Below are 460310 nucleotides of genomic sequence, written 5' to 3' on the forward strand. Positions count from 1 at the left end.
TCGGCGGCGGTGAACAGCGGCCGGCATTGCTTGGCCATGATGATCAGCGCCTTCTTGTTGTTCTCGCCGTTGCCGGTGTCGGTGTAACTGAGATCGCGCACCTGCTTGCACGACGGCTCCATCGCCGCCCAGGCGGCGTCGAAGCGCTTCAACGCGTCGACCTCCGGCGGCGTCAGCTGGGTTTGGCGGTACTGGTCGATGAAGCCTTTCATCGCCGCCTCGAACTTGTCGCGGTTGGCCTGCACCTGGTCCATCTGCGACTTCTCGCTCTCGGCGATGTAGCGGTAATCGGCGCGGTTGACATAGGCCGCCTGCTTGGCGGCCTGTCCCAGCAGGTAGACGGGCTTCAAGGCGTTGTCGTGCATGCCCTGGGTCAGGTCGAACATGCTGGAGGCGCCGGAAATGCCGTTGAGGCCGATGATCAGCGCGGCGGCGATGCCGAGAAAGATCAGGCCGAAGATTTTCAGCCGGATGCTGAATTGGGCGAGGAATTGAGTCACGCTATGCTCCCGCTACTTGACTAAGTAGATACACATAGCGTTTTAGTTGAGACTAGGATCAATCACCAAGCATGATTTTCCGCCGTCCGCTGGACGGCGGAATCACTTAATCCTTCAAGCGCTTACAAAAAAAGACGCGGCTGTGGCCCGGCGGATAGTCGTCCAGCTCGCCGAAACGGCGGTAACCGATCCCCTCATAGAAGCCCGGCGCCTGGAAACTGTGGGTGTCGACCCAGGCGCCGACGCAGCCGCGCGCCCGCGCTTCCGCCTCGGCCTCCTCCATCAGGCGGCGGCCCAGGCCCTGGCCGCGCGCGCCGGACGGCGCGGCCAGCAGCTCGGTGTACAGCCAGCCGTAACGGGTATAGCCCCACAGGCCTCCCACGGTCCGCCCGTTTTCATCCTCCACCCGGATCACCAGCGGCCTATGGTCGGCGGAGCCTACCTGCGCATCGTTATAGGCGACCAGCGGGGCGACGATGGCCGCCCGGGTTTCGGCATCCGCCACATCGCTCAATACGGTTCTGTACTGCATAAATCTTGCTCTTTCTTCCCGCTATCAAAAACTCGTTCAGTCGACGACGATGCCGACGCCACGGCCGCGCGGGTCGGACGCGGTCTCGGTCTTGTCGCCCATCACCCTCACCGCCTGGATGTCGCCCATCCGCCAGCCCTGGTCCTTCAGCGTGTAGCCCATGGCCTTCAGCTCATCGGCCGCCGCACCGGCCAATGGCGCGTATTCGTCGTAGAAGATGGTGTCCTTCGGCAACAACTGATGGTGCACCCTCTGCGCCGCCACCGCCTGCTGCAGCGGCAGCTTGAAGTCGTAAAGATTGTTCAGCACCTGGAAGATGGACGTGAAGATGCGCGAGCCGCCGGGCGTGCCGATCACCAGCGTCACCTTGCCGTCGCGGGTGACGATGGTCGGCGCCATCGACGACAGCATGCGCTTGCCGGGCGCAATGGCGTTGGCGTCCTTGCCGACCACGCCGAAAGCGTTGGCGACGCCTGGCTTGGCGCTGAAATCGTCCATCTCGTCGTTGAGCAGGAAGCCGGCCCCCTTGACCACGACGCCGCTGCCGAAATCGAAATTCAGCGTGTAGGTGTTGGACACCGCGTTGCCCCAGCGGTCGACGATGGAGAAGTGCGTGGTCTGGCGGGCCTCCAGTCCCGGCCTGACGTCCGGCGTCGGCGAGATCGAGGTCGGCCGGATCTCGGCGGCGCGGCGCTTCAGATAGGCCGGGTCGGTCAGCTCGGCGGTCGGCACCTTGGAAAAGTCCGGGTCGCCGAGGTAGTCGGCGCGGTCGGCGAACACCCGCTTCTCGATCTCGGCCAGCAGATGGATGTAGCGCGCCGAATTCAGCGCCACGTCGGTGAAGTCCGACGCCCGCTGCTGCTTGATCTCCAGCAGCTGGGCCAGGGCGATGCCGCCGGAGCTGGGCGGCGGCGCGGTATAGACGGCGTTGCCGCGCCAGTCTATCCGGATAGGCTCGCGCCAGCGCGCGCGGTAGGCCTTCAGATCGTCGGCGGTGATCAGGCCCTTGTCGCGCCGCATCTGCGCGACCAGCAGTTTGGCGGTCTCGCCATGGTAGAACTCGAAGGCGCCGTAGCTGGCGATGCGCTTCAGCGTCGCCGCCAGCTCGGGCTGGCGGAAAGTCTCGCCGCCCTTCATCTTGCCGAAGTAATCGGCGAAATTGGTCTTGCCGGCGAACAGCTGCACCGCCTCGCCGCGATACTGGAACTGTTTGTCGGCGACGGTGAAACCGTTCTCGGCATAGCCTATCGCCGGCTGCAGCAACTGCTTCCATTGCAGCCGGCCGAAGCGCTGGTGCGCCTGCCACAGACCCATCACCGTGCCGGGCACGCCGGCCGCGCGCGCGCCGACCAGGCTCATGCCCGGCACCACCTTGCCGTCCTTGTCCAGATACATGTCGCGGCCGGCGGCCTTGGGCGCCGTCTCGCGATAGTCGAGGAAATACGGCTTTCCGCCCTGGTACAGGGTCATGAAGCCGCCGCCGCCGATATTGCCGGCCTCCGGATAGGTGACGGCCAGCGCGAAGGCGGTGGCTACCGCGGCGTCCACCGCGTTGCCGCCCTCCTTCAGGATGCGCGCCGCCACCTCGGCGCCGTACCGGTCCGGAGACGCCACCGCGCCCTGGCCGGCCAGCGCCGGCAGGCTCAGCAACAACAAGCCGCACGCCGACGCTTTGCGGAACAGAAATTTCATCGCACCTCTCCTCAACAAGAAGGACATAGCATGCTTATGCCATTTGTTGGGGAAATACGCCAGACATTCAAGCGAAATCCGCCAAACATCCGGTATCGCGTTGTTTCACTGTACGAAGCGTCAGCTCTTGGCGGCGTCCGATCCGCTAGGCCCGCTCCAGCGCCGCGCGCAATTGCCGCACCAGATCAGCCGAGGTTTCCCGGCGGGCGTATTCGTCGGCGCCCGGCGCGCCCAGGCTGACCCCGGTGCGGCGGAAGCGCATGCCGCTCGACACCTCGGCCCGCGCCGACGCGTGGAATTCGCGGCAGCCTGTCGCCCGCGCCAGCCCGGCGATATTGTCGGCGGTGATGCCGGCGCCGGGCATCACCGTCAGCCGCGCGCCGGCCTGCTCCCTGAGACGGGCCAGCAAGGCCGCGCCCTCAGGCGCAGTCGCCGCCTGGCCGGAGCTGAGCAGCCGGTGGCAGCCGGCCGCGATCAGGTCCTCCAGTGCCTGGCAAGGATCGCGGACCAGGTCGAAAGCCCGGTGGAAGGTCACCGTCATCGGCACGGCCAGCTCGACCAGCTGCCGGGTCCTGGGGACGTCGACATCGCCGTCGGCGGTCAAGAGCCCGACCACCACGCCGTCGACGCCGAGGCGGCGGCAGAGATCGATATCGCGCGCCATCACCTCGAATTCGGCCGCCGAATACAGGAAATCGCCGCCGCGCGGCCTGACGATGACGTGCAGCCCGATCTCCAGACGCTCCCGCGCCACGGCCAGCATGCCCCAGGACGGCGTGGTGCCGCCCGCCTCCAGGTTGTCGCACAGCTCGACGCGCTGCGCGCCGCCGTCTTGAGCCGCCAGGCACGATCCCAGCGAGCCGGCGCATATTTCCAGCAGCTTGCCCATAACCCTCTCCTTACCGGACAGACCGCGCGCCAGCGCCAAGGTGCCCGCGCCGGCAAAAAAAAGACCGCCGGCGGCGGTCATCGGGAAGGACTCGACGAAGTCAGGTGACTTTCAGCCCGCGGTCGGAGAACAGCGCGCGCGCATGCGCCGCCTGCCCGGCGGTGGGAATCGGCGTGTCGTTCAACTGGTACTCCATGCCCAGCTGCGCCCACTTGTCCTTGCCCAGTTGATGGAAAGGCAGGACTTCCACCCGCTCCACCACGTCGCCGAGCGCCGCGACGAAGTCGGCCAGCCGCTCGATGTCGGCGTCGCCGTCGGTGAGGCCGGGCACCAGCACATAGCGTATCCACATCTTCTTGCCGAGCCGCTTCAGGCGCTGGGCGAAGTCCAGCGTCGGCTGAAGGGGCTGGCCGGTCAGCGCCAGGTACTTGTCGGGATCGGAATGCTTGATGTCCAGCATCACCAGATCGACGTCGTCGAACCACTCGTCGGACACCCGCTCGTGCAGGAAGCCCTGGGTGTCCAGCGCGGTATGCAGGCCGAAGCGTTGCTTGATCGCATGGAACAGCTCGCCGACGAACTCGTGCTGCATCAGCGGCTCGCCGCCGGAAATGGTGACGCCGCCGGCGAACTTGAGAAAGCGGGCGTAAGACGCGACTTCGGACAGCGCCTGCTCCACCGTCACCTGGCGGCCGTTGTGCAGCTTCCAGGTATCCGGATTGTGGCAATACAGGCAGCGGAACTGGCAACCCGAGACGAAGAACACGAAGCGCATGCCGGGGCCGTCGACGCCGGCGCCGCTCTCGGTGGAATGCAGATAGCCTATGGCGTCTGCGCTGACAGCCTGGGCGGTGTGGTCGGCGGCGATGGGTGGGGTCATTGCCGTATCTCCGGTGAATCTTGTGAAAAAGCGGGGCGTCCCTTGAGGATGCCCCGCCCATTGCTGCTTGAGGCTAACTCAGCTTACATCTTGCCGTGGAAGGTGCGGTTGATCACGTCCATCTGCTGCTCGCGGGTCAGCTTGATGAAGTTCACGGCGTAGCCGGACACGCGGATGGTCAGCTGCGGGTACAGCTCCGGGTGTTCCATCGCGTCCAGCAGGGTTTCGCGCTTGAACACGTTGACGTTGACGTGGAAGCCGCCGCCAGCGATGTGGCGCTCGCCTTCGCAATCGAACGGCGTGCAGTTGGCGCTGCTGAACTCGGTCGGATGCGCGGAGCAGAAGCCGTCCAGGCAGTTGGCCAGGTTCAGGATGCGCTCTTCGGCGGTGTGGCCCAGCGCGTCCGGCGTGGCGGAGGCCGTCCAGCTGATGCCGTCCAGCGCGGAGTCGTACGGCAGCTTGGCCACCGAGGCGCCGGCTGCGACGAAGCCCTTCACGTCGCGGCCGTTCATCGGGTTGGCGCCCGGAGAGAACGGTTCGCCGGCGCGACGGCCGTCCGGCGTGTTGCCGGTCTTCTTGCCGTACACCACGTTGGACGTGATGGTCAGCACCGACTGGGTCGGCTTGGAATCGCGGTAGAAGTACGGCTGGGCCTTGATCTTGTCCATGAAGGACTGGGTCAGCCACACGGCGATGTCGTCGACGCGGTCGTCGTTGTTGCCGTAAGCCGGGTAGTCGCCTTCGATCTTGTAGTCGACGGCCAGGCCCTCTTCATTGCGGATGATGTGGACCTTGGCGAACTTGACGGCGGACAGCGAGTCGGCGGCCACCGACAGGCCGGCGATGCCGCAGGCCATGGTGCGGACGATGTCGCGGTCGTGCAGCGCCATTTCGATGCGCTCGTAGGCGTACTTGTCGTGCATGTAGTGGATGCAGTTCAGCGCCTTGACGTAGGTGGCGGCCAGCCAGTCCATCATCTTGTCGAACTTCGGCATCAGCTCGTCGTAGGTCAGCACGTCGCCGGTGATCGGCTCGAAACCGTGGGCCACCAGCGCGCCGGACTTCTCGTCGCGGCCGCCGTTGATCGCGTACAGCATGGCCTTGGCCAGATTGGCGCGGGCGCCGAAGAACTGCATCTGCTTGCCTATCCTCATCGCCGACACGCAGCAGGCGATGCCGTAGTCGTCGCCCCAGTACGGCAACATCAGATCGTCGTTTTCGTACTGGATCGCGCTGGTATCGATGGACACCTTGGCGCAGAAGTTCTTGAAGCCCTGCGGGAAGCGGGTGGACCACAGCACGGTCAGGTTCGGCTCCGGCGCCGGGCCCAGATTGTACAGGGTGTTCAGGAAGCGGAAGCTGTTCTTGGTCACCAGGGTGCGGCCGTCTTCGCCCATGCCGCCGATGGATTCGGTCACCCAGGTCGGGTCGCCGGAGAACAGCTGATCGTATTCCGGCGTGCGCAGGAAACGGACGATGCGCAGCTTGATCACCAGGTCGTCTATCATTTCCTGGGCTTGCTCTTCGGTCAGCACGCCGGCGGCGATGTCGCGTTCGATGTAGATGTCCAGGAAGGTGGACACGCGGCCGAAGGACATCGCGGCGCCGTTCTGTTCCTTGACGGCTGCCAGGTAGGCGAAATACACCCACTGCACCGCTTCGCGGGCGTTGGCGGCCGGGCGGCTGATGTCGTAGCCGTACTTCGCGGCCATCTGCTTCAGTTCGTCCAGCGCGCGGAATTGTTCGGACAGCTCTTCGCGCTGGCGCATCACCTCGTCGGTGAAGGTGGCGTTGTCCAGCTCGTGGAACACTTGCTGGCGCTCGGCGCGCAGGAAGTCGGTGCCGTACAGGGCGACGCGGCGGTAGTCGCCGATGATGCGGCCGCGGCCGTAGGCGTCGGGCAGGCCGGTGATCACGCCGGACTTGCGGCAGGCCATGATTTCCGGGGTGTAGACGTCGAACACGCCCTGGTTGTGACTCTTGCGATACTTTTCCCAGACTTCCTTGATCACCGGATCCAGCTTGAAGCCGAAGGCCTCCAGGCCGTTCTCGACCATGCGCAGGCCGCCGTTCGGCATGATGGCGCGCTTCAGCGGCGCGTCGGTCTGCAGGCCGACAATCACCTCATTGGCCTGATCGATGTAGCCGGCGTCGTGCGCGGTGATCGAGGAGCCGCGGTCGGCGGACACGTCCAGCACGCCCTTGGCGCGTTCCTGCTTCAGCAGCTCGCCCAGGGTATCCCACAGCTTCTTGGTGCGCTCGGTCGCGCCGGCCAGGAAGCTGTCGTCGCCTTCGTACGGCTGGTAGTTCAGCTGGATGAAGTTGCGGACATCGACCTTGCTCTGCCAGTCGCCTGCGGCGAAATCGCGCCACGGGTTGGCTTGGGTAGCGTTTTGACTGATGGCGTCCATCGGGTGCCTCCTTCTTGGCTGAATCCAGTAAGTGTTAGATATTGAACACATCGTACATTCGGATTCGAAAATTCCGCTTGATCTTAGTCAAGTGGCGCGCCGCTTTCGCCGTGTTTTCCATCTGGCACCGCAACATGCCGGATGCGTTCAATATCCTTATTTTCTCAATGGTTTATAGCAAAATCGGCGTGGTACGCCATGTACCGCGCCGACTACATTCGAAATCGAACATACACATGCAGTTTTCCGGCCGCATCCGGCCAGGCATTCCTCTATGCGATCAGACAGCCCGCAGCGTGTGGCGTTCCAGCCGGAACACCACCAGGCCGACGCCGACCGCGCCGCCGACGATGTTGCCCAAGGTGGCCGGCACCATATTGTGCAGGATGTCGCCCCAGTCCAGCGCGGTCATGCCCTGCATCCTGGCCAGCGCGAAGAAGGCCATATTGGCGATGCTGTGCTCGAAGCCGGAGAAGAAGAACACGAATACCAGCAACATGATGACGATCAGCCGCGCCGCCTCGCTGGACAAGCGCATCGGCACCCACACCGCCAGGCAGATCACCCAGTTGCACAGCACGCCCTTCCAGAAGATCTCCATCGAAGACGCGCGCACCTTGTGTTCCACCACATTGAACAGCAGATGGTCGGCGGGCAGCGCGCCCATGCCGCCGGCGCCGGCCAGCACGGCGACGAACAGCAGCACGCCGATCAGGTTGCCGATATACACCACCGCCCAGCTGCGCAGCAGATTGCAGCTGCGGCAGCGCCCGCCCAGGCGGCCGACGGTGAAGTACATCACATTGCTGGTGAACAGCTCCACCTTGCAGACGATGATGCTGACCAGGGCCACGCCGAAGAAACCGGCGGTGGCGATGTAGTAGCCGGGCGCGCCGGCGGCGAAAAACACCTGGCCCAGCTTCAGGCTGACGACCAGCACGGCGGCGATCAGCGCGCCGGCCATGCCGGCGCTGAGCAGATAGCGGCCCGGCTCGGACAGCAGCACCCGCTGCTTGCCGGCGGCCTCGTCCAATACATAGGCGAGTGGGGAGGAATGGCTCATATCATTGTCTTTCGTGGCGGGTGGACGGACGGCGCGCCGCCGTTCGCATGACTTAATCAATTGACGAAAATTTTATGTTCGATTTCGTACAATTGTGTTTGATAACAATCAAGCGGTGTCCGTCTTCCCAATCGGGATAAAGCGCGGATCGCGGCCGGCGACCCCATCCCGCTTGGGCGGCGCGGCCATCCGTCCCCCGGCCCCGCATCCGGCCAGACAGGCCCCGGCAGCCTTCTCGCCAAGCCCCCCGCAGACGCCTCCCCATGCAGAGAACCTGTTCACGATCTTTTTGCGAGCATCGCAGCCCGGCCAGCCAGATGCTGGGCGGAGGGCCTAGGCTCCGGCGATGCCAAGGCCTAGCCTGGCAACGCGGCAGATGGCCGCGGCCGAAGCCCCGCCTGCAGGCAGGCGCCTTCCCGCCATGGCTGCACCGCGCCTCCGGTCGGCACCGGCCGCCATCGCAAAGCATCACAATCGAAACATAAAATGTTCGTTTAAATTTGTTTATTTTCAAAATCGAACATTTTTACCGTCAAAAAACCGCAGAGACCACAGCATTCGAACAAACAAAATCACAAACGAAAACGCACGATAGGCTGCGACCTGCCGCGGACGGCCCTGTCCTTCGGGCAAAAGTCCGCCGGAATCCCTCTTCTGATTTTCAATGCATTTTCAAGCAGTTACAGACAGGAAAAAATCAATGCATCCCGCCCACCCCGTTACGATCGCCATCGTCACCACCGATGCGACAGCCTCGCAGCAAAGCATCCGGACACGTTCGAAACGCGCAACTTTCATTTCGAGCAATCGCTCAAAACCAACATTCATGCCAATAAGCCACTTCACCAAGCTCGCACCTCACCTCAAAACCATTTTCATGATTGGAAATCAAAATCAGTGAAATTAAATTTCACCATATTTTATTTCAAGGAATTTAAAACCCAAAACATGCTTTTGCACTATTAGGAATGAATGATAAAAAAGGTCAAGCCATGTTCGTTTGTTCATTTGGTGACAAATTTATCTTGATTAGAATCAACTGATGTTCTTAAATGTGTTCCTTGTAAAAAACAAAAGCGCTTACGATGGGCAGCAACAAAGCCGCAAACCTCAGCCTGTCAACAGGCATAAAGGTCGGCTAGCCGCTTATCTCGCCAGCCCCCGCCGCGCGCCGACCAGGCCCGGCAACGGGATGACGAACCCGGTAATTGCGAACATCCGTTTTGAAAAGGCACTTCACCATGTCTCAAGCTATCGCCTCCACCGCCCCCCGGTCCGGCTCGTCCGGCTGGTCCAAGCACGACACCGTCTGGATGCTGGGTCTGTACGGCACCGCCATCGGCGCCGGCGTCCTGTTCCTGCCCATCAACGCCGGCATCGGCGGCCTGTGGCCTCTGATGCTGATGGCCGTCCTGGCCCTGCCGCTGACCTTCTTCGCCCACCGCGGCCTGACCCGCTTCGTGCTGTCCGGCAGCAAGGAAGGCGCCGACATCACCGAGGTGGTCGAAGAACACTTCGGCGCTTCCGCCGGCAAGCTGATCACGCTGCTGTACTTCTTCGCCATCTACCCGATCCTCCTGATGTACAGCGTGGCCATCACCAACACCGTGCTGTCCTTCCTGAACCATCAGCTGCACATAGAGGTCGGCTCCAGCCTGGCCGTGCGCGCCGTGTTCGCTCTGGCGCTGATCCTGGGCCTGATGTCCATCGTCCGGCTCGGCGGCCAGGTCATCGTCAAGGCGATGAGCATCCTGGTCTATCCGTTCGTGATCGTGCTGATGCTGCTGGCGCTGTATCTGATCCCGCAATGGAGCACCGCCGCCATCGACCACGCCGGCAGCCTCGGCGACGCGCTGTCCAGCGGCGCCTTCTACAAGACGCTGTGGCTGGCCATCCCGGTGATGGTGTTCTCGTTCAACCACTCGCCCATCATCTCGTCCTTCTCCGTAGACCAGCGCAAGCTGCACGGCGACGACGCCGAGCCGGCCTCCAGCCGCGTCTTGATCCGCGCCCACATGATGATGGTGCTGACCGTGATGTTCTTCGTGTTCAGCTGCGTGCTCAGCCTGAGCCCGGCCGATCTGGCCGCCGCCAAGGCCCAGAACATCTCCATCCTGTCCTACCTGGCCAACCACTTCCAGAACCCGGTGATCGAATGGGTGGCGCCCGTCATCGCGATGGTTGCCATCAGCAAATCCTTCCTGGGCCACTACCTGGGCGCCAAGGAAGGCTTCAACGGCCTGGTGATCAAGCAGCTGCGCCAGAACGGCAAGACCATCGCGTCCGCCAAGCTTGACCGCTATACCGCCGTGTTCATGATCGTGACCTGCTGGGCCGTGGCCACCTTCAACCCGTCCATCCTCGGCATGATCGAAACGCTGGGTGGTCCGGTGATCGCGATGCTGCTGTTCCTGATGCCGATGTACGCGATCAAGAAGATCCCGGCAATGAAGAAATACGCCGGCCAACCGAGCAATATCTTCGTGACGCTGATCGGCCTGATCGCCATCTCCGCCATCTTCTACGATCTGATCGTCTGATCGTGACCGGACAGGCCGCCCAACGCGGCCTGTCTGCTTTCGGCACCAGCATCAAAGAGGCAGCATCATGTTCAGCATGTCCGACATCTACAAAATCGGCGTGGGTCCGTCCAGCTCCCACACCGTCGGCCCGATGAAGGCCGGCCACCAGTTCCTCGGCGCCCTGAAGGAAACCGGCAGATTCAACCAGATCGACCGCGTCCACGTGGACTGCTACGGCTCGCTGGCGTTGACCGGCAAGGGCCACTGCACCGACCAGGCCATCATCCTCGGCCTGGCCGGCAACCTGCCGGATACCGTCGATCCGGACACCAGCGCCGGCCTGATCGCCGACGTCGAGCAAAGCGGCCAGCTGACGCTGGGCCGCACCCACCAGCGCGTGGCCTTCGGCATGGACTTCCACACCGCCAATCTGCCGCTGCACGAAAACGGCATGCAGATCCACGCCTTCGCCAGCGACGAGAAAGTCCTGACCAAGACCTATTACTCGATAGGCGGCGGCTTCATCGTCGACGAGGAGCACTTCAATCAATCGAGCTGCAGCGACACCCCGGTGCCCTACCACTTCGTCACCGCGCAGCAGCTGATGGACATGTGCGAGGAAACCGGCCTGTCCATCGCCGCGCTGGTGCTGGAAAACGAGAAGGCCTTTCACGACGTCCAGGACATCCAGACCCATTTCCGCCGCGTGTGGGAAGTGATGCGGAGCAGCATCGAACGCGGCATGCGCACCGAGGGCAATCTGCCCGGCCCGATGCGCATCCCGCGCCGCGCGCCGGCGCTGCACCGGATGCTGACCAGCTCGCTGACGGTGGCCAAAGACCCGATGAGCGTGATGGACTGGGTCAATATGTACGCGATGGCGATGTCCGAGGAAAACGCCGCCGGCGGCCGCGTAGTGACCGCGCCGACCAACGGCGCCTGCGGCATCGTGCCGGCCGTGCTGGCCTACTACGATCGCTTCATCCAGCCGCTGGACGACGACAGCTGTCTTCGCTTCTTCCTGTCCTCCGGCGCCATCGGCTGCCTGTTCAAGCTGAACGCGTCGATCTCCGGCGCCGAGGTCGGCTGCCAGGGCGAGGTCGGCGTCGCCTGCTCGATGGCCGCCGCCGGCCTGACCGAACTGATGGGCGGCAGCCCGTCCCAGGTGTGCATGGCCGCCGAGATCGCGATGGAACACAATCTGGGCCTGACCTGCGACCCGGTCGGCGGCCAGGTGCAGATTCCATGCATCGAACGCAACGCGCTGGCGGCCGTCAAGGCGATCAACGCCGCGCGGATGGCGCTGCACCGCGCCAGCAGCCCCAAGGTGTCGCTGGACAAGGTCATCGCCGCGATGTACGAAACCGGCAAGGACATGGACGCCAAATACCGCGAAACCTCCTGCGGCGGCCTGGCCCTTCAGATCAGGGTGGAAGGCAAGCCGATGCAGGATCAGGCGATACGCTGGATCCACGACGCGGCCTGAGTCCGCCCCCCGCGCACGACGCCACCCTCGCGGTGGCGTTTTTTCTCCCGGCTTGCCGCCCGGCCGCACACCACCTAACATGGCCTGCTCCCGCCGAGACACGCCCAGGACCCGCCATCATGAAGCCCGCAGAATTCGCCTTGCTGTTCGATCTGGACGGCACGCTGGCCAATAGCGACCCGCTGCACTACCAGGCCTTTTCCACGCTGCTGGAGGAAAACGGCAAGACGCTGACGCCTGAGCAGTACCACCGCGACATCGTCGGCGGCTCCAACGCCGGCATCATGCGCGCGCTGTTCCCGGAACGGGACGAGGCGGCGCACCGCGCGATGGCCGAACGCAAGGAGGCCCTGTTCCGCGCGTCCGTCACCACGCTGGAGCCGCAGCCCGGCGCCCGCGAGCTGTTCGCCTGGGCGGAACGGCACGGTTTCCCCATCGCCGTCGTCACCAACGCGCCGCGCGCCAACGCCGAACTGATGCTGGAACGACTGGGCCTCGCGCCGCAAGTGGCCGCTCTGGTCATAGGCGAGGAGCTGGCGGCGGCCAAACCCGATCCGCTGCCCTATCTGACCGGCCTGGCCCGAATCGGCGCCCACGCCGACCGCGCCTGCGCCTTCGAGGACTCGCCGTCCGGCATCCGCGCCGCCCGTGCTGCCGGACTGCCCACCTTCGCCCTGCGCTCGGCGCTGCCGGCCGAATCCCTGCAGGCCGCCGGCGCCGACGCCATCATCGCGGACTTCGCCGCGCCCGAGCTGTGGCGCTGGCTGGAACTGCGCGCCGGCATGCCGGCCTGAGTCCGATCGAACCGAAGACACGCGTGGCAATACGTTTTGCCCCCCTGGTCTTCGACCCCACGCGCGTGGGGAACAGCCTCCCAGGAATCCTGTGATGCCGTCCCAATGCGGCTCATCCCCACGCACGTGGGGAACAGGTAACCATTCATTCGGGCGGCGATGTCGCGGGCGGTTCATCCCCACGCACGTGGGGAACAGCTGCGCATTGGTGCCGCGCAGGGCGTACATCCCGGTTCATCCCCACGCACGTGGGGAACAGTACATGAACAGGTTGCGGAAGTTGCCCGGCCCCGGTTCATCCCCACGCACGTGGGGAACAGGCGGGTCGGCTTCGCGTTGAGTCGCCGTCGGTCGGTTCATCCCCACGCACGTGGGGAACAGAATCTATTTCGACAATGGGAATCGAGTTGTAACGGTTCATCCCCACGCACGTGGGGAACAGGCGACGAGGGCGGCAATCAGCGCCGCATCCACCGGTTCATCCCCACGCACGTGGGGAACAGCCGATCTTGGAAGTTCGCAGATGGTCCCGGGCCGGTTCATCCCCACGCACGTGGGGAACAGGCGGGCTGGAACAGATTTCCGGCCAGTTCACGCGGTTCATCCCCACGCACGTGGGGAACAGGCATGGCTGGATTTGGGCAGGCGATTTCTATTCGGTTCATCCCCACGCACGTGGGGAACAGGGTGTAACCATGCCGACGCCCGCACACGCTCACGGTTCATCCCCACGCACGCGGGGAACAGGCTTCCAGAACCACATCAGCCCCGGTTTCTTGCGGTTCATCCCCACGCACGCGGGGAACAGCCGTCCTATCATCAGCATCAACGAGCCATTCGCGGTTCATCCCCACGCACGCGGGGAACAGGGCCTGAAATGGCTATCGATCCTAGCATCCCGCGGTTCATCCCCACGCACGCGGGGAACAGTGTGGAGCCGGTTGTTCTTCGCCGCCTTTAAGCGGTTCATCCCCACGCACGCGGGGAACAGGGCAAGTTGGGGTTCAGCCAGTTGGAATTTCACGGCTCATCCCCACGCACGCGGGGAACAGAACAGCGACGCGCCGTTGATGCGGCTGCCGGGCGGTTCATCCCCACGCACGCGGGGAACAGGTGAGTGAGTCAGGAGCCCGCCAGCGTGCGGGCGGTTCATCCCCACGCACGCGGGGAACAGTATTCCCCACCACCGCCATATTCTCAAGCCGGCGGTTCATCCCCACGCACGCGGGGAACAGATTGCCTGGCAGGCTGTCGCTTGCGGTCGATTCGGTTCATCCCCACGCACGCGGGGAACAGCTGACGCCAATATCTCGTGCTGCATCCAAGCGCGGTTCATCCCCACGCACGCGGGGAACAGGGCGTCGCATTCAGCATCATGTTGAGTGCGTTCGGTTCATCCCCACGCACGCGGGGAACAGACCAATTGCAAGCAATTGATTTTGCAAAACAAAAACACCCCCTAGAAATCTACCGATTTTTAAAGAGCCAAATCATCCCCTAAAACAGTGCGATCCATATGCTATTCACCGGCATCTTCCGGTACCGGAGGCGGCAGAAAAGACACCAATTTCGCGCCGTCAAACTCGGCCGGCATCCGACGGTTGGCGCCCAGGGTGACGAAGTCGAAACCGGCCTCGGTAGCCGCCTGCCAGGCCATCGCCGCGTTGCCGTCTTCCAGCCCCTCCTCCACCTGTTGCCACAGGTAATCGCGGATCTTGCGGTTGTAGTTGCCCACGTAAACGCCGGCGCGGATTTCCAGCAGCCAGATCGCCATCCGGCCGCGCAGCCGGGACGGAGCGTTTTCAAGTACGATGACCAGCATCGCCCAGCCCCTCGTCTTCCGGAAACGCCGCGTCCACCACGCCCTGCGTCTCCGGCTTGTCCAGGCCACCTGCGTCCAGCATGGTTTCGATGTCCGGGATGATGCGCTCCAGCAGCCGTGTCTTGCGGAACATGTCGCGGCAACGCTGGCGCACCTCGCGCTCGACGTTGTGCACCGGCTTGGCGGCGACGGCAAAGGCCACCGGCACCACGGTTTCGAATTTGTAGACGTCGGCCACGTCGTAGACGAAGGACAGCGGCTTGCCGCTGTGGATGAAGCCGATGGCCGGCGCGTAGCCGGCCGCCAGCACCGCCGCCTCGGTCACGCCGTACAGGCAGGCGGTGGCAGCGGACAGGCAACGGTTGGGAATGTCGGCCTGGTCCCAGTCTTCGCGGTCGTAATTGCGCGCCTGCCATTTGACGCCGTACTGCTGCGCCAGTTGCTGGTACATGGCCCGCACCCTCGCACCCTCGATGCCGCGCAGCTGTTCCACACTGCGCTTTTGCGGCGGCTCGTCGCCAAAACGGCGGCGGTACATCTCGCGCACCACCTTCAGCCGCGCGTCCTCGTCCAGCGCCAGCCGAGCCTGGTACAACAGCCGGTCGGCGCGCGCGCCGCCGGGCTGGCCGGCCGAGTACAGCCGTACTCCGGCCTCGCCCACCCACACCAGCAAAGTGCCCACCTGGGCCGCCAGCTTGCAGGCGGCGTGCGATACCCGCACGCCCGGCTCCAGCATCAAACAGGCTACGCCGCCCACCGGGATATGGGTGCGCACGCCAGTGACGTCCACCGCGACGAAAGCGCCGTCCAGCACATCCAACTGGCAGCGCTCGACAAACAAAACGGAAAGCCGCTCCTTGACGGGGAGCGGCTTCAAAGGCGGCAGCAGTTGGCTCATGGCAGGCGTTTTACCAGCAGCAGGCCGCAGCCGAAGCCCAGCGCATGCCCCAGGCTGGAATGCGGAGCGGCAGCTGGCTGGCCCAACAAGGCCCGCGCCAGCCTGTCACCATCAGCCACCCTGGCCATGCCCTGGTAGTCGATGGAGGAAAAACGCATCCGGCGTCCCTTGCTGTGCAGCACATGCTGGACGTAGGCGTCCGCCTGCACTTCGTCGACATCGATTTCCAGCCCCCAAGCCACCGCGCGGCGGTTAAGCCAGTCCAGCGCGGCGCGGGTCATGGCTTTCTGGATTTGTCCCTCCGACAAACCTTGGGCTTTCGCTTCGGTCTTCGCCGCCATCAATACGTCGTGGCGCTGGCTACGCTGCCCCTTCTCCTTGGCCCGGGCCACCACCGGATTGGCACGCAGGCTGAAATGCACCCACTCACCGATTTCCAACTTGGGCTGGTAGGGTTTGCTTTCCACCCTCACCGCCGGATGCCAGGCCAGTGGCGGCCGTTGCGACAGCAGGTAGTACAGCAGATACCCGTTGGCGCCCTGCTCCGCGCGGAACAGGAAATCGCGCTTGGCGTCCGGCGCATCCGGAAACAGCTTCCACATCAGCCGGTGATCGCGGTAAGCATTGCCGGCGATCATCACGTCCGATTCGCAGGCAGCCGCCGATGCCGGAACCGTGATGCGGGACAGATAATGGTTCATTGCCTGCCTCCCGCCAGATAGGCCAACTCCCGCCGCGGCTCAAACTGCCAGCGCCGGCGCGACAGCGGCTGGTCGTGCCGCGTCAGTCGTAAGGTAGCGTCCATGCCGACCTCGGCCATCGCCTCGTCCCAGAAGTAGCGCGCCTGCCTGTCCTTATCCAGATCGATATCGGTCGACAGCAATTCATCGTCATCAAGATCGACACCAGGCACAAACGGCTCCTCGTCTCGACTATCCAGCGCATGCTTCAGAGTGTCGAAACCTCCTACGCGCGGGTCCAGCGGCAAAGCCAGCGGGCAGGACTTGCGGCCAAGGTAAGGCATGAACACCGGTAAGCACAGCGCCTGCTCCAGCACAGCCAGGCCATGTGGCGCGTCCGGCGCGGCCTCCACCGCCACCACGCTCAGGCTGTCGCTGCGGTATTCGCGGCTGGTGAGGATGGTGTTCAGCTTTTCCTTGTCGCGCACTTCCTGGCGGCGGGTGCGGTAGGCAAACTTCTTGGGGATGTCCGGCCACTGCACGGTATGGTAGTCGCGCAGCGGCATGCCGGCGGCGATCAGCTTGACGCCGAAACGATAGCCGCGGCTCAGCGCCTGCTGGCCAGCATCGTCATCCCGCCGTAGTCCCAACGCCGCGCCCAGCAGGCCCAGCAAGGCGGAGCGGGAGGGATGGTCGGCGCTGACGCGCTGCTCGCCCACCGCCAGTTCACCCCAGCTGGCCATAGGCCCGTACAGCCGGAAAACCAGATACTCGCGCATGGCCTTACTCCGCGACGAAAGCCAGCAGCGCCTGCAGGCTGCCCTCGCCCTTGATCACGTCCAGCTCGCAGCGGCTGTCGGCGCAGGCGCCGTACACCTTGTCCATATTGTCCCGAACCGACGTCAACGCCGCGATGCCGCCAGCCATGTAGTCTCCGCCGCTCACCGGCTTGAGGAAGGCCAAAGACAGACTGCGCGGCTGGCGGTCGCCGCGCTCGGCCAACGCGTAATGGGCGTAAGCGCGGCTGGCGTAGCTGTTTTGCTTGCCGTTGGGCGCCACCGTCAACGCGGCCTCGGTCAACGCGGCGATGGCGCGCTTCGCCAGCTCAGCGTCCCCGCCCAGGTTTTGCAGCAACAGTTCGCGGTCGATGCAGATGTATTGGTAGAACACCGCGGCGGCGAAGGCGCTTTCGCCGATGTGCGCCGCGCCGGGATCCTTGCGGTTCAAATCATCGACTGCCGTAAAGTAGTCGTCCTCCAGCGCCGTGGCGTGGATGGCGAGCGCGTGCGCCACCTGCACCGCCGCCTCTACGTTATGCTCGGTCTTGCTGGCCAGCATGCGGCCGAACATGGCGATGTCCGCCGCCTGCTGCTTGTGCAGCAGCGCGTCCAGCTCCTCCTTTTCCGGCGCCCGCTTTTCGGCGATCAGCTTGGCCACCAGCTTGTCCAGCGAAGCCTTCTCTTCCGCCGAAACATGCACCAGCTGCTCGATCTCGTAAGGTTTGTCCTTCTTCAGCGCGCCGTATACCTTGGCGATTTCATTGGCGCTGTCGCCGGCCAGCTTCTCCGAGAAACCGGCGCCTTTCAGCTTTTCATACACCTCCACGCCCAGCAGCTTGGTGCGGGTACCTAGCGCGCCCTCGCTCTGTCCCACTTGGCTGAACAGCTTTTGCTCAAACAGTTCGGAGGTGCGCCAAGCGCGCTTCAGGCTTTGCGACGACACCCGCAGGCGCTCGACGCCACCCATCATCGCGGTCTTGGGGCGGCCCAGGTCATCGCGGTTCAGGTTGGCCGGCGGATAGGAAATCAGGGTATGCAACTGGATGAAACGGCTCATGTTTTGTTCTCCAATGACAATCAGGCGGGTTCTTGATCAGCGTCGCGCAAGGATTCATGGTAATAGTCTGCGGCCCAGCGCAGTTTCAGGCGTTCGCGCGGCGGCAGCGCCGGGTCCGGCTCGCGGAATTCCCATACCCACTGCAGCAGGTCCACCGCCAGCTTGCCCACGTCCACCTCACCGCCCAGCAGGTCCACCGCGCGGCGGGCCTGACGGTAAAAACTGTCCTCGTCGCGGCAGGTTTGCAACTGGCGGAAACGCAACTCGCTCATCGCCTCGCGGCCGGCATCGTTCTTGCGGCCCAGGCTGCGGGCAAACTCCTTGCCCGGCGCGTGCGTGGCATGCGCCGCCACGCCGGCGGCCAGCGCCAGCTCGTCCGCCCTCAGGTCCAAATCCTGCCGCCGCAGCTCCTGCAATAGGCGGTGGAAGGCGGATTGCAGCAATACATCTTCCGGCGCGGCGCAGCGCCGTAGCTGGGCGCGGTCGGCCCGCTTCAGCATGGCGAATGGTCCGTGCCGCTCCTCGTCGCTGGGATCCAGCGCCAGCCGCCACTGCGCAACGGTCTTGGCCAGCGCTTGGCGTTCGGCCTTACTGAGAAACCGCTTCATCGCTTGCTCCCTTATATTGAGCGATCCGTTCGCCCATATTCTTGTGGGGTTTGGCGCGCCACAGACCGCGCTGCAAATCGGCGCGCGCCTTCACCACCTTGGCCATATCCATCTCTTCAATCGGCGCACACAGCACCCAATAATCGAACAATTCCAGCGCCAACCGGCGCAGCGACGGCAGCCAGGCGGCGAAAACCTCCGCCTGCACGGCTACATCCAGCAACGGCGCTTTGGCCAGACCATCCACCGCCAGATAGAACAGGCTCTCGCTGCGCTGCCAGAAGCTCTGTTCGATGGCCGGTTCCTTCTTCTCCATATTGCGGGCCTTCTTGACGCCATCCCCCAGCATCAGCGCACTTTGCCTGGCGACTTCCAGCAACTGGCGCACGGCCTCGACGAAGTGCGGCTCGTCCTCGCTGATCAAACCAAACCAGGGCAGCGTGACATCGCGCCAGGCTTCGGCCTTCATATTGTCCATCTGGTAACCAAAGCACCACAGCCGCGCCTCGCCATCCTGTTGGAGCTTGTCCGCCTTGCCGCGCCGGCGGTTGAAGTCCCACACCGTGCGCGCGGGCTGCTCGTTGTCGTTTTCGCCCAAGGTCAGGCTCAGCCAATGGCGGTAGCCTCCAGCCGCGCGGCCGCCCTTGGTGGAGATGGGCGGCTTGGAAATGTCCTTGGGGTCGGTCAGATAGGGTGTAAGCGGATGCAGCCAGGGGCCGGTGTAATTGATGCCGTAATTGCGGGTGCGGTACTGGCGGAACAGCACCTCATGCGCCTCGCCGCAGACCTCGCACACCCCGGCGGCCACATCGTCCACATCCAGCCGAATGCGGCGCGGCATGCTCCAGTACGCCTGGGCAGGATGCACATCCTCAGGCAAGGTTTCGACACCGCTCTTGTCGCTGACGCGGGTGGCGGCCAGCCAAGGCAGCTTGGTGGACAGCGGCTGCTCTTCGCGCCAGGCGGCATTCTCGCCATCCAGCGGCAGCACGTTCAGCCACAGCTTGCGCCACAGCGAGGCGTCGGCATCCTCCGGCAACACCAGCGTGGTCAACGGCCCGCCGCCGCGCAGCGAAGTACGATGTCCCACGCCGCCGCTGGGCGCGTTGATCTGCAAAGTGAACAAGGCTTGCGCCGCGCAGCCAGAGCACAGGCCCTGCCAGTCGGCCAGCTTGTTGAAGAACAGATTGGAATCCGAGCCGGTATCGATCAGTAGCTCGGCAGTGCTTTTGGCGTTGCCTTCCAGCTTGGCGTCGCGGTCCTGCATGAAGGCGATGTCGCCGGTCAGCTCGAAAGCCGGCCGCAACGGCGCGAGCCAGGCCTCCAGCTCCGCCGCGCTAGGCGGCGTATTCCAATAGCCCAGCCAGTCATTCAGATTGCCCGGCGCCGCCGCCGTTTGCAGCAGGCCTATCAGCAGCTGATACAGCGCGCCGCGAAAATCCGCGCGCGGCGCCAGCACATCCACCACCTCAGGGTCCATCGCGTCGTAGACGCTGCCCGGCGACACGCTGCCGTCGCGCCGTTTGAGGCGGAGCCAGCGGTTGGCGGGGTTGAGTAGATTCATTCCTCCTCCCGACATTCATTTGAACAGTCATTAAGCTTTGGTTTGCCATCCGCCTCCTGACAGACACGAACAAGCACCACAAGCCCAAGAACAAATAAAAATCCAAGAAATACCTTCACTGCACTACTTGCAGCCAAAAAAACCAACGCTCCAACACTTAGCAACCATCCCGCAATCGAACGCATACCACCCCCACCAAAGCAAAGCTCACTTCACAATAGCCATGCCTGCAAAAAAATCAAGGATGGAGCTACTCAGCTAATACTTGTCGCTATTCATCGGATTCGCTAGGGTTATAGAGTTCCTCATTTAAATGGGGATGAACCAGATGGAGCTACACAAAGAGCGTTCGTCTTGACCTGTTCCCCACATCCGTGGGGATGAGCACCCAGGCGGCCCCGGCCGCCTGGTTCACTTCAACAGCAAGCCCAGCTCCAGGCTGTACCGCACCTCCACCTCCCTGCCCCCCGCATCGACGCCCTGCCCCATCCACGCGCCCGCCTCTTCACCGGCAAGCAGAGGCAAGACCAAGTCGTACTCGCTCAGCCAGGGTTGCTCCTGCGCCAAACGATCCAGCATGGGCTTGAAGCGCTGCCTCCAGCCCGGCGCGATGTCCTTGAGCTTGTTGGCATCCACTCGCAGCGCGGACAGCTGCCATTGCAGGCGCGGATCGCCGCTTGGGAACAGCGGCCGCAAGGCCTCGCCATCGGCCACTGCCAGATAAACCAGCCGCGTCTCGTCAGCCAGCCGGGTGGCGACGTCGCTGTCTTCGACCCAGTGCTTGCTGCTGTCTTCGCAGTAGCCCTTTTCCCAATCCAGCCCGTTGAACAGCGCCATGCTGCGCTGGCTCATCGCCTCACCCAGGCATTTATTGGCGGCAGCTTGCAGTTCAGCCGGCGTTTCACGTTCGCTGGCCCCGCCATACACGGCCTCCACCAACTGCCGTACCGCGCCGGCTTCGCCGATTTCGCCGGGAGAGACGATGCTGCCGGCCGCCAGCAAAGCCTGCTGGGTTTGCCATAGCTTGGCGGAATCCGGGTACACGTACTGAGCGCCTGGGAACAAACGGCCGTACCAATCGGCCTTGGCTTCTTCGTCCGGCTCCGGTCCGTAGACGTAGAGCACAGGCTCCGGCCGCTGCTCCACGCGCTGCGCCAGCGGCGCATCGTCCGGCCACGGCTCGCCATCCACCTGGCGGACATGACGCTGCAGGCGGCCGGCGCGCTGGATCAGCAGATCAATGGGAGCCAGATCACTCACCATGACATCGCAATCCACATCCAAAGATTCTTGTAATACCTGGGTTCCCAACAAAACTTGTCCATAGCGCTTAGTAGCCGAGGAATGCTTACCAAAGACATCCAACACTTCATCTTCTATATCCAACCGATGCCCCATCGCGTAACGGCTATGGAATAGGTGCAACCTATCGGCGGGAATGGCATCCCGCAGCAGGTCGAACGCGCGACGGGCATCGTCCACCGTATTACGCACCCAGCACACGCAGCGGCCGGCATGCGCTTGCTGGATGATCAGCTCGATCACAGCCTGTTCATCATGCTGATGCGCCACCCGCACCTTACGCTTGACCTCGCGGCGGGTTTCACAGGGCTGCTGATGGAAGGCGGAGGCGGACAGATGGCTGGCCAAGGGATAATCCGGCAGGAAAGCTTCGCGCAAACCAGGCTGGGCCAGCCCCTGGCGATAGGCATTCAGCAGCTCGCGCTTGATCTGCTCCGGCACAGTGGCGGACAACAGCACCACGCTGCCGCCCTGTGCCGCGTGCCAGCGCAGCAGGCCGGCCAACAGCGTTCGGACATATGGGTCAAAGCTATGTACCTCATCGATTATTATTATTTTCTTATATAGACCAATTAGCCTCAGCGATTGATGTCGCACCGGCAGCGCCGCCAGCAAGGCCTGGTCGATGGAGCCGACTCCCGCCTGGGCCAGCAAGGCTTTTTTGTTATTGTCCGCCAGCCAAGCGTTGCAGCTCATGCCTGCCGAGGCATCGTCCTTGGCATAGGGCTGGCCGCCACTCTGCACGCTGAGCGCGAAGTCCTCCACCAGCTGGCGTGCGGAGTGTGCCAACACCAGGGACGGCCGCTCGCCATCGGCGAACAGCTTGCGATACACGCCGCCCACGCGGCGATACATTTGGTTGGCCGTGGCCATGGTGGGCAGGGCGAAGTACAGACCATCGGCCAGCCCGGCCGCCATCAGGCGATGCGCCAGAATCAGCGCGGCTTCGGTCTTGCCGGCCCCAGTCACGTCCTCCAGCAGAAAGAGCTGCGGCCCATCGGACAAGGGCGTGCTGGCGGCATAGCGCTGCAAAGGGGTGGGAGAGGATAAATAGGAGATGAAACGAGTCAGCTGATCCGCGCCGGCATAAGGTGCGCTAGAGCAGGCCGTGGTGCCTGATGCGGCCAAGGCCCGCCGCGCGGCCGGGCGGGCATGCTCATGCCAATAGTCCGCCAGCGCCATGGGCTGGGATCGGTAGGGAAAGTGGTATTGATTGGAGCCTATCCAGTCCGCCAGCACCATCAGGCCGGCAAGCTGCCAGCCCAGGCGCGGATCAAGTTCATGGACAGGCATAGGCAAAGAACCGACCAAGGCCGCGGCGTCGCAGGCAAAAGCCAGCGCGACGTCCATATCGTCCGGCAGAAAGTGATCGCTGGCTCGCAAGCGTTTGGCCCCGCCCTCGCGCGGCGGCTGGCCATGATGGCCGCATGCGATGCGCAACCAGTCATCCCAATGCTCGCGATCCGGCTCCGGCATGACTTCCGCAGGCAGGCGCTCTTCCAGATAGTCCAACCACAGTAGCAGACCCAGCGTATCGTGGCGCAGCGTATACAAAGGCGCGCGCGCCACCGAGACCAGCTCGTCGGAACCGGGCGGCAGAATCGCCTGGAAACTGCGGGCGAACTTGCCCAGATCATGCAAAATAGCGAAGTAAACCGCCACGGAGCGGAACTGCTCCGCACTCCACCCCTGGCTGGCGGCACACGACGCCACCCAAGCCGGTCGCTGAAACAGTAGTACTTCCATTACCGCGGCCACATCCAGCATGTGGAATGGCAGTAAATGCCAGCACGCTCCCGCCTCGTCACGAGGCGAGGATTTCCCCCTGTACCGCCAGTACGCCTGCATCGCACCTCCGGCAAAAACCTGTCAGATAACTGCAACTAGCTCAAGCAGGCAGGCTATCAGCCAAAAAGCACATTGTCATTTATGCCAATAAGAACATTGATATAAATCATGCCATCGGGACTAAACGCATCAGTGACTTACAGGGCCGAGAAATGTATCTTGTTCACAGCCATCACTCGTGTTTCAAGCTCCACCGACGTGGTAAACACATCGGCCTGCCGCCCCTGGATGACGGTTCATCCCTACAGACGTGGGGAACACGATTCGGCACCGGTCGGGCCGATTCGCTTCGACGGTTCATCCCCACAGGCGTGGGGAACACGGGAACCGGCGCGCGATCTCACGCAACTCGCCCGGTTCATCCCCACAGGCGTGGGGAACACTTCCAAGGGCATTGCCAAGCAGTCTGGCAAGCCGGTTCATCCCCACAGGCGTGGGGAACACCGTGGTGGCCAGGAATTCCAGCGCGTACATCTCGGTTCATCCCCACAGGCGTGGGGAACACACCTCATCAAGTGCTGCATTTGTAATTTCGGTCGGTTCATCCCCACAGGCGTGGGGAACACTTGTTCGATGATCGCGAGTTGTTCCCCAAATACGGTTCATCCCCACAGGCGTGGGGAACACGTCTCCAAAGTCGCTCCCGAAGAAGTGGTTCTCGGTTCATCCCCACAGGCGTGGGGAACACGGGCTGGAGGCCACGCCGACCGCATCGATGATCGGTTCATCCCCACAGGCGTGGGGAACACAAGTTTCCGGCCGGCCTGAAATGGATTTGCGGCGGTTCATCCCCACAGGCGTGGGGAACACTCTTGATCCATGGCCGCCACTGGCGGCCCTTCCGGTTCATCCCCACAGGCGTGGGGAACACGCCAAGCACCGAGGATCGGTGCCCGTGCCGACCGGTTCATCCCCACAGGCGTGGGGAACACACCAATTTCAAGATGCTGATTTTTAAAGATAAAAACCCACCCCAAAAATCTACCGATTTTTCCGCCTAAAAAATCATCACCGGAATCACCCAGAGATATCGCCTGCCGGCCATGGAAAACCGCCGCGCCACGGCCAGCGAAACGACATCGGCATTATCGCCGCCGCTCACTTGCCGGCGCAATCCTCCACCCGCAGCAGCTTGGGCGACTGCCCGGCCAACTCGGCCAGCAGGCTTTGCGGCGGCAGGGTTTGCTTGTCGTAGCGGGCCGGCTCGGCGCCGAAGTTGGCGGTAAGGCGGCTGCCGTCGGCGAAGCGGGTCTGCTGCAACGTATGCTCGGGATTGAGCCAGGCGAAGCCAGTCAGCGCCTGGGTGGCCAGTTGTTCATGCAGCGGGCGGAAGGCGCGGTCGGCGCATTGCAGCTGCGGCAGGCGGGCCTTGAGGCTGGCGGCGGACAAATGGAACAGCGGCGGCACGTTGTACAACCATTGCGCCAGCAGGTTGTCGGCGTAGGCATTGCTGAATTTCAGGTTGTCGTACAGCCAGTGGTTAGTGGTGATCACCGATCCATGGAAGGCCGCCTGGTACAGCGGCAAGCGGTATGGCGCGCTGAAGTAAAGATCGCGGTACGGCGGTTTCAGTGGCACTTTCTTGAAGAAGGTTTCCGGCTGATCGGACGGATACCAGCGGCCCAGAAAGTACGGCGACTGCTTGTTCTTCTGCAGATCGGCATCGCCCCAGCCCATCACCGGCACCTGCATGCCGTGGGCGAAGGCGATGCCTAGACTGGTGGCGGCGTTGCCCATTTCCGATCCCACCGGCAGCCGATAGGCGTCCGCCACCCATTGCATAGACTTTTCATAGCCGGCCGCCATCTCCGCCTTGCCGGTCTGGCGTCCCGGCGTGTAGTCGTCGAACACCATTCCGGTGGCGTAGGCATCCAGAAACCAGCTATTGAAGCCGGTGGCGGCATGCAAGGCGCGGGTGCGCTGCTTCAGGGTGTCGCGCACGCAGTCCGGGTTGGTGTAGTAGCCGGACTGCTGGAAGCCCGCCTTCTTCTTGCCGCTGGCCAGCGTGACGCCGCATTGGCGGTAGATGGCCTCTCCCTGCTGGGCGGTGAGCCAGTCTTCGCGGTAACCCGGCTGCAGCGCGGTTTCGTAGGAGTCGTAGGCGGTCATCAAATAACCGGCGTCGACGCCGGCCTTCACCGCCTGCGGCTGCCACAGGCCGCCTTCCCAGTTGTCCGCGCCCAGCCACAGCCGCTTGAGGCCGGCGGTCTGCAAGGCGGTGATGGTCTTGCGCGACAACCCGCCGCCCCAACGCGACGCGTCCGGTTGCAACGCCGGGCCGAACAGCCGCTCCGCCAGCGCGCGCAACCGCAGATAGGGTGCGGCCATTCTGTTCCAGTCCGGCTTTTTGCCCAGCCAGCCGGCGCGCGCCTCTGCCGTCAGCGCCTGGTTGACGGCTTCCATCAGCACCCGCTGCTGGTAGCGGTCAGGCTTGGCTCCGGCTTGGCGCAGCATGGCGCCGGCCTCGGCGTCGAAACGGCCGCGCAGCCTGACGGCCAGCGGGTCCTGCCCGCGCAGCCGCGCGAGGAAGGCCGGCCAGTCGCGCACGTCGGACACATCCAGCAGATTATTGCCCCACAGGTAGACGTGGCTGGCGCCGATCAGTTTGGCAGTGTCCGGCTGCGCCTGGATCTTGTCGGCCAGCGTCCGGTAACGGCCCTCGTCCGCCAGCCACTGCCGATAGCGCTGCGCGCCGGCCAGCAGATTGCCGTCGGCCAGCCGCAGCAGCAGCGTCATCGGCCGCTTCTGGTTCAGTGGATTGAATTCGTGGCTCAGCTTCAACGCCAGGCCCAGGCCTTCGGCGCGAACGGCCAGCCGGTTGTTGAACGGCTCCAACAGCAGCCAGTGCAGGCTGCGGCGGCCGTAGTCCATGCCCCACAGCGGCAGGCTGAGGTTTTCCGAAGTATCCAGGCCGTCGCCGGCGAAGCCGGGCAGGAAATCGCGCCACAGCTTGCTGCCCGCAGGAATGTAGCTGCCCTCGGCCAAGGGCAGCAGCAGGCCCTTGCCCATCGCCGATGCCGGCTGGCGCAGCAGCTCCACCCTGCCCGGCGCTTTGGCGTTCAAGGTCAATGTCAGGTCCCTGCCCTGCAGCCTGGCCTGCCAGCGGTAGCGGCCATCGTCCCATTGCCAGTCGGCGGACTGACCGTCATGCCGCACATCGCTTACCTTGCGCGCCGGCACGCCATCGGATATCCGCCTCGCCGGCTCGCCCGCCGCCGTCACCTTCACCGCCAGCGTGGCCGGCTCCAGTTCCACCTTCCACTCCGGGTTCTGCAACACCAGCCCGGCCCAGGCCGGCAACGGCAGGCCCAACGCCGCGGCCAGCGGCAATACACGCGTAAAATGCTTCATTCCTTTTCCCGCAATCGTTTCACTCATACGGACCATTGCAACGCAAAAAGGAAAGGCGATTGTCAGGATAATGTCAGAACCGGCTCAGCGGCGCGGCGACGCGGTGGACCTGGCGAACGGCGATGGAACCGCGGAACTCGGCGCGCAGCAGCGATACGCTGGCCCACAGCTTCTCGCCGGGGTTAGCCGGCCAGCGCAGCGCCTGGCCGAGTTCGCGCCGCTGCCACCAGCGCAATGCGAAATCCGGCTGCGACAGCAGCGCCTGCTCCAGCCAGGGCCGCGGGCAGGCGGGCGGATGCACGGGCGGATGCGGCTCCAGCTTGCGCCCGTCGCGCCGCAGCCAGTCCCGCGCGGCCATGCCGGGCAAGGACAGGTCCTGCCGCCAGGTTTCGCCGCCGCTTTGCGCGCTCAGCCGGTAGACGCCCGGCGGCAGCGCGGCGGCCTGGTCCTCGCTTTCCAGCTCGAACTGGCGGCCGTCGTAATGCGTCTTCGCGCCGGCGAAGAGTTCTCTGCCGTCCGGCAGCCGCAGCGACCAGCGCAGGTCGCGCCGCGGACTGACGCCGTTCAGCCTGACGTTGTAGACGCGGCTGAGCGGGATGTCGCGCTGGATCAGGTCCAGCTCCAGGTCGCCCAGCCAGGCAGGCGGCGCAGATGGCGCGTCGCGGCCGCATTGGCCAAAGACCAGCTCGCCTTGCAGCGCCAGCCAGGCTTGATGCTGGGCCACGCCGGATATCGAGCCGCCCAAGGCGTCCAGCCGGCGCCAGGCGCCGGCGCGGTCTCCGGAGAACAGCGCGTGGTAGGCCGGCTCCAGCGGCGTGGCGGGCAGCAGCGGCGCGGCGGCGGCGCTGGTCGTCCAGGCCAGGACCAAGCAGAGCAGCGGCCTCACGCCCCGCCCTCGCTCAGCCGGTAGCCTACGCCGCGCACCGTTTCTATCGGGATGTCGGCCAGCTTCTGCCGCAGTTGCAATACATGGGTGTCCACGGTGCGGGTCGACGGGAAATGCTGGTAGCCCCATATCTGGTTCAGCAGCTCGTCGCGGGTGAACACCCGGCCCGGCATCCTGGCCAGCATCGCCAGCAGGTCGAACTCGGTGCGGGTCAGCGCCACCTCGCCGCCGCGCCAGGCGGCCACCTGCCTGGCCGGAAACAGCTTGAGACCGCCGCAGGCCAACTGCCCCTCGCCCAGCGGCCGCAGTTGGGCACGCACGCGGGCCAGCAATTCGACGTGGGCGAAAGGCTTGGTCAGATAATCGCGCGCGCCGGCCTCCAGTCCGGCCACCCGGTCGTCCAGCTCCACCCGGGCGGTGAGTATGATCACCGGCAGCGCCTTCAGCGCCAACCACTGCGGCAACAGGCGCAGCGAGTCTCCGTCCGGCAGCTGGCGGTCCAGTATCGCCAGCTCGGCCTGCCGCCAATGGGCGGCCACTTCGCCACCGTCCCGGAGCCACAGGCAATCATAGCCCTGCTGCTGCAGGAACTGGCGCAAGCCGGCGCCCAGCTCGGCATCGTCTTCAATCAGCAATATCGTCACACGGCAACTCCAGCACGAATGTCGTCGGCGGCCCTTCCAGCATCAGCCGGCCGCCCAGCCTCCCCATCACCCGCCTCACGATGGCGAGGCCCAGCCCCATGCCGGTGTTGGCGCCCAGCTCCCGCCGCAGCAAGGACAGCCGGTAGCGCGGCAGCGCGCCGCCGTCGCTGACCGCCAGCCGCAGCCGGCCGTTTTTCCAGCCGGCCAGGATGCGCACCGGCGGCCGGCCGTGCTGGCGGGCGTTGCGCAGCAGATTGTCCAGGCACAGGCCCAGCCAGTAGACGGGCAGATTGAGGTTTCTGTCCTGATCCAGACAGTAGGTCGCCCCGTGGCGTTCCGTCACGCTGTCCAGCCACGCGGCCAAGGGCAGCGGCTGCGGCGCTTCCAGCCGGCGGTCCGCCGCCAGATAGTGGCGGCTGGCATCGGCCAGTTGGCGCAGCCTGAGCACGCCATCGGCCAAACGGCCAAAACCCTGCTGCGCGCCGGGCGGCAACAGGTCGAAACCGGAGCGGAAGTCTTCCACCACATTGCCCAGGCCGGCGATAGGCGTGCGCAACTCGTGGGTAAGCATCTGCAATACGAAGCGCCGCTCCCGCTCCTGCCGGCGGCGCTGCAGCCAGCCGTAGGCCAGCACACAGGCCGCCGCCAGCAGTGAGAAACCGGCCAGCGCCGGCCACCAGCGCTCAGATGGCGGCAGAGGCCGTGCGCAGATCCGCCCCAGCGGCTGCGGACAGCCATCGCCGTCTGCCAGCGGACTCAGGGCCAAGCCCGCCTCATCCGCCAGCGGCCGCCACTGCTCGGCGCCGTAACGCCGCCAGCTCGCGCCGTCGCGCCACCACAGCGCGCCGCCGTCCAAGAGCCAGCGTTCGCCGGACAGCAGCGCGGCCAGATTGTCGTCGCTCAACCCGCCGATGCCGGCGAAGGCCGTCGGGCGCTCGCGCACGTGCAGATAGGGCTGCAGAACCGATGCCGATTCCGGATGGTGCTGCAGATAGTGCCAGGCGTAGCTGCCGCCCAGCGGATGGATGGCATGGGCGGCGAACCAGGCCGGCGGCAGCGCCTCGCCGTCGCACAGCGCGCGCTCGAAGCGCAGCAGATCGGCCGGCAGCGGCGGCCACGGCGCGCGGCACTGGTCGCGGTGGCGGTACAGCGCCTGCAACTGGGCAAGCGGCAGCCGGCCCAGCGCCGGGTACAGCGAATCCGGCCGCAGCAGCGCGGCGTCCAACTGCTGCAAGGCCGCCACCGCCGTCTCAGCCTGCGGACGCTCGGCGCGCAGCGAGGCCTGCAGCGCGGCGACATCGGCGCGGGCGTGCAGGCTCAGGGCGATCAAAAACAGGGCGAGGAGGCGCGGCATGGCTGGATTATAAGGCCGTCCGCTTCCCGACGCGCCTGGCGCGCGGCAAGCCGGAAACAATGGCCGGAGCTTCCGTGCTAAGCTGCCGGCGTTTGTTTCCCCATCGTTCCGCCACATGCCACCTCGCAGCTGGGATATCTTCTGTACCGTCATCGACAACTACGGCGACATCGGCGTCGCCTGGCGCCTGGCGCGCCGGCTGGCGCACGACTGCGGCCACGCGGTGCGGCTATGGGTGGACGATCTGTCCAGCTTCGCCCGCATCGCGCCTGGTCTGGACCCGGCGCAGCCGCAGCAGACGCTGGCCGGCATCGACATCCGCCACTGGCCGCAGACGGCCTTTCCGGCCGACGTCATCCCCGCCGACGCGGTGATCGAGGCTTTCGGCTGCCGGCTGCCTGACAGTTTCGAAGCGGCGATGGCGGCCAAGGCCGTCAAGCCGGCGTGGATCAATCTGGAATACCTGTCGGCGGAGGACTGGACCCTCAGCCATCACAAGCTGCCGTCGCCCCACCCCAGGCTGCCGCTGACCAAGCATTTCTTCTTCCCCGGCTTCGACGCCGCCGGCGGCGGGCTGATCTGCGAGGACGGCTTGATAGAGGCGCGGACCGCCTGGCAGGCCGACGAGGCGGCGCAAGACACCTACTGGCGCCGCCGCGGCCTGCCGCCGCGGGCAGCCGGCGAGCTGCGCGCCAGCCTGTTCGCCTATCACAATCCGGCCGCGGCGCGGCTATTGCAAACCTGGGCCGACGGCCCGCTGCCGGTGCGCTGCCTGGTGCCGGAGGGCAAGGTGCTGCCCGATGTCGCCGGCCTGTTCGGCCATGCGCTGCAAGCCGGCGACCATGTCCGGCTGGGCAGCCTGGACGTTCACGTGCTGCCCTTGAGCGATCAGGACGACTACGACCGTCTGCTGTGGGGCTGCGATTTCAACTGCGTGCGCGGCGAGGACAGCCTGGTGCGCTCGCAATGGGCGGCGCGGCCGATGCTGTGGCACATCTACCCACAGGAAGACGACGCCCACCTTGCCAAGCTGGAGGCCTTCCTCGATCAATACTGCGCCGGTCTGCCGGCGGACATGGCCGCCGCGCTGCGCGCGCTGAACCTGGCCTGGAACCGCCATGGCGACATCGCCGCCGCCTGGAACGACGCCTCGCCCTGGCTGCCGGCATGGCGCGAACATGCGACAAACTGGCAACAGCATCTGCTGAAAGACGGCGATCTCGCGGCCAGACTGCTGCACTTCATCGCCGAAATCAGCTAGAATGCCGTGTTTTGTCGGGAATCTTTCCCGGCTTCAATCAAGAGTTTGGGATTAGACAAGCATGAAAACCGCACAAGAACTGCGCGCTGGTAATGTATTCATGGTCGGCAGCGACCCGATGGTTGTTCAGAAGGCTGAATTCAGCAAGTCCGGCCGCAACGCTTCCGTCGTCAAGATGAAGATGAAGAACCTGCTGACCGGCGCCGGCAGCGAAGCCGTATACCGCGCGGACGACAAGTTCGACGTGGTGGTGCTGGATCGCAAGGACTGCACCTACTCCTACTTCGCCGATCCGATGTACGTGTTCATGGACACCGAATTCAACCAGTACGAAGTGGAAGCCGACAACCTGGGCGACACCATCAACTACATCGTCGACGGCATGGAAGACGTGTGCCAGGTGACCTTCTACGACGGCAAGGCCATCTCCGTGGAACTGCCGACCACCGTGATCCGCGAAGTGGAATACACCGAACCGGCCGTGCGCGGCGACACCTCGGGCAAAGTGCTGAAGCCGGCCCGCCTGGTAGGCACCACCTTCGAAGTTCAGGTTCCGGCCTTCGTCAACACCGGCGAAAAGATCGAAATCGACACCCGCACCAACGAATTCAAGAAGCGCGCCTAAGCCTTCCGGATCGTTGTGCCGAACAAAGCGCCCCGCGGGGCGCTTTTTTGTATCCAGGGGCCGCGAAACCCAACCGGCAGGAACTGCGGACCCGAACCGCCCCTCCCCTCTAGCCGGCAGCCAATCGAAAATCCATTTCCGCGTACGTGGGGAACACCAGGGAGGGATGGAAGGTGCACTCCTCCAGCACGGTTCATCCCCACGTGCGTGGGGAACACACCGGCATGCGCGGCAGCGTCACCACCAAGGACGGTTCATCCCCACGTGCGTGGGGAACACGCGCCATCGCGGCGTCCCAGGCATCGAAATAGCGGTTCATCCCCACGTGCGTGGGGAACACTTCCAAATGCTCAGCTGCCGTTCCATTCAGGACGGTTCATCCCCACGTGCGTGGGGAACACCTCAAACCGCCGGAGCTGTACGGCTGCCAGGGCGGTTCATCCCCACGTGCGTGGGGAACACTGAGGAAGCTGGAGGTACTCCAATACTCGTGGCGGTTCATCCCCACGTGCGTGGGGAACACTGCGTGCCCTCCAGCCAGATACGGGGTGCCCCCGGTTCATCCCCACGTGCGTGGGGAACACGGAGATACGGGAGATACGAATGTGGCGGGCTACGGTTCATCCCCACGTGCGTGGGGAACACGAAATGGGCATTGCGCGGCCTTGAGACCATCCAGGTTCATCCCCACGTGCGTGGGGAACACGGGGCAGAGGTTTCAGGGGGCTGCGTGCCTGGCGGTTCATCCCCACGTGCGTGGGGAACACTGGCAGTGGCCTGGCGCCAGCATTTCGAGGGGCGGTTCATCCCCACGTGCGTGGGGAACACCTCTTCAATTCGAATCGTTGTGTCATTTCAGTCCGGTTCATCCCCACGTGCGTGGGGAACACGCTGACAGCGAAGATGGTGAAGCTGATACAGACGGTTCATCCCCACGTGCGTGGGGAACACTTGTTTGGAGATATCTGTATCGGTTAATGTGCCGGTTCATCCCCACGTGCGTGGGGAACACACCTAATCGCTGAGCATAAAGAGCAGGGCATGCGGTTCATCCCCACGTGCGTGGGGAACACGTGTACATGGTTCTGTTTTTCATGGTTCGAGTCGGTTCATCCCCACGTGCGTGGGGAACACTTCCAGCCTATCTCAGAGAGCGTCTCAATCAGCGGTTCATCCCCACGTGCGTGGGGAACACGGGCCGAACAGGCCCAGCGCCTCATCGGCGGCCGGTTCATCCCCACGTGCGTGGGGAACACCTGGCTGTACAAGCTGCCTGGGCTGGCGGCGTTCGGTTCATCCCCACGTGCGTGGGGAACACTCCTGCCCAACTACGCCACCGGGGGTAATTCGCGGTTCATCCCCACGTGCGTGGGGAACACTCCAGCGACTGCATGGCCTGCACGCCGTTGGTCGGTTCATCCCCACGTCGTGGGGAACACAGCACCGTCCTTCCAAGGGGTTAAAACGTGAGCGGTTCATCCCCACGTGCGTGGGGAACACGACATCAACGTAGAAGTTGATGACGGGAACGTCCGGTTCATCCCCACGTGCGTGGGGAACACGACTTCCCTGGCATTGTGTTTCCAGACAGCCGCGGTTCATCCCCACGTGCGTGGGGAACACCGATTATATAGCCGGTTGCTGGCGGTGGATTCCGGTTCATCCCCACGTGCGTGGGGAACACGTCGATGGATCGGATTTTGCCCAAATCAAATACGGTTCATCCCCACGTGCGTGGGGAACACCTGCGCGCCGGTGCCGCGCAGCGCGTACATGCCGGTTCATCCCCACGTGCGTGGGGAACACGACTTCCCTGGCATTGTGTTTCCAGACAGCCGCGGTTCATCCCCACGTGCGTGGGGAACACCGATTATATAGCCGGTTGCTGGCGGTGGATTCCGGTTCATCCCCACGTGCGTGGGGAACACGTCGATGGATCGGATTTTGCCCAAATCAAATACGGTTCATCCCCACGTGCGTGGGGAACACCTGCGCGCCGGTGCCGCGCAGCGCGTACATGCCGGTTCATCCCCACGTGCGTGGGGAACACGCTGAACGCTCTGAATGAGGCGCTGGTGCAGGCGGTTCATCCCCACGTGCGTGGGGAACACTATGCCGGCGAATATAACGGCAATGACCTGATCGGTTCATCCCCACGTGCGTGGGGAACACGCCTTCAACCAGTTTATAGCGCTTGTCTGCCCACGGTTCATCCCCACGTGCGTGGGGAACACCACCCGATGTCGTGATCGTCAATCCGACAGAACGGTTCATCCCCACGTGCGTGGGGAACACCGACCAGGGCCGCGCCCGCCGGAGGTGATGAACGGTTCATCCCCACGTGCGTGGGGAACACGGCCGATCGGGCTGGACGCCTGATTGGGCGGACGGTTCATCCCCACGTGCGTGGGGAACACTTCTGAGTGTCCTCGACCGGTTTTTGATGTTCCGGTTCATCCCCACGTGCGTGGGGAACACTCCGGTTCCGAATGAGTTGATTGCTGACGCTACGGTTCATCCCCACGTGCGTGGGGAACACGATGCAGCTATCAAGGATCAGAAGAAGTGGGACGGTTCATCCCCACGTGCGTGGGGAACACACCAATTTCAAGCTTCTGATTTTTAAAGACAAAAAACCACCTTAGAATTCTACCGATTTTTTCCAGCCGAAAAACGTCGTTCAAATCTGCACGGCAAACGGTCGGCATGCAAGCAAGAAAGCACCTGGCTGGCGCTTTTTTCATGCCCGCCGCCAACTGGTATACTGTTTTCCCGCTCCATCCCGCCCGAACCGCGCCATGTCCGATCTTTTCTCCGTCGAACCGCAAAAACCGCTGGCCGAGGCCTTGCGTCCGCAGGCGCTCGATCAGGTGATAGGCCAGCAGCATCTGATCGGCCCTGGCAAGCCGCTGAGCCTGGCGGTGGCATCCGGCAAGCCGCACTCGATGATATTGTGGGGCCCGCCCGGCGTCGGCAAGACCACGCTGGCACGGATTCTGGCCGCCAGTTTCGACGCCGAGTTCATCCCGATCTCGGCGGTGTTCGCCGGCGTCAAGGATATCCGCGAGGCGGTGGAGCGCGCCAATGCCGTGCTGCAGCGCTCGGGCCGGCGCACCATTCTGTTCGTCGACGAGGTGCACCGCTTCAACAAGAGCCAGCAGGACGCCTTTCTGCCCTTCGTCGAATCGGGCCTGGTCACTTTCATCGGCGCCACGACGGAAAACCCGTCGTTCGAGGTCAATTCCGCGCTGCTGTCGCGCGCCCAGGTCTATGTGCTGAACAGCCTGAGCGAGGACGAGCTGAAGCTGCTGTTCGAGCGCGCGCGAACGGAAGGGGCGCTGGACGGGCTGAATTTCGACGATGCGGCGATCTCCACGCTGACCGGTTACGCCGACGGCGACGCCCGCCGCTTCCTGAACCTGCTGGAGCAGACCCGCACCGCGGCGCAGACGCGCGGCGCGGCGGATGTCGACCCGGCCTTCCTGGAAGAAGTGCTGACGCTGAACGCCCGCCGCTTCGACAAGGGCGGCGACGCCTTCTACGACCAGATCTCGGCGCTGCACAAATCGGTGCGCGGCTCCAATCCGGACGCGGCGCTGTACTGGCTCAGCCGGATGCTGGACGGCGGCGCCGATCCGCGCTATCTGTCGCGCCGCATCGTGCGCATGGCCTGGGAGGACATCGGCCTGGCCGATCCGCGCGCGATGCAGATCGCCAACGACGCGGCGCTGACTTATGAAAGGCTGGGCAGTCCGGAAGGCGAGCTGGCGCTGGGACAGGCGGTGATCTATCTGGCGGTGGCCGCCAAGAGCAACGCCGGCTACCAGGCGTATAATGAGGCCCGCGCCTTCGTCAAGCAGGACAAGTCGCGCCCGGTGCCGGTACACTTGCGCAATGCGCCCACCCGCCTGATGAAGGAATTGGGTTACGGCCACGCCTACCGCTACGCGCACGATGAGCCCCACGCCTACGCCGCGGGGGAAACCTATCTTCCGGAGGGGCTGGAAGACATCGAGTGGTACCGCCCGGTGCCGCGCGGACTGGAAAGCAAGATTCAGGATAAACTGGCCTTTTTGCGTCAGCTGGACGCCGACGCGCTGCAGAATACCGATAGTGAAAAACAGGAATAATCATGCTCGACATCAATCTACTTCGTAATGACATCGAAGCGGTCGCCGCCCGTCTGGCCGGCCGCGGCTACACCCTGGACACCGCAGCATTCAATCAGCTGGAATCCGAGCGCAAGTCCCTGCAATCCCGGATGCAGGAACTGCAGGCCAAGCGCAACGCCACTTCCAAGCAGATCGGCATCGCCAAGGGCAAGGGTGAAGATGTCTCCGCCATCATGGCCGAAGTAGCCACCCTGGGTGACGAGCTGAAAGCCGCCGAGCAGGCGTTCGACGGCGTGCAAGGCAAGCTGGACGCCTGGCTGATGTCCATCCCCAACCTGCCGCACGAATCGGTGCCGGTGGGCAAGGACGAAGCCGACAACGTGGAAGTGCGCCGCGTCGGCGTGCCGCGCCAGTTCGACTTCGAAGTGAAGGACCACGTCGATGTCGGCACCCCGCTGGGCCTGGACTTCGACACCGGCGCCAAATTGTCCGGCGCCCGCTTCACCGTGCTGAAGGGCGACATCGCCCGCCTGCACCGCGCGCTGGCCCAGTTCATGCTGAACACCCATACCGGCGATCACGGCTACCAGGAACACTACACGCCGTACATCGTCAACGACAGCGCGTTGCTGGGCACCGGTCAGCTGCCCAAGTTCGCCGACGACATGTTCAAGGTGACCCGCGGCGGCGACGAATCCGCCGTGCCGCAATACCTGATCTCCACGTCGGAAGTGACGCTGACCAATACCGTCGCCGACACCATCCTGCAAGAGAGCGAACTGCCGAAGAAGATGACCGCGCACTCGCCTTGCTTCCGCTCCGAGGCCGGCAGCTACGGCCGCGACACCCGCGGCATGATCCGTCAACACCAGTTCGACAAGGTGGAGATGGTGCGCGTCGAGAAGCCGGAAGACTCCTACGCCGCGCTGGAAGAGATGGTGGGCCACGCCGAGAACATCCTGAAGGCGCTGGAGCTGCCCTACCGCGTCATCACGCTGTGCACCGGCGACATGGGTTTCGGCTCCGCCAAGACCTATGACCTGGAAGTCTGGCTGCCGGCGCAGAACACCTATCGCGAGATCTCCAGCTGCTCCAACTGCGAGGCCTTCCAGGCCCGCCGGATGAAAGCGCGCTACAAGGACGAGAACGGCAAGAACCAGCTGGTGCACACGCTGAACGGCTCCGGCCTGGCGGTGGGCCGCACGCTGGTGGCGGTGCTGGAAAACTACCAGAACGCCGACGGCAGCGTGACCGTGCCGACCGTGCTGCGTCCGTATATGGGCGGCAAGGACAGGATAGGCGGCTGATCGCCTCCCATCGAAACGACCGGCATCCAGCGATGCCGGTTTTTTTACGTCCGCTCAGGCCGGGCTGGCCGTACTGGACTCCGCCAGCAACGCAGCGAAGGCCTCGCGCGGCAGCGGCTTGCTGAACAGATAGCCCTGGGCGCAGTTGCAGCCCTGTTCGAGCAGGAAGCGGCGCTGCGCTTCCTCCTCAACGCCCTCGGCCACCACGTCCAGCCCCAGGCTGCGGGCGATGGAGACGATGGCGCGGGTGATGGCGGCGTCGTCGCCGTCCCTGTGCAGGTCCATGATGAAGGAGCGGTCTATCTTCAGCCCGCGTACCGGCAAGCGCTTCAGATAGGACAGCGACGAGTAGCCGGTGCCGAAATCGTCTATCGACAGATACAGCCCCAGCCGCTGCAGCCGCCGCAGCATCTCCACCATGCCGCCGTCGTCCTCCATCGCCACGCTCTCGGTGATCTCCAGCTCCAGCGCCCCGCTGTCCAGCCCGTACTCGCTCAGCGCCCTCTCCAGCTGGCCGACGAAATCACCATGCTTCAACTGGCGTCCGGACACATTGACCGCCACCCTCCCCGGCCACAGACCGGCGTCGCGCCAGCGACGGATGTCGGCGCAGGCGGTGGCCAGCACCCAGTCGCCTATCTGCGCGATCAGCGCGCTCTCCTCGGCGATCGGAATGAAGCGCTCCGGCGACACCAGCCCCAGTTCCGGATGCCGCCAGCGCAGCAATGCCTCGGCGCCGATCATCCGGCCGCTGTCCAGCGCCACCTTGGGCTGATACCACAGCTCCAGCTCCTGCTGCGCCAACGCGCGGTGCAGGCTGTACTCCAGCTTCAGCCGCTCCAGCGCGCGCGCGTTCATGTCTGCGGTGTAGAACTGGAAGCCGTTCTTGCCGCGCTCCTTGGCCAGGTACATCGCGGTGTCGGCGTGCACCAGCAGCGTGTCGCCGTCGCGGCCGTCGTCCGGGAACATGCTGATGCCTATGCTGGCGGAAATGAACATCTGCTGCCCTGCCGCGTCGGACAGCGCCGTGATGGCGTCCAGCACCTCTTGCGCGCGCGCGGCCGCCTGCGCCTCGCCGCCTATGTCCTCCAGCAGTACGGTGAACTCGTCGCCGGCCAGCCGCGCCACCGTCTCGCCGGGTCGCAGCTGCATCTGCAAGGCGCGCGCGATGCGGATCAGCAGCTGGTCGCCGGCGTGGTGGCCCAGCGTGTCGTTGACCAGCTTGAAGCGATCCAGATCGATGAACAGCAATGCCACGCCGTGGCCGCCGGCCCCGGCCCGCTCCAGCGCGCCCTGCAGCCTCTCCAGGAACAAGGTACGGTTGGGCAGGCTGGTCAGCGCATCGTGGTTGGCCAGGAAATGCAGCCTCTCCTCGGCCTGCTTGCGCTGGGTGATGTCGGAAAACACCGCCACGTAGTGCAGGCATTCGCCGGCGCCGTCGCGTATCGCGGTGATGCTCAGGTGTTCGGTGTACAGCAGGCCGCCCTTGCGGCGGTTCACCACCTCGCCTTGCCAACGGCCGTCGCGCAGCAGATTGCTCCATAGCTGCCGATAGAATTCCGGCGGCTGCTTGCCCGATTTCAGCAGCGCCGGCGTCTTGCCCAACGCCTCCTCGCGGCCGTAGCCGGTGATGCGCGAAAAGGCCGGGTTCACCGACTGGATCACGCCGTTGCGGTCGGTGATGACGATGCCCTCCATCGTCGACTCGAACACCTTGTCGGCCAGCAGCAGGCTGCGGCGCGACTGCTGCAGGGCCTCGTCGCGCAGGCGTAGCGCCTCGTTCAGCTCGTGCAGGTATTCGTGCTCTATGCCCTGGACGATGTCGTCGAAACCCAGCAGCCGCGACAGCCGGCCGGCGGCGTCGAACACGCCCAGGTGGCGGATATTGTGCTGCTGGACCAGCCGCCTGGCCTGCAGCAGGCTATCCGACTCCGCCACGCCTATCAGCGGGCGGCGGCAGCCTTCGCCCAACGTGGCCGGCAACGCGTCGGCCGCCAGCCAGCGCAACACGTCGCGCTGGGTGACGATGCCGTAGCCACCGTCGTCCAGCGACACCGCCAGCGCTGACAGCGCGTGCTCGCGCATCCGCCGCATCGCCTGGCGCGGCTTGGCCGAAGCCGGCAACACCGTCGCAGGCGGGCCGGACAGGTCCCGCACGCGCTTGACGATCAGGAAGGACTCCAGCCCCTGGTTGCGCACGATGTCGGTCAGCGTGACCATGCCCAGTGGCTGGCCATGCCGCAACACCAGCGCATGGCGGAGTCGGCGGCGGCGGAACTCGCCCACCGCCTCCGGCAGCGGCATGTCGTGCGGCAGGCTGGCCAGCCGCGCGCTGACCGCCTGCGCCACCGGCAGCGCCGGATCGCGCCTGCCAAGCGAAGCCTCGAGCGCGTCCGCCTCGGTCCAGATGCCGAGGATCTCGCCACTCTCCTCGTCCCTCACCACGATGGAACTGCAAGCCGCCGCCATCATCCGGCTGGCAGCCTCGCGGATCGGCAGCGACGGCGGGCAGCACAGCAGGTCGCGGGAGGCGATTTCATCTAGCGTCTGACTGGAAACGGACATGGGCTGGCAATCGCCTCGTCATAATTCGTCCGGCCATTATACCGTTAACCATGCCACGACAAGGGCCTACTGGTCAAAATCCTTGCACAAAGCAAAAACGGCGCAGGGCCTGAGCGCCTGCGCCGTCGCATCGGGATATGCCGTCCTATTACTTGCGCACGCCCCACAGGTCGTGTTCGCTGCAGTCGACGATTTCCACCTGGTAGAACTCGCCCGCCTTCATGCCGGCGGCGTCCTCGACGAAGACCAGGCCATCGATCTCCGGCGCGTCGGCGTAGCTGCGGCACACCGCGGTGCCCTCGTCGTCGATCTCGTCCACCAGCACCTGCAGGGTCTGGCCCACGCGGCGCTCCAGGCGGCGGGCGCTGATTTCGGCCTGCACTTCCATGAAGCGCTCCTTGCGCGCTTCCTTCACGTCTTCCGGCACCGGATTCGGCAGCTCGTTGGCGGTGGCGCCTTCGACCGGGGAATAGGTGAAGCAGCCGACGCGGTCCAGTTCCGCCTCGCGGATGAAGGTCAGCAACTCCTCGAAATCCTCTTCGGTCTCGCCGGGGAAGCCGACGATGAAGGTGGAGCGGATCACCAGCTCAGGACAGATCTCGCGCCACTTCTTGATGCGCGCCAGCACATTGTCGCTATTGGCCGGACGCTTCATCAGCTTCAGCACCTTCTGGCTGGCATGCTGGAACGGGATGTCCAGATAGGGCAGGATCTTGCCGTCGCGCATCAGCGGAATCACCTCGTCCACATGCGGGTACGGGTAGACGTAGTGCAGGCGCACCCAGATGCCGTGGCGGCCCAGCTCCTCGCACAGCTCGGTCATCCGGGTCTTGACCGGACGGCCGTTGTGGAAGCCCAGCTTGTACTTGGTGTCGACGCCGTAGGCGGAAGTGTCCTGCGAAATCACCAGGATCTCTTTCACGCCGGCCTTGGCCAGGCTCTCGGCCTCGCGCAGCACGTCATGGATGGGACGGCTCTCCAGATCGCCGCGCATGGACGGGATGATGCAGAAGGTGCAGCGATGGTTGCAGCCCTCGGAAATCTTCAGATAGGCATAGTGTTTCGGCGTCAGGCGCACGCCGATGTCCGGCACCAGATCGACGAAGGGATCGTGCGGCTTCGGCAGATGGGTGTGCACCGCGCTCATCACTTCATCGGTGGCGTGCGGGCCGGTCACGGCCAAGACCGACGGGTGGGTTTCCTTCACCACGTCGCCCTTGGCCCCCAGACAGCCGGTCACGATCACTTTGCCGTTCTCGTTCAGCGCCTCGCCGATGGCGTCCAGCGACTCGGCGACCGCGGAATCGATGAAGCCACAGGTGTTCACCACAACCAGGTCCGCTCCGTCATAGGAAGCGGCGATATCGTAGCCTTCGGCGCGAAGGCGGGTCAGGATCTGTTCGGAATCGCTGGCGGCCTTCGGGCAGCCCAGCGACACGAAGCCGACGCGGGGGGTCTTATTCATAGCAGGATCGCGGGAAACGAAAAACGCGAAAGTATACAACGATTTACTGCCGCGGAGCATACTGCCTCCAGCACCGGGAGAAAACGCGTGCCACCTCTATTCGAAACCGCCGCGCGCATGCAGGCAAGACCTATGAGATCAATGTCTTGCGCGCGACAGACTCGCCGGCGCCGACCGGCCTGACCATCGCCGTTGAGCAGCTTCCCCGCCCCGGCCACCGGTCAGATGCGCAAGCACGGATGCCCGGACCGCCTTCATATTCCCAGCCACACGCTTGCTAACGTAGATATCGGAATAGGCGCCATCGCCTCGTCGCAGATATCGATCTTCCTGCGCCTTTTCTGCTCGATAAGACCGTATGCCACCTTATGCTTTTATCCAGCTAAATAGATAAGAAATCATGTTGCGATTACCGACATGCCAGTAAATGCTCTACCCGGTACGGCGCTGTTCTTACTTCGAATAGGCTGGCTCAGGCTGATTTCACGGTATCGAGTATTGTACCGCCAATTAATTTCAGACATTTCCCATAGCAAATGTATTGACACCAGCATTTCCAAATCTCAAACTGCAGCTGCATCATCGTTAATATCCAATTATCTTTCACGCTTAACTTTGTAAGGAGTTTCACTATGAAAGACTTGCAATATTCGAAGATCGATGCGGCAAGTGATGCGACATCAAGCGTAGACCGGATGGCTGTCCGCACACTGGCAACAGCTCTGATGCGCGAAATTCCGGCAACCGAACTTGAATTTGTTATCGGGGGAACGATGACACCCGATGCCGCCGCATCTCAATATGCTGGCGGAGGTGATATAGCCATCATGTATTAAATTTACTTAGCAGCCTCCTCATCATTCATATGGAGGCTGCTGAATAAATAAGCCATGAAACAACCGCTACTTATCATTTCCCATCCACTTGACTTACATGCAGCAGTTGTTTCGTTTGCATTGAAGTCAGTAGGCTATCGTGTCGACATTTGGTACCCATCAGAGTTTCCCGCATTTCAACAGCTCTCATATTACGTCGAAAATCGTCTTGAGACCTTTTATATTGAAAATATTGACATTGGGAAAATGGGCTACGCTACTATTTGGAACAGAAAAGCGCCGGTGCCCGCTATCGCGAAAAACCTTCACCCCTCCGACGTGAAGAATGCGACAAGACAGAGTCGCTGGTTTCTTGAATATTTTCAACACTTGCTTCCACAGTGTCGATGGATCAACCCACCGACAAGCTGGCACAAAGCAGAATATAAGCCCCTGCAATTGCAAACAGCAAAGCGATGTGGCTTTAAAATCCCCATCACACTGATATCAAATAATCCATCTCAAATAAGAGAATTTTTTCACAAAACATCGGGGGAAATAATAGCCAAGCCTTTATTACCTGAACGCATAGAACTAGATGACGGGTCAATTGGTGCCGTTTTCGCAGAGACATTAAGTGCACATCATATAAATGATGCGGAAATGTTGCGCGCCATGCCTTATATATATCAGCATAAAATCGAAATAGATCACGAAATTCGAGTCACCGCTCTTGGAAAAGATCTTATCGCTGCAAAAATAATACGAGGCCAACATGTTAAAATATCGGACTCGCATTTAAATTCCCCTGAAGTGCAAAAAACTACACTGTTACCACAGGTTGAGTCTTGCTGTAAAAATCTAATGAAAGCAATGAATCTTGAGTTTTCCTGCATTGATTTGGCAGTCAACAAAAAAGGGGAAGTGTTTTTCCTAGAAATAAATCAGGCAGGGCAATTTCTTTGGCTAGATCAGGAATTAAGTAACACAAACGTACTTAACCAATTCTGCCATCTCTTCACACAGAACACCTCAATACAAGAGAAGCTGACAAAATCACTTCCAGAGATACTATCCAGTTCCGAATTTACTCAATATTTCAGGCACATCATACAAAACACTCAAAACCATGAAGGCCTACTTCCTAAAACCGCCGAGAAAAGCTTGCAATTACTATAAATTTCGGCACGCCAATTTGGATCGAACTCAACGGTGAAATATGAAAAACACCATGACCTCCACTCAATATAAATATGATGCCAATCATAGAGGGAAAAGCCTGCCTGTACTATCCATTGAACACAAGAGATTACTGCAAAGTCTAGCAAAATCGTCAGAATGCTGCTCTCCTCAAATATCAGCAGATGGAAAAATCCTATTTTATATAAAAAACGAAGAAACAGGTTCGTCCATTATATCCAGAAGCCTTTCCAATGGCCGAGAAATTCAAATATACAAACAGAGCTCCCTCATCTCGTCATTGAAGGTATCGCCCAAAAGTGGGAAATTGGCATTAGATATCGCACCAGGCGGTTCAATAAACATGCTAGTACACATCATCAATCCAGAAGGAAAAATGCTAAGGAAAATTCAGACTCCACACTCCATGTGTCAAATATCTGGCTGGATTAAAAATATAGACAATCTCGTAGTTTGGACTTCAGGCTTTAAAAAAATACCCAGAGGGCTACACATTATTACAGATACGATGGCATGGCGACCTCTCTTCATTGCTCAAGGCAGAAGCTGGCTGGCCGACTCTTCACAGGATGGTAGCAAGGCCTTGGTAATCAATCGCCCAGAACGTGGCCTATCCTATTTATATCTGCTTGATTGCGCCACTCAAGAAGCCAAGCCATTGGTACCGCTTAGCCTGGAGTCCGAAGTACGTTTTGCACAATTCTCTCGATGCGAAAAATACATCTATATTGTCAGCAATATCAATTCAGACCGATACTATCTAGGCATCATCCCGGCTACCGAAAACTACCCAGTCTTGCCTACCATAGTCCAAGCCTACGCAGACGCAGACTTAGCGCTCTTCTCAATGCTGCAAAAAGGCAATGCCGCCGCTGCGTGCTGGACCACGCCCAGATCCGCGATGCTGGAAACTTATCAGCTTATTGAAAACACCTTGCGAGCCTGGAAAAAACGGGAGTTTGCTCATATCAGGGAGCTCACTGCTGCCACCAATGGAAAAACAATCGCCATTTCATCATCCAGCGCCACTGCGCCGATCTCCATTCGCACTATTGATCTGGATATCAGTATGCCCGACCAGGACGCCACAGAGCCATTATTCGATTCAACGCTCGTGGAACCAGAATATATTGTCTTGCAAGCAAGAGATGGTCTTGAAGTGGCTGGCTGGCTGTATCAAGCGCTCCCTATTGCAGACATGCCTAGACGGGTGGTGATTTCCTTTCATGGCGGGCCGGAAGCGCAGGAAACGTCAGCATTCAACCCACTTTATCAAATCCTGCTAAAAACGGGTATTTCCATTTTCGCCCCCAATGTTAGAGGCTCTACCGGGTTCGGCAAGAAATTCACAGAAATGGATAATGGGATTTTGAGAAAAAACGCCATTCAAGACATCAAGGACTGCGCTGAATGGGTATTGGGGAGAAACCTAGCCGCCTCAGGGAAAATTGGGATTGTCGGCGCCTCATATGGCGGTTATATGACCTTGATGGGCATGGCCGAATTTCCAGAATACTTTGCCGCAGGAGTCAGCATTTCTGGCATATCGAATTTCTTGACATTCTTCAAAAACACAACCCCATACATGGCGGAAATATCAAAACGGGAATACGGCGACCCTATAAAAAACTTGAAATGGCTTAAATCATTATCCCCTTACTACAAGCTGGCATCCATCAATGCGCCTCTTTTATTGATACATGGAGAAAATGATGGCAATGTACCATACACGGAATCATTGATCGCATTTGAAAAGCTTACCACACTAGAAAAGGATTCCGGCTTACTAAGCATTCCAGATGAAGGACATTGCATTTCCAAAAAGAAAAATCAGATCCTTATATATGAGTACATTGCCAGATGGTTTCTGCGCTTTTTATGAGCGTGTGCTCCACAACCATCAACAAAGGGATGCGCGACGACGCCAGGCTGCCCAAATCATTTAAAACCACTCCTCGAGCGCTTCGTTCAAACCGTATCGCTGGCAAGCGATCCCTACGTTTGAATCCGATACGGCAGACACCGGCCTTTCAAAACCAGCGCTTCCGGCCGCGGCGCGGCCGCATCGCCGGTTCAAGGCGCCGGCGTAGACCACGACTGATTGCCGCTCCCGCCGCATTGCAGCAAACCCACCGGCTGGCCGGTCGCATTGGCGCTCAGACACAGTCCGCTCTGCCGGCTGCGAATCTGGCCGCCGCTCAGTTGCCAGCGGCTGTTGCCGCTGCAGCTGGCCACCCGAACGCCGGCGGCGTTTTCCTCCAGGCAGTAATTGTTCTGCAACTGCAGCGTGGCATCGCGGGCATACACCCAGGATTGGTTGGCGCCGCCGGTGCAGCCGTAGGTGATGGCGGCCACGCCCTCTCCCAGCCCGCCGCTGGCATCCAGGCAACGGCCGCCGTTGCTTATCGGCGCGCGAACGCTGTTGCCGATGGCGTTCTGCTGAATACTGCCGCCCGCCGTCTCGCTCGCCTTGGCAAAGTCCGGGCAAGCATTGCTGACCGAAGTACCGCTGACGACGGCCGATACGGCACGCCCGCCGGCGGTGCCCCGCGGCAAGGCGAACGTGGCCTGGCTATACGGCTGGCCGAGGCAGGTCGAACGGTTGTTGTTCCATTCGAAATACTCGGTCCAGTTGACCATATTGTTCGGCGAGATCTTGTTCGACGCGGTCTTGATGCTGCCGAGCTTGAACGAGGTTCCCGCGCTCAGATCGCTGACGGTCACGCCCAACCAGCCGCCGCCCTCGTAGGCGACATGGAAGCGGTAACGGTGTCCCTGGCTCCAGTCGACGTGAATGCGGCAGCTGCGGCCGCTGCCCTCGCCGGAGAAGGTCAGGCAGTAGCTGCCCGCGGAACCGACCTTGGCGTCGGTGGTGTCCCAGGCGGAGAACAGAAAGGTGCGCTGGCTGCCGCCGTTGCTCTGCATACCGGCGTAGGCGCCGGATGTGCCGACCAGATCGAACTGATTGGCCCAGTACACATTGGCGGAATAACCGGGATCGCGATCGACGGTGATCTCGAAGTCGACGGCGTCCAGGCCGGCGGTGCCGGCCGGGAAGCGATAATGGGTGTAGGTGCCCGGCGTCTTGCCGGCGGCATGCGCCAGCGGTACCAATGACAGCAGCAACAACATGGGGACGGCGGATTTCAGACTCATGGCGTATCCTTCCGGCGCGACGCGCGTGGCAAGAGGATGGAGCGTCCCCCATCCGATCAAGATGGAAATATTTAAAAGCCAAACCGATATTAGCAGCTTGTCAGTTAAGACCCGCTAACAAAACCCCTGATCCTGCGTTGCGCCTCCTTGTCGTACTACTTGTACTGCCTGCGTCGGCGCGCCTTGGCTCAGGTACGCTGCGCGGTTTTGTTAGCGGCTCTAAAAATTCCTACGCGTTCGCACCAGACTGGAAACTAGCTTTCGTCATGATGCCGGGCGCACACAAACCATCCTTCGACAGGGCATCCCCCCTCTTCCCGCAGGATGATCTCGCGCCACTCGGCGACGTCCAGGCCGGCCTTGCCCAGCGCCTCGGCCAGATAGCGCCGGCCATGCCGGTAACGGCCGCTGTGATGCAGTCGGTAATCACCGTCGTCGCCGGCCAGCCGCTCGACGCTCAGCAGCAGCGCGCCGTCCGGAGCCAGCCGCGGCGCCAGCAGCGCGAACAGTCCGTCCAGGCTGCCCAGATAGATCAAGGTGTCGACGCAGGCGATCAGTTGGTAGCGCCGCTCATCCGCAGCCAGAAAATCATGCAGCTCGGACTGGACGATCCCGTCATACACAGCCTTGGCGCGCGCCTGTTCCAGCATGCCGGCGCTGAGGTCGACGCCGATCAGCTCGTTCGAGAACGGCCTGAGTTCGGCGCCGATCAGACCGGTGCCGCAACCCAGGTCCAGCGTCCGCAGCGAGCGCGGCGCAATCGCCGCCGCAGCCAGCCAGTCGGCGACCAGCCGCGGCCCGCGGTAATGCAGGACGGCCAGCGTCGCGTCGAAACCGGCGGCGGCGGCGTCGAAAGTCTGGCCGACGTAGTCGGCGCTGCAGGCGGACGGCGTCTCGCTCCAGCCGAAAGCCGCCAGCCAATGCCTCGCCGCCGGATGGTCCGGCCGGCCGTTCAGCCAATCCTCGACCAGGGCCCGTGCCTCGGCGCGCCGCCCCAGCTCGACCAGGGCCTGCGCCCGCGCGATGGGCGCCGCCCGCTGCGGCGGCTCGGCCAGCACGCCCTCGGCATTGCTCCGCCTGGCCTCGTCGTAACGGCCCTGTCGCAGCAACAAGCCGGTCAATAGATGAAACGCGTCCGGACGGCCGGCATCCAGCGCGATCGCGCGGCGGCAAGCGTCCTCGGCCGGCTCGCGCTGCCCGTCCTCGTCCAGCAGCGCCGCCAGATTGGTCCAGTAGAAATAGCCGGCGGGATCCCGCGCTGTCGCCCTTTCCAGCGCGGCGATGGCCTCATCCCTCTGCCCCAGCCTGGCGCAGGCCATGCCCAGATTGAAATGCCACTCGGCATGGCCGTCGTCGTCGGCCACCGCCTGCGCCAGTTGCTGCCGCGCCTCCGCCAGGCGGCCTTGCTGCAGCAACAGAAAACCCAGCCAATGGCGCGGGGCGGCGCCGGCAGGACCATCGACTAGCATCGCGCGGTAGCCCGATTCGGCCGCCTCCAACTCGCCGGCCAGATGCAGGCGCTGCGCCTTGCTCAAGCGCGGGTCGTCCCCATTCATCGCGTCTCCGATCCGTCAAAAAGACAAAGCCGGAGGCATGCCTGCCTCCGGCCGATATCGGGTGAACCGCGGCGCCGACGGCGCCGGCCCAAGCCGCTCAGGACTTGTCCTTGTCTTCCGCGCCGGGATAGCCGGGAAACGAGAAGCCGCCGAACAGCTGCTTGGTCTGTTCCTGCATCCGGTTCTGCATTTCCAGGAACATGCCGGTGCTCTGTTCCATATAGTTGGCCATCATGCTCTGGATCGCCGGTCCCTGCAGCTTCATGAACTCGCCCCACAGCGAGGTGTTCAGCATGGCGTTTTCGCCGTACATCGCACGGGTCTGCTCCTGCATCTTTTGCTGCAACTGCGAGAACAACTGCAGATTCTTCTCCAGGAACGGGCCCATCATGCCCTGCATGGCCTGGCCGTAGTAGCGGATGAACTGGGTCAGCACTTCGTAGCTGAACATCGGCATGCCGCCGTTTTCCTCTTCCAGGATGATCTGCAACAGCACGCTGCGAGTGATGTCTTCCTGCGTCTTCGCGTCCTGTACCTGGATGTCCACATTGTCCAGAACCAGCTGCTTGACATCGCCCAGCGTGATATAGGAACTGGTGGCCGTATCGTACAAACGACGGTTCGGGTACTTCTTGATGACCCGTTTCTCAACACTCATTTAACGCTCCTGGTTTATTGTCATGGCGTTGTACGCTGGCAATCTAACATAAATACAACAGGCTAGAGTAAATCTTCTACCACGTCGAAATACGGTGTGCTACATTTCCACGTCATTGTGCGGCGCACAATCATCCCGCACGGAAATCGTTGGACCCCATTTTCCACGCAATGGAGGTTTTACACCATGTCCTTCAATAACGAACAGTTGAACAAGCTCTCGCTGACCGGCCTCGAATCCACGCTGCGATTCGCCCAAATCACCCTGGACAGCTCGGAGCGGCTGATCAAGCTGCAACTGGAAGCATCCAAACAGTCGCTGGAAGACAATACCAAGGCCGCCCGCCAGTTGGCCGAGTTCAAGGACACCCAGGAAGCGGTCAACCACCTGAACAAGCTGGCCACCCAGTCGGTGGACAAGATCGTCAGCCACTCGCGCAATCTGTACGAAGTGGTGTCCGGCGCGCAGAGCGAGCTGAGCAAGCTGATCGAAGAGAGCGTCGGCCTGTTCAACAAGTCGCTGATCAATTCGATCGAGTCGGTCGCGAAGAACGCTCCGGCCGGCTCCGACGCCACGCTGAACGCGGTGAAGACCTCGGTCGCCGCCGCCGCCGCCGCCGTCAACACCTTCAGCAAGGCCGCCCAGCAAGTGGCCGAGTTCACAGACAGCAGCGTCAAGGCCGCCACCAGCGCCACCGCCGACGCGGTGAAACAGTCCGCCAAACGCGGCGCCACCGTCTGAGCCGGATCGAGCTCACGCATCGAACCCCGCCCCGCTGCGGGGTTTTCTCTTTAATAACGGATGCGCGCAGCCCGCTCGCGGGGTTACAATCCCGATTCCAGAGTATCGAGCAAGCCCCACAGGTCCACCCATGAAGATCAGCAGCAACTTCGACGCCGGCAGTATCGAAATCGTCGCCACCGACCACCTTGAAGACATCCAGCTGCGCATCCGCCGCGACAATGCGGCCGAGTTCGCGCAGTGGTTCTACTTCCGTGTGCAAGGGGCTGCCTATCAACACTGCACCTTCCGCTTCCTCAATGCCGCCGAATGCGCCTATCCGCAAGGCTGGGTGGACTATCAGGCAGTGGCCTCCTACGACCGCGTCAACTGGTTCCGCGTCCCCACCCGCTACGAGGATGGCGTGATGGTGATCGAACACGTGCCGCTGTCCGGCAGCATCTACTACGCCTACTTCGAGCCGTACTCCTACGAGCAGCACCTGAGCCTGATCGGCCAGGCGCAAGGCTCCGGCCTGTGCCAGGTGTCCGATCTCGGCTCCACCGTGCAGGGTCGCGACATGGACCTGCTGACCATAGGCCACGAAGTGGAGTCCGATCTGAAGATCTGGATCACCGCGCGCCAGCATCCGGGCGAGACGATGGCCGAATGGTTCGTCGAGGGCCTGCTGAACCGCCTGCTGGATCCGCAGGATCCGACCAGCCGCGCCTTGCTGGACCGCGCCACGTTCTACGTGGTGCCGAATATGAACCCGGACGGCTCGGTGCTGGGCAATCTGCGCACCAACGCCGCCGGCGCCAACCTGAACCGCGAATGGTCCGAACCTAGCGCCGAGCGCAGTCCGGAAGTTCTGGCCGTCCGGCAGAAAATGCTGGAAACCGGCGTCGATCTCTTCCTCGACATCCACGGCGACGAGAACATCCCCTACGTGTTCCTGGCCGGCACCGAGGGCGTGCCGTCGTGGAACGAGAAGCTGGAGCGTCTGGCCGACAGCTTCCGCCACCACTTCCTGCTGGCCAGCCCGGACTTCCAGACCGAGCACGGCTACCCGCGCAACGAGGCCGGTCAGGCCAATATGGGCATCGCCACCAACTGGGTGTGCGAGCAGTTCGACTGTCTCGCCTTCACGCTGGAAATGCCGTTCAAGGACAACCACAATCTGCCGGACGACGACTTCGGCTGGAGCGGCCAGCGCAGCCTGCGCCTGGGCGAGGCGGTGCTGTCCCCGCTCTACGCGGTGGTGAACGAACTGGCGCGCGGATAAACCGCCGCGGCAACGAAAAAAAGCCGGCGTCTGCCGGCTTTTTCCGTTCTGCGCTCACCCCACCGGCAGCTTGTCCAGCGTCTTCACCAGCTCCACCTCCGCCATGCACCAGTCGCTGCCCTTTTCCAGAACCTTGCCCAGCGCGATCTGGAAATGCTTGCCGCGGGCGGTCATGTAGAACTGCTTGCCCAGCATGTACAACGACAACGGCAGGATCAGCGCGTTGACCAGCTTGCCCGCCCTGCGATAGGGCATGAACAGGCTGATATGGCCGGCCAGCCATACCTGGTCCGGCGGCAGCGTCGGATCGATCAGCCTGGCGTCGGTCGGCCGCAGCGAGGCCGCCAGCGGCCGGCTGCTGAGGCTTTCTATGCCCAGATAGATCCGCTCCCTGCCGGTGCGCTTGACTCGGCGGATGATGCCCAGGCTCCAGCTGTCGTTGCCGGACTCGCGGAAGCCGATCAGCCCGCCCAGCCCCACCCATTCGTTGCCCATCACGTCCAGCGATACGCCCAGACCGGTCTGGCTGATGTTTTCCAGTTCCCATTTGAGGAACTCGCTCGGCGCGGCCGACTCCCCCGTCTCCCCCGACAAGGACAGGGCGCTGCCGCCCGGCGTCGGCGACAAGGACTTGTCGCGTTTGCGGCTGGTGACGAAGCCGTAGATCCGGAGATTGGCGGCGTCGTCGTAGGTATCCCGCTCCCCCATCCGCGGCGACGATTGCATCGTCTCCTCATCCGGCTTGCGGATCAATTTATGCAGCACCGTCAGCCGGTGGGCCACCTCGACCTGACGGTTGCTGACCGCCACCCGCTCGGCCCGCTCGAACACCACCGCCCGCGGCGCCCATTCCCGGGTCAGCACCCGCAACAGGCTGGCATCGATGCCCGGCTCCACCAGACGCTTCAGGTCCGGCGGAATGCGGCCGGCCTCCATCACCACCGCCCAGCCGTGCAGCATCTCGACCAAGTCCGCGGTGTTCCAGTAGCGGCTCCACTCGCCGCCGGCCCCGCGGACGCGGGACGCCGGCCGCGGATCGCTCAGCGCGACGCAGAAGCTCGCCTCGGCGAAATAGGATTGCTTCAAAGTCATCCGGTTGCTGAGCAGCGCCAGCAACTCGTAGGAGAAATTGATCTGGCGGACGCTGAGATTGCCGTTGCATGTCACCGACAACATCTGCAATACCAGGTACAAATCCTGCACGGTGGTGGCGGCGGCCTTGTCGCCGAACAGGAAAACCGGTTGAGAATCGAAACCTCGCTGTTCCGCCAGCCGGTACAACTGGTTTACATTCAGCCAGAAAACCTCGTCGGGTTGAAAATTACGGATATATTGCCAGCGCGCATATTCGGTCAGGTAATACATCATCCGAGCCAGCACCAGCGGCAACAGCCCCTGAATCTTCACGCCATTGGGACTGTCTGCCACCACCGGCAGCGCATATTGATAGAAATCGGTAAAATGCTTGCCATAATTGAGAATCTGCCCGCGCAACTGGCTTTCCAGCACCTTGGGCATACGGCTGTTCATCAGGTACTGCACGCAAAGACTGTCGTGCAGGGATTGGGTTTCCTGATTAAGCGTCAGCACCGCTTCCAGCAGATCGGCCGACAATTCCAGCGACGGCGAATTGATGCCGCTCAGCAAATCGCTCACCCGATCGTGGGTGGCCGCTCCGAACTCCAGCTTCAGGGCATCCACATAGGCCTTGGCCGTCACGGCATTGGTCAGGGGATCCGGCTTGCCCTTGGACCCCCTCGAAAAGAAATCCAGCATGCTTTTGTCCAGTCTCGTTCAACATCCGGGCAATGCCTCGGGATTGCGATCTCGGCACTGCTACAAGTCGTTATAGCAACGGCCAAACACTATCGCAGCGTGGCCTACAGGTCAAAAAAAAAGCGCCTGAAGGCGCTTTTTTCGTACAGTGCGGGTCCCAAACTCAGATGGTCAGCGCGTCCAGCGACTTGCCGCTGTCGATCCAGGCCTGCACCCAGGCCGGCTTGCGGCCGCGGCCGGTCCAGGTCAGCTCTGCGCTGTCCGGATGGCGGTATTTGGCTTCCACCGGTTTGCGCACGGCGACCGATTTGCTCAGCACGTCTTCCACGCTCAGGCCGTATGCGCGGGCCAGTTCGATAATCTGCTTCTTGGCCTTGGACTTTTCTTCGACTTCGCGGCGCTTGATTTCGTTCTCGACTTCACCCTTCAACGCCACCAGCGCGGTAAATTCCAGTTTGGACAGATCCATGAGATGTTCCTTGAATTATTGGTTCCCAATTACAGGATGTAATGTAGCCAATGCAATTGGGACAAGTCAAGAATTAAAAAGAAAACGGATTACCCATTATTCGGTTACGGACTCCAATGGATAAGGCAATTCCAGTGCTTGCAGCGCAATAGTATGCCCCTCGTCGGCGAATACTCCGTCCGACCAGGTTTGCGACTGTACGACAGCCAGTCCGAGATAACGTTCTTTGTCCACCTGGCAAACCGCCGCCAACATGCCGACAGACTGCTCGGGCAATTGAGGACTATATAACTTGCAGCCGGCAACGAGCGGCTGGCCAAACTGGACTTTGAACATCCGGCGCTTCATCTTGCCAAGATACTGGCTGCGGGCCACGATTTCCTGTCCCGGATAGCAGCCTTTCTTGAAACTGACGGCTCCTATCAATTCCATATTCGCCATTTGCGGCACGAACTGTTCCTGGGTTGCCGATGTCACCCAGGCCACGCCGGCCTCGATATCGTGCAAAGCCCACACCTCCGGCGTCGCCGCCTGCCAATCCGGCGCCGCCGCAATATCGCAGGGCAAAGCGCCGGTCCCGGCCAGCAAATAGACTCCGTTTCGCAGCTTTACCAGGCTCGCATCGCCGCTTGTCTGCTGCTGCAATGGATCCCAGGACGCGACACCCGGGAAATGGCCTTGCAATATCGTTTCCGCAAACGGACCGGACAGACCAAGCAAGGCGCTGCCCTCTACCAGGCTAACCTTGACTTTTGAGCGCAGGACAAACATTGCCAGTCGTTTGGCAATCGCCTGGGCGACATCGGCCGATACCATCAAATAATAAGCGCCCTGCTGCCGCCAGATCAGGAAACTGGCCAGCATCCTGCCTTTCGCCGTCGAATACGTGCTGTACTGGGCACGGCCGTCTTTCACATCCCGAATATCACTGGACAATTGCCCTTGCAGGAAAGTTTCTGCATCGTCGCCGTCCACCCGGATCAAGGCGTAATTATCGAGCGGAGCCAGCACCGAGCCGTTTTGCAAAGCCTGCACCTGTTGCAGATGCTGCGCCGTCGGCAGTTTGCCTTCCCCGTCCCTCGCCACGCCTTTTTGACGCAGCCATTCGTTCCAGAATGCATCCATTCCTTGCGGCTCCCTTATTGATTGCAATGCGCGATCTTAACGCCAAGCGCCGTCGCGTCGCCAGCGATCCGCTGCCGCGCGCGCGCCACACAGCAAAATATCCTGTCATAACATAGACCTAGCCGCAAAGCCTCGCCGAGGCGCGCCGACGGCATCACTTTTTGCCATGCCAAGCATTGACAGCCCGGCCCGGCTCCGTATATAGTTCGCCCTCACTCAATTCCCTGATAGCTCAGTCGGTAGAGCGACGGACTGTTAATCCGCAGGTCGCAGGTTCGAGCCCTGCTCGGGGAGCCATTAATCCTGGCGCATTGAGTATGCATGTGTTCCCTGATAGCTCAGTCGGTAGAGCGACGGACTGTTAATCCGCAGGTCGCAGGTTCGAGCCCTGCTCGGGGAGCCACATACCGCCTTGCCAAAGGCATACGGATTCCAAGTTTTGTTCCCTGATAGCTCAGTCGGTAGAGCGACGGACTGTTAATCCGCAGGTCGCAGGTTCGAGCCCTGCTCGGGGAGCCAGAATACGATAAGCCGCAGCGTACGCTGCGGCTTTTTCGTTTGGCGTTTCCCACTTACAATCGTTTCCATCCTCCGGAGAAACGATGTTGAACAAACCGATACCGCTCGCCATCGGCGCGATCCTGTTGTGGGCCTCGCTGGCCACGCTGGGCTCGCTGACCCGTAGCCTTCCGCCCTTTTTCGTCGTCGGCGCCAGCCTCTGCATCGGCAGCCTGCTGTCCGCCCATCGCGCCCGCGACTGGCGAGTCCCGCCGCTGACCTGGCTGGTCGGCGTCTACGGCCTGTTCGGCTATCATTTCCTGCTGTTTTTCGCCTTTCGCCTGGCCCCTGCCCTGGAAGCCAATCTGCTCAACTATCTATGGCCGCTGCTGATGGTGATGCTGTCTCCGCTGCTGCGCCCCGGCACGCGACTGACGCGCCGGCATGTCATCGGCGGCGTCCTGGGCTTCGTCGGCGCCGGGCTGATCGTCACCGGCGGCAAGCTGGCGCTGTCCCAGCAATACCTGCCCGGCTACCTGCTCGCGATCTCCGCCGCCGTGGTCTGGTCCAGCTTCAGCCTGCTGCTGGGCCGCCTTCCCACCTTTTCCGGCAGCGCGATGGGCGGCTTCTGCCTGGCCTCCGGCCTGCTGTCGCTGCTGTGCCACGCGCTGTTCGAACCGGCGGCGCAAGCCACCGCTTCCCAATGGGCCACGCTGGTCCTGCTGGGACTGGGACCGATGGGCGGCGCCTTCTTCCTGTGGGAACGCGCGCTGAGGCTTGGCGATCCCCGGCAGATCGGTTCGCTGTCGTACTCGACGCCGCTGCTGTCCACGCTGCTGCTGACCGCCAGCGGCCAGGGCCGGCTCACTCCGCTGGCCGCCGTCGCCATCCTTCTGATCCTCGGCGGCGCGCTGCTCGGCACGCTGCCGGACAAGCGGGCCGCCGTGCCGCAAGCGCAGTAGCTTTGCATCGATGGTGTAAACAGTTAACATCATTCTCATTTAATAAAAGGGAAAACCATGTCGGTATTGAAGGAATTTCGGGAATTCGCCGTCAAGGGCAATGTGATCGACCTCGCGGTCGGCGTGGTGATAGGCGGCGCCTTCGGCTCCATCGTCAAATCACTGGTCGACGATGTGATCATGCCGCCGATCGGTCTGCTGATCGGCAATGTCGACTTCTCCAACCTGTTCTTCGTGCTGAAGGAAGGCGCCAAGCAGGCCGGCCCCTATGTGTCGGTGGCCGCCGCCAAACAGGCCGGCGCCGTGACGCTGAACCTGGGCCTGTTCATCAACTCGCTGGTCAGCTTCACCATCGTCGCCTTCGCCATTTTCATGCTGGTCAAGGCGATCAACCGACTGAAGCGCGAGCAGCCGGCAGCCGAAGCCGCAGCCGCCCCGGCCACCAAGGAATGCCGCTACTGCCTGTCGGCCATTCCGGAAAAAGCCACCCGCTGCCCCTGCTGCACCTCGCAACTGGACTAAGCCGCTTGCCCGCGCCGGGCAATTCCCCTACAATCCGCCTCGTTCTGGGGGAGTAGCCTCGGCGCGCGACAGCGCCGGCAACTGTCAACACGCTTGGCCTGTGGCCATGGCAGTTGCGACGAGCTTCCGTTTGGCAAGACCCATGACATGCTTGCGCGCAGCGGGGCCGCCGCGCAGGTTTGTCATGGCGTACGCGCGGCCCCTGGAGTTTCCATGCAAGCCTTCCTGATTTCCACCGGTGTGGTGGCCCTGGCCGAGATCGGCGACAAAACGCAGTTGCTGGCGCTGTTGCTCGCCTCCCGTTTCAAGAAACCGGTACCCATCATTGTCGGCATCTTCGTCGCGACGCTGATCAACCATTTCGCCGCCGCGGCCGTCGGCCAATGGCTGATGAGCAAGATCGGTCCGGACATCATGCGCTGGGGCCTGGGTCTGTCTTTCATCACCATGGCGGCCTGGATGATGATCCCGGACAAGCTGGACGACGACGACCGGCTGAGCGAGCGCTTCGGCGTCTTCGGCACCACCGTGCTCGCCTTCTTCCTGGCCGAGATGGGCGACAAGACCCAGATCGCCACCGTGGCGCTGTCGGCACGCTTTCCGGAGCAGCTGTATATGGTGGTGGCCGGCACGACGCTGGGCATGATGGCCGCCAATGTTCCGGCGGTGCTGCTGGGCGAGGTCGCGGCGAAGAAAGTGCCGCAGAAGCTGATGCACGCGATTGCCGCGCTATTGTTCGTCGGCCTCGGCATCATCACGCTGATGACGCCGCTGTCGCTCTGAGGCTGGACGCAAAAAGGGAGGCCGTGGCCTCCCTTTTGACTGGCCGCGCCCCGGATCAGCCCTGGGCCAGCAAGCTGTTCGGATCGAAACCGACCCGCAGCGCGCCCCAATGGCGCCCGCGCAGCTCCAGCGGCAGCACCACCTCGGACAGGACCTCACCGGTGTCTCGGCTATAGGTCTGCATCAGGAAGGGTTGCACATTGCGCGCCGCGCGAAGGCCGGCCGGATCGTTGAAGATGCGCTTGTCGCGGCTCTCCGCCAGGTCCCTCGCCGGATCGCCCGACTGCGGCTTGCTGTACCAGCTGTTATGCGTCGGCGCATAGCCGTTGCCGTCCACCGCCACGCAGAATTTGCCGCCGGGAATCAGCTTCACCAGACGGTCCAGGACCGGCTGCAGCAGCGTCTCAAGCCTGCTGTCGTAAACGGTCCGGTATTTGACCGGCTGCGTGCCGGCGATCTGCTGGTAACGCTGGTCGAACAGATCGACGCCGCGCTGCAACTCGCCCTGCAGCAGTTGCTGCACCTCGTCGCGCACCTCGCGCGCCTGGTTCACCGCCTGGTCGAACGCGCCCTCGCCGATCACGAACTTGGAAACCAGCTCCTGCACCTGCTCCGCCGCCGCCGTCAATTCATTGGCGGCGCGCTCGGTCCGGCCCAGCCGGCTGTTCACCTGCTGGCCCAACTGGTGGATTTCCGCCACATGCTGGTTGACCTGGTGATTCGCCGAGGCGAACTCCTGCATCGTCGCGGCGATCTGGCTGAGGCTGCTGGACGTCGATTCGAAATCGCCCATCATCTTGCTGAAGTGCTCGGACGCGCGCGAAATCACCTCGCGGGCGCGATGGGTGTCCTCGGTGATCGCCGCCGTTTCCTGCTGCGTCTCCGACACCAGACCCAGCATGCCGTCGATATTGTGCGAGATTTCGTCGGTGGCCTTCTTCACCCGCTCGGCCAGCTTGCGCACCTCGTCGGCCACCACGGCGAAGCCGCGGCCGCTCTCGCCGGCGCGCGCCGCCTCGATCGCCGCGTTCAGCGCCAGCAGATTGGTCTGCTCCGACACGTCCTTGATCAAGTCGACGATGGTCTTGATGCTGGCCGAACGCTGGCTCAGGTCCTCCACCGTGTGGTTGAAATGGCCGACCTTGCGGCTGATGTCGTGAATGCTGTCGGTGACCGAGCGCAGCTCCTCGTACGATTCGCGCGCCACGTCCAGGTTCTCGCCGGTGGTGGCGGAAATCGCCTGGGTCTGATCGGTGACCTGCTCGACGCCGCGGGTGGACTGGTCGCTGGCCTGGCGCACCTGGCGCGCCAGCTCGTCCTGTTGCTGCGCGCCGCTCAGCGACTCGCCGACATTGCGCCGCGTCACGGCAGAATCCATCGCGATGCGCACCGTCATCAGCCGCACATTGCTGATGATCTCCCGCATCTTCAGCAGGAAGCGGTTGTACGACAGCGACAGATCGCGGATCTCGTCATAGGTGATCGCCGGGATGTCCCGCGACAGGTCGCCGGCGCCGGCGCCGATCTCGTTGAAGATCTGGATGATCATGCGCAGCGGTCGCACGATCAGATAGCGCAGATACCAGACCATGAAGGCGATGAAGGCGAAGCTCAGCGCCCACAGCGCCACGGTCCAGTACAGCGCGCTGTCGATGCGCCCTTCGACCTGCGCCAGCACCTGCGGCGCGATGCCTGCGGCGCGCAGCGTGTCGCGAATGTCGCCGAGCACGTAGTAGCAATAGCCGGCCATCAACAACTGGAACAGGCTGATGAAGAAGAAGCTGCACAGCTTCTTGGTCAGACTGTTCCAGAATGTCTTTTCCGAAAACGTGTACAAGCGCCAGAACCACTCCATTTGCTCTCCTCCTGAACAATCTGCGTCGTTATTTTTATTGGACGGTTATTTTTTCCGAAATCGATCCCGATAGCCAGACAATCACGGCGCAAAACCTTGATCCAGATCAAACTTGCGTCTGCGCCATACCATCCAGCGCTCCTGGCCGCGGAACACCGGCAAGCCGTCCGGCAACGGCTCGCTGTGCTCCAGCTCGAACCACGGCCCGAGCAAATCGGCCAGCCGTTCGGCGTCGATGCCGAACGGCGGGCCCTTCTCGGTGTCGGCGACAAAGAACACCCCGGCCAGCGCGCCGCCCGGCCTGATCATGCCGGCCACCTTGACAGCATATTGCTTTCGCATATCCATCGGCAAGGCGCACAAAAAAGCCCGCTCGAACACGTAGTCGAAAGCGGGCATTTCCAGACGGAAAAAGTCGGCCAGCAGCAATTGCCCGGCCAGCGCCGGCCACTGTCGCCTGGCCATTTCCAGCGCGGCCTCGCTGAAATCGACGGCCAGCACCCGATGGCCCAGCGCCTGCAGTTGCGGCAGGTCCGACGCGCTGCCGCAGCCGGGCATCAGCAATCGGGAGGGCGGCCCGCCTGCGAAGAAGCGCCGCGCCGGCTCGGGCAGGCTGGCGCCGTCCCACGGCATCACCCCTTCGCGATAGCGCTGCTCCCAGAAATCCACTTGCGAACTATCGGCCATATCCTCTCCTCAAGAAGTCTTTTCGCGGGCAGCGCGGCCGACAGCCGGGCCGGGGGCCGCGGCCTCCTATCGCCGCAACAGCCAGGCCGCCGCGTCCTCCAACGGCAACGCCGGGACCTGCAGGGACTCGGCATGGCCATCCGGCCCCAGCCAATGAAGGACGCCCGCCTCGTCCAGCCGGTAGCGACCGCCGCCGGGCAGCCGCCCCCATTCCACGCCGTCCAGATCGTCGAGCTCCAGCAAGGCGCCGCAGGCGGCCGCCAGTTTCAGCAAGCGCTGCCGCCGCGGCAGGCATTGCCACACCCGCTCCCGCTCGGCCTCGTCCATGAAGCACCATTGGCTGATTTCGCCGAAAGTGCGCGCGCAGCCGCGGCAGACATTGTCGCCCAGCGCGGTGGAACACAGGGCGATGCACGGGGAGTCGGGACGGATGCTGCTCATCGGGATCAATCACTCAATTCGAAAATAGAAACAAAGACTTGTCGCCGCGCATTCCAGGCTGTCGCGCAAGGGAATCGGCCTGGACGAGTATATCAGCTGACACCGTGCACGGGACCCATCACGCGTGGACGACGGCCGCCGCCACAAAAAGACCTTGAACAGGCCATAAGATTATTCTGAATTAAACCGCGCGCCCTCTTAAAACATGGCCGCATACAACTAATTTCAGACCGCAATATCGCTTAAAGGGGGTGTCGGGAAGCGGCATACCGCAGCCACCATCCCATCGATTGGAATCCACATGAAACACTATCCCTACCTGGCCATGGCATTGCATTGGCTGAGCGCGTCGGTCATATTATGGGCGCTGTTCAGCGGATTCGCGCTGGCCGCCGATGCCTTGCCGGCGCCGCTGGCCAAAGAGGTGCCGCCAGTGAACGTCGCCCTGACCACGCTGCTGGTCCCGTTCTGGCTGCTTCGGATTTTCTATCGTTTCCGCTTTCGCATGCCGCCGCCGGAAAACATGGCTGCGCGGTCCTGGAAAATGGCCCGATACGGACACCTGGCGCTCTACGCGTTCGGATCGTTGTCTTTATCCAGCGGCATATTGATGATGGAACGCGCGGTCAGCGTCTTCGGGTGGTTCACGCTGGCCGCCCCCTTGCCTGCCGGTCCGCTTACGCATGGATTCGCGCGGGTCCATTTCGCCAGCAATGCGCTATTGGCCCTGGCGGTGATATCGCACATCGCGGCGGTTGCCCTGCACCAACGACGGGGCTTGTCCATTTTGCGGCGCATGGGGCCGAGTCAGGCAGCGCGGTGACGGACCGAGCGAAGCGGCCGACGCAGCCGGCAACGGAGACCCGCGCGCCGCCTCTCCCGGCGAATGACGTCGGCACAGGCGCAGCACCACAGGCGCGAAACCAGCCCGTATAGAACAAAAAAAGCCGCACAAGGGAAAAGATGGAAACATGCCAATTCCACGGCGCGGAAAAGGCAATAAAAAAGCCCTGCGGGAACAGGGCTTAACTTCTTGAATATAAAGCTTTATATTTGGTCGGGGTGAGAAGATTCGAACTTCCGACCCCCTGCACCCCATGCAGGTGCGCTACCAGGCTGCGCTACACCCCGACTCAAGAGAAACGTAGTCTAACTGATTTATTATTTCTTGCCAATACCCGAATCCAGCCACTCGATAATGGACTCCAATTCGGCCCGTACTTCCTGTGCCGTGATCGGTCTATCGTCGACCTCTCCCATGCCCAGGCGCTGGCGCGCGCCCTGAATAGTGAAGCCATCGTCGTAAAGCAAAGCGCGAATACGCCGCACCAGCAAAACCTCATGGTGCTGATAATAACGGCGATTGCCGCGCCGTTTCACCTGGCGCAGCTGGGAAAACTCCTGCTCCCAATATCGCAGCACATGCGGCTTTACCCCGGCCAATTCGCCGACTTCGCTGATGGTAAAGTAACGCTTCGATGGAATCGACGGCAGATCAGCCTTGCTTGTTAGCATGGTATTGCTCAACCATTCCCTTGAGTTTCTGGCTAGCGTGGAACGTTACCACACGGCGCGCGGTGATGGGAATCTCTTCCCCGGTCTTGGGGTTGCGGCCAGGACGCTGCGGCTTGTCGCGCAGTTGGAAATTGCCGAAACCGGACAATTTCACCGAATCCCCGGACTCCAGAGCCAGCCGGATTTCTTCGAAAAACGACTCGACCATGTCCTTGGCTTCACGTTTGTTCAGACCTACCTGGTCAAACAGCAAATCGGCCAGTTCAGCCTTCGTCAAAGTCATGACATTCCCCTCAAACTTCTAAAACCCAATCGACGGGCGCCCGATCCGGACACGCCCGCCCACTTCACTATCAAACGCGCAATTGCGCGCCCAGCTCCGACGCGGCCTCAAGCAGGGCCTGCATCGCCGGCTCCACGTCCTCGTCGGTCAGGGTCCGGCTATTGTCCTGCATCAGCACGCTAAAGGCCAGACTCTTCTTGCCTTCGGCGACGCCTTTGCCGCGATAGACGTCGAACAGCGCGATATCGGTAACGATCTGCGCGCGCTTGCCGGCAAAAGCGCTCAGCACTTGCGCCACAGTCACCGATTCGTCCACCAGCAGCGCCAGGTCGCGGCGCACCGGCTGGAACTTGCTGACCGATTGCGCCTTGACGCGGCTGCGGACCACGACGCTGCCCAGATCCAGCTCGAACAGCACCGGGGCGCTCGGCAGATCATAGGCCTGCACCCACTGCGGATGCAATTCGCCGATCACGCCGACGGCCTTGCCGTCCACCCTCACCTCGGCGCAGCGGCCGGGATGGAAGGCCGGATGGGCGGCCTTGCGGTACTCGGCCCTGACCGGATGCAGCAGCGCCTCGACGTCGGCCTTGACGTCGAAGAAGTCGACGCGCTCGGCCTTGGCGCCCCATTGTTCGGACAGGCGCGGCCCCCAGGCCAGGCCGGCGACCTTCTCCGGCTGATCGAAACCGTCCGGGCCGCGCTGGAAGACGCGCGCCACTTCGAACAGGCGCACGCGCGGATGCTTGCGGTTGATATTGCCGACCAGCACGTCGACCAGGCCGCCGATCAGCGTCGAGCGCATCACGCTCATCTGGCTGGCGATCGGGTTCTGCAGGCGGATCGCGTCATCGTTGCCGGCGAAATCACGCTCCCAGCGTTCGTCGACGAAGGCGTAGCTGACCACTTCCTGATAATCGCGGGAGGCCAGCAGATGGCGCAGCTGATCCACCGGACGCTTTTCCTCCGGCTGCGCCAGCATCCGCATGCCGGAGCGCGGCGCGTCGGACGGGATGTTGTTGTAGCCGTAGACACGGGCCACCTCCTCGATCAGATCTTCCTCGATCTCGATGTCGAAGCGGAACGACGGCGCCTGCACGGTGAAGACTTCGTCTTCCAACGTGAACGCGAGGCCCAGGCGGGACAGCATGCCGCCGATCTCTTCGGCGGACAGCGTCACGCCCAGCACCTTGGGCACGCGCGCCACGCGCAGCTTGACGGCCTGGCGCTTCGGCAATTCGGCGACCTCCTCCACCACCGGACCGGCCTCGCCGCCGCAGATGTCCAGCACCAGGCGGGTGGCGCGCTCGATCGCGTCGCGCTGCAGCTCGAAATCGACGCCGCGCTCATAACGGTAGGACGAGTCGGAACCGAAACCCAGTTCGCGCGCCTTGCCCGCTATCGCCTCCGGGGCGAAGAACGCGGATTCGAGGAAGATGTCGCGGCTCGCCGTGGTGACGCCGCTGTGCTCGCCGCCCATGATGCCGCCGATGGCCAGCACCTTGGCGTCGTCGGCGATCACCAGGTGCCCGGCTTTCAGCTCGACGGTCTTCTCGTTCAGGCACAGCAGGCTCTCGCCGTCGCGCGCCATGCGCACGGTGATGCCGCCGTCCAGCTTGGCCAGATCGAAGGCGTGCATCGGCTGGCCCTGCTCCAGCAGGATGTAGTTGGTAATGTCGACGATGGCCGAGATCGAACGCAGGCCGGAACGCTCCAGGCGTTGGCGCATCCAGGACGGCGTCGGCGCGGCGGCGTCGACGCCCTTGAGCACGCGGCCCAGGTAGCGGCCGCAGGCTTCGCGGGCGGCGATCTTGACCGGACGGGTGTCGTCGATGGACGGCGCCACCGGTGCGATGGCCACCGGCTTCAGTTCGGCGCCGGTCAGCGCCGCCACTTCGCGGGCGATGCCGCGGATCGACAGGCTGTCGGCGCGGTTCGGCGTGATCTTCAGCGTGAACAGCGCGTCGTCGAGACCCAGGTAGTCGCGTATGCTCTGGCCCACCGGCGCGTCGGCCGGCAGCAGCATCAGGCCGTCGACGTCTTCCGGCACGCCCAGCTCCTTGCCGGAGCACAGCATGCCGTTCGACTCCACGCCCCTCATTTTCGTGGGCTTGATTTTGAAATCGCCGGGCAGCACCGCGCCGGGCAGCGCGCACGGCACGCGCACGCCTACGGCCACATTCGGCGCGCCGCAGACGATCTGCACCAGCTCGCCGGTGCCCACGTCCACCTTGGTGACGCGCAGGCGGTCGGCGTTTTCATGCTTGACGCACTCCTTCACCTCGGCGATCACCACGCCGGAGAAGGCCGGCGCGGCGGCGGCGGTTTCTTCCACCTCCAGGCCCGCCATCGTCAGCAGCTCGGACAATTGTTCGGTGTTCAGCGCCGGATTGACCCAGCTTCTCAGCCATTGTTCGGAAAATTGCATAGTCGGCTCCGTGCGCGATCAGTTGAATTGCTTCAGGAAGTTGAGATCGTTCTCGAAGAACAGGCGCAGATCGTTGACGCCATAGCGCAGCATGGCGAAACGGTCGAGGCCGATGCCGAAGGCGAAGCCGGTGTACTTTTCCGGATCAATGTTGGCGATGCGCAGCACTTTCGGGTGCACCATGCCGCAACCGCCCACTTCCAGCCAGCGCCCCTGCTCGTCCAGCACGTCGATCTCGGCCGAGGTCTCGGTGAACGGGAAGAAGGACGGACGGAAACGCACCTGCAGATCGTCGCGCTCGAAGAAGCGGCGGAGGAAATCGGTGACCACGGCCTTCAGGTCGGCGAAGGACACGCCCTCCTCGACCCACAGGCCTTCCATCTGGTGGAACATCGGCGAATGCGTGGCGTCGGAGTCGACGCGATACACGCGGCCCGGCGCGACGATCTTGATCGGCGGCTGATGGCTTTCCATGAAGCGCGCCTGGATCGGGCTGGTATGGGTGCGCAGCACGTCGCCGTTCTCGACGTAGAACGTGTCCTGCATCGCGCGGGCCGGATGGTTTTCCGGAATGTTCAGCGCCTGGAAGTTGTAGAAATCGCTTTCGATTTCTGGGCCGTCGGCCACTTCGAAGCCCATGCTGCGGAACAGGCCGGCGATGCGTTCCAGCGTCAAGGCCACCGGATGCAGGCCGCCGCCGACCGAGCCGCGGCCCGGCAGCGTGACGTCCAGCGCCTCGGCGGCCAGCTGGGCTTCCAGCTTGGCGCGGTTCAGCGCGTCGCGCTTGTCGTTGTGCGCGGCCTCGAACGCCTGCTTGGCCTGGTTGATCGTGGCGCCGGCCGCCTTGCGCTGTTCCGGCTCCAGCTTGCCCAGTTGCTTCAACAGCTCGGTCAGTTCGCCGCTCTTGCCGAGATAACGGGCCTTGACCTGCTCGAGCTCGATTGGATCGTTCACCGCGGCCACGGCGGCCAGACCGGCTTGGAGAATCGCGTCAACGTTGTTCATCGTGTTCCACACCGTATGCGAATAGAAGGCTGATCACAGCGGGCATCGACGATACCCGATCTGATCAGCGCTCTTGTAAGGCGGGCCGGAATAGAAAAAAAGGGAGGCATTTGCCTCCCTTCAGATTCCGTCCCGGCGATTAAGCAGCGAGGCTTGCTTTCGCCTTTTCGACGATCTGAGCAAAAGCCGGCTTGTCGAACACGGCCAGGTCGGCCAGGACCTTGCGGTCGATTTCGATAGCGGCTTTCTTCAGGCCGTTCATGAACTTGCTGTACGGCAGGCCGTTTTCACGGGCAGCTGCGTTGATACGGGCAATCCACAGTTGGCGGAACTGACGCTTTTTCTGACGACGGTCGCGGTAGGCGTACTGACCCGCCTTCATCACCGCCTGTTTGGCGATGCGATAGACGTTCTTCCGGCGGCCGCGATAGCCTTTCGCCAGGGCGAGGATTTTCTTGTGACGAGCACGTGCGGTTACACCGCGTTTTACGCGTGGCATCTTTCAGGTCTCCTTAAGCGTAGGGCAGCATGGCGCGAACAGAAGCCATATTGGTCGCGTCCACCATGGAGGTGCCGCGCAATTGGCGCTTGTTCTTGGTGGTCTTCTTGGTCAGGATGTGACGCTTGAAGGCGTGACCGCGCTTAACACCACCACCGCCCAGTACTTTGAGACGCTTCTTCGCGCTCGACTTGGTCTTCATTTTCGGCATGGAAATGCTCCTGCTGAATTTTGTTTAGATTAGACACAGGGTGGCTTCCGGACTTGTCCGGTCGCTCTTGAAACCACTGCGTCACGCTTCTGAGCAGATCGTTGCCGACCTACAAAACCGACACGGCAGAGCGAACTCTGCCGTGTCGAAGTGACGATTATACCGATTATTTCTTCTTCGGTGCAATCATCATGACCATCTGGCGACCTTCGAGGCGCGGGAACTGCTCCACCGTGCCCACTTCCGCCAGATCGGCTTCGACGCGCTTGAGCAGCGCGAGGCCGATGTCCTGGTGCGCCATTTCACGACCGCGGAAGCGCAGGGTGACCTTGGCCTTGTCGCCTTCAGTCAGGAAACGGACCAGGTTGCGCAACTTGACGTTGTAGTCGCCATCGTCGGTACCCGGACGGAACTTGATTTCCTTGATCTGAACCTGTTTCTGCTTCTGCTTGGCTTCGTGACGCTTCTTGGACTGCTCGTACTTGTACTTGCCGTAGTCCATCAGCTTGCACACCGGGGGCTGAGCGGTCGGGGAAATCTCCACCAGATCCACATCGCCCTCTTCGGCAAGAGCCATTGCTTCACGCAGACTGACGATGCCAATCTGCTCACCTTCCTTACCTACCAGACGGATCTCGCGAGCGGTAATCTCGCCGTTGATCCGTGCTTCGCGTTCCTGAGCTATAGCTGAAATCTCCTAATGAATGTTTAGTCCGCCGCCGCCGGATCAGGCCTCGGGCATCTCAGCCTTGAGGCGGGCCACGAAGGCATCCAGCGTGAGCTGGCCCAGGTCTTCGCCCCGGGCGCGCACGGCAACCAGTCCGTCTGCCTTTTCCTTGTCGCCGACGATGATCTGATACGGCAACTTTTGCAGACTGTGTTCGCGGATTTTATAGCCGATCTTCTCGTTTCTCAAGTCGAGCTCGACTCGGAAGCCTTGTTTCTCAAGCGCTTTGGCGATTCCAGAAGCATAATCCGCCTGCGCTTCGGTAATATTCATCACCACCATCTGCACCGGAGCCAGCCACAAGGGGAAGGCGCCGGCGTGGTTTTCGATCAGGATGCCGAGGAAGCGCTCCAGCGAGCCCAGCGCCGCGCGATGCAGCATGACCGGGCGCTTGCGGCTGTTGTCGTCGGCCACGTACTCGGCGTCCAGACGCTCCGGCAGCATGAAGTCCAGCTGCAGCGTGCCGCACTGCCAGGAGCGGCCCAGCGCGTCCTTGATGTGGTATTCGATCTTCGGACCATAGAAGGCGCCCTCACCCGGCAGCTCTTCCCATTCGACGCCGCAGGCGCGCAGCGCGTCGCGCATGCCTTCTTCCGCCTTGTCCCAGGTCGATTCTTCGCCTATGCGTTTTTCCGGACGCAGGGCCAGCTTGATCGACACCTTGTCGAAGCCGAAACGGTCGTACACCTCCATCACCAGGCGGTGGAAGTCCTTGGCCTCCTGGTTGATCTGGTCCTCGGTACAGAAGATGTGGCCGTCGTCCTGCACGAAGCCGCGCACGCGCATGATGCCGTGCAGCGCGCCGGACGGCTCGTTGCGGTGGCAGGAGCCGAACTCGGCATAGCGCAGCGGCAGGTCGCGGTAGGAGCGCAGACCGCTGTTGAACACTTGCACGTGGCCCGGACAGTTCATCGGCTTCACCGCGTAGTCGCGCTTTTCCGACTCGGTGATGAACATGTTCTCGCGGTAGTTGGCGGCATGGCCGGAACGCTCCCACAAGTTGGCGTCCATCATCATCGGCGTGCGGATTTCCTTGTAGCCTTCGCGGTTCAGCTTGTCGCGCATGTATTGCTCTACGCTTTGCCACAACTGCCAGCCCTTCGGATGCCAGAACACCATGCCCGGCGCCTCGTCCTGCAGGTGGAACAGGTCCAGCTGCACGCCCAGCTTGCGGTGGTCGCGCTTTTCCGCCTCTTCCAGCATGTAGAGGTAGGCGTCCAGATCTTCCTTCTTGGCCCAGGCGGTGCCGTAGACGCGCTGCAGCATCTCGTTCTTGCTGTCGCCGCGCCAGTAGGCGCCGGCCACCTTCATCAGCTTGAACACCTTCAGCTTGCCGGTGGACGGCACGTGCGGGCCGCGGCACAGGTCGGTGAATTCGCCCTCGCGGTACAGGGAGAGCACCTCGCCCTGCGGGATCGATTCGATGATCTCGGCCTTGTAGGCCTCGCCTATGCTCTTGAAGTAGGCGATGGCCTCATCGCGCGGCAGCTCGTAGCGCTCGACCGGAATGTCCTTCTTCGCCAGCTCGGCCATCTTCTTCTCGATCGCCGCCAGGTCTTCCGGCGTGAACGGACGCTTGTACGCGAAGTCGTAGTAGAAGCCGTTCTCGATCTCCGGCCCGATGGTCACCTGCGCCTCCGGGAACAGCTCCTTGACGGCATAGGCCAGCAAGTGGGCGGTGGAGTGGCGGATGATGGACAGGCCGTCGGCGTCCTTGTCGGTGACGATGGCCAGATCGGCGTTGCCGTCGATGCGGTAGCTGGTGTCAACCAGCTTGCCGTCGACGCGGCCCGCCAGGGCGGCGCGCGCCAGGCCGGCGCCGATGGAGGCGGCGACTTCATGAACCGTTACCGGTTTGTCGAAAGAACGGACCGAGCCGTCCGGCAAGCGAATGTCTGGCATGTCAACTCCAACGAGGGCGAGAGGTTTCTTGTGATCGAGTCTAAAGCAAAAAGACAAAAAAAAAGTGCGGCCTGAGCCGCACTTCTTTTTTCGCATGGTACAACCCGCAAGGCTCAGCTTCCGTGAGTATTTCGGGTTGTGGTAGTTCGCAAGACTTTCATCTGGAAACTCCATGCATTTAATTTGGTAGGCACGATTGGATTCGAACCAACGACCCCCACCATGTCAAGGTGGTGCTCTAACCAACTGAGCTACGTGCCTGTCGTCGAGGAATGCATAGTAAAATAACTGTTCCTGCTTGGCAAGCACTTTTTTGCATCCCCGACGCAGGCGGCGTGCTTGCTGTATACTAGCGGACTGATTTTGCTAAACAAACCCTGAAGCGATACTTCGAATAATGTTGAAGTTTACCGTACACAAGACCTCCGGCGGCGCCCGCCGCGGCACATTGGAACTGAACCACGGCACCGTGGAGACCCCGGTCTTCCAGCCGGTGGGCACCTATGGCTCGGTCAAGGCGATGAGCCCGGTCGAGCTGAACGATATCGGCGCCGAGATCATCCTGGGCAACACTTTCCACCTGTGGCTGCGCCCGGGCCTGGAGATCGTCGAGCAGTTCGGCGGCCTGCACGAGTTCATAGGATGGGACAAGCCCATCCTCACCGACTCCGGCGGCTTCCAGGTATTCAGTCTGTCCGACATGCGCAAGCTGACCGAGGAAGGCTGCACCTTCCAGAGCCCGATCAACGGCGACAAGCTGTTCCTGAGTCCCGAGATCTCGATGAAGATCCAGACCGTGCTCAACTCCGACATCGTGATGCAGCTGGACGAATGCACGCCGGGCCAGGTCGACCACGCCACCGCGCAGAAGTCGTTGCAGATGAGCCTGCGCTGGGCCGAGCGCTCGCGCCGCGCCTTCGACGACCTGAAAAACCCGAACGCGCTGTTCGGCATCGTGCAAGGCAACCTATATACCGATTTGCGTCGCGAATCATTGGAAGGCCTGATGCAGGTCGGTTTCGACGGCATCGCCATCGGCGGCCTGTCGGTCGGCGAGCCGAAGCCGGAGATGTACCGGATGCTGACCGAGCTGAAGGACATGCTGCCGGCCGACAAGCCGCACTACCTGATGGGCGTGGGCACGCCTGAGGACCTGGTGCACGGCGTCGCCAACGGCGTGGACATGTTCGACTGCGTGATGCCGACCCGCAACGCGCGCAACGGCTGGATCTTCACCCAGTGGGGCGACGTCAAGATCAAGAACGCGCGCTACAAGGACGACAAGAAGCCGCTGGACGAGGAATGCGCGTGCTACGCCTGCCGCAACTTCAGCCGCGCCTACCTGCACCATTTGCACCGCGTCGGCGAAATCCTCGGCGCGCGGCTGAACACCATACATAATCTGTTCTATTACCAGGAGCTGATGCGCGAGATGCGCAAGGCGATCGAAGAGGACCGCTTCGAGGACTTCCGCCTGGAGTTCGCCGCCAAGCGCGCGCGCGGCGTCAACTGAGGACGCGGCCCGTGGGAACCGTAGCCGTTCGCCGGCGGTCCCACGGCCTTGGAGCCTGTTTCCTGCCGGCCGGGCAGCGCTTCGGAGCCGCCTTTCATCGGCGCATGGCTTTGATCAAACGCCACCGGCAGTGAACGACACCGTGGGGACCGCTCTGAGCGCCCGGCATCCGGCAGAAAACCGCCGATGCCGCAAACGGATCGTAAACAGACTCTTACAGGGCGCCATGGTTGGAAAAGCCATGGAGCATCGCTACAATGCCCTGTTTGCCATACGAGCAGTCATAACAAACTAGGAGTCATCCTGATGTTCATTACCCCCGCCTTCGCTTCCGGCAGCGCCGCTCCCGCAGGTTTCGACCTGATGAGCTTCCTGCCGATGATCGTGATCTTCGTGCTGTTCTGGTTCCTGATGGTGCGCCCGCAGCAGAAGCGCATGAAGGAAACCCAGAAGATGCTGTCCGAACTGCAGAAGGGCGACGAAGTGGTCACCCAGGGCGGCATCGTCGGCCGCGTGGCCAAGGCCAGCGAACAATACCTGACGCTGGAAATCGCCGACAACGTGGAAATCCACGTGCAGCGCGCGGCGGTCAGCGCCAAGCTGGAAAAGGGCACGCTGAAGTCCCTGTAATGCAAGCCACGGCCGCCCCCGACTCGTTTCGCCGGCGGCCTGTTCATTTCCCTATCCAGAACTAGAACATGAACCGCTTCCCTCTCTGGAAATACCTCGTCATCGTGGTGGCGCTGATTCTGTCGGCGATCTACACGCTGCCCAACTTCTACGGCGAGACTCCCGCGGTGCAGGTCTCCAGCTCGCGCCAGTCCATCCCGGTCGACACCGCCGTGATGGCGCGCGTGGAAGACGCCCTGAAGGCGCAGAGCCTGAATCCCGACGGCGTGTTCCTCGAGAACAACAGCCTGAAGGTCCGCTTCAAGGACACCGACACCCAGCTGAAGGCGCGCGACGCCATCCAGCACGCGCTCGGCGACAACTACATCATCGCGCTGAACCTGCTGCCGGCCTCCCCCGCCTGGCTGTCCTCGCTGCACGCCAATCCGATGTTCCTCGGCCTCGACCTGCGCGGCGGCGTGCACTTCCTGCTGGAAGTGGACATGAAGGCCGCCATCGACAAGGCGATGGAACGCTACGCCGGCGATCTGCGCCGCGAGCTGAAGAACAAGCAGGTGCGTTACGGCGACATCAAGCGCGTCGGCAATACGCTGCAAGTGCAGCTGCGCGACGCCGACACGCTGAAGTCGGCCCAGGACGTCGCCTACCGTTCGCTGCCGACGCTGGCCATCCGCACCGACGACGCCTCGAACAAACTGCTGCTGACGCTGAAGCCTGAAGAGATCACCAAGATCCAGAACGACGCCGTCAAGCAGAACATCACCACGCTGCACAACCGCGTCAACGAGCTGGGCACCACCGAGCCCATCATCCAGCAGGCCGGCCCGAACCGCATCGTCGTGCAGCTGCCCGGCATCCAGGACACCGCCCGCGCCAAGGACATCATCGGCCGCACCGCCACGCTGGAAGTGCACATGGTCGAGGACGACCAGGCCAAGGTGGCCGAGGCCCAGGCCGGCAACGTGCCGGCCGGCTACGAGCTGCTGGACGAAGTCACCTCGCGCGGCAGCGGCAAGATCCTGCTGAAGAACGACGTCGAGCTGACCGGCGACAATATCAACGACGCCCAGCCCAGCTTCGACCAGTTCGGCGCGCCCGCCGTCAGCATCAACCTGGACAGCACCGGCGCCGCCATCTTCCGCCAGCTGACCGCCGAAAACGTCGGCAAGCGCATGGCGATGGTGCTGGTGGAGAAGGGCCGCAAGGAAGTCGTCACCGCCCCGGTGATCCGCACCGAAATCGGCGGCGGCCGCGTCGAGATATCCGGCAGCATGAACGCCGCCGAGGCCAACGACACCGCCCTCTTGCTGCGCGCAGGCTCCTTGGCCGCGCCGATGAACATCATAGAAGAGCGGACCATCGGCCCCAGCCTGGGCAAGGAAAACATCGAGAAGGGCTTCCACGCCACGCTGTGGGGCTTCGCCGCCATCGTCGTCTTCATGGTGATCTACTACGGCCTGTTCGGCGTGTTCTCCGGCCTGTCGCTGGCGATCAACGTCTTCCTGCTGGTGGCCATCCTGTCGATGCTGCAGGCCACGCTGACGCTGCCCGGCATCGCCGCCATCGCGCTGGCGCTGGGCATGGCCATCGACGCCAACGTGCTGATCAACGAGCGCATCCGCGAGGAGCTGCGCAACGGCGTGCCGCCGCACTCGGCGATCCAGGCCGGCTACGGCCACGCCTGGGCCACCATCCTGGACTCCAACGTCACCACGCTGATCGCCGGCCTGGCGCTGATGATCTTCGGCACCGGTCCGGTGCGCGGCTTCGCCATCGTCCACTGCCTGGGCATCCTGACCTCGATGTTCTCGGCGGTGCTGGTGTCGCGCGGCCTGGTGAACCTGTGGTACGGCCGCCGCCGCAAACTGAGCTCGCTGGCCATCGGCCAGGTGTGGAAACCGGAAAACAAGGGCTAAAGCAATGGAGCTTTTCCGCATCAAACGGGACATCCCGTTCATGAGTTACGGCCGGCTCACCACGGCGATCTCGCTGGTGACCTTCGTGTTGGCCGTGTTCTTCCTGGCCACCCGCGGCCTGAACTTCAGCGTGGAGTTCACCGGCGGCACCGTGCTGGAAGTGCAGTACCAGCAGTCGGCCGACCTGGACAAGATCCGCGACCGCGTCGACGGCCTGAAGCTCGGCGAAGCCACGGTTCAGAACCTGGGCACCAGCCGCGACGTGATGATACGCCTGCCGAACAAGCCGGGCACCAGCTCGGCCCAGCTGTCGGACAAGGTGATGGGCGCGCTGAAGGCCGACGACGCCGCCGTACAGCTGCGCAAGGTCGACTTCGTCGGCCCCAGCGTCGGCGCCGAACTGGTGTCCAGCGGCCTGACCGCGGTCATCCTGGTCTGCCTGGGCATCATGCTCTACCTGGCGCTGCGCTTCGAATGGCGCTTCGCCGTGGCCGCCATCATCGCCAATATGCACGACGTGGTGATCATCCTCGGCTGCTTCGCCTTCTTCCGCTGGGAATTCTCGCTGACGGTGCTGGCCGGCATCCTGGCGGTGCTCGGCTACTCGGTCAACGAGTCGGTGGTGGTGTTCGACCGGATCCGCGAGAACTTCCGCAAGCCGGGCATGCGCGGCCAGGCGGTGGCGTCGGTCATAGACAACGCCATCACCTCGACGATGAGCCGCACCATCATCACCCACTTCTCCACCGAGATGATGGTGGTGTCCATGCTGGTGTTCGGCGGCCCGGCGCTGCACGGCTTCGCGATGGCGCTGACCATAGGCATCATGTTCGGCATCTACTCGTCGGTGCTGGTGGCCAGCCCGATCGCGCTGTGGCTGGGCGTGACCCGCGAACACATGATCAAGCCGGTGAAACCGAAAGAGGAAGCGGTGGTCTGATCCGCTGCTCCCGCTGAATCACTGGCCGGCTCGTCCGGCCAGTTTTTTGTTCCGCCCACCCCGCAACACGCACTGGAACCCTCATGGAAGTCCTGACATTCCTGATCGATTTCATCCTGCACATCGACACCCACCTGGCGCAGCTGGTGGCCAACTACGGCCCGTGGATCTACGCCATCCTGTTCCTGATCATCTTCTGCGAAACCGGCCTGGTGGTGACGCCGTTCCTGCCCGGCGACTCGCTGCTCTTCGTCGCCGGCGCGCTGGCCGCGATGGGCAAGATGGACGTGCACGCGCTGACCGCGACGCTGATCGTCGCCGGCGTGCTCGGCAACACCGCCAACTACACGATAGGCCGCTACCTGGGCAAGGCGCTGCTGCAGCGCTACCCGCGGCTGATCAAGCAGCAGTACCTGGACAAGACCCACGCCTTCTTCGCGCGTCACGGCGGCAAGACCATCATCTTCACCCGCTTCGCGCCGATACTGCGCACCTTCGCGCCGTTCGTCGCCGGCATCGGCGCGATGGGCTATCGCCAGTTCACCGTCTACAACGTGCTCGGCGCCGTGATCTGGGTGGCCAGCTTCGTCTACGCCGGCTACTTCTTCGGCAACCTGCCCTTCGTGCGCAAGAATCTGGAGCTGCTGGTCCTTGGCATCATCGTCGTATCGTTCCTGCCGGCCATCATCGAGTTCCTGCGCCACAAGCGCGCGGCCGCCCGGCAGTAAACCGTAGTAAAATCGACAAGGCCGCCTATCGCGGCCTTGTTTGTTTTCCGCTCTCACAATCGCGCCGCCCATGACACGCATCCAACGCCTGCCCGACCACCTCGTCAACCAGATCGCCGCCGGCGAAGTAGTGGAACGTCCCGCCTCCGCGCTGAAGGAAATGCTGGAAAACAGCCTGGACGCCGGCTCGACGCGGATCAGCGTCGACCTGGCCCAGGGCGGCATCAAGCTGATACGCGTCACCGACAACGGCGCCGGCATCGCCGCCGACGACCTGCCGCTGGCGCTGGACCGCCACGCCACCAGCAAGATCGCCTCGCTGGACGATCTGGAGTCGGTATCGACGCTGGGCTTCCGCGGCGAGGGTCTGGCCAGCGTGGCGTCCGTTTCCCGGCTGACGCTGGTCAGCCGGCCGCACGACGCCGACCACGCCCACCAGATCATCGCGATAGACGGCACGCTGCATCCGGTGGAGCCGGCCGCTCACCCGCACGGCACCAGCGTCGAGGTCGTGGACCTGTATTTCAACACGCCGGCGCGGCGCAAATTCCTGAAGAGCGAGAACACCGAGTACGCGCACTGCGCGGCGACCTTCGAGCGCATCGCGTTGGCGCACCCGGACGTGGAATTCCTGCTGCGCCACAACGGCAAGGTGGCGTGGCGGCTGCCGTCGCAAAGCGCCGAGGACCGCGTCGCCGCGCTGCTGGGCAAGGACTTCGTCGCCGCCGCGATCCCGCTCTCAAGCCAGGCCGGCCCGCTGGCGCTGAGCGGCTTCGTCGCCTCGCCCACTTATTCCAAGGCCAGCCGCGACGCCCAGTACTTCTACGTCAACGGCCGCTTCGTCCGCGACAAGACCGCCCAGCACGCGCTGCGCCAGGCCTACCGCGATGTGCTGCACCACGACCGCCACCCGGCCTACGCGCTGTTCTTCACGCTGGAACCGTCCGGCGTCGACGTCAACGTCCACCCGACCAAGATCGAGGTGCGCTTCCGCGAAAGCCAGGCGGTGCACCAGTTCCTGTTCCACAGCGTGCACAAGGCGCTGGCCGGCACCAGCGCCGGCGCCGCGCCGACGGTTCAGGTCGAAGGCGCCGAACCGGCCGCGCCGCCGCTGTCGCGCGGCGAATCGGCGCCGCTGTTCTCCAGCCCGCCCGCCGGCCGTTCCGCGCCATCGTCGGCGCCGGCCCCTCAACCGTTCCGCTATCAGCAGCAGTCCATCCCGCTGAGCGTCGCGCGCGAGGCGACCGGCATCTACGACAAGCTGTTCGGCGGCCTGCGCGACGAGGAACGGGCGTTGAACGCCCCCGAGCCGACGATGCCGGCCCCGGCCGCGCCGCTGCCGCATCCGGCGGTGCTGGCGATGCCGGCGCGCGACGAGGACGGCATCCCACCGCTGGGCTTCGCGCTGGCGCAGCTGCACGGCGTCTACATCCTCAGCCAGTGCGCCGACGGCCTGATCCTGGTCGACATGCACGCGGCGCACGAGCGCATCGTCTACGAGCGGCTGAAAAACGCGCTGGAGGCCGATTCCATCCCGCTGCAGCCGCTGCTGCTGCCGGTATCGTTCGCCGCCGACCGGATGGAGGTGGCCACCGCCCACGAGCACGGCGAGGAAATGAAGAAGCTGGGCGTCGAGCTGGCCCCGCTGTCGCCGACGCAGATCGCCGTGCGCGGCGTCCCGGTATGGCTGAAGGACGGCGACCCGGTGGACCTGGCGCGCGCGGTGCTGAAAGACGTGCGCGAGTTCGGCCTGACCCAGGTGATGACCGAGCGCCGCAACGAACTGCTGGCGACGATGGCCTGCCACGGCGCGGTGCGCGCCAACCGCCAGCTGACGCTGCCGGAAATGAACGCGCTGCTGCGCGACATGGAAGTGACCGAGCGCTCCGGCCAATGCAACCACGGCCGCCCGACCTGGAGCCGGCTGACGATGCGCGATCTGGACAAGCTGTTCATGCGCGGGCAGTAACGATGCGCGGCCGGCCTCGCGCCGGCCGTTCACATCCGCCGCCGCCATTCGTCCCCATGACAGGCGCCGTCGATAGGCGCCGTTTCGCCCGCCATTCGGGAGGAAGGGACGCATGCCATCCGACAACCCCGCGCTTCGCGCCTATTCCTTGCTCCCGCCATCGGCGCGGGAGCAGATCCAGTTCAGCTCGGTCTGCCTGAGCCATGAACGCTTCAGCTGCGCCGGCGCGCTGGTCGTCGACGCCAATCGGGTGCAGGGCATCGTCGCCGCCAAGCACCATCTGTGCGCGCATGCCGGCATAGACACGCCGGCGATCTGGAACCAGGACCAGGTAGACAATCTGGCCGCCAACTTCCTAGACGGCCTGGCAATCGGCTACGACTTCGCCTCCGCCGTCGACGAGCACGGCCGCCCGCCCTCCCCCAGGCTTTGGCAGCGGCTGGACGCCGACTGCTGCGGCATCGAGTTCCGCAACGGCTACGGCCGCTGGGACTACGACCTGATGTTCCTGTCGTTCAAGTCGCCGCTGCCTATTGGCGACTATATCGCCGCCAACCCCGCCCACCGCATCGCCTACGGCAACGGCGATCTGGCTTTCTACGGCCAGGACATGGCCGGCAAGACGGCGTTCTCCACCGGCTTCGGCCACGCGCATGCGCTGCAGATCCGCCACGCCCGCATCCAGGGCCGCCATCCGCAGGTCAGGCGCCGGCTCCATCCGAAGCTCCGCTTCACCGACATCCTGAGCCTGGACGGCGGCGTCAGCGGCCCGGTCTTCCACGTCGCCGGCAACGGCCGGGTCTATCTGCTGGGCGCGACGCTGGACGCCGACGTGCTGCCGGACCGGCTGCCGCCGGACCCGACCGCCATCCGCCACGCGGCGACGGCGCTGTATGCCGGGAATTATCTGTTCTGACGGGAATACCCCGCGTGTCGCTGTCGGGCTGCGATCTGGCCGGACGCAAAACCCGGGCCTTAGAGCCGCACCCGCTGAGGAATCAAATCGATGGGGATTTGTTGCACGAATCCGCCCGCGCAGCGGATTTGCCAAGTCGGCCGCACGCCCTCGCCCGCTTCGAGACAGTAGCGAACCGTCAACGGGACAACCAGTCGCCCGCCCCGATCCGATGCGGCACCCTGACCATCAGACTCATACCTCAGAGCCAAAACCGCTGAACAACCCGAGCCTGCTCCGCACGCTCGGACGCTGTGCATGAAGTTCGCGCCAGCGCGCTACAGGTAGTCCCGCATCCGGTAGTAAGCCATGCCCAACACCAGCGCCGGCGTGCGCAGCAGCTTGCCGCCGGGGAAATCGCGGTGGCGGATTTTGGCGAACAGGTCCAGTCGCGACGACGTTCCCGCTATCGCTTCGGCCACGACCTTGCCCGCCAGGCCGGTGATGTTGACGCCGTGGCCGGAGAAGCCCTGCAGATAGTAGACATTGCCGGCCAGCCTGCCGAAGTCCGGCGCGCGGTTGACGGTGATGTCGCAGAAACCGCCCCAGGCGTAATCGATTCCTACGTCGGCCAGTTGCGGAAACACGCGCAGCATGTCGGCGCGCATCGCGCCGGCGAGATCGCGCGGCTCGCGGCCGGAGTAGCTGACCTTGCCGCCGAACAAGAGCCGGTGGTCGGCCGACAGCCGGTAGTAGTCGAGCACGAAATTGGTGTCGCACACCGCCATCGCGTCGGCGATCAAGGCGGCGGCGCGTTCCTCGCCCAGCGGCTCGGTGGCGATGACATAGGTGCCGGCCGGCATGATGCGCCGCTCCAGCGCCGGCTCCAGCGCGCCGATATAGGAATTGCAGGCCAGCACCAGCTGGCGGCAGCGCACGGCGCCGCGCTCGGCATGCACAGTCGGCATCGCGCCGTGTTCTATCCGCAGCGCCGGACTTTGCTCGTGGATGACAACGCCGGCGTCCAACGCCGCGCGGGCCAGGCCCAGCGTGTAGTTCAGCGGGTGCAGGTGGCCGGAGCGCGGATCGTACAGGCCGCCCTGGTAGCGCTCGCTGGCCAGCTTGCCGCGCAGCGTGTCGCGGTCCCACAGCTGCTGGCCGGCATAGCCGTAGCGCCGTTCGGCCTCGCGCTGCCAGTCTTCCAGCTCCCGCATGTGGCGCGGCTTGACCGCCACGCTGACATAGCCCCGCCGCCAGTCGCAGCGGATGCCGTGGCGGCGCACCCGCTCGTCTATGATGTCCACCGCCTCCACCGACATGTCCCACAGCGCCCGGGCCGCCTCGTCGCCGACCTGGGCGCGGATCGAGTCGATGTCGCCGGCATAGCCGGCGATCACCTGGCCGCCGCTGCGGCCGGAGGCGCCGAAGCCCACTTGCGAGCCCTCCAGCACGACGACCGAGAAGCCCTTCTCGCGCAGGTTCAGCGCCGCCGACAGGCCGGCCAGGCCGCCGCCGACGACGCAGACGTCGCAGCTCGCCTCGCCCAGCAACGGCGGCAACGCCTCCCAAGCGTTGGCGGTGGCGGCGTAATAGGACGGCGGATGCGGCTGATGGGCGAAACGCAGCATAAAATCCTCGGGAAACGGGGGAAGGAAACGGCCCCGGCGACGCCGGAGCCGCGCAAGGTCACATCGTCAGCACCACCGGGGAGTCGGCGCGCCAGCTGACATAGACCGGCTCCTCCCAGGTCGGCGCGGTCTCGTCGGCGTCGAACCAGCGCGACGACGGCACCACCGCTTTGACGATCTTGCCGCCGGCCAGTTTCACGTGATAGACGGAGTAGCTGCCCAGATAGGCGATGTCCTCCACCGTGCCGGCGGCGCGGTTCGGCCCCGGCTGCAGCGGCCGCTTGTCCAGCCGCACGTCTTCGGGCCGCACGCTGGCCCATACCCGCATGCCCTTTGGACCGGTGATGCCGTGCTCGATCTGTATCATCCCGCCCAATTCCTGCGAGTCGATCTCCACCAGGTCGGCCTCGTCCACCACCACCGCCCCCTCGAACATATTGGTCTCGCCGATGAACTCGGCGGTGAAGCGGCAGTTCGGGTATTCGTAGATCTCGGTCGGCGTGCCGACCTGCAGCAGCTTGCCCTCGCTCATGATGCCGATGCGGCTGGACATCGTCATCGCCTCTTCCTGGTCGTGGGTGACCATGATGCAGGTGACGCCGACCGCTTCTATGGTATTGACCAGCTCCAGCTGCGTCTGCTGCCTGAGCTTCTTGTCCAGCGCGCCCAGAGGCTCGTCCAAGAGCAGCAGCTTGGGCCGCTTGACCAGGCTGCGCGCCAGCGCCACCCGCTGCTGCTGACCGCCGGACAGCTGGTGCGGCTTGCGCCCGGCGAACTTGCGCATCTGCACCAGGTCCAGCATCTTCGCCACCCGCTCGGCGATCTCGTCGCGCGGCACATTGTCCTGCTTCAGGCCGAAGGCGACGTTCTGCTCCACCGTCATGTGCGGGAACAAGGCATAGTTCTGGAACATCATATTGACCGGCCGCTCGTACGGCTGCAGCCCTTGCAGGTCCTGGCCGTCCAGGACGATGCGGCCGGCGGTCGGCGTCTCCATGCCGGCCAGCATGCGCAACAGCGTCGACTTGCCGCAGCCGGAGCTGCCCAGCAGCGCGAAAATCTCGTTCTTGCGGATGTCGAGGTCGATGTGGTCCACCGCCAGGTGGTCGCCGAACTTCTTCACCACCCCGGCGATTCTCAGATACGGCGCTTCTTCTGCGACGGCGGCTTGACTGACGCCGCGGGCGGCGATGCCGCGGGCTTGTTGGCTGGCCGCGATGGCTTCCTGCATGATCTGACTCCCTCCAGCTCGGACGCCCGGCGGGCGCCGCTACGGTTGAACGCGTGCTGCTAGTGAACGGGGAGGCGCCGCGAGATCGTCCTCCCCGGCTTGAACAGGCTGAAAGTCTGCTCAGGCCGGCGTGGCCGAATCGATGGCGGCGTGCCTGAAAAGATTAAACGAACAACGGCTAGAGCGGGAAGGTGCGGACGGCGGCGCGGCCGTCACGGCGATGCAACTGACCATGATGTCTCCTCTTGTCTGCCGCATCTTCGGCGGCATCGGCCGGGAGTCTGTCGCTCCGGCTCTTTCGACACAGCCTATGCCATGTTTAATAAATTTGACAAGAGGCGGCTCCGGCGCGCGGCGATAGCTGTCGCTTTCCCGCCGCAGCCCATGACCGGGGAGCCTGTGTTCAGGACCGCCCGCAGCGGCAGGAGGCCGGCTCGCCCGGCAGGCGGCATTCGACGAACAGGCTGTTGCCCGGCATTTTCTTGGCCTGCTTCTTCGCCTCGGCCGTCGCCGCGCCGATCTCGCGGTGGCCGTGGTACTGACCCGCCCCGACCTTGACCACGCCCAGCGACAAGGTGGTCAGCGGCAGAAACACCGCCTCGCCGCTGCGCGCGGCCACCTCGAAGCCGCCGGCGGCGCGGTGCGTCTCGGAGAAATGCGCCGCAGCCTGCTCGCCGAAACAGGCCAGCACCCGCCGCAGCCGCGTCTCCCAGTCGTCGGACTGCATCAGCAGCACGAAATCGTCGCCGCCGACATGGCCGACGAAGTCGCGTTCCGGATCGGCGTGTTCCAACAGGAGATGCGCGACCAGCTCGATCAGGCTGTCGCCGGCGGCATAGCCGTACAGATCGTTGAAGGGTTTGAAATGGTCCAGGTCGGCGTAGGCCGCCACAAAGGGCGCGTCCATGCCCAGCAGGCGGTCCACCGTCTCGTTGATCGGCACATTGCCGGGCAGGCCGGTCAATGGATTGGCGTAGCGCGCCGCCGACAGTTGCAGCTCGCTGATCTTGCGCATCAAGGCGAAACCGGTGCCCATGCCGAGATAGCGGCCGTTCTCGGTGATGATGAAACCGTCCACCAGGTAGCGCCGCTCGGCCGCCACCACCAGGCTGGACAGCTCGTGCACATTGATGTCGGCGTTCACCACCAGCGGCTGCTTGTCCATCATCATCCGGCAGGGCTTCTTGCCGTACAGCTCGCGGTTGAACGGCCTGGCGAAGCTTTCCAGCAGATGGTGGCGGCGCAGCAGTCCCACCGGCAGGCCGTCCTGCACCACCGGAATGGCGAAGCAGTCCGGATGCTCGGCAAAGCGGCGGTAGGCGGTCTCATTGGGCACGCAGGCCTCCAGCGGCGCCACCTCCAGCAGCAGATCGCGCGCCAGCGGCTGGTAGCGCGGCCCCGGACGCCGGCCGACCGACGGCAGCATGTCGGCCATCCGCGGCCCTTGCCGCGGCGGCCTGGCCTGCGGCCGCGCCAGCAGATAGCCCTGGCCGTAGCGCACGCCCAGCCGGCGCAGCGTGCGCAACTCCTCCGCCGACTCTATCCCCTCGGCCACCAGCAGCGCGCCGGACTGGCGCGCGATGTCGGCGACGGAGCGGACGAACTGCTCTTTCAACGGGTCCAGATGTATGTGCCGCACGAAGTGCTTGTCCAGCTTGACGATGTCCGGCCGCAATTCCGACCATAGCCGAAGATTGGAAAAGCCCTCCCCAAAATCGTCGAGCGCGATGCGCAAGCCGTCCCGGCGGCAGCCGTCGGCCGCCTCGCGCAAGGCCGGGTAAGCACCGCCGGGCCGGTTTTCGGTCAGTTCCAGAATCACGCGCCGGCTGTCCAGCCCTACCGTTTCCAGAAAGGAAAGCACCGCCGCGGGACGCCGCTCCTGCGCCAGCAGCGTCTCCGGACCGATATTGACGAAGAGCAGCCCCGGCAGCGCCAGCTCGGCGAAGCGCTCGGCGCAGGCTCGCAGGCAGGCCTGGTCCAGCGCCGGCGTCATCCGGCAGCGCTCGGCGGCCTCGAACAACATCATCGGCGAATGCAGCGCACTGCCCGACGGGCCGCGGATCAAACCTTCGTGGCCGAGCACGGTGCCGGCCTCGAGATCGACGATGGCCTGAAACACAGGCTGCAGCCTGCCTTGCCCGATGATGGCCTCCAACTGCCGGCAATCGTCCGCCAGATCGGGCGACGGCGGTGGCTCGACGCAAATTTGCATGATGGGGAGAAACGGTCCGCTGCGATAAAACCGTCCCAATTTAAGACAATGACGTGTCAATGGCGTGACATTGCGCCATTCTGCGTCTCCGGCCTGTTCAGCGCCCGGCCCCCGGTTCTAGAATGAAGACACCGTAGCCAGCAGGAGCATGCGATGCCCCACGCCCAGATAGCCGGACACACAGTCTATTACGAGGACAGTGGCCACGGCGCGCAAACACTGCTGCTGCTGAACGGCATCACCATGTCCACCGTCGGCTGGACCTTCATGCTGCCGCTGCTGGAGCCGCATTTCCGCCTGCTGCGCATGGATTTTCTCGGCCAGGGGCAGAGCGACCATCCGCCCGGCGACGCCTACCCGCTGGCCGAACAGGCCGACCTGGCCTGCGGCCTGCTGGACTGGCTGCAGCTGGACAAGGTCTATGTGGCCGGCCTGTCGTACGGCGGCATGGTGGCCCAGCATCTGACCCACCGCCATCCGGACCGGATCGAACGGCTGCTGCTGGCCGGCACGCTGGCCTGGGCCGACAGCGTCAACGGCCATATCGGCGACAGCTGGATCGCCGCCAATCGCCAGGGCGGGCTGGACCTGCGCTACCAGGTCAGCGTACCTTGGCTGTTTTCCAGCCGTTTTCTCGCCGCCAACGCCGCGATGCTGGACGATCTGAAAATGCTGGCCGGGCTGGTGGACTGGGACGCGGTGATCCGGCTGATCAACGGGGTCAGGCAGCACGACGCCCGCACCTGGCTGCCCCAGTTGCAACTCCCGGTCCATATCCTGGTCGGAGACGAGGACAGGCTGACGCCGCTGTACCAGGCCCGGCTGCTGCATGAGTTGATCGCCGGCTCCGAGCTGGAAATCCTGCCCGGCGCCGGCCACGTGCTGCACATCGAAGCCGCCGACGCCTTCGCCCGCAGCATCATCCGCTTCGGCTCGCGCTGAGGCGGCCACGAACAAGAGGGGAGATTGATGAGCACCGACGCCGTACTGCTGACCGTAGACAAACAGGGCATCGCCACCGTCGCGCTGAACCGCGCCGATCTGCACAACGCGCTGGACGACGAGACCATCAGCCTGCTCGCCGCCACGCTGGAGACGCTGGCAGAGGACGCCACGGTGCGCGCGGTGGTGCTGACCGGCAACGGCATCAGTTTCTCCGCCGGCCACGACCCCGACTGGCTGCGCCGGCTGTCGCAGTTCTCCGCCAGCGAGCTGAACCGCTACGCCCAGCAGATGGCGCGGCTGCTGCACACGCTTGACACGCTGCCCCAGCCGACGCTGGCGCGGGTCCAGGGCTCGGCCTTCGGCCTGGGCGTCGCGCTGGTCGCCTGCTGCGACATCGCCATCGGCGTATCGGAAGCGCTGTTCAGCCTGTCCGAAGTCAAGTTCGGCCAGATTCCGGCGCTGGCCGCCCCGTATCTGGTGCGCGCGATAGGCGAGCGCGCCGCGCGCCGCTACTGCATAAGCGCCGAGCGCTTCAACGCCGGCAAGGCCAAGCGGCTGGGCCTGCTGCACCAGGTGGTGGAAAACGACGAGCTGGACGCCGCCGTCCAGCATCTGCTGGACCATCTGCGGCTGAACAGCCCGGCGGCGATGCGGGCCGCCAAGCACCTGCTGGGCGAGATCGGCAGCCAGGAGATCACGCCGCAGGTGATGCAGCGCTGCATCGAGCACAGCCTGGCCGTGCGGATGAGCGACGAGGGCCGCGAAGGCATACACGCGCTGATCGAAATGCGCCGGCCCGGCTGGATGGAATAAGACCTTGGACAGGCTCTAAGAGCCTGTCCAAAGTCTTTTTGTGAGCAGCGCAGCCCAGCCAGCAGGCCAGATGCAAGGCGGAGGGCGTAGGCCTTGGTCATTCCAAGGCCTGGCCTGACAACGCCGCAGATGGCCTGCTGGCCGGGCTGCCCTTCGGGGCCGTTTTCTGCCGGCGCATGGCTTTGTCAAACGTCCCTTGCAGTGAACGACACTGCGGCGGGCCGCTTTCCGCGCCCTGCATCCGGCAGAGGTGGCCGCTGCCGCAAAAAGACTTTGAACAGGCTCCAAGCGCTACCGCGGACTGGCCGCTGGGCGGCCGCGGTGCGACAATGGCCGCGTCAACCTCTGCCGTCCAAGCCATGTCCAACCACACTTTTTTCTGGCACGACTACGAAACCTTCGGCGTGGTGCCCCGCCAGGACCGGCCGTCCCAGTTCGCCGGCATCCGCACCGACGCCGAGCTGAACGAGATCGGCGAGCCGGTGATGCTGTACTGCCGCCCGGCGCCCGACTACCTGCCGACGCTGCAGGCCTGCCTGCTGACCGGCATCACGCCGCAGCAGTGCCTGCAAAACGGCGTCGCCGAGCACGAGTTCGCCGCCGTGATCGAGCGCGAGCTGGCCACGCCCGCCACCATAGGCGTCGGCTACAACTCGCTGCGATTCGACGACGAAGTCACCCGCTTCCTGTTCTGGCGCAACCTGATCGATCCGTACGCGCGCGAATGGCAGAACCACTGCGGCCGCTGGGACCTGCTGGACCTGGTGCGCGCCACCTACGCGCTGCGGCCCGACGGCATCGTCTGGCCGGAACACGAGGACGGCCGCGTCAGCTTCAAGCTGGAGCACCTGTCTGCCGCCAACGGCCTGGCCCACGAGGCCGCGCACGACGCGCTGTCCGACGTGCGCGCCACCATCGCCCTGGCGCGTCTGATCCGCCAGCGTCAGCCCAAGCTGTTCGACTACTACCTGACGCTGCGCAAGAAGGACGCGGTCAAGGTGCAGCTGTCGCTGCACGACCCCAAGCCGGTGCTGCACGTCTCCGGCATGTATGGCGTCGAGCGCGGCAACCTGGCCGTGGTGTGGCCACTGGCGGCGCACCCGACCAACGCCAACGAGGTCATCGTCTGGGATCTGGCCCACGATCCGGCCGAGCTGCGCGGCCTGAACGCCGACGCGCTGCGCCAGCGGATGTTCAGCCGCGCCGAGGAGCTGCCCGATGGCGTCGCGCGGCTGCCGATCAAGACCATACACATCAACAAATCGCCGTTCGTCGTCGCCAATCTGAAGGTGCTGAGCGACGAGCGCGCCGCGCACTGGGGCATGGACCTCGCCGCCGTCCACCGACACGCCGAGGCCGCCCGCGCGCTGCCGGACCTGTCGGCGCAGTGGCGCAAGGTCTACCAGCGCGAGGCAGGCGAGCCGCAGGACGTGGACCAGAACCTGTACGGCGGCTTCGTCTCCAACAACGATCGCAAGGTGCTGCAGAAGATGCGCCGGCTGTCGGCGCCGCAGCTGGCCGGCGAAATGGCCCTGTTCGAAGACCCTCAGCTGGCCGAGCTGCTGTTCCGCTACCGCGCGCGCAACTTCCCCGACACGCTGTCCGGCGACGAGCGCCGGCGCTGGCGGCAATGGTGCCGCACCCGGCTGGACGCCGCGCTGCCGGCGTTCGAGCGGGAACTGGCGGAGCTGCGTCAGACCGAGCTGACGCCGCAGCAGCGGCAGTTGCTGCAGCAGGTGGCCGACTACGCCGCCACGCTGCAGGCGCAGCCGGACTGAGCCGGATCGGGCCGGGGACCGCGACCCCGGCCTACGCATTTCCTCGTATGAATTTTCACTAATTGATCGGCTAAAACTATTTATATGTAGAACCGCGATGCCATCCGGGAGGCGCGCATGCTGCAACAACTGACTGTCCGACAGAAACTGCTGAGCGGTTTTTCCCTGCTGATCCTGCTGCTGTGCGCCGTCGTGGTGGTCGCCTACCACAAGCTGCAGACCATACAGGACAACGTCCACGAGATCAGGGAGGACCGCTATCCGAAAATCGTGCTGTCCAACCGCATTTCCCTCAATCTGCTGTACATCAGCCGCGAAGTGCGCGACGGCATCCTGTCCCGCGACCCGCAGAAGGTGGAAAACCACATCCGCAATGTCGAGGCCCTGCGCGCCAGCAACCAGGCCGACCTCGACAGCATGGAACCCATGCTGTCCCAACCGGAGGGGCGCGCGCTGTTCGTCAAGATCCGCGACGCCCAGATACAGCAGCGGCCGTTGTTCGCGCCGCTGTACGGCCTGATGCGCAGCCACCAGACAGACGCCGGCCGCGAATTCCTCGACCAGCGCTTCGCGCCGGCCAACAACGCCTTCATCGCCGCGCTGCAGTCATTGCGCGAGCGGCAGCAGGGCCGGCTGGAAAAATCGATGCTGTCCGCCCAGCAGTCCAGCCAGCAGGCCATCACGATACTGCTGTCCACCGCGCTGGTTTCCTTGGTGCTGGCGGTGCTGGTGGCGCTGGCGATTTCCAATCTGATCACCACGCCGCTGCGCAAATCGGCGGAACTGGTGCACCAGATCCGGCTCGGCGACCTGTCCGGCACGTCCGAGCCTATACCGCCGGCCCGCGACGAGGTGCTGGGCATCGCGCGCGACATCCAGGAAATGCGCGAAGGCCTGCGCGCCGTCGTGCTGAGCATCCAGGAGAACGCCCACCAGGTGTCGGACTCGGCGCGCGCGCTGTCCGGCATGGCTCAGCAGGTGGCCAACGGCGCCCAGACCCAGGCCGAGGCCACCACTTCGGCGGCCGCCTCCATCGAGCAGCTGACGGTCAGCATCAACCAGGTGGCAGACAACTCCAGCGAGGCGTCCGAGCAGGCTCAGACCGCCGGCCAGCTGGCCAACCGCGGCGGCAGCGAGGTGCTGGAGTCGGTCGGCAAGATCCGCTTCGTCACCACCTCGGTGGACGATACCGCCAAGCAGATGAACAGCCTGACCAAGGAAGTGCAGCAGATCGGCAATATCGTCACGGTGATCCGCGACGTGGCCGACCAGACCAATCTGCTGGCGCTGAACGCCGCGATAGAGGCCGCCCGCGCCGGCGAGACCGGGCGCGGCTTCGCCGTGGTGGCGGACGAGGTCAGGAAGCTGGCCGAGCGCACCACGACCTCGGCGCAGGAAATCACGACGATGATCGCGTCGATCCAGCAGGGCGTCGGCAAGGTGGTCAGCAGCATGGGCCAGAGCCTGGACTGCGTGGAAGGCGTGTCCGGCACCGCCGAGCAGGCGTCCAATTCGATGCGCGAGATCGAGAGCAGCGCCGGTACCATCATGCGCACGATACAGAGCATCACCGGCGCGCTGAGCGAGCAGCGCAGCACCAGCCAGAGCCTGGCGCAGGACATGGAGAAAGTGTCGAAGATGGCCGAGGAGAACAATGCCACCGTGCAGGAGCTGGCCACCACCTCCACCCAGCTGAGCACGCTGTCCACCAAGCTGCAGAGCGTCACCACCCGCTTCCGCCTGTGACACGCCGGCGCGCGCGTCTCGCCGCGCGCGCCACGAACTGCCAATCCGTCCGGCATTTTCACCGTATAATCGCCGCCATCATCCCGATAAGAGGCGTGCGATGGATCCCGTTCTGCTGTTTCACTCGCTGTTGATGGGCCTGGTCGAAGGCATCACCGAATTCCTGCCGATCTCGTCCACCGGCCACCTGATACTGGCCGGCGACCTGCTGGGCTTCCTGGACAAGGAAAAGCGCGACGTCTACGAAATCTTCATCCAGCTGGGCGCGATGCTGGCGGTGGTGTGGGAATACCGCGGCAAGATAGGCCGCACCGTAGCTGGCGCCGTCCGTCCGGGCGGCGAACGCAATCTGTTGCTGGCCATCGTCATCGCCTTCGTGCCGGCCGCCGTCGCCGGCCTGCTGTTTTCCAAGCAGATCAAGGCCGTGCTGTTCAATCCGGTCTGCGTCGCCGTCGCCTTCATCATCGGCGGCCTGATCATCCTGTGGGCCGAGAGGCGGCAACACCGGGTGTCGGTGGCCACCGTCGACGAACTGGGCCTGAAGGACGCGCTGAAGGTGGGCCTGTGCCAGTGCCTGGCACTGATTCCCGGCACCAGCCGCTCCGGCGCCACCATCATAGGCGGCCTCTTCCTCGGCCTGTCGCGCCAGGCGGCAACCGAGTTCTCCTTCTTCCTCGGCATCCCGACGCTGGGCGCCGCCTCGCTGTACAGCCTGTACAAGCACCGCGACGCGCTGAGCGCCGACGACGTCGGCGTGTTCGCCGTCGGCTTCATCGCCTCCTTCGTCTTCGCCTTCCTGGCGATACGCGCGCTGCTGCGCTTCATCGCCACGCACAGCTTCGAGGCCTTCGCCTGGTACCGGATCGCCTTCGGCCTGATCGTGCTCGGCACCTGGTGGAGCGGCCTGGTCGACTGGAGCGCCTGAGCGGCGCTCAGAAACGGCCGCTGACCGCCGCGCCGGCGTAAGCCAGGCAGTCCTCGACGCGCCGGCGCTGCACTTCGCCCAATTCGCCGACGGCGAAATAGCGCCAGGCGGAATGCTCGGCGCTCAGTCCGGGCTCGACGCCCGGCGGCGGCGCGCAGCGGAATACGAAGGCCTGCGAGTTAAAAGCGCGGTGGTAATAGACGCCGCTCAGGTACAGCGGCGCCACCTCCCATCCCAACTCCTCGCGGCATTCGCGCACGACGCACTCGTGTATGGTCTCGCCCGGCTCCAGCGCGCCACCCGGCAGGCCCCAGGCCAGATCGCCGTAGGTGGCTTTCAGCAACAGCACCCGACCGGCCGCATCGGTGATCACCGCATGGGCGCTGAGGCGGAAGGTGTCGTCGAACGCCACCGCCTATTGCCCGGCCTCGCGGCTGACGCGCTCGAAGAATTCGTAGATGCCGGTCTCGCTCATCCGCCGGGCGTCGGCCAGTTCGCCGGCCCGCGTCGCGTAGATCACCTTGTTGTCCGGCGACAGCACCACCGCCGCCGGAATGCCCTTGGCGATCGGGTGGCCGTAGGCGGCGTCGATGTCGAGATTGTGGTCGAAATTGCCGACGTCGACCTTCACCACCTTGAACGCGCGCGCCAGCAGCTCGGCGCTTCTGCCGCTCTTCAGCGCCGCATCCAGCGCGCGACAGTCCGGGCACCAGTTGGCGCCCAGGATCAGCAGCACCGGCTGTCGGCTCTGCTTCGCGCTCTCCAGCGTCCGGCTCAGCTCGGCCTTGGCGTCGGCCTGCTCGTCGTACGGCCGCTCGGCGGCCTGGGCGGTCGCGCCGGCTAGCAGCAGCGACAACAGGATCAGAAACTTGCGCATGGATCTCTCCCCGATCAGGCCAGCCGCGGCAGGCACAGTATTTCGGTTTTCACCGAGTGGGCGATGAAGCATTCGGCGTGGGCGGCGTGGTGCAAGCGCTCCAGCTCCTCCTGCGTCGGCAGCTTGTCGCCGGAAAAGGACGTGCCGGGCTGCAGCGTCACCCGCGCCACCCAGGCCTTGCCGGCCTCGTTCCTGCCCATCTCGCCGACGGCGACATCATGGTATTCGTCGACGCGGAAACCGGCGCGCGCGGCGATGTCCAGAAACCACAGCATGTGGCAACTGGACAAGGACGCGATGAAGGCCTCTTCCGGGTCCACCGCCGCCGGATCGGAATACGGCGGCGGCACCGTCTGCGGCGCGGAAGAGCCCGGCACCTCGGTTCCGCCGTCGAATTTCAGTACATGCCTGCGGCTGTAGCGGCGATCGAGGAAATCCTGATCGCCGCGCCGCCATATCACTTCCGCCTGATGCTGCGCCATGCTGGTTCTCCATGCGATAGACAGAACATCAGCATAACGCAGCCGCCGCCGGCGCGCACGCCACCGCGACGCGGACGGCTCCGGGATGGCGGACCTTACACCAGCGCGATCCGCACGTAGATGGGCTGGTACGGCGCCTCCTGGCTGACCTTGACCATGCCCTCCTTCACCAGCTCCAGCACGGCGATGAAGTTGACCACCAGGTGGGCGACGCCCTTGTCGACGTCGAACAGCTCCTCGAACGGCACGTATTCCCTGCCGTCCAGGTAGCGCAGGATCCAGCTCATCTGCTCGCGCACCGACAGTTCGTCCTTTTCCACCTTGTGATGGCGGCGGTGCTTGGCGCGCGACAGGATGGCCAGCCAGGCCTGGCGCAGGTCGGCGGCGCCGACGTCCGGCAGACGCTGTTCGGCCGACTGCTCGATCAGCACCGCCAGCCAGGCGAAATCGCGGTCGGCCTGCGGAATCTTGTCCAGCTCCAGCGCCGCCAGCTTCATCTGCTCGTACTCCAGCAGCCGACGCACCAGCTCGGCGCGCGGGTCTTCCGGCTCGCCGTCCTCGTCCAGTTGCGGCCGCGGCAGCAGCAGACGCGACTTGATCTCGATCAGCAGCGCCGCCATCAGCAGATACTCGGCCGCGAGCTCCAGCCGCCCGTGCTTCATCGCGTCGATATAGGACATGTACTGGGCGGTGATCTCCGCCATGGGGATGTTCAGCACATCGAGGTTCTGCCGGCGGATCAGATAGAGCAGCAGGTCGAGCGGCCCCTCGAAGCTCTCCAGGATCACCTGCAGCGCGTCGGGCGGGATGAACAGGTCCTGCGGCACCTCCAGCACCGGCTGGCCGAACACATGGGCGATCGGCACGCTGGGCGGCAGCTCGGGCGCGGTCAGCTGGAAATCGGCGGCGTCGCCGCTGGCGGGAGTCTCTGGCACGGCAGTCATGGCGGCAAGGATACCACGCGCGCGCTTGAACTTTTACGCGCGAAAGCGCACCAACAGGCTTTGATCCCGGACGATACCGCATTGCCCCCTCTCCGCCTGCTGCTGACTCTCTGCCTGCTTGCCGTCACTGCCCTGCCGGCCGCCTGCCACGCCGCCGACGCGCCCTCCACCGCGCCGCGCATCGCCGACGCCCGGTCGCCGCATTTCTGGCGCAAGCGCGAAATCGAGGAGATCAGCCGCCGCATCATCGAGCGGGAACTGGGCTATGCCGACGCGCCGCGCTATATCGTCGCCGCCGCCGGCGATGCCGGCAGCACCTATCGCTTCCGCCTGGCGCCCCCTCCGCGCCACGGCCTGGGCCTGCCGACGCCGGCGGTGTCCTTCGTGGTCAGCGGCGATCTGGCCAGCGGACGGGTCGTCAGCATCTGCCACCAGCGCGACGGCCGCTGGCAAGGCTGCCGCTCGCCGCGCGCGCAGATCCGCTCCTGAGTCCGCTCCTGAGTCCGCTACTCCAGCCGCTCGTCCAGACTCACTTCCATCAGCTGGCAGGCGCCGGTCTGCTGCAACAGCCGTTGCGCCCGCACCAGCCATTCGCCGTCGGCCGCGCGCAGCCGGAACGGCCGCAGCGGCTGGTAGGCCCGTCCCGGCAGCAACAGCACGCCGCGCCGCAGAAAGCGCCGCTCGGCCTGCAACAGCAGGCCCGGCGCCATCGCCCCGTCGTCCAGGCTGGTCACCGCCGCGGCCTGGACAGCCAGCGGCCGTTTGCCGACGAACTCCACGCCGCACTCGCCCGGCTGCGGATCGTCCGGCAGGCTGATCCAGCGCACCAGGCCCAGCTGCCAGCCGAAGCCGCGCCGTTTCAGCATCACCGGTTCGCCCGCCTGCAACCCCAGGCCGGACAGCTCGCCGCCCAGCCGGATGCCGGCGACGCTCAGATTGAGCACCAACAGCTCGGCCGGCGGCGCCTGCGGCGGCGCCGCGCCGTCGTGCGCCATCTGCCAGCAGCGCTCGAAACCCGCCAGCAGCTGAACGCGCTGGCCATTGCGCTGATTCAAACGCAGATGCCGCCGTTGCGGCGGACGGCTCCATTCCCCCTCCAAGCGCGTCAGCAACTGCCACTCGGCCGCGGTCGTCGTCTGCGCGCCGGCCTCCAGCGCGCTCCGCAGCGCGCGCAGCACCGGTCCGGCGTCCAATAGCCACGACGCGCCGGCGACCGCCTCGGGCTCGGCGAACCGCGCCGGCAGGTCGGCGTCCGGCTCGACGCGCCAGCACGCCTCGCTCCGGCCGGCCGACAAAGCCTGCAGCGTCAGCCTGTCTCCATGCCCCTCCAGCCAGGCCAGCAGCAATTGCAGCCGCGCCGTCTGCAGCCGGTTGCCGCCGCTGATGCCCAGCAGCAGCAGCCTGCGGTAGCTGGCGCCCGCGCTGGCCAGCCCTTCGGCCGGCAAGCGCGTGTACCACCGCTGCGCGCGCGTGTCGGCGAACACGCGATGGCAACCCTGCCAGAAACCGGCGGGCAGCGGCGCGTAGCACAGCGCGCACAGCCCGGCCAGGCGCCATCCGCTGGCCAGCGCCAGCGCCGATGCCAGCCACCGTCCATCGCGCCTGGCCGGCAGGCCGCCGTCGACCGAGGCCAGCCGTTTGCACTCCTCGTGCAGCCACTGCCACCAGCGGCGCGCCTCGTCGCCGGCCGACGCGCGCGACGGCAGCGCCGCCGCCGCGTCGAACAGCATGCGCAGCGCCGACAGATGCCGCAGCGGCTCAGGCTCGAGCTGCCGCAGACGGAACGCATGCCGCCTCAGCTGTTGCCAGACCTCGGCGACCGGCAGGCAGGCCAGACGCTGCAGTTCCGCCGCCGGTATCGGCGGCGGCCCGCCGGCCGGGCCGCGGGCGACAGTCAGTTTCAACATGATGGCTATGACAAATCGATTGGGTGGCGCATCTTAGCGCTTCGTCGCCACCGCCGCGATCATGCAGGTTCGGCAATATTGCCAAGCGCGGCCAGGATGCCGTCGCTGCCGCAGACGCGGCAATACTCGCCGTCCAGATTGGCCAGGCTCATCGCGTGCACCTCGTCCGCGGAACGGCGGCGGCCATGCCAGTCGGTCTTGTCGAAAGCGAAGCAGCCATCCTCTGCCAGCCAGGTCGCGAAGCCCAGATTGCCGGCCATCCGCACCGTGGCCTCGACCGAGTTGCCGGTGCTGACGCCGACGATCACCAGCTCCAGCCAGCCGTTCGCGCGCAGCAAGGCCTCCAGCCCGGTGCCGATGAAGGCGCTATTGGTCTGCTTGGCGATCACGGTCTCCCCCGGCCGCGGCGCGACCTCGGGCTTGAATGCATGGCCGGGTTGGCCCGGCCGATAAGTGGAGTTCGGCTCGACCGAATCGTGGCGGATATGGATCAGCGGCAGGCCGCGCGCGCGCCATGCCTGCAGCAGGCCGGCGCACGCCTGCTCGGCCCGCGGATGGTTGCGCGGTCCCCAGCCGGGGTCGTCGACCGCCTGCTGCATGTCGATCAGCAGCAGCAAGGGCTTATCGGAGGTGAATCGCAGCGGCGCGGACATCTGGCGGCCTTGAAAATGAAAACAGCATGATGCCACGCGCGGGGCGACTGCGCACTACCGGCTCAGGACTCCCAGTATTCTCCGGGCAGATAATCGCTGAAATACCATTGCTGGCCTTCCGGATCGCGCGCCAGATAGCCGCTGGCGCCGTAATCCTCGCGTTTCAGCGGCTGCACGATGTTCGCGCCCTGCGCCTTGGCCCGCTCGTAATGCGCGGCCGGATCGGGCACATGGACGCACAAAGCCTGCGCCAGCCCCGACAGGCCGCGCGCGCTGACCCACTGCTGTTCCGGCTTGGGGCTGGATACCATGATCACCGCATTGCCCAGGCTCAACTCGGAGTGATGCACCCTGCCGTCCTCTATCACGGCGAAACGGCGCTTGAAGCCGAACGCCCGCTCCAGCCATTCCATCGCCGCCACCGCGTCGTCGTAGCACAGGCACGGATACACGCCGGGCAGCGCTCTCGTTTCGCTCATCGCTCTCTCCTGGTTCGCTTGCGGGGACTTTCATTTTATGACGAAGACAATAAAAAACCGCCCTGCGAAAGGGCGGTTCATTTCCGTCATCAGCACGGACGGATTCAGGCCGACAGCTCCAGCATCAGCTTGTTGATGCGCTTGACGAAGGAGGCCGGGTCTTCCAGCTTGCCGCCTTCGGCCAGCAGCGCCTGATCGTACAGCACCTGGGCCAGATCGGCGGCGCGGATTTCGTCGGTTTCATCGGCCAGCTTTTTCACCAGCACGTGCTCCGGGTTGATTTCCAGCGTCGGCTTGCTGCCTTCGACATTCTGGCCGGCGGCCTTCAGCATCCGCTCCAGATGGGCGCTCATATCGTGCTCGCCGGCCACCAGGCAGGCCGGGCTCTCGGTCAGGCGCGCGGTGGCGCGCACTTCCTTCACCTGCTCGCCCAGCGCTTTCTGCACTTTCTCGACCACCGGCTTGGACGCCTCCTCGACCTGCTTCTGCGCTTCCTTGTCGGCCTCATCCTCCAGCGCGCCCAGATCCAGCGCGCCCTTGGCGACCGACTGCAGCGCCTTGCCGTCGAATTCGAACAGCGAGCCGGTGACCCACTCGTCGACCCGGTCGGTCAGCAGCAGCACCTCGACGCCCTTCTTCTTGAACACCTCCAGGTGCGGACTGTTCTTGGCGGCGGCCAGCGTGTCGGCGGTGATGTAGTAGATCTTGTCCTGGCCTTCCTTCATCCGACCGACGTAGTCGGCCAGCGTCACCGTCGGCTCGGCGCCTTCCGACGCGGTGGAGGTGAAGCGCAGCAGCTTGGCGATGCGCTCCTTGTTGGCGAAGTCCTCTCCCACGCCTTCCTTCAGCACCTGGCCGAAGGCCGTCCAGAATTCGGCGTACTTCTCAGGCTGATTCGACGACAAGTCTTCCAGCAGGCCCAGCACCTTCTTGACGCAACCGGCGCGGATGGCGTCGATGTCCTTGCTCTCCTGCAGGATTTCGCGCGACACGTTCAGCGGCAGGTCGTTGCTGTCGATGACGCCGCGGACGAAGCGCAGGTAGTGCGGCATCAGCTTCTCGGTGTCTTCCATGATGAAGACGCGGCGCACATACAGCTTGACTCCCTGCTTGCGCTCGCGGTCGTACAGATCGAACGGCGCCCGCGACGGGATGTACAGCAGCTCGGTGTACTCCTGGCGGCCCTCGACGCGGGCATGGCTCCAGGCCAGCGGGTCGGTGAAGTCGTGGGCGACGTGCTTGTAGAATTCCTTGTACTGCTCGTCGCTGATATCGCTCTTCGAGCGGGTCCACAGCGCGGACGCGGAGTTGACCGCCTCCATCTCGTCGCTGACGATCACTTCGCCGTTCTCGCCGTAGCTGTTGCCCTTCTTCATCTCGATCGGAATCGAGATGTGGTCGGAATACTTGCGGACGATGCCCTTCAGCTTCCAGTCGTTCAACAGCTCGTCTTCGCCGTCCTTCAGGTGCAGCACGATCTCGGTGCCGCGGCCGGCCTTTTCCACGCTCTCCAGCGTGTATTCGCCCTCTCCGCGGGATTCCCAGCGGGTGGCCTCGGTCTCGCCGGCACGGCGCGTGGTCAGCGTGACCTTGTCAGCGACGATGAAGGCGGAGTAGAAACCGACGCCGAACTGGCCGATCAGGTGGGCGTCCTTCTTCTCGTCGCCGGACAGCTGCTCGAAGAAGGTCTTGGTGCCGGACTTGGCGATGGTGCCGATATGGGACACCACTTCGTCGCGGCTCATGCCGATGCCGTTGTCGGCGATGGTGATGGTGCGGGCGTCGCTGTCGAAGCCGATGCGAATCCTCAACTCCGCGTCGTCCTCGAACAGCTCCGGCTTGGCCAGGCCTTCGAAACGCAGCTTGTCGGCGGCGTCGGACGCGTTGGAGATCAATTCACGCAGGAAGATTTCCTTGTTGGAGTACAAGGAATGGATCATCAGCTTGAGCAGCTGTTTCACTTCTGTCTGAAAACCCAGGGTTTCTTTCTGTGCACTCATGGTCGGCAATGAAAAGAGGTTGGCAATAGCGCCAAGATGGAGTCCCTTATCGGCTTTTCAAGTGCCGAAAATGCAAAAAGCCCTGCCATCGGGCAGGGCTTTTTCGGCGCGGGACCGCTCAGGACTCAGCCTGGCCCGCTTCCGGCGCCGAGACGGCCTCGACCGGCGCCTCGACGGCGGCCGGCTCTTCAAGCGGGGCGTTCTTCGGTTGCATCTGCAGTTCGGCGGCGCGCTTCTCTTCGGCGCTGACTTCGCCCTGCGGCTTGCCGTTCAGATCGAAGCGCTTGCCGCCGCGCGCCAGCGACTTCAGATAGCGCGGCTTGCGGCAATGATTGGCCACGACGCGGGAGATCAGCGCCGGCTCGAACTGGGACAGCGCGGAGATCAGACTCTCGTGAATGCCAAGGGCCAACGGCCGGAACTGACGAAACACGTCGAACTTGCTGTAGATATGATCCGCGATCATCTCGGTCTGCTTTTTCTTGGACAGGCTTTGAACAGCAGACTTGAGAGCAGCACCGAGTGCCGTTTCAGTATTTGGCTTCATGAACTTCTATCTAATCCGTCAAGGCAAAGACAGCGAATGCTGCCCAATCAAGGGGCGTGGTGCAACCGGCCACTCGTCCAGTCAGACAACTCAATGTTGCTTGAATGTCATTTTAATACAGCAGGTTTGGTGACGCCATCCGCATGGAGGCCCGCAAAAACATTACGTGCCAATGCTTGGAATGGTGCCCCGGGCCGGAATCGAACCGGCACAGCCGAAGCCGAGGGATTTTAAGTCCCTTGTGTCTACCAATTTCACCACCGGGGCCAACAGAGCGGGCGATTGTAGCCCATAGGCGCCGCCGCTGACAATTCATTTCAAATATCCGGTACGACGCACCGCCGACCCGTTCCGGCCGTCCTGCCCCGAACAGGCCGCGGCTGCGCGACGGCGTCGAGGGCGGTCAGACAAATAGTTGATTTTAAAGCAATGCCTGAGACCGGAAAGTGCTGCACTTTAACCACAAAGAAAATGACTGTCAATCCGGACCGTCTGATCGCGTCCTTGCGATCGCCATCGGCAAGGCCTCATCACATTATTACGAGGAAATAATATAACCATATCGGATAAATAAATCGGCTGATCTGATATCTGGTCAGACAATCATGTCTTATCGATAAAAAAACGATAGCTTGATCAGAAAATGATTTGATGGCCTCGCCCAAACCGGCAAACGGATAAATGGCCAGGCCGGAACCATTAAGAGCCGCTAACAAAACCGCGCAGCGTACCTGAGCCAAGGCGCGCCGACGCAGGCAGTACAAATGGTACGACAAGGAGGCGCAACGCAGGATCAGGGGTTTTGTTAGCGGGTCTTAGCCCGTGCCCGAGTCTGCCGAAAGTCATTTCCGCTCATCGGCTTGCCCGCCGACACCGTCATGCCGGGCGACCGGCCGTTCGGCGCGCCCGCCGCGTGGCTCGACGGCCCCGCCCCATAGGCCAGGCGCGCGCTTTGCCGGCCTCCCCGCTGGGCTGCCCGGACGGCAGCCAAACCGACGCGGAGACAGGCCGAACATTGTCAAACAATAATACAACACTCCGTCAAATCTCCCGCCCACCTGGCCTTCCGCACTTGCCGGACCCGACAGAAACTGGCCGACCGGCAAGGTCGGCCGTCCCGGCAAACAGCTACATCCAAAATACCCGCGCAAACAGCAACGCACCGCATGGAGCCGCACGATGAGCCTCTACGCCGACCTGGTCCGCAAAGCCGCCGACCAATACCGCGCCCAACTGGACGCCATCTACTCACGACAGCAAATCATCCATCACGCCGATCACGCCGCCGGGCTATTGCTCAAGGCCGGACTGCAAGCCAGGGCGCAGGCCGGCGAAGACTATATGCCCTACATCGTGCTGCGCCTGGCCGAGGAACTGCAGCCGCTGCAAAGCACCGTGCTGGTCTATGTCTGCAATGTGCTGGACTGCCAGGTCGAACCCGACCCCGATTGCGGCAGGCCGGGCCGCTACCAGATCCGGCCCCATGACGAGCCGGGGCCGGACGGCCTTCGGCTTCTGGTCGAAGATGCCTGAGCCTGCTCAAAGTCTTTTTGCCGCAGCAGCCACTTTGCTGCCGGATGCCAGGAGCGAAAACGTCCCGCCGCTCACTCGCGTCGCGGCGGGGTCGCTTCAGGCTTACGCTCCAGCGCCGACAGGATGCGGTAAGCCGCCTCCACACGCGCGGCGTTCGGGTAATTGCGGTTGGCCAGCAACACCACGCCTATCCCGCGCGACGGCACCATCAGCACATAGGCGCCGAAACCGCCGGTGGAACCGGTCTTGTTCAGCAAGGCCTCCCCGTCGGCCTGCCGCGGCGGCGTCAGCCACTGCACCGACTGCGGCTGGAACGCCATCGCGTCGGAATTGCCGGCCAGCAGCCTAGACAGGCTGATCGGATAGCGATAGCCCTCCCAGCCCAGACCCTGCCGCATGTCGCCGACGCGGTAATAAGCGGCATGACTGGCCTGTATCGCGCTTCGCAAGGCCGGATCCGATCCGCCGGACATATTGATCTCCAGGTATTTCAGCATGTCGGCCGCGCTGGACTTGATGCCGTAGGCTTCGGCATCCAGTGCGCCCGGCCCCACCCGAACCGACTTGCCGGCCTTGGAATAACCCCAGGCGTAGCGCGACTGCGCCGCGGCCGGCACATGGACATAGGTGTCGCTCAGCCCCAGCTTGGGCAGCAGCGTCCGCTCCATCGCCGCGTCGAACGGCTGGCCCAGGCTGCGCGCCGCCAGGTGCCCGAACAGGCCGATGCTGGGATTGGAATACAGGCGACGGCTGCCCGGCTCGTAAGCCGGCTTCCAGCCGCGGTAGTAGGCCGATATCTTCCCATTGCTGTCGGCGATCGCGGGAAACTGCAGCGGCAGACCACCGGCGCTGTAAGTGGCCAGTTGCAGCAACGATATTCCGTCGAAGGCGCTGCTCTTCAGTTCAGGCCAGTAACGGCTGGCCGGATCAGACAGCGACAGCTTGCCCCGGGCCAGCGCATAGCCGCCCAGAATGCCGGTGAAGGTCTTGCTGATGGAGCCAAGCTCGAACAGCGTGTCCTCGGTCACCGCTTGTCCGCTCTCCCGGGAGGCGACGCCGTAATTGAAATAATGCGGACGGCCGCCGGCCAGCACCGCCACCGCCATGCCCGGAATGTCGTTGGCCTTCATCAACGGCGGTATCGTCGCCTGCACCACCTTGTCGAGCTCGGCCTTGCCGTCGGCATCAGCGGCCAAGGCCGCGGCCGGAACAAGACTAAGACAAGCGAGCAGACCGGCCCACATCCGTCGTTTTCTGTTTTTCGTCATCGCAGAACTCCTGTGCTGGACATCCCGGCGGCCGCGGCCATTGGCGCGGCGCGGGCGCCCGGTTGGGAAAAGTCCCGTCAAATTACAAACCATTCCCATTCCGGTAAACCAGGCAAGACGTAACATCCGTAACGGTTAACGCATTGTAAAATCGACAGCGCCAAAGGGCGCCGAATCAGGCGCGGTCGGCCTCCCCATCCCCTTGCCCCGCGCCGGCATACTTATGCAACAGCGCATCGAGGATGGCGGACGACTCCTCATCGGGCTCACCGTCATAGCGGGAAGGACGAAAATGCATCTGGAAGGCCACGATCGCATCCCGCGTCTTGGCATCCCACTCCCCGCTTTGCGGGGCAAAGTAGCCATAGGCGGCCAAGCGCCGCTGCCAGCTTGCCGCATCGGCCGCTTTCGGCTGCGAGGACAGCAAACGTCGCACGTCCTCATCGTCCGGCCAAGCGCCGACGCCAAACTCCCGGTACAAGCGCTCCCAAGGAAACTTCGGCCCAGGATCCATTTTCCGGCCCGGCGCGATATCGGCATGCCCGACGATATCGCAAGGCCCTATCTGGTGGCGGACGACGATATCGGCCGCCAGCTTGCCGACCAGCGCGATCTGCTCATCGTCGAACGCCTCCCAATCCCGCCGCATCGGCGGCCAGTCATCCTGCTGCGGCGACGGATAGCCGCGATTGACGATCTCCACGCCTATCGAGCCGCCATTCAGGGAGCACTGGCCCCGCCAATAACTGTCGCCGGCATGCCAGGCCCTGCGCTCCTCCGCCACTAGCCGCAGAACGGCCGGCCGGCCGGACAGCGTCGCGGCGTCCGGCACCAGGTAATGCGCGCTGGTCCGGTATCGCCCCTCCGTCAGCAGCGTCAGCGAGTCGGCGAAGTCTACCGCCGTATAGTGGAGCACCAGGGTGCGGACGCGGGAATCCTGATTGGCCGACGAACGGGACTCGTCTATCCGGAGCCTCATCGACTCGTTCTGCGCCCCGAGCGCCGGAACGGCAAGCAACGCGCCGCCTGCGGCCATCAACCCGCTCCGATGCAGAAACTGTCTTCGGTTGACCACTTCCCTTCCCCTCCGCCACCCGGCGCGCTATGCGATATGTCCAATCCCGTCAGACCGTCGGCTCCGCGCGGAAATCCCGGCAGGACATCGCATCGAGATGCGGACAAGACCGGAAGCGGCACGACGAGGATGCCGCAGGAAATGACAGACCGGCATCCGGAGCTTCCGCATAAGCGAAACCCGGTCTGAGTCGGCGACTCGCTTGAAATAAGAAGCGCCCCTCGCGTGGCGCATTATTTTTTAACGACCGCCATGGCATTGTCCTTCAGCGGACTGATGATTTGTCGGATTCAAATTTTAGCCATTTCATAACGCAGAGCCTGCTAGGCTGAAAGCACTGCGAAAATCGGGAGGCATGTCTGTGCGTTGGCGATATGGGGCACTATTGAGCATGATGCTTTGCCATACAGTTCCGGCGGAAACCCTTCACTTTGTCACCAAAGTTTCTCCTCCGCTCAACTGGGAAGAGAAAGGGCAAGCTATTGGCCCCATGATTGATATCCTGCAGGCCGCCTGCAAATCACTTGGCATCATATGCACGGTGCAGACCATGCCATGGCGCCGTGCCTTGGCGATGGCCCAGGACGGACAGGCCGACGGTTTGTTTGCGCTGGCCGTCAGCCCTGAGCGTATCGCTCAGTTCTACTTGTCAGAGCCGCTGATTGTCAGCTCTTATTCGTTCTTTGGCTTGAGCAGCAATAATTTTCACTATCAAAAACCGGAAGATTTAACAGGGCACACCATTGTGGTCTATGGCCCATCCAATACTCAAGTCGTGCTTGAACACGCGCTGAAAGATATAAAGGGCATTGAAATGATCGTTGAAAAAGACGATCTCACCCTATTAAAAAAACTGGCGGAGGGCCGTTATGGAAAAGAAGTGCTTGGATTCATGAACCGAGATATCGGTGAAAGCTTATGTCAAGCTCAGCACATTAATGGAATTAAAACAATAGCGGATTATAGCGCAGTCTACTACAGTATCGGCTTATCCCGAAAAGTCGTATCCGAGGCGAATGCCAATCATTTTTTCAATGCGCTTCACATCCTGAACAAGTCAGGGAAAACGGCAGAAATCCTGAAAAAATGGAAACTCAGCCCAGCAGTCAAGCCTTAGTCATTTAATTGACATCCGGATCATGCCCGCTCCAAGACATGGGCAGGATTCAACTTCAATTGACCTCCTCCCGCAAAAACGTAGCGGCGAAAAGTAGAGATTTCTGGCAAATTTAAGCCCATCCGGGCAGGAGATTTGTCATGAAAAAATCGAAGTTCACCGAAGAACAGATCGCCTTCGCATTGCGCCAGGCGGAATCCGGTACCACCGTCGGTGACGCCCTTGGCGGATGGGCTGGATTCTATGCTTTTGGCATTGTCACTCTAGGGGGTGCGAGCTTTGGAATGGGTCTTGGAGGAACCGTAGGCATGCTGTTGTGCGCCGACATGGTCGCGCAATAGCCGGATCAAATCAAATGAAAACCGGCATCATAATTCTAATAATAATCCTCTCTCCAGCATTGGTAATATTCGCTCAAAAAGCTGGTTACCGTAAAATCGCTGCAGCTATTTTGATTGCATCCTATTCGATAATGGCCCCCTAGCGCTTGGTATAATCCAGTAATGCCAGAATTAAAACCATTCGTATTCCGTTCACAACTCACTGGTTTGAGCCGGCGCCATTAGGCGCTGGCATCTTGATCTTCTCCACGGTTGTGAGTACGCACCACACAACACCCGCATAGATTATCTGTCTTAAATTACTTCTTGGGCATCACTGCCTGGAAAAAGGTAGCCACTATTGTCAATGACAAGAAACCATACATAAAATTTAACATAAATTGATCATGATGCTTGAATGCCATTGCAATAGAAAAAGCACCAAACGCCTGGAAAAAATACTGAATATTCACAAAGAATTTATTCATTGAGCCCTGCCTGTGGCCCTTGTCAATTAAATCACTGACAAGGGATATTGAATTTTCTATCAAAAAGATAAAACTAAATCAACCCTCGCCACCTCCCTCTCCTCCGCCGCCTTCACTTCCGCCACCATCGCCCCCGCACGGTCCCATTCCACCAGCTGGGCCATTGGGATCATGCGGCGCACTGCATGAAACCGATGCGTGGTTTTGGGAATGGCTGACACTATGGCCATCGCCACCATGGTTATCAGGCACCAAACTAATACAGCTTCCAATTATGCTGGGTACAGCTGTACTTTTCCAAGCCACTGCACCTGTAACAGATGGATTTTTCACTAATGCAGGAAGAGCCCCAAGCGCTGAAATTATCACGTTGGTACAATTTCCATTATCACCACTATATTCGAGGTGAGGTGCGCCAGGAACATGGCCAACCTGAGGATACCCACTTAGCCCAGGTGTATTCAATATACCTGGATGATTAATTTGCGAAGCAGGATACCCACTAAGGGCAGCCAACGCAGCAGGTGATATATTGACTGCAACAGCGGGAGTGGGTTGTGGGGCTGGCTTCGGAGGCGTAGATTGGTTTTGAGCGGCTGCAGCTAGTATGCCGCGCATCATATTCGCACTGATATCCATCACATATTCTCATTATTAAAATTTAACGCGAATATAACAAAGGCAGGATGATTGACACACATTCCTGCCGGCATGATGTGTGCATGGATTGTTCTCCGATGATGACAAAATATGACAATTAAGAGACATTCCACATGCACCAACTACAAGTGTTAATTTCTGTTAATTAATTAAGCTTTTACTTTCCTATAATGTAAAGCGTTGTGTGCATTCACCGGCGCTGTTGCACAAATCCTTCTCCACCACAGCTTAGTATGACATAGGCATTACCAAGCCCGCTCCGAAACGTTAGCGCACTACCAACTGGAAAGCCTACAACCAAGCCCTGACCCAACGCGGGTCTCTGTCCGTCTGGCTGGACAAGAGCATGTCATGGCAGGCAGTTCCTCGGGGCAAACGCGGACGGACGCAGACCTATAGCGATGTGGCTATTCAGTTCTGTTTGACTATCAAGAACCTGTTTGGACTGCCTTTGCGGCAGACCATCGGCTTCATCCAAAGTCTGCTCAAGCTGGCCGGTTTGGGCTGGGGCGTCCCCGACTACAGCGCGCTGTCCAGACGGCAGCAGACGCTGCAGGTCAAAATTCCCTATCAGAAAAGTTCAGGCGCGCTGCATCTGCTGGTGGATAACACAGCCATCAAGATGCTGGGCGAAGGCGAGTGGGCTACGTGCGAATCTTTAATTCGCTCAGTGATAACCAAGAAGTATGGCGCGGAATATCGCCGACAATGGCAAAAAGTGCATCTGGGCATCGATGCGGAAACCCTGCAGATCCGCACCATCAAGGGGACAGATAACCGCCAGGGCGATGAGCAAATGTCGCCTTCGCTATTGACGCAAATTCCGGCTGATGGGCTGATAAGCTGCGTGAGCGACGATGGGGCTTTCGATACCAAGGCATGCCATGAGGCGATTGCCGCACGAGGCGCAAGCGGATACATTCCGACCCGCAAGAATGCGAGATCGAGGAAAGTAAGTTCGCTGGGTTTGCTGGCTCGCAACGAGATTCTGCGGGCGACCAAGCGACTAGGCAGGGCAATCTGGAAACGCTGGGGCGGCTATCATCGCCGCAGCTTGGTGGAAACCAAGATGCATGGCTTCAAACGGCTGGGCGAAAGGGTGACGGCCCGTCGCTTCGAGGGACAAGTGGCAGAGCTGCAAGTGCGTGCTGCTATCTTGAACCGCTTCAGCATGCTGAGCCGTCCATGCACGGTGGCGGTGGCGTAAATCGGTTTGGGGAAAGGGGAAACTCGCCCTGTTCAGGATTTATGCAACAGCGCCTTTTTCCAGCCAAGGTGGCCAGTACTGGTTTATCCGACTCGGCCACCGAAAAGCTTACAAGATATTCGCGAATCGCATCCGCAATGGTGGCAATATCCGGTTTTTCGTTGAGTAGTTCAGGCGGCACGATGCCACGGTCCAGCAGTGCCTCCAGCCTGGCACAATAATTATCCCCTTCCTCCGCCCGCTCGAATGTGAGAGAAACTGGGCGCGGGAGCACTCCCTTTCGGCGGACAATGAATTCCCAAGACCCGCTTGGGCGCCGTCGTTTTGTGGACATGATGAAACTCGCGCAGAGGGCAAAACTATAGTCTACGCGTGGTTTTCTGCTTTTTCCGAGTGGTTTACGGCGGAAAACGGCGGGAAAAGATACGACCGCGGATATGCTAAAACGGTGCTTAAGCAAAAGAAAAACCCCGTAAATCTTTGGATTTACGGGGTTTTATCTGGAGGCGGGGGTCGGAATCGAACCGGCGTAGACGGATTTGCAATCAGTTACGCATTGTTAAAAATCAATTAATTAAAACAAAAGCCACTCAACAAAACCACCCTGGGTAAATGTGTCCCGTATCTGAGACAGTCCGGCGCGGGCGCTGCTGCATGCATAGGGCGCATGAAAGCGCATGAGACGCGGCGACCCTCACGCGGGTAAGAGCGCCGCGCCTGGGGCGTTTGCGTGGCCTTCGTGCAGGTGCATGATTTCCGGCACAAGAAGCGCGGGGGCGAGGCGGGGCTTCGATGGCGCGCGCTGGGTGCTGACCAGGCCTCGGCCGTGGATTTCATGTAGGTTGGATTGTACTGGCTAGTTTTGATATTCATCTGGTCGTGGTCTAATTTGAATTAGTACAAATTCAAGAGAATGGCCATGGGAAAGTGCTCAATCCAGCAGCTGTCCGAGCGCGTGGACTTCGCGCTACAGGATCTGAAAAGCGGGCAGCCGCGGCTGATCGACGCGAAGATGATCGTCCACGAATTCCGCAATGTCACAATCAGCCAGATGTCTGACCTGTTCCCTGGTGATCCACATTTTGAACAGAACCTGCGGAGCCGGCTGCATGTGCTGCAGGAATTGGAGTACGCGCTGGACCGTCTACACAATATCGGTGTGTCCCAATCGACGCGCCTCCGGGATATCCCGTTTTTCGATACCGTTCTGCGGGTGGCGCTAAATGAGGCGGCCGCCGGCAGGCCGGGCGGGATTTCGTTCCGCTGATGGCAGTCAAAGCAAAAGCCCCGCATCTGCGGGGCTTGTTCCATCCACTGGCGCCAGGGTCAGGCCGCGGCCGTGGCGGCCAGCGCATACTCGCCAAACTGGATCACCTCCTCGCTGATTCCCAGAGATTTGCGCGCCCAGTCGTTGACCTCCTGCAGCCGCATCATCAGCGGCTTGATCTCGTTTTCGTAGAACACGCCGGCCGCCTTGGGCGCATCGCCAAATCCGCCGACGTTGCCGGGCATCACGCCGAGCAGTTGGGGCGGGACGCGATGCGCGGCCAGCACGTCGTCGCGCGTCACGTTCTTGATATTGAAAAACTCGTCCTTGGATGCAACTTCGGCCAGCGGGATGACCTGCACCCCGTCTTTCTTGCCGTTCGGCGTGTAGAGGAGCAGGTTTTTGAAGTTGCCCGGTCCCTTGCTGTCCTTCAGCGCCTGGCGCATGGCGTCGATATCTCTCTCGCTGTGGGCAGGGTCAGAAATATGCAGGATATAACCGGCGTGCGAGCCGTTCCGGAAGTACTTTCTACGAAACAGCGTGGCGGACTCATTGAGCCAGGCCGATTGCAGCGCGGCCAAGTATTCCGGCAAGCCATACACTTCCTGATTGATATCGGCATCCATCAAATGCAGCACCTGGCCGGCCAGCAGCTGTTCCTGATCGTATCCCGGCACCCACCAGAAGCCGGCCAGGTCTTTGGCCCGGCGCACATACTTGGCGCGCGCCGGCTTCAGTTCCATCACCCCGCCCAGCCGGTTGGCCACGGCCTGCAGATAGGCATTGCCGAAAACCAGATAGTCCATCAGCCAGGCGCTGAACGCCGACCGACTCAGCAGCCGGTGCGGCTTGAAGGTGCTGACCAGCACATTGCGCTTCACCGTCAGCGCGCTGGCGTGGTGAACGTTGGCGCGCAAGCTGCGAGCCAGGCCATCCCAGCTGATCGGCGGTTCGTACCAGCGTTCATTCCCGATGCACTGCAGATAGTCCATGATCTCGCGCCGATCCAGCATCGGCACCGGCTCGCCGAATGAAAACGCCAGCGGCGAGCCGCCGCCGGTGGGCGCAGGCGTGCCAAGATGTGGCGGCGGGGTGTGGGGAAGGAAGCGGTGACGGTTGCGCATCAGAAAATCTCCATGAGACTGGAATTGGTGGTTGACGCGCCCTCAAGCGGTTCGTTGAAGAGGGCGTGCATCGTGGCCCACGCGAGATCCGCGTGGCTCGTTTCTTCGGATCGTCCGGCCTGGTATGTCGCCTGCCTGCCGGACGGAGTCAGGACTTTCTTGATGGACATGAAGCTGGCGGCGATATCGGTATGGCCGGCGTCGTACTCCAGCCGGCCATTGCCCAGCACGTTCAGCGCCTTCAGCACCATCTTGGTTTTCAGTTCGACGTCGTAATCGAACGCCACGGCATCCGGGCGGAACTTCTGCACCAGTTGATATACAGCAGAACCAAGGCCGGTCGAGTCGATTCCGATGTACGCCACATTGAAGCGGTCGCAGGTGTCCTTGATGAACTTGGCCTGTGCCTCATAGTCCGCGCCCTGGAACTGGTGGCGCTCCAGAATGCGGAACTTGCCGCCAGGAACGGCCGGCGGCGCCAGCACCACCAGCGCCGACTTGTCGCCGCTCTTGGCCGGGTCATAACCCAGCCAAACCGGGCGATGGCCAAACGGCCGCAAGGTGAAGGGCTTCCAATCGCTGCCCCACTCTTCAAGACTGTCCACCATCGCCCGCTGCATCAAGTTGAAGCTGAACACCGACGCCCCATCGTCGATGAACTGGCAAAGGTAGAGCTGGGCGAAAACGTCCGGCGTGTTCTTGCGGCGCAAGTATTCGATGTTGAACAGGTTGCAGCCGCTGGCCTGGGCATCCTCGATCGTCACGATCTGGCGCCACAGGCCATCGCCGCCGCGCGAGCCGCCGCGCAATGCGCCGTGGCTGACATCGATCTGCACCTGTTCGGCCTTCGGTCTGCCCTGGTTGAACTCGTCCCCCGTCCACCACTTGTACGCCTCGTGGGTCATGGTCGATGGGGTGGAAAAATAGGTGCTGCGGTATCGTTCCTGTGAGGCGATGGCGCCCGCCAAGTCACGTAGTTGGCGATAGCGCGGGATCCAGAAAAACTCGTCCAGATACAGGTTGCCGTGATAGCCCTGCGCGGTGCGCGAGTTGGTCCCCAGGAATGCCAGTTCCGCGCCGTTGGGCAAGATGATCGTCTCGCCCTTCAGCTCCACGTCCGCCACCTGGGCGGCGAACTTCACGATGTAGTTGCGGAAAATCAGCGCCTGGCTTTTCGAGGCAGACAGGAAAATCTGATTGCGTCCGGTGTCGATGGCGTCGATCAGCGCCTCGTGGGCAAAGTAGTAAGTCGCGCCGATCTGACGCGACTTCAGAATGACGCGGTCCCGCTCCGCTTGGCCGGCGCGGTGCCAATGCTTCTGATAGCCGAACATCCGCTCCAGAAAGGCGGCCTTCAGCTGGGCGGCCTGCTCCTCGCTGATCGCGTTCTTGACCGGCTGGCGCTTCGGCGCCGCGTTGCGGTTCGCCACCTTCGGATTGAGGTCCGACTCATTGCCACCATTGCGATAGCGCCGCATCCGTTCCGCGCGTTCCGCGGCGCGCATCAGAGCGTCCAGCTCCTTGTATTCGCTGTTGCCCTTCTGCGGCATGTGGATCAGCTGAGTGAGGCGGGTTTCCAGCGCGCAGTCGATGCGCTCCGGCGCGCTCGCGTCATCCCATTTATCGCGGCGCTTCCAGCTATGCACCGTGGCCGGCTTCTCGTGCAGGTGTTCTGCAATGCGCGAAACGCGCCAGCCCTGCCAGTACAGCGCGCGCGCCAAGCGGCGAGGGTCCGCATTAGGGTCGGGGGTGGGGAGTTTGGTATCCATGCCGGCAGTCTGCCGCCTTGTCCGGTGTACTTCTCCGCCTGCCGGTTGTGTCCAATCGTCACACAACAGCCACTGCTCGACCCCGCCCGGCGCGGCCGGGATTATGGGCGCATCGCCACGACCCATACCCGACCAAGGACCGCAAACCATGGCAAGCAAGGCAAAGAAATTCCGAGTCGCCACCGAAGGCGCCACCACCGACGGCCGCAACATCGAGCGCAGCTGGATTGAGCAGATGGCCGCCAACTACAACCCGAAAAAATACGGCGCCCGCGTCAATCTGGAGCACTTCAAGGGTTTGCTGCCGGATGGCCCGTTCAAACGCTATGGCGATGTACTGGCGCTGAGCGCGGAAAAAGTGGAAGACGGCAAGCTGGCGCTGTTCGCCACCATCGACCCCACTGACGACTTGCTCGCGCTGAACAAGGCCCGCCAGAAGGTCTACACGTCCATTGAAGTGGACCCGAATTTTTCCGATACCGGCGAAGCCTATCTGGTCGGTCTGGCTATCACCGACGATCCCGCCAGCCTGGGCTGCGAGATGCTGGAATTCAGCGCCAAGGCCAAGGCCAGCCCGCTGGTTGCACGCAAGGAAAAGCCGGAAAACCTGTTCACCGCCGCCATCGAATTCACCCTGGAGCTGGAAGACGACAGCGCCAGCGCGCTGGCCGGCTTCAGCGACAAGATCAAGGGCTTGCTGGGTAAGTTCTCCACCCGCCAGAGCGCCGACGCCGCCGAGCTGTCCGCCGCCGTGCGAACCATCGCTGAGAGCCAGGGCGAGCTGCTGGAGCAATTCAGCGGTTTGACGACCATCGCCGATTTCAAGGCGCTGGAAGAGAAGTTCGGCCAGCTCAAAACCGACCATGCCGACCTGGTGGCCAAGCTGAGCAATGAGCCTGCCAGCCCGGCCCGCGCGCCCGCCACCGGCGCCGCCGCCGAGCACGTCACCGACTGCTGATCAGCCCTAACCCTTACCGGAGCCATACCGCATGAAAACCAATACCCGCGACGTGTTCACCCAACTGATCGAACAGATCGCCAAGCTGAACGGCGTCAGCGCCGCCGCCGTCGAAAAATCATTCAGCGTCCAACCGTCCATCCAGCAAAAGCTGGAAACCCGCATTCAAGAGTCGAGCGAATTCATGTCGCGCATCAACATCGAGGGAGTCGATGATCTGGAGGGTGAAAAATTGGGCCTCGGCGTGTTCGGCACCGTCGCCGGCCGCACCAAGGTCACGCCGACCAATCCGCGCCGCCCGCGCAATCTGACGGATATCAACAGCCATAAGTACCGCTGCGAATTCACCGAGTTCGACACCGCCATCCCCTACGTCCAGCTGGACGCCTGGGCCAAATTCCCGGACTTCCAGACCAAGCTGCGCGACGTCGTCGTCAAGCAGCAGGCGCTGGACCGCATGATGATCGGCTTCAACGGCGTCAGCGTGGCGGAACAGACCGACCGTGTGAAATATCCGCTGCTGCAGGACGTCAACAAAGGCTGGCTGCAGCAATACCGCGAACATGCGCCGGAGCGCGTGATGGCGGAAGTGAAGAAGGGTTCCGGCAAGGTCATGATCGGGGCAAAAGAAAAGGGCGGCGACTATGCCAACCTCGACGCGCTGGTGATGGATGCCGTAGCGGGTCTGATTGACCCGGCCATGGCTAGCAATCCTGACTTGGTGGTTGTCGTCGGCCGCGACCTGATGCATGACAAGTACTTCCCCATCGTCAATCAGGACAGCAAGCCCAGCGAACAAATGGCGGCCGACGTCGTCATCAGCCAGAAGCGGGTCGGCGGCCTGTCAGCCGTCACCGCACCGTTCTTCCCGGCCGGCGCGATGCTGATCACCCCGCTGTCGAACCTGTCCATCTACTACCAGAACGGCAGCCGTCGCCGCCATCTGCGCGAAGAGCCGGATTTCAACCAAATCGCCAACTACGAGAGCAACAACGAGGCCTACGTGGTGGAGCGCTACCAGGCCGGCTGCCTGGTGGAAAACATCGAGCTGGTGAAATGAGCCACGCCCGCGCCCACTTCCAGCGGGTCAGCGCCACCAAGGCTTCGGCCTTGGCCGTGGAGCACGGCCCCATCAACTGCACAGCCTACGAGCTGATGTTGGTCAAGCTGGCCGAGGACAAGCGGCGTCTGAAGCAAGTCCAGTCCATGGAAGGCAAGGCCGAGGTCAAGCGCCATGTTCTGCCCGATTACGCCCCTTGGGTGGAAGGCGCGCTTGAGGGTGGTAAGGGCCAGCCCGACGACGTGCTGATGACGGTCATGACCTGGCGCATCGACGCCGGCGACTACAGCGGCGCGCTGGACATCGCCGAATACGCGCTGGCCCACGGCCTGCCGCTGCCGGACCAGTTCAGCCGCACCACCGCCACAGTCGTCGCCGAAGAAATCGCAGACGCCGCCAAGCGCGCCCGCGACGGCAAGCGGCCATTCGACGTCAAGGTGCTGAGCTACACCGCCGAACTGACCGCAGCGCACGACATGCCGGATCAAGTGCGCGCCAAGTTGCTCAAGGAAGCTGGCCTCGCCATGGTGGAGGCTGCCCCGGTCGCTGCGCTGGAACATCTGCGCCGCGCCCAGCAGCTGCACGGCGCCGTCGGCGTCAAAAAGGACATCGAGCGCATAGAGCGCCACTTGAAGAACAGCGCCCCGCCGCCCGCCGGCGGTCAGGCGTAACCGAGCGACCCCGCGCGACTGACGGCAGGGGGTGGACGCCAGGCAATCGCCAACGGCCGAAGCCCCCTCCACCGTCACCAAGGACACCGCCATGATCATCAACACCAACGCATCCACCACCAGCGCACCGGCGCTGGACGATGGCCAGGTCATTGAGACGCCAAGATTCTGGCCGGACGTCGAGCCCGCCCACTTCCGCGCCGCCATGCGCTACGACGGCACCGTCACCGCCGCCCGCCTGCGCGGCGCGCTGATCGAGGCCATCGCAGCCGTCAACGGCGAGCTGGCAGGCTGGCGCGTGGTCAAGATCGCCGGCGGCGCGCTGGCGCTGGCCGACCTCGACGCCGAGCAGATCGACGGCGAATCGGTGCTGGTGCAGCGCTGGCGGCGCGCGGTCTACGCCACCGCCGCGGCGGATCTGGCCGAGCGCTATCGCTCATTCGATACCGCCGGCGCCGGCCGCCAGCGCGCCGAGGAACTGGACGACACCGCCGACCAGCTGCGCGCCGATGCTCGCGCCGCCATCCGCGCCATTCTGGGCGGCGGCCGCGCGACGGTGGAGCTGATCTGATGCGAGCCGTTCGCGCCATTCAGGGCGACACCGTGGACGCCATCGCTTGGCGAGTCTACGGCCAAACCCGCGGCATGGTGGAGCGGCTGCTGCAACACAATCCCGGCCTGGCCGACCTGGGCGTCGTCCTGCCCAGCGGCACGCTGGTTCAGTTGCCGGACCTGCCCGCCGCGGCGCCGGCTGCAACGAAAACCCTCCTCAATCTATGGGACTAACACCATGGCAGAACCTGTAAGCAGCACCGCTACCAGCGCCACGCTGGCCACCGTCGCCGGCCTGGCGCTGGCGCCGGGCATCGACGCCGCCATCGTGCTGGGCGCGTTCGCCGGCGCGGCCGTGTTCGTGCTGAGTTCGGACAGCCTTAGCTTGGGCAAAAAGGCCGGCTTTTTCCTGGTGTCCTTCTTCGCCGGCTGCCTGGCAGCCGTCAGCGTGGCCGGCGTGCTGACACGCTGGCTGATAGTCGAAATCAGCCCCGGCGTCTGCGCCATGCTGGCCGCCGCCATCGCCGTCAAATTGCTGCAGTGGCTGATCCGCAAGGCCGACGATCCGGCCGCCGCCCTGCGCGATCTGAAGGGGGGCGGCAAATGATCGCGTTCGCTCATGCCGCCGTAGCCACCCTCCTCGCCCTGGTGCTGATCGCCTTCCAGCGCGGCGACAGCCAGCACCGCCCCTGGGCCAGCCTGCTGGCTTACCTGCTCATCGTCGCCGCCGACGCGGTGGCGGTGCTGCGCCTGTTCGGCCGACCGGAGCTGGCCGACCTGCCGCAACTGTTCATCAACCTGGCGCTGGTGCTGGCGCTGATCGCCCAGCGCGGCAACGTGGTGGAGCTATACCGCAACGCCGGCCCGCGCCAGTCGCTGCTCGCCATCCTGCTGAGGAAAGAAAAATGGCTTTGATCAAGAAGGGCGCGCACGGCCTGGACGTGCAGACGCTTCAAAACCAGCTCAACGCCACCGGAGCCAAGCTCGCCGCCGATGGCTGGTATGGCGATGCAACCGAGGCCGCCGTCGCCGAATTCCAACGCCGCGCCGGCCTGGTGGTGGACGGTATCGCCGGACCCAAAACCCTGGCCGCGCTGGCCGGCCAGCGCGGCACGCGCCGGCTGGGCGACGCCGATTTGCAAGCCGCCGCCGACCGCCTGGGCGTCGGCCTGTCCGTGGTCAAGGCCATCAACGCGGTGGAGTCCCGCGGCAGCGGTTTTCTGCCGGACGGCCGGCCCGTCATCCTGTTGGAGCGCCATGTCGCCTATCAGCGCGCCGGCGACCCGGCCGAGGCGCTGGCCGCGCAATACCCGGCCATCTGCAATAGCGCCCGCGGCGGCTACGCCGGCGGCGCGGCCGAGTGGGCGCGATTCGCCAGCCTGGCCGCCGTCGCCGGCGAGGCAGTGGCTGTCGAGTCCTGCAGTTGGGGCGCATTCCAGATCATGGGCTATCACTGGCAACGCCTGGGCTATGCCAGCGCCTCAGATTGGCGCCAAGCGATGGAATCCGGCGAGCCCGCCCAACTGGATGCATTCGTTCGCTTCGTACTGGCCGAGCCCGCGCTATTGAAGGCGCTGCAAGCCAAGAAATGGGCCGACGTCGCCCGCCTCTACAACGGCCCGGCCTACAAGGAAAACCTCTACGACGCCAAGCTGCGGGCCGCGTACGAGCGGGCGGAAAGGCTGGCCGCATGATCGCCGACGCCCTACTCCTCTTTGTCCGTCGCGTCCTGGCCGCCATCCTGATCGCCGCCGCACTGCTGACCGGCTTTGCCCTCTGGCAGCAGGACGAGCATCTGCGGCGCCAGGCTGCAATCCTCGAAGCCGCCCAACGCGACAACGCAGCGCTGGCTGAGCGCAACCGCGCCCAGGGCGAGCAGCTGGCCGCCCAGGATATCGATATCAAGCTGCAGGCCGTCGCCAGCCGAGAGCTGGCCGGCCAGCTGGCCGCACTATCCCGTCAACACGCCGCCGCCGCGGTGAAACTGGAGGCCGCCATCCATGCCACGCCTGACGCCGCCGCTTGGGGTAGCGTTGCTATTCCTGGCCCTGTTGCCCGCCTGCTCGACACCGCCGGCCCAGCCGACGCCGCCCCGCCGGCTGCTGACCGCGCGCTGCCCGGCGGTGACGCCCTGCGCGCTGCCGGCGCTGGCGCCGGCAACCAACGCCCAGCTGGCCGCGAGCTGGCAGCAGCACCGGGCGGCGCTTGAGTTTTGCGCCGCGCAGATCAACAGCATCCTTCAATGCCAACAACGCCATGACTGATTTTTACGACCGCGCCCAGGCGCTGGAACAGCGCCAGCGCGAGGAAGCCATCGCCCGTCAATTCGACCGGCTCTCCGCCGGCATCAGCCTGAGCCACTGCGAAGACTGCGCCGAGCCCATCCCGGAGGCGCGCCAGCGCATCGTCGCCGGCTGTACCCGCTGCGTGCAGTGCCAAGAGGATTTCGAACGTGATCAAGCCCGCTAGCCTGCGCGCAACGCTGGAGGCTGCGCTCCCGGAGTTGCGCGACAACCCCGACCGGCTGCAGATGCTGGTCGAAGACGGCGGCATCGCCACCGCGCCGGGCCGCATGTCATTCGGCTACCGCTACACCCTGAAGGCGATGATCCTCGACTACGCCGGCCATCTGGATCAGGTCATCATCCCGTTGCGCGTTTGGGTCGAGGAGAACGAACCGCCGCTGATCCAGAACGCCGAGCTGCGTGAAAAGGGATTCCGGTTCGAAGTGGATTGGATCAAGGCCGATGCGGTGGATCTGCAAATCACCCTGCAGCTGTCCGAGTCCGTGCACGTCGAGCGCCTGCCGGACGGCAACATCCGCGCCACCCATCAGGGCGAGCCGGCGGCGGAATGGGGGGGCGCCGGCGTCAGCGACTGGAAAATCATCGTGGATGAGGTGCGCGAATGAGTATCGCCAGGCTGGACGCCAAGCTGGGCGCGCTGCTGCAGAAAATGGAGCCGGCCGCCCGCCGCGGCCTGGCCCGCGATATCGCCCGCCAGTTACGACAGAGCCAGCAAAAGCGCATCGCCGCCCAGCAGAACCCGGACGGCATCGCATTCGCGCCGCGCAAGCCGCAGCTGCGCGAGAAGAAAGGCGCGCTGCGCCGCCAGATGTTCGCCAAGCTGCGCACCGCCAAGTGGCTGAAGGTGGAGGCCAGCGCCGCCGGCGCGGCCGTCTCCTTCGTTGCCCAGGTGGAGCGCATCGCCCGCGTCCACCAGTACGGCCTGCGCGACCGCTTCAGCCCGCACATCGCGCGCGACGTGGAATATCCGGCACGGGAGCTGCTGGGCTTCAGCCAAGAAGATGTTGAGTTGGTCCGGGCGCGAACGCTAGATTACCTCGCCAAGTAGTACCGTAACACCCGCAATACAAGGAGTATCATGTCCATTCAGCTGCACAACGCCGACTGCCTGCGTTTCCTCCCTGCTCTGCCCGCCAATCACTTCGATCTGATCCTGACCGATCCACCGTATTCATCCGGTGGCTTGCACACTTCTACACGCCAGCAGCCGCGGCCAGGTGTTGGCCCCATTCGCCGGCGGCGGCTCCACCTTGGTGGCAGCGCGCAATCTTGGCATGCGGGCAACTGGCTGCGAATTGGAACCGGAGATCTACCGTCAGGCACTGCTGACGCTGGGGGTTGGCAGGCCTCATACGGAGCCCAACCTAATACCATTTGCATAAATGTAAATACTTTGTAATACTTGGCCGCCGCATAATTGGTGCGGGGCTTGATATTAAGGAATTGATATGCAGGTACTGTCTATTGATGAAATCGAAATGTGCACTGGTGGAAAGCACATGACAGAAACCCAATGCATTGGAGTATTCTCCACCGTCGGTGGCGCTCTTGGCGGATGGGCTGGATTCTATGCTGGCGGCGTTGGCGCTCTGGGGGGCGCTAGCTTTGGAATGGGTCTTGGAGGAACCGTAGGCATGCTGTTGTGCGCCGAGATGGTCGCGCAATAGTCGGATCAAACCAAATGAAAACCAGCATCATAATTCTAATAATAATCCTCACTCCAGCATTGGTAATATTCGCTCAAAAAGCTGGTTACCGTAAAATCGCTGCGGCTATTTTGATTGCATCCTATTCGATAATGGCCGCGCTGGCGCTTGGTATAATCCAGTAATGCCAGAATTAAAACCATTCGTGTTCCGTTCATAATTCACTGGTTTGAGCCGGCGCCATCAGGCGCTGGCATCTTGATCTACTCCACGGTTGTGAGTGCGCACCACACAACACCCGCAACGCGACACTCCCGGCCGGCCTGTGCAAACTGGCCGGCATGGAAAACTTCGCCGACCTCTCCCGCCGTCTGGAAAGCCTGATCCGATTCGGCACCATCGCCGAGGTGGATCACGCCTCGCGCCGTGTGCGCGTGAAATCCGGCGGACTGACAAGCAACTGGATGCCCTGGGGGGCGAGCCGCGCCGGGCAAACCCGAGATTGGGAGCCGCCGACGCCGGGCGAGCAGGTTGTGCTGCTCTGCCCCAGCGGCGACCCGGCCGGCGGCGTCGCGCTGCTGGCGCTCTACTCCGACCAGTTCGACGCGCCCAGCGGCAGCCCGGACGAACATCTGCGCGTCTACCCCGACGGCGCCCGCGTCCTCTACAACCACGCCACCGGCGCGCTGACCGTCAGCGGCACCAAAACCGCCACCGTTCAGGCCGCCGAGCGCGTTACCCTGGACGTGCCGGAAACCCTGATCACCGGCAACGTCACAATCAACGGCCGGCTGACGGTGCTGGGCGATGTGATGGCCAAAGCCAAGGCCACCATTTCCGGCCTGTTCAGCTACCTTGCCGGCATGGCCGGCCAGGGCGGCGCCGGCGGCGCGTCCACCACCATTACCGGCAACATCACCCATCAAGGCGGCGCGTTGTCGTCCAACGGCGTGACGCTGCACAGCCACACCCACCCCGACCCGCACGGCGGCAATGTAGGAACCCCGCAATGAGCAGCTATACCGGCATGAACCCGCAAACCGGCCGCGCCATCAGCGACGCCGACCACATCCGTCAGTCCGTCGCCCGCATCCTCACCACGCCGCGCGGCTCGCGCATCCAGCGCCGCGAATTCGGCTCGCTGCTGCCTGAGCTGATCGACCAGCCGCTCAACGGCAGAACCCGCATGCAAGCCATGGCCGCCAGTGTCATGGCCCTGGCCGCCTGGGAGCCGCGCATCGAGCTATCCGCCATCCGGCTGATTGTGGGCCAGGGCGATGCTGCCGGCGCGCTGACCATCCACATAGCCGGCCGCCGGCGCGACAGCGGCAAGCCGCTGGCCTATGACATCCCGATCAGGAGCTGACGCGATGATGATTGACCTCGCCGCGCTGCCGCCGCCGGCCGTCATTGAGCCGCTGGCATTTGAAACCCTGCTGGAACAAAAGAAGGCCAGGCTGCTGGCCGGCGTGCCGGCAGACATGCGCGCCGCCATCGCCGCCGCGCTGCAGCTGGACAGCGAGCCGGTGGCAATGCTGAGCCAGTTGGCCGCCTACATCGAATTGACCGCGCGCCAGCGCATCAACGACGCGGCCAAGGCGCTGTTGCTCGCCTCTGCGGAGGAATCCGACCTGGACCACCGCGCCGCCGACTACGGCGTGCGGCGGCTACTGGTACGACCGGCCGACCCCACGACCACGCCGCCGACCGCGGCGGAATGGGAAAAAGACGAGCGCCTGCGCTGCCGGGCCCAGATGGCGCTGGAAGGGCTGGCCGGCGGCGGCCCGCGCGGCGCATACCGATTTCACGCGCTGAGCGCGTCCGCCGACGTGGCCGACGTCGAGATTGATAGCCCGGCGCCGGGCCAGGTGCGGGTCTGGCTGTTGGCCCGAGACGGCATGGCCAGCCAGGCGCTGTTGGATGCCGTGGCCGCCGCGCTCAACGCGGAAACCATCCGCCCGCTGTGCGACACCGTCACCACGGCCGCCGCCGAGCCGCTGCCATTCGACATCCGCGCCGACATCGTCTATCAAGCAGGCGGCGAAGCGCTCAGCGGCGGCGCGGCCGGCGCCGCGCAGCGCCTGGCCACGATGCTGGCGGCGCGCCGCCGCATTGGTAGCGGCGTGCCGCGGTCGGCAATAGATGCCGCATTGCACGTAGACGGCGTGGAGCGCGTCACCATCACCAGCCCGGCCGCCGATGTGCTGGGCCAGGTCGGCCGCTATCCCGACTGCGCATCCATCGCGGTGACGCCAGCATGAGCCGCTACCTCCTACCGCCCAATCACACGCCGCTAGAAGCGGCGCTGGCCGACATGCTGGTGCTGGACCTCGACACGGCCGCATTGCGCGGCCTGGCCGACAGCGCGCGATGCCCGCCGGCGCTGCTGCCCTGGCTGGCCTGGGAGCGCAGCGTCGAACAATTCGATTCGGCCAGGACTGAGGAGGAGCGCCGCGCGCTGATCGCATCGTCTGTCGATGTGCACCGCCGCAAGGGGACTCTCTCTGCCGTGCGCCAGGTGTTCCGGGATCTGGGCCTTGGCGAAGTGCAGATAGATGAAGGGACTGGTGGCTACCGCTGCGACGGCGCGGCGGCCTACGACGGTTTTGCCAGCTATGGCGACCCGAGCGGCTGGGCGGAGTACCGCGTCCGCATCGACAAGCTGCTGAGCGTCGAGCAGGCCAACGCCGCCCGCGCGCTGCTGGCCGACATCGCCCCGGCCCGCTGCCTGCTGTGGGGGTTGGACTTCAGCGGCGCTGAGCTGATTTACAACGACATGGCCGCATACGATGGCGGCTACACATTCGGAGTGGCATAAATGGCAGACCTGAAAGAACCGGCTGAGCCGAGGTTTACCCCCGTCTACCAGCTGGAATTGACCGACCGCGTCAGGGGCGGACCTGGTGGAATCTCGAACCGCCAGGCGGAGCAGCTGGTGGAGCGAACAGGATTTCTCAAGAAAAAAATAGACGACATCCTTGCCGGCGTACTGTCAGCCAAAAGCGCCGAGCACCTGGCCATGCCGCGCAATCTGGCCATGACGGGTGACGGCACATGGTCCGTGACTTTCGACGGCAGCGGTAACGCCAGTGGAGCGATGACACTGGCCAATACCGGCGTCACTGCTGGCGGATATGGCATGGTGACGGTGGATGCCAAGGGACGAGTCACCGCCGGTCGGCAGATGGCAGCGGCGGACGTGCCGGAGCTGGACTGGAACAAGATCACCACCGGCCGGCCGTCCACGCTGGAGGGCTACGGCATCACCGACGCCGCCAGCAAGGCCGAGCTGCGAGCGGCTATCAGCAACGTCATTGCCGGCGCCCCTGGCGCCTTGGACACCCTGCAAGAATTGGCGGCCGCCCTGGACAATGACGCCAGCTTTGCGGCCAACCTGACCAAAAAGTTGGCCAGCAAGGCCGACAAAGCCGCCACCCTGGCTGGTTATGGCATCGCCGATGCATTGCCGCTGCAACCGGACATCGGCGCGCCGCTGGATTTGAACACCGTAACTGCAAGCGGATATTACCACTCCGCCGCCAACGACAACGCGGTGCGCGGGAGGAACTGGCCGTGCCAACAGGCAGGGCAACTGTTTGTGCGCGCACAGGGTGAAATGGTCTATCAGCAGTATCAGGCGTTCGCCGATGCTGGTTGCTGGTATCGCTCCCGGTATCTTGGCGTATGGTCGACCTGGCGCCGGCATGTCGACGACTTCGAGCTGGTTCTCGCCGTGCCACCCGGCCAGATTGCGTATTTTGGGCGCGAGCATCACCCGCCGGGCTGGTTGCGCTGTGACGGCTCCTATGTTTCCCGGACGACATATGCAGCGCTGTACGATGCCATCGGCGACACGTTCCCGAACCCTGACCCTGCACGTCCCAATCCTGACCCGGCCAACCTGTTCTGCCTGCCAGAGTTGCGCGGCGAATTCATTCGCAGTTGGGATGCCGGCCGAGGCGTGGACCCCGGCCGCGTGTTCGGCTCGCGGCAGGACCAGTCGATTCAGTCACATACGCACCAGATTTGGGGGGACGTCACCAATACCCTGGCCGGAGCTGGCCGGCTGCCGACTGCTGACCAAGTTGGCCACGAGCGGTGGCTGAGCACCGAGGCAACCGGCGGTGCTGAAACCCGCCCTCGCAACGTTGCGCTGCATGCATGCATCAAGTATTGAAAGGGATCCCGTGAAAATGAAAACCGTCTACAGCTATCACCCGCAAACTGGCGAATATCTCGGCACTGCGGATGCGACGCTGTCGCCGCTGGACACCGACGAGGTTTGGTTGATACCGGCCTTTGCCACTGAGCTGGCGCCTCCGCTGGCAGGAGCTCGGCAGGTAGCGGTGTATCGAGGTGGCTGGACGCTGAGCGCCGATTGGCGTGCAGTGCCGCTGTGGAGCAAGCAAACGGCTCTGCCGGTGCAGCCTAGGATTGGCGATACCCCGGAGAGTCTGGATGCAACCGAGCTAGAACCTCCAGCCCATGCGATGTGGTCCGGCAGCCGTTGGAACATCGACGCCGACTCCGCTCGAGCGGAGCTGGATGCCGCGGGCCGGCGCCAGATCCAGCAGCGGCTGACCAGTGCGTATGGCGAGCGTAGGCCGTTGGAGGATGCGGTGGAGCTGGGTATCGCAACGAGCGCCGAGCACGTTACGCTGGCAGCCTGGCGGCGCTACTGCGTCGACCTGTCCCGCTTACCGCAAAGCACGGCATGGCCGGAACTGGCTAGCGCAGACTGGCCGATAGCTCCGGGCGCCCCAATATGAAAACAGCCCCGCTCTGGCGGGGCTGTGGCTTTATGCGCGGAACTGCGTCGCCTCAAACTTGAGGGCGGCGACTGCCGCAGCGGAGATCATTCCAATTGATGGATCATCGTGATGGTCGGCCAGCGTCTGGCCGATCCGGGCCAGGCAGACGCTGAGGTTTTCCAGCGTGTCGCGCGGCGATTCGCCAATCAGTGGATTTAAGGTAATGGCGGCGGTGCGGTTCTGCATATTGTCACCCTGTTAGGCTGTTATTTTGGCTAAAAATTGCGCATGAGTATTTTCATGGAATTTTAATGCGATTCGTATTGGCGATTTAGCCAATATGGCGAATAAGGTCTGGCAAAAAAATGCGTGCTATTAACAGACGAGAATCTGTTCGCTTATCGCCAGGCTCAGGCGTAATGCCCAGTTTTCTAACGGAACTTTCTACATGCGCGCGGATTGTGCGCTCTGTTACGCCAAGTAATCCAGCGGCCGCGCGGTAGCTTTTACCGGCCGCTATAAGTAAAACTACGGATACTTCAGCGTCGCTCAACTGTCCTAAAAGACGGGTACGGGCGGCCTCCCGCTCGACAGCTTCGGCCAGGAGCCGCTTCACCTCTGCCGCCATCCCGGCGCGTAAATGGACTGGAACATTCTCCCCGGCTATTTTCTCCAGCATCGACAACAACGACAGCATATCGCCGGATTCAGCTTGTTCCAGAAACTGCTGGATCAAGGCTGAAATCGGAAATGGCATTAAAATCTACGTAAAAATACTGATTCTTACATCCTAGGTTGTGCCATGCGCTCATACAACAAGCGCAACACGACGTAACAGAATTTCGCCTGCAACATGCTCGGAACCTCACCCGGAGACCGAGTTATGCCCCAGGATTTCCATCATGGCGTGCGGGTTGTCGAAGTCAGCAACGGCACCCGCCCCATTCGCACCATCTCCACCGCCGTCATCGGTATGGTCTGCACCGCGGACGATGCTGATGCCGCCGCCTTTCCGCTGGATACGGCCGTCCTGCTGACCGACCTGACGGCCGCTATCGGCAAGGCGGGCAGTAAGGGCACCTTGCGGTCGGCGCTGACCGCCATAGACCACAACGCCAAGCCGCTGGTCGTCGTCGTGCGCGTCAAGTCCGGCAAGGACGATGCCGAACAGGCCGCCTTGACTATCGGCACCACCACCCCGGCCGGCCAGTACACCGGCCTGCGCGCGCTGCTCGCCGCTCAGCAGCGGGTCGGCGTGCGGCCGCGAATTCTGGTAGCGCCCGGCCTGGATACCTTGCCCGTCGCCACCGAGCTGGCCGCCGTGGCCGCCAAGCTGCGCGCCTTCGCCTACATCTACGCTTGGGGCTGCAAGACCAAGGAAGACGTGGCCGCCTACCGCGCCAACTTCGGCCAGCGCGAGCTGATGCTGATCTGGCCGCAGTTCCTTGCGTTCGACACCGCCACCGCGGTCGATGCCATCGTCCCGGTGACAGCCTGCGCCGCCGGCCTGCGCGCCGCGCTGGACGAGTCCATCGGCTGGCATAAAACCCTGTCCAATGTCGTAGTGCAGGGCGTTACCGGTATCAGTCAAGATGTCTACTGGGATCTGCAAGAGCCGGCAACCGACGCCGGCTACCTCAACGAAAAAGCGGTCACCACGCTGATACGCCGTGACGGCTTCCGCTTCTGGGGCAACCGCACCTGCAGCGCCGATCCGCTGTTCGCGTTCGAGTCCTACACCCGCACCGCCCAGGTGCTGGCCGACACCATCGCCGATGCGCACATGTGGGCCATGGACCAGCCGATGACGCCGGTCTTGGTCCGCGACATCCTGGACGGCATCAATGCCAAAGGCCGGGATCTGGTCAAAAACGGCTACCTGCTGGGCTTTAGCGCCTGGCTTCCGGACGACCTCAACAGCAAGGACACGCTCAAAGACGGCAAGCTGCGCATCCCCTACAAATACACCCCGGTTCCGCCGCTGGAGAGCCTGCAATTCCAGCAGGAAATCACCGACGAATACTTGATGGATTTTGCCGCCAAGGCCGCGGCGTAAGGAGAACCTATGGCAGCACTGCCGCGCACCCTGCGCAAATTCAACCTGTTTATCGATGGTGGCAGCTTTGCGGCCGAGTGCCTGGAGGTCAAGCTGCCCAAGATCGCCATGAAGACCGAGGAGTATTCCGGCGCCGGCATGATTGGCAGCGTGGCTCTGCTCAAGGCTATCGAGAAACTGGAGATGGAACACACCTATAACGGCCCCATCCCCGAAATCATCGCCACTTTCGGCGCGGAAAAGCACGATGCCACCCGGCTGCGCTGGATGGGCAGCTACGCCAACGAGGCCACCGGACAGGCCCACGCGGTGGAAATCACCGTTGGTGGCCGGAACAACGAAATGGACCAAGGCGAAGCCAAGGCCGGCGAAAACGGCTCATTCAAAGTGAAAACCGATATCACCTATTACCGCCAGGTGATGGACGGCAAAGAGCTGATGGAGATCGACATCGTCAACGACATTTTCAAGGTCATGGGCGTGGACCGCCTCGCCCAGCACCGCGCCAACGTCGGCTTATAACCCACCGCGCCCGCCGCCGGCGGGCCGCCCCCAATGCATAGGAACCTGCACCATGAACGAAAACACCATCCAGCTGGAAACGCCGCTGAAGCGCGGTGAGAACCTGATCGAATCCATCGAGCTGCGCCGTCCCAGATCCAGCGAGCTGCGCGGCCTCAAGCTGACCGACGTGTTGCAACTGGACGTGGACGCCGTCATCAAGCTGTTGCCGCGCATCAGCTCGCCGTCGCTTATCGCCGAAGAGGTGGCGCGCATGGACCCGGCGGACATGCTGCAATGCGCGTCTACGGTGGCCAGTTTTTTGTTGAGGAAATCGGACAGGCAAGAAGCCCAATTCCCGGCGGCGTAGACGACGCCATCGCCGACATCGCCACCATTTTTCATTGGCCGCCCAGCGCATTTGACGGCATGTCTCTGACCGAGCTGGCAGACTGGCGCGAAGCGGCCCGCCTCAGATCAGGTAGCGCCGACGAATGAGCAAGCTCAAGCTGGAAGTCATCCTTGCGGCCGTGGACAGAATGACGCGGCCGCTCAAGCAGGCCATGGCCGGCAACAAGGAGCTGGCGCGCGCAGTAAAGGAAAGCCGCGACCAGCTCAAGCAGCTGCAGGCCACGCAAGGCGGCATCGACACCTTCCGTCGACTCGCGAAAGAGAGCCGGGACACCGGCCAGGCGCTGCAAGGCGCCAAGCAGCGCCTGGAGGATGTTCGCCGGAAAATGGAGCAGACCGGCGGCGCCAGCCTCGCACTGTCCCGCGAGTACGCCGCCGCCGAGCGCGCCGTCGACAAGCTCAACATTGCCCACCGCAAGCGCCTAGACGGGGCTCGCGCCGCCGCCGCCGCGTTACAGAAAGAGGGGATAGACACCCGCCAGCTGTCCGCTGCTGAGGCATCGCTTGCATCGCGCCTGGACGCCACAAATCGCCAACTCAGCGAGCGCCAGGCGCAGCTAGATCGGGTGGCCCGTAAGCAGCGGCAGCTGTCTGAGGTCCACCAGCGATATGGCCGCCAGCTCGAAATGCGCGACAAGATCACCGGAGGTGGCGCCGCCACCGTCGCCACCGGGGCTGCAATTGGCGCGCCTGTGTTCAAGATGGTGGGGGACTTCAGCAAATTTGAAGACGCCATGTTGGGCGTGGCCCGCCAGGTCGATGGCGCGCGCGACAGCAATGGCAAGCTGTCGGCCACTTATTACCAGATGGGCGACGCCATCAAGGCAATGGCTACGCATATTCCGATGGCCACCACCGAGATTGCGGCGCTGGTGGAGGGTGGCGCGCGGATGGGTGTGCAAGGCAAGGAAAACCTGCTGGAGTTTGCGCGCGTCTCAGCCCTGGCGGCGACGGCATTTGACCTGCCGGCCGACCAGTTGTCCGAAGACATGGGCAAAATCGCCAACGTCTACAAAGTCCCGATCAAGCGCATTGGCGAGCTGGGCGACGTCATCAACTACCTGGACGACAATGCGCAGTCCAAGGGCGCCGACATCATCAACGTGATGCAGCGCATCGCCGGCAACGTCGGCAATATGGACTACAAGCAGGCCGCCGCCCTGGGTAGCACGTTCCTGTCCCTGGGCGCATCGGCTGAAATCGCCGCCACGGCCAGCAAAGCCATGGTGCGTGAGCTGCAAATTGCAACCAAGCAGCCGAAGCGATTCCAGCGCGGGCTGAAAGAGTTGGGTCTGAATGCCAAGCAGGTAGAAGCGCAAATGGCGCGAGATACCACCGGAACCATCCTCAAAGTGTTGGCGGCGCTCAACAAGATCCCGCAAACCCGGCGCATGGGCGTCATGGTGGACTTGTTCGGCAAGGAGTACGGCGACGACGCCGCCAAGCTGGCGGACAACCTAGGCGAATACCGCAAGCAGCTGCAGCTGGTCGAGGATGCCAAGGCCAAGGGCAGCATGCAGCGCGAGGGCGACGCGCGCAATGACACCCTGTCGGCGCAAGGAGGCATGACGAATAACCGGCTTTTCAACCAGTCGGCGGAATTGGGGCAGGCTATGCGCCAGCCGCTGCTGGACATCATGGCGGGCGCTGCCGATGTGCTTCAAAGCATATCAAGCTGGACCAAGGCCAATCCTGAATTGGCGGCTACGCTGGTCAAGATCACTGCAGCGGTATCGGCGCTGCTTGCCGTCGTGGGAGCGCTGGGGCTGGCGATTGCCGCAGTGTTGGGGCCGATGGCCATTGTTCGTTTAAGCCTGGGCGTGCTGGCGACGACCGCGGGTGGCGGAGTCGGCATTCTCGCCCGCCTTGGCGGCGCCTTGGGCGCGGTCGGCAAGACATTCATGTGGATCGGCCGCATCTTCTTGGCGAACCCCGTTGGCCTGGCTGTTACGGCCATCGCTGCCGCCGCGTACCTGATCTGGAGAAATTGGGACTGGATCGGTCCCAAATTCGCCGCGCTCTGGGAGGGCGTCAAGGTGGTGTTTTCTGCTGCCTGCGACTGGATCACCAGCTACCTGATGAACTGGACACCTGTAGGCTTCATCGTCCGCCATTGGGAAGACATCTGCAAAATCACCGAGGCGCTATGGGGCAAGCTCAAGGGCATCATAGCCGCCGCCGGCGGTGCGATTACCGACTGGTTCATCAACTGGACCCCGGCCGGCCTCGTCATCAAGCACTGGGATCTGATCAAGGCCGCGACGCAAGTCGTCTGGGACTGGATCAGCGCCAAGGCGACTGGCGCCGGCAAGGCGATAGCGGACTGGTTCGTGAATTGGACCCTACCCGGCATCGTCATCACGCATTGGGATGCCATCACGGGATTCCTGGGAGGCCTGGGCGCGCGCTTGGCAGAGCTGGGGCGGATGGCGATAGACGGACTGATCGGTGGCGTGATGAGCCGATTAACGGCACTGCGGGATGCCCTGGGCGGCATAGGCGACACCATGATCGCTGCTCTGAAATCAGCGCTCGACATCCATTCTCCTTCTCGCGTCATGGCCCAGCTGGGCGGCGACACCATGGCCGGGCTGGAGCAGGGTCTGGACAAAGGCCAGGCCGGCCCGCTATCCAGCATGCGCAACACTGCGAAGGGGCTGATCGCCGCCGGCGCCGGCGTCGCGCTCACTGCCGGGCCGACCATGGCCGGCAGGCTGGACTCCCGGCCGCCGCTGTCCGCTAGCGCGCCGGCCGCCGTGGTTCAACCCGTCATCAATATCGCTGTCCACGCCGCGCCCGGCATGGATGAGCGGCAACTGGCCGCCCTGGTGCGCCGCCAGGTAGAGCAGGCGCTGGCGCAAGCCGCCAGCAAGCAGGCCGCCGCGCGCAAATCACGTTTGGGAGACTTCGACTGATGCTGAGCCTGGGGCCGATCAAAATGCCGATGATGGCGCTGGGGCTGTTCGTCTTCATGATGGACACCCTACCCTATCAGGATTTCAAGCAGAAATACGCCTGGCGCTGGCCGAGCAATAGCCGCGTCGGCCGCCGGCCGGCGTACCAGTTCCTGGGCGTGGATGAGGAGTGTTTCACCCTGTCCGGCCGCCTGCTGCCGGAGCTGACCGGCGGCGATACCTCGCTGTCTCTTCTCAAGCTGATGGCGGATCAGGGCCAGGCCTGGCCGTTGATCGAGGGGACTGGGACGATATACGGGTTTTACGTGGTGGAATTGCTGGATGTCAGCCGGCAGGACTTTTTCAGCGACGGCAAGGCCCGCTCCATCGATTTCACCCTGTCTCTGAAGCGCACCGACGACAGCTTGCTGGACATGCTGGGCACCCTCACCCGTGGCGTGCTGGAGATGGTGAAAGCATGAGCCTGCTGGACGACGCGACGGACCTCTACCAGCAGGGCGCCGGCATGGTGGGCGGCGTGGCCGACAGCGTGGGCGGCATGATCGGCGGCGCGCTGGGCATGCTGGGCGGCGGCCTGTCGCAACCGCGACGGCCCGCCTTCCGCCTGGTGCTGGCCGGCAAGGACATCACATCCAACATCGAGCCGCGGCTGATCAGCCTGACGCTGACCGACAATCGAGGGTTCGAGGCCGACCAGCTGGATATCGTGCTGGACGATGCGGACGGCCGGCTAGACATCCCGGAACGCGGCGTCACCGTCACCCTGGCGCTGGGTTGGGCTGGCGGCGCGTTGGTGGACAAGGGTTCGTACCTCGTCGACGAGGTCGAGCATACTGGCACGCCGGACACGCTCACCCTCCGCGCCCGCGCCACCGACCTGCGCGCCGGCATCGCCACCAAGCGCGAGAAGAGCTGGCACAAAACCACGGTCGGCGGCATCGTCACCGCCATCGCCAAGGCCAACGGCCTGAAGCCGGCCATTCCCTCCTGGCTAGCCGCCAAGCCCATCGACCACATCGACCAGACCAGCGAGAGCGACGCCAACCTGCTCACCCGCTTGGCCGAGCGTTACGACGCCGTCGCAACCGTCAAACAGGGCCGGTTGATCTTCTGCAAAGCCGGCGACGCCGAAACCGTCACCGGCCGCCCCTTCCCTGCCTGCCTGATCACCCGCGCCACCGGCGACAATCACCGCTTCAACGTGGCCGACCGCAACGCCTACACCGCGGTCAAAGCCTACTGGCACGATACGCGCGGCGCAAAGAAGGGCGAAGTCATCGTCAACAAGGACACCAAGTTCGAGCGCCGCGCCACCGTAACCAAGCTGGGACGCAAAAGCAAACGCACCAAGCTGACCGCTATTCAGGCCAAGGGCATCGAGCCCAGCAGCGAAAACATCAAGGTGCTGCGCCATGTATACGTCAGCGAGGCCACCGCCACCCAGGGCGCAAAAGCCGCATGGCAGAAGCTGCAGCGCGGCGTCGCGGAATTCTCAATCACCCTGGCCGAGGGCCGGCCGGAGTTGTTCCCGGAGCTGCCCGCCCAGGTGCAGGGATTCAAGCCTGTCATCGATGCCACCGGCTGGGTGCTGAAGAAAGTCTCTCACCAGTTGGGCGACGGCGGCTACACCACCGCGCTGGAGCTGGAGGTGCGGCTGGAGGATGTAGCAGGTTGAACAATGTCAGGTTGACGTAATGACTGCCATAGTGTTTTATACACATAAGTACACACCACCATTGCCAACTCTCTTTTTGTGTGTAAAAATACACACACCTACAGAGAGAGGAGGCTATGAGAAGTGATGAACTAATCAAGAGAGTGGAAGAGGACGGATGGGTGTTGAAGCGAGTTAAAGGCAGCCACCACCACTACCACCACCCTGAAAAAAGGGGGTTGGTCACGGTGCCCCACCCCAAGGGAGACTTGCCGATTGGTACCGTAAACAGCGTGTTGAAGCAAGCCGGCCTGAAATAAGGCCGGTTTTTTAGACCCTACTTGTATGTACACGGTACATACAAGCTTCGCAGGAGCGAGAAATGTTATTCCCGATTGCCATTCATAAGGACGAAGGTTCCGTGTATGGCGTCACCGTCCCGGATGTGCCTGGTTGCCACTCCTGGGGCGATACCGTCATGGAAGCCATCGAGAACACCAAGGAAGCCATCCTTGGCCATATCGAAACCTTGCTGGAGCTGGGCGAAGAACCCGACCTAACCCAAACTGCCATCGAAGAGCTGCAAGCCAATTCTGATTACGCAGGCGCCATGTGGGCGTACGTTGAAGTCGATTTAGCCAAGATGAGCGCCAAGCCAGAACGCTTCAATGTCAGCTGGCCCAGCTTCGTTTTAACTCAGGTGGACCGCTACGTGGAGCGTCATCACGACACTCGATCCGGCTTCCTCGCCCGTGCGGCTCTGGAGTTGATCAACAAGGATAAGCAGGCAGAAACTGCCTAGCCTCCTCTCTTTGATCGGCTTGAATGAAAAGCGCCTCTCGTTGGAGGCGCTTATTTTTGGCTTCTGTATTGCCGATAGTGGTCGTACAGCGGCTCAGCTACGAATGCATGCGCGTTCGTCAAGGTTACTCAGCAAGCTCCCGCCTGCGTTGCTCCGTGCCGTGCTTGGCTTGAGGTGTACCCTTCTCCCGCGCTTGAGGAGAGCTGCTGGATGAGGCCTTTGCATGAGAAGCCTTGCATGCTGAGATACTGCTTGGCCGACTTCTCCGCTTCCAGGTTCCAATCAACATTCAGACTATCGACTGCGGCCGTGGCGTCGGCAACGTTGTAGCCGTCACCGGCATCGGACGAGAGTTGTCGAATAAGCCCTGTCCGTGAAAACCCTTGCATGCTCAAGTACTGTTTCGCAGTTCTGACTGCGTTGCGCTGAGGCGCGGTCAAATCGCTGGCCGCAGGGGAATCTTCAGCCGGCGCGGCAGCGGCAGGTGCTGGCGCAGCGGCGGCCTGCTCGTCCTTCGCGACCGCTTTGTCGGGCTTGCCGCCGAACATGGCACCCAGTACCACCAGGGCCACAAAGGCTATGCCTATCCATTTCAAGGCTTTCATATCATCACGCTCCGATGCAATTTAGTTCTAATTGAAATAAAAATGACAAAAGCAAATGCTAACACAAAAGTGAATCACAAATAAAAAAGCCCGGCGCATGTGCCGGGCTTTATGCTGTGTTAGGTGGATTAGGCGAAGCGGTGGTATGCGTCTAGTGCGCCGCGAAGTGCGGCGATGGCCGTCGCCCGGCCGCGCTCATCGGTCTGGTTGAGCGCGGCCAACAAACTGCTGTCCTCGTTGGAAAGTGCTGCCTCATTCCGAACGCCTGTCACAACGTACAGGACATCAAAGCCATTCAAATGCAGGAGATTCAGCGACTCCGCATTGGGATAGCTGCGCCCCGCCTCATAGGCCATGTAGGTCGTATAGCCAACATCGGCGAGCTTTGCGCCATCTTGCTGCGTATAGCCGAGGCGGATTCTTTCCTCTCGAAGTCGATCGCCAATATTCAATTTTTCCTCGCACATTGCGCCAACCCATCCGATTTCAGATGGAATTGTGTTGCAACATTCAAATTTCAGATGTACGATGCAAAGCAATTCAGATTTCAGATGGATGGTAACGCATATGGCCACCAGCGCACAGACGGCTCGTCAGGTCTACGGACCTCGCGGCGTCTCCAAGTGCAAAGCAGTTCAGATGCGCTTGCTCCCTCTAGAGCGCCTGCTATTCGACAGGTTGAAGGCCTTGCTGGGTATCTCTGAAAGTAAGTTGGGCCGCGAAATTTACTTGGTCGGTCTCCCTACCTTTTTAGCTCAGCGCGGTTTAACCGAGTGGGCAAACGATACCTTGAAAGCGCTTGCCGCATAACCACCGAACCAGCCGCCACTTGGTGGATAGGAGCAGCAATGGACAGACTGAGAACCGCATATCAAGCGATGTGCAAGGCCATGCCGGGCGGATGGGCAGCCATGGCGGCGGCTCTGGGCTTCAGCAAAGATGGCCTGGAAAACCGTGTATATGAGCGCAAGGGCCAGTCGGTGAGCGTGCATGAGGCAATGCAGATGCAGGCCTTTAGCGGATCGGCGGTCTTCGCGGAGGCCGTGGCGGCGGAGACTGGCGGCGTGTTCGTGCCGCTGCCGGATGTCAGCACGGTGGACGATGCGGAAATCCAGCGCGTCTACATGGAGCTGGTGGACGAAGTGGGCCGCCTGGCGCGCGAGTGGCGCGAAGCCACCCGCGACGGCGAAGTCGATAAGCGTGAGCGCCAGCGCCTGGAGGCTATCCGCGATGCCATTTGCGCCAAGGTGACGCAGATGAACCACCTTACCTTTCAAGTGTTCTGCCGGAGCTGATCATGGCCTATCCCTGCATGCACTGCGGCTTTGTCTCCTACGTTCGCACCAGCCGAATGCTCACGGAGACCGTCCGCGAAACCTACTACCAGTGCACCGACTACGTGAACTGCGGCAAACCGTTCAAAACCTACGCCGAGTCGTACCCGGTGGAGTTCAAGCGCAAAACCTATGACGTACGAACGCCAGTCGACGAACGGCAGTTGGACTTACCCGGCCTGACAGGCTAAGCCTACCCCTCCCTCTCTCATTGAAAAATCGCACCGCGCAGTGCGAGGGGGGGGGCTTGTTACGCCCAAAAAAACGCAGCACCGCCAAGGAGAACGCCATGCACCAGCCCGACCAAGCCCCGCGCCAGGCCACCGCGCCGCGCATCCACAAAATGCGCTACGTGCGCTTTCCCAGCGGCTGCGGCTGCTACTCCTGCGGTCACCTGCCGGCCGAGCGCCGCCGCGCCCGCGCCGGCGTCATCTCCGGCTTGCTGTTGGCCCTGGTGGTCATCGCCCAATACATCCCGCTGCACTGATCGGAAAGGCCAAACCATGGAAGCCCGCGAACACGAAGAGTACGGCGACGCCTTCGCCCGCCATGTGATGCCCGCCCTGGGCGACTTGTGCCGCATGCCGCTGGCGCCGGTAACGCCGCGCGATGCGGCCATGCAGGCGCTGAACCACTTCGGGGAACGCCGTGAACGCGCCGTCCGCCTGAAACTGGAGTCGGTGGAATCGCTGCAAGCCAAGGTGTTGAGCGCGGCGCGGCTGGAGGCGCTGGCGGACATTCAGGAGGCCATCGGCGAAATGAGCGAGATGGCGAATGCCATCAATCAGCTGATCGCTCTGCATGGCCTGGAGCTGCGCGCGCTGCTGCTGCCGCAGCCGGGCATGATGTGGCACGCCATCGAGATCTTGCTGGCGGATAGCCGCGTCGCCAAGGCCAAGCTGGAGCGCGGCGGCCTGCCGCTGCGCGCCGAGCAATCTGCCGCTCTGAACTCTGTGCGGGGGCGCGCGGCATGACTTGGCAAACCCGCCTCCCGCTGCTGGACCGCTTCCCGCGCCACCTGGGCCGAGCCATCGGCCGCGAGTGGCGCCTGCGGCGCGGCCGGCCGCTCGACATCCTGCCGTGGCAGGAAGATGAGCGCCAGCGCGAGGCGGACACCTGGCTGCGCGACCTGACCAGCTTCATGCCGCGCAATGCGCTGCCGCTGGGAGCGTGCGAAATGGAGCTGGTGGAGTTTGCCAAGCAGAGGGCTTTCGAGGCTGACCAGCTGATCGGCCGCGGATCGAACCTGAAGCAGTTGCAGGAGTACTGCGCCTCGTTCGGCGTACAGCCGCCCAACGGCAAGACCATCGAGGGCATCATGCGCCGCGTGGCGTGCGATCTGTGGTGGCGCCGCGCGCTGCGCAGGACCAATGCCCGCCGCAGCGAACAGCTGTCCATCGGCCTGGGCCTGGTGCATCGCCGCCATGGGCTGTATGCCAGCCACGACGCCGTTGCCCGTCGCCGCGAGCAGAAGCGCCGCAACCGCGGCTTGCTTGAGGCGATGGCCGCTATCAACGAGCTGGGCCAGGAATACACGTTGCAGCAGCTGGCGGAGCTGAGCGTGAGCAATCCCACCATCCGCCGCGCCGAGTTGATGGTCCGTATTGCCGGGTTCGAACATATTGCCGTCGGCCTGGAATACGCTGGCGAGTTCATCACCATCACCGCGCCCAGCAAATACCACCCGCGCCACGCCAAGAGCGGCAAGCGCAATGCCAAGTACGCCGGTGCGACACCTATCGTTACCCGCGACTACCTGGGCGGCGTGTGGTCACGCATTACCGCAGCCATGGCCCGCGCCGGCATCGCGCCGTTTGGATTCCGCGTGGCTGAGCCGCACCACGACGGCACGCCGCACATGCACGCGCTGCTGTTTATGGCCAAGGAGAAGGTCAAGACCTTCCGCGCCATCGTCGCCCGCTACGCCGTGCGCGAGGAGCGCGCCGAGTTGGGGCTGAACTACCTGCAGACCAAGGGCGAAGCGATGGCCGCCGCGCGCCAGCTGCGCGCCGCCGGCGCCAAAGGCAGGCTGGCCGACATCGCCGACAAAATCGGCAACGAGGCGGATTTCTGGAGCCAGCCGCCACGCTGGGTGTGGAAGGGCATCCGGGCGCGTGTGGCGTTCGAGTCCATTGACTGGAAGCGCGGCACGGCCGCCGGCTACATCGCCAAGTACATCGCCAAGAACGTGGACGGCGCCAAACACAACGGCGACAGCGTGGGCGTGGACTTCGAGGCGCTGGACCACGCCGGCCAGGCCGGCCAGGACGACGGCGCCAGCGTGGACCAGTCCGTTGCCACCGATGCCACCGTTACGGCCATCCGCGTGGACGCCTGGGCCAGCCATTGGGGTATCCGCCAGTTCCAGCAAGTTGGCGGGCCGCCGGTGGGCGTGTGGCGCGAGCTGCGCCGCTGGGACTATCAGACCGCCGACGCCGAGGATGTGCTGATGCATGCCGCCATCGCCGCCGATACCGGCAATTGGGGCCGTTTCGTCCACCTGATGGGCGGCCACGCCATCAAGCGCGCCGCCATGCCGCTGGGCGTGGCTCGCGACAGCATGCCGGCGGAAAACCGCTACGGCGAAGATGGCCAGCACCAGGTGCGCGGCGTGGTGGAGCGCAACAGCGGTCAATTCGCACAAACCCGCGTCCACGAGTGGCGCATCGGCCGCAAGGCTGACGGGGTTGAGGGCGGCAGCGCCGCCCCTTGGACTCGTGTCAATAACTCTACGTTTTTGGAAGTGCCTCCGGCAGAGCGCCGCCCGGAGTGGGAATTCAGCCCGATAGACCGCGCGCTGGCCGAGAGCGCCGAGGACGACAGCGAGCTGTTGACCGTCGAGCAGCTGGCCGCGCGCCAGGAATACGAGGCCCATCAGCGCTATCTGCGCCTGTTCCCGGAGTTCGTCCACCAGTGGGCGCAACAGGGCATCGAGGCCCACCGTCTGGCCGCCGAGCGCCAGCGCGAGGAAAGCCGCGAGCGCGTGCGCCTCCACAAGGCAAACAGCCGGCTGGCCGCAAACATCGGCCTGACCCGCCACGCCGGCATCGCCGTGATTTCCGATATCCGCGCCCAGGCAGAAGCCGCCCGCGCCGAGCGCGCCGCGCGCCCTGCCCGCTCCAACAGCGCCGAGCGTTGGGGCGGCCCAGGTATCGCCGTTTCCCATCAGCTCGCCCAGGCCACCGCCAGGGCGCGGCAATGGATCAACCAAGCAGGCCGCGCGTGAGCGGCGAGGAGGAAGCATGAATGAGTCAGACCGGACTGAACTTTCGGCATTGATTTCGGAACTTGAGGAGGTAAAAAGCGAGCGTGCCAGCGGCGCGGTGGTGGTCTGCAAATTTCTGCAGGAAGGTGAATTGGGGCTGGCCCGCCGTGTGTTGGCCAAGCACTTTGAACCAGCTGACCAGCGGTATGGCGAGCTGGCGGCGCATCTGAGCGAGCAGGTATTGAAGAAAAACACCAACGAACAGGAACAATCTCAATGAGCACCGATGCAATGGAAGTGACAACCAACCTCTACACCCGGCTGATGATGGCTGCCACCGCCAGCTATCGCAAAGAGCTGGACGCCGTGAACAGCCAGTTGCGCAACATCGAGCGCGCCGAGCGCATGGCGCGCCGTCTGAGCGACATCGAGCTGAGCGCGAGCGCCGAGACCCCGGACGACAGCTATATCCCCTTCGTCGTCCTGCGCCTGCCCATCGAGCTACTGCAGTTCCAGTACCACGCCCTGGCATTGGCCAGCGGCGCGCTGGAGCGCCGGATCGTCCCGAACGGCCGCGACGCCCGGGGCCGCGACCGCTTCCAAATCCTGGCCGCCGAAGGCGAAGGCATCAACCTGGAATTGGTGGTCGAGGCCATCTGATCAACCCGCAGCACCGCGGCCATAGGCGAGCGGCCAGCCCATCCGACCAATTGGGCGCCGTCCTCTGAAAACCGGCCAGGCCGCTCGCCTATGGCCGCCAGCAAAACAAGGAAAACCACAATGACTAACGACACGTTGACCATCGAAGAGGCGGCCAAGGCGCTGAACATCGGCACCGAGACCGCGCGCCAGCTGGCCGACGCCGGCGTCCTGCCTGGTTGCAAGATCGGCGTTGCCTGGGTGTTCATGCGCGACGACGTGCTGGCCTACCTGCGCGACGAGATCCGTCGCCAGACCAATGAACGACTGGCGCTGGCCGAAGTCACCCGCACCCAGGGCGAAAACCGCAAGGCCGCCCGCGTCAAGACAGCCGCCGGCGTGGCTGGCGTGCGCGGCGCCCGCCGACGCGAGCGCCCGAATCTGGATGCAGTGGAGCAAGCGGCATGATGCACGTGCGGTCGCAGTACCAGTTGCATCTTGGCAATTGCCTGGACGCAAATGCCAGGTTGCAGGCGGCCTTGCCTTCCCAGGGGGATCTATTCAAAAGGGCGGTATGACGAAGCAGCTGCCCGCGTCGCCGCCCAGATAGTCGAGCGCCCCACTCGGGGCGTTCCGCATTACCAGAGCTGATCGGCCAGCTCGCTACCCCGCAAATTCGCGTAGCGGGCCAGCATTCGCGGGTCTTTGTGGCCGGTGATTTTGGCGATTTGCAGGTCGGACAGTTTCGTTTTCAGGAAAAACCGGCACGTCGCTTCATGGCGCAGATCGTGGAAGCGCAGGTCGCCGCAGCCGGCCGCCTCAAAAATCCGCGCATACTGGCGAGACAGTAGCGCGGTGGTCTTGCGCAGGACGTCGGGGCTGCTGGCGCCGCTCCACCACGGCAGCAGCCTGTCGCCCTCATGGTTCCAGCCTGACATCTCGCGCTCGCCGGCCGCGACCTGTTCGCGATAGCGAACAAGCGCCGCCAGCGCCACGCTGGACAATGGCACTTGCCGCTTGTCGCCGTTCTTGGTCTTGTCCAAGAAAATGGTGCGCCTCTCCATGTCGATCTGGTCTAGCGTCAGCGTGTATATCTCGCGCATCCGCATGGCCGTTTCCAGTGCCAGCTCCAGCATCAACTCAAGGCCGCCGCGCCAGGCGCATGCAAGAGGCCGCTGTTTGCCGTCCGGTTTGGCTCCATCCAGAATTCGGCGGATGGCCGCCTCCTCAGCCTCTTGGAGCCGCCGGTCCCGCTCCGTGTTGGTCGGAACCTCTACCGCCTCCCCCTCCTTCGCGCTGGCGCGCAGCACGGCTGCGTCTGCATCGGTATATGTCGCGTAGCGTTTTGGCAGCAGCCGCAGCGGGTTGGTGACGAACGTGCTGTTCGGCAGGCGCGTCAAATAATCGAAACAACGGGCCAGCGAACCCACATAGATCCTGATGGTCGACGGCGCCAACTGCTCAACCTGCTTCATTTCCCGGATCCAGGTTTCAGCCCAGGTGTAACAGACGCTGCGCATCGGCACGCCTCCGACTTTGTCGACAAGCGTCGTTTGGACTTGCTTGTCGCTGTCGACCAGCGAGACGTTGGCCTGGTATGTGCGCAGTGCGTCCCGAATGGTGGCGATGGCCGGCTTCTCGTCCGCCAATTCGGCCGGAATAATACCTCGATCAAGCAGCGCTTCCAGCCGCGCACAATATGCGTCGCCCTCTGCCTCGTTATCGAAAGTGAATGAAATGGGCTTTGGCAATACGCCTTTTCGCCGGACAATAAACTCCCAGGAGCCGCTTGGCCGCTGGCGCTTGGTTGGCATATTCGCATCTCGCGTAGACTAACAAACTGTTATTCTACGAGTGGTTTCACACTTTTTACGAGTGGTTAAGGGCAGAAATGTGCGGGAATATCGCCGAATTAAGGCGTGGGCAAATTAAAGAATAGATAAAGAAAAACCCCGTAAATCCTTGGATTTACGGGGTTTTATCTGGAGGCGGGGGTCGGAATCGAACCGGCGTAGACGGATTTGCAATCCGCTGCATAACCACTTTGCTACCCCGCCGTTACCGGCGATCCGACCAATGCTTAGCCTGGCCGGCTTGAATATGGAGCGGGAAACGAGGCTCGAACTCGCGACCTCAACCTTGGCAAGGTTGCGCTCTACCAACTGAGCTATTCCCGCATCGGTAAAACCTGGATTGTAGATGGAGCGGGAAACGAGGCTCGAACTCGCGACCTCAACCTTGGCAAGGTTGCGCTCTACCAACTGAGCTATTCCCGCGTCACAAAACAATCATCGAAAGGAAGTCTGGAGCGGGAAACGAGGCTCGAACTCGCGACCTCAACCTTGGCAAGGTTGCGCTCTACCAACTGAGCTATTCCCGCGTCAAAAGCGTCGCAGACTGGATGTGGAGCGGGAAACGAGGCTCGAACTCGCGACCTCAACCTTGGCAAGGTTGCGCTCTACCAACTGAGCTATTCCCGCGCTGCCAGACTGCTGAAACTTCCTTTCATTCCTCGCTGCTGCTTCGTCAGTAGCGGCGAGAGACTGCGAATTATAGAGATTTATTCTGCCCTGTCAACACTTCAAACATCGATTTTTTTCCCCGCAAACTCCTTGGCAGCCATTTGCAGATAGTAAACCATTGACCATAAAGTCAAAACCACGGCGACGTACATCGAAAAATTTCCGATATGGCGTGCGTCCCAGCCTGGAATCAGCTCGCCATCGTACAAGAGCAGCGTGATCGCCAGCATCTGGGCGGCGGTTTTCAGCTTGCCGATATAGGCCACCGCCACGCTGCTGCGGCTGCCCATGCCGGCCATCCACTCGCGCAGCGCCGAGATGGTGATCTCGCGACCGATGATGATCATCGCCATCCAGCCCTCGGTGCGCCCCAGCTGCACCAGCAGAATCAGCGCGGCGGCGACGATCAGCTTGTCGGCCACTGGATCAAGGAAGGCGCCGAAGGCCGAGGTCTGTCCCAGCCGGCGCGCCAGATAGCCGTCCAGCCAGTCCGTGACGGCGGCCAATGCGAAAATGCCGGCCCCCACGACATTGCGGCTGTGCAGCAGCAGAATGGAGTCCGGCAGGAAGAACACCGCCACGCAGATCGGGATCAGGGCAACCCTGAGCCAGGTCAGGAATATCGGCAAATTGAAGGGCATTGGTATTGGTTCTTGTCGCTTCAGGCTCGTCCACATCGCCGACGGCCGCTCCGAGCCTGTATACAGGAGCGCCCGCCGGACACACTCTTCCGTTCAATCAATGCAAGGCGGCGTAGATCTTCTCCGCCAGCGTCCGGCTGATCCCGTCCACCTGCGCCAGGTCGTCGACGCTCGCGGCCGCCACGCCGCGCAGGCCGCCGAAACGCGTCAGCAATTGCTGGCGGCGCTTGGCGCCGATGCCGGGTATTTCCTCCAGCGTCGACGCGGTCCGGGCCTTGGCCCGGCGCGCGCGGTGGCCGGTGATGGCGAAACGGTGCGCCTCGTCGCGCACGGTCTGGATCAGATGCAGCGCCGGATGATCCTGGCGCAATTGTAGCGTCTTTTCCAAGTAAGGCAGGATCAGCGTTTCGAGACCCGGCTTGCGCTCCTCGCCCTTGGCGATGCCGACGATGGGCAGATTCAGCCCCAGCTCGCCCAGCACCTCCAGCGCCACGCCGACCTGCCCCTTGCCGCCGTCGATGAAGACCGCGTCGGGCAGCCTGCCCTCGCCTTCGGCCAGCTTGCCATAGCGGCGTGACAGAACTTCGCGCATCGCCGCGTAATCGTCGCCCGGCGTCGCGGTGGTGATATTGAAGCGGCGGTATTCGCTAGGCTGCATCGCGCCCTTGTCGTACACCACACAGGACGCCACCGTGGCCTCGCCCATCGTATGGCTGATATCAAAGCATTCGAAGCGGCCGGCGTCCTCCAGTTCCAGCACCTCGTTCAGCTGAGCCAGACGCTGCGTCTGCGTGGCCTTGCTGCCCAGCTTCTGCAGGATGGCGAGCTCGGCGTTCTTCTCCGCCATCTCCAGCCAGACCCGGCGCTCGCCGATCGGATTGCCGACGATATAGACCTTGCGGCCTGCGCGCGTCTGCAGGAACGCCTGCAGCGCCTCGTCCAATGCGCCGTTGACGACCAGCGCCGCCGGCACGCCGGCGTGCTGGTAATGCTGGGCGACGAAGGCCTGCAGGATTTCGTCGGCGGTGTCGGCCTCGCCGCCGACCGGGAAGTGGCTCTTGTCCCCCAGGTGGCGGCCGCCGCGTATCATCACCAGATTGACGCAGGGCATGCCGTCGCGGATCAGCGCCGCCACCACGTCGCAGTCCTGCTGGCTCTGGTTGCTGGCGACGAACTGCTTCTCCTGTACACGCGCCAGCGCCTGGATCTGGTCGCGCAGCTCGGCGGCCTGCTCGAATTCCATCGCCTCGGCCGCCGCCGTCATCCGCCGGGTCAGCTCGTCTATCAGCTCGCTCTGGCGGCCATTGAGGAAGGCGACGGCGCTGGCGACGTCGGCCGCGTACTCGTCGCGGGAGATGTGCTCGACGCAAGGGCCGGAGCAGCGCTTGATCTGGTACAGCAGGCAGGGGCGGGAACGATTGGCGAACACCGCGTCCTCGCAGGTGCGCAGCCGGAACACCTTCTGCAGAATCTGTATGCTCTCGCGCACCGCGTAGCCGTTCGGATAGGGGCCGAAATACTGGTTGGGCTTCTTCGGCTCGCCGCGGTAATAGGCCATCTGCGGAAAGGCGTGGCCGCTGAACATCAGGTAGGGATAGGACTTGTCGTCGCGGAACAGGATGTTGTAGCGCGGCGCCAGCGCCTTGATCAGATTGTTCTCCAGGATCAGCGCCTCGGCCTCGGTGCGGGTGACCGTGGTCTCGATGCTGGCGATCTGCCGCACCATCAGCCGGATGCGCGGGCTCAGGTCGTTCTTCTGGAAATAGGAGCTGACGCGGCGCTTCAAGTCTATCGCCTTGCCGACGTACAGCACCTTGCCTCCGTCGCCCAGCATCCGGTAGACGCCGGGCAGCGCCGGCAGATTCTGTAACACGCTCTGGTAGTCGAATGTGCCCACTATTTGCCGCACCAGGTCTGCACGTCTTTCTGGGCCTGGCGGATCAATTCGTTGCGCTGGGCGTCCGAGGCCAGCGCCGTCGAGCCGGGCAGGCGGATGCGGCCGTTCAGCTGCAAGGTCGACAGATTGGCCTGCGCCGCCTTGCAGTTCTGCGCCTTCACCTTGGCGTTGGCGGCGGCGACGGCGGCGTTGTCGGACGCCACCTGCTTGTTGTCGGTCTTGCGCTCAGCCTTCCTGTCGGCCTGCGGCGCCGACGCCTGCGGCGCGGACTGCGCGCGCACGTTCAGCCTGTGCGCGCCGACATTCGGCGGCGGCTGGTCGGAATACACTTTCTTTCCATTGGCGTCGGTCCAGGTGTACACCTCGGCCGTCGCCATCCCCGCCGGCAGCAAGGCCAGCAAAAAGGTCCATACTATAGATGATTTCATTATCCTGTCCCCGACCACTAGCACGGTACTCCGATTGTAAAGCCTGCCCCCTCCCCGCGCAAAAACGCGGGCGTTTTCGGTACTTTTGCAGAGGACTGCGCGAACCGGTATAATGCGGCTTTGCCGCCTAAGGAAACGCGATGCGTATCATCGAGAAAGCCTATACCTTCGACGACGTCCTCCTCGTCCCGGCCCATTCTGAAGTTCTGCCGCGCGATGTAGTTCTCACCACCCAGCTCACCCGCAACATCACGCTGAAACTGCCGCTGGTTTCCGCCGCCATGGACACTGTGACCGAATCCCGCCTCGCCATCGCCATGGCGCAGGAAGGCGGCCTAGGCATCGTGCACAAGAACATGGGCGCCGAAAAACAGGCCGCCGAGGTTTCCAAGGTGAAGCGCCATGAGAGCGGCGTCGTGAAGGATCCGATCACCATCGCCCCGGACATGCTGATCCGCGACCTGGTGCTGCTGACCCGCCAGCACAAGATCTCCGGCCTGCCGGTGATCGAGGGCGGCAAGGTGGTCGGCATCGTCACCAACCGCGACCTGCGTTTCGAAACCCGCCTGGACCAGACCGTCGGCTCCATCATGACCCCGCGCGAGCGCCTGATCACCGTCAAGGAAGGCGCCAGCATAGACGAGGCCCGCGAACTGATGCACAAGCACCGCCTGGAGCGCGTGCTGGTGATCAACGACGCCTGGGAGCTGAAGGGCCTGATCACGGTCAAGGACATCGTCAAGACCAGCGAACACCCGAACGCCAACAAGGACAGCCAGGGCCGCCTGCGCGTCGGCGCGGCCGTCGGCACCGGCGCCGACACCGAAGAGCGCGTCAAGGCGCTGGTCGCCGCCGGCGTCGACGTCATCGTCGTCGACACCGCCCACGGCCACAGCCAGGGCGTGCTGGACCGCGTGCGCTGGGTCAAGCAGAACTTCCCGCACGTCGACGTGATCGGCGGCAACATCGCCACCGCCCAGGCGGCGCTGGACCTGGTCAAGGCCGGCGCCGACGGCGTCAAGGTCGGCATTGGCCCCGGCTCCATCTGCACCACCCGCATCGTCGCCGGCGTCGGCGTGCCGCAGCTGACCGCGATCCACAATGTGTCCGAGGCGCTGAAAGGCACCGGCGTGCCGATGATCGCCGACGGCGGCATCCGCTTCTCCGGCGACATCGCCAAGGCGCTGGCCGCAGGCGGCAACGCGGTGATGCTGGGCGGCATGTTCGCCGGCACCGAGGAGGCGCCGGGCGAAGTGGAACTGTTCCAGGGCCGCTCGTACAAGTCCTACCGCGGCATGGGCTCGCTGGGCGCGATGAGCCAGGGCTCCGCCGACCGCTACTTCCAGGACAGCTCCAACGCCGCCGACAAGTTCGTGCCGGAAGGCATCGAGGGCCGCGTGCCGTACAAGGGCCCGATCGCCCAGGTGATCCACCAGCTGGTCGGCGGCCTGCGCTCGTCTATGGGCTACCTCGGCTGCCCGACCATCGCCGAGCTGCACCAGAAGGCGCAGTTCGTCGAGATCACCTCGGCCGGCATCCGCGAATCCCACGTCCACGACGTGCAGATCACCAAGGAAGCGCCGAACTACCACGTCGACCGCTAAGCCGGTTTCGGCAGTTCGAACGAAAGCCCGCGTTTCGCAACGCGGGCTTTTTTGCGGCGACCGCTCAGGCCAGCGACAACAGCAACAGCGTCTTCAACTCGGACGGTGGCGTGTCGTACGGCGCATTCAGGTACTCCTCGACGCAGGGCGTGGTGCCGGGCATCTCGCCGCTGGCCGGCAGCCAGCGGCGATACAGCCAGTCCCAACTCTCCTCCAGCTCGGCATACGGCCCGGTGTGCAGCAGCGCGGCATAACGTCCGGCCGGAATCTCGCCCCACTCGAAACCGTCCATCGCCTTGCCCTCCATGGACGCCGGCACCGTCGCGCAGGCGATGGACCGGCAATCGGCGGCCGGCGTCTGCGCCTGGTCGTCCAGATACAGGCCGAAACTCCTGCCCGGCGCGTCGTCGCTACGCGGCGGTCCCAGTACGGCGCGCAGCGCGTCGAAAGCCTTGCCTATCTCCATATACGGTCCGCGGTGATGGCGCATCAACACCGCCACCGCCTCCTTTTCCACGATTTCCACCTGGCGCATGACACTCTCCCGTCGATTGAGGAACATGAGACGGCGCTGGCGATAGCGGCCCGGCGTTTCGCCGTAGCGGCCGGAGAAGGCCCGGATGAAGGCGGCGCTGCTGCCGAAGCCGGCCCGCGCCGCTATCCTGCTCAGCGGCTTGTCCGTACTCCCCAGCTCGTCGGCGGCGCGGTGCAGCAGCATGCGCTGCCGGCTCTCCATCACGGTTTCGCCCATCAGGTTGCGGTACAGGCGATGGAAATGGAAGCGCGAGAAACAGGCCGCGTCCGCCAGCCTGTCCAGCAGCAGCGGCTCGTCCAGATGGCGCCACAGATAATCCATCGCGCGCAGCAGGCGCACGGTGTACAAGGCGCCGGGGCCGAATTGCCGGTATGCGTGTCTCATGAACGCAGCCTAGGCGGTTTCGGTTGATCGATTTTGCTCTTCTTGCAGCAGCAGCCACTGCATGCGCTGGCACAGCTCCACCACATAGTCCCACACCACGCGGTAGCGCAGCGTGCGGCGGATATTGCTGCGCGCGCTGATCCAGTAGGAGCGGACGATGCGCACCTCCGGCAGGATCTGCGTCAGGCGCGCGTCGTCGAAGGTCATGTAATAAGGCAGCACGACGATGCCGCCGTCGGCCAGCGCCGCTTCGCGCTGCGCCACCACGCTGGTGCTGCGCAAGGGCATGCTGGGATTGCGGCACAGGCCGTGATGGAACATCAGCTCTCGCGAGAACAGCAGGTCGTCGACATAGGCGAGGATGGCGTGGCCGTTCAGGTCCTCGCGTTCGCGTATCGCCGGGTGCGCGGCCAGATAGGCCGGCGTCGCGTACAGGCCCAGGCAGTAATCGGTCAGTTTGCGCGTCACGACCAGATTGGCCTGGGGCCGCTCCAGCGCGATCGCGATGTCGACCTCGCGGCTGGTGATGCTGACGAAGCGAGGCACCGACACCAGGTCTATCTCCAGGCCCGGATAGCGCGCCATCAGCGCCGGCAGGTGGCGGGCCAGGAACAGCGAGCCCAGGCCCTCCGGCGCGCCCAGCCTCACCAGGCCACTGACCTCGGCGTGGCCGTGACGGCCGCTGTCCAGCATCTGCGACGCGGTGTTCTCCAGCGACTCCGCCAGCGGCAGCAGCTGGCGCCCGGCGGCGGTCAGCGTGTAGCCGTCGGCCTGCTGGACGAACAAGGGCTGGCCCAGCACCGCCTCCAGCGCGGCGATATGGCGCGCCACCGTCGCATGGGTCGTGCCCAGCTGGCGGGCCGCCCCCAACAACTTGCCGCTGCGCTGCAGCGCCAGGAAATAGCGGACATCGTTCCAGTCGAACATCGTCGTTCCCCGGTGGTCATTGTGCGTTTGCACACGATGACGGCTGCCATTTTGCCGTCGGCTGTTCAAAAATTAACATACGTTGTTTCCCGCTGGCTATTCCCAGCCGCCCCCGCTTCGGTTTAGATGATCGTTACGACAACGACATGACCGGGCATCAAGCAATGCTCAGCGGCGAATTCGACTACATCATCGTCGGCGCAGGCAGCGCCGGCTGTCTGCTGGCCAATCGGCTGTCCGCCGACCCCGACAAGCGCGTGCTGCTGCTGGAGGCCGGCGGCCGCGACGACTATCCGTGGATACGCATCCCGGTCGGCTATCTGTTCTGCATCGGCAATCCGCGCACCGACTGGTGCTACCGCACCGCGCCGGAGGACGGACTGGGCGGCCGCTCGCTCGGCTACCCCCGCGGCAAGGTGCTGGGCGGCTCCTCCGCCATCAACGGCATGATCTATATGCGCGGCCAGGCGGCCGACTACGACCGCTGGGAGGCGCTGGGCAACCCCGGCTGGGGCTGGCGCGACGCCTTGGCCCACTTCGTCGCGATGGAGGACCATCACGACCCGGCGCGGCCGCTGCACGGCCACGGCGGGGAATGGCGGGTGGACCGCCAGCGGCTGTCCTGGGAAATACTGGACGCCTTCCGCGCCGCCGCCGCCGAGCAGGGCATCGCCCCGGTCGACGACTTCAACGCCGGCGACAACGCCGGCTGCGGCTACTTCGAGGTCAACCAGAAAGGCGGCTGGCGCTGGAGCAGCGCGCACGCCTTCCTGCATCCGGTCCGTCGGCGGCCGAATCTGACGGTGCTGACCGGCGCAGAGGCGGAGAAACTGATCATCGAGAACGGCCGCGCCGCCGCTATCTCATTTCTGCAACAGGGCGCGCGGCGGCAGGCGCGCTGTCGCGGCGAGATCGTGCTCGCAGCCGGCGCCATCGGCTCGCCGCTTCTGCTGCAGCGCAGCGGCATCGGCCCGGCCGCGCTGCTGGCCGAACACGGCATCGCCCCCGTCCACATCCTTCCCGGCGTCGGCGCCAATCTGCAGGACCACCTGCAACTGCGGCTGGTGTTCAAGGTGCGGAACGCCGCCACGTTGAACCGCCGCGCCGCGAGCTGGGGCGGCAAGCTGGCGATGGCCTGGGAATACCTGTGGAAGCGCAGCGGGCCGCTGTCGATGGCGCCCAGCCAGCTCGGCGCCTTCGCCCGCAGCGGGCCCGACGCGGCGACCCCGGACCTGGAATACCATGTGCAGCCGCTGTCGCTGGAACGATTCGGCGAGCCGTTGCATCGCTTCCCCGCCTTCACCGCCTCGGTGTGCCAATTGCGGCCTGCGAGCCGGGGCCATGTGGCGATAGGCGGCGCCGACCCCGCCGCCGCGCCGCGGATCCAGCCCAACTATCTGAGCCATCCGGACGACAGGCGCGTCGCGGCCGCCGCCATCCGGCTGACCCGCCGCATCGCCGCGTCGCCTGCGCTGGCGCGCTACCTGCCTGAGGAATACCGCCCCGGCCTGCAATACCAGAGCGAGGACGAACTGATCGAGGCCGCCGGGCGGATCGGCACCACCATCTTTCACCCGGTCGGCACCTGCAAGATGGGACAGGATACGCTGGCGGTGGTCGACGCGCGGCTCAGGGTGCACGGCATCCGCGGCCTGCGCGTCGCCGACGCCTCCATCATGCCGACCATCACCTCCGGCAACACCAACAGTCCGACGCTGATGATCGCATCCAGGGCGGCCCAGATGATCGCGCAGGACAACACGCAGCCGGCACCGGCACGGATGCCGGCCATACCCGCAAAGGAGACTTGGACATGAGCAACAGCATCGCAACGCCGACGGGCGCGTCCGCCGGCATCAGCCGGGCCGAGCGCAAGGTGATTCTGGCCTCGTCGCTCGGCACGGTGTTCGAATGGTACGACTTCTTCCTGTACGGCGCGCTGGCCGCCATCATAGGCAAGCAGTTCTTCGCCGGCGTCAACGAGACCACCGCCTTCATCTTCGCGCTGATGACCTTCGCCGCCGGCTTCCTGGTGCGGCCGTTCGGCGCGCTGGTCTTCGGCCGCCTCGGCGACATGGTCGGCCGCAAGTACACCTTTCTCGCCACCATCGTCATCATGGGCCTGTCCACCTTCCTCGTCGGCGTGCTGCCCGGCTACGCCACGCTGGGCATCGCCGCGCCGCTGATCCTGGTGTCGCTGCGCATGCTGCAGGGCCTGGCGATAGGCGGCGAATACGGCGGCGCCGCCATCTACGTCGCCGAGCACGCGCCGGACAATCGGCGCGGCGGCTACACCAGCTGGATACAGACCACGGCCGGCGCCGGCCTGCTGCTGTCGCTGCTGGTGATCCTGGCCTGCCGCAAACTGACCGGCGACGCCTTCGGCGACTGGGGCTGGCGGCTGCCCTTCCTGCTGTCGATCTTCCTGCTGGCGATCTCCACCTGGATACGGCTGTCGATGCAGGAATCGCCGGCCTTCCTGAAAATGAAGGCCGAGGGCAAGCACTCGAAGGCGCCGATCAGCGAATCCTTCGGCAACCGGGCCAATCTGAAGCTGGTGCTGATCTCGCTGTTCGGCTTCAACGGCGGCCAGGCGGTGACCTTCTACTGCGCGCAGTTCTATTCGCTGTTCTTCCTGACCCAGATACTGAAGGTAGACCCGCAGACCGCCAACCTGATGCTGATCGCTTCGCTGATCATCACCACGCCGCTGTTCCTGTATTTCGGCCACCTGTCCGACCGGATCGGCCGCAAGCCGGTGCTGATCGCCGGCCTGGCGCTGGGCCTGGCGCTGACCTTCCCCGCCTTCCGCTGGCTGACCGACTACGCCAATCCCGACGTCTCCGCCGCCCAGACCCGCGCGCCGGTGACGGTGGTGGCCGACCCGGCCAGCTGCCACTTCCAGTTCGACCCGATAGGCAAGGCCAAGCTGGACACGCCGTGCGATCAGGCCAAGGCGCTGCTGGCGAAGAACGGCGTGCCCTACCAGCAAAAGGCCGCGCCGGCCGGCGTCACCGAAATCCATATCGGCGGCACGACGCTGAACGGCTTCGACAAAGCGGCGCTGCAAGGCGCGCTGAAGACGGCCGGCTACCCGGAAAAGGCCGACCCGGCCAAGATCAATCACGCGATGGTGATCCTGGTGCTGGTGCTGCTGTCTGTGATCTCCGCGCTGACCTACGGCCCGCTGGCGGCGATGATGGTGGAGCTGTTTCCCACCCGCATCCGCTACACCTCGATGTCTCTGCCCTATCATCTGGGCAACGGCTGGATAGGCGGGTTGATGCCGACGGTGGCGTTCTCGCTGGTGGTGTACACCGGCGACATCCTGTACGGCCTGTGGTATCCGATCGTCGTCTATGCCGTCAGCCTGACGGTAAGTCTTCTGTTCTTAAAAGAGACATTCCGCAACGACATTCATCAACACTGAGTTCCCACCCTGCCCCCGCTCCTCGCGGGGGCCATACGCTCGACACGCCTCCGTCCTCCCGCCCCACGCCTCTCATGCCTCTCGGCTAAAAAACCATTTAGCGACACACAAAAGCAATAAATTGCAGGCCGCCCCAGGGTCCAAACGCACGCCGGATATCGACAGTCGGCGCTCAAACGCAAGCCTGGCAAGGCTGGCACGATTCCCCACCCAATTTTTCAGTAAAAGTTACAGATAACACAAGCAAGTACATTATTGATATTTACAATCCACCTGCCTATACTTGACTTAATAGATATTATTAAATATAAGAAAATTAATTTAAATTAATTCTTACAGATTCCATCCGGTCTCTTCCGCCTGGAATCGCCAACGGAGAGACGAAAATGAAGAAAGCCATCCTTACTCTGGCAGCCCTGGCCGCCCTGCAGTCCGGCTTGGTCCTTGCCTCCAGCGGCGGTACCGTCAGTTTCAACGGCTCCATCGTCAAGGAGCCGTGCGCCGAGAGCAACAGCAATCTGCTGAGCTACGCGCTCAATCCCCGTCAATACCAGGCCGCCCGCAAAGTGGCGTCCGGTCAAAGCTGCTCCGGCATGGACAACACCCAGTCGCTGAGCATCGCCTCCGTCAATATGGTCGGCACCAGTACCCATAGCGACGGACAACTGGTCACCATCGTCTACAACTGAGCCGGTTCGATTGAAAAAGCCTTCGGCCCAAAACGGCCGAAGGCTTTTTTCATGCCCGCAGAAAAGTCCGCTCACTGGTACAGCATGTCTATCGTGATCGCCGTCTGCAAGGTTCCGGGCACCACCGTGGCCGTGCGCATGTACTCGACGAACAGTCCCAGCTGGGCCGACTGCGACTGCACGTTCACCACCCGGGTATTGTTGGTGTTGTTCGCGCCGATATTGCTCCAGTCGGCCGAACTGCCCAGATTGATGGCCACGCCCTGCGCCGAACCGCCGGTATTGGCGAACAGCACCGGGTTGTTCGCGTCGGCGGTGCCTGAGAAGCGGAAAGTCGCCGTATTCACGCCAGTCGAGCAGTTGGTGGCGCTGATGGTGAACGCGCTGCGCGCCAGCGTGCTGCCCACCGACGGGAACTGGCTGCTGCCGACGGTCGGCAAATTAATCGTGTACTGGCCGTTCGCGCTCAGATTGCAGGTGCCGCCGGGCGTGAAGGTCAGCGAGCCGTTGACCAGCTGATTGAAGTTGATGTTCGGCTGCGCGTTGATGCCGCCGATGCCGTCGAGCTGGAACACCGCGTACTGGTTGATCGAGGCGGTGCCGCTGGACGGCGCCCCCACCGTCTTCAGCAAGACGATGGAATACTGCAGCATCGTCGTCACCGAGCCGCCCCACGGCACATAGATGCCGGTATCGATGGCGCCGCTGCTCTGCGTGTAGGTCTGGCCATTGAAGATGATGCCAATCTGCAAGCCCGGCGCCAACGCCACCTTCTTCGGATTCACCCAGAAGTACACATTCTCGCCTATGCTCTGCGTGCAATACAGGCTCAGATTCTGCAACGGCGACTGCCAGATGATGGTTCCAACCGGCGCATTGGCGGCAACGTACAGATTGCTCGGCAACGTGAAAGTGGACGAGACGCTGCCAGAACTGTTGCTTCCGTTCCAGCAGCCCAGCGCGTGGCAGCTCAGCGGCATCGCCATCGTCAGCGCCAGCAGCCATCCGTACAATCCGCGGCAAATCAGTTTCTTCATCTTCCTAATCACTTTCTCGGGTATTTCCCGCCATCCGCCCAGGGCTTTACAGCGGCTCGCAGACAGCATCCGTCTGCATATAGACCGCATCGCCAGTCCGCTGCGGCAATCGATAGCTGAAGCGGCATTGCTGGTCCTGCCCGCCCCCCCAGCTCACCATCAACGACTTGCCCTCCATGCCGCGCAGGAAAGCGCGGCCGCCCTGCCCCACCATCGTCAGAAAGTCGTTGCCATCGCCGCCGCTGATCGTCGCGCCAACCGGCAGCTGGCTGCCGTCCGGGCGCCTCAGCGTCACGATCACCGGCTTGCCCTGTTGGGTATTGAATTTCAGCATGACGATGGCGCCGGCGCGCGGCGCGTCCTGCACGCTGGTTTCCTGCAATTCCACATCCTGGCTCATGCCCTTGGGATCCAGCGTGATTTCATTCTGACGGTAAGGCATCAGCGACGACACCACGGCGTAGCCGCTGTCGCTGACGCGCACCCCGTTGGTATTGCTCACCGAGGCGCCCGCGGCACCGGGGGCCTCGATGACGGCGAAGGACTCGCCCAGCGACTGCGCCGGCGTCACGCCCCCCGGATGGAACACCAGCGCGCCGCTGACGCCCGCATGGGCCTGCGAGCTATTGCCGCTGGTGCTCGCGCCGACGGTGAGCGTGGCCACCGAGGTCGCATACTGCACGCTGCCGCCGCCGCTGCTGCTGTTGCTGCCGGAACCGTCGCGGTTGGCGCCTGCGTAGACGTTGTAACTGAAATTGTGCAGCTCCCCGGTCGTGCCGCTCAGATTGACCTGGGCGCTGCTGCTGTGATCGCTGCTGCTGCTGACGCTGCTGCTCAGCAACGGGGAATACGGTTCGCGGCCCAGCGGCATCGACAGGCTCAGCATGTACTGATTGACGACGCGCCCGCTCGGATCCTTGGTTCGGCCGACCGCCAGGTTCAGGCTGACCGACTTGAAGCTGTTGCTGTAGCCCAGCTGGTAGGTCATGTCCCGGCCCTGGTGGTTCCAGTAATCCTGGGTGGAGCCGGTGAGGAACAGATGCCCCTTGCCATCGCCCAGAGGTTGGTCGGCATTGAGCTGGAACCTGCTCTTGGCGGGAGAGAGCGAGCCGACCTGATTGATCAGGCTGGTATAGTCGCGCAATTCGAGAAAGCCCGCCGTGGAGAAGCGATAGGCGGCGACGGTGAAATTGGTGCGCGTCGCCTCCATCAGCTTGCTATAGGTCACGCGGTAGCTCCGGCCCTCCAGATCGCCGTTTCTGGTGTTGGCGCCGTATGGCAGTTGGCTGGCCCAGGACTGGGTCACGTCCATGGCCAGCGCGCCCCATTCCGTGTTGACGCCGGAACCGAACAGCGCCGACTGGTAGTGGTCGGCGACGATCAGGCCGCCGTACAGGGTCAGACTGTTGCTAATGCCGCGCTGGTAGGTCGCCTGCACGAACTCGGGATGCTTGCTCAGCGTGTTGTCGCGCCATTGTCCGGCGGTGACGGCATAGCGGGACTGGCCGTCTCGCAGCAACTGCGGCACGGAGGCATAGGGCACGACGAATTTGCGGACGCGGCCATCGGCCTCGATGACCGTCACCTCCAGGTCGCCGGAAAAGCCGGTATTGTAAAGGTCATCGATGCTGAATTCGCCCGGCGGCACCACGTTTTCGTAAATCAGATTGCCATTCTGGCGAATCGACACCTTGGCATTGGTTTCGGCCACGCCGCGCACCACCGGCGCATAGCCTTGCATGGACTCCGGCAGCATCCGGTCGTCGGAACTCAGCTGCGCGCCGCGAAACGGGGCGCTGCTGAACAGGTCGGAAGGCGTGAAATAATCGCCGAGGGTCAGCACCGCTCGCCAGTCGGTCACATCGCGCTGGGCATAGGCCAGGCTGTTCTGATATTGGCGCTGGCGCTGGCCGTTGCCATTGTCCTGCTGGGTCAGCGAACCGTTATAGCGGAAGCGCCACAGGCCGACGTTCAGGCCGGAGTTGGCGCTGAGGTAATACTGGCTGGACGCGCCGGACCCGCCATTGTCATAGCGGTAAGCATTGGCGTTGTAGTTGAGGAAGCCGGCAAACGGCGCGCCTGCGTCCCAGTATTCCGGCGAGACATAGCCCCGCGCCTTGGCCCGCAGATATTTCTGCGGGATGCTGACGTCGAGGCGCAGATCCGCGCCATTGAAGCTGGAAAACGCGCCGGGCACCACCGCGGCGATGTCGACGCAGCGGCCGGGCTCTTCGCGTCCCGGCACCCCGGCGGATTCCTGCAGGCGGGTGAAGTCCACCCCCAGATCGTCCAGCATCGCGCGGTTGAAACAGGCCAGCACCTTACCCTCACCCAGATCCTTCATCAGCACGTCGCGGCGGCCGATCCAGGCGGCATTGGCATAGACATCGGCCCGGTAACTGCCGGGAAAGGCCCCACCCCTCTGATTGAAGCGGGAAAGATCCACCTGCTGCCCATTGGAATTCTGGTTGATGAACACCGGATTGAACTGCACGTCGCCTTGCTCGGCAGCCTCCGCCTCAGGCGCACCCGCCAAAGCAGCTTGGCTACCGAACAGACCGCAAATCAGCAGGCCGAGCGGGCGAAGATCCCGCGATCGAGCGGGCTGTCGAGTCATAAAGTGCTTCATGGCGAAATCGAATCCTGAGACGCGCGAGCGAAATGATCAGCGAACCAGGGGTACGCTATGCGCGACCGGAGCGCCGTAATCATTGATGCTCTCGTAATTGAGCTTCATGCTGCTCTCCGGCTTGAATCTCGGATCCTTCAGCATAAAATCGTGGTTGCCGCCCGGCGGAACCATGCCGCCATCGGTTTCATACTCATGCCTGCCCATCAGCAGCGTCGCCCGGTTCAAGGAGACGTGGTAAGCCGCCTGATTGGTGGCGCGCAGCATATAGCCCCTGCCGCCGGCCTGCGGCAGCAAAGACCAGGAAAGTTTGTCGGCGGCGTCGTCCGAGCTGCCCTGCAGGCCCGCGGGACGGTAGAACAACTTGATGCGCGAGCGGAAGGCCACCTGCATGAAGTTGCGTTGTTCATTGCCGGCTTTCGGCAGCGGCGGCACATCCAGCACGTTCAGCCAGAATACCGATTCGCGCTCCTTCGGCAGATCCGCCCCGGTGAAGGTCAGCCGCAGGGTCTGCCCCTTTGCCGGATCCACCCGGAAAATCGGCGGCATGATCAGGAAAGGCGCGTCCGCCGTGTTGGGAACGGATTTCTCGTTGCCGCTGTCGGCCCATACCTGCACCAGCGACGGATCCTTGCCGGGGTTGTTGATCTTGACGGTCACTTCTCGATCGTCCGCCTTGTAAACGACCCGGGTGCCGGAAATCACCACACCCGCCGAAACCCCGCCAGCCCATACCGAACTCGCCACAGCCACCAAGACAGCCGCTCTTCGCATTGCCTGTTTCATTTGCTACCAGTCTCCATGCCAGAGATACCGGCTGGCTCCGCATTTCGCTTCGCCAGCCGCATCACACCGCTTATTGGTAGGTCATCGAGTACTGGACGCTGGTGCTCACCGAACCTGCGCCAGCGGCGCCGGTGGCGATGTACTGGGCGTAGTAGTTCATGGTGGCGTTGCCGCCGCTGATCGGCACAACCTGGGAATTGGCGTTGTTGTTCAGATTGATGGCGTTGGAGCTGTTGTTCAGCAGCTGAACTTCAACATTGGTGGCGGAACCGGTGCCGGTGCTGTTCAGCAGGTTGCCGGATGCGGAGTCGACGGTCGGGCCCACTTCGAAGCGGGTTTGCGCGTTCTTCAGACCGGACGGGCAGTTGCTCAGATTGATCGAAAACGGGGTGGAGCCGGCAGTCTGGCCTGCACTGGCCAGCGCGGAGGTACCGACGGTCGGCAGGGTCACCGTGACGTTCTGGCCCGAGTTGCCCGCGATGGTGCAGGTCTGGGCGACGATGTTTCCAGTGACGGTGATTTTGCCATCGGAGGCCATGGCGCCGGAAGAATACACACCCAGGCCGATCAGTGCTGCGGTTACGAATTGTTTCATCAAAAAAATCTCCATTGAAATTACAGGCAATACATTTGCCCGCTTGCCTACCCTGGCTGGGCAGAGGGTCGAAGAGCCGTCCGACACGTCAAGGCATCTTCGGTAATCCCTCGATTCCTGCCCATGTCCGAGATGCTCCGGCGCCAAGCCCTATCCGGCGCCCAAGCGTCTCAAGCCGCCTCTTGTTAGTTTTAGTATAATAAGATTCAACAAACAACATCAAATCTGATTAAACTTATCTGAAGCCATTCGTCTTCAGATTAAAAAAAAACAGGCGGGCAACAGACCTGGGGACAAGCGACGGAGGCCTCTGCTGCGCTCCCCTCTCGCCATGTCATGGCTGGACAATGCTCTGCGTCCATCACCTCCCTTGAGCCGCTGGCCGCTACAAGCGGCGTCTAGTGCAGCGCGATGGGTCGTGATGGCATGACTAGGTTAAATCAAATAAAACATGACTTTCAACACAACTAATCAGAACAAAAACGGCGCAACCCCCTCTCAAAGCCTTGATGGGAAAGCGTTTCATGGAAAAACCCCTCTGCTTCGACTGGAAATCGTCTGTCTCATTTGTGCATCAATTTAACAACATATTAAACTATAGATTAAATATGGTCATCAAATTGCAAATGAAACACCAGGAATAATGACAAATAGATTATCATGACAAAAACCTGTCAGCTGCGTCCCGCCCTACCCACGTCCCAGTCATGCGTTTAAACTGATCCGCGTCTAGCACCATGGGATCCTCGCGCAATGACGCTCTCCACCAGCCACTACCTGACGGTCAACCGACGCCGCTACCACCTGCGAAGCTGGGGGAACGAGTCCTCCCCCCTGCTGGTGCTGCTGCACGGCTGGATGGATAGTTCGGCCACCTTTCAATTCCTGGTCCAAGCATTGAGTCGGGATTGGCATGTCGCCGCGCCCGACTGGCGCGGATTCGGCGACAGCCAGTGGAACGAGGGCAGCTACTTCTTTCCCGACTATCTGGCCGATCTGGACGATTTGTTGCGGCAGTTGTCGCCGGAGCGGCCGGTGAAGCTGCTGGGCCACAGCATGGGCGCGATGATCGCCGGTCTCTACGCCGGCATCCGCCCGCAGCGCATAGACCGGCTGGTGCTGGTCGAAGGATTCGGCTTGAACCCCACCCGGCCGGCCGAGGCGCCTGGCCGCTATGCCCGCTGGCTGCGGGAGACCGCGCAGACCATGGGCTTCGAGCCGCTGGCCGATTTGCCGCAAGTGGCGGAGAAGCTGCGGGCCCGCAACCCGCTGTTGGCGCCGGAACGCGCGCTCTGGCTGGCCGGAGAGCTGACGCGTCCCTGTGACGGCGGCGTCCGCTACCGCGCCGATCCTCGCCATAAAATGGTCAATCCGGTGCTGTACAGGCTGGAAGAGGCGATGGAATGCTGGCGCCGCATCACGGCGCCGGTGCTATGGGTGATAGGCGGGCAGTCATCGGGCCATCCGGCCATCAGCGGCGTGATGGACACGCTGGACCAGCGCCGCGCCTGTTTCGCCAGGCTGGACGAAGCCACCATCGCCGATGCCGGCCACATGATCCAGTGGGACAAACCGGAGGAGCTCGCCTCGGTGGTCGAGCGCTTCCTGTGGTCCGAAATGGCCGGCGAGGAGCCATGAAAAAGCCGGCCCAGCGGGCCGGCTCGAAGACTCGCGCGCGTCGCCGCGCCTATCCCAGATAGCGCGCCTCCAGATGCGCGCGGTAGTGGGCGGGATTCAACGCCTCCCCGGTGGCGCGCCGCACCAGCTCGCCGGTGTCCCAGCGGCTGCCCTGGCTCCAGATATTGTCGCGCAGCCAGTCGAACACCGGCGCCAGATCGCCGGCGGCGACCCTGGCATCCAGCGCCGGCTCCTGCCGGCGCAGCGTGGCGAAATACTGGGCGGCATACATCGCGCCCAGCGTATAGCTGGGGAAATAGCCGAAAGTGTCGGTCCAATGGATGTCCTGCAGGCAGCCGTCGCGATAATTGCCGCGCGTGTCCAGCCCCAGATAGGCCAGCATCTTCTCGTCCCACAGCGCCGGCACGTCCTCGGCCTCTATCTCGCCGTCTATCAGCGCGCGCTCGATCTCGAAGCGCAGGATCACGTGCGCCGGGTAGCACAGCTCATCGGCGTCGACGCGGATGTAGCCGGGCTCGACCCGGGTGTACAGCCTGGCGAGATTGTCGGCGTCGAAGGCCGGCTGATCGCCGAAATGGGCGCGGATGCTCGGCGCGATCAATTGCAGAAAGCCGCGGCTGCGCCCCAGCTGCATCTCGAACGACAGGCTCTGGCTTTCATGTATGCCCATCGAACGTGCCCGGCCCACCGGCTGGGACAGCCAGTCCCGCGGCAGGTTCTGCTCGTATCGGGCATGGCCGGTTTCATGGACGATGCCCATCAGGCTCTGCACGAAGTCGTCTTCGCGGTAACGAGTGGTGATGCGAACGTCTTCGGGTACGCCGCCGCAGAACGGGTGGCTGCTGACGTCCAGCCGGCCGGCATCGAAATCGAAGCCGAGCAGCCGCATCACGTCCAGGCCCAGCGCGCGCTGCTTGTCGACCGGAAACGGTCCCTTCGGCCGGATCACCGTCTCGGCGGCCTGCTTGGCGCGGACGCGCTCGATCAGGCCGGGCAGCCAGGATTTGACGTCGTCGAAAATGCGCGCGATGTCGGCGCTCTTCATGCCGGGCTCGTATTTGTCGAGCAGGGCGTCGTAGCGGCTGACGCCGTTCGCCTCGGCCAGCAGCGCCGCTTCTTCGCGGGCCAGCCGCAGCACTTCGCGGAAATTGGGCAGGAAGCCCGCCCAGTCGTTGTTCCGGCGCTGCTCGCGCCAGGCATGCTCGCAGCGCGCCGCCGCCAGCGCCTTGGCTTCCACCAGCGCCTCCGGCAACAGATTGGCCTGGCTCCATTCGCGGCGGATTTCGCGCAGATTGGCGCGCTGCGTCTCGTCCAGCGCCTCCTGTTCGGCGTCTTGCAGCTGCCGCGCCAGATCGGGCGCGGTGATCAGCTGGTGCATCAGCACCTGCAGCTCGGCCTGGGCGGCGGCGCGCGCCTCGTTGCCCTTGCTCGGCATCATCGCCGCCTGGTCCCAGCTGCTGATCGCGGCCAGGTGGCCGAAATGATGCAATCGTTGAAATGTGCGGGTCAGGCTCTGATAGGCCGTCTGATCTCCCATGGCTTCCTCCCTTGTTCCGGAACCAGCATACTCACATGACATTTGATGATGGTCAATGTCGAGACCAAAAAGGGAATACGGTGGAAAGCCAAGCGGATGCGCAAGCGCCCATCAAGTCCAAAGGAAAATAACATGAGTTTTTATCATTGATCAGGTCTTGGCGCCATCGCCAGCCGGCGGTTCGCCGTCGCGGCCCGCCAGCCGGTGGTGGGCGAACGGGAAGGCCTGCCAATACGGAAAATACTCCCGCACCAGCAGGCGCAGCTGCTGCTTGTCGTCGTGGTCGGGCAGATGCAGCAACAGCGCGTCCACCGCCATCCGATAGCTGGTATTGCTGACCGGATGGGGGTTGAGCAGGAACAGCAAGGCCTTCAGCAGCGACTCGCGTCGACGGATCTCCTCGTCCGGCGTCCCGTCCTCGAACAGCTTGCCCAGATACAGGCCCAGCGAGGGCGGAAAGCGGGTGAAACGCTGACTGCGCATCAAGGCCAGCAAGTCGTCCAGCGTTTCGAGCACCAGCATCGCCGGATTGTGAATGGAGAATCCTGCGCGCGCGGTCGCCTCCACCACCTTCTGCATATCGTCCAGCCAGAAACAGTAGAATTCGCGGGCGCAGGTGATGGCCAGCACCCGCTCGCCGGCGACGCAGTCGTTCAGAAAACCGTCGACCGCCGCATGATAGGCGTCGGGGTCGCGCCGCTCCCGGCCCAGGCGGGCCAGCAGCCGCTGCAGCAGGGCCCGCCGCTCGTCCACCACCTCCGGCGCGGCGCCCAGCCGGGCAATCAGGTGCAGATACGCGCTCAGCGCGGCCGCCAGATCCGCCATTGCCACTCCTTGCCCGATAGTCGCTTGCAAAGCGCGGCGCCAGGCACGCTCAGGCGCCGCCGGCCGCGGGCCGCAGCAGCAGGCGCAGATCGGCGCCCACCTTGGCCACGTCGGCGATTTCCAGCTTGGTCTTGTCCTCGAGCGACGTCAAGGCCGGCCAGGCGAACAGGCCGCGCCCGGCGTCGCCGGCCAGCGACGGCGCCAGATACAGCACGATCTCGTCGACCAGGCCGGCGCGCAGCATCGCGCCGTTGAGTCCGGCCCCCGCCTCGACCATCAATTCGTTGACGCCGCGTCCGGCCAGCCGCGTCAGCAGCTCGGCGAGATCGGCCCTGCCGTCGCGGCGCGCCAGCGTCAGCACGTCGACCCCGTTCCGGCGGAACGCCGACAGCCGGCCCTCGTCCGCCTCGCAGGTGGCCAACAAGGCGCCGCCGCCTCGATAGACGCGCGCGGCCGGATCCGTGCGCAGATCGCCGTCCAGCACCACCCGCGCCGGCTGCGCCGCCGCTGCCGGCTCGCGCACCGTCAATTGCGGATCGTCGGCCAGCACCGTGCCGCTGCCGGTCAGGATGGCGCAATGCGCGGCGCGCAGCCTTTGCACGTCCAGCCTCGCCTCCGGCCCGGTGATCCATTTGCTGCGACCGTTCAGCAGGGCGGTCTTGCCGTCCAGCGTCGCGGCCGCCTTCAGCGTCACCCAGGGCCGGCCGCGCTCGACGCGGGACAGGAAGCCGCGGTGCACACGGCGCGCCTCGGCCTCCATCAGCCCGGCCGACGCGTCGACGCCGGCCGCGCACAGCATCGCGATGCCCCGGCCCGCCACTTCATGATAGGGGTCCACCATCGCCGCCACCACCCTCGCGACGCCCTCGGCGATCAGACGCTCCGCGCACGGCGGCGTGCGCCCATGGTGGCTGCAGGGTTCCAGCGTGACGTAGGCGGTCGCGCCGCGCGGGCTTTCGCCGCGCGCCAGGCAGTCCTTGATCGCCTGGATCTCGGCGTGGTCCGAACCCACCGCCAGCGTCGCGCCCTCGCCTACCACCCGGCCATCGCGCACCAATACGCAGCCTACGCCGGGATTGGGCGCCGCCCGGCGCGTCGCGCCTTCGGCCAGGCGCAGCGCGCGCTGCATATACAGGTAGTCGTCGGCGCTGTAGTCCGTCATCTTCGTTTCTTCCACTCATCGGCCAGCAGGCCGTAACAACGCATATTCCAGAAACGGCCGCCCAGAAACTGCGCGTCGCGCAGCTCCCCCTCCAGCTTGAAGCCCAGGCGCTCGGCCACGCGACAGCTGCGCAGGTTCTCCGGCGCGCAGCCCAGTTCCAGCCGGCGCAGCGCCAGGTCTTCGAACGCATAGTCCAGCAACTGCGTCAGCGCGCCGGACATCACGCCCCGGCCGACGTGGCTGTCGGCCAGCCAGTAGCCGAGCCGCGCATGGCGATGGGCGGCGCTGATGCCGTGCAGCGAGCAGATGCCGACGATTTCGCCGTCCGCCAGTATCAGACGGTGCGCGCTGCGGCCCTCCTGGTTGCCCTGCGCCTGCAGTCGGAGGAGGACTTCAGCATCGGCCACGGACCGCGGCTTGACGATGCCGGACAGCCATTGCGACAAGGTGGCGCGGTAACGGTCGATCAGCGCGTACAGCGCCGGCGCATCGCGGACCGGGTCGGCCGGACGGATGCTGACCAGGCTCATCGCCGCGGCGTCCATTCCCGGGCCAGCATGCTGTACTGGCAGGCGTCATGGTAGCGGCCGTGCAGGCGCAGGTACTCCCGCAGCACGCCTTCGCGGCGGAAGCCCAGCCGCTCGGCCACCCGGCAGCTGCGGACATTGTCGACCGCGGCGTCGATGCACAGGCGGTTCAGTTCGAGCTCGCCGAAACCGATGTCCAGCGCCTGAGCCACGGCCCGCCGCATCACGCCCTTTCCGACATGGGCGTCGGCCAGCCAGTAGCCGAGATAGCCGGAGCGGTTGAGCCGGCTGATGCCGTGGATGTCGATGCAGCCGGCCATGCCGCCGTCGACCTCGATCAGCCAGGTGGCGCAAGCGGAGCCGTCCCGCGCGCCGTCGACGACGCCGGCGAGAAAGCGGCGGGAATCGTCCACGCCGACGGTGCCGTCGACCCACGGCAGCCACTGCCGCAGCGTGGCGCGGCTGGCATCGACCAGCGAGAACAGCGTTTCGGCGTCGTCAAGACGCGGCCCCCTCAACATGACGGCGGGTTCCAGGGCGATGGCGCTCATGGCCTCTCCAGAAAATGACAAAAGGATTAACCAAGCTATCCCGCCGGTCGCCTGACTGTCAATGCGAGGACTTCTGGATTTCCTTGATCGCGTCGGTAAACTCGGAAATATCCTGGAAACTGCGATAAACCGACGCGAAGCGCACATAGGCGACCTTGTCCAGCCGCGCCAGCTCGTTCATCACCATCTCGCCGATCTGGCGGCTGCTGACCTCGCGCTCGCCGAGCTGCAGCAGCTTGTGGCAGATGCGGTCTATCGCCTCGTCGACCAGCGTGGTGGAAACCGGCCGCTTGTGCAAAGCGCGCAGGAAACTGGTGCGGACCTTCTCGATGTCGAATTCGGAGCGGTGGCCGGCCGTCTTCACCACCTGCGGCATCCGCACGTCGGCCGTCTCGAAAGTCGTGAAACGCTTGTCGCAAACCGGGCAGCGGCGCCGGCGCCGGATGCTGGCGCCATCCTCGCTGACACGGGAGTCGATCACCTGGGTATCGGCGTTGCCACAAAACGCGCATTTCATGACAATAATCCTGAAGGTTGCAATAGTTGGATGTTATCAGCAATACCGCCGCGCCGCACCGCCCGGCCGCCGGGCAATAAAAAAGCCGCCCTTTCGGGCGGCGGTTTCCGGGACGGGCCGGCTTACTTGGCGTAGACCGGGAAGCGATGGCACAGCGCGGTGGCTTCGGCCGCCACGCGGGCGATCAGCGCGTCGTCGTTCGGATTGTCCAGCACGTCGGCCACCAGATTGGCCACCTGGATGGCCTCGGCTTCCTTGAAGCCGCGGGTGGTGATGGCCGGCGAGCCGATGCGGATGCCCGAGGTGACGAACGGGGTTTCCGGGTCGTTCGGGATCGCGTTCTTGTTGACGGTGATGTGGGCGCGGCCCAGCAGCGCGTCGGCCTGCTTGCCGGTCAGGCCCTTGGCGCGCAGGTCGACCAGGAACACATGGCTCTCGGTGCGGCCGGAGACGATGCGCAGGCCGCGCTCGGCCAGCGTCTTGGCCATGATGGCGGCGTTCTTCAGCACCTGCTGCTGATACGCTTTGAATTCCGGCTGCAGCGCTTCCTTGAAGGCGATGGCCTTGGCGGCGATCACATGCTCCAGCGGGCCGCCCTGCAGCGTCGGGAACACATTGCTGTTGATGCTCTTCTCGAACTCCGCGCGCGCCAAAATGATGCCGCCGCGCGGACCGCGCAGGGTCTTGTGGGTGGTGGAGGTCACGAAGTCGGCATGCGGCACCGGGTTCGGGTACAGGCCGGCGGCGACCAGGCCGGCGTAGTGCGCCATGTCGACCATGAAGTAGGCGCCGACCTTCTTGGCGATCTGGCCCATGCGCTCGAAGTCGAAGCGCAGCGCGTAGGCGGACGCGCCGCCGATGATCAGCTTAGGCTTGGTTTCCATCGCCACGCGCTCCATGTCGTCGTAGTCGATTTCTTCCTTGTCGTTCAGGCCGTAGGCGACGATGTTGAACATCTTGCCGGACAGATTGGCCGGCGAGCCGTGGGTCAGGTGGCCGCCGTGACCCAGGTTCATGCCCATCACGGTATCGCCCGGCTTCAGGATCGAGAAATACACCGCCTGGTTGGCCTGGGAGCCGGAGTGCGGCTGCACATTGGCGTATTCCGCGCCGAACAGCTGCTTCACGCGGTCGATGGCCAGCTGCTCGACGACGTCCACGTGCTCGCAACCGCCGTAGAAACGCTTGCCCGGATAGCCTTCGGCGTACTTGTTGGTCAGCTGGGAGCCTTGGGCCTCCATCACCGCCGGGCTGGTGTAGTTTTCCGAGGCGATCAGCTCGATGTGATCTTCCTGGCGTTGGCATTCAGCCGCGATGGCGGCGGCGAGTTCTGGGTCGAATTTGGCGATCGTCTGGTCAGCAGCGAACATCTTTGACTCATCCATCAAAGGGTTAACGATTCGGGCATTCTACACGAAATGCCCCAAACGAAACCTTAACGTGAAGCAAGCGCGCCCAGGCCTCGCCGCAGCCGTCACACTGCCCAGCAGGAACAGCCCAAGGCGCCGAAAAACCCCTTGGCGTCCGATACCGGCAGCGCCGCGCCCCAGGCCCGCGCATGCTGGTGACCGTGCAGACCGCAGGCGCTGGCGCAGCCGCAAGCGGCCGCCGCCTGGCGCTGCAGCGAATGGCGGCCGGCGCCATCCGGATCGCCCCAGGCGGCGTAGCCCTTGAAGGTCCGCGCCGGCGACCAGTCCGGCATCGCCGGCGGCAAGGGATTGTCGTCCAGTTCGGCGAAGCCGCCCGCGGCGTAGACGACTCGGCCGCCCACCATGGTCAGCTCCGACACCAGGAAGGAGATGTCGTCCTCCGGGCAGGAGAAGAAATCCCGGTCCGGCACGATCAGATCGGCAAGCTGGCCGACTTCGATGCGGCCGCGCCCTCCCTCCTCGCCGGTGAACCAGGCGACGTTCTCGGTCCACATCCGCAGCGCGGTTTCCCGATCCAGGCAGTTGCGCTGCGGATAGAGCCGCAGGCCGCCTACGGTCTTGCCGGTGATCATCCACGCCAGCGACACCCAGGGATTGTAGGAGGCGACGCGGGTGGCGTCGGTGCCGGCCGAGACCCGGACGCCCTTTTCCAGCATGCGGGCGATCGGCGGCGTGGCCTCGGCGGCAGCCGAGCCGTAGCGCTCGACAAAGTACTCGCCCTGGTAGGCCATCCGGTGCTGCACCGCGATGCCGCCGCCCAGCGCGGCGATGCGGTCGATGGAGCGCTCGGAAATGGTCTCGGCGTGGTCGAAGAACCAGTTCAGCCCCTGCAAGGGGATGTCGCGATCCACCTTCTCGAACACGTCCAGCGCGCGCGAGATGGTTTCGTCATAGGTGGCGTGCAGCCGCCACGGCCAGCGGTTCTGCGCCAGAATGCGCACCACCTCCTCCAGCTCGCCCTCCATTTCCGGCGGCATCTCGGGCCTGGGCTGGCGGAAGTCCTCGAAATCGGCTGCGGAAAACACCAGCATCTCGCCGGCGCCGTTGTGGCGGAAATAATCGTCGCCCTGCTTGTAGCGGACGCCGGCGGTCCAGGCCAGGAAGTCCTCCTTTTCCGCCTTCGGCTTCTGGGTGAACAGATTGTAGGCCAGCCGCACCGTCATCCGGCCGGCGTCGGCCAGTTGCCGGATCACCTCGTAATCGTCCGGATAGTTCTGGAAGCCGCCGCCGGCGTCGATGACGCCGGTCACGCCCAGGCGGTTCAGTTCGCGCATGAAGTGGCGGGAGGAGTTCAGCTGATAATCGAACGGCAGCTTGGGCCCCTTGGCCAGCGTCGCGTACAGGATGGCGGCGTTGGGCTTGGCCAGCAGCAGGCCGGTCGGGTTGCCGTTGCCGTCGCGGACGATCTCCCCGCCCGGCGGCGCCGGCGTGTCGCGGCCGTAGCCGACGGCGCGCAGCGCGGCACCGTTGAGCAGGGCGCGGTCGTACAGATGCAGCAGGAAGACCGGCGTGTCCGGCGCGACGGCATTGATCTCGTCCAGCGTGGGCAGGCGTTTCTCGATGAACTGATGCTCGGTGAAGCCGCCCACCACCCGCACCCATTGCGGCGCGGGCGTGACGGCCACCTGCCGCCGCAGCATGTCCATCGCGTCGGCCAGCGAGCGCACGCCGTCCCAGCGCAGCTCCATATTGAAGTTGAGCCCGCCGCGCACCAGATGGGTATGGTTGTCGATCAGGCCGGGCAGCGCGCGGCGGCCCTTGAGATCGACGACGCGGGTGGCCGGGCCGGCCAGCGCCATGATCTCGGCCTCCTCGCCCACCGCGAGGAAGCGGCCGTCCTTGACGGCGACGGCGCTCGCCAGCGGCTTGCGCCTGTCGAGCGTGGCGATGCGGCCATTGCGCAGAATCACATCAGCTATAGCCATGGTGGCTTCTCCCCTCGATATCGGCCGCCGCCGGCGGACGCGCGGCAGGCGGCGGCGCGGCGATCAGCCTTCGTGGCCGCCGAACATGGTTTTGGCGTAGCGGATGCCCAGACCGTAACCGCCGCCCAGCTTGGCGGCGATGCCGGTGGTCAGCTCATAGGTGTCGGCGCGCGCCCAATCGCGCTGCAGCTCCAGCAGATACTGCAGCGAGGTGATGGGCCGAGCGCCGGCCTGCACCATGCGCTGCATCGCGCGCTCATGCGCCTCGGCCGAGATGTCGCCGCAGGCGTCGGCGATCACGTAGACCTCGAAACCCTGGTCCAGCGCCGACAGCGCCGGTCCGACGATGCAGACGCTGGTCCACAGGCCGGCCAGCACGATGCGGCCTTTGCCTATCTGGTTGACGCGGTCGATCACCGCGGCATCCTCCCAGGTGTTCATCGACGTGCGGTCCAGCATGCGCAGGTCCGGAAACGGCGCCGTCACCTCGTCGAACATCGGGCCGGAGAAACTCTTTTCGGCCACGGTGGTGAGAATGGCGGACACGCCGAAGCCGGCGGCGGCACTGGCGACCAGGCCGGCGTTGTTGCGCAGCGTCGGGATATCGATGGAATGGGTGGCGAAAGCCATCTGCGACTGGTAGTCGATCAGGATCAGGGTGTGGTCGCGCGGAGTCAGCAACAGCGGGCTGGGGACGGCGCTAGCGGTCGGTTTCATCACGGTTTCTCCATTCTATTGGCGGCGGCCGGTTCGACGAGCCGGCGCCAGAGGGGCCGCCGCCCCTGCGCGCCGGGCATGTCATTCGCGGGTGTCGACCAGGATCAGTTCGGCATCCTCGCCGGCCTCGACGCGGACCAGATCCTCGTCGCGGATGGCCGCGCCGTCGCCGCTCTGCAGCGCCACGCCGTTCACGCTGGCCGATCCGGCCGACAGCACCAGATAGCCGCGGCGGCCCGCGCCCAGTCGGTACTCGGCGCTTTCGCCTGCCTTCAGCGTGGCGCCCAGCACACGGGCGTCGGCGCGGATCGGCAGCGCGCCGTCGTCTCCGTCCATGCCGCTGGCCAGCGCGACGAAGGCGCCGGAGCGGTCGGCCTTGGGGAAGGGCTTGCTGCCCCAGGACGGCTCGCCGCCGCGGCTGTCCGGATAGATCCAGATCTGGAAGATGCGGGTGGCGACAGGCTCCAGATTGTATTCGGAATGGACGATGCCGCTGCCGGCGCTCATCACCTGCACGTCGCCGGCCTCGGTGCGGCCGCGGTTGCCCAGATTGTCCTGGTGGCTGATCGCGCCCTCGCGGACATAGGTGATGATCTCCATATCGGCGTGCGGATGCGGGGCGAAGCCGCTGCCGGCGGCGATGGTGTCGTCGTTCCACACCCGCAGCGAGCCCCAGTGCATGCGCGCCGGATCGCGGTAGTCGGCGAAGGAGAAATGGTGTTTGGCGTCCAGCCAGCCGTGCTGGGCTGCGCCCAGGCTGGCGAAGGGTCGGCGTTCGATCATGGCGGTCTCCTGTGGCTCTCGAATCGTTGATGTAGCCACTATAAACAGCCGCGACCTTCATGTTAATGGAATATATCGAATACCATGATTTCCATTTTTTACATGATAAAACGGATACATCGACTCCATGATGATAAAATTGGAATAGTTCATCCCCCATGGAGCCTCCATGAAACGACTGCCCGATCTGGAAGCCTGGGCCATTTTCGCCAAGGTGGCCGAATGCGGCGCCTTCGCCCGCGCCGCCGACGAACTGGGCCTGTCCCAGGCCACGGTGTCCAAGGCCGTGTCGCGTCTGGAGGAAAGAATGAAGACGGTGCTACTGCACCGCACTTCGCGCAGATTGTCGCTGACCGAGGCCGGCGACGCGGCGCTGGAGCGCGCCGCGCGCATCCTGGCGGAAGGCGAGGCGGTGGAGGCGGACATCGCCGAGCAATCCAGCACCCTGCGCGGCCGGGTGCGCATGGCCGCGCCGATGTCTTTCGGCCTGTCCCATCTGGCGCCGCTGTTGCCGGACTTCATGGCGCGGCACCCGGAAGTGGAGCTGGATCTGCATTTCAGCGACGAGCAAGCCGACCTCGTGGCGGACAGGATGGACCTGGCCCTGCGCATCGCCTCGCCGACCGATTCCAGCCTGCTGGCCAGACGCCTGTGCGCGGTGCGCATCCTGCTGGTGGGCGCGCCGTCCTATTTCGCCCGCCACGGCAGGCCTGGACATCCGGCGGAGCTGGCTCGCCACCGCGCCTTGCAGTACAGCAACTCGCAAGGCGGCCGCTTCTGGCGTTTCCGCCATCCGGACGAAGGAGAATTCTCTCTGGAGATGCACGCGCCGCTGCGCGTCAACAACGCCGACGCGCTCGCGCCGGCCTTGCGCGAGGGGCTGGGGCTGGCCTTGCAGCCGGAATTTCTGGCCTGGGAAGACTTGCAAGCGGGACGGCTGGAAACGGCGATGCCGGGCTGGGAGGTCGAGCCCATCGCCGTGTACATCCTGACGCCGCCGGGACGCGGACGGCCGGCGCGCGTGCAGGCGCTGATCGACTATCTGGCGGGAAAACTGGCCGGCGCGCCTTGGGTGCGCACGGAGGACGCCGCCGGCTGATAGGCAAAACAAAGCCCCGCGCCAGGCGGGGCCGATATTTCGAGACTGCGCTTTACAGATCGTCGGCGGTGAAGAACAGCGGAACGCCGTCGCGGCTTTCCGGCTGCAGCTCCGGCAGCACATGCACGTCGCGCACATGGCATTCGCGCATCAGTTCGCGGAAGTTCTCCTCGATCAGCTTGACGTTGTCCAGCGAAGCCAGCGGCCAGACGAAGCCTTCCCAGTTGCGCTCGTCGCCGCTGGCCGACACGGTGAAATGCAACTCGCCGTTGTCGTGCGCCGACACGATGGCCACCGGCTCCTTGTCCAGCTCGCGCAGCCGGCGGATCTGGCTGCTGGCGAATACCTGCAGCGCCACCTCGAAGCGCGCGAAATTGCCGGCCACCAGCGCCTGCATCGCCGGCAGCGGCGGACGGGCGATCGGGAACAGCGTCACGCCGTCCCGCTTCAATTGCTCGCCCAGAAACTTCATCAGCGGCATGCCCCAGCCGCCGACCGAGCCGCCGAGCCGCAGCGGCGGCGCCTCGCCGTCGCGCTGGATCGCCACGCCGATCAGATAGCGCAGGAACACGCCCTCCTCCTTCACCGTGATCGGCGCCGGCTGCGTCGGCAGCTCGGCGCGGGCGTCCTCGCCCAGTCTCGACATCCGGTAAAGCTTGGCCGCGTCCAGGCCGATCAGGCTGTCCGGATGCAGCAAGACGCCGGACAAGGCCACGTCGCCGTCGTCGGAGAACACGCCGTGTTGACGCAGCAGCGCGTTCAGGCCGTCGACATCGGCAACGGCGCCGGGCAGCGTCGCCTGCTCGCGGCTGCCGGCCACCAGGACCAGCGGCATCGCAAACACCAGCGCGCGCGCGCCGCCGGTCTCCTCGACCGCCTCGCGCAGCGCGTCCCACACCTGCTGGTAGCAGGCCTGGGTCGGCACCATTGCCAGCGCCACCGAGATCGACAACAGCTCGCCGCGCTGCAGCATCTCGCCGATGGCGCCGACCAGGGCCTGGCGCCACATATCGCGCTCGCCGGTGTCCTGGGCGTCCAGCGCCGACTGGGCGTGATGGATCAGGCGGTTGGTCAGGGAGGCTTGCGGGTGGTACTGGCGCGGGTCGGGAAGAATATGGCGGACGGCGTCCATGTGCTGACATCCTGCTGCAATCTGGAAAAAACGTATTGTGGCACAGCTGTCACGCGCTTGCTCGGCTGCCGACAAAGCATGCCAAAGGCGTAAACCCCTGCCAAAACTGCCGCCTCGCCGAGGCCATGTGCGCAGTTGCGACAAAAAATTACATTTATCCTCATTTTCGGAAACGCAAATGTTGACACTCGCTACCGCAATCCGGATAATCCGTCCTCGTTGAGATGCAGCAATTGCTTCTTGATAGTTTCTCCTCTATTTCTCCTTTGTAGACTTGGCGCGGGCCGTAAGGCACCGCGCATTTTTTTTGCCTATCTCACGCCAAACTCTTGGCAAAATCATTAAAAATCATTGCAATATACACAATCTCTTCACGAGAAGTCTGACAGCGTCCAAGGCAAGCGGTCGCTATCGCAAACGCGGCCCCACATCGTGAGCTCAGTGCGACGACGTTGCACAACTAATACAACATGGGAAAATTTCACTGATTTTGAATGACAATGTAATTTTATAAATAATTCACTTCCGAAACAAAACGAATAAAAACCAGGGGTGACTGTTCGATTTTTCTGCAAATGAACAAATAGACGCGGGCGCTGCGCGCCGCGGGGAAGGAAGCCGATAGACTGCCGAGGACCGGCCGGGTTCCCGACTGTAGGACAGGAAGGCGCCGCCATGATAGCACTGCCGCATTCCCGCATTATGACAAACATCAAGACCTAATCAATTGACCGGCCTCCCGCCGGAACCCGCGCGCACGCGCGCGGTCGAAGTGGCTTTCCCGATAGGCCCGTCCGCATGCCGATACACCAGCTCAACCTCGTCGGCTTCCGCTCGATACGCAAACTGACGCTGGAGCTCGATGCGCTCAATATCGTCGTCGGCGCCAACGGTTGCGGCAAATCCAATCTATACAAGGCCATCCAGCTATTACACGCCGCCGCCGAAGGCCGACTGTCGGCGGCCCTGGCGGCAGAAGGCGGCGCGCAGAAGGCGATGTGGGCCGGCGGCGCCCGACGCGGCGACAAGGCGCGTGCGCCTAAACGGATGATCCTGGCGGCGCGGCTGGACGACTACGACTACGAACTGCAACTGGGCTATCCGGAACCGAGCAACAGCCTGTTCTCGCTGGACCCGCTGGTGAAGGAGGAAAGCCTGTGGCTGGCCCATGGCCGGCGGCCTTCCGCCTTGCTGCTGGAGCGGCGCAACCAGGCCGCCTTCCTCTGCGGCGTCGACGGAGAGCGCACCGCCTATCCGGCCAGCCTGCGCGCCGAAGAGTCGCTGTTCGGCCAGCTGTCCGAGCCGCACCGCTATCCGGAATTGTCCCGGCTGAGGGAAACCTTGCGCAACTGGCGCTTCTACCACGAATTCGCCGTCTGGCCCGGCTCGCCGCTGCGAGCGCCGCAGGTCGGCATACGCTCGCCGGTGTTGGCTCACGACGGCGCCAATCTGGCCGCGGCGTTCCAGACCATCATCGAAATCGGCGACGACGAATTGCTGGCCAGCGTGCTGGCCGACGCCTTTCCCGACAGCCGCTTCCTGGTTGACGCCCAGCAGGGACGATTCCAGATGCTGATGCAGCGCGACGGCCTGCTGCGCCCGCTGGAGGCCGCCGAGCTGTCCGACGGCACCTTGCGCTTCCTCTGTCTGGCGGTGGCGCTGCTCAGCCCTCGTCCGCCAGCCTTCATGGCGCTGAACGAGCCGGAAAACAGTCTGCATCCGGCACTGCTGCCCGCGCTGGCGCGCCTGATCGCCGAAGCCAGCCGCCACAGCCAGCTGTGGGTGACCAGCCACTCGCCGGCGCTGGCCGAGATGATACGCAGGCACAGACCGCTGAAGCTTTTCCCGCTGGCCATGCAAGACGGGGAGACCGTGCAGCTGGACGACTGATCGTCCGGCCCCTCAGCCAAGGGACAGCATCGTCAGGCGCGCCCATTTTCATCGTATTCCAATAGTATCGCGGCGAAACGTCGGGAACCCCGTCAAGCGGGACCGTGTCAGACTGATCGTCATGTTTATTTTATTGGACACTATGTATAAAAAATTACACTCTCCATTATTCATCGCCTGGTCCTTGCTGATGGCGGCCATCGTCTGCGAAATCGCCGGCACCTCCTTCATGGCCGCCGCCGCCCGCAGCGGCGGCTATCTCGGCTATGCCTGGATGGCCGCCGCGCTGGCCCTGTCCTACTATCTGCTGTCGCTCGCGCTGCGCGCGATCTCGGTCGGCGTCGCCTACGCGGTATGGGAAGGCCTGGGCCTGGTCGGCCTGACCGCGGTCAGCGTCTGGCTGTTCGACGAAACGCTGGTGACGCAGGAAATCATCGGCCTGGGCCTCGCGCTGCAGGGCCTGGTCTGCGTGACGCTGGGCGAAGGCGACGAACAGGAGGCCGCCGCATGAAAACCGCCTACCTCTTGTTCGTGCTGGCCTCGGCGCTGATAGAAGTGGGCGCCAATCTGATGCTGGAGAAATCGGACGGCTTCCGCCGCCGCGCATGGGGCGTGGGCGCCATCCTGCTGGTCTGGCTGGCCTTCGCGCTGCTGGGCCAGGCGGTCAAAGGCATGGATCTGGCGATCGCCTACGCCTTGTGGGGGTCGATCGGCATACTCGGCACCGCCATCGGCGGCCGCCTGCTGTACAAGCAGAAACTGAAGCCGATAGGCTGGGCCGGCATCGCCATCGTCGCGGCGGCTGTAGTGACGCTGTCCACGGTATAAGTCAGCCAGGCCCGAAAATTCCACCGTCCCGACCGGGACCGCGGCGCAATTTTCAGGCCCGCCTGAGACAAAAAGGGGAGGCGCTTGGCCTCCCCTTCCTATTCGGTGCGTCGCCCCTTTGGGGTGACGCACCCTACGGTTGATCCCACCTGATTGAAGGTGCGTCGCCCCTGCGGGGTGATGACAGCACCCTAGCGCGGATTATTTGCGTTCCACTTGGGACACGTCGCGGACCGCGCCGGTATCGGCGCTGGTGGTCATCGCCGCGTAGGCGCGCAAGGCCGGGCTGACCACCCGCTCGCGGCCGACCGGCTTCCACGCGTCGCGGCCTTTCGCCTCCATCGCCGCGCGGCGGCGGGCCAGTTCCTCGTCGGACACCGCCAGGTGAATGCGGCGGTTCGGGATGTCGATCTCCACCGTGTCGCCCTCTTCCGCCAGGCCGATCGCGCCGCCCTCGGCCGCCTCCGGCGACGCGTGGCCGATGGAGAGGCCGGAGGTGCCGCCGGAGAAGCGGCCGTCGGTCAGCAAGGCGCAGGCCTTGCCCAGCCCCTTGGACTTAAGATAGGACGTCGGGTACAGCATCTCCTGCATGCCCGGACCGCCCTTCGGGCCCTCGTAGCGGATGATGACGATGTCGCCGGCGACGATACGGTCGGCCAGGATGCCCTCTACCGCCGCGTCCTGGCTCTCGAAGATGCGGGCGCGCCCGGTGAACTTGAGAATGGACTCATCGACGCCGGCGGTTTTGACGATGCAGCCGCGCTCGGCGATATTGCCGTACAACACCGCCAGGCCGCCGTCCTGAGAATAGGCGTGGGCCTGGTCGCGGATGCAGCCTTCGGCGCGGTCGTCGTCCAGCGTCGGGTAGCGCATGCTCTGGCTGAAGGCGATGGTGGTGGCCACGCCGCCCGGCGCCGCGCGGAACAGGCGGTGCGGTTCGCTGCCCTCGCCGTGGCGCATCACGTCCCACTGCTCCAGCGCCGAGCCCAGCGTCGGGCTGTGCACGGTGGCGACGTCGCGGTGGATCAGGCCGGCTCGATCGAGCTCGGCCAGGATGCCGATCACGCCGCCGGCGCGGTGCACGTCCTCCATATGATATTTCTGCGTCGCCGGCGCCACCTTGGACAGGCAGGGCACGCCGCGGCTGATGCGGTCGATGTCGGCCATCTTGAAATCGACGCCGGCCTCGCTGGCGGCGGCCAGCAGATGCAGCACGGTATTGGTCGAGCCGCCCATCGCGACGTCCAGGCTCATCGCGTTCTCGAAGGCCTCTTTGGTGGCGATGCCGCGCGGCAGGATCGAATAGTCCTCGCCCTCGTAGTGGCGCTTGGCCAATTCGACGATCAGGCGGCCGGCCTTCAGGAACAGTTCCTTGCGGTCGGCGTGCGTCGCCACCAGGCTGCCGTTGCCGGGCAGGCTCAGGCCCAGCGCCTCGGTCAGGCAGTTCATCGAGTTCGCCGTGAACATGCCGGAGCAGGAGCCGCAGGTGGGACAGGCGGAACGCTCGACACGCTCGACGTCCTCGTCGGACACCGCGCTGTTGGCGGCCTCGACCATCGCGTCGACCAGGTCCAGCTTGCGCACCTCGCTGCCCCACTGCACCTTGCCGGCCTCCATCGGCCCGCCGGAGACGAAAACCACCGGGATGTTCAGCCGCATCGCCGCCATCAGCATGCCGGGGGTGATCTTGTCGCAGTTGGAGATGCACACCAGCGCGTCGGCGCAGTGGGCGTTGACCATGTACTCGACGCTGTCGGCGATCAGGTCGCGGCTGGGCAGGCTGTACAGCATGCCGCCGTGGCCCATCGCGATGCCGTCGTCGATGGCGATGGTGTTGAATTCCTTGGCGACGCCGCCGGCTTTTTCTATCTCGCGCGCCACCAGCTGGCCCATGTTCTGCAGGTGCACGTGGCCGGGCACGAACTGGGTGAAGGAATTGGCGATGGCGATGATGGGCTTGCCGAAGTCGGCATCGGTCATCCCGGTGGCGCGCCACAGCGCGCGGGCACCCGCCATATTGCGGCCGGCGGTGGAAGTGCGGGAACGGTATTGAGGCATGAGGCTTCCTTAATCTGTAAACAAAACCGGTCGCCGTTCCGTCACGCCAGCAGGGTAAGCTGGCGTCGGCTGGTCCGCGGGTGCCGGGTGGACCAAGCAGAGTGCCGCATCGCCGCGGGTGAACGGCGCGACGGCGGGGAACGCTTTCCGTATAATCTCGTCAACAATTCTTTTACCGCAAACGCACATCACTGACAAATGCTGATTCATCCTCAGTTCGACCCGGTGGCCATCCACCTGGGCCCGCTGGCCGTCCACTGGTACGGCCTGATGTACCTGCTGGGCTTCGCCCTGTTCCTGACCATGGGCAAGTACCGCCTGAAGAACGGCAACGACGTGCTGACCGTGCCGCAGCTGGACGACATGCTGATGTACGGAGCCGTCGGCGTCGTCGTCGGCGGCCGGCTCGGCGAGGTGCTGTTCTACCAGCCCGGCTACTATTTCAGCCACCCGCTGGAGATCTTCATGGTGTGGAAGGGCGGCATGTCCTTCCACGGCGGCTTCCTCGGCGTGCTGATCGCGGTGGCGATCTACGGCCGCAAGGTGGGCCGCGGCTTCTGGCAGCTGACCGACTTCATTGCGCCGCTGGTGCCGCTGGGTCTGGCGGCCGGCCGCGTCGGCAATTTCATCAACGGCGAGCTGTGGGGCCGCGTGGCCAGCCCGGACCTGCCGTGGGCGATGCTGTTCCCGCAGGCGCGGATGGAGGACATCGCCGAGGCGCAGCAGTCGTCCGATCTGATGAATATGCTGATGCAGTACGGCGGCCTGCTGCGCCACCCGTCGCAGCTGTACGAGTTCGCGCTCGAGGGCATCGTGCTGTTCGGCGCGCTCTGGCTCTACAGCGCCAAGCCGCGCGCCACCGGCAAGGTGTCGGCCGTCTTCCTGATCGGCTACGGCCTGGCCCGCTTCGTCAGCGAGTACTTCCGCAATCCGGACGCCGGCATCTTCGGCAAATCCGATGTGATCAGCATGGGCCAGTGGCTGAGCCTGCCGATGATAGTCGTCGGCGTCGCGCTGTTCGCCTTCTTCGGACGGCGCAAGCGGAGCTGAGCGTTTTCGATACCCAGGGCCGGGACATCCCGGCCTTTTTCACGCCCGCGCGACGGAAGCCGCCCGGCCGAAAACATTTACTGGAATATATAACTAATTTTTTATAATTTCTGGATATTAAAAAACCAGGGTACGATGGCGGCTATCGATTCCACTCGGCAAACTACAAGGCTCGCCATGAAAAAGACCCTCGCCGTCGCACTCGCCATTGCCCTGACTTCCACCGCCGCCCTGGCCGACCGCCTGGACGACATCAAGAAAGCCGGCGTGCTGCGCGTCGCCGCCTTCGACAGCAACCCGCCGTTCGGCTTCCTCGACGCCAAGACCCGCCAGATTTCCGGCCTGGACGTCGACGTGGCCCAGCACATCGCGAAGAAACTGGGCGTGAAGCTGCAGCTGGTCCCGACCAATCCGGCCAACCGCGTGCCGCTGCTGGTGTCCGGCAAGGCCGACATCGTCGCCGCCAACTTCACCGTCACCGACGAGCGCAAGAAGCAGGTGGACTTCAGCCTGCCCTACTTCGCCTCCGGCCAGCAGTTCATCGTCCGCAAGGGCGCGCTGCAGAAGCCTGAGCAGTTGGCCGGCCTGCGCGTAGGCGTCGACAAGGGCACGACCCAGGAAGTGTATCTGCGCGAGAAATACCCGAAGACCACCGTCGTCGCCTATGACGACACCCCGCTGGCCTTCACCGCGCTGCGCAACGGCAACGTCCAGGCCATCACCCAGGACGGCTCCAAACTGGCCGCGCTGCTGGCCAATGCGCCGGACAAGGCCAAGTACGAGCTGGCGCCGTTCACGCTGACCCGAGAATTCCAGGCCATCGGCCTGCCGAAGGGCGAAGCCCGGCTGACCAAGGTGGTCAACGAGACGCTGCGCGAGCTGGAAAAGAGCGGCGACGCGGCCAGGATCTACGACCGCTGGTTCGGCCCCAAGACCAAGGCCCCGCTGCCGCGCGACTTCAAGATCGGCGACGCGGCCTGACCCCAGGCAGGTCCCCGTCCGCAACCGCCGGCGCCCCCGGCGGTTTTGCCGTTTCACCGCTGTAGAGAGACACACGCATGACCCCACCCGCCTGGCTCGGCCACAACTGGCTGGAGCCGCATTACCTGATCTGGCTGGGCAAGGGCGCGCTGCTGACCGGCTGGCTGTCGCTGCTGGTCGTCGTCGCCGCCAGCCTGCTCGGCCTCGCGCTGACCGCGCTGCTGGACGGCGGCCCGCGGCCGTTGCGGCTGGCGACGCGGCTGTTCCTGGAACTGCATCGCAACACGCCGCTGATGGTGCAGCTCCTGCTGTGGTATTTCGGCGTGTCCGGCCTGCTGCCGGACGAGGCGAAGATCTGGCTGAACACGCCGCGCGCGCTGATGCTGCCCTTCGATCTGGCGCTGCCCTGGCCGTCGTTCGAATTCCTGGCCGCCTTCACCGCGCTGACGCTGTACAGCGCCGCCTTCATCAGCGGCGAGCTGCAGGCCGGCCTTAACGCGGTGCCCAGCGGACAGCGGCTGGCGGCGCGCGCGCTGGGCATGAGCGGCTGGCAGGCGCTGCGCCTGGTGGTGCTGCCGCAGGCCTGGCAGCTGGTAAAGCGGCCGCTGGTCGGCCAGTACACCGCCATCGTCAAGAACACTTCGCTGACGATGGCCATCGGCCTGGCCGAACTCTCCTACGCGTCGCGCCAGGTGGAGACCGAGACCTTGCTGGCCTTCCAGTCCTTCGCCGCCGCCACCGCGCTGTATCTGGTCCTGGTGCTGCTCACCCAGCTGCTGGCCCAACGGCCGGAACCGGCATGGAGGACATTGCGATGATGCCGGATGTGATCCGAGACAATCTCGACTACCTGCTGTGGGGCAATCTGTCCGGCGGCGAACCCGGCGGCCTGCTGCTGACCGCTGCGCTGAGCCTGGCCGCCGCGCTGCTGGCAAGCGGACTCGGCCTGGCGCTGGGCATCGCGCAGCTGATGGGCGGTTCCGCGCTGAGGCGCGCGCTGGCAGCCATCACCGCGGTGCTGCGCGCGATCCCGGTGCTGATGCTGATTTTCTGGTGCTATTTCCTGCTGCCGCTGTTGTTCGGCGTCGACATCCCCGGCCTCGCGACGGTGATACTGGCGCTGGCGCTGATCCACTCGGCCTACCTCGGCCAGGCGGTACTGGCCGGCCTGGGCGCCGTCGGCCGCGGACAGTGGCACGCCGGGCTGGCGCTGGGCTTCTCGCGCTGGCAGACGCTGCGCTGGCTGATCCTGCCTCAGGCGCTGCGCATCATGCTGCCGTCCTTCGTCAACCAGTGGGTGTCGCTGCTGAAGGACAGCTCGCTGGCCTATATCGTCGGCGTCGCCGAGTTCACCTTCGTCGCCACCCAGGTCAACAACCGCGAGCAGGTGTATCCGCTGGAGATCTTCAGCGCCATCGCCGTCGGCTACCTGTTGTTGTGCGGCCTGCTGCAGTTGCTGGGGCATTGGGGTGCGCGGCGCTGGCGGCCGGCCCGCGCATGAAAAAAGCCCGCGCATGCGCGCGGGCCGCTTGCGGCGGAGCCGACCGCCCTCAGTCCAGGTATTTCTTGAAGAACTGCTCCATCGCGCCGTAGGCGGCGAAGCGGTTTTCCTCGTTGTGGAAACCGTGGCCCTCGTTGTCCTTGACGATGTACTCGACGTCCACGCCGCGCTTCTTCAGCGCATCGACGATCTGCTTGGATTCGTTGATGTTGACGCGCGGGTCCTTGGCGCCCTGCAGCACCAGCAGCGGCGCCTGGATGCGGTCGACGTGGAAGACCGGCGAGCGCTCGCGCAGCAGCGCCTTGTCCTTTTCCGGATCGCCGACCATCTCGTACATCGAATCCAGGAACGGCTTCCAGTACGGCGGGATGGTCTTCATGAAGGTGAACAGATTGGACACGCCGACATAGTCGACCGCGCAGCGGTACAGTTCCGGCGTCTTGGTGATGCCGGACAGCGTCGCGTAGCCGCCGTAGCTGCCGCCGTAGATGCAGACCTTCTTCGGGTCGGCCACGCCCTGCCCCACCAGCCAGGCCACGCCGTCGCTGACGTCGTCCTGCATCTTGCCGCCCCACTCCTTGAAAGAGGCTTCCCAGAACCGGCGTCCGTAGCCGGTGGAGCCGCGGAAGTTCATCTGCAGCACCGCCCAGCCGCGGCTGGCGAAGAACTGCACTTCCGGATTGAAACGCCAGCTGTCGCGCGCCCACGGCCCGCCGTGCGGATTGACGATGACCGGCAGGTCCTTGGCGTTCTCCTTGCCGCGGGGCAAGGTCAGATAGCCGTTGATGGTCAGGCCGTCACGGCTCTGGTACCGGACCGGCTTCATCGCCGCCATCCGGTCTTCCGGCAGCCACGGCGTGACCTCGGCCAGCAGCGTCAGCTTGTCGCTGGCCTTGTCGTACAGATAGCGCTTGCCCTGGGTCTTGTCGTTCCACACCGCCACGACGAAATGGTCCTCGTCGCGGTCGCCGGACTGGAGATCCACCTGGTAGCCCGGAAAGCGCGCCTGCAGCTTGTCGTATAGCTCGCGCGCCACCGGATCGAAACACTGGCGCCCCGGCTTGTCGGTCTCGAAGTCGGCGCAGGTGATCACCTTGCGCTTGTGCGAATAGCCCAGGTTGTCGACGTCGACATCGTTGCGGGCGTAGATCTCTTTCACTTCCTTGCCGGTCTTCGGGTCGTATTCGACGATGGCGGCCTTGTCGCGGCCCAGATTGCTGGAGGCGTAGAAGCGCTGGTTGTCGAAGGTGAAGAACAGCGGCGTGAAATTCTCGCGGAAATTGGTGGTCAACAGCTTGCGAAACTTGCCGCCGGCTTCGTCGCGGTACATCACGGTATTGTTGACGCCGTCGGTCTCGACGGCGACGCGGATATTGCCGTCGTGGTCGGTTCCCCAGCTGGCCACCTTGCCCGGATTCTCCGCCTCCAGCTTCAATTCGCCGGTCTTCAGATTGACGCGGTAAACGTCGAAAATCTCGGGATTGCGTTTGTTCAGCCCGACCAGCAGCTCGTCGTCGCGGTCTATCAGGCCATCGACGATCTCGGCGCGCACGCCGGGGAACGGCGTCAGGTCGCGGGTTTCGCCGCTGGCGAGATCGACGCTGTACAGATGGAAGTTTTCGTCGCCGCCGCTGTCCTTGGTGTACACCAGCCTGTCGTTGCCCTTCCAGAAATAGCCGGACAGATCGCGGTCCTTGATCGAGGTGACGCGCTGGTCCGGCTTGCCGGGACGGCGCACGACGATGTTGCGGCGCGACTCCCACGGCGCGAGGAAGGCCACGCTGTCGCCATTGGGCGAGACGGTGAAATTGCTCTGTTCCGGCGTGCGGAAAAAGTCGCGCAGCGGAATGTCGGCCGCCAGCGCCGGACCGGCCAGCAGCGTGGCCGCCAGCGCGGCGGCGATCGGTTTCTTCATGGTATTCCCCCTTGTTTCGATGCAGCCGCCCCTGGTCTTCGCTGACGCGGCCCGACCGATGATCATAGTCCGCGCAAGAAGCAGCCACAATATGCCGAGGGAATTTCCAGTGCAGGCGACGGCCTCCGCCCGCTGATACAATGGAAGAACAGCGCCGCCCGCGCCATCAGGAGGCCGCCATGCAAGGCTACCAGCTATCGTTCTTCACCCAGCAGGACCACCGCCACCACGGCGTGCCGCTGGCCGAGTGGATATTGCAGGAGGCGCGGCGCCTGGGCATAGGCGGCGCGACGCTGTTCTCCGCCAGCGAGGGCTTCGGCGGCGGGCGCCGCATCCACGCCGCCCGCTTCTTCGAGCTGGCCGACCAGCCGGAGGAAGTCACGATGGCGCTCAGCGCCCAGGAGGCCGAGCTGCTGCTCGACCGGCTGCGCGACGAAGGCGTCAGGGTGTTCTACATGAAGACGCCGGTGGAGTACGGCATGCTGGGCGACGACTAGCGCGGCTCGATGAAGCTGATGTCGGCCAGCTTGGGCAGCGGGATCACCTGGGTGTCGACGGCGCCGAAATCGATATCGGCCAGCTTCAGTCCGCAGTACTGCATGCTGTCGTAGGTGCGCAGGCCGATCTCGCCGCTGTTCAGTCCCTTAACCACCGCCCACTGGGTATAGTCCTGCTCGGCGCCGTCGCGGATGACGCCGCGCGGGATATCGACGGCGTTCAGCAGATGGGTGGCCAAGGTGTAGGCCTGGGGCAGGTCGTCCGGCGTGTCGGCGTACTGCTTCAGATAGACGGTGCGCACGAAGCGCGCCGGCGGCGTCGCGTTGCCGGGCAGGCCGGCCAGGCCGCCGCCGTGCCCGGGCGCGGCCACCGACAGCGTGCCGATTTCCTGCGGCGCCGGATCGTTGGGCGTCAGGTTCAGATAATTGCCCAGATTGTCCAGATGCCACGGGAACCACGGCGCATTGGTGCAGACGCCGACCGGGTTGTGGTAGATCTTCTGTTGTCCGTCCTGGAACTCCACCACCACCGAACGACCGTCCTTGTCGACGATGGCCGCGTGCAGCGGCAGCTGCTTGGCCAGCCAGTCCGGCAGCCAGAACTGCCGCGTCGGGAGCAGCTCGCGCACTTCGGCGACGCTGCCGCAGTGCGCCAAGACCCAGTCGGCGAACAACGGCGCCAGCACCGTGGTCTGCAGGCTGGAAAAATCCTGGTAGCGGGTCTGCGGCAGCCACAGCAGGCTGACGCTGAGTCCGGCCTCGTTCAGGCCGTCGGTGACGATGCGCTGCGAGATGCCCGGCAGCGGCAGATTGGTCGAACTGACGCCGACATAGCCGTAGCGCACCGACCAGCCCGCCGCAGCCTCCATCTTCTGGAATTCCGCGCCGGCCCACACCGGCTGCTGAAAGGTCTCGCTGCGGCGCTGGATGTAAAAGGCCGGGTCCAGCGGCCGGGCGAACTCCATCGAACGACCGACCACCTGATTGCGATCAGCGGACTGCAGTTGGAAATGCGTGCACATGCGAGGCCTCCGTGTCCGACCCGCCTCCAACCGTTCTCGGCGCCGCCGGATGGCGGCGAGGCGGGACAGGCGCTAGCAAACCTCGCCGCACCGCCCAGCGGTACTGGTCTTTGTGACGGCCGCCCGGCGAAGCCGCTCAGACGCTGACGTCGAAACCGGCGTCGCGGACCGCCGCCGCCAGCTCCTCCGGCGACACCACGGCCGGGTCGTACTGCACGCGGGCGCGCTTTTCCTCCAGGCTGACCTCGGCGCCGACGACGCCGGCCATGCCGCTCAGCAGGCCGGTGACGCTGCCTACGCAGCCGCCGCAACTCATGCCGTCGATGTTCAGGATCAATTCCGTCATTGTGTTCTCCATTCGTTCAGATTGACTATCGGCCCTGCCGCTCAGCGCCAGCGGCGCAGCAGCAGGGAGTTGGACACCACCGATACCGAGCTCGCCGCCATCGCCGCGCCGGCGATCACCGGGTTCAGCATGCCGACGGCCGCCAGCGGGATGCCCAGCACGTTGTAGACGAAAGCGAAGGCCAGGTTCTGGCGTATCTTGGCCAGACTGGCGCGCGACAGGCGGATCGCGTCCACCGCGTGCGCCAGGTCGCCGTGCATCAGCGTGATGTCGGCGGCGGCGATGGCCACGTCGGAACCGGCGCCCATCGCCAGACTGACGTCGGCCGCCGCCAACGCCGGGGCGTCGTTGACGCCGTCGCCCAGCATCGCCACCTTGCAGCCCTGCCGCTGCCAGTATTCGACCACATCGGCCTTGTCCTGCGGCTTCATGCCGGCGCGCCACTGCTCTATGCCGGCTTCGGCGGCGATGCTGCGCGCGGTGCTTTCGTGGTCGCCGGTCAGCATCACCACCTTGACGCCCAGCCCGCGCAGCGCCTGCACCGCCGCCTTCGAGCTGTCCCTCAGCGGATCGGCCAGCGCCAGCACGCCCAGCGGCTTGTCGTCCAGGCTGACCGCCACCACCGTGCAGCCTTGCTGCGGCCAGGCGGCGGCCTCGGCCGGCGGCTCCATTCCTATCCAGGACGGCACGCCCACCTTGACCATGCCCGCGCCCGGCAGCGCGGCCTCGACGCCATTGCCGACATCGGCGCGAAAGCGCTCGCAGGCCAGCAAGGGCAGTTCCAGCTCTTTCGCCCGCTGCAACAAGGCGTGGGCCAGCGGATGCTCGGAGCCGGCCTCGGCGCTGGCCGCCAGTTGGATCAGCCGGCTCTCGTCGCCGTCCAGCGCCAGCGCGCTGCGCAGCGTCGGCCGGCCCTCGGTCAGCGTGCCGGTCTTGTCCACCAGCAGCACGTCCACCTTGCCGGCCTGCTCAAGCGCGGCGGCGTTGCGGAACAGGATGCCGCGCCGCGCGCCGTTGCCGACGCCGACCATCACCGCCGTCGGCGTGGCCAGGCCCAGCGCGCACGGGCAGGCGATCACCAGCACCGCCACCGCGTCGATCAGCGCCGTCGTCCAGCTGCCGAGCAGCCAGCCGCTCAGCAGGAAGGTCAGCAGCGCGACCGCGCTGACCGCCGGCACGAATACCGCCGAGATGCGGTCCGCCAGGCGCTGTATCGGCGCCTTGCTGCCCTGGGCCGCGGCGACCATGCGCACGATCTCGGCCAGCTGGGTGTCGCCGCCGACGCCGGTGGCGCGCACCTTGAGCATGCCGTCCTGGTTGCGGGTGGCGGCGTAGACCTTGTCGCCGATCCGCTTCGCCACCGGCCGGCTCTCACCGCTCAGCATGCTTTCGTCCAGCCAGGCCTGGCCGTCGACGACCTCGCCGTCCACCGGCAGGCTGTCGCCGTGGCGCACCACCACCACATCGCCGTGTTGCAGCCGGTCCACCGCCAGCTCGACCAGCTCGCCGCCGCGCTCGACGCGGGCGGTCCTGGGCGCCAGCTTCACCAGCGCCGCGATCGCCGCCGAGGCCCGGCCCTTGGCCCTGGCCTCCAGCAGCTTGCCCAGCAGCACCAGCGTGATCACCGCCGCGCTGGCCTCGAAATACACGTGCTGGCCGGGAATGTCCCACAGCGTCACCGCCGCCGACAGCAGCCAGGCCATGCTGGTGCCCAGCGCCACCAGCACGTCCATATTGGCGACGCCGCCACGCAGCGCCTGCCAGGCGCCGCGGTAGAAGCGCCAGCCGACGATGAACTGCACCGGCGTCGCCAGCGCCAGCTGCCACATCCTGGGCAGCCAGCCGTGGTGGCCGCCGGCGAACATCGCCGCCATTTCCACCATGAAAGGCAGCGTCAGCAGCGCCGACGCGGCAAACCAGGCGAGCTCACGCCGATAACGGGCGGCAGCCTGCTCTCCGCCGCCGCCGTCCTCGCGCGGCGACGGTTCGAATCCGGCCTTGCGCACCGCGTCCAGCACCCGCCCGCGGTCCGCCAGGCCCGGCAGGTAGTCGACCCGCGCCGACTCGGCGGCGAAATTGACGCTGGCCTCGACGCCGGGCAAGCGGCCCAGCGCCTTCTCCAGCCGCGCCGCGCAGGCGGCGCAGCTCATGCCGCCGATGCCCAGCTCCAGCGTCTGGCGCGGTACCTCGAAGCCGCAGCGGACGATGGCGTCCACCAATTGCCGCGGATCGGTTTGATCGGGATCGTAGCGCAGCTGGGCGCTTTCATTGGCGAAGCTGACCGCCGCCTCGACGCCGGCGATGCGGTTCAGCTGCTTCTCGATGCGGGCCGCGCAGGCGGCGCAGCTCATGCCGGCCACCGGCAGCGTCAACAAGGATTGTGTCATCGCGTCCTCCTGCCCTCTTTATACCCCCATGGGGTATGTAAAGCAAGCGCGGTAAAGACCCCGTCCCCTTTACCGTCGGGCGCGCCCGTGTTAACAAGACGGAAGACGACAACAACAAGGTAGTCCCATGCCCCTGAAACGCTATGGCGCCGACTGCGCGCTGCTGGTGGTCGATGTGCAGAACAGTTTCTGCCCCGGCGGCGAGCTGGCGGTGCCCGGCGGCGACGAAGTGGTGCCGCTGATCAACCATCTGTCGCTGCTGTTCGAAAACGTGGTGCTGACCCAGGATTGGCACCCGAAAGGCCATATATCGTTCGCGTCCGGCCACCCCGGCATGCAGCCTTTCCAGAGCCTGGACCTGCCCTATGGCGCGCAGACGCTGTGGCCGGACCATTGCGTCGCCGGCAGCCCAGGCGCCGACTTCCATCCCGAGCTGGAGACCGGACACGCGCGGCTGGTGGTGCGCAAGGGCATGCACGCCGGTGTGGACAGCTACTCCGCCTTCGTCGAGGCCGACAGGACCACCGTCACCGGCCTGGCCGGCTATCTGGACGCGCTGGGTGTGAAAAAGGTGTGGCTGGCCGGCCTGGCCACCGATTTCTGCGTCGCCTGGAGCGCCATCGACGCCTGCGCCGCCGGTTTCGAAACCCATGTGATCGAGGACGCCTGTCGCGCGATAGACATCGACGGCTCGCTGGCCGAGGCCTGGATGCAGATGCGCCAGGCCGGCGTCAGGCGGCTGCGCTCGGACGAGGTGTAAAACAGAATCAGCCGGCGCAGAGCCGGCTGATTGATATGAATTGCTATCAGAAATGGTGGTGGATGCCCGCCTGCTTCATGATCTCATTGGCGGTATGCCTAGACCGAATGCTGCTATCCACCGGAAATTTCGTATTTGTAATGGGGCTATACCAGATTTCGTGGTCGCCTTTCCCTTGGCGATCAAAGCTGCAGCCGTGTTCCTTCAACTTTTTCTTTACCGCAGCGGTAAAGTCAGTCACAAATTACCTCGGTTGAGACCTGTTCCGATTTCAGACGAAAACGAATCTCTCCCTCGGGCAATGGCTGATCATTCAGCTCCAGCAACTCCGGAATGCGAGCCTTGAGCATGGCCACCAGTTCCTCACGCGTAGCCGCCTCTGCAACCAGTCCTCGCACATCTTTGCTGCTAGCCACCCAAACACTGGCTTCATCATCCCAGATTGCATGAACCGAAAACGGTTTCATGGTTCTCTCCCGCAACTCTCAACTAGAATCAATCGTCTATTGAAGCTTCGATTCATCATGGCACCGTGAAGATGGAGCGTCAAATCCACCGCCGCTTCCAGAACCACCAGCTCATCCCGGCGGAAATGCCGCCCATCGCCAGCAGCACGATGAAGTAGCCGTAATGCCACTTCAGCTCCGGCATGTACTCGAAGTTCATGCCGTAGATGCCGGCGATCAGCGTCAGCGGCATGAAGATCATCGTGATCACCGTCAGCACCCGCATCTGCAGGTTCAGCCGGTGCGACTGCGTGGACAGATACAGGTCCATCATATCGCCTACCATCTCGCGGTTCATTTCCAGCGACTCCAGCACATGGACCACGTGGTCGTAGGCGTCGCGCAGATAGACGCGGGTGTCGTCGCCGATGCGCTCCTCGTCTCCGCGGTTCAGCGACAGCAGCACTTCGCGCAAGGGCAGCAGCGCGCGCCTGAGCTTCAGGCAATCCCGCTTCAGCCGCTGGATCTGGCGCAGCACGCCGCTGTCGCGGCCGGCCAGCAGCTGGCCGTCGGTGCGCTCCACCTTGTCGTTGAACTGGCCGAGCACGCCGAAGTAGTCGTCTATGATGGCGTCCAGCAGCGAATAGGCCAGATAGTCCGCGCCGCGCCGGCGCAAGGCGCCGCGGCCCTTGCGCAGCCGCTCGCGCACCTGCTCGAACACCCCGGTCGGCTTTTCCTGGAACGACAGCACGAAGCCGTCGCCGAGCACCAGATACATCTGGTCCGACTGCAGCCGCCCGCCCTGCTGATAGTCGAACACGCGGCAGACCAGGAACAGGTAGTCGTCGTAGTCTTCCAGCTTGGGCCGCTGGCGGGCGTTGAGGATGTCCTCCTGCACCAGCGGGTGCAGGCCGAAACTCGCCTATCGCCTGGATGGCGGCGACGTCCCGCAGGCCGTAGACGTTCAGCCACAGCACCTCGCCGCAGCGGCGGTAGCCCGCCAGATTGGCCAGCGGCAGCTCGGCCAGCTCGATCGCCTCGTCGGCGCAGAAATCGAACAAGGACAGCTTGGTGCCCGCGTGCTTGGCTTCGCCGACCGGCAGCAGCGTCCCCGCCTGCTCGCCCAGCGTCGGCAGCCTCTCCTTCAGCTCGGGATGGCGCATCGCCGTCCTATTTCCGCACGATGTCTAGCTGGAAGCCGACGTTTTTCCATTGATTGACCTCCTGGCGGAAGCTGCTGGCCGATAGCGGATTCGCCTCCAGCCAGTCGTCGCTCAGCGACAGCGTGAAGCCGCGCGCGTGCTGCCTGAGGTCCAGCTCCGCCGGCAGCGCCACATTGATGCGGCTGCGGTAGAACAGCACGGCGATCCGCAACGCCACCACCGCCTGCCACAGCGCCGGCTGATTGATGTATTGCGCCATCTTGCCCATGTCGCCTCGATGGCCCAGCACGATGGCGGCCAGCGTGGCCTGCTCGCGCTTGGAGAAGCCGGGCATGTCGGCGTTTTGCAGGATGTAGGCCGAATGCTTGTGGTAAGCGGTGTGGGCGATGGTCAGGCCGATCTCGTGCAGCTTGGCCGCCCAGCACAGCCGCTTCAGCATGTCCTGGTCGACGTCCTCGCCGGCCAACATCCGGTACAGCCGCTCGGCCAGCAGATTGACGCGCTCGGCCTGCTGCGTGTCGGCGTGGTAGCGGCGCTTGAACAAGGCCACCGTGCTGTCGCGCATGTCCTTCTCCCGCTGTCGGCCCAACAGATCGTACAGCACGCCGTCGCGCAGCGCGCCCTCGGTGACGATCATCTTCTCGACCTGCAACTCCTCGAACACCGCGATCATGATGGCGAGGCCGCCGGCCAGCACCGGCGCGCGGTCGGCCTTCAGGCCGTTGACCTTGATCGCGTCTATGCTGCCCTGCTCGATCAGCACCGCGCGCAGCTGCTCCATGCCGGACAGCGTGATGTCGGCCCGGCTCCAGTCGTTGATCTCCAGCACGTCGCGCAGCGAGCGCGCCGTGCCGGAGGTGCCGACGGCGAGCTGCCATTCGCTGGGACGGTATTCGTGGCGTATGCGCTGGATCTCGTTGCGGGCCGCCAGCACCGCGTCGCGGAAGTTGCCGCGGGTCAGCTTGCCGTCCGGGAAGAAGCGCAGCGTGTAGCTGACGCAGCCCAGCGGCAGGCTTTCGGTGACCAGCGCCTTGTAATGGCTGCCGATGATGAATTCGGTGGAGCCGCCGCCGATGTCGACCACCATCCGGCGCTCCTTGGTGTCGGGCAGCGAATGAGCGGCGCCCAGATAGATCAGCCGCGCCTCCTCGCGCCCGGCTATCACCTCGATCGGGAAGCCGAGCCGCTCCTCGGCCTCGGCGATGAAGCCGGCGGCGTTCTTGGCGACGCGCAAGGTATTGGTGCCGACGACGCGCACCTGACCGGGCAGGAAGCCGCGCAGCCGCTCGCCGAAGCGGGCGAGGCAGGCCAGCGCGCGCGCCTGGGTGTCGTCGTCCAGATGTTTGTCCGCCGTCAGGCCGGCGCCGAGGCGCACGGTCTCCTTCATGACGTCCAGCGTGTACAACTGATCGTCCACCACGCGGGAAACCTGCAGCCGGAAGCTGTTGGAACCCAGATCGATGGTGGCCAGCACGGTATGCGGGGGCGTGGCGTGTGTCAAGGACACCCCTTTTCTTGTTCGGTTGCGCCCGCGCGGACGCAAGGGGACGAAGATCGCCCGGCGCGCCCGGCAAGCAAAATGGCGGTAACCGCGAGATGTTACCGCCATTTTACGTCCAGCGTCATGTCCGGCTCGTCCGGCTAGCGCCCCAGCGACTCGCGCTTCTTGTCTTCCAGCGTGGTGTGGCGGATGTCCTTGCCCTTGACCAGGTAGACCACGTATTCGGAGATGTTCTTGGCGTGGTCGCCGATGCGCTCGATCGCCTTGGAGATGAACAGCGTGTCGATGGACATGCTGATGGTGCGCGGGTCTTCCATCATGAAGGTGATCAGCTGGCGCAGCTCGGACGCGAAATTCTCGTCCAGCCGCTGGTCTTCCTCGGCCAGCTCCAGCGCGGCGCTGGTGTCCAGCCGGGCGAAGGCGTCCAGCGCGCGGCGCAGCATCGCCAGCGCCACCTCGGCCATTTTCTCGATCTCGCGGAAACGCGGCATCTGGAAGCGCTCGGACTGGTGGATGGTCTTGCCCATGCGCGCGATCTTGGCCGCCTCGTCGCCGATGCGCTCCAGGTCGGTGATGATCTTGATCACGGTGAAGACGATGCGCAGATCGCTGGCCGCCGGCTGTCGGCGGGCGATGATGTGCAGGCAGTCGTCGTCGATGCCGACCTCCATCGCGTTGACCAGCGCGTCCTCGGCCATCACCTTGTCCAGGCGGACGACGTCGCCGGCCATCAGCGCGTCTATCGCCGACAGGATCTGCTGCTCCACCAGGCCGCCCATCTGCAGCACCCGGGTCCGGATGGTTTCCAGTTCCAGGTCGAACTGCTTGGAAATGTGTTCTGCCATGTTTGCCTCGGGCTCTCGCGGAAAGGATGGATTGTAAGACAATGAGATGACAGCCGCGTGACATGCCATCTTTGCCCGGCCGCGTTCGACGGACCGGGCCGGACGGGATCTCCGTCAGCGCAACACTTCGACGCCGCCCTGCTTGCCCAGCACCAGCACGTCGGCGCGACGGCGGGCGAACAGGCCGCAGGTGACGACGCCGGCGATGTGGTTGATGGTCTCCTCCAACTCCACGGGCTTCATGATCTGCAGGCCGTGGACGTCGAGGATGAGGTTGCCGTTGTCGGTGATCACGCCCTGGCGCAGTTCCGGGTGGCCGCCCAGCTTGACCAGTTCGCGCGCGACATAGCTGCGCGCCATCGGGATCACCTCGATCGGCAGCGGGAAGGCGCCCAGCATCGCCACGTACTTGTTCTCGTCGGCGATGCATATGAACTCGTCGGCGACGCCGGCGACAATCTTCTCGCGCGTCAGCGCCGCGCCGCCGCCCTTGATCATGTGCAGGTGATGGTTGATCTCGTCGGCGCCGTCGATATAGACCGGCAGCTTCTCCACTTCGTTCAGGTCGAACACCGGAATATGGTGCGCCTTCAGACGGGCGGTCGAGGCCTCGGAACTGGATACCGCGCCGCGGATGCGCCCCTTGATGCCGGCCAGCGCCTCGATGAACAGGTTGACGGTGCTGCCGGTGCCGACGCCGATGATGGCGTCCTCCGGCACGAATTCCAGCGCCTTCTGGGCAACGGCGAGTTTCAGTTGATCCTGGGTCAGCATTACGGGGCCTCCTGGCATGGGTATGGGTTCCGCCGGTCTCCGGCAGCGGCGGCGATGCGCGATTATCCCACAAGAGGCCGGCTCAGGCATGCCGCCCGAAAGAGACGCAGGATCAGCAGTCCATGCGGCGGATAGGATAGCAGCCGATCAAAGCATAGAGCCAAGGCGCGCCGACGCAGGCAGTACACATCGTACGACAAGGAGGCGCAACGCGGGATCGGCGGTTTCAGCAGCGGCGTCAAACCGGCATCAGCAGACAGGCGGCCTGAGCCTCTATCGCCTCGCAACGGCCGAGATAGCCGAGCTTCTCGTTGGTCTTGCCCTTGACGTTGACCGCGCCGACGTCCAGCCCCAGGTCGGCGGCGATATTGGCGCGCATCGCGTCTATGTGCGGCGCCAGCTTGGGGCGCTGCGCGATCAGCGTGCTGTCCACATTGACCGGCCTCCAGCCGGCGGCGCGCACCCGCGCCGCGGCTTCGCGCAGCAGCGCGCGGCTGTCGGCGCCGCGGAACTCGGCCGCGGTGTCCGGGAAATGGCGGCCGATGTCGCCGAGCGCGGCGGCGCCGAGCAACGCGTCGGTGATCGCGTGCAGCAGCGCGTCGGCGTCGGAATGGCCGAGCAGGCCCTTCTCGTGCGGAATCTCCACTCCGCCCAGGATCAGCGGGCGGCCCTCGACCAGCTGATGCACGTCATAGCCTTGTCCGATACGGAACATATTGGTCCTTCCGCCTTGCGGCGTTCAATCACTGCGCGTCGCGCGCGGCGAGTATCGCGCGCGCCAGCGCCAGGTCGCGCGGGTAGGTGACCTTGAAATTCTGCGCGTCGCCCTCGACCAGCTGCGGCTTCAGCCCCAGCCGCTCGATGGCGGACGCCTCGTCGGTGATGTCGGCGCCGCCGCCGTCCAGCGCCCGGACCAGCGTGCCGGCGCGGAACATCTGCGGCGTCTGAGCCAGCCACAGGCCGTTGCGCGGCACGGTGGCGCTGACCCGGCCGTCGCCGTCGGCGCGCTTGACGGTGTCCGGCACCGGCAGCGCCAGCAGGCCGCCGACCGGATGGTCGGCCAGCGTGGCGATCAGCCTCTCCGCCGCCGCCACAGACAGGCAGCAGCGCGCGGCGTCGTGCACCAGCACCCAGTCGTCGTCGGCGCAGGCCAGCGCCGCCAGGCCGGCGGCCACGCTGTCGGCACGGCTGGCGCCGCCGACGCGGTGCACCGACAGCTTGGGCAGCGCCCAGGCGAAATCGTCGAACCACTCGTCCTGCGGCGAGATCACCACCGCCACCTCGTCTATCGCCGGCACCGCCGCCAGCGTGGCCAGCGTGTGCCACATCAGCGGCTTGCCGTTCAACTGCAGGTACTGCTTGGGACTGGGCGCGCCGAAACGGCTGCCGGTGCCGGCGGCCGGCACCAGCGCGATCATTCTCGCCATCTCAGCCCTCCGCCGCGGCCGGCGCCTCCAGGCCGCGCCACAGGCACTGCCCCTTCACCGCCTTGTCCAGCGTATCCAGGTAAGCCTGGTGCTCGGCCAGCTCGTCCGCGCTGGCGGCCAGCACTTTCAACGGCTTGCGCTCGAACTGGATGGCGCCGGCGTCGCCGCCGCCCGGCAGCTCCACCTCGATGTCCATCGCCAGGCTCTCCTGGCCGCGCGTCATCCACAGATACACCTCGGACAGCAGTTCGCAGTCCACCAGCGCGCCGTGCAGCGTACGGTTGGAGCGGTCGATCTCGAAGCGGTCGCATAGGGCGTCCAGGCTGTTGCGCTTGCCGGGGAACATGTCGCGCGCGTCGCGCAGCGTGTCGATCACGCCGCTGCACAGCTTGTCGATCGGCTCCATGCCCAGCTTGGCGAATTCGGCGTTGAGGAAGCCCACGTCGAACGGCGCGTTGTGGATGATCAACTCGGCGCCGCGCAGGAAATCGGCGATCTCCTGCGCCACCTGGCGGTACACCGGCTTGCCGGCGAGGAACTCCAGCGAGATGCCGTGCACCCGTTGCGCGTCGGGATCGATGTCGCGTTCGGGATGGATGTAAAGGTGCAAGTGCTTGCCGGTCAGCTTGCGGCCTATCATTTCCAGGCCGGCGAATTCGATGATGCGGTGGCCCTGCTGAGGATCGAGACCGGTGGTTTCGGTATCGAGAATGATCATTCGGTTGGACGTCAAATGTAAATTCCAATCTATCCAATGCATACGCAACCGTCTCATTCTACCACTTGCGATGGCTGTCCATCTCGCCGCGTCCGGGCGAGCCGCCGTCCCCGCCGGCGGACCCGCTCTACGCAGGCGGCGACCGCGACGGCGGCGCGATCCTGGCCGGATCACGTTGGCATCCGCTTGTCCGCCTGCGCTGCGGCTCATCGGTCCGTCTCGAAATCCGGCCGGAACCGATCAATAAAAGACGATTTATTCTAGCACAAACCTTTTCCCGCCGATGAGCTGACAGAAAGAACAGCTAGCATATTGTCCAGCCCTGCCTTTCAATAGGCGCCACGTTTCGGTACAAAACAAATCAGACGAGCCGATATTAATAAAATGGCAGGCCACGCCATAAACAAACTGCACCGTTAATATATTTTTTCAAAATCAGTCAATCAACTGTTCGATCAATCGACCGCCGCATCAGATTCAAATATCGATCGGCACATTCAAAGACATACCGATGACTGGATCCACGCTCCCGGACCATGCCATGAAAAGAACGACCGAACTCGACAAAGGCCTGCCCTCCGCCCCATTGCGCGGCGGCAGCGAATTGATTCGCCAGATTTCCGGCAGTCCGCAGCTCGCCACCTATATTCAGGAATTGCCTGCCTACACACTGAACAAACTGATAGAGACGGTAGGACTGGAAGACTGCCAGGAAATATTGGCCCTGGTCAGCGCGGAGAAATTGAAGGAGGTTCTCGATATCTCGCTCTGGCATGGCCAGGGGCTGGGCCAAAGGGAAGAACTGGACATCGACCAGTTCATGCGCTGGATCGAAACGCTGCGCGAAGATGAAGACAGGCTGGCGCCCCGCCTGATCGCCCTCGGCGAGGACTTCATCGTGGTATGCCTGGCCAGGCTGATATCGGTCGTCGACAGGACGGTCGCGACGCCGGAAGACGACGGCGGGATTTCCATCGACAACTACCAGGTCTTCCCCAAGATAGAAAAGCACTGGCACGTCGTTGTCGAAATGCTGCTGAATCTGTCTCGGCATGCCGCCGAATTCCTGCTCCGCGTGCTCGAGCGGTGCAATTTCACCCCCAGCGCCAGCCGGCAGAGCCAGGAGGAGGACGGAGAGGAGGCCGAGCTGCTGGAAGAGGATATCACCGGCGACCGCGTCGCCTCGCGCTCGGCCTCCGGCTACGTGGATCCGGTCAGCGCGACGCTGTTCCTGATGTCGGCGAAGACGCAGCCGCTGGCATCGCTGCTCGACCAGCGGCGCTACGATGTCAACACGGCGGACTTCCTCGGGAAGCAGCGCCAGCGGCTGGCGCAGACGTTCAGCGGGCGGCCTGCCGACGCGCGACGCCCGCCGCTGCTGCCGGCGGCCGAAAACCCGGTGTCCGGGCAATCGCCAGCCGGCGAGACGGAAAACCGCGAAGCGTTCGCGGCGCTGGACGCCATCCTTAGGAACGCCGGGGTGTTCGCGCCCGCGCAATCGGAAACGCGGCTGCTGGCAAGCGAGGCCGGACAGCAGCGCTCGCCCGCCTCGTCCTTGCTGAAAACGGCGCTGTCGCGCCTGCCGGCGGACATCGCCTCCGACAGAATGGCGGAGCTGGCCTACCTGTCCAACATCATGATGTCGGGCGCCACCGTCCAGGGGAAGGCGATCCATGAAGCGGAGGCGGCCCAGATCGTCGGCGCGACCAGCAATCTCGGCGCATGCTACCTGGCCGGGACCGCGGGCGAGGACGCCGCCGGCGCCGTCGTCCGGCTGCAACACGATCTGGAGGCCGAACCCGGCATCGTGCGCTTGTTCCAGATCGGCTATCAGCTGCTTTGCACGATTCCGGTCCGCTGCGCCGAGGCCATCATCCGGTCCGCGCCGCAAAAGCAATCGCTGCTGGACGAATTCGAGTACGAATACGAGGAGGAGATCGCCGCTCCGTACGAGATCATGAAACTGATAAGGGAAAACCGGTACAACGAAGCGAAAACGTTGACGGACAATCTGCCGGCCGAATTTCACGGTTCGACCATCACCGCCCTGCGAACGCTGATCGACGCGACCCCCTGCTTTCCCAATGTGCTCGAAGCCCAGGCGGGGTCAAAAAACATCTATGTGAAGAAGGGCTATCGCCATATTTCCACGATGGAGGACATCGCGAAAATCCACGCCTTCCTGAAACGGTTGTAGCCCTCCCGGAGCGGCCCGGCCGACATCGCTTCGCGACGGCCGGGCCAAAGGCTCAGCCGCTTCCGACGGGCAGCGACGGCGAGGCGAAGACGAGACTGGTGTTGATGCCGCCGAAACCGAAGGAATTGCTGAGCGCGACCCGGAGTTCGACGTCCCGACTGTCGGTCCCGAGCAACGCGCACGCGTGTTCGATCGGATCGGTCAAATTCAGATTCCCGTGCAGGAAGCCGGCGTGGATCTGGACAAAGCAAGCCACCGCCTCCACCACGCCGGCCGACCACAGGCAATGCCCGGCTATGCTTTTGGTCGAGTTGACCAGCACATTCGGACAATGCGCCCCGAATGCCCGTTCTATCGCTTGCAGCTCGGTGATGTCGCCGAGGCTGGAACTGCTGCCGTGGGCATTCACGTAATCGACGGCATCGACGGGCACCCCGGCGTCGGCGAGCGCCCGTCGCATGACCGCGGCCTCCCCGGCGACCGACGGATTGGCGCTCCGGTTGCCGTCCAGCGACATCGCCCCGCCGAGAACGCGTCCCAGCGCCGGCGCGCCGCGGGCAAGCGCGTGGGACGCATCCTCCAGCACCAGGCATGCGCTGGCCTGCCCGGGAATGAAGCCATTGTGGCGCCGGTCGAAGGGGCGGCAGGCCAGACCCGGCGCGTCCAGATAGGCCTCGCCGCCCAGCGCGCCCAGATTGGCGAACGCCTGCAGCTGGAACGGGGCCAGCTCGGCCAAGGCGCCGATGACGACGCAGACGTCGGCCCCCCCGCTGCGGATCAGCCGCAGGCCGTTCAGTATCGCGACGTTTCCGGAGGCGGAAGCCCCGCCGACCGCATAGCCTTCCCCATGTATGCCGAACACCTCGCTGACGCAGCCGATCAGATCGGTGTCCAGCATCTGGATGGCGGCGGACGGGCTCAGATAGGCGGGCTCCTCGACAAAACGCTCCGACCAGCCGGCTTCGAACGCGTGCGCCAGGTTCTGGCCGCCGACCACCAGGGCCGTCCGCTCGCCGCCGGCCGGAAAGCCGGCCTGGCACCACGCCTGCGCGACGGCCAGCAAACCGGTCTGCACCAGACGGGTCGAGCGGCCGCCGACTTTCCGCAAGCGGGCCTCCAGCGACGGCTCGGCCTGCAAGGCCGATGGCATGTGCTCGTCCAGGTTGAACGGCCCCAGCTCCGCCATCACGTAGCCGGGGCGCGAGGACGGCGCGGCGCGCACCGCGCTGAAGCGGCTGCGCCCGCTGCGAAGGGCGTCGGCGAAACGCTCGACGCCTATGCCCACCCCGCCGACCATGCCCATTCCCGTAACCACCGCATCGCGGCGGGAAGGCGGCCGGCCTCCGGCGGCCGTCAAGCCCCCGCCTCGGTCTTGCCATGCAGAATATCGACCAGGCCGCCGATATTCTTCGCCTCCCGCAATTCCAGCGCGGAAGCCTTCACCCGCAATGCGGCCATGCTGCTGACGACGATCTCGGCCCTGTCGACCGAGTTGGCGCCCAGCTCGCTCAGGCTGCGCTCCCGCGTCACCAGCAGCGAATCCAGATCCGGCAGCGTTTCCAGGATTATTTCTTTCACCGTCGAAAACACATCATCTTTGGTCATACCCGGCCTTCCTCACGTGAAGATAGTTTGCATGCGGCAACGTCCATGCCCGCCGTTCAATTGCTTGGCGCCACGGATGCCACCGCTCTCTTTCGACATAACGAGCTTTGAATCGACAATGCCAGTACCAACAAGGTCAGAACCATCAAACCGATGAATATTTCCCCCAAGGCGTCGACTTGATGCTGCGCCGGCGCGCGCGCGGCGCCGTGCGCGAATGCGCGCCACGACCCTATCGCGCCCACCAGGGCCACGCCTATGGTCTGCCCCATCAAGCGCGTCATCGCCAGCAGGGCCGACACGACGCCGGTATGCCCGGCGGCGGCCGCGGACATGATCAAGGCATTGTTCGGCGACTGGAACAAACCCAGCCCCAGGCCGACGAGGATGAATTTGCAGACGAACTCCAGCGATGTGGTGCGCGTGGACAGCGTCGACATGGCGATGAAGCCGATCGCCATGATGAGCAGGCCGACGACGATGACGCGGTGGGCGCCGAAACGATCGGCCATGACGCCGGAGAGCGGCGCCGCGACGGTCAGCACCACCGGCGTGACGGCAAGCAGCAAGCCTGTTTTGGCGACCGCGAAACCCAGCACGTTCTGCAGGTAGAACGGCAGCAGCAATAAGGTCGCGGCGATGCTGACCGAGCTGAGAAACGCCGCCAGCAGATTCAGGCTGAGCACGGCGTTGCCGAATAGCCACGCCGCTACGATGGGGTTTTCCGCCCGGCGTTCCATCCAGACGAAGACAAGCCACGCGACGATGGCGGCGAACCAGACCCCTGCGCCGCCCAGCGCATCGAGAAATCCCGTCTCGCCGGGAGACAGCGCCAGCAAGGACAGCGTCAGCGCGGCGATCAACGCCGCGGTTCCGGCCAGGTCGAACGGCGGACGCTCGCGAGTCCGGCTTCGATCGAGGTGCTTGAACGCCACGATGGCGGCGCCGACGCACAGCGGGACATTGAGCCAGAAAATGGCATTCCAGCCCAGGACGGCGATCAGCGCGCCCCCCGCGCTGGGGCCCATGATCACCCCGAGGGCGACCGCCGCGCCCATGATGCCGAATGCCCGCCCGCGCTCGCCGGCCGGCACCAGCTCCGTCACCAACGCCGGGCCGAGCGCCAGGATGATGGCCGCGCCGATACCCTGTATGACGCGGCCGAACAATAGCCAGCCTATCGATACCGGCACCGCGCAGCATGCCGAGCCGAAGCCGAAGACCGCGATCCCCGCCACGTAGATGTTTCTTTTCCCCACCGCGTCGGCCAGCCGCCCCATAGGCAACACCAGGGCCGTCAGCGCCAGCATGTACGAAAGCACGACCCAGCGGACCAGGGCGAAGTCCGCATCGAATGCCCCGGCGATGGTCGGCAGCGCGATATTCACCGCGCTGCTGTCAAGCATGGCCATGAAGAGGCAGATCAGCACCGCCGCCATGCCTCCCCGCTTATGGCCAGAACCCTTGCTGTCGCTATCCATATTGCCTCCCGAAGCCCGGCGACGCCGGAACTGTATTCGCCATGCTGGCCGGAAGCCGCGCCCCGGCCAAGGGCATGGCGCCTGAAATCGCGTCCCCACCGCCCCGTCGCGTCCGGCGGCGATGATTATCCGGCGACGGCATGCGTCGCTCTGTGCAAGGCCTTGTCGATATATTCTTCGGCGCCCCGCAGCAAAAGCATGCCGATTTCGTCGACATGGCGGCACCGCCAGTTTTCATACCGGCTGCCTTTCACCCAGGCATTGAAAGCCCCCATCGCGGGCCCGCATTGAATTTGATAATCGGCTTTCTGCTCTTCGCTGCCGCGCAAGGCGAGACGCGTCGAGTGGATGAAGTACCAGCGGAATATCGCCGCCATCCTGGCTTTCGGGCTTTGCTCGATCTCGGCGAGACGTTGAGGATTGCATCTGGCGTAATATTCCCGCGTTTCCCGCCATACCTCGTCGAAGCTGCGGCGGAAATACTTTTCCTCGATCGATTGGCGCACCTTGGGCTCCAGCTCGTCCAGCGACGCGTGGCGCCGGTAAAGCTCGTACAGTTCATTGGCGCGCGGCGGGAAAAGCAGACCGCGGCGCACCACCTGCACGCGCGCGCCCAATTCGAACATGTCGCCGGCGGGCGCGAAGCCGGTGTCGCCGATCTCGACCGTCTGCAGCAGGTCCTTGACCCGGCTGCTCGTCCCGGCCTCCACCGTGCACTGGTTGATCGAGCCGGTGACGATGAAGTCGGCGCCCATCAGAAAGGCCGCGGCGGCGGCCTCGGGCGCGCCGATTCCGCCGGCGGCGCCGACATTCACCGGCTGCGCGTAACGCCTCTCCCCGCCTATCCGGTCGCGCAGTCTGAGCATGGCCGGGAGCAAGACGAGCAAGACCCCCCGGTCGGTATGTCCGCCGGAGTCCGCCTCGACGCAGATATCGCTGGCGACGGGCATGCGGCTGGCGATGTCCGCTTCGGAGGCCGACAGGCGGCCTTGCGCCACCAGGCGCCGCAACGCGCTTTCAGGCGGAGGGCTCAGAAACAGCTCGGCCACCTCGGGCTGCGATATTTTCGCCAGCACGCGCCGTCGCGCGCGCGGCGCCCCGTCCGGCCCGGCATACGCGCCCTTGAAGCGATACCAGACCAGGCTGTCGTGCACCCGCATGAACGCCGACGCCTCGATGTTCGGCACCGCCATCCTCAGGCACAGCTCGACGATGGAGAATTCCTGCTCCGGCTGGTCCATATTCGCCAGCAAGTTGACGCCGTAAGCCTGCCCTGGCCCCAGCCGCTGCTGAATCGACAGGATTTCCTGCTCGATCCGGTCCAGGCGCATCCCGCCGGTGCCGAGAAAGCCCATCATGCCCGCACGCGCCATGCCGACGACCAGGTCGCTGGATGAAATGCCCTTGTACATCGATCCGGCCACATAGGCCTGGCAAACTCCATACTGCCTTCTGAATTCGCTGGCCCCTAACATCCTATCCTTCCCTTTTCCTGTCGCGGCCGGCACGGCCAGCCGACATACGTGAACACCATGCCGGGCAGAATGCTGTAACAACCGTCCGCTTCGAAACCGGCGGATACCCGATCGCTCAAATCGGTCAAGACGCGAAAGCGGAATGCCCGGGATTCGGCATCCCATGCGACGATTTCGACGTCGAGAAAGTCGAAATACTTTCCGACCTGCGGGTACAGGCACTTGAAAATGCTTTCCTTCGCGGAAAAAATCATTGTGAAGAACAGGCGATCGGACCAGCTCGAACCGTCGCCTCCGAAACGCCATTCGCCGTCGCAGACGACCTGATCGCGCAATAATCGGCAGGTCTCCACGCCTATGACGCTTTCGGCATCGATTCCCAGCCCCCTGGCGTCGCGGGCGGACGCGACAACGGCCGCGGCCAAACCGTCGGTATGCGTGATCGACCCCACCAGGCCGTCCGGCCAGACCGGGCTTCGGTCCTCCCCTATCGGCAAGTCGCATGGAAGCGGATGCCCGGCCTGCGACAGCGACTGCATCGCGCAATACCGGCCGGCGAGATAAGCGGCCTTCCTCCGGGAGACCGCGCCCGACAGCGATGGCGGAAGCGCCACGCCCAGATCGTCATGGCTGGCGGGACCGTATTGATCGCCGTCGTAGGCGGCTGCGACCAGATTGGGGACCGGGAAGGGCAAGCCGACGTCGACGCGGGCCATCAGCATGACGGCTCCGGGAATCTTCGATCCCGGCGCCGGAAACCGAGCACGCCGGCGACCATCGCCTCGAAAACCTGGGCGTCGTTTCCAAACGGACTCATGGCGGAGAATATCGAACGCTGCGATTCGGCGCCCAGGACATTCCGGGAAAAAGCGGACAAGGTCCCGGACGGACTCAGGTCGACATAAGCGTGCCGGGCGTGATCCGGTATCGCCTTCAAGGTTTCGGCAAACCGTATCGGCGAGCGCAGGACCCGCCAGCCGTGATCGGCGTCGAAACGGACGACCGGCGCCATCGCCGCGCAGGACCATGCCGGCACCTGCGGCGGGACCTGCCCGGGCCTCAGCGCCAGTCCGGCCCGCACGGCGTCGGGCAAGGCGATCCAGCCGGAATGGAATCCGTAGCGAACGGGCAGGCGTTGATGGAGTATGTCGCGCTGCCGCAAGGCCCTCTCGACCCTGGCCAGCGCCGGCCGGCTGGCCGAGATGACAAAGTGCCTGGCGTAGTTGACCGCCGCGAGCTCGCAGTCGGCGAACAGCGCCGGCTCGCCGTCGAACAGTTCCACGCCGTCCAGGATCGCCGTCATGCCGGCCTCTTCGCAATGCCGGGCGATGCCGTCGGCCTGCTCGATCACCGAAACCAGCGCGTCGTCGAATTCCGCCATGCTGGAAATGGCGGCCGCCGCGAACTCGCCCAGGCTGCAGCCGACGACGAGATCGGGCACGATGCCGTGTTCCGCCAAAGCCCGCGCCAGCGCATACTCGATCAGGAAAATGGCCGGATGGCTGTATTTCAGCTGATCGAAACTATCGGACTTGCTCCGGGAGGGATCAAACATCGCATCGAGCAGCGAGGCCCCGGCGACGCGATGAAAAACCGCCTCTCCGCGCAGCAGGCAAGAACGGAAGGCGGCGTTGACACCGAACAATTCCTTTCCCATGTGGAAATATTGCGTGCCTTGCCCGCCGCATAGGAACACCAGCTTGGCCGTCGATTCGTCGCCTCTCATTGTTTCGAAGTCTCGCTCTTGATGATTTTCCGCAGGAAAGGCGTCAAGACGGCCCGAGGCGCCACTTCCTTCCATTCCGTCACGCCCTGTCTCGCCATATAAGAGATGCTTTCGACCCAACGCACCGGCGCGGTGATTTGATCGACCAGATCGACCGCCACGCTTCCATTCAGATAAGGCAAGGCCCGGCGGTTCGAAACGACCGGTGTATGCAGCGTATTGAAATGGAAAGGCTCGATGAAATCTTCGAATGCCGCCCTGGCCGGCGCCATGAATCTGGAATGGAATGCGCCGCCGACGCTGAGGATATGATATGAGGCGCCCAGATTCTCAAAAACGCTCTGGGCCGTTGCAATATCCTGAGCCGAGCCTGAAATGACCACTTGCGAGGGCGTGTTGAAATTGGCCAGATCCACGTCGAACAAGCCGGCCTCGGATAGCGCATCGAATATTTCCGTTCCCGACAAGCCGACGATCGCCGCCATGCCGCCCCTGTGCTCGACGCCTCCCATCAATTCACCGCGTTTGGCGACCATGCGCAGGCCGTCCTCGAAAGAAAACGCGCCCGCCGCCAGCAGCGCATTGTATTCACCCAAAGAATGTCCGGCATAATAATCGGCCATTCCGGAGCCGCTGCGGACTTCCCGCATATGACTCAGCGCATTGACGACATAAATCGCGGGCTGGGTATACTCGGTACGATTCAATCGTTCATGCGGATCGGCCAGGCAAAGCTCTTCAATCGAATAGCCCAAAATATCGTCGGCACGGTCAACCAGGTCCGGAAACTCCCCAAACACCTCCGCTCCCATGCCGCGAAACTGGGAACCTTGCCCTGCGAAAATATATGCCATCATATTGCGATATCCTTTCAATCCATCGACACGCTGCTTAGCGGGACTCCCAGGGGAAAGCCTGTTTTTGAACGAAATTTCGCACGCTTTCGATGACCGACGGCATCGCGGCCAGCCGGCTGGTCTCCTCGACGGCCAGCTGTTCCATTTCCTCGTCTATCATCCACATGCTTCGGAAATACGATTTGAGATTGCCGACCGCGTCCTTCCTGACCCTGTTCAACTTGATCCTCAGCCGCCGCTCCAATTGATCGAGGTCCTCCCCCAGATAGTCGACCAATTGCAGGCGATGGGCCTCGGCCGCCGATAGCGTGTCGGTGGTCAGGCTCATCCGGAACGCGGCCTGAAACCCCGCCCGCCGGATCAGATACGGAATGACATTGGACGGCAGCAGTCCCCACATGGCCTCGGTCAAGGTGAAATGCGATTCCGGCGTCGCCAGCACCAGATCGCTCGCCGCCACCAGGCCCACTCCTCCGGCAGTCACCGCGCCGGACACGCGCGAGACGACGACGCATGGGCTCGCCGCGAAGCGCTTCAGCGTGCGCATGTATTTCTCGGTGCTGCCGCGCATCAGATCGATGTCGATCCGGTCCGCGAGCGCGTCCATCTCGTGGAAGTCCATGCCGGAGCAGAAAATCCCGCCGGCGCCCTCGAGCACGAACATCCGGCAATCCGGCTGGGACTCCGCCAGATCGAGCGCCTGGTTGATCTCCCGCAACAGCGTCTGATTGATCGCGTTTTTACTTTCCGGGCGGTTGATCACGGCCCGCATGACGCCGCCGCCGCTTTCGAGCAACAATGTTTCGAATACCATGTCGGATCGCGCCTCTCAGTGTCCGAAGTGGCGCTCGACCTGAGCGCGGACTTCCGGCAATTTGAATGTCACATCGTGCATTTCCAGCTCCCGGGCGATCGCTGCGGGCAGGGCTTCGCGCAACTCCCGCGTCAGCGTCGCCTTCAGCATCTTCAGCGAGGCCTGCGGCTTCGCCGCCAGATCGACGGCCAGCGCCAGCGCCTCTTCCAGCACCTTGGCCCGCTTGACCACCTTGAACGGCGCGCCCCGCTGGCTCAGTTCCCTGCCGGTGAATCCGTTGGCGCTCAACAGCATCTCGCTGGCCAGCGCCTCCCCCAGCCGGCGCGGCAGCAGGCAGGTGGAGCCGACGCCGGGCGTGAAGCCGTAGCGCATGAAGTTGGCGCTGTACACCGACTCCTCGGCGAGGACGGCGATGTCGGCGTACATGCCGAAAACAAAGCCGCCGCCGACCGCGTGGCCCGCCATCGCCGCGATGGTCGGCAGCGGGCAGTCGAGCAGGGCCCGGTAGAACTGCCCGATGTCGAACGTCTTCTCTCCCTCGATCAGGCTCAGCAATTCGCTGCGCGTGCCGCCGCAGCAGAAATACTGGTCCAGGCCGGACACCACCACCACCTTGGCGTCGCCGGACGCGCCGATGTCGGCGAAGGCGCGGTCCAGCCCTTCGATCAGCGCATGGGAGAACATGTTTCTTTCGTCATGGTCGCGCATCGAGACCTGCGCGACGCCGGCCGACGGATAGCTGACCTGGACGACGCTGTCGCAGTCGAGTTCAATCGAGCCGATCATGTACGCACCCCGCCGACCAGCACATGGGCGTTGGTCCCGCCGAAACCGAAGGAGCTGACGCCGGCGATGCGCCTGCGATACCCGTCCGGCCACGGCTGGCAGCTCGTCGGGATGTCCAACGGGCCATCATGGCACTCGAGGTGGGGATTCTTGTTCTGCAGGTTCAAATGGGGCGGAATCAGGCCCTGCTGCACCGACAGCACCGTCTTGATCAATCCGGCGATGCCCGAGGCGCTTTCCAGGTGCCCGATATTGGTCTTCACCGATCCGACCCAGCATTGCCGGTTCTCCGGACGCGCCTCGCTCAGCACCGCCCGCAGCGCGTTGAACTCTATCGGGTCGCCCAACGGGGTGCCGGTCCCGTGCGCCTCCACATAGCCGACCTCGGCCGGCGCCACGCCGGCATCGCCGAGGGCGCGGCGGACCACCGCCTGCTGGGCCGGGCCGTTGGGGGCGGTCAGACCGTTGCTGCGGCCATCCTGATTGACCGCGGAGCCAAGCAGGGTCGCCAATACGCGGTCGCCGTCCCGCCGCGCGTCGGACAAGCGCTTCAACACGACGACGCCGCAGCCCTCGCCCCGCCCGTAGCCGTCGGCGGCCGCGTCGAAGGTCTTGCAGCGGCCGTCCGCCGCCAGCATGCCGGCCTGCGAGAACACCACGTTCAATTCAGGCGTCAGGATCAGATTGACGCCGCCGACGATGGCCAGGTCCGACTCCCCCAGACGCAGGCTCTGGCAGGCCAGGTGGGCGGCGACCAGCGACGAGGAGCAGGCGGTGTCCACCGCCAGGCTCGGACCGCACAGATCGAAGAAATACGACAGCCTGTTGGCCGCGATGGCCTGGGAGCCGCCGGTGCCGGAATAGGTGTTGACGTTGTCCAGATCGGCGAGGCACAGCCTGATGTAGTCCAGATTGCAGATGCCGACGAAGACGCCGGTCTGGCTGCCGGCCAGCGACTGCGGCGCGACGCCGGCGTTCTCCAGCGCATCGGCGGTCACCATCAGCAACAGCCGCTGCTGCGGGTCCATGGCCTCGGCCTCTATCGGCGGGATGCCGAAGTAATCGGCATCGAACTGGCTGACGTCCGGCAGGAAGCCTCCGCGCCTGGAAACCATCTTCCCCTGGGTGCCGGGGCGGGGATCGTAGAATTGGCCGATATCCCAGCGCGAGGCGGGAATGTCGGCGATGCCGTCTCGCCCGGCGGTCAGCATGTTCCAGAATTCCGCCGGACTCGCGGCGCCGGGAAAGCGGCAGGCCATGCCGATGACGGCGATCTCCTCGCCGGCGTCCGGCCCCGGGCTCGCCGGTACGTCCGCGACCGGCTCCGCTGCGGGTGCCGACGGCGCGGCGCTTGGAATCGCGATGTTGCGGCCCGCGAGATGGCGGCTCAGCGCGGTCAGGGTCGGATAATCGTAGAACAGCGTCGGACTGAGCGCCGTCTGCAGGCGGTCGCCCAGGGCCGCGATCGCCGCGCTTCCCTTCAGCGAATCGAGCCCGTAGCTGGACCATGGCTCCGCGCAGTCTATCGCCTCCGGGCCGATGCCCAGCGAAGACGCCAGCACCGCGCGCAGCTCCCGCTCTATCTGTTCCGCGCCGAAGCGCGCGACAGCGGCCTCGTCCGGCCTGGCGGGAGGCGCCCCGGCGGGCTCCGGCCGCTGCTGGGCCGCTTTTCTCCCGGCGGCCGCCACGCTGAGCGTTTGCGCCAGATAATGCCCCTTGGTGGCCTGCCGCTGGATCTTGCCGCTCGACGTCTTCGGCAGCGAGGCCGGCCTCAGCAGCACCACCTCGTGCGGGATGACGCCATGCCCGTCGTTGACCGCCTGCCGCACCGCCTTGACCACTTGTTCGATGTCCAGGCTGGCCAGGGCCTCGCGCTTGACCTCGTGCGCGATGACCAGCTTCTCCTCGCCGCCGTCGTCGATGGAAAAGGCCGCCCCGCAAGTCGGCTGCAGCGCCGGATGCGCCTCGGCCGCCGTCATCTCGATATCGTGCGGATGGTGGTTCTGCCCGCGGATGATGATCAGGTCCTTGACCCTGGACACCACGTAGAGCTTGTCCTCCCAAAGGAAGCCGAGGTCGCCGGTGCGCAGGAACGGCCCTTCCCGCGTGTCGCTGGTATACGCGTTGAAAATCTCGGCGTTGAGCGCGTCCTTGTCCCAGTAGCCGCCGGCGACGCCGGGACCGGCCACCCAGATTTCGCCGACCTCGCCCGGCTTGCAGCTGCGCCGGGTGTCGGCGTCGGCGATCCGGACCATCGTCTCGATGACCGGCTCGCCGCAGCTGACCACCGAGTAGGCGTCCGGCTCGTCGACGAATTCCGCCCGGTTCGCCTTCAGCGCATCGCGGGAGAGCTGCAGATAGCGGGAGCCGCCGCGGCGCTCGCCCGATACGATCAGCGTGGTTTCCGCCATGCCGTAGCAGGGGCTCAGCGCCTCCGGCGCGAAGCCGCACTCGCGGAACGTTTCGACAAAGCGCTCCATCGTGCCCTGGTTGATGGGCTCGGCCCCGCAATACGCCGTGTGCCAGCTCTTGAGGTCCAGCCTCGCCCTCTCTTCCGGACGGATCTTCTGCGCGCAAAGCTCGTAGGCGAAATTCGGCCCGCCGGAATTGGTTCCGCCGAACTCGGTGATCGCCCACAGCCAGAGAAACGGCCGCTGCACAAAGGTGGTCGGCGCCATGATCACGCCGTGTTGGCCGACGTAAAGCGGAGACAGCACTCCGTCGATCAGGCCCATGTCGTGAAAGCTGGGCAGCCAGGTCACGCTGGCGCCGCCCGCCGGATAGGAGAAGGTGTCCTTCACCGCCTGCAGATTGAACAGCAGGTTGCCGTGGCTGACCATCACCCCCTTGGGCGAGCCGGTCGAGCCCGATGTGTATTGCAGAAAGGCCAGCGAGTTGCCGTGGATGACGGGCCGCCGCCACGACGCCTCGATGCCCGCCTCGCGCTCGCCGTCGGTCAGCAGGATGCGGGTGGCCGCCAGCTGGCTCTCGCCGACGGCCGCGTTCAGATCGTCTTGCAGCTCGGCGATGGTGAAGACCACCTTCGCGTCGGCGTCGGTGATGATGGCGGCCAGGCGGTCGAAACGGCGCTTGCGCGGCGGATAGGCCGGCACCGGCACCACGCCGCCGTACAGGCAGCCGAAAAAGGCGTAGATGAAGTCCAGCCCCTGCGGGAAGATCAGCAGCGCCCGCTCCCCGCTCAGGCCCTCCCGCTGCAGCTCGGCCCCTATCGCCCGGCAGCGGCGGTCCAGCTCGCCGTACGTGACCTGGCTGCGCGCCGTTTCGCTCTCGATGAAGGTGTAGGCGACGGCGTCCGGCGACGCCTGCGCCCGCATGCGCAGCAAATCCACCAAGGTGCCTACCTGATGCCGTACTTGCATGAGATCGTTCATCACACTGCCTGCTCCGCGTAACGGGTTGCGTCCATGTCGGACTGGATATGCCGCGCAATCGGCCTGAGCGTCCGCTCTTCCATGATGCTGAAGTGGTTGCCGTCGACGATGCGAATCGACAGGTTCTCGATATAGCGGGACCAGCCGTTGTCCGGCTTGGCGCCCAGCCTGTTGAAGTCGGCCACCGTGTCCTCGTTGATGAAGGCGTTCAGATTGTCGATGACCTGGGCCACCTGCTCGCTGGAGTTCCGCGCGACGACCTCCCTGGCCGAGGTCTGGGCCAGCTCCATCGTTTGCTTCGCCGCGCGGGTTTCCAGCTGCTGGTTGGCTTTGAACAGGATCGCCCGGCCGGGGTAGGGACGGGGCTGGTAGACGACATTGGAGATGCGTTCGACCGCCAGATTGTTTTTCAGCAGATCGCGGAAGGACGCCACGCCGCCGGGCAGCATCGAATGCTTCATCACATTGTCGATGGCGACCGTCTTCTCCTGCTCGTTCATCACATAGCTGTCGAGCAGATACAGCGTCTCCACGCGCTCGCCGGCGTCGAACAGCTGCTGCGCCATCTCGAAGGCGACCATGCCGCCGCGCGACCAGCCGCCGAGGAAATAAGGGCCGTGGGGCTGCACGCTTCTGACATGCTTCAGATACAGCGCGGCCAGTTCGGTGATGGTGCGGATGGGCTCCTCGCCGCTGTACAGGTTGTAGGACTCGATCGCGTGTACCGGCTGCCTGCCGTCCAGATAATTGGCCAGCTTGATATAGCTTTCCGCCCCCGCCCCGCCCGGATGGACCAGGAAGATCGGCGTGCCCGGCATGGTTTCGTTGAAGCTCAGCATGGCCCGATAAGAGGACGCGGCCGGCGGCGGGACCGGCGCGGGTTCCGGCGTGCCCTTCAGCACTATCCTCGCCTTCGCCGGCGCCTCCGGCGGCGGCGCGACCGGCTTGGGCGCCGGCCGCCGCTCCTCGGCGGGCGCCGCCTGGGGCGCGTCGCGCTCGGGAGGCGGCGTCGCCCCCCCCTGATCGGCGACCGCCTGGAACACCACGTCGACCACCTGCCCGACCCGGGACGCCGCGTACAGCGCCGCCGCGCTCAGATGCAGACCGAAGGCCTTGTTGACCGCGACCACGAACTGCATCGTCATGATGGAGTCGACGCCCAGTCCGGCCAGTTCCGCGTCCATTTCGATCTTCTCGGCCGGCAACAACAGAATCTCGCTCAGAATCCGGATGGCCCTGGCCTCGACTTCGGCCCGCGGGACCGCCGTCGCCGGCCTGGCCTCGGCCGCTTTCGCCTCGGCCGGGAGGGAGGCCGGCGGCGTGCCGGCCTCCGCCGACGGCAGGCCGGCGTCGACGGGCGTCTCGACCGCCTGGTGCTCGAACCAGAAGCGCTCCGTCTCGAACGGATAGAGGGGCGCGTCTATCGCCGGGCCCTCGCCGGCCAGCCGGCGCCAGTCCGGATTCGCGCCGTCGACATAGCATTGCGCGATCCGCATCAGCTGCCGCCGCGCCTCGTCCGGTCCGGCCGCGGCGTCAAGCGCCGCGTAGCATTCCGGCAGGCCGTCGCCGGCGGACGCCCGCGCCTTGGCGTCGGAAGCCAGGCCGAACGGCGTCTGTGCGCCCGCCAGAACGGCATCCAGCGCCTGGGCCAGCTCCTGAGCGGACCGGACGACGAAGGCGGCGCGCTTCTCCCAGTGGGCGCGCGTGGCGTTCAGCGTGAACGCCAGCCGCTCGAGGTCCACCGGCTCCCGACCGTCCAGCCAGGCGCGCAGCCCGGCCAGCCGCGCGTGCTGAGACGCTCCGCTCTTCGCCGAAACGGCAAGCAGCGTCCACGGCGTCTCCGCGTTCCCGACCGGCGCCGGGCGCGGCGGCGCCTCTTCCAGCACCACGTGGGCGTAGGTTCCGCCGAAGCCGAAGGAGCTGACGCCGGCGCGGCGCGGCGCCCCGTCCCGAACCGGCCATTCCAGGTTGCCGCGCGGGATGAAGACCGGCCCCCCGTCGAGCTTGACGTACGGATTCAGGGTCTCGAACCTGTGCATCGCCGGAATCGTTTGATGCTTGATCGCCAGCACCGCCCGGATGACCCCGGTGATGCCGGCGGCGCCCTCCGTGTGGCCGATCTGGGCTTTCGCCGTGCCCAGCGCGCAGAATGCCTGCCGGCTGGTATGTTCGGCGAAAGCGGCCTTCAGCGCCTCGATCTCGATCGGATCGCCCAGCGGGGTGCCGGTGCCGTGGGCCTCGACATAGGCCAGCGAGTCGGGCGCGATGCCGGCGCGCTTCCAGGCCTCCAGCAATACCTGGGTTTCCATCTTGACGCTGGGCGCGGTCGGCGACGGCGTGTGTCCGCCGTGCGCGACTGCCGATCCGGCGATGACCGCGTGGATCCGGTCGCCGTCGGCCAGCGCGCGGGCATACGGTTTCAGCAGCACGACGCCGACCCCCTCGCCCGGCACATAGCCGTCCGCCTGCTGGTCGAACGAGTGGCAGCGGCCGGTCGCGGACAGCGCGTTGATGCTGGAGAAATAACGATAGTGCCAGGAGCTGAGCAGCAGATTGACGCCGCCGACGAAAGCCATCCCGCACGCGCCCCGGCGCAGGCTGTCGCATGCCATGTCCAGCGCCACCAGCGACGACGAGCAGGCGGTGTCCAGCGTCAGGCTGGGGCCTCGCAGATCGAGGAAGAACGACGGGCGGTTCGCCAGCATGGTCGCGGCGTTGCCGGTGCCGTCGTGCGGTTCCACCCCCTTGCCGCGCAAACACATTTCCTGCGCGTAATCGTAGAAGCAGCAACCGATGAACACCCCGGTGGCGCTCCCCTTGATGCGCGCGCCGTAGCCGGCGTCCTCGGCCGCGTGGTACAGCGCCTGCAGCACCAGGCGCTGCTGCGGATCCATCGTTTCCGCTTCCTTGCGCGAAATGCCGAAGAAGCCGGCGTCGAACTCCGCCACGCCGTCGATGAAGCTGCCCCATTTGCAATAGGTCTTGTCGGCCTGGTTGCGGCGCGCGTCGAACCATGGCCGGTAGTCCCAATGATCGGCGGGGACTTCCCGGATCAGATCCTTCCCGGCGACGGTGTTCTCCCAGAAGGCTGCGAGATCGGCCGCGTCCGCGTAGCGCCCGGCCATGCCTATGATGGCGATGCGGTCGTCGCCGTCGGCGAGCGGCCCCCCGCTCCGGGAATCGGCCTCTTCGTCGCCGGCAGGCACGGGGCGCGATGCCCGGGGCGCCGCCGCCGGCGGGGTCGCCGGCCCGGCGTCCGCATCGGGCAGGCCGGCCTGGAAATACGCCTGGCACGCCTCGCCGTGCTCCCGCTCGAGGAAGGCCGCCAGCTCCGCCAGATTCGGATATTCGAAGAATACGGTCGGATAGAGATCGAAACCGAGCTCCTTCTCGATCCGGGAAGCCATGACGATCAGGCCGGACGACTCCGCCCCGAGATCCATGAAGTTCACGTCGGGCGCTATCGGTCCCGGCCGCCCGATCAGCTCGCCGAGCTTGCCGGTCAGATACTGCTCGATTTGCGCGCCCAGGCCGACGGCGGCGCGCGCCCCGCCGGTCTGGCCATCCGCCCGGCCGTCGTCGCGCGGCGCGCCGCTCCGGATGCGCTTGCAGGTGACGCCGGCCATGTCCACCGTCACTGTCCCGTCGGCATCCACCAAGCGGATGTCGCACACGGTGACCTCCTCGTTGACCTTGGAGAGGGTGGCGAGGCAGTAGCAAGCGTTGGGCACCCGGCCGTACACCGTCAGTTCGCGGATCATCAGCGGAATGAACGGCTGCGAGCGCGTCTCGGGCGGAAGCAGCACGGCGGAGGCCATGATGGCGCCGTCCAGCAGCGACGGATGGACGCTGCCGTACGGCGCCTCGGCCGCCATCTCGTCAGACAGGACCAGCCTGCCGAGGGCCTGCTCGCCCCTGACGTAGATCTTGCGCACGCTTTGCAAGGACGGGCCATGGACGATCTGCTCGTTCCGGCCGTAGATTTCCCGCGCCAGCACCACCTTGCCCGGCGCCGTCAGAAACGGCTTCAGGTCCACCGCCGCCGGCTGCGGCGCCGGCAGGGGGTGGAACTCGCCGCGCGCCGCCACGCCCGCCCCGTCCTCGTCCGGCGTGCGATGCGGCGCCGGCTCCCGGCACAGGACGGAGAACGCCGCGCCGCCGTCCCGCTCCGACACCGACACCGAAACGTCGCGCCCCTCCCGCAGGACGACGGGCTCGACAAAGGTCAGCCGGCGAATCCCGTACGCCGCGCCATGCGGCGTCTTGCCCCGGATGAAGTCCAGCGCCAGCGCGGCATGCGTCACGCCCAGCAGTATCCGCTGCCGCTCGACCAGGTGGTCGCGCACATAGGGATCATGATACGAATAGGCGCGCGCCGGCGACGGCGCCGACGGCCTGGTCCTGCCCTGCTCCTCCCTCAGCGCGCGTATCCGCTCCAGCGCGCCGGCGCTGGACAGTTCGTTGCGGCTGACTTGCGCATAAATCTCGCGTAGCAACTCGTTCTTCATCGGTCCTGCCTCCCGCCTTCAATATCCAATATCGAGTATTCGGCACTGCTGAGCCGCACGGCCTCTTCCGCGTCTATCTCCCCCCGCTCTATCCGCTGCAGGATCTCGGTCAGAAAGCGCTCTTCCGAACCGATGGCGGCGGCATCGGGGCCGAACCAGAACCGCTTTCTGTCGAAGCGCGTCGGCGCGAGCGGCGCGCGCGTCGGGCCGACGGCCGGCGGCGCCTCCTCGACCACCATGTGGCAATTGGTGCCGCCGAAGCCGAAGGAGGAAATCGCCGCGCGCCGCACGCCGCGGCGCGGCTGCCAGTCCTGGGTTCGATCGACCGGATAGAACGGAGAGGCGGCGAACTGGAATCGCGGATGCGGCTCCTCGCAATGCAGCGTCGGCACCAGCTCGCGGTGCTGCAGCGACAGCATGACCTTGATGAAGCTGGCGACGCCCGCCGCGCGCATCAGATGGCCGACATTGGACTTGACCGAGCCGACGCCGCAGTAGCCGGTGTCCCCGGACTGCTTGGCATAGGCGCGGGTCGCGGCCTTGATCTCTATCGGATCGCCCAGCAGCGTGCCCGTGCCGTGCGCCTCGAAGTAAGACACGGTGTCTGCGCCGACCCGGGCCTTGGCCAAAGCGGCCTCGATCACCTCCTGCTGGGCCTCCTGGCTGGGCACCGTCACCCCCATCGTATGGCCGTCGTTATTGACCGCGGACCCGAGGATCACGCCGAGAATCCGATCGCCGTCGGCAACCGCCCGTTCATAGCGCTTCAGCAACACGATGCCGGCGCCTTCGCCCAGCACCAGGCCATGGGCGTTCTTGTCGAAAACCGAGCAGACATCGTCGTCGGACAGCACGTTGGCGCGGCTGAAGGAGACGAACTGCTTGTCGTCGAGCAAGAGGCCGATGCCGCCGGCCACCACCATGTCGGCGGAACCGTTGAGCAGGGCGTCGCAGCCGTCGTGGATGGCGATCAGCGAGGAGGCGCAGGCGGCGTCTATCGTCTTGGCCGCGCCCTTCAGGTTGTAGAAATCGGCGACCCGCGCGGCGACCATATTGGAAATCGTGCCGACGACGGCCTTCGCCAGCTGCCGCTCAGACATCAGGCCCTCCGCGCGCTCGATATAGCTGCTTTGCGAGCAACCGAGGATGACGCCGATCCGGCCGCCGTCGACGTCGGCGCGGGCATAGCCGCTGCGGTCGAACAGCTCCTGGGTCAGCTCGAGCATGATGCGCTGTTGCGGATCGATGATCAGGGCGTCCTCGTCCGAGATGTTGAAGAAGGCGTTGTCGAACAGGTCGACGCCGTCTATGAATCCTCCCCATTTCGAATACGACTTGCCCGCCGCCTTGTCGGCGCTGAACGAGCCGTCGACATCCCAGCGGCCGGCGGGGATCTCGCCGACCACGTGCCGGCCTTCCCTCAGGTTCTGCCAGAAGGCTTCCAGCGTGGCCGCGCCGGGGAAGCGGCAAGCCATGCCTATCACCGCGATGCGGTCGTCGCGCGCCGGCGCGGGATCCGGCACGGCGCGCGGCGCTTCGCGCCGGCCATCGCCATGCGGCGGACCATAGGCATCGAGGGCGGGCGGCGTCGGCGCCGAAGCGGCCGTCGCCCGGATCAGTCCGGCCGATTGCAGCGCGTCCGTCAGCGAGCGCAGCGTGGGATTGTCGATGATGATGCTGGGTGGAACCACCGTATCGAATCGCTGCTCGATGACGGACAGTATCTTCATCATCTGGATCGAATCGAGGCCGAGCAGATGGAACTCGGTGTCGGGATCGAAATCGCCGGCCTCCAGCTTCAGCGTCGTCTGGAAAATATCGGCCAGCGTCTCCAGGACGTCGCCGCCGCGGCCCGCCGGAGCGGCCTCGGCCTGCTGCCGGCCGGCGTCCGGACGCCTGGCCGGCGGCTCGGCCTTGGCGGCAGACGGCGCGTCGACGCCCAGATAGCGCGCCACCGCGGCCGACTTGCCGCCGACGACGGCGGCCTGATGGCAGCCGCTTGCCAAAATGGCGCGGAAGGCGGCCAGGCCGTCCTGGCTCCCCAGCGGCTCGATGCCGAAAGCCTCCCTCAAGCGGGCGACGCCGCTCTCGTCTATCCGCATGCCGCCGTCCTGCCACAGCGGCCAATTGATCGAGACCGTGTGGCCATGGCACTTGCCCTGCCGCCTCTGCCCCTCGCGCCAGAACGCGAAGTGGTCCAGGAAGGCGTTGCCGGCGGCGTAATCGGCCTGCCCGACATTGCCCTTGATCGCCGCCAGCGACGAGAACAGCGCATAAAAATCGAGATCGTGCGCCAGCGTCGCCTGGTGCAGGTTCTGCGCGCCCAGCGCCTTGGCCGCCAGGACCCGCTCGATCCCGGCCCAGCTCTTGTTCACCACCAGGGCGTCGTCGACCAGCCCGGCGCTGTGAATGACGCCGTGCAGCTGGCCGAAATCGCGGTCCAGCTTCCGGACCAGCGCCTCGACTTGCTCGCCGGAGCCGACATCGACGCATTGGTAGTCGACCTTGCCGGCCCCCATCGCGCGCAGCGCATCCAGCTTGGTGTCGATCAGGTCGTCCCGCACCCGGCGGCCCAGCAGGATCAGGCGGGCCCGGAACTCGGTGGCCAGCCAGCTGGCGAACAGATAGCCCAGCCCGCCGACGCCGCCGGTGATCAGGTACACGCCGCCTTGCCTGGGCGCGACCTTGCCTCCGGCCCGCGCCTTGGGCGCGATCCGGCGCAGCGAGGCCCGCCGCACCCGGTCCGGACCCGGATATTCGACATGGCGCGGCGCGTCCTCCGCGAACAGCTGCCGCCGCAGGGCTGCCAGCAGCTCGGGCGTCCCGCGGCATCCGGCCGCGAGGCCGACCACCCGCAGATCGTACTGCGGCTTCTCCCGCGGCAGGCTCTCGGCGAAGCCGGACACCATCGCGTCGAAGCACGACGCGTCGGCCTCGCTGTCGTAGGCGTGGACGATGCGGATCGCCTTGAGCTTGGCCCGCAGCAGCGCCTGGGTCAGCGCGACGGTCGCCCGCAACGGCTCGAACAAGCGCCCGTCGACGGCGGACAGGCCCTTGCCCGCCCCGCTCCGCTGCCGCAGCGACCAGAGCTGCAGCACATGCGACGGCTGGATGCCGCTCGATGCGAGATCATCCAGCAACAGAGAGAAATCGCCGGGGCGCGACGGATCGAGCCGGTATTGCCGCGGCCCGTCCTTCTCAAACGCCGCGCCGGCGCCGACGGCGATCACCGGCGGCGTCCCGCTCCCGGAGAACCAGCCTTGCCGGATCGCGTCGTCCAGCCCGTCCTGCCCGCCCAGCACCAGCAAGCCGCCAGGCGCGACGGCTTCGGGCAGACCGGCCGGAAGCGCCTCCTCCTCCCGCACCATCTCGCAGACCAGCAGCTCGGGCGCGTCGTCGCCTGCGCCGGCCGGCTCGTAGCGCCGCACCGCCAGGCGTTTGATCGCCAGCATCACCTTCCCGTCTTCGGCGCAGATGCGGATATTGAAGCGGCGGATCGCGTCGCCGGACCGGCCTTCGGCCGCCTCGGGCTCGATCACCGCGTAAGCCTCCCTGCTCACCGGCGCGTACAGATGGACCTCGTCCATGCTGAAAGGCAGGAAGGTGGCGTCGTCGTCGCCGGCCTCGTAGCCTATCAAGGCCTGAAGCGCGCCATCCATCAGGCCCGGCGCCAGGACCGCGCCGCCGTCGGACCCGGTCTCTCCCAGCTTGGCGAGCAGCGTGGCGCCCGCCCGCCGGATCCAGCGCACCGTCTGGAAGCCCGGACCGTAGACGATGCCGCGCCGGGCGAAGCGGGGATAGATGTCGGCCGACGGCACGTCCTCCTGCGCGGCCACCAGCAGCGCGGCCATTTCGGACACCACGGGCCGGGCGCCGCCCTCCTCGTCCGTCCACAGGCCCCGGCAGTGGACGACGGTTTCGCCGTCACGCTCCGAGACGAATTCGAAACGGCCCAGGCCCTCGGTCCGCAAGCGCAGCTCCCCGCCGGGAAACGCGAACGGCCGGATCCAGACGCAGCCGCCGAACGACGACGGCGCTTTCCCGTAGCCGGCCAGCGCGGCGCGCGCCAGCTCCAGATACATCACCGCCGGCAGGATGGGCTGGCCCGCGATCCGATGATCGGCCAGGAAGGACTCGCGCCCGGAGAACGCGAAAGCCGCGATCTGCCCGTCGGTCGGAAACGCTCTTGCGCCGGCCGCCGGCTCGACCCGGACAGGCGCGGCGTCGGCCGCGCGGCCGGCCGGCTGCGCCATCCAGCAGCGGCGCCGCTGGAACGGATAGGTCGGCAGCGGTATCCGCGCGGCGCTTTCGCCGGCGTGCAGCGACGCCCAGTCGATATCGAAGCCCTTGACGTACAAGGCGCCCAGCACCGCCAGCTTGCGCGCGTAGGCGGCATCGTCCTGCACGTCGCCCTGCCCGACCTGGGCGCTGACGATGGCGGCCATCTCGGCGAACAGCAGTTCTTCGGCGACATCCATCGTCCGGGACGGTCCCGCGCCCATCATCGCCTGCTGGCCGTGGCGGCCCGCCAGCGCCTCGTCGATTCTGGCCGCCAGATCGGCTGTCGACGAGGCCACCAGCGCGCAACGCCACGGGAAATGCTCCCGTCCGCGGTTCAGCGTGAAACTCAGCGCGGCCAGGTCGGGCGCTTCCGCGGACCGGTCCAGATGGCCTTTGAGGTCGGCGAGACGCTCGGCCAGCGCCGCCTGCGTCCGAGCGGAGACCGCCACCAGGTACGACGGCTTGCGCGCGGAGGCGGCAGGCTGCGCCGGCGGCGGCGCCTCGTCCACGATCAGATGCGCATTGGTGCCGCTGAAGCCGAAGGAGCTCAAGGCCGCACGCCGCACGCCGCCGGACGGCGCCGCCCACTCCGCCAGCTCCGTCTGCACGCAAAAAGGACTGTTCTCGAAATCGATATGCTGATTGGTCTTGCTGTAATTGAGCGACGGCACCAGTTGGCGGTGCTTCAGGCACAGCAGGATCTTGATCAGGCCGACGACCCCGGCCGCGGCCGAGGTGTGCCCGACATTGCCCTTGACCGAACCCAGCGAGCAAAAACGCTTTTTGTCGGTGAAGGACCGGAACGCCGCGCTCAGCGCCTCCACCTCGATCGGATCGCCCAGCTTCGTGCCGGTGCCGTGCGCCTCGACGCATTGGACGCTTGCCGGATCGATCGCGGTTTTTTCGTACAGCTCCTTCAGCAGCGCCGTCTGCGACAGCACGCTGGGCGCCGTGATGCCGTTGGTTTTGCCGTCCTGGTTGGTCGAGGAGCCGCGGATCACGCCGTGTATGGTGCTGCCGTCGGCCAGCGCGTCGGCCAGCCGCTTCAGGATCACCACGCCGACCCCCTCGCCGGGGACGATGCCGTCGGCCCGGTCGTCGAACGGCGCGCAGACGCCGCTGGGCGACAGCATGCCCAGCCGGCTCATCCCGATATAGGACGACTCCGTCAGATAGCAGGTGACGCCGCCGGCCAGCATCATGTCGGCCTGGCCGCTGCGCAGCGCCTCGCAGGCCAGATGGATGGCGACCAGCGACGAGGAGCAGGCGGTGTTGACGGTGAGCGCCGGCCCCTTCAGATTGAGGAAATACGAGATCCGGGACGACATCATCGAATCGGCGATGCCGGTCACGCCGTACTCGCTCAGGTCCTCGCCGGAGCGCAGGATCAATTCGTGGTAGTCGTTGTTCATCACGCCGGCGTAGACGCCGGTCCGGCTGCCGCCGATGTCGGCCGCCGTGTAGCCGGCATGCTCCAGCGCGTTCCAGCAGCTTTCCAGGAACAGGCGCTGCTGCGGGTCCATCCACGCCGCCTCGGTCGGCGAGATGTTGAAGAACAGCGGGTCGAACTGGTCGACCTCATCCAGAAAGGCGCCCCACTTGCTGTAGGTCTTGCCCGACGCGCTCGCGTCGGCGTCGAAAAACGCGTCGGCGCGCCAGCGCTCGGCCGGCACCTCGCCGACGGCGCCGACGCCCCGGCTCAGCAAGTCCCAGAACGCCTGCGCATCGCGCGCCCCGGGCACGCGGCAGGACAGGCCGACGATGGCGATGTCGTCTGCGGCCGGACGCGCCGCCGGGACGGGAGCGGGCGTCTGCCGCAGCTTGATCTCCGCGCGCGCCGGGGCCGGAGCGGGCCCGGTCTTCGGCTCGACTCTCGACGCAGGCCGGGGCGCCGCCCCGTCCTCCCGCCTCGTCTGTTGCCGGCGCTCCGGCGGACGCGGCGCGTCGGCCTGCGGGCGGACCAGGCCGGCCAGGTGCCGCGCCAGATCGTCGATGCAGGGATAGTCGTACAGCACGCTGGCGCTCAACTTCAGCTCGAACTGGCGATTCAGCCGCCGGACCAGCTCGACGCCGAGGATGGAGTCGACGCCCATGTCCAGAAAGCTGCTTTTCTCGTCCAGGCTCCCGACGTCAACCAACAGGCATTCGGCCAGCAATTCGCGCAATGCCCGCCGGCTGTCCGCCAGCAGTCGCGGCGCGCCGGCATCGCCGGCTTCCTGCCGGAGCGCGTCCGGCCGAGGCGCAACCGGGCGCGCCTCTTCAAGCGGGTCGGCCTTCCGCGTCTCGACGGCGGGAGCCGGTTCGCCGGCGTCCGGCTTGTCGGCCGGCAGGCGGCCATCGTCGATATGCTTGGCCAGCAGCGTGATCGACGGGTAGTCGTAAAGCACCGTGCTGCTGAACGCCAGGCCGAACTCGCGGTTGATTTTCTTGACGATTTCCACGCCGAGGATGGAATCGACCCCCAGCTCGACAAAGGTCTGCTCGGTACCGATGGAGTCCGGCTCAACCATGAGGCTGTCAGAAATGATCATCTGCAACTGCTGCTTCATTCGCATGCTGGATACGCTCCTCTTCAGAATTTTCTCAAGCGGATTTTCGAGGAGGAGCGGTCAATGACTGACGCATGCCCTGCTCGTCCCGTGGCGGCACGGGAGGAATCGACTATGGTTTTCATGACGATCTTCGCCGGCGTCGCAACGGCCGTCTGCTCGACCGCCGGCAAAGACTGCGGCCGGGCGGCGTCGAACCAGTAGCGTTTCTTTTCGAACGCGTAGCCCGGAACCGGGATGCGCAGATGCGCCTCCCCGGCGTGGAGGGCCTGCCAGTCGGGGTCGACGCCTTGCCGATAGCCGGCGGCGATGTCCTCCAGCGAGGCCCGGTAGGTTTCGACGCCGTCCTTCAGCGATGCAGGCAGCCCGGCCACCCGCTGGCGGACGCGCTCGGCCTCCCCCCGCTGCGGCTGCACGGCGGCGGCGTCCGTCGCCGGGCCGTCCTCGAGCGCCTTCGCCAGCGCTTCCCGCAATTCGCCGGGATCGGACGCGACGCAGGCGAAGCGGTGCGGATGATGATCCCTGCCGCAGTTCAGCGTGAAGCTGAGCGCCTCCAGGTCCCGCGCGTCCGCGGCCTCGAGCCAGCCGCGCAGCTTGTCCATCATCGCGGCCAGCTGCGGGCGCTTCTTCGCCGACAGGCAGAACAGATAAGCCGGTTTGGACCGCTCGGGCCGCGGCCTCGCCGGCGCTTCCTCCAGGATCGCGTGCGCGTTGCTGCCGCCGAAGCCGAAGGAGCTGACGCCGGCCCGTCGCGGCGCGTCGGCCGGCGATATCGGCCAATCGGCCAGCCCGGTCGGGATGAAGAAGGGACTGCCGTCCAGGTCGATGTAGGGATTGAGCTTCTGCAGGTGGGCGTTGCCCGGCAGCTTCCCGTGCCGCAAGGCCAGGATGACTTTCAGGAAGGCCGCCATCCCCGCCGCCGCCTCCAGGTGGCCGATGTTCGCCTTCAGCGCGCCCAGCGCGCAGTGCGCCTGTCGGTCGCTGGCCGCAAACGCCTTCTTCAGCCCGTCGATCTCGACCGGATCGCCGAGCGCCGTCCCCGTTCCATGCGTCTCGACATAGCCTATCGTCCCCGGCTCGACCCCGGCGCGCCTGATGGCCTCGCCTATGACCCGTGCCTGCGCCAGGGCATTCGGCGCGGTCATCGAGTTCGCCCGGCCGCCATGGTTCACCGCGATGCCCTTGATGACGCCGTGGATGTGATCGCCGTCGGCCAGGGCCTTGGCGAGCGGCTTCAGCAGTACGGCGCCGGCGCCCTCTCCCTTGACGTAGCCGTCGGCGCGCTCGTCGAAGGTATGGCAGCGCCCGCTGGGCGACAGGATGCCCAGCCGGCTGGCCACGACATAGGACTGCGGACTCAGGATGGTGCTGACGGCACCGGCCAGCGCCATTTCGCACTCGCCGCTCCTGATGGCCTGGATCGCCCGGTTGATGGCCACCAGGCCGGTCGAGCAGGCGGTGTCCAGCGTTTCGCTCGGCCCGGACAGATTCATGCAGAAGGAGACGCGGTTGGCCAGCATGCTGCTGTAGTTGCCTGTCGCCAGATACGCGTGCGACTCGCCATGCTCCGCCAGCATCTGCTGGTACTCGTTGAAGTTCATGCCGGCGAAAACGCCGACGGCGCGGCCGGAAAGCGACCGGGTCGCATAAGCGGCGTCCTCGAATGCGTGGTGGGCCACTTGCAGGAAGATTCTCTGCTGCGGATCCATCAGGATGGCTTCCCGCCGCGTGATGCCGAAGAACTCGGCGTCGAACTTGTCGAAGTCCGGATGGAAGCCTCCCCATTTCGAGACCGAGTCCTCGACCTTGTCTCCATAGTGCTTGCGCCAGTCCCAGCGCGCCGCGGGCACCTCGGACACCAGGTTCCGCCCCTTGACCAGGTGGTCCCAGAACTCGTCAAGATCGCGCGATTGCGGCATCACGCCGCTGATCCCGATCACGGCGATGTCGCCGCCGTCGACGGCGGCGGCCGTCCGGGAAGGGCCGGCCGACCGGGCCGCCTGCTGCGGACGCGGGGCCGGTTCGGGCGGCGCGGGCCGCCTAAGCGGCGCATGCGATTCGGCGAGATGCGCCGCCAGCGCCTTCGGCGTTTCGTACGAGAAGAAGATGCTGGGCATGATCTTGCACTGCAGCAGTCGGCCTATCCTTTCCGCCAGCGTCTTCAATGAAATGGAATCGAAGCCCAGGTTCGCGAAGCTTTGCTCCATTTCAACCGTCTCGGCCGGTATCTTCAGGATCTCCCAGATCAGCGAACGCAGCTCGGCCTCGAAAGGCGGGGCCGACGCCTCCGCGAGCTCGCCGGCCGGCGACGCCGCGCTTGCCGACTGCCCGTCCAAGACGGGCGCCTCGTCGCAGTCGGCAGGCCGGCTGTAGCGGAAAGCCCGCTCGACGGTGCGCTCGAACACCGCCGGATCGCCGTCTATCACCGTCAGATGGGTGTGGGCGGAGGCCAGGCACCGCTCGAAGGCCTGCAGGCCGCGTTCGGTCTGCAAGGGCACCAGCCCCTGGGCCTTGCGCATCCATTTGGCGAGGCTTTCCATCTGGGCCGGCGGCAGCTTCATGCCGCCGTCCTGCCATAGCGGCCAGCTGATAGACAGCAGCTTGCGCGACGGCGAGGACGCCGTATCGGCGAAACCGTCCAGGAAGGCGTTGCCAAAGGCGTAGTCGGCGTTCTCCGGATTGCCTATGACCGAGGAGATCGAAGAAAACAGCAGCAGGAAGTCCAGCGGACGGGCCCCCAGCGCCCGGTCGAGGTTCGCCGTTCCCTGCACCTTGGCCGACAGAACCGCGGCCACGCCTTCCCGGCTCTTGCTTTCGACAGGCGCCGGCGCCCCGACGCCCGCCGCGTGCAGGACGCCGTGGATCTCGCCGAACGCCTGCTCCGCCTCCCGGACCAGGCGGACGGCGTCGTCGGCCAGGCCGACGTCGGCCTGGACATAGACCGCGTCGCCGCCCAGCGCCTTCAGCCGCTCCAGCTGCCGGGCGATGCCGTCCCGCGGCGCCGAGCGGCCGGACAAGACCAGCCTCGCCCGGTAGCGGCGGGCGAGATGCTCGGCGAAGATCGCGCCCAGTCCGCCGCCGCCGCCGGTGATGAGGTAGACCCCGCCGTCGCGCAGGGACGCGCCGCCGTTGCCGGGCAGCACCGGCGCCATCGTCCGCGCGCGGCGGACGCCTCCGGCGTAGCGGACCTCGACATCGCTGCCGCACAGCCATTCTCGCCACAGGCATTCCACCTGCCCGGCGCCGTCCATCGCCGGCGAATCGAAGGCGACGACCCGAAGCGCCAGCGCCGGATGCTCGAGCACCAGCGACTTGGCGAAGCCGCCGACCGCGCGATAGGCCGGCGAGGCCGCGTCTTCCGGGCCATGGGCGAACAGCACCGCGCACGGCGCCTGATGCGACAGCAGCGCCTGCGCCAGATGCATCAGCGCGTCGAGGCCGGCGCCCAGCTGATCGGCCAGCGCCCGCCCGCCCGCCGGGCGCTGCGCCCAGCGGTGGATCACGCCGGCCACGCGGCCGTGCTCGGCGAGGACAGCGGCGATCAGCCGCGCGTAATCGTCGGGCCGGTCGGCGGCCAACTCGTAGCAGCCGGGCTCGATCTGGCGGAAGCCCGATCCCGGGCGCACCAGGATCAGCGGCGCGTCGCCGGCCAGGCCGCGCCAGCGCCCGGCCGATTCCGCGTCGGCGTCGAACACGACGACGGCCCCGTCCGGCACCGCGCCGGCCTGCCGCGGCAGCGCGGCCTCGACATATTCGCAGCCATAGTAGACCAGCGAGGTTTCCGGCCGCCCGCCGGCCTTCTTCCCGTCCCGGCGAGGCCAGAAGGCCGTCTTCTCGAACGGGTAGGGCGGCAGCGGACGCCGCCGCAGGCCGCGCTCGCCGTACAGCTCGCGCCAGTCCATGGCCTCGCCCCGGCAATACAGCTCGCCCAGCGAGGACAGGATGCTGCGGCGCTGGGCGGGCGCCGTATCGGACGACTTCAGCTTGGCCTGCAGATACGCGGCGTACTCGGCCAGCATGGCCTTGCCGCCGAGCCGCTCCCCTAGCGCCTCGGCCTGCGCACCGTCACCGGCCGGCGCCGCCAGATAATCGTCCAGCGCCTGCGCCAACTCGTCCCGCGAGGAGACGACGAAGGCGCAGCGGCAATCGAAGTGGCTGCGGGTGGCGCCGAGGTTGTAGGCCAGCTCGGCGATCGACGTCGAATCGGTCTCCGCCGCCATCCACCGCCGCAGCTCGCCGACCCGCGACCGCAGCGCGGCGGCGGTCTTGGCGGACAGCGCGATCAGATGGCAGCGGCGCTCGTCGGCGTCCGCCGCCGGCGCCGGCTCGGGAGCCTCCTCCACCACCAGGTGGGCATTGGCGCCGCCGAAACCGAAGGCGCTGACGCCCGCCCTGCGCGGAATGGCCCGGCCGGCCGGGTCGAGTTTGGCCTGCCAGGGTCCGGCCTCGGCGGCGAGGACGAACGGCGATCCGCTCAGGTCTATGTACGGATTGACGGTTTCGACATGCAGGCTGCGCGGAATGAACCGGTGCTGGAGCGCCAGCACGACCTTGAGCAGGCCGGCGATGCCGGCGGCCGGCTCCAGGTGGCCGATATTGGTCTTTACCGATCCGACCGCGCAGGAGCCGGCCGGCAGCGCCGAAGCGGAGGCGAAGGCCTGCTTCAGTCCGTCTATCTCCACCGGATCGCCGAGTTCGGTGCCGGTGCCGTGCGCTTCGACATAGCCTATCGTGGCCGGATCGACGCCGCCGTCGGACAGCGCGGCCGCGATCACATCCCGCTGCGCCGCGGAATTGGGCGCAGTCAGCGAGGTGCACTTTCCGCCATGGTTGACCGCGCTGCCGCGGATCACCGCCCGGATCGGATCGCCGTCGCGCAAGGCGGCGCGCAAGGGCTTCAGCACCACCGCGCCGGCGCCCTCGCCCTTGACGTAGCCATCGGCCCTCGCATCGAAGGTCTTGCACTTCCCGTCGCGGGACAGCATCCGCATCTGGCTGGGGTAAATGAAGCCGGTCGGCGACACCATCAGGCTCACGCCGCCGGCCAGCGCCATTTCGCACTCGCCGCGGCGCAGGGCGGCCACCGCCCGGTGCACCGCCACCAGCGAACTGGAGCAGGCGGTGCTCACCACTTCGCTGGGTCCGCGCAGGTCCAGCAGATAGGAGATCCGGTTGACCAGCAGCGCGTCGACGTTGCCGGTCACCCGGAAGGCGTTCCGCTCCCCGTTGGCTTCCAGCAACTCCTGGTATTCGTTGACCTGCTGGCCGGCGAACAGGCCGATCTTGCGTCCGCCCAGGGACAGCGGATCATGGCAGGCGTTTTCGAGCGCGGTCCATGCCACTTGCAGGAACAAGCGGTGCTGCGGGTCCATCAGTTCCGCCTCGCGCGGGGAGATGTTGAAGAACTTGGCGTCGAACCGCTCGATGCCGTCGATGAATCCCCCCCATTTGGAATACGACTTCTGCTCGTCGCCGCCGGGCTCGCCGAAATGCTCGCGCCAGTTCCAGCGGCTGTCGGGCACCTCGGTCACCAGGTCGCGGCCCGCCGCGAGATGGGCCCAGAACGCCTCGAGATTCTCGGACTGGGGCATGACGCCGGCCATGCCGATGATGGCGATGGGCTCCGCGCCGGCCTCCTCCGGCGTGGCGCGGCCGACCGGCAGCGGCTGCGCCGTCCTCGGCGCCCCGGCCGAAGCGGGGACGGCGTCCGCCGGCTGCCCGCCGGCCGCGGCAGGCGGCGGCAGTTTAGGCGACAGATAGCGGGCGAGCGCGTAGAGGGAGCCGTGCTGGAAGAACAGATTGGGCGTGACCGGGATGCGATAGGTCCGCGTCAACAGGACGCTGAATTCCTTCAGCGACAAGGAATCGAAACCGAAGTCGGTCAAGGCCGCACGCGGGTCGATGTCCGACACCCTGGCCTTCAATATCCGGGCGGCCAGCTGCGCCAGCGTTCTTTCGATGTCGTCGACGTCGCCGGCGGCCGGCGGCGCGTCGGCGACCGCTTCCGGCTGCGGCGCCGCGCGGATGCCGGAGCGGACCGCTCCGGCCGACGCGGCCAGCAAGGCGGAAAAGCGCGCCTGGTCGCCGCAGGCGACGACGACATTCGGCCCGGCATTGCCCAGCGCCCGCTCGAAAGCGGCATAACCGTCCTCGCTGGACAGCGGCGCCAGGCCCTGGCTTTTCCACATCCACTGCTCCCAGGCCTGCTCGGCCCCGGCCGCCGGCCGCATGCCGCCGTCGGCCCAAAGCGGCCAGTCGATGGACAGGCTCAGCCCCGCCCCCTGCCTGCGCCGCCTGGCGGCGAGATAACCGTCGAGAAAGCCGTTGGCGGCCGCGTAGGCCGAATAGCCGGCCGTCGGCAACACCGCGGCAAGCGAGGAGAAGCCGACGAAGAAGTCCAGCTGCAGGTGCCGCGTCGCCCGGTCCAGATTGATCGTGCCCGCCACCTTGCTCGCCAGCGCCCGGCGCATCGTCTCGGCATCCAGTGACAGGACCGGCGCCTCCCCGCCCGAGCCGGCGATATGCAGCACGCCGTTGACCGTGCCGTAAGCCTCGACGGCGCGGCGGACCGCCTCCTCGACCTGCTCCGGCACGGCGACGTCGCATTCGCAGAACAGGACCTCGGCGCCATCGCGCCGCAAGGCCTCCATCTGCTCCGGACGGGGCCGGCGGCGCGCCAGCCACACCAGCCTGGCGCGCCGATCCCTGGCCAGACGCTTGCTGAACATGGCGCCCAGCGCGCCCAGCGCGCCGGAGACCAGGTACACGCCCCCTTGGCGCAGGCCGACGCCGGCCGCCTCCACGCCGGCCTGCGCGTCGCGGCGTTTCGTCCAGCGGGCGCCGTCCCGGTAGCGGACCTCCCACGCCGTATCGGCCGACAGCGCCTCGGCCACGGCGGCGACCGCGCCGTCCCGGCGCGACAGCTCCGGCCCCAGCTCCACGCAGCGGCAGCAGAACGACTCATGCTCGGCAAACTGGGCGCGCGCCCACGCCGACATCGCCGCCGCCGACGCCTCGGCGCTCTCCCCGCCATGGACGGCGACGACCTGGACGATGCCGTCGGCGGACAAGCAGGACTGGGCCAAGCGGACAAAGGCGATCAAGCCCTCGCCGACGACCTCGGCCAGCCTCTCGTCATCGACATTGCATTCGGGCGCATGCCAGACGATGCGCAGCGGCGTCGCCGCCCGTTCGCGCAGCCGCGCGATGACGGCGGCGCAATCGTCGGCCGCATCCACCGCGACCACGTCCAGCCGGGGCCACAACGCCCGGATTCCCGGCGCGGCGTCGCCGGCGCCGATCAGCAACAGCGTGCCGCTCGCCTCCGGATTGCGTTCCACGTCGACCGATTGGACGAATTTCGGCTCGTAGAAGGCCATCTCCCCCCGCCGCTCCGCGTTCGGAATCCAGAAGCGCTCGCGCTCGAACGGATAGCCGGGTAGCGAGATCCGCCGGAAAGACTCGCCGGCGTAATGTTCGGACCAATCGACGGACGCGCCGGCCGTGAACTCGAGCGCGGTCGCCATCAGCGCCGCATGCGGGCCGTCGTCCCGGCCCGCCGCGCTATCGTCGTCTGCACTCGCGCGGTAGTGCTCCGGCCGTCCGCCGGCCAGCACCGTCCGAATCGACTCGGCCAGTTCGCCGGACGACGAGGCGACGAAGGCGCAGCGCTCGGCGAAATCGCCGCCGCGCGTATTCAGCGTGTAGGCCAGATCGCCCAGCGAGACGGCCCCCCCGTGCTCGCCCAGCCAGTCCCCCAGATCCCGCAGCATGCGGGCCAGCGCCGACGGCGTCCTGGCCGACAAGGCGATCAGCCGCGGCTGGCCCGCCTCGCCCGCGGAGACGGACGACGGCTCCGGCGCCTCCTCCACGATCACGTGCGCGTTGGCGCCGCCGAAACCGAAGGAACTGACCCCGGCGCGGCGCGGCTGCGGCCTCCCCTCCCCGTCGACGCGCCGCGGCCAGTCGTCCAGCCTGGTGACGATGGACAGGCGGCTCGCCTCCAGCTTCAGGTAGGGATTGACCTCACGCACATGCAGCGACGGCGGGATCTGCTTATGGCTCAGGCCGAGCAGCACCTTGACCATGCTCGCCGCGCCGGCGGCCGCCTCCAGGTGTCCGATATTGGTCTTCAAGGAGCCGATTCCGCACGGCTCGACGCCGTCGACGGCGCGCCACGGCAGCGAAAAGCGCTGAAAAGCCCCCTTGATGCCCTCGATCTCTATCGGATCGCCCAGCTCCGTGCCGGTGCCGTGCGTTTCGATATAACCCAGGGAGTCCGGACCGAGCCGCGCGCGCTTGAGCGCCTCGACGATCACATCGGTTTGCGCGGTCGCCTCCGGCGCCGTCAACGACGAGGTGCGGCCGCTGTGGCAGGCCGCGCTGCCCTTGATCACGCCGTAGATGTGGTCGCGGTCGGCCAGCGCCTGCGCCAGCGGCTTCAACAGCAGCACGGCGACGCCTTCGCCCCTGACGAAGCCGTCGGCGGAGGCGTCGAAGGTGCGGCAGCGGCCGGCCGACGACAGGATGCCGAGCTGGGCGGTCACGATCTGCGCCCGCGGCGTCAGATGCAGGCTGACGCCGCCGGCCAGCGCCATTTCGCATTCGCCGCTCTGTATCGCCAGCACCGCGCGGTGGATGGCGACCAGCGAGCTGGAGCAGGCGGTGTCTATCGATTCGCTGGGACCCCGCAGATTGAACAGATAGGACACGCGATTGGACAGGATCGCATGCGAAGTCCCGGTGGCGGTGTAGCCCTGGTACTCGTGCGCGCCGTGCAGCAGTTCCTCGTAGCCGTTGAACTGCACGCCGGCGAACACGCCGACCTTGCGCCCGGAAAGCGACTTCGGCGCGTAGCCGGCGTCCTCGATCGCATGCCAGGCCGACTCCAGAAACCGCCGGTGCTGCGGATCCATCAACTCGGCCTCGCGGCGCGATATGCCGAAGAAGGCGGCATCGAACTCGTCTATCCCGTCGATGAAGCCGCCCCAGCGCGGAATCGGCCTGGGCAGATCGGCCAGCCCCCGATAAGGCTCGAAGTCCCAGCGCCGCGCCGGGACTTCCCCGACCATATCCCTGCCCTCCCGCAGATTGCGCCAGAACGCCGCCAGGCTCTCCGCACCGGGAAACACCCCGTTCATGCCGATGACGGCGATCCCGTCCGAAGACGGCGCGTCGACCGCGCGGCGGGTCCGGCGCGAGCCCAGCGGCGCCAGCGCGGCGCCCCGGTAGCGGGAATACAGCGCGCGGTGGCCGGCGGCAGGCGCCGGCGCGTCCAGGCAGCGGGGAAAGGCCGCGGCCAGATGGTCGGCCAGGCCGCCTATCGTGTCATGCGTGAAGAAGACGCTGGGCGCGATGTCGATGCCGAAGGACTCGTTGAGCCGCTTGGCGTAGATTTTCAGCGTGATGGAGTCGAAACCCATTTCGCGCAAGGCGCGCCGGGGATCGAAGGCGTCGTCGCGGCGATTCAGGATTTCGCAGGCGATTTGGAAAATGGCTTGTTGCAGTCGTTCGGCAGGTCGATTCCGCTGGCTTGTCATCGCGCTGGACTCAAGAATGGATGTGAAAGGACTCGGACAACATCGACGTGATATGCGCAGGATCGCCGCAGGCCGCCACGACGGCCGGCGCGTCCTGGCCCAGCGCCTGGTCGAACAACGCCCGCCCGGCCTCGGTCGCCAACGGCGTCAATCCCCAGCGGCTCCTGACCAGGGACGCGTCCTGTCCGGACATGCGCATTCCGCCGTCGCGCCAATAAGACCAGGCGATCGCGCGCGTCGCGCCGGACCTCTCCGACGTGGCGCACTGGGCGTTTCTCAGTTCGGCGAATTCGAGCTGGAACGCGTTGGCCGCCGCGTAATCGGACTGGCCTGCATGGCCGGCGACGCCGACGATGGAGGAGAACATGATGAAGAAATCGAGCGGATCCTGGCGGGTGGCCGAATCCAGGTGGACGGTGCCGGCCACCTTGGGCGCCAGCACCGCGTCGAAGTCCTCGACGCGCTTGTCCGCCAGCCAGCCGTCCCGCAAGACGCCGGCGGCGTGCAGCACGCCGTTGATCGGGCCGTGCTCGGCGCGAATGCGGGCGATCAGCGTCTTGACGCTGTCCGCGTCGGCGATGTCGCACGGCATATAGACGAGCCGACTCCCCCCGGCGGCCAGTCCGGCCAGTTCGCGCTCCCGCTCCGCCGACAGCGCGGACCTGCCGGTCAGCACCAGCGTGACCGGTCCCTGCCCTGCGAAATATTCGGCGAAAAGCCTGCCCAGCCCGCCGAGGCCGCCGCTGATCAGATAGACGCCCCGCGGCCGCAGAGCGATCTTGCGGCCGGCGGCGGCCGGCAGCCTGCGGCATGTCTTGCCGAAACGCCCGCTGTCGTCATGACGGACTTCCGCGTCGCCGTCCTCCCAGTGGTCCAGCTCGTCCGCCAGCATCCGCGCGGCGGCGCCGACATCGTCGTCCGATCGCCTGTCGTCCACCACCCTCGCCGTCAGCTGGGGCGACTCCTGCGCCAGGCTCTTCAGCAGCCCGGCCGCGGAAGCCGACAGCGGCTGCGCCGTGCCGGAGCGGCTGCGGTACCAGAACAACAGTCGCGCCGGATGCGGCCGCTTTTCCTGGAGCAGGGTTTTGCCGAGCCAGAACAAAGACTTCACGCCCTTATCCAGCTGCGCGGCCATCGCCGCGCCCAGCGGAGAGAACTCGTCGCTCGCCCAGCGGTGGACCAGCGCCGCTGGGAACAAGCCGTCACGCCGCAGCGCATCGAACAGACGGCGGTAATCGGCGCCTTGCGCCGGGTCGATGCGGTAAGACGCCGCATTCGTCCTGGCGAAGGCCGCGCCGGGCAGCACCACGATCACTTCCGCCTGCGGATCTGCCGCGCGCATCGCCTCGGCGAGCCTTTCATCGTTGTCGAACAGCAGCACCCCGCCGGGGAAGGCCGGATGCGGCAAGCGCCGCTTCGCCGGGCGCGGCTCGTAATGCGTCAGCGCCATCACCGGCTCGGCGTCCCCCCCGTCGGCTTCGACCGCGAAAACGCCGATGTCCTCGATCGCGGCGCAGACCAGCCCGTCGGCGTCGACGAGCGTGATCTCGAAACCGGCGCGATGGCGATCCGCCGCTCCCGACAGACGTCGCGCCCTGACATAGCGCGCGTCCCCGAGACGCCCCGACAGCGTCATCGAGCCTATCCGCGACACCATCGACGGATGGGACGACTCCCGCGCGATCCAGCACTCCAGCGTCTGCAGCGCCGCCAGCAAGACCTGTCCGGTCGACGCCGCCGGCGGCGGCGCGATTTCCGCGAAAGCGGCGTCGCCGCTGAAGACCGCTCGCGCCACATACCGGCATGCCTCGTCATACTCGATGCCGGCGTCGGCCAGCACGGCGAAGACGCCGTCCTTCGAAACGCAGGCCGAGTCGCCGGCCAGGGAGGCGATGGGCAGCCTGGCGGGCGGCTCAGCCCGCTGCCGCAGCCGGATCTCGCCCTGCATCAGGACGTCGGAGCCGCCATCGTGCAGCAGCGCGATTTCGAAATCGGCTTCCGCCTGATCGCCCTGCAGCCAGACGGCGAGCTCCTGCGGCTGATCGAGTACCAGATGCTGCGCCCATGCGCAGCGCTGCAAGCGCAAGGACGCGTCATCGGCCCCCAGCGCCCGCAGCGCGGCCATCGCCAGCCCGATATGCGATGCGGCATGGAGCAGCGGCGTGCCTTGCACGCCGTAGCCGAACGCGTCCGCCCGACCGATCCGCTTGGCAAAACCCTGGCGCCCCAGCGAGGAGACGTCGCGGTCCCAGAACGCCCCGGCGGCGCCCCCGAGCGGCTGGCCCTGCCGGGCCTCCGACCGGCGTACCCAGAACGAGGTCTTCGCGAACGGATAGGAAGGCAAATCGCCTATCGGTTCGCAGCCCTGGTGGATCTGCGACCAGTCGATATCGGCCCCGTCCAGATAGCACGCTCTCAAGGCCTCCAGCGCCAACCTGCGGTCCTGCGGCTTATCGGCGGCCGCCAAGGCGGCGATCGCCTCCGCCGGCGTCCAGCGCCCATCCAAAGACTCGCGCGGCGGGGCCGCATCCTGGCGCTGCGCCAACTGCCTCAGCCATTCATCGACGGACTCGACAATCCAGCACCGTCTGGCCGCATGGTGCTTGCGACCGGCATTCAGCGTGCGACCCAGGGCGTCCAGCGAAACATCCCGGCCCTGGTCTTGCGCCCACCGGTGCAAGTCCGCCATCCGCAAAGCCAGATCTCTTTCGTTGCGGGCCGAAAGCGTCAGGATCCAGATATCCGGCGACAAGGGCGCCGGGCGGGACGGCAAAGAGGAGGATTCATGCTCGGAAACACGGAAGAGCAGCGTTCCCATTTTCAAGCCCACCGATATTTTCGATGATAATTGGCATCCACGCTATCCAGCACCAATCGGCCGCTGCCGGCGACATGGCTATCGTAAATCTGCTGGTATGGCGAAACATCGACCGTCAAATCCTTGACGCCGAACAACAGCTTCTCATTCAAATCAAGCAAAGTCTCGTATTCATCCAGATTCAAGTCATATCGTGAATCCAGAGCGGACTTTATCTTGAGCGCCCTTACTTTCTCTTGCGAGCGAGGCGTAATGATCCCGCTATAAAACTCGGAAGAGCAACCGGAGCCATAAGAAAACAAACCGATTCGCTTCGCGCCATTCAACTCGATATTATCGATCAGGCCGCACAGCGCCATGAATATGGTAGCGGAATAGATATTCCCGACCTCGACGCAATGCGCCAGCGAAGGCTGCATCCTTCTTTGAAAGTCGTCCTCGATCTGGTTTACCGGCACGCGCAAGCTGCGCAGCATGGCGCGGTGGGCGCCTTTCACCATTCCACCGAATGGGGTGTGGAATACCAGGTGCTCGAATGAAGACAGGAAATCGACGCCCTCGACTCGACTTTCATAGTCGGCGAAACTATTGCTCAGGCAATCAAGATACGACATCAGCGAAAGATCGGGATCCCCGGTCTCGACATGCACATCCGGCCGGCATGTATCCATCACCTCGTAGCTGTGATAGCCATTGGCGCCAAAATCCAGCTCCAGGATTTCCGGCTTGTTGCCGATCAGCATCGCCACTGCGCCGGTGCCCTGGGAAGGCTCGGCGTAGGTGAATTTGGCGGTCGCCCTGGTGACATCGGTGGCGATCACCAGGACCTTGGCGTTGGGAGAGGCGTTGGACGCGATGAAGTTCACCGCCATCTGCAAGGCTGCGGTCCCGCCATAGCATGCCTGCTTGATCTCAAACAGACGGCAGCGGCGACTCAGGCCCAGATAGTCGTGGATATATGTGCTGAGGGACTTGCCGAAATCCAGGCCGGACTCGCTTGCCGTGATGACCATTTCAATCCGGTCCCGCTCCCCCGGATCCAAGGCGTCTATCATCGGCTTGGCGGCATTGACTGCATTTGTCACCGGATCTTCGCAAGGCAGGCTGACCGATTTGCGCTCCATCAACAAATTTGAAAATCTATGCAAGTCTAACTTGCGGTACTCGAATAGATCGTGAACGCCGATGCGGGTAAAACCAAAAAAGGTGCTGATACTTTCGATGCCAATATCCATTCGACTTACCTTCCTCAATACGAAGTACCGCAATGAAGATATGTCTGATTTTGGCTGGAGAATCTGCAAGTCACTCAGGCCCATCTTTCGACTTGCAGAATCCTCCCAAGCCAAAACAGAATGCCACTATCGAACAAGCATAATCAGGAATAGATAAATATTCGAAACGGATAATACAGCTCCCAATCTTCGAATCACACCTGCCCATTTAGACAGTTGAATTCACTCAAGGCATCAGATATGTCCATAATGACGAAATGATTTCCGAACAGAATGCGAGGCATTCTCCAGGATTCATTCAATGGCAATATCGCGGGAAAAATCGGGAATAGACGTGGAAGCGCCCGGCATTCGAATGATGCGCGCGCGGCGTGAAAAACCGGGGCAGTTCAGCATTTCAGCTGACAGGAAATAATGGCGTCGATGCTTGAGCCCGCGAATTTGAAAAACAAAGCGGAAAAGAAGATATGCAATCAGCCGACAACTAATATCGGTACAGAATGACGGGACTCCACTCCGCCGAAAAAACGACGCGGAACGGCCCTTCCGACGATTGAGGATGACGTCGATACAACGCATTGCACAATTCGATGGGGAAAGAGCCTGTCCCGGCGCGTGCGCCTGCGGCATCCGGATACGGGGACCGGAAGGAAAACAGCGGCCGCCCGGCCGCCGTCCGCATCTGGCTCAAGCCAGCTCCGCGCCCTTGTTGGCGAGCTGGTCGGCCCTTTCGTTGAATTCATGGCCGGCATGGCCCTTGACCCAGCGCCACTCGACGTGCAGATGGCGATTGCGCTCGGCGTCCAGCTGCTGCCACAGGTCGGCGTTCTTCACCGGCTCCTTGGCCGCGGTCTTCCAGCCGCGGGCCTTCCAGCCGTGTATCCACTCGGAAATGCCCTTCTGCACATACTGCGAGTCGGTATAGACCACCACGCGGCACGGCCGGTTGAGCGCAGCCAGGCCCCGTATCACCGCCAGCATCTCCATGCGGTTGTTGGTGGTGCCCGGCTCGCCGCCGAACAATTCCTTCTCCTTGCCCTTGAAACGCAAAAGCGCGCCCCAGCCGCCTGGGCCCGGATTGCCCTTGCAGGAACCATCGGTGTAAATCTCGACCTTGTCTTCGGTAGTCATGCTGTCTCGTTCAATGGCAGGACGATGCGCCGTCCCGCTTGGTTGCGTCCGGGCGCTTGTGGGTGTGCTGGCGCTCGTTGCCGGCCACCACCCCGAGCGCGCCCTTGTTCTTTGCCTGTTGCTTCCAGGTCGGGGTGATCAGCCGCATGCCGCGCTGGCGCTTCACCGCCTCTATCCCGTAGACCCCGGCCGCCAGCGGCCACCAACGCTCGCCGGCCTCCTCCATGAAGCAGCAGCGGGCCAGCCAGTCCTCTCGCGCGAACGGCGGCGCATAGGCCAGGAAGGCCGCGCCCTCCGGCTCCAGCTCCAGCAGCGCCAGCCAGTCGCGTATCCGCAGCCGGGTGAAGAAGTTGCCGTTCCACGGCACCGAGTCCTTCCCCTGTATCAAGCGGCGCACGCCCCACAGCGACAAGGGGTTGAAGCCGGTCAGGATCAGCCGGCCTTCCGGCATCAGCACCCGATCGGCTTCGCGCAGCACCTGGTGCGGCTGGGTGGTAAAATCCAGCACATGGGGCATCGCCAGCAGATCCAGGCTGCGGGTCTCGAACGGGAGGCAGGCGGCGTCGCAGCGGACGTCGACTTCGCCATAATCCGCCACCCGGCATTGCCAGGGAATGCGATTGCCGCGCAGGCAATCCATTTCCGGCAGGCCCACCTGCACCGCGTGGTAGCCGAACACGTCGGCCACCGCGCGCTCGAAATAAGCCTGTTCGCGCTGCAGCAGGTAGCGGCCGAGCTCGGTGCCGGCCAGCCAGCCGCCAAACGATTTTTTCATTGAGGAAGGCCTTATGGCAGCCATGTTTAGCGTCACCCCGGTCGGGGCGTTCTCCGACAATTATATCTGGGTTTTGCACGGCGACGCTCGCGCCGTGGCGGTGGACCCGGGCGAGGCCGCGCCGCTGTTGCGTCATCTTGAGGAGCACGGTCTGGCATTGGAGGCCATCCTGATCACCCACCACCACGCCGACCACTGCGGCGGGCTGCCGGAGCTGGCCGAAGCCTGTCCGGGCATACCGGTCTACGGTCCTGCCGGCATCGCCGGCGTCGACCGTCCGGTGCGCGACGGCGACGCGGTCGCGCTCAGCTTCGGACGCGCCGAAGTGCTGGCGGTTCCCGGCCATACGCTGGACCACCTGGCATACCTGATGGACGGCGCGCTGTTTTGCGGCGACACGATGTTCGCCGCCGGCTGCGGCAGGGTGTTCGAGGGCACGCCGGCGCAGATGCTGGACTCGCTGAAAAAACTGGCGCGGCTGCCGCCGGAAACCAAAGTTTATCCGGCGCACGAGTACACCTTGTCGAATCTGCGCTTCGCGCTGGCCGCCGATCAGCATAATCCTATACTCGCGATGCGCCAGAGCCGGGACGCCGCGCTGCGGGAGCGCGATCTGCCGACGCTGCCGAGCACCATCGCGCTGGAACGGGCCAGCAACCCCTTCCTGCGCTGCGACGAGCCGGCCATACGCCAAAGCCTGCGGCAACGGGGGGGACGGGACGGCGACGACGAGGCCGCCAGCTTCGCCCTGTTGCGGGCCTGGAAGAACGATTTCCGCTGAAAACCGCATGCCGGATACGTAACTTCCCGCAAGCGGATGCCGATTTCCTTTACAGGCGCGGCAAATGGGCTATTAACAATGAAAGCGCATGAAATTATTTGGTTTTTTCAATTGACACCCCCATAGCGCGTGTTTAGCATCAGCCGGAATCGGAATTACGGGCCTGTCTGAATGAAACGCTTTACCCCATTGGCACTCGCCGTGTCGCTCGCATTGCTGTCCGCATCCCCGGCCATGGCCGGCGCGGACGCCTTCGCCCCGTCATCGGGCGTCGACGAAGGGCTGGCCGCCGGCCTGGACATGATGCTGCTGAACTCCAGCCTGCTGCGCAACGGCGACGACGTCTGGAAACGGGCGCGCGAAGGCTTCCAGCTCGACGAGGTCAACGCCGACGTCGTGCGCCGCCAGGAGCGCTTCTACGCCAGTCGGCCCGAATACTTCAAACGCACGCTGGACCGCAGCCGGAAATACCTGTTCCACATCATGAACGAAGTGGAACGCCGCGGCATGCCGACCGAGATCGCGCTGCTGCCTATGGTCGAAAGCGCCTTCGTTCCCACCGCCAGCTCGCGCGTCGGCGCCGCCGGCCTGTGGCAGTTCATGCCGGCCACCGGCCGCCACTACGGTCTGGAGCAGACCTGGTGGTACGACGGCCGCCGCGACGTGATGGACGCCACCCGCGCCGCGCTCGACTACCTGCAGAACCTGTACGCCCAGTTCGGCGACTGGAACCTGGCGCTGGCGGCATACAACTGGGGCGAAGGCAATGTCGCCCGCGCGATCGCCAAGGCCCAGGCCAGCGGCCTGGAGCCAACCTACGAAAACATCCGCCTGCCGAACGAGACCCGCAACTACGTGCCCAAGCTGCTGGCGGTGCGCAACATCCTGCAGAACCCGGAAAAATACGGCGTCCGCCTCGACAAATTCCCGAACAAGCCCTACTTCGTCGCGGTTTCCACCGGCAAGCACATGAACATCGACATCGCCGCCAAGCTGGCCGGCATCTCGGTGGCGGAATTCAAGGAACTGAATCCGGCCTTCAATCTGCCGGTATACGCCTACAAGGCCGGCCGCCAGATGCTGTTGCCGGCGTCCAGGGCCGACCGTTTCGAAGCCAATCTGGAAAAGTGGAACAAACCGCTGCTGACCTGGGAAGTCTACATTCCCAAGGGCGACGAGAACGTCAACGCCGTGGCCGGCGACCACGGCATGAGCGCCGGCCAGCTGCTGGCGGCCAACCGCATCAACGGCGCGACGCTGCGAGCCGGACAGCCGGTGCTGGTGGCCGTCAACAAGCGCCTGAACGACGGCCAGCCGCTGGAATCGGTCGATACGCCGCTGGCCGACACCCCGGCCGACGTGACGATGATCGCCCAGGCCGAGACCACGCCGGCCCCGATGCCGGCCATCGCCACGGCCCCGGCCGCCGCGCCCGCCGTCGTCCAGGTCGCCTCGTCTGCGCCGGCGCCGCAGGCCGTGCCGGTCTCCGCGACGGCCTCTGCGGCGCCGCAAGCGGCGGAACGCCTCGTCGTCGCCCGGCAGGATGCCGCGGTCGACGCGTCTGCCGTTCGCCAGGCCGCACTGCTCGCAGCGGCGGCGCGCCCCGACGACGGCCCGGCCCGCTCGCTGGCGGCGCGCAGCCTGGGCAGCTACACCGTCGCAAGCGGCGACACGCTGTACAGCATCGCCCGCCGCAACAACCTCAGCGTCGACGAGCTGAAGATGCTGAACCAGCTGAACGACAATGTGGTCCAGGTCGGCCAGCAACTGCGGCTGAAGATGGCCATCCAGGCCGATACCCAGCTGGCCGCCGGCGACGACGACGACAGCGGCGGCGAACCGGCGCTGCTGAAAGTCTCCGACAACCGCCCGACCTCGGCCCCGGCCGCGTCGGCGCGCCACAGCACCGAATACGTGGTGAAACGCGGCGACACGCTGTACAGCATCGCCCGCCGCTTCGGCGTCACCCACCACGACATCCACCGCCTCAGCGGCGGACGCCAGGCCACCCATATCCAGCCCGGCCAGAAAGTGAAGATCGTCGGCCTGTAACATCGGCTGGACATGGAAAACGGCCCGGAAGCGGGCCGTTTTTCATTTCGATCGGCGCCGAAGCCGGCGCACCAGGCTGCGCGCCGGCGGCGGCGCGGCGATCAACAGCGGCAATATCAGCTGCAACTCCCTGCGTAGCGCCTCCGCCGTCAGCGCCAGTTCGGCCACCAGCCAATGGCAATGCGACGGCCGCAGCATCGAGGCCGGATTGTCGGCCGCCGGCAAAGGCTCGGACAATAGTTGAGGCTGGTTGAAACGCAAGGCGTGGGCCGCCCGCAGCAGCGTGCGGACGATGGCGCGGCGCGGCGAACGGTCCTCGGCCAGCGCCGGCGTGACTGCGGCCACCTCGGCCATCCGGTCCAGCAAGGTCCAGATGCCGCGCTGAAAACCCTGCACCCGCTCCAGTTGCGGCGAAGACAGCGACGATTCCTGCGTCACCGACGCCATCAGGCCCCGCATGCGGATCAGCCTGTCGTTGAACTGTTCCAGCGCCGCCTCGTCCACCAGCGGAAAGCGTTGAGCGATGCGGTTGTACAGCAGCGCCGCCTCGCGCAGATTGTCGGCCAGCAGGAAACGCCAGCTGTCTATCGCCCGCAGCGGCAGCGTAGCCGCCGCCGCCATGCCGATCAGCGAGCCGACCAACACATTGCAGCTGCGCCACAAGGCCTCGTTGATCGGCTCGTCGCCGAGCCCGCCGACGATGACCAGCGTGATGCCGGTCAGCAGCGCCAGATAGCCGCCGCGGCCCTGCGCGTGCCAGGTGCTCAGCGCGATCACCATCAGCATCCAGCCATAACAGGCGTACGGCGACACGCCATGCAGCACGATGGCCACCAGGCCGGCCAGCGCCCCCAGCAGCGAACCGCCCATCCGCTCCAGCGCCTTGCGCCTGACGCCGCCCCAATGCGGCACGCCGCCCAACACGATCAATATCGTCACCAGCATCCAGCCGCCGTGCGGAATGCCGCTGGCGACCACCAGCGCCAGGCCGGCCAGGAAGGCGAGCGCCACCCGCAGCACATGCACCTGGCGCGCGTAACGATTCAGATAATAAGGCACCACCAAGACCCGCCATGACTGCTGCCAGCGACTCATCGCGCTACTCCGGATCGCGGCTGTCCAGCCAGATGGTGACCGGACCGTCGTTGATCAGACTGATCCGCATGTCGGCGCCGAACACGCCGGTCGGCACCGGCCTGCCCAGCGCGGCCGACAGTTCGTCGACGAAACGCTCGAACAGCGGCCGGGAGATCTCGCCGCGCGCCGCGCGCGAGTACGAAGGCCGGTTGCCCTTCTTCACGCTCGCATGGAGCGTGAACTGGCTGACCGCCAACGCGTCGCCGCCGCAATCGAGCAGGCTGCGGTTCATCACGCCGTCGGCATCGTTGAAGATCCGCAGCTGACTGATCTTGCGCACCAGCCAGACGATGTCGTCCGGCCCGTCGGCCTCCTCGACGCCGACCAGCAGCAGCGCGCCCGCGCCTATCTCTCCGCTGATCCGCCCGTCCACCGTCACCGCCGCCTCGCTCACTCTTTGCACCAACACCCGCATGCCTGCATTCCTTGTCGTGACACCGGTTTCATTCTACCCACTCCACGGCGGCGGACGCGAGCCGTCCCGCTTCGGTACAATAGCGCCAGTCAAAGAAAAGGAATCGCCGCATGTTGATGGTCATCTCGCCGGCCAAGACGCTGGATTACCAAACGCCCCCCGCCGTCGATCAGCACAGCCAGCCCGACCTGCTGGACCACAGCGCCGAACTGATAGATGTTCTGCGCAGCAAAAGCCCGCTGGACATCGCCAAGCTGATGGACATCAGCGACGCGCTGGCCAATCTGAACGTGGGCCGCTACGCCGACTGGCAGCGCCCGTTCACCACCGGCAACGCCAAGCAGGCGATCTACGCCTTCATGGGCGATGTCTACGAAGGCCTGGACGCCGGCAGCCTGAGCCCCGCCGCCACCGGCTACCTGCAGCAGCGCCTGCGCATCCTGTCCGGCCTGTACGGCGTGCTGCGCCCACTGGACCTGATGCAGGCCTACCGGCTGGAGATGGGCACCCGCCTGAGCAACGGCCGCGGCAAGAATCTGTACGAATTCTGGGGGGACATCGTCACCGCCAGGCTCAACGCGCAACTGGACGCGCTGGGCCAGCGCACGCTGATCAACCTGGCTTCGGACGAGTATTTCAAGTCGGTGAAGCCGAAGGCGCTCGATGCCGCCATCGTCACGCCGGTGTTCCAGGACAGGAAGAACGGCCAGTACAAGATCATCAGCTTCTACGCCAAGCGCGCGCGCGGCCTGATGGCGCGCTGGGCCGCCGAGCGCGGCGTCACCGATCCGGAACGGCTGCGCGACTTCGACAGCGAAGGCTACGCCTTCGATCCCGCCGCCTCCAGCGAACTCAGCTGGGTCTTCCGCCGCGACCGCGAATAGCCCAAGTCGCCATCGCGCCCATCGAAGGAAACCTGCGCCGCGTGAGCGGATGCCGAAGCACCAAAACCGAGGCCCAGCCTCGGTTTTTTGCTTGGCGCGGCAGAGCGGCATCCGTGCCGCGTCATCGCCTCCCGGCGATGGGCGCCGCGTACCGATCGTGTCATGACTGCAACGATGCGAATCGTCGGAACAGAAATTCTATTGACTATTCGCACAAATAGCAGTAAATCTTTAAACAACAACTAACAAATCATATCGATTGGCAAGCTCATGGAACGCGAGGCAGCAGTCGAGTGTGGATCCGGCATATCAGCGGTGAATACGCCGAGGCTTGAGAAGCGGAAACCGCGAACCGTCTGATCCACGAAAGATTGGCAATGCCAGCCGCGGCGACAGGCGCGCGATCGCACGCGATGGAGCGCCGCGGAATACGGCATTTCACTTCAAAGGGAAACAAAGATGAGTACGGTAACAGCAACGATCCCAAGCTATGAGATCGACAACGGCATACGCCACCTCCTGACGCCGCAGAATCTGATCGAACTCGGCCTCACCTGGGAGGCGCTGCAGACCTTTCTGGCAGCCGAGAACTTGAAAATCGACGGCCAGTCGCCGGACGGGATATCGATCAACGAGTCGGTCTTCGGCAACTATTCCGGCCCGAATGCGGCCACGCTGGGCTGGATGGCCTACTTGAATGTCGGCGAGCCGCTGATCGAAGAGCGCGCCGACGTCATTCAACCGCCGGCGGACATATTGTCCACCCGTGTCTATGCGAATCGCTCGGGGGAGGCCAGACAATTCAGCGAGTCGGTCGAGTTCGCCATCTCCAATACGATCAGCTGGTCTCTCGCCGGCACGGCCAACCTGACATTCGGCGGCCGGGCCAACGCGGTGCTGACGGCGCAGTTGCAGGAAAGCCTGGCAAACAGCCTGGCGAACACGACGTCGAACACGCATATCCAGCACGATCACCCGGACAATGAGGGCAGCGAAGATCAAAGCCAAACCGCGCAAACCACGACGGCCACGACGGCCACGACGGCAACCGGCTCCAGCAGCGGCACCGGCGAAGTCTTCGCCCATCTGCTGCTTGGCATCACCGGCGCCGTCAGCGGATCGGTGACGACCGGATGGGCCTCGAACTCCTCGCTGTCGGGCAATATCGCGGCGACAAGCCGCGTGGAGACGATGGTCAGTCAGCGGCGCCAGGTCAAGCAGTACATCTACGAACTGCCGATCAACGTCGCCGGGTATATCGCGCTGCACTACCCCGAGCCCGTCCCGGTCGGCGACACCCCCCCGCAGGCTGCGTCGACCGAAAAGGTCAATGTGATCGCCCGCAATATCAGCCGGCTCAACAACCTGCTTCCGGCCGGCAAGGCGTATCGCTCGAAGGGCATAGCCGAAACGGTGTCGTCGCTCGATGTCGAGCACACCGTCTTCGCGACGGAGCCGATCTATGCCGCGAACAACGAACTCAGCATCAAACGGCCGCATTACCTTTAATGCCGCATCAATGAACAGACAAGGATAGCGATCATGGTCTTTGACAACACTTTCAGCACAGCCCAAAGCGCCTCCCGGACAGGGACCGTCGCGGAGGACGGCATAGCCGGCTATATACCGCACACGCCCGCCGAGTCCATCACGATACCGCCGCACGATCCATCGAAACCGTTCACGCCGGGGCCGCAGGATCCGAAAATCGTGCGCGAGACCTCGCCGCAGGCGCAGGCGGTATTCAATCTGATCAGCACGCTGACTCAAACGATGGGACAGGCCGCCGTACAGCAGAACCAGGCCTCGAACGACCCGGCGACGACGGTGGATACCGCCGCGCCCATCATGAGCCAGGCCGATCCGATCACGAACCGATATCCGGGCAGCATCCTGCATCCGGACAAGGCGACCTAGTTGGCATCTCTTGCTGACGGAAAATTTTCCGCGACATAGCCACACTCGGAAAAGCAGAAAACCGAGGCATAGCCTCGGTTTTCTGCTTATTGATTGGGAAAAAGACGACAGCACATCTGTGCTTATTACAGCACTGAGCATCAAAATTTTAGCCTAGCCGGCTGGCCTATTTTAAAAATGCATCAGTGACCATAGGCCCCAACTGCCTGGCAAGAAAACGCGACCCGCTCAATGAAAGATGATGATCGTCGCGATATAAGATTTCTCCATCTTTCTTTGCCCAGCATAAGCGGCTGTCACAAAAATAAGATCCTGCATCAAAAATCTTCACTTGAGGAAAATCTTTTAACACATCGATTACTAGTTTCCTATACGCTTTGTTCGCGTCATCAAAATTTGTCCGCTCCATCGCGCATGGCGTACGCTCATACTTGTGATTCAAAAGCCGGAATGGCCTTCCATCCACACATACATTTGGACTAAAATCCAACTTTGGCGAATCGAGGACATAAATAACCTTTTTACCTTTTGCCAATAGACGACTTAGCGTATCTCGCATTCCAATCGTCCAAACCTGCTTTTCATCTTTTATTTCCGGATGGCCTGCCAAAAATAACTGCTGCTCCCCTTCTTTATGAGTTGGAATATAAGCTGAGCCAAATGTCGACATCACGACAACCTTGACTGAGTTGGTATTCTCAGCAACAGAAATAGCTTCATTAGTCAAATTCGTTGCCGTCGGCAAATAACTTAAATCTCCGGTCACATGCCCTACATTAAGCAATGGAGGCCCCCAGCCTCGGCCTGTAACCGACAAATTCAAAATATTGAACTTTGAATTTCCCTTGAAATATTCCGCCAAACCAGGGAATAAATGATTCGCATGCGAATCCCCGATTATCATCACAGTAGGAGGGACATCCCTCTGCAAGCGGCATGCTTTATCTTCGCCAAAATTCGGATACTTTCTCAGACATTGGGCATCTTGATATTCTTGATGCACACCATCTCGCAGAGGAGGCATCCCCCACGCTGAAAATGGCTCATTAGCCACACTAAGAAAGTGCTCCATTTTCAAATTGACAGATTTTCTTACAATACCTCTATAGCTACCATATCCTATAATCGCGACAGCAATCATCATAGCGCTCAGCGATATGATTTTTAACGAATTCTTTTTACTGAAACGAACCGGTTTTTCAATAAACTGATAGGTTCCCCAAGCCAAAAAAAAGCTTAGAAGCAGCGCTAAAATTCTGAAAATAGCCTTAGGAGTCTCCCCCTCCATTATCTGCAAAAAAGACAATATAACCCAGTGCCACAGGTATAGGGGATAACTAATCAATCCGATAAAAACCATCACTCTATTGGCCAGGATTTTTCTATTTACCCATGAGTCAGGGCCAGCCAAAATCATCAAAAAAGCGCCAAATACCGGCAGCAGGGCCCACCATCCGGGAAAGGGTTTACTTTTGTCGATATTAAAAATCGCAGCCAATGCAAGAAAAAATCCGACAATGGAAAGAATATTGTTCAATACATGCCGCCGTCTTTCTATCGCAGGAGGCTTATTAAATACTAGAGGATGGAAAACAATGTACTTTACCCTACCTATAAAACCATCGTATTTAAACAATTGAATATAAGCAAGAATAGAGCCCGCCAAAAGCTCCCAAAACCTGGTTTGCGGCAAAAAGTATGCTTTGACTATATCAAATTTTGTATCATGAACACTTTGCTCAAAAGAGAAAAGAAAAATGATCAAGACAACAGTTAATGCATTTAAGCCAAAACGCCATACCAACCACATCAAAGCAGGAAAAATCAGATAAAACTGTTCTTCCACTGCAAGCGACCATAAATGAACCAGGGGCTTTAGCTCAGAAGCATTATCAAAATAACCAGCCTCTTTCCACAGCACAATGTTCTGAACAAATCCCGCTCCTGCAGAAATATGCTTACCCAGCTGTTTGAATTCATCCGGCAACAGCACGAACCAACCGATGCCAAAAGCTGTCAGCAAAACCAGCGTCAGCGCCGGGAAAATCCTATTTATCCTTTTGGCATAAAATTCAGAAAAACTGAACTTCCCGCTCTCCAACCCTTTGAAAATAATACTGGAAATCAGATAGCCAGAAATCACAAAAAAGATATCGACACCGACAAAGCCGCCATGCACCCTGAATGGGAACGCGTGATACATGACCACTGCCAAAATGGCGATGGCGCGCAAGCCATCAATGTCAGGGCGATAGGTGAGATGCGGGTTGGATTCTTGGGATGGGGAAAATATACGCATGAGCAGGACTGCGACTAGCCTAGCCTTCGGCAAAAACCAGCATTCTACCTGTTACGCCGGCATCTGCGTAAGCATTCGACATTCAACAGATACTGGCTGCAAGCCGATCCTCGCCGTCAAGGACGATAGCCATACGCGGTTAGGCAGAGCCCCCGCCAACGCGAGCACTGTCGTGATAGGCGACGGAGCTCACCGACGCTGTAGCAAGCAGCTAATGCCGTATGAATTTCAGGCGCGCAGCAAAAGATTGTCGGAAGAAAACGGAAGAAACGGCGGCAAAACCGAAAAGCCGCACCATCAGAAAAAACCGCCACCATGGCAAGCCGGCACAGTCGGCGTTAATGCCCGGAGAAGCCGGGCACCCAAAGCCCGGTGCCGCGAAATCCAATGCAGGAATGCAAAAAACCGAGGCATGGCCTCGGTTTTTTGACTGTTGGTTGCGGGGGCAGGATTCGAACCTACGACCTTCGGGTTATGAGCCCGACGAGCTACCAGACTGCTCCACCCCGCGTCTGAATTCTGTTCTGCGCTTCGTGCAGAGAGGTGAACTATACGTTAACAGAAACGCCTCGTCAACACCCTTTGTAAAAAACATCGCGCTGCCCCGATGCGTCGCTACACATTCTTTAACAGTTGGCGACGGCAAAAACATAAGCGGTCAACAAAAGACCGCTACATTGACAGCGTGGTCGGCAACGTCGCGAAAGCGGCGCTGCAAACGCCTCCCGGACCCGATCTGCCAATCGCGTCCGGAAGCGAATCCGGCCCTGTGCATTTTGACGGGCGTTGCGCTCTGTCGGCGACTGCCAGCGCGGACAGATTTGGTAATGCCTGTTCTCCTAAGTGTTCATCACGGAACTTCGGGCCGCCTTGTGCGGCCCATTTTTTTGTCTTCACTCAGGAGGCAGGACTGGCTTCATGATACTCGAATCAAATAATTAATGCCAATCAGACACCACTTTTGTCACATTTGCGCCGTCGCGGCCAGACTGCCGGCCAGACGTCGGCGCAACAACCAGGTCGCCGCGCACAAGCCGCCCATCACGGCATAACCGATCCACGGCAACAGCAGCAGCGAGCGCTCCACCGGCCAGTGCCAGGCCAGCCAGCTGCGCAGCAGCATTTCCAGCACCAGCCCGCAGCCCCACAGCAAAGTCATCGCCCGCATGCCGCGGCGAAACAACGGCCGCTGCCACAACTGCTCGCAATGCTGGCGTCCATCGTCCCGCTGGCGCTCCATCGTCGCGCGGGCCAGATAGAACACCAGCGGCCGCGGCAGCAGCAGCGACAGCAGGAAGGCCGCGCCGAACAAGCCGCCCAGCAAAGACTCGCGCAGCAGCAGCATCCGCCCGCCGCCGCCCAAGGCCATCGCCGCCAGCGACAGCACGATGCCCAGCAACACCAGCGTGCTCAAGGCATCGACCCGGCGCTCGCGCCACAGCTCCCAGCCGCTCCACAGCAACGGCGGCAGCGCCGACAACAGCAGGCCGCCCATTTCGCCCCAGTGCGGCTGCGCCCAGCGATAGCACAGCCACGGCAGCAGGAAATTGACCAGCAACTCCAGCAACAGCCTGACTCGTTTAGTCATGACATGAACATTTTAGGAAAAACCGAGAAATTGCCGGCTTTCGGCGTCGCCGTCAAGCACAAGCCCCGCATCGGCGGGGCTTGGTCTGGCGTTCCGGCTCCGGACGGAGCCGGAGGAAATCGGTTCAGGCTGCGGCCTGGATGAAGCCGTTCGCGGGGTACATCGCGCTGGCCAGGCCGAGCGCGGACTTGAAAGTCACTTCAAACATCTTGCCGACCTGACGGATGCTGACCACTTCGTAGTGGACCACGCTGCCGCCGTCTTTGTGTTCGAACACTTTGTAGCCAGGCTTCAATTGCGAGATTTTCATATCTGCTTCCCTTTTTCTTTTTTTCACTAAAAACATACACATATCTGATGTTAGTCGCCGGGGTTTCCAAAAAGTTCCAGCCGACGCGGCGACCCGGGCGTATCCGTACGCGCACTGTAGCAAACGCGGATGACAGCGCCGTGACGCCTGTCATCCGGCAAAAAGCGCCTTGCCGGCAGAGACCTTCAACAGGCTTTAATACAAGACCCCAGCTACCAATATGGCGGCCGGGGTCCCGATAACCAAGATTCAGCAAACTACTTGGTGATACTACCTATTCGCCATGACCTGGATCAAGTCATCGCGGGACATGCGCGTCAACCGACGCGCATGCCCGGCTTGACGCCTGCGTCGACATCCAGCAGGAACAGGCCTTCGCCGTCGTCCAGGCCGGATGCGCAGACTATCATGCCCTGAGACACGCCGAAGCGCATCTTCCGTTCGGCCAGGTTGGCGACGACGATGACATGGCGACCGACCAGCTTTTCCGGCTCCTGGTAGGCCTTGCGGATGCCGGAGAAGATGTTGCGGGTCTCGAAGCCCAGGTCCACCTTGAACTGCAGCAGCTTGTCCGAGCCTTCGACGAAGGCGCATTCCAGCACCTTGCCTACGCGCAGGTCCACCTTGGCGAAGTCGTCGATCTTGATGGTTTCGGCCAGCGGCTCGTGCGCGGCGGCGGCCGGCGCGTCTTGGGTAGTTTGCATATTCTGCTTGTTCGCTTCTATCAGTTTGTCGATCAGCGCGGGGTCGATGCGCTGCATCAGGTGCTGGTAGGCATTGATCTTCTTGCCCAGCAGCAGGGTCTGCGCATCGCTCCAGCAAAGCGGCGCCACGTCCAGGAAGGCTTCGACGCCCTCGGCCAGCTTGGGCAGCACCGGCTTCAGATAAATCGTCAGCAGGCGGAAGGCGTTGATCAGCACGGTGCAGACATCCTGCAGCCGGGCATCCTGTCCTTCCTGCTTGGCCAGCTCCCAAGGCTTGTTGGCGTCGACGTAGCCGTTGACGATGTCGGCCAGCGCCATCACGTCGCGCAGCGCCTTCGCGTATTCCCGCGCCTCGTAAGCGGCGGCCAGTTCCTCGGCCGCGGCCTGCAGCTTGGCCAGTATCTCGCCGTCGGACACCTCGGCGGCCAGCATGCCGTCGAAGCGCTTGGCGATGAAGCCGGCGGAGCGGCTGGCGATGTTGACGAACTTGCCGACCAGGTCGGAGTTCACCCGCGCGACGAAGTCGTTCAGGTTGAGGTCGATGTCCTCGATGCGGCCGTTCAGCTTGGCGGCGATGTAGTAGCGCATCCACTCCGGATTCAGGCCGCAATCCAGATAGCTCTTGGCCTGGATGAAGGTGCCGCGCGACTTGGACATCTTCTGGCCGTCGACGGTCAGGAAGCCGTGGGCGAACACACCGGTCGGCGCGCGCAGGCCGGAGTAGTTCAGCATCGCCGGCCAGAACAGCGCGTGGAAGTAGAGGATGTCCTTGCCGATGAAGTGGTACATCTCGGTCTGGCTGTCCTTGGCGAACCACTCGTCGAAGTCCAGGCCCAGACGCTCGCACAGGTTCTTGAAGCTGGCCATGTAGCCGATCGGCGCATCGAGCCACACATAGAAGTACTTGCCCGGCGCGCCGGGGATCTCGAAGCCGAAGTAAGGCGCGTCGCGGCTGATGTCCCAGTCCTGCAGGCCGCCGCCTATCCACTCGTTCATCTTGTTCAGCGACTCGGGCTGCAGGTGCGGCTGCACGGCGCCGTCGGCCCGCAGGCTGGAACCGCTGGTCCAGGACTTCAGGAAGTCCGCGCATTCGCCGAGGCGGAAGAAATAGTGCTCGGAGGTTTTCAGCACCGGCTTGGCGCCGGACACGGCCGAGTAAGGATTCTTCAGCTCGGTCGGCGCGTAGGTGGCGCCGCACACTTCGCAGTTGTCGCCGTACTGGTCCTTGGCGGAGCACTTCGGGCACTCGCCCTTGACGAAGCGGTCCGGCAGGAACATCTGGCGCTCCGGATCGAACAGTTGCTCGATGGTGCGGCAGGCGATCTTGTCGTCGGTCTTCAGCGCCAGGTAGACCTGCTCGGCCAGCGCCTTGTTCTCGGGGCTGTTGGTGCTGTAGTAGTTGTCGTGGCCGATCAGGAAGCCCTGCGAGTCGGCGACGTGCAATTCGCGCACCTCGTTCACCAGCTGCTCGGGAGTGATGCCGCGCTTCTCGGCGGCCAGCATGATGGGCGCGCCGTGGGTGTCGTCGGCACAGACGTAATAGCATTCGTGTCCGCGCATCTTCTGGAAGCGCACCCAGACGTCGGTCTGAATCTGCTCCAGCATGTGGCCCAGGTGCAGCCCCGCGTTGGCGTAAGGCAGTGCGCTGGTCACCAGAATCTTGCGTTTGGTCATTCGGATCATTCCCCAGTCAGGCAATCTCAAGCGGTCGATTATAGAGACAGAACGGACGGGCGGCCATCGCGCCGCGCCGCCGGCACCGCCGCGCGGAAAAAACACAAGCCCGGAACGCGCTGCGGCCGGGCTTGTTGTGGGCGGGGCGGCGGTATCAGGCGCTCTGAGCCGCCATCTCGCCCATCGCCGGCGCCTCGCGCTCGGCCATGGCGACGCCGACCATCCGGCGTCCCAGCGCCACATAGGCCAGCGAGAAACACAGCGCCAGCACGGCGAAGCCGGCCAGGCCGCCGGCCTGGTAGACCTGGCGGAACAACTCGATGCCGACGGCGTAGCCGGCCATGGCCAGCATGCTCATGCTGGCCGAGATGGTGCCGCGGCCGGCCCGGTCGGTCGACATCAGCGCGAAACGGTACAGCACGCCGAAGGCCAGGCCCTCGCCGAAGGCCATCAGGCTCATGCCGGCCACCATCCAGTATTGCGGCGCCGAGGACAGCAGCACGCCGCCGACCATCAGCGTCAGGCCGCCGACTATCGGCCACATGCCGATCAGCGCGGAGCGGCCCAGCGGCCAGCGGTCGGCGATCGCCGCCAGCGCCAGATTGCCGGCGATCAGGCCGCCGAACACCGGCAGTTGCATCAGACCGTACTCGACGGTGCTCATATGCAGGTCGCGCACCAGCAGCACCGGCGACAGCGCGATCCAGCCCATCAGCGGCAGCGCCAGCAGCGGAATGCACAGCGCCGCCAGCACGAAGCGGCCATGGCCGAACACCTTCATATAGTCGCGGCCCATGCTGGACAGCGGCAGCTTCTCGCCGCTGGCCTCGACCGTCTCCGGCATTTTCAGATACAGGCCGATCAGCGACAGCAGCGACAGGCCGGCGATGAACAGGAAGCAACTGCGCCACGGCGCCAGCTCGACCAGCGCCGCGCCGGCCAAGGGGCCGACCAGCGGGGCGATCAGCGCCACATTGGCCATCAGCGCGGTGACGCGCACGGCGGCGGTCTCCTCGAACGACTCCTGCAGCGAGGCGTAGCCGACGGCGTTGATGAAGCACAGGCCCACGCCCTGCAGCAAACGCAGTCCGATGAAGGCCTCGATCGAGCTGACCAGGTAGGTGGCCAGGCAGACGACGGTGAAATAGGCGACGCCGAACAGCAGGACCGGGCGGCGGCCGATGCGGTCGGACAGCGGGCCGGTCAGCCACGGCAGCAGCGCGCCGCCGATCAGGAAGGCAGTCATAGACGACGGCGCCCAGGAGGCGTCGACCAGAAACTCGCGGGTGACCGACAACATGGCCGGCTGGATCATGTCGTTGCAGATGTAGACGGCGAATTCGAACAGGACCAGGGCCAGCGGGAACAGCAGGTTGGACCGGGTAAGCTTGGCGTGTTTGGACTGCATAAAGCGGAGGAAGCCTTTCGATCAAAGAACAGGGCCCGCGGCCTGACGGGGCCGAGCCTTGGAACGCAAGCGCCGTGCGTTTGCGCCAACGAACCGGAAATTCTACGCTTTTCAAAGACTTTTATCAAAGAAAACTTATAAATCGAATCCTGATACGCAATGCCCCCCCCTGCCCGGCCGGGACGCGCAGGAGTAAGATACCGGGAAGGCACGGCGCGTATGCGCCCGGGACGGAATCCGATTAAAATCGTCTGATACCCCCATCCGGACTTCCGCATGTTCTCCAAACTCACCCGCCTGTTCAGCGGCCAAGCCGACCAGGCCACCCACAACGAAACCATGGCACAGCTCGAAACCCAGATTCTAGAAGCCCTGAAACCGCTGATCGACGCCAATACCGGCAAAGGCTATGTCGCGGCCAAGAACGTCAAGAACCTCAAGTGCGGCGACGCCGAGATCAGCCTGGACGTGGTGCTGGCCTATCCGGCCAGAAGCCAGTTCGACGCGGTGCGGCTGCAGTTCGAACAGGCGCTGGCGCCGCTGGCCGAAGGCCGCGCCGTCAAGGTGGCGGTCGGCAGCCAGATCGTCAGCCATTCGGCGCAGCGCGGCGTGCCGCTGCTGCCCGGCGTCAAGAACATCATCGCCGTCGCCTCCGGCAAGGGCGGCGTCGGCAAGTCCACCACCGCCGTCAATCTGGCGCTGGCGCTGGCCGACGAGGGCGCGCGCGTCGGCTTGCTCGACGCCGACATCTACGGCCCGTCGCAACCGTTGATGATGGGCCTGCAGGGACAGCGTCCCGAGGCCGTCGACGGCAAGCTGGTCCCGTTGAGCAATCACGGCGTACAGACGATGTCCATCGGCTACCTGGTCGACGCCGACCAGGCGATGGTGTGGCGCGGCCCGATGGTCAGCCAGGCCCTGCAGCAGCTGTTGAACGACACTCGCTGGGACGATCTGGATTATCTGGTGATAGACATGCCGCCGGGCACCGGCGACGTGCAGCTGACGCTGTCGCAGAAAGTGCCGGTCACCGGCGCGCTGATCGTCACCACGCCGCAGGACATCGCCCTGCTGGACGCGCGCAAGGGCGTCGCCATGTTCCAGAAGGTCGGCGTGCCGATACTGGGCCTGGTCGAGAACATGGCCATCCATGTCTGCTCCAACTGCGGCCACGCCGAGCATATCTTCGGCGAAGGCGGCGCGGCCAGGATGGCGCAGGACTTCGGCGTCGAGCTATTGGGCTCGCTGCCGCTGGAGCTGGCGATACGCCTGGCCGTCGACGAAGGCAGGCCCAGCGTCGTCGCCGATCCGACGGGCAAGCCGGCCGAACTGTACCGCGCCATCGCCCGCCGCGTCGCGGTGAAGGTCGGCGAGAAGGCTCAGGACTTCTCCGGCAAGTTCCCGAAGATCGTCATCCAGAACAACTGAGCCGCAGCATGATCGCAATGTACGATTCCGGCCTGGGCGGGCTGTCGGTGTGGCGCGCGGTGCGCGCCGCCCTGCCCGACTGGCCGATCACCTATCTGGCCGACCAGGCCTATTGCCCGTACGGCCCGCGCAGCCGCGACGAAATCATCGCCCGCGCGCTGAAGGTCGGGCATTACCTGATCAGCCAGGGCGCCACCATCCTGGTCGTGGCCTGCAATACCGCCACCACCGCCGCCATCGCCGCGTTGCGCGCCGAGCTCTCGCTGCCCATCGTCGGCATCGAGCCGGCGATCAAGCCGGCCGCGGCGATGAGCCGCACCGGCCGCATCGCGGTGCTGGCCACCGAGTACACGCTGGCCAGCGAACGCGTGAAAACGTTGCTGGACGATCATGCCGACGGCGTCGACGTGCTGCGCCGCGCCGGCCACGGCTGGGTGGAACAGGTCGAGGCCGGCGAGCTGTCCAGCGAACGCACCCGCGCGCTGGTACGCAAGGTGGTGGAGCCGCTGATGGCGGAGAACATCGATCACATCGCGCTGGGCTGCACCCACTACCCGTTCCTGGAACCGCTGATCCGCGAGCTCACCGGCGACGGCATCCAGCTGTACGATCCGGCCGAGGCCATCGCCCGCCGCGTCGACGACCTGCTGCGCCGGCACGGCTGCGACAGCCAGGGCGATCATTACTACCGCTTCATCACCACCGCGGCCGACGCCGGCGAGATGGCGCTGCGGCTGCCGCAGCTGATCGGCCATCCCTACCCGGTGGAGTCGCAGCCGCTGGACTAGCCGCGCCGAGCACGGCGCGGCCCACCTTCGCAATCGGACCCGCAATGAAAACAAGACTGTCATGGATGCTGCTGGCCGCGCTGAGCCTGCCGGTCCACGCCGCCCCCTCCTGCCTCGCCGCCGCCGAGCAGGCCAACCGGCAGACCGGGCGCCTGCTCGACGCCGCCGAACTGGCCGACGCGCTGCAAAGCCTGAACCGAGACGGCCGGCTGCCGGACAAATTCGTCACCAAGCGCCAGGCCCAGGCCGCCGGCTGGAAACCGGGCCGCAGCCTGTGGAGCGTGCCGGCGCTGCGCGGCAAGGCGATGGGCGGCGACCGCTTCGGCAATTATGAGAGACGCCTGCCCGCCGGCCAGTGGCAGGAGGCCGATCTCAACTACAAGGGCGGCAAGCGCGGCGCCAGCCGGCTGGTCTTCAGCCGCCAGGGACAGCGCTTCGTCAGCGTCGATCACTACAACCGCTTCATCGAGGTGGCGCCATGTCGCTAAACACATGCGAGCTGCGCGGCATCGGCAGCCTGGAACAGCTGTTCGAGCAACTGGCGGCGCAACTGCCGCTGCCGCCCCATTTCGGCCGCAATCTGGACGCGCTGTACGACTGCCTGGCCAACGACGTAGCCGGCCCGTTGCGGCTGGTCTGGCACGATGCCGCCACCGCGGAGCGGGCGCTGGGCGCCGACGTCTACGCGACCGTGATGGACATTCTGCAGGCGGTGGCCGACGAGCGCGGCGACGTCGCGCTGGACATCCGCCGCTGAGCGCGGCCGCCGCGGCAGGGCAGCCCCGACTGCCCTTCGCCCATGCCCGCGCCGGCAATTTAAATGCCAAAAGCAATTGATTTTGAAATAAAAATACAATTTTCATCGCAGGCCGGCCAGCATATTCGAATGCAAAGCGCAATTAGCGAAATCCTGCCAAGACAAGCTGTCGCTAACTCACTATAATCGCTAACCTTCGGCCGCTACTCCTGTCCGACAAAAACAGGAAACAAGCCAGGGAACCCGGCTAAAAACAATAAAGTAGCCAAGCCGCTTCAAGGCGAAGCATGCCGGACACACGGCAATCACGCATGACCACCTCACCCGATCAGATGTCATGTCATAAAGTGCAACGCTCGTTTCGAAACGTCTCCAAACAGGCAGGAACAACTCAATGAAGTCGAAAAAACTCACGGCCTTGATTCTGGCCGGCATGCTGCTGGGCATTCTGGTCGGCTATCTATTCCGTCAGTACGCCGGCAATGACGCGGCCGCCATCAAATCGTTCGCCGATGGCATGTCCATCCTGACCGACATCTTCCTGCGGCTGATCAAGATGATCATCGCCCCGCTGGTGATCTCCACGCTGGTCGTCGGTATCGCCAAGATGGGCGACGCCAAGTCGGTCGGCCGCATCGGCGGCAAGACCATGGCCTGGTTCATCGGCGCCTCGCTGGCTTCGCTGACGCTGGGCCTGATCATGGTCAACATCCTGAAGCCGGGCGTGGCGCTGAACCTGCCGCTGCCGGACCTGCACGCCGACTCCGGCATCAAGGGCGGCGCGATCTCGCTGAAGGACTTCGTCACCCACGCCATCCCCAAGAGCGTGTTCGAGGCGATGGCCAATAACGAGATCCTGCAGATCGTGATCTTCTCGGTGTTCTTCGGCAGCGCGATGGCCGCGCTCGGCGAGCGCGCCAAGGCCCTGATCGACGTCATCGACGTGGTCGCCCACGTGATGCTGAAGGTCACCAGCTATGTGATGAACTTCGCGCCGCTGGCGGTGTTCGGCGCCATCGCCGCCACCGTCGCCAAGGAAGGCCTGTCCATTCTCGGCACCTACGGCAAGTTCATGGCCGAGTTCTATCTGTCGATCGGCATACTGTGGGCGCTGTTGATCGCCGTCGGCGTGCTGGTCGTCGGCCCGCGCCTCTTGCACCTGATGGGCATGATCAAGGAACCGCTGCTGCTGTCGTTCACCACCGCCAGCTCGGAAGCCGCCTACCCGAAGACGCTGGAGCAGTTGGAGCGCTTCGGCGTGTCCAACAAGATCGCCAGCTTCGTGCTGCCGATGGGCTATTCCTTCAATCTGGACGGCTCGATGATGTACTGCACCTTCGCGGTGATCTTCATCGCCCAGGCCTACGGCATCGATCTGACGCTGGCCCAGGAAATCTCGATGCTGCTGATCCTGATGCTGACGTCCAAGGGCATGGCCGGCGTGCCGCGCGCGTCGCTGGTGGTGATCGCCGCCACGCTGTCGCAGTTCCACATCCCGGAAGCCGGCCTGCTGCTCTTGCTCGGCATCGACCACTTCCTGGACATGGGCCGTTCCGCCACCAATGTGGTCGGCAACTCCATCGCCACCGCCGTGGTCGCCAAATGGGAAGGCGAGCTGAAGCGCCATTGAGCGCCGCCGCCATCGAACGCCACCGTTATCGGTGGCGTTTTTCATGCAAGATTCCGCAACTTCGGTATTGACAGCAAGGAATGCCCAATCTAGAATGCGTTCCTCGACTGAAGCCGGAGAGGTGGCAGAGTGGTCGAATGTACCTGACTCGAAATCAGGCGTACGTGCGAGCGTACCGAGGGTTCGAATCCCTCCCTCTCCGCCAGTCACCCAAGGATCAAGGCTCTGCCACAGGCAGGGCCTTTTTTCTTGCCCGCCCGATGCCGTCCCGCCCTGTTTCGCACCGTCCCGCCCTCCCCCATGGTCGTTATCGCGCCGCTCCCGGTCCGCTCCCTCGGCACCATTTTCCGCTCTTTGCGCCTTCCCCGATGAAACAAGCCGCTCGGGCAGATGCCAAAATGCCTTGTCATAGACTACCTTGAATGGGTAAAGCCACTCGAATCATCTAGGCCGATGCCGTGACGGGTGGCGCCGCGCCCCGCGTGGCGGCGATGCATGCTGTCTCCCTCTCCGATCCCGATGGAGCGCGTAATGGAAGCCAGACCGTCCGGCAGAATATTCGGTTTCGACAAGCGGATTGCATTACTAGGCCTGCTGTTATGGGGGCTGCTGGCGGCGGCCGTCACCTGGATCGCCGGCGAGCACGAGCGCGAACGCGCGCTGACCTCGATGCACAACCGGCTGGCATCGCTGGCTCAGCTGCGGCTGGAAATGCTGAGCCAGAGCCTGGAGCGCTATAGCCAAAGCCTGCTGTTCCTGGCCGACACGCCGCCGGTGGCCGGCCTGAGCCGCGCCGGCCTGCACAACGGCCAGGACATCGCGGAGCAGAGCACCGCCGATCTGTGGCGCAGGCGCATGGCCCTGCTTTTCCGCTCCTACACCGCCACCGCGCCGGAAACGCTGCAACTGCGTCTGATCGGCACCGCCGACAACGCCCGCGAACTTGTTCACGTCGTCAACGGCCACAATGGTCCGGTCGACCAAGCGCCGGAGCAGTTGCAGCACAAGGGCGACGCCGACTACTACCAGCAGGCGGTCCGCCTGAAATCGGGCGAAGTCTATCTGTCCGACATCCGGCTCAGCCACGACCGCAGCCAGGACGGCAAGGATCCGCCGTTGCCGGTGCTGAGGCTGGCCACGCCGATCTACGCCGACGGCAAGCTGTTCGCCGTGATGTCGATGAATCTGGACGCTCGTCACTTGCTGTCCTATCTGCGAGTCGGCAGCGGCGAACGCAATGTGCGCGTCTACGTCACCAATCAGGACGGCGACTTCCTCGACCATCCGGACCCGGGCAAGACTTTCGGCCTGGACCGCGGCAAGCGCTGGCGCTGGCAGGACGAATTCCAGCCGCTGCCGCCCCCCGACGGTCATGACGGCCTGCAGCAGTTCCAGTCGCCCGCAGGCGAAGTGTATGCCGTGACGCGCCGGCTGGAACTGGCGCCGCAAAGGCACGACGGCCGCTATCTGGTCATCACCGAGGCGCTGCCGGAATCCATCATCGCCGGCGCCGTCTCCACCACCCGCCGCGACACGCTGCTGTCGATGTGCCTGGGCGGCCTGTTGGTGGCGGCGCTGTCCTGGGTCTACCAGCGTCAGCGCAACCGGCTGCACGAACAGATCCGCCAGACCAACGCCTCGCTGGAAAACCAGGTGCAGCAGCGTATCCAGGAAATCCGGCGCTACGCGGCGCTGCAACGCGCCATCCTCAGCGACGCCAGCTACGCCATCATCGCCACCGACCAGTCGGGCCTGGTAACCATGTTCAACCCGGCGGCGGAAACGCTGCTGGGCGAGTCGGCCGACGAAGTCGTCGGCCGCCGCCACATCACAGACTGGCTGGACGTCTCGGAATTGCAGGAGCTATCGCGGCAGCTGACGCGGGAAAGCGGCACCACACCGGCGAATCCGTTCGAGGCGCTGGTGTCTCGCTCGCGCAGCGGCCAGTCCAACCAGCGGGAATGGACCGTCGCCGCCAGCGACGGTCGCCGCATCCCGGTATCGATAGCCATGACCTCGCTGCGCGACGACGACGGCAGGCTGCAGGGTTTTCTCGGCATGGCCGCCGACATTTCCGCCCAGCAGAAATACCAGCGCGAGCTGATGAGCGCGCGCGACCAGCTGGGCAAGGCGGCCGAAGTGGCCGAGCTGGGCATCTGGACCTGGTGGCTGGCCGACAACGCGCTGGAGCTGAACACTCGGATGTTCGAGATGTACTGCTACCCGCCGGAACTGCGGAACAAGGTGACCTACCAGCACTGGCGCGACCGGCTCCATCCCGACGATGTCGAAGCGGTGGAGCATGAACTGTTCGACGCCGTGGCAGGACGCGGCGTCTACGCGCCGGTCTTCCGCATCGTGCTGCCGGACGGACGGATCCGCTACATCCAGGCCGGTGCGCTGGTCGAACGCGACAATGACGGCAAGCCCTGGCGCGTCACCGGCATCAACCGCGACATCACCGCGCAGCACGAGCTGGAAATGACGCTGCGCGCCGCCAAGGAAAACGCCGAGGCCGCCAGCCGCGCCAAAGCCGACTTCCTGTCCAATATGAGCCACGAGATCCGCACGCCGATGAACGCGATGCTGGGCCTGGCCTATCTGCTGGAAAAACACGGCCTGCCGCCGGAAGCGCTGGACCTGGTGCGCAAGATCCGCATCGCCGGCCGCTCGCTGCAAAGCATCATCAACGACATCCTCGACTTCTCCAAGATCGAGGCCGGCAATCTGGAAATCGAACAGGCGCCGTTCCGGCTCGGCGACGTGTTGGACAATATCTCCACCATCATGAGCGCGAATGTCGGGGAGCGAGACATCGAGCTGATCATCGCGCCGCCCCCGTCCGACATCAACCATCTGCGCGGCGACGCGCTGCGGTTGGAGCAGGTGCTGATCAATCTGACCAGCAACGCCATCAAGTTCACCGAACGCGGCTATGTCGAGGTGGCCATCGACGTGGTCACGGCCCAGCCGCAGCAGGCGACGCTGCGCTTCTCGGTGATAGACAGCGGCATAGGCATTGCGCGCGACAAGCAGCAGGAGCTGTTCGAACCGTTCACCCAGGCCGACGCCTCCACCACCCGCCGCTTCGGCGGCACCGGCCTCGGCCTCGCGATCAGCCGTCGGCTGGTGGCGCTGATGGGCGGCGAGATCGGCCTGATCAGCACGCCCGGGCACGGCAGCGAGTTCTGGTTCACGCTGAGCTTCCCGCGCGAGTCCAACGGCCGCTTGTCGGTCCCGGAAATGGCCGGCCTCAACGTGCTGATCGCCGACGACAACCCGATCGCGCGCGAGGCGCTGCACATCACCGCCAGGGAGCTGGGCTGGCAGGTGGCCTCGGTCGAATCCGGCCGCCAGGCGCTGGACCAGGTACTGGCGGCGCTGGGCGGGCAGACGGCCGTCGACGTGGTCATCCTGGACTGGAAGATGCCGGACATGGACGGCCTGGAGGCCGCCCACGCGATCCGCCGCGCCTGCGACGGCCAGCACATGCCCATCATCCTGATGGCCACCGCCTATTCCCGAGAGAAGCTGTTGGCCGAGCCGAGCGCCGATCTGATCACCGAGGTGCTGAACAAGCCGGTGACGCCGTCGAATCTGTACAACTCGGTCGCGCGCTCGCTGCGGCTGCGCCAGGGCGAAGCGCCCTCCATGCCGAGCGGCCCCGGCCGCCGGCTGGAGGGCCTGCGCCTGCTGGTGGTCGACGACAGCGACATCAACCGGGAAGTCGCGCAGCGCATCTTCGAGGGAGAGGGCGCGCGCGTGTCGCTGGCCGGCGACGGCAAACAGGCGCTGAGCTGGCTTAGCGCCAATTACCACGATGTCGATATCGTGCTGATGGACGTGCAGATGCCGGTGATGGACGGCTACCAGGCCACCCGCGAGATCCGCGCGACGCCGGAGTTCTCCCATCTGCCGGTGGTGGCGCTGACTGCCGGCGCCTTCCAGACCCAGCAGGACGCCGCGCGCGCCGCCGGCATGACCGACTACATCGCCAAACCGTTCGACGTGGAGCTGGCGATCTCGCAGCTGCGCACGCTGTCCGGCCGCAACGTGCAAACGCCGGCGCCGGCGGCCGAACCGGCCGGACAGGCACCGCTGCAGCGCGACCTGCCCGGCCTGGCGGTCAGCCACGGCCTGGAAATCTGGCGCGACGAAACGGTGTATCGGCAATACCTGCGCAAATTCGCCCGCGACTACAGCGACAGCGCCGCCACGATGCGGCTGGCCGGCAAGGTGATCGCGCAATCGCTGGCGCACAAGCTGAAAGGCGCCGCCGGCAATCTGGCGCTGAACGAGGTGTCGGCCGCCGCCGGCGAAGTCGACCGCCTGCTGCAGCTGGACGAAGACGCCGCCGGCGCGATAGACGCGCTGCAGACGGCGCTGACGCAGACGCTGTCGTCGATCAGCCGCTACGCGCCGGCCCCTCGCGACACCGATCCCCCTCCGGCGAAGGAGACGGACAAGGAAACGCTGGGACCATTGCTGCTGAAGGCGCTGGCGGCGTTCAACGCCGACGATCCGGCGGCGGTCGAGCCGATATTGCAGGCACTGGAGCCGTTACTGCCGACCGACCAGCTGTCGCCGCTGCAAAATGCGGTGGAAAACTTCGATTTCCGCGGCGGCGAAGCGGCGATCCGGGCGCTGGCCATCGCGCTGGGCCTTCCCAGGATGACATGATATGCAACAAGCTCCCCTGCTCATCGTCGACGACGAGCCGCAAAACCTGGCGGCCTTGCGCCAGGTTCTGGCGCCCCATTATCCGCTGGTGTTCGCGCGCAGCGGCGGCGAGGCGCTCGCCGCCGCCGACAAGCACCATCCGGCGCTGGTCCTGCTCGACATCGAAATGCCGGACATGGACGGCTACACCGTCTGCCGCCGCATCAAGAGCGACAGACAGATCGGCGCCACACCGATCATCTTCGTCACCTCGCTGTCCGAGGCCGGCAACGAGGCCGCCGGCTTCGAAGCCGGCGCGGTCGACTATATCGTCAAGCCGATCTCGGCCCCCATCGTGCAGGCCAGGGTGCGCACCCATCTGTCGCTGGTGCAGGCGACCCAGCTGGAGAAAAGCCACCGGGACGCCATCTACATGCTGGGCCAGGCCGGCCACTTCAACGACACCGACACCGGCGTGCACATCTGGCGGATGGCGGCCTACGCCGCCGAACTGGCGGCGGCCTGCGGCTGGGGCGCCGACGCCTGTCATCAGCTTGAGCTGGCGGCGCCGATGCACGACACCGGCAAGCTGGGCATACCGGACGCCATTCTGCGCAAGCCGGGCCGGTTGACGCCCGAGGAATGGGAAATCATGAAGACCCACCCGCGCATCGGCCACGACATCCTGATCCGCAGCGAGGCGCCGGTATTCCGGCTGGCGGCGGAGGTGGCGCTGCGCCACCACGAGAAATGGGACGGCAGCGGCTATCCGGACGGCTTGAAGGAACTGGCCATTCCCGAGTCGGCGCGCATCGTCGCGCTGGCCGACGTGTTCGACGCGCTGACGATGCGGCGGCCATACAAGGAGGCCTGGTCGCTGGAAATGGCGCTGGACGCGCTGCAGAAGGGATGCGGCACGCATTTCGAGCCGCGGCTGGTGGCGCTGTTCCAATCCATCCTGCCGCGCATCCTGGAAATCAAGGACGGCTGGGACGAACGCGCGCGTCTCGCCGACAGCAACGAACTGATGATGTTCTAGCTGCGCAGGCGCCGGCGACGCGACCGGCTCCGCGCTACACCGCCTCGACGTTGTTGTGCACCTCGCTGTCGCGCAGCACCACCTGCGCCCATACCACCGCGTCCAGGTAGTACTGGTTGGTCAGGTCCAGATCGAAGTCCAGCACCTTGGCCAGCGCCTCGATGCGGACGTTGTCGCCGTGCTCGCAAGCCAGCGCCAGCGCCAGATAGGGCGCGAAGATGCCTTTCTGCTCCACCACCGCCTCGCGCACCGTCAGCGGCAGTTCCAGCGGGTCCAGCACGTCCGGGAACGGAATGTTCAGCAGCACGTCCAGCAGGGAGAACATGCCGGTCAGGAACAGGTGCTCGGCTTCCAGCTTGTTGCCGCGGTAGCCGCCCAGCTTCTCCATGAAGCGGGCGCGGATCAGCGACTTCTCCAGCAGCGCGATCGCGGTGCCGTCGTCCTTGCGCGAGGTGAACAGCAGCATAGACAGCCATTTGAACAGCGTCTCGCGCCCGAGCAGCAACAGCGTCTCCTCTATCGTCTGCACCTTGCGCGACAGGCCGTGTATCGGCGAGTTGATGAAGCGCAGCAGCTTGAACAGCAGCACCGAGTCCAGCTTGAACTGCGCCTCCACTTCCTTGGGATCGGCATTGGCGCGCAACAGTCGCATGATCTGGAGCACCCGGGTCTGGCTGGTGTCGACCTTGCCGCCCTCCAGCGCGTGCGCGGTCAGCACGAAGGGACCGTGGAACAGGGCGAAGCGGTTGCTGCCCGGCGCGCGCAGGCAGACATCCAGATCCTCGGCGGTGCCGACGTTGCGCGCCATCCAGCGCGCCCCCGGATAACGCTTCGGCAACTGGTCCAGTATCGGCGCCAACACCCGGGTGGACGGGCCGGCGAAGTCCAGCACCATGAAGTCGACCCGGCTGAACAGGTCGGCCTGCAGCGCCGGGCTCAGCACGCCCTGGTCGTACGAGGCCGGCTCCAGCGCGAAACGCAACCCGAGCTTCTGCAACTCGTCCAGCTGCGCCAGCATCTGCTCGGTCACCACCAGATCCGGCACCACTTCCAGCACGAAGATGACGCTGCCGGCCGGCATGCCGCGCAACAGCGGCTCGTCCAGCGAGGTCATCGAGATGTGGACGAAGGCGCGGCGATAGGCCAGCAGCCGGAAGATGTCCATGTTCTGCAGCGTCGACAGCAGCAAGCGGTCGAACTCCTGCTGCTTGTCGGCGACGTTGCGCTTGCCCAGCCTGACGAAGAAATCGTAGGCCACCACCCGCTGCTGGCGGTCCATCACCGGCTGGTGCGACACGAAACCCAGCGTCGCCGGCAGATCGGCCGGCGCTTCGTCCTCCGGCAGCGGCATGGCCGTGTCCGGTTCCTGGCGGACCGGAGGCAAGGCCTCCTCGTCCGCTTCGGGGTTCTTTTTCCGGCGTCCAGCCAAGCCATCGATCAGACTTTTCAGCATGATGCCATCCTATATGAACCGGCCCGGACCCGCGGCCACTGTCAGTTGAATTCTAGCCGATACGACCGGCAATTCTCGGTGTTTCCACCTTGACGTCGCCGCATTGGGCGCGGTGACGCAGCGCATGGTCCATCAACACCAGCGCCAGCATCGCCTCGGCGATCGGCGTCGCGCGTATGCCTACGCAGGGATCGTGGCGGCCGTGGGTTTCCATCGTCACCGCCTCGCCCTGCTTGTTGATCGAGCGGCGCGGCTGGGCGATGGACGAAGTCGGCTTGATCGCGATCGAAACGTCGATCTGCTGGCCGGTGGAGATGCCGCCGAGCACGCCGCCGGCGTGGTTGCTGGCGAAGCCCTGCGGCGTCAGCTCGTCGCCGTGCTCGCTGCCACGCTGGCCGACGCAGCCGAAGCCGGCGCCGATCTCGACGCCCTTGACCGCGTTGATGCTCATCATCGCGTAGGCGATGTCGGCGTCCAGCCGGTCGAATACCGGCTCGCCCCAGCCGACCGGCACATTGTCGGCCACGACGCGGAGCCTGGCGCCTATCGAGTCCAGGCTCTTGCGTATGCTGTCCATATAGTCCTCCAAGCGCGGCACGATGTCCGGATCGGCGCTGAAGAAGGGATTGCCGCCCACATGCTCCCAGCTCTTGAACGGAATGGCCACTTCGCCGATCTGGGTCATGTGGCCGCGGACCACGATGCCGTATTTCTCGTTCAGCCACTTCTTGGCGATGGCGCCGGCGGCGACGCGCACGGCGGTCTCGCGCGCCGACGAGCGGCCGCCGCCGCGCGGATCGCGCACCCCGTATTTGTGCCAGTAGCAGTAGTCGGCATGGCCCGGTCTGAAGGTGTCGGCGATATTGCCGTAGTCCTTGCTGCGCTGGTCGGTGTTGCGTATCAGCAGCGCGATCGGCGTGCCGGTGGTCTTGCCCTCGTAGACGCCGGACAGGATCTCGACGGTGTCCGGCTCGCGGCGCTGGGTGACGTGGCGGCTGGTGCCGGGCTTGCGCCGGTCCAGCTCGGCCTGGATGTCCGCTTCGCAAAGCGCCAGTCCCGGCGGGCAGCCGTCGACGACGCAGCCTATCGCCGGACCGTGGCTTTCGCCGAAGGAAGTTACCGTGAACAAGCGACCCATGCTATTGCCAGACATCTGCTATTCCCCTGTTGCGTATCGTCATCGATTCTAGCACGGCGGGCGGCGGGCTCCGGGCATTGAATCCCGGCGCGTTCACTGGCATTCTTTTTGCATAAGCGGCGACATCCTTCCGACGCGGAAGGCCATTCATCCTGAACAGGAGTCCGCATGAACGCATCGACACCCGGCCTCGCGCGCAAGCTCGGCGGCTGGCAGTTATGGGGCATCGCCGTCGGCCTGGTGATTTCCGGCGAATACTTCGGCTGGAGCTACGGCTGGGCCGCCGCCGGCACGCTGGGCTTCCTCTGCGCGACGCTGTTCGTCGCCGCGATGTACACCGCCTTCATCTTCAGCTTCACCGAGCTGACCACCGCCATCCCGCACGCCGGCGGCCCGTTCGCCTACGCCCGCCGGGCCTTCGGCCCGCTGGGCGGCTTCGTCGCCGGTTTCGCCACGCTGTGCGAGTTCGTGTTCGCGCCGCCGGCGATCGCGCTGGCGATAGGCGCGTATCTCAATGTGCAGTTCCCGTCGCTGGCGCCGAAATGGACCGCCTGCGGCGCCTACCTGGTCTTCATGGCGCTGAACATCGCCGGCGTCGGCATCGCCGCGATGTTCGAGCTCGCCGTCACGCTGCTGGCCATCTTCGAACTCTTGGTGTTCATGGGCGTGGTGGCGCCGGGCTTCAACTGGGCGCACTTCCTGCACCAAGGCTGGGCGGGCCGGGACGATTTCCACTGGGGCGCCGTCGGCGGCATGTTCGCCGCCGTGCCGTTCGCGATCTGGTTCTTCCTGGCGATAGAAGGCGCGGCGATGGCGGCAGAGGAGGCCAAGGATCCGGCCCGAACCATCCCTCGCGCCTACATCGCCGGCATCCTGACGCTGGTGGCGCTGGCCTTCGGCGTGATGGTGATGGCCGGCGGCGCCGGCGACTGGAGCCGGCTGGCCAATATCAACGATCCGCTGCCGCAGGCGATGAAGCGGATCGTCGGCGAGCACAGCGGCTGGCTGCACATGCTGGTGTGGCTGGGCCTGTTCGGCCTGGTCGCGTCTTTCCACGGCATCATCATGGGCTACTCGCGGCAGATCTTCGCGCTGGCCCGCGCCGGCTACCTGCCGCGCGCGCTGGCCGCCGTCCATCCGCGCTTCAAGACGCCCCACCGCGCGATACTGGCCGGCGGCATCGTAGGCATCGCCGCCATCTTCAGCGACGACCTGGTACAGATCGCCGGCCAGCCGTTGACCGCCAACATCGTCACGCTGTCGGTTTTCGGCGCCATCGTCATGTACATCGTGTCGATGCTGGCGCTGTTCCGGCTGCGCGGCCGCGAGCCGGCGCTGCCCCGGCCGTTCTGCGCGCCCTGTTACCCATGGCTGCCGGCGCTGGCGCTGGGCTGTTCGCTGATCTGCCTGATCGCCATGGTCTATTACAACCGGCTGCTGGCCGGCATCTTCGCCGCGATGCTGGCCGCCGGCTACCTGTATTTCCTCGCCACCGCCGGGCAGCGCGCCGCGGCCGCCGCCGACGCGCAATTGCAGGGCGCGACCGAAGCCACCGCCGCCGGCTCCGCCGCGCGGAGTCCGACATGAGCCACGTCATCGCGATAGGCGCGCGCCGCTACCGCTTCGCCGACTTGAAGACGCTGCTGGCGCGCGCCAGCCCCTTGCGCTCCGGCGACCAGCTGGCCGGCGTCGCCGCCGCCAGCGCCGAGGAGCGGGTGGCGGCGCAGATGTGCCTGGCCAACCTGCCGCTGACCGTCTTCCTCGACGAGGCGGTGATCCCCTACGAGGACGACGAGGTGACCCGGCTGATCATGGACGGCCACGACCAGGCCGCCTTCGCCGCCGTGTCCCACCTGACCGTCGGCGGCCTGCGCGACTGGCTGCTGTCCGACGCCGCCACGCCGGGGTCGCTGGCCGCGCTGGCGCCCGGCCTGACGCCGGAGATGGCGGCGGCCGCGTCCAAGCTGATGCGCAACCAGGATCTGATCCTGGCGGCGAAGAAATGCCGCGTCGTCACCGCCTTCCGCAACACCCAGGGCCTGCCGGGCCGGATGGGCGTGCGGCTGCAGCCCAACCATCCGGCCGACGACGCGCGCGCCATCGCCGCGGCGATGCTGGACGGCCTGCTGTACGGCGCCGGCGACGCGGTGATAGGCGTCAACCCGGCCGGCGACAGTCCGGACGACATCCGCGGCCTGCTGACGCTGATCGACGAGGTGCGCCAGCGCTACGCGATCCCGACGCAGAGCTGCGTGCTGACCCATGTGACCACCACGCTGGAGCTGATCCGGCTGGGCGCGCCGGTGGACCTGGTGTTCCAGTCGATAGCCGGCAGCGAGAAAGCCAATGCCGGCTTCGGCGTCAGCCTTTCTCTGCTCGACGAGGCGCATCAGGCGGCGCGGGAACTGCGGCGCGGCACCATCGGCGACAATGTGATGTATTTCGAGACCGGCCAGGGCAGCGCGCTGTCGGCGGGCGCCCACTGGGGCGTCGATCAGCAGACCTGCGAAGCGCGCGCCTACGCGGTGGCGCGGCGCTACTCGCCGCTGCTGGTCAACACCGTGGTCGGCTTCATCGGCCCGGAATACCTGTACAACGGCAAGCAGATCATCCGCGCCGGACTGGAAGACCATTTCTGCGGCAAGCTCTTGGGCCTGCCTATGGGCTGCGACATCTGCTACACCAATCACGCCGAGGCCGACCAGGACGATATGGACGCGCTGCTGACGCTGCTGGGGGCCGCCGGCGTGCACTTCATCATCGGCGTGCCCGGCGCCGACGACATCATGCTCGGCTACCAGAGCACATCGTTCCACGACGCGCTCTACCTCAGGGAGGTGCTGGGCCTGAAGCGCGCGCCGGAATTCGAGGATTGGCTGGAGACGATGGAGATCACCCGCGGCGGCAGGCTGCTGCCGCAGGACAGGCGGCAGCGGCTGCTGTCGCTGATGGAGGGCGTCGCATGACGGAGCACGCGATCACCGAGGACGGCTGGAGCGAATTGTCGCGGCTGACCGCCGCCCGCATCGCGCTGGGCCGCGCCGGCAACAGCCTGCCCTGCCGCGAGACGCTGCGTTTCGCGCTGGCGCACGCGCAGGCGCGCGACGCCGTGCATACCCCGCTGGACACCGCCGCGCTGGCTGGACAACTGGCAGCCGACGGCCATCGCGTCATCGACATCCGCAGCGCGGCAAACAGCCGCGCCGAATACCTGCAACGGCCGGACCTGGGCCGCCGGCTGGACGAGGCCAGCCGCGAGCGCTTGCTGGCGGAAGCCGACAAGGGCTGCGATCTGCTGATCATCGTCGCCGACGGCCTGTCCTCGCGCGCCCCCGCGCTGCACGCCGCGCCGCTGCTGCGCGAGCTGCTGCCGCGGATACGGGAGATGGGCCTGGCAATCGGCCCGGTATTGATCGCGCGCGAGGCGCGGGTGGCGCTGGGGGACGAGGCCGGCGAGGCGCTGAACGCGAAGATGACGGCGATGCTGATAGGCGAGCGGCCCGGCCTCAGCTCGCCGGACAGCCTGGGCCTTTACCTGACCGCGTCTCCGCGCGCCGGCCGCAGCGACGCCGAGCGCAACTGCGTGTCCAATGTGCGGCCGGACGGCCTGCCCTATCCGCTGGCCGCATTCAAGCTGGCCTGGCTGATCGCCGCCGCGCGCTGCCAGCCCACCGGCGTCGGCCTGAAGGACGGCAGCGCCGCCGATCCGCGCTGGGCGGCGCTGCTGGCCGGCCAGGCGGCGCTGGCCGCTCAGGCGAACTCCCGGCGATAGGCGCACGGCGTCATCGCGCAGCGGTGCTTGAACACGCGATGGAAGTAATTGACGTCGGCGTAGCCGCAGCGGGCCGCCACCGCGCTCAGCGGCAACTGCCCCTGGCGCAGCAGCGCCTTGGCCAGGTCCAGCCGCCCCTGGGCCAGGAATTCGCAGAAGCCCTGGCCCAGGTGCTGGCGGAACAGCCTGGACAGCTGGGTCGACGAGATGCCGAAGCGCAGCGCCACGTCCTCGCGCGTCAGCGGCGCGTACAGGTGCTCGCTGATGTACAGGCAGATGGCGCGAAAGCGGTTGCCGCCCTGCTGCCACTGGCTGTCGCGCGCCTCGTCGTACAGCGTCTGCAGCAAGGCCAGCAGCGCCTGGCCCTGCAGCCGCATCACGTCCGGGTCGGCGCCGTCGCGACACAGGCCGGCCAGCACGTCCAGCATGCCGTTCAGGCTGCCTCGCTGGGCCAGCACCATGCTTTCCTTGTGGGTGCTGATCACGCCCTGTGGCCCCGAGCGCACCAGGCTGAAGCCTATCCGGGCGTAATCGAACAGGATGTGCAGCACCTCGCCATTGGCGCACCAATTCGGCAGCGTCCAGTGCTCGGCCGGGACGAACAATGCCTCCTGCGCCGACAGACAGCCGTTCTCGCAGCCTTCGTGGCTGTAGTGGTAGCGGTTGGACAGCACCAGCTCCAAGCGCGGAAAATGCACTTGGTAGGCGCCGGCCGGCATATGCTTGCCGGCCGGCGCGTGGCACAGCCGCGCGAGCGCGGACGGCCAGCTCAGGCGGAAGGACGGGGACGACGCCATGTCTTCAATCCGGTCTCGGTCTGGACTGTCGCCCACCTTATCACTTGCCGGCCAGCGGGCAAAACGCGCGGTAGGCCAACGCCAGCCGCCCGGCCCGCGCCTCGCACTCCAGGCCGGGCTGCAGCAGGGCGCTCTGTCCCTGCTCCAGCGCCAGCTCGCCGTCGCGATGGCGCAGCCTCAGACTGCCGTCCACCACCAGCAGCACCTCCGGCCCCCCGCTGCGCCAGCTTGCGGATTCGCCGTCGCCCAGCAGCAGCCGGTCCAAGGCGAAATAATCGCCGCCGCAACGCGGATACGCCGCCAGGCCGCAACCGTCCGGCGCGGCCAGCACCGCCGGGCGCACCGGCGCGTCGTCCATCACCTCCAGCAGCGCCTCCACATCGACCGGCTTGTCGGTCAGACCGGCGCGCAGCACATTGTCGGAATTGGCCATCAGTTCGATATTGCGGCCGTGCAGATAGGCGTGCGGCAACCGGGCCGGCTGGCAGATGGCCTCGCCCGGACGCAAGCCGACCAGATTCAGCAGATAGCAGGCGAACACGCCCTTGTCGCCGCCCCGGGTGTCGGCCAGCCGCCGCGTCCAGTGGTCCGGATCGTCCGGCCCGACGTCGCCGGCCAGCGCCAGCCTTTCCCACAGCGGCCGCAACAACGCCGCCGCCTGCTCTTGCGGCAGCCTCAGCAGATAACGGTACAGCGTCGCGCCCCCTTCCCGCTCCAGCCTGAGCCGCAGCGAGCGCCATTCCGGCTGCCGCGCCAGCAAGGCGTCGATTTCGCCGTCCGGCCTCAAGCCATGCAGCAGCCAGAACGGCGACAGCGCCACCATCATCTCCGGCTTGGCATACGGGTCGCGGTAGTGGCGCCGCTCGTCGTCGGCGGCCAGGCCGGCGGCATTGTCGCGGGCGAAGCCGGCCCGCGCCTGCGCCTCGTCCGGATGCACCTGGACGGACAGCGGCGCGTCCACGTCCAGCACCTTCATCAGGAAGGGCAGGCGGCGGCCGTGCCGGCGGCTGACCGCCTCGCCGAGAAAGGCGGCCGGCTGATGGGCGATGGCGTAATGCAGCGGCTGCGGCCCCTGCGGCGTCGCGATCACCGACGGCGCGTCCTCGTGCGCGCCCAGCCACCACTCGGCGAAGCGCCGCTCTTCGGCATTGTCCAGGCCCAACATGCGGGGAATGAAGCGGCGCCCCCCCCAGGCGTAGTGCTGGGCCAGGCCGTACAGCGGGAAGGCCCTCATGCCTCGCGCTCCAGCCGCTCCCGTAGCAAGGCCTGCAGACGCTCGGGGTCGCGCTCGGCGCGCAGCGCCCGGCGGAAGTCCTCGTGCATCACCAGCCTGGCCAGCCGCGAGAAGAATTTCAGGTGCGCCGAGCCGGCGTCGGCGGCGTTGAAGGCCAGCAGCAGCACCATGTCCACCGGCTGCCCGTCGCTGGCGCCCCAATCCACCGGCTCGGCCAGCCGGGCCACGCACAAGGTCGGATGCAGCACATGGCCGGATTTGGCGTGCGGGATGGCGAAACCGTGTCCCAGGCCGGTGGAATACGCCTGTTCGCGCAGCCACAGGTCCTCCTCCATGCCATAGCGGTCGTCGCAGCGCTCCAGCAGCCACAGCCGGTCCACCATGCCCTTGATGACCGCCGCCTTGCTGCGCCAGGCGGCATCGGGCATCAGGCAGTCTGCCGTCAGCATCGGCAGGGCCGGCCGGGCGGCGTCGCTGTCCACCAGCGCCCTCACCTCGGCGCCGTCCGCGCATTGCAGCGCCCGCGCCAGCAGCGCCCGGCAGCGCCCGGCGTCCAACTCGCGCAATCGGCGCCGGCAAGGCTGCAGCGACGGCGCGCTCATGCTCAACTCGTCGAAACCGATGCCCAGCAGCAGCGGCAGCGCCTGCGGCGCGGCTGCCGCCTCGCCGCACAGGCCTATCCAGCGCCCGTGGCGGTGTATGGTGGCCACCGCCTGACTCAGCGCGGCCAGAAAGGCCGGATGCAGGCTGTCGTACAACTGCCCCACGCGCTCGTTGTCGCGGTCGGCGGCGAACAGATACTGCGTCAGATCGTTGCTGCCCACGCTGAAGAAATCGACCTCGCGGCAGAAGGCGTCCAGCTGGAACAGCACCGACGGCACTTCCAGCATGATGCCCATCGGCACGGCCTCGGCCAGGCCCAGCGCGTCCCGCTCCTCGTCCAGCACCCGCCGCGCCCAGCGCGCCTCGGCCAGCGTGGCGACCATCGGGATCATCAGCTTGACCGGCCCCAGCTCGCCGGCGCGCAGCACGGCCCTGAGCTGGGCCCGGAACGCCGCCTGCTGGTCGGGATACATCCGGATCGCCCGATAGCCGAGGAAGGGATTGGCCTCCGGCGGCGCCGGCAGGCAGCGCGCCGGCTTGTCGCCGCCGACATCGAAGCTGCGGATGATCACCGGCCGGCCGGCGGCCAGCCTCACCACCTCGGCGTAGCACTGGAACTGCGCCTCCTCCCCTGGCGGCGCATCGGCGTCCATGAACAGCATCTCGGTGCGGAACAGGCCCACGCCGTCGGCGCCCTGGGCGAAGCCCAGCTGGGCCTCGGCGGCGGAGGCGATATTGACGGCCAACTCCAGCCGCTGGCCGTCGGCGCTGGCCGATATCCCGCCGCAGGCCTGGGCCAGCCGCCATCGCCGCTGGGTCAGCAGCGCCTCTTCTTCCCGGTAGTAGTCCAGCACCGCCTCTCCCGGATCCTGGAACAGCGCGCCCAGACCGGCGTCCAGCACCGCGGTCCTGCCGACGCCGCCGGCGATCGCGGTCCGCGGCACGCCGGTCAGCACCGGCAGCGAGAACGCCCGAGCCAGGATGACGGTGTGCGAGCTCAGTCCGCCGCGCGCCAGCAACAGGCCCCGTACCCGGCCGCGGTCCAGCGCCAGCAACTCGCCGGGCGCCAGTTCCTCGGCCCACAGCAGCGCCGCCGCCGGCAGCTCTGCCTCGACCGTCGCCTCTCCCGGCATCAGCATGTCCAGCAAGCGCCGGCCGACGTCGCGGATGTCTATCTCCCGCTCGCGCAGGTATTCGCTGACAGACCCGGCCAGCTGCGCGCGGTAATGGGCGACCGCGGCCGCCACCGCCCGCGCGGCGCCGGCCCCCGCCGCCACGGCGGCCTCCAGCCGGGCGCGGAAATCGGGATCGCGGACGATGGCCAGATGAGCCCGCGACACCGAGGCCGCCTCGTCGCGCAGCCGTTCGGCCTCCCGCTGCAGGCGCTCGGCCAGCGCCAGGCAGGCGGCGTCCAGCGCCTCGCGCTCGACATCCGGCTCCCCGGACATCGGCAACCGCTCCGGCTCCGGCATCAGAAAGCCCTGGTGGACGCGCAACTCGCCTATCGCCACCCCCTGGCCGGCCGGCTGGCCGAAGCAAGGCGACGGCGACAGCTCGGCCAGACCGCGCGGCAAGGCCCGGCTGGCAGTCGGCGCGGCGGTCAGCGCTTCGTCGCAATGCGGCAGCGTCTGCGTCAGGAAACGGCCAAGCTCGATGGCCACCCGCTCGGACTCTTCGCCGGCTATCTCGATATCGACGACATCGTTGAACAGGATGTCCCCGCCTATCAGGCTGAGCACGCTCTTGGCGTCGGCCAGCTGGCCGTTGCGCTGGTTTCGCCAGCGGATGGCCGCGCCGAAACCGGCGCAGAATTCGGCAATCCGGCTGGCCGGACGGGCGTGGATGCCGTTGGGCAGCGGACAGATCAAGGTGAGGCTGTGTGACATACGGCGGCTTTCCTCATGCGCCGGGCCGGTACGGCCCGGCCGGGTTCACAGCAGCGCGAAGACCGCGTTGGCGTCCTTCAGCACGTTCTGGATCGGCACCCGCACCACGCGCTTGTCCTCGAAGCGCTCCTCGCCCTCGATGGCGATGTCGACAGCCAGCAGCACCACGTCGGCCGCCTGTATGTCGCGGCGGGACAGCTCGTTCTCTATGCCTATCGCGCCCTGGGTTTCCACCTTGACGTCGTGGCCCAGCTGGCGGCCTATGCTCTCCAGCTTCTCGGCGGCCATATAGGTGTGGGCGATGCCGGTCGGGCAGGCGGTGATGGCGACGACTTTCATGATCGTTTCCTTGCGTGTGGGTCAGACGGAGGCCGGAGACTCGGCCGGCGCGCCGGCCCTGGCCTTCAGCAGATTGATGGTGACGGCGACCAGCAGCACGCCGGCGACGATGGCCAGGCCGAACATCAGCCGGTTGTCCACCACCGGCAGCACGATGGGACCGCCGTGCGGCGCGTGGTCGCCGACGCCGCCCAGCATCGCGATCATGCCGCCCAGCGCCGAACCGGCGACGATGGTCGGTATCACCCGCAGCGGATCGGCGGCGGCGAACGGAATCGCGCCCTCGGTGATGCCTATCATGCCCATGCCCAACGCGGCGGAGCCGGCTTCGCGCTCCTGCTCGCTCCACAGCGATTTGCGCAGCTTGGTCGCCAGGCCCAGACCCAGCGGCGGAATGCAGACGGCGGCGGCCACCGCGCCCATCACCTGGTACTGTCCCTCGGCTATCATGCTGGCGCCGAAGAAGAAGGCCACCTTGTTGACCGGACCGCCCATGTCGAAGGCCACCATCGCGCCCAACAGCGCGCCCAGCGCCATCGCGTTGGCGCCGCCCATGGCCTTGAGCCAGGCCCCCATCGCCACCATCAGCTTGGCGATCGGCACGCCCAGCACCTCGAACATCAGCGCGCCTATCGCCAGCGACGACAGTATCGGAATGATCAGGATGGGCATCAGCGGCCTCAGCGGCTTGGCCACCGGCATCTTCTTCAGTCTCTCCACCACCCAGCCGGCCAGCAGGCCGGCGATCAGCGCGCCGAGAAAGCCGGCGTTGACGGTGTGGGCGATCTGCCCGCCCACCATGCCGGCGACCAGGGCCGGCTTGCCGGAACGGGCGTAGGCGATGTAGCCGGCCAGCACCGGCAGCAACAGCGCGAAGGCGCTGGCGCCTATGTCCATCACCAGTTTGAGCAGGGGGGAATGGCTGAAGTCCGGCCCCGAGACGGTCATCGGCGCCAGCGAGATCGCCAGCGCGATCAGAATGCCGCCGCTGGCGATGAAGGGGATCACGTGCGATACCCCGGTGAGCAGATACTGCTTCCATTGTTCCAGTCGGGCCTGCATTTCTCTCTCCATCCTGTTGCCGGATGGAGAAAGGCTACCGCAGGCCGCCGGGCGCGATATAGTGGCGAGATCGGGCCGGACTGGACTTTTTTGACATCAGCGGCGCGCGGACCGGCCGCCGGCTACCAGGGCAGGCTGCCCCCCTGTCGGCGATACCAGCCGGTGACGGACAGCCGCTGCCGCCGCGCCGGCAGCACCTCGTGCCAGAAACGGTCGGCCAGGAACAACACCAGCGTGCCGGCCTCGGGCTCGACGTCGACGAAACGCTCACAAGCGTCGTCCAGATACAGCCGGATCTGGCCGCCGCCGTCGGCCGGCCAGTTTTCGTTCAGGTAGAACACCGTCGTCAGCGCGCGGGCGTCGTCGTCGCGGAAGCGGTCCAGGTGCTTCTTGTAGAACGCGCCTTCCGGATAGACGGCGAAGTGCGATTCCAGCTCGACCAGTCCCAGATACAGGCCGCGGTTCACCGCCTGCATGATCTCGGCCATCGCCGCGTTGTAGGCGCGCACCGCCGGCAGTTCGTCCACCTGGTCCAGCCACAGCACGGAGTCGGAACGGATTTCGGCGCGGCGCGCCTGGCCGCCGGCGCGGCCGGTGGCCGCCTCGTGGAAGCGTCCCTGCTCCCAGACCTCCAGGCAGGCCTCGCGCAGATCGGCGACCAGTCGGGCCGGCAAGGCGCGGGGAATGACGATCCAGCCCTGGTCGGCCAGGGTGTCGAGTACGGCGTCGAGTTCGAATTGCAGCGCGGTCATGTCTGTCTTGCTCAAAAAACGGGCTGACGCTTTCTACCACAAGCCGCCCCCGCTGGCGAATGTCGAATGTCGATCATTTGGCGACGAACCGCCGGGCGGCGCCATCGGAAAAGGGGCCGAGCGATGCTCAAGCCCCCTGTGTCCGCAAAACCGCCCTTTATGCTTTCGGAGGCGTGCCTTCGGCATTGGCCACCACGGCATCGATTTGAATCATCGCGCCGCGAGGCAGCGCGGCGACGCCCACCGTCCTTCGCGCGGGAACGCCGCCGGGGAAGAAGCTTGCGTAAACCTCGTCCACCGCGTCGATGTCGGCGATGTTTTTAAGGAAAACATTCACCTTGACCACATCGCTCATCAGGTGGCCCGTGCTTTCGACGATGGCCTTGATATTGTTCAGGCACTGCCCGGCCTGCTCCTTGACGCCGCCGGCTACCAGTTCATCGCTCGCGGCGCTCAAGGGCAGCTGGGCGGAAAGGTGGCTGTAATGGGAAAAGGCCACCGCTTGCGTGGAAAGCGCGCACCGGGGGGCGTTTTCCGTATCGTGCGCCCTGATCACGATGCCATGCCTGTCCTCGACGGCTTGCGGCGGCGTGCCGTCGCCATGCGAGACGACGGCTTCGATCTGGACCAAGGCGCCCATCGGCAGCCCGGAAACTTCGACGACGGTGCGGGCCGGAACATAGGCGACGGCGCGGGCGATGGCCGAGTCCGGGAAGCAGGCGCGGCAGGCTTCGTTTACCGATTCGATATCCGACAGGTTTTTAAGGAAGATATTGACTTTGACGATATCGTCGAACGGAACGGCGATATTTTCCAGAATGGCCCTGATGTTCCGCAGGCATTGCGCCGCCTGCTCCCTCGCGCCGCCGGCTACCAGCCTCCCGGACTCGGGGTCGATCGGCAACTGCGCCGAGAGATTGTTGTAATGGGAAAAGGCGACCGATTGCGTGGACAGCGGGCTGAGCGGCGCGTGGTTCGTATTGCTTGCGATCTTGACCAGATCGCCGGCTTGCGGCGCGTCGGGAATGGTGCCTTCGCCATTGGATAGCAACGCTTCGACCTGCACCAGCGCATTCTGCGGCAAGGCGGCGACGGCGGCTACCGTCAACGCGGGAGCATAGCCCTGAAAGTAACGCGAATATACCTGATTGACGACATCGATATCCGAGATGTTCTTCAGGAAAATGGTGATCCTGATCACATCGTCCATCGCATGCCCTATGCTTTCGACGATGGCCTCGATGTTTTTGAAACACCGCTCCGCCTGCTCCTTCGCGCCGCCGGCCACCAGCTTGCCGGTCATCGGGTCCACCGGTAATTGGGCGGACAGATTATTGTAATGAGAGAAAGCGACGGTCTGGGAATACGGCCCCATCGCCATCGGCGCATTTTTCGTATTCCTGGCCAATACCGTATTGAAGCGACTCATGATGATCATTACCTGTTCAGTTTGAATTTAATCCGCAGTATCGCCATATCCATATCGCTTCACCATCGACAGCCGCGATGATTTTATCGACCAGACGGGTCTTGCAAACCGGGGCCAATAAAACAAACTCGATTAAAGCTGGCTGAATGGAATATCGAAAGCAAGGCAATCACGATTTCGAATTTTATCGATTCCGGACCCGGTTCTGTCAACACCGCTTATCGACAAAAGAAACGCAAATCAAAAATTCAAACCGAGTAAAACGTTGCCATGACTGGCTGTACCTATTCATCATGTCTCATTTTTGAATAAAACAGCGCTTTAATACCTGTCGCGTTTATTTGAAATACCACTGCACCCGCAGCGATCCATTCAAAACAACTTGCAAGCAAACATATTCAAAAAAGACAGGATTTGACGGCGATCAATACAAGCGAATCGGCAGCGGCGATATTAATCGGCAATCGCAGTTTGAGAGCCGCTAACAAAACCGCGTAGCGTACCCGAGCCAAGGCGCGCCGACGCAGGCAGTACAAGTAGTACGACAAGGAGGCGCAACGCAGGATCAGGGGTTTGGTTAGCGGGTCTAAGAGCCGCTAACAAAACCGCGCAGCGTACCTGAGCCAAGGCGCGCCGACGCAGGCAGTACAAGTAGTACGACAAGGAGGCGCAACGCAGGATCAGGGGTTTGGTTAGCGGCTGTAAATGGTGGAAAGAGTCAGGCAGAACGGTACCCGGCCATTTGGCCGCATTCGCGTGGCGGGATGCCGAGACGGCAGACCGGCGGCCGCACCGCACCGGCAAGGACTGAAACGGTCCGGGCACTTGATCCAGCCTGCCCGCCTCCCCGGCCGGACAGGCTCAATAATTCTCAGCCACCTTGTCGTAACGTCCCGCCAACCAGTCCAGGACCAGCGGGAAATGGTCGCGCGGCGCGTCCGGGTGGGTCAGCAGCGACACATGGTCGTAGTCGTGCAGATTGCCGGCCCGGCGCGCCAGCAAGCGCAGCCGCGACACATGCGGGCCGGACTCGTCCCGGAAGCGGCGCACGTCGTCCGGATGGCCGCGGCACGGATCGTCGGCGGCGGCGAAATACAGTATCGGCGGCAGATGGCCGCCGCGCGCGGCCTTGGCGTAATCGAAGCCGTCGTCGCTGTCCACCCAGGGCCTGGGCTGCGCCCACAGTTTGCTCTGCAGATGGCTTTTGTCGCTCTCGTCGTCGGCTCCTAGCCCGATGCGCCGCGCCGGCAGGTAGCCGCAGGCCTTGATCAGCCAGCGCGCGGCGGTGTTCCACAGGAAATCGACCTCGATCAGCTTGTTCAGATTGCGCACCCGGACGCTGCGCTTGGACCCGAAATACACCGCGTTCGCCACCTGGGCGGCGATGGACGGGAAGCGCGCCAGGCAGCTCGTCATGTGCACGCCGCCCCAGGAATGCGCGATCCAGCGCACGCGACGGCCGCCGCTGCGCTCGCGGACGAAGGCGTGCAAGGCCGGCAGGTCCTCGCAGATGGTTTCGGTCTGACCATGGCGCGAGCGCGGGCCGGTCTTCGGCGTGCTTCGGCCCCGGCCGCGCAGATCGGCGACGTAGACATCGTAGCCGGCGTCGGCCAGATAATGGGCCAGGCCCTTGCCCGACTCGGTATAGAAGGTGCGGCCGTTGGCCATCACGCCGTGCACCATCAGCACCGGCTCGCCGCCGTCCCAGCCGCAGATGCGTTTCAGGTACAGGCGCTCGCCGTCGCCGACCGGCACCCATAAGTCCTGTTGCAGTTTCTCCATGGTCTCCTCGCTCGGTGGTGCCCCCGCCGTCTGCGCGGCGATTCAAGCAAACGCTTGATCATGACAAAGAAGCGGGCAAAGGGAAAGCCGCCCGCGCGTCGCCGCGCCGCAAACGCAGCCGCTCGCTGAACAGCGCCAATCCCGCGCCGGCCACGCACAGCAGCGCCAGCATGGCGAACACCAGCCAGGACGGTCCATGCGACAACAGCACGCCCACCATCGCCGGCCCCAGCGCGCCACCCAGCGAGGCCAGGTTCTGCGCGCCGTAATAGCTGCCCTTCAGCGCCTCCGGCGCGATGGCGTCGACGTACAGATACTCGGCCGGCACCAGCACGATCTCCCCTATGGTGAACAACGCGATCACCGCGCACATCAGCGGCAGGCTGTCGACATTGCCCAGCCACAGCATGCCGGCGCCTATCAGCAAAAAGCCGCCGACGATGGCCCGCATCAGCCGGTTCGGTTTCAGCAGCCGGCCCAGCGGGTATTGCAGCAGCACGACGACGACGGCGTTGCAGCTGATCAGCGCCGACATCCATCGCATCGCCTCGGCCTCGTCCATCCGCGTCAGCAGGAACAGCGGCAGATAGCCGGAAAAACGGCCGTACACCACGTAGGCCAGCAGGCTGCTGACGGTGAACCACACCAGCACCCGGTCTCCGGCCAGCGTGCGCAGCGTGGCGGCGAAACCGTCGGGCAGCGCCGCCGGGTCATGCCGCCGCTCCGGCAGCCCGGGCTGCGCCGCGAGACCGGCCAGCGCAAGCAAGCCCCCCAGCCAGTACGGCGCCGTCTCGTGCCAGAACAGCATGCCGGCGCACAGCATCGGCCCCAGCGCCCAGGCCACATTGGCCAGCGTGTAGCGCATCGAAAACGCCTGGCTGCGCCATTCTTCGGCCACCACGTCGCTGAGTATCGCCTTGACCGCGATGCCGTACACCACCATCGCCAGCTCGCCCGCCGCCAGCGCCGTCACCACCGTCGCGTAACCGTGGCCGTAAGGCAGCAAAACGCTGCCGGCGCCCATCAGCACCGCGGCCCCGCGCAAGGCAGGCCCCCTGGGCAAGCGGTCCAGCCAATAGCCGCCATACAGGCCGAACAGCGCCGAACCGAACAGCACCGTGGCCAGCAGCGCGCCGGTGGCCTGCACCGACAGCTGCAACTGCTTGCCCAGCGCCAGGACCAGCAATGGAGAGATCACCGCCCGCGACAGGGACAGCAGGAAGGAAGACAGCAGCACGCGCCGCACCACGGAAGAACGCAGATCCACGACAACACCTTGTAAAGCAAACGGAACCGCTGCAGTATTGCCGATAAAGCGGAATGTAAAAATGGATGCAATTCCGAACAAAGACTTCCGCTTTTATCCTACCGATCCACCAGGAGCGCCGATGCGGCTGCAGCAGCAATACCAGCAACTCTATTTGGCCTATGGCGACGCGCCGGCCCAGCCCGGCCTGCCGCAGCTGGCCGAATTGTGGCGGTGCGGCGAGCGCAACGCGCGGCTGCAGCTGGCCAGGATGCGCGAACTGGGCTGGCTGGAATGGCAGGCCGGCCGCGGACGCGGCCATCGCTCCACGCTCAGGCTGCTGCGTCGGCCGGACGAACTGGAATGGCAGCAATTGCAAGACATGCTGGCGCGCGGCCAGCTGGAACAGGCTTTTTCCCGACTGGAGCCGTCCAGGCAGCAACGTCTGCTGGCCGCCCTGCCGCAGCACCTTGGCGCCGGAGACAGCGGGCGCAGCCTGCGCATCCCGATACCGCACGCGCCGCTGACGCTGGATCCCCAGCACGTCGATTCCCGGCTGGAATCCCATCTGGTGCGGCAGATCTTCGACCGCTTGTGCCGCCACGACCGCCTGGGCCAGGAGCTGCGGCCGGCGCTGGCCCACCATTGGGAAGCCGACGCGGCAGGCCGGAACTGGCGCTTCTGGCTGCGCCCCGGCCTGCGCTTCCACGATGGCGGGCCGCTCGATGCCGAAACCGTGGCCGCCAGCCTGCTCAGACTCAAGCAGCCGGACAATCCCTATCACGCGCTGTACGGCCATCTGCGGCGGGTGGACATCCACGACGCGCTGTCGTTCAGCTGCCGCCTGTCCGAAGCCGACCAGCTGTGGCCGCAGCGACTGGCGACCGCCAATTCGTCCATCGTGCCGATGCGGCGCGGCGCCGATTTCGAGCGCATGCCGGTGGGCAGCGGACCGTTCCGCGTCGAGCTGCACAGCCCGCAGCGACTGAAACTGGCCGCCTTCGACCAGCACTACCGCGAGCGCGCGCTGCTGGACGCCGTGGAGCTGTGGATCATCCCGTCGCCGGCCGAGCAGGATTTCCACCTGCGGCTGGAATACGGCAATCTGCGCGGCGCCACCATGCTGCAATCGGCCTGCACCTATCTGCTGCTGTCGCCGCGCGGCATCCGCGTGGCGGCCGGGCAGCGGCTGCCGCTGATGCGTTTCCTGGCCGAGCCGCATCCGGTGGCCGCCTGCGACGAGCGCGCGCCGGCGCTGGGGCTGCAGCCGGGCTGGCGCCATCCGCGTCCGGCGCCGCTCCCGCCTCCGCGGCTGGAAGGCGCCCGGCTGACGCTGTTCCATTACGATCTGCCCTGCTTCCCGCCGCTGGCCGGCGCGCTGGCGGAACGGCTCTCGGCGCTGGGCGTCGCACTGGACATCCACTGCCTGTCGCGGCGCGAATTCTTCGGCAGCGCCGCCTGGCGCGACCGCGCCGACCTGATCCTGTGCAGCGAGCTGCTGCACGACGACCGCGACTACGGCATGTTCGAATGGCTGAGCGGCTGCAGCGCGCTGCAGCTGGGCCTGTCGCCCGACGCCTCCGCCCGCTTGGCCCGGGACATGCGCGGCCTGCAGGCCGAGCCGGAATTCGCCGCGCGTCAGGACGGCTACCGCCGCGCCGGCGACTGGCTGGTGGCCGAAGGCTGGATGCTGCCGCTGTCGCACGAAACGCTGGGCCACGACGCCAGCCCTCAGCTGGCCGGCCTGCAGCTGGGCGGCAACGGCTGGACCGACTTCGCCGGCCTGTGGCTGCGCAGCTGAATTGACGCGCGTCAAATCCGAGCGCGCCCGTCCCCTTGAAACCGCGGATAGTTACCCCATTTTCGACTACAGGACGGCAATCCAGCCGTAAGCCACTGAACTGAAAGGAGAAGCAAATGAGCATGCTGCCTGCCCGCCATAGCCTGTTTGATGAGTTTTTCCGCGACTTCACTCCGGGTTTCTTCGTCAAGCCGCTGCATGGCGACGCGCTGCCGGCGCAGATCAAGATGGACGTCAAGGAAACCGGCGAGGCTTACCAGGTCGAGGCCGAGTTGCCCGGCGTCGGCAAGGAGGACATCCATGTCGAGATCGACGGCGCGCTGGTGACGATCAAGGCCGAAGTCCGTCAGTTCGACCAGCGGGGCGAGGACGAACGCCCGCTGCGCAGCGAGCGCTATTACGGCCTGGTCTCGCGCAGCTTCCAGTTGCCGCAGGACATAGACCGCGAAACCGCCAGCGCCCGCTACGAAAACGGCGTGCTGAACCTGACTCTGCCTAAGCGGCGCAACGGCGGCGGCGGCCAACGGCTGCGGATCGAATAAATCCGCCTCGGACGTAAAAAAACGCGCCGGAAAACCGGCGCGTTTTTCATCGCGTCAAGCCACGGTCAAGCCAGGATCTTGGACACGATCTCGTAGACGTCCTTGGACAGCTCGGCCTTGGCCAGCCTCTCCAGTTCGGCGCGCATCTTCGCCTGCCGGCCCGGCTCCAGCTTCTGCAGCCGGCGGAAGGCGCGGCTGAGGCCGCTGGCGACCTGCGGATTGATCGCGTCCAGCTCCAGGATGCGGTCGGCCAGGAAGCGGTAGCCGCTGCCGTCCTCGGCGTGGAAGTGGAACAGATTGCCGCCGAATGCGCCGAGCAGCGCGCGCACCTTGTTCGGGTTCTTGATGCTGAACGCCGGATGGTGCAGGGCCGCCTCAACATGCTGCAGCGTGCCTTCCAGCTGGCTGCTGCCGATCAGCGTGAAGAACTTGTCCATCACCAGCGCCTCTTGCTGCCAGCGCGAGCCGAAGGCGGTGAAGCAGGCGTCGCGTTCCTGGCCGTCGCGGTCGCGCAGCGCCAGCAGCGCGCCCATCTGGTCGGTCATATTGTCCGCCTCCAGGCACTGCTTGGCGGCGGCCTCCGCCGGCCAGGCGTCGTCCAGACGGTTCAACATCCACAATGCGCGGTTCTTCAGGCTGCGCTTGCCGGAATCCTGCGGCTTGTAGTCCCGGGTCAGGTTCAACTCGTATGCTTCGCGCCATTCGCCGCGCAGCGCCTGCGCCAGCTGGTCCAGCACGAATTCGCGCACCCGGTGGATGACGGCCGGATCGGCGCTGTCCACCATCTCCAGAATCTCGCTCTCGGCCGGCAGGCTCAGCATCAAGGCCTTGAACGCCGGATCCAGGCTCAGGTCCTTCAGCACCGAGCGGAAGGCGCCGACGAAGGTATCGGACAGCTTCAGCTCGCGGCCGGCGGCGGCGTCGACGATCAGCTGTTTGAACAGGCGCTCGGCGAAGATCTGGCCGGCTTCCCAGCGGCAGAAGCTGTCGCTGTCGTTGGCCATCAGGAACACCAGCTGGTCGTCGCGCCAGTCGTACTCCAGCCTGACCGGCGCCGAGAAGCCGCGCAGCAGCGACGGCACCGGCTCGGCCGGGATGTCGACGAAGGTGAAGCTCTGTTCGGCGGCCTTGACGTCCAGCACGCGCGAGGTGCCGACGGCCTCCGCCTCGCCGGCGAGGCGCAGCGGCAGGTCGCGGCCGTCGGCGCCGACCAGGCCCAGCGCCAGCGGAATGTGGAAAGGCAGCTTGTTCTGCTGTCCCGGCGTGGCCGGGCAGCTCTGCTTGACGGTCAGCGTATAGCTTTGCTCGGCCGGATCGTAGCGGGACGAGACGGCGAGGCGCGGCGTGCCGGCCTGGCTGTACCACAGCGCGAACTGCGACAGGTCGGCGTCGTTGGCGTCGGCCATCGCCGCGCGGAAATCGTCGCAGGTGACGGCCTGGCCGTCGTGGCGCTTGAAGTACAGGTCCATGCCCTTGCGGAAGCCGTCGCGGCCCAGCAGCGTCTCGTACATCCGCACCACTTCCGAACCCTTCTCGTACACGGTCATCGTGTAGAAGTTGTTCATCTCGATATAGCTGTCCGGGCGGATCGGGTGGGCGGTCGGGCCGGCGTCCTCGGGGAACTGCGCCATGCGCAGGCCCTTGACGTCCTCGATGCGCTTGACGGCGCGGCTGTAGATGTCGGCGCTGAATTCCTGGTCGCGGTAGACGGTCAGGCCTTCCTTCAGCGACAGCTGGAACCAGTCGCGGCAGGTCACGCGGTTGCCGGTCCAGTTGTGGAAGTATTCGTGGCCGATCACCGCCTCGATGTCCTCGAAGTCGGCGTCGGTGGCGGTGTCCTGGCGCGCCAGCACGTACTTGGTGTTGAAGATGTTGAGGCCCTTGTTCTCCATCGCGCCCATATTGAAGTCGCCGACGGCGACGATCATATAGATGTCGAGATCGTACTCCAGGCCGAAACGCTCCTCGTCCCACTTCATCGAGTGCTTGACCGACTCCATCGCGTGGGCGGTCTTGTCCTGGTCGGCCGGCTCGGTCCAGATCTCCAGGGCCACTTCACGGCCCCGCATGGTGACGAACTTGTCGCGCAGCGCCGTCAGCTTGCCGGCCACCAGCGCGAACAGATAGGACGGCTTGCGGTAGGGATCGACCCATTTGACCCAATGGCGCTTCTTGTCGACCATGCCCTCGCCGACCTTGTTGCCGTTGGACAGCAGCACCGGGTACTTCTGCTTGTCGGCCTTGATCGTCGTCGTGAACTTGGCCATCACGTCCGGACGGTCCAGGTAATAGGTGATCTTGCGGAAACCTTCCGGCTCGCACTGGGTGAACAGATTGCCGCCGGACGCGTACAGGCCCATCAGGCTGGTGTTGGCGGCAGGGTCGAGCTCGGTCTCCACTTCCAGGATGAAGCTGTCCGGCACCTGGCTCACCGTCAGCACGTCGTCGGCGAGGTGGTAGCGGGTCTCGTCCAGCCTCTCGCCGTCCAGCAGCACCGACACCAGCCTGGCGCTGCCGTCCAGCTTCAGATCGGCTTCGGCGGAACCGTCGTTGCGGGTCACCACCAGCCGCGACTGCACACGGGTGGACTCGTCCTCGATGTCGAACACCAGATCGACGCGGTCGATCAGGAAGGCCGGAGCCCGGTAATCGTTGCGGTATTTCACTTCTGGCTGCTGCGCCATGTATCCTCCTTGGGCCGGCGTCCCCGCCGGTCTCATTCATAGACAGCGCGGCGCCTGGTCGACGCCGCTTATTGTCGACATGCCGGCCGCTCTGTCAGCGGCCCGCAATCCATTTGCCGCCGCCGGCCTCCAGCTTCAGGCGGCAGGTGTCCTCGGTCGCCGCCTGGGGCGCGAGTTCGAAAGTCATCAGCTCGTCGCGGCGGAAAGCGTGCAGCTTGATCGTGTCGCCGGCCCGGAACCGGGCAAGCTGCTTGTCCAGATCGTAGGCGCGCAGCTTGTCCACCGCCACCACCACGTCGCCGCCGGACAGGCCGGCTGCCTGCGCGGCGCCGCCGTCCAGCACCTGGACCAGCCGGACGCCGGCGGCGTCGGGCGCGGTCCTGACGCCCAGCGTCAACGGCGCAGCCTTGCCGGCGAAGGCGTCGACGACTCCGCCGCGATCGGACGTGCCTTGCGCGGCTTCGAACTTCAGCTCCACGCCCTGGCTCTTCAGCAGCTCGGCCAACGGCAGGTCCTCGGTGCTGCGCAAGGCCAGATCGAAGAACGGTTTCAGCTTCAGCCCGGTGGTCTCGATCGCGACCTTCTCCCACTCGTCCTCTTCCAGACCCTTGCCGTCGGCCAGCCACTTGGCCCACAGCGCGCGCATCACGTCGTCCAGCGACTGCTTGCCCTTGCTGTCGCGGCGTATCGTCAGGTCCAGCGCCAGCGCCGCCAGCGAACCCTTGGTGTAGTAGCTGACTATGCTGTTCGGGCTGTTCTCGTCCTGGCGGTAGTACTTGGTCCAGGCCTCGAAGCTCGACTGCTCCAGCGTCTGCTTCAGGCGGCCCGCGCCGCGCTGCACGCCGGTGATGGTCTCGGCCAACAGGCCCAGATAGCGCTTCTCGTCTATCAGGCCGCAGCGGACCAGGCTCAGGTCGTCGTAATAGGAGGTGATGCCCTCGAAAGCCCACAGCAGCCGGGTCATCCCCTCCTGGTTCAGGTCGTACGGCGCGAACGCCGCCGGCTTCATCCGCTTGACGTTCCAGCTGTGGAAGTATTCGTGGCTGATCAGGCCCAAGAGCTTCAGATAGCCGTCGCCGATCTCTTCCGCGCCAGGCGCCGGCAGGTCGTCGCGGTTGGCCACCAGCGCCGTCGACGCCCGGTGCTCCAGGCCGCCGTAGATGTCCTTGCCGACGAAGAGCATGAACACGTAGCGATCGAACGGCGCCGGCTCGCCGAACAGCCGGATCTGGTATTCGCAGATTTTCTTGCAATCGTCGGCCAGCCGCTTCAGATCGGCCTGGAAACGGCCGGAGACGACGAACTCGTGCGGCACGCCGCAGGCCTTGAAGCTGACCTTGTGGAAATCGCCCAGTTCCACCGGATGGTCGATCAGCTCATCGTAGTCGGCGGCCCGGTAGAGGCCGAAGCCACTCTTCTTCTTGACGTCGACGGCCGGCAGGCTGGTCGCCACTTTCCAGTCGGCATAAGACTTGCCGTCCGGCGCCTGGATGTCGACGGTGCAGGACTCGTTCTCGTAGCCCTCGGCCGCCAGGAACACGCTGGTGCCGTTGAAAAAGCCCCGCTCGCCGTCCAGGTAGGCGCCGCGCACCGACAGGTCGAAGGCATAGACCTGGTAGCGCAGCGTCAGCTCGCCCTTGGCCGGCGCCGCCTGCCAGCGGTTCTTCTCCAGTTGCCTCAGCGGCACCGCCTTGCCGCCGGCCTCGGCGGCCAGGCTGACGATGTGCTTGGAAAATTCACGGATCATATAACTGCCGGGAATCCACGCCGGCAAAAAAAACACCTGGCCGTTCTTGGCCGGGTGCGTGACGGTGACGGTGACGTCGAACAGATGCGCCTGCGGCGAGGCCGGACGCAGCGTGTAATGTACGGGAGCGGAGTGGGTCATTATCAGCCTGCGAGCGTTGCAAAACCTGATGATTCTAGCATTGACGCGTATTTGGCGCCGTCATTTATGCCGTATTGATCCATGTCAATGAGTGGCGCCGACAGACCAATACAATTGCATGAGTGGCAATATGAACTGTTCACATCGCTACTCTTGAAACGACGCAGGAAAAGACATACCGGGACCGACCATGCCGATTATGCGTCTGGCTCGCACATTGCAATTGTTTTAGAATAACGGCATTGGTCAAGTGGAAATTTGGTGCTGTCGAAACGGCCTGCGAACTGCTAATACAGACATCAAAGCCTATCGATACAGGTCAAGCACCTGGTTCAACTTTGCAGATTCGGTTCCCCGCGGCTTGCCTCTAGCCTTCCTCCTCCAGATTGGGTTGCAGGCGCGAAGTTCAAGCCGCCATGGTTTGTCGTGTTCTGAAGTTAGCAACCTTGGAGATAACCTTAAATGGAAACGCAACCCACTTATAACTATAAGGTGGTGCGCCAATTTGCCATCATGACCGTAGTCTGGGGCATAGTCGGCATGCTGGTGGGCGTCATCATCGCGGCCCAGCTGGTCTGGCCCGAACTCAATTTCGGCCCGTGGTTCCACTTTGGCCGGCTGCGCCCGCTGCACACCAACGCCGTCATCTTCGCCTTCGGGGGCTGCGGCCTGTTCGCCACATCCTATTATGTCGTGCAGCGCACCTGTAACGTCCGCCTGATTTCCGACAAGCTTGCGGCCTTCACCTTCTGGGGCTGGCAGCTGGTCATCGTGCTGGCCGTGATCACCCTGCCGCTCGGCTACACCTTCGCCAAGGAGTACGCCGAACTCGAATGGCCGATCAAGCTGCTGATCGCCGTGGTATGGGTGGTGTACGCCGTGGTGTTCTTCGGCACCATCGCCATCCGCAAGGTCCAGCACATCTATGTGGCCAACTGGTTCTACGGCGCCTTCATCCTCGCGGTGGCGCTGCTGCACATCGTCAACTCCGCCTTCGTGCCGGTGACGCTGTGGAAGTCCTATTCGGTCTACGCCGGCGCCGTCGACGCGATGGTGCAATGGTGGTACGGCCACAACGCGGTGGGCTTCTTCCTGACCGCCGCCTTCCTCGGCATGATGTACTACTTCGTGCCCAAGCAGGCCGGCCGCCCGGTGTATTCCTACCGGCTGTCGGTGGTGCACTTCTGGGCGCTGATCTTCACTTATATGTGGGCCGGTCCCCACCACCTGCACTACACCGCGCTGCCTGACTGGACCCAGTCGGTCGGCATGGTGTTTTCGCTGGTGCTGCTGGCGCCGTCCTGGGGCGGCATGATCAACGGCATCATGACGCTGTCCGGCGCCTGGCACAAACTGCGCACCGACCCGGTGCTGAAGTTCCTGGTGGTGTCGCTGTCCTTCTACGGCATGTCGACGTTCGAAGGCCCGATGATGTCGATCAAGACCGTCAACGCCTTGTCGCACTACACCGACTGGACCATAGGCCACGTGCACTCCGGCGCGCTGGGCTGGGTGGGCTTCATCACCATAGGCTCGATGTACTACCTGATTCCGCGCCTGTTCGGCCGCGACGCCATGTTCAGCGTCAAGCTGATCGAGGCCCATTTCTGGCTCGCCACCGTCGGCGTCGTGCTCTACATCGCCGCGCTGTGGATTTCCGGCGTGACCCAGGGCCTGATGTGGCGCGCGCTGAATCCGGACGGCACGCTGACCTACGCCTTCGTCGAGGCGGTCAAGGCGACCTATCCGTACCACTTCGTGCGCTTCCTCGGCGGCACCCTGTACCTGTCCGGCATGCTGCTGATGGCCTACAACACCTTCCGCACGGTATCGGCCGGTCGGGCCGTCGATGCCAAGATTCCGGCCATCACCGCGCAAGCACACTAAACGGGCAAGAACAATCATGGACAGAATCCAGAAACTGATAGAAGAACATGTCGGCTGGCTGATCGTACTGACCCTGCTGGTGGTCAGCGTCGCCGGCCTGGTCGAAATCCTGCCGCTGGCCTTCCAGAAATCGGTGACCGAGCCGGTCGCCGGCGTCAAGCCGTACACCTCGCTGCAGCTGGCCGGCCGCGACATCTATATCCGCGAAGGCTGCTACAACTGCCACTCGCAGATGATCCGCCCGTTCCGCGCCGAGACCGAGCGCTACGGCCATTACTCGGTGGCCGGCGAATCGGTGTACGACCACCCGTTCCAGTGGGGTTCCAAGCGCACCGGTCCGGACCTGGCCCGCGTCGGCGGCCGCTATTCCGACGAATGGCACCGCGTGCACCTGACCAATCCACGCGACGTGGTGCCGGAATCGAACATGCCCGCCTTCCCGTGGCTGGCCAAGAACCTGGTGGACGCCGACGTGATGCCGCTGAAGATGGAGGCGCTGCGCAAGGTCGGCGTGCCGTACACCGACAAGGACATCGCGGAAGCCAAGGCCCAGGTCGAAGGCAAGTCCGAGATGGACGCCTTGATCGCCTACCTGCAGGGTCTGGGCCTTGCGCTGAAGAATGTGCGCTAGCCATGGACTGGGTTACGTTCGGGCGTTCGCTGTTCACCGTGGTCTGCTTCGCGTTCTTCATCGTGGTGCTGATCATCGCCTATAGCAAACGCTCCAGGAGCCGGTACGAGGAGGCTGCCAAGCTGCCCTTCCTCGATGACGACAAGGTAGAGGAGGCCGGACGCGAGCAGGCCTCCAGCGGAGCAAGAAAATGAGTCAATTCACAAGCGATTTCTGGAATATCTGGATTATCGTGATCGTGCTGGGCGGCATCATCTGGCTGACCCTGCTGGTATTCACCCAGTCCAAGACCACGGTCAACAAGGGGGAGGAAGTCCAGATCACCGGCCACGTCTGGGACGGTGACCTGGCCGAATACAACAATCCGCTGCCGCGCTGGTGGATGTTGATGTTCTACCTGACGCTGCTGTTCGCCGTCGTCTACCTGGTGCTGTATCCGGGCCTCGGCGACTTCAAGGGCTACTTCAAGTGGACCTCGCTCGGCCAGTACAAGGAAGAACGCAGCAAGGCCGAGGCCAAGTACCAGCCGCTGTACGACAAGTATTTGAAACAGGACCTGAAGACGGTGGCGGCCGATCCGCAGGCGCAGGAAATGGGCAAGCGCCTGTTCCAGACCTACTGCGTGCAGTGCCACGGCGCCGACGCGCGCGGCGCCAAGGGCTTCCCCAATCTGGTGAACCACGACTGGCTGTACGGCGGCTCGCCGGACACCATCAAGACCACCATCCTGCACGGCCGCCACGGCCAGATGCCGGCCTGGGGCGCGGTGCTCGGCGAGGAGAAGGTCAAGGACGTGGCCAACTACGTGCTGTCGCTGTCGGTCAACAAGAAGAAGTTCGACGCCGAGCGCGCCACCCGCGGCAAGGAGACCTTCGCCACGCTGTGCTCGGCCTGCCACGGCCCTGACGGCAAGGGCAACCAGCAGCTGGGCGCGCCCAACCTGACCCACCCGTCCGGCAACTGGCTGTACGGCGGCACCGAGAAGACCATCATCGAAACCGTCACCAACGGCCGCAACAACCAGATGCCGGCCTGGAAGGACTTCCTCGGCGAAGGCAAGGTGCATCTGCTGGCCGCCTACGTCTGGAGCCTGTCCAACAATCCCAAAGCCCCGCAGTAAGCCCGGCCCGCCGCCCGCACGGCGGGCGGCGCCCCTCCCCTGCTCCACCCGGGACCCGGCCGGCGGCCTCATCCGCCACCGCGCCGGGTCCCGTTCAGGAAAACGCAATGTCCGACTCGTTGAATAAGATTCCCGTCAAGGTCGAGACCGCCGGCAGCGACGGCGCCACCATCTCGCTGTACGAAGCCCAGAAGAAGATCTACCCGCGCGCGGTCAAAGGCACGTTCAACAATTTCCGCATCCTGTTCGTTCTCGGCACCCAACTGGTCTATCTCGGCCTGCCCTGGCTGCAATGGAACGGCCGCCAGGCGGTGTTCTTCGACATGGTGGGCCGGAAGTTCTATCTGTTCGGCCTGACCGTCTGGCCGCAGGACTTCGTCTATCTGGCGGCGCTGCTGATGTGTTGCGCCTTCGGCCTGTTCACCTGGACCACGATAGCCGGCCGGCTGTGGTGCGGCTATTCCTGTCCGCAGACGGTCTACACCGAAATCATGCTGTGGATAGAACACTGGATCGAAGGCGACCGCGGCAAGCGGATGAAGCTGGACGCCGCGCCCATGAGCCTGAGGAAGCTGAGGCTGAAGACGGCCAAGCACGCGATCATGATCGCGTTCTCGCTGTGGACCGGCTTCACCCTGGTCGGCTACTTCACGCCGATACGCAGCCTGGTCGCGGCGCTGCCCACCTTCGGCTATGGCCCGTGGGAAACCTTCTGGATGTTCTTCTACGGCGGCTTCACCTATCTGTTCGCCGGCTTCATGCGCGAGCAGGTGTGCAAGTATATGTGCCCGTATGCCCGCTTCCAGAGCGTGATGTTCGACGCCGACACGCTGATCATCTCCTATGACGAGGCGCGCGGCGAACCGCGCGGTTCGCGCAAGAAAGGCTCGGACCCGAAGGAACAGGGCCTGGGCGACTGCATCAACTGCAGCATCTGCGTCCAGGTATGCCCGGTCGGCATCGACATCCGCAACGGCCTGCAGTACGAATGCATAGGCTGTGCCGCCTGCATCGACGCCTGCGACGAGGTGATGGACAAGATGAGCTACCCGCGCGGCCTGATCCGCTACACCACCGAGAACGCGCTGGAGGGCAAATATCCGGAAAAAGCCATCGCCTCGCGGCTTAAGCGTCCGCGGGTGGTGCTGTACAGCCTGGTGCTGGCCATCGTGTTCACCGCAGCCATCACCTCGCTGGCGCTGAGAAAGCCGTTCAAGGTGGACATCATCCGCGACCGCGCCTCGCTGGTGCGCGAAACCGAGGAAGGCTGGCTGGAGAACACCTATACCGTCAAGATCATCAACACCACCGATCAGGAACAGCGCTTCCGCATCTCGGCCGTCGGACTGCCGGATCTGAAGGCCAAGGCGGAAACGCCCGAGATCCGCATCGCCGCCGCCGAGGCCGGATCGGTCACCGTGCACGTCGAGGCCGACCCGCAGTACGCGACCAAGGGCAGCCACGAAATCCACTTCGTCATAGAATCCGTCAACCACCCGCCGTTGCGCGTGGAAGAAAAATCCAGCTTCATCGGAGAGTAATGCATGCAGCACACCACCCACCACCCGCCCCGCCCCTGGTACAAGGAACCCTGGCCGTGGATATTGTTCGGCATCCCGCTGGTGTCCATCATTGTCGGCATCTTCTTCCTGGCCGCCGCGATCAAGTCCGACGACGGCCTGGTCACCGACGATTATTACAAGCGCGGCAAGGCGATCAATATGGAGCTGCGCCGCGACAAGGCCGCGGCGCAGATGGGCCTGAGCGCCCAGCTGATGCTGGGCAACGACGGTCGCAGCCTGCGCCTGATCACCAGCAGCAAGGTCAAGCTGCCGGACACGCTGTCGCTGCGGATGGTGCACCCGGCCCAGGACGATTTCGACGAGAACGCCGAAATGACGATGGCCGGCCCGAATCTTTACCAGGGCATACTGGCCAAGCCGCTGGTCAACGCCAACCACTGGTACGTGCTGGTCGAGGACCACGGCAAGGCATGGCGCATCACCGGCGAATGGAAGACCGCGCAGGGACCGGTGGTGCAGCTGGGTCAGCCTCGGCTGGAGCCCGCGGCGAACTGAGAGCAAGCCACGCGGGCCGCGCTCAGATGCTCGCGTCCGAGTGGTAGCGCAGCCAGAAAGCCTCCCGGCAGCCGTTGTCGAAGCTCTTGCGCGGCGGCGCGATGCCCGGCGAGGCGCCCAGCGCCAGCACCTCGTAGCTGATCCAGCACTCGGCGCAGGCCAGTTCGCTCGGGTAGTCGTCGACCTCGACGCTGCGGCGTATCGTCACGCCGTTGTCGAAGCGGTAGACGCACTCCCGCAGCGTCACCTCGCAATCCTGCTCCCGCCAGCTGCTGCGGCTTTCCTCGCGGGCGACGACGCGATCGGCGCCGGCGCCGCCCATGATGGCCCGCGCGTAGCCGGCCAGCGGTTCGAACCCGAGCTCGCTCATGGCGCCTCCTTTCGGATATCGGCCAGCAGCGGCTTGGCCAGCCTGCGATAATCGTCGCCGTCCAGCACGATGGACGCGTCCAGCCTGCCGGCGTTGAAGGCGATCTCGCGATAGCGCGCCAGCAACTGCGGGTCCGCCACCAGGCGGATGTCCGGGTCGAAGCTGAACGGCGGAATGGAGCCGATCACGCAGCCGGTGGCGGCCTCGGCGTCGGCCGCGTCGGCCAGCTTCACCCTGCGCGCGCCGACGGCGGCGGCCACCTTGGCGAAATCGACCCGCTCGTCGCCGGGCAGCACCGCCAGCACATATTGCCCCGGCGCGTCGACGACGCGGCACAGCATCGCCTTGGCGCCCTGCCCGACCTCGGTGCCGCGGATCTCGGCCACCTTGTGCGAATTGCCCTCGGCCGGATGCTCTATCACTTGGAAACGGGCACCGCCGGCCTCCAGCCACTGCCGCAAACGCTCAAACATGTCTCTCCCCGCCGACGCGCCCGATACGGCGCGATATCGCCAACATGGCGGCAAACGACGGCAAAAGCAAGTCGCCGCCATCGTCCCCGGCGTCCCGGCGGCGACCGCCGCCGACTCGGCGGGAAAACGACAGCGGCGGACCGCGCCGCCGCAAGATATCGATACAGAAATCGTATTGACGCATCAAATTGTATACAGTCTACGATGAACGATATGAGAAAAACGCATGAAAAACGGCTTTATCCCTTGGCAAAAATCATCAAAAAACCAAAGTCAATGCTCTAAATATTACAATGTAATTAATAATTCCCTAAAAAAATTTTCACATCTCAACATTTCCTCGATATGATCTTGCGCTGCCTACAAAATCCAAGGCACTCATAAAAAACATAAAACATCGCTCGTTGCTGGTGATGTCCCAAGTCACTCGAAGGAAACCCTTATGTCTACACAATCGCATCCCAGGGGGCTTTATCTGCTCTTTGTGACGGAGATGTGGGAGCGCTTCAGCTACTACGGCATGCGCGCCATCTTCACGCTGTACATGATCAAGGCGCTGCTGTTCGACAAGGCCCATGCCTCGGACATCTATGGCACGTATACCGGCCTGGTCTACTTCACCCCGCTGATCGGCGGCTACATCGCCGACCGCTACTGGGGCAACCGCCGCTCCATCCTCGCCGGCGGCGTGCTGATGGCCGCCGGCCAGTTCATGCTGTTCTTCTCCGGCTCGCTGCACGAGACCAATGTCGCGACCGCCTCTGCGCTGCTGTACGGCGGCCTGGGCCTGCTGATTGCCGGCAACGGCCTGTTCAAGCCGAACATCTCGTCGATGGTCGGCCAGCTGTACGCACCGGGCGACAAGCGCGTCGACTCCGCCTTCACCATCTTCTACATGGGCATCAACACCGGCTCGCTGATCGCGCCGCTGGTCTGCGGCACGCTGGGCGACACCGGCAATCCGGCCGACTTCAAGTGGGGCTTCATGGCCGCCGGCTTCGGCATGCTGCTGTCGCTGGCCGTGTTCTCGCTGTTCAAGAACAAGTATCTGGTGACGCCGGAAGGCCAGCCTATCGGTCTGGCGCCTAAGCGCCACCACGAAAGCGGCGAGAAAGTGGTCCATGCGCCGCTGACCGGCATCGAGAAGCAGCGTCTGGCGGTGATCCTGATCGTCTCCGCCTTCGTGATCTTCTTCTGGTCCGCCTTCGAGCAGGCCGGCGCCTCGCTGACCTTCTTCGCCGAAGAGCAGACCAACCGCAACCTGCTGGGCTATGTGGTGCCGGCGTCCTTCTTCCAGTCCCTGAACCCGATCTCGGTCGTGATCTTCGCGCCTATCTTCGCCTGGATCTGGACCAAGCTGGGCCACAAGGGCATGGAACCGTCGTCGCCGGCCAAGATGGCGCTGGGCCTGTTCTTCCTGGCGCTGGGCTACCTGGTGATCGCCTTCGGCGTCGACGGCCTGGCGCCGGGCGTCAAGGTCAGCATGCTGTGGCTGGTCAGCCTGTACGTGCTGCACACCTTCGGCGAACTGAGCCTGTCGCCGATCGGCCTGTCGCTGGTGGTGAAACTGTCGCCGGCGCGCTTCACCGGCCTGATGATGGGCATCTGGTTCCTGTCCTCGGCCGCCGCCAACAAGTTCGCCGGCACGCTGTCCGAGCTGTACCCGGACCCGGCCAAGCCGGTGCCGCACTTCCTCGGCCACGCCATCACCAATCTGCACGACTTCTTCATGCTGTTCGTGATCATGGCCGGCGCCAGCTCCGTCGTGCTGTTCGCGCTGTCCTCGGTGCTGAAGAAGATGATGCACGGCCGCCAGTAAGCGCGCCTCGTCCGTACCGAAACGCCACCTCCGGGTGGCGTTTTTGCTGGCAGGACGGGAAGACGCCGATCCCGGTCTGTGATAGCCTTGCGCCGATCCTGTACCCCGTTTGAAAACAAGATTACGGATGACTAACGCTGCAACCTCCTCCTGGCGGAAAACCGCCGGCTACGCCTTGCTGGCGCTGCTGGCCATCCGCCTGCTGGCGCTATGGGCGATCCCGCTGACCGACACCACCGAGGCGCGTTACGCCGAGATCGCCCGCAAGATGCTGGAAACCGGCAACTGGGTGACGCCTTTGCACGACTACGGCGTGCCGTTCTGGGCCAAGCCGCCGCTGTCCACCTGGCTGTCGGCCGCCTTCATGGGCGTCTTCGGCGTCAACGAGCTGGCCGCCCGGCTGCCGGCGCTGTTGCTGGCGCTGGCCACGCTGTGGCTGACGGCCGGCCTGATGCGCCGCCGCGCCGGCGCCGACGCCGCGATGGCCGCCGCGCTGATGCTGGCCGGCGGCCTGCTGTTCTACGGCGCAGCCGGCACCGTGATGACCGACCCGTCGCTGATGTTCTGCGTCACGCTGAGCCAGGTGGCGTTCTGGCACGCGATGAACGGCGGCGGACGGATCTGGCGCTACGCCTTCTTCGCCGGCCTGGGCCTGGGCCTGCTGGCCAAGGGGCCGCTGGACGTGGTGCTGGTCGGCATGCCGATATTCTTCTGGGTGCTGATACGCAATGAATGGAAGCGGCTGTGGCGCGAGCTGCCGTGGATTTCCGGCACGCTGCTCGCCGCCGCCATCGCCGTGCCGTGGTATGCCTGGGCCGAAATCCGCACGCCGGGCTTCCTCGACTACTTCATCATGGGCGAACACGTCAGCCGCTTCCTCGACTCCGGCTGGAAGGGCGACAAGTACGGCTTCGCCCACGCCACGCCGCGCGGCATGATCTGGCCGTACGCGCTGGGCGCGCTGTTCCCGTGGTCGCTGGCGATGCTGGCCTGGCTGGCCTGCCGCGCGCGCCGGCTGCCGGCCATCGTCCGCGCCGGCCAGAACGACGGCTGGCTGCTGTATCTGTCGCTGTGGACCGTGATGACGCTGCTGTTCTTCACGATGTCCGGCAATATCATCTTCCCGTACTCGCTGCCTATGCTGCCCGGCGCGGCCTTGCTGATGGCCGAGCTGTGGCGCCGCGACCGCGGCCCGCGCGCCGGCCGCGCGCTGCCCTGGCTGGCGCTGGCCTCCGGCGTCCTGGTGCTGGTCGCCATCGGCCTGCAGCGCCATGACGGCGCCCGCTACTTCCGCACGCAGAAGCCGGTGATCGCCGCCTGGAAGGCCCGGCAGCCGTCGCCGGACGCCATGCTATTGTACTGGGACAGTCGTCGCGAATTCTCGGCCGAGTTCTACAGCCAGGGCAAGGTGCGCACCACCGCCAGGCCCCAGGCGCTGGTCGACTTCCTCAGCGCCCATCCGGGCAGCTGGATCGCTACCGAACAGCGCGACTACGCCAGCCTGCCGCCGGCCATCGCCGCCGCCTACGTCCGCGCCGCCGAATTCCCGGTGATGAAGGACCGCATGCTGTTGCTGAAACCGGCCGCCGGCCACTGACTCCGGACAGAACCATGACCGACACCCGCACTCCCGGCTTCGTCCCGCCCTATCTGCTGGCGCTGCACGCCGCCGAACGGCCGGCCGACCCGCTGGTCAGCTGCCTGATCCCGGCCTACAACGAGTCGGAAAACATCGTGCCGATGCTGGAGACGCTGCACCGGCTGCTGTCCGAGCGCGGCTATCGGCACGAACTCGTCGTCGTCGACGACGGCAGCCGCGACGACACCGTGCCCAAGGTGCTGGAGGCCGCCACCCGGCTGCCGGTGACGCTGATCCAGCTGTCGCGCAACTTCGGCAAGGAAATCGCACTGACCGCCGGCATAGACAATATCTCCGGCGACGTGGCGGTGCTGATAGACGGCGACTTCCAGCATCCGCCGGAAATGGTGCCGATCTTCCTCGACAAGTGGCGCGACGGCTACGACATGGTCTATAGCGTCCGCGCCAACCGCGACAACGAGACGCTGGCCAAGCGCGCCTTCACCCGCGTGTTCTACGCGCTGCTGAACACCGGCGCGCCGCTGAAGATTCCGGAGAACACCCAGGACTTCCGGGTGCTGGACAAGAGCATACTGGAGGCGCTGCGGCAGATGCCGGAACGCAACCGCTTCATGAAGGGCCTGTACAACTGGGTGGGCTTCACCCAGCTGGCGATGGAAACGCAGACGCAGGAGCGGCGCGCCGGCAAGAGCAGCTTCAATTTCCGCAGCCTGCTGGGCCTGGGCCTGACCGGCCTGACCTCGTTCTCCAATATGCCGCTGCGCATCTGGACGCTGATAGGCTGCGTGATCTCCTTGCTGTCGATAGGCTACGCGCTGTGGGAACTGGTGCACACGCTGCTGTTCGGCAACCCGGTCAGCGGCTGGCCGACGCTGGTCGTCGCCGTCACCTTCCTCGGCGGCGTGCAGCTGCTGTCCATCGGCATACTCGGCGAGTACGTCGGCCGCATCTTCAACGAGGTCAAGGGCCGTCCGACCTATCTGATCAGCCGCATCAGCAAGCCCAGGGACGACGCGCAAGCATGAGCCGGCAACTGTTCTGGTTCGGCGTCGTCGGCGTGTCGGCGATGCTGCTGCATTTCGCGCTGGTGACGCTGGCGCTGGTGCCGCTGGGCGTGCCGCCGCTGATCGCCAATGTGCTGGGCTTCCTCGGCGCCTTCCAGATCAGCTACTGGGGCCACCGCCATTTCACCTTCGAGGCGCGCCACGTGCCGCACCGCCAGGCACTGCCGCGCTTTTTCGGCGTGTCCTGCCTGAGCTTCTGCGTCAACGAGGCGGCCTATTTCCTGCTGCTGCGCTACGCGCCGCTCGACTACCGGATCTCGCTGGCCATCGTGCTGTTCGGCGTCGCCGCGCTGACCTTCGCGCTGGGCAAGCTGTGGGCCTTCGCCTCGGCGCCGCAAACAAATTAACGATGGCCCGGCGGCGCCCGCTAAACTTTTGCCTCAGGCCGTAGTCATACCGTCCATGACAAAACGATTGACACTCTGCGCCGACGACTTCGCCCAGTCCGGCAGCATCAGCGCCGGCATCCTGCAATTGATCGACGCCGGCCGCCTGTCCGCCACCAGCGTGCTCAGCCAGTCCCCGCTCTGGCCGGAGCTGGCTGGCGAGATTGAGGCGCGGGCCGATCGCGTCGATGTCGGCCTGCATTTCAATCTGACCCACGCCTTCGGCGCGCCGGCCAAGCCGCTGTCGCACTGGCTGATGAAGAGCCAGCTGCGCCAGCTGTCGCAGGCGGCGCTGCGCGACGAGGCGCTGTCGCAGATAGACCGCTTCGCCGAACACTTCGGCCGCTTGCCGGACTTCGTCGACGGCCACCAGCATGTGCACGCGCTGCCGGTGATACGCGAAGCGCTGTTCGACGCGATCCAACGCCGCTGGCAGCAGAATCCGCTGCCCTACCTGCGTTCGCCGGACAGGCTGGGCCATCCCGGCGACAACCGGCTCAAATCGCTGGTGCTGCGCAGCGTCTGCATCAATTTCGGCGAGCAGGCGCATGAGCGCGGCTTCGCCACCACGCCGTGGTTCGGCGGCATGTACTCGCTGACGCCGCAGGCCGACTTCGCCGGCCTGATGCAGGCCTGGCTGGCCCGCTGTCCGGACCGGGCGCTGATCATGTGCCACCCCGGCCTGCCGGCAAGCGACGCCGACGACCCCATCGCCGCCTGCCGCGGCCGCGAGTTCGACTACCTGGCCGGCGACGCCTTCGCCGAACTGTGCCGCCGCCACCAGATCGCCATCGCCCGCTTCCCGGTCGAATCCGCCGTCGCCGCGTAAACGCTCAGGCGTCCGGCCACGGCTGCGCCCACGGCTCGGCCAGTTCGGCCAGCCTGGCCCGGCACGGCTCCGCCGCGAACCATTCGCCGGCGGACGGCGGACGGACGAAGACGAAACGCTCGCCGTCCAGTTCGAAACGCAAGGCGTAGGCGTGCAGATAGCCGCGGTCGGCCGCACTGCCGCCGTACAGCGCGTCGCCCAGTATCGGCGCGCCCTGCGACTTCATCGCCACTCGCAGCTGGTGGGTCTTGCCGGTGCGCGGCCGCAGCAGGAACAACCGGATTCCCGGCTGCAACGAATAGCTGAAGAACTGCGTGACGGCCGGATTGTCCCGGCCCGCCGTCAGGCGCCAGGCGCCGCCCCTGCCCTTTTCCATGTCGCCGGCGACGCGGCCCTGCTTTTTCAGCGGCTTGCGGTCCGATAGCGCCAGATAGTATTTTTCGACCTCGCGCGCCGCCAGCGCGTCGCCGAACCGCCGCGCCGCCTCGGCCGAGCGCGCCACCAGGATCAGGCCGGACGTGATGCGGTCCAGCCTGTGCACCGGCCACAGCGCCTCGTCGCCGAGGCCGGCGCGCAGCGCGTCCATCAGGCCCGGCTCCTCGCCTTCGCGATGGAAGCCGACGCCGGGATGCTTGTCGACCAGGTAGAAACGGGGATCGCGGTGGACCAGCGTGTACATCGATCCCGACGGGGGAAAGGACGCCGCCGCGCCGGGGCCTGCCTCCGGCCTCACCGACCGGCGTCCTTGCGCTGCTGCAGCTCGATGCGCAGCTGCTTGCGGATCTCGGCGGCGCGGAAACGCTGGCGCTGCTCCTCGGTTTCCAGCACCAGCGTCGGCACCGCCACCGGCTTGCCGTCCTGGTAGGCCACCATCGTGAAATAGCAGCTGTTGGTGTGCCGCTGGCTGCGCTGCTGGACGTTTTCGGCCACCACCTTGATGCCGACCTCCATCGAGGTGCGGCCGACGTGGTTGACGCTGGCCAGGAAGGTCACCAGCTCGCCGACGTGTATCGGCTGCTTGAACAGCACCTGGTCCACCGACAGCGTCACCACGTAACAGCCGGCGTAGCGGCTGGCGCAGGCGTAGGCCACCTGGTCCAGCAACTTCAGCAACACGCCGCCATGGACGTTGCCGGAGAAATTGGCCATGTCCGGCGTCATCAGCACCGACATCACCAGCTCTCTTTGCCCCTGGGCCTCTTCGCTCATCGTCTGCTCCTGCAATATGTATAAGCGGACATTCTGCCACGGCCATTGGAATAGCGGGCAGGCGCTTCTATACTGGATGGACAGAGGAACGCGTTCCATGTCCATTTCCAGTGTAGCCGGCGGCTATTCCAGCTACGGATTCAGCATGCATGGCGCCAATTGCCAGTGTCCCGCCTGCCAAGCCTTGCGCTCGCAGGCCGCCGCCGTTTCTTCCGCCGGCCCGGCCTCTTCCGCCCAGACCGGCAACGCGCCCGCGCCCGCCTCGGCCGGTGACAAGACCGGCAACGACGCCTCCGGCCAGAACGGCTCAGGCAATGCGCAAACCCCATCACAGACCCAAGCGCAGACCAATGCCGCCGCGCCGAAGGCGCCGGACGGCAAGCCGCTGAACGACGCGCAGCAAAAGGAAGTGGAGGAGCTGAAGTCGCGCGACACCGACGTGCGCCGCCACGAGGCCGCCCACCAGGCCGCCGGCGGCACGCTGGCCGGCGCGGCCAGCTTCACCTACCAGCAGGGGCCGGACGGCAAGCAGTACGCGATAGGCGGCGAGGTGCCGATCCGGCTGAGCCAGGGCAACACGCCGCAGGAAACGATACAGAACGCCCAGACGGTGCGCGCCGCCGCGCTGGCGCCGTCCGATCCGTCCGGCCAGGACCGTGCGGTGGCGGCCGAGGCCTCGCAGATGGAGCAGCAGGCGCGGTCGCAGCTGCTGCAGCAGCAAAGCGGCAATCGAAACCTCAGCCCGCTGCAGAAGATGCAGCAGGCCTCCGCCCCGGCCGGCAGCCAGCCAAGCAAGGGCGGCAATATCGATACCTACGCCTAGGCGCAATCCAGCAGACCGATTACAAAGCGAAAGGCGTAGGCCTGGATCCCCCCAAGACCTACGCCCGATGCCGATCCAAGGCTTGGCCAGGCGTTAAATCCGCCGCGCCAGTCTCAGGCCGTTGGCGATGACGATCAGGCTGGTGCCGACGTCGGCGAACACCGCCATCCACAGGCTGGCCACGCCGGCCAGCGCCAGGCCGAAAAACACCAGCTTGATGCCGAGCGCGACGGCGATATTGAACTTCAGCACCCGCGCGCTGCGCCGGGCGTGCGCGATCAGGTCGGCCAGCCGCGACAGCCTGTCGTCCATCAGCACGACGCCGGCGGTCTCCAGCGCGCTGTCGGAACCGGCCGCGCCCATCGCGATGCCCAGATCGGCCCGGGCCAGCGCCGGCGCGTCGTTGACGCCGTCGCCGACCATCGCCACCTTGCCGTCCCCCTGCAGCTCCTCGATGAAGCGCAGCTTGTCCTGCGGCAGCAGGCCGCCGTGGGCGGCGGAAACGCCGGTCAGGCTCGCCACCGCGCGCACCGTCTGCGGGCTGTCGCCGCTGAGCATCACCGAGCGCACGCCGAGACGGTTCAACCTGACGATGGTCCCGGCCGCTTCCGGCCGCACCTGGTCGGCCACCGCCAGCACGCCCAGCGCCCGCTCGCCGTCCAGCAGGATAAGCGCCCCCTCGCCGGCGACGTCCAGCGCTTGCAGCGTCTGTTCCAGCTGCGGCGACAGCGCGCCCTGTTCCTCCGCCAGGCGGCGGCTGCCCAGTTGCAGCGCACGCCCGTCTACGCGGCCGCCGACGCCGCGGCCGATCAGCTCGCCGACCTGCGCGGCCGACGGCGCCGCCACCTTGCGGCGCGCCGCCTCGTCCAGCACCGCCCGCGCCAGCGGGTGGGTGGAATGGGCGTCCAGCGCCGCCGCCCGGGCCAGCACCGCGTCCTCGCCGCCGCCGTCCAGCGCGATCACGCGGGTGACGCGCGGCTCGCCGCGGGTCAGCGTGCCGGTCTTGTCGAAACAGACGGTGTCGATGCGGGCCGCCATCTCCAGCGGCGCGCCGCCCTTGACCAGCAGGCCATGGCGCGCGGCCGAGGCCAGCGCGCTGACCACGGTCACCGGCGTCGCGATCACCAGCGCGCACGGGCAGGCGATCACCAGCATCACCAGCGCGCTGTAGACGGCCTGATGCCAGGGCATCAGGCCCAGCAGTGGCGCGGCCGCGGCGAAGACCAGCGCCAGCGCCAGCACCACCGGGGTGTAGACCGCGGCGAAGCGGTCGATGAAACGCTGCGTCGGCGCCTTCGACGCCTGGGCGTCGCGGACGGTGGCGATGATGCGCGCCAGCACCGAGCCGGACGCCGGCGCCGTCGTTTCGATCACGATCACGCCGCTGCCGTTGATGCTGCCGGCGAACACCGCGTCCCGCGGTCCCTTGTCCACCGGCAGGCTCTCGCCGGTGATGCTGGCCTCGTTGAAGCTGCTGTGGCCGTCCACGATGCCGCCGTCCAGCGGCACGCGCTCGCCGGGACGCACCCGCACCCGGCTGCCGACCGCGACGTCGGCGGCCTGTGTCTCGCGCCAGCCGGCGCCGTCGGCCACCCAGGCCGTTTCCGGCGCCAGCGCCATCAGCGCGCGCACCGCCTCGCCGGCCTTGGCCAGCGACATCGCCTCCAGCCGCTCGGCGATGGCGAACAGGAACAAGACCATCGCCGCCTCCGGCCACTGGCCGATCAACATCGCGCCGATGACCGCCACAGACATCAGGAAATGGATGTTCAAGGTACGGCTGGACAGCGCGATCCAGCCCTTCTTCAACGTCGGGATGCCGGCCAGCAGAATCGAGCCCAGAGCCAGCGCCGCCACCGCGGGCTTGCCGTCGCCGAGGCTCCAGGCGGCCGCCTCGGCCGCCGCCGCCGTCAGGCCGGACGCGGCCAGCAGCAGATTGGCGCGGCGGCTCGCCGCCTGCGGCGCGGCCGCTTCGGCGCCGTCGTCCAGTTCCACCGCCTGCATGCCCACCTTGGCGATGGCATTCTTGACGCCGTCCAGCTGCGGCAGGTCGTGGCGCAGCAGCAGCACGCGCTCGATGAAGTTGAACTCCAGCGCCACGACGCCGGCCATGCCGGCCAGCGCCTTCTCTATCAGCCTGGCCTCGGTCGGACAGTCCATCGCCTGGATCTGCAGCCGCGATCGCTTGGCGCCCTTGCCCTCTCCCAGTTGCACGGCGGTCGGCGCGGCATGCTCGTGATCATGCGCATGGCCGCAGGCTGCGCCATGCCGGTGGTCGTGGCCGTCGGCATGCCGGTGCATCCGCGGCTCCTTGCCGTCCAGGGCCAACGCCGCCTCGGCCCTGGCCGGGCAGCAATCGCCGCCATGGGCATGTTGCGGGCTCTGCTGCGGCAGTGCAGCCTTGCGATAACGCGTCGCGCTTGACATATGCGCCTCCATTGCTAATCTGGGCACATTAGAAACCCTGTAGTCACTACAGGGTCAAGCGATATCGATCGGAGGTATGGCATGTTGATCGGAGAGTTGGCGCGGCAGACCGGCTGCGACGTCGAAACCATACGCTATTACGAGCGCGAGGGCCTGCTGTCGGCGCCGCAGCGCTCGGCTTCCGGCTATCGCCGCTACACCGCCGAACAGCTGGGCGAACTGAACTTCGTCCTGCATTGCCGCTCGCTGGGCATGTCGCTGGCCGACATCCGCAACCTGGCGGCATTCAAGGCCGACCACGAGCACGACTGCGAGGACATCAATCTGCTGATAGACCAGCAGATCGCCAAGGTGCACCAGCAGGTGGAGGCCTTGCGGCTGCTGGAACGGCAGTTGCTGGCGCTGCGCGACAAATGCCACGAACACCACGCCGCGGCCGACTGCGGCATCCTGCAGACGCTGGTCGAAGCGGCCGAGGGCGCGCCCTGCGTCTGCCACACGCCTTTCGGCCAGGACAACCACGGCCACAGCCAGGATTACGACCACGCGGCCAAAAAAAATGGCCGATCCAACAAGGATCGGCCTTAAATCAACGCTCGTTTGGGAAGAGGAGAAACCCTCTGACCACCATCCCACCGGTGATCAGGTCACAACAAAATCTTCAGATCCAGCCGCTGATCAGCGGCGCGGCGAATACCGTCGCCACGCCGGCCAGCATCATCGTCAAACTGGCCACCACGCCTTCCTCGGCGCCGATTTCGGCCGCCTTGGCCGTACCCGCCGCGTGGGCGGCGGCGCCGAACAGCGCCCCCCTGGCCAGCGCAGAGCGTATCGGCAGCAGCGCCAGCATCAGCTGGCCCAGCATCATGCCGCACACGCCGGTCACGACGACGAAGAGCGCGGTCAGGTCGGCCGAGCCGCCCAGCGTGTGGGAGGCCGCCAGCGCGAACGGCGTGCTGATCGATCTCGGCGCCAGGCTCTTCTGCATCAGTTCCGGCAGGTCCAGCCAGCGCGCCAGCGCCACCGTGCTGAGCACGGCCGCCGGGATCGCCGCCAGCACGCCGCAGCCCAGGGCCAGCCAGTGCTTGCGTATCAGCGCGCGCTGCTCGTAGATCGGCACCGCGAACGCCACCGTCGCCGGACCCAGCAGCCAGGTCAGCCAACGCGTATCGGCGAAGTAGGTCTGGTACGGCACCCGCGCCAGCACCACCAGGCCGATGATCAGCAGCGGCACCGCCAGTATCGGCGTGCTCCACCAGCTGCGCGTCTTCAGGTAATACTTCTTGACCACCCAGTACAACACCACGGTGAGTACGAAGGAGATCAAGGCGATTTCATGCTCCATGGACTTCCGCTCCCATTCCGGCCTTGCGCTTGCCGCCGCGGCGACGCATCCTGATTTCCAGGCGGTAGCACGCATCGACGACCAGCGCGGTCACCGCCATCACCAGCGCGGTGGAGGCGACGATCACCAGCAGCAGCTTGGCGCCGGCGGAGGCGATCACCTGCGGATACTGCACCACCGCCACCACGGCCGGGATGAAGAACAACAGCATCTCGGCCAGCAGCCAACGCGCGCCGTGACGGAACCAGGCCACCGGCAGCAGGCCCGACCACAGGCCGGCCAGCACCAGCAACATGCCCAGCACGCCGGCCGGCAGAGCAGGCAGGAAGCGCTGGCTCAGCTGGCTGGCCGCCAGCCACACCAGGCTCAGCAGCACAACCTGTGAGACGGTTTGCAGCGGCTGCGACAGGCGGCGAAACAGGCGGGCCATGATCGGCTTCCATCAACTTAAGGAGTGGAACCGAGTATAGCCAGCCGGCATTCATTCTAAAAATGAATTAAAATTATCAATACGATTCCAATCAGGAATGCATATGGACATACGCGCGCTGCGCTACTTCGTCGAACTGGTCAAATGCCAGAGCTTCACCCGCGCCGCCGACGCGCTGTTCGTCACCCAGCCGACGATCAGCAAGATGGTGAAACAGCTGGAGGAAGAACTGGCCATGCCGCTGATTCTGCGCGAGGGCCGCAGCTTCCGGCTGACCGACGCCGGCCGCGTCACCTACGAACGCGGCCTGGACGTGCTGTCGGCGATGAACCAGTTGAAGCACGAGCTGGCCGACCTCGCCTCGCTGAGCCGCGGCGAGCTGGTGGTCGGCCTGCCGCCTATGGTCGGCGTCGCCTTCTTCGCGCCGGTGGTCAGCCATTACCGCCGCCGCTATCCGCAGATAGAGCTGAAGATGGTGGAGGACGGCGCGCTGGGCATAGAGAGCCGCATCCGCGGCGGCGAACTGGAGATAGGCGTGGCGGTGCTGCCGGTGGACGGCCAGGAATTCGACCACTATTCGGTGGTGCGCGATCCGCTGTGCCTGGTGGCGCCGGCCGGCTCGCGCTGGCACGGCAAGTCGCTGGTGCAGCTGGCCGACATCGCCGACCAGCCGCTGGTGCTGTATCCGGACGACTTCACGCTGAGCCGCCGCATCGGCGACGCCTTCCGCGAGCTGGGCAAGACGCCGAACATCGTCGGCCGCAGCGCGCACTGGGACTTCATCGTCGAGCTGGTCGCCGCCAATCTGGGCATCACGATGCTGCCGCGCTGCATCGTCGCCCGGCTGAGCCCGGAGCAGTACGATGTGATTCCGCTATACGACAACAAGCTGTACTGGCACCTGGCGCTGATCTGGCAGCGCGGCGCCTATCTGTCGCACGCGGCGCGCGCCTGGCTGGCGCTGACGCGGGAAACGCTGGGCGGGCAGGATTGAAAAAGGCCGCTGACGCGGCCTTTTCTCGCGGCGGACGATACGCTCAGCCTGCCTTCAGCACCCGCTGGCGGCGGCTTTCCGACAGCACCATGCCGGACGACACAGACACGTTCAGGCTTTCCACCGTGCCGAACATCGGTATCGACACCAGCACGTCGCAATGCTCGCGCGTCAGCCGTCGCATGCCCTCACCCTCGGCGCCCATCACCCAGGCCAGCGGACCGGAGGCCTCGAAGTGGTAGAGGTCGGTGTCGGCCTCCATCGTCGTGCCGGCGATCCACACGCCGGCGTCCTTCAGGTCGCGCAACGTGCGCGCCAGATTGGTGACGGTGATGTAGGGCACCACCTCGGCGGCGCCGCAGGCCACCTTGGACACCGTCGCGTTCAGCGTGGCCGAGCGGTCCTTAGGCGCGATCACCGCGTGCGCGCCCATCGCGTCGGCGACGCGCAGGCAGGCGCCCAGATTGTGCGGGTCGGTGACGCCGTCCAGGATCAGCAGCAGCGGCGGCTCGGACAGGTTTTCCAGCACGTCGTCGAGGTCCACGTAGTTCATGCTGGCGTCTATCATCGCCACCACGCCCTGGTGGCGCGCGTTGCCGCTCATGCTGTCCAGCCGCTCCTTGTCGACGATGTGCAGCTTGACCTTTTCCTCGCCGGCCTTGTCCAGCACCGCCTTGGCGCGGGCGTCGTGGCGGCCGCCGGCCAGCCAGATCTCCAGCAGGCTCTTCGGGTTCTGCCACAGGCGGGCGTTGATGGCGTGGAAGCCGTGTATCAGGCGTTTGTTGCTCATGGCGGGGATGTCTCGAATGCTCAATTCCCGCCATTGTAGCCGCAAGCCGCCCGCCGGCCCAGCGCGGCGCCCGCCCGGAGCCTGTTCAGACCGGCAGGGCCGCGCGCCGCCAGTCCTCGGCCAGCGCGAAGAAGGCCGCCGCCGGCAGCGGCCGGCTGAAGTGGTAGCCCTGCAGCGTGTGGCAGCCCTTGCTCTGCAGGAAGGCCGCCTGCTCCTCGTTCTCCACCCCCTCGGCCACCACGTGGAACTTCAGCTTCCTGGCCATCGCCAGGATGGCCTCGGCGATCGCCGCGTTGTCCTCGTCGTCCGGCAGACCGTCGACGAAGGACTGGTCTATCTTCAGCGTGTCCAGCGGGAAGCGCTTCAGGTGGGACAGCGACGAATAGCCGGTGCCAAAGTCGTCTATCGACAGCCACACGCCCAGCGCCTTCAACTCCGACAACAGGCTGACCGCCTCGGTCGGACTCTGCATGATCATGCTCTCGGTGATCTCCAGTTCCAGCCGCTCGGCGGCGAGACCGGCCGCCTGCAAGGCGCCGGCCACCTTGGCCGGCAGCGACGGCTGGCCGAACTGGCGCGGCGACAGATTGACGGCCAGCCTCGGCACCGCCAGCCCGGCGGCGTCCCAGGCCGCCAGCTGGCGGCAGGCTTCGCGCAGCACCCAGTCGCCTATCGGCTTGATCAGTCCGGTCTCCTCGGCCAGCGAGATGAAACGCACCGGCGGCACCAGACCCAGTTGCGGATGGCGCCAGCGCAACAGCGCCTCGGCCCCCTCCAGCGCCCGCGTCTCCGCGTTCAGCTGCGGCTGGTAGTGCAGCTCGAACTCGCCGCGCTCCAAGGCCTGGCGCAAGCCGTTCTCCAGCAGCAGCCGTTCGAAGGTCTGGGTGTTCATGCCGACGTCGAAGAACTGGTAGGTGTTCTTGCCGGCGTCCTTGGCGCGGTACATCGCCACGTCGGCGTTCTTCAGCAGCGTGCGCGCGTCGCGGCCGTCGTGCGGAAACACGCTGATGCCTATGCTGCCGGTGATGAAGACCTCGTGCGCCTCCAGCGTCAGCGGCCGGCCCAGCTCGGCCAGGATGTCTGACGCCATGCCGGCCAGTTGCGGGTGGCCGTCGAAACCGCTCATCAGCAGCGTGAATTCGTCGCCGCCGAGCCGCGCCAGCATGCCGCGCTCGCCGACCACCCTGTCCAGCCGGCGCGCGATCTCGCACAAGAGCTGATCGCCGGCCTGATGGCCGAAGGAGTCGTTGATCAGCTTGAAGCGGTCCAGGTCGATGAACATCACCGCCAGCCGGCCGCCCCCGCCGGCCATCCGTCCCAGCGCCTCGTCCAGCTGCGCGGTCAGGCTGCTGCGGTTGGGCAGGCCGGTCAGCGGGTCGTGGTTGGCCAGGAACTGCAGCCGCGCCTCGGCCTCCTTGCGCTGGGTGATGTCGGAGAACACCGCCACATAGTTGCAGATCTGCTCGTCCTCGTCGCGCAGCGCCGAGATGGCCAGCTCGGCCGGATACCACTCGCCGTTCTTGCGCCGGTCCCGCATCTCGCCGTGCCAGTGCCCGCTGCCGGCCAGCGCCTGCTGCATCGCCTGCCGCTCGCTCTGATCCGGGCTGAATATCCGCGACAGCTTGCCCAGCGTCTCCTCCTCGCCATAGCCGGTGATGCGGGAGAACGCGTCGTTGACGGCGATGATGCGGGCGCCGGCGTCCAGGATCAGGATGCCCTCGGCCGAATTCTCGAACACCTTGGCGGCCAGCCTCAGATTGGTGTCGGCCAGCAGCCGCTCGGAGATGTCCATCACGACGCCTATCACCGCCTTGCGCCCCTCCAACTCGAACAGCCTGCTGTGCACCTCCATGTCCACCACCACGCCGTCCTTGCGCAGACCGCGGGTGGAGTAGTGCATCACCGCGATATTGTCGCGGAAGCGCCGCAGCAACTGCTGGCGCAGCCGGTTGGCCTCGCCCGGCACCAGCACCTGGCCCATCGTCATGCCGGTCATCTCCTCCGGCGGATAGCCCATGATGTCGGCCAGCTTGGGATTGACGTAGACCAGCCGTTCATCCTGCAGGATGTAGATGCCGACCAGAGACTGCTCGACCAGCGCCAGATAGCGCTCCTCGGCCTCGCGCTTGGCCTTCTGCTCGCGCCGGCTGGCGGTGATGTCGGTGTCGACGCTGCCGACGCCGGCCGGCCTGCCCTCTGCGTCGAACAAGGGGAACTTGGACGCCAGCAGATAGGTTTCGACGCCGTTGAGGCTGAAATGCTCGTCGAACTGGCGCGGCGCCAGCAGATTCAGCACCTGCTGGTCCTGCTGGCGGATCTGCTCGGCGTCGGCGGCGTCGAACACGTCCTCCGGCCTCTGCCCCGACAGCGCGTGGACCGGCACGCCGACCCGGCGCGCGTAGGCGGCGTTGACCAGCAGGTAGCGGCCGTCCATGTCCTTCAGCGACATCATCGTCGGACTGTTGTTGACCAGCGACTCGATGCGCGCCTGGAAGGTGCGCAGCGCCGCCTCGTCGGCGCGGTGGCCGTCCATCAGTATCGCCACCAGCAGGCCGGACACGTTCAGCGCCAGCGCCAGCAGCAGATCGGTGGACGCGTTGCCTACGCCGGCATGCGGCGGCGCGGCCAGCGACAGCGCCAGCGACACCATGCCGGCCGTCAGCGCGGCGCCTTCGAGGCCGGTGCGGCAGGCCGCCCACAGGATGAACGGGAACAGCAGGAGCTGGCTGGGAATGTTCAGCGGCGTGTCGCCGGACAGCAGCAGGGCCGCCGCGCCGGCCACCAGCGCCAGGATCAGCCCCAGCTCCAACCGCGTCGCCAGCGCCGGCTTCTGCGGCCAGGCCAGAGGCGCGCACAGGAAGAGCGCGGAGCTGACCGCCGCCCAGCACTGCCAGGCCCACGACCACGGCGTGATCGCATGATAGCCGGCCAGCCAGGCGTAAACGCCGAGCAAGGCGCCGGCCGGCAACGCCGGATAGGCGATCAAGGCCAGCAGCAGGCGGCGCAGCTCGCCCGGCGTGGCCGGGCGCAGCCGGGCGCCCAGCAGGCCGCTCAAATGCAGACCGGGCAGCAGCAGATACAACGATGCCCCCAGCAATAATGCCCACAGCGGCGGCGCGACGGCGGCGGCCGCAGCCGCGGCCGCCAGCGGCCACCACCAGCCGCGCCGCGCGCCGTGCGCCAGCCATTGCCGGCACAACAGGCCGTGCGGCGCGAAACTGGCCAGCGACAATGCCGCCTGCGGCTGGCGCGGCCACAAGGCCACACCGGCGATAAACGCCAGGAAACCCAGCCACTCCTCCACCCTAGGTGTGGTTCTCACGCTCCATTCCTCTTGCTTCGTCCGGTGGTCCGGATCTTGGTCAAGCGGCTCGACCGTATGCCATGGGAAACACAAAAAGCATCAATCGAGCGGTTTCACATTATTTTTTCTGATACCTTCATGGCATCAAACGGCTTTTTACTTCATGCTGAAATAAGCCTGGCTTGAGCCAAGCGCATACGATAGCCGGGAATCCGCCCGGCGGCTAGAGCCGTCAGCCGGCACATCGCCGGCGCGCTGTTATAATCGCGGCAAGCACAACTCCGCACAGAAGCCCGATCAAGTTGGATACGCTCCCGCCCCTGCCGCCCGCCGGCCAGAAAATCCGCCGCGACCGCCTGCCCGATGGTCTGGACAGCCACGCCATCGCCGCGCTGGCGAAGCAGCGCCGCCCGCTGCTCATCCTCACCGCCGACGCCCAGGCCGCGCAGCGGCTGAAGGCCGAATTGCCGTTCTTCGCGCCCGAACTGTCTATCGCGCTGTTTCCCGACTGGGAAACGCTGCCGTACGACCACTTCTCGCCGCACGGCGACCTGGTCAGCGAACGGCTGGCCACACTATGGCAGATACGCCAGCGCGAATGCCAGGTGGTGATCGCGCCGGTCGCCACCGCGCTGGGCAGGCTGGCGCCGGTCGGCTATCTGTTGGGCCGCACCTTCTTCCTCAAGGCCGGCCAGCAGCTGGACGTCGAGAAGCTGCGCGGCGACATGATCACCGCCGGCTATCAGCACGTCACCCAGGTGATGGCGCCGGGCGAGTTCTCGGTGCGCGGCAGCCTGATCGACCTCTATCCGATGGGTTCGCCGCTGCCGTACCGGATCGACCTGTTCGACGCCGAGATCGACAGCCTGAAGACCTTCGACCCCGACACCCAGCGCACGCTGTATCCGGTGCCGGAAGTGCGGCTGCTGCCGGCGCGCGAGTATCCGGCCGACGAGGGCGGCGTCACCGCCTTCCGCCAGCATTACCGCGAAAAGATGGAAGGCGACCCGAGCAGGAGCCGCGTCTACAAGGACGTGTCGCAGGGCCTGTGGCCGGCCGGCATCGAGTACTACCTGCCGCTGTTCTTCGATGAAACCGCGACGCTGTTCGACTATGTCGGCGACGACGCGCTGCTGGTGCAGCACCATGACGTGCAGGCGGCGGCGGAAACCTTCTGGCGCGACGCGCAAAGCCGCTACGACATGGCCCGCGGCGATACCGAGCGTCCGGTGCTGGCGCCGGCCGACATCTTCCTGCGTCCGGACGAGCTGATGGCCAGGCTCAAGCCCTACGCCCGCATCGAATTCTCCGGCGTCGGCGAAGCCGGCGCCGCGCTGCCGGAACTGGCGGTGGACCGCCGCGCCGACGCGCCGCTTCACAGGCTGCAGGCCTTCCTCGCCTCCGGCGGCAAGCGCGTGCTGCTGGCGGCAGAAAGCCTGGGCCGGCGCGAGACCATGCTGGCCTTCCTGGCCGAGAACGGCATCAGGCCGACGCCGGTGGACGGCTGGGCCGACTTCGCCGACGGCAAGGCGGCGCTGGCGCTGGCCGTCGCCCCGCTGTACTCCGGCTTCGCGCTGAGCGAGCCGGCCATCGCCGTCGTCACCGAGAGCGAGCTCTACCAGCACGTCGCCCGCAGCCACACCCGGCGCAAGGCCAGCCGCGCCGGCTCCGACGCGATGCTGCGCGACCTGGCCGAGGTCAAGGCCGGCGACCCGGTGGTGCACGAGGCGCACGGCATCGGCCGCTATGTCGGCCTGGTGACGATGGATCTCGGCGAGGGCGAGACCGAGCTGATGCAGCTGGAGTACGCCGACGGCGCGACGCTGTACGTGCCGGTGTCGCAGCTGCAGCTGATCTCGCGCTACGCCGGCGGCGCCACCGACAACATCCAGCTGCACAAGCTCGGCAATCCGGCCTGGGAAAAGGCCAAGAAGCGGGCCGCCGAAAAGGCGCGCGACACCGCGGCCGAACTGCTGAACCTTTACGCGCAGCGCGCGGCGCGCGAGGGCCACAGCTTTACGCTGTCCCACGCCGACTATGCCGCCTTCGCCGCCGGCTTCGGCTTCGAGGAGACGCCGGACCAGGCCACGGCCATCGAGGCGGTGATCCAGGACATGTGCTCCGGCAAGCCGATGGACAGGCTGGTCTGCGGCGACGTCGGCTTCGGCAAGACCGAGGTCGCGCTCAGGGCCGCCTTCGTCGCCGTGATGGGCGGCAAGCAGGTGGCGGTACTGGTGCCGACGACGCTCTTGGCCGAACAGCACTTCCAGAACTTCTCCGACCGCTTCGCCGACTGGCCGGTGCGCATCGCCGAGCTGTCGCGCTTCAGGAGCGGCAAGGAAACCAAGCAGGCGCTTGCCGGCCTCGCCGACGGCGGCGTCGACATCGTCATCGGCACCCACAAACTGGTGCAGCCGGACGTCGAATTCAAGAACCTCGGCCTCGTCATCATCGACGAGGAGCACCGCTTCGGCGTGCGGCAGAAAGAGCAGCTGAAACGGCTGCGCGCCAATGTCGACGTGCTGACGCTGACCGCGACGCCTATCCCGCGCACGCTGTCGATGGCGCTGGAGGGCCTACGCGACTTCTCCGCCATCGCCACCGCGCCCAGCCGCCGGCTGGCGGTCAAGACCTTCGTCAGTCCCCTCTCCAACGGCGTGATCCGCGAGGCGGTGCTGCGCGAGCTGAAGCGCGGCGGCCAGGTGTTCTTCCTGCACAACGAGGTCGACACGATAGAGAACATGCGGGAGAAGCTGACCGAGCTGATCCCGGAGGCGCGCATAGGCGTCGCCCACGGCCAGCTGCGCGAACGCGAGCTGGAACAGGTGATGCGTGACTTCCTGCAGCAGCGCTTCAATCTGCTGCTGTGCTCGACCATCATCGAAACCGGCATCGACATCCCCAACGCCAATACGATACTGATCAACCGCGCCGACAAGTTCGGCCTGGCCCAGCTGCACCAGCTGCGCGGCCGCGTCGGCCGCTCGCACCACCAGGCCTACGCCTATCTGCTGACGCCGGACGGCATGACGCGCGACGCGCAGAAGCGGCTGGAAGCGATACAGCTGTCCGGCGAGCTCGGCGCCGGCTTCTACCTGGCGATGCACGACCTGGAAATCCGCGGGGCCGGCGAAGTGCTCGGCGAAGGCCAGTCCGGCGAGATGCAGGAAGTGGGTTTCAGCCTGTTCACCGAGATGCTGAAGCAGGCGGTGCGCGACCTGAAAAAGGGCCGCGCGCCCGACCTGGACGCGCCGCTGGGCGTCACCACCGAGATCAATCTGCACAGCCCGGCGCTGCTGCCGGACGCTTACTGCCCTGACGTGCACGAGCGGCTGCTGATCTACAAGCGCCTGGCCAGCTGCGAGACCGAGGCCGAGATCGACGGCATGCACGAGGAGCTGATCGATCGCTTCGGCCTGCCGCCGCAAAGCGTGAAGACGCTGATAGAAAGCCACCGCCTGCGCCTCGTCGCGAAGGAGCTGGGCGTGCAGAAGCTGGACGCCAGCGAGGTGGCGGTGCAGATCACCTTCATCAAGAACCCGCCTATCGACCCGGTGAAGATCATCATGCTGATCCAGAGCAAGAAGCACTACCGCCTGGCCGGGCAGGACAAGCTGCGCGTCGAGCAGGCGCTGCCGGAGGTGGCGCAGCGCATCGTCAAGGTGAAGGAGGTGTTGAAGGAGTTGGGCGCCTGATCGCCGCCCGCCTTCGAGAACAGACGGCCAGGCCAGCAGCTTGGCCGTTTTTCCATCCATATTCTTTTTGATGAATCCGCTTCGCGGACTCCCCCTGGCATTCCCCCGCGCATGCGGTCCCGCTACAATGCCATTGTCAAAACACGGACAATGAAGACATGTCATTACGCGACATCCGCATGCTGGCCCGCTACAGCGCCTGGGCCAACCACCGCCTGTTCGACACGCTGGCCGCGCTACCGGAAGAAGAGCTGCGGAAGCCACGCGCCACCGTGTTCGGCAACATCCTGTCGACGCTGAACCACAACCTGGTGGTGGACCGGATCTGGCAGGGTCATCTGCTGGCCCGCCCTCACGGCTACAGTAGCCGCAACACGGCGGACACCCCCGGTCTCGCCGAACTGGCCCGGGCGCAGGCGGAGCTGGACGACTGGTATATCGATTACGCCGAAGGCCTGACCCAGGACGGGCATGAAGAGATCGTCGATTTCGCCTTCGTCGACGGCGGCGCCGGCCGCATGCGGCGCGGCGACATGCTGCTGCACATCGTCAATCACAAGAACTACCACCGCGGCTTCGTCGCCGACATGCTGTACCAGATCCCGGTCACGCCGCCGACGACCGACCTGCCGGTCTACCTGCGGGACGCCCACCGCGAGCCGGATGACGCGCGCTGCTGACCCAACTAGCTCACGCCTGCAGCGCGGGCTCAGGCTCGCGCTCTATCTCCACCCGGTTGCGTCCTTTGCGCTTGGCTTGGTACAGCAACAGGTCTGCCTCCAGAAACAGGCTGGCCAGGTTTTCGTGCTCCCCGTCCCGAAGGCAGGCCACGCCTATGCTCGCGCTGATGGCCAGCTGCAACTCCCCCGACCGCGGATGCAAAGCGGCGATGGCCTGCCGCAGGCGATCCGTCGCGTTATAGGCTTCCACCCGCGAGGTTTGCGGCAGCATCACCACGAACTCCTCTCCGCCATGCCGTCCCAGAAGGTCTCCATGGCGGGATTCCGCACGCAGGCAGTCCGCCAACTGGCGCAGCACCTCATCCCCCGCCTGGTGGCCGTAACGGTCATTGATGTTCTTGAAATGGTCCAGGTCGACCAACAACAGCGCCAGTCCTTCGCCCCGATCCCGGGCGCGCAGGAACAGGCCTGTGGCCAGCTCGTGAAACGTCCGGTGATTGAATAAATGAGTCAGGCCATCCTCTTGAGCCTGGGAACGAACTTGCAACAGCAAGCGTTCATAGCTGATGAACAATAAGCCCAAGCTATAGCAAAAGGTCAGCCAGAACAGACTTAGGGAGGTAAACAAAGCGAATAACTGATTCTGCCCGGTGAAGCTTTCCCCCGCCTCCCCCAAGGCCATCGTCAGCCGGGAGATTGCCACCGTTGCGGTCAGCACCGCCAAGCCCAGCGCCAGCCGGTAACCTATCATGGTCCGCCATTGCCGGCAGCGGCACAGCAGCGCGATGATCATCATCCAGTACAACAGATTTGCACTGGAAAGAGAGATCACCCGGCGTGTGTAGCTGCCGGGGCCACCCCAATAGACAAAACACAGCATGGTGACCGACACCACCGCCACGTGAAACCACCAGTGGTTGCGCATGCCCAGCATCTGACGGGTGGCGACCAGCGCCAATGGATGGAATAGGAGCAGCAAGCACATGTCCAGGATCAGATTGTGCCAAGGAGAGATCGGTAGGGGGATATAGGAGAGCAACGTCCCTATCGTCGTGACGATGCCCGCGGCGCCCAGGGTCAGCAATGCCCTCTCATTCCGGTTGTAAAGCCAGAACATCATGACGACCAGAGTCAGCATCGCGGTATAGCCCATGGTGCTGAGCAGGGTGGTCTTGAAATCCAGGATGCTGGGCAAGGTTTGGCTTGGCATGAAAAGCAAATGTCTAGTCAGCGAAAACTGGCATGCGCGGCCCTGGCTGGGAGTACCTGCCGCAAGCTGGCGACACCATAGCAGAATTTGACTTGCGCCATGCCATTCCGCATGCCTTTCGCATCATCGTAGACTTGCCCGGACGCGCCCGCAACGTCGAGACAGTCCAGTTTCTTGCCCTTTCCGCCCAATTTAGATAGAATACTCTATCCAGCAAGAGCGTCAGAACGCGGCGCTTCTGTCCAAGCCAAGCCACGCCTTCCCATCGCGGAACGCGCCAGCCACGCCGTCCACGCAACACCCGCCGCTTCGCGCGGTCCATCCACGCAGGAATCAAGATGCGCCTACACGCCCTCCTGCTGCCATTGGCGCTTTCCAATGCGTCCCTGGCGGCCAGCTCCCTTCCCTCCTACGACTTCGCGCTGAAGCCGGCGATCGCGCCGACGCCGCGCATCACGCCGGCCCCCGGGGACGAGAAACCCAAACCGCTGGGCGTCCCGCCCAGGATACGGCTCGGCGATCTCGACAATCCGCCGCTGGAAGTGAAGCCGTCCACCGTCGTTTCCGGCTCGCGCGGCGCGGCGACGCAAGCGGACAGCTTCTCGATAGGCCATTCCTTCAACCCGTCCGGCCCGGTCCAGCTTCAGCCCGCCGTCCCCGGACAGCCGTTTCGGCCCGGCACGACGATAGACCCGCAAACCGGGCAGCAGCGCGCGATACCGATGCACATGCTGCCCCCGCTGCCGCCGTACCAGCAGCGCTGAGCCGCTCAGCGGTTGACCATGGACATCACCTCGGCGGCGTAGCGCAGGCCGCTGACCTTGCCGCCGGCGAACACGGCATCCAGCGCGGCCAGGTCGGCGGCGCCCAGTTCGACGGCCAGGGCCCCCAGGTTGTCGCGCAGATTCGCCTGCTTGCGCGCGCCCGGTATCGCGACGATGTCTTGCCCCTGCGCCAGCAGCCAGGCCAATGCCAGTTGCGCCGGGCTGCAGCCTTTGGCCGCGGCCAACTCCCTGACCTTGTCCACCAATTGCAGATTGCGCTGGAAATTCTCGCCCTGGAAGCGCGGATTGCCGCGGCGGAAGTCGTCGGCGGCGAAATCGTCGGGGCTGTTGATCGCCCCGGTCAGAAAACCGCGCCCCAGCGGGCTGTAGGCGACGAAACCGGCGCCGACCTCGCGGCAGGCGGCCAAGACGCCGTCCTCCGGATCGCGCGTCCACAGCGAATATTCGCTCTGCAAGGCATGGATCGGATGGACGGCCGCCGCGCGGCGCAGCGTCGCCGCCGAGGCCTCGGACAGGCCCAGCCAGCGCACCTTGCCGGCCTGGACCAGATCGGCCATCGCGCCGACGGTTTCCTCGATCGGCACCGCGGGGTCGATGCGGTGCTGGTAATACAGATCGATGTGATCGACGCCCAGCCGCTTCAAGCTGCCCTCGCAGCTGGCGCGGACATATTCCGGGCGGCCGTTGACGCCGCGCTTCGCCGGGTCGGCCGGATCCATCACGATGCCGAACTTCGTCGCCAGCACCACTTCGTCGCGCCGGCGCGCCAGCAGCCGGGACAACAGCTGCTCATTGGTGTGCGGACCGTACATGTCGGCGGTGTCGAGGAAGTTGACGCCCAGGTCCAGCGCAGCGTCCAGCGTCGCCAGCGACTCGGCGTCGTCGTGCGGACCGTAGAAGGCGCTCATGCCCATGCAGCCGAGACCCAGCGCCGAAACCTGCGGGCCGCCCCGGCCCAATGTGCGTTTTTGCATTGCATGACTCCCGTTGGTGAATTGACGTCAGCATAGGAGATGGCGACGGCCCGATAAATGGCCCAGAATGACAAACATTATTTAGCCAGGCTTCACAATGTCGCGAATTCCGCATGACGCGCTGCAAGCTTTCCGCGCGATCGCCCGCCATCGCAGCTTCACCCGCGCCGGCGCCGAGCTCGGCGTCAGCGCCTCGGCCCTGAGCCAGAGCCTGCGTCAATTGGAAGAGGCGCTGGGCGTGCCGCTGCTGACCCGCACCACGCGCCAGGTGGCGCCGACCGAGGCCGGAGAGGCATTGTTGGCGCGGCTGGCGCCGGCGCTGGACGAAATCGCCGAGATGCTGGAAGAAACCCGACAAAGCCGCGGCCAGCCGGCCGGCCTTCTGCGCGTCACCGTGCCCCACACCGCCGCCCAGCTGCTGTTCTACCCGGCGCTGGCCGATTTCGCCGCCCGTCATCCGAAGCTGCAGCTGGAACTGGACGTCAACAACGGCCTGGTCGACATCGTCGCCCAGCGCTTCGACGCCGGCGTCCGCTTCGGCGAGGCGCTGCAGGCCGGCATGCAGGCCTTGCCGGTCAGCCGGCCGCTGCGCTTCGTCGTCGCCGCCGCGCCAGACTATCTGCGCCGCCGCGGCGCGCCGACGCAGCCTGAGGACCTGCTCGGACACGACTGCCTCGGCTACCGCTTCGGCGGCGGCGGCCAATACCGCTGGCAGTTCGCCGCAGACGGCCAGACGCTGCAGTTGGCCGTCGACGGCCCATTGATCGCCAACGACAATATGGCGCTGCTGCGCGCCGCGCTGGACGGCGCCGGCCTGGCCTACTTGGCCGAGCCGCTGATCGCGCCCTGGATCGCCGACGGCGGGCTGGCCGTGGTGCTGGACGATCACATGCCGCCGCCCGAGGCCTTGTACCTGTACTACCCTCACCGGCCGAGCCAGCCGGCCAAGCTGAGGGCGCTGATCGCCTTCCTGCGCGAGCGCGCCGGCCTGCCCCGGATGTAGAAAACCCGCCGGGCGGCGGGTCGGTCGAGATCAGCGGCGCGGTTTCAGCGCGACTGCTGCGCCAGACGCCAGGCGGCGTCCTGCTTGTGGTAGCCCAGCAGATAGTAGGCGACGATCAGGAACACCAGCCAGCCGGGACCGACGATCAGCGCGACGCGGGTGTCCGGGAAATAGGCCATCAAGGCAATCACCAGCGCGAGGAAGCCCAGCGTCAGATAGGAGCCGTACGGCCACAGCGGCATCCGGTGGCTGATGCCGGCCAGTTCCTCGGCCGACAGCGAGCGGCGGAAACGCAGCTGCGCCAGCAGGATGATCAGCCAGGTCCACACCGCGCCGAAGGTGGAGATCGCCGTCAGCCAGGTGAATACCTCCTTCGGCGCCAGATAGTTCAGCAGCACCCCCAACAGCAACGCGGCGATGGACAGCAGCAAGGCCGGAACCGGCACGCCGCTTTTCGACACCTTGGCGAACAGCGGCAGCGCCTGCTTCTGCTCGGCCAGGTTGAACAGCATGCGGCCGGTGCTGTAGATGCCGCTGTTGCACGAGGACAGCGCGGCGGTCAGCACGACGAAGTTGATGATGCCGGCGGCGGCCGGGATGCCCAGGCTGTCGAAAGTCATCACGAAGGGACTGCCGCGGGTGCCCAGCTCGTTCCACGGATAGATGGCCAGGATCACGAACAGCGCGCCGACATAGAAGATCAGGATGCGCCAGAACACCGAATCCACCGCGCGCGCCAGCGCCTTCTTCGGATTCTTCGCCTCGCCGGCGGTCAGGCCCAGCATCTCGACGCCGAGGTAGGCGAACATCACCATCTGCAGCGACATCAGCACGCCGGAGAAGCCGTTGGGCAGGAAGCCGCCGTGCGCCCACAGATTGGAGATGCCGGTGGCGACGCCGTGATTGCCGAAACCGAAGACTATCATCGCCAGGCCGCCGGCTATCATCAGCACGATGGTGACGATCTTGATCAGCGCGAACCAGAACTCGAACTCGCCATAGGCCTTGACCGCAATCAGATTGACCCCGCCCATCGCCAGCATCGCCGCCAGCACCCAGTACCAGGACGGCACGTCCGGGAACCAGATGCCCATGTAGACGCCGACGGCGGTGATTTCCGCCATGCAGGTCACCAGCCACAGGAACCAGTAGTTCCAGCCAGTCAGATAGCCGGCCAGCGGCCCGAGGTAGTCCTGCGCGTAGCGGCTGAACGAGCCGGCCACCGGATTGTGTATGGCCATCTCGCCCAGCGCGCGCATGATCATGAAAATGGCGAGGCCGCCGATGCCGTAGGCCAGCATGATGGCCGGACCGGCCATCTTGATCGCGGTGGCCGAGCCGAGAAACAGGCCTACGCCTATGGTCGCGCCCAGCGCCATCAGATTGATGTGCCTCTCCTCCAGCCCGCGGTGCAGCGTCTGCTGTTCTGCCTGCATGCCATGCTCCTTTGTCTATGCATTGAATATCCGGCTATCGCTTATGCTTATGCGCCGGAATGACAAAGCATTTTACATAGCCCGATATGGATATGACTATGGGAGCAATTTAATACCAATTAAATGCACTAAAAGAAGCAGGAAGCTGCCTCGCGCATGGACAGGCGTGCCGCTGCGCTCAGAACAACTCGATGTCGCCGCTCGGTATCTCGGCGTCCACCCGCCCGGCCACCGCCAGACGCTGGTAGCCGCCGACCTGGTTGCGGCCGTTGGACTTGACGAAGTACAAGGCGCGGTCGGCCCGGTCCAGCAGCTGAACCGGCAACAGCAGCGGATCGGTCATCGTGTAGCCTATGCTGACCGTCACCGTCTCGCCATGGCTGAAGCCATGTTCCAGCACCCTCAGTCGCAGCGCCTGCAGCCAGGCCTGCGCCGAGACCTCGGTGGTGCGCGGCAGCAGCAGCGCGAACTCCTCGCCGCCGAAGCGGTACAGACCGTCCTGCGGCCTCAGGCTCTGCCGCATCAGCTGCGCCAGCTGGCGCAGCACCTCGTCGCCGGTTGCATGGCCATGACGATCGTTGATGGTCTTGAAGAAATCGATGTCGAGCAGGGCCAGCACGCTGGGGGCCGGATCGAGCCGCGACTGCTCCAGCAACTGATAAATGCCCAGATCGAACTTTCGCCGGTTGTACAGGCCGGTCAGGCGGTCGCAGTCGGCCTCGGCCAGCAGGCCCAGATAATTCTCGTGGATGCGCGTCAGCGCTTGGAGCTCGTCCAGCAGCGACGGCGTCGGCTCGGCGGCGGCCACGAACAGCAAACCCGCGAGCTGCCCGCCGTAGCACAGCGCCCGGTACAGGCCGCCGTCGGCATGCAGCACGCCGGCAGCGCCCTGCCGCAGCCACCCGGCCATCGCGGCTTCGGCCGGCCGCCATGGCGAGTCCGCCGCTTCGGCGACGCCGCCGCAACCATTGTCTCGCCAGTGCAGCAGCAGCTCGAAGCCGTCGGCGCCATGCCGGCAATCATGCAACTCCACGCGGCCGAAAGCCGGGTTCTCCATCAACAGTTCGATCAGCCCGCGCGCCAGCTCGCGCTGCTCGCGCTGCGAGGTCAGCGCCACCACGCCGGCCAGCCAGCGCAGACGCGCCGGCTCCGCGCCGGCATCGGCCGGAACCGGCGCGCCGAAGCGATTGCCGGTCGGCATAGCGCGTACTCCTGGAGTGGGCATGCGGCGTCTCCGTGGCGTATACGGATGTGCTGAGTATAGACGGCCGCCGGCCGGCCGCCTGTCACCGCATCGTCAACCGCGCCTCAGGCCTGCTTGAGCTTCCTGACCTTGGCCGGCTTGGACTGCTCCGCCTCCGGCTCGCGCTCCCAGGCCTCCCGGTACGGCCGGCCGTAGTAGCTGTCCAGCAGCAGCTGCTTCAGTTCGCTGATCAGCGGGTAGCGCGGATTGGCTCCGGTGCACTGGTCGTCGAAGGCGGCCTCGGCCACTTCGTCCAGCTTGGCCAGGAAATCGGCCTCGACGACGCCGGCGGCCTGGATGGACGCCGGAATGCCCAGCGTCTTCTTCAACTCGTCCACCCATTCGATCAGCTTCTCGACGCGCTGATGGTCCCGGTTCGCCTCCAGGCCCAGGTGGCGGGCGATCTCGGCGTAGCGCGCCACGCTCTTCGGCCGGTCGTACTGGCTGAACGCGGTCTGCTTGGTCGGCACGTCGGCGGCGTTGTAGCGGATCACATTGCTGATCAGCAGCGCGTTGGCCAGGCCGTGGGCCAGACCGAATTCGGCGCCTATCTTGTGCGCCATCGAGTGGCAGACGCCGAGGAAGGCGTTGGCGAAGGCGACGCCGGCGATGGTCGCGGCGTTATGCACCTGCTCGCGCGCCTTCGGGTCCTTGGCGCCGTTCAGATACGAGGACGGCAAGTATTCCTTCAGCAGCTTCAGGGCCTGCAGCGCCTGCGGATCGGAATACTCGTTGGCCATCACCGAGACATAGGCTTCCAGCGCGTGGGTCACCGCGTCGATGCCGCCGAAGGCGGTCAGCGACTTCGGCATGTCCATCACCAGATTCGCGTCGACGATGGCCATGTTCGGCGTCAGCTCGTAGTCGGCGATCGGGTATTTGACGCCGGTGACCTCGTCGGTCACCACGGCGAACGGCGTGACTTCCGAACCGGTGCCGGACGTGGTCGGCACCGCCACCATCATCGCCTTGCGGCCCAGTTTCGGGAACTGGTAGATGCGCTTGCGGATGTCCATGAAGCGCAGCGCCAGGTCGGCGAAGTGCACTTCCGGATGCTCGTACATCACCCACATGATCTTGGCCGCGTCCATAGGCGAGCCGCCGCCCAAGGCCATGATCACGTCGGGCTTGAAGGCGTGGGCCAGCTCGGCGCCCTTGCGCACCACCGCCAGCGTCGGATCGGCCGGCACCTCGAAGAAGGTTTCCACCTCCAGGCCCATCTTCTTCAGCAGGCGGATGGGTTCGTCGACGAAGCCGTTCTCGAACAGGTACTGGCCGGTGACGATCAGGCAGCGTTTCTTGCCGGCCAGGTCTTCCAGCGCCACCGGCAGGCAGCCGCGGCGGAAGTAGATGGACTTCGGCAGCTTGTGCCACAGCATGTTCTCGGCCCTCTTGGCGACGGTTTTCTTGTTGATCAGGTGCTTGGGACCGACGTTCTCGGAGATGGAGTTGCCGCCCCAGGAGCCGCAGCCCAGCGTCAGCGACGGCGCCAGGCTGAAGTTGTACAGGTCGCCGATGCCGCCTTGCGAGGACGGGGTGTTGATCAGGATGCGGGCGGTCTTCATCTTGTCGCCGAAGTAGCGGATGCGCTCTTCCTGCAGGTCCTGGTCGGTGTACAGCGCCGAGGTGTGGCCGATGCCGCCCATGACCACCAGCGCGGCGGCCTTGTCGCAGGCGTCGACGAAGTCGCGGGCGCGGTACATGGCCAGCGTCGGCGACAGTTTCTCGTGGGCGAAGGCTTCCTTCTCCGACACTTCCGTCACTTCGCCGATCAGCACCTTGGTGGTCGGCGGCACTTCGATGCCGGCCATCGCGGCGATCTTGGCGGCGCTCTGGCCGACGATGGCGGCGTTCAGGCTGCCGTCCTGCAGGATAACCTTGCGCACCGCCTCGGCCTCGCTCTTCGACAGGATGTAGCCGCCGTGCCTGGAGAAGCGCTCGCGCACCGCGTCGTAGATTTCGTCGACGATGATCACCGACTGCTCGGACGCGCACACCACGCCGTTGTCGAAAGTCTTGGACATCAGGATGGAGGCCACAGCGCGCTTGATGTCGGCGGTTTCGTCTATCACCGCCGGGGTGTTGCCGGCGCCGACGCCGATGGCGGGCTTGCCGGACGAATAGGCGGCCTTCACCATGCCCGGGCCGCCGGTGGCCAGGATCAGGTTGACGTCGGGGTGGTGCATCAGCTGGTTGGACAGCGCGACGGACGGCTCGTCGATCCAGCCTATGATGTCCTGCGGCGCGCCGGCGGCGACGGCGGCCTCCAGCACCAGGCGGGCGGCCTCGCAGGTGGAGCGGCGCGCGCGCGGGTGCGGCGAGAAGATGATGCCGTTGCGGGTCTTCAGCGAGATCAGCGCCTTGAAGATGGCGGTGGAGGTCGGGTTGGTGGTCGGCACGATGCCGCACAGCACGCCTATCGGCTCGGCGATGGTGATGGTGCCGAAGGTGTCGTCCTCGGACAGCACGCCGCAGGTCTTCTCGTCCTTGTACTTGTTGTAGATGTACTCGGAGGCGAAGTGGTTCTTGATCACCTTGTCCTCCATCACGCCCATGCCGGTTTCGGCGACGGCCATCCGCGCCAGCGGGATGCGGGCGTCGGCGGCGGCCAGCGCCGCGCAGCGGAAGATGTGGTCCACCTGCTCCTGGGTGAATTGCGCGAACGCCGCCTGGGCCTTCTTCACACGCGCCACCAGGGCATCGAGTTCGAGTTCGTTGCTGACAGCCATATCATTTCTCCGGAATCGAAAGTTGTCGGGCGCGGACGGCGCCGTTGGATTCGCTGTAACCGTGCCATTACATCCGGTACCGGCGGCCATGCCGCAAACATCAATCTCGATACAAAGATGTCATGACTCGATTGATTCGAAGACATCATATTTCGCTTTGGCGGACTTGTTCTTGCGCGACGCCAAACAATGGGCGGATTGTCTGCAAAAAGAGCGCCGGAAACGGCGCTCTGCGGGGACAAGCGAACGAAGACGCCGTAGTCGCGGCGCTACTGCCCCATGAAGGCGTAGTGGAAATAACGGCCGCTGCGGCTCAGTTCGCGGATGCGGACCGGATCGGTCTCGCCGTTGATATTGGTGATCACCAGCCGGCCGCGCCCCTGCTTCAGATCGTTGTTGAAATCGTAGTAGCCGCCCAGTACCGCCAGCCGTCCGGCCTCCACCTCGCCGGAGAACTTGAGGATGGCGCCCTCGACCTGGTTGTTGATATTGATCAGCGCTCCATTGGTCGCGTCTATGCCCTTGGGAATCTCGATATTGTCCAACTCCTTCTGGATGGACGGCTCCATGCCGCTGTAGTCTCCGGCCGCGGCCTTGATCGCGCCGCAGCCGGTATGGCTGACGAACATCAGCAGCGGCGTGTGCAGATGGCGTACGCCGTATTCGATCGAGCCCTCGGACGTCGCCAGCTGATTGCCCAGATTGCTGATCACGAACAGGTCGGCGTCGGCGTCGCCACCCTGCATGCCGACCCGGCCACCCGGGCTGGAGCAGGTCACCACCGTCGCCTTCGGTGCGGCGCGCTCGCCCAGCCGCAGCAGATAGCCGGGCGAATGCTTGGAAATGTAGGCGCTGTTGGCCTTGATGATGCTGCCGACCACATCCTTGACCTGGCCGGCCTCGCCGGCGGCCTTGCCGGCCCGCGCCTTGGCGGTCTTGGCCTTGGCCGCCTTCGGCCGGATCCTTTGCGCCGACCGCGGACGGCCGCCCGGCGCGTGCACCTCCGGACTGGGCTGGCTCAAGTCGCGCGCCGGCGGCTTGGACATCGTCACCGACGGCGCCAGCTTTTCCGGCTCTCCTTTCGCCGGCTCGGCCTTCTTGCCGGCCTCGGCCCCCGGCTTGGCCGTTTCCGCGGCCTTGCCTTCCGGCTTGCCCTCGGCCGCCTTGCCTTCAGACTTGCCCTCCGGTTTGGCCACCGATTTGCCTTCCGACTTGGCCGCCGGCTTGCCCTCCGACTTGGCCGCCGGCGCCTCGCCGTGTTCGGCGGCTGCCGGCTTGTTGACCTTCAGCGGCAGCTTGATCACCTGCTGCACCTGGGCGTCGCCCGGCGCCTCGTCCGCCCAGGCCGGCTGCAGGGCCAGCAGCAGCGGCACCATCATGCACGATCCGATCCGCCTAGCGTTCATCCGCGATTCCTCGATGTCATCAACAGTCATATCCGTTCTATTCTGCATCATCGACCATGACGGGGAAAGCCGCCAGCCGTCATCGCGTCCGCCGCTGGCTCAGCCACACGCCGGCGAACACCAGCACGCCGGCCAGGGCCTGCCAGGCCTCGAAGCGCTCGTCCAGCAGCAGCCAGGCCAGCAAGACGGTGAAGACCGGGATCAGATTGTTGAAGGCGCCGGCCCTCGCCACCGGAATCCGCGACACCGCCCAGGTATACAGGCCGTAGGCGCCCAGCGTGATCACCGCGCCCAGGTACAGCACCCACAGACTCGGCGCCAGGAACCAGCGTTCCGGCCAATGCCCCCACGGCGTCAGCATCGCCAGTCCGAACCAGACGCTGCCCGCCAGCGCCTGGATGCCGGTGATCGCCAGCGGCGAGTAGCGCGTCGACAGCCGCTTGGCGATCAGCACATAGCCGCAGGCGCACACCATCGCGCAGAACTCCAGCGCATTGCCGAGCAGCGGGTCGGGCGCGCCGGGACCTGCGCGGCTGTCCAGGCTCAGCCAGATCACGCCGGCAAACGACAGCGCGATGCCCAGCCATACCTGGCGCGGCTGGCGCTCGCCGAGAAAGAGGCTGGCGCCGACGGCCATCAGCATCGGCAGCGTGGCGGTGACCACCCCTGCCTGGGACGCGCTGGTATGGGTCAGCGCATTGGCCTCGAACAGGAAATACAGACAGGGCTCGGCCAGGCCCATCGCCAGCAGCCAGCGCCAGTCGCCGCGCCGGTAGCGCCAGCGGATGCGGCCGCTCATCGCCAGCGGCAGCAGGCACAGGCAGGCGATCAGCATGCGCGCGAACAGCACCGCCAGCGGATGGTAGAACTGGAATACGTATTTGAGCACGATGAAGGCGCTGGACCACAGGAACATGGCCAGCGTCAGGGCGAGGTAAGGCAAGATGTCTCCCGATGCGGTGGGCGGGCCGTCTGTGCGGCCCTATGCGGCAGACATTGTTTCAGAAGAAGGCGGCGGCTGTCGATCCGCGCAGTTGCCGCTCCAGCCCCATCCGGTCGGCCTGTATCCAGTATTCGACGATCTTGCCGTCCTCCACCCGGTAACAGGCGCTGTCTATCAGCGCCAGCGGCGCGCCGCTGGCCGGCACGCCGTCGATCTCGTCCAGGTGGCGGCCGAACTGGGTCCAGCGCGCGTAGGCGCGGTCGCCGTCGACCAGCAACTCGTCGACGCGCAGCGTGAAATCGCCGAACAGCCGACGGAACTCGCGCACATGCTCGGCATAGTTGGCCGGGCTGCGCGCCAGCGTGCGCGGATTCTCCGATTCCAGCTGGTGCGCGGCCACGCTGGCGGCCAGATAGCGCCAGGCGGCGTCCGGGTCCAGGCCGGAACGCACCTCGCGCAGAAAGCCCGACACCACCTTCCGGGTTTCGTCGCCGTTCATTTCCTTTGCTCCATGCGATTGCGGATGCGCGCCAGGATTTCCGTCTCGTCGCGGCAGACGTGGCGGGCATGCAGCGACATGCCCTGCCACCACCAGTCCCGCCAGGCGCGGGCCGCCCTCAACAAATATGCCATCTCGTCTCCATTGTTCAATCATTCAACATGAAATAATCATATGTTGCCGATTAACATTGAAAAAGCCTATGCGCCATGACACACTGTTCATGAAATGAGAACAAATCATCTACCCGACGCCCAGGCGCTGCTGGCCTTCGACGCGCTGGTCCGCTGCGGCAGCTTCACCGCCGCCGCCGACGAGCTGGAATGCACGAAGAGCCGGGTCAGCCAGCTGGTCAAGGCGCTGGAAAGGGATCTGGGCACCGTTCTGGTGCTGCGCAACACCCGCCGCGTGGCGCTGACCGAGACCGGCCAGCGCCTGGCGGCGCACGCGCGCGAGCTGCGCTGCCTGCTGGAGCGCCTGCGCCTCGACATCAACGAGGCCGACGGCGAGGTCAGCGGACCGCTGGTGATCAGCTCCATCACCTCCTTCGCCCAGTATCTGCTGGCGCCGGTCCTGGCCGAGCTGGCGGTGCTGCATCCGGGCCTGCAATTGCAGCTGCAGGTGGAGAACCGGCTGCAGGACCCGATCGCCGAAGGCCTGGACTTCTGCATCCGCACCCGCAACGTCCACGACGACGCGCTGGTGGCCAAGCCGCTGGGTCTGGTCCGCGAGTGGGCGTTCGCCTCGCCCGATTATCTGGCCAAGTCGCCGCCGCTGGAGGTGCCGGAAGATCTGTCGCGGCACCGCATCCTGCACGACGTCAGCCGGTCCAAGCTGCGCGACACGCCGGAGTGGCTGCTGGAGAAGGACGGTCAGCAAAAGCAGATCCGGGTGCAGCCGGTGCTGTCCAGCCACCAGTACGCGCCGCTGCTGTCGGCGGCCATCGCCGGCAGCGGCGTCGCGCTGCTGCCCGCCTACGTCGCCAGCGAGCATCTGAGAACCGGCCGCCTGGTGCCGGTGCTGCCGGGCTGGAGCCACGACTGCTGGCCGGTCTACCTGGTCTATCCGTACCGGCACCCGCTGCCGCGCAAGTACGAGGCCTTCATCCAGCATGTGGTGCCGCGGATGCGCGCGCTGCTGCAGGCCGGCATTGATCCAGGCCAAGGCGGCGGCGAGCCGGCCTTGCCAGAATGACGGCCATTTGAATCGGAATCGGCGGGGAGAAACCGGATGGAACATCGCGACATCGTCATCGTGGGCGGCGGCATGGTCGGCAGCGCGCTGGCCGCGGCGCTGACAGGCAGCGGTCTGTCGGTCTGCGTGCTGGAAAGGGAGGCGCCGGCGCCGTTCGCGCCGGAGCAGGAGCCCGATCTGCGCGTCTCGGCGATCAGCCCGGCCTCGGCCGCCTTTCTGCAGGCCATAGGCGCCTGGGACAAGGTATTGGCGATGCGCGCCGCGCCGTACCGGCGCATGCAGGTATGGGAAGGCGACGAAGCCGCCGGCACGCTGTTCGACGCCGCCGAGGCCGGCGTGCCCGAACTGGGCCACATCGTGGAAAACCGCGTGGTACAGCTGGCCGCCACCGCGGCGCTGCGCGACCGCGGCGATATCGACTACCGCTGCCCGGTCGCGGTGGAAAGCCTGGTCTACCGGCCCCAGGCCTCGCAGCTGACGCTGTCGGACGGCAGCCGGATCCAGGCCAGGCTGCTGATCGCCGCCGACGGCGCGCGCTCGCAGGTGCGCGAAGCCGCCGGCATCGGCGTCACCGGCTGGGACTACCCGATGCATGCGCTGGCGCTGAGCTGCCGGATCGAAGGCGGCCAGCAGGACATCACCTGGCAACGCTTCACCCCCGACGGCCCGCAGGCCTTCCTGCCGCTGTGCGGCGACGCGGCCTCCCTGGTGTGGTACCACCGGCCGGAGGAAGTGAAGCGCTTGCTGACGCTGAGCGACGACGAGCTGATCGCCGCCGTCAGCCAGGCGTTTCCGCGCAAGCTGCCCGGCATACGGGAACTGACGGCGCGCGGCAGCTTCGGCCTGACCCGGCGCCACGCCCAATGCTACGCCAGGGACGGCGTGGCTCTGGCCGGCGATGCCGCCCACACAATACACCCGCTGGCCGGCCAGGGCGTCAACCTGGGTTTCCAGGACGCCGCCGCGCTGGCCCGGACGATTCTGGACGCCCGCGCCGGCGGCGAGGACTGGGCCGGCGAAAAGGCGCTGGCGCGCTATCAGCGCGCGCGCAAGCCGGCCAATCTGGCGATGCAGACCGGCATGGACGCGTTCTGCTACGGTTTTTCCAACGACATCGCGCCGCTGCGCCTACTGCGCGGCCTGGGCCTCCGGCTCGCGGACAAGGCCGGGCCGCTGAAGCGCGAGGCGATACGCTACGCGCTGGGTCTGCGCGCCTGAGCCTCCCCTTCATGCTAGGCTTGGGGGACTTTTCCCCTTCCCGGCCTGTTCATGAACACTTTCCACATTCGCGCCGCGACCGGCCTGCTGCAAGGAATCGCGCTTTACGCGCTGTACCGCGCCTCGGACCATGGCGGCTGGCTGTCGCTCCACCCGCTGCTGTTCTCGCCGTTGCTGCTGGCCGCCGCGTCCCTGCCCCTGCTGTGCCAGACAGGGTTGGGCGTGTTGCGTCCCGCCCGGCTGGCCGCATGGCTGGCCGGACTGGCGCTCGCCGTCGCCGCCTTCGGCGCGCATGACCGCTGGCGCGTCGGACTGGAGCACGCCGAGCGCGCGGACCTGATGCCGGACGCGCCGGCGGCCTTGGGCGTCGCCCTGCTGCTGTTCATCGCCTGGCCGCTGATCCTGGCCGGCGAGAGCGAGCGGCGCTGGCGGGCGCCCTACCCCGCCTATTTCGACGCGGCATGGAAGCTTGGCCTGCAGCTGATGCTCTCCGGCCTGTTCGTCTGCGTGTTCTGGCTCATCCTTCAGTTGGGCGCCGGACTGTTCTCCCTGGTGGGCATAGACGGCCTGCGCCGTCTGATAGACGAAGCCGAATTCGCGATACCGGCCAGCACGCTGGCGCTGTCGGCGGGCCTGCACCTGACCGATGTCCGTCCGGGCATCATCCAGGGACTGCGTTCGCTGCTGCTGACCCTGCTGTCCTGGCTGCTGCCGCTGCTTGTCCTGTTGATCGCCGCCTTCCTGTCCCTGCTGCCCTTCACCGGGCTGGACAGCCTGTGGAAGACCGGCCACGCAGGCATGCTTTTGCTCGGCGCCAGCGGACTGCTGATCTTTCTGCTGAACACCGCCTATCAGGACGGCGGCGAAACGCCCGGCCGCGTCATCTCTTTCAGCCTGCGCGCCGCCTGCCTGCTGCTCACGCCGCTGCAGGCGCTGGCCGCCTATGCGTTGACGCTGCGCGTGGTCCAGTACGGCTGGTCGCCGGACCGGGTGCTCGCCGCCTGCCTCGTCATTCTCGGCGCCTGCTACGCCGCCGGCTACGGCTGGGCGGCATGGAGGCGGCAGGGCGGGCTCTCCGGCGTGGCCGGCGCCAATATCGGCACCGCCTGGCTGTCGCTCGCGCTGCTGGCCGCCGTGCTGACGCCGCTGGCCGACCCGGTGCGGATCTCCGTCGCCAGCCAGCTGTCCCGGCTGCAGGCCGGCCGCGTGGCCGCCGAGCGCTTCGACTTCGACTTCCTGCGCCGCCGCGGGCTGCGCTATGGCCATGCCGCCCTGCTGCGGCTGAAGGACGACGCCGGCATCGACGGCGCCATCCGCCGCAAGGCCGGCGACGCGCTAAGCGAGGACAGGCCCCAGCCCAAACCCCCGGCCCAGGCGGTCCACGCGCGCGGCGCGGCCGCGCTGCCGGCCGGCTTCCTGGCCCAGGACTGGAAGCAGATGGCCAAGCGCATCGACGACCTGCCGTCCTGCCTGCTGGACGGCAGCGAGGAATGCGACGCCTATGTCGGCGCCTACAGCGGCGCCGGCAAACAGGACGTGCTGCTGGCGGCAAAGCGTTCCGCCCGTCTGTCGCTGTTCCAGCGGAATGCCCAGGGCCTGTGGACGCTCGCCGGCACCTACGACCTGCCCGCCGCGTGTCCGGCGCCGCTGGAAGCGCTGGCGGCCGGAAGCGCGCGAACCGCTCCGCCGCTGCTGCCCGATCTGGAAGCAGGCGGACTGCGGCTGCGGCCGCGCTACCCCTATGCGCCGCAACCATGCCCCGATACGAAAAAATGATGGCGCTCGGGGATGGGCGCGGCGCCGGCGCAAACGCGGGAATGAGCAAAATCTGATCGTCAGGACGGCCCGCCTCCCTATACCATGAGGGAACTGGCGGCCCTGCCGCCCCCTCCCACCACAATGGAGCCGCGCCATGTCCTTCACCGACGACCACGACCACGCCGCCTGCCAGCGCCCGCTTGATCGCGTCCGTCCGTTCGACGCCGCCGCCTTCGAACAGGCCGTCGCCGACATGCTGCGCGCCAGCGGCATCGCCATCGATCCTATCCACACCGGCAAGACCGCCCAGCGCGTGCGCGAACTGTGGCAGAAGCGGCTGCTGGACGGCTACGACACTTCGCCGGCCGACGCGCTGGGCAGCGGCTTCGCCGACCAGCGTCGCGACATGGTGGTGATACGCAGCCTGGCGGTGCACGGCATGTGCCCGCATCACCTGCTGCCGTTCCGCGGCGTCGCCCACGTCGCCTACCTGCCCGGCGGCCGGCTGCACGGCTTCGGCCGCATCGCGCGGATGGTGGACGCGATCAGCCATCGCTACACCTATCAGGAATGGATCACCGGCGAGATCGCCCGCACGCTGGTCGAGCACGGCGAGGCGCGCGGCGCCGCCTGCCTGATCGAGGCGGAGCAGCTGTGCCTGCTGATGGGGGAAAACCGCCGCGGCGACGAGCGCGTGATCACCCAGTGCTACGCCGGCGCGTTCGAACACGACGCCCAGGCCCGCAACGAGTTCCTGCGCGCGATCGAGCGCTAGAGACCGACGCCGGGCCCTCGCCGGCGTGCTATGGTGCTTGCAGGCGTACCGCCGCCGCGGTGCGCATCGCCCGCGGAGCGCCGCCGATGTCGCCAGCTATCCTGTCGCTGCTTCTCGTTCTATTCGCCGTTCCGGCCGCCGTCGGCGCCGAGTCCATGCCGCGCGACATCGGCGAGGAGGTGGTCAGCCTGCCGGTGACGCTGCCCGACGGCAGCCGCCACGCATTGACCGTCACCGTGTTCCGCCCCGACGACGCCGGCCCGCATCCGCTGGCGCTGCTGAGCCACGGCCGCGCCACCAGCGCCGCCGGCCGCGCCGATCCGCCGCGCCAGCGCATGGAAACGGCGGCGCGCTACCTGGTGCGCAAGGGCTTCGTCGTGCTGGTGCCGACCCGCGCCGGCTACGGCGCCGACGCCGGCGGCGCCGATCCCGAGGATTCCGGCCCGTGCCGGCGCAAGGACTATCCCGCCTCGCTGCGGGCCGCCGTCGCGCAGATTCTGGCGGCGCTGGACTACGGCCGGCGCCAGCCCGACTTCGACGGCCGGGCCGTGCTGATCGGCCAGTCTGTCGGCGGCATCGCCACCGTGGCCGCCGCCGCCGAGAACCCGCCCGGCGTCGTCGCCGCGATCAATTTCGCCGGCGGCGCCGGCGGCGACCCCGACAGCCATCCGGGCGTGCCGTGCTCGCCGGCGCAATTGCAGCAGCTTTACGCCGAGTTCGGCGGCCGCAGCCGGGTGCCGATGCTGTGGATCTACACGCGGAACGACCGCTTCTTCGGCCCGGAATACTCGCAGGCCTGGGCACGGGCCTACCGCGCCGCCGGCGCGCCGCTGGACTACCGGCTGCTGCCGGCCTTCGGCGACAACGGCCATCTGCTGTTCTCCCGGGGCGCCGATATCTGGATGCCGCTGCTGGAGGACTATCTGCGCGGCCGGGGCTTCGTCCGCCCCGGGTTCGCCGGTCGGCCGCCGCCCAGCGGCTACGCCGCGCTGGACGACGGCGACCGCATCCCCTACCTCAGCCGCGCCGACCGCCTGAACGGCTACGGCCGCTTCCTGTCCAGCCCGCTGCCGCGCGCCTTCGCGATCAGCCCGAGCGGCCACTGGGGCTACGCCTACGGCGGCGACGCGATAGACCGCGCGCTGGATTTCTGCCACAACGACAATCCCAGCCCGTGCTCGCTGTACGCGGTGGACTGCAATGTGGTGTGGCCGGGCGGGGACGACGGGCATTGAGTCGCCGGAAACGCAAAATGCCGCCCTCAGGCGGCATCGAGACGAAGGCGGCGTCCGTCAGTCCAGCAGACCGCCGGACTCGGACTTCGGCGAGCGGCTGAGCAGCTCGGCCACCACCCGCTGCGGATCGTGGCCCTGGTACAAGAGGCCGCACACCGCGGCGGTGATCGGCATGTCGACCTGCAGGCGCTCGGCCATCGTCAGCACTTCGCGCGCGGTGGCGACGCCCTCGGCGACATGGCCCAGTTCATCCAGCACCTGGGACAACGGCTTGCCTTCGGCCAGCTTCAGGCCGACCTGGCGGTTGCGCGACAGCGCGCCGGTGCAGGTCAGGATCAGGTCGCCCATGCCGGACAGGCCCATCATGGTCTGCGGGCTGGCGCCCAGCGCCACGCCCAGCCGGGAAATCTCGGCCAGGCCCCGGGTGATCAGCGCCGCGCGGGCGTTCAGGCCGAAATCCAGACCGTCGGCGACGCCGGTGGCGATCGCCATCACATTCTTCACCGCGCCGCCGACCTCGACCCCGACCAGGTCTTCGTTGGCGTAAAGCCGCAGCAAAGGGCTGTGCAGCTCGCGCGCGACGTCGGCGGCGAACTCGGCGTCGGCGGAGGCGATGGCCACCGCCGCCGGCAGGCCCTGCGCCACCTCGCGGGCGAAGCTGGGGCCGGACAGGACGCCGCAGGGATGGCCGGCCGGCAACTCCTCCTCCGCCACCTGGTGCGGCAGCAGGCTGGAGCCGGCTTCGAAGCCCTTGCACGCCCACAGCAGCGGCGGCGGCGCCTCCAGGCCGGCCAAGGCCTTGAGCGTCGGTCTCAGGCCCGCCATAGGCGTGACGATCAGCGCAAGCTCGGCGTCGGCGAGGGTCTCGGACAGATCGGCAGACAATCCCAGCCGGTCGGGAAACGGGCAGTCGGGCAGGTAGCGGTCATTGACGCGCGCCCCGGCCATCCGGCCGATCTGGGCCGCGTCTCGCGCCCACAGCGTCACCTGGTGGTGACGGGCAAAAGCTATCGCCAGCGCGGTGCCCCAGGCACCGGCTCCCAGTATCGCCAGTTTCATGCGCGGTCCTTACAAGCCCCAGAGGTCGGTAATACGAGCATAGCCGACGCTGCCATCGCGGTGGCGCACCTTGACCCAGCCGTCCTGCGGCGGGGTCTGCATTTCCAGCACCCCGTCCTTGGGCACCGTGAACAGCAGCTTGCCGTCCTCGGCCGCCTTGTCCCGCACGCCGGCCTGCGGCGTCACCACCAGCAACCAGCGCTGCCGCGACAGCGCCGCCGACGGGATCCAGGCGATGCCGCCGGTGGCGTCGCGCACGCGCGCCCATTCCTTCTGGCTTTGCAGCACTTCCACCGGGTAATAGCGGCTGACCGCGAACAGCTTCTTCGCGGACAGCGCGGGCGCCTCGTACAGCGCGACGCCGGTTTCCTTCACCGAACGGAATTCCAGGGCCTGGGCGCATTGCGCGGCACCCAGGGCCATGAGCAGCGTGATGACGAGGCGCTTCATGGCCATGCTCAAGCGTTGCCGGCTTCGGCCTGCTGCGCGCGTTGCTGCATGTACAGGGCTTCGAAGTTGATCGGCGCCAGCAGCACCGGCGGGAAGCCCGCGCGGTTCACCACGCTGGACACCGCTTCGCGCGCGTACGGGAACAGGATGTTCGGGCAGGCCACGCCGAGGATGGGGTCCAGGTCTTCGGCCGGCACGTTGCGGATCTGGAAGATGCCGGCTTGAGCCACTTCGCACAGGAACATGGTTTTTTCGGGCAGCTTGGCGGTCACGGTGACGGTCAGGGACACTTCGTAGAAGCCGTCGTCCAGTTGCTTGCCTTCGCTGGCAAGCTGCATGTCGATTTCCGGCTGGGCCTGCTCCAGGAAGACCTGCGGCGCGTTCGGCACCTCCAGCGACATGTCCTTGACGTAGATTTTTTCGATGGAAAACGCCGGTTGCAGCTCTTGTTGTTCGCTCATGTTCTTTCTCGCATAAACACCGTCGTCATGACGGTCGAATTTTGTGGGTACGACGGCGGGCATCATCGCACGAAAGCCGCGCGGCGGCCAATCGCGGAAACGCCCGGCCGTTCAGTCCGCCAGCAGCGGATCCAGCTTGCCGGCGTGGTTCAGCGCCGCCAGATCGTCGTAGCCGCCGACATGGGTGTCGCCGATGAAGATCTGCGGCACGGTGCGGCGGCCCGTCTGCGCCATCATCGTCTCGCGCGCCGCCGGGTCGAGGTCGACGCGGATCTCCTGGATGCCGTCGACGCCCTTGCTGGCCAGCAGCTGCTTGGCGCGGATGCAGTACGGACAGACCGCGGTGGTGTACATGGTGACCGGTTTCATGGTTCTCGCCTGAAAAATCGATTGCCGTCGATTATAGCGGGTTCGGACGCCGAGGGCTTGCGCTGGATCGCATCGCAGCGGTGTCGAAGTCATGCGCCAGATCGGCCACCACGGCGTCCAGCGCCGGGCCCATCTGCGCGGCCCGCGGGCTGTTGACGATGGCGACGATGGCGAGACGCCGGCCGTCGGCCGCCAGCCAGTAGCCGGCCAGCGCCTTGACGTCGTTCAATGTGCCGGTCTTCAGCCTCAGCCGCGGCCCGAGATCGACGAAGCGTTTTTTCAGCGTGCCGTCGGCGCCGGCGATAGGCAGGCTGGACTCGAACTCGCCGGCGTACGGTCCGCGAGCCGCGTCCAGCAGCACCTGGCCCAGCAGCCTGGCCGTCACGCGCTCCCGCCGCGACAGGCCGGCGCCGTTCTCCAGCCGCAGCGCGTCGACGTCGGCCATCCCCCTTTGCCGCAACGCCTCGCGCAGCGCGCGCTCGGCGGCGGCGGCGGTGTCTCCGCCGCCGGCCTCGCGGCCCAGCGTCAGGAACAGCGTGCGCGCCATCGTGTTGTTGCTGTACTTGTTGATGTCGGAGAGCGCCACCGTCAGCGGCTGCGACTCCCAGACGGCCAGCTCGCGCGCGTCGTCCGGAGCCCGGCCGCGTTCGACGCGCAACGGACCGCTGCCGCCGAGCGCCGCCCACAGCGCGGCGAAATCCTGACCGGCGAATTCGTCGTGGTCCAGCACGTTGACGTAGGCGCGGCGGCCGTCGCAGGCCGGCGGCAACTTGCCGTCGACGACGACGTGGCGGCCGTCGTTGCGTATGGAGACGAAGGCGCGCACATCCGGACACGGCACGTCCGGCCCCGGCGCCAGCGACGCGCGCAGCGTCACGCCGGCCAGCGGCGGATCCAGCGCGACGCGCGCGCCCTGGCCGTCGTTGAAGAAGCTCAGCCAGGCCACTTTCAGATTGGTCAGATGGGTGTCCGGGCCGACGACGAAGGCGCGGCCGGCGTCGCCGTCGAAATCGTCGGCTCCGCCGACATTGTCGAAGGCCCGCTTGTCCAGCAGCAGCCGGCCGTCCAGCTTGCGGATGCCGCGCAGCCTGAGGCTGTACAGCAGGCTAAGCAGGTTGCCGTTGTCGAAACGCGGATCGCCGCCGCCCAGCCAGTACAGATCGCCCTTCAGCGCGCCGTCCTCCACCTGGGCGGCCGACAGCAGCGCGGTCCTCCAGCGGTAGTCCGGCCCCAGCCGGTTCAGCGCCGCCCAGCCGGTCAGCAGCTTCATCGTCGACGCCGGGTTGACCGGCGCGTCGGCGCGGTGGCCGATCGCCGGCCCGCCGCCCTCGACCGGCGCCGCCCACACGGCGATCTCGTCCGGCCTCAGGCCGTGCAGGTCCAGCGCCGACGCGGCCGACGACGATAGCGCCAGGCCGCCGGCCACGGCGATGGTAATGGTTTTTTTCATCTCACAACTCCTGGGGATCGACATCCAGCGACCAGCGCAGGCTGCGGCCGTGCGCGCGCGCCAACGGATCGAGCAGCGCCGGCAAGGCGTCCAGCAGCCGGTGCAGCGCGGCGCGCTGCTGCGCCTCCAGCACCAGCTGCGCGCGCTCGCGCTGGGCCAGCCTGGCCATCAGCGCCGGCGCCGGTCCGGAAATCAGCACGCCGTCGGCCAGCGGCTCCAGCGCCTCGCGCGCCTGGCGCAGGAAGGCGGTGGCCTGGGCCAGCTCCGGGCTGTCGGCGCGCAGCAGCGCCTGGAATGCGGCCGGCGGGAAGCCGGCCTGGCGGCGCTCGCCGAGCAGCGCGGCCGCGTAGCCGTCGAAATCGTGGGCGACCAGCGCCTGGTACAGCGGATGATCCGGCCACTGCGTCTGCACCAGCACCTCGCCCGGCGCGTCGGCGCGGCCGGCGCGGCCGGCCACCTGCATCAGCTGGGCGAACAGCCGCTCCGACGCGCGGAAGTCCGCCGAGTACAGGCCGCCGTCGGCGCCCAGCGCAGCCACCAGCGACAGCGTGCCGAAATCGTGGCCCTTGGCCAGCATCTGGGTGCCGACCAGGATATCCACCTCGCCGGCGTGCACCTTGCGGTAGACCTCGTCCCAGGCGTCCTTGCGGCTGGTGGTGTCGCGGTCTATCCGCAGCACCCTGGCCTCCGGCAGCATCCGTTGCAGCGCCGACTCCAGCCGCTGCGTGCCCTCGCCCAAGGGCTTGATATCCGGGTCGCCGCAGTCCGGGCAGGCGCGCGGCACCGGCTCTTCCCAGCCGCAGTGGTGGCAGCGCAGCTTGCGCTCCATCAGGTGCACGACCAGCTTGGCCGAGCAGTGCGGACAGCCGCTGGTCCAGCCGCAGGCGGTGCAGGCGACCACCGGCGCGAAACCGCGGCGGTTGATGAAGACCAGACTCATCTCCTTGCGCGACAGCCTCAGCCTCAGCGCGTCCAGCACCGCTTCGGACAGCCCCTCGACCAGCTTTTTCCGGCGGGTGTCCACCAGCCTGACGTCGGGCAGCCTGGCCGCGCCGTGGGCGCGCCGGCTCAGCACCAGCTTCTTGTAGCGGCCGGCCTCGACATTGGCCACCGTCTCCAGGCTGGGCGTCGCCGAGCCGAGCACGATGGCGACGTCGGCGCGACGCGCGCGCCATACCGCCAGGTCGCGCGCGTGGTAGCGCAGGCCATCCTGCTGCTTGAACGAGCCGTCGTGCTCCTCGTCGACGACGATCAGCCCCAGTCGCGGCAGCGGCGTGAACACCGACAAGCGGGTGCCTATCACCACGTCGGCGTCGCCGTGCCAGGCGTCCAGCCAGCCGTGCATCCGTTCGCCGTCGGCCAGGTGGCTGTGCTGCACGACGATGCGGCTGCTGGGGAAACGCTTGGCGAACCGGTCTATCAGCTGCGGCGTCAGATTGATTTCCGGCACCAGCACCAGCGTCTGGCGCCGCGCCGCCAGCTGTTCGGCGATCAGCCTCAGATAGACCTCGGTCTTGCCGCTGCCGGTGACGCCGTGCAGCAGCCACGGCTGGAAGCCCGAGCCGGCCCGCAACGCGTCCAGCGCCGCCTGCTGCTCGTCGTTCAGCGCCGGCCCGTCGCCCAGCTGCAGCGGCGCCGGCTCCGGCGTCGCGCGCTCGGCCTTGCCCTCGGCCAGCCAGTCGGCCAGCAGCTTGCCGGCCTGCGGCGTCACCGCCCTGGCCTGCTCCGACGTCAGCGGGCCGTCCTGCATCGCCTGCCACAGCGCCAGCCGCGCGCGCTGTCGCGGCGGCGGCGGATCGCCGAGGCCGGCGGCGGTCAGCGCGAACGGCCGACGGTCCGGCCGGCGCACGTCGCGCGGCTCGCGCAGCGCGGTCGGCAAGGCGGTGAACAAGGTCTGACCCAGCGGATGGTGGTAGTAGGCGGCGGCGAAGCGCGCGAGCTCGAGGAATTCGCCCGGCAACGGCGGCAGGCCGTCCAGCACGCTTTCTATGCACCGCAGGCGGGAAGCGTCCGGCGCGCCCACACCCTCCCCCGGTATCGGCGTGACAACTACGCCACACAGGCGGCGATTGCCGAAAGGCACGCAGACGCGCGCCCCTGCCATGACAGACGATTCAGTCAGGTAACTGAACGTTCCGGCCAGCGGCACATCGACCGCCACCTGGACCGGTCCGGCACCATCCATACTCATGCCTCCCCCAGGCAAACCCTGCTGCGACAAGGCTTTGCATCTGCTGTGCACAGATCTTGTGGATAACTTTGTGAACAACCACGGTGATAGCAGGCAAAAAGCCGTGAAATCAGTGTTTCCGTTGGATTGCACAAAAATTAATCAAACGTAAAAGTCTTTTATTTTCAAAGACTTAAAAAAACATTATTTTTTTAGCCACCGCGCTTGACAACTAAAAGCGCAAGGACTAGGCCGTGTGCATAACTCGTCGGAACACCAGCCCGTTCAACTGTCAACCGGCATTTTCCTAGCGCGGAATATCTGTTGCAGCCAATGTCACAGCGCCCGACTGGCGGGCGGCAATACCCCGCAGCCCCCGACTTGGCCAATGTCGTGAAAATTTAATAAACCCTTAAAAACCCAGCCGTTTTTTTGATAGCGTCCGCATAAGCGGAACGAGGCGCCGTGACAAGCGATGCCAGGGACAGGACGACGACGCCGCGCGGGCACCACGATGGTGCGCCCGCCCGGGCGGACGCACCGGCGTCGCTCGTCAAACCGTTAAATGCGGATGTCAATGATAGCCGCGCGACAGCCTGTGCACCGCTTCCACCAAGGCGCCGGCGTGGGCCGGATCGGCGAACTGCGAGATGCCGTGGCCCAGATTGAACACATGGCCGCTGCCCTGGCCGTAGCTTTGCAGGATGCGGGCGACCTCGCGCTCGATCGCGGCCGGTTCGGCGAACAGCGCGTTCGGATCGAAATTGCCCTGCAAGGCCACCTTGTCGCCGACGCGGGCGCGCGCCCGGCCGATGTCGGTGGTCCAGTCGAGGCCCACGCAGTCGGCGCCGATCCCGGCGATGTCCTCCAGCCACTGGCCGCCGCCCTTGGTGAACACGATCACCGGCACCTTGCGGCCGCCGGCCTCGCGCGTGAGGCCGGCGACGATGCGCTGCATGTAGGCCAGCGAGAATTCCCGGTAGGCCGCGTGGCTGAGCGCGCCGCCCCAGGTGTCGAAGATCTGCACCGCATGCGCGCCGGCGTCTATCTGCGCGTTGAGGTAGGCGATCACCGATTGCGTGTTCGCTTCCAGGATGTGGTGCAGCAGCTCGGGACGGCTGTACAGCATCGCCTTGACGTGGCGGAAGTCGTCGGAGCTGCCGCCCTCCACCATGTAGCAGGCCAGCGTGAACGGGCTGCCGGAGAAGCCTATCAGCGGCACCCGGCCGTCCAGCGCCTTGCGTATGCTGGACACCGCGTCGAACACGTAGCGCAGCTTGCCCATGTCGGCCGGCGCCAGCGCGCGGATCGCCGCCTCGTCGCGCAGCGGGCGCTGGAACTTCGGTCCCTCGCCCTCGGCGAAATAGAGGCCGAGGCCCATCGCATCCGGCACGGTCAGGATGTCGGAAAACAGGATGGCCGCGTCCAGCGGGAAGCGTTCCAACGGCTGCAGCGTCACCTCGGTGGCGTAGTCGGGGCTGGTGCACAGGCCCATGAAGCTACCGGCGCGGGCGCGGGTGGCGCGGTATTCCGGCAGATAGCGGCCGGCCTGGCGCATCATCCAGATCGGGGTGTATTCGACCGGCTCCTTCAGCAGAGCCCGCAGGAAGGTATCGTTTTTCAGCTGGGTCATGACGTCACGCGGCTATGGAAATCGGCGGCCATTATATCGCAGCCGACCCTGTCGCCGGCGCGGACAAATGAAAACGGCCGGAAAACCCGGCCGTCGTCCGCCTCCAACGCCCTGTCACGACAATATCTGCCTCAGCACATAATCTGCCTCAGCACATAGGGCAGGATGCCGCCGTGTCGGTAGTAGTCGACCTCCACCGGCGTATCGATGCGCAGCGTCAGCGTCAAACGCCGCTCCGTGCCGTCGGCGCCGCGGATCACCAGCGTCGCGTTCTGCCGCGGTTTCAGCTCGCCGTCCAACCCCTCCAGATCGAAAGTCTCGTCGCCGACGAGGCCCGCGGCGCTGTCCCCGCCCTGGAATTGCAGCGGCAGCACGCCCATGCCCACCAGGTTGGAGCGGTGTATCCGCTCGAAGCTCCTGGCGATCACCGCGCGCACGCCCAATAAGCGCGTACCCTTGGCCGCCCAGTCGCGGCTGGAGCCGGTGCCGTACTCCTCGCCGGCGAAGATCACGGTCGGCGTGCCCTCCGCCTGGTAGGCCATCGCCGCGTCGTAGATGGACAGCCGTTCGCCGTCCGGCTGGCGCAAGGTCAAGCCGCCCTCCACCGGCCGGCCGTCGGCGTCCGGCGGCAACATCAGGTTGCGGATGCGGACATTGGCGAAGGTGCCGCGCATCATCACCTCGTGGTGGCCGCGGCGCGAGCCGTAGCTGTTGAAGTCGACCGGCTTGATGCCCTGTTCCTGCAGATAGCGCCCGGCCGGCGACGACGGCTTAATGGCCCCGGCCGGACTGATGTGGTCGGTGGTGACCGAATCGCCGAAGATGGCCAGCGCCCGCGCGCCCCGCACCGGTTTGGGCGCGGCCGGCGCCATCGCGAAATCGGCGAAGAACGGCGGCTCGGCGATATAGCTGGACGGCTCCCAGCCGTAGACCTCGCCGCCGGTCGCCCGGATGTCGGCCCATAGCGGATTGACGTCGGCCAGCTCGCGGTACAGCCTGCGGTAGGTTTCCGGATCGGCGGTCTGCGCCAGCGCCGCGCCGACCTCGTCCAGGCTGGGCCAGATGTCGCGCAGGAACACCGGCTTGCCGTCGCTCCCCTCTCCCAGCGGCTCGCGCTCCAGGTCGATGTCGACGCGGCCGGCGATGGCGAAGGCCACCACCAGCGGCGGGCTCATCAGGAAGTTGGCCTTGATCGCCGGGTGGATGCGCGCCTCGAAATTGCGGTTGCCGGACAACACCGCCGCGCACACCAGGTCGCCGGCGGCGATTTCCGACTCGATCTCCGGCGCCAGCGGGCCGGCGTTGCCGATACAGGTGGTGCAGCCGTAGGCGACCACGCCGAAGCCCAGCCGCTCCAGCGCCGGCAGCAGGCCGGCCTTGGCGAGGTAGTCGGTGACCACGCGCGAACCCGGCGCCAGAGAAGTCTTGATGTGCGGCGCCACCGCCAGGCCGCGCTCGGCGGCCTTCTGCGCCAGCAGGCCGGCGGCCAGCATCACGCCCGGATTGGAGGTATTGGTGCAGGAGGTGATCGCGGCGATCAGCACCGAGCCGTGCCGCAATCGGTCGCCGGCCCCGCCGCCCTCCCCCTTGCCGTAGCCGCCGGAAGCCGCCGGCTTGGCCAATAGCTCGCCGAAACGCGGCTTCAGCTCCGTCAAGGCGATGCGGTCCTGCGGCCGGCGCGGACCGGCGACGCTGGGCACGATGGACGCCAGGTCGAGCGCCAAGGTCTCGCTGTAATCGATGTCGCCGGCGTCCGGCATGCCGAACAGCTTCTGCGCCTGGAAGTAGCGGCGGAAGGCGTCCACCTCCTCGGCGCTACGGCCGGTGGCGGCCAGGTAGTCGGCGGTGCGCTCGTCCGGTGGGAAGAAACCCATCGTCGCGCCGTACTCCGGCGCCATATTGGCCAGCGTCGCGCGATCCGGCAGCGTCAGCGACGCCGCGCCCTCGCCGAAGAATTCGACGAACTTGCCGACGACATTGGCCTTGCGCAACCGCTCGGTCACCGCCAGCACCAGGTCGGTGGCGGTGACGCCGGCGGCGAGCCGGCCCTTCAGATGCACGCCGACGACGTCCGGCGTCAGGAAGTAGACCGGTTGGCCCAGCATCCCGGCCTCGGCCTCGATGCCGCCGACGCCCCAGCCGACGACGCCCAGCGCGTTGATCATCGTCGTGTGCGAATCGGTGCCGACCAGCGAGTCCGGATAATAGACGTCGCCGTCGTGCAGCACGCCGCGCGCCAGGTATTCCAGGTTCACCTGGTGGACGATGCCGATTCCCGGCGGCACCACCTTGAAGGTGTCGAAGGCCTGCATGCCCCACTTGATGAAGCGATAGCGCTCGGCGTTGCGCCGGAATTCCAGCTTCATGTTCAGATCCAGCGCACCCGCTTCGCGGAAATGGTCGACCTGCACCGAGTGGTCGACGACCAGGTCCACCGGCACCAGCGGCTCGACGGCGGCCGGCGGCTTGCCGAAACGGGCGGCGGCGCCGCGCATCGCCGCCAGATCGCACAATAGCGGCACGCCGGTGAAGTCCTGCAGCACGATGCGGGCGACGACGAAGGGAATTTCCTCGCTGCGCTCGGCCCCGGGCTTCCAAGCGGCCAGTTGCCTGACATGCGCGTCGGTAATACGCTGACCATCCAGCTTGCGCAGCAGCGACTCCAGCACGATGCGCAGCGACACCGGCAGCCGGCCGACATCGCCGACGCCGAGCTCGGCCAGGGCCGGCAGCGAGTGGAAACGGACGCTGCGGCCGGAGGCCAGTTGAAAATCTCGCAGACTATCTTGGGCAAGCAGGGACATGGTGCACTCCGGTGAGCGCCGGCCGCTCGGGCCGGCGGGGCCGCGAAAGACGGATGAAGGCGGCGCCGCCGCCAGGGTCCGACATCGTGTATCAGGATAGGCTAGGACCGGCTTTGCCGGCGCAAGTTCGACCCGACAAGGATGATGGCATGACGACAACCGTACGCAGCGAAACCGACAGCTTCGGCCCGATCGACGTTCCCGCCGACGCGCTGTGGGGCGCGCAGACCCAGCGCTCGCTGGCGCATTTCCATATCTCCGGCGAAAAGATGCCGCCGGAGCTGATCCGGGCGCTGGCCCAGGTCAAACGCGCCTGCGCCGAGGCCAACCGCGAACTCGGCAAACTCGACGGCGCCAAGGCCGACGCCATCGCCGCCGCCGCCGACGAAGTGCTGGCCGGCCGCCACGACGGCGAGTTCCCGCTATCGGTGTGGCAGACCGGTTCCGGCACCCAGAGCAATATGAATATGAACGAGGTGCTGGCCAACCGCGCGTCGGAGCTGCTGGGCGGCGAGCGCGGCCAGGCGCGGCGCGTCCACCCGAACGACGACGTCAACCGCGGCCAGTCGTCCAACGACATCTTCCCGACCGCGATGCACGTCGCCGCGGCGACCCAGCTGGCCGAGCGGCTGCTGCCGTCGCTGGCCCTGCTGCGGCGCGCGCTGGAGGCCAAGGCGAAGGACTTCGCCGACATCGTCAAGATAGGCCGAACCCATCTGCAGGACGCCACCCCGCTGACGCTGGGCCAGGAAATATCGGGCTGGGCGGCGCAACTGGAACTGTCGGAACAGGCGGTACGCGCGGCGCAGCCCATGCTGTGCCAGCTGGCGGTCGGCGGCACCGCGGTCGGCACCGGGCTCAACACCGATCCGCGCTTCGGCGACGCGGTCGCGGCACGGCTGGCCGAACAGTCCGGCCTGCCGTTCCAGAGCGCGGCCAACAAATTCGCCGCGCTGGCCGGCCACGAGCCGCTGCTGTTCGCCCACGGCGCGTTGAAGACGCTGGCCGCCGCGCTGATGAAGATCGCCAACGATATCCGCTGGCTGGCCTCCGGCCCGCGCAGCGGCCTCGGCGAATTGTCGCTGCCGGAAAACGAGCCGGGCAGCTCCATCATGCCGGGCAAGGTCAACCCCACCCAGTGCGAGGCGATGACGATGCTGTGCTGCCAGGTGCTCGGCAACGACGCGGCGCTGGCGATAGGGGCGGCGTCCGGCAACTTCGAGCTGAACGTGTTCAAGCCGCTGATCGCGCACAACTTCCTGCAGAGCGTCAGGCTGCTGGCCGACGGCATGGACAGCCTGCGCGAACACTGCGTCGACGGCATGGAAGCCAGGCGCGGACGGATAGCCGAACTGATGGAGCGCTCGCTGATGCTGGTCACCGCGCTGAACCCGCACATCGGCTACGACAAGGCCGCCGCCATCGCCAAGCACGCCCACCATCACGGTACCACGCTGCGCGAGGCGGCGCTGGCGCTGGGTCATCTGAGCGCCGAGCAGTTCGACGCCTGGGTCAGGCCGGAAGACATGGTGTGAAGCCGATGCTCAGGGGTGGAACCATAGCTCGCGGCGCGCCAGCGGCGTGGCTTCGGGCAGCAGCGGGTTCGGCAGCTCGATGATGGTGCGGGCCGACAGCTTGAGTTCGCGCAGATGTTCGCCGTTGAAGGCGCGGAACAGCTGCTCGAAGCCGCCGTCGGCGACGCCCTTCTCCAGTCCTTGCCTCAGCATGCGCGCCAGCTCCGGTCGCTTGGGCGACACGAAGAAGTAGAAGGCGGTCGGGTAGTGCAGCAGCAGGTAGGGGTCCAGCGCCAGGCCCTTGCCGAACGGCGACGCCAGCTCCTGCCTGACCTCGATCACGCTGCGCGGGAAATAGTCGTAGCGGCGCTGGCGCAGCATCGAAAACAGGTTCGGGTAATCGGCGCTGGTGGCCACCGGCAAGCCGGCCTGCTGCAGGATCTGGGTGTCGGGCCAGTCCTGGCCCTGGCCGGCGCGCAACTGCGCCAGTTGCGCCGTCGTCTTCACGTCCTTCAGCAACTGCGGCCTGTCGGCATTGATCAGCATCACCCGCCAGCCTATCAGGCCCTTGTCCAGCGGCACCCTCACCGGCAGCAGCTTGCGCTCGCGCTCCCGGCTGGTCATACCCCAGAACAGGTCTACCCGGCCGTCCGGGCGCAGCATCTGCTCCATCGCCCGGCCCTGGTTCATGTCGCGCGCCGCCAGCAGCTCGCAATGCTGCCCCTCCTCGGCGCAGGCCAGCAGCAGCAAGGCCTGGATATACGGCCAGTGCGGATCGTTGTCGCCGGACACCAGCGCGTAGTGGATCTGGATTCCGGCCGCCTGCGCCAGCGCCGAGGCGCCGCACAGCAGCCAGAGGACGAGGATTCTTGTCATCTGCCTGACCGTCCCGTGGTGGTAACGGTATTTTAGTCTGTACCGGCAGCGGCCGTTTTGTTGGATTACAGCCAGCCCAGGCCGCCGACCAGCGCGCCCAGCAGCAGCAGCCACAACGGGTTCCAGTTGCGGCGCCAGGCGATCAGCGCCACCGCGGCGCTCAGCGCCCAGCCGGCGGCGTCGCGGTTGGCCGCCTGCAGCAGCAGGCAGGCGCTGGCCCCGACCAGGCCCACCGTCAGCGGCAGCAGCGCGCGCGCCAGCAGCCGGGTCAGCTCGCTGCCATGGCGCTCGGCCCACCAGCGCGACACGTAGAAGCTGAGCACCGACGACGGCAGGCACATGCCCAGCATGCTGAGCAGCGCGCCCGTCACGCCGGCAACATGCCAGCCTATCAGGCTGACCACCAGCACATTCGGGCCGGGCGCCGCCTGCGCCAGCGCGAACAGCTCGGCGAACTGCGAGGCGCCCATCCAGCCCTGCTCCACCACCAGCCGCTGCAACTCCGGCAACAGCACATTGGCGCCGCCGACCGCCATCAGCGACAGCAGGCCGAAGCGCCACAACAAGGTCAGCGCGATCATCGCTCCGCCCCCTTGCGCGTCAGCCAGGCCAGGACCAGCGCCAGCGGCACCGAGGCCAGCAGCACCGTCGGCAGCGGCAGCCGCCAGACGGCGATGGCGGCGAAGGTCGCAGCCACCACCGCGGCGCTCCAGGCGCGCCGCTCCATCCGCGACAACAGCCGCAGCGCCATCGCCAGCAGCAGGCCGGCGGCGGCGGCCGACAGTCCGTGCATCACGTGCTCCACCAACGGCAACTGGCGGTAACGGCCGTACAGCGAGGCCAGCAGCAGCACGATGGCCATCGGCGCCAGCAGCAGGCCGGCCACCGCCGTCAGCGCGCCGGACGGCCCGTGGAAGCGGGCGCCGACCGACACCGCCATATTGACGATATTCGGCCCCGGCAAGACCTGGCACAAGCCGAGCTGCTCGGCGAAATCGGCCTCGGACAGCCAGCGCCGGCGCTGCACCAGCATGCTGTGCGCCTGCGGCAGCACGCCGCCGAAGCCGCTGACGCCTATCGAGAAGAAGCCGGCGAACAGCTCGCGCCGGCTCGGTTGATTCAGTTCCGTATCCATGTCTTGACAGTAATCGCCAGCGGCGGGCGATACAAACGAGAATTTCTGACAGGGCCGGTCACCTGGCCTCACAACGCGCCCAGCTTCTGGACAATGAAATCGACGAAAACCCTCAGTTTCGGCAAGGGCTGGCGGTCGGCCGGGTAGATCAGGTGCATCGGCTTGGCCTCCGGCAGATAACCGTCCAGCAAGGCCGTCAGCCGTCCTGCGGCGACGTCGTCGGCCAGCAGCGCCTCGGCCTGCAGCACGATGCCGGCGCCGGCAAGCGCCAGTTGGCGCAAGGCCTGGCCCTGGTTGCACTGGAAGCGGCTGGCCGCTATCTGCACCCCGTGCAATTGCGCCAGCGCGTCCCAGCCGTCGTCGCGACGCCAGCGGCTGAAACCCAGGCAATCGTGGCCCGCCAGCTCGGCCGGCGTCGCCGGCGTGCCGCGCGCGGCCAGATAGGCCGGCGACGCCGCCGCCATCATCCGGTAAGGCTTGAGCCGTCGCGCCACCAGGCCGGAATCGGCCAGATGGCCGATGCGGAACACCGCGTCGTAGCCGTCTGCCACCAGGTCGACCAGCTGGTCGCCCAATTCCAGCTCCACCGCGATGTCCGGATAGCGCGCCATGAACTCGGCCAGCAGCGGCGCCAGCCGCAGCGTGCCGAAAGTCACCGAGGCGTTGACGCGCAGCACGCCGCGCGGCCGCGCGCTCAACAACGCGGCGGCGTCCTCGGCGGCGGCCAGCTCGGCCAGGATGGCGCGGCAGCGCTGGTAGTAGTGCTGGCCCAGCTCGGTCAGCTGCTGACGGCGGGTGGTGCGCACCAGGAGCCGGCCGCCGAGGCGCGCCTCCAGCGCGGCGATATGCTTGCCGACCATGGGCTGGGACAAGCGACGCGCCTCGGCAGCCGCGGTGAAGCTGCCCTTCTCCACCACCGCGACGAACAATTCCATGCTGAGCAGGCGATCCACCGATTAGAAACCCCAGATTATTAATCATGTTCATCATAGCGGATTAATCATCATGCGGAATCCATGCACACTGTGGACATCCCAAACCGCAACGGAGAACACGCATGAAGATCCTGCTCGTAGGCGCCAGCGGCACGCTGGGCCAAGCCGTCCGCCAGGCCCTGTCCCACCATCAGATCCTCACCGCCGGCCGCGGCAGCGGCGACCTGCGCGTCGACATCACCGACAGCGCCAGCGTGCAGAAGATGTTCGAGGAGGCCGGCCGGCTGGACGCCATCGTCAGCACCACCGGCAGCGTGCACTTCGGTCCGCTGGCCGAGATGCGCGCCGCCGACTTCCGCATCGGCCTGAACGACAAGCTGCTGGGCCAGATAGACCTGGCGCTGACCGGCCAGCACTATCTGAACGACGGCGGCTCGATCACGCTGACCAGCGGCATCATCAGCGCCCAGCCGATACGCCACGGCGCCAACGCCACCGCGGTCAACCGCGCGCTGGAGGGCTTCGCCGCCGCCGCCGCGCTGGAACTGGGCCGCGACCGGCGCATCAACGTGGTCAGCCCCAATGTGCTGCAAGAATCGTGGGACGGCTACGCGCCCTATTTCCCCGGCTTCGAGGCGGTGCCGGCCGCCCGAGCCGCGCTGGCCTATGTTCGCAGCGTCGAAGGCATCGCCAACGGCCAGACGCTGACCGTCTGGTAAGCCCGGCTATACTGCAGCAAGCGTGGTCCGCCGCCCCTCTCGGACACGCTCCTGCCGCGGGAGCCGGATGATGAACAAGTTGCTGGGCGGGCTGGCCTTGCTGCTATGCCCGCTCCTTCTCCATGCCGAGCCGATCCCGGCGTACAGCCAGGCGATAGAGCCCTGGGGCGACCCAGCCAGCGGCGACGGCCTGACGCCGCGCTTCCTGAGCTGGCTGGCCGGACAAAGCGGCCTGCGGTTGAAGCAGGACACGCGGCCGCTGCCGCGAGTGGTGGAGGATTTGAAAACCGGCCACGACGCGTTGGCGCTGATCACCGCGTCGCCGGAGCGGGACGCCTTCGCCCTGGAGCTATGCCGCCCCGCCGACATCCGGCTGTCCGTGATCTACCCCCGAGGCGCGCGCGAGCTGCAAGCCGCCGACCTGAAACTCCGCCCCGTCGGCATTCTGCGCGGCACCCATACGCTGGACGCCTTCATCGCCCGCAGCGGCGCGGAGCCGGTGCTGGTCAGCGACATGCGCCGGGGCCTGGGCATGCTGCGCATCGGCCGGCTGGACGCGATGATGTGCGTGCGCCCCGGCTGCGGCCGCGTGCTGCGCGAGATTTCCGCCCCCGCAGACCGCTGGGCGGAGCTGGCGATCAGCCGCGAACCGATGGCGGTGTACGTGTCGCGCGCCCATCCGTTGTCCAAGGACCCGGCCGCGCTGGCGCGCCTGAAAGCGGCCTGCGTCTCGCCCGAGGGACGCGCCAAGATGGCTGAGCTGCTCGCCCGGTTCGACTAGCCGTGAAAAACCCCGCCGGCCTTCTCGGGCGGGCGGGGTTGGAGAGCGTGAGAATCCGGCCGGATCAGATGTCGGCCTCCACCTCGTTGCCCTTGGCCTCCATCCAGCTGCGGCGGCTGGACGCCTCGCCCTTGCCCATCAGCATCACGAACATGTCCAGCGTCTGCTGCAGCATGCCGGGACGCACCTGCACCTTGACCAGGCGGCGGGTGTCAGGATTCATCGTCGTATCCTTCAACTGCTCCGGGTTCATCTCGCCCAGGCCCTTGAAGCGGGAAATGCTCCAGGCGTTCTCGCGCACGCCCTCGCTGCGCAAACGGTCCAGGATGGCGGTCATTTCGCCCTCGTCCAGCGCGTACAGCTTGCGCGGCGGCCGGCTCTTGCCCTGGCCCGGCACGTCGACGCGGAACAGCGGCGGCTGGGCGATGTAGATGTTGCCGTTTTCGACCAGGCGCGGGAAATGGCGGAAGAACAGCGTCAGCAGCAGCACCTGGATGTGGGAGCCGTCGACGTCGGCGTCGGACAGGATGGCGATCTTGCCGTAGCGCTGGCCGGACAGGTCCGGCTCGTCGTTCGGACCGTGCGGATCGACGCCTATCGCCACCGAGATGTCGTGGATCTCGGCATTGGAGAACAGCTGGTCCCGGTCGGTCTCCCAGCTGTTCAGCACCTTGCCGCGCAGCGGCAGGATAGCCTGGTATTCCTTGTCGCGCGCCAGCTTGGCCGAGCCGCCCGCCGAGTCGCCCTCGACCAGGAACAGCTCGTTCCGCTCGATGTCCTCGCTCTCGCAATCGGTCAGTTTTCCCGGCAGCACCGCGACGCCGGACCCTTTCTTCTTTTCCACCTTCTTGACCGACTTCAGCCGGCTCTGCGCCTGGCGGATCGCCAGCTCGGCGATCTTCTTGCCGGCCTCGACGTGCTGGTTCAGCCACAGCTCCACCGGGTCGCGCGCCAGACCGGAAATCAGCTTCAAGGCGTCTCGGCTGGTCAGCTTGTCCTTGGTCTGGCCCTGGAACTGCGGGTCCAGCACGCGGGCCGACAACACGAAGCGCACGCGGCTCCACACGTCCTCTGCCATCAGCTTGACGCCGCGCGGCAACAGGTTGTGATGATCGATGAAGCTCTTCACCGCATCGTAGACGCCGGCGCGCAGGCCGGCCTCGTGCGTGCCGCCGACCGGCGTCGGAATCAGGTTGACGTAGCTCTCGCCGCTGGCGCCGTCCTCGAACCAGGCCATCGCCCACTGCGCGCCCTCGCCCTTGGCGAACTGCTCGTGGTCGGCGCCGATATAGGCCTCGCCGGCGAACAGCGGGGCCACCGGCTCGTCGTCGCCGCACAGTTCGGCAAGATAGCTCTTCAGGCCGTCCGGATACTGCCAGACCTTGACCTCGTCGCCGCTGGCCTTCTCCAGCGTCAGCGTCACCGCCACGCCGGGCAGCAATACCGCCTTGGCCCGCAGCAGGCGCTCCAGCTCCTGCATCGAGTAGCGCGGGCTTTCGAAATACTTGCCGTCCGGCCACACCCGCACCCGGGTGCCGCTGGTGCGCGGGCCGCAGTCGCCGACGCGGGCCAGCGGCTCGATCACATCGCCGCCGGAAAAGACCAGCCGGTGCACGCCGCCGTCGCGCTTGACCTCCACTTCCAGCCGCGTCGACAGCGCGTTGGTCACCGACACGCCGACGCCGTGCAGGCCGCCGGAGAAGGCGTAGGCGCCGCCGTCCTTCTTGTCGAACTTGCCGCCGGCGTGCAGCCGGGTGTACACCAGCTCCACCACCGGCACGCCCTCCTGCGGATGCAGGCCCACCGGAATGCCGCGGCCGTCGTCCTCGACGCTGAGCGAGCCGTCCTGGTGCACGGTGACGGCGATCTTGCGCGCATAGCCGCCCAAGGCCTCGTCGGCGGCGTTGTCTATCACTTCCTGGCAGATATGGGTGGGATCGGTGGTGCGGGTGTACATGCCCGGCCGCTCTTTGACCGGCTCCAGCCCCTTCAGCACCCGTACCGAGGATTCGTCGTATTGTTGAGTCATGTTCTGGTCTTGCCCTGTCGGCGCATCACGTCGACGCCGCCCGCGACGGGCGGCACAAATGAAGACAGCGGGCATCGCCCGCCGTCGCTGTATTGCAAAAGCTCCTGCCGCCGCTCACTGCTCGCTCTGCGTCGAGATTCGCGTCAGATACGCGTGGTGGCTCTCCACCCCGCGCAGGAAGCGCGATAGCTCGGACAACGCGCGCTCGTAGACGTCGCGCTTGAATTCGATCACCGCGTCCACCGGCGCCCAGTAATCGTTCCAGCGCCAGCCGTCGAACTCCGGATGGCTGGTCGCCCGCAGGCAAACGTCGCTGTCGCGGCCTACCAGCCTCAACAGGAACCAGATCTGCTTCTGGCCTTTGTAACTGCCGCGCCATTCGCGGCGTACCCAATTCGTCGGCACCTCGTAACGCATCCAGTCGCGGGTGCGTCCCAATATCTTCACGTGCTGAGGCAGCAAACCCACCTCCTCCAGCAGCTCGCGGTACATCGCGGCCTCCGGGCTTTCGCCCGGCTTGATGCCGCCTTGCGGGAACTGCCAGGAATGCTCGCGCACACGCTTGCCCCAGAACACTTCGTTCCGGGCATTGGTGAGGATGATTCCGACGTTTGGGCGGTATCCGTCCCGGTCCAGCATGGAAAAAACCTGCAATTCGTCTCGTTACCGGAATTTTTGCACATTTCAGTCCGCCTTGCCATGCGCTCGCCAGCCGCCGTCGATCCCCCAAAGCGGTCAAACGGTGCTACGATGCGTCGATTGAACGTCATTCAACTGCGCATTCATGGCAATCCTGCTCAATCGACCCACGCTATCCCGCCTGCCCTGGCTGCCTCTGCAGCCGGAGGACTTCACCACGCTGCTGCAGACGCGCGAATTCCGCCTGCGGCTGCTGGAGGCGATAGCGTCGGCGACCCGGCGCATCTATCTGTGCGCGCTGTACCTGGAAAACGAGGAAGCCGGCCGTGAAATTCTGGATGCGCTGTACCAGGCCAAGCAGCGCCAACCGCAGCTGGACGTCCGGGTGATGGTGGACTGGCACCGCGCGCAGCGCGGCCGCATCGGCGAGGACCAGGCCCGCTGCAATGCGCGCTGGTACCGCGAGGAGGCCGAGCGCCGCGAGTTGGACATCCCGATCTACGGCGTGCCGGTGCAAACGCGCGAGCTGTTCGGCGTGTTGCACCTGAAGGGCTTCATCGTCGACGACACCGTGCTCTACAGCGGCGCCAGCCTGAACAACGTCTACCTGCACAGGCTGGACAAATACCGCTTCGACCGCTACCACCTGATTCGCAGTCAGGCGTTGGCCGATGCGATGGCCGGCTTCATGGCCGAGCAGTTCTTCAACGACCCGGCCGTTTTCCGCCTGGACAAGCCCACGCCGCCGACCCGCAGCATACGCAAGGAAATACGCCAGTTCCGCGACAAGCTGGCGCACAGCCAGTACCGGCCGCACGGCGCGCAGGCGCTGTCCGACGAACGGCTGACCGTCAGCCCCGTCGTCGGCATAGGCAAGGGCAACCGGCTGAACCGGGTCATCCTGGACGTGATCGCCAGCGCCCAGCAGCAGCTGTTCATCTGCACACCCTATTTCAACTTCCCGCGCGCGGTGGTGCTGGAAATCAATCGCGCGCTGCGCCGCGGCGTCGAGATCGACATCGTCGTCGGCGACAAGACCGCCAACGACTTCTACATCCCGCCCGAGCAGCCGTTCCGCGTCATCGGCGCGCTGCCCTATCTGTACGAGATGAATCTGCGCCGTTTCGCCAAGCGGCAGCGCCAATACCTGACGCGCGGCCAGCTGCGCATACGGCTGTGGAAGGACGGCGACAACAGCTTCCACCTGAAAGGCGTCTGGAGCGATGCCCGTTACATCCTGCTGACCGGCAACAACCTCAATCCACGCGCCTTCCGCCTGGACCTGGAAAACGCGCTGCTGCTGCACGATCCGCGCAGCCAGCTGCGCGAGCAGAGCCTGGCCGAACAGCAGAGCATCATGCGTCACACCACCCTGCTCGCGCATTACCGACAGCTCGAGGACGTGCGCCATTATCCGGAGCGGATCAAGAAACTGCTGACCCGCCTGAGCCGGGTACGGATAGACCGCATGCTGAACCTGATGCTCTAGCCGTCCCGGTCCCTAACTCCGAGCCGGCTCCGCTGCGGCATATGCTAAAAAGACAAGATAGCTTGGCCAGCGGAGCGGGCCGATGAACGCGATCAAGGTGGAGACCGGCAAGCTGGCCGTCAGCCACGACTACTCGGAAAAATGGCAGCAGGTACTAGACCTGCTGGCCGGGATCGTCAGCATTCCGGCGGCACTGATCATGCGGGTGCAGCCGCCGCAGATCCGGGTCTTCCTGTCCAGCCGCAACGACGGCAATCCCTACGAGGAAGACGAGCTGGCCGACCTGGGCACCGGCCTGTACTGCGAGACGGTGATGAGTTCGCGCGGCGAGCTGACCGTGCCCAATGCGCTGGCCGACCCTCACTGGTGCGACAATCCCGACATCAAGCTCGGCATGATCTCCTATATGGGCATGCCGCTGATCTGGCCCAACCAGGATGTGTTCGGCACCATCTGCATCCTGGACCGTACCGAAAACGCCTATACGCCGGAATACCGCCAGTTGCTGGCCCAGTTCCGCAGCATGGTGGAACGCGACCTTCGCCAGATCTACAACGATCACGCCCGCGTCCAGGAGGACGCCGCGCTGCGCGCCGAAGAAGCCGAGCGGGTGCGCCGCGAGTTCGAGCTGCTGCGCGCCGGCGAGCAGAAGGCGCTGCAGGCGCTGCGCGACAGCGAAGAGCGCTGGCATTTCGCGCTGGAAGGAGCTGGCGACGGCGTCTGGGACTGGCGCATCGCCGACGGCGGCATCTTCCTGTCCACACGCTGCCGCCAATTGCTGGGCCTGTCCGACCCTGCCGGCTTCCAGCTATGGCAGAGCGGCATCCATCCGGATGATCTGCCGACCGTCCGCTCCGTCCTGTCCGACCATCTGCGCGAAGCCCGGGGCTCCTTCGTCGTCGAGCACCGCTTCAACAAGAACGGGCAGTGGATCTGGCTACTCGGTCGCGGCATGGTGGTCGGCCGCGACGAACAGGGCCAAGCGTTGCGGATGATAGGCACGTACTCCGACATCACCGCCCGCAAGGAGGCCGAGGCGGAGCTGCAATTGCTGAACAGCCATCTGGAAGAAAGAGTGGCGGCGCGCACCGCCGAGCTGAAAACGGCGATGCGGCAGATAAGCATCGCCGAAAAACAGGCCGCGCTGGCGCGGATGGTTGCCGGGATGGCGCACGAACTGAACACACCGATCGGCAACATCCTGCTCGGCTCCTCGCAGATGCAGGCCGACGCGGCCGATATCGCCCGGGCCGACGCCGACAAGCAGCTGTCGCGCAAGCGCCTGCAGGACTTCCTGCAGAAGGCCGGAGAAACCTGCGAGCTGCTTCAGCGCAACAGCGAACTGGCCGGCGACCTGATCGGCCGCTTCAAGGAAATCGCTGTCGATCAGCTGGATCAGCCGCGGCGCAGCTTCCACCCCGGCCAGACCATCGCCAAGCTGTTGCGGGCGCTGCTGCCGCCCGAACATCATCCGGGCATCGCCGTCACGCTGCAGGCGCCCGAGGAACTGGTCATAGACCATTATCCGGGCGCGCTGGAACAGCTGGTTTCGCACCTGGTGGCGAATTCGCTGGCGCATGGCTTCGACGGGAGCGACAGCGGCGCGATCCGCATAGACATCGTCCGTCACGGCGACGAAATCACGCTGCGCTACGCCGACGACGGCAAGGGCATCCCGCCGGAGCATCACGACAAGGTGTTCGATCCCTTTTTCACCACCCGCATGGGACAGGGCGGCGTGGGCCTCGGACTGGCCCTGGTGCACAATCTGGTACAGCTGATCCTGCAAGGCCAGATCCGGCTGGAAAGCGAACCGGGGCGCGGCGCCGTCTTCATCGTCACCTTCCCGGCAAAACTGGGCTAGTCCCGGCGCCTAATCGCGGCGGGGCGGCAGCGGCCTCACTTCCTGCAGCCGCTGATAGTCGACATGGTCGTTCTCGTCGTCGTCGGTGTAGATCAGATCGGCGAAAGCATGATTCCAGTGGATATCCTGGTGGGAGAACACATGCCTGGCCACCATAGGCTGGATGGTCGTCTCGTCCATGCCGTTGATCGACAGGATCAGCTGCGCCCTGGCCTTCTCCAGCGATGCGGCATCGCGTTGATACAAAGGGCTGCTCTCGTCTATCTTGTGCACCAGCGTCCAGCCCAGCACGAACATCGGATGCTCGTCGCGCACCAGATCGAGATCATACAGCTTGCGAAACGCCGTCCCCTCCGCAGTCACCTCATGCTGCAGCAGCCGCAGCCTGGCGCTGGCATCGATGATCACGTTGTTCCTCGCATTGGCGGCACGCAGCATCAGCACGGGCTCGCCGCTCAATGGCCTCACGACGGCGCTGGTGGTGAACATGATGCGCGCCCTGGGCCGCGAGAAGCGGGCGAAAGTCACGCCGGTGATCAGCGCGATGCTCATCATGCCGATGAAGATCTCCAGCATCGAAACCCAGTGGGTGTACAGCGTCTGTGGATGCATATCGCCGTAGCCGACCGTGGCCAGCGTCTCGACGCTGAAGAAGAAGGCGCCGAGGAAACCCCGCGGGAACTGGTTGGCGATGCCGCCCGGCTGCAATTGATAGAGCCCGGCGAACAACAGGTTCAATGTGATGAAGGCGGCCGCGATGAACAGATAGAAATACGGCCAGCTGATGGTCATGCAGTAGTGATACAGATCATGCAGCGAGTAGCGCGGCAGGCTGTGGATGAACAGGCTGCGGCCGCCCGCCTCTATGCGCCGCGCCGGCTTGGCTCTGCGAGGAATCATCTGCCGCCGTCCCGTTGAAGTTCGCAAACCGCCGATTGTGTCGGCGATGCCGCCGGGCGTCAATCGCCGCACCGAGGCGGCGGCGGGGCTGCATCGCGGCACCAATGCACAAAGCCCAGCTCGTCTGAGCTGGGCTTCGTTATCGGGCGTCTGGCGGTGTCCTACTTTCACATGGCGAATGCCACACTATCATCGGCGCTAAGGCGTTTCACGGTCCTGTTCGGGATGGGAAGGCGTGGGACCACCTCGCTATGGCCACCAGACATAAACTGGTACAAACTCAAGAAGCCTGAATCAGAACATCGCCCTGATTCTCGAATATTCGGTATTCAATTGTGTCGCACACACACTCTATCTCGCGCCTTGGCTGCTGAACGAATCACAGATTCGCACGCTATCCCAAGCCACTCAAATGATAGGATCAAGCCTCACGAGCAATTAGTATCGGTTAGCTTCACGCCTCACAGCGCTTCCACACCCGACCTATCAACGTCCTGGTCTCGAACGACTCTTCAGGGAGGTCAAGCCTCCAGGGAAGTCTCATCTTCAGGCAAGTTTCCCGCTTAGATGCTTTCAGCGGTTATCTCTTCCGAACTTAGCTACCCGGCGATGCCACTGGCGTGACAACCGGTACACCAGAGGTTCGTCCACTCCGGTCCTCTCGTACTAGGAGCAGCCCCCGTCAAACTTCCAACGCCCACTGCAGATAGGGACCAAACTGTCTCACGACGTTTTGAACCCAGCTCACGTACCACTTTAAATGGCGAACAGCCATACCCTTGGGACCGGCTACAGCCCCAGGATGTGATGAGCCGACATCGAGGTGCCAAACACCGCCGTCGATGTGAACTCTTGGGCGGTATCAGCCTGTTATCCCCGGAGTACCTTTTATCCGTTGAGCGATGGCCCTTCCATTCAGAACCACCGGATCACTATGTCCTGCTTTCGCACCTGCTCGACTTGTCGGTCTCGCAGTTAAGCTACCTTTTGCCATTGCACTATCAGCACGATTTCCGACCGTACCTAGGTAACCTTCGAACTCCTCCGTTACACTTTGGGAGGAGACCGCCCCAGTCAAACTGCCTACCATGCACTGTCCCCAATCCGGATCACGGACCAAGGTTAGAACCTCAAACACACCAGGGTGGTATTTCAAGGTCGGCTCCACTGAAACTAGCGTCTCAGCTTCAAAGCCTCCCACCTATCCTACACAAGTCTGTTCAAAGTCCAATGCAAAGCTACAGTAAAGGTTCACGGGGTCTTTCCGTCTAGCAGCGGGGAGATTGCATCTTCACAAACACTTCAACTTCGCTGAGTCTCAGGAGGAGACAGTGTGGCCATCGTTACGCCATTCGTGCGGGTCGGAACTTACCCGACAAGGAATTTCGCTACCTTAGGACCGTTATAGTTACGGCCGCCGTTTACCGGGGCTTCGATCAAGAGCTTGCACCCCATCACTTAACCTTCCGGCACCGGGCAGGCGTCACACCGTATACGTCCACTTTCGTGTTGGCACAGTGCTGTGTTTTTGTTAAACAGTCGCAGCCACCGATTCTCTGCGACCTGTCGAAGCTTCAGACGCGAAGTCCTACACCTCAACAGGCATACCTTCTCCCGAAGTTACGGTATCAATTTGCCGAGTTCCTTCTCCTGAGTTCTCTCAAGCGCCTTAGAATTCTCATCCTGCCCACCTGTGTCGGTTTGCGGTACGGTTCTTATGTAGCTGAAGCTTAGTGGCTTTTCCTGGAAGCGTGGTATCAGTCACTTCGGGTCCGTAGACCCTCGTTATCACGTCTCGGCCTTAAGGAGAGGCGGATTTGCCTACCTCTCCAGCCTACCGGCTTGAACAGACACTTCCAACCGTCTGCTGACCTAACCTTCTCCGTCCCCACATCGCACTACATAAAAGTACGGGAATTTTAACCCGTTTCCCATCGACTACGCTTTTCAGCCTCGCCTTAGGGGCCGACTCACCCTACGCCGATGAACGTTGCGTAGGAAACCTTGGGCTTTCGGCGAGCGGGCTTTTCACCCGCTTTATCGCTACTCATGTCAGCATTCGCACTTCTGATATCTCCAGCATCCCTTACGAGACACCTTCACAGACCTACAGAACGCTCCCCTACCACGCACAGTAAACTGTGCATCCGCAGCTTCGGTTATCAGTTTGAGCCCCGTTACATCTTCCGCGCAGGACGACTCGACCAGTGAGCTATTACGCTTTCTTTAAATGATGGCTGCTTCTAAGCCAACATCCTGGCTGTCTAGGCCTTCCCACTTCGTTTACCACTTAACTGATCATTTGGGACCTTAGCTGGCGGTCTGGGTTGTTTCCCTCTTGACGATGGACGTTAGCACCCACCGTCTGTCTCCCATGCTCGCACTTTCCGGTATTCAGAGTTTGCCATGGTTTGGTAAATCGCAATGACCCCCTAGCCATAACAGTGCTTTACCCCCGGAAGTGATACATGAGGCACTACCTAAATAGTTTTCGGGGAGAACCAGCTATCTCCGAGTTTGTTTAGCCTTTCACCCCTATCCACAGCTCATCCCCTAGTTTTGCAACACTAGTGGGTTCGGACCTCCAGTGCGTGTTACCGCACCTTCATCCTGGCCATGGATAGATCACTCGGTTTCGGGTCTACGCCCAGCAACTCAATCGCCCTATTCGGACTCGGTTTCCCTACGCCTCCCCTATTCGGTTAAGCTTGCTACTGAACGTAAGTCGCTGACCCATTATACAAAAGGTACGCAGTCACGGAACAAGTCCGCTCCCACTGTTTGTATGCATCCGGTTTCAGGTTCTATTTCACTCCCCTCCCGGGGTTCTTTTCGCCTTTCCCTCACGGTACTGGTTCACTATCGGTCGATCACGAGTATTTAGCCTTGGAGGATGGTCCCCCCATCTTCAGACAGGATTTCGCGTGTCCCGCCCTACTTCTCGTATGCCTAGTTCTTGCGATGCGTTTTCGTGTACGGGGCTATCACCCACTACGGCTGGACTTTCCATTCCATTCCACTAACGCAACTCATAACACATACAGGCTGTTCCGCGTTCGCTCGCCACTACTTACGGAATCTCGGTTGATTTCTATTCCTCGAGTTACTTAGATGTTTCAGTTCACTCGGTTCGCCTCCACTGACCTATGGATTCAGTCAGGGATCTCCTTGCGGAGGGGTTTCCCCATTCGGACATCGCGGGATCAAAGCTCTATTGCCAGCTCCCCCGCGCTTTTCGCAGGCTTACACGTCCTTCATCGCCTGTGATCGCCAAGGCATCCACCAGATGCACTTAGTCGCTTGACCCTATCATTTCAGTAACCTAGATCACCAAAACGACAGAGAGTGTTTGTGCGACGACTGCACCGCCCCTTTTGATATGGCGCCGCAGCCTTAGATACAATCAAATACCCAAGATGACGATTCATTCAACAGAAGAGTTAACTCCTGCTGTTTGTCTCGCCGTCTTATATATTCGGCTTCTTCAGTTTGTTAAAGATCGGGCGTATTGCTGAGCAGCTTTCGCTGCACGCTAACAACGCAAACAGAATCAAACTTTTCAATTCGATTTTGTTTGCGGCGTATGGTGGAGGATGACGGGATCGAACCGACGACCCCCTGCTTGCAAAGCAGGTGCTCTCCCAACTGAGCTAATCCCCCTCTTTTTGTCCCATGCTGCGTTGCTCCGTCGCTCGTGTACATCTGTACACGTCGCGCCCTCGCGCCTTGCCTGGCACAAAAATGGCTTTCTGTAGTGCTCATCAGAACACCCAGAGTGTAACTGGTGGGTCTGGTAGGACTCGAACCTACGACCCCTGCGTTATCAACACAGTGCTCTAACCAGCTGAGCTACAAACCCAGTTGACTTATGAAGTCGTGGCATCCACAACTTCATTTTGATCAAAACCAAGCGAATCAAGGCGGAAGGCGACGACGTGTACATCCAGTACACGAGGAGCTTTCCAACGCAGAGTCGCGCCGGTTTTCATCAAAATGCCCTTAACTTGAATAACCGATAGGCTGTAAGTACTTGGCAATCGCCATTCTCTAGAAAGGAGGTGATCCAGCCGCAGGTTCCCCTACGGCTACCTTGTTACGACTTCACCCCAGTCATGAATCCCACCGTGGTAAGCGGCCTCCTTACGGTTAGCCTACCCACTTCTGGTGAAACTCACTCCCATGGTGTGACGGGCGGTGTGTACAAGACCCGGGAACGTATTCACCGCAGCATGCTGATCTGCGATTACTAGCGATTCCGACTTCACGCACTCGAGTTGCAGAGTGCGATCCGGACTACGATCGGTTTTCTGAGATTAGCTCCACCTCGCGGCTTGGCAACCCTCTGTACCGACCATTGTATGACGTGTGAAGCCCTGCTCATAAGGGCCATGAGGACTTGACGTCATCCCCACCTTCCTCCGGTTTGTCACCGGCAGTCTCATTAGAGTGCCCAACCAAATGATGGCAACTAATGACAAGGGTTGCGCTCGTTGCGGGACTTAACCCAACATCTCACGACACGAGCTGACGACAGCCATGCAGCACCTGTGTTACGGCTCCCTTTCGGGCACCAAGCCATCTCTGGCAAGTTCCGTACATGTCAAGAGCAGGTAAGGTTTTTCGCGTTGCATCGAATTAATCCACATCATCCACCGCTTGTGCGGGTCCCCGTCAATTCCTTTGAGTTTTAACCTTGCGGCCGTACTCCCCAGGCGGTCAATTTCACGCGTTAGCTACGCTACCAAGGATTCAAACCCCCAACAGCTAATTGACATCGTTTAGGGCGTGGACTACCAGGGTATCTAATCCTGTTTGCTCCCCACGCTTTCGTGCATGAGCGTCAGTGTCATCCCAGGGGGCTGCCTTCGCCATCGGTATTCCTCCACATCTCTACGCATTTCACTGCTACACGTGGAATTCTACCCCCCTCTGACGCACTCTAGTCGTGCAGTCTCCAATGCCGTTCCCAGGTTGAGCCCGGGGCTTTCACATCAGACTTGCACAACCGCCTGCGCACGCTTTACGCCCAGTAATTCCGATTAACGCTCGCACCCTACGTATTACCGCGGCTGCTGGCACGTAGTTAGCCGGTGCTTATTCTTCAGGTACTGTCATCCCCCAAGGGTATTAACCCTGGGGATTTCCTCCCTGACAAAAGTCCTTTACAACCCGAAGGCCTTCTTCAGACACGCGGCATGGCTGGATCAGGCTTGCGCCCATTGTCCAAAATTCCCCACTGCTGCCTCCCGTAGGAGTCTGGGCCGTGTCTCAGTCCCAGTGTGGCGGATCATCCTCTCAGACCCGCTACTGATCGTCGCCTTGGTGAGCCTTTACCTCCCCAACTAGCTAATCAGACATCGGCTGCTCGTATAACGTGAGGCCTTACGGTCCCCCACTTTCCCCCTCAGGGCGTATGCGGTATTAATCCGGCTTTCGCCGAGCTATCCCCCATTACACGGTACATTCCGATGCATTACTCACCCGTTCGCCACTCGTCAGCGGTGCAAGCACCCTGTTACCGTTCGACTTGCATGTGTAAAGCATGCCGCCAGCGTTCAATCTGAGCCAGGATCAAACTCTTCAGTTCAATCTCATAGCAATTTTCTGGCACGCAAGTTCAAAGAAATAACTGGTATTTCCTATCTCTTGCAGTGCAAGTGTCGGCTTTCGCCAAGCACTTACACCTATCGGTTATTCGTTCTGTTAAAGAGCGGTGCCGAGCGCTGCGTCGTCTTCTTCGGGAACCGTTTCGTTTCCGTCGTTTCGTTCGCTGCGTCAGCTGAGGAGGCGAACTATACGCCCCGCCCCCGGACCCGTCAACACCTTTTGCGATAAATTTTGCCCCTCCCCGCCCGGATCAGACACAAGCCATTGATGGATAAGGAAAGCCGGGTGGAAAATTTTCATCGAAACATAAAACGCCGCCCGAAGGCGGCGTTCGATCCTGCCATTTCGTGCCGGCTACGGCTGGTTCGCGGCCTGATTCTGCGGCTGCAGATAAGGCAGGAAGGCATTGACCACCTCCGGCGCGTCCGGTTTGGTCCGGGTGCCTATGCTGATCACCTTGCTGGCGCCGGGCAGAATCAGATACTTGTGGAAGTTCCACGACGGCGCATCGCTGGTGGCCTGGATCAGCGCCTTGAAGAACGGCTGGGCGTCATCCCCTTTGACATGGCCCTTGCCCGCCATCGGGAAGGTCACCCCGTAGTTCGCTTGGCAGAAAGCGCCGATCTCGCTGGGCTTGTCGAGCTCCTGGAAAAAATCGTTGCTGGGGAAACCCACCACCATCAGCCCTCTCGGGCCGTATTGCTTATATAGAGATTCCAGCTGCGTGAACTGCGGCGTGAAGCCGCAATGGCTGGCGGTGTTGACCACCAGCACAGGCCGGTCGGCGTACTGGCAGAGATTGATTTCGCCGCCCATCAGGCCGGGTACCGTGTAATTCATCAGCGCCGGGCAATTGGCCAGCGCGGCCTGGCTGCACAACAGCAGCACCGCTCCCCATCGTTTCATGACGCGCTCCTTGATCGGTTAACCACCGCACGCCTCAATGATAGGGCAAGCGGCGCCGCGCGGGGCGCCTCACCGTCATTCCGGCTGGCTGGCGATCTCGGCCCTGACCTTGTCCATGTCCAGCTCGCGCAGGCTTTGGATCAACTGTTCGAACTGGGCCCCCATCATCGCGCCGGCCTGGTTGAACACCATGATGCCGTCCTTGATCGCTATCAGCGTCGGAATGGAGCGGATATTGAAGTGGCCCGCCAGTTCGCGCTCGTCTTCGGTGTTGATCTTGCCGAACACGACGTCGCCATGTTTTTCCGATGCCGCCTCGAACACCGGGCCGAACATCTTGCACGGGCCGCACCAGGGCGCCCAGAAGTCGAGGATGACGAGGCCCTCGTCCTTCATATGATTGTTGAAGTTGTCGGCGTTGAGATTGATGTAAGCCATGGCGGTACTCTTTCGATATTGTGCGCGCCCGCGATCGCGGACCCTCTGCACGAAAGATATGAGCGCCCCGGAGCCATTGCAAGGCATGTCCCCGGTTGAATTTATCAATCCGGCCGATAGCCGACCGGCCGGATCAGCGGCGCTCGATGCGCCAGCACTGGTGGATCTTGCGGTTGCGGAAGTCTTCCGGCACCGACTGCGCGCTGATGTCGCGGATCCGGTAGTCGTCGCCCAGACGCTCGTCCAGTTGGAAGCTGCGCAGATTGTTGGAGAAATACAGCCAGCCGCCCGGTTCCAGCAGCGCCATCGCGTAGTCGATCAGCCAGACATGATCGCGCTGCACGTCCAGGATGTCCTGCATCTTCTTCGAATTCGAAAAAGTCGGCGGATCCATCACGATCAGGTCGAAGCGCTTGCCCTCGTCCACCGCCTGCTCCAGGTACTGGAACACATCGGCGCGCACCAGTTGATGCCGGGTCAAATCCAGCCCGTTCAACTCGAAATTGCGGCGAGACCAGTCCTGATAGGTATTGGACATGTCCACCGTTTCCGACGAGGCGGCGCCGCCGGCGCCGGCGTAGACGGTGAAGCTGCCGGTATAGGCGAACAGATTGAGGAAGCGCTTGCCGGCGGCCTCCTCGCGCACCCGCTGGCGGGTATTCCGATGATCGAGGAAGAGCCCGGTGTCCAGATACTGGTCCAAATTGACGATGAAGCGCTGGCCGAACTCCTCGACGATGAAGTCCTGACCTTCGGCGCCCACTTTCTCGTACTGGCTGACGCCCTTTTGCCGACGGCGGTTCTTCAACGTGACGTCGGCGGCCGGAATGCCGGTCACCTCGGCGATGGCCGCGACCACCGCGTCTATCCACGCGCGGTACGCGTCGTCGTCCATCTCCCAGCCGGTGTCGTACTCCTGCAGATGGACGCGCGGGCCGTAGATGTCGACCGCGAACGGAAACTGCGGCACGTCCTTGTCGTAGGCGCGCCAGGCGTCCAGCCCCTGACGGCGGGCCCATTTGGCGTAGTGCTTGTAATTCTTGGCCAGCCGGTTGGCGAAGGCGCTGACATCCTGCATCGGTATCCTCGGAAACTGCAAAGCGAACGCGCCAGGCTGGGCTGGCGCGATATTCGGTTCAAACCGGCATTATAAGATGCTATTGCTCGGAATACATCGACAGCATCTTGTAGTACACCGGCTCGGGCAGATACTGGCGGATCACGCCTTCCCAGCCGCGCGGACCGATCAGGCCCTTGACCATCGTCGACGACACCTCGGCGTACTCCCGCGGCGGCAGCAGGAACAAGGTGGTGATGTCCGGATGCAGGTCGGAATTGATGTAGCGCATCGTGCGCTCGTATTCGTAGTCGCTGGCGGTGCGGATGCCGCGCACGATGTAGTTGGCGCCGACGCTTTGCGCGTAGTTCACCAGAAACTGATTTTCGAAGACCTCGACCCTCAGCTTGCTGAAACCGACCGTCACCTCGCGCAGCAGTTGCACGCGTTCCTCGGCACTGAAAGTGCAGTGCTTGTCCGGATTGACGCCGACGGCGACGATCAGCTCGTCGAACAGCTCTACCGCCTCGCGTATCATCCACAGATGACCGTTGGTCACCGGATCAAAGCTGCCGGCATAGACGGCTCGTTTCAATTGGCGTTTTCCTTTGGCTTTGATTGCGTGCTCCATGACAAATGTATCTTGCGTTGTGGGAGGGGTAAAGGATTTTTTGTGCGGCGCGGCAAAAATCCGCCGCGCCGAAAAGCCTGTCAAGAAAAGGTCACAATTGACAGTTGATCATCCAGTTGACGCCGAATTTATCATTAAAGCAGCCGAAAAGCGCGTTCCAAAACGTTTTGTGCAAGGGCAGCGTCACCTGCCCGCCCTCGCTCAGCGCGGCGAAAACCTTTTCCGCCGACGCGGTATCGCCGTCCAGATTGATCGACAGCGAGATCTGCTGGCTGGGCGCCATCGGCCGGTCGGTATCCGAAATCATCAGCACGTTGGAACCGAACGCCAGCCTGGCGTGCATGACCCAATTCGGATCGATGCCTCCCATCGCCGGCCCGTCCTTGGGCGCGTCGGCGTAGCGCATCAGGATCGCGATTTCGCCGTCCAGCGCCTTGCGGTAGAAGTTCAGCGCCTCTTCGCCGCGGCCGTTGAAATTCAGATACGGATACACATGCATGGCAAGCCTCCGTTGGTGATGGGAAGGCCAGTGTACGCCGAGCGACGGTGGCGATGAAATAAAAAAAAGCCCGCGACGACACACGCCGCGGGCCGCCGATTCCGATTCGGTCTCAGCCGTTGATCCGCTCCGCGTGATGGCAGGCCACCATGCGCTGATCCAGCTCGCGCAACTGCGGCACTTCGGACTTGCAGCGCTCGTCTGCGTGCGGGCAGCGCTTGTGGAAGGCGCAGCCGGACGGCGGATTCAGCGGGCTGGGCAGCTCGCCCTCGATCCGGATCTTGATCCGCCTGTCGTCCGGGTCGATCGACGGCGTCGCCGACAGCAGGGCCTGGGTGTACGGATGCAGCGGACGCTGATAGACGCGCGCCTTGTCGCCGACCTCCACCGCCCGGCCCAGATACATCACCATCAGGTCGTCGGCCACGTGCTCGACCACCGCCAGATTGTGCGAAATGAACACATAGGCGGTGTTGAACTCTTCCTGCAGATCCATGAACAGGTTCAGCACCTGCGCCTGGATCGACACGTCCAGCGCCGAAGTCGGCTCGTCGGCGACGACGATCTTCGGATTCAGCATCATCGCGCGGGCGATGGCGATGCGCTGGCGCTGGCCGCCGGAGAACATGTGCGGATAGCGGAAGTAGTGCTCGGGGCGCAGGCCGACGCGGGCCATCATCGCCCTGACCTTGTCCTCGCGCTCCTTCGCCGACAGATCGGTATTGATCAGCAGCGGCTCGGACAGCTGGGCGCCGATCTTCTGCCTCGGGTTCAAGGAACCGTACGGGTTCTGGAACACCATCTGCACCTTGCGCCGCATCGCCTTCAGCGCCTGGCCGCCGGCTTGCGCCGCGTCCTCGCCGTCCAGCAGCAGCGAGCCCGATGTCGGCGGCTCGATCAGCGTCAACTGGCGCGCCAGGGTGCTCTTGCCGCAGCCGGACTCGCCGACGACGGCCAGCGTGCGGCCGGCCTCCAGTTCGAACGAAACGCCGGCCAGCGCCTTCACCTCGGCCTTGGGCTTGAACATGCCCTGGGCCACATCGTAGTAACGGGTCAGCTCCCGCGCCTGCAAAACCTTAGCCATGCTGCTTCTCCTTGGCCAGCAACGGGTAGTGGCAACGCACCGCGCCATGTTCGTGGGCGGTCAGTCCGGGGCGACGACCGCGGCAGTCGTCCTGCGCGTACGGGCAGCGCGGCGACAGCAGGCAGCCGCTGGGTCGGTCGTACTGGCCTGGCACGATGCCGGGCAGCGTCGCCAGCCGGCGCGCGCCCTTGCTGTGCTCGGGAATCGACGACAGCAGCGCCTCGGTGTACGGATGGGCCGGATGGCGGAAGATTTCCGGCACCGTGCCCATCTCGGCCACCTGGCCGGCGTACATCACCACCAGCCGCTGCGCGACCTCGGCGACGACGGCCAGATCGTGGGTGATCAGGATCAGCGCCATGTTCTGGCTCTTCTGCAGGGACACCAGCAGTTCCATGATCTGGGCCTGGATGGTCACGTCGAGCGCGGTGGTCGGCTCGTCGGCGATCAAGAGCTTGGGATTGCAGGCGATGGCCATCGCGATGGCGACGCGCTGGCTCATGCCGCCGGACAGCTGGTGCGGATAGGCGGAGAGCCGCGATTCGGCGGCCGGAATCTCCACCAGCTGCATCAGCTCCAGCGCGCGCGCCTTCAGCGCCGCGCCGCGCAGGCCCTGGTGCGCCTTCAGCACCTCCATGATCTGGTAGCCGACGGTGTAGCTGGGATTCAGCGCCGTCATCGGATCCTGGAAGATCATCGAGATGTCCTTGCCGACGATCTTGCGGCGGCCGCGCGCCGAAATGCTCAGCAGGTCCTTGCCGTCGAAGCTGAGCTCGTCGGCGACGATGCGGCCCTGTCCTTCCAACAGGCCCATCATCGCCATCATGGTCACCGACTTGCCGGAGCCGGATTCGCCGACGATGCCGACGATCTCGCCCTGGGCGACGCTCAACTCCAGCCCTTCCACCGCGCGGAACGGATTCTTCTCCGATCCGAACTCGACGGACAGATTCTTGATTTGCAACAGGCTCATGTTCTTGTCCTCAGGCGGCGCGCTTCAGCTTCGGATCCAGCGCGTCGCGCAGGCCGTCGCCCATCAGGTTGATCGCCAGCACCGACAGCAGGATGGTCAGGCCGGGCAGCGTCACCACCCACCAGGCGCGCTCGATGTAGTCGCGCGCCGAAGCCAGCATCGTGCCCCACTCCGGGGTCGGCGGCTGCACACCGAGGCCCAGGAAGCCCAGCGCGGCGATTTCGAGGATGGCGGAGGAAAAACTCATCGTGGCGTGCACGATCAGCGGCGCCATGCAGTTGGGCAGCACGGTGACGAACATCAGCCGTCCGAGGCCGGCGCCGGCCACGCGGGAGGCCACCACATAGTCGCGGTTCAGCTCGGTCATCGCCGACGCGCGCGTCAGCCGCACATAGGCCGGCAGCGACACGGTGGCGATGGCGATCATCGCGTTGGTCAGGCCGGGCCCGAGTATGGCCATGATGGCCACCGCCAGCAGCAGCGACGGCAGGGCCATCATGATGTCCATCAAGCGCATGATGGAGGCGCCCAGCGCCTTCGGGAAGAAGGCGGCCAGCAGGCCCAGGATCACGCCCGGCACCAGCGCCATCAGCACCGACATCAGGCCGATGAACAGCGACAGCCGCGCGCCGTGGATCAGCCGCGACAGGATGTCGCGGCCCAATTCGTCGGTGCCGAACAGGAACTGCATGCTGCCCCCCGACTCCCAGGCCGGCGGCGTCAGCAGGTGGTCCCGGTACTGCTCGATCGGGCTGTACGGCGCCAAGACCGGCGCCAGCAGCGCACAGGCGACGATGAACAGCACGAAGACCAGACCGGCCACCGCGCCCTTGTTGTGGGAAAAGCCCTGCCAGAACTCCTTCAGCGGAGACGGATAGGACAGCGCCAGATCGGCCGTCTGCGCGGCCGCGGTTTGCTTGCTTTGGCTCATATTGCGTCCCTGCTTACTTGGCGTGACGGATGCGCGGATTGGCGATGCCGTACAGGATGTCGACGATGAAGTTGGTGACGATCACCAGCGTGGCCACCATCAGGATGCCGTTCTGCACCACCGGGTAGTCGCGGCGGGCGATGGCGTCGATCAGCCATTTGCCGACGCCGGGCCAGGAGAAGATGGTCTCGGTCAGCACCGCGCCGCCCATCAGCGTGCCCACTTGCAGGCCGATCACCGTCAGCACCGGGATCAGCGCGTTGCGCAGCGTATGGATGAAGATCACCCGCGCCGGCGACAGGCCCTTGGCGCGCGCGGTGCGGACATAGTCCTCGCGCAGCACTTCCAGCATCGACGAGCGGGTCATCCGCGCGATCACCGCCAGCGGAATGGTGCCCAGCACGATGGACGGCAGGATCAGGTGGGACAGCGCGCTCTTGAAGGCGCCGGCATTGCCCTCGGGATCGGCCGCCTCGGCCAGCCAGCTGTCGATCAGCATGAAGCCGGTTCTCGGATGGATGTCGAACATCAGGTCCATCCGGCCCGACACCGGCGTCCAGCCCAGCTTGACCGAGAAGAACATGATCAGGATCAGGCCCCACCAGAAGATGGGCATAGAGAAACCGGTCAGCGAGACGCCCATCACGCCGTGGTCGAACAGCGAGCCGCGTTTGATCGCGGCCAGCACGCCGGCCAGCAGTCCCCAGACGGTGGCGAACAGCAGAGCGGACAAGGCCAGCTCCAGCGTCGCCGGGAACAGCGTCTTGAACTCGGTCCAGACGCCGGTCTTGGTCACCAGCGATTCGCCGAGATTGCCATGCAGCAGATTGACGACGTAGTCGAGATATTGCGCGTACAGCGGCTTGTCCAGCCCCAGCCTATGCAGCGCCTCGGCATGCAGCTTGGGGTCGAGCGTGCGCTCGCCCACCATCACCTCGACCGGGTCGCCGGGAATCAGTCGGATCAGGCTGAACGTCAGCAGCGTGATGCCGAAGAAGGTGGGCACCAGGAGGCCCAGCCTGCGCAGGATGAATGAAAACATGAAAACCTCTCCCGGACGCGCGCATGACGGCGCGCCCTCAGACCTAAGACATCGCGTGCAAGGAAGTCGGTACGGGAAAGGTAGAAACGCAAGACGCGCCGATGCGGCGCAAAACGGGCAAGCGGGTGCCGGACAGCGGACAGGCAACTAAACCACCCACCAGCATTAGCTGCATCCACTGTCGCGGCAGGAAAGACAATAACAGCGCACTGTCCCCTCCCCCTTGACGCAGGTCAAACCGCCGTCACCGCCGGTCCGCCGTCGTCCCATCTCTACCAATTCCTGTGCAGACACTGCCATGCCGCGGCGGCCGTCCTCTCTGACGGAGGGCTGGCCGGGCGGCACTTACGCCAGGCGGACGGAGCGCTCGCCCCGCCGCCGATTACGGTTACATCCGGCTCACGCCGGGCTTACTTGACGCTGACGCCGTAGAAGGAGTTCATGCCGAACGGGCTGACCTTGAAGCCCTGCACCGACTTCAGCATCGGCTGATTGACGGTGGAGTGGGCGATCGTGGTGTACGGCAGTTGCTGCTTCACGATCTCCTGCGCCTTCATGTACAGCTTGGTGCGCTCGGCGACGTTGGCGGTGCTCTTGCCCTTCTGGATCAGGTCTTCGAACGGCTTGTAGCACCACTTGGTGAAGTTGTTGCCGTTCATCGCCTCGCAGCCGAGCTGGGTGCCCAGCCAGTTGTCCGGATCGCCGTTGTCGCCGGTCCAGCCGATCAGCATCGCGTCGTGCTCGCCGGCCTTGGCTCGCTTGATGTACTCGCCCCACTCGTAGGAGGTGATCTTGGCCTTGACGCCGATCTTGGCCCAGTCGGCCTGGATCATCTCGGCCATCAGCTTGGCGTTCGGGTTGTACGGACGCTGAACCGGCATCGCCCACAGCGTGATCTCGAAACCGTTCGGATAGCCGGCCTTGGCCAGCAGCGCCTTGGCCTTGGCCACATCGTACGGCGCATCCTTCAGGCTCTTGTTGTACGACCACTGGGTCGGCGGCATCGGGTTGGTGGCCGCCTGGCCGGCGCCCTGGTACACCGCCTGCAGAATCGCCTTCTTGTTGATGGACATGTCCAGCGCCTGGCGCACTTCCAGCTTGTCCATCGGCTTGTGCTTGACGTTATAGGCCAGATAGCCGAGGTTGAAGCCAGCCTGGGCGATCACGTTCATCTTGGGATCGGCCTTCATCGCGGCGATGTCGGTCGGGCGCGGGAAGGTGGTGATCTGGCACTCGCCGGCCTTCAGCTTCTGGTAGCGCACCGAGGCGTCGGTGGTGATCGCGAACACCAGATTGTCGACCTTGGGGCCGTCCGCCTTGTCCCAGTACTGCTTGTTGGCGGCGAAACGGATCTGCGCGTCCTTCTGGTAGCGCTTGAAGATGAACGGGCCGGTGCCGACCGGCTGCTGGTTGATCAGCTGCGGCTTGCCGTCCTTCAGCAGCTTGTCGGCGTACTCGGCCGACTGGACCGAGGCGAAGCTCATCGCCAGGTTCTGCACGAAGGCGGCGTCCACCTTCTTCAGCGCGAACTTGACGGTATACGGATCGACCTTCTCCACCTTGGCGATATTGGTGTCCATGCCCATGTCCGAGAAGTACGGGAATTCGGTCGGATAGGCTTTGCGGAACGGATTGTTCTTGTCGATCATCCGATTGAAGGTGAACACCACGTCATCGGCGTTGAAATCGCGCGTCGGCTTGAAGTAGTCGGTGGTGTGGAACTTGACGCCCTTGCGCAGATGGAAGGTGTAGTTCAGGCCGTCGGCCGATACCTCCCACTTTTCCGCCAGGCCCGGAATCACCTTGGTGCCGCCGCGCTGGAATTGCACCAGGCGGTTGAACACGGTTTCGGCGGCGGCGTCGAAGTCGGTGCCGGTGGTGTACTGGCCGGGGTCGAAGCCCGCCGGGCTACCCTCGGAGCAGAACACCAGTGTTCCGGCGGCTTGAGACGCCACGGCCGCCCCAGCGATCGCGCTTGCCAGCAGCAGCTTTTTGAAAGCTTGCATAATGTTTCCCTTCCCTTTGTACAGGCTATTGAGCTTTATTCTGATATTCGGTCCATGCCTTCGCAGGCTGGCCGGTGGGGGATACATTATGCACAGAGGGCGCTTTTGACAAGCGCCCCCTTTCTTTTTTTGTAAGGCGGCCGATACACGCGCCGCCACAGCCGCTCGGCTACAGCTTGCGGATCACCACCGAACCGACCGAATAGCCGGCGCCGAACGAAGAGATGACGCCGATATCGCCGGCGTTCAGGTCGTCGGCATGCAGATGGAAGGCGATGATGGAGCCGGCGGAACTGGTGTTGGCGTAACGGTCCAGGATCACCGGCGCCTCGACGCCGTCGGCCTCCCGGCCCAGCACCCGCTTCGCGATCAATTGATTCATCGCCAGGTTGGCCTGGTGCAGCCAGAAGCGGCGGACGCCGGTCGGCGCGATGTCCAACGACTCCAGATGGGCGATGATGTGCTCGCCCACCATCGGGCAGACTTCCTTGAACACCTTGCGGCCCTGCTGCACGAACAACTTGTCGGGCAAGCCGATGCCGGCCTCGTCGCAGCGGTTCAGGAAGCCGAAGTTGTTGCGGATATTATTGGAGAACACCGTGGCCAGCTTGCAGCCCAATATCTCGAATCGGCGCGCCGAAACCGCCGCGTCCGCGCGCTCCAGCACCACGGCGGTGCAGGCGTCGCCGAAGATGAAGTGGCTGTCGCGGTCGCGGAAATTCAGGTGGGCGGAACAGATCTCCGGATTCACCATCAGCACCGCGCGCGCCTGGCCGGTGGCGACGGCGTTGACGGCGGTCTGGATGCCGAAGGTCGCCGACGAGCAGGCCACGTTGACGTCGAAGGCATAGCCGTTGATGCCCAGCGCCTGCTGCACCTCGATCGCCATCGCCGGATACGGCCGCTGCATATTGGAGCAGGCGACGATCACCATGTCGATGTCGGCGCCGTCGCGGCCGGCGGCCTGCAGGGCCTGGCGGGCCGCGGCCACCGCCATCTCGGCCTGCAGCGACAGCTCGTCGTTGCCGCGCTCGGGCAGCCGCGGCGCCATTCTCTCCGGATCGAGCACGCCGTCCTTGTCCATCAGGAAGCGCTGCTTGATGCCGGACGCCTTCTCGATGAATTCGGCGCTGGACTCGGCCAGCGGCTCCATCGTGCCGGCGGCGATCTCGGCCTGGTGCGCCGCATTGTGCCGACCGACAAAGGCGTTGAACGCCTCGACCAGCTCGGCGTTGCTGACCGCGTGCGGCGGGGTGAACAAACCGGTGCCGCTGATGACAACCTTGTGCATTTCGTATCCTTTTTCATCCCCGGCTTCGGGGCAAGCGTGACGGCGGAACCGGCGGGCGGCGCTGGCGCCGGCGCCCGGCCGCCGTCGGACGCCCTCGCGGGCGGTCTTGTGTAGCGGGTGTATGGCAGCGATTTTACACAAGCGTCTGCTTGAAAGTGAGAAATCCTTGGAGGCCGTTCAGGGCCTCCCCCCCGGCGATGGCCGCTTCACCGGATGCCGAACGCGGAAACGGCCCGCCCCGGCGTCGTCCGCGACAAGGGCGGTTTGACGCCGACACGATACGGCCCCGCGGCCCGCCATGCCTCGGACAGGCCCTTCCCCGCCCGTCGAAATTTAGTGTTAACCAGACCTAAACCAAGTAAAATGATCGACTTTGTGGCTCCGGCATGGCGCTTGTTCCTGATCAATACTTGACTAATTTAGTCGGATATTAGGTATAATAGGCAGGAACCACCCATCGGAACAAAACATCATGCGCCTCACCACCAAAGGACGTTTTGCCGTCACCGCGATGCTGGACCTCGCGATGCGCGAGGAAGGCGGACCGGTCACCCTGGCCGGCATCAGCGAGCGTCAGAGCATTTCGCTGTCCTACCTGGAACAGCTGTTCGGCAAACTCCGGCGCGCCGAGCTGGTTGACAGCGTGCGCGGTCCCGGCGGCGGCTACACGCTGGCCAAGCAAATCAGCGACATCACCGTGGCCGACATCATCGTCGCCGTCGACGAGCCGGTGGACGCCACCCAATGCGGCGGCCGCGAGAACTGCCGCGGCAGTCAACGCTGCATGACGCACGATTTGTGGACCAACCTCAACGTCACCATTTTCGACTACCTGTCCAAAGTGAGCCTCGCCAGCCTGGTGGAAGAGCAACACACCAAAGAGCAGCAAGCCAAGGAAACCAGCGTGGTACAGGACAAGCGCGACAGCTGTAGCAGCTCGCACGCTGCCGTCGGCAGCGCCCTGTAAGCGCCTGAAAAATCTTGCGGAGATTATGTAAATGAGCCAGCCCAAGCTACCGATCTATCTGGATTACTCGGCCACCACCCCGGTGGACCCGCGCGTCGCCGACATGATGATCCCCTACCTGACCGGCAAGTTCGGCAACCCCGCCTCGCGCAGCCACAGCTTCGGCTGGGAAGCCGAGGAGGCCGTCGAGAACGCGCGCGCCGAAGTGGCCAAGCTGATCGGTGCCGATCCCAAGGAAATCGTCTGGACCTCCGGCGCCACCGAGTCCGACAACCTGGCGATCAAGGGCGCCGCCCAGTTCTACAAGAGCAAGGGCAAGCACATCATCACCGTCAAGACCGAGCACAAGGCGGTGCTGGACACCTGTCGCGAGCTGGAGCGCCAGGGCTTCGAAGTCACCTATATGGATGTGCAGGAAAACGGCCTGATCGACATCGAGGCGTTCAAGGCCGCGATCCGCCCCGACACCATCGTGGTGTCGGTGATGTATGTGAACAACGAGATCGGCGTGATCCAGGACATCCCGCAGATCGGCGAGATCTGCCGCGAAAAGGGCATCGTCTTCCACGTCGACGCCACCCAGGCGCCCGGCAAGGTCAAGATCGACCTGGCCACGCTGAAAGTCGATCTAATGAGCCTGTCCGCGCACAAGGTCTACGGCCCGAAGGGCATAGGCGCGCTGTACGTGCGCCGCAAGCCGCGCGTGCGGCTGGAAGCGCAGATGCACGGCGGCGGCCACGAGCGCGGCTTCCGCTCCGGCACGCTGGCCACCCACCAGATCGTCGGCATGGGCGAGGCCTTCCGCATCGCCCGCGAAGAGATGGACAGCGAGTCCGAACGCATCCGCATGCTGCGCGACCGCCTGTGGAACGGCATCAGCGACATGGAAGAGGTCTACATCAACGGCGACGTCGATCAGCGCGTGCCGCACAACCTCAACGTCAGCTTCAACTTCGTCGAAGGCGAGAGCCTGATCATGGCGATCAAGGAGCTGGCCGTGTCCAGCGGCTCCGCCTGCACCTCGGCCTCGCTGGAGCCGTCCTACGTGCTGCGCGCGCTGGGCCGCAACGACGAGATGGCGCACAGCTCCATCCGCTTCACGCTGGGCCGCTTCACCACCGAGGAAGAGATCGACTTCACGATCGCCTTGCTGAAGTCCAAGATCGGCAAGCTGCGTGAACTGTCCCCGCTGTGGGAGATGTACAAGGACGGCGTGGACCTGAACAGCGTTCAATGGGCGGCCCACTGAGCCGATAACAGATTACCGGCCTCGGCGACATGAAGACGCCGCGGCCTTGCAGGAGCGAAAGACATGGCATACAGCGAAAAAGTGTTGGACCACTACGAAAACCCGCGCAACGTCGGCTCGTTCGACAAGGGCGACGACAGCGTCGGCACCGGCATGGTCGGCGCGCCGGCCTGTGGCGACGTGATGAAGCTGCAGATCAAGGTCGGCGCCGACGGCGTGATCGAGGACGCCAAGTTCAAGACCTACGGCTGTGGCTCCGCCATCGCCTCCTCGTCGCTGGTGACCGAGTGGGTGAAGGGCAAGTCGCTGGACGAGGCGCTGTCCATCAAGAACACCGCCATCGCCGAAGAACTGGCGCTGCCGCCGGTGAAGATCCACTGCTCCATCCTGGCCGAAGACGCGATCAAGGCCGCGGTGGAAGACTACAAGCAGAAACACGGCAAGTAAGCGGAGGCGACAGATGGCACTCACTCTTTCCGAACGCGCCGCCCAGCACGTAGGCGCCTTCCTCGCCAAGCGCGGCAAGGGCCTGGGCGTGCGCCTTGGCGTCAAGACCTCCGGCTGCTCCGGCATGGCCTACAAGCTGGAGTTCGTCGATGTCGAGAGCAGCGACGACGTCCGCTTCGAAAGCTATGGCGTGGCCATCTACACCGACGCCAAGAGCCTGGCCTATCTCGACGGCACCGAGCTCGACTACGTCAAGGAAGGCCTGAACGAGGGGTTCCGCTTCAACAACCCCAACGTCAAGAACGAGTGCGGCTGCGGCGAGAGCTTCAACGTCTGACCGCAGCCGCCGCGGGGCGGAGCGTTGACGCGCAAGCGCTGATGCTCCGCCCTCGTTTTTTCAGTCCCTGAGCCTTAGCCCGGACGCATCGATGAATCACGATTTCAACCAGGATTTCTTCAGCCTGTTCGGCCTGCCGCGCCGCTTCGCCATCGACGCGGCCGGCCTCGACGCCGCCTGGCGCGCCGCCGCCGCCCAGGTCCACCCGGACCGCTACGCCAGCGCCGGCGACGCCGACAAGCGCAGCGCGCTGATGCTGGCCACCCGCGTCAACGAGGCCTACCAGACGCTGAAATCGCCGCTGAACCGCGCCCGCTACCTGTTGCAGCTGTCCGGCGTCGACACCCAGGAAGAAAACAATACCCGGATGCCGACCGACTTCCTGATGGCGCAGATGGAGTGGCGCGAGAGCATAGACGACGCCCGCTCCGACGTGGACGCGCTGGAGGCGTTGTCGCGCCGCCTGCGCGGCGAGATCGGGGCGCTGCAGGCCGAGCTGGGGGCCGCGCTGGACGCGCGCGCCGACTTGGACGCCGCCGCCGTCCTGGTGCGAAAATTGCGCTTCATGGAAAAGCTGGACCAGGAAATCGGCGACGCCATCGAAAACCTGCTGGACTGAATCCGGCGCGCCACCGCTGAGCAACGACATAAAGATCACGACATGGCTCTATTGCAAATCGCCGAACCCGGCCTCTCGGCCGCTCCCCACCAACACCGTCTGGCCGTCGGCATAGACCTGGGCACCACCAACTCGCTGGTGGCCACCGTCAGGAGCGGCTCCGCCGCCGTGCTGCCCGACGAAACCGGCCGCAGCCTGCTGCCGTCGGTGGTCCGCTACGGCGACGAGGGCGTGCTGGCGGTCGGCTACGATGCGCAGAAGGAACAGAACCGCGATCCGCACAACACCATCGTCTCGGTGAAACGCTTCATGGGACGCGGCGTCAGCGACATCAAGGACGCCGGCAGCCTGCCCTATCGCTTCGTCGACGCGCCGGGCATGGTGCAGCTGGTGACCCGCGCCGGCGTCAAGAGCCCGGTCGAAGTGTCGTCCGACATCCTCCGCGCCCTGAAGGACCGCGCCGAAGAAAGCCTCGGCGGCGAGCTGACCGGCGCGGTGATCACCGTGCCGGCCTATTTCGACGACGCCCAGCGCCAGGCCACCAAGGACGCCGCCCGGCTGGCCGGCCTCAATGTGCTGCGGCTGCTGAACGAGCCGACCGCCGCCGCCATCGCCTACGGCCTGGACAACGGCAGCGAAGGCACCTACGTCGTATACGATCTGGGCGGAGGCACGCTGGACGTGTCCATCCTGAAGCTGAGCCGCGGCGTGTTCGAGGTGCTGGCCACCAGCGGCGACTCCGCGCTCGGCGGCGACGACTTCGACCACCGCGTGTTCTGCTGGCTGCTGGAGCAGGCCGGCGTCACCGGCCCGTCGGCGCACGACATGCGCCTGTTGCACACCCGCGCCCGCGAAGCCAAGGAGGCGCTGACCGACCACGCCAGCACCCGCGTCACCGCGATCCTGTCCGACGGCCAGTCGCTGGACCTGGAACTGGACCAGGCGACGCTGCACGCGATCACCAAGACCCTGGTCGACAAGACGCTGACGCCGGTGCGCAAGGCGATGCGCGACGCCAAGGTCTCGCCCGAGGACATCCAGGGCGTGGTGATGGTCGGCGGCGCCACCCGCATGCCGCATGTGCAGAAGGCCGTCGCCGACTACTTCGGCCGCGCGCCGCTGACCAATCTCGACCCGGACAAGGTGGTGGCGCTGGGCGCCGCGATCCAGGCCAATGTGCTGGCCGGCAACAAGCAGGACGACGAGTGGCTGCTGCTGGACGTGCTGCCGCTGTCGCTGGGCATCGAGACCATGGGCGGCCTGACCGAGAAGATCATCCCGCGCAACAGCACGATACCGGTGGCGCGCGCGCAGGACTTCACCACTTTCAAGGACGGCCAGACCGCGATGTCCATCCACGTGCTGCAAGGCGAGCGCGAACTGGTGTCCGACTGCCGCAGCCTGGCCAAATTCGTGCTCTCCGGCATCCCGCCGATGGTGGCCGGCGCCGCGCGCATCCGCATCACCTTCCAGGTGGACGCCGACGGCCTGCTGTCGGTCACCGCGCGCGAGCAGACCTCGGGCGTCGAATCCAGCATCGAGGTCAAGCCGTCCTACGGTCTGGCCGACGACGAGATCAGCCGCATGCTGAGCGAGTCGCTGGCCAACGTCCAGGAAGACATCGAGGCGCGCAAGCTGCGCGAAGCCATCGTCGACGCCGAAAGCCTGCGCGACGCCACCGTCAACGCGCTGGACCAGGACGGCGACCTGCTGGACCCGGCCGAGCGCGCCGACGTCGAAGCCGCCGTCGCCGCCGTCGCCGCGGCCATCGCCGACGGCGTCACCCGTCGCATCAACGAGGCCAGCGCCGCGCTGAACCACGCCACCGAAACCTTCGCCTCCCGCCGCATGGACCGCAACATCCGCCGCGCGCTGAAGGGCCACAAGATTACCGATCTGTAAGGATACGCCATGCCGCGCATCATCGTTCTGCCCCACCCGGACCTGTGTCCGGAAGGCGCCGTGATAGACAATGTAGAAACCGGTCAGAGCATCTGCGACGCGCTGCTCGCCCACGATATAGAGATCGAGCACGCCTGTGAGATGTCCTGCGCCTGCACCACCTGCCACTGCATCGTCCGCGAAGGCGGAAACTCGCTGAACGAGGCCGACGAGCTGGAGGAGGACCTGCTGGACAAGGCCTGGGGCCTGGAAGCCCAGTCGCGCCTGTCCTGCCAGGCCATCGTCGCCGACGAGGACCTGGTGATCGAGATCCCGAAGTACACGATCAACCACGCCCGCGAACATCATTAAGGAGCAGGCCCTGAAATCCCAGCGGCAGCGTTGCGCCGCCTTGCCGTACTATGTGTACTGTCTGCGGCGGCGCGCCTCGCCGCTGCCGCTGCGCTGGATTTCATGACCTACTCCCGCTCAGGAGACATCTATGAAATGGACCGACGTTAACGACATCGCCATCGAACTGGCCGACGCCCACCCGGACGTGGACCCGAAGACCGTGCGCTTCGTCGACCTGCACAACTGGGTGGTCAGCCTGCCCGGCTTCGACGACGACCACGCCCGCGGCGGCGAGCGCGTGCTGGAGGCGATTCAGCAGGCGTGGATAGACGAGGCGGAATAAGCCCCGCCGTCCCCGGAAACAGGCCCCGCGACACCGGGGCCTTTCGTTTGCCCTCGTGAAAATCGCCGATGCCCGGCGTATCATCAGTAAAGACGCGCGCCGGCACCGTGCCGACGCCCCGGTCCCGGAGCCGCCATGTTCACGCTGATCATCGGCAACAAGAACTATTCCCCCTGGTCGCTGCGCCCCTGGCTGGTGCTGAAAATGCTGAACGAGCCGTTCAGGGAACAGCAGATCGACCTCTACCTGTCCGACAGCAAGGCCCGCATCCTGGCCGCCAATCCGGCCGGCAAGGTGCCGGTGCTGGTCGACGGCAAGCTCAGAGTCTGGGATTCCCTGGCGATCTGCGAGTACCTGGCGGAATGCTTTCCGGCCGCCGGGCTGTGGCCGTCCGACAGCGCCACTCGCGCCGTCGCCCGCTCCATCGTCGCGGAAATCCATTCCGGCTTCGTCGCCCTGCGGGAGAACCTGCCTATGGACATCACGCTGCGCCAGATAGACTACGAGACCTCGCCGGCGCTGGAATCGGACATCGCCCGCGTGATCGCGCTGTGGGAGGAACATCGCGAGCGCCACGTCACCGACGGCGAGTACCTGTTCGGCCGCTTCACCATCGCCGACGCCTGCTTCGCGCCGATCTGCACCTGCTTCCAGACCTATAACGTCAAACTGCCCGAGCGCTCTCAGGCCTATGTCCGCCATATTCTGGACCTGCCGGCGATGCAGGAATGGTATGCGGCGGCCACCGCGGAAAGAAAACGCCCTTTTTGAGTCAGGCCATGTCGCAAAACGAGTGGAACTGCGCGCCATAAGTCATTAGAATGGCGCGTTTTTTATATTTTTCTTACGTTAGGACCCCTCATGAGCACCCCGTTCATCATTGGCGTTGCAGGCGGCAGCGGCAGCGGCAAAACCACGGTTACCAACAAAGTGCTGGAAACCATTGGTTCCGAGATGGCGGCGGTAATCATCCAGGACTACTACTATCGCGACCAGAGCCATCTGACCTTCGAACAGCGCCTGGGCACCAATTACGACCACCCGCAGGCCTTCGACTGGCCGCTGTTGATCTCCCACATCGACGACATGCGCAACGGCCGCGCGATCGAGATGCCGGTGTACGACTTCGCCAACCACACCCGCTCCGACAAGACCGTCACCGTGCAGCCGGCGCCGGTGATCGTGATCGAGGGCCTGTTCCCGCTGTACGACGCCGCATTGCGCGAAATGATGTCGCTGAAGATCTTCGTCGACACCGACTCCGACGTGCGTTTCATCCGCCGCCTCAAACGCGACATCGCCGAGCGCGGCCGCACGATGGAAAGCGTGATCGAACAGTACCTGTCGACCGTGCGCCCGATGCACAACCAGTTCATCGAGCCGACCAAGCGCTTCGCCGACGTGATCCTGCCGCACGGCGCCAACGACCCGGCCGTCGACATCATCACCACCAAGGTCGCCAGCCTGATGGTATGAGGCCGCGCAAAGCCACAGAGAGCCGCCCCCGGGCGGCTTTTTGTTTGCCCGGTTGACGGCGGCCGTCCGGGAGGACGACAATCGCCGCTCGCGCCATCCGGCGCGTCATCAAACGGAAAAGCACATGCACACCATCAAACCGCGCAATCCGCTGGCTTGCGCAGCCATCCTGAAAAAGGGCGGCGCCCACGGCCGCAGCCGATCCGGCCTGCGCCAATCGCAGAAGCAATCGCTATGGTCCGAACTGGACGACTGGCGGGAAGACGAGGAGCCGCGGCGCGTGGCCGCATCCCGCGGCCAGGACGCCGACGAGGCGTTTTTGACCGGCAAGTCCCCAAAAGCAACAGGCCATCATCCGATGGCCTGTTGCTTTTGGGCGCTCGCCCGCCGGCATCCTCGCCTTCGATGCGCGAACCGGCTTCGATAGCTTCATCGACCACCGTCTTCCGACTGCGCAAACAGACAGGAAAGACGGCTTCCGCCGGCACGTGATCACAACAATCTCTTTCCTCGAATCCATCATTCATATTTAAAAATGCAAATGGGGCAAGCCTGAGTCTCGATACGATTTCTCAGCAAACATATCGCCATTCAATAGCAGATATGATTCATACACTCTTCAAGATATACGCCTTGCCTCACCAAAGGGCTTAGAGCGACAAACGAAGTTTTGATACCGCATTGCCACCCCTACTAGATTCACTATGACTTCGCCGCAACTGTGTAGTCTGCATCAGTAGGCCTTGCCTCGGCATACAAGTACCTACACCGCCATTCTTACTATTTCCTCTATTCACACCTACTTAGACCCGTCGAAAATACTACAGTTGAACTGAGCCGTAGCATAAAAATCCAGCCTTGCCAAAATAGGTTAGTTTAGTTGACCGTAGAAATTATTAAAAACTGCGACCCTGAAATGCTTACGAAAAAACACCATTCATCATCAAAACAAGCCGATCGATCAGGTGAATGGGTTTGATTTTTCAAAATCACTACATTCAGCACTAATCGTACATGAACCTACCATAGATTGATTTACCCAGGAACGGCTTGCGTAACTCTACCTATACACAGCATTAAAACCACCATGGATACTAGAGGCCTTGAGAGGCTGCGATCCGGCTCAAGCCAATCCGCGCACTCAGATTTTCTGAATGCCTCTATCTCATAGGAGAAATACAGATGAGCAAGATTATTAACATCAATGCGGTTTTTGATACCGATGCCTTAGTCAACAAGTACAAGCCAGGTGGTTCTCCCAATGGCGGGGAGAAGGGCATTCTCCATAAAGATATCTATATGGTCACCGGAGAAGACGATCTGTACCACCCCAATACCCAAGCCAGTGCCGACCTATGGATCAAAGCAGAACAAGATGACGAAGTACGCTGGAGGTCCGTCTCCATGTCTGCTAACGTCACTCAAAGCGTCATTATTTATAAAATTGAAAAATATGAGGGCGATCTCCTGATGAAAACGCCCGAGCCCAATCTGGCCATGCCTTGGCGCCCCGTGCCGGAACAAGATGCTGATCTGACGGTACATCCGCTCAAATTTAAGGCAATGCAGATTCCGGACTACTACCTCAGTTCCAATATTGCCAGGTCCGGAACTGAAGGATATAAAGTATTTTTCTACATCGCCCGACAAACAACAGGCAATCATATAGAACCTGTTGGCTATTATTATTGGGATCCTCGAATCACCGTCAACTAAACCTGCCCAATCCGAAACGCAAGCCGCCACATTGGGATGACTCAACCATGCGGTGGCTTGCCAAATAATATCAATATGTCTCGGCTATTTGAGTCACTTTCATTCGGAGGAAGCATGCTCAACATCGCAAACGTGAACATAATGGTTGACTGTGAGTCAATATTGGCAAACCCAATAACGACGGGAACCATACAACAACCCGCCAAGGCCAGCCCCGAAAATGTTTCCATCATTGCAGACCCGAAACTCATAGCGCTTCCCCAAGGGCAAGGCTCATCCTCTTTACTATTGCAATTCCCTGTCGGCAGTACTATTTGTTGGCGTGGGCTTTCTCTTTCCAACAATGCCGACCACACGGTAATGCTCTATGATATAGCGAAAGATTCCGGGAGCGTTATCATAGACGCCCCCACGCCGATGCTGTCCTTCGTACCTGAGCCGGTCCCCTATGAAGATCCGGCAAGCGACGATGTCGACCCGCTTCATTTCACGGTGCAGCAACTTCCCGATTTTTACTACGAATGCCGCCTTATCAATACGGGACGCGCAACTTATAAGTTCTCTTTTTATATCACGGAGGAAGAACAGGACAATGTTACAGTGCTTGGCTATTTCTACTGGACTGGTACACTAACAAAGCAAGGGGCATAAGAATACGCCAGTCGACAGCCAAGCAAGCACATGACAGGCATCAACGAAAATGCTTGCAGCCCTATTGCCATCCCTGCCTGAGAGCCAAGGCTGCCTATATCCATCAGCTCCTTCACCAAGGCTTGCCCATCGATCTTCTTGGCTACTCTTTCAGCGCTGCTGGCAACGTTTCCGATGAGCGCAGGAAATCCATGGGCAAGCAATCGTGAGCAAAGGACACTGCCTGTTCTGCCATCATTCAAACCGGATGCGCCGATCTCCAAAAGAATATTCCTCATGTCTCACCGACCGTCATTGACACCGGGAAGGCCATGCGCCAGGCATTTCCCCCATGATCGCGTAACAATTCAATACATTACGCTCACACAAGTGCACAGCCGAGGACAGTAGAATACCAAGACCGTCACATTTGTTGGAATGCAGCCATGAAGAAGTGGATCAGTTCCTCGTTGCTGCTGCTTGCCCTTTCCGCTTGCGGCAGCCTTGGCCTACAGAAACCTCAGGTCAATCTGAGCAATATCGAACCGGGCAGCAGCACGCTGTTCGAGCAGAACTTCACGGTGACGCTGCGCGTCGCCAATCCCAACGCCATCCCGCTGAACGCCAGCGGCATCGACTTCGATCTGATGCTGGGCGGCGAAAAGCTGGGCGGCGGCAGCAGCAATCAGGCCATCGCCATCCCCTCGCACGGGGAAGGCCAGGTCACCCTGCAGGTACACACCTCGCTCGCCGCCTGGATACGGCAGCTGGCCAACTGGCAGCAGCTGCCGGGCGGCAAGCTGAACTACGCCATCCGCGGCCAGCTGCACGGCCTGAACGGCCTCGCCGACCTGCCGTTCGAGAACAAGGGCGAATGGCAGCTGCCGCAGCACTGACTACTGCTGCTCCATCGCCAGGCAATTATTGCCGTCGAAGCTGACGCTCAGCACTTCCTTGGTCTTTTTGTCGACGACGAAGTTGGTCGTGCATTCGTAATGGACGGTGCCGCCGCCGGTGACGCCGTTGCTGACCCAGCGTCCCGGGGTTTCCACCACTCGGGACTGCCCGTCCTTGTCGGTCATCGTCAGCTTGGTGCCGGGTTCGTAGCGGGTGTTTTCCTGCAGCGGCCGCTGCTCGGTGCTTTCCTTCACATAGGTGTACAGGCTGTTGCCGTTGGGCATCTGCATGGTCTTGGTCGGCGCACCCCATTGCGCCAGCAGCTCGTTGACGTCGCGGCCCTGCCAACGGTACACCTTCTGCGCATAGCCCTGCTGGGTCGGGAACATCGAGCAGCCGGCCATGCCCAGCAGCAACAGCGGCACGCACAATTTCTTCATCATCGGATCAGTCTTTCCTTATACAAACCATCATCCATTTTCCGGGCGTCGCAGCAAAAACGCCAGCGCGAAGGCTGGCGTTATGAACGGAATACCGGCGCTGTTTACAATTTGAAGCGGCTGAAGGCCTGCTGCATGCTGCGCGCCACGCCGTCCAGCGTGGCCAGCGTCCGCTGCGCGCTCTGCAGCGCCGCGTCGGAATCCAGGATCTGGTTGTTGATGGACTCGGTGCTCTGCGCCATCGCCGTGGTCGCATTGTGCTGCTCGCCGGTCGACAGCGCCACGTCGCCTATCTTCTCGACCACCTGCCTCATCGCACGGGTGATGTCCTCCAGCCGCGCGCGCGCCTGCTCGGTCTGCGCCGCGCTGCTGTCCACCGTGCCTATCGTGCTTTCCATATTGCCGACCGCCCGTCCGGTCTCGCTGAGGATGTTCTGCACCATGTCGCCGATCTCGACGGTGGCACTGCCGGTTCGCTCGGCCAGCTTGCGCACCTCGTCGGCGACGACGGCGAAGCCGCGGCCCTGCTCGCCGGCCCGCGCCGCCTCGATCGCCGCGTTCAAGGCCAAGAGATTGGTCTGGTCCGCGATATCGCGTATCACGCCGGTGATCTTGGAGATCTCCTGCGAACGCTGCTCCAGCGAGACCAGCAAGGCCGACAGCTCGCCGACCGAGCGGCTGGTCTTCGCCATCTCGCCGCTGATGCGCTGCAGCTCCTCGGCGCTGGCCTGGGAGCTTGCGCCGGTGTCGCGCGCCAGCTCGTCGGTCTCGCGGGTCGCGTCGGCGATATGGGAGATGCTCACCGTCACCTGCTCGATCGCCGCGGCGTTGGAGCTGGAGATGTCCGCCAGCACGTGGGAATCCTCGGCCAGGCGAGCCACGTCGCCGCCGACGGCGATGACGCCCTGGGCCAATTGCTCGGCCTCGGAACGCAGCTCGCGGAACATGCCGTTCAGACGGTCGACGAAGCGGTTGAAGGCGTCGGCCATCTGCGCCACCTCGTCCTCGCCGCCGACCGCGATGCGTCGGGTCAGATCGCCTTCGCCCTCGGCGATCTCGCTCAGCGCGTCGCGCACCTGGAACAGCCCCTTCAGCAGACGGCGCAGATAGGCGCCGGCCAGCAGTTGGGTGATGACCAGTACAGCCAGTAGCGACAACACCATCTCCACCATCATCTGTCGCAGCGGCGCGTCCAGCAATTCGCTGTCGACCACCACGCCCAGCACCCAGTCGCTGCCCTCGACCGAGCGCAGGCGCAGCAGGCGGCTCGTGCCTTCCAGTTGCACCGACGCCAGCTCCGGCTTGTCCAGCAGGCCGCCGATACGGTCGGCGTCCATGCCCGGCATCAGCTCGGACAGCGGCTTCAGCGCGGTGTCGGCCTTCGGATAGGCGATCAGCTTGCCGTCCTTGCCCATCAGGAAGACGAAGCCGTTGCCCGGCAGAGACACCGACAACACCGATTTGACCAGCTGGCCGATGGCGATGTCGCCGCCGACCACCTTGTTGCCGGCAGGCAATGCCTGGGCCACGGTGATCACCAGGTCCTTGATCGAGGCGCTGGCCGGCTGGTACGGCGCGGTGACGATGGTGCCGCTCTGGGACTTCGCCATCTTGAACCAGCTGCGCGAGGCCGGGTCGTAGTCCGGGCTGGGCTTCTGCTTGCCCGGAATCGAATAGATCATGCCCTTGCTGTCGCCGTCGCCGACGAAGATCTGGGTATAGCCGCCGGCCTCGGCCAGCTGCTGCAGGTAGAAGGTGGGATCGGTCTCGCCGCCATGGCGCAGCGCGCTGGCGATGATCTGCCGGCGCTGTTCCAGCCAGGCGGAGACGAAGCGTTGCTGGCCGGCGATGGCCAGGTCCAGCTGGGCATTGACGCTGGACGACAGGCTGTCGCGGAACTTCAGGTAGGCGCTGACGGCGGTGCTCAGCGTGGCCACCAGCATGGCCAGCGCCAGCAACAGGGCGATCTTGCTTCGAATGGATTTCATGGCAATCGGCTTATGGCTTATCTATGCCGATCCCGCAGGCGGCAACAGGGGCGCACGCGGCGCCCCCGTCGACGGCCGGCCTCGGCCGGCGCTCATGTCCTGTAAGGATCAGCTCGTTTATGACCGGGCACATTGTAAACAACGTTTACAAATACCGCGATCAAACGCCGGCCGATTATGCTGATGGTTTTGATTTTGCTGGCAAAAATCATCCAAACCATGGCATTTTCGCCACACCGGATGCCCCGGCGTGGCGGAATCGCTTACAACCTGAAGCGGCCGAAGGCGCCCTGCATGCCGTGCGCCAGTTGCTTCAGCGCCTCCAGCGTCTGCATCGCGCCCTGCAGCGCGGCGTCGGAGTCCAGGATCTGGTTGTTGATCGATTCGGTGCTCTGCGCCATCGCCGTCGTGGCGTTGTGCTGCTCGCTGGTGGACAGCGCCACGTCGCCGATCTTGTCTATCACCTGCTGCATCGCGGTGCCGATCGCCATCAGCCTGCCGCGCGCCTGGCTGGTCAGCTCGACGCTGGTATCGACGGCGCTGACGGTGCGCTGCATATTGCCGACGGCCTTGCCGGTCTCGCCGAGTATGTTCTCCACCATCTCGCTGATTTCGACCGTCGCCTTGCCGGTGCGCTCGGCCAGCTTGCGCACCTCGTCGGCCACGACGGCGAAGCCGCGGCCCTGCTCGCCGGCACGCGCCGCCTCGATCGCCGCGTTCAGCGCCAACAGATTGGTCTGGTCGGCGATGTCGCTGATCACATTGGTGATCTTGGAGATTTCCTGCGAGCGCTGCTCCAGCGAGGCCAGCAGCGTCGACAGCTCGCCGACGGACTGGCTGGTCTGCTCCATCTCGCTGCTGATGCGCTGCATGTCGCCGGCGCTCTCGCGCGAGTGCTCGCCGGTGTTGCGCGCCAGCGTGTCGGTCTCGCGCGTCGCCTCGGCGATGTGGGAGATGCTGACGGTCACTTCCTCGATCGCCGCGGCGTTCGAGCTGGAGATGTCGGCCAGGCGATGGGAGTCGGCCGCCACCTGCTTGACGGCGCCGCCGACCTCGATCACGCCTTGCGCCAGTTGCTCCGCCTCGTCGCGCAGTTCGCGGAACATGCCGTTCAGGCGGCCGACGAACTGGTTGAAGGCCTCGGCGGTCTGCGCCACCTCGTCCTCGCCGTGCACCTCGATGCGGCGGGTCAGGTCGCCCTCGCCCTGCGAAATCTCATGCATCGCGTCGCGCACCTGGATCAGGCCGCGCAGCAGGCGCGCCAGATAGGCGGAGCTCAGCGCCACCAGCGCCAGCAGCACCACCGCCACGCCGCCGGCGATCAGCCAGATCAGCTGCGTCACCGGCGCCAGCACCGCGGCCTCGTCGGCCGCCACGCCCATCACCCAGTCGGTATTCGCCACCTGTTTCAGCGTCACCAGGAAGGTGCGGCCGTCGATGTCCACCGGCGCCACGTCGCCGCTGGCCAGCAGTTGCTGGAAGCGGCTGTCGTCCAGCGCCGGGATCAGTTCGCCCACCGGGCGCAGTTCCTGGCCCGGCTTCGGATAGGCGATCACCTTGCCCTGGCGGGTCAGCAGGAAGGCGTGGCCGTCGCCGGCCAGCTTGATGTCCAGCACCGACTTCACCAGCTTGTCGATCAGGATGTCGCCGCCGACGACGACCTCCTGCCCCGCCGCCTTGTCGGCGATGGTGATCACCAGCTTGTCCTTGGTTTCCGGCTCGGAATCCTTGTACGGGTCGGTGACGATCACGCCGCCCTGTGCCTTGGCCTGCTGGTACCACGGCCGCTGCGCCGGCTGGTAGTCGGCGCTGGGCTTGGTCCGGCCCGGCACCGAGTAGAACATCTCGCCGCTGTCGCCGTGGCCGGCGTAGATGATGTTGAAGCCGCCGCCCTTGGCGATCTGCTGCAGGTAGTAGCTGGCCTGCGGGTCGCCGGCTCGCGACAGGCTGGCGCTGATCAGGTTCTTGCGCACCGTCAGCCATTCCGACACCAGGCCGCCCTGAAGCTGCAGCACCTGGGTGACTTCGCGCTTCGCTTCGTCGTAGGCGTGGTTGCGGATATTGAGGCAGGCGATGACCGTCACGCTGATCGTGGCGACCAGAATGGACACCGCCGTCAGCAGGATGAGCTTGTGTCGGATGGAGCGCATGAGATGATTAGCCGATACTGATAAAAGGCCTATTATCCGTCATATCAGCTGGCGCGCATCGTTAAAAATCACATCCCGTTTAAATACTTGCGTCAGATTTAAATCAACCGACCGATAATCCCGCCATTCCCTGCCCATCGCGCCACGGCGCCGTCTGCCGCCACAGCAGCCCGGCCATGTACAGCCGCAACGGATCGGCGTCGCAGCGCGGGTGCCAGACATGCTCGACGGCGATGGACAGCTCGCCGTCCCCGACCGGCCGCCGCGCCAGCTCGTCGGCGCGCAACACCTCGGCGATCAAGGCCGGCAGCACCGCCACCGCCGGCAGCCTCTGCAGCAGCAGCGGTATCGCCAACAGGCCGGCGGTGGAGGCGATCACCCGCCGCGACCGGCCGTGCGCGGCCAGGTAGTCGTCGACCAGGCTGGCGCTGTTGCCGATATAGGACGTGTACAGATGCGGCGGCGCCGCCAGCGCCTCCGCGTCCAGCGCCTCCGGCAGCGCCAGCCGGTCCGGATGAAACAGGCAGACGAAGCCGCTGCGGAACAGCCCGCGCCGCGACAAGCGCCCGCTCCCGGCCGGGAAATGGCCGACGGCGCCGTCTATCCGCCGCGCCTCCAGTGCCGCCTCGGCCTCGTCGGCCGCCATCGCCACCACCTGCAGCCTCAAGCCGGGCGCTTCGCGTTGCAGCGTCGCGATCAGCTCCGGCAGCAGCGCCGCCTCCAGCAGATCCGGCATCGCCAGCCGGTAGACACCGTCCAGCGCGGCCGGATCGAAGGCAGGCGGCGCCAGCAGGCGTTGCGCCTCGGCCAGCCACGCCTCCAGCGGCGGCAACAGCGCCTCGGCGTACGGCGTCGTCGTCAGGCCGCGTCCGTCGCGGCACAGCAAGGGGTCGCCGCACTGCTCGCGCAGCTTCTTCAGGATATGGCTGACCGCCGGCTGGCCCAGGCACAGCCACTCGGCGCTGCGGCTGACGCTGCGGGTGCTCAGCAGCGTGTACAGCGCCACCAGGCTGTTCAGGTCCAGCCGCCTCAGCTTCAGCGCATCAATATCATTCAAAACAATATATCCAATGAAAAACATCGATTTTATTAAATCATAAGCGCTTTCTACACTGGCGGCATCCCCCACCTCCGGACGCCGCGCATGCCCCCCTTCTCGCATCAACCCCACTGGAGCCGGCTGGCCGCGATCGCGCTGATCGCCTGGCTGGAGTTCCTGCAGAACGGCCTGCTCAATTTCGCCTCGTCGCAGGTGATGGGCGGCGTCGGCGCCGGACCGGAAGAGTTCAGCCACGCGGCGATGGCCTACGCGCTCGGCGCGGTGGTGGCGCTGTTCAACCACCAGTGGTGCGTCGAGCACATCGGCTCGCGCCGCCACCTGCGGGCGTCCATCGCCCTGTTCGCGCTGGGCGCGCTGATCGCCGGCGCCGCCGCCTCGCCGGCGGGCTTCATCGCCGGACGCGCGGTGCAGGGCCTGGGCGGTGCCGCCTTCTTCACCGCCGCCCGGCTGGAGGTCGCGCAACTGCCGCCGGCCAGCCGAGGACTGGGCCTGGTCGCCTTCGGCCAGGCGCTGCTCCTGGGCAGCGCGCTGGGGCCGCTGCTGGGCGGCGTCCTGCTGCAGGCCTACGGCTGGCGCGCCCTGCTCTGGGGCATGCTGCCCTTGCTGCCGCCGGCCTGGTGGGCGGCCGGCCTGCTGCCGCTGCGGCCCCCTGCGCATCGCCCCGCCCGCTATCCGACCTGGACCTTCATGCTGCTGCTGGCCGCCGTCTTCCTGCTGCAGTGGCTGATCCAGCAGACGCCGTACCAGCTGTTCTCCCGCCCGCAATGGCTGGCCGGCCTGGCAGCGGCCGCCGTCGCCGCCTTCCTGCTGTTCCGCTCGACGCACCGCCGCCGGGCGTCGGACCGCCGCCATTGGACGCTGCTGCGCCGTCCCGGCTACCGGCTGGGCCTCGCCGGCTACAGCTGCTGCTACCTGCTGGTATCGGCCAACAGCTACATCCTGCCTGTGCTGTCGGCGCAGGCGCTGGGCTTCGATCTGCCGACCAGCGGCATGCTGCTGTCGGTCAGCTATCTGGCCGGCATCGTCTTCGCGCTGCTGTACGCCAAGCTGCTGCTGAAGGGCAAGGCGCCCGGCCTGACGGAGACCATGGTCGGCGGCTGCCTGCTGCTGGCCGGCTACGGCTGGCTGATGAGCGGCCTGAACGCCGAGGCGACGCTGGGCCGCGTCGCCGCCATCCTGCTGCTGAACGGCGGCTTCATGTCGCTGTTCATCATGGCGGTGGCGCAGGCCACCTTCCGCGACATCGCGCCGGCGGCCTTCGGCCGCGCCTATCAGACCAAGAACATCGTGCGCCAGGTATCGATCTCGGCCGGCGTCGCGCTGGCCGGCGTGTTCATGCAGGCGCGTAACGCGCTGCACTACAACCGTTTGTCCGAAGGTTTTTCCTGGAATACGCCACAGTTTGTCGATGCTTTGCATCAATTACGCCAATTCATGCCCGATTTGAGCGATACTCAACGGCTTGGAGTGCTGGCCGGCGAGCTCGCCCGGCAGGCCACGCTGATTTCCTGCCTCGACTTCTTTCGTCTGGAAGGCTGGATAGGCCTGGCGCTGGCGGCCTGCCTGCTCGCGTCGCGCAAGACCGGCTGAGCCGGCGCTCCTCGCCATCTAAAGTGTTATCGGGAAGAATCAAGCATGCGCAAAAGCGGCCAATCGGAGACTTTCGACAAGATCGTCGAAGCGAGCCTGCAACTGTTCAACCAGGAAGGCGAGCGCGTCATCACCACCAACCACATCGCCGAGCGGATGAATATCAGCACCGGCAAGCTCTACTATCACTTCCGCAACAAGGAGGAGATCGTCAACGAGCTGTACCACCGCTACGTCAAGGGCATGGCCGAGCAGCTGTCGTCGGCGCTCAGCCACAGCAACTCGATCGAGGCCATGGTGATGGCGATGGAAAAGACGCTGCGCCACATCTGGAGCTTCCGCTTCCTGCCGAAAAGCCTGCCCAGCCTGTTCTACGTCAACCCGCAGCTGGAGGAGGAACACCAGCAGCTGTCTCGCGGCCAGCTGAACGGCAAGCTGGGCCAGCTGTTCTCCCGCCTGCGCGAACAGGGCATGATCCTGCTCGACGACCAGCAGCTGGCGCACCTGGTGCAGCATTTCCAGATGGTGCAGACCGGCTGGATCAGCACCATCAGGCAGAACGCCAGCGCGGCCGAACTGGACAGGCTGATCCAGTCCGGCTGCCGCAGCCTGATGTATCTGCTGACGCCCTACGTCAGCCCGCGCTTCCAGTCGCCGTTCGAACGCGCCTGCGCGCGCTTCGCCTGACGCTCCTGCCGCCGCTCCGGCGGCAGCGCCATCTCATCATCCCAGACAACGGCTAGCATTCCCCTCCTCAAGGCCGACTATTGCCGTTTGCCCGCTGTTCCCGTCGTCTCCACAAGATTCGCCGCCGTCGCTTCACGCCTGCTCATCCCTGGCGTTTTTCAGACAGCGGAGACATGGCGCTCCGCCTGACCAACCATCATCCTTTCTCAGGTACTGGAGCCGCTCATGGAAATCATCACCGATTCCAAAAAAATTGAATTGTGCATCAAAGAAAAGGCCTTCAATGAATTCGAAATGGCCAATAAATTGTGCGCGCTGTTCGACAACGAAGAAGACCTCGACATGAAAAAAATTCGAGAACAACTTCAACGCATGACCAGTAAAATGCTCAATGATCTAATACAGCTCAACAATGTAGTTGAAAACAATAGCAGATATGCGAAAACACTGGCGCAGGCAAGCAAGCTCTATCAGGATGAAAAGAAATTAAAGATTTTTACCGACATCAAAGGAAAATTTAAAGAAGATGACAAAAAGAACAATGTCAAATTAGCAACTGAGACGTTTGAAAAATTGCAGCAAGATAAGCTGAAAACAAAAACCATTGGCGAAATCACTCGCGTCTATGCTGGCATGTGTGAAAAAATCAAGGATAATGAAGATGCACGCAAAGAGGCTGAGAAACTAAAAATATTCAACATCAACAATCCGGAAGAAGCGGTAATACAATTTGACCAATACAGCAAACTATTGGGAGAGTACAGGGGAAATAATTATGGGAAGATGGCCTTCGACTCGAGCTCACGCGCTCGTTGCGATGGGAAAAACGGCAATCCCGCACCCATCTGGCAAGGGCTCAGAATAGCTGGGGATATCGCCAATCTGCTGGCGCTCAACCAGCCTGTCGCAACCGGCAATACTTTCTATCTGCCACTACTGCCTGGTGATGTGGTGCGCTGCATCGACAGCATTCTGGGCTTGCCGGAGGGCGCATCGATCTCCGGCACCACGGCGGATACCCTTTGGGCAATCGACATGCTCAGCAACCGCTTGTTTTTGGGAAGTATTCCGGGCAAAAACGCACAAGACGAAGATATCGAAGTGCCAATCAACACTGGAGATCCCAATTTGATTCTGGTGGCACTGGCCGCCATCGTATCAGGCTATCACCATACCGTTCTTGAAGTCGGCCTGCCAATGACCATCAATGGCTATATAACCTACCAACCAGGTTTTTATACCAGCTTACAAGATGAACGCATGGCGCAGACATTGGCCGGAAAAAAAATAAAAGCAGTATTAGAACAACACGAAAATTCGCCGAAAAACCACTTGATGATCATTACCGAGGAAGCAGAGCAAGCGGAGGGGAGTGGCAAAGTACTGAGGCTATTCGACATGCATACGCCATCGGAACAAGCTCTGTTCAAAAGAGCGGTGATCATGAATTACGATAATTACCGAAAATGGCACAGGGTGGCCCAGCCCCATACCCAGCCGCCGTTTCCGCATGCATTTTCAAAGCACGCGCTATCGCGCATCATCCCGCTGTAACCCCCATCCGAGCGCTCCTCGCCGGAGAACGGACCATCCCGGGCGGGCATCCCACCCTAAAACAAAACCCCTGTCGGCACATGCCTTCAGGGGTTTTGCATTCAGCTTCGTCGCATCGACGCCGGATCAGCGTCTTTGCGCAAGCCAAGCGGAACAGCTTAGATCATGCCCTTGCTTTTCAGCAGCTCGAACATGGTCTTGCCGATTTCGGCCGGGCTGCGGGTGTAGGCGATGCCGGCCTTCTCGAAGGCCTTGAACTTCTCTTCAGCCGTGCCCTTGCCGCCGGAGATGATGGCGCCGGCGTGGCCCATGCGCTTGCCCTTCGGCGCGGTGACGCCGGCGATGTAGCCGACTACCGGCTTGGTCACGTAGGACTTGGCGAACTCGGCAGCTTCTTCCTCGGCGGAACCGCCGATTTCGCCGATCATCACGATGGCGTCGGTATCCGGATCGTCCTGGAACAGCTTCAGAGCGTCGATGTGGCTGGTGCCCGGGATCGGGTCGCCGCCGATGCCGATGCAGGTGGACTGGCCCAGACCCAGCGCGGTGGTTTGCGCCACGGCTTCATAGGTCAGCGTGCCGGAACGCGACACGATGCCGATGCGGCCCGGGTTGTGGATGTGCCACGGCATGATGCCGATCTTGCACTCGCCCGGAGTGATGATGCCGGGGCAGTTCGGGCCGATCAGGCGGATGCCGGCTTCGTCGACGGCCTTTTTCACATACAGCATGTCCAGAGTCGGCACGCCTTCGGTGATGCAGACGATCAGCTTCACGCCGCTGTCGATCGCTTCCAGGATGGAGTCCTTGGCGAAGGCTGCGGGCACGTAGATCACCGAGGCGTCGGCCTGGGTCTGACGCACGGCGTCCTTCATGGTGTTGAACACCGGCAGGCCCAGATGCTCGGAACCGCCCTTGCCCGGGGTCACGCCGCCCACGACCTTGGTGCCGACCTTCAGCGCCTGCTCGGCGTGGAAGGTGCCGTTCTTGCCGGTGAAGCCTTGCACCAGCACTTTGGTGTCTTTGTTTACCAATACGCTCATTTTGTATTCCTCAGCTCAGTGCGGGTCTCAGGCCACGGCCTTGACGGCGGCGACGATCTTCTCGGCAGCGTCGTTCAGACCCTGGGCGGAAGTCAGTTTCAGGCCGGATTCGTCCAGGATCTTGGCGCCCAGCTCGGCGTTGTTGCCTTCCAGACGGACCACGACCGGCACGGTCACGTTCACTTCCTTCACGGCAGCGATGATGGCCTCGGCGATCATGTCGCAACGGACGATGCCGCCGAAGATGTTGATCAGCACGCCTTGCACCGAGGTGTCGGCCAGGATCAGCTTGAACGCTTCGATCACGCGCTCCTTGGTCGCGCCGCCGCCGACGTCCAGGAAGTTGGCCGGCTGGCCGCCCTTCAGCTTGATGATGTCCATCGTGGCCATCGCCAGGCCGGCGCCGTTCACCATGCAGCCGATATTGCCTTCCAGGGCCACGTAGTTCAGGTCGAACTCGGAAGCCTTCACTTCACGCTCGTTCTCCTGGCTCTTGTCGCGCTGGGCCAAGAGTTCCGGGTGGCGGTACAGGGCGTTGGAGTCCAGGTTGATCTTGCCGTCCACGCAAGCGAGTTCGCCGTTTTCGCGCAGCGCCAGCGGGTTCACTTCGAACAGGGCGAAATCGTTCTCGACGAAGGCCTGGTAGGAGCCCAGCATCAGCTTGCTGAACGCGGCGATCTGCGCGCCGGACAGGCCCAGCGCGAAAGCGGCGTCGCGCGCCTGGAACGGCTGCATGCCGACCAGCGGGTCCACTTCGATCTTGATGATCTTTTCCGGGGTCTCTTCGGCCACCTTCTCGATTTCCACGCCGCCTTCGGTGGAAACCATGAACACGACGCGCTGGCTGCCGCGGTCGACCACGGCGCCCAGGTACAGTTCGCGCTGCACCGGGTACATGTCTTCGCAGACCAGGACCGAATTCACCGGCTGGCCGGCGGCGTCGGTCTGGTAGGTCACCAGATTGGTGCCGATCAGGGTCTTGGCGACTTCGGCGGCTTCTTCGCGGCTCTTCACCACTTTCACGCCACCCGCCTTGCCGCGGCCGCCGGCGTGCACCTGGGCCTTGACGACGGCGAATTTGCCGCCCAGCTTGTCGTAAGCGGCTGCGGCTTCTTCCGGCGACTTGGCCAGAATGCCTTGTTGCACCGGCAGGCCGTAACGGCTCAGCAGCTCTTTCGCTTGGTATTCATGCAGGTTCATCTATGGTTTCCTTTCGGGGAAATGATGGCGGGCATGCGCCTCTGCCTCTATTCCTTGATCGCTTGCCAAACCTTGGTTGGCTGGGACAGGCGGCCGGCCCCCCGGCAGGCCGCTCCATCCATTACCGGTCGGGTCGTGCGCATTGTACACGACCCGTGTTCACTCAACCGTGCAACGCGCGCTTGTCGGCGGCGAGGGCGGCTTCGTGGATCACTTCCGACAACGACGGGTGGGCGTGGACAATGCGCGCCAGGTCTTCGCTGGCGGCCTTGAACTCCATCGACACCACGCCTTCGCTGACCAGCTCGGACACCATCGGGCCTATCATGTGCAGGCCCAGGATGCGGTCGGTCTTGGCGCAGGCCAGGATCTTGACCGTACCCTGAGCCATGCCCAGGCCCAGCGCGCGGCCGTTGGCGCCGAAACCGGACGTGCCCTTCTTGTACTCGACGCCCTCGGCCTTCAGCTGCTCCTCGGTCTTGCCGACCCAGGCGATCTCCGGCGAAGTGTAGATCACCCACGGGATCACGCCGAAATCGACGTGCGGCTTCTGGCCGGCGATGCGCTCGGCCACGGCCACGCCCTCTTCCGACGCCTTGTGCGCCAGCATCGGGCCGCGCACCACGTCGCCGATCGCCCAGACATTGGGCAGATTGGTGTGGCAGTGGTCGTCGACGGCGACGAAGCCGCGCTCGTCAAGCGCCAGGCCGACGGTTTCCGCGCCCAGGCCCTGGGTGTTCGGCACGCGGCCGATGGACACGATCAGCTTGTCGAACTCGGCCTTCACCGCCTCGCCGTTCAGCTCGTAGCTGACGGTGACGCTCTTCTTGCCGGCCTTCACTTCGCCAATCTTGACGCCCAGCTTGATGTCCAGGCCGGTGTCCTTGGTCAGCGTCTTGAACGCCTCCTTGGCGATCTGCTGGTCGGCGGCGGCCAGGAAGGTCGGCATCGCCTCCAGGATCGTCACCTCGGAACCCAGGCGCTTCCACACCGAGCCCATTTCCAGGCCGATCACGCCGGCGCCGATCACGCCCAGGCGCTTCGGCACTTCCGTCAGCGCCAGCGCGCCCTCGTTGTCCAGCACCAGCTTGTTGTCGGTGGCCAGGCCCGGCAGCGCGCGCGGGCTGGAGCCGGTGGCCACGATCACGTGGCCGGCCTCCAGCGTGTCGACGACCTTGCCGCCGTCGGTGACTTCGATCACCCACTTCTCGCCCTGACGGCCCTTGAAGGCGGCCAGGCCGTGGATGTTGGCGACCTTGTTCTTCTTGAACAGGAAGCCGATGCCGGCGGCGTTCTTGTTGATGATGTCGGTCTTGCGGCTCAGCATCTGGCCGACGTCCATCTTGGCGCCGGAGACACTGATGCCGTGCTTGGCGAAGTCGTGCTGGACGGCGTGGAAGTTCTCCGACGACTGCAGCAGCGCCTTGGACGGAATGCAGCCGACGTTCAGGCAGGTGCCGCCGAGCGACGGCTTGCCTTCCGGATTCTTGAACGCGTCGACGCAGGCGGTGCTGAAGCCCAGCTGGGCCGCGCGGATGGCGGCGACGTAGCCGCCGGGACCGCCGCCGATCACTACAACATCAAACTGTTGGCTCATGGATTTTCCCTTGGGATCAGGCCTTGCCGACTTTGAACAGCAAGGCCCCGAAAGCGATCATGAACAGCGCGATGACGATCTTGCCGAACAACACGTAGCGGTCTTCGCGGACTCCCTGCTGGCGCTTTTTCCAGCTGAGGAACAGCAAGGCCGCACCGGCCAATACCGAGGCGAACGCGTAAACCCAGTCCGGCAGATTCATTCAAACTCCATTCATGTGAAATCAGACGGGCCTGCTCACGGCAGGCCCGGCCATCATTACAGGTCCAGCAGCAGGCGGGCCGGATCCTCGATGGCGTCCTTGATCGCCACCAGGCTCAGCACCGCTTCGCGGCCGTCGATGATGCGGTGGTCGTAGGACTGGGCAAGATACATCATCGGACGCACGACCACTTGACCGTTCTCAACCACGGCGCGCTCCTTGGTGGCGTGCATGCCGAGGATGGCCGATTGCGGCGGGTTGATGATGGGGGTGGACATCATCGAGCCGAAGGTGCCGCCGTTGGAGATGGTGTAGGTGCCGCCGGTCAGCTCTTCCACGGTCAGCTTGCCTTCCTGCGCGCGCTTGCCGAATTCGGCGATCTGCTTCTCGATCTCGGCCAGGCTCAGCTGGTCGGCGTTGCGGATCACCGGCACCACCAGGCCGCGCGGGCTGCCCACGGCGACGCCGATGTCGAAGTAGCCGTGATAGATGATGTCGTTGCCGTCCACGGACGCGTTGACGATCGGGTACTTCTTCAGCGCGGCGACCACGGCCTTGACGAAGAAGCCCATGAAGCCCAGCTTGATGCCGTGCTCTTTCTCGAACTTGTCCTTGTACTTGGCGCGCAGGTCCATCACCGGCTTCATGTTCACTTCATTGAAGGTGGTGAGGATGGCGTTGGTCTGCTGGCTCAGCACCAGACGCTCGGCGACGCGCTGGCGCAGGCGGGACATCGGCACGCGCTGTTCGGCGCGGCCGGACAGCAGGCCGGCGACGTTGACGGCGGCCGGGGTGGCGGACAGGGCGGCGCCGGCGGAAGCCGGAGCCAGCACCGGGCCGGCCTGGGACGGCGCGGCCGGCTTGGCGGCGGCCTGCACGTCTTCCTTCAGCACGCGGCCGTCGCGGCCGGAGCCGGCGACCTTGGACAGGTCGACGCCGGTTTCGGCGGCCAGCTTGGCGGCGGACGGCATCGCGGCTGCGGCGGCGGCCGGAGCGGCCTGGACCGGAGCCGGAGCGGCGGCGGGCGCCGGGGCGGCTGCGGCGGCCGGGGCGGCGTCGCCGGCCTTGGCGGCGGTGTCGATCTTGGCGATCAGTTGGCCGGAGACGACGGTGGCGCCGTCCTGCTCGATGATTTCAACCAGCACGCCGGCCTGCGGCGCCGGCAGTTCCAGCACCACCTTGTCGGTTTCCAGGTCGATCACGTTCTCGTCGCGGTTGACGAATTCGCCTACCTTCTTGTGCCAGCTCATCAGCGTGGCTTCGGATACGGATTCCGGCAGTTGCGGGACTTTGACTTCAATCAGCATGTTCTTCTCCATGGCGGGGCGGCGCCGCGCCGCCCCTTAATTTCTCAATGGCTCAGCGGGCAACCGACATGGCTTCTTCGACGAAGGCCTTCAGCTGGGCGACGTGCTTGCTCATATAGCCGACGGCCGGCGAGGCGGACGACGGACGACCGGCGAACGACAGCTGCTGCTTGGCGCTCAGCAGGCCTTCCAGGCGGTGGCGGATCTGGTACCAGGCGCCCTGGTTGCGCGGCTCTTCCTGCACCCACATCACTTCCTTGGCCTGCGGGAAGCGCGCCAGCTCGGCGGCCACCTGCTCGGTCGGGAACGGGTACAGCTGCTCGATGCGGACGATGGCCACCTCGTCCTCCAGGCCGCGTTCCTTGCGGCCGGCGGCGAGATCGTAATAGACCTGGCCGGCGCACAGCAGCACGCGCTTGACCTTCTTGGCGTCGTTGACCACGTTGTCGCCGATCACCGGACGGAAGCCGCCGGTGGTCAGGTCTTCGATCGGGCTCATCGAATCCTTGAAGCGCAGCAGGCGCTTGGACAGGAAGATCACCAGCGGCTTGCGGTACGGACGCAGCACCTGGCGGCGCAGCAAGTGGAACATCTGGCCGGCTTCCGACGGCATCACCACCTGCATATTGTGCTCGGCGCACAGCTGCAGCCAGCGCTCCAGGCGCGCGGACGAGTGCTCCGGGCCCTGGCCGTCGTAGCCGTGCGGCAGGATGGTGGTCAGGCCGCACAGACGGCCCCACTTGGTCTCGCCGGAGGAGATGAACTGGTCGATGGCCACCTGGGCGCCGTTGGCGAAGTCGCCGAACTGGGCTTCCCAGATCACCAGCTGATCCGGAGCGGAACAGGCGTAGCCGTATTCATAGGCCAGCACCGCCTCCTCGTTCAGGATGGAGTCGATCACCAGGAAATCGGCCTGATTCTCGGACATATTGCGCAGCGGCACATAGGCGCCCTGGTCCCAGCTCTCGCGGTTCTGGTCGTGCAGCACCGAATGGCGGTGGCTGAAGGTGCCGCGGCCGGAGTCTTCGCCGGACAGGCGCACGCCGAAGCCGTTGGTCACCAGCGAGGCGTAGGCCAGCGTCTCGGCCATGCCCCAGTCGACGTTCTGCTCGCCGGCGGCCATCGCCTTGCGCGCGGCCAGCACCTTCTGCACCGTCGGGTGCAGCTTGAAGCCTTCCGGCAGCGTGGTGAACTTGTCGGTCAGGCGCTGGATGTCGGCCAGCGGCAGCGAGGTGTCGGTCGGGTGCGCCCAGTGGGTGCCCAGGTACTGGCTGAAGTCCAGCGCGTGCTCGCGCTTGTAGTTGGTCAGCGCGGTCTGCTCGACGTGTTCGCCCTTGTCCAGCGCGTCGCGGTAGGCCTGGATCTGCGCGTCGGCTTCCTCGGCCGCCAGCACGCCCTCCTGCACCAGGCGGGCGGCGTACATCGCGCGCACGCCCTGGTGCTTGGCGATCTTCTTGTACATCATCGGCTGGGTCAGGAACGGGTCGTCGCCCTCGTTGTGGCCGAGCTTGCGGTAGCACACCAGATCGATCACCACGTCCTTCTTGAAGGTCATGCGGTAGTCGAGCGCGGCCTGCATCACGTAGCAGACGGCTTCCGGATCGTCGCCGTTGACGTGCAGGATGGGCGCTTCGATCATCTTGGCCACGTCGGTGCAATACATCGTCGAACGGATGTCGCGAGTGTCCGACGTGGTGAAACCCACCTGGTTGTTGATGACGATGTGTATCGTGCCGCCGGTGCCGTAGCCGCGGGTCTGCGACAGGTTGAAGGTACCCTGGTTGACGCCCAGGCCGCCGAAGGCGGAGTCGCCGTGGATCAGTACCGGCACCGCGGTCTTGCGTTCGGTGTCCTTGCGGCGTTCCTGGCGGGCGCGCACCGAGCCTTCCACCACCGGGTTGACGATTTCCAGGTGGGACGGGTTGAACGCCAGCGACACGTGCATCGGGCCGCTCGGCGTCGGGATGTCGGACGAGAAGCCCATGTGGTACTTCACGTCGCCGGACGCCATCTGCTGGGCGGCCTTGCCTTCGAATTCGGCGAACAGGTCGCGCGGCAGCTTGCCCAGGGTGTTGACCAGCACGTTCAGACGGCCGCGGTGGGCCATGCCGATGATCAGTTCCTGCACGCCCTGCTCGGTGGCGTTCTGGATCAGGTGGTCCAGCGCCGCGATCGCGGACTCGCCGCCTTCCAAGGAAAAGCGCTTCTGGCCGACGTACTTGGTGTGCAGGTAGCGTTCCAGCGTCTCGGCGGCGGTGATCTGCTTCAGGATGCGCTTTTTCTTGTCGGCGTCGTAGCGCGGGGTGGACAGATCGTCCTCGAAGCGCTTCTGCACCCAGTGCTTCTCGTCGGACTGGGTGATGTGCATGAACTCGACGCCGATATTGCCGCAGTAGGTCTGCTTCAGGCGCGCGATGATGTCGGACAGCGGCAGCTTCTGCGGGCCGGCCAGCGAGCCGACGTTGAACTGCACCGCCATGTCGGCATCGTTCAGACCATGGGTAGCCGGGTCCAGCTCGCGCACGATGGCCTGGTCCATCCGCTTCAGCGGGTCCAGATTGGCCTGGCGCGAACCCAGTACGCGGTAGGCCGAGATCAGCTTCAGCACGCCCACCTGCTTCTGCATCGCCTCCCAGTCGGTGGCGGCGGCGCCGCGCTGGCCGATCACCGGCTTCTTCGCCAGCTGGATGAACGACTCCTGGATAGGCTGGTGCGGCACATCGCGCTCGGCGGCGCCCGGCGACTGCGCCAGCTTGTCGAAGTAGTCGCGCCACTCCTGAGGCACGGCTGTGGCGTCAGCGAGGTACTGTTCGTACAGCTCCTCGATGAACGGAGCATTCCCACCAAACAGGTAGGAATGGCTGTACATGGTTTGCATCATGGTCTGGCTACCCTTTGTCTTGGACGTTGCAGCAATTATTCAAAGCGCTATGGCAAGGCGGCCCTTGCCGCAGCGCTCTGTAAAAAGGGGCTGGTCGGGACCCCATCCCAACCAACCCCGCTTCCCTCACATCAGCGCTTGGCGACCTCGACGAAGTCGCGGCGGCCGGAGCCGGTGTACAGCTGGCGCGGACGGCCGATCTTCATGCCCGGATCGCCGATCATCTCGTTCCAGTGCGCGATCCAGCCCACGGTGCGGGCCAGCGCGAAGATCGGGGTGAACATCGACACCGGGATGCCGATCGCCGACAGCACGATGCCGGAGTAGAAGTCGACGTTCGGGTACAGCTTGCGCTCGATGAAGTACGGATCGGACAGCGCGATCTTTTCCAGCTCCATCGCCAGCTTGAACTTCGGATCGTTGTGCAGGCCCAGCTCGTTCAGCACCTCGTCGCAGGTGGTCTTCATGATGGCGGCGCGCGGGTCCATGTTCTTGTACACGCGGTGGCCGAAGCCCATCAGCTTGTAGCGCTTGTCCTTGACGCCCTGCATGAAGTCGGCGACGTTGTCGACGGAGCCGATCTCGTCCAGCATCTTCAGCACGGCCTCGTTGGCGCCGCCGTGCGACGGGCCCCACAGGCAGGCGATGCCGGCGGCGATGCACGCGAACGGGTTGGCGCCGGAAGAGCCGGCCAGACGCACGGTGGAGGTGGAGGCGTTCTGCTCGTGGTCGGCGTGCAGGGTGAAGATGCGGTCCAGCGCGCGCGCGAGAACCGGGTTCACCTTGTACTCTTCGCACGGGGTGGAGAACATCATGTGCAGGAAGTTTTCCGCATAGGTCAGGCCGTTCTTCGGGTAGGAGAACGGCAGGCCCTTGTTGTAGCGGTAGGCTTGCGCGGCGATCGTCGGCAGCTTGGCCACCAGGCGATGCGCGGAAATGCGGCGGTGCTCCGGATTGGAGATGTCCAGCGAGTCGTGGTAGAAGGCGGACAGCGCGCCGACCACGCCGACCATCACGGCCATCGGGTGCGCGTCGCGGCGGAAGCCCTTGAACAGGCTCATCAGCTGGTCATGCAGCATGTTGTGGCGCATGATGCCGCGTTCGAAATCCTTGCGCTGCGCCGCAGTCGGCAGTTCGCCGTTCAGCAGCAGGTAGCACACTTCCAGATAGTCGCTCTTCTCGGCCAGTTGCTCGATCGGGTAGCCGCGGTAGTACAGCTGGCCCAGATCGCCGTCGATGAAGGTGATCTTGGATTCGCAGCTGGCCGTGGCCAGGAAGCCCGGATCGAAGGTGAACATGCCGGTTTTGCCGAAGGCGCGGATGTCGACGACGTCCGGACCCAGCGAGCCCCCCAGGACCGGCAGGTCCAGGGTTTCCTTACCCTCGTTATAGCTGAGCGTGACTTTGCGATTAGTTTCCACAGCAATACTCCCAGTCGTTATTTCGTTGTTGTAGTGTGGTGGGGGGCCGTCACAGCGATCTCAGGATCGCGATGATGGCCATTTCTTCCGGATCCTCGAGATCGGCCTTGCCGTTGACGATATCCAGAAAGTCGGTGTCGGGCAGATCCAGCACTCGGCGGTACGCCTCGATCTCGGCGGGCGCCAGCTGGTCGAACGGGCCGGCGAAGAACTTCTCCAGCACCAGGTCCAGTTCCAGCAGGCCCCGCCGCGACCGCCAGCGGATCCGTTTCAGCTCGATCGGATCGTAGCTCGTCATACCGCCCGCTTGACCATCAGGTCCTTGATCTTGCCGATCGCGCGGGTCGGATTCAGGCCCTTCGGACACACGTCGACGCAGTTCATGATGCTGTGGCAGCGGAACAGGCGGTACGGATCCTCCAGATTGTCCAGACGGTCGTTGGTCGCCTCGTCGCGGGTGTCCGCGATGAAGCGGTAGGCCGCCAGCAGGCCGGCCGGGCCGACGAACTTGTCCGGGTTCCACCAGAACGACGGGCAGGACGTGGAACAACACGCGCACAGAATGCATTCGTACAGGCCGTCCAGCTCCTTGCGGTCCTCCGGCGACTGGCGACGCTCACGCTCCGGCGGCGGCGTGTCGTTGATCACATACGGCTTGATCGAGTTGTATTGCTTGAAGAACTGGGTCATGTCGACGATCAGATCGCGCACCACCGGCAGGCCCGGCAACGGACGCAGCTCGATCGGCTGCTTCAGGCCGCGGAAGTCGGTCAGGCAGGCCAGACCGTTCTTGCCGTTGATGTTCATCGCGTCCGAGCCGCACACGCCTTCCCGACAGGAACGGCGGAAGCTCAGCGTATCGTCCTTGGTCTTCAGCTTGACCAGCGCGTCCAGCAGCTTGTGCTCGGTGGAATCCATCTCCACGCTGATGTCCTGCATGTAAGGCTTGGCATCCTTGTCCGGGTCGTAGCGGTAGATGCGGAATTTGATGGTTTCGGTAGTCATCTCTGGTCCAAGCCTTAGTAGGAGCGCGTCTTCAGCGCGATCGTGTCGACGGTCAGCGGCTTCAGGTTCACCGGCTTGTATTCCAGGCGATTGCCATCGCGGAACCACAGCGTGTGCTTCAGCCAATTCTTGTCGTCGCGGCCGTTCGGGGTTTCCTCGGTGTCCGGCGCGTCGTCGCGCACGTGGGCGCCGCGGCTCTCGGTGCGGGCGTTGGCCGAGATCATCGTGGCCTTGGCCACCTCGATCAGGTTCTCCAGCTCCAGCGCCTCGATGCGGGCGGTGTTGAACACCTTGGACTTGTCGCCGATCTCGGTCTTCGCGACCAGCTTCTCCACTTCGAGAATCTTGGCGGCGCCCTCGGCCAGCATGTCCTTGAAGCGGAACACGCCGCAGTGGGTCTGCATCGTGCGCTGCAGCTCGGCGCGGGCCTCGTGCACCGGCACGCCGTTCGTCTGGTTGTCCAGGCGGGCGACGCGGGCGACCGAGCGCTCGACGTCGGCCATCGCCAGCTCCGGCAGGTCTTCCGGATGCTGCTTGATGAACTCGATCATCGAATTGGCCGAGCTCTTGCCGAAGACCAACAGGTCCAGCAGCGAGTTGGTGCCCAGGCGGTTGGCGCCGTGCACCGACGCGCACGCGCATTCGCCGGCGGCGTAGAAGCCGGACACCGGTTCGCCGTGGATCACCACTTCGCCGTGGTAGTTGGTCGGAATGCCGCCCATCTGGTAGTGGCAGGTCGGCACCACCGGGATCGGGGCCTTGATCGGGTCCACGCCGGCGAACTTGATCGAGATCTCGCGGATGCCCGGCAGCTTGGACATGATCACCTCGGGGTCAAGGTGGGTGATGTCCAGCAGCACGTGATCCTTGTTCGGACCGCAGCCGCGGCCTTCGTTGATCTCGGTCACCATCGCGCGCGACACCACGTCGCGGGAGGCCAGGTCCTTGGCGTTCGGCGCGTAGCGTTCCATGAAGCGCTCGCCCTGCGCGTTGCGCAGAATGCCGCCTTCGCCGCGCACGCCCTCGGTGATCAGCACGCCGGCGCCGGCGACGCCGGTCGGGTGGAACTGCCAGAACTCCATGTCTTCCAGCGGAATGCCGGCGCGGGCGGCCATGCCGACGCCGTCGCCGGTATTGATGAAGGCATTGGTCGACGAGGCGAAGATGCGGCCGGCGCCGCCGGTGGCGAACAAGGTGGCCTTGGCCTGGAACACGACGATTTCCGACGTTTCCATTTCCATCGCCACCACGCCCTGCACGCGGCCTTCGGCGTCGCGGATCAGGTCAAGCGCCATCCACTCGACGAAGAAGTGGGTGTTGGCGCGCACATTGCGCTGGTACAGCGCGTGCAGCATCGCGTGGCCGGTACGGTCGGCGGCGGCGCAGGCGCGGCGCACCGGCTTTTCGCCGAAGTTCGACATATGGCCGCCGAACGGACGCTGGTAGATGGTGCCGTCGGCGTTGCGGTCGAACGGCATGCCGAAATGCTCCAGCTCCACCACCACCTTCGGCGCCTCGCGGCACATGAATTCGATCGCGTCCTGGTCGCCCAGCCAGTCCGACCCCTTGACGGTGTCGTACATATGCCAGTGCCAGTGATCCTCCTCGGAATTGCCGAGCGAGGCGGACACGCCGCCCTGGGCGGCCACGGTGTGGGAACGGGTCGGGAACACCTTGGACAGCACGGCGGTCTTCAGGCCGGCCTCCGACAACTGCAGCGCGGCACGCATGCCGGCGCCGCCGGCGCCCACGATCACTGCATCGAAATGACGAACAGGTACGCCCATTACAGCCCCCAAACCACTTTAACGGAATAGATGAAACAGGAAACCAGCCAGACGATGGTGAACACGTGCAGCGCCAGGCGGATGCCCACCGGCTTCACGTAGTCCATCCACACGTCGCGGATGCCCACCCATACGTGCAGGAACAGCGCCAGCAAGGTCACCTGGGTGAACAGCTGGACCCAGGTATGGCTGAACAGCGCCTTCCAGCTCTCGTAGCCGGACGGCAGCGCCAACAGGAACAGCGCCAGTCCCACGGTGTAAATCAGCATGATCACGGCGGTGACCCGCTGCATGATCCAATCGCGCAGGCCGTAGCCGGCGCCGACGACGTGACGGTTTACCATAGTGCGATACCTCCGAGAACCGCGGTCAGCACCAGGCTGACGGCCAGCACGGTCTTGGCGGTGGCGCGGGCGGTCTCCAGTTCGAGACCCTTGTGAATATCGAGGAACAGAAAGCGGATGCCGGCACAGAAGTGGTGCATATAGGCCCAGATCAGACCCAGCAGCACCAGCTTCATCAGCGGGTGCGATACCACGGCGCGGTAGGTTTCGAACGATTCGGCGGAACTGAGCGAACCGTGCAGCAGGTAGATCAACAGCGGGAGGGAAAAGAACAGCGCCACACCACTGACCCGGTGCAGGATGGAGACGAAGCCCGGCACGGGCAGTCTGATCCTGGCCAAGTCCAGATGCTTCGGTCTTTGCTTCTGCATAAGGCTTTCCTTGGATGTTTTGTGACCAAGTGGTTTACACGGGAGGCGCCCACCCTGGGCGCCCGCCCGGCAGGCGGCGGCCCTGATCCGGGGCCGGAGCCTGCCATTTCCTGGCATATCGCGACTATTCGTTTGCGATATGCGCCGGGGATTCTAACAAATGTTGGCCTATACCGTGCCGCTTACGCCTGTTTTAATCCAGATCAAACAGCGCGCGCCTCAGCCGTGCTTCACTGTATAGGCCAGCTGATGCGTCAGGCAGTAACGCTGTCGCCACTCCAGCGGCCGGCCGTCCATGCCCGCCGACAGGCGCAACAGGCACAGCGCCGGCACGTCGGCCACCATGCCGGTCACGCCCAGCAGGCTCGCCTCCTCTCGCGGCAGCATCTCGGCGCGGAACTGCTCGCTGACCGGACGCAGCCGCGTGCCGAAGCGTTGCTGCAAGGTGGCGTAGACGCCGGCCGAACTGCGCAGCCAGCGCGCCTCCATACCGTCGAACGGCTCGGCCGGCAACAGCACGTCGTCCAGCGCCACCGGCGCGCCGTGCCAGCGCCACAGCTGACGAATTCTCAATAAAGGCGCCAGGCGCCGCAATTGCAAAGCCTCGGCGATGTCCTCGCTGGCGTTCAGTCGGGACAGGCCGAGAAACTCGCGCACCAATTCGTCGGGCCGCTCGAAGAACAGCCCCGGCGTCAACAGCGCCGCGTCGCCCCAATCGCCGGGCACCGGCGCCACATAAGTGCCCCTGCCCTGTTGCCGGTACAGCAGGCCGGCGGCCACCAGCTCGGACAGCGCCTTGCGCACCGTGCCCTGGCTCGCGCCCAGCTCGTCGGCCAGCTCCCATTCGCTCGGCAGCGCATCGTGCGCCTGCCACTCGCCATCGCCTATCCGCTGTTGCAGCAGTTGCATGACCTGAGCGTACAGCGGCTGTCTCTTCAGCGTATTGGCTGTCATGGTCTGTGTTTTAACACCAAACAAATCAAGCGTAAAGGTAAGTCTTATATAAGACATAAGACTCAAACGCTTGTTTGACGACTTATTGTTGGCGGCATAGTCCAAATCGATAAACAGCCGTGATACACTTCAGGCCACATCTATACTGCAGAGCAACATCTGCAGTTCATTATCGGATACGTCAAAGGAGAGTCCGCCAATGAAAGCCCCCGTTCGCGTTGCCGTTACCGGCGCAGCCGGCCAGATCGGCTACAGCCTGCTGTTCCGCATTGCCAGTGGTGAAATGCTGGGCAAGGACCAGCCGGTCATCCTGCACCTGCTGGACCTGCCGCAGGCCCAGACCGCGCTGAAGGGCGTGATGATGGAGCTGGAAGACTGCGCCTTCCCGCTGCTGGCAGGCATGGTCGCCACCGACGATCCGAACGTGGCCTTCAAGGACGTGAAAGTGGCCCTGCTGGTCGGCGCCCGCCCGCGTAGCAAGGGCATGGAGCGCAAGGACCTGCTGGAAGCCAACGGCGCCATCTTCACCGTTCAGGGCAAGGCGCTGAACGACCACGCCGCCCGCGACGTCAAGGTGCTGGTGGTGGGCAACCCGGCCAATACCAACGCCTGGATCGCGATGAAGTCCGCTCCGGATCTGGATCCGAAAAACTTCACCGCCATGTTGCGTCTTGACCACAACCGCGCGCTGTCGCAGATCGCCGCCAAGACCGGCAAGCCGGTGGCCGCGATCGAGAAGCTGGCCGTGTGGGGCAACCACTCGCCGACGATGTACGCCGACTACCGCTTCGCCACCATCGACGGCCAATCGGTCAAGACGATGATCAACGACGACGTGTGGAACCGCGACGTGTTCCTGCCGACCGTCGGCAAGCGCGGCGCCGCCATCATCGAAGCGCGCGGCCTGTCGTCCGCCGCCTCCGCCGCCAACGCCGCCATCGACCACATCCGCGACTGGGTGCTGGGCAGCAACGGCAAGTGGGTGACCATGGGCGTGCCGTCCGACGGCTCCTACGGCATCCCGGAAGGCGTGATGTACGGCGTACCGGTTGTATGCGAAAATGGCGAATACAAGCGAGTTGAAGGTCTGGAAATCGACGCGTTCAGCCGCGAGCGCATGGACCTGACCCTGGCCGAACTGGAAGAAGAGCGCGCAGCCATCGCTCACCTGTTTGGCTGATTTCCGGTCCGACCGAAACAAAGCGCACCATGCGGTGCGCTTTTTGTCTTTGGTCAAACCGCAAAACCGCATTTGAATTTATCAATACAGACTGCCATTTGGAGCGAGAGCATGATTGAAGTTGAAGTCCTGAACCAAATCGCGGCCAAAATCGAAGACCTGGCCGCCCGCGCCGCCGATATTCGGGGGTATCTTTGACTACGACGGCAAAAAAGACCGTCTGGAAGAAGTCTCCCGCCTGACCGAAGACCCGGAAATCTGGAACGAGCCGAAGAAGGCCCAGGAACTGGGCCGCGAGCGCAAGCAGCTGGAAGACGTCGTGCTGGTGCTGGACAGCATCAACGCCGCCGTCAACGATAGCCGCGAACTGTTCGACATGGGCAAGAGCGAGGAAGACGACGACACCATCCTCGCCGTGCAGGCCGATCTGGAAGAAGTGGAAGCCAAGGTGGCGCAGCTGGAATTCCGCCGCATGTTCCACGACCCGATGGACCCGACCAACTGCTTCATCGACATCCAGGCCGGCGCCGGCGGCACCGAAGCCCAGGACTGGGCCGGCATGCTGCTGCGCATGTACACCCGCTACGCCGAACGCAAGGGCTTCAAGGTGGACGTGCTGGAGCTGTCCGAAGGCGAAGTGGCCGGCGTCACCAGCGCCACGCTGAAGATCGAGGGTGAATACGCCTACGGCCTGCTGCGCACCGAAGTGGGCGTGCACCGGCTGGTCCGCGTCTCGCCGTTCGACTCCAACGCCCGCCGCCACACCTCGTTCTCGTCGGTCTTCGTCTACCCCGAGGTCGACGACAGCTTCGAGATCGACATCAACCCGGCCGATGTGCGCACCGACACCTACCGCGCCTCCGGCGCCGGCGGCCAGCACATCAACAAGACCGACTCGGCGGTGCGTCTGACCCACATCCCCACCGGCATCGTCGTGCAGTGCCAGAACGACCGTTCCCAGCACCGCAACCGCGACGAAGCCTGGCAGATGCTGCGCGCCAAGCTGTACGAGCTGGAACTGAAGAAGCGCAACGAGGCCAAGCAGGCGCTGGAAGACACCAAGACCGACGTGGGCTGGGGCCACCAGATCCGCTCCTACGTGTTCGACCAGTCCCGCATCAAGGATTTGCGCACCAGCTACGAAGTGGGCAACATCAAGGGCGTCATGGACGGCGACCTGGACGGCTTCATCGAAGCCAGCCTGAAACAGGGCGTCTAAGCCACTCGGGCCGGTTCCCTCGCGGGGCCGGCCTTCGCGTTGTACTTTTAGTTAATTGCCGAAGGAACCCTACCCGGCACGGAGTCATCATGTCTGATCACGAACAAGCACAGGCGCAAAGCCAAGACGAAAACCAGATCATGGCGGAACGCCGCCTGAAACTGCAGGCGATCCGCGAAAAAGGCATCGCCTACCCCAACGACTTCAAACGCAGCCACTTCGCCAAACCGCTGCAGGACGACCACGCCGCCAAAGAGGCCGAGGCGCTGGAAGCCGAGAAAATCGAAGTCGCCGTCGCCGGCCGCATGATGCTTAAACGTGTGATGGGCAAAGCCAGCTTCGCCACGCTGCAGGACGTCAGCGGCCGCATCCAGGCCTTCGTCTCCCGCGACAACGTCGGCGAGGACGTCTACGCCGACTTCAAGCGCTGGGACCTGGGCGACATCGTCGCCGTCAAGGGCGTGCTGTTCAAGACCAAGACCGGCGAACTGACCGTGCAGGCCACCGAAGTGCGCATGCTGTCGAAGAACATCCGTCCGCTGCCGGAGAAATTCCACGGCATCGCCGACCAGGAAACCAAGTACCGCCAGCGCTACGCCGACCTGATCATGAGCGAGGAAAGCCGCGAGACCTTCATCAAGCGCTCCAAGATCGTGCAGAAGGTCCGCGACGTGATGGTGGGCGAAGGCTACCTGGAAGTGGAAACCCCGATGATGCACCCGATTCCGGGCGGCGCGTCGGCCAAACCGTTCGTCACCCACCACAACGCGCTGGACATGCCGCTCTACCTGCGCATCGCGCCGGAGCTGTACCTGAAGCGCCTGGTGGTCGGCGGCCTGGAACGCGTGTTCGAGATCAACCGCAACTTCCGCAACGAGGGGATGAGCACGCGCCACAACCCCGAGTTCACGATGATCGAGTTCTACGAAGCCTACAGCGACTACCAGCGCATGATGGAGATGACCGAAACCATCATCCGCGAATGCGCGCTGGTCTCCTGCGGCTCCACCACCGTGAGCTACCAGGGCAAGGAAGTGGACCTGGGCAAGCCGTTCGACCGCTTCACCATCGTCGAGGCGATCAAGCACTACAACCCGCAATACACCGACGCCCAGCTGTCCGATTCCGCCTGGGTGGCCAGCGAGATCAAGCGCCTGGGCGGCAAGCTGCCGCCGGCGCCGGGCCTGGGCAGCCTGCAACTGGCGCTGTTCGAGGAATGCGCCGAGTCCCTGCTGTGGAACCCGACCTTCATCATCGACTACCCGGTGGAAGTCTCCCCGCTGGCGCGCGGCTCCGACACCCAGCCGGGCCTGACCGAGCGTTTCGAACTGTTCATCGTCGGCCGCGAGCACGCCAACGGCTACTCCGAGTTGAACGATCCGGAAGACCAGGCCGCCCGCTTCCAGGCGCAAGTGGCGCAGAAGGACGCCGGCGACGACGAGGCGATGCATTACGACGCCGACTACATCCGCGCGATGGAATACGGCCTGCCGCCGACCGGCGGTTGCGGCATCGGCATCGACCGTTTGGTGATGTTGTTGACGGATGCGCCGTCTATCCGGGATGTGATCTTGTTCCCGCATATGCGTCCGGAGTAAGATTTAGTCCAGACACTGGGCTGATGAGAAAGCCGCTCACTGCAAGGTGGGCGGCTTTTTCTTATTCTTTGATTGTAATTTTTATTTTAAAAAATTATGCCGTACAATTTAAAGGCACCATCAACTGACCAACTTCTTTTGGTTTTGAATTAAATTCGTAGCAGTGCAGATTGTATTCATCAATGAACTACCATGTTATTCATGGCGCGGGAAAATTATTAGCTGCCGCCTCCATTATAAAAAACAAGCCCAACATTTACCGAGTAGCACGAATTTGTTTTGTGTCCGCTTCGTGGACAGATAATTAAGGACCGTAGGTTGAGCTGAGCCAAGCGAAGCCCAACGTTTACCGTGAAATACAGATTGGTTTTGTGTCCGCTCCTCGGACAAATAATTAAGTGCCGGTTCCTCCCGGCTGGACGAGTCCATTTCTTTTGCCTCGCCAAAAGAAATGGACGAAATAAAAGGCGACCCAACAGCGCTGCGAAATCCCGACTCCAACGCCCTTTCCAAGGCGCCGCCGAACTCGCGGGACGCTAACGTCGCCCCGCTCAAACAGGCGACAGCTTAAAACCTTGGAAAGGGTTTCGAAGCCGGCTTGCGCTGATGGAGTGTAAGAGCAAGTCAGTTCGGTTTAGCTGAAAGGTATGACTAAAAGCCCATAGAAAGGAAAAAAACCATTCTTAAGCATATCTTATTGAAAATATGGCAATTTAAGCTATTCAAATCGAGAAACAGCCTATCAGGCAAAACTGCCTCACGGCTTAACGAGAAAAAAACTTTAATGTCACACCAACAGAGTCATGAAAAAGAATTACTATTGGCAATAAGACAACTTCCCAAAACCATTTCCCAAAATGGCACCAGTTCAATTAATATTTCACTACTGCTAACTGCGACATCAAACCTCCCACTAACAAACTTGGAAAGCATAGAGAGAACTATCCGCCGGGGCTACTATGAAATACTAAAAACATCTACCGCATTTCATCCAAGCACGACAAAAATAGCTTACCATCCTTTAACTTGGTTAGATTTATGCCATGAAAATGGATTTCAGCGAGAAAAAGCTTTACGCGCTCCGCTTGGCCCTGCCCCCAATGCTATTTTCTTTGCTATTGCCATGCGTCGGCTTAATGACTGGGCTCCCAAGGTTAGAGAGGCTGCCCGTGAAAGACTGCCCACCATAGCAGAAAATACAAATCCAGAATTTGTAGCAGATTTTCTATGTGCCACCTTACCGCATTGGGTCTCTTGGGGACGCATAGAAGAAGAGGACAGGAAAGTTTTATTGGACATAGCCTCTATCGATAAGGTAGGTAAATCCCTAAAAACAAAAATCATATCAGCCACTTCTGGTCCAATGGCCTCTGTGCTGACACAGTTAGGCCGCAGAAGTGCGTTCGACAGCTACCTCAACGACATTGCAAAAAAAGCCTTACAACCATCTGTTCGAGCAAAAGCCTATCGCTGCTTACTGGAGGGAAAGATTACTTGGTGTGCTGGCAGAGAATGGAAATGGATCGATAAGCACTATGGTAAAGGTCTATTCAATCCCATACTATGTAATCGAGCTTTAACTATCGACACACCATTCTTGGAAACATTGCAATCCGCCTCTATTGATCGTTCGCCAATAGTCAGGCGCATAGCTGGCGAAATACTTATTCGTAATATAGACAGACTCGGCAATGCTGCCTTAGCTCTTGCGGAGCAACTAGCATTAGACTCCTCTCCGTCATTAGCAGAACGTGGACGATTTATTTTGCGCGAGATGCTCAAGCCTGATTGAACAGGACCATAGGTTGGGTTGAGCCAAGCGAAGCTCAACGATTACCGTGCGATACGGATTGGTTTGTGTCCGCTCCGCGGACAGATATTTAGGTGCCGGTTCCGCCCGGCAAAACGGGTCCATTTCTTTTGCTTCGCCAAAAGAAATGGACGAAAGAAAAGGCGACCCAACAGCGCTGCGAAACCCCGACTCCAAAGCCCTTTCCAAGGCGCCGCCAAACTCGCGGGGCGCTAACGTCGCCCCGCTCAAACAGGAGGCGGCTTAAAACCTTGGAAAGGACTTCGGAGTCGGCTTGCACTGATGGGATAGGGGCAAGTCGGTTCGATTCTACCTATTGCAATATAACAATCAGCCAAGTTACAAACATGACTACACGTCAAATCTCTATCAGCAATAAAAAACTACGCGGCATTCCAAGGCGTTTACGAGCGCTATCCAACTGGGGAAAATCATTCCATGGATATTTTCCTGACGGCCTGAAAAAGCAGGACAAATATTGGAATTACAAAATACCCGTGCATGAAAGCCTTGTCCAAGGAAAGCAAGCCAAAAGGCAATTACAAGCCCAATGCGCTCAAAACCTTATCAATGCAGCGCACCACATTTTCCTTGCAAAACCATCAACAGCAACTGATTTTCGCGTTACGTGCACAATAGCCTTACCAGACATGTTCATCAGTGAACTTTGTATCTTTTCGGATGAAAATTACTTCAACTTACATACATCGGCAGGAAAAAGTTACCTTGGAGAAAAAGAAATAATCCAAGGTAGAAGCCTAGCCAAAGAATGGAACTTATCCATTCCTGAGAGTTTCTTTGAGCTAGGTGTGCTACGTACCAATATCGATGACGATGGAAATCCATACGTTTCTGAATACTGGTACATTGGCGAAGTGAACAAACGATAGAACAAGCCATCAGCTAATGCTGGCAACGCAACTTCATCACTTGGTTTGGAAAGCAACAGGACCTTTCCAACGCGCCCCCTTCCCTTCAAGCCTGCCGCCGGGTGGCAGGCCCGAGGTCTTAAGCGGCTGCCTGTTTGAGTCCCGCGACGGTAGCGCGCATCGCTGAGCGAATCTCTACGTACGAGGCTACGCCTCGCCCAGTGAGAGATTCGCACGCAGAGAGTTCAGCCGCGCCTCGGGCCTGACGGGAACCGGCGGGAAGCCGCGGGCCAGGCTTGCAGGGTGGCCGGGATATCGAGTGAGGTTATAAAGCAGGCAAATAACCCCTCCCCGCCGCCGGGCAGCCCCGGCAATCCAAATCATCATCCGCTCAGCGGATTCTACGTACGGCTTCCAAGCACACCCCTATTCCTACCCCATTTGCTTGCCTGACAAGCCTTCCCGCCGGATAATCTCATCCGTGCCGTTCAATAGCGGCACCGGGATTGGCGTCCCGAATCCAGGCGGACTTGCGTGCAAGGCTGAGCTTTGTCGCGTCCGTACACCATTGCGCGTCCTCTATGGCGGGCCATGGTGGGAGCATCGAATAGATGCGCCGTTCCTGGATCGGTACGCCAATCCTGCCATGTGCCTGCCACCCCTGCTTGGCGTCGGGGTGGCAGGCTTGAGCGTCTATCCAGGAGGGCTTTGCCATGTCCAGCATCCCCCGTAGTCGATCACACCTCGCCGTCTCGCTGAAAAACCGTCGCCCCGTCAGCACTCGCTGGCTATGTCACGTCCAGACGTCCACGCCCACTCTCAGCCTGTTGGCGATGACCCGGCTGCATGACGCGCTCGCCGCCTTGCAGATACACCTGGATAGCCGGGACTACGCCAAGATTCGGCTGCCGGCCGCCCATGTGGCTTATCTGTGCGAAGAAATAGAGCAAGCGGTGATAGAGGCCGTCTGCCACCTCGCCCACGGCCAGCTGGGTTTGCAATCGGTGCTGGGCCTGCTCGCCTGCCTGGGCGACGACGCCCACCTGCCGTCCCGTCGCCTGCAGACCCTGCTGATGCCGCTGGACAAGCGGATGGACGAAGCCTTCGCGCGGCTGACCCGCGTGCTATAGGCCCCTCTCCCATCAAAGCAAACAGCCAGGTCCGCCTCCCGGCGGCCTGGCTGCACGGCAATGCCTGCGCTTAGCTAACGGACAGGCAAGCGGTCCGTACGACCTGCCCCGTTTGCCAGCAGGCTGCATAAGCGTTTTCGAATAGTATCCACCGTTTGCTTTTACCCTCTCCTTATGAAACGCGTCATACGCATAGGCGACCCCACCAGCCACGGCGGCAAAGTCGTCAGCGCCTCGGCCACCACCACCATGTTCGGCAAAGCCGTCGCGCTAATCGGCGACGCCGTCAGCTGCCCGCAGAACGGACACGTCAACTGCGTCATTGTGGAAGGCGACCCGTCATGGACCGTCGGCGGCAAGGCCGTCGCGCTTGAAGGCCACAAGGTCAGCTGCGGCGCCGCGCTGATCTCGACAATGGGCGAAGTCGGCCGCGATTATGAAAGCAGCGGGACCGCGACAACGGGCAGCCAATCAAACGGGCTGGCCGCCGGTGTGGCGGCAGCAGCCGCCAGCATGGCGTCCCTCGTCGCTTTCGACGAACAGATCCGCTTCTTCACCGCCGACCGGAACGTGCTTGCCAACACCCGCTACACGCTCACGCTGGGAGACGGCAGCACGGTAGAAGGCAGCACCGACTCCGCCGGCAAGACGGAACGCATCCAAACCGATAAAGCCACCGAGATTACCTGCGCGGAGTTTTACCCGGATACGATCTATGGCTGCACCTGCCAGCAAGAGCATATGTGCGAGACCGGGGGACGCGCGCCCTCTCCTGCCCTCAAAGCCAAGCTCAGTGGCATCAAGACGAATCCGCAGGCTATCGGCTCATCCACGGTCAACCATACCTTGCCCAAGGCGACAGACACGCGGGGCATGACGCCAGGCGAAATCGCCATGGCCCAGACGGTGTTCAAGAACGCCATCGATTACGCCAAGGTCAAAATCCACCGAGGCGGCTTGTTCGGCCAACCCAATCGCTCCGGCAACGCCATGACGCCAAAAGGGGAAATTCATTTTCCGGATGATGCATTTCAGCCTGACTTTTCGGTTGTAGATGACAAGTCGGTGAAGATCTGGTTCATTCACGAGATGACTCACGTTTGGCAATACCAGCTAGGCTATAGCGTCACATTTGCGGGTATGCGGATTGGCGCGAAAGGCGGTTATTCTGATGATGGCAAAAAAGGAGCACCATCACCGGCCTATCGCTATCATCTGAATACCGAAGACAGAGGCAAAACCATGCCTGATTTCAATATGGAACAGCAAGGCGAGCTTGTGTCACACTACTTTGGTGCAGCAATACTGAACTACCCTAACTATATAGGAAAGCTGCCCTCCTTGAGGCTCGCGCTTGCCAGCTTCTTGATCAATCCTGCAGATGCGAGCCTGCTACCCAAAACAACGGCAATTGAACCATGATTATGAAGCAATATATTCTTATTGGTGCCCTGTTTTTTTCAAACGCCTGCTTTGCAATGTCAAAGCTGTATGATACAGATGCTGCTGCGCTGATGAAGGATGGAAAACCATGCTTTTACATCAGCACGCCAATTGAAAAAGAGACACCAGATTTCCTGGCTGGCGAGGGTGTCCATGCTGCAGTCTTCAAAGTAAATGGCCCCAGCAAGTGGGATATGTGGGTGGAGAAGCGCTTGCGCGTTGATCCTGTCGCCCCCAAATCTTGTATTCCATATGGGATGAAATCCCCCGTCAGGAACGACAAGCTTGCAGTGCCTTTAAATCATGGCGAAGGATATTACTTTTCGCTTACCGGCGAGTATGGCCGCTACCGGGTCTACTTTTGTGTGAAAAAAGACTCTGGCAGCAATAAAGACTACCTAGTAAAAGCAGATAAATACGGCCGTTGTCTTTCTGAGCCATTATAATCAATTAAAAGCCATATATCTATTCGAGCACATATTAATATAAAGACCGGACTACGGCAGTCAACACATGCCGTAGTATGTTTCAGAAGAAAAATTAAAAATGAAATATCTACTGGTCGCAGGACTGGCATTGGCGGGCAACTGCTGGGCAATGTCCAAGCCCTTCGATGCGTATGCCGCCGCAGTGATGAAGGATAGTAAGCCATGTTTTTACTTGAAAATACCGATCGAGGGTGAGACCCCTGACTATCTCAAAGGCCAGGGCGTATCCGCCGAAGTGTTCAACGACACGCAACATCGTTATATGTGGAAGTCCTGGTACAAAACCACGCGAAAGACTCCTCCGGTGTCACCACAGACATGCCTCCCCTACGGCGCCATGCCACCGGACAAGAATAAAGTGACGGTACAGCCGCTGACCAAGGACACCTCTTACATTTTGACATGTTTGGCGAGTACGGTCGGAACCGTCTCTATTTTTGCATCAAGAAGAACTCACAGGGGAAAGACTACTTAACCGAATCTGACCCACAAGGAAACTGCTCAGCCAATCCTCTTTAATTCGAGAGTAGCGATAAAGCCTTAGAAAAATCTCTAAAGACGGCTCGCCCAGATGGAAGCAAGCTCATCATTCCATTTCTGCCGCAGGGTGTAATCCCCACCAGAGGCGGCAACAAGAATGAAGAAGGGATAAAGCGCCAAGGGCACCGCCTGCCAATGCCCCCATTCCCATGCCCGCACCGCCGGCGCCAACGATTTGATTGGCACACTCGCCACGGGCGGCTGTAACGGTTTCTACTTCTTCAATAGTTAACTCAATCATTTCTTCCTCCTTGAGTACAGCCCAAGCAATACAACCATTACCGTCGGAATAAATGTTTTAAAAAAAACCAGTTTTACCTCAACATCCTCTCCTGCTGGCGAATAGTGCCTTGCAACCTCATAAAGCACTGCAGAAAAAGACAACCACACAAAGCAGAAGGAAAATAATAACAATGATAGTTTTTTCATAGCCAGCCTTATGAGAATAAAAGGAATTTCAATGCCGCAGGACAAACGGATGGATGAAGCCCTCTCTCGACGACTCCACCTGTTGTAAGCCCCTCCCCATAAAACCAATAGCTGGCCTGCCAGCCAACTCCCTGCTTGGTCTGTCGAAACCTACACCGTAGACGGAAAACCATACCTGCCTCCTGCCCGGTGTGCCAGCAGGCTGCATAAGCGTTTTCGAATAGTATCCGCCGTTTGCTTTTACCCTCTCCTTATGAAACGCGTCATACGCATCGGCGACCCCACCAGTCACGGCGGCAAGGTCGTCAGCGCCTCGGCCACCACCACCATGTTCGGCAAAGCCGTCGCGCTGATCGGCGACGCCGTCAGCTGCCCTCAGAACGGACACGTCAACTGCGTCATCGTGGAAGGCGACCCGTCATGGGCCATAGCCGGCAAAGGCGTCGCGCTTGAAGGCCACAAGGTCAGCTGCGGCGCGACGCTGATCTCGACAATGGGTGAAGTCGGCCGCGACTATGAAAGCAGCGGGACTGCGACAACGGGTAGCCGCTCAAACGGCCTGACCGCCGGTATGACCGCGGCAGCAGCCACCGCGGCGTCCCTCCCCGCTTTCGACGAACAGATCCGCTTCTTTACCGCCGACCGGAACGTGCTTGCCAACACCCGCTACACGCTCACGCTGGGAGATGGCAGCACCGACTCCGCCGGCAAGACGGAACGGATTCAAACCGACATCACCCAAAACATCACATATGCCGAGTTTTTCCCCGAAATGGCTTACCCGTGTGCTTGTACCGCCGATCATGCTTGCGAACTAGGCGGCCGCGCTCCGGCGCCGGCATTGAAAGCTAGCCTGCAAGGTGTCAAGACCAACCCACAGTCGGTCGGCGCCTCCGTCGTTAGTTACACCTTACCTCCCGCAGACATCCGTGCAATGACTGCCGGAGAAATCGCCATGGCGCGTACTGTCTTCAAGGATGCAATCGACTATGGGATGGTCAAAATCCACAAGGGTGGCTTGATGGGTGTGCCGGCGAGTACCGGGAATGCGATGACGCCAAATGGGGAAATTCACTTCCCGCCTGAAAGCTACCTCCCCGACTTCTCTACGCCTTCCGTCGATGCAGGCATCAAGGTTTGATTTATCCACGAAATGGGCCACGTCTGGCAGTATCAGATGGGCTATAGCGTCCGCCGGGCCGGTACGGCACTATGGATGCGAGGCGGTTACCGCGACGATGGGGCACGAAAACAGCCATCGCCCGCATACCGTTACAACCTGGCAGGCGAGGACAAAGGAAAGAAATTGTCCGACTTCAATATGGAACAACAGGCACAATTGATTGCACACTACTACGGCGCGACGGCTCTAGGCATGATGGCCTACACTACACGGCTACCTAGCTTGAAGTTTGCCCTTTCCGACTTTATTGCCAATCCCAAGAATCCGGCATTAGTTCCGACAACAACTAAAGTAGAGCCGAAGCCATGATGCCGTCTACGCTGTGCAAAATCACTCTAGCCGCTCTGATGACTGCTGTCTCCATCAGCTCATCGTGGGCCATGTCGAAACCATACGATGCCGTGGCTGCTGTTATTATCAAGGCAGGCTTGCCATGCTTCTACTCCAAAGTACCATTGGAGTCTCCCCCGCCTGATTATCTGAAAGACATGGGGCTGGAGATCAGTGTATTCAATCAGTCGAAAAGCACACCTGGCTATATCTGGCATACATGGTTCAAGGATTGGCAAAAGCCTCTACCTGTCTCTCCGGCCTCCTGCATCCCCTATGGTATCAAATCACCAGACAAGAACCCGCGCCTTGCGAAATCGCTACCTCGCAATACACCACTATCATTTTGGATGGATGGACAGTATGGCCGCCACAATGTGCGGTTCTGTATCCGAAAGAACACGCAAGGACAGGATTACCTAGCTACCGTAATCAACCAGGATGGCGTCTATGCTTGTACCGCTGAAGCACTAAAAAACAGCTAGCAATGACATCAAGCGGCATCGGATTCAGTAGAAGATCAAATAGCCACAGGTGGGACGGCAAGTCACTCGATCCGAGCCGTAGGGTGCCGTCCCCCCGAAGGGGCGACGCACCGCTTGTCTCATATTCCACCTACTTGCTTGTTTTCTCCAGCAGCCCGCCGAACATCTCCGGGTCAACCAAGTCTCTCAGCGCCACGCCCAAGGCGTCGGCCAAGGCGCCCATATTGTCGATGGAGACATTGCGCTCCCCTCTCTCGATCTCCGAGACATAGGTTCTGCTCATCCCCGCCTGTAAAGCCAGTGCCTCCTGCGACACATCGTGCAGTCGTCTGGCAATGCGCAGGTTGCGGGCGAAAATCGCACGGGCGGACAAGGGTTTAGTCGTGTTTTCCATATCCCGCAAGCTTCACCGCTTGCCACCCCAAGAACCACGCGATATGATTTGCAAATTGCAAACTATAAGTGACTTTTTGTTTTTTATTGATATCTTCATGATGCTGATTATGTGTCATGTCCGGTACGGGCAGCCACTTAAGGAATCGCCTATGCCGTCATGCTCCGGATACCAGACACTCTGCAAACTGCCGTCCCGTCTGATCGACGCCGGTAGCCGTGTTCGCGATACCGCGACAGCGCTCCACGCAAAGAAGGGTTTGCCATGTCTAGACCCACCCGTAGTCGGCCCCGCCTCACCGCTTCCCTGAATAATCGCCATCCGGCCCGCGCCCACTGGCTGCTGCACGGCCAAATGCCTGAGTACCCGCCCAGCCTGCTGGCGATGACGCGGTTGCGGCAGGCGCTTGCCGCCCTGCAAGCGCAACTGGACGGCAAGGACCCGGTCGAAACGCCGGCTGCCCACCTGGCCCAGGTATGTGAGGACATCGAGCAGGCGGTGATAGAGGCGATCTGCCATCTCGCCTACGGCCAGCTGAGCTTGCAGTCCGTGCTGGATCTGCTCGACTATCTCGACGACGACGTGCGCCTGCCGCCCAGCCGCCTGCACGAATTGCTGCTACCGCTGGACAAGCGGATGGAGCAGTCGCTGGCGCAGCTGATCCGGGTGCTGTAGATCCGGTTCATCAAAACAACAGCCAGGTCCGCCTCCCGGCGGCCTGGCTTCTCAAGCAATGCACTTGTATGTTCCCCGCTCTATCGGACTCTGCATCTGGCGGTTGAATCCGTTCAAACTACGCGCCCAGCTCAGCCTATTTCCCACCGATAAGGTGCAATACCCGACGTGCAAACTCAGGGGGATTCAATGGATGCGACTTCACGCTGATCCGCAATAGCCAACCGCCAAAACGCGGTGTAGTCAGAAAGCGCCAGCACGGTATACCCAACGTGCAAGCTACTGAATTTTGATATTCCAACTTCGATGGAATACTACTTTTTTAACTTTACCTTTATGGCAAGCATCATGGATGTCATGCCGAAGACAATACCCGACAGTGTCGAGCTTACATTATGCGCATTAATATTCTCAACGACGCCAACTGCAGAGATTAAAGTTCCAACAAGCAAGCAGAAGAATTTAAAACTCTGGCTCATATGCTCTTACCAAAATAAATTTATTTCAAGAATGGCCACATCCAATCAGGCATCAATAGAGGTGGCCAAAGACTGCCAAATATAGCGCTTACCAGCGGTAGCGAGCAAATCGCGGACTCGGCACCCGAATGCCGTAATGCGGCGGAATTGGCATTAAGAGCCGCTAACAAAACTGCGCAGCGTACCTGAGCCAAGGCGCGCCGACGCAGGCTGTACAAGTAGTACGACAAGGAGGCGCAACGCAGGATCAGGGGTTTTGTTAGCGGGTCTAAAGCGGTGCAATGCCCGGCTGGAAGATGGCTGCATCCCATCGTCCCTAGCCGGGTATTGCCCCCTACCCTCTGCATCTACCCCTGCGCGCTGGGGCGGATGATGATTTCGCCGACATCGACGTCGGCGGGTTGCTCGATGGCGAACGCAATCGCGCGGGCCACCGCTTCCGGCGGCATCGCGAATGCATCCATGCCGGCGGTGATTTGCGCTTTGACTGCCGGATTGCTCATCGAGTCGACGAAGTTGGTCCGCGTGAAACCGGGAGAGATGACCGTCACCCGCAGTTTGTCGCCGGCCTCCTGCCTTAGCCCTTCCGAAATCGCGCGGACAGCGGCCTTGCTGGCCGCGTAGACCGCCATATTCGGCATGATGCGATGCGCCGCGGTGGACGCGGTATTGATGAAGTGGCCGAAGCCCTGCGAGCGGAACACCGGCAGCGCCGCGTGAATGCCGTACAGCACCCCTTTGATGTTCACATCCACCATATCTTCCCAGTCGTCGATGCGCAGTTCATCGAGCGGGGAGATCGGGCCGACGCCGGCATTGTTGATCAGCACATCCAGCTTGCCGTAGCGCTCGCGTGCCAGATTGACCAGCTGCGACACGTCCTCCCGGCGCCTGACATCCATACAGGCCCATGCGCAGCTCCCGCCCGCCTGTGCGATCCGCTCGGCCACGCCGCGCAGGCGATGCTCGCCACGGGCGCCCAGTACCACTTTCGCTCCGCGCGCCGCCAATAACAGCGCGGCGGCCTCGCCGATTCCGCTGCTGGCGCCGGTAATGGCCACGACCTTGTCTTTGATCGCCGACATGATGCTCTCCTTATCGCCTATCCAGGAGGGCTGATCTTCGGCTATCGATGCCGGCCAATCTATAATCTATCAAGCGAAATTCTTCATCCATCGTACGAAATCTCATGGACCCGCTTTCCGATATCCTCCATCTGCTCAAAGTCGAAAGCATGCTGTCGGCGCGGTTCGAGGCGCATGGCGCTTGGTCGCTGCGTTTTTCCGCCTACCGGCACATCAAGTTCGGCGGCGTGCTGGCCGGGTCTTTCTGGCTATGGTTCGAAGACGGCTCGCCGCCGCTCAGGCTGAGGCAGGGCGATTTCTATCTGCTGACCCAGGGGCAGCCGTATTGCACCGGCAGCGATCCCTCGCTCGCGCCTGCCGATGGCCGCCAGGTGCTCGCGACAAACCGTTGCCCCGATGGGATCGTGCGCTATGGCCAGGGCGGGGAACGGGTCAGCGCGGCGGGCGGCCGTTTCGTTCTAGACGCCAGCGCCAGCACGCTGCTGCTGAGATCGCTGCCGCCGCTGATCCATATTCCGGCGGCGTCGGAAAGCGCGCTGGCGCTGCGCGCGACGCTGGACCTGCTCCGCTTTGAAACGGAAACGCCCCGCCCCGGCGCATCGCTTGCCGCGGTCAGCCTCGCGAGCATGGTCCTGGTTCAGGTGCTGCGCGCGCATCTGGCGACGAGCGCGCATACGCCCGGCTGGCTGGGCGCGCTGGCCGATCCCAGGATAGGGAAAGCGCTGGGTCTGATGCATGCCGACGCAGCCCGGCATTGGAAAGTCGACGAGCTCGCCACCGCGGTGGCAATGTCGCGCACGATGTTTTCCGAGCGATTCCGATCGCTAGTCGGCATGACGCCTATCGATTACCTGACTCACTGGCGCATCGCCAAAGCCAGCGCCGCGCTGAGAGCCGGGGAGAGCATCGCCTCCGTCGCCGCAAGCGTCGGCTACGGCTCGGAAGCGGCATTCCATTCCGCATTCAAACGGATAGTCGGGCAAAGCCCGGGACGTTATCGGCGCTCGCAAGCCGAAGGGCAACGCCCCGGATAGCCGGGCCGATCCCGCATTGACTCGGCTGATGGCAGGGCGACGGTGCCATGCCTGCTAGGGTATGGCGCCCTGCGCCACCGGGTTCACAAAGCGATTCCCGCTATCGCCAACGGCCGCCCCCCGCATGGGGAAACCCGCGCAAAAGGCTTCACACTTCAATTTCAAATGGATATAGTCTTTTCGCATAAGCATTTCCCTGCCACATCCCCGCAGGTTTGCCCCTCTCTCCCATCAACATCCCTGACAAGCAGGATCAAGCATGACGCCCGGCCAGCCCGCGCCGACGCCGGGCTCCGCGTCGACACGACGCGCATGATCAACCAGCACGGAGTGGAATATGAATTCGAAATACACAGGACAGTGTCTTTGCGGCGAGATCCGCTATTCGGTCGATATCGAACCGTTGTTCATGGGGAACTGCCACTGCAAGGACTGCCAGAGAAGCTCGGGCGGCGCCTTCATCCCGGCGATGCTTTTCCCGGAGACAGCGGTCGCCGTTTCCGGCGAAGCCAAGTATTTTGAAACCACGGCCGACAGCGGCCATCCCCACAGCCGAGGCTTCTGCCCGCATTGCGGCTCCCAACTGTTCGCCCGGTTCGGCAGCATTCCCGGCATGCTGGGCATCAAGGCCGGCACGCTCGACGACAGCTCGCGCTACGCGCCGAAACTGGACTTCCATGTGGCCAGCGCCGCGCCGTGGGATTTCATGAATCCCGAGCTCCCCAAGAAGCAAGGCGGAGCTCAAGGTTAGAGAGCGCCGTCGCATGGGTTGAATCAAGTAAGCCCAACGTTCGCCGGCAGTTTGACCGGACGGTAGAGACCGTCGTCGCACTTTGTGGTGAACGTTGGGCTTCGCTTCGCTCAGCGCCACCCTAACTATGGGATTTATCGCCTTACTTCTGGACCACGCCCAGCCCTTCCAGCGCCGCCTTCGCCGCCGCGGCGATCACCTCGTCGCTGGGTTTGAGGTTTTTATCCCGCCCCTTCGTATAGACCGCCAGCACGATAGGCGCGCGCCCCTTCGGCCAGATCACCGCATAGTCGTTGGCCGTGCCGTAGACGCCGCAGGTGCCGGTCTTGTCGCCTACCTCCCACCCCGCCGGCACCGCTGCGCGGATGCGCTTGCCGCCGGTGGTGTTGCCCTTCAGCCAGTCGTTCAGCTGGCGGCGCTGCGGCGCCGCCAGTTCGCTGCCCAGTGCCAGTTTCCGCAGGCTTTCCGCCACGGCGCGCGGCGACGAGGTGTCGCGCGCGTCGTCGGGGATCGCCGTGTTCAGCTCAGGTTCCCAGCGGTCCAGGCGGAAGGTGCGGTCGCCGATGGAGCGCATGAAGGCCGTCAGCGCGGCGGGACCGCCCAGTTCCTTCAGCAGCAGATTGCCGGCGGCGTTGTCGCTGTACTGCACGGTGGCCGCGCACAGCCCCGCCACCGTCATGCCGGTGGCCTGGTGTTTTTCTGTTATCGGCGACCACGAAATCAGCGCGTCCTTGCCGTAAGCGATGCGCTTGTCCAGCAGGCCGGCCTGCTGCTGGCTGCGCGCCAGCACCGAGGCGGCCACGAAACCCTTGAACGAGCTGCACAGCGGAAAGCGTTCGTCGGCCCGGTGGCTCAGCGTCGCGCCTGAGCCGGTGTCGATGGCGTAAACGCCGATGGAGCCGCCAAAGTCCTTTTCGAGTTTGGCGAATTTATCGGCGGCGGCGGCGGCCGGCGCGGTGGCAGAGAAGCCGGCCAGCGGCCACAGAAAGCAAGACAACAGTATCAGGCGGCGGGGAAAAGACATAAAACACTCCTGGTTTGGTGATAACAGGCGGATTCTGACCGCGAGACAAGCCGCTTTCATCCCAGGAAAACGTAACCGCCGTAACAAGCGCCATCCGCGCCGCGCCACTGGTCTCCGGCTTCATCAGACCAAGACCAATCCCCCTTAACACCCGCTAAGCCTTTTTCTGACAAAACAGCCCGACCGTCTTTATGACGGCCGGGCTGTCGCGTTCCAATCGCATCTACAGGCGGTACTGTTTCAGCGTGGCCATCTGCTGATTGGCCAGATCGTCCAGGTGCACGGCGTTGTTGGCCGCTTCCTGGGCGGCGGCGGATGCCTCTTCCGTCATCTGCGCGATCTGCTCCACCCGCTGCGCGATATTGTTGGTGGCCTTGCCCTGTTCCTTGATGGCCTCCGATATCTCGGCCACCATGTGCACGGTGTCGCCGGTGGCCTGGCCGATCTGGGCGATGGCCTGGTCGGCGTTGTCGGCGCGCGTCACGCCGTTGCGCACCAGCTCCTCGGCCGCGTTCATGTGTTCGGTGGCGGCGGAGGAGCGCTCGCGCATCGCCGATATCGTGGACGAGATTTCCTGAGTGGATACCGAGGTGCGCTCGGCCAGCTTGCGCACCTCGTCGGCCACCACGGCGAAACCGCGTCCCATCTCGCCGGCGCGCGCCGCCTCTATCGCCGCGTTCAGCGCCAGCAGATTGGTCTGATCGGCGATGTCCTTGATCACGCCCACCACGGTATTCACCTGGGTGCTGTAGCTTTCCAGCTCGCGGATGCTGGAGCCGGCGTTGTCCACCGCGCGCGAGATTTCGCGGATGTCTTTTATCGTCTGGGCGATGGTGTTCGAGCCCTGCTGCGCCAGCTCGCCGGCGTTCTCGGCCAGCTTGCGCGATTCCTCGGCCCGCTCGGCGACATGGTTGACGCTGACCGTCATCTGCTCGATGGTGGCCGCCATGCTGGACGCCGATTCGCTTTGTGCCCCGGCCGCCGACGAAACCTGGGTGGCGGTCTGCGACAGATCCTGCGAAGCGCCGGCCACATTGTTGGCCCCGGTCATGATGGACTGCAGGCTGCCTTGCAGGTTTTCCAGCAACTGGTTGAAGGCGATCGAGGTCCTGCCGATCTCGTCGTTGCCGTGGACGGGTGCGCGCAGCGTGAAGTCGTGGCTGCGGCTGACGGTTTCCAGCGTGCTCTGAATGGAGTTCAAACCGCGGCTGATCGTCGAATACAGCGTCCAGGCCAGGACCAGCAGCACCGCAACGACCACGGCGATCAGCAGACCCATCTGCCCCATCACGCCATGGTAGGTCTTGGTATTCGCGTCCAGCGTGTCGTAGGAGATCTTGATGTTGTAGGCGATATGATCGATCAGCCCCTGGCGGAACACGGTGGTGGCCTCCTTCAGCGGCCCGCCGGTCAGGTACTTGCCGGCCTCCGCGCTGTTGCCGGGCTTGCGGGACAGCTCGAAGAAATGGCTCAGGGCCGTCTGGTAGGCCGCCAGATTGGTCTTGTCGGCGTTCAACAGCTTGTGGTCGCCATCGTCGGCCACGTCGCTCTTTTCATACACGGCCAGGATATCGCTGATCTTGCGCAGCGCCGTCCCGGCCTCCGCCTCTGCCGCCTGTTTGACCGCCATGTCGGTCGCCAGCGCATGCTTGGTGGTGGCGGAGCGCGCATCCATCAGCGCATAGGTCGCGACATTCAAATCGCGGACGCTGGGCGCCAGATTGTTCACCACATCGTCAAACCGCTGCTTGGCCTGTTCCAGCTGATACAAGCCCATCGCGCCCAGGGCGCCCAAGGCCACGAAAGCCACCACGATCGTGAGCAGCAATTTTCGGATAATGGTCATTCTCTTCTCCCGCACCACACTGCCGACGCCATCGGCTCGAATCGGCGCCAATATCATGACTGCCGTTGAATGTTTATAGAGCACAGCTCCTTGTCGTTGTAACTAAAAATTTAATTAAAAATCAGAATCTTGCAAATTTAAAAGTTGAAATGCATATACACATACGAAGCAGAAAATGCCCGGCATGAAAGATTTTTAATTGCACGAAACCGATAACCATTTTGACCCGGCTCTTTCAGCCGAAACCGCTGCCAGGAAAATCAATTTGCATTAAAATAATGCCGGTCGGCGACAGGCGAAAAAATCCGGACGATGCGTCTGAATTCAAGCCACCGCCATTATCGAATCGACGAGATATCGCATGTCGCAGGATATTGTTGTCAGGCCGGTCAATCAGGACGATTACCCCGCTTGGCGCCCGCTGTGGGACGGCTATAACGCGTTTTACGGACGAGACGGGGAAAGCGCGCTGCCGGAAGCGATCAGCGATCAGACCTGGTCGCGCTTTCTCGACGAGCGCGAGCCGATGCGCGCATTGATAGCCGAGCGCGATGGCCGCATCGCCGGTCTGGCTCACATCGTCATTCATCGCAGCACCACCCGACTGGCGGACGTCTGCTATCTGCAGGACCTCTTCACCGTGCCGGAAGCCAGGGGACGCGGCATCGCCCGGGCGCTGATCCAGGCCGTCTACCGACAGGCCGCGGCCGCCGGCTGCAACCGCGTGTACTGGCAGACGCACCAGGACAATCAGACGGCGCGCGCGCTGTACGACAAGGTGGCGGACCACCAGGGCTTCATCATCTACGGCCGCGAGCTGCCGGCCTGAGACAAGGCGGTCGGCGGCTCAGGATCGCCGCCGCTGAAATGCCATTGTCAAATTACCCCCGTATAAAGCCCTGACGCGCCGGCCAAGGCTCCTCCGGGTCCGAAGGCGCGCGCGCCTCACCCAGAACTCCAGGAGAATCCGCATGAGCCCGCATCCGTCCAACTGGCCGCGTCGCGTCGCGCTGGCCGCCTTGCCGCTGCTGTTGTCCGCCCACACCGTCGCCGCCACCGAAACCATCGTGATGATCCGCCACGGCGAGAAGCCGGCCCAGGGCCTGGGGCAGATCACCTGCCAGGGCCTGAACCGCGCGCTGGCGCTGCCGCAGGTGCTGACCGGCGCCTTCGGCACGCCGGACGCCATCTTCGCCCCCGATCCGGCCACCCAGGTATCGGACTCCGGCAACAATTACTACTATGTGCGCCCGCTGGCGACGATAGAACCGACGGCGATCAGCCTGGGCATGCCGGTCAATACCGGCTACGGCTTCACTCAGACCGCCGACCTGGCGTCCAAGCTGCTGAGCTCGGACTACGCCGATTCCACCGTGTTCGTCGCCTGGGAGCACAAGAAGATCGTCACGCTGGCCAAACAGATCTTCTCGAACCTGAAGCAGTCGGCCAACATCCCATCCTGGTCGGACACCGACTACGACAGCATCTACGTCATCACCATCAACGGTTCCGGCAGCCGCCGCACCGCCTCGTTCTCGCTGAAGGCCGAAGGCCTGAACGGCCAGAGCACGGCCTGCCCGCGGCCGAACTGAGCGCCGGCCACATTCGGTAACGATTGCGTCGCTTGTCCGGGCGTCAAACGCATATACAATGCGTTTACAAAACTCAAGCGGGCCCGCCCCCGCCGGCCCGCGCCACCAGGAAAGCCCATCATGACGCCGCAAGAGAACCAAGCGCTGCAAATCTTTCTGACCCAACTGGTACAAGCCCGTGGCGTGGCCAAGGACCCGCAGGCCGAGGCCGCGATTCTGCAGGCGGCGGCGCAGCAGCCGGACGCCGCCTATCTGCTGGTGCTGCGCTGCATGCAGCAGGAACAGGCGCTGACCGCCGCCAACGCGCAAATCGCCAAGTTGCAGGCCGATCTGCAGGCGGCGCGCAGCGCCCAAGCGCCGGCAGGCGCGCCCGGCACCTTCCTCGATCCTAACGCCGGCGCCGCCTGGGGCGCCGCACCCGCGGCCCCGGCTTATGCGCCGCGCCCCGCCGCGCCGGCCTATCCGCCGGCAGCGCCGGCTTATCAACAGGCGGCGCCCGCCTATCAGCCGGCGCCGGCCTACCAGCAAGCGCCGGCGCAACCGTCCGGCTTTTTCAGCGGCGGCGTCGGCAGCTTCCTCGGCAATGTGGCCACCACCGCGGCCGGCGTCGCCGCAGGCACCTTCCTGGTGCAGGGCATAGAAAGCCTGTTCGACGGCCATTCCGGCCATGGCGGCGGCCAGGGCGCGGCGGCCTACGACGCGCCGGTTCCGACCGAGCAGAACATCACCGTCAACAACTACTACGAGTCCGACGCCCAGGACGGCGGCGACTATCAGGACACCGCCTCGCAGGACGACTACGTCTCCGACGACGACAGCAACTACGCCTGAGCCGACGGCGAACGCCACCGGAACCGCCGCGCCGCCCGGCGCGGTTTTTTCATGCCCGTCAGCCGGTGGCCGGCAGCACCGGCCAGCTGTCGACGATGCGGCCGTCCTGATAGACGGCGATGTCGCCGAACTGCTGCAGCACCGCCTCGCTCTGCCGCGGCCGGAAGAAGACCGCGTCGTCGGCGGCCAGCCGCTGCAGACCGGACCCCAGCAGCACCTGCTGATTGGACGAGGTGCCGTAGAGGCCGCTGGCGGACAGCCCCGGCGGCGACAGCGGATCGGCCAGCCAGTTGCCGCCGTAGATGAAGTAGGCGCGGCGGGCGTTCGGGTCCCAAGCGCGCGCGGCGCCGCCCAGCCATTCGACGCCGTACGGCAGCTGGAAGTCGGGCAGCGCCTTCAGCACCGGCGTGGCGATGAAGCAGGCCGGCCTCAGGTCGTCCAGCAGCGCGGTGTCGAAATCGCTGGGCTTCAGCAAGGCCGAGCCCAGCGCCACTTCGTTCTCGACGCCGTCGCCGTGGTAGAGCCGGTAGGTCGGCGAGCCGCCGGCGTTGAAACAGGGCCGGCCCGCCGCCGCGTACAGGGCCGGCCGCGCCCGCGCCATCGCGGCGAAGGCGGCGTAGCTTTCGCGAGCATGGCGATGCGCCCGCTCCCGCAGGCCGGGCAGGTCGGGAATCTTGGCGACGTGCGCGTCGTAGCCCATCAGCCCCGACCATTGCAGCCTGGGCTCCGATTCGAGCAGGTCCAGCATCGTCGCCATCGTCGCGGCGTCGGCGACGCCGCCCCGGTGCAGGCCGACGTCGATCTCGACATTGATCCTCAGCCTCAGGTTCTGGCCGCGCGCCAGTTCGCGGTATTGCGCCAGCCGCGCCGGCGTGTCGACCAGCCATTGCAGCTGCCGCTCCGGACGGAAGTCCCCATCTGCGAAGCCGCGGTAGAAGGCCAGCGCCGCCGCCGCCGGCAACGGCTTGCCCAACAGGATGTCGTGGTCGCCGCGCGCCATCGCCAACAACTGGGGCAGGCTGAACAGCATCTGCCGCCGCGTGCCGCACAAGGCCGCCGCCTCGTTCAGCAAGGCCGGGCACGGCAGCGACTTCACCACCAGCCTCAGCGGCATCCGTCCGGCCAGATGCGCGATGATGCGGCCGGCGTTGGCCTGCAGCCGGCGCCGATCCAGCACCAGCGTCGGCGTCGCGATGTCGGCCTGGCGCAAGGCGGCGGCCATCTGGCGGAAATAACCGTCGTGCGGCGCGCCGCGCGTCCCCGGACGGAGCGCGGCGAGCGCCGCCGCCGCGATGCCCAGTCCGGCCAGCATCCGCCGCCGGCCGTTCACGCCGTCACCCCGAACACGCCGCGCAGATGCGGATTGAGCAGCAAGCCGCGCGGATCGAGTTCGCGCCGCAGCTTCAGAAAGTCGTTCCAGCGCGGATACAGCGCGGCGAAATCGGCCGCGCGGTGCGCGTGCAGCTTGCCCCAGTGCGGCCGGCCCTGGTATTTGCGGAAGATGGGCGCCAGGTCGGCCACCAGGTAGTCGCAGGCTTCGCCGGCGGCGGCATGGACGGCAATCGAGCAGGAGTCGCGGCGGTAGAACGGGCTGAGCCAGGCGTCGTCGCCCTGGACGAAGCGGAATTCCATCGGGAAGAACACGTCGTCGCGCCGCTCCAGCCGCGCGATGACTTCACGCACGCAGGCGATGCCGGCCTCGCGCGGCACATGACATTCGGCCTCGTTGAAGCGGGTGGGCCGCGAGGTGGACAGCAGGCGCCACGACTTGTCGAGCGCCTGCTCGCCCATGCCCGGATCGATCAGCTTCTGCGCCACCCAGCGCCGCAGCGACGGCATCCGGCCCAGCCAGTCGCGCAGCCGGCGCAGCTCGCGCAGCATGTCCTCGTCCTGCGATTCCGGCCTGGACGCCGGCCCCGCCGGCGCGAGGTCATGGACGATGGCCGCCGCGTAGCCGGTGAACGGCAGATAGTAGAATTCGAAGTGGCGGTGGGTCCGCGCCAGTTCCGGCGCGGCGTCCAGCATCTGCTGGACCGGCATCAGCCACAGCTTGCGCTTCAGATAGTAGGCCGGCGCCACGGCGATGGTGGCGCGCGCGATCACGCCCAGGCTGCCCAGCGACACCCGCGCTGCCTGCAGCAGATCGTCGTTGCGGCCGCCGCCGCAGTCGACGATCTCGCCGGCCGGCGTCACCAGGCGCAAGGCCAGCGCGTCGGCGTGCAGCGCCTGCAGCAGCGCGCCGGTGCCGTGGGTGGCGGTGCTGATCGCGCCGGCGTAGCTCTGCGCGTCGATGTCGGGCTGGTTGCGCAATGCCAGACCATGCCGGTCCAGCTCCCGCGCCAGTTGGGCGAGACGGGTGCCGGCCAGCAGCGTGGCGGTGCCGGCGGCGGCATCGTGCGCCAACAGGCCGGACATCCGGTCCAGCGACACCAGCTTGCCTGCGGTGGGGACCAGCGGCGTGAACGAGTGGCCGGCGCCGACGCAGCGCAGCGGCGTGCCGGACGCGCCGGCGGCGCGCAGCAAGCGCGCCAGCTCGACCTCGTCGCCCGGCGTGGCGAGCGCCTGCGCGGTGCAGCTTTGCAGGCCGCTCCAGTTGCGCCAGCGGTAGGCGCCGGCGGGCGCGGCCGCCCTGGGGCCGGCCGAACGCGCGGCCCAGGCGCCCAATAGCGCGCCGCCGCCCAAGCGCAGCAACGCGCGTCTGTCGAATACGGGCCTCATCGCGCACCTCCCTGCCCGCCGCCGGACATGAAGACGATCAGCCGCGTGAACTCCTCGTCGCTGCAGTCGTTGCAATAGCCGCGCGGCGGCATCGCGTTCAGTCCGTCGCGGACATGGGACAGCAGCAGCGGCATGCCTTTGTTCAGTCTCGCCTCCCAGGCCGGCGCGAAACCGGTCAGCGGCGCCTGGCTGGCCGGCGTGCCGTGGCAAGTCAGACAGGAACGCTCGTATTTGACGGCCAGCGCCGCGTCGGCCGGCCTCAGGGTTTCGGCCTTTTGCAGATCGGCGGCCTGCGGCTTGTCCGCCTGGCCGCAGCCGGCCAAGGCGGCCAGCAAGGCCAGGCCCATGCCGCTGCGGCGCCAGCCCATCGTCGTCCAGCCGCCCGTCTCCATTCCGTCTCCTCAGGTATCGGCATGCCGCAATGGCGCGCCCGCGGTCATGAAATGACAATTGATTTAATATATCGCCCAAAACTCAGTAAATGTCATTTACATCTCGCAGGCTTCCTCCTCGCGCCTCTTCGTCGCGCGGAAGCCGGTCAGCGAAATCGCGATCTGCGCCAGCAGCGCCAGGTACACAGGAAGCCATTGACAAATCGTCTGCCCATCGATTCGGCAATCATGAAATTCTCAATAAAAACAATGCCAACCGGAATGAAATTGCCCGCGTCGATATGCTTCATGCGGAAATTGAAGCGGGACTAAAATCAAAAACCCCTCTCTCAGCACAACGATTCACACAAGAAACCCATCCGATATGACAGGGATCCCATACCGAAAGCGCCATTTAAAGAACAATCAAATAAAAACAATCGATACAAAATTCCAGCAAACAAAATCCTCCATGCCATCCCTTTAAAAATTAAAAGAGATTGATGTAATAATTGGACCAATACTTAGGGGGAAATTTAAAACCGCAGCAACGCGGCCCAGCCGTTAACCACCGCTGAAATATCGAATCTGATTCAAGTTTAAGATCCCCCCAAAAACAGCTTCGCCACGCCGTTAGCCGCAAGCACATCCGGGGGAATTCTAATAGATAGGAATACTGGCCATTTCCCGCCGATCCAGACTTGCCTGTCAGCGCGATTCAAGCCAGATCCGATGCCCGATTCGCAACAGTCCCCATTTATAGCCGCTAACAAAACCGCGCAGCGTACCTGAGCCAAGGCGCGCCGACGCAGGCAGTACAAGTAGTACGACAAGGAGGCGCAACGCAGGATCAGGGGTTTTGTTAGCGGGTCTTAAGGAACCGACGCCACCGATTGGGGAAATAAAATGAGAACCGCCGGGAGGGTTTATATATTCAGATTACGCGCGCAAGCGGCGTCGGCCAGACCTGCCGGATCCGATATGGACGGGAAGCTGCGCGTGCGGTAGCGGTTTGCCGCCGGCCACTTGCCATCCGATACCGGACCAAGGCCGGCCGGAACGGATAGGCCGTTCCGGCGGCATCGCCGGCTTTACACATTGTTACGGTTATGAACAGATACAAATAGCAATGAGTAGCTATCATTTCTTTGCGCTTACGAAACAAAACGCCGCCATAGTGCAAGCATGCGCAATACGCGTCCGTAACGTAGAAGGAAGACCTGCCATGAAACACGTGATGACCGCGGCCGTGATGATCGCCGCTTCCCTTGTCAGCCTGCCCAGCCAGGCCGGCGTCTCCATCAGTGTCGGCGAACCCGGCTTTTATGGCCAGATAGACATCGGCGGCTATCCCCCGCCGCAGCTGGTCAGCCCTCAGCCGGTGATCGTGCAGCCGGTGCCGATCGCCGCCCCCCCGATCTATCTGCGTGTGCCGCCCGGCCATATGAAGCACTGGGACCGCTACTGCCGCCAATACGGCGCCTGTGGCCGCCGGGTCTACTTCGTCCGCGACGACTGGTATAACCGTGTCTACGTGCCGCACTACCACGAGTACCATCACGACAACGGCCGTCACGAAGGCTGGCGCGACGAGCACCACGATCACCGCGGCGACCATCATGACGATCGCTGGCACGATCGCTGAGCCCGTTCTCCCGCACACAGCCGGACGCACGCGCGTCCGGTTTTTTCATGCCGGTCCTCGCCCCGGCCCCGCTGCGGCGCCATGCCGATCAGCCGCTCTCCAATGAGCGGGTCCCGCGAAGCTCATGATGCAAGCGGTCCGCCAGCTCCGCCGCCGGCAGCGGCTGCCCCAGCCAGAAGCCCTGCAGCACGTCGCATCCCAGTTCGGCCAGCTTGATGGCCTGCGCCTCCGTCTCCACGCCCTCGGCCACCACTTCCAGGCTCATGGTGTGGGCAAGGGAGATGATCATCTCCACCATCAGCATCGCCTCCTCCTCGTCCAGCATATTGCTGACGAAACTGCGGTCTATCTTCAAGGTCTGTATCGGCAGGCGGGCCAGGTAGGCCAGCGAGGAGTAGCCGGTGCCGAAATCGTCCAGCGCGATCGAGACACCCAGTCCCCTCAACTGGCGCAATATGGCGATGCTGCTGTCGATATCGGTCATCAGCTGGCTTTCGACGATCTCGATGTCCACCGCGGTTTGCGCAGGATACATGGCCAGCACGGCTGCCAGCGACTGGGCGAAGTCCCCCCTCCGCAATTGCAGTGGGGAGACGTTGACCGAGAGGCGCGGCGCCGGCAAGCCGGCCGAGAGCCAGCCGTGATAATCGCGCGTGGCCTGCCGCAACACCCAGTCCCCCACCTCGACGATCAGGCCCAATTCCTCCAGCATCGGCACGAACTGGCTGGGCAAGACCATGCCCTGCCCGGGACAGTGCCAGCGCAGCAGGGCCTCGACGCCGACGATGGCCTGCCCTCCCGCCGCGAACTTCGCCTGGTAATACAGTTCGAATTGCTCCAGTTCCAGCGCCTGGCGCAAGCGGCTGCCCAACTCCAGCGCCGCCGCCGCGCGCTCCGTCATTTCCTGCCGATAGAACAGGAAAGCCTCGTTCGCCGCCTTTGCCCGCTTCAGCGCCGACTCCGCGCGTTCCAGCAACCCCATCGCCGTGGCGCCGTCGTCCGGATGCATGGCGATGCCGAATCTCGCCGACAGACATAAATCATTGCCGTCCAGACGGATGGGCGGATCCAGGCAATCGCGCCGTATCTGCTCCATGCCGAGCACCGCTTCGTCCTCGCCGCCGGCCTGCGGCAAGACCAATGCGAACTGGTCCCCGCCTATCCGCGCCAGCAAGGAAGGATCCCTCACGTGCCGCAACAGCCGCTCGGTCAGCAGCTTCAGTGCCTGATCGCCTTCTCCGCGTCCGAATACATCGTTGATGGACTCGAAATTCTCCAGGTCGCACACGACGACCGAGCAATGCCGCCCCTGCTGCGCGGCATCCGCCATCCGCTGGGCCAGCCGCTCGACCAGCAGTTGGCGATTGGCCAGGCCGGTCAGGCTGTCGTAATAGGCCAGATAGTCGAGGCGCTCCCCTTTCTGGATATGGTCCAGCGCAAAGCCGATGTCGCTGGCCAGCTCGCCCAGCAGCTCGATTTCCTGGCGATCGAAGGCGCCGACGTCGCAGGCGAACAGCGACAGCACCGCCGCCGCGCGCCCGTCCAGCGCGATCGGCAGGCTGGCGATGGAACGGATGCTGTAGCCGACCAGATGGGGGATCAGTTCCGTCAGTGATGGATCGCCCTGCGCATCGTTGCACACCACGATCTCGTTCAGGCGGGCCGCCCGGCAGGCCGGACGGTCGCGGTACGGCGAATCCTCCTTGGCGCTGAGCCGAATCTGCCGCAGGTAATCGCCGTCGTCGCCGCGGAAGGCGATCACGGTGCCGTTCTGCGTGGACGGATCGATGACGCCGGCCCAGGCTATCCGGTAGGCGCCTACCTCGACCGCGACCCGGCAGATGCCGTCGAACAACGCCTCCCTGTCGCGACAGCGGACGACCAGCGCGTTGACCCGGCTCAGCACCTCGTACACCCGGCCCAGCCGCGCCACCTTTTCGCGCAGCAGCGACTGCTGAAGACAGACCGCCAGCTGGCGGGCATAGTCCTGAGCCACGTCGAACTCCGCCTCGTCGCAGCCTCCGGGAACGTCGAATCCCAGATTCAGTATGCCCAGCAGCTTCTCCTCGGCCATCAGCGGGATGCGGGCATAGGAACGCATGCCCTGCTGATACAGACGCTCGAGCGTAGCCGGGCGTTGCGCCCGCCTGCCCAGATCGGCCCCAAGACAAGCCTCACCCCGTTTCAGCCGCGCCAGGTCCTCCTCGCCGTAGCTCTCCAGGCTCAGCCGCTGGCCCGGATCGTAATTCGCCTCCGAGTCGCGCTCCACCGCCAGCACGCTGATATTTTCGCTCTCCCAATCGATCAGCATCACCGTCGCGCCCCAGAACGGCACCTGCCGCCGCAGATAGCGCAGGCCGATCTGGGCGATCTGCTCGGCGTCGTCGGCGGCCAGGATCGCGCGGTTCAGATCGTTCAGGCTCTCCAATTGCTGCATATGCCGCAGGATGTCCACCTGGACCCGCTCGCGCTCGGTGATGTCGCGCAGTATCACCGTGTAGCTGCGCCGCCCGTCTATTTCCTGCGAGGAGATCGAGGCCTCCAGATCGAAGGCGTCGCCGTCGGCCCGCATGCCCTGCACCTTGCCGAGCTGCCCCATGCGTCGGGTGCTGGCGCCGCTGTCGCCGAAGCGCTGCACCACCTGGTGATGCACGGCGCGCAGTTTGGCGGGCAACAGGCGGTCCAGCGGCTGTCCCAGCATCTCTTGCTCGCGCCAGCCGAACATGCGCTCGGCCGCCTCGTTGAACAGGATGACGCGCTGCTCGGCATCCAGCGCGATGATGCCGTCCATCGCCGACTGCACCATGCCGGCCAGCCGCGCCTCGCTTTCCCTCAGCCCCTGCTGCACCCGGTGCTTGTCGGTGACGTCCAGCACCACACCGTACACATGCTGCTCGCCGTCGAGATGGATCAGGCGCATGGACAGCAGCGTCTGTATCGTGGTGCCGTCTCCGCGACGCAAGGCGACCGGCCAGCCCAGTACTTCGCCGCTCCGCCGCAGCGTGGCGATCAATCGGTCCCGTTCCGTGGCGTCGTTCCAGATGCCCAACTCCACCGTTGTCCGGCCCAGCACGCTCTCCTTCGGCAGGCCCAGCTGTGCCAGGAAAGCCTGGTTCGCCTCGACCAGCTCGCCGTCCGCCAGCCGCGAAATCGCCATCGACACCGGGCTGCCGGCAAACAGCGCGCGAAAGCGCTCGTCGCTGTGCCTCATCTCCTCGAAAGCCTGCTGGCGCTGCACCAGCGCCGCTGCCAGCCGGCTTCTCGCCAGGCGCTGCACCTCGCTCATCACGCTCAGCAGCACGCCCAGCAGCACCAGCAGACTCATAGACAACAGCGGCATCGTCGAGTTGGACAACCAATCGGGGGAGGATTCGATGAACAGATAAGCGACGCCGGCGACGATCACGGCGCCGGACAGCAGGCCCGGCCCCAGCCCTCCCATCATCGCGCTCAGCGCGACAGGAATCAGCATCAGCAACATCATCTGGGACATGGGATAGTGCGAGCCGATCTGATAGCGAACGCCCAGCATCAGCAAGGATCCGGCCACCGCCAGCGCATAGGCCAGCCTCCGCCCGTGCGCCGGCTCCGACGGCGCGCTGTCGTCATCGAGCAAGCTCAGGCACCGGCTCAACACGGCGGCGCACGCCAGGATGAAGGCCGCATCCCAGCCGGCGGCCAGCCACATATACGCTACGGGCTTGTCCTTGCGCAGCCAGAACATGTCCGGCACCGCCACCGCCACCAGCACGATCAGTACATACGGCAAGACCAGCCAGCCGGCGCCGTATCGGGTCAGACGCAGCCAGACACGCCCCGCAAGGCCCGGAGCCTGCAGACCGGCCAGTCGTGCCGGCCCGAGGCCGCTCAACAGCAAATACAGGAAAATGGACGATATCGATACATACAATCCATCCCACAGCATTTCATCCACTTGACCATCCGGCTCTCCCCACAGCTCCATCAGCACATCGGGCGCGACGATCCAGGCCGACGAGATCAGCACATAGGCCGCCACGATGATCAGATGCAAACCCCGTCTATTTGCCATCCCGCCTCCTTCAGGAGCGACCGTTCGATACATGCGCCATACCCATGTCATGCATTCAGTATGGCCGGAGACGGCCGCATGTCCAGTCGTCGAACGGACATGAAAAAGCCCGCGCTAGGCGGGCTTGTCATCGGGCGGGGCCTGCCCTCAGTTCTGCGGCAGCAGGCTTTCGCGCGTCAGCAGCGAGGCGAACTCGTCGGCCGGCAGCGGCTTGGCGATCAGGTAGCCCTGGACGAAGTCGCAACCCTCCTGCTCCAGGAACTGCCACTGCTCCATCGTCTCCACCCCCTCGGCCACCACCTGCATATTGAGGTTCTTCGCCATATTGATGATGGCGCGGGCGATGGCGCTGTCGTCGGCGTCCTGCGGAATGTCGCGGACGAAGGAACGGTCGATCTTCAGCTTGTCGGCCTTGAAGCGCTTCAGGTAGGACAGGCTGGAATAACCGGTGCCGAAATCGTCGATGGACAGCCTCAGCCCCATGTTCTTCATATTGTCTATCGCCTGTATCGTCGCCTGGGCGTCTTCCATGATGATGCTCTCGGTCACCTCGATGTCCAGCGCGTGGCCGGGCAGGCCATTGGACGACAGCGCGCCCTGTACCTGCTCGGCGAGGTCCGGCTGGCGGAACTGCAGCGCCGACAGATTGATCGCCACCGTCAGTTCCGGCAGGCCGGCCTGGCGCCACGCCACCAGCTGGCGCGTGGCCTCGGCCAGCACCCAGTTGCCGATCTGGACGATGAAGCCGCGCTCCTCGGCCACCTGGATGAAGCGCACCGGCCCCAACAGGCCCAGCGACGGGTGATTCCAGCGTATCAGCGCCTCGGCGCCGATGATGCGGCCGCTCCTCATGTCCACCTGCGGCTGGTAGTGCAGCACGAACTCGTCGCGCTCCAGCGCGAAGCGCAGCTGGCTCTCTATCGCCAGGATCTCGCGGGCGCGGGCGTTCAGATCGGCGGTGTAGAACTTGTAGCTGTTGCGGCCCGACGATTTGGCGTGGTACATCGCCGCGTCGGCGTTGCGCACCAGCGTCTCGTAGTCGCGACCGTCGTCCGGATAGACGCTGATGCCTATCGACGGCGTGATGGTGATCACGTGGTTGTGCAGCTCGATCGGGCTGGCGAACACGTCGCGCACCCGCTCCGCCGCCAACGCCGCCTCGCCCGGATCGGAAATCACCGGCAGCAGCACGATGAACTCGTCGCCGCCCTGGCGAGCCAGCATCTCGCCCGGCCCCAGCGCCGAGCGTATGCGGTCGGCCGCCACCTGCAACAGCGTGTCGCCGGCCGAATGGCCCAGCGACTCGTTGACGGTCTTGAAGCGGTCCAGGTCCAGCAGCAGCAGCGCCAGCCGCTGGTTGTCGCGCACCGCATTGTGTATCGCCAGCTCGACGCGATCCTGCATGTGCATGCGGTTGGGCAGGCTGGTCAACACGTCGAAGTGGGCCAGGAACTGGATGCGCTCGTCGGCGGCCTTGCGCTCGGTCAGGTCACTGAAGATGGCGACGTAGTGGGTGATCTCGTCCAGGCTGTTGCGCACCGCGTTGATCGCCAGCCACTCCGGATACACCTCGCCGTTCTTGCGGCGGTTCCACAACTCGCCCTGCCAGGAGCCGTGCTCGCCGATCGACTGCCACATCTGCTCGTAGAACGGCTCGTCGTGGCGGCCGGACGACAGGATGCTGGTCTTCTGGCCCAGCACCTCGTGCTGGGTGTAGCCGGTGATCTCGGTGAAGGCGCGGTTGACGCTGCGGATGCGGCGGTCGGCGTCGGTGATCATGATGCCCTCGACGGTGTTCTCGAACACCTTGGCCGCCAGTTGCACCCGCTCCTCGGCGGCGCGCTTCTCCGAGATGTCGCGCACCATGCGCCACACCGCGTTGATGCGGCCGAAGGCGTCGCGCATCGCCACCGTCTTGACGCTGACCGGCACCTGGTTGTCGAAGCGGTTGCGGTAGGTGGCCTCGAACTCGTCGCAATAGCCGAAGCGCAGCACCTTGTTGTCGAGGTTGAAACGCTCCAGCGCCTCGCTCTCGTCGGCCACCAGGCTCCAGAAGTTCTGCTGCTTCAACTGGTCCAGGCTGTAGCACATCAGGTTGAGGAAGGCCGGGTTGGCGTCTATCACCTGGCCGTCCAGCGAGCTGATGACGATGCCGTCCAGATTGGACCAGAACAGCTCGCGGTATTTGTTCTCCGAGCGGCGCAGCGCGTCCTCGACCTCGCGGCGGCGGGCGATGTCGGCCTCCAGCGCCAGCGTCTTGGCCCTGAGCTCGTCCACCAGCCGCTTCAGTTCCGAGCGGGTCCACTCCAGGTGGGTGCCGAGCCGGCCCAGTTCGTCGCGGCGCGACCACTCGAACGGCGCGTCCAGCTTCAATTCGGCCAAGAGCCGCGCCTGCTCGGTCAGCAGCCGCATCGGGCTGAGGAAGCGCGAGTGCAGGATGCTCATGATCAGCATGATGGACAACACCAGCTGCGCCGCCAGTATCATCAGGATGTTCTTCACCTGGTTGCTCAGCGCGATCGCCAGGTTCTCGTTGTCGAACTCCATCGTCACCTGGCCTATCGCCTCGCCGCGGTAGATCACCGGCTTCTCGACGTAGGACACGCTGCCGATGCGGCGCTCGCTGCGCACCGACGACAGGAAGACCTGGTTGGACTGGGTGTCGGTGACGCGGATGGAGATCACGCGCGGATCCTCCATCACCGACGAGATCAGCGGATTGCCGGCCTGGCGGCTCAGGTTCCACAGCGGCTCCTGCATGCCGAGCGCGACGATGTCGAGCAGGCGGCGCTGGTCGGTGTCCAGCTGGGTGGTCAGATTGTCCTTCTGGATGTTGAAGCTGAGGTAACTGATGATAGAGGCAGGGATCAGCAAGCCGAGTATCACGGCGATGAGAAACACGTCCCTAAGATTCAGGCCAGTGCTGGCAGTGGATTTTTCGTCTGCTTGTTGAGCCATGTCGCGCTAGTTCTTTGCTTCGCCGAAGTTCTGGGATCGGGCACCGGGGGTTGAATTCGTTCGTGCAATCAGCAGTATACACCGGCCTCGTCCCGCTTTTGGCCCGAATATTCACCAGTCATCGCTTGACGTCATTTTCAAGCGCATGGCCGGCATATCCCTATCCGATATTAAGGAATGGAAGCAGCACATTGCCTTGCCTATCGGCTGGGCCTAAAATCCACGACACTTTTTGACAACGGATTCAGGATTCTCGACCATGTCGCAGTCGCGTTATGAAAAGATTATCTCCGCCCGCTGGATCATCACCGTGGAAACTGACGGCGAGATCCTGGAAAACCACGCGGTAGCGATCAAGGACGGCCGGATCGCCGCCATCCTGCCGGCGGCCGACGCCGCAGCCCTGGACGCCGACGAGCGGCTGGAGCTGCCAGACCACGTGCTGATGCCGGGCCTCATCAACCTGCACGGCCACTCGGCGATGACGCTGCTGCGCGGCCTGGCCGACGACAAGGCGCTGATGGACTGGCTGCAGAACCATATCTGGCCGGCCGAAGGCAAGCATGTGCGCGACGACTTCGTGTTCGACGGCGCGCTGCTGGCGATGGGCGAGATGATCCGCGGCGGCACCACCACGATCAACGACATGTATTTCTACAACGCCGCGATGGCGCGCGCCGGCCTGGCCTCCGGCATGCGCACCTTCGTCGGCTGTTCGATCCTGGAATTCCCGACCAATTACGCCAGCAACGCCGACGACTACATCGCCAAGGGCATGGCCGAGCGCAGCCAGTTCCTCGGCGAGGACCTGCTCACGTTCACGCTGGCGCCGCATGCGCCGTACACCGTGTCCGACGACACCTTCCGTAAGGTGGTGACGCTGGCCGAGCAGGAAGACATGCTGATCCACTGCCATATCCACGAAACGGCCGAGGAAGTGGAAAACAGCGTCAAGGAACACGGCCAGCGTCCGCTGGCCCGCCTGCAGCAGCTGGGCCTGTTGTCGCCGCGCCTGGTCGCGGCGCACATGGTGCACCTGAACGACGCCGAAATCGAGCTGGCGGCCAAGTACGGCGTGGCCGCCGCCCACAACCCGGCCTCGAACATGAAACTGGCTTCCGGCATCGCGCCGATCGGCAAGATGCTGGCTGCCGGCATCGCCGTCGGCATCGGCACCGACGGCGCCGCGTCCAACAACAAGCTGGACATGCTGGCCGAGACCCGCCTGGCCGCGTTGCTGGCCAAGGTCGGCTCGCTGGACCCGACCACCGTGCCGGCCGCCGCCGCCATCCGCATGGCGACGCTGAACGGCGCGCGCGCGCTTGGCATCGCCGACAAGACCGGCTCGGTCAAGCAAGGCAAGGACGCCGACCTGATCGCCATCGACCTGTCGGCTCTGGAAACCGCTCCGGCCTTCGACCCGATCTCGCACGTGGTGTACGCCGCCGGCCGCGAGCAGGTCAGCCACGTCTGGGTCAAGGGCCGCACCTTGATGGCCGGACGCAAGCTGGCCACGCTGGACGAAGGCAATCTGAAAGCCCGCGCCGACGACTGGCGCAACCGCATCCTGGCAAAGTAAGCGCATGAGCAATAACGTAGACGAACTCGAAATCGACAAATTCAGCCAGCTGGCGCACAAGTGGTGGGACAAGGACAGCGAGTTCAAGCCGCTGCACGAGATCAACCCGCTGAGGCTGGATTTCGTCGACCGCCACGCGGCCATCTCCGGCAAGAAGGTGCTGGACGTCGGCTGCGGCGGCGGCATCCTGGCCGAAAGCATGGCGCTCAGGGGCGCCCAGGTGACCGGCATAGACCTGGCGAAGAAGTCGCTGAAGGTGGCGCAACTGCACAGCCTGGAGTCCGGCGTCGCCGTCGACTACCGCTGCGTGGCGGTCGAGGACCTGGCGGCGGAAATGCCGGCCAGCTTCGACGTGGTGACCTGCATGGAGATGCTGGAACACGTGCCGGATCCGCAAAGCGTGGTGCGCGCCTGCGCCGCGCTGGTCAAGCCGGGCGGCTGGGTGTTCTTCTCCACGCTGAACCGCAACGCCAAGGCCTATCTGCTGGCCGTGGTCGGCGCCGAATATGTGCTCAATATGCTGCCGCGCGGCACCCATGAGTACGCGCGCTTCCTGAAGCCGTCCGAACTGAGCCGGATGGCGCGCCACGCCGGCCTAGGCCTGCAGACGCTGAGCGGCATGGGCTACAACCCGCTGACCCGGATCTATTCGCTGAACGACGATACCGACGTCAACTACCTGATGGCCACCCGCCTGCCGGCGGGCTGATCCCGTCCCCCTCCTCCTCCCAGGCCCGGCTTGCCGGGCCTTTTGCTTGCGCGAGCGCCGGCGCCGCGGCAATTTTGCTGCGGCCCGCGTCGGTTTGCGCGCACACCATGGCAAATAGCAGAAAACGCTCAGACTCCCGGTCAACACAACATCAAAACATGCGTTTTAATCATCTGATTGATATGATGACAACCCTTTGCACGGGCTTTTGCATGAAGATGCGCGCGGCGGCATGGCAGTGCCGATCCCCGCATCGCGCCCCATTTCACTGGATACAAACCGGCTGCCCGACAGAATACTGCCGGACAATCCGGCACAAACATGCCGTACAATACTTACCAGAACGATAACATCAGCTTTCCGGAGATGACTTCAATGACTTTCAAGGCCAACGACCTCTTGACCGAGCAGATCGCCCAGTACCTGGGCAGACAGATCATTCAGGGCGAGATGAAGCCGGGCGAGCGCATCCAGGAGTTGCGCATCGCCGCCGAGCTGGAGGTCAGCCGCGGCTCCGTGCGCGAGGCCTTGCTGATCCTGCAACGGCGCCACCTGGTGGACATTTTCCCGCGCCGCGGCGCGATGGTCTCCAGCATAGGCGCGCGCGACGTGCGCGACTTCTTCGAAATGTGGTTCCTGCTGCTGGACCGCGTCGTGCAGAATCTGGCCGCCGGCTGGCAGAACGACGACCTGGCGCGCTTCATCGAGCTGATGGCGCAGTTGGAGGAAGACAACCGCCGCGACGATCTGCAGGCCTTCTACGAGCACGGCATCGAATTCCTGTCGGCGCTGTACCGCCACGCCGACAACCGCTACCTGACCGACACGCTGCACGACATGCTGCCGCTGACCCAGCGCTGCCTGTACGCTATCCTGCGCGCCGGCAAGAGCCAGATGGAACACACCTGCCATTTCCTGGAAAGCCTGCTGAAGACGCTGATCGCGCGCGACACCGCCCGGCTGAAGCAGATGATCGCAGAATTCGGCCGCGACTACAGCGAGCTGGCGCAAAGCGCCGCCGAGACGCTGGAAGGGCGGCCTTGAAAGCTTTGATTGCGGTGCGTCGCCCAGCGGTGCGTCGCCCCTTCGGGGTGACGCACCCTACGGGGTGATGCAACTACGATGGAAAAGGCTGCCCGAGGGCAGCCTTTTCGTTTGGCCGTCGGCCGCGCCTCAGCGGCGGTATTCGACGAAGGCGTAGGCCAGACCGGCGGCGCTGACCGCCGCCTGCCGCGATTCCTCGCGCCAGCCGCCGTCGGCGAAGACCGGGAAATGGGCGTCGCCGTCGTAGTCGCCGGCGATCTCGGTCAGGCACAACCGGTCGGCGATCGCTATCGCCTGACGGTACAGCTCGGCGCCGCCGATCAGGCAGACCTCGTCGACGTCGCCGGCCAGCGCCATCGCCTGCTCCAGCGAGTGCGCCACCTCGGCGCCGTCGGCGCGCCAGCCGGCCTGCCGCGTCACGACGATGTTGCGCCGTCCCGGCAGCGGCCGGCCTATCGAATCCCAGGTCTTGCGACCCATGACCACCGGCTTGCCCAGTGTGGTCGCCTTGAAGTGCTTCAGGTCCTCCGGCAGATGCCAGGGCAATTTGTTGTCGACGCCTATCGTGCGGTTGGCGGCCATCGCCGCCACCAGCGTCAGCACCGGTTTCTTCGCTTCGCTCATACCGCCACCTGCGCCTTGATATGCGGATGCGGATCATAGCCTTCCAGCGTGAAGTCGTCGAAGGTGAACGCGAACAGGTCCTTGACGTCAGGATTCAGCCGCATCGTCGGCAGCGGGCGCGGCTCGCGCGTCAATTGAAGGCGCGCCTGGTCCAGGTGGTTGCTGTACAGGTGGGCGTCGCCCAGCGTGTGGACGAAGTCGCCCGGCGCCAGGCCGCATACCTGGGCCACCATCATCGTCAGCAGCGCGTAGCTGGCGATGTTGAACGGCACGCCGAGGAAGATGTCGGCCGAGCGCTGGTACAGCTGGCAGGACAGGCGGCCGTCGGCGACGTAGAACTGGAACAGGCTGTGGCACGGCGGCAGGGCCATCTGGTCCACCAGGGCCGGATTCCACGCCGACACGATCAGCCGGCGCGAATCCGGATTCTTCCGGATCATGTCCAGAAGCTGGCCGATCTGGTCGATGTGGCGGCCGTCCGGCGCCGGCCAGCTGCGCCACTGATAGCCGTAGACCGGTCCGAGATCGCCGTTTTCGTCGGCCCACTCGTCCCAGATCGACACGCCGTTTTCCTTCAGATAGCGGATATTGGTATCGCCGGACAGGAACCACAACAGTTCATGGATGATCGAGCGCAGATGGCATTTCTTGGTGGTGACCAGCGGGAAGCCGTCGGCCAGATCGAAGCGCATCTGGTAGCCGAACACCGAGCGGGTGCCGGTGCCGGTGCGGTCGGCCTTGTCGTGGCCATGTTCCAGCACATGGCGCATCAGGTCGAGGTACTGTTGCATGTGGGCGATTCCGTCAATAATCAGATCATTGTAACGCCTGCGGCCTCGCCGCGCGAGGCGGAACGCTGGTCGAAACCGGCCGCGATACGCTACCATTCAGTTTAAAATCAAGACAAAAGCATTATTAAAGCGAGCCCATGGCAGAAGATTCCGACCTCGAACGCACCGAACCCGCGTCAGCCAAACGGCTGTCGATGGCGCGGGAAGACGGCAACATCCCCCGGTCCCGGGAATTGTCGACGTTCGCCGTCACCATGGCCGGGGTATCGCTGCTGATGGTGCTGGGCGGCAAGATGGGCCGCTTTCTCGGCGATACGATGCGCCAGTTGCTGACTTTCAACCAGGCCACGGTGCAGACCACCGAACCGGCGCTGCTGCGGATGAAGGAAAGCCTGTTCGGCGCGCTGTGGCAGCTGGCGCCGTTCTTCGGCGGCCTGGCGCTGGTGGCGCTGTTGACGCCGATGCTGGTCGGCGGCTGGAATCTGACGACCAAGGCGCTGGAGCCGAATTTCGGCAAGCTCAATCCGCTGCCGGGCATCAAGCGGCTGTTCTCGCTGAACGCCGCCACCGAGGGCCTGAAGGCGATACTGAAGAGCGTGCTGATAGGCGGCATCGCCACCTGGTACATCTGGAAGGAACGCGGCGAGATCATCGGTCTGTTGGCGATGCCGCTCGAATCCGGCATCCTGAAGATGACGGACCTGATCATACGCACCTTCTTCATCGTCACCTCGGCGATGCTGCTGCTGGTGGCGATAGACGTGCCCTACCAGTTGTGGAGCTACTACAAGAAGCTCAGGATGACCAAGGAAGAGGTCAAGCAGGAATACAAGGAGGCGGAAGGCTCACCGGAAGTGAAGGGCCGCATCCGCCAGATGCAGCGCGAAGCGGCGCGCAAGCGGATGATGCAGGAAGTGCCGAAGGCCAATGTGATCGTCACCAACCCGACCCACTTCGCGGTGGCGCTGAAATACGACGATGGGATGCGTGCCCCGCAGGTGGTGGCCAAAGGCTCGCTGAAGCTGGCCGAGCGCATCGTCGACACCGGCAAGGACAGTCACGTGCCGGTGATGCGCTCGCCGAGCTTCGCGCGGGCGCTGTACTTCAATGCGGAACTGGGCGAGGATATCCCGGCGCAGCTGTACGCGGCGGCGGCGCAGGTGCTGGCCTACGTGTTCCAGCTTCAGCAGTACCAGACTGTGGGCGGCGTCGCTCCGGTGTTCCCGGACCAGCTGGAAGTGCCGGCCGAGCTTGACCCGTACAGCAAACGTCCGCAAGATTCGGCGCCTGAAGAAAGCCTCTAAGCCAGCATGGACTCCATCCTCCAAATTCTAAAGGGACTGAAGATCTCCCAGCTCGCCGGGCCGCTGCTCATCATCCTGATCCTGACGATGATGGTGCTGCCGCTGCCGCCGGTGCTGCTGGACATCTTCTTCACCTTCAACATCGCGGTGTCGGTGATCGTGCTGCTGGTGGGGATCAACGTCCGCAAGCCGCTGGACTTCTCGTCCTTTCCGTCGGTGCTGCTGATCACCACGCTGCTGCGACTGTCGCTGAACGTCGCCTCCAGCCGGGTCGTGCTGCTGGAAGGCCATACCGGCCCCGACGCCGCCGGCAAGGTGATCGAATCGTTCTCCCACTTCCTGGTCGGCGGCAATGTCGCGATCGGCATCGTGGTCTTCATCATCATCACCATCATCAACTTCATGGTGATCACCAAGGGCGCCGGCCGGATCGCCGAAGTGTCGGCCCGCTTCACGCTGGACGCGATGCCCGGCAAGCAGATGGCGATCGACGCCGACCTGAACGCCGGCCTGATCGGCGAAGACGAGGCGCGCCGCCGCCGTTCGACCATCGCCGAGGAGGCCAACTTCTTCGGCGCGATGGACGGTGCGTCCAAATTCGTCCGCGGCGACGCGATGGCGGGCATCCTGATCATCCTGATCAACATCATCGGCGGCCTGATCGTCGGCGTGGTCCAGCACGACCTGCCGGTCGGCCAGGCCGGCGAGACCTACACGCTGCTGACCATAGGCGACGGCCTGGTCGCGCAGATCCCGGCGCTGATCATCTCCACCGCCGCCGGTATCGTGGTGTCGCGCGTCGGCACCGAGCAGGACATGTCGGAGCAGTTCCTGACCCAGCTGTTCACCAAGCCTCAGGTGCTGTACATCACCTCGGCGGTGATAGGCACGATAGGCCTGATCCCCAACATGCCCCACCTGTCCTTCCTGCTGATCGCCGGCACGCTGCTGCTGTTGGCGCGCACGATGGAGCAGCGCCGCCAGCGACAGCTGCGCCAGGAGCTGCAGGCGGCCCAGCCGCCGGCCCCGCCGGAACAGCAGGGCGCCGAGGTCAGCTGGAGCGACGTGCAGCACGTCGACCAGCTCGGCATGGAGGTCGGCTACCGGCTGATCCCGCTGGTGGACCGCACCCAGGACGGCGAGCTGTTGCGGCGCATACGCGGCATCCGCAAGAAGATCGCCCAGGATCTCGGCTTCCTGGTGCCGCCGGTGCACATCCGCGACAATCTGGAAATCAAGCCCAACGCCTACCGCATCCTGCTGAAGGGCGTGGAGCTGGGCAAGGGCGAAGCCTATATCGGCCAGTTCCTGGCGATCAATCCGGGCCGCGTCAGCCGCGAGATCGCCGGCAACGCCACCACCGACCCGGCTTTCGGCCTGCCGGCGGTGTGGATAGACGCCGGCAAACGCGAAGAAGCGCAAAGCCTGGGCTATACCGTGGTGGATGCCAGCACCGTCGTGGCCACCCATATCTCGAATCTGTTGCAGACCCATGCGGCCGAACTGCTGGGCCGCGAGGAGGTCCAGGCATTGATAGACCATCAGGCCAAGGAGTCGCCGAAGCTGATCGAGGACCTGGTGCCCAAGGTGGTGCCGCTGGGCACCTTGCAGAAAGTGCTGCAGCAGCTGCTGTCCGAGGGCATACACATACGCGACTTCCGCACGATAGTCGAAACGCTGGCCGACCACATCCCGCAGAACCAGGACGTGGACGAACTGACCGGCGCGGTGCGCACCGCGCTGTCGCGGGTCATCGTCCAGCAACTGTTCCCCGGCGAGGCCGAGCTGCCGCTGATGACGCTGGAGCCGCAGCTGGAAAACGTGCTGATGCAGGCGGTGCAATCGAAGGCAGGCGGCGGGCTGGAGCCGGGCCTGGCGGAAAATCTGCTGTCCAGCGCGGCGCAACAGACCGAACAAGTGGAGATTCAGGGGTACAATCCGGTGCTGCTGACGGCGCCGGGACTACGGCCGTTGCTGGCGCGCTTCCTGCGCCGGGCGTTGCCGCAGCTGCGTGTGATTTCGCATAATGAGATTCCAGACAATAAATCCATTCGTATAATTGCGGTAATCGGCGGTGGCAAGGGCTAATCGACAATGGTGGTAAAAAAGTTCTTCGGGAAGACCACTCGAGACGCGCTGCGGCAAGTTCGCGAAGAACTGGGTGCCGACGCCCTCATCTTGTCCAACCGTCCCACCATGGGGGGCGGCGTGGAGATCATGGCCGTGGCCGACGCCGACGTCGCCAATCTGGCCAGCACGCTGTCCACCGCCAGCAGCAAGCATCCGCCGCGCAACGCGCCGCCAGTGGTCAGCCGTCCGCAGCAGCCGGCGCCGATTCCGACCAACGGCAGCGCGGTCAACCGCGCGATCGCCCGCACCTACGCGATGCCGGTCGAACCGCTGGAAAGCCCGGCGCCGCCGCGGCTGGACGCCGTGCAAGCGCGAATGGAACCGTCGTACGCCCCGCAGCCGGTCCCGGCCGCCAGCGCCCCGGCGCGCCAGATCGCGCCGCCGGTGGCGCAGCCCCAACCCCGCGCCGCCGCCGCGACGCCGCCCAGCCGCCCCGCCCAGCCCGCCGTCGCCCACGCCAACGGCGAGGAACCCGAACAGATGGCTCAGGAGCTGAAGCTGATCGGCGACGAGATCAAGCTGCTCAGAAGCCTGCTGCAAAGCCAGCTGGCCAGCTTCGCCTGGTCGGACATGGAGGGCAAGGCCCCGAACCGCATCGAATTGTTCAAGCATCTGCTGGCGATGGGCTTCTCCGCCCAGCTGATCCGCCAGCTGATAGAGAAGATGCCGGCGCAGTACCAGGCCGAGGTCGCGGTGAAATGGGCGCGCTCGGCGCTGGCCCACAACCTGAAATGCGCCGACGCCGACCGCGAGGTGATGGACCGCGGCGGCATCTTCGCCCTGGTCGGCCCGACCGGCGTCGGCAAGACCACCACCGTCGCCAAGCTGGCGGCGCGCGCGACGATGCGCTTCGGCGCCCAGCACGTGGCGCTGATCACCACCGACAGCTACCGGATCGGCGCCCAGGACCAACTGCGCATCTACGGCAAGATACTCGGCGTGCCGGTGTTCTCGATCCAGAACGAGGGCGATCTGCAACTGACGCTGGCCGACCTGTCCAACCGCCACATCGTCTTCATCGACACCGTCGGCATGGGGCAGCGCGACGCCAGGGTGCTGGCGCAGATCGACATGCTGCGCACCGCCGGCCGGCCGATCGAACGGCTGCTGCTGCTGGCCGCCAACACCGACGGCCACACGCTGGAGGACGTCGTGCGCCGCTACCGCGGCGACGGCCTGGCCGGCTGCATCCTGTCCAAGATAGACGAGGCGGTGGCCCAGGGCCCCAGCCTGGACGTGATCATCCGCAACCGGCTGAAGCTGTACTACGTCACCAACGGCCAGCGCGTGCCCGAAGACCTGCACGCCGCCAACGCCGCCTTCCTGGTCGACCGCGCGATGCGCGCGCAGCAGATCGGCTCGCCGTTCGCGCTGCAGGCGGAGGAGCTGCCCATCATGCAGGCGGCGCAGGCGGGATGGCTGTAAGCGTCATGCAGGATCAGGCCGCCAGTCTCCGCATGCTCGCCGCGCAGCAGAAGCGCGCGCCGAGCTTCGCCTTCATCGGCTCCGAACACGCCGGCACCAGCACGGTGGCGACCGAGTTGGCGCTTGGCCTCGCCTACGCCGGACTGCGGCCGCTGCTGGTGGACTGCTGCCTGGGCCAGGTGCAGACCCGGCGGCTGGGCGTGCCGTCGACGGCGACGCTGGAGGGCCAGATGCTCGGCGCCGGCGGACTCGACGACATGCTGATCGCCTCGAGACAGGGCGTACAGTTGATCAATCTCTATGCGCAACCGGAGCAGCGTGCCTTATTCTCCACCCAGCTGTGGCTGCGGCTGGGCAGCGAATTCGGCGCCTTGGAGCGCGACGCCTCGGCGCTGCTGATAGACGCGCCGGATCCGGCGCGCGATCCGATACCGGCCAGCGTCGCCGACAATCTGATCTTGGTATTAACACCGGCAGCCGACTCGCTGACCAGCGCCTACGCTAATATCAAGCGCCTCTCCAGCCTGTACGGCCGGCAGCGCTTCAATGTGCTGATCAACCGCGCGCGCCACCTGGACGAGGCGCGAGAGCTGTTCACCCGGCTGTCGGCGGTGGCGGGGGAGTTTCTGGCCGTGTCGCTGCGCTGGGTCGGTTTTGTGCCGCAGGACAGCACGGTGCGCCGCAGCCAGACGCTGCACCGGCCGCTGATGGAAGCCTTTCCGGACAGCGAGGCGGCGGCGGCGTTCTCGCAGCTCGCCGCGGTGCTGCTGCACTGGGACGCGCCGGAAACCGCGCGCGACAGTACCGGATACATGGATTTGCTGATTGCCGCCTCGCGCGACTGGGCCGAGGCAGATGGAGCCAAACCGTTATGACCTTGCCGTCGTTCCGCCGATCGGGCTACGCCAACGCGGCCCCCAGCGTCGAGATAGACGTGGAGGCCCACACGCCGCTGGTGCGCAAGCTGGCCAGCATCATGATCGCCCGGCTGCCGGCCTCGGTGGAGTTGGGCGACCTGATACAGGTCGGCATGATCGGCCTGATCGAGGCCGCGCGCCAGTTCGACCCGGCGCAGGGCGTGCAATTCGAAACCTTCGCCAGCCAGCGCATACGCGGCGCGATGCTGGACGAGCTGCGCCGCGAGGACTGGCTGCCGCGCCAGGCGCGCCGCAACTCGCGCCAGATCGAGGAAGCGATCTCCAGGCTGGAACAGCAACTGGGCCGCGCGCCGCTGGAGTCGGAAATCGCCGCAGAACTGGGCATCGAACTCGACCAGTACCAGGATATGCTCGGCGAGTGCAAGGGCACCACGCTGCTGCATTTCGAGGACTTCGGCAGCGACGACGAGAACAGCCACAACCCGGTGGCCAACGTCGCCGACGACGACTCGCCCGACCCGCTGGCCTCGCTGGCCGACGACAATTTCCGTCAGCAGCTGGTCAGCGCGATCAAATTCCTGCCGGAACGCGACCAGCTGGTGATGGCGCTGTATTACGAACAGGAACTGAACCTGAAGGAAATCGGCGCGGTGCTCGGCGTCACCGAGTCCCGCGTCTGCCAGCTGCACAGCCAGGCCATCGCCCGGCTGCGCGCGAAACTGAAAGACTGGCTGTAAGCAAGCGTCCGTCCGGGATGACGGCAGGCCTCAGACCAGATCGATAACGGAAACATTGTGGACAAGATCAGTTTAATCGCCATCGTGCTCGGCGTGACCGCCATCGTCGCCGGCCAGGCCATCGAGGGGGGCAATGTCGGTTCGCTGCTGCAGCTGACCGCCTTCATGATCGTCATCGGCGGCACCACCAGCGCCGTGATGCTGCAAAGCACGCCCAAGCAGTTCATGGCCGGCCTGCGCATGCTGCGCTGGATTTTCCGCCCGCCCAACTTCGACCACGAGAAGATGATCCGCGAAGTGATCAACTGGAGCCAGACCTCGCGCAAGGGCGGCCTGCTGGCATTGGAGGGCATGATCGCGATGCAGCGCGACCCGTTCACCAAGAAGGGCCTGCAGATGCTGGTGGACGGCACCGAGCCGGACACGCTGCGCGCGGTGATGGATGTGGAAATCAGCATGTTCGAGCATGCCCGCAAGCAGGCGGCGCGGATCTGGGAATCGGCCGGCGGCTACGCGCCGACGATGGGCATCCTGGGCGCGGTGCTGGGCCTGATCCACGTGATGGAAAACCTGTCCGACCCGTCCAAGCTGGGCGGCGGCATCGCGGTGGCCTTCGTCGCCACCATCTACGGCGTAGGCTCGGCCAACCTGTTCTTCCTGCCGATGGCCAACAAGCTCAAGCACCTGGTGGCGTCGGAGCTGGCGATGAAGGAATTGGTGGTCGAGGGCATCGTCGCCATCGCCAGCGGCGAGAACCCGCGCATCATCGAGAGCCGGCTGCGCGGCTTCCTGGCGATGCATGAGTAGCATCGATGCCGGAACCTGTTTTACAAAAGCTCACATAATTTACAATTCAGCACAATATGGCATTATCATTCCCCGCTCGAACAATGAACCGATGAATGATTATGCGTATTCTGATCGCCGCCGCGCTGGTCGCCGGCCTTAGCGCCTGCGCGTCCACGCCTATGGCCTCCAAGGAGGCCGACGCCGCGGCCAAACAATTCACCGCGCCGGCCGACGCCGCCCGCGTCTACATCTACCGCAACGAAAACTTCGGCGCGGCCGTCAAGCTGCCCATCGTCATCGACAACAGCATGGCAGGCGATACCGTCGCCCGCAGCTACATCGTGAAGGATCTGCCGGCCGGCAAGCACACCATCGTCGGCAAGGGCGAAAACGACTCCAGCCTGACGCTGGATGCCGTCGCCGGCAAGATCTACTACGTCTGGCAGGAAGTGAAGATGGGCCTGTTCTCGCCGCGCAATCAGTTGCAGCAAGTCGACGAGAAGACCGGCCAGGACGGCGTCAAGGAATCGTCGCTGATCGCGCCGCTCTGATCCGGACGCGGACAGCAAAAAGGGCAAGCCGCGGCTTGCCCTTTTTTCTTGCTCCGCACGCTCACAATGGCCGCACATCCCTGTCCGGCTTGCGCAATTCGCTCTCCAGCAGCTTGTAGTAGTCGAGATCGAAGGCCGGCTCGCCTTCCAGCTCGCCGCCGTTGCGGCGGCTGCCCAGATAGCACCAACGGTCGAACAGGTGCTCGACCACGTCGCCGCACACCTCGTCGCGCTCCGCCACCGCCACCGCGCCTTCGAACGGCCACGGCTTGACCCTGAGACGCTGCAGCGCCGTCAGCAACCGGCGGTTGTGGCTGTCCGCGCCCTCGTCGCCGACGCAGGCGCCGCGGCAGCGGCCGATGCGGTAGGCCGCGCACGGCGCGCCCTTGCGGCTGGTGACCTGCTCGACGCCGAGCACCGCCTGGCAGAGCCCCTGGGCCAGCGCGATCTGGGCCAGCGCCTTGCGCGCCTCGCGCGCGTGGCGGAACAGGCCGAACAGATCGGCGGTGCGGGTGAAGTCTATATCGTGCGCCGCCACCGGCAGCGGCCGCACGAAGCCGTCGTCGCCGGCCGTCATCTGCAGCGTGCACACCTCGCCCATCATCCGCGCGCGCGGGTTGTGCAGCGGCTGCAGGCGGCGCAGCCACTGCAGCTCCAGCAGATGGGCGCCGAACTCGCCGACGCTCTCACGCCACTCCAGCCGCGCCACCGCCTCGTCTATCCGCACCTCGTGGCTTTTCTGCCCCGGCTTGCGCTCGGCGAAGTGCGCCAGCGACTTGCGATACAGATTCGGCGCGCGGCCGACGTAGAGCGCGCGACCGTCGGCGCCGAACAGCGCGTAGACGCCGGCGGAGTCCGGCATGTCCTCGATCTGCTGCTGCAAATCGGCCGGCAGGCTGGACAGCTCGGCCGGCTGGGCCAGCAGCTGGGCGGCCTCGTGCGCGATCCGCTCCTGCCCCAGCTCGGCGCCGGCGATCTCCAGGAAGCGGTGCACCGCCTCGGCGTCGGCCAGCGCCCGGTGGCGCTCCGGCATGTCGATGCCGTGGCGCGCGATCAGGCTGTCCAGACTGTGCTTGAAATGCTGCGGATACAGCCGGCGCGACAACTTGACGGTGCACAGCGTGCGCGCCTGGAAGCGCAGGCCGTGGCGGCGGAATTCGTTCTTCAGGAAGCCGTAGTCGAAGCGGGCGTTGTGCGCCAGCAGCAACCGGCCCTGCAAGCGCGCCAGCAGCTCGTCGGCCAGTTGCGAAAACGGCGGCGCGCTCGCCACCATCTCGTTGCTGATGCCGGTCATGTTTTCGATGAACGGCGGTATCGGCTGGCCGGGATTGACCAGCCAGGACAGGCGCTCGACCCGGCCGCCGTCTATCAGCACCAGGCCGACCTCGGTGATGCGGTCGCGGCTGATGTTGCCGCCGGTGGTTTCCAGGTCGACGATGGCGCAGGGCTGTGCAAACAGTTTATTCAATCTCGATTCGCTCTCGCTGATCAGAGGCCGCGTCATGCCATCGTGTTGGCCAGCCGCGACAGGGACAGTCGGCCAGTTTACCGGCTTTGCAAAAAAAAACCTACGAGGTGTTGACAGTCAAAAACCCCCTCTGTATTATCCGACCTCTCGCAAGACACAACGTCTCGCGAAACAGCGCACCCGTAGCTCAGTTGGATAGAGTATCTGGCTACGAACCAGAGGGTCGGGCGTTCGAATCGCTCCGGGTGCGCCAGGCATGTCCCTATAGTTTAGCGGTTAGAACACCGCCCTTTCACGGCGGTAGCCGGGGTTCGATTCCCCGTGGGGACGCCAACAATACGCACCCGTAGCTCAGTTGGATAGAGTATCTGGCTACGAACCAGAGGGTCGGGCGTTCGAATCGCTCCGGGTGCGCCACGCTGTCCCTATAGTTTAGCGGTTAGAACACCGCCCTTTCACGGCGGTAGCCGGGGTTCGATTCCCCGTGGGGACGCCAGGATTCAGAAAAAGCCCAGCATGCGAATGCTGGGCTTTTTCGCGTTCTCCCGCGGCCAAACGGGCCGCCCCTGCCGGCGGCCCGGACTCAAGCGCGCAAGGCCAGCACCGGCCTCAGCCGCAGCGCCGTCAACAAGTGGCGCCACACCGCCAGCACGGCCACCAGCATGCACAACAGCAGCGACAGCAGCAAGGTCCAGCCGCCTATCGGCGCGCGCTCGACGAAGTCGGCCAGATACTGGCGGATGTACAGCCAGGCCGGCAGCAGGCCGATCGCCGCGCCGACCAGCAGCACCAGCAGAAACTCGCGGCCGACCAGCCTGACGATCGCGCCGCCGTCGGCGCCGTGCAGCTTGCGCAACACCACTTCGCGCGTCATCCGCTGCACCGAATAGGCCGACAGCACATAGATGCCGAAGCCGGCGATCAGGATGGAGACGCCGGCCGCCGCGGCCAGCAGCTGCGCCAGCTTGATGTCGCCGCTATAGCGTTGGTCCAGCTGGTAGCGCGCGCTTTTCATCTCAAGCGGATAATCGGGGAAATAGCGCGGCCACAGGCGGGCGATGCCGGCGCGCAGCGCCGCCTCGTCGCCGCCGAAGCGCAGCGACACGATGTTGATCGAACTGTGGCCGAGCTGGTAGAGCCAGGATCTCGGACGTTCCCGCGCGCTCTGCAGCCTGACGTCCGACACCACGCCCAGCACCGGCATCGCCTGGCCGGACGCATTGTTCAGGGTCCGCCCGACCGCCTGCTGCGGCGTCGCGAATCCCAGCTCGCGGGCCGCCGCCGCGCTCAATACCCAACCGCCCCCCGCCTGGTCGGCGCCATTCGCGCAAGCGGGAAGCAGACGCCCCGCCAGCAGCTTGACGCCGTAAGTCTGCAGATAATCGCAGCCGACCAGCCGGACCTCCAGATTGACCGAGCCCCGGTCCGCCCGCTTGAACGTGCTCATCCGCATCATGCCGTCGACCAGGTTATTGCCGCTCAAGGCCGCTCCGCGGACGCCCGGCAAGGCGGCCAGCGCCGTGCGCAAGGCCGCGCGCGCCGCCTGGTCGCGCGGATTGTTGTCACCCGCCTCTATCGTCAGGACGCCGTCCACCGCGAAGCCCGGATCCAGCCGGCTGCCATGCCAGGTCTGCCAGGCGATGGCCAGCGTCACGCCGCTCAGCCCCATCGCGGTGGCGAATTGCAGCACGGTCAGCCCGCGGCGCAGCCAGATGCCGTGGCGGGTTTCCTGCTGATCGCGCCCGGCCAGCGCCTGGGTGGCGCGCACCCTGGCCGCCACCCAGGCCGGGTAGGCGCCGGCCAATCCGCCGACCAGCACGGCGGCCGCCAGGGCCGTCAGCACGCTGCCGACCGAGAACACGCCGCCTAGCTCGCGCTCCATCAGATAGCCGAAAGCCGGCAGCAGCAACCATGCCAGCAGCAGGCCGAGCAGCACGGCCAACAGCGCCACCAGCACCGACTCCGCCAGAAACTGTCCGGCCACCCGGCCCACGCCGGCGCCCAGCACCTTGCGCACGCCGATCTCGCGCTGGCGGCGCACGGTGCGCACCGTGGCCAGATTGACGTAGTTGATCGCCGCCAGCAGCAGGATCAGCACGCCGATGGCCGCCAAGCCCCAAACCTGCGTCAGGCTGCCGTGCGCGCCCATGTCCATCGGGCCGTCCCGCAAGTCCGGATCGAAATAGACATCGGCCAGCGAGTTGGAGGCGAAGCTGGCCAACGGCCGGCCGCCCAGCATCTGCCCGAAGCCGGCGGGCAGCGCCCGCGAGAAGGGCGAGCGGTCGAAAGCCTGCTGCAGGCGGCTGACCGCCTGTTCGGCGGACAGGCCCGGGCGCGGCCGGAAATACACCTTGCCGCCCATGCTGCCCCAGTTGTCCAGCATCTCGTGACGGCGGCCGGCATCCAGCGCCGAGAAATTGCGCCCGCTCAACATCGCATAAGGCTGGGTCGACGTCTGCGGCGGCGTGGCCAGCACTGCCGCCACCTGGAAGTTCTGCCGATTGATGCTGAAGCGCTTGCCGACGGCATTGGCCGTGCCGAACAATTGCACGGCCTTCTCCTCGGTCAGCGCCACGCTGTCCGGCCGCGTCAGCGCCGCTCCGAGGTCGCCGGCCACCAGCTTCAGTTCGAGCAGCTCGGCGAAATCCGGATCGACCAGCAGCACATGCTGCGTGCTGACCGTCGAGGCCACCCGCACCGGCAGCTCATAATCCCAGGCGATGCTGGCCTTGTCCGCCAGCGCGCCGTCGCGCAGCGCCTGCACCGCGGGAAACGGCGCCAGGCTGCTCCACTGCTTGTCCATTTCCGGCAGGTTGAACCGGGTCTTCAACTGGTAAACCCGCTCCCGCTCCACCAGATGCTGGTTGTACTGCATCGAAAAACGCACATAACCCAACAGCAGGAAGCAGCTGGCGAAGCCTATCGCCAGCCCCGCCACCACCAGGGCCGACCAGGCCGACTCTTTCACCAGCCAGCGCCAGCCTACCCTGAAATCCTTCAACCATGCTTTCATCGCCGTCTCCTCACAGCTGCAGGGCATCGACGACGACGCGGCCGTCCAGCATATTGATGGTGCGCGAAGCCTGGGCCGCATGCGATGGAGAGTGGGTGACCATCACCACGGTGGTGCCGTCGGCGTTGATCTCGCGCAGCATCTTCATCACCTCGTCGCCATGGGCGCTGTCCAGATTGCCGGTCGGCTCGTCGGCCAGCAGCAGCGCCGGCTCCGCCACCAGCGCGCGCGCGATCGCCACCCGCTGCTGCTGGCCGCCGGACAGCTGCGAGGGCCGGTGTCCGGCCCGGTGGCTGATGCCCAGCCGCTCGAGCGCCGCCGACACCCTCGCCTTGCGCTCGGCTCCAGGCACATCGGAATACTCGAGCGCCAGCGCCACGTTTTCGCGCACCGTCAGCTCCTCGATCAGATTGAAGCTCTGGAAGATGAAACCGATGCGGCCGCGCCGCAGCCGGTTCAGCCTGGCCTCGCTCCAGCCGGCCACATTGTGGCCGTCGAACCAGTACTCGCCGCTGTTCGGCACGTCCAGCAGACCCAGCAGCGACAACAGCGTCGACTTGCCGCAACCGGACGGACCGGTGACGGCGACGTACTCGCCGGCCTCGATTTCCAGATCGACGCCGTTCAACGCGCGGGTCTGTACCTCTCCGCCGATATGCAGCTTGGTGATATTGCTCAGCTTGATCATGTTTTCCTCTTCTTATGGTTGCAGCGTCAGCTGCCGATACTTGCCGAAGCCGGCATAGGAGGAGACGATGACCCTGTCTCCCGCCTTCAGTCCCCCCAGGATTTCCAGCTGGGTCTGGCTGCGGCGGCCGATGCGGATCGCGCGGCGCTCGGCGCTGCCGCCGTCGCCGCTCAACACCATCGCCCAGGTTCCGCCGGTGTCGTTGACGAAGGCGCCGGCCGGCAGCACCAGCCCGCTGACCGGCTCGCCCAGCGTCAGCCGGCCGTCCAGGCCCTGGCCGGCGCTGAGCGCGGCGTCCGGCTTGCCGTCGAACTGCAGTTCCAGCTGGAAATGCCCGTCCTGCACCTGCGGATTGATATTGCCGACCCGCGCCGGCAGCGTGCGGCCGTCCAGTTCGATGCCGGCGCGCTGGCCGCGCCGTACCCGGCCGAGATAGAACTCGTCCACCTGGGCGTTCAATTTGTAGCTGCCCAGGCTGTCGACCCGCCCGGCCCGGTCACCCGGCTTCAGCGAGCTGCCCACCTGCAGATTGAAATTGGTCAGTTGCCCGTCCATCGGCGCGCGCAGCGACAACGCGGCCAGGCTGTCGGCCGCCATCCGGGTGCCGCGGCTCAGTTCGTCCTGCGCCAGCCGCATCTGCCGCAGCGCGTCCCGCTTGATGTCCAGCTCCCGCTCCCGGCTTTTCAGCTCGTCGCGGTAATCGTCGCGGTACTGCTGCAGGCGGTCCCGCGAATCCTCCAGCGCCGCCGCGGAAATGAAGCCCTGCGCCGCCAGCGCCGCGTCGCGGCGGTATTGCCGCTCCTGCTGTTTCAGCTTCAGGGCCAGATCGCTGAGCCGGCGGCGATAGTCGCTGCGCGTCGACTCCAGTTGCTCGCGCGTGGACGACAGATTGGCGTACTGCTGCGCCAGGTCGGACTTGCGCGCCAGCAGGTCCAGCTGGCGCTGCGGATTCGACAAGCGCGCCAGCACCTGGCCGGCGCGGACCCGGTCGCCGTCGCGGGCCAGCACCTCGTCCACCCGGCCGCCCTCGACCAGATCCAGCAACACAGACTGCGCCGGCTGCACCGTGGCGCGCAGGATCACCTCGTCGCTGAAGGTGCCGGCCGTCACCGCGGCGATCTGCACTTCGCCGGCCGCGACGCGCAGGCCGGACGGCTGCCAGGCCCACCACACCGCGACGCCGGCCAGCGCCAGCAGCGGCGCGAGCAGCCAGGCCGGGCGGCGGCGGAACCAAGGCCTGCGCGCCACCGTCTCGTCCATCGCCGCGCCGCTGGCCGGCAGCTCCGCCTCCCGCCCGCCGCTCACAAGCCGCCTCCCAGATGCAATTGCAGCCGCAGTTGCAGCGCGCCCAGCGTGGCCCGCAGCAACAGGCCGCCGGGATGACAATGCAGCGCCAGCGACGGCGAAGACAACAGCGCGAGACCCAGCAAGGCGACCAGCGCGCAGCCGGCCAGGATGAAAGACTTGCCCGCCATGACGGAACCCTCCTCGATTGCGAATGCCCGTACTACAGCAAGCCGTGTGCCAGCAATACAACTCGTTTAAATTCAATCATTTACAAATAAAATCGAGCCAACCCGTCCGGATACGGACAGGCAGCTGTCCGGATACGGACAGTGTCCGCGCGCCGGACGATCCGCCGCGCTTGCCAAGCCTGCGTTTGCCGCGCACCATCATGCCTTTGTCTTGTCCCGTGACGACCATGAGCAAGCCCTGCATTCTGTTGATCGAAGACGACGCCGACGTCGCGCTGGCCGCGCGGATGCTGCTGCGCAAGCTGGGCGACTGCGTCCACCTGCCCCATCCGGACCAGCTGGACGCCTGGCTGGCCCGGCAGGCGCCGGACGTGGTGCTGTTGGACATGAACTACACGCCGGGCGCCGTCTCCGGCGCCGAGGGACTGGCGGTGCTGGCCAGGCTGCGCGCGTTGCCGGCGCCGCCGCCGGTCATCGTGCTGACCGCCTACGCCGACGTGCCGCTGGCGGTGGCGGCGCTGAAGCAGGGCGCGCAGGATTTCGTCACCAAGCCCTGGGACAACGACAAGCTTTGCCAGACCGTGGCCGGCGCGTTGGCCCGGACCGGCGGCGCGGACGCGGCGGCCGCCGCGCCGGCGCTGCTCGGCGAATCCGCCGCGATGGACCGTCTGCGCGCGATGATAGCCAGCGTCGCGCCGACCGAGGCCAATGTGCTGATACTCGGCGAGAACGGCGTCGGCAAGGAATTGGTGGCCCACGCCGTCCACCAGGCCTCGCGCCGCGCCGGCGGTCCGTTCCAGAGCGTGGATATGGGGGCGCTGCCGGAATCGACGTTCGACAGCGAGCTGTTCGGCCACCGCAAGGGCGCGTTCACCGACGCCCGCAGCGACCGCAGCGGCCGCTTCCAGAGCGCGGCCGGCGGCACGCTGTTCCTCGACGAGATCGGCAATCTGCCGCTGGCCGGCCAGGCCAAGCTGCTGACCGCGCTGGAGCGGCGCCAGATCACGCCGCTGGGCGCCGACAAACCGGAGCCGCTGGACGTGCGCGTGCTCAGCGCCACCAATCTGGACGAGGCGATGCTGCACGACCCGCAGTGCTTCCGCCGCGACCTGCTGTTCCGCCTCAACACCATCGTGCTGCGCGTGCCGCCGCTGCGCGAGCGGCGCGACGACATCCCGCTGCTGGCGCGGCACTACCTCGCCCATTACGCCGCGCAATACGGCAAGCCGGCGCTGCCGCTGGCGACGGCCGCGGCGGCGGCGCTGGCCGAGCACGACTGGCCCGGCAATGTGCGCGCGCTGCGCCACGCCTGCGAGCGGGCGGTGATCCTGTCCCGAGGTGACGAATACCGCGCCGCCGACTTCGACCTGGGGCCGGCCGCGCTTCCGCCCGCCGCCGCCCTCCCTCTCGACGCGCCGCTGAAACTGGACGAACGCGAGCGAGCCGCCATCCGCCAGGCGCTGGACAGCAGCGCCGGCAATGTCAGCCACGCCGCCCGTCTGCTGGGACTGTCGCGCGCCGCCTTGTACCGCCGGATGGAAAAACATGGCCTCTAAGCGTTCCGCCCTGCCCGTCGCCGCCTGCGGCGTCCTGCTGTTGGGCTGCGGCGCCGGCGCCGGCCTCTTCGCCGCCTCGCCCAGGCTGATGACGCTGTGGCTGATCGCCGCGCTGCCGTTGCTGATATGGCTGTCGCGCGCGACGCGGGACGGCGGCGCGCCGCCTCTCGAGGCCGGACCGGCGCAGCCGGCCGCGCAAAGCGCGCAGGCCATGCAGGAGATCCGGCTGGAACACGCGCCGCTGGCCCTGTTCCGGCTCTGCGGCGAAGAGGCCGAGCCGCTGAACGCCCGCGCCCGGCGGCTGGTGGCCCCCGGCTACGCCAGCGAGCCCGCGGCGCTGTACCGCCAGCTGCTGCGGCAGCAGAACGAACGCCAGTGGATACGCTTCGACACCGAGCGCGGCGTCGAGCGCGCGCTGGCCGCCAGCAGCAGCCTGATCATAGACGGCAGGCAGGAAAAGCTGCTGGCGCTGCTGCCGCTGGAAAGCGAGCTGGAGGCCGAGACGCTGCGCGCCTGGCAGCAGCTGGTGCATGTGCTGACGCACGAGATCATGAATTCGCTGACGCCGGTCGCCTCGCTGTCGCGCAGCGCCGGCGCGCTGCTGGCGGAAGCCGCCGCCTCGATACCGGCGGAGCTGGGCCAGGAACTGGACATCGCCTTCGCCGCGATCAGCCGCCGCGCCGACAGCCTGGCCGACTTCGTCGCCAGCTACCGCAGCCTGTCGGCGCTGCCCGAGCCCAAACCCGAGGTCGTGTCGCTGAGCGGGCTGTTCGAGCGCCTGCAGGCGCTGGTGGCGCCCGGCTGGCGGGAACGCGGCGGCGAGGCCAGCTTCCGCGTCGAGCCGGCCACGCTGGAAGTGCGCGTCGACGCCGGCCAGCTGGAGCAGGCGCTGATCAATCTGATCAAGAACGCCTTCGAGGCCACCGCCGGCCAGCCGCGCGCCCGCCTGGAGGTGACCGCCAGCCCCGGCCGCGGCGGCCGCCTGCGGCTGGAAGTGTGCGACAACGGTCCGGGCGTGGCCGAAGACCGCATCGAGCAGATCTTCACGCCATTCTACTCCACCAAGGCCAAGGGACGCGGCATCGGTCTGGCGCTGGTGCGCCAACTGGTGAACGGCAACGGCGGCACCGTGCGCTATGCGCGCAATCTGGGCGGCGGCGCGCGGCTGATCCTGACATTCTGAACCAAGAGCCTGTTCACGATCTCTAGCGGCATCGGCCATTTCCGCCGGATGCAGGGCGCCGAAAGCGGCCCTGCAGGCGCGGCGCGGCTCGGAAAAGATCGCGAACAGGTTCTAGTGCATATATTCCTAAGTCATTAGTTTTGCAGAAAATAATTGCAACCAAAAAATGACATAGTGATAGATTTTATTTTCCGAAATTGCCACAGGGCCAGCCCAGTCTGGTTTGATTCCGTGAAAATAAGATCGACATTTCATCTGACTGTCATTTCGGCCGCCCTGCTGGCGGCCGGCCAGGCCCGCGCCGACGACTCCACGCCGGCCGACTCGCTGGAGCGCGTCACCGTCACCGGTTCGCGCATCGCCCGCTCGGCCAAGGAAGGGCCGACCAGCGTCACCGTGATCAGCGGCAGCGACATCGAAAAACAGGGCTACACCAATGTCTTCGACGCGCTGAACAATCTGACGCAGAACACCGGCTTCACCCAGGGCGCCGACTACGGCAACACCTTCACGCCGGCCGCCAACGCCATCAGCCTGCGCGGCCTCGGCCCCAACCACACGCTGACGCTGATCAACGGCCGCCGCGTCGCCGACTACCCGACCGCCTACGAAGGCGAAGTCAACTTCGTCAACCTGGCCAACATCCCGGCGGCGCTGATAGACCGGATCGAGATCCTCAACGGCGGCGCCTCGGCCATCTACGGCTCCGACGCCATCGCCGGCGTCGTCAACATCATCCTGAAAAAGAAGACCGACGCCGTCAACGTCAACCTGAAGGTCGGCGGCGCCCAGCACCACGGCGGAGAAAACGCCCGGCTGCAGCTGAGCGGCGGCAAGAGCTGGGACCAGCTCAGCCTGGTATACGGCCTGGAACTGAGCCAGCGCAACGCGATCTGGGCCGGCCAGCGCGACTTCATGTCCACATCCACCGCGCGGGGCGAGGCGCCGTCGCTGATACTGGGCCGCCGCGTCGCCGGCGGCAGCTATCTGGACTCCGGCAGCGCCTGCGGCAATCTCGCCGGCCTGTTCGCCGGCAGCGTCGGAACCGTCGGCAGCGCCCAATCCGGCTATTGCGCCAGCAACCGGCTGAAGCCGACCTACTGGACGCTGCAGACCGCCAACCAGAGCCAGAGCGGCTTCCTCAGCCTCAACTACCTGATCAACTCGCACGCCGAGCTGTTCAGCGACGCGATGCTGGCCTTCAACCACACCGAGAACAATACCCGCGGCCCCAACTGGACCTCGGCCGCCGGCCAGGGCGGCTACTTCCTGAACCAGAACAGCGGCAATTACGAAATCTGGAACAAGCGCTTCGCGCCGGAGGAGCTCGGCGGCGCCGACAATTACAACCGCAAGTGGGACGACGTGGCCGCCAATCTGACGCTGGGCGTGCGCGGCGAGCTCTCCGGCAGCTGGAACTACGAGCTGGCCTACAACGCCTCGGTCTACACCAGCCAGAGCACCAGCCCGATGCTGCTGGCCGGCGTCGACAGCTACTTCCTCGGCCCCCAGCTGGGCACCGACAGCAAGGGCGTGCCGATCTACGCGCCCAGCACCAGCCGCTTCTACCAGCCGCTGACGGCCGCGCAATCGGCCGGCCTGATCGGCAACAGCGTCGGCCAGAACAAGTCCTGGCTGCAGGCGCTGAGCCTCAGCGCCAACGGCGAGCTGTTCCAGTTGCCGGCCGGCGCGGCCAAACTGGCCGGCATCGCCGAATGGGGCAGCCAGGGCTTCAGCAACGAGCCCGACGCCCGGCTGAACCAGGGCGTGTTCTTCAACGCCTCGCCGGCGCTCAAGGCCGCCGGCACCCGCGCGCGCTCGGCGCTGGGCGGCGAGCTGCTGCTGCCGCTGGCCAAGCCGCTGAACCTGACGCTGTCCGGCCGCTACGACCGCTACCAGACCGATGACAGCAGCGAAGGCAAATTCACCTACGGCGCGGGCCTGGAATACCGCCCGACCGGCAGCCTGCTGCTGCGCGGCAACTACGCGACCAGTTTCCGCGCGCCGGACATGAGCTATCTGTTCCAGACGCAGACCCGCGGCTATTACGCCTCCACCACCGACTACTGGCGCTGCGCCCAGGCGGGCCAGCCGCTGGCCAACTGCCAGTACGCCGGCGTGTCGCCCGGCTCCAACTACATCAGCAACGGCAATCCCGGACTGCAGCCGGAAAACGGCAAGTCCTACGGCCTGGGCTTTGTCTGGTCGCCTAGCCGCGACGCCGACATCTCCTTGGACTACTGGAACATCACGATAGACAATCTGGTCACCACGCTCAGCGCCGACCAGCTGCTGCGCAACGAGGCGCTGTGCCGCGGCGGCCAGCTGGACATCCACTCCTCGCAATGCCAGGACGCGCTGACCCGCATCGTGCGCAATCCGGCCAACGCCCTGGTCGATCCGGGCGCGATCAACACCATCATCGTCAACCCGATCAACGCCGCCAGCGAGCGCACCAGCGGCATAGACCTCAGCGGCAAGTACAATCTGCGCACCGCGAACGCCGGCGACTTCCTGTTCAAGGCCACCTACACCAAGGTGCTGACGCACACCTACCAGCAATTCGCCGGCGACCCGGCGCAGAACGAGCTGACCGACCTGTCCAACACCGACTGGCCGGACAAGCTGGACTTCAGCACCACCTGGAATATCGGCAACTGGTCGTCGACGCTGCTGCTGACCCGCTACGGCAAGATTCCCAACGGCGCCGGCAACGGCTATCTGACGCCCAGCGTGCTGGCCAATCTGAGCGTCGGCTACCAGTTCGACAAGAAAACCTCGGTCAGCCTGATCATCAATAATCTGCAGGACTTCGTGAAAAGGGACGACAGCGGCGGCTGGCCGTATTATCCGGTCGGCAACTATTCGCCTTACGGCCGCCAGGGCTGGGTGGAAATCAACCACCGCTTCTGAACGGGCAAGACGACGGGACGCCGCGGCGTCCCGTTTTTATTCCGCGGCGGCAAATATCGGGAGAATGGACGCGAAAAAGCCCAGCATTTTCATGCTGGGCTTTTTCTTGAATCCTGGCGTCCCCACGGGGAATCGAACCCCGGCTACCGCCGTGAAAGGGCGGTGTTCTAACCGCTAAACTATAGGGACAGCTGGCGCACCCGGAGCGATTCGAACGCCCGACCCTCTGGTTCGTAGCCAGATACTCTATCCAACTGAGCTACGGGTGCGTTATCTGGCGGAGAAAGAGGGATTCGAACCCTCGATACAGGTTTAAGCCCGTATGCTTCCTTAGCAGGGAAGTGCCTTCGACCACTCGGCCATTTCTCCGTTCAGAGAGCGCCATATTAATTAGCGGCACCCTCCATGTCAAGCGTAAATCCAAAATTATTTACGCGGCCTGATCCAATCCGAAAACCTTATGCAATACGCGAACCGCCAGCTCCAGGTATTTCTCGTCCAGCAGCACCGATACCTTGATTTCGGAGGTGGAGATCATCTGGATATTGATGCCCTCTTCGGCCAGCGTGCGGAACATCGTCGAGGCGATGCCGCAGTGCGAGCGCATGCCGACGCCGACGATGGAAATCTTCGCCACCTTGTCGTCGGCATCGATCTTGGCGGCGCCGATATGGGTCTGCACTTCGCGCAGGATGGACAGCGCGCGCTGGAATTCGCCGCGCGGCACGGTGAACGAGAAGTCGGTCGCGCCGTTCTCGCCGACATTCTGGATGATCATGTCGACTTCGATGTTGGCGTCGGCGATCGGCCCCAGGATCTGGTAGGCGATGCCCGGCTTGTCCGGCACGCCCTTCACATTGATGCGGGCCTCGTTGCGATCGAACGCGATGCCTGCCACTACCGCCTTTTCCATGCTTTCATCTTCCTCAAACGTAATCAGGGTGCCCTCGCCTTCGTCCTCGAAGCTGGAGAGCACGCGCAAACGCACCTTGTACTTGCCGGCGAATTCCACCGAGCGGATCTGCAATACCTTGGAACCGAGCGACGCCATCTCGATCATCTCTTCGAAGGTGACCGTCTTCAGCCGGCGCGCCTCCGGCACCACGCGCGGATCGGTGGTGTAGACGCCGTCGACATCGGTGTAGATCTGGCATTCGTCGGCCTTCAGCGCGGCCGCCAGCGCCACCGCCGACGTGTCCGAGCCGCCGCGGCCCAGCGTGGTGATGTTGCCTTCCTCGTCGACGCCCTGGAAGCCGGCGACGATGACGACGCGGCCCTCCTTCAGATCGCCCCGCATCACCTGTTCGTCTATCGACTGGATGCGCGCCTTGGTGTGGGCCTGGTCGGTCACCACCTTGACCTGCCAGCCGCAATAGCTCTTGGCCGGCACGCCGATTTCCTTCAAGGCCATCGCCAACAGGCCGATGGTGACTTGCTCGCCGGTGGACACCACCACGTCCAGCTCGCGCGGGTCCGGGTAATCCTGGATGTCCTTGGCCAAGGCGATCAGGCGGTTGGTTTCGCCGCTCATCGCGGATACCACCACCACCACATCGTGCCCCTGCGCCTTCCACTTGGCGACGCGGCGGGCCACATTCTTGATGCGCTCGGTTGTCCCGACCGAGGTGCCGCCGTACTTCTGTACGATGAGTGCCATACGTGCTTCTTAATTGAAAAAAAGGTTGAAATGTCGAACTTCGATTCTGACCACAGAATGTCGAGAATTGCAAGACGGAATTGAAGCGCCGGCGGGGGCCAAAGCGCGATACGACAAATGACAGGCTGTTTGCATCCCCCCAGCGCAACGGCTACAAACAGTAGGAAGACTAGCCTGACGGAACCCGTGCATGACCGCCCCTGTTCAACCCTGGCGCTGGATACGGCTGGAGATCGGCCTGATCGTCAACGGGGGAATCCAATATGCCCTGTTCATCGACCATCCGCTGTTCTGGCCGGCCCTCGGC

Annotated in this window: 392 protein-coding genes, 22 tRNA genes, 3 rRNA genes, 1 pseudogene, 4 CRISPR repeat arrays and 1 riboswitch (2 of these 423 only partly in view); of the genes and pseudogenes, 191 read left to right on the forward strand and 227 right to left on the reverse strand. The window is 64.6% G+C overall.

Translation table 11 applies throughout. The features are described 5' to 3' along the window. From WNM05_RS17520 to WNM05_RS17550, 7 genes are all read right to left on the reverse strand, one after another. On the reverse strand, positions 1-500 hold the 5' end (the start) of the coding sequence (locus WNM05_RS17520; protein ID WP_434629227.1) for a methyl-accepting chemotaxis protein. 1150 nt of this gene lie to the left of the window's left edge; 500 of the gene's 1650 nt are visible here — the first part of the coding sequence; its start codon is at positions 498-500; its stop codon lies beyond the left edge, outside the window. A gap of 106 nt (positions 501-606) precedes the next feature. After that, positions 607-1032, reverse strand: coding sequence for a GNAT family N-acetyltransferase (locus WNM05_RS17525; RefSeq protein ID WP_434629229.1), 426 nt, complete (start codon positions 1030-1032; stop codon positions 607-609). A 36-nt stretch (positions 1033-1068) separates the two neighbouring features. Continuing rightward, on the reverse strand, positions 1069-2724 hold the full coding sequence (ggt, locus tag WNM05_RS17530; protein WP_434629231.1) for a gamma-glutamyltransferase: 1656 nt from the start codon (positions 2722-2724) through the stop codon (positions 1069-1071). Positions 2725-2869: 145 nt separating this feature from the next. Beyond that, entirely contained in the window at positions 2870-3613 is a 744-nt protein-coding gene (locus WNM05_RS17535) for a copper homeostasis protein CutC (RefSeq protein ID WP_434629233.1), read from the reverse strand. A gap of 100 nt (positions 3614-3713) precedes the next feature. Beyond that, the gene (gene pflA, locus WNM05_RS17540; protein ID WP_434629235.1) at positions 3714-4493 is read right to left on the reverse strand and encodes a pyruvate formate-lyase-activating protein; all 780 of its coding nucleotides are present in this window, start codon (positions 4491-4493) and stop codon (positions 3714-3716) included. A gap of 83 nt (positions 4494-4576) precedes the next feature. After that, the gene (gene pflB, locus WNM05_RS17545; protein ID WP_434629237.1) at positions 4577-6904 is read right to left on the reverse strand and encodes a formate C-acetyltransferase; all 2328 of its coding nucleotides are present in this window, start codon (positions 6902-6904) and stop codon (positions 4577-4579) included. Between the two features lie 280 nt (positions 6905-7184). Beyond that, the gene (locus WNM05_RS17550) at positions 7185-7967 is read right to left on the reverse strand and encodes a formate/nitrite transporter family protein (protein ID WP_434629238.1); all 783 of its coding nucleotides are present in this window, start codon (positions 7965-7967) and stop codon (positions 7185-7187) included. 700 nt (positions 7968-8667) lie between these two features. Here WNM05_RS17550 and WNM05_RS17555 point away from each other — a divergent pair. The 4 genes from WNM05_RS17555 (at position 8668) to WNM05_RS17570 (ending at position 12769) form a co-directional block, all read left to right on the forward strand. Further along, a complete protein-coding gene (locus WNM05_RS17555; RefSeq protein ID WP_434629240.1) occupies positions 8668-8868 on the forward strand; it encodes a hypothetical protein in 201 nt (66 codons plus the stop codon). Positions 8869-9208: 340 nt separating this feature from the next. Beyond that, a complete protein-coding gene (locus tag WNM05_RS17560) occupies positions 9209-10507 on the forward strand; it encodes an HAAAP family serine/threonine permease (protein WP_434629242.1) in 1299 nt (432 codons plus the stop codon). 67 nt (positions 10508-10574) lie between these two features. Further along, entirely contained in the window at positions 10575-11975 is a 1401-nt protein-coding gene (locus WNM05_RS17565) for an L-serine ammonia-lyase (RefSeq protein ID WP_434629244.1), read from the forward strand. 119 nt (positions 11976-12094) lie between these two features. Further along, positions 12095-12769, forward strand: a complete 675-nt coding sequence (locus WNM05_RS17570) for an HAD family hydrolase (RefSeq protein WP_434629245.1) — start codon at positions 12095-12097, stop codon at positions 12767-12769. Positions 12770-12877: 108 nt separating this feature from the next. Continuing rightward, a CRISPR array of direct repeats spans positions 12878-14187; the repeat unit is 29 nt; unit sequence CGGTTCATCCCCACGCACGCGGGGAACAG. A 101-nt stretch (positions 14188-14288) separates the two neighbouring features. On the opposite strand, the gene cas2e is transcribed toward WNM05_RS17570, so the two are convergent. The 12 genes from cas2e to WNM05_RS17630 form a co-directional block, all read right to left on the reverse strand. Continuing rightward, positions 14289-14591 carry a type I-E CRISPR-associated endoribonuclease Cas2e gene (gene cas2e / locus WNM05_RS17575; protein ID WP_434629247.1) on the reverse strand — a complete coding sequence of 101 codons (303 nt, stop codon included), beginning with the start codon at positions 14589-14591 and terminating at the stop codon, positions 14289-14291. Continuing rightward, a complete protein-coding gene (cas1e, locus tag WNM05_RS17580) occupies positions 14572-15489 on the reverse strand; it encodes a type I-E CRISPR-associated endonuclease Cas1e (RefSeq protein ID WP_434629249.1) in 918 nt (305 codons plus the stop codon). Before cas1e ends, cas2e begins: the two co-directional genes overlap by 20 nt. Beyond that, positions 15486-16190: a type I-E CRISPR-associated protein Cas6/Cse3/CasE gene (gene cas6e / locus WNM05_RS17585; protein WP_434629251.1), complete on the reverse strand. Its 705-nt coding sequence runs from the start codon at positions 16188-16190 to the stop codon at positions 15486-15488. Before cas6e ends, cas1e begins: the two co-directional genes overlap by 4 nt. Beyond that, entirely contained in the window at positions 16187-16948 is a 762-nt protein-coding gene (cas5e, locus tag WNM05_RS17590; protein WP_434629253.1) for a type I-E CRISPR-associated protein Cas5/CasD, read from the reverse strand. Before cas5e ends, cas6e begins: the two co-directional genes overlap by 4 nt. Positions 16949-16952: 4 nt before the next feature. Continuing rightward, complete coding sequence (gene cas7e, locus WNM05_RS17595) at positions 16953-18005, reverse strand: type I-E CRISPR-associated protein Cas7/Cse4/CasC (protein WP_434629255.1); 1053 nt, start codon at positions 18003-18005, stop codon at positions 16953-16955. 20 nt (positions 18006-18025) lie between these two features. Continuing rightward, complete coding sequence (casB, locus tag WNM05_RS17600; RefSeq protein WP_434629257.1) at positions 18026-18613, reverse strand: type I-E CRISPR-associated protein Cse2/CasB; 588 nt, start codon at positions 18611-18613, stop codon at positions 18026-18028. Then, a complete protein-coding gene (gene casA, locus WNM05_RS17605) occupies positions 18594-20177 on the reverse strand; it encodes a type I-E CRISPR-associated protein Cse1/CasA (protein WP_434629258.1) in 1584 nt (527 codons plus the stop codon). Before casA ends, casB begins: the two co-directional genes overlap by 20 nt. Before the next feature lie 411 nt (positions 20178-20588). After that, positions 20589-23327 carry a CRISPR-associated helicase Cas3' gene (gene cas3 / locus WNM05_RS17610; RefSeq protein WP_434629260.1) on the reverse strand — a complete coding sequence of 913 codons (2739 nt, stop codon included), beginning with the start codon at positions 23325-23327 and terminating at the stop codon, positions 20589-20591. Between the two features lie 232 nt (positions 23328-23559). Then, positions 23560-24259: direct repeats of the CRISPR family, unit length 29 nt; unit sequence CGGTTCATCCCCACAGGCGTGGGGAACAC. 166 nt (positions 24260-24425) lie between these two features. After that, a complete protein-coding gene (locus WNM05_RS17615) occupies positions 24426-26678 on the reverse strand; it encodes a glycoside hydrolase (RefSeq protein WP_434629262.1) in 2253 nt (750 codons plus the stop codon). Between the two features lie 73 nt (positions 26679-26751). Next, entirely contained in the window at positions 26752-27564 is an 813-nt protein-coding gene (locus WNM05_RS17620; RefSeq protein WP_434629264.1) for a DUF2861 family protein, read from the reverse strand. After that, a complete protein-coding gene (locus WNM05_RS17625) occupies positions 27561-28208 on the reverse strand; it encodes a response regulator transcription factor (protein WP_434629266.1) in 648 nt (215 codons plus the stop codon). The genes WNM05_RS17620 and WNM05_RS17625 overlap by 4 nt, the downstream gene beginning before the upstream one ends. After that, positions 28189-29562, reverse strand: a complete 1374-nt coding sequence (locus WNM05_RS17630) for a DUF3404 domain-containing protein (RefSeq protein ID WP_434629268.1) — start codon at positions 29560-29562, stop codon at positions 28189-28191. The genes WNM05_RS17625 and WNM05_RS17630 overlap by 20 nt, the downstream gene beginning before the upstream one ends. 115 nt (positions 29563-29677) lie before the next feature. Between WNM05_RS17630 and earP the strand changes: the two genes are divergently transcribed. From earP to serS, 4 genes are all read left to right on the forward strand, one after another. Then, positions 29678-30823 (forward strand): elongation factor P maturation arginine rhamnosyltransferase EarP, encoded by a 1146-nt coding sequence (earP, locus tag WNM05_RS17635; protein ID WP_434629270.1) that lies wholly within the window; start codon positions 29678-29680, stop codon positions 30821-30823. A 61-nt stretch (positions 30824-30884) separates the two neighbouring features. Beyond that, a complete protein-coding gene (efp, locus tag WNM05_RS17640; protein ID WP_011134931.1) occupies positions 30885-31448 on the forward strand; it encodes an elongation factor P in 564 nt (187 codons plus the stop codon). A gap of 189 nt (positions 31449-31637) precedes the next feature. Beyond that, a CRISPR array of direct repeats spans positions 31638-32828; the repeat unit is 29 nt; unit sequence CGGTTCATCCCCACGTGCGTGGGGAACAC. A gap of 91 nt (positions 32829-32919) precedes the next feature. Further along, a CRISPR array of direct repeats spans positions 32920-34048; the repeat unit is 29 nt; unit sequence CGGTTCATCCCCACGTGCGTGGGGAACAC. 198 nt (positions 34049-34246) lie between these two features. Beyond that, positions 34247-35578, forward strand: coding sequence for a replication-associated recombination protein A (locus WNM05_RS17645; protein WP_434629273.1), 1332 nt, complete (start codon positions 34247-34249; stop codon positions 35576-35578). Between the two features lie 2 nt (positions 35579-35580). Continuing rightward, positions 35581-36867, forward strand: coding sequence for a serine--tRNA ligase (gene serS, locus WNM05_RS17650; RefSeq protein ID WP_434629275.1), 1287 nt, complete (start codon positions 35581-35583; stop codon positions 36865-36867). Between the two features lie 54 nt (positions 36868-36921). On the opposite strand, the gene WNM05_RS17655 is transcribed toward serS, so the two are convergent. Together WNM05_RS17655 and rimO are read right to left on the reverse strand one after the other, a co-directional pair. After that, positions 36922-39432 (reverse strand): EAL domain-containing protein, encoded by a 2511-nt coding sequence (locus WNM05_RS17655; protein ID WP_434629276.1) that lies wholly within the window; start codon positions 39430-39432, stop codon positions 36922-36924. Positions 39433-39580: 148 nt separating this feature from the next. Further along, on the reverse strand, positions 39581-40897 hold the full coding sequence (gene rimO / locus WNM05_RS17660; RefSeq protein WP_434629278.1) for a 30S ribosomal protein S12 methylthiotransferase RimO: 1317 nt from the start codon (positions 40895-40897) through the stop codon (positions 39581-39583). A gap of 632 nt (positions 40898-41529) precedes the next feature. Between rimO and WNM05_RS17665 the strand changes: the two genes are divergently transcribed. From WNM05_RS17665 to WNM05_RS17675, 3 genes are read left to right on the forward strand one after another with little or no spacing between them, the layout of a single operon-like run. Continuing rightward, positions 41530-41733, forward strand: coding sequence for a hypothetical protein (locus WNM05_RS17665; RefSeq protein WP_434629280.1), 204 nt, complete (start codon positions 41530-41532; stop codon positions 41731-41733). Positions 41734-41787: 54 nt separating this feature from the next. Then, positions 41788-42891, forward strand: coding sequence for a hypothetical protein (locus WNM05_RS17670; RefSeq protein ID WP_434629282.1), 1104 nt, complete (start codon positions 41788-41790; stop codon positions 42889-42891). Positions 42892-42943: 52 nt separating this feature from the next. Beyond that, positions 42944-44794 (forward strand): alpha/beta hydrolase family protein, encoded by a 1851-nt coding sequence (locus WNM05_RS17675; RefSeq protein WP_434629284.1) that lies wholly within the window; start codon positions 42944-42946, stop codon positions 44792-44794. A gap of 191 nt (positions 44795-44985) precedes the next feature. On the opposite strand, the gene WNM05_RS17680 is transcribed toward WNM05_RS17675, so the two are convergent. From WNM05_RS17680 to phaR, 3 genes are all read right to left on the reverse strand, one after another. Then, entirely contained in the window at positions 44986-46068 is a 1083-nt protein-coding gene (locus WNM05_RS17680) for a ricin-type beta-trefoil lectin domain protein (protein WP_434629285.1), read from the reverse strand. Between the two features lie 254 nt (positions 46069-46322). Further along, a complete protein-coding gene (locus tag WNM05_RS17685; protein WP_434629287.1) occupies positions 46323-47624 on the reverse strand; it encodes a tetratricopeptide repeat protein in 1302 nt (433 codons plus the stop codon). A 97-nt stretch (positions 47625-47721) separates the two neighbouring features. Next, positions 47722-48282 (reverse strand): polyhydroxyalkanoate synthesis repressor PhaR, encoded by a 561-nt coding sequence (phaR, locus tag WNM05_RS17690; RefSeq protein WP_434629289.1) that lies wholly within the window; start codon positions 48280-48282, stop codon positions 47722-47724. Between the two features lie 186 nt (positions 48283-48468). On the opposite strand from phaR, the gene WNM05_RS17695 reads away from it, so the two are divergent. Together WNM05_RS17695 and WNM05_RS17700 are read left to right on the forward strand one after the other, a co-directional pair. Next, positions 48469-49023 (forward strand): phasin family protein, encoded by a 555-nt coding sequence (locus tag WNM05_RS17695; RefSeq protein ID WP_434629291.1) that lies wholly within the window; start codon positions 48469-48471, stop codon positions 49021-49023. A gap of 130 nt (positions 49024-49153) precedes the next feature. Continuing rightward, entirely contained in the window at positions 49154-50287 is a 1134-nt protein-coding gene (locus WNM05_RS17700; RefSeq protein WP_434629293.1) for a M14 family metallopeptidase, read from the forward strand. A gap of 54 nt (positions 50288-50341) precedes the next feature. Here WNM05_RS17700 and WNM05_RS17705 read toward each other — a convergent pair whose 3' ends face one another. The 3 genes from WNM05_RS17705 to WNM05_RS17715 all read right to left on the reverse strand — a co-directional run bounded on the left by WNM05_RS17705 (position 50342) and on the right by WNM05_RS17715 (position 53657). Continuing rightward, a complete protein-coding gene (locus WNM05_RS17705; protein ID WP_434629295.1) occupies positions 50342-52063 on the reverse strand; it encodes a hypothetical protein in 1722 nt (573 codons plus the stop codon). 163 nt (positions 52064-52226) lie between these two features. Next, positions 52227-52532 (reverse strand): H-NS family nucleoid-associated regulatory protein, encoded by a 306-nt coding sequence (locus tag WNM05_RS17710; protein ID WP_434629297.1) that lies wholly within the window; start codon positions 52530-52532, stop codon positions 52227-52229. A gap of 96 nt (positions 52533-52628) precedes the next feature. Then, positions 52629-53657 carry a YgfZ/GcvT domain-containing protein gene (locus WNM05_RS17715; RefSeq protein WP_434629299.1) on the reverse strand — a complete coding sequence of 343 codons (1029 nt, stop codon included), beginning with the start codon at positions 53655-53657 and terminating at the stop codon, positions 52629-52631. A gap of 221 nt (positions 53658-53878) precedes the next feature. Between WNM05_RS17715 and WNM05_RS17720 the strand changes: the two genes are divergently transcribed. The 6 genes from WNM05_RS17720 (at position 53879) to WNM05_RS17745 (ending at position 56422) form a co-directional block, all read left to right on the forward strand. Further along, positions 53879-53954: transfer RNA gene (locus tag WNM05_RS17720), tRNA-Asn, on the forward strand. A gap of 30 nt (positions 53955-53984) precedes the next feature. Next, positions 53985-54060: transfer RNA gene (locus WNM05_RS17725), tRNA-Asn, on the forward strand. A 40-nt stretch (positions 54061-54100) separates the two neighbouring features. Further along, positions 54101-54176 (forward strand) — tRNA-Asn (locus WNM05_RS17730). Between the two features lie 83 nt (positions 54177-54259). Continuing rightward, positions 54260-55117, forward strand: coding sequence for a DMT family transporter (locus WNM05_RS17735; RefSeq protein ID WP_434629301.1), 858 nt, complete (start codon positions 54260-54262; stop codon positions 55115-55117). A 57-nt stretch (positions 55118-55174) separates the two neighbouring features. Further along, positions 55175-55639 (forward strand): large conductance mechanosensitive channel protein MscL, encoded by a 465-nt coding sequence (gene mscL / locus WNM05_RS17740; protein WP_434629303.1) that lies wholly within the window; start codon positions 55175-55177, stop codon positions 55637-55639. 34 nt (positions 55640-55673) lie between these two features. Then, positions 55674-55823: riboswitch (yybP-ykoY riboswitch) on the forward strand. Between the two features lie 29 nt (positions 55824-55852). Then, a complete protein-coding gene (locus WNM05_RS17745; protein WP_434629304.1) occupies positions 55853-56422 on the forward strand; it encodes a TMEM165/GDT1 family protein in 570 nt (189 codons plus the stop codon). A gap of 55 nt (positions 56423-56477) precedes the next feature. Here WNM05_RS17745 and WNM05_RS17750 read toward each other — a convergent pair whose 3' ends face one another. The 3 genes from WNM05_RS17750 to WNM05_RS17760 all read right to left on the reverse strand — a co-directional run bounded on the left by WNM05_RS17750 (position 56478) and on the right by WNM05_RS17760 (position 59405). Next, positions 56478-58277 carry a methyl-accepting chemotaxis protein gene (locus WNM05_RS17750; protein WP_434629306.1) on the reverse strand — a complete coding sequence of 600 codons (1800 nt, stop codon included), beginning with the start codon at positions 58275-58277 and terminating at the stop codon, positions 56478-56480. A gap of 81 nt (positions 58278-58358) precedes the next feature. Continuing rightward, positions 58359-58964: a methyltransferase domain-containing protein gene (locus WNM05_RS17755; protein WP_434629308.1), complete on the reverse strand. Its 606-nt coding sequence runs from the start codon at positions 58962-58964 to the stop codon at positions 58359-58361. A 66-nt stretch (positions 58965-59030) separates the two neighbouring features. Then, a complete protein-coding gene (locus tag WNM05_RS17760; protein WP_434629310.1) occupies positions 59031-59405 on the reverse strand; it encodes a DUF1289 domain-containing protein in 375 nt (124 codons plus the stop codon). A 301-nt stretch (positions 59406-59706) separates the two neighbouring features. Here WNM05_RS17760 and WNM05_RS17765 point away from each other — a divergent pair, with 301 nt between their 5' ends. Further along, the gene (locus WNM05_RS17765; RefSeq protein WP_434629311.1) at positions 59707-60228 is read left to right on the forward strand and encodes a cytochrome b; all 522 of its coding nucleotides are present in this window, start codon (positions 59707-59709) and stop codon (positions 60226-60228) included. Between the two features lie 231 nt (positions 60229-60459). Here the strand turns inward: WNM05_RS17765 and WNM05_RS17770 are convergent. The 10 genes from WNM05_RS17770 to WNM05_RS17815 form a co-directional block, all read right to left on the reverse strand. Then, a tRNA-Pro gene (locus WNM05_RS17770) sits at positions 60460-60536 on the reverse strand. A 30-nt stretch (positions 60537-60566) separates the two neighbouring features. Further along, positions 60567-60920, reverse strand: coding sequence for a MerR family transcriptional regulator (locus WNM05_RS17775; RefSeq protein ID WP_434629313.1), 354 nt, complete (start codon positions 60918-60920; stop codon positions 60567-60569). Then, positions 60901-61203, reverse strand: coding sequence for an integration host factor subunit alpha (locus tag WNM05_RS17780; RefSeq protein ID WP_011134908.1), 303 nt, complete (start codon positions 61201-61203; stop codon positions 60901-60903). Before WNM05_RS17780 ends, WNM05_RS17775 begins: the two co-directional genes overlap by 20 nt. A 70-nt stretch (positions 61204-61273) precedes the next feature. Further along, a complete protein-coding gene (gene pheT, locus WNM05_RS17785; protein ID WP_434629316.1) occupies positions 61274-63631 on the reverse strand; it encodes a phenylalanine--tRNA ligase subunit beta in 2358 nt (785 codons plus the stop codon). 18 nt (positions 63632-63649) lie between these two features. Further along, positions 63650-64636 (reverse strand): phenylalanine--tRNA ligase subunit alpha, encoded by a 987-nt coding sequence (gene pheS / locus WNM05_RS17790; protein ID WP_434629317.1) that lies wholly within the window; start codon positions 64634-64636, stop codon positions 63650-63652. Positions 64637-64775: 139 nt separating this feature from the next. Further along, positions 64776-65135, reverse strand: coding sequence for a 50S ribosomal protein L20 (gene rplT, locus WNM05_RS17795; RefSeq protein WP_011134905.1), 360 nt, complete (start codon positions 65133-65135; stop codon positions 64776-64778). A 13-nt stretch (positions 65136-65148) separates the two neighbouring features. Continuing rightward, the gene (gene rpmI, locus WNM05_RS17800; RefSeq protein ID WP_434629319.1) at positions 65149-65346 is read right to left on the reverse strand and encodes a 50S ribosomal protein L35; all 198 of its coding nucleotides are present in this window, start codon (positions 65344-65346) and stop codon (positions 65149-65151) included. A gap of 166 nt (positions 65347-65512) precedes the next feature. After that, positions 65513-66040: a translation initiation factor IF-3 gene (infC, locus tag WNM05_RS17805; RefSeq protein ID WP_101709255.1), complete on the reverse strand. Its 528-nt coding sequence runs from the start codon at positions 66038-66040 to the stop codon at positions 65513-65515. A 33-nt stretch (positions 66041-66073) separates the two neighbouring features. After that, the gene (thrS, locus tag WNM05_RS17810) at positions 66074-67975 is read right to left on the reverse strand and encodes a threonine--tRNA ligase (protein ID WP_434629322.1); all 1902 of its coding nucleotides are present in this window, start codon (positions 67973-67975) and stop codon (positions 66074-66076) included. A 184-nt stretch (positions 67976-68159) separates the two neighbouring features. Beyond that, positions 68160-68236: transfer RNA gene (locus WNM05_RS17815), tRNA-Val, on the reverse strand. A 136-nt stretch (positions 68237-68372) separates the two neighbouring features. Between WNM05_RS17815 and tgt the strand changes: the two genes are divergently transcribed. From tgt to WNM05_RS17850, 7 genes are all read left to right on the forward strand, one after another. Continuing rightward, positions 68373-69488 carry a tRNA guanosine(34) transglycosylase Tgt gene (tgt, locus tag WNM05_RS17820; protein ID WP_434629324.1) on the forward strand — a complete coding sequence of 372 codons (1116 nt, stop codon included), beginning with the start codon at positions 68373-68375 and terminating at the stop codon, positions 69486-69488. A 306-nt stretch (positions 69489-69794) separates the two neighbouring features. Further along, on the forward strand, positions 69795-70118 hold the full coding sequence (gene yajC, locus WNM05_RS17825) for a preprotein translocase subunit YajC (RefSeq protein WP_434629327.1): 324 nt from the start codon (positions 69795-69797) through the stop codon (positions 70116-70118). A gap of 68 nt (positions 70119-70186) precedes the next feature. Then, on the forward strand, positions 70187-72034 hold the full coding sequence (gene secD / locus WNM05_RS17830; protein WP_434629330.1) for a protein translocase subunit SecD: 1848 nt from the start codon (positions 70187-70189) through the stop codon (positions 72032-72034). Positions 72035-72038: 4 nt separating this feature from the next. After that, the gene (gene secF / locus WNM05_RS17835; RefSeq protein ID WP_434629332.1) at positions 72039-72974 is read left to right on the forward strand and encodes a protein translocase subunit SecF; all 936 of its coding nucleotides are present in this window, start codon (positions 72039-72041) and stop codon (positions 72972-72974) included. A gap of 83 nt (positions 72975-73057) precedes the next feature. After that, positions 73058-73702, forward strand: a complete 645-nt coding sequence (locus tag WNM05_RS17840) for a DedA family protein (protein WP_434629333.1) — start codon at positions 73058-73060, stop codon at positions 73700-73702. 70 nt (positions 73703-73772) lie between these two features. After that, complete coding sequence (mutL, locus tag WNM05_RS17845) at positions 73773-75671, forward strand: DNA mismatch repair endonuclease MutL (protein ID WP_434629337.1); 1899 nt, start codon at positions 73773-73775, stop codon at positions 75669-75671. A gap of 112 nt (positions 75672-75783) precedes the next feature. After that, positions 75784-76587, forward strand: a complete 804-nt coding sequence (locus tag WNM05_RS17850) for a hypothetical protein (protein ID WP_434629339.1) — start codon at positions 75784-75786, stop codon at positions 76585-76587. A 317-nt stretch (positions 76588-76904) separates the two neighbouring features. On the opposite strand, the gene WNM05_RS17855 is transcribed toward WNM05_RS17850, so the two are convergent. The 3 genes from WNM05_RS17855 to WNM05_RS17865 form a co-directional block, all read right to left on the reverse strand. Next, complete coding sequence (locus WNM05_RS17855) at positions 76905-78194, reverse strand: NAD(P)/FAD-dependent oxidoreductase (RefSeq protein WP_434629341.1); 1290 nt, start codon at positions 78192-78194, stop codon at positions 76905-76907. 58 nt (positions 78195-78252) lie between these two features. Beyond that, a complete protein-coding gene (locus WNM05_RS17860) occupies positions 78253-79425 on the reverse strand; it encodes an ABC transporter ATP-binding protein (protein WP_434629344.1) in 1173 nt (390 codons plus the stop codon). Positions 79426-79828: 403 nt separating this feature from the next. After that, positions 79829-81637, reverse strand: a complete 1809-nt coding sequence (locus WNM05_RS17865; RefSeq protein ID WP_434629347.1) for a GGDEF domain-containing protein — start codon at positions 81635-81637, stop codon at positions 79829-79831. A gap of 153 nt (positions 81638-81790) precedes the next feature. Between WNM05_RS17865 and WNM05_RS17870 the strand changes: the two genes are divergently transcribed. The 5 genes from WNM05_RS17870 (at position 81791) to WNM05_RS17890 (ending at position 87844) form a co-directional block, all read left to right on the forward strand. Next, positions 81791-82579: an alpha/beta fold hydrolase gene (locus WNM05_RS17870; protein ID WP_434629350.1), complete on the forward strand. Its 789-nt coding sequence runs from the start codon at positions 81791-81793 to the stop codon at positions 82577-82579. 27 nt (positions 82580-82606) lie between these two features. Then, positions 82607-83395 (forward strand): enoyl-CoA hydratase-related protein, encoded by a 789-nt coding sequence (locus WNM05_RS17875; RefSeq protein WP_434629352.1) that lies wholly within the window; start codon positions 82607-82609, stop codon positions 83393-83395. Positions 83396-83754: 359 nt separating this feature from the next. Next, positions 83755-85173: an exodeoxyribonuclease I gene (gene sbcB, locus WNM05_RS17880; protein ID WP_434629355.1), complete on the forward strand. Its 1419-nt coding sequence runs from the start codon at positions 83755-83757 to the stop codon at positions 85171-85173. A 117-nt stretch (positions 85174-85290) separates the two neighbouring features. Continuing rightward, positions 85291-86919 carry a methyl-accepting chemotaxis protein gene (locus tag WNM05_RS17885; RefSeq protein ID WP_434629358.1) on the forward strand — a complete coding sequence of 543 codons (1629 nt, stop codon included), beginning with the start codon at positions 85291-85293 and terminating at the stop codon, positions 86917-86919. 100 nt (positions 86920-87019) lie between these two features. Next, the gene (locus WNM05_RS17890; RefSeq protein ID WP_434629360.1) at positions 87020-87844 is read left to right on the forward strand and encodes an undecaprenyl-diphosphate phosphatase; all 825 of its coding nucleotides are present in this window, start codon (positions 87020-87022) and stop codon (positions 87842-87844) included. 7 nt (positions 87845-87851) lie between these two features. On the opposite strand, the gene WNM05_RS17895 is transcribed toward WNM05_RS17890, so the two are convergent. The 4 genes from WNM05_RS17895 to WNM05_RS17910 form a co-directional block, all read right to left on the reverse strand. Then, the gene (locus WNM05_RS17895) at positions 87852-88256 is read right to left on the reverse strand and encodes an NUDIX hydrolase (RefSeq protein WP_434629362.1); all 405 of its coding nucleotides are present in this window, start codon (positions 88254-88256) and stop codon (positions 87852-87854) included. 3 nt (positions 88257-88259) lie between these two features. Further along, positions 88260-88721 (reverse strand): thioredoxin family protein, encoded by a 462-nt coding sequence (locus WNM05_RS17900; protein WP_434629365.1) that lies wholly within the window; start codon positions 88719-88721, stop codon positions 88260-88262. Positions 88722-88735: 14 nt separating this feature from the next. Then, a complete protein-coding gene (locus WNM05_RS17905) occupies positions 88736-89203 on the reverse strand; it encodes an OsmC family protein (RefSeq protein ID WP_434629368.1) in 468 nt (155 codons plus the stop codon). 95 nt (positions 89204-89298) lie between these two features. Then, on the reverse strand, positions 89299-90147 hold the full coding sequence (locus WNM05_RS17910) for a segregation and condensation protein A (RefSeq protein ID WP_434629371.1): 849 nt from the start codon (positions 90145-90147) through the stop codon (positions 89299-89301). 81 nt (positions 90148-90228) lie between these two features. Between WNM05_RS17910 and WNM05_RS17915 the strand changes: the two genes are divergently transcribed. Continuing rightward, entirely contained in the window at positions 90229-90636 is a 408-nt protein-coding gene (locus tag WNM05_RS17915) for a hypothetical protein (RefSeq protein WP_434629374.1), read from the forward strand. Between the two features lie 17 nt (positions 90637-90653). Here the strand turns inward: WNM05_RS17915 and WNM05_RS17920 are convergent, their stop codons facing one another. The 6 genes from WNM05_RS17920 to WNM05_RS17945 all read right to left on the reverse strand — a co-directional run bounded on the left by WNM05_RS17920 (position 90654) and on the right by WNM05_RS17945 (position 96000). Next, positions 90654-92054: a hypothetical protein gene (locus tag WNM05_RS17920; protein WP_434629376.1), complete on the reverse strand. Its 1401-nt coding sequence runs from the start codon at positions 92052-92054 to the stop codon at positions 90654-90656. 59 nt (positions 92055-92113) lie between these two features. After that, positions 92114-92707: a cysteine hydrolase family protein gene (locus WNM05_RS17925; RefSeq protein ID WP_434629379.1), complete on the reverse strand. Its 594-nt coding sequence runs from the start codon at positions 92705-92707 to the stop codon at positions 92114-92116. Positions 92708-92769: 62 nt separating this feature from the next. Further along, positions 92770-93186 (reverse strand): VOC family protein, encoded by a 417-nt coding sequence (locus WNM05_RS17930; protein WP_434629382.1) that lies wholly within the window; start codon positions 93184-93186, stop codon positions 92770-92772. A 104-nt stretch (positions 93187-93290) separates the two neighbouring features. Next, positions 93291-95186 (reverse strand): molecular chaperone HtpG, encoded by a 1896-nt coding sequence (gene htpG / locus WNM05_RS17935; protein WP_434629385.1) that lies wholly within the window; start codon positions 95184-95186, stop codon positions 93291-93293. Positions 95187-95304: 118 nt separating this feature from the next. Next, a complete protein-coding gene (locus WNM05_RS17940) occupies positions 95305-95733 on the reverse strand; it encodes a ProQ/FINO family protein (RefSeq protein ID WP_434629388.1) in 429 nt (142 codons plus the stop codon). Between the two features lie 182 nt (positions 95734-95915). Next, a tRNA-Leu gene (locus WNM05_RS17945) sits at positions 95916-96000 on the reverse strand. A 912-nt stretch (positions 96001-96912) separates the two neighbouring features. Here WNM05_RS17945 and WNM05_RS17950 point away from each other — a divergent pair. Continuing rightward, the gene (locus WNM05_RS17950) at positions 96913-97266 is read left to right on the forward strand and encodes a hypothetical protein (RefSeq protein ID WP_434629391.1); all 354 of its coding nucleotides are present in this window, start codon (positions 96913-96915) and stop codon (positions 97264-97266) included. A 71-nt stretch (positions 97267-97337) separates the two neighbouring features. On the opposite strand, the gene ampC is transcribed toward WNM05_RS17950, so the two are convergent. Beyond that, the gene (ampC, locus tag WNM05_RS17955) at positions 97338-98534 is read right to left on the reverse strand and encodes a class C beta-lactamase (RefSeq protein ID WP_434629394.1); all 1197 of its coding nucleotides are present in this window, start codon (positions 98532-98534) and stop codon (positions 97338-97340) included. A gap of 175 nt (positions 98535-98709) precedes the next feature. Next, positions 98710-99570: an N-acetylmuramoyl-L-alanine amidase gene (locus WNM05_RS17960; RefSeq protein WP_434629397.1), complete on the reverse strand. Its 861-nt coding sequence runs from the start codon at positions 99568-99570 to the stop codon at positions 98710-98712. 430 nt (positions 99571-100000) lie between these two features. Between WNM05_RS17960 and WNM05_RS17965 the strand changes: the two genes are divergently transcribed. The 4 genes and pseudogenes from WNM05_RS17965 (at position 100001) to WNM05_RS17980 (ending at position 104668) form a co-directional block, all read left to right on the forward strand. Continuing rightward, positions 100001-100726, forward strand: a complete 726-nt coding sequence (locus WNM05_RS17965; protein WP_434635162.1) for a substrate-binding periplasmic protein — start codon at positions 100001-100003, stop codon at positions 100724-100726. Positions 100727-100866: 140 nt separating this feature from the next. After that, complete coding sequence (locus WNM05_RS17970) at positions 100867-101067, forward strand: hypothetical protein (protein ID WP_434635198.1); 201 nt, start codon at positions 100867-100869, stop codon at positions 101065-101067. A 1371-nt stretch (positions 101068-102438) separates the two neighbouring features. Further along, a pseudogene (locus WNM05_RS17975) lies at positions 102439-103401 on the forward strand (IS5 family transposase). 919 nt (positions 103402-104320) lie between these two features. Next, on the forward strand, positions 104321-104668 hold the full coding sequence (locus tag WNM05_RS17980; protein ID WP_434629400.1) for a hypothetical protein: 348 nt from the start codon (positions 104321-104323) through the stop codon (positions 104666-104668). Between the two features lie 59 nt (positions 104669-104727). Here the strand turns inward: WNM05_RS17980 and WNM05_RS17985 are convergent, their stop codons facing one another. Next, complete coding sequence (locus WNM05_RS17985) at positions 104728-105792, reverse strand: phage portal protein (RefSeq protein WP_434629403.1); 1065 nt, start codon at positions 105790-105792, stop codon at positions 104728-104730. Beyond that, on the reverse strand, positions 105792-107561 hold the full coding sequence (locus WNM05_RS17990; RefSeq protein ID WP_434629405.1) for a terminase large subunit domain-containing protein: 1770 nt from the start codon (positions 107559-107561) through the stop codon (positions 105792-105794). The genes WNM05_RS17985 and WNM05_RS17990 overlap by 1 nt, the downstream gene beginning before the upstream one ends. Before the next feature lie 148 nt (positions 107562-107709). Between WNM05_RS17990 and WNM05_RS17995 the strand changes: the two genes are divergently transcribed. The 20 genes from WNM05_RS17995 to WNM05_RS18090 all read left to right on the forward strand — a co-directional run bounded on the left by WNM05_RS17995 (position 107710) and on the right by WNM05_RS18090 (position 119523). Next, entirely contained in the window at positions 107710-108519 is an 810-nt protein-coding gene (locus WNM05_RS17995) for a GPO family capsid scaffolding protein (protein ID WP_434629408.1), read from the forward strand. A 31-nt stretch (positions 108520-108550) separates the two neighbouring features. Next, positions 108551-109579 carry a phage major capsid protein, P2 family gene (locus tag WNM05_RS18000; RefSeq protein ID WP_434629411.1) on the forward strand — a complete coding sequence of 343 codons (1029 nt, stop codon included), beginning with the start codon at positions 108551-108553 and terminating at the stop codon, positions 109577-109579. Beyond that, a complete protein-coding gene (locus WNM05_RS18005; protein ID WP_434629414.1) occupies positions 109576-110250 on the forward strand; it encodes a terminase endonuclease subunit in 675 nt (224 codons plus the stop codon). The genes WNM05_RS18000 and WNM05_RS18005 overlap by 4 nt, the downstream gene beginning before the upstream one ends. Before the next feature lie 91 nt (positions 110251-110341). Continuing rightward, on the forward strand, positions 110342-110821 hold the full coding sequence (locus WNM05_RS18010) for a head completion/stabilization protein (protein WP_434629417.1): 480 nt from the start codon (positions 110342-110344) through the stop codon (positions 110819-110821). Beyond that, entirely contained in the window at positions 110821-111036 is a 216-nt protein-coding gene (locus WNM05_RS18015) for a tail protein X (protein ID WP_434629420.1), read from the forward strand. The genes WNM05_RS18010 and WNM05_RS18015 overlap by 1 nt, the downstream gene beginning before the upstream one ends. 4 nt (positions 111037-111040) lie before the next feature. Then, positions 111041-111409: a putative holin gene (locus WNM05_RS18020; protein WP_434629423.1), complete on the forward strand. Its 369-nt coding sequence runs from the start codon at positions 111041-111043 to the stop codon at positions 111407-111409. Then, positions 111406-111717: a phage holin family protein gene (locus WNM05_RS18025; RefSeq protein ID WP_434629425.1), complete on the forward strand. Its 312-nt coding sequence runs from the start codon at positions 111406-111408 to the stop codon at positions 111715-111717. Before WNM05_RS18020 ends, WNM05_RS18025 begins: the two co-directional genes overlap by 4 nt. Continuing rightward, positions 111708-112496, forward strand: coding sequence for an N-acetylmuramidase domain-containing protein (locus WNM05_RS18030; RefSeq protein ID WP_434629428.1), 789 nt, complete (start codon positions 111708-111710; stop codon positions 112494-112496). The genes WNM05_RS18025 and WNM05_RS18030 overlap by 10 nt, the downstream gene beginning before the upstream one ends. Before the next feature lie 306 nt (positions 112497-112802). Beyond that, entirely contained in the window at positions 112803-113066 is a 264-nt protein-coding gene (lysC, locus tag WNM05_RS18035; protein ID WP_434629430.1) for an Rz1-like lysis system protein LysC, read from the forward strand. Continuing rightward, a complete protein-coding gene (locus tag WNM05_RS18040; protein ID WP_434629433.1) occupies positions 113059-113271 on the forward strand; it encodes a TraR/DksA family transcriptional regulator in 213 nt (70 codons plus the stop codon). The genes lysC and WNM05_RS18040 overlap by 8 nt, the downstream gene beginning before the upstream one ends. Further along, positions 113255-113713: a phage tail protein gene (locus WNM05_RS18045; protein ID WP_434629435.1), complete on the forward strand. Its 459-nt coding sequence runs from the start codon at positions 113255-113257 to the stop codon at positions 113711-113713. Before WNM05_RS18040 ends, WNM05_RS18045 begins: the two co-directional genes overlap by 17 nt. After that, positions 113710-114156 carry a phage virion morphogenesis protein gene (locus WNM05_RS18050; protein WP_434629437.1) on the forward strand — a complete coding sequence of 149 codons (447 nt, stop codon included), beginning with the start codon at positions 113710-113712 and terminating at the stop codon, positions 114154-114156. Before WNM05_RS18045 ends, WNM05_RS18050 begins: the two co-directional genes overlap by 4 nt. Before the next feature lie 169 nt (positions 114157-114325). Then, on the forward strand, positions 114326-114490 hold the full coding sequence (locus WNM05_RS18055; protein ID WP_434629439.1) for a hypothetical protein: 165 nt from the start codon (positions 114326-114328) through the stop codon (positions 114488-114490). Positions 114491-114789: 299 nt separating this feature from the next. After that, positions 114790-114939 carry a hypothetical protein gene (locus WNM05_RS18060; protein ID WP_434629442.1) on the forward strand — a complete coding sequence of 50 codons (150 nt, stop codon included), beginning with the start codon at positions 114790-114792 and terminating at the stop codon, positions 114937-114939. A gap of 156 nt (positions 114940-115095) precedes the next feature. Next, the gene (locus WNM05_RS18065) at positions 115096-115767 is read left to right on the forward strand and encodes a phage baseplate assembly protein V (protein ID WP_434629444.1); all 672 of its coding nucleotides are present in this window, start codon (positions 115096-115098) and stop codon (positions 115765-115767) included. Beyond that, positions 115764-116120 (forward strand): GPW/gp25 family protein, encoded by a 357-nt coding sequence (locus WNM05_RS18070; RefSeq protein ID WP_434629446.1) that lies wholly within the window; start codon positions 115764-115766, stop codon positions 116118-116120. Before WNM05_RS18065 ends, WNM05_RS18070 begins: the two co-directional genes overlap by 4 nt. A 4-nt stretch (positions 116121-116124) precedes the next feature. Further along, positions 116125-117015 carry a baseplate assembly protein gene (locus WNM05_RS18075; protein WP_434629448.1) on the forward strand — a complete coding sequence of 297 codons (891 nt, stop codon included), beginning with the start codon at positions 116125-116127 and terminating at the stop codon, positions 117013-117015. Beyond that, positions 117012-117572 carry a phage tail protein I gene (locus WNM05_RS18080; RefSeq protein WP_434629450.1) on the forward strand — a complete coding sequence of 187 codons (561 nt, stop codon included), beginning with the start codon at positions 117012-117014 and terminating at the stop codon, positions 117570-117572. Before WNM05_RS18075 ends, WNM05_RS18080 begins: the two co-directional genes overlap by 4 nt. Next, positions 117573-118931 carry a tail fiber protein gene (locus WNM05_RS18085; RefSeq protein ID WP_434629452.1) on the forward strand — a complete coding sequence of 453 codons (1359 nt, stop codon included), beginning with the start codon at positions 117573-117575 and terminating at the stop codon, positions 118929-118931. 16 nt (positions 118932-118947) lie between these two features. After that, complete coding sequence (locus WNM05_RS18090) at positions 118948-119523, forward strand: tail fiber assembly protein (protein ID WP_434629454.1); 576 nt, start codon at positions 118948-118950, stop codon at positions 119521-119523. A gap of 30 nt (positions 119524-119553) precedes the next feature. On the opposite strand, the gene WNM05_RS18095 is transcribed toward WNM05_RS18090, so the two are convergent. Together WNM05_RS18095 and WNM05_RS18100 are read right to left on the reverse strand one after the other, a co-directional pair. Next, the gene (locus WNM05_RS18095) at positions 119554-119751 is read right to left on the reverse strand and encodes a hypothetical protein (protein WP_434629456.1); all 198 of its coding nucleotides are present in this window, start codon (positions 119749-119751) and stop codon (positions 119554-119556) included. Between the two features lie 85 nt (positions 119752-119836). After that, the gene (locus tag WNM05_RS18100; protein WP_434629458.1) at positions 119837-120262 is read right to left on the reverse strand and encodes a helix-turn-helix transcriptional regulator; all 426 of its coding nucleotides are present in this window, start codon (positions 120260-120262) and stop codon (positions 119837-119839) included. Positions 120263-120388: 126 nt separating this feature from the next. Between WNM05_RS18100 and WNM05_RS18105 the strand changes: the two genes are divergently transcribed. The 9 genes from WNM05_RS18105 (at position 120389) to WNM05_RS18145 (ending at position 127844) form a co-directional block, all read left to right on the forward strand. Next, positions 120389-121561: a phage tail sheath protein gene (locus WNM05_RS18105; protein WP_434629461.1), complete on the forward strand. Its 1173-nt coding sequence runs from the start codon at positions 120389-120391 to the stop codon at positions 121559-121561. 9 nt (positions 121562-121570) lie between these two features. Further along, complete coding sequence (locus WNM05_RS18110; RefSeq protein WP_434629464.1) at positions 121571-122083, forward strand: phage major tail tube protein; 513 nt, start codon at positions 121571-121573, stop codon at positions 122081-122083. A 52-nt stretch (positions 122084-122135) separates the two neighbouring features. Beyond that, positions 122136-122432: a phage tail assembly protein gene (locus WNM05_RS18115; protein ID WP_434629466.1), complete on the forward strand. Its 297-nt coding sequence runs from the start codon at positions 122136-122138 to the stop codon at positions 122430-122432. Further along, positions 122360-122560, forward strand: a complete 201-nt coding sequence (locus WNM05_RS18120; protein WP_434629469.1) for a GpE family phage tail protein — start codon at positions 122360-122362, stop codon at positions 122558-122560. Before WNM05_RS18115 ends, WNM05_RS18120 begins: the two co-directional genes overlap by 73 nt. Then, positions 122557-125388 (forward strand): phage tail tape measure protein, encoded by a 2832-nt coding sequence (locus WNM05_RS18125; protein WP_434629471.1) that lies wholly within the window; start codon positions 122557-122559, stop codon positions 125386-125388. The genes WNM05_RS18120 and WNM05_RS18125 overlap by 4 nt, the downstream gene beginning before the upstream one ends. After that, complete coding sequence (locus WNM05_RS18130) at positions 125388-125849, forward strand: phage tail protein (RefSeq protein ID WP_434629474.1); 462 nt, start codon at positions 125388-125390, stop codon at positions 125847-125849. Before WNM05_RS18125 ends, WNM05_RS18130 begins: the two co-directional genes overlap by 1 nt. Next, the gene (locus WNM05_RS18135) at positions 125846-127063 is read left to right on the forward strand and encodes a phage late control D family protein (RefSeq protein ID WP_434629477.1); all 1218 of its coding nucleotides are present in this window, start codon (positions 125846-125848) and stop codon (positions 127061-127063) included. The genes WNM05_RS18130 and WNM05_RS18135 overlap by 4 nt, the downstream gene beginning before the upstream one ends. 116 nt (positions 127064-127179) lie before the next feature. After that, positions 127180-127362, forward strand: coding sequence for a type II toxin-antitoxin system HicA family toxin (locus WNM05_RS18140; RefSeq protein WP_434629480.1), 183 nt, complete (start codon positions 127180-127182; stop codon positions 127360-127362). A 62-nt stretch (positions 127363-127424) separates the two neighbouring features. After that, positions 127425-127844, forward strand: coding sequence for a type II toxin-antitoxin system HicB family antitoxin (locus WNM05_RS18145; RefSeq protein ID WP_434629482.1), 420 nt, complete (start codon positions 127425-127427; stop codon positions 127842-127844). 128 nt (positions 127845-127972) lie between these two features. On the opposite strand, the gene WNM05_RS18150 is transcribed toward WNM05_RS18145, so the two are convergent. Beyond that, complete coding sequence (locus tag WNM05_RS18150) at positions 127973-128449, reverse strand: Ltp family lipoprotein (RefSeq protein ID WP_434629484.1); 477 nt, start codon at positions 128447-128449, stop codon at positions 127973-127975. Between the two features lie 128 nt (positions 128450-128577). Beyond that, positions 128578-128916 carry a helix-turn-helix domain-containing protein gene (locus tag WNM05_RS18155; protein ID WP_434629487.1) on the reverse strand — a complete coding sequence of 113 codons (339 nt, stop codon included), beginning with the start codon at positions 128914-128916 and terminating at the stop codon, positions 128578-128580. 381 nt (positions 128917-129297) lie between these two features. Here WNM05_RS18155 and WNM05_RS18160 point away from each other — a divergent pair, with 381 nt between their 5' ends. The 8 genes from WNM05_RS18160 to WNM05_RS18195 all read left to right on the forward strand — a co-directional run bounded on the left by WNM05_RS18160 (position 129298) and on the right by WNM05_RS18195 (position 134095). Next, positions 129298-129744: a YmfL family putative regulatory protein gene (locus WNM05_RS18160; protein ID WP_434629490.1), complete on the forward strand. Its 447-nt coding sequence runs from the start codon at positions 129298-129300 to the stop codon at positions 129742-129744. A gap of 2 nt (positions 129745-129746) precedes the next feature. Further along, positions 129747-129974 (forward strand): ogr/Delta-like zinc finger family protein, encoded by a 228-nt coding sequence (locus WNM05_RS18165; protein WP_434629492.1) that lies wholly within the window; start codon positions 129747-129749, stop codon positions 129972-129974. Positions 129975-130072: 98 nt separating this feature from the next. Then, a complete protein-coding gene (locus WNM05_RS18170; protein ID WP_434629494.1) occupies positions 130073-130270 on the forward strand; it encodes a hypothetical protein in 198 nt (65 codons plus the stop codon). Positions 130271-130286: 16 nt separating this feature from the next. Continuing rightward, complete coding sequence (locus WNM05_RS18175) at positions 130287-130757, forward strand: hypothetical protein (RefSeq protein WP_434629496.1); 471 nt, start codon at positions 130287-130289, stop codon at positions 130755-130757. Continuing rightward, positions 130754-133009: a replication endonuclease gene (locus WNM05_RS18180; RefSeq protein WP_434629498.1), complete on the forward strand. Its 2256-nt coding sequence runs from the start codon at positions 130754-130756 to the stop codon at positions 133007-133009. Before WNM05_RS18175 ends, WNM05_RS18180 begins: the two co-directional genes overlap by 4 nt. Positions 133010-133025: 16 nt before the next feature. Continuing rightward, positions 133026-133268 carry a hypothetical protein gene (locus WNM05_RS18185; RefSeq protein ID WP_434629501.1) on the forward strand — a complete coding sequence of 81 codons (243 nt, stop codon included), beginning with the start codon at positions 133026-133028 and terminating at the stop codon, positions 133266-133268. Then, positions 133265-133648, forward strand: a complete 384-nt coding sequence (locus WNM05_RS18190) for a hypothetical protein (protein ID WP_434629502.1) — start codon at positions 133265-133267, stop codon at positions 133646-133648. The genes WNM05_RS18185 and WNM05_RS18190 overlap by 4 nt, the downstream gene beginning before the upstream one ends. A 120-nt stretch (positions 133649-133768) precedes the next feature. Continuing rightward, entirely contained in the window at positions 133769-134095 is a 327-nt protein-coding gene (locus WNM05_RS18195) for a helix-turn-helix domain-containing protein (RefSeq protein WP_434629505.1), read from the forward strand. Positions 134096-134265: 170 nt separating this feature from the next. Here WNM05_RS18195 and WNM05_RS18200 read toward each other — a convergent pair whose 3' ends face one another. The 9 genes from WNM05_RS18200 to WNM05_RS18240 all read right to left on the reverse strand — a co-directional run bounded on the left by WNM05_RS18200 (position 134266) and on the right by WNM05_RS18240 (position 139115). Next, positions 134266-135441, reverse strand: coding sequence for a site-specific integrase (locus WNM05_RS18200; protein WP_434629507.1), 1176 nt, complete (start codon positions 135439-135441; stop codon positions 134266-134268). A 169-nt stretch (positions 135442-135610) separates the two neighbouring features. Beyond that, positions 135611-135684, reverse strand: a tRNA-Cys gene (locus WNM05_RS18205). A 44-nt stretch (positions 135685-135728) separates the two neighbouring features. Continuing rightward, positions 135729-135804 (reverse strand) — tRNA-Gly (locus WNM05_RS18210). 23 nt (positions 135805-135827) lie between these two features. Further along, positions 135828-135903, reverse strand: a tRNA-Gly gene (locus tag WNM05_RS18215). A gap of 28 nt (positions 135904-135931) precedes the next feature. Beyond that, a tRNA-Gly gene (locus tag WNM05_RS18220) sits at positions 135932-136007 on the reverse strand. A 24-nt stretch (positions 136008-136031) separates the two neighbouring features. Then, positions 136032-136107, reverse strand: a tRNA-Gly gene (locus WNM05_RS18225). Positions 136108-136208: 101 nt separating this feature from the next. Further along, positions 136209-136790, reverse strand: a complete 582-nt coding sequence (gene pgsA / locus WNM05_RS18230; protein ID WP_434629509.1) for a CDP-diacylglycerol--glycerol-3-phosphate 3-phosphatidyltransferase — start codon at positions 136788-136790, stop codon at positions 136209-136211. Between the two features lie 97 nt (positions 136791-136887). Next, entirely contained in the window at positions 136888-138699 is a 1812-nt protein-coding gene (gene uvrC / locus WNM05_RS18235; RefSeq protein ID WP_434629512.1) for an excinuclease ABC subunit UvrC, read from the reverse strand. Continuing rightward, positions 138687-139115 carry a DUF4124 domain-containing protein gene (locus WNM05_RS18240; protein ID WP_434629515.1) on the reverse strand — a complete coding sequence of 143 codons (429 nt, stop codon included), beginning with the start codon at positions 139113-139115 and terminating at the stop codon, positions 138687-138689. The genes uvrC and WNM05_RS18240 overlap by 13 nt, the downstream gene beginning before the upstream one ends. A gap of 140 nt (positions 139116-139255) precedes the next feature. On the opposite strand from WNM05_RS18240, the gene guaB reads away from it, so the two are divergent. Beyond that, on the forward strand, positions 139256-140719 hold the full coding sequence (gene guaB / locus WNM05_RS18245; protein ID WP_434629518.1) for an IMP dehydrogenase: 1464 nt from the start codon (positions 139256-139258) through the stop codon (positions 140717-140719). Between the two features lie 64 nt (positions 140720-140783). On the opposite strand, the gene WNM05_RS18250 is transcribed toward guaB, so the two are convergent. Both WNM05_RS18250 and WNM05_RS18255 read right to left on the reverse strand, forming a co-directional pair. Continuing rightward, positions 140784-141638, reverse strand: a complete 855-nt coding sequence (locus WNM05_RS18250) for an AraC family transcriptional regulator (protein WP_434629521.1) — start codon at positions 141636-141638, stop codon at positions 140784-140786. 9 nt (positions 141639-141647) lie between these two features. Beyond that, on the reverse strand, positions 141648-142598 hold the full coding sequence (locus tag WNM05_RS18255; protein ID WP_434629524.1) for a LysR family transcriptional regulator: 951 nt from the start codon (positions 142596-142598) through the stop codon (positions 141648-141650). Positions 142599-142711: 113 nt separating this feature from the next. Between WNM05_RS18255 and WNM05_RS18260 the strand changes: the two genes are divergently transcribed. The 3 genes from WNM05_RS18260 to WNM05_RS18270 all read left to right on the forward strand — a co-directional run bounded on the left by WNM05_RS18260 (position 142712) and on the right by WNM05_RS18270 (position 146684). After that, positions 142712-144382 carry a GMC family oxidoreductase gene (locus WNM05_RS18260; protein ID WP_434629527.1) on the forward strand — a complete coding sequence of 557 codons (1671 nt, stop codon included), beginning with the start codon at positions 142712-142714 and terminating at the stop codon, positions 144380-144382. After that, on the forward strand, positions 144379-145995 hold the full coding sequence (locus WNM05_RS18265; RefSeq protein ID WP_434629530.1) for an MFS transporter: 1617 nt from the start codon (positions 144379-144381) through the stop codon (positions 145993-145995). The genes WNM05_RS18260 and WNM05_RS18265 overlap by 4 nt, the downstream gene beginning before the upstream one ends. Positions 145996-146381: 386 nt before the next feature. Then, positions 146382-146684, forward strand: a complete 303-nt coding sequence (locus WNM05_RS18270) for a hypothetical protein (RefSeq protein ID WP_434629531.1) — start codon at positions 146382-146384, stop codon at positions 146682-146684. 71 nt (positions 146685-146755) lie between these two features. Here WNM05_RS18270 and WNM05_RS18275 read toward each other — a convergent pair whose 3' ends face one another. From WNM05_RS18275 to WNM05_RS18290, 4 genes are all read right to left on the reverse strand, one after another. Continuing rightward, positions 146756-147721 carry a fimbrial protein gene (locus WNM05_RS18275; protein ID WP_434629534.1) on the reverse strand — a complete coding sequence of 322 codons (966 nt, stop codon included), beginning with the start codon at positions 147719-147721 and terminating at the stop codon, positions 146756-146758. A 46-nt stretch (positions 147722-147767) separates the two neighbouring features. Then, a complete protein-coding gene (locus tag WNM05_RS18280; protein WP_434629537.1) occupies positions 147768-150215 on the reverse strand; it encodes a fimbria/pilus outer membrane usher protein in 2448 nt (815 codons plus the stop codon). 171 nt (positions 150216-150386) lie between these two features. Then, positions 150387-151136 (reverse strand): fimbrial biogenesis chaperone, encoded by a 750-nt coding sequence (locus WNM05_RS18285; protein WP_434629539.1) that lies wholly within the window; start codon positions 151134-151136, stop codon positions 150387-150389. Between the two features lie 70 nt (positions 151137-151206). Next, positions 151207-151731: a fimbrial protein gene (locus WNM05_RS18290; protein WP_434629542.1), complete on the reverse strand. Its 525-nt coding sequence runs from the start codon at positions 151729-151731 to the stop codon at positions 151207-151209. A gap of 753 nt (positions 151732-152484) precedes the next feature. Between WNM05_RS18290 and WNM05_RS18295 the strand changes: the two genes are divergently transcribed. After that, on the forward strand, positions 152485-153369 hold the full coding sequence (locus WNM05_RS18295; RefSeq protein WP_434629545.1) for an alpha/beta fold hydrolase: 885 nt from the start codon (positions 152485-152487) through the stop codon (positions 153367-153369). Between the two features lie 49 nt (positions 153370-153418). Here WNM05_RS18295 and WNM05_RS18300 read toward each other — a convergent pair whose 3' ends face one another. From WNM05_RS18300 to WNM05_RS18345, 10 genes are all read right to left on the reverse strand, one after another. Next, positions 153419-154906: a carboxypeptidase M32 gene (locus tag WNM05_RS18300; RefSeq protein WP_434629548.1), complete on the reverse strand. Its 1488-nt coding sequence runs from the start codon at positions 154904-154906 to the stop codon at positions 153419-153421. Between the two features lie 150 nt (positions 154907-155056). After that, the gene (locus WNM05_RS18305; RefSeq protein ID WP_434629550.1) at positions 155057-155731 is read right to left on the reverse strand and encodes a hypothetical protein; all 675 of its coding nucleotides are present in this window, start codon (positions 155729-155731) and stop codon (positions 155057-155059) included. A gap of 49 nt (positions 155732-155780) precedes the next feature. Then, complete coding sequence (ribD, locus tag WNM05_RS18310) at positions 155781-156893, reverse strand: bifunctional diaminohydroxyphosphoribosylaminopyrimidine deaminase/5-amino-6-(5-phosphoribosylamino)uracil reductase RibD (RefSeq protein ID WP_434629552.1); 1113 nt, start codon at positions 156891-156893, stop codon at positions 155781-155783. Next, complete coding sequence (locus tag WNM05_RS18315; protein WP_434629555.1) at positions 156890-157423, reverse strand: GNAT family N-acetyltransferase; 534 nt, start codon at positions 157421-157423, stop codon at positions 156890-156892. The genes ribD and WNM05_RS18315 overlap by 4 nt, the downstream gene beginning before the upstream one ends. After that, positions 157420-157971, reverse strand: a complete 552-nt coding sequence (locus tag WNM05_RS18320; RefSeq protein ID WP_434629558.1) for a GNAT family N-acetyltransferase — start codon at positions 157969-157971, stop codon at positions 157420-157422. Before WNM05_RS18320 ends, WNM05_RS18315 begins: the two co-directional genes overlap by 4 nt. Positions 157972-158029: 58 nt before the next feature. Next, the gene (nrdR, locus tag WNM05_RS18325) at positions 158030-158488 is read right to left on the reverse strand and encodes a transcriptional regulator NrdR (protein WP_071112809.1); all 459 of its coding nucleotides are present in this window, start codon (positions 158486-158488) and stop codon (positions 158030-158032) included. A gap of 122 nt (positions 158489-158610) precedes the next feature. Beyond that, positions 158611-159858, reverse strand: a complete 1248-nt coding sequence (glyA, locus tag WNM05_RS18330) for a serine hydroxymethyltransferase (RefSeq protein WP_434629562.1) — start codon at positions 159856-159858, stop codon at positions 158611-158613. A 104-nt stretch (positions 159859-159962) separates the two neighbouring features. Then, on the reverse strand, positions 159963-161843 hold the full coding sequence (locus tag WNM05_RS18335) for an amidohydrolase (RefSeq protein WP_434629565.1): 1881 nt from the start codon (positions 161841-161843) through the stop codon (positions 159963-159965). 63 nt (positions 161844-161906) lie between these two features. Next, entirely contained in the window at positions 161907-162560 is a 654-nt protein-coding gene (locus WNM05_RS18340) for a hydrolase (protein ID WP_048403260.1), read from the reverse strand. A gap of 81 nt (positions 162561-162641) precedes the next feature. Further along, positions 162642-163343: a pirin family protein gene (locus tag WNM05_RS18345; protein ID WP_434629570.1), complete on the reverse strand. Its 702-nt coding sequence runs from the start codon at positions 163341-163343 to the stop codon at positions 162642-162644. A 169-nt stretch (positions 163344-163512) separates the two neighbouring features. Between WNM05_RS18345 and WNM05_RS18350 the strand changes: the two genes are divergently transcribed. Next, on the forward strand, positions 163513-164442 hold the full coding sequence (locus WNM05_RS18350) for a LysR family transcriptional regulator (RefSeq protein ID WP_434629573.1): 930 nt from the start codon (positions 163513-163515) through the stop codon (positions 164440-164442). A gap of 52 nt (positions 164443-164494) precedes the next feature. On the opposite strand, the gene WNM05_RS18355 is transcribed toward WNM05_RS18350, so the two are convergent. Next, complete coding sequence (locus WNM05_RS18355; RefSeq protein ID WP_434629576.1) at positions 164495-165574, reverse strand: hypothetical protein; 1080 nt, start codon at positions 165572-165574, stop codon at positions 164495-164497. Between the two features lie 798 nt (positions 165575-166372). Here WNM05_RS18355 and WNM05_RS18360 point away from each other — a divergent pair. From WNM05_RS18360 to WNM05_RS18370, 3 genes are all read left to right on the forward strand, one after another. Further along, positions 166373-167464, forward strand: coding sequence for an AAA family ATPase (locus tag WNM05_RS18360; RefSeq protein WP_434629578.1), 1092 nt, complete (start codon positions 166373-166375; stop codon positions 167462-167464). 142 nt (positions 167465-167606) lie between these two features. Continuing rightward, positions 167607-167975: an SMR family transporter gene (locus WNM05_RS18365; RefSeq protein ID WP_434629581.1), complete on the forward strand. Its 369-nt coding sequence runs from the start codon at positions 167607-167609 to the stop codon at positions 167973-167975. After that, positions 167972-168292 carry an SMR family transporter gene (locus WNM05_RS18370; protein WP_434629584.1) on the forward strand — a complete coding sequence of 107 codons (321 nt, stop codon included), beginning with the start codon at positions 167972-167974 and terminating at the stop codon, positions 168290-168292. The genes WNM05_RS18365 and WNM05_RS18370 overlap by 4 nt, the downstream gene beginning before the upstream one ends. A gap of 201 nt (positions 168293-168493) precedes the next feature. On the opposite strand, the gene ilvD is transcribed toward WNM05_RS18370, so the two are convergent. Continuing rightward, the gene (ilvD, locus tag WNM05_RS18375) at positions 168494-170350 is read right to left on the reverse strand and encodes a dihydroxy-acid dehydratase (RefSeq protein ID WP_434629587.1); all 1857 of its coding nucleotides are present in this window, start codon (positions 170348-170350) and stop codon (positions 168494-168496) included. A 198-nt stretch (positions 170351-170548) separates the two neighbouring features. Between ilvD and lgt the strand changes: the two genes are divergently transcribed. From lgt to WNM05_RS18395, 4 genes are all read left to right on the forward strand, one after another. Next, a complete protein-coding gene (gene lgt, locus WNM05_RS18380; protein ID WP_434629589.1) occupies positions 170549-171400 on the forward strand; it encodes a prolipoprotein diacylglyceryl transferase in 852 nt (283 codons plus the stop codon). Between the two features lie 177 nt (positions 171401-171577). Further along, positions 171578-172381, forward strand: a complete 804-nt coding sequence (locus WNM05_RS18385; protein WP_434629592.1) for an ABC transporter substrate-binding protein — start codon at positions 171578-171580, stop codon at positions 172379-172381. A gap of 77 nt (positions 172382-172458) precedes the next feature. Then, positions 172459-173199, forward strand: coding sequence for an amino acid ABC transporter permease (locus WNM05_RS18390; protein ID WP_434629595.1), 741 nt, complete (start codon positions 172459-172461; stop codon positions 173197-173199). Next, positions 173181-173882, forward strand: a complete 702-nt coding sequence (locus WNM05_RS18395; RefSeq protein WP_434629598.1) for an amino acid ABC transporter permease — start codon at positions 173181-173183, stop codon at positions 173880-173882. Before WNM05_RS18390 ends, WNM05_RS18395 begins: the two co-directional genes overlap by 19 nt. Positions 173883-173931: 49 nt before the next feature. On the opposite strand, the gene WNM05_RS18400 is transcribed toward WNM05_RS18395, so the two are convergent. Continuing rightward, on the reverse strand, positions 173932-175797 hold the full coding sequence (locus tag WNM05_RS18400; RefSeq protein ID WP_434629601.1) for a prolyl oligopeptidase family serine peptidase: 1866 nt from the start codon (positions 175795-175797) through the stop codon (positions 173932-173934). Between the two features lie 179 nt (positions 175798-175976). Here WNM05_RS18400 and WNM05_RS18405 point away from each other — a divergent pair, with 179 nt between their 5' ends. Further along, a complete protein-coding gene (locus WNM05_RS18405) occupies positions 175977-176294 on the forward strand; it encodes a DUF190 domain-containing protein (RefSeq protein WP_434629604.1) in 318 nt (105 codons plus the stop codon). Here WNM05_RS18405 and WNM05_RS18410 read toward each other — a convergent pair. From WNM05_RS18410 to WNM05_RS18420, 3 genes are all read right to left on the reverse strand, one after another. Continuing rightward, the gene (locus tag WNM05_RS18410) at positions 176291-177316 is read right to left on the reverse strand and encodes a linear amide C-N hydrolase (protein WP_434629607.1); all 1026 of its coding nucleotides are present in this window, start codon (positions 177314-177316) and stop codon (positions 176291-176293) included. The genes WNM05_RS18405 and WNM05_RS18410 overlap by 4 nt on opposite strands. A gap of 136 nt (positions 177317-177452) precedes the next feature. After that, positions 177453-177662: a heavy-metal-associated domain-containing protein gene (locus tag WNM05_RS18415; protein WP_434629609.1), complete on the reverse strand. Its 210-nt coding sequence runs from the start codon at positions 177660-177662 to the stop codon at positions 177453-177455. 41 nt (positions 177663-177703) lie between these two features. After that, positions 177704-180049 carry a heavy metal translocating P-type ATPase gene (locus tag WNM05_RS18420; protein WP_434629612.1) on the reverse strand — a complete coding sequence of 782 codons (2346 nt, stop codon included), beginning with the start codon at positions 180047-180049 and terminating at the stop codon, positions 177704-177706. A 127-nt stretch (positions 180050-180176) separates the two neighbouring features. Between WNM05_RS18420 and pncA the strand changes: the two genes are divergently transcribed. Next, positions 180177-180809 carry a bifunctional nicotinamidase/pyrazinamidase gene (pncA, locus tag WNM05_RS18425; RefSeq protein WP_434629614.1) on the forward strand — a complete coding sequence of 211 codons (633 nt, stop codon included), beginning with the start codon at positions 180177-180179 and terminating at the stop codon, positions 180807-180809. Between the two features lie 46 nt (positions 180810-180855). Here pncA and WNM05_RS18430 read toward each other — a convergent pair whose 3' ends face one another. From WNM05_RS18430 to dnaQ, 9 genes are all read right to left on the reverse strand, one after another. Next, a complete protein-coding gene (locus WNM05_RS18430) occupies positions 180856-181050 on the reverse strand; it encodes a type II toxin-antitoxin system HicA family toxin (protein WP_434629617.1) in 195 nt (64 codons plus the stop codon). After that, on the reverse strand, positions 181043-181276 hold the full coding sequence (locus WNM05_RS18435; protein WP_070980929.1) for a DUF1902 domain-containing protein: 234 nt from the start codon (positions 181274-181276) through the stop codon (positions 181043-181045). Before WNM05_RS18435 ends, WNM05_RS18430 begins: the two co-directional genes overlap by 8 nt. Before the next feature lie 79 nt (positions 181277-181355). Further along, on the reverse strand, positions 181356-182153 hold the full coding sequence (gene corA / locus WNM05_RS18440; protein ID WP_434629620.1) for a magnesium/cobalt transporter CorA: 798 nt from the start codon (positions 182151-182153) through the stop codon (positions 181356-181358). 272 nt (positions 182154-182425) lie between these two features. Continuing rightward, the gene (gene ppx, locus WNM05_RS18445) at positions 182426-183919 is read right to left on the reverse strand and encodes an exopolyphosphatase (RefSeq protein ID WP_434635164.1); all 1494 of its coding nucleotides are present in this window, start codon (positions 183917-183919) and stop codon (positions 182426-182428) included. A gap of 140 nt (positions 183920-184059) precedes the next feature. Then, positions 184060-184764, reverse strand: a complete 705-nt coding sequence (gene phoU, locus WNM05_RS18450) for a phosphate signaling complex protein PhoU (RefSeq protein WP_434629623.1) — start codon at positions 184762-184764, stop codon at positions 184060-184062. Positions 184765-184878: 114 nt separating this feature from the next. Further along, complete coding sequence (gene rpiA / locus WNM05_RS18455; protein WP_434629625.1) at positions 184879-185538, reverse strand: ribose-5-phosphate isomerase RpiA; 660 nt, start codon at positions 185536-185538, stop codon at positions 184879-184881. A gap of 238 nt (positions 185539-185776) precedes the next feature. Next, a complete protein-coding gene (gene ispF / locus WNM05_RS18460) occupies positions 185777-186253 on the reverse strand; it encodes a 2-C-methyl-D-erythritol 2,4-cyclodiphosphate synthase (RefSeq protein ID WP_101709323.1) in 477 nt (158 codons plus the stop codon). Between the two features lie 28 nt (positions 186254-186281). Further along, positions 186282-186965, reverse strand: coding sequence for a 2-C-methyl-D-erythritol 4-phosphate cytidylyltransferase (gene ispD, locus WNM05_RS18465; RefSeq protein ID WP_434629629.1), 684 nt, complete (start codon positions 186963-186965; stop codon positions 186282-186284). A gap of 1 nt (position 186966) precedes the next feature. After that, a complete protein-coding gene (gene dnaQ / locus WNM05_RS18470) occupies positions 186967-187725 on the reverse strand; it encodes a DNA polymerase III subunit epsilon (protein WP_434629632.1) in 759 nt (252 codons plus the stop codon). A gap of 499 nt (positions 187726-188224) precedes the next feature. Here dnaQ and WNM05_RS18475 point away from each other — a divergent pair, with 499 nt between their 5' ends. Beyond that, entirely contained in the window at positions 188225-189880 is a 1656-nt protein-coding gene (locus WNM05_RS18475; RefSeq protein WP_434629635.1) for a DUF6178 family protein, read from the forward strand. 52 nt (positions 189881-189932) lie between these two features. Here the strand turns inward: WNM05_RS18475 and WNM05_RS18480 are convergent, their stop codons facing one another. The 18 genes from WNM05_RS18480 to WNM05_RS18565 all read right to left on the reverse strand — a co-directional run bounded on the left by WNM05_RS18480 (position 189933) and on the right by WNM05_RS18565 (position 228852). After that, the gene (locus tag WNM05_RS18480) at positions 189933-191195 is read right to left on the reverse strand and encodes a beta-ketoacyl synthase N-terminal-like domain-containing protein (protein ID WP_434629637.1); all 1263 of its coding nucleotides are present in this window, start codon (positions 191193-191195) and stop codon (positions 189933-189935) included. 38 nt (positions 191196-191233) lie between these two features. Further along, a complete protein-coding gene (locus WNM05_RS18485) occupies positions 191234-191485 on the reverse strand; it encodes a hypothetical protein (RefSeq protein WP_434629640.1) in 252 nt (83 codons plus the stop codon). Between the two features lie 56 nt (positions 191486-191541). Next, on the reverse strand, positions 191542-192966 hold the full coding sequence (locus WNM05_RS18490) for an MFS transporter (protein WP_434629643.1): 1425 nt from the start codon (positions 192964-192966) through the stop codon (positions 191542-191544). A 125-nt stretch (positions 192967-193091) separates the two neighbouring features. Next, entirely contained in the window at positions 193092-194441 is a 1350-nt protein-coding gene (locus WNM05_RS18495) for a PfaD family polyunsaturated fatty acid/polyketide biosynthesis protein (protein ID WP_434635165.1), read from the reverse strand. Continuing rightward, complete coding sequence (locus WNM05_RS18500; RefSeq protein ID WP_434629646.1) at positions 194435-195163, reverse strand: 4'-phosphopantetheinyl transferase family protein; 729 nt, start codon at positions 195161-195163, stop codon at positions 194435-194437. Before WNM05_RS18500 ends, WNM05_RS18495 begins: the two co-directional genes overlap by 7 nt. Further along, complete coding sequence (locus WNM05_RS18505; RefSeq protein ID WP_434635167.1) at positions 195157-196242, reverse strand: acyltransferase domain-containing protein; 1086 nt, start codon at positions 196240-196242, stop codon at positions 195157-195159. The genes WNM05_RS18500 and WNM05_RS18505 overlap by 7 nt, the downstream gene beginning before the upstream one ends. Next, on the reverse strand, positions 196164-197024 hold the full coding sequence (gene fabD, locus WNM05_RS18510; RefSeq protein ID WP_434629649.1) for an ACP S-malonyltransferase: 861 nt from the start codon (positions 197022-197024) through the stop codon (positions 196164-196166). The genes WNM05_RS18505 and fabD overlap by 79 nt, the downstream gene beginning before the upstream one ends. Before the next feature lie 34 nt (positions 197025-197058). Then, the gene (locus WNM05_RS18515) at positions 197059-197838 is read right to left on the reverse strand and encodes an enoyl-CoA hydratase-related protein (RefSeq protein ID WP_434629652.1); all 780 of its coding nucleotides are present in this window, start codon (positions 197836-197838) and stop codon (positions 197059-197061) included. A gap of 15 nt (positions 197839-197853) precedes the next feature. Beyond that, positions 197854-198624: a polyketide synthase gene (locus WNM05_RS18520; RefSeq protein ID WP_434629655.1), complete on the reverse strand. Its 771-nt coding sequence runs from the start codon at positions 198622-198624 to the stop codon at positions 197854-197856. Further along, the gene (locus WNM05_RS18525) at positions 198621-202004 is read right to left on the reverse strand and encodes a beta-ketoacyl synthase N-terminal-like domain-containing protein (protein WP_434629658.1); all 3384 of its coding nucleotides are present in this window, start codon (positions 202002-202004) and stop codon (positions 198621-198623) included. Before WNM05_RS18525 ends, WNM05_RS18520 begins: the two co-directional genes overlap by 4 nt. Positions 202005-202015: 11 nt before the next feature. After that, positions 202016-206524 (reverse strand): beta-ketoacyl synthase N-terminal-like domain-containing protein, encoded by a 4509-nt coding sequence (locus tag WNM05_RS18530; RefSeq protein WP_434629660.1) that lies wholly within the window; start codon positions 206522-206524, stop codon positions 202016-202018. After that, a complete protein-coding gene (locus tag WNM05_RS18535) occupies positions 206521-213336 on the reverse strand; it encodes an SDR family NAD(P)-dependent oxidoreductase (RefSeq protein ID WP_434629662.1) in 6816 nt (2271 codons plus the stop codon). Before WNM05_RS18535 ends, WNM05_RS18530 begins: the two co-directional genes overlap by 4 nt. A 41-nt stretch (positions 213337-213377) precedes the next feature. Further along, positions 213378-222893, reverse strand: a complete 9516-nt coding sequence (locus WNM05_RS18540; protein ID WP_434629665.1) for an SDR family NAD(P)-dependent oxidoreductase — start codon at positions 222891-222893, stop codon at positions 213378-213380. Between the two features lie 10 nt (positions 222894-222903). Further along, positions 222904-225711 (reverse strand): SDR family NAD(P)-dependent oxidoreductase, encoded by a 2808-nt coding sequence (locus WNM05_RS18545; RefSeq protein WP_434629668.1) that lies wholly within the window; start codon positions 225709-225711, stop codon positions 222904-222906. Positions 225712-225713: 2 nt separating this feature from the next. Beyond that, positions 225714-226946: a hydroxymethylglutaryl-CoA synthase family protein gene (locus WNM05_RS18550; protein ID WP_434629671.1), complete on the reverse strand. Its 1233-nt coding sequence runs from the start codon at positions 226944-226946 to the stop codon at positions 225714-225716. A gap of 294 nt (positions 226947-227240) precedes the next feature. Beyond that, complete coding sequence (locus WNM05_RS18555; RefSeq protein WP_434629674.1) at positions 227241-227525, reverse strand: hypothetical protein; 285 nt, start codon at positions 227523-227525, stop codon at positions 227241-227243. Positions 227526-227633: 108 nt separating this feature from the next. After that, positions 227634-228077 carry a ribonuclease HI gene (gene rnhA, locus WNM05_RS18560; protein WP_434629676.1) on the reverse strand — a complete coding sequence of 148 codons (444 nt, stop codon included), beginning with the start codon at positions 228075-228077 and terminating at the stop codon, positions 227634-227636. A 10-nt stretch (positions 228078-228087) separates the two neighbouring features. Further along, positions 228088-228852 (reverse strand): class I SAM-dependent methyltransferase, encoded by a 765-nt coding sequence (locus WNM05_RS18565; protein WP_434629679.1) that lies wholly within the window; start codon positions 228850-228852, stop codon positions 228088-228090. 13 nt (positions 228853-228865) lie between these two features. Between WNM05_RS18565 and gloB the strand changes: the two genes are divergently transcribed. Continuing rightward, a complete protein-coding gene (gene gloB, locus WNM05_RS18570; protein ID WP_434629681.1) occupies positions 228866-229633 on the forward strand; it encodes a hydroxyacylglutathione hydrolase in 768 nt (255 codons plus the stop codon). 171 nt (positions 229634-229804) lie between these two features. After that, complete coding sequence (locus tag WNM05_RS18575) at positions 229805-231685, forward strand: LysM peptidoglycan-binding domain-containing protein (protein ID WP_434629683.1); 1881 nt, start codon at positions 229805-229807, stop codon at positions 231683-231685. Positions 231686-231727: 42 nt separating this feature from the next. On the opposite strand, the gene WNM05_RS18580 is transcribed toward WNM05_RS18575, so the two are convergent. Then, positions 231728-232780, reverse strand: a complete 1053-nt coding sequence (locus WNM05_RS18580) for an FUSC family protein (RefSeq protein WP_434629686.1) — start codon at positions 232778-232780, stop codon at positions 231728-231730. Positions 232781-232784: 4 nt separating this feature from the next. Continuing rightward, positions 232785-233237 carry a D-aminoacyl-tRNA deacylase gene (gene dtd, locus WNM05_RS18585; protein WP_434629689.1) on the reverse strand — a complete coding sequence of 151 codons (453 nt, stop codon included), beginning with the start codon at positions 233235-233237 and terminating at the stop codon, positions 232785-232787. A gap of 110 nt (positions 233238-233347) precedes the next feature. Between dtd and yaaA the strand changes: the two genes are divergently transcribed. From yaaA to WNM05_RS18600, 3 genes are all read left to right on the forward strand, one after another. Continuing rightward, positions 233348-234121 (forward strand): peroxide stress protein YaaA, encoded by a 774-nt coding sequence (gene yaaA / locus WNM05_RS18590; RefSeq protein WP_434629692.1) that lies wholly within the window; start codon positions 233348-233350, stop codon positions 234119-234121. Positions 234122-234580: 459 nt separating this feature from the next. Continuing rightward, entirely contained in the window at positions 234581-235630 is a 1050-nt protein-coding gene (locus WNM05_RS18595) for a hypothetical protein (protein WP_434629695.1), read from the forward strand. A 33-nt stretch (positions 235631-235663) separates the two neighbouring features. Next, entirely contained in the window at positions 235664-236038 is a 375-nt protein-coding gene (locus tag WNM05_RS18600; protein ID WP_434629697.1) for a hypothetical protein, read from the forward strand. Between the two features lie 166 nt (positions 236039-236204). Here WNM05_RS18600 and WNM05_RS18605 read toward each other — a convergent pair whose 3' ends face one another. The 6 genes from WNM05_RS18605 to WNM05_RS18630 all read right to left on the reverse strand — a co-directional run bounded on the left by WNM05_RS18605 (position 236205) and on the right by WNM05_RS18630 (position 244021). Next, positions 236205-238337, reverse strand: coding sequence for an acyltransferase family protein (locus WNM05_RS18605; RefSeq protein WP_434629700.1), 2133 nt, complete (start codon positions 238335-238337; stop codon positions 236205-236207). Between the two features lie 434 nt (positions 238338-238771). Beyond that, positions 238772-238848 (reverse strand) — tRNA-Met (locus WNM05_RS18610). 453 nt (positions 238849-239301) lie between these two features. Further along, a complete protein-coding gene (locus tag WNM05_RS18615) occupies positions 239302-239925 on the reverse strand; it encodes a VC0807 family protein (RefSeq protein ID WP_434629702.1) in 624 nt (207 codons plus the stop codon). Positions 239926-240049: 124 nt separating this feature from the next. Further along, complete coding sequence (locus WNM05_RS18620) at positions 240050-240235, reverse strand: hypothetical protein (protein ID WP_101709353.1); 186 nt, start codon at positions 240233-240235, stop codon at positions 240050-240052. Positions 240236-240552: 317 nt separating this feature from the next. Beyond that, positions 240553-242613, reverse strand: coding sequence for a methionine--tRNA ligase (gene metG, locus WNM05_RS18625; protein WP_434629705.1), 2061 nt, complete (start codon positions 242611-242613; stop codon positions 240553-240555). Positions 242614-242767: 154 nt separating this feature from the next. Beyond that, on the reverse strand, positions 242768-244021 hold the full coding sequence (locus WNM05_RS18630; RefSeq protein ID WP_434629708.1) for an MFS transporter: 1254 nt from the start codon (positions 244019-244021) through the stop codon (positions 242768-242770). Between the two features lie 276 nt (positions 244022-244297). Here WNM05_RS18630 and apbC point away from each other — a divergent pair, with 276 nt between their 5' ends. The 8 genes from apbC to WNM05_RS18670 all read left to right on the forward strand — a co-directional run bounded on the left by apbC (position 244298) and on the right by WNM05_RS18670 (position 254322). After that, entirely contained in the window at positions 244298-245449 is a 1152-nt protein-coding gene (gene apbC / locus WNM05_RS18635) for an iron-sulfur cluster carrier protein ApbC (RefSeq protein WP_434629710.1), read from the forward strand. A gap of 8 nt (positions 245450-245457) precedes the next feature. Then, positions 245458-246237 (forward strand): glutamate racemase, encoded by a 780-nt coding sequence (gene murI, locus WNM05_RS18640; protein ID WP_434629713.1) that lies wholly within the window; start codon positions 245458-245460, stop codon positions 246235-246237. Between the two features lie 44 nt (positions 246238-246281). Next, positions 246282-246725 (forward strand): ribonuclease domain-containing protein, encoded by a 444-nt coding sequence (locus tag WNM05_RS18645; RefSeq protein ID WP_434629714.1) that lies wholly within the window; start codon positions 246282-246284, stop codon positions 246723-246725. Beyond that, a complete protein-coding gene (locus tag WNM05_RS18650) occupies positions 246716-246994 on the forward strand; it encodes a barstar family protein (RefSeq protein WP_434629717.1) in 279 nt (92 codons plus the stop codon). The genes WNM05_RS18645 and WNM05_RS18650 overlap by 10 nt, the downstream gene beginning before the upstream one ends. A gap of 394 nt (positions 246995-247388) precedes the next feature. Continuing rightward, positions 247389-248624, forward strand: coding sequence for a dicarboxylate/amino acid:cation symporter (locus tag WNM05_RS18655; protein ID WP_434629720.1), 1236 nt, complete (start codon positions 247389-247391; stop codon positions 248622-248624). 115 nt (positions 248625-248739) lie between these two features. Continuing rightward, positions 248740-248829 (forward strand) — tRNA-Ser (locus tag WNM05_RS18660). A 326-nt stretch (positions 248830-249155) separates the two neighbouring features. Further along, complete coding sequence (locus WNM05_RS18665; RefSeq protein WP_434629723.1) at positions 249156-253304, forward strand: response regulator; 4149 nt, start codon at positions 249156-249158, stop codon at positions 253302-253304. Between the two features lies 1 nt (position 253305). Then, complete coding sequence (locus WNM05_RS18670; RefSeq protein ID WP_434629726.1) at positions 253306-254322, forward strand: response regulator; 1017 nt, start codon at positions 253306-253308, stop codon at positions 254320-254322. Between the two features lie 34 nt (positions 254323-254356). On the opposite strand, the gene WNM05_RS18675 is transcribed toward WNM05_RS18670, so the two are convergent. Together WNM05_RS18675 and aroC are read right to left on the reverse strand one after the other, a co-directional pair. Then, complete coding sequence (locus WNM05_RS18675) at positions 254357-255775, reverse strand: EAL and HDOD domain-containing protein (RefSeq protein ID WP_434629729.1); 1419 nt, start codon at positions 255773-255775, stop codon at positions 254357-254359. A 52-nt stretch (positions 255776-255827) separates the two neighbouring features. Further along, complete coding sequence (gene aroC, locus WNM05_RS18680) at positions 255828-256928, reverse strand: chorismate synthase (protein WP_434629732.1); 1101 nt, start codon at positions 256926-256928, stop codon at positions 255828-255830. A gap of 153 nt (positions 256929-257081) precedes the next feature. On the opposite strand from aroC, the gene eat reads away from it, so the two are divergent. The 3 genes from eat to eutC are packed head-to-tail and all read left to right on the forward strand — an operon-like array spanning position 257082 to position 260685. After that, positions 257082-258500: an ethanolamine permease gene (gene eat, locus WNM05_RS18685; protein ID WP_434629735.1), complete on the forward strand. Its 1419-nt coding sequence runs from the start codon at positions 257082-257084 to the stop codon at positions 258498-258500. Continuing rightward, complete coding sequence (locus WNM05_RS18690; protein WP_434629737.1) at positions 258497-259879, forward strand: ethanolamine ammonia-lyase subunit EutB; 1383 nt, start codon at positions 258497-258499, stop codon at positions 259877-259879. Before eat ends, WNM05_RS18690 begins: the two co-directional genes overlap by 4 nt. Next, complete coding sequence (gene eutC / locus WNM05_RS18695; RefSeq protein ID WP_434629739.1) at positions 259876-260685, forward strand: ethanolamine ammonia-lyase subunit EutC; 810 nt, start codon at positions 259876-259878, stop codon at positions 260683-260685. The genes WNM05_RS18690 and eutC overlap by 4 nt, the downstream gene beginning before the upstream one ends. Here eutC and WNM05_RS18700 read toward each other — a convergent pair. The 9 genes from WNM05_RS18700 to WNM05_RS18740 form a co-directional block, all read right to left on the reverse strand. After that, positions 260664-261482: a helix-turn-helix transcriptional regulator gene (locus tag WNM05_RS18700; protein ID WP_434629742.1), complete on the reverse strand. Its 819-nt coding sequence runs from the start codon at positions 261480-261482 to the stop codon at positions 260664-260666. The two genes, eutC and WNM05_RS18700, sit on opposite strands and share 22 nt — an antisense overlap. A gap of 40 nt (positions 261483-261522) precedes the next feature. After that, positions 261523-262716 (reverse strand): mannose-6-phosphate isomerase, class I, encoded by a 1194-nt coding sequence (gene manA / locus WNM05_RS18705; protein ID WP_434629745.1) that lies wholly within the window; start codon positions 262714-262716, stop codon positions 261523-261525. Beyond that, the gene (gene ptsP / locus WNM05_RS18710) at positions 262713-265205 is read right to left on the reverse strand and encodes a phosphoenolpyruvate--protein phosphotransferase (protein WP_434629748.1); all 2493 of its coding nucleotides are present in this window, start codon (positions 265203-265205) and stop codon (positions 262713-262715) included. Before ptsP ends, manA begins: the two co-directional genes overlap by 4 nt. Before the next feature lie 45 nt (positions 265206-265250). Next, the gene (locus tag WNM05_RS18715) at positions 265251-265544 is read right to left on the reverse strand and encodes a PTS fructose transporter subunit IIB (protein WP_434629751.1); all 294 of its coding nucleotides are present in this window, start codon (positions 265542-265544) and stop codon (positions 265251-265253) included. 21 nt (positions 265545-265565) lie between these two features. Beyond that, the gene (locus WNM05_RS18720; protein WP_434629754.1) at positions 265566-266606 is read right to left on the reverse strand and encodes a PTS fructose transporter subunit IIC; all 1041 of its coding nucleotides are present in this window, start codon (positions 266604-266606) and stop codon (positions 265566-265568) included. Positions 266607-266728: 122 nt separating this feature from the next. Beyond that, the gene (locus WNM05_RS18725; protein WP_434629757.1) at positions 266729-267358 is read right to left on the reverse strand and encodes a 2OG-Fe(II) oxygenase; all 630 of its coding nucleotides are present in this window, start codon (positions 267356-267358) and stop codon (positions 266729-266731) included. A gap of 157 nt (positions 267359-267515) precedes the next feature. Next, a complete protein-coding gene (locus WNM05_RS18730; RefSeq protein WP_434629760.1) occupies positions 267516-268796 on the reverse strand; it encodes a Rid family detoxifying hydrolase in 1281 nt (426 codons plus the stop codon). An 852-nt stretch (positions 268797-269648) separates the two neighbouring features. Further along, on the reverse strand, positions 269649-270569 hold the full coding sequence (locus WNM05_RS18735) for an alpha/beta hydrolase family protein (RefSeq protein WP_434629763.1): 921 nt from the start codon (positions 270567-270569) through the stop codon (positions 269649-269651). Between the two features lie 58 nt (positions 270570-270627). Then, positions 270628-271836 (reverse strand): MFS transporter, encoded by a 1209-nt coding sequence (locus WNM05_RS18740; protein ID WP_434629765.1) that lies wholly within the window; start codon positions 271834-271836, stop codon positions 270628-270630. A 121-nt stretch (positions 271837-271957) separates the two neighbouring features. On the opposite strand from WNM05_RS18740, the gene WNM05_RS18745 reads away from it, so the two are divergent. Next, on the forward strand, positions 271958-273616 hold the full coding sequence (locus WNM05_RS18745; RefSeq protein WP_434629768.1) for an SgrR family transcriptional regulator: 1659 nt from the start codon (positions 271958-271960) through the stop codon (positions 273614-273616). Positions 273617-273732: 116 nt separating this feature from the next. After that, positions 273733-274158, forward strand: a complete 426-nt coding sequence (locus WNM05_RS18750; protein ID WP_434629770.1) for an Hsp20/alpha crystallin family protein — start codon at positions 273733-273735, stop codon at positions 274156-274158. Positions 274159-274223: 65 nt separating this feature from the next. Here WNM05_RS18750 and pepN read toward each other — a convergent pair whose 3' ends face one another. Continuing rightward, on the reverse strand, positions 274224-276842 hold the full coding sequence (gene pepN / locus WNM05_RS18755) for an aminopeptidase N (RefSeq protein WP_434629772.1): 2619 nt from the start codon (positions 276840-276842) through the stop codon (positions 274224-274226). Between the two features lie 94 nt (positions 276843-276936). After that, complete coding sequence (locus tag WNM05_RS18760; RefSeq protein ID WP_434629775.1) at positions 276937-278730, reverse strand: M61 family metallopeptidase; 1794 nt, start codon at positions 278728-278730, stop codon at positions 276937-276939. Between the two features lie 462 nt (positions 278731-279192). On the opposite strand from WNM05_RS18760, the gene ccoN reads away from it, so the two are divergent. From ccoN to WNM05_RS18790, 6 genes are all read left to right on the forward strand, one after another. Then, positions 279193-280617 carry a cytochrome-c oxidase, cbb3-type subunit I gene (gene ccoN / locus WNM05_RS18765; RefSeq protein WP_434629778.1) on the forward strand — a complete coding sequence of 475 codons (1425 nt, stop codon included), beginning with the start codon at positions 279193-279195 and terminating at the stop codon, positions 280615-280617. 16 nt (positions 280618-280633) lie between these two features. After that, a complete protein-coding gene (gene ccoO, locus WNM05_RS18770) occupies positions 280634-281248 on the forward strand; it encodes a cytochrome-c oxidase, cbb3-type subunit II (protein ID WP_434629781.1) in 615 nt (204 codons plus the stop codon). 2 nt (positions 281249-281250) lie between these two features. Continuing rightward, positions 281251-281442, forward strand: coding sequence for a cbb3-type cytochrome oxidase subunit 3 (locus tag WNM05_RS18775; protein ID WP_434629784.1), 192 nt, complete (start codon positions 281251-281253; stop codon positions 281440-281442). Beyond that, a complete protein-coding gene (ccoP, locus tag WNM05_RS18780; RefSeq protein WP_434629787.1) occupies positions 281439-282368 on the forward strand; it encodes a cytochrome-c oxidase, cbb3-type subunit III in 930 nt (309 codons plus the stop codon). Before WNM05_RS18775 ends, ccoP begins: the two co-directional genes overlap by 4 nt. Positions 282369-282475: 107 nt before the next feature. Next, positions 282476-283909: a cytochrome c oxidase accessory protein CcoG gene (gene ccoG / locus WNM05_RS18785; protein ID WP_434629789.1), complete on the forward strand. Its 1434-nt coding sequence runs from the start codon at positions 282476-282478 to the stop codon at positions 283907-283909. A gap of 3 nt (positions 283910-283912) precedes the next feature. Continuing rightward, entirely contained in the window at positions 283913-284446 is a 534-nt protein-coding gene (locus tag WNM05_RS18790) for a FixH family protein (RefSeq protein WP_434629792.1), read from the forward strand. 22 nt (positions 284447-284468) lie between these two features. On the opposite strand, the gene WNM05_RS18795 is transcribed toward WNM05_RS18790, so the two are convergent. Next, a complete protein-coding gene (locus WNM05_RS18795) occupies positions 284469-284816 on the reverse strand; it encodes a hypothetical protein (RefSeq protein ID WP_434629794.1) in 348 nt (115 codons plus the stop codon). Next, complete coding sequence (locus WNM05_RS18800; RefSeq protein ID WP_434629796.1) at positions 284813-285289, reverse strand: YbaK/prolyl-tRNA synthetase associated domain-containing protein; 477 nt, start codon at positions 285287-285289, stop codon at positions 284813-284815. Before WNM05_RS18800 ends, WNM05_RS18795 begins: the two co-directional genes overlap by 4 nt. 442 nt (positions 285290-285731) lie before the next feature. Here WNM05_RS18800 and WNM05_RS18805 point away from each other — a divergent pair, with 442 nt between their 5' ends. The 5 genes from WNM05_RS18805 (at position 285732) to WNM05_RS18825 (ending at position 290987) form a co-directional block, all read left to right on the forward strand. Next, positions 285732-287108: a peptide MFS transporter gene (locus WNM05_RS18805; protein ID WP_434629799.1), complete on the forward strand. Its 1377-nt coding sequence runs from the start codon at positions 285732-285734 to the stop codon at positions 287106-287108. 127 nt (positions 287109-287235) lie between these two features. Continuing rightward, positions 287236-288705 carry an ArnT family glycosyltransferase gene (locus WNM05_RS18810; protein ID WP_434629802.1) on the forward strand — a complete coding sequence of 490 codons (1470 nt, stop codon included), beginning with the start codon at positions 287236-287238 and terminating at the stop codon, positions 288703-288705. Between the two features lie 14 nt (positions 288706-288719). Continuing rightward, a complete protein-coding gene (locus WNM05_RS18815) occupies positions 288720-289733 on the forward strand; it encodes a glycosyltransferase family 2 protein (RefSeq protein WP_434629805.1) in 1014 nt (337 codons plus the stop codon). After that, positions 289730-290119: a GtrA family protein gene (locus WNM05_RS18820; protein ID WP_434629808.1), complete on the forward strand. Its 390-nt coding sequence runs from the start codon at positions 289730-289732 to the stop codon at positions 290117-290119. The genes WNM05_RS18815 and WNM05_RS18820 overlap by 4 nt, the downstream gene beginning before the upstream one ends. Before the next feature lie 55 nt (positions 290120-290174). Continuing rightward, positions 290175-290987 (forward strand): ChbG/HpnK family deacetylase, encoded by an 813-nt coding sequence (locus WNM05_RS18825; protein ID WP_434629811.1) that lies wholly within the window; start codon positions 290175-290177, stop codon positions 290985-290987. 4 nt (positions 290988-290991) lie between these two features. Here WNM05_RS18825 and WNM05_RS18830 read toward each other — a convergent pair whose 3' ends face one another. Then, positions 290992-291666, reverse strand: coding sequence for a TIGR01621 family pseudouridine synthase (locus WNM05_RS18830; protein ID WP_434635168.1), 675 nt, complete (start codon positions 291664-291666; stop codon positions 290992-290994). A 50-nt stretch (positions 291667-291716) separates the two neighbouring features. Next, entirely contained in the window at positions 291717-292196 is a 480-nt protein-coding gene (locus tag WNM05_RS18835; RefSeq protein WP_434635169.1) for an acyl-CoA thioesterase, read from the reverse strand. 97 nt (positions 292197-292293) lie between these two features. Between WNM05_RS18835 and WNM05_RS18840 the strand changes: the two genes are divergently transcribed. Then, complete coding sequence (locus WNM05_RS18840) at positions 292294-293019, forward strand: putative metalloprotease CJM1_0395 family protein (RefSeq protein WP_434629813.1); 726 nt, start codon at positions 292294-292296, stop codon at positions 293017-293019. 93 nt (positions 293020-293112) lie between these two features. On the opposite strand, the gene WNM05_RS18845 is transcribed toward WNM05_RS18840, so the two are convergent. Beyond that, positions 293113-295446 (reverse strand): heavy metal translocating P-type ATPase, encoded by a 2334-nt coding sequence (locus tag WNM05_RS18845; protein ID WP_434629816.1) that lies wholly within the window; start codon positions 295444-295446, stop codon positions 293113-293115. 81 nt (positions 295447-295527) lie between these two features. Between WNM05_RS18845 and WNM05_RS18850 the strand changes: the two genes are divergently transcribed. Further along, entirely contained in the window at positions 295528-296034 is a 507-nt protein-coding gene (locus WNM05_RS18850; protein ID WP_434629818.1) for a Cd(II)/Pb(II)-responsive transcriptional regulator, read from the forward strand. 73 nt (positions 296035-296107) lie between these two features. On the opposite strand, the gene WNM05_RS18855 is transcribed toward WNM05_RS18850, so the two are convergent. Both WNM05_RS18855 and WNM05_RS18860 read right to left on the reverse strand, forming a co-directional pair. Next, on the reverse strand, positions 296108-296791 hold the full coding sequence (locus WNM05_RS18855; protein ID WP_434629821.1) for an LrgB family protein: 684 nt from the start codon (positions 296789-296791) through the stop codon (positions 296108-296110). Next, complete coding sequence (locus WNM05_RS18860; protein ID WP_434629824.1) at positions 296781-297221, reverse strand: CidA/LrgA family protein; 441 nt, start codon at positions 297219-297221, stop codon at positions 296781-296783. Before WNM05_RS18860 ends, WNM05_RS18855 begins: the two co-directional genes overlap by 11 nt. A gap of 103 nt (positions 297222-297324) precedes the next feature. Here WNM05_RS18860 and WNM05_RS18865 point away from each other — a divergent pair, with 103 nt between their 5' ends. Continuing rightward, entirely contained in the window at positions 297325-298215 is an 891-nt protein-coding gene (locus tag WNM05_RS18865) for a LysR family transcriptional regulator (protein WP_434629827.1), read from the forward strand. 43 nt (positions 298216-298258) lie between these two features. Here the strand turns inward: WNM05_RS18865 and rlmB are convergent, their stop codons facing one another. Both rlmB and WNM05_RS18875 read right to left on the reverse strand, forming a co-directional pair. Then, positions 298259-299005 (reverse strand): 23S rRNA (guanosine(2251)-2'-O)-methyltransferase RlmB, encoded by a 747-nt coding sequence (rlmB, locus tag WNM05_RS18870; RefSeq protein ID WP_434629829.1) that lies wholly within the window; start codon positions 299003-299005, stop codon positions 298259-298261. Positions 299006-299090: 85 nt separating this feature from the next. Then, positions 299091-302327: a sensor domain-containing protein gene (locus WNM05_RS18875; RefSeq protein ID WP_434629832.1), complete on the reverse strand. Its 3237-nt coding sequence runs from the start codon at positions 302325-302327 to the stop codon at positions 299091-299093. A 284-nt stretch (positions 302328-302611) separates the two neighbouring features. Between WNM05_RS18875 and mfd the strand changes: the two genes are divergently transcribed. Beyond that, entirely contained in the window at positions 302612-306004 is a 3393-nt protein-coding gene (gene mfd, locus WNM05_RS18880; protein ID WP_434629835.1) for a transcription-repair coupling factor, read from the forward strand. 158 nt (positions 306005-306162) lie between these two features. Then, complete coding sequence (locus tag WNM05_RS18885) at positions 306163-306684, forward strand: DinB family protein (RefSeq protein WP_434629838.1); 522 nt, start codon at positions 306163-306165, stop codon at positions 306682-306684. Positions 306685-306694: 10 nt separating this feature from the next. Here the strand turns inward: WNM05_RS18885 and WNM05_RS18890 are convergent, their stop codons facing one another. Further along, positions 306695-307894 carry a GGDEF domain-containing protein gene (locus tag WNM05_RS18890; protein ID WP_434629840.1) on the reverse strand — a complete coding sequence of 400 codons (1200 nt, stop codon included), beginning with the start codon at positions 307892-307894 and terminating at the stop codon, positions 306695-306697. 338 nt (positions 307895-308232) lie between these two features. Here WNM05_RS18890 and WNM05_RS18895 point away from each other — a divergent pair, with 338 nt between their 5' ends. Next, positions 308233-308658: a hypothetical protein gene (locus WNM05_RS18895; protein WP_434629843.1), complete on the forward strand. Its 426-nt coding sequence runs from the start codon at positions 308233-308235 to the stop codon at positions 308656-308658. Positions 308659-308663: 5 nt separating this feature from the next. Here WNM05_RS18895 and WNM05_RS18900 read toward each other — a convergent pair whose 3' ends face one another. Next, positions 308664-309653, reverse strand: a complete 990-nt coding sequence (locus tag WNM05_RS18900) for an aldo/keto reductase (RefSeq protein ID WP_434629846.1) — start codon at positions 309651-309653, stop codon at positions 308664-308666. Between the two features lie 97 nt (positions 309654-309750). Between WNM05_RS18900 and WNM05_RS18905 the strand changes: the two genes are divergently transcribed. Next, complete coding sequence (locus WNM05_RS18905; RefSeq protein WP_434629849.1) at positions 309751-310656, forward strand: LysR family transcriptional regulator; 906 nt, start codon at positions 309751-309753, stop codon at positions 310654-310656. Positions 310657-310700: 44 nt separating this feature from the next. Here the strand turns inward: WNM05_RS18905 and WNM05_RS18910 are convergent, their stop codons facing one another. The 7 genes from WNM05_RS18910 to WNM05_RS18940 form a co-directional block, all read right to left on the reverse strand. Next, on the reverse strand, positions 310701-312092 hold the full coding sequence (locus tag WNM05_RS18910; RefSeq protein WP_434629852.1) for an amino acid permease: 1392 nt from the start codon (positions 312090-312092) through the stop codon (positions 310701-310703). 178 nt (positions 312093-312270) lie between these two features. After that, positions 312271-313293: a diguanylate cyclase domain-containing protein gene (locus tag WNM05_RS18915; protein ID WP_434629855.1), complete on the reverse strand. Its 1023-nt coding sequence runs from the start codon at positions 313291-313293 to the stop codon at positions 312271-312273. A gap of 107 nt (positions 313294-313400) precedes the next feature. Next, entirely contained in the window at positions 313401-316064 is a 2664-nt protein-coding gene (adhE, locus tag WNM05_RS18920; RefSeq protein WP_434629858.1) for a bifunctional acetaldehyde-CoA/alcohol dehydrogenase, read from the reverse strand. Positions 316065-316333: 269 nt separating this feature from the next. Then, positions 316334-317500: a carbonic anhydrase gene (locus tag WNM05_RS18925; protein WP_434629861.1), complete on the reverse strand. Its 1167-nt coding sequence runs from the start codon at positions 317498-317500 to the stop codon at positions 316334-316336. Positions 317501-317549: 49 nt separating this feature from the next. Beyond that, positions 317550-318413, reverse strand: coding sequence for a DMT family transporter (locus tag WNM05_RS18930; RefSeq protein WP_434629864.1), 864 nt, complete (start codon positions 318411-318413; stop codon positions 317550-317552). A gap of 58 nt (positions 318414-318471) precedes the next feature. Further along, positions 318472-318912: an ester cyclase gene (locus WNM05_RS18935; RefSeq protein ID WP_434629866.1), complete on the reverse strand. Its 441-nt coding sequence runs from the start codon at positions 318910-318912 to the stop codon at positions 318472-318474. Then, positions 318909-319046 (reverse strand): hypothetical protein, encoded by a 138-nt coding sequence (locus tag WNM05_RS18940; RefSeq protein WP_434629869.1) that lies wholly within the window; start codon positions 319044-319046, stop codon positions 318909-318911. Before WNM05_RS18940 ends, WNM05_RS18935 begins: the two co-directional genes overlap by 4 nt. Before the next feature lie 94 nt (positions 319047-319140). Between WNM05_RS18940 and WNM05_RS18945 the strand changes: the two genes are divergently transcribed. The 5 genes from WNM05_RS18945 (at position 319141) to WNM05_RS18965 (ending at position 325092) form a co-directional block, all read left to right on the forward strand. Next, on the forward strand, positions 319141-320106 hold the full coding sequence (locus WNM05_RS18945; RefSeq protein ID WP_434629871.1) for a LysR family transcriptional regulator: 966 nt from the start codon (positions 319141-319143) through the stop codon (positions 320104-320106). 36 nt (positions 320107-320142) lie between these two features. Continuing rightward, positions 320143-321324, forward strand: coding sequence for an FAD-dependent oxidoreductase (locus WNM05_RS18950; RefSeq protein ID WP_434629875.1), 1182 nt, complete (start codon positions 320143-320145; stop codon positions 321322-321324). Between the two features lie 51 nt (positions 321325-321375). Next, on the forward strand, positions 321376-323100 hold the full coding sequence (locus WNM05_RS18955) for a hypothetical protein (protein WP_434629877.1): 1725 nt from the start codon (positions 321376-321378) through the stop codon (positions 323098-323100). 136 nt (positions 323101-323236) lie between these two features. Beyond that, positions 323237-323857, forward strand: a complete 621-nt coding sequence (gene folE / locus WNM05_RS18960) for a GTP cyclohydrolase I FolE (RefSeq protein WP_434629880.1) — start codon at positions 323237-323239, stop codon at positions 323855-323857. Between the two features lie 86 nt (positions 323858-323943). After that, positions 323944-325092, forward strand: a complete 1149-nt coding sequence (locus tag WNM05_RS18965; protein WP_434629883.1) for a dienelactone hydrolase family protein — start codon at positions 323944-323946, stop codon at positions 325090-325092. Between the two features lie 57 nt (positions 325093-325149). Here the strand turns inward: WNM05_RS18965 and WNM05_RS18970 are convergent, their stop codons facing one another. From WNM05_RS18970 to acnA, 8 genes are all read right to left on the reverse strand, one after another. Continuing rightward, the gene (locus tag WNM05_RS18970; RefSeq protein ID WP_434629886.1) at positions 325150-326151 is read right to left on the reverse strand and encodes an NAD(P)H-dependent glycerol-3-phosphate dehydrogenase; all 1002 of its coding nucleotides are present in this window, start codon (positions 326149-326151) and stop codon (positions 325150-325152) included. 9 nt (positions 326152-326160) lie between these two features. Further along, positions 326161-326601: an SH3 domain-containing protein gene (locus WNM05_RS18975; protein WP_434629888.1), complete on the reverse strand. Its 441-nt coding sequence runs from the start codon at positions 326599-326601 to the stop codon at positions 326161-326163. 8 nt (positions 326602-326609) lie between these two features. Next, positions 326610-327062: a protein-export chaperone SecB gene (secB, locus tag WNM05_RS18980; RefSeq protein WP_101709418.1), complete on the reverse strand. Its 453-nt coding sequence runs from the start codon at positions 327060-327062 to the stop codon at positions 326610-326612. A 111-nt stretch (positions 327063-327173) separates the two neighbouring features. Continuing rightward, positions 327174-327431, reverse strand: a complete 258-nt coding sequence (grxC, locus tag WNM05_RS18985; protein WP_434629891.1) for a glutaredoxin 3 — start codon at positions 327429-327431, stop codon at positions 327174-327176. 31 nt (positions 327432-327462) lie between these two features. Next, entirely contained in the window at positions 327463-328881 is a 1419-nt protein-coding gene (dacB, locus tag WNM05_RS18990) for a D-alanyl-D-alanine carboxypeptidase/D-alanyl-D-alanine endopeptidase (RefSeq protein ID WP_434629894.1), read from the reverse strand. Between the two features lies 1 nt (position 328882). After that, a complete protein-coding gene (locus tag WNM05_RS18995) occupies positions 328883-331072 on the reverse strand; it encodes a primosomal protein N' (RefSeq protein ID WP_434629896.1) in 2190 nt (729 codons plus the stop codon). 553 nt (positions 331073-331625) lie between these two features. Continuing rightward, positions 331626-332684 carry a uroporphyrinogen decarboxylase gene (gene hemE, locus WNM05_RS19000; protein ID WP_434629899.1) on the reverse strand — a complete coding sequence of 353 codons (1059 nt, stop codon included), beginning with the start codon at positions 332682-332684 and terminating at the stop codon, positions 331626-331628. Positions 332685-332815: 131 nt separating this feature from the next. Continuing rightward, complete coding sequence (gene acnA / locus WNM05_RS19005) at positions 332816-335488, reverse strand: aconitate hydratase AcnA (protein ID WP_434629902.1); 2673 nt, start codon at positions 335486-335488, stop codon at positions 332816-332818. Positions 335489-335637: 149 nt separating this feature from the next. On the opposite strand from acnA, the gene fumC reads away from it, so the two are divergent. Further along, positions 335638-337023: a class II fumarate hydratase gene (gene fumC / locus WNM05_RS19010; protein WP_434629905.1), complete on the forward strand. Its 1386-nt coding sequence runs from the start codon at positions 335638-335640 to the stop codon at positions 337021-337023. Between the two features lie 9 nt (positions 337024-337032). Here fumC and WNM05_RS19015 read toward each other — a convergent pair whose 3' ends face one another. The 4 genes from WNM05_RS19015 to WNM05_RS19030 form a co-directional block, all read right to left on the reverse strand. Next, a complete protein-coding gene (locus WNM05_RS19015; RefSeq protein WP_434629908.1) occupies positions 337033-337878 on the reverse strand; it encodes a hypothetical protein in 846 nt (281 codons plus the stop codon). A 65-nt stretch (positions 337879-337943) separates the two neighbouring features. Next, positions 337944-338459: a chromate transporter gene (locus WNM05_RS19020; protein ID WP_434629911.1), complete on the reverse strand. Its 516-nt coding sequence runs from the start codon at positions 338457-338459 to the stop codon at positions 337944-337946. Further along, positions 338456-339013, reverse strand: a complete 558-nt coding sequence (locus WNM05_RS19025; RefSeq protein ID WP_434629914.1) for a chromate transporter — start codon at positions 339011-339013, stop codon at positions 338456-338458. The genes WNM05_RS19020 and WNM05_RS19025 overlap by 4 nt, the downstream gene beginning before the upstream one ends. A 68-nt stretch (positions 339014-339081) precedes the next feature. Continuing rightward, positions 339082-339948, reverse strand: a complete 867-nt coding sequence (locus WNM05_RS19030) for a LysR substrate-binding domain-containing protein (protein ID WP_434629916.1) — start codon at positions 339946-339948, stop codon at positions 339082-339084. A gap of 122 nt (positions 339949-340070) precedes the next feature. Between WNM05_RS19030 and WNM05_RS19035 the strand changes: the two genes are divergently transcribed. Next, positions 340071-340667 carry a short chain dehydrogenase gene (locus tag WNM05_RS19035; protein WP_434629919.1) on the forward strand — a complete coding sequence of 199 codons (597 nt, stop codon included), beginning with the start codon at positions 340071-340073 and terminating at the stop codon, positions 340665-340667. Between the two features lie 70 nt (positions 340668-340737). After that, a complete protein-coding gene (locus tag WNM05_RS19040) occupies positions 340738-341448 on the forward strand; it encodes a hypothetical protein (RefSeq protein WP_434629922.1) in 711 nt (236 codons plus the stop codon). A gap of 64 nt (positions 341449-341512) precedes the next feature. Here WNM05_RS19040 and parE read toward each other — a convergent pair whose 3' ends face one another. Together parE and WNM05_RS19050 are read right to left on the reverse strand one after the other, a co-directional pair. After that, positions 341513-343477: a DNA topoisomerase IV subunit B gene (parE, locus tag WNM05_RS19045; RefSeq protein WP_434629925.1), complete on the reverse strand. Its 1965-nt coding sequence runs from the start codon at positions 343475-343477 to the stop codon at positions 341513-341515. A 114-nt stretch (positions 343478-343591) separates the two neighbouring features. Then, on the reverse strand, positions 343592-344116 hold the full coding sequence (locus WNM05_RS19050) for an RNA pyrophosphohydrolase (RefSeq protein WP_101710742.1): 525 nt from the start codon (positions 344114-344116) through the stop codon (positions 343592-343594). A 145-nt stretch (positions 344117-344261) separates the two neighbouring features. Between WNM05_RS19050 and pssA the strand changes: the two genes are divergently transcribed. Beyond that, positions 344262-345605 (forward strand): CDP-diacylglycerol--serine O-phosphatidyltransferase, encoded by a 1344-nt coding sequence (pssA, locus tag WNM05_RS19055; RefSeq protein WP_434629928.1) that lies wholly within the window; start codon positions 344262-344264, stop codon positions 345603-345605. Between the two features lie 82 nt (positions 345606-345687). Continuing rightward, the gene (locus tag WNM05_RS19060) at positions 345688-347469 is read left to right on the forward strand and encodes an ATP-binding protein (RefSeq protein ID WP_434629930.1); all 1782 of its coding nucleotides are present in this window, start codon (positions 345688-345690) and stop codon (positions 347467-347469) included. Positions 347470-347478: 9 nt separating this feature from the next. Here WNM05_RS19060 and WNM05_RS19065 read toward each other — a convergent pair whose 3' ends face one another. The 17 genes from WNM05_RS19065 to WNM05_RS19145 form a co-directional block, all read right to left on the reverse strand. Next, the gene (locus tag WNM05_RS19065; protein ID WP_434629932.1) at positions 347479-348369 is read right to left on the reverse strand and encodes an ion channel; all 891 of its coding nucleotides are present in this window, start codon (positions 348367-348369) and stop codon (positions 347479-347481) included. Positions 348370-348517: 148 nt separating this feature from the next. Further along, positions 348518-348632, reverse strand: a 5S ribosomal RNA gene (gene rrf / locus WNM05_RS19070). A gap of 154 nt (positions 348633-348786) precedes the next feature. Continuing rightward, positions 348787-351675: ribosomal RNA gene (locus WNM05_RS19075) — 23S ribosomal RNA — on the reverse strand. Between the two features lie 278 nt (positions 351676-351953). Continuing rightward, a tRNA-Ala gene (locus WNM05_RS19080) sits at positions 351954-352029 on the reverse strand. A gap of 122 nt (positions 352030-352151) precedes the next feature. Beyond that, positions 352152-352228, reverse strand: a tRNA-Ile gene (locus WNM05_RS19085). Positions 352229-352420: 192 nt separating this feature from the next. After that, a 16S ribosomal RNA gene (locus WNM05_RS19090) occupies positions 352421-353956 on the reverse strand. Together the 16S, 23S and 5S rRNA genes with 2 tRNA genes alongside form the textbook arrangement of a ribosomal RNA operon. 374 nt (positions 353957-354330) lie before the next feature. After that, positions 354331-354882 carry a glutathione peroxidase gene (locus WNM05_RS19095; protein WP_434629934.1) on the reverse strand — a complete coding sequence of 184 codons (552 nt, stop codon included), beginning with the start codon at positions 354880-354882 and terminating at the stop codon, positions 354331-354333. Positions 354883-354957: 75 nt separating this feature from the next. Beyond that, entirely contained in the window at positions 354958-355320 is a 363-nt protein-coding gene (gene trxA, locus WNM05_RS19100; RefSeq protein ID WP_434629936.1) for a thioredoxin, read from the reverse strand. A 133-nt stretch (positions 355321-355453) separates the two neighbouring features. Further along, on the reverse strand, positions 355454-356398 hold the full coding sequence (locus tag WNM05_RS19105) for a class I SAM-dependent methyltransferase (protein WP_434629939.1): 945 nt from the start codon (positions 356396-356398) through the stop codon (positions 355454-355456). 79 nt (positions 356399-356477) lie between these two features. Next, positions 356478-357008, reverse strand: a complete 531-nt coding sequence (gene coaD / locus WNM05_RS19110) for a pantetheine-phosphate adenylyltransferase (protein ID WP_434629944.1) — start codon at positions 357006-357008, stop codon at positions 356478-356480. A gap of 91 nt (positions 357009-357099) precedes the next feature. Then, complete coding sequence (locus WNM05_RS19115; RefSeq protein WP_434629946.1) at positions 357100-357507, reverse strand: VOC family protein; 408 nt, start codon at positions 357505-357507, stop codon at positions 357100-357102. A gap of 112 nt (positions 357508-357619) precedes the next feature. Continuing rightward, positions 357620-358591: a peptide ABC transporter ATP-binding protein gene (locus tag WNM05_RS19120; protein WP_434629947.1), complete on the reverse strand. Its 972-nt coding sequence runs from the start codon at positions 358589-358591 to the stop codon at positions 357620-357622. Continuing rightward, positions 358584-359564, reverse strand: coding sequence for an ABC transporter ATP-binding protein (locus WNM05_RS19125; RefSeq protein ID WP_434629949.1), 981 nt, complete (start codon positions 359562-359564; stop codon positions 358584-358586). The genes WNM05_RS19120 and WNM05_RS19125 overlap by 8 nt, the downstream gene beginning before the upstream one ends. Positions 359565-359574: 10 nt before the next feature. Further along, the gene (locus WNM05_RS19130; RefSeq protein WP_434629951.1) at positions 359575-360495 is read right to left on the reverse strand and encodes an ABC transporter permease subunit; all 921 of its coding nucleotides are present in this window, start codon (positions 360493-360495) and stop codon (positions 359575-359577) included. Positions 360496-360508: 13 nt separating this feature from the next. Beyond that, positions 360509-361537: an ABC transporter permease subunit gene (locus tag WNM05_RS19135; RefSeq protein WP_434629953.1), complete on the reverse strand. Its 1029-nt coding sequence runs from the start codon at positions 361535-361537 to the stop codon at positions 360509-360511. A gap of 410 nt (positions 361538-361947) precedes the next feature. Beyond that, entirely contained in the window at positions 361948-363543 is a 1596-nt protein-coding gene (locus WNM05_RS19140) for an ABC transporter substrate-binding protein (protein ID WP_434629955.1), read from the reverse strand. A 169-nt stretch (positions 363544-363712) separates the two neighbouring features. Next, positions 363713-364834 carry a beta-ketoacyl-ACP synthase III gene (locus WNM05_RS19145; RefSeq protein ID WP_434629957.1) on the reverse strand — a complete coding sequence of 374 codons (1122 nt, stop codon included), beginning with the start codon at positions 364832-364834 and terminating at the stop codon, positions 363713-363715. A gap of 472 nt (positions 364835-365306) precedes the next feature. Here WNM05_RS19145 and iscR point away from each other — a divergent pair, with 472 nt between their 5' ends. The 14 genes from iscR (at position 365307) to WNM05_RS19215 (ending at position 375749) form a co-directional block, all read left to right on the forward strand. Next, complete coding sequence (gene iscR, locus WNM05_RS19150) at positions 365307-365801, forward strand: Fe-S cluster assembly transcriptional regulator IscR (protein WP_434629959.1); 495 nt, start codon at positions 365307-365309, stop codon at positions 365799-365801. A gap of 31 nt (positions 365802-365832) precedes the next feature. Continuing rightward, complete coding sequence (locus tag WNM05_RS19155) at positions 365833-367050, forward strand: IscS subfamily cysteine desulfurase (protein ID WP_434629961.1); 1218 nt, start codon at positions 365833-365835, stop codon at positions 367048-367050. Between the two features lie 63 nt (positions 367051-367113). Then, entirely contained in the window at positions 367114-367497 is a 384-nt protein-coding gene (gene iscU, locus WNM05_RS19160) for a Fe-S cluster assembly scaffold IscU (RefSeq protein WP_434629963.1), read from the forward strand. Between the two features lie 13 nt (positions 367498-367510). After that, a complete protein-coding gene (gene iscA / locus WNM05_RS19165) occupies positions 367511-367834 on the forward strand; it encodes an iron-sulfur cluster assembly protein IscA (protein ID WP_434629964.1) in 324 nt (107 codons plus the stop codon). Positions 367835-367925: 91 nt separating this feature from the next. Next, a complete protein-coding gene (gene hscB / locus WNM05_RS19170) occupies positions 367926-368453 on the forward strand; it encodes a Fe-S protein assembly co-chaperone HscB (protein WP_434629966.1) in 528 nt (175 codons plus the stop codon). A 42-nt stretch (positions 368454-368495) separates the two neighbouring features. Then, a complete protein-coding gene (hscA, locus tag WNM05_RS19175) occupies positions 368496-370355 on the forward strand; it encodes a Fe-S protein assembly chaperone HscA (protein WP_434629968.1) in 1860 nt (619 codons plus the stop codon). A 9-nt stretch (positions 370356-370364) separates the two neighbouring features. After that, positions 370365-370706, forward strand: coding sequence for an ISC system 2Fe-2S type ferredoxin (fdx, locus tag WNM05_RS19180; protein ID WP_021478295.1), 342 nt, complete (start codon positions 370365-370367; stop codon positions 370704-370706). 130 nt (positions 370707-370836) lie between these two features. After that, positions 370837-371031, forward strand: coding sequence for a Fe-S cluster assembly protein IscX (iscX, locus tag WNM05_RS19185; RefSeq protein WP_434629970.1), 195 nt, complete (start codon positions 370837-370839; stop codon positions 371029-371031). Positions 371032-371166: 135 nt separating this feature from the next. Next, on the forward strand, positions 371167-371802 hold the full coding sequence (locus tag WNM05_RS19190) for a glutathione S-transferase family protein (RefSeq protein ID WP_434629972.1): 636 nt from the start codon (positions 371167-371169) through the stop codon (positions 371800-371802). 90 nt (positions 371803-371892) lie between these two features. Then, positions 371893-372507 (forward strand): uridine kinase, encoded by a 615-nt coding sequence (gene udk / locus WNM05_RS19195; RefSeq protein ID WP_434629974.1) that lies wholly within the window; start codon positions 371893-371895, stop codon positions 372505-372507. Between the two features lie 124 nt (positions 372508-372631). Then, positions 372632-372934 carry a hypothetical protein gene (locus tag WNM05_RS19200; protein ID WP_434629976.1) on the forward strand — a complete coding sequence of 101 codons (303 nt, stop codon included), beginning with the start codon at positions 372632-372634 and terminating at the stop codon, positions 372932-372934. Positions 372935-373689: 755 nt separating this feature from the next. Further along, positions 373690-374223, forward strand: coding sequence for an AidA/PixA family protein (locus WNM05_RS19205; protein ID WP_434629978.1), 534 nt, complete (start codon positions 373690-373692; stop codon positions 374221-374223). Positions 374224-374337: 114 nt separating this feature from the next. After that, positions 374338-374874, forward strand: a complete 537-nt coding sequence (locus tag WNM05_RS19210) for an AidA/PixA family protein (protein WP_434629980.1) — start codon at positions 374338-374340, stop codon at positions 374872-374874. A gap of 425 nt (positions 374875-375299) precedes the next feature. Beyond that, positions 375300-375749 (forward strand): LEA type 2 family protein, encoded by a 450-nt coding sequence (locus WNM05_RS19215; protein WP_434629982.1) that lies wholly within the window; start codon positions 375300-375302, stop codon positions 375747-375749. Here the strand turns inward: WNM05_RS19215 and WNM05_RS19220 are convergent, their stop codons facing one another. From WNM05_RS19220 to WNM05_RS19235, 4 genes are all read right to left on the reverse strand, one after another. Then, positions 375750-376193 (reverse strand): hypothetical protein, encoded by a 444-nt coding sequence (locus tag WNM05_RS19220; protein ID WP_434629984.1) that lies wholly within the window; start codon positions 376191-376193, stop codon positions 375750-375752. Between the two features lie 101 nt (positions 376194-376294). Next, positions 376295-378178, reverse strand: a complete 1884-nt coding sequence (locus tag WNM05_RS19225) for a methyl-accepting chemotaxis protein (protein ID WP_434629985.1) — start codon at positions 378176-378178, stop codon at positions 376295-376297. 263 nt (positions 378179-378441) lie between these two features. Next, positions 378442-380328: a methyl-accepting chemotaxis protein gene (locus tag WNM05_RS19230; RefSeq protein WP_434629987.1), complete on the reverse strand. Its 1887-nt coding sequence runs from the start codon at positions 380326-380328 to the stop codon at positions 378442-378444. Positions 380329-380431: 103 nt separating this feature from the next. Continuing rightward, positions 380432-381385 carry a LysR family transcriptional regulator gene (locus WNM05_RS19235; RefSeq protein WP_434629989.1) on the reverse strand — a complete coding sequence of 318 codons (954 nt, stop codon included), beginning with the start codon at positions 381383-381385 and terminating at the stop codon, positions 380432-380434. Positions 381386-381472: 87 nt separating this feature from the next. On the opposite strand from WNM05_RS19235, the gene WNM05_RS19240 reads away from it, so the two are divergent. The 3 genes from WNM05_RS19240 to WNM05_RS19250 all read left to right on the forward strand — a co-directional run bounded on the left by WNM05_RS19240 (position 381473) and on the right by WNM05_RS19250 (position 385219). Continuing rightward, positions 381473-382978, forward strand: coding sequence for an MFS transporter (locus WNM05_RS19240; protein WP_434629991.1), 1506 nt, complete (start codon positions 381473-381475; stop codon positions 382976-382978). A gap of 45 nt (positions 382979-383023) precedes the next feature. After that, positions 383024-383665 (forward strand): TetR/AcrR family transcriptional regulator, encoded by a 642-nt coding sequence (locus WNM05_RS19245; protein ID WP_434629993.1) that lies wholly within the window; start codon positions 383024-383026, stop codon positions 383663-383665. Between the two features lie 225 nt (positions 383666-383890). Next, a complete protein-coding gene (locus tag WNM05_RS19250) occupies positions 383891-385219 on the forward strand; it encodes a hypothetical protein (protein WP_434629995.1) in 1329 nt (442 codons plus the stop codon). Between the two features lie 158 nt (positions 385220-385377). On the opposite strand, the gene sucD is transcribed toward WNM05_RS19250, so the two are convergent. The 13 genes from sucD to WNM05_RS19315 form a co-directional block, all read right to left on the reverse strand. Continuing rightward, a complete protein-coding gene (gene sucD, locus WNM05_RS19255) occupies positions 385378-386262 on the reverse strand; it encodes a succinate--CoA ligase subunit alpha (protein WP_043592732.1) in 885 nt (294 codons plus the stop codon). Between the two features lie 27 nt (positions 386263-386289). After that, a complete protein-coding gene (gene sucC / locus WNM05_RS19260) occupies positions 386290-387462 on the reverse strand; it encodes an ADP-forming succinate--CoA ligase subunit beta (protein ID WP_021478969.1) in 1173 nt (390 codons plus the stop codon). A 163-nt stretch (positions 387463-387625) separates the two neighbouring features. Further along, positions 387626-389059 (reverse strand): dihydrolipoyl dehydrogenase, encoded by a 1434-nt coding sequence (gene lpdA / locus WNM05_RS19265; RefSeq protein WP_434629998.1) that lies wholly within the window; start codon positions 389057-389059, stop codon positions 387626-387628. Between the two features lie 16 nt (positions 389060-389075). Then, complete coding sequence (locus WNM05_RS19270; protein WP_434630000.1) at positions 389076-389261, reverse strand: hypothetical protein; 186 nt, start codon at positions 389259-389261, stop codon at positions 389076-389078. A gap of 56 nt (positions 389262-389317) precedes the next feature. Then, positions 389318-390568, reverse strand: coding sequence for a 2-oxoglutarate dehydrogenase complex dihydrolipoyllysine-residue succinyltransferase (gene odhB, locus WNM05_RS19275; protein ID WP_434630001.1), 1251 nt, complete (start codon positions 390566-390568; stop codon positions 389318-389320). A 52-nt stretch (positions 390569-390620) separates the two neighbouring features. Further along, the gene (locus WNM05_RS19280) at positions 390621-393449 is read right to left on the reverse strand and encodes a 2-oxoglutarate dehydrogenase E1 component (protein WP_434630002.1); all 2829 of its coding nucleotides are present in this window, start codon (positions 393447-393449) and stop codon (positions 390621-390623) included. 131 nt (positions 393450-393580) lie between these two features. Beyond that, positions 393581-394870 carry a citrate synthase gene (gltA, locus tag WNM05_RS19285; protein WP_434630004.1) on the reverse strand — a complete coding sequence of 430 codons (1290 nt, stop codon included), beginning with the start codon at positions 394868-394870 and terminating at the stop codon, positions 393581-393583. A gap of 49 nt (positions 394871-394919) precedes the next feature. Next, complete coding sequence (locus WNM05_RS19290; protein ID WP_101709465.1) at positions 394920-395168, reverse strand: succinate dehydrogenase assembly factor 2; 249 nt, start codon at positions 395166-395168, stop codon at positions 394920-394922. Then, positions 395165-395875: a succinate dehydrogenase iron-sulfur subunit gene (locus tag WNM05_RS19295; protein WP_434630006.1), complete on the reverse strand. Its 711-nt coding sequence runs from the start codon at positions 395873-395875 to the stop codon at positions 395165-395167. The genes WNM05_RS19290 and WNM05_RS19295 overlap by 4 nt, the downstream gene beginning before the upstream one ends. A gap of 14 nt (positions 395876-395889) precedes the next feature. Continuing rightward, entirely contained in the window at positions 395890-397662 is a 1773-nt protein-coding gene (sdhA, locus tag WNM05_RS19300) for a succinate dehydrogenase flavoprotein subunit (RefSeq protein WP_434630008.1), read from the reverse strand. Next, positions 397662-398006 carry a succinate dehydrogenase, hydrophobic membrane anchor protein gene (gene sdhD, locus WNM05_RS19305; RefSeq protein WP_434630010.1) on the reverse strand — a complete coding sequence of 115 codons (345 nt, stop codon included), beginning with the start codon at positions 398004-398006 and terminating at the stop codon, positions 397662-397664. The genes sdhA and sdhD overlap by 1 nt, the downstream gene beginning before the upstream one ends. Then, positions 398000-398377 carry a succinate dehydrogenase, cytochrome b556 subunit gene (sdhC, locus tag WNM05_RS19310; protein WP_101709469.1) on the reverse strand — a complete coding sequence of 126 codons (378 nt, stop codon included), beginning with the start codon at positions 398375-398377 and terminating at the stop codon, positions 398000-398002. Before sdhC ends, sdhD begins: the two co-directional genes overlap by 7 nt. A gap of 219 nt (positions 398378-398596) precedes the next feature. After that, positions 398597-399286, reverse strand: a complete 690-nt coding sequence (locus tag WNM05_RS19315; protein ID WP_434630013.1) for a GntR family transcriptional regulator — start codon at positions 399284-399286, stop codon at positions 398597-398599. Between the two features lie 244 nt (positions 399287-399530). On the opposite strand from WNM05_RS19315, the gene WNM05_RS19320 reads away from it, so the two are divergent. The 9 genes from WNM05_RS19320 (at position 399531) to WNM05_RS19360 (ending at position 409543) form a co-directional block, all read left to right on the forward strand. Further along, complete coding sequence (locus tag WNM05_RS19320) at positions 399531-400511, forward strand: malate dehydrogenase (protein ID WP_434630015.1); 981 nt, start codon at positions 399531-399533, stop codon at positions 400509-400511. A gap of 111 nt (positions 400512-400622) precedes the next feature. Next, positions 400623-401730 (forward strand): peptide chain release factor 2 gene (prfB, locus tag WNM05_RS19325; protein ID WP_434630016.1). Its coding sequence is split into 2 segments (ribosomal slippage): positions 400623-400706 and positions 400708-401730, totalling 1107 coding nucleotides; the frame shifts between segments, so codons are not numbered across the junction. A gap of 89 nt (positions 401731-401819) precedes the next feature. Then, positions 401820-403328: a lysine--tRNA ligase gene (lysS, locus tag WNM05_RS19330; protein ID WP_434630018.1), complete on the forward strand. Its 1509-nt coding sequence runs from the start codon at positions 401820-401822 to the stop codon at positions 403326-403328. Between the two features lie 697 nt (positions 403329-404025). Beyond that, positions 404026-405120, forward strand: coding sequence for a hypothetical protein (locus WNM05_RS19335; RefSeq protein WP_434630020.1), 1095 nt, complete (start codon positions 404026-404028; stop codon positions 405118-405120). 365 nt (positions 405121-405485) lie between these two features. After that, positions 405486-406028 (forward strand): DUF3916 domain-containing protein, encoded by a 543-nt coding sequence (locus WNM05_RS19340; RefSeq protein ID WP_434630022.1) that lies wholly within the window; start codon positions 405486-405488, stop codon positions 406026-406028. 692 nt (positions 406029-406720) lie between these two features. Beyond that, positions 406721-407137: a DUF1484 family protein gene (locus WNM05_RS19345; RefSeq protein WP_434630024.1), complete on the forward strand. Its 417-nt coding sequence runs from the start codon at positions 406721-406723 to the stop codon at positions 407135-407137. 174 nt (positions 407138-407311) lie between these two features. Further along, a complete protein-coding gene (locus WNM05_RS19350; RefSeq protein WP_434630026.1) occupies positions 407312-408559 on the forward strand; it encodes a PAAR domain-containing protein in 1248 nt (415 codons plus the stop codon). Next, a complete protein-coding gene (locus tag WNM05_RS19355; protein ID WP_434630028.1) occupies positions 408556-409026 on the forward strand; it encodes a hypothetical protein in 471 nt (156 codons plus the stop codon). Before WNM05_RS19350 ends, WNM05_RS19355 begins: the two co-directional genes overlap by 4 nt. A 100-nt stretch (positions 409027-409126) precedes the next feature. Further along, the gene (locus WNM05_RS19360; protein WP_434630030.1) at positions 409127-409543 is read left to right on the forward strand and encodes a hypothetical protein; all 417 of its coding nucleotides are present in this window, start codon (positions 409127-409129) and stop codon (positions 409541-409543) included. A 111-nt stretch (positions 409544-409654) separates the two neighbouring features. Here WNM05_RS19360 and WNM05_RS19365 read toward each other — a convergent pair whose 3' ends face one another. Further along, entirely contained in the window at positions 409655-409849 is a 195-nt protein-coding gene (locus tag WNM05_RS19365) for a hypothetical protein (RefSeq protein WP_434630032.1), read from the reverse strand. A gap of 441 nt (positions 409850-410290) precedes the next feature. Between WNM05_RS19365 and WNM05_RS19370 the strand changes: the two genes are divergently transcribed. From WNM05_RS19370 to WNM05_RS19380, 3 genes are read left to right on the forward strand one after another with little or no spacing between them, the layout of a single operon-like run. Continuing rightward, positions 410291-411178 carry a PAAR domain-containing protein gene (locus WNM05_RS19370; protein WP_434630033.1) on the forward strand — a complete coding sequence of 296 codons (888 nt, stop codon included), beginning with the start codon at positions 410291-410293 and terminating at the stop codon, positions 411176-411178. A 36-nt stretch (positions 411179-411214) separates the two neighbouring features. Continuing rightward, positions 411215-411529, forward strand: coding sequence for a hypothetical protein (locus tag WNM05_RS19375; protein WP_434630035.1), 315 nt, complete (start codon positions 411215-411217; stop codon positions 411527-411529). Next, positions 411526-412035, forward strand: a complete 510-nt coding sequence (locus tag WNM05_RS19380) for a hypothetical protein (RefSeq protein ID WP_434630037.1) — start codon at positions 411526-411528, stop codon at positions 412033-412035. The genes WNM05_RS19375 and WNM05_RS19380 overlap by 4 nt, the downstream gene beginning before the upstream one ends. A gap of 130 nt (positions 412036-412165) precedes the next feature. On the opposite strand, the gene WNM05_RS19385 is transcribed toward WNM05_RS19380, so the two are convergent. Continuing rightward, a complete protein-coding gene (locus WNM05_RS19385; RefSeq protein ID WP_434630039.1) occupies positions 412166-412429 on the reverse strand; it encodes a helix-turn-helix domain-containing protein in 264 nt (87 codons plus the stop codon). A gap of 354 nt (positions 412430-412783) precedes the next feature. Between WNM05_RS19385 and WNM05_RS19390 the strand changes: the two genes are divergently transcribed. Then, the gene (locus WNM05_RS19390; RefSeq protein ID WP_434630041.1) at positions 412784-413104 is read left to right on the forward strand and encodes a DUF1484 family protein; all 321 of its coding nucleotides are present in this window, start codon (positions 412784-412786) and stop codon (positions 413102-413104) included. 826 nt (positions 413105-413930) lie between these two features. On the opposite strand, the gene WNM05_RS19395 is transcribed toward WNM05_RS19390, so the two are convergent. After that, positions 413931-414668 (reverse strand): SDR family oxidoreductase, encoded by a 738-nt coding sequence (locus tag WNM05_RS19395; protein ID WP_434630043.1) that lies wholly within the window; start codon positions 414666-414668, stop codon positions 413931-413933. A gap of 104 nt (positions 414669-414772) precedes the next feature. Between WNM05_RS19395 and WNM05_RS19400 the strand changes: the two genes are divergently transcribed. After that, the gene (locus tag WNM05_RS19400) at positions 414773-415702 is read left to right on the forward strand and encodes an AraC family transcriptional regulator (RefSeq protein ID WP_434630045.1); all 930 of its coding nucleotides are present in this window, start codon (positions 414773-414775) and stop codon (positions 415700-415702) included. Between the two features lie 337 nt (positions 415703-416039). Continuing rightward, a complete protein-coding gene (locus WNM05_RS19405) occupies positions 416040-416453 on the forward strand; it encodes a GFA family protein (protein WP_434630047.1) in 414 nt (137 codons plus the stop codon). Between the two features lie 142 nt (positions 416454-416595). Here WNM05_RS19405 and bla read toward each other — a convergent pair whose 3' ends face one another. Then, on the reverse strand, positions 416596-417477 hold the full coding sequence (bla, locus tag WNM05_RS19410) for a carbapenem-hydrolyzing class A beta-lactamase (protein WP_434630049.1): 882 nt from the start codon (positions 417475-417477) through the stop codon (positions 416596-416598). 223 nt (positions 417478-417700) lie between these two features. Next, the gene (locus WNM05_RS19415) at positions 417701-419323 is read right to left on the reverse strand and encodes a methyl-accepting chemotaxis protein (protein WP_434630051.1); all 1623 of its coding nucleotides are present in this window, start codon (positions 419321-419323) and stop codon (positions 417701-417703) included. Positions 419324-419684: 361 nt separating this feature from the next. Between WNM05_RS19415 and WNM05_RS19420 the strand changes: the two genes are divergently transcribed. The 3 genes from WNM05_RS19420 to WNM05_RS19430 all read left to right on the forward strand — a co-directional run bounded on the left by WNM05_RS19420 (position 419685) and on the right by WNM05_RS19430 (position 421746). Next, complete coding sequence (locus WNM05_RS19420) at positions 419685-420152, forward strand: GNAT family N-acetyltransferase (RefSeq protein ID WP_434630053.1); 468 nt, start codon at positions 419685-419687, stop codon at positions 420150-420152. A gap of 142 nt (positions 420153-420294) precedes the next feature. Next, positions 420295-420915, forward strand: coding sequence for a hypothetical protein (locus tag WNM05_RS19425; RefSeq protein WP_434630055.1), 621 nt, complete (start codon positions 420295-420297; stop codon positions 420913-420915). 120 nt (positions 420916-421035) lie between these two features. Continuing rightward, positions 421036-421746: a DUF2076 family protein gene (locus tag WNM05_RS19430; protein ID WP_434630057.1), complete on the forward strand. Its 711-nt coding sequence runs from the start codon at positions 421036-421038 to the stop codon at positions 421744-421746. A gap of 58 nt (positions 421747-421804) precedes the next feature. Here the strand turns inward: WNM05_RS19430 and WNM05_RS19435 are convergent, their stop codons facing one another. From WNM05_RS19435 to WNM05_RS19445, 3 genes are read right to left on the reverse strand one after another with little or no spacing between them, the layout of a single operon-like run. After that, entirely contained in the window at positions 421805-423076 is a 1272-nt protein-coding gene (locus WNM05_RS19435; RefSeq protein WP_434630058.1) for an alanine racemase, read from the reverse strand. Continuing rightward, positions 423073-424464: a D-arabinono-1,4-lactone oxidase gene (locus WNM05_RS19440; protein ID WP_434630060.1), complete on the reverse strand. Its 1392-nt coding sequence runs from the start codon at positions 424462-424464 to the stop codon at positions 423073-423075. The genes WNM05_RS19435 and WNM05_RS19440 overlap by 4 nt, the downstream gene beginning before the upstream one ends. Beyond that, the gene (locus tag WNM05_RS19445) at positions 424461-424856 is read right to left on the reverse strand and encodes a c-type cytochrome (protein ID WP_434630062.1); all 396 of its coding nucleotides are present in this window, start codon (positions 424854-424856) and stop codon (positions 424461-424463) included. The genes WNM05_RS19440 and WNM05_RS19445 overlap by 4 nt, the downstream gene beginning before the upstream one ends. 1204 nt (positions 424857-426060) lie before the next feature. Between WNM05_RS19445 and WNM05_RS19450 the strand changes: the two genes are divergently transcribed. Then, positions 426061-426480, forward strand: a complete 420-nt coding sequence (locus WNM05_RS19450) for a hypothetical protein (protein WP_434630064.1) — start codon at positions 426061-426063, stop codon at positions 426478-426480. A gap of 88 nt (positions 426481-426568) precedes the next feature. On the opposite strand, the gene WNM05_RS19455 is transcribed toward WNM05_RS19450, so the two are convergent. Continuing rightward, the gene (locus WNM05_RS19455) at positions 426569-430531 is read right to left on the reverse strand and encodes an EAL domain-containing protein (protein WP_434630065.1); all 3963 of its coding nucleotides are present in this window, start codon (positions 430529-430531) and stop codon (positions 426569-426571) included. 147 nt (positions 430532-430678) lie between these two features. Further along, on the reverse strand, positions 430679-433432 hold the full coding sequence (locus tag WNM05_RS19460; RefSeq protein WP_434630067.1) for an EAL domain-containing protein: 2754 nt from the start codon (positions 433430-433432) through the stop codon (positions 430679-430681). Positions 433433-433748: 316 nt separating this feature from the next. Between WNM05_RS19460 and WNM05_RS19465 the strand changes: the two genes are divergently transcribed. The 3 genes from WNM05_RS19465 to WNM05_RS19475 all read left to right on the forward strand — a co-directional run bounded on the left by WNM05_RS19465 (position 433749) and on the right by WNM05_RS19475 (position 436821). Continuing rightward, complete coding sequence (locus tag WNM05_RS19465; protein ID WP_434630069.1) at positions 433749-435068, forward strand: TRZ/ATZ family hydrolase; 1320 nt, start codon at positions 433749-433751, stop codon at positions 435066-435068. 4 nt (positions 435069-435072) lie between these two features. Beyond that, positions 435073-435777, forward strand: a complete 705-nt coding sequence (gene ubiG, locus WNM05_RS19470; RefSeq protein WP_434630071.1) for a bifunctional 2-polyprenyl-6-hydroxyphenol methylase/3-demethylubiquinol 3-O-methyltransferase UbiG — start codon at positions 435073-435075, stop codon at positions 435775-435777. 375 nt (positions 435778-436152) lie between these two features. Further along, positions 436153-436821 (forward strand): GntR family transcriptional regulator, encoded by a 669-nt coding sequence (locus WNM05_RS19475; RefSeq protein WP_434630073.1) that lies wholly within the window; start codon positions 436153-436155, stop codon positions 436819-436821. A gap of 129 nt (positions 436822-436950) precedes the next feature. Here the strand turns inward: WNM05_RS19475 and WNM05_RS19480 are convergent, their stop codons facing one another. Then, on the reverse strand, positions 436951-437445 hold the full coding sequence (locus tag WNM05_RS19480; protein WP_434630075.1) for a dihydrofolate reductase: 495 nt from the start codon (positions 437443-437445) through the stop codon (positions 436951-436953). Continuing rightward, positions 437442-438236, reverse strand: a complete 795-nt coding sequence (locus WNM05_RS19485) for a thymidylate synthase (protein WP_434630077.1) — start codon at positions 438234-438236, stop codon at positions 437442-437444. The genes WNM05_RS19480 and WNM05_RS19485 overlap by 4 nt, the downstream gene beginning before the upstream one ends. A gap of 137 nt (positions 438237-438373) precedes the next feature. Here WNM05_RS19485 and flhB point away from each other — a divergent pair, with 137 nt between their 5' ends. The 7 genes from flhB to WNM05_RS19520 all read left to right on the forward strand — a co-directional run bounded on the left by flhB (position 438374) and on the right by WNM05_RS19520 (position 446050). Continuing rightward, positions 438374-439540 carry a flagellar biosynthesis protein FlhB gene (gene flhB / locus WNM05_RS19490; protein ID WP_434630079.1) on the forward strand — a complete coding sequence of 389 codons (1167 nt, stop codon included), beginning with the start codon at positions 438374-438376 and terminating at the stop codon, positions 439538-439540. A gap of 6 nt (positions 439541-439546) precedes the next feature. Next, entirely contained in the window at positions 439547-441628 is a 2082-nt protein-coding gene (gene flhA, locus WNM05_RS19495) for a flagellar biosynthesis protein FlhA (RefSeq protein WP_434630081.1), read from the forward strand. 6 nt (positions 441629-441634) lie between these two features. Then, entirely contained in the window at positions 441635-443095 is a 1461-nt protein-coding gene (gene flhF, locus WNM05_RS19500) for a flagellar biosynthesis protein FlhF (protein ID WP_434630083.1), read from the forward strand. Then, the gene (locus tag WNM05_RS19505) at positions 443086-443970 is read left to right on the forward strand and encodes a MinD/ParA family ATP-binding protein (protein ID WP_434630085.1); all 885 of its coding nucleotides are present in this window, start codon (positions 443086-443088) and stop codon (positions 443968-443970) included. Before flhF ends, WNM05_RS19505 begins: the two co-directional genes overlap by 10 nt. Beyond that, a complete protein-coding gene (locus tag WNM05_RS19510) occupies positions 443967-444710 on the forward strand; it encodes an RNA polymerase sigma factor FliA (protein WP_434630087.1) in 744 nt (247 codons plus the stop codon). Before WNM05_RS19505 ends, WNM05_RS19510 begins: the two co-directional genes overlap by 4 nt. A 57-nt stretch (positions 444711-444767) precedes the next feature. Further along, positions 444768-445517, forward strand: coding sequence for a flagellar motor protein (locus WNM05_RS19515; protein ID WP_434630089.1), 750 nt, complete (start codon positions 444768-444770; stop codon positions 445515-445517). Positions 445518-445612: 95 nt separating this feature from the next. Beyond that, positions 445613-446050, forward strand: a complete 438-nt coding sequence (locus tag WNM05_RS19520; RefSeq protein WP_434630090.1) for a DUF2846 domain-containing protein — start codon at positions 445613-445615, stop codon at positions 446048-446050. Positions 446051-446111: 61 nt separating this feature from the next. Here WNM05_RS19520 and WNM05_RS19525 read toward each other — a convergent pair whose 3' ends face one another. Then, entirely contained in the window at positions 446112-447518 is a 1407-nt protein-coding gene (locus WNM05_RS19525) for an exonuclease domain-containing protein (protein ID WP_434630092.1), read from the reverse strand. Positions 447519-447694: 176 nt separating this feature from the next. Between WNM05_RS19525 and WNM05_RS19530 the strand changes: the two genes are divergently transcribed. The 4 genes from WNM05_RS19530 to WNM05_RS19545 all read left to right on the forward strand — a co-directional run bounded on the left by WNM05_RS19530 (position 447695) and on the right by WNM05_RS19545 (position 448014). Continuing rightward, a tRNA-Arg gene (locus WNM05_RS19530) sits at positions 447695-447771 on the forward strand. A 5-nt stretch (positions 447772-447776) separates the two neighbouring features. Beyond that, a tRNA-Glu gene (locus tag WNM05_RS19535) sits at positions 447777-447851 on the forward strand. Positions 447852-447858: 7 nt separating this feature from the next. Then, positions 447859-447935 (forward strand) — tRNA-Arg (locus WNM05_RS19540). Between the two features lie 4 nt (positions 447936-447939). Next, a tRNA-Glu gene (locus WNM05_RS19545) sits at positions 447940-448014 on the forward strand. A gap of 87 nt (positions 448015-448101) precedes the next feature. Here WNM05_RS19545 and WNM05_RS19550 read toward each other — a convergent pair. Genes WNM05_RS19550 through WNM05_RS19565 form a run of 4 tightly spaced genes read right to left on the reverse strand, consistent with a single transcriptional unit; the run spans position 448102 to position 452694 of the window. Further along, positions 448102-450531, reverse strand: a complete 2430-nt coding sequence (locus WNM05_RS19550; RefSeq protein ID WP_434630094.1) for an ABC transporter permease — start codon at positions 450529-450531, stop codon at positions 448102-448104. Positions 450532-450541: 10 nt separating this feature from the next. After that, on the reverse strand, positions 450542-451219 hold the full coding sequence (locus WNM05_RS19555) for an ABC transporter ATP-binding protein (RefSeq protein ID WP_434630096.1): 678 nt from the start codon (positions 451217-451219) through the stop codon (positions 450542-450544). A gap of 12 nt (positions 451220-451231) precedes the next feature. Then, positions 451232-452524, reverse strand: coding sequence for an efflux RND transporter periplasmic adaptor subunit (locus WNM05_RS19560; protein WP_434630098.1), 1293 nt, complete (start codon positions 452522-452524; stop codon positions 451232-451234). After that, positions 452521-452694, reverse strand: coding sequence for a hypothetical protein (locus WNM05_RS19565; protein WP_434630100.1), 174 nt, complete (start codon positions 452692-452694; stop codon positions 452521-452523). The genes WNM05_RS19560 and WNM05_RS19565 overlap by 4 nt, the downstream gene beginning before the upstream one ends. A gap of 227 nt (positions 452695-452921) precedes the next feature. Here WNM05_RS19565 and WNM05_RS19570 point away from each other — a divergent pair, with 227 nt between their 5' ends. The 3 genes from WNM05_RS19570 to WNM05_RS19580 all read left to right on the forward strand — a co-directional run bounded on the left by WNM05_RS19570 (position 452922) and on the right by WNM05_RS19580 (position 458346). Next, positions 452922-454250, forward strand: a complete 1329-nt coding sequence (locus WNM05_RS19570) for a sigma-54-dependent transcriptional regulator (RefSeq protein ID WP_434630101.1) — start codon at positions 452922-452924, stop codon at positions 454248-454250. Continuing rightward, positions 454240-455433, forward strand: a complete 1194-nt coding sequence (locus tag WNM05_RS19575) for a sensor histidine kinase (RefSeq protein WP_434630103.1) — start codon at positions 454240-454242, stop codon at positions 455431-455433. The genes WNM05_RS19570 and WNM05_RS19575 overlap by 11 nt, the downstream gene beginning before the upstream one ends. A gap of 231 nt (positions 455434-455664) precedes the next feature. Further along, positions 455665-458346 carry a TonB-dependent receptor plug domain-containing protein gene (locus WNM05_RS19580; RefSeq protein ID WP_434630105.1) on the forward strand — a complete coding sequence of 894 codons (2682 nt, stop codon included), beginning with the start codon at positions 455665-455667 and terminating at the stop codon, positions 458344-458346. Positions 458347-458460: 114 nt separating this feature from the next. Here the strand turns inward: WNM05_RS19580 and WNM05_RS19585 are convergent. The 4 genes from WNM05_RS19585 to WNM05_RS19600 form a co-directional block, all read right to left on the reverse strand. After that, positions 458461-458535, reverse strand: a tRNA-Glu gene (locus WNM05_RS19585). A 3-nt stretch (positions 458536-458538) separates the two neighbouring features. Continuing rightward, positions 458539-458615, reverse strand: a tRNA-Arg gene (locus tag WNM05_RS19590). Positions 458616-458621: 6 nt separating this feature from the next. Further along, positions 458622-458715 (reverse strand) — tRNA-Ser (locus tag WNM05_RS19595). Positions 458716-458776: 61 nt separating this feature from the next. Then, positions 458777-460003 carry an aspartate kinase gene (locus WNM05_RS19600; protein WP_434630107.1) on the reverse strand — a complete coding sequence of 409 codons (1227 nt, stop codon included), beginning with the start codon at positions 460001-460003 and terminating at the stop codon, positions 458777-458779. A gap of 190 nt (positions 460004-460193) precedes the next feature. Here WNM05_RS19600 and WNM05_RS19605 point away from each other — a divergent pair, with 190 nt between their 5' ends. After that, positions 460194-460310, forward strand: the beginning of a protein-coding gene (locus WNM05_RS19605) for a hypothetical protein (protein ID WP_434630109.1). It continues 756 nt past the right edge of the window; 117 of the gene's 873 nt are visible here — the first part of the coding sequence; its start codon is at positions 460194-460196; the stop codon falls past the right edge of the window.

The organism is Chromobacterium sp. CV08, assembly GCF_051129845.1.
GTDB lineage: Bacteria > Pseudomonadota > Gammaproteobacteria > Burkholderiales > Chromobacteriaceae > Chromobacterium.

Excerpts from the sequence above, each read along its gene's own strand:
- WNM05_RS17525 (WP_434629229.1), bottom strand. The coding sequence starts at position 1,032 with ATGCAGTACAGAACCGTATTGAGCGATGTGGCGGATGCCGAAACCCGG.
- ggt (WP_434629231.1), bottom strand. The coding sequence starts at position 2,724 with ATGAAATTTCTGTTCCGCAAAGCGTCGGCGTGCGGCTTGTTGTTGCTG.
- WNM05_RS17535 (WP_434629233.1), bottom strand. The coding sequence starts at position 3,613 with ATGGGCAAGCTGCTGGAAATATGCGCCGGCTCGCTGGGATCGTGCCTG.
- pflA (WP_434629235.1), bottom strand. The coding sequence starts at position 4,493 with ATGACCCCACCCATCGCCGCCGACCACACCGCCCAGGCTGTCAGCGCA.
- pflB (WP_434629237.1), bottom strand. The coding sequence starts at position 6,904 with ATGGACGCCATCAGTCAAAACGCTACCCAAGCCAACCCGTGGCGCGAT.
- WNM05_RS17550 (WP_434629238.1), bottom strand. The coding sequence starts at position 7,967 with ATGAGCCATTCCTCCCCACTCGCCTATGTATTGGACGAGGCCGCCGGC.
- WNM05_RS17555 (WP_434629240.1), top strand. The coding sequence starts at position 8,668 with ATGCATCCCGCCCACCCCGTTACGATCGCCATCGTCACCACCGATGCG.
- WNM05_RS17560 (WP_434629242.1), top strand. The coding sequence starts at position 9,209 with ATGTCTCAAGCTATCGCCTCCACCGCCCCCCGGTCCGGCTCGTCCGGC.
- WNM05_RS17565 (WP_434629244.1), top strand. The coding sequence starts at position 10,575 with ATGTTCAGCATGTCCGACATCTACAAAATCGGCGTGGGTCCGTCCAGC.
- WNM05_RS17570 (WP_434629245.1), top strand. The coding sequence starts at position 12,095 with ATGAAGCCCGCAGAATTCGCCTTGCTGTTCGATCTGGACGGCACGCTG.
- cas2e (WP_434629247.1), bottom strand. The coding sequence starts at position 14,591 with ATGCTGGTCATCGTACTTGAAAACGCTCCGTCCCGGCTGCGCGGCCGG.
- cas1e (WP_434629249.1), bottom strand. The coding sequence starts at position 15,489 with ATGAGCCAACTGCTGCCGCCTTTGAAGCCGCTCCCCGTCAAGGAGCGG.
- cas6e (WP_434629251.1), bottom strand. The coding sequence starts at position 16,190 with ATGAACCATTATCTGTCCCGCATCACGGTTCCGGCATCGGCGGCTGCC.
- cas5e (WP_434629253.1), bottom strand. The coding sequence starts at position 16,948 with ATGCGCGAGTATCTGGTTTTCCGGCTGTACGGGCCTATGGCCAGCTGG.
- cas7e (WP_434629255.1), bottom strand. The coding sequence starts at position 18,005 with ATGAGCCGTTTCATCCAGTTGCATACCCTGATTTCCTATCCGCCGGCC.
- casB (WP_434629257.1), bottom strand. The coding sequence starts at position 18,613 with ATGAAGCGGTTTCTCAGTAAGGCCGAACGCCAAGCGCTGGCCAAGACC.
- casA (WP_434629258.1), bottom strand. The coding sequence starts at position 20,177 with ATGAATCTACTCAACCCCGCCAACCGCTGGCTCCGCCTCAAACGGCGC.
- cas3 (WP_434629260.1), bottom strand. The coding sequence starts at position 23,327 with ATGCAGGCGTACTGGCGGTACAGGGGGAAATCCTCGCCTCGTGACGAG.
- WNM05_RS17615 (WP_434629262.1), bottom strand. The coding sequence starts at position 26,678 with ATGAAGCATTTTACGCGTGTATTGCCGCTGGCCGCGGCGTTGGGCCTG.
- WNM05_RS17630 (WP_434629268.1), bottom strand. The coding sequence starts at position 29,562 with ATGCCGCGCCTCCTCGCCCTGTTTTTGATCGCCCTGAGCCTGCACGCC.
- earP (WP_434629270.1), top strand. The coding sequence starts at position 29,678 with ATGCCACCTCGCAGCTGGGATATCTTCTGTACCGTCATCGACAACTAC.
- efp (WP_011134931.1), top strand. The coding sequence starts at position 30,885 with ATGAAAACCGCACAAGAACTGCGCGCTGGTAATGTATTCATGGTCGGC.
- WNM05_RS17645 (WP_434629273.1), top strand. The coding sequence starts at position 34,247 with ATGTCCGATCTTTTCTCCGTCGAACCGCAAAAACCGCTGGCCGAGGCC.
- serS (WP_434629275.1), top strand. The coding sequence starts at position 35,581 with ATGCTCGACATCAATCTACTTCGTAATGACATCGAAGCGGTCGCCGCC.
- WNM05_RS17655 (WP_434629276.1), bottom strand. The coding sequence starts at position 39,432 with ATGTCCGTTTCCAGTCAGACGCTAGATGAAATCGCCTCCCGCGACCTG.
- rimO (WP_434629278.1), bottom strand. The coding sequence starts at position 40,897 with ATGAATAAGACCCCCCGCGTCGGCTTCGTGTCGCTGGGCTGCCCGAAG.
- WNM05_RS17665 (WP_434629280.1), top strand. The coding sequence starts at position 41,530 with ATGAAAGACTTGCAATATTCGAAGATCGATGCGGCAAGTGATGCGACA.
- WNM05_RS17670 (WP_434629282.1), top strand. The coding sequence starts at position 41,788 with ATGAAACAACCGCTACTTATCATTTCCCATCCACTTGACTTACATGCA.
- WNM05_RS17675 (WP_434629284.1), top strand. The coding sequence starts at position 42,944 with ATGACCTCCACTCAATATAAATATGATGCCAATCATAGAGGGAAAAGC.
- WNM05_RS17680 (WP_434629285.1), bottom strand. The coding sequence starts at position 46,068 with ATGAGTCTGAAATCCGCCGTCCCCATGTTGTTGCTGCTGTCATTGGTA.
- WNM05_RS17685 (WP_434629287.1), bottom strand. The coding sequence starts at position 47,624 with ATGAATGGGGACGACCCGCGCTTGAGCAAGGCGCAGCGCCTGCATCTG.
- phaR (WP_434629289.1), bottom strand. The coding sequence starts at position 48,282 with ATGAGTGTTGAGAAACGGGTCATCAAGAAGTACCCGAACCGTCGTTTG.
- WNM05_RS17695 (WP_434629291.1), top strand. The coding sequence starts at position 48,469 with ATGTCCTTCAATAACGAACAGTTGAACAAGCTCTCGCTGACCGGCCTC.
- WNM05_RS17700 (WP_434629293.1), top strand. The coding sequence starts at position 49,154 with ATGAAGATCAGCAGCAACTTCGACGCCGGCAGTATCGAAATCGTCGCC.
- WNM05_RS17705 (WP_434629295.1), bottom strand. The coding sequence starts at position 52,063 with ATGCTGGATTTCTTTTCGAGGGGGTCCAAGGGCAAGCCGGATCCCCTG.
- WNM05_RS17710 (WP_434629297.1), bottom strand. The coding sequence starts at position 52,532 with ATGGATCTGTCCAAACTGGAATTTACCGCGCTGGTGGCGTTGAAGGGT.
- WNM05_RS17715 (WP_434629299.1), bottom strand. The coding sequence starts at position 53,657 with ATGGATGCATTCTGGAACGAATGGCTGCGTCAAAAAGGCGTGGCGAGG.
- WNM05_RS17735 (WP_434629301.1), top strand. The coding sequence starts at position 54,260 with ATGTTGAACAAACCGATACCGCTCGCCATCGGCGCGATCCTGTTGTGG.
- mscL (WP_434629303.1), top strand. The coding sequence starts at position 55,175 with ATGTCGGTATTGAAGGAATTTCGGGAATTCGCCGTCAAGGGCAATGTG.
- WNM05_RS17745 (WP_434629304.1), top strand. The coding sequence starts at position 55,853 with ATGCAAGCCTTCCTGATTTCCACCGGTGTGGTGGCCCTGGCCGAGATC.
- WNM05_RS17750 (WP_434629306.1), bottom strand. The coding sequence starts at position 58,277 with ATGGAGTGGTTCTGGCGCTTGTACACGTTTTCGGAAAAGACATTCTGG.
- WNM05_RS17755 (WP_434629308.1), bottom strand. The coding sequence starts at position 58,964 with ATGGCCGATAGTTCGCAAGTGGATTTCTGGGAGCAGCGCTATCGCGAA.
- WNM05_RS17760 (WP_434629310.1), bottom strand. The coding sequence starts at position 59,405 with ATGAGCAGCATCCGTCCCGACTCCCCGTGCATCGCCCTGTGTTCCACC.
- WNM05_RS17765 (WP_434629311.1), top strand. The coding sequence starts at position 59,707 with ATGAAACACTATCCCTACCTGGCCATGGCATTGCATTGGCTGAGCGCG.
- WNM05_RS17775 (WP_434629313.1), bottom strand. The coding sequence starts at position 60,920 with ATGCTAACAAGCAAGGCTGATCTGCCGTCGATTCCATCGAAGCGTTAC.
- WNM05_RS17780 (WP_011134908.1), bottom strand. The coding sequence starts at position 61,203 with ATGACTTTGACGAAGGCTGAACTGGCCGATTTGCTGTTTGACCAGGTA.
- pheT (WP_434629316.1), bottom strand. The coding sequence starts at position 63,631 with ATGCAATTTTCCGAACAATGGCTGAGAAGCTGGGTCAATCCGGCGCTG.
- pheS (WP_434629317.1), bottom strand. The coding sequence starts at position 64,636 with ATGAACAACGTTGACGCGATTCTCCAAGCCGGTCTGGCCGCCGTGGCC.
- rplT (WP_011134905.1), bottom strand. The coding sequence starts at position 65,135 with ATGCCACGCGTAAAACGCGGTGTAACCGCACGTGCTCGTCACAAGAAA.
- rpmI (WP_434629319.1), bottom strand. The coding sequence starts at position 65,346 with ATGCCGAAAATGAAGACCAAGTCGAGCGCGAAGAAGCGTCTCAAAGTA.
- thrS (WP_434629322.1), bottom strand. The coding sequence starts at position 67,975 with ATGCCAGACATTCGCTTGCCGGACGGCTCGGTCCGTTCTTTCGACAAA.
- tgt (WP_434629324.1), top strand. The coding sequence starts at position 68,373 with ATGTTGAAGTTTACCGTACACAAGACCTCCGGCGGCGCCCGCCGCGGC.
- yajC (WP_434629327.1), top strand. The coding sequence starts at position 69,795 with ATGTTCATTACCCCCGCCTTCGCTTCCGGCAGCGCCGCTCCCGCAGGT.
- secD (WP_434629330.1), top strand. The coding sequence starts at position 70,187 with ATGAACCGCTTCCCTCTCTGGAAATACCTCGTCATCGTGGTGGCGCTG.
- secF (WP_434629332.1), top strand. The coding sequence starts at position 72,039 with ATGGAGCTTTTCCGCATCAAACGGGACATCCCGTTCATGAGTTACGGC.
- WNM05_RS17840 (WP_434629333.1), top strand. The coding sequence starts at position 73,058 with ATGGAAGTCCTGACATTCCTGATCGATTTCATCCTGCACATCGACACC.
- mutL (WP_434629337.1), top strand. The coding sequence starts at position 73,773 with ATGACACGCATCCAACGCCTGCCCGACCACCTCGTCAACCAGATCGCC.
- WNM05_RS17850 (WP_434629339.1), top strand. The coding sequence starts at position 75,784 with ATGCCATCCGACAACCCCGCGCTTCGCGCCTATTCCTTGCTCCCGCCA.
- WNM05_RS17855 (WP_434629341.1), bottom strand. The coding sequence starts at position 78,194 with ATGCTGCGTTTCGCCCATCAGCCGCATCCGCCGTCCTATTACGCCGCC.
- WNM05_RS17860 (WP_434629344.1), bottom strand. The coding sequence starts at position 79,425 with ATGCAGGAAGCCATCGCGGCCAGCCAACAAGCCCGCGGCATCGCCGCC.
- WNM05_RS17865 (WP_434629347.1), bottom strand. The coding sequence starts at position 81,637 with ATGCAAATTTGCGTCGAGCCACCGCCGTCGCCCGATCTGGCGGACGAT.
- WNM05_RS17870 (WP_434629350.1), top strand. The coding sequence starts at position 81,791 with ATGCCCCACGCCCAGATAGCCGGACACACAGTCTATTACGAGGACAGT.
- WNM05_RS17875 (WP_434629352.1), top strand. The coding sequence starts at position 82,607 with ATGAGCACCGACGCCGTACTGCTGACCGTAGACAAACAGGGCATCGCC.
- sbcB (WP_434629355.1), top strand. The coding sequence starts at position 83,755 with ATGTCCAACCACACTTTTTTCTGGCACGACTACGAAACCTTCGGCGTG.
- WNM05_RS17885 (WP_434629358.1), top strand. The coding sequence starts at position 85,291 with ATGCTGCAACAACTGACTGTCCGACAGAAACTGCTGAGCGGTTTTTCC.
- WNM05_RS17890 (WP_434629360.1), top strand. The coding sequence starts at position 87,020 with ATGGATCCCGTTCTGCTGTTTCACTCGCTGTTGATGGGCCTGGTCGAA.
- WNM05_RS17900 (WP_434629365.1), bottom strand. The coding sequence starts at position 88,721 with ATGCGCAAGTTTCTGATCCTGTTGTCGCTGCTGCTAGCCGGCGCGACC.
- WNM05_RS17905 (WP_434629368.1), bottom strand. The coding sequence starts at position 89,203 with ATGGCGCAGCATCAGGCGGAAGTGATATGGCGGCGCGGCGATCAGGAT.
- WNM05_RS17910 (WP_434629371.1), bottom strand. The coding sequence starts at position 90,147 with ATGACTGCCGTGCCAGAGACTCCCGCCAGCGGCGACGCCGCCGATTTC.
- WNM05_RS17920 (WP_434629376.1), bottom strand. The coding sequence starts at position 92,054 with ATGTTGAAACTGACTGTCGCCCGCGGCCCGGCCGGCGGGCCGCCGCCG.
- WNM05_RS17925 (WP_434629379.1), bottom strand. The coding sequence starts at position 92,707 with ATGTCCGCGCCGCTGCGATTCACCTCCGATAAGCCCTTGCTGCTGCTG.
- WNM05_RS17930 (WP_434629382.1), bottom strand. The coding sequence starts at position 93,186 with ATGAGCGAAACGAGAGCGCTGCCCGGCGTGTATCCGTGCCTGTGCTAC.
- htpG (WP_434629385.1), bottom strand. The coding sequence starts at position 95,186 with ATGAGTGCACAGAAAGAAACCCTGGGTTTTCAGACAGAAGTGAAACAG.
- WNM05_RS17940 (WP_434629388.1), bottom strand. The coding sequence starts at position 95,733 with ATGAAGCCAAATACTGAAACGGCACTCGGTGCTGCTCTCAAGTCTGCT.
- WNM05_RS17950 (WP_434629391.1), top strand. The coding sequence starts at position 96,913 with ATGAGCCTCTACGCCGACCTGGTCCGCAAAGCCGCCGACCAATACCGC.
- ampC (WP_434629394.1), bottom strand. The coding sequence starts at position 98,534 with ATGACGAAAAACAGAAAACGACGGATGTGGGCCGGTCTGCTCGCTTGT.
- WNM05_RS17960 (WP_434629397.1), bottom strand. The coding sequence starts at position 99,570 with ATGGCCGCAGGCGGCGCGTTGCTTGCCGTTCCGGCGCTCGGGGCGCAG.
- WNM05_RS17965 (WP_434635162.1), top strand. The coding sequence starts at position 100,001 with ATGATGCTTTGCCATACAGTTCCGGCGGAAACCCTTCACTTTGTCACC.
- WNM05_RS17970 (WP_434635198.1), top strand. The coding sequence starts at position 100,867 with ATGAAAAAATCGAAGTTCACCGAAGAACAGATCGCCTTCGCATTGCGC.
- WNM05_RS17980 (WP_434629400.1), top strand. The coding sequence starts at position 104,321 with ATGGGAAAGTGCTCAATCCAGCAGCTGTCCGAGCGCGTGGACTTCGCG.
- WNM05_RS17985 (WP_434629403.1), bottom strand. The coding sequence starts at position 105,792 with ATGCGCAACCGTCACCGCTTCCTTCCCCACACCCCGCCGCCACATCTT.
- WNM05_RS17990 (WP_434629405.1), bottom strand. The coding sequence starts at position 107,561 with ATGGATACCAAACTCCCCACCCCCGACCCTAATGCGGACCCTCGCCGC.
- WNM05_RS17995 (WP_434629408.1), top strand. The coding sequence starts at position 107,710 with ATGGCAAGCAAGGCAAAGAAATTCCGAGTCGCCACCGAAGGCGCCACC.
- WNM05_RS18000 (WP_434629411.1), top strand. The coding sequence starts at position 108,551 with ATGAAAACCAATACCCGCGACGTGTTCACCCAACTGATCGAACAGATC.
- WNM05_RS18005 (WP_434629414.1), top strand. The coding sequence starts at position 109,576 with ATGAGCCACGCCCGCGCCCACTTCCAGCGGGTCAGCGCCACCAAGGCT.
- WNM05_RS18010 (WP_434629417.1), top strand. The coding sequence starts at position 110,342 with ATGATCATCAACACCAACGCATCCACCACCAGCGCACCGGCGCTGGAC.
- WNM05_RS18015 (WP_434629420.1), top strand. The coding sequence starts at position 110,821 with ATGCGAGCCGTTCGCGCCATTCAGGGCGACACCGTGGACGCCATCGCT.
- WNM05_RS18020 (WP_434629423.1), top strand. The coding sequence starts at position 111,041 with ATGGCAGAACCTGTAAGCAGCACCGCTACCAGCGCCACGCTGGCCACC.
- WNM05_RS18025 (WP_434629425.1), top strand. The coding sequence starts at position 111,406 with ATGATCGCGTTCGCTCATGCCGCCGTAGCCACCCTCCTCGCCCTGGTG.
- WNM05_RS18030 (WP_434629428.1), top strand. The coding sequence starts at position 111,708 with ATGGCTTTGATCAAGAAGGGCGCGCACGGCCTGGACGTGCAGACGCTT.
- lysC (WP_434629430.1), top strand. The coding sequence starts at position 112,803 with ATGCCACGCCTGACGCCGCCGCTTGGGGTAGCGTTGCTATTCCTGGCC.
- WNM05_RS18040 (WP_434629433.1), top strand. The coding sequence starts at position 113,059 with ATGACTGATTTTTACGACCGCGCCCAGGCGCTGGAACAGCGCCAGCGC.
- WNM05_RS18050 (WP_434629437.1), top strand. The coding sequence starts at position 113,710 with ATGAGTATCGCCAGGCTGGACGCCAAGCTGGGCGCGCTGCTGCAGAAA.
- WNM05_RS18060 (WP_434629442.1), top strand. The coding sequence starts at position 114,790 with ATGAAAACCAGCATCATAATTCTAATAATAATCCTCACTCCAGCATTG.
- WNM05_RS18065 (WP_434629444.1), top strand. The coding sequence starts at position 115,096 with ATGGAAAACTTCGCCGACCTCTCCCGCCGTCTGGAAAGCCTGATCCGA.
- WNM05_RS18070 (WP_434629446.1), top strand. The coding sequence starts at position 115,764 with ATGAGCAGCTATACCGGCATGAACCCGCAAACCGGCCGCGCCATCAGC.
- WNM05_RS18075 (WP_434629448.1), top strand. The coding sequence starts at position 116,125 with ATGATGATTGACCTCGCCGCGCTGCCGCCGCCGGCCGTCATTGAGCCG.
- WNM05_RS18080 (WP_434629450.1), top strand. The coding sequence starts at position 117,012 with ATGAGCCGCTACCTCCTACCGCCCAATCACACGCCGCTAGAAGCGGCG.
- WNM05_RS18085 (WP_434629452.1), top strand. The coding sequence starts at position 117,573 with ATGGCAGACCTGAAAGAACCGGCTGAGCCGAGGTTTACCCCCGTCTAC.
- WNM05_RS18090 (WP_434629454.1), top strand. The coding sequence starts at position 118,948 with ATGAAAACCGTCTACAGCTATCACCCGCAAACTGGCGAATATCTCGGC.
- WNM05_RS18095 (WP_434629456.1), bottom strand. The coding sequence starts at position 119,751 with ATGCAGAACCGCACCGCCGCCATTACCTTAAATCCACTGATTGGCGAA.
- WNM05_RS18100 (WP_434629458.1), bottom strand. The coding sequence starts at position 120,262 with ATGCCATTTCCGATTTCAGCCTTGATCCAGCAGTTTCTGGAACAAGCT.
- WNM05_RS18105 (WP_434629461.1), top strand. The coding sequence starts at position 120,389 with ATGCCCCAGGATTTCCATCATGGCGTGCGGGTTGTCGAAGTCAGCAAC.
- WNM05_RS18110 (WP_434629464.1), top strand. The coding sequence starts at position 121,571 with ATGGCAGCACTGCCGCGCACCCTGCGCAAATTCAACCTGTTTATCGAT.
- WNM05_RS18115 (WP_434629466.1), top strand. The coding sequence starts at position 122,136 with ATGAACGAAAACACCATCCAGCTGGAAACGCCGCTGAAGCGCGGTGAG.
- WNM05_RS18120 (WP_434629469.1), top strand. The coding sequence starts at position 122,360 with ATGCGCGTCTACGGTGGCCAGTTTTTTGTTGAGGAAATCGGACAGGCA.
- WNM05_RS18125 (WP_434629471.1), top strand. The coding sequence starts at position 122,557 with ATGAGCAAGCTCAAGCTGGAAGTCATCCTTGCGGCCGTGGACAGAATG.
- WNM05_RS18130 (WP_434629474.1), top strand. The coding sequence starts at position 125,388 with ATGCTGAGCCTGGGGCCGATCAAAATGCCGATGATGGCGCTGGGGCTG.
- WNM05_RS18135 (WP_434629477.1), top strand. The coding sequence starts at position 125,846 with ATGAGCCTGCTGGACGACGCGACGGACCTCTACCAGCAGGGCGCCGGC.
- WNM05_RS18140 (WP_434629480.1), top strand. The coding sequence starts at position 127,180 with ATGAGAAGTGATGAACTAATCAAGAGAGTGGAAGAGGACGGATGGGTG.
- WNM05_RS18145 (WP_434629482.1), top strand. The coding sequence starts at position 127,425 with ATGTTATTCCCGATTGCCATTCATAAGGACGAAGGTTCCGTGTATGGC.
- WNM05_RS18150 (WP_434629484.1), bottom strand. The coding sequence starts at position 128,449 with ATGAAAGCCTTGAAATGGATAGGCATAGCCTTTGTGGCCCTGGTGGTA.
- WNM05_RS18155 (WP_434629487.1), bottom strand. The coding sequence starts at position 128,916 with ATGTGCGAGGAAAAATTGAATATTGGCGATCGACTTCGAGAGGAAAGA.
- WNM05_RS18160 (WP_434629490.1), top strand. The coding sequence starts at position 129,298 with ATGGACAGACTGAGAACCGCATATCAAGCGATGTGCAAGGCCATGCCG.
- WNM05_RS18165 (WP_434629492.1), top strand. The coding sequence starts at position 129,747 with ATGGCCTATCCCTGCATGCACTGCGGCTTTGTCTCCTACGTTCGCACC.
- WNM05_RS18170 (WP_434629494.1), top strand. The coding sequence starts at position 130,073 with ATGCACCAGCCCGACCAAGCCCCGCGCCAGGCCACCGCGCCGCGCATC.
- WNM05_RS18175 (WP_434629496.1), top strand. The coding sequence starts at position 130,287 with ATGGAAGCCCGCGAACACGAAGAGTACGGCGACGCCTTCGCCCGCCAT.
- WNM05_RS18180 (WP_434629498.1), top strand. The coding sequence starts at position 130,754 with ATGACTTGGCAAACCCGCCTCCCGCTGCTGGACCGCTTCCCGCGCCAC.
- WNM05_RS18185 (WP_434629501.1), top strand. The coding sequence starts at position 133,026 with ATGAATGAGTCAGACCGGACTGAACTTTCGGCATTGATTTCGGAACTT.
- WNM05_RS18190 (WP_434629502.1), top strand. The coding sequence starts at position 133,265 with ATGAGCACCGATGCAATGGAAGTGACAACCAACCTCTACACCCGGCTG.
- WNM05_RS18195 (WP_434629505.1), top strand. The coding sequence starts at position 133,769 with ATGACTAACGACACGTTGACCATCGAAGAGGCGGCCAAGGCGCTGAAC.
- WNM05_RS18200 (WP_434629507.1), bottom strand. The coding sequence starts at position 135,441 with ATGCCAACCAAGCGCCAGCGGCCAAGCGGCTCCTGGGAGTTTATTGTC.
- pgsA (WP_434629509.1), bottom strand. The coding sequence starts at position 136,790 with ATGCCCTTCAATTTGCCGATATTCCTGACCTGGCTCAGGGTTGCCCTG.
- WNM05_RS18240 (WP_434629515.1), bottom strand. The coding sequence starts at position 139,115 with ATGAAATCATCTATAGTATGGACCTTTTTGCTGGCCTTGCTGCCGGCG.
- guaB (WP_434629518.1), top strand. The coding sequence starts at position 139,256 with ATGCGTATCATCGAGAAAGCCTATACCTTCGACGACGTCCTCCTCGTC.
- WNM05_RS18250 (WP_434629521.1), bottom strand. The coding sequence starts at position 141,638 with ATGAGACACGCATACCGGCAATTCGGCCCCGGCGCCTTGTACACCGTG.
- WNM05_RS18260 (WP_434629527.1), top strand. The coding sequence starts at position 142,712 with ATGACCGGGCATCAAGCAATGCTCAGCGGCGAATTCGACTACATCATC.
- WNM05_RS18265 (WP_434629530.1), top strand. The coding sequence starts at position 144,379 with ATGAGCAACAGCATCGCAACGCCGACGGGCGCGTCCGCCGGCATCAGC.
- WNM05_RS18270 (WP_434629531.1), top strand. The coding sequence starts at position 146,382 with ATGAAGAAAGCCATCCTTACTCTGGCAGCCCTGGCCGCCCTGCAGTCC.
- WNM05_RS18275 (WP_434629534.1), bottom strand. The coding sequence starts at position 147,721 with ATGAAGAAACTGATTTGCCGCGGATTGTACGGATGGCTGCTGGCGCTG.
- WNM05_RS18285 (WP_434629539.1), bottom strand. The coding sequence starts at position 151,136 with ATGAAACAGGCAATGCGAAGAGCGGCTGTCTTGGTGGCTGTGGCGAGT.
- WNM05_RS18290 (WP_434629542.1), bottom strand. The coding sequence starts at position 151,731 with ATGAAACAATTCGTAACCGCAGCACTGATCGGCCTGGGTGTGTATTCT.
- WNM05_RS18295 (WP_434629545.1), top strand. The coding sequence starts at position 152,485 with ATGACGCTCTCCACCAGCCACTACCTGACGGTCAACCGACGCCGCTAC.
- WNM05_RS18300 (WP_434629548.1), bottom strand. The coding sequence starts at position 154,906 with ATGGGAGATCAGACGGCCTATCAGAGCCTGACCCGCACATTTCAACGA.
- WNM05_RS18305 (WP_434629550.1), bottom strand. The coding sequence starts at position 155,731 with ATGGCGGATCTGGCGGCCGCGCTGAGCGCGTATCTGCACCTGATTGCC.
- ribD (WP_434629552.1), bottom strand. The coding sequence starts at position 156,893 with ATGACGGACTACAGCGCCGACGACTACCTGTATATGCAGCGCGCGCTG.
- WNM05_RS18315 (WP_434629555.1), bottom strand. The coding sequence starts at position 157,423 with ATGAGCCTGGTCAGCATCCGTCCGGCCGACCCGGTCCGCGATGCGCCG.
- WNM05_RS18320 (WP_434629558.1), bottom strand. The coding sequence starts at position 157,971 with ATGAGCGCCATCGCCCTGGAACCCGCCGTCATGTTGAGGGGGCCGCGT.
- nrdR (WP_071112809.1), bottom strand. The coding sequence starts at position 158,488 with ATGAAATGCGCGTTTTGTGGCAACGCCGATACCCAGGTGATCGACTCC.
- glyA (WP_434629562.1), bottom strand. The coding sequence starts at position 159,858 with ATGTTCGCTGCTGACCAGACGATCGCCAAATTCGACCCAGAACTCGCC.
- WNM05_RS18335 (WP_434629565.1), bottom strand. The coding sequence starts at position 161,843 with ATGGCTATAGCTGATGTGATTCTGCGCAATGGCCGCATCGCCACGCTC.
- WNM05_RS18340 (WP_048403260.1), bottom strand. The coding sequence starts at position 162,560 with ATGAAACCGACCGCTAGCGCCGTCCCCAGCCCGCTGTTGCTGACTCCG.
- WNM05_RS18345 (WP_434629570.1), bottom strand. The coding sequence starts at position 163,343 with ATGATCGAACGCCGACCCTTCGCCAGCCTGGGCGCAGCCCAGCACGGC.
- WNM05_RS18350 (WP_434629573.1), top strand. The coding sequence starts at position 163,513 with ATGAAACGACTGCCCGATCTGGAAGCCTGGGCCATTTTCGCCAAGGTG.
- WNM05_RS18355 (WP_434629576.1), bottom strand. The coding sequence starts at position 165,574 with ATGGACGCCGTCCGCCATATTCTTCCCGACCCGCGCCAGTACCACCCG.
- WNM05_RS18360 (WP_434629578.1), top strand. The coding sequence starts at position 166,373 with ATGCCGATACACCAGCTCAACCTCGTCGGCTTCCGCTCGATACGCAAA.
- WNM05_RS18365 (WP_434629581.1), top strand. The coding sequence starts at position 167,607 with ATGTATAAAAAATTACACTCTCCATTATTCATCGCCTGGTCCTTGCTG.
- WNM05_RS18370 (WP_434629584.1), top strand. The coding sequence starts at position 167,972 with ATGAAAACCGCCTACCTCTTGTTCGTGCTGGCCTCGGCGCTGATAGAA.
- ilvD (WP_434629587.1), bottom strand. The coding sequence starts at position 170,350 with ATGCCTCAATACCGTTCCCGCACTTCCACCGCCGGCCGCAATATGGCG.
- lgt (WP_434629589.1), top strand. The coding sequence starts at position 170,549 with ATGCTGATTCATCCTCAGTTCGACCCGGTGGCCATCCACCTGGGCCCG.
- WNM05_RS18385 (WP_434629592.1), top strand. The coding sequence starts at position 171,578 with ATGAAAAAGACCCTCGCCGTCGCACTCGCCATTGCCCTGACTTCCACC.
- WNM05_RS18390 (WP_434629595.1), top strand. The coding sequence starts at position 172,459 with ATGACCCCACCCGCCTGGCTCGGCCACAACTGGCTGGAGCCGCATTAC.
- WNM05_RS18395 (WP_434629598.1), top strand. The coding sequence starts at position 173,181 with ATGGAGGACATTGCGATGATGCCGGATGTGATCCGAGACAATCTCGAC.
- WNM05_RS18400 (WP_434629601.1), bottom strand. The coding sequence starts at position 175,797 with ATGAAGAAACCGATCGCCGCCGCGCTGGCGGCCACGCTGCTGGCCGGT.
- WNM05_RS18405 (WP_434629604.1), top strand. The coding sequence starts at position 175,977 with ATGCAAGGCTACCAGCTATCGTTCTTCACCCAGCAGGACCACCGCCAC.
- WNM05_RS18410 (WP_434629607.1), bottom strand. The coding sequence starts at position 177,316 with ATGTGCACGCATTTCCAACTGCAGTCCGCTGATCGCAATCAGGTGGTC.
- WNM05_RS18415 (WP_434629609.1), bottom strand. The coding sequence starts at position 177,662 with ATGACGGAATTGATCCTGAACATCGACGGCATGAGTTGCGGCGGCTGC.
- WNM05_RS18420 (WP_434629612.1), bottom strand. The coding sequence starts at position 180,049 with ATGACACAATCCTTGTTGACGCTGCCGGTGGCCGGCATGAGCTGCGCC.
- pncA (WP_434629614.1), top strand. The coding sequence starts at position 180,177 with ATGCCCCTGAAACGCTATGGCGCCGACTGCGCGCTGCTGGTGGTCGAT.
- WNM05_RS18435 (WP_070980929.1), bottom strand. The coding sequence starts at position 181,276 with ATGAAACCGTTTTCGGTTCATGCAATCTGGGATGATGAAGCCAGTGTT.
- phoU (WP_434629623.1), bottom strand. The coding sequence starts at position 184,764 with ATGGCAGAACACATTTCCAAGCAGTTCGACCTGGAACTGGAAACCATC.
- rpiA (WP_434629625.1), bottom strand. The coding sequence starts at position 185,538 with ATGCTGACCCAGGATCAACTGAAACTCGCCGTTGCCCAGAAGGCGCTG.
- ispF (WP_101709323.1), bottom strand. The coding sequence starts at position 186,253 with ATGTTCCGTATCGGACAAGGCTATGACGTGCATCAGCTGGTCGAGGGC.
- ispD (WP_434629629.1), bottom strand. The coding sequence starts at position 186,965 with ATGGCGAGAATGATCGCGCTGGTGCCGGCCGCCGGCACCGGCAGCCGT.
- dnaQ (WP_434629632.1), bottom strand. The coding sequence starts at position 187,725 with ATGCATTGGATAGATTGGAATTTACATTTGACGTCCAACCGAATGATC.
- WNM05_RS18475 (WP_434629635.1), top strand. The coding sequence starts at position 188,225 with ATGAAAAGAACGACCGAACTCGACAAAGGCCTGCCCTCCGCCCCATTG.
- WNM05_RS18485 (WP_434629640.1), bottom strand. The coding sequence starts at position 191,485 with ATGACCAAAGATGATGTGTTTTCGACGGTGAAAGAAATAATCCTGGAA.
- WNM05_RS18490 (WP_434629643.1), bottom strand. The coding sequence starts at position 192,966 with ATGGATAGCGACAGCAAGGGTTCTGGCCATAAGCGGGGAGGCATGGCG.
- WNM05_RS18495 (WP_434635165.1), bottom strand. The coding sequence starts at position 194,441 with ATGTTAGGGGCCAGCGAATTCAGAAGGCAGTATGGAGTTTGCCAGGCC.
- WNM05_RS18500 (WP_434629646.1), bottom strand. The coding sequence starts at position 195,163 with ATGCTGATGGCCCGCGTCGACGTCGGCTTGCCCTTCCCGGTCCCCAAT.
- WNM05_RS18505 (WP_434635167.1), bottom strand. The coding sequence starts at position 196,242 with ATGGAAGGAAGTGGCGCCTCGGGCCGTCTTGACGCCTTTCCTGCGGAA.
- fabD (WP_434629649.1), bottom strand. The coding sequence starts at position 197,024 with ATGATGGCATATATTTTCGCAGGGCAAGGTTCCCAGTTTCGCGGCATG.
- WNM05_RS18515 (WP_434629652.1), bottom strand. The coding sequence starts at position 197,838 with ATGGTATTCGAAACATTGTTGCTCGAAAGCGGCGGCGGCGTCATGCGG.
- WNM05_RS18520 (WP_434629655.1), bottom strand. The coding sequence starts at position 198,624 with ATGATCGGCTCGATTGAACTCGACTGCGACAGCGTCGTCCAGGTCAGC.
- WNM05_RS18525 (WP_434629658.1), bottom strand. The coding sequence starts at position 202,004 with ATGCAAGTACGGCATCAGGTAGGCACCTTGGTGGATTTGCTGCGCATG.
- WNM05_RS18530 (WP_434629660.1), bottom strand. The coding sequence starts at position 206,524 with ATGAAGAACGAGTTGCTACGCGAGATTTATGCGCAAGTCAGCCGCAAC.
- WNM05_RS18535 (WP_434629662.1), bottom strand. The coding sequence starts at position 213,336 with ATGATCATTTCTGACAGCCTCATGGTTGAGCCGGACTCCATCGGTACC.
- WNM05_RS18540 (WP_434629665.1), bottom strand. The coding sequence starts at position 222,893 with ATGACAAGCCAGCGGAATCGACCTGCCGAACGACTGCAACAAGCCATT.
- WNM05_RS18545 (WP_434629668.1), bottom strand. The coding sequence starts at position 225,711 with ATGGGAACGCTGCTCTTCCGTGTTTCCGAGCATGAATCCTCCTCTTTG.
- WNM05_RS18550 (WP_434629671.1), bottom strand. The coding sequence starts at position 226,946 with ATGGATATTGGCATCGAAAGTATCAGCACCTTTTTTGGTTTTACCCGC.
- WNM05_RS18555 (WP_434629674.1), bottom strand. The coding sequence starts at position 227,525 with ATGCGTTGTATCGACGTCATCCTCAATCGTCGGAAGGGCCGTTCCGCG.
- rnhA (WP_434629676.1), bottom strand. The coding sequence starts at position 228,077 with ATGACTACCGAAGACAAGGTCGAGATTTACACCGATGGTTCCTGCAAG.
- WNM05_RS18565 (WP_434629679.1), bottom strand. The coding sequence starts at position 228,852 with ATGAAAAAATCGTTTGGCGGCTGGCTGGCCGGCACCGAGCTCGGCCGC.
- gloB (WP_434629681.1), top strand. The coding sequence starts at position 228,866 with ATGGCAGCCATGTTTAGCGTCACCCCGGTCGGGGCGTTCTCCGACAAT.
- WNM05_RS18575 (WP_434629683.1), top strand. The coding sequence starts at position 229,805 with ATGAAACGCTTTACCCCATTGGCACTCGCCGTGTCGCTCGCATTGCTG.
- WNM05_RS18580 (WP_434629686.1), bottom strand. The coding sequence starts at position 232,780 with ATGAGTCGCTGGCAGCAGTCATGGCGGGTCTTGGTGGTGCCTTATTAT.
- dtd (WP_434629689.1), bottom strand. The coding sequence starts at position 233,237 with ATGCGGGTGTTGGTGCAAAGAGTGAGCGAGGCGGCGGTGACGGTGGAC.
- yaaA (WP_434629692.1), top strand. The coding sequence starts at position 233,348 with ATGTTGATGGTCATCTCGCCGGCCAAGACGCTGGATTACCAAACGCCC.
- WNM05_RS18595 (WP_434629695.1), top strand. The coding sequence starts at position 234,581 with ATGAGTACGGTAACAGCAACGATCCCAAGCTATGAGATCGACAACGGC.
- WNM05_RS18600 (WP_434629697.1), top strand. The coding sequence starts at position 235,664 with ATGGTCTTTGACAACACTTTCAGCACAGCCCAAAGCGCCTCCCGGACA.
- WNM05_RS18605 (WP_434629700.1), bottom strand. The coding sequence starts at position 238,337 with ATGCGTATATTTTCCCCATCCCAAGAATCCAACCCGCATCTCACCTAT.
- WNM05_RS18615 (WP_434629702.1), bottom strand. The coding sequence starts at position 239,925 with ATGACTAAACGAGTCAGGCTGTTGCTGGAGTTGCTGGTCAATTTCCTG.
- WNM05_RS18620 (WP_101709353.1), bottom strand. The coding sequence starts at position 240,235 with ATGAAAATCTCGCAATTGAAGCCTGGCTACAAAGTGTTCGAACACAAA.
- metG (WP_434629705.1), bottom strand. The coding sequence starts at position 242,613 with ATGACCAAACGCAAGATTCTGGTGACCAGCGCACTGCCTTACGCCAAC.
- WNM05_RS18630 (WP_434629708.1), bottom strand. The coding sequence starts at position 244,021 with ATGCAGTCCAAACACGCCAAGCTTACCCGGTCCAACCTGCTGTTCCCG.
- apbC (WP_434629710.1), top strand. The coding sequence starts at position 244,298 with ATGTTCTCCAAACTCACCCGCCTGTTCAGCGGCCAAGCCGACCAGGCC.
- murI (WP_434629713.1), top strand. The coding sequence starts at position 245,458 with ATGATCGCAATGTACGATTCCGGCCTGGGCGGGCTGTCGGTGTGGCGC.
- WNM05_RS18645 (WP_434629714.1), top strand. The coding sequence starts at position 246,282 with ATGAAAACAAGACTGTCATGGATGCTGCTGGCCGCGCTGAGCCTGCCG.
- WNM05_RS18650 (WP_434629717.1), top strand. The coding sequence starts at position 246,716 with ATGTCGCTAAACACATGCGAGCTGCGCGGCATCGGCAGCCTGGAACAG.
- WNM05_RS18655 (WP_434629720.1), top strand. The coding sequence starts at position 247,389 with ATGAAGTCGAAAAAACTCACGGCCTTGATTCTGGCCGGCATGCTGCTG.
- WNM05_RS18665 (WP_434629723.1), top strand. The coding sequence starts at position 249,156 with ATGGAAGCCAGACCGTCCGGCAGAATATTCGGTTTCGACAAGCGGATT.
- WNM05_RS18670 (WP_434629726.1), top strand. The coding sequence starts at position 253,306 with ATGCAACAAGCTCCCCTGCTCATCGTCGACGACGAGCCGCAAAACCTG.
- WNM05_RS18675 (WP_434629729.1), bottom strand. The coding sequence starts at position 255,775 with ATGCTGAAAAGTCTGATCGATGGCTTGGCTGGACGCCGGAAAAAGAAC.
- aroC (WP_434629732.1), bottom strand. The coding sequence starts at position 256,928 with ATGTCTGGCAATAGCATGGGTCGCTTGTTCACGGTAACTTCCTTCGGC.
- eat (WP_434629735.1), top strand. The coding sequence starts at position 257,082 with ATGAACGCATCGACACCCGGCCTCGCGCGCAAGCTCGGCGGCTGGCAG.
- WNM05_RS18690 (WP_434629737.1), top strand. The coding sequence starts at position 258,497 with ATGAGCCACGTCATCGCGATAGGCGCGCGCCGCTACCGCTTCGCCGAC.
- eutC (WP_434629739.1), top strand. The coding sequence starts at position 259,876 with ATGACGGAGCACGCGATCACCGAGGACGGCTGGAGCGAATTGTCGCGG.
- WNM05_RS18700 (WP_434629742.1), bottom strand. The coding sequence starts at position 261,482 with ATGGCGTCGTCCCCGTCCTTCCGCCTGAGCTGGCCGTCCGCGCTCGCG.
- manA (WP_434629745.1), bottom strand. The coding sequence starts at position 262,716 with ATGAGGGCCTTCCCGCTGTACGGCCTGGCCCAGCACTACGCCTGGGGG.
- ptsP (WP_434629748.1), bottom strand. The coding sequence starts at position 265,205 with ATGTCACACAGCCTCACCTTGATCTGTCCGCTGCCCAACGGCATCCAC.
- WNM05_RS18715 (WP_434629751.1), bottom strand. The coding sequence starts at position 265,544 with ATGAAAGTCGTCGCCATCACCGCCTGCCCGACCGGCATCGCCCACACC.
- WNM05_RS18720 (WP_434629754.1), bottom strand. The coding sequence starts at position 266,606 with ATGCAGGCCCGACTGGAACAATGGAAGCAGTATCTGCTCACCGGGGTA.
- WNM05_RS18725 (WP_434629757.1), bottom strand. The coding sequence starts at position 267,358 with ATGACCGCGCTGCAATTCGAACTCGACGCCGTACTCGACACCCTGGCC.
- WNM05_RS18730 (WP_434629760.1), bottom strand. The coding sequence starts at position 268,796 with ATGATCATCATGAGTCGCTTCAATACGGTATTGGCCAGGAATACGAAA.
- WNM05_RS18735 (WP_434629763.1), bottom strand. The coding sequence starts at position 270,569 with ATGGAGAAACTGCAACAGGACTTATGGGTGCCGGTCGGCGACGGCGAG.
- WNM05_RS18745 (WP_434629768.1), top strand. The coding sequence starts at position 271,958 with ATGCGGCTGCAGCAGCAATACCAGCAACTCTATTTGGCCTATGGCGAC.
- WNM05_RS18750 (WP_434629770.1), top strand. The coding sequence starts at position 273,733 with ATGAGCATGCTGCCTGCCCGCCATAGCCTGTTTGATGAGTTTTTCCGC.
- pepN (WP_434629772.1), bottom strand. The coding sequence starts at position 276,842 with ATGGCGCAGCAGCCAGAAGTGAAATACCGCAACGATTACCGGGCTCCG.
- WNM05_RS18760 (WP_434629775.1), bottom strand. The coding sequence starts at position 278,730 with ATGACCCACTCCGCTCCCGTACATTACACGCTGCGTCCGGCCTCGCCG.
- ccoN (WP_434629778.1), top strand. The coding sequence starts at position 279,193 with ATGGAAACGCAACCCACTTATAACTATAAGGTGGTGCGCCAATTTGCC.
- ccoO (WP_434629781.1), top strand. The coding sequence starts at position 280,634 with ATGGACAGAATCCAGAAACTGATAGAAGAACATGTCGGCTGGCTGATC.
- WNM05_RS18775 (WP_434629784.1), top strand. The coding sequence starts at position 281,251 with ATGGACTGGGTTACGTTCGGGCGTTCGCTGTTCACCGTGGTCTGCTTC.
- ccoP (WP_434629787.1), top strand. The coding sequence starts at position 281,439 with ATGAGTCAATTCACAAGCGATTTCTGGAATATCTGGATTATCGTGATC.
- ccoG (WP_434629789.1), top strand. The coding sequence starts at position 282,476 with ATGTCCGACTCGTTGAATAAGATTCCCGTCAAGGTCGAGACCGCCGGC.
- WNM05_RS18790 (WP_434629792.1), top strand. The coding sequence starts at position 283,913 with ATGCAGCACACCACCCACCACCCGCCCCGCCCCTGGTACAAGGAACCC.
- WNM05_RS18795 (WP_434629794.1), bottom strand. The coding sequence starts at position 284,816 with ATGAGCGAGCTCGGGTTCGAACCGCTGGCCGGCTACGCGCGGGCCATC.
- WNM05_RS18800 (WP_434629796.1), bottom strand. The coding sequence starts at position 285,289 with ATGTTTGAGCGTTTGCGGCAGTGGCTGGAGGCCGGCGGTGCCCGTTTC.
- WNM05_RS18805 (WP_434629799.1), top strand. The coding sequence starts at position 285,732 with ATGTCTACACAATCGCATCCCAGGGGGCTTTATCTGCTCTTTGTGACG.
- WNM05_RS18810 (WP_434629802.1), top strand. The coding sequence starts at position 287,236 with ATGACTAACGCTGCAACCTCCTCCTGGCGGAAAACCGCCGGCTACGCC.
- WNM05_RS18815 (WP_434629805.1), top strand. The coding sequence starts at position 288,720 with ATGACCGACACCCGCACTCCCGGCTTCGTCCCGCCCTATCTGCTGGCG.
- WNM05_RS18820 (WP_434629808.1), top strand. The coding sequence starts at position 289,730 with ATGAGCCGGCAACTGTTCTGGTTCGGCGTCGTCGGCGTGTCGGCGATG.
- WNM05_RS18825 (WP_434629811.1), top strand. The coding sequence starts at position 290,175 with ATGACAAAACGATTGACACTCTGCGCCGACGACTTCGCCCAGTCCGGC.
- WNM05_RS18830 (WP_434635168.1), bottom strand. The coding sequence starts at position 291,666 with ATGTACACGCTGGTCCACCGCGATCCCCGTTTCTACCTGGTCGACAAG.
- WNM05_RS18835 (WP_434635169.1), bottom strand. The coding sequence starts at position 292,196 with ATGAGCGAAGAGGCCCAGGGGCAAAGAGAGCTGGTGATGTCGGTGCTG.
- WNM05_RS18840 (WP_434629813.1), top strand. The coding sequence starts at position 292,294 with ATGTCCATTTCCAGTGTAGCCGGCGGCTATTCCAGCTACGGATTCAGC.
- WNM05_RS18845 (WP_434629816.1), bottom strand. The coding sequence starts at position 295,446 with ATGTCAAGCGCGACGCGTTATCGCAAGGCTGCACTGCCGCAGCAGAGC.
- WNM05_RS18850 (WP_434629818.1), top strand. The coding sequence starts at position 295,528 with ATGTTGATCGGAGAGTTGGCGCGGCAGACCGGCTGCGACGTCGAAACC.
- WNM05_RS18855 (WP_434629821.1), bottom strand. The coding sequence starts at position 296,791 with ATGGAGCATGAAATCGCCTTGATCTCCTTCGTACTCACCGTGGTGTTG.
- WNM05_RS18860 (WP_434629824.1), bottom strand. The coding sequence starts at position 297,221 with ATGGCCCGCCTGTTTCGCCGCCTGTCGCAGCCGCTGCAAACCGTCTCA.
- WNM05_RS18865 (WP_434629827.1), top strand. The coding sequence starts at position 297,325 with ATGGACATACGCGCGCTGCGCTACTTCGTCGAACTGGTCAAATGCCAG.
- rlmB (WP_434629829.1), bottom strand. The coding sequence starts at position 299,005 with ATGAGCAACAAACGCCTGATACACGGCTTCCACGCCATCAACGCCCGC.
- WNM05_RS18885 (WP_434629838.1), top strand. The coding sequence starts at position 306,163 with ATGTCATTACGCGACATCCGCATGCTGGCCCGCTACAGCGCCTGGGCC.
- WNM05_RS18890 (WP_434629840.1), bottom strand. The coding sequence starts at position 307,894 with ATGCCAAGCCAAACCTTGCCCAGCATCCTGGATTTCAAGACCACCCTG.
- WNM05_RS18895 (WP_434629843.1), top strand. The coding sequence starts at position 308,233 with ATGCGCCTACACGCCCTCCTGCTGCCATTGGCGCTTTCCAATGCGTCC.
- WNM05_RS18900 (WP_434629846.1), bottom strand. The coding sequence starts at position 309,653 with ATGCAAAAACGCACATTGGGCCGGGGCGGCCCGCAGGTTTCGGCGCTG.
- WNM05_RS18905 (WP_434629849.1), top strand. The coding sequence starts at position 309,751 with ATGTCGCGAATTCCGCATGACGCGCTGCAAGCTTTCCGCGCGATCGCC.
- WNM05_RS18910 (WP_434629852.1), bottom strand. The coding sequence starts at position 312,092 with ATGCAGGCAGAACAGCAGACGCTGCACCGCGGGCTGGAGGAGAGGCAC.
- WNM05_RS18915 (WP_434629855.1), bottom strand. The coding sequence starts at position 313,293 with ATGCCGACCGGCAATCGCTTCGGCGCGCCGGTTCCGGCCGATGCCGGC.
- adhE (WP_434629858.1), bottom strand. The coding sequence starts at position 316,064 with ATGGCTGTCAGCAACGAACTCGAACTCGATGCCCTGGTGGCGCGTGTG.
- WNM05_RS18925 (WP_434629861.1), bottom strand. The coding sequence starts at position 317,500 with ATGACTGTTGATGACATCGAGGAATCGCGGATGAACGCTAGGCGGATC.
- WNM05_RS18935 (WP_434629866.1), bottom strand. The coding sequence starts at position 318,912 with ATGAACGGCGACGAAACCCGGAAGGTGGTGTCGGGCTTTCTGCGCGAG.
- WNM05_RS18940 (WP_434629869.1), bottom strand. The coding sequence starts at position 319,046 with ATGGCATATTTGTTGAGGGCGGCCCGCGCCTGGCGGGACTGGTGGTGG.
- WNM05_RS18945 (WP_434629871.1), top strand. The coding sequence starts at position 319,141 with ATGAGAACAAATCATCTACCCGACGCCCAGGCGCTGCTGGCCTTCGAC.
- WNM05_RS18950 (WP_434629875.1), top strand. The coding sequence starts at position 320,143 with ATGGAACATCGCGACATCGTCATCGTGGGCGGCGGCATGGTCGGCAGC.
- WNM05_RS18955 (WP_434629877.1), top strand. The coding sequence starts at position 321,376 with ATGAACACTTTCCACATTCGCGCCGCGACCGGCCTGCTGCAAGGAATC.
- folE (WP_434629880.1), top strand. The coding sequence starts at position 323,237 with ATGTCCTTCACCGACGACCACGACCACGCCGCCTGCCAGCGCCCGCTT.
- WNM05_RS18965 (WP_434629883.1), top strand. The coding sequence starts at position 323,944 with ATGTCGCCAGCTATCCTGTCGCTGCTTCTCGTTCTATTCGCCGTTCCG.
- WNM05_RS18970 (WP_434629886.1), bottom strand. The coding sequence starts at position 326,151 with ATGAAACTGGCGATACTGGGAGCCGGTGCCTGGGGCACCGCGCTGGCG.
- WNM05_RS18975 (WP_434629888.1), bottom strand. The coding sequence starts at position 326,601 with ATGAAGCGCCTCGTCATCACGCTGCTCATGGCCCTGGGTGCCGCGCAA.
- secB (WP_101709418.1), bottom strand. The coding sequence starts at position 327,062 with ATGAGCGAACAACAAGAGCTGCAACCGGCGTTTTCCATCGAAAAAATC.
- grxC (WP_434629891.1), bottom strand. The coding sequence starts at position 327,431 with ATGAAACCGGTCACCATGTACACCACCGCGGTCTGTCCGTACTGCATC.
- dacB (WP_434629894.1), bottom strand. The coding sequence starts at position 328,881 with ATGAAAAAAACCATTACCATCGCCGTGGCCGGCGGCCTGGCGCTATCG.
- WNM05_RS18995 (WP_434629896.1), bottom strand. The coding sequence starts at position 331,072 with ATGAGTATGGATGGTGCCGGACCGGTCCAGGTGGCGGTCGATGTGCCG.
- hemE (WP_434629899.1), bottom strand. The coding sequence starts at position 332,684 with ATGACCCAGCTGAAAAACGATACCTTCCTGCGGGCTCTGCTGAAGGAG.
- acnA (WP_434629902.1), bottom strand. The coding sequence starts at position 335,488 with ATGTCCCTGCTTGCCCAAGATAGTCTGCGAGATTTTCAACTGGCCTCC.
- fumC (WP_434629905.1), top strand. The coding sequence starts at position 335,638 with ATGACGACAACCGTACGCAGCGAAACCGACAGCTTCGGCCCGATCGAC.
- WNM05_RS19015 (WP_434629908.1), bottom strand. The coding sequence starts at position 337,878 with ATGACAAGAATCCTCGTCCTCTGGCTGCTGTGCGGCGCCTCGGCGCTG.
- WNM05_RS19020 (WP_434629911.1), bottom strand. The coding sequence starts at position 338,459 with ATGATCGCGCTGACCTTGTTGTGGCGCTTCGGCCTGCTGTCGCTGATG.
- WNM05_RS19025 (WP_434629914.1), bottom strand. The coding sequence starts at position 339,013 with ATGGATACGGAACTGAATCAACCGAGCCGGCGCGAGCTGTTCGCCGGC.
- WNM05_RS19030 (WP_434629916.1), bottom strand. The coding sequence starts at position 339,948 with ATGGAATTGTTCGTCGCGGTGGTGGAGAAGGGCAGCTTCACCGCGGCT.
- WNM05_RS19035 (WP_434629919.1), top strand. The coding sequence starts at position 340,071 with ATGAAGATCCTGCTCGTAGGCGCCAGCGGCACGCTGGGCCAAGCCGTC.
- WNM05_RS19040 (WP_434629922.1), top strand. The coding sequence starts at position 340,738 with ATGAACAAGTTGCTGGGCGGGCTGGCCTTGCTGCTATGCCCGCTCCTT.
- parE (WP_434629925.1), bottom strand. The coding sequence starts at position 343,477 with ATGACTCAACAATACGACGAATCCTCGGTACGGGTGCTGAAGGGGCTG.
- WNM05_RS19050 (WP_101710742.1), bottom strand. The coding sequence starts at position 344,116 with ATGCTGGACCGGGACGGATACCGCCCAAACGTCGGAATCATCCTCACC.
- pssA (WP_434629928.1), top strand. The coding sequence starts at position 344,262 with ATGGCAATCCTGCTCAATCGACCCACGCTATCCCGCCTGCCCTGGCTG.
- WNM05_RS19060 (WP_434629930.1), top strand. The coding sequence starts at position 345,688 with ATGAACGCGATCAAGGTGGAGACCGGCAAGCTGGCCGTCAGCCACGAC.
- WNM05_RS19065 (WP_434629932.1), bottom strand. The coding sequence starts at position 348,369 with ATGATTCCTCGCAGAGCCAAGCCGGCGCGGCGCATAGAGGCGGGCGGC.
- WNM05_RS19095 (WP_434629934.1), bottom strand. The coding sequence starts at position 354,882 with ATGAAACGATGGGGAGCGGTGCTGCTGTTGTGCAGCCAGGCCGCGCTG.
- trxA (WP_434629936.1), bottom strand. The coding sequence starts at position 355,320 with ATGGCTTACATCAATCTCAACGCCGACAACTTCAACAATCATATGAAG.
- WNM05_RS19105 (WP_434629939.1), bottom strand. The coding sequence starts at position 356,398 with ATGCAGGATGTCAGCGCCTTCGCCAACCGGCTGGCCAAGAATTACAAG.
- coaD (WP_434629944.1), bottom strand. The coding sequence starts at position 357,008 with ATGGAGCACGCAATCAAAGCCAAAGGAAAACGCCAATTGAAACGAGCC.
- WNM05_RS19115 (WP_434629946.1), bottom strand. The coding sequence starts at position 357,507 with ATGCATGTGTATCCGTATCTGAATTTCAACGGCCGCGGCGAAGAGGCG.
- WNM05_RS19120 (WP_434629947.1), bottom strand. The coding sequence starts at position 358,591 with ATGGCTAAGGTTTTGCAGGCGCGGGAGCTGACCCGTTACTACGATGTG.
- WNM05_RS19125 (WP_434629949.1), bottom strand. The coding sequence starts at position 359,564 with ATGAGCCTGTTGCAAATCAAGAATCTGTCCGTCGAGTTCGGATCGGAG.
- WNM05_RS19130 (WP_434629951.1), bottom strand. The coding sequence starts at position 360,495 with ATGAGCCAAAGCAAGCAAACCGCGGCCGCGCAGACGGCCGATCTGGCG.
- WNM05_RS19135 (WP_434629953.1), bottom strand. The coding sequence starts at position 361,537 with ATGTTTTCATTCATCCTGCGCAGGCTGGGCCTCCTGGTGCCCACCTTC.
- WNM05_RS19140 (WP_434629955.1), bottom strand. The coding sequence starts at position 363,543 with ATGCAAGCTTTCAAAAAGCTGCTGCTGGCAAGCGCGATCGCTGGGGCG.
- WNM05_RS19145 (WP_434629957.1), bottom strand. The coding sequence starts at position 364,834 with ATGCACAAGGTTGTCATCAGCGGCACCGGTTTGTTCACCCCGCCGCAC.
- iscR (WP_434629959.1), top strand. The coding sequence starts at position 365,307 with ATGCGCCTCACCACCAAAGGACGTTTTGCCGTCACCGCGATGCTGGAC.
- WNM05_RS19155 (WP_434629961.1), top strand. The coding sequence starts at position 365,833 with ATGAGCCAGCCCAAGCTACCGATCTATCTGGATTACTCGGCCACCACC.
- iscU (WP_434629963.1), top strand. The coding sequence starts at position 367,114 with ATGGCATACAGCGAAAAAGTGTTGGACCACTACGAAAACCCGCGCAAC.
- iscA (WP_434629964.1), top strand. The coding sequence starts at position 367,511 with ATGGCACTCACTCTTTCCGAACGCGCCGCCCAGCACGTAGGCGCCTTC.
- hscB (WP_434629966.1), top strand. The coding sequence starts at position 367,926 with ATGAATCACGATTTCAACCAGGATTTCTTCAGCCTGTTCGGCCTGCCG.
- hscA (WP_434629968.1), top strand. The coding sequence starts at position 368,496 with ATGGCTCTATTGCAAATCGCCGAACCCGGCCTCTCGGCCGCTCCCCAC.
- fdx (WP_021478295.1), top strand. The coding sequence starts at position 370,365 with ATGCCGCGCATCATCGTTCTGCCCCACCCGGACCTGTGTCCGGAAGGC.
- iscX (WP_434629970.1), top strand. The coding sequence starts at position 370,837 with ATGAAATGGACCGACGTTAACGACATCGCCATCGAACTGGCCGACGCC.
- WNM05_RS19190 (WP_434629972.1), top strand. The coding sequence starts at position 371,167 with ATGTTCACGCTGATCATCGGCAACAAGAACTATTCCCCCTGGTCGCTG.
- udk (WP_434629974.1), top strand. The coding sequence starts at position 371,893 with ATGAGCACCCCGTTCATCATTGGCGTTGCAGGCGGCAGCGGCAGCGGC.
- WNM05_RS19200 (WP_434629976.1), top strand. The coding sequence starts at position 372,632 with ATGCACACCATCAAACCGCGCAATCCGCTGGCTTGCGCAGCCATCCTG.
- WNM05_RS19205 (WP_434629978.1), top strand. The coding sequence starts at position 373,690 with ATGAGCAAGATTATTAACATCAATGCGGTTTTTGATACCGATGCCTTA.
- WNM05_RS19210 (WP_434629980.1), top strand. The coding sequence starts at position 374,338 with ATGCTCAACATCGCAAACGTGAACATAATGGTTGACTGTGAGTCAATA.
- WNM05_RS19215 (WP_434629982.1), top strand. The coding sequence starts at position 375,300 with ATGAAGAAGTGGATCAGTTCCTCGTTGCTGCTGCTTGCCCTTTCCGCT.
- WNM05_RS19220 (WP_434629984.1), bottom strand. The coding sequence starts at position 376,193 with ATGATGAAGAAATTGTGCGTGCCGCTGTTGCTGCTGGGCATGGCCGGC.
- WNM05_RS19225 (WP_434629985.1), bottom strand. The coding sequence starts at position 378,178 with ATGAAATCCATTCGAAGCAAGATCGCCCTGTTGCTGGCGCTGGCCATG.
- WNM05_RS19230 (WP_434629987.1), bottom strand. The coding sequence starts at position 380,328 with ATGCGCTCCATCCGACACAAGCTCATCCTGCTGACGGCGGTGTCCATT.
- WNM05_RS19240 (WP_434629991.1), top strand. The coding sequence starts at position 381,473 with ATGCCCCCCTTCTCGCATCAACCCCACTGGAGCCGGCTGGCCGCGATC.
- WNM05_RS19245 (WP_434629993.1), top strand. The coding sequence starts at position 383,024 with ATGCGCAAAAGCGGCCAATCGGAGACTTTCGACAAGATCGTCGAAGCG.
- WNM05_RS19250 (WP_434629995.1), top strand. The coding sequence starts at position 383,891 with ATGGAAATCATCACCGATTCCAAAAAAATTGAATTGTGCATCAAAGAA.
- sucD (WP_043592732.1), bottom strand. The coding sequence starts at position 386,262 with ATGAGCGTATTGGTAAACAAAGACACCAAAGTGCTGGTGCAAGGCTTC.
- sucC (WP_021478969.1), bottom strand. The coding sequence starts at position 387,462 with ATGAACCTGCATGAATACCAAGCGAAAGAGCTGCTGAGCCGTTACGGC.
- lpdA (WP_434629998.1), bottom strand. The coding sequence starts at position 389,059 with ATGAGCCAACAGTTTGATGTTGTAGTGATCGGCGGCGGTCCCGGCGGC.
- WNM05_RS19270 (WP_434630000.1), bottom strand. The coding sequence starts at position 389,261 with ATGAATCTGCCGGACTGGGTTTACGCGTTCGCCTCGGTATTGGCCGGT.
- odhB (WP_434630001.1), bottom strand. The coding sequence starts at position 390,568 with ATGCTGATTGAAGTCAAAGTCCCGCAACTGCCGGAATCCGTATCCGAA.
- WNM05_RS19280 (WP_434630002.1), bottom strand. The coding sequence starts at position 393,449 with ATGATGCAAACCATGTACAGCCATTCCTACCTGTTTGGTGGGAATGCT.
- WNM05_RS19290 (WP_101709465.1), bottom strand. The coding sequence starts at position 395,168 with ATGACGAGCTACGATCCGATCGAGCTGAAACGGATCCGCTGGCGGTCG.
- WNM05_RS19295 (WP_434630006.1), bottom strand. The coding sequence starts at position 395,875 with ATGACTACCGAAACCATCAAATTCCGCATCTACCGCTACGACCCGGAC.
- sdhA (WP_434630008.1), bottom strand. The coding sequence starts at position 397,662 with ATGGGCGTACCTGTTCGTCATTTCGATGCAGTGATCGTGGGCGCCGGC.
- sdhD (WP_434630010.1), bottom strand. The coding sequence starts at position 398,006 with ATGGTAAACCGTCACGTCGTCGGCGCCGGCTACGGCCTGCGCGATTGG.
- sdhC (WP_101709469.1), bottom strand. The coding sequence starts at position 398,377 with ATGCAGAAGCAAAGACCGAAGCATCTGGACTTGGCCAGGATCAGACTG.
- WNM05_RS19315 (WP_434630013.1), bottom strand. The coding sequence starts at position 399,286 with ATGCAACTGCTGCAACAGCGGATAGGCGATGGCGAGTGGCAGGCGCAC.
- WNM05_RS19320 (WP_434630015.1), top strand. The coding sequence starts at position 399,531 with ATGAAAGCCCCCGTTCGCGTTGCCGTTACCGGCGCAGCCGGCCAGATC.
- lysS (WP_434630018.1), top strand. The coding sequence starts at position 401,820 with ATGTCTGATCACGAACAAGCACAGGCGCAAAGCCAAGACGAAAACCAG.
- WNM05_RS19340 (WP_434630022.1), top strand. The coding sequence starts at position 405,486 with ATGACTACACGTCAAATCTCTATCAGCAATAAAAAACTACGCGGCATT.
- WNM05_RS19345 (WP_434630024.1), top strand. The coding sequence starts at position 406,721 with ATGTCCAGCATCCCCCGTAGTCGATCACACCTCGCCGTCTCGCTGAAA.
- WNM05_RS19350 (WP_434630026.1), top strand. The coding sequence starts at position 407,312 with ATGAAACGCGTCATACGCATAGGCGACCCCACCAGCCACGGCGGCAAA.
- WNM05_RS19355 (WP_434630028.1), top strand. The coding sequence starts at position 408,556 with ATGATTATGAAGCAATATATTCTTATTGGTGCCCTGTTTTTTTCAAAC.
- WNM05_RS19360 (WP_434630030.1), top strand. The coding sequence starts at position 409,127 with ATGAAATATCTACTGGTCGCAGGACTGGCATTGGCGGGCAACTGCTGG.
- WNM05_RS19365 (WP_434630032.1), bottom strand. The coding sequence starts at position 409,849 with ATGATTGAGTTAACTATTGAAGAAGTAGAAACCGTTACAGCCGCCCGT.
- WNM05_RS19370 (WP_434630033.1), top strand. The coding sequence starts at position 410,291 with ATGAAACGCGTCATACGCATCGGCGACCCCACCAGTCACGGCGGCAAG.
- WNM05_RS19375 (WP_434630035.1), top strand. The coding sequence starts at position 411,215 with ATGGGCTATAGCGTCCGCCGGGCCGGTACGGCACTATGGATGCGAGGC.
- WNM05_RS19380 (WP_434630037.1), top strand. The coding sequence starts at position 411,526 with ATGATGCCGTCTACGCTGTGCAAAATCACTCTAGCCGCTCTGATGACT.
- WNM05_RS19385 (WP_434630039.1), bottom strand. The coding sequence starts at position 412,429 with ATGGAAAACACGACTAAACCCTTGTCCGCCCGTGCGATTTTCGCCCGC.
- WNM05_RS19390 (WP_434630041.1), top strand. The coding sequence starts at position 412,784 with ATGCCTGAGTACCCGCCCAGCCTGCTGGCGATGACGCGGTTGCGGCAG.
- WNM05_RS19395 (WP_434630043.1), bottom strand. The coding sequence starts at position 414,668 with ATGTCGGCGATCAAAGACAAGGTCGTGGCCATTACCGGCGCCAGCAGC.
- WNM05_RS19400 (WP_434630045.1), top strand. The coding sequence starts at position 414,773 with ATGGACCCGCTTTCCGATATCCTCCATCTGCTCAAAGTCGAAAGCATG.
- WNM05_RS19405 (WP_434630047.1), top strand. The coding sequence starts at position 416,040 with ATGAATTCGAAATACACAGGACAGTGTCTTTGCGGCGAGATCCGCTAT.
- bla (WP_434630049.1), bottom strand. The coding sequence starts at position 417,477 with ATGTCTTTTCCCCGCCGCCTGATACTGTTGTCTTGCTTTCTGTGGCCG.
- WNM05_RS19415 (WP_434630051.1), bottom strand. The coding sequence starts at position 419,323 with ATGACCATTATCCGAAAATTGCTGCTCACGATCGTGGTGGCTTTCGTG.
- WNM05_RS19420 (WP_434630053.1), top strand. The coding sequence starts at position 419,685 with ATGTCGCAGGATATTGTTGTCAGGCCGGTCAATCAGGACGATTACCCC.
- WNM05_RS19425 (WP_434630055.1), top strand. The coding sequence starts at position 420,295 with ATGAGCCCGCATCCGTCCAACTGGCCGCGTCGCGTCGCGCTGGCCGCC.
- WNM05_RS19430 (WP_434630057.1), top strand. The coding sequence starts at position 421,036 with ATGACGCCGCAAGAGAACCAAGCGCTGCAAATCTTTCTGACCCAACTG.
- WNM05_RS19440 (WP_434630060.1), bottom strand. The coding sequence starts at position 424,464 with ATGAGGCCCGTATTCGACAGACGCGCGTTGCTGCGCTTGGGCGGCGGC.
- WNM05_RS19445 (WP_434630062.1), bottom strand. The coding sequence starts at position 424,856 with ATGGAGACGGGCGGCTGGACGACGATGGGCTGGCGCCGCAGCGGCATG.
- WNM05_RS19450 (WP_434630064.1), top strand. The coding sequence starts at position 426,061 with ATGAAACACGTGATGACCGCGGCCGTGATGATCGCCGCTTCCCTTGTC.
- WNM05_RS19455 (WP_434630065.1), bottom strand. The coding sequence starts at position 430,531 with ATGGCAAATAGACGGGGTTTGCATCTGATCATCGTGGCGGCCTATGTG.
- WNM05_RS19465 (WP_434630069.1), top strand. The coding sequence starts at position 433,749 with ATGTCGCAGTCGCGTTATGAAAAGATTATCTCCGCCCGCTGGATCATC.
- ubiG (WP_434630071.1), top strand. The coding sequence starts at position 435,073 with ATGAGCAATAACGTAGACGAACTCGAAATCGACAAATTCAGCCAGCTG.
- WNM05_RS19475 (WP_434630073.1), top strand. The coding sequence starts at position 436,153 with ATGACTTTCAAGGCCAACGACCTCTTGACCGAGCAGATCGCCCAGTAC.
- WNM05_RS19480 (WP_434630075.1), bottom strand. The coding sequence starts at position 437,445 with ATGAGCGAAGCGAAGAAACCGGTGCTGACGCTGGTGGCGGCGATGGCC.
- WNM05_RS19485 (WP_434630077.1), bottom strand. The coding sequence starts at position 438,236 with ATGCAACAGTACCTCGACCTGATGCGCCATGTGCTGGAACATGGCCAC.
- flhB (WP_434630079.1), top strand. The coding sequence starts at position 438,374 with ATGGCAGAAGATTCCGACCTCGAACGCACCGAACCCGCGTCAGCCAAA.
- flhA (WP_434630081.1), top strand. The coding sequence starts at position 439,547 with ATGGACTCCATCCTCCAAATTCTAAAGGGACTGAAGATCTCCCAGCTC.
- flhF (WP_434630083.1), top strand. The coding sequence starts at position 441,635 with ATGGTGGTAAAAAAGTTCTTCGGGAAGACCACTCGAGACGCGCTGCGG.
- WNM05_RS19505 (WP_434630085.1), top strand. The coding sequence starts at position 443,086 with ATGGCTGTAAGCGTCATGCAGGATCAGGCCGCCAGTCTCCGCATGCTC.
- WNM05_RS19510 (WP_434630087.1), top strand. The coding sequence starts at position 443,967 with ATGACCTTGCCGTCGTTCCGCCGATCGGGCTACGCCAACGCGGCCCCC.
- WNM05_RS19520 (WP_434630090.1), top strand. The coding sequence starts at position 445,613 with ATGATTATGCGTATTCTGATCGCCGCCGCGCTGGTCGCCGGCCTTAGC.
- WNM05_RS19550 (WP_434630094.1), bottom strand. The coding sequence starts at position 450,531 with ATGAAAGCATGGTTGAAGGATTTCAGGGTAGGCTGGCGCTGGCTGGTG.
- WNM05_RS19555 (WP_434630096.1), bottom strand. The coding sequence starts at position 451,219 with ATGATCAAGCTGAGCAATATCACCAAGCTGCATATCGGCGGAGAGGTA.
- WNM05_RS19565 (WP_434630100.1), bottom strand. The coding sequence starts at position 452,694 with ATGGCGGGCAAGTCTTTCATCCTGGCCGGCTGCGCGCTGGTCGCCTTG.
- WNM05_RS19570 (WP_434630101.1), top strand. The coding sequence starts at position 452,922 with ATGAGCAAGCCCTGCATTCTGTTGATCGAAGACGACGCCGACGTCGCG.
- WNM05_RS19575 (WP_434630103.1), top strand. The coding sequence starts at position 454,240 with ATGGCCTCTAAGCGTTCCGCCCTGCCCGTCGCCGCCTGCGGCGTCCTG.
- WNM05_RS19600 (WP_434630107.1), bottom strand. The coding sequence starts at position 460,003 with ATGGCACTCATCGTACAGAAGTACGGCGGCACCTCGGTCGGGACAACC.